At 66.3% G+C, this 461,373-nt stretch carries 425 protein-coding genes, 1 tRNA gene and 10 pseudogenes; 221 read left to right on the forward strand and 215 right to left on the reverse strand.

What is annotated here, in order from left to right; translation table 11 throughout:
* Positions 1–146: 146 nt before the first annotated feature.
* Positions 147–269 carry a hypothetical protein gene (locus OG874_RS12085; RefSeq protein ID WP_442943330.1) on the forward strand — a complete coding sequence of 41 codons (123 nt, stop codon included), beginning with the start codon at positions 147–149 and terminating at the stop codon, positions 267–269.
* A gap of 121 nt (positions 270–390) precedes the next feature.
* On the forward strand, positions 391–618 hold the full coding sequence (locus OG874_RS12090) for a hypothetical protein (RefSeq protein ID WP_330255216.1): 228 nt from the start codon (positions 391–393) through the stop codon (positions 616–618).
* Here the strand turns inward: OG874_RS12090 and OG874_RS12095 are convergent.
* From OG874_RS12095 to OG874_RS12105, 3 genes are all read right to left on the reverse strand, one after another.
* Positions 599–1,744 (reverse strand): thiolase family protein, encoded by a 1,146-nt coding sequence (locus tag OG874_RS12095; protein WP_330255217.1) that lies wholly within the window; start codon positions 1,742–1,744, stop codon positions 599–601. The genes OG874_RS12090 and OG874_RS12095 overlap by 20 nt on opposite strands.
* A gap of 61 nt (positions 1,745–1,805) precedes the next feature.
* A complete protein-coding gene (locus OG874_RS12100; protein WP_442943331.1) occupies positions 1,806–2,966 on the reverse strand; it encodes a CaiB/BaiF CoA transferase family protein in 1,161 nt (386 codons plus the stop codon).
* A 143-nt stretch (positions 2,967–3,109) separates the two neighbouring features.
* A complete protein-coding gene (locus OG874_RS12105) occupies positions 3,110–3,874 on the reverse strand; it encodes a crotonase/enoyl-CoA hydratase family protein (RefSeq protein ID WP_330255219.1) in 765 nt (254 codons plus the stop codon).
* A gap of 228 nt (positions 3,875–4,102) precedes the next feature.
* Here OG874_RS12105 and OG874_RS12110 point away from each other — a divergent pair, with 228 nt between their 5' ends.
* The 5 genes from OG874_RS12110 to OG874_RS12130 are packed head-to-tail and all read left to right on the forward strand — an operon-like array spanning position 4,103 to position 8,559.
* The gene (locus tag OG874_RS12110; RefSeq protein WP_330255220.1) at positions 4,103–5,251 is read left to right on the forward strand and encodes an acyl-CoA dehydrogenase family protein; all 1,149 of its coding nucleotides are present in this window, start codon (positions 4,103–4,105) and stop codon (positions 5,249–5,251) included.
* A gap of 10 nt (positions 5,252–5,261) precedes the next feature.
* Positions 5,262–6,029, forward strand: a complete 768-nt coding sequence (locus OG874_RS12115) for an SDR family NAD(P)-dependent oxidoreductase (RefSeq protein WP_330255221.1) — start codon at positions 5,262–5,264, stop codon at positions 6,027–6,029.
* Positions 6,029–7,255, forward strand: a complete 1,227-nt coding sequence (locus OG874_RS12120; protein ID WP_330255222.1) for an acyl-CoA dehydrogenase family protein — start codon at positions 6,029–6,031, stop codon at positions 7,253–7,255. The genes OG874_RS12115 and OG874_RS12120 overlap by 1 nt, the downstream gene beginning before the upstream one ends.
* A complete protein-coding gene (locus tag OG874_RS12125) occupies positions 7,252–8,232 on the forward strand; it encodes an NADPH:quinone oxidoreductase family protein (protein ID WP_330255223.1) in 981 nt (326 codons plus the stop codon). Before OG874_RS12120 ends, OG874_RS12125 begins: the two co-directional genes overlap by 4 nt.
* Positions 8,233–8,292: 60 nt before the next feature.
* Entirely contained in the window at positions 8,293–8,559 is a 267-nt protein-coding gene (locus OG874_RS12130) for a hypothetical protein (protein WP_330255224.1), read from the forward strand.
* Between the two features lie 375 nt (positions 8,560–8,934).
* Here OG874_RS12130 and OG874_RS12135 read toward each other — a convergent pair whose 3' ends face one another.
* The gene (locus tag OG874_RS12135; protein WP_330255225.1) at positions 8,935–9,798 is read right to left on the reverse strand and encodes a mycofactocin-coupled SDR family oxidoreductase; all 864 of its coding nucleotides are present in this window, start codon (positions 9,796–9,798) and stop codon (positions 8,935–8,937) included.
* Positions 9,799–10,103: 305 nt separating this feature from the next.
* On the opposite strand from OG874_RS12135, the gene OG874_RS12140 reads away from it, so the two are divergent.
* From OG874_RS12140 to OG874_RS12155, 4 genes are read left to right on the forward strand one after another with little or no spacing between them, the layout of a single operon-like run.
* Positions 10,104–11,249: an amidohydrolase family protein gene (locus tag OG874_RS12140; protein WP_330255226.1), complete on the forward strand. Its 1,146-nt coding sequence runs from the start codon at positions 10,104–10,106 to the stop codon at positions 11,247–11,249.
* On the forward strand, positions 11,246–11,473 hold the full coding sequence (locus OG874_RS12145) for a hypothetical protein (protein WP_330255227.1): 228 nt from the start codon (positions 11,246–11,248) through the stop codon (positions 11,471–11,473). The genes OG874_RS12140 and OG874_RS12145 overlap by 4 nt, the downstream gene beginning before the upstream one ends.
* Positions 11,470–12,309, forward strand: coding sequence for an NAD(P)-dependent oxidoreductase (locus tag OG874_RS12150; RefSeq protein ID WP_330255228.1), 840 nt, complete (start codon positions 11,470–11,472; stop codon positions 12,307–12,309). The genes OG874_RS12145 and OG874_RS12150 overlap by 4 nt, the downstream gene beginning before the upstream one ends.
* On the forward strand, positions 12,306–12,494 hold the full coding sequence (locus OG874_RS12155) for a ferredoxin (protein WP_330255229.1): 189 nt from the start codon (positions 12,306–12,308) through the stop codon (positions 12,492–12,494). The genes OG874_RS12150 and OG874_RS12155 overlap by 4 nt, the downstream gene beginning before the upstream one ends.
* A 28-nt stretch (positions 12,495–12,522) precedes the next feature.
* Here the strand turns inward: OG874_RS12155 and OG874_RS12160 are convergent, their stop codons facing one another.
* The gene (locus OG874_RS12160; RefSeq protein WP_330255230.1) at positions 12,523–12,996 is read right to left on the reverse strand and encodes a MarR family winged helix-turn-helix transcriptional regulator; all 474 of its coding nucleotides are present in this window, start codon (positions 12,994–12,996) and stop codon (positions 12,523–12,525) included.
* 157 nt (positions 12,997–13,153) lie between these two features.
* Between OG874_RS12160 and OG874_RS12165 the strand changes: the two genes are divergently transcribed.
* The gene (locus tag OG874_RS12165; protein ID WP_330255231.1) at positions 13,154–14,605 is read left to right on the forward strand and encodes an MFS transporter; all 1,452 of its coding nucleotides are present in this window, start codon (positions 13,154–13,156) and stop codon (positions 14,603–14,605) included.
* Positions 14,606–14,642: 37 nt separating this feature from the next.
* Positions 14,643–15,146, forward strand: a complete 504-nt coding sequence (locus OG874_RS12170) for an alcohol dehydrogenase catalytic domain-containing protein (RefSeq protein ID WP_442943332.1) — start codon at positions 14,643–14,645, stop codon at positions 15,144–15,146.
* Between the two features lie 111 nt (positions 15,147–15,257).
* Here OG874_RS12170 and OG874_RS12175 read toward each other — a convergent pair whose 3' ends face one another.
* Positions 15,258–15,764 (reverse strand): DoxX family protein, encoded by a 507-nt coding sequence (locus tag OG874_RS12175; protein ID WP_330255232.1) that lies wholly within the window; start codon positions 15,762–15,764, stop codon positions 15,258–15,260.
* A 336-nt stretch (positions 15,765–16,100) separates the two neighbouring features.
* Here OG874_RS12175 and OG874_RS12180 point away from each other — a divergent pair, with 336 nt between their 5' ends.
* On the forward strand, positions 16,101–16,406 hold the full coding sequence (locus tag OG874_RS12180) for a hypothetical protein (RefSeq protein WP_330255233.1): 306 nt from the start codon (positions 16,101–16,103) through the stop codon (positions 16,404–16,406).
* A 335-nt stretch (positions 16,407–16,741) separates the two neighbouring features.
* On the opposite strand, the gene OG874_RS12185 is transcribed toward OG874_RS12180, so the two are convergent.
* The 3 genes from OG874_RS12185 to OG874_RS12195 all read right to left on the reverse strand — a co-directional run bounded on the left by OG874_RS12185 (position 16,742) and on the right by OG874_RS12195 (position 18,550).
* Positions 16,742–17,083 (reverse strand): hypothetical protein, encoded by a 342-nt coding sequence (locus OG874_RS12185; protein ID WP_442943333.1) that lies wholly within the window; start codon positions 17,081–17,083, stop codon positions 16,742–16,744.
* A 30-nt stretch (positions 17,084–17,113) separates the two neighbouring features.
* Entirely contained in the window at positions 17,114–17,800 is a 687-nt protein-coding gene (locus OG874_RS12190; RefSeq protein WP_330255234.1) for a TetR/AcrR family transcriptional regulator, read from the reverse strand.
* Between the two features lie 297 nt (positions 17,801–18,097).
* Entirely contained in the window at positions 18,098–18,550 is a 453-nt protein-coding gene (locus tag OG874_RS12195) for an aldo/keto reductase (protein WP_330255235.1), read from the reverse strand.
* Positions 18,551–18,775: 225 nt separating this feature from the next.
* On the opposite strand from OG874_RS12195, the gene OG874_RS12200 reads away from it, so the two are divergent.
* The 3 genes from OG874_RS12200 to OG874_RS12210 all read left to right on the forward strand — a co-directional run bounded on the left by OG874_RS12200 (position 18,776) and on the right by OG874_RS12210 (position 21,320).
* Positions 18,776–19,543 carry an ABC transporter ATP-binding protein gene (locus OG874_RS12200; protein ID WP_330257270.1) on the forward strand — a complete coding sequence of 256 codons (768 nt, stop codon included), beginning with the start codon at positions 18,776–18,778 and terminating at the stop codon, positions 19,541–19,543.
* Positions 19,540–20,514 carry an aliphatic sulfonate ABC transporter substrate-binding protein gene (locus OG874_RS12205; RefSeq protein WP_330255236.1) on the forward strand — a complete coding sequence of 325 codons (975 nt, stop codon included), beginning with the start codon at positions 19,540–19,542 and terminating at the stop codon, positions 20,512–20,514. Before OG874_RS12200 ends, OG874_RS12205 begins: the two co-directional genes overlap by 4 nt.
* A gap of 137 nt (positions 20,515–20,651) precedes the next feature.
* The gene (locus OG874_RS12210; protein WP_330257271.1) at positions 20,652–21,320 is read left to right on the forward strand and encodes an ABC transporter permease; all 669 of its coding nucleotides are present in this window, start codon (positions 20,652–20,654) and stop codon (positions 21,318–21,320) included.
* Positions 21,321–21,329: 9 nt separating this feature from the next.
* On the opposite strand, the gene OG874_RS12215 is transcribed toward OG874_RS12210, so the two are convergent.
* A complete protein-coding gene (locus OG874_RS12215; RefSeq protein WP_330255237.1) occupies positions 21,330–22,049 on the reverse strand; it encodes an alpha/beta hydrolase in 720 nt (239 codons plus the stop codon).
* A gap of 85 nt (positions 22,050–22,134) precedes the next feature.
* Between OG874_RS12215 and OG874_RS12220 the strand changes: the two genes are divergently transcribed.
* On the forward strand, positions 22,135–22,788 hold the full coding sequence (locus OG874_RS12220) for a TetR family transcriptional regulator (protein WP_330255238.1): 654 nt from the start codon (positions 22,135–22,137) through the stop codon (positions 22,786–22,788).
* Positions 22,789–23,150: 362 nt separating this feature from the next.
* On the opposite strand, the gene OG874_RS12225 is transcribed toward OG874_RS12220, so the two are convergent.
* Together OG874_RS12225 and OG874_RS12230 are read right to left on the reverse strand one after the other, a co-directional pair.
* Positions 23,151–23,753 carry a TetR/AcrR family transcriptional regulator gene (locus OG874_RS12225; protein ID WP_330255239.1) on the reverse strand — a complete coding sequence of 201 codons (603 nt, stop codon included), beginning with the start codon at positions 23,751–23,753 and terminating at the stop codon, positions 23,151–23,153.
* An 18-nt stretch (positions 23,754–23,771) separates the two neighbouring features.
* Positions 23,772–24,365, reverse strand: coding sequence for a TetR/AcrR family transcriptional regulator (locus OG874_RS12230; protein ID WP_330255240.1), 594 nt, complete (start codon positions 24,363–24,365; stop codon positions 23,772–23,774).
* 192 nt (positions 24,366–24,557) lie between these two features.
* Here OG874_RS12230 and OG874_RS12235 point away from each other — a divergent pair, with 192 nt between their 5' ends.
* On the forward strand, positions 24,558–24,788 hold the full coding sequence (locus tag OG874_RS12235; protein ID WP_330255241.1) for a cytochrome C oxidase subunit IV family protein: 231 nt from the start codon (positions 24,558–24,560) through the stop codon (positions 24,786–24,788).
* Positions 24,789–24,835: 47 nt separating this feature from the next.
* On the opposite strand, the gene OG874_RS12240 is transcribed toward OG874_RS12235, so the two are convergent.
* The 10 genes from OG874_RS12240 to OG874_RS12285 form a co-directional block, all read right to left on the reverse strand.
* Positions 24,836–25,474, reverse strand: a complete 639-nt coding sequence (locus tag OG874_RS12240; RefSeq protein WP_330255242.1) for a hypothetical protein — start codon at positions 25,472–25,474, stop codon at positions 24,836–24,838.
* A 42-nt stretch (positions 25,475–25,516) separates the two neighbouring features.
* The gene (locus OG874_RS12245) at positions 25,517–26,803 is read right to left on the reverse strand and encodes an MlaD family protein (RefSeq protein ID WP_330255243.1); all 1,287 of its coding nucleotides are present in this window, start codon (positions 26,801–26,803) and stop codon (positions 25,517–25,519) included.
* Positions 26,800–27,909 carry an MlaD family protein gene (locus OG874_RS12250; RefSeq protein ID WP_330255244.1) on the reverse strand — a complete coding sequence of 370 codons (1,110 nt, stop codon included), beginning with the start codon at positions 27,907–27,909 and terminating at the stop codon, positions 26,800–26,802. The genes OG874_RS12245 and OG874_RS12250 overlap by 4 nt, the downstream gene beginning before the upstream one ends.
* Positions 27,910–27,922: 13 nt before the next feature.
* Positions 27,923–29,092 carry an MCE family protein gene (locus OG874_RS12255; protein WP_330255245.1) on the reverse strand — a complete coding sequence of 390 codons (1,170 nt, stop codon included), beginning with the start codon at positions 29,090–29,092 and terminating at the stop codon, positions 27,923–27,925.
* The gene (locus OG874_RS12260) at positions 29,089–30,135 is read right to left on the reverse strand and encodes an MlaD family protein (RefSeq protein ID WP_330255246.1); all 1,047 of its coding nucleotides are present in this window, start codon (positions 30,133–30,135) and stop codon (positions 29,089–29,091) included. Before OG874_RS12260 ends, OG874_RS12255 begins: the two co-directional genes overlap by 4 nt.
* A gap of 8 nt (positions 30,136–30,143) precedes the next feature.
* Complete coding sequence (locus OG874_RS12265; RefSeq protein ID WP_330255247.1) at positions 30,144–31,181, reverse strand: MlaD family protein; 1,038 nt, start codon at positions 31,179–31,181, stop codon at positions 30,144–30,146.
* Positions 31,178–32,467 carry an MlaD family protein gene (locus tag OG874_RS12270; protein ID WP_330255248.1) on the reverse strand — a complete coding sequence of 430 codons (1,290 nt, stop codon included), beginning with the start codon at positions 32,465–32,467 and terminating at the stop codon, positions 31,178–31,180. Before OG874_RS12270 ends, OG874_RS12265 begins: the two co-directional genes overlap by 4 nt.
* 3 nt (positions 32,468–32,470) lie before the next feature.
* Positions 32,471–33,325 carry an ABC transporter permease gene (locus OG874_RS12275; protein WP_330255249.1) on the reverse strand — a complete coding sequence of 285 codons (855 nt, stop codon included), beginning with the start codon at positions 33,323–33,325 and terminating at the stop codon, positions 32,471–32,473.
* Positions 33,325–34,191: an MlaE family ABC transporter permease gene (locus tag OG874_RS12280; RefSeq protein ID WP_330255250.1), complete on the reverse strand. Its 867-nt coding sequence runs from the start codon at positions 34,189–34,191 to the stop codon at positions 33,325–33,327. The genes OG874_RS12275 and OG874_RS12280 overlap by 1 nt, the downstream gene beginning before the upstream one ends.
* A gap of 105 nt (positions 34,192–34,296) precedes the next feature.
* Positions 34,297–35,427 carry an XdhC family protein gene (locus OG874_RS12285; RefSeq protein WP_330255251.1) on the reverse strand — a complete coding sequence of 377 codons (1,131 nt, stop codon included), beginning with the start codon at positions 35,425–35,427 and terminating at the stop codon, positions 34,297–34,299.
* Between the two features lie 399 nt (positions 35,428–35,826).
* Between OG874_RS12285 and OG874_RS12290 the strand changes: the two genes are divergently transcribed.
* From OG874_RS12290 to OG874_RS12330, 9 genes are all read left to right on the forward strand, one after another.
* On the forward strand, positions 35,827–38,172 hold the full coding sequence (locus OG874_RS12290; protein ID WP_330255252.1) for a xanthine dehydrogenase family protein molybdopterin-binding subunit: 2,346 nt from the start codon (positions 35,827–35,829) through the stop codon (positions 38,170–38,172).
* Entirely contained in the window at positions 38,169–39,044 is an 876-nt protein-coding gene (locus OG874_RS12295) for an FAD binding domain-containing protein (protein ID WP_330255253.1), read from the forward strand. Before OG874_RS12290 ends, OG874_RS12295 begins: the two co-directional genes overlap by 4 nt.
* Positions 39,037–39,519 carry a (2Fe-2S)-binding protein gene (locus OG874_RS12300; RefSeq protein ID WP_330255254.1) on the forward strand — a complete coding sequence of 161 codons (483 nt, stop codon included), beginning with the start codon at positions 39,037–39,039 and terminating at the stop codon, positions 39,517–39,519. Before OG874_RS12295 ends, OG874_RS12300 begins: the two co-directional genes overlap by 8 nt.
* On the forward strand, positions 39,516–40,208 hold the full coding sequence (locus tag OG874_RS12305) for an SRPBCC family protein (RefSeq protein ID WP_330255255.1): 693 nt from the start codon (positions 39,516–39,518) through the stop codon (positions 40,206–40,208). Before OG874_RS12300 ends, OG874_RS12305 begins: the two co-directional genes overlap by 4 nt.
* A gap of 8 nt (positions 40,209–40,216) precedes the next feature.
* Positions 40,217–41,053: a mycofactocin-coupled SDR family oxidoreductase gene (locus tag OG874_RS12310; RefSeq protein ID WP_330255256.1), complete on the forward strand. Its 837-nt coding sequence runs from the start codon at positions 40,217–40,219 to the stop codon at positions 41,051–41,053.
* Positions 41,054–41,197: 144 nt separating this feature from the next.
* On the forward strand, positions 41,198–41,881 hold the full coding sequence (locus OG874_RS12315; RefSeq protein WP_330255257.1) for a TetR family transcriptional regulator: 684 nt from the start codon (positions 41,198–41,200) through the stop codon (positions 41,879–41,881).
* A 238-nt stretch (positions 41,882–42,119) separates the two neighbouring features.
* Positions 42,120–42,455: a 2Fe-2S iron-sulfur cluster-binding protein gene (locus tag OG874_RS12320; RefSeq protein ID WP_330255258.1), complete on the forward strand. Its 336-nt coding sequence runs from the start codon at positions 42,120–42,122 to the stop codon at positions 42,453–42,455.
* Positions 42,456–42,527: 72 nt separating this feature from the next.
* Complete coding sequence (locus OG874_RS12325) at positions 42,528–43,805, forward strand: cytochrome P450 (RefSeq protein WP_330255259.1); 1,278 nt, start codon at positions 42,528–42,530, stop codon at positions 43,803–43,805.
* A gap of 118 nt (positions 43,806–43,923) precedes the next feature.
* Positions 43,924–44,862, forward strand: a complete 939-nt coding sequence (locus OG874_RS12330) for an undecaprenyl-diphosphate phosphatase (RefSeq protein WP_330255260.1) — start codon at positions 43,924–43,926, stop codon at positions 44,860–44,862.
* 51 nt (positions 44,863–44,913) lie between these two features.
* Here OG874_RS12330 and OG874_RS12335 read toward each other — a convergent pair whose 3' ends face one another.
* The 5 genes from OG874_RS12335 to OG874_RS12355 form a co-directional block, all read right to left on the reverse strand.
* Entirely contained in the window at positions 44,914–45,633 is a 720-nt protein-coding gene (locus OG874_RS12335; RefSeq protein ID WP_330255261.1) for a dienelactone hydrolase family protein, read from the reverse strand.
* 167 nt (positions 45,634–45,800) lie between these two features.
* Positions 45,801–47,078 (reverse strand): sensor domain-containing diguanylate cyclase, encoded by a 1,278-nt coding sequence (locus OG874_RS12340; RefSeq protein ID WP_330255262.1) that lies wholly within the window; start codon positions 47,076–47,078, stop codon positions 45,801–45,803.
* 125 nt (positions 47,079–47,203) lie between these two features.
* Positions 47,204–48,589, reverse strand: a complete 1,386-nt coding sequence (locus OG874_RS12345; RefSeq protein ID WP_330255263.1) for an amidohydrolase family protein — start codon at positions 48,587–48,589, stop codon at positions 47,204–47,206.
* Positions 48,583–49,893, reverse strand: coding sequence for a CoA transferase (locus tag OG874_RS12350; protein ID WP_330255264.1), 1,311 nt, complete (start codon positions 49,891–49,893; stop codon positions 48,583–48,585). The genes OG874_RS12345 and OG874_RS12350 overlap by 7 nt, the downstream gene beginning before the upstream one ends.
* Complete coding sequence (locus OG874_RS12355) at positions 49,894–50,937, reverse strand: enoyl-CoA hydratase/isomerase family protein (RefSeq protein WP_330255265.1); 1,044 nt, start codon at positions 50,935–50,937, stop codon at positions 49,894–49,896.
* 527 nt (positions 50,938–51,464) lie between these two features.
* On the opposite strand from OG874_RS12355, the gene OG874_RS12360 reads away from it, so the two are divergent.
* Entirely contained in the window at positions 51,465–52,397 is a 933-nt protein-coding gene (locus tag OG874_RS12360; protein WP_330255266.1) for a TIGR03560 family F420-dependent LLM class oxidoreductase, read from the forward strand.
* A 22-nt stretch (positions 52,398–52,419) separates the two neighbouring features.
* Here OG874_RS12360 and OG874_RS12365 read toward each other — a convergent pair whose 3' ends face one another.
* Positions 52,420–54,015: a GMC oxidoreductase gene (locus tag OG874_RS12365; RefSeq protein ID WP_330255267.1), complete on the reverse strand. Its 1,596-nt coding sequence runs from the start codon at positions 54,013–54,015 to the stop codon at positions 52,420–52,422.
* 164 nt (positions 54,016–54,179) lie between these two features.
* Between OG874_RS12365 and OG874_RS12370 the strand changes: the two genes are divergently transcribed.
* Complete coding sequence (locus tag OG874_RS12370) at positions 54,180–54,752, forward strand: TetR/AcrR family transcriptional regulator (RefSeq protein ID WP_330255268.1); 573 nt, start codon at positions 54,180–54,182, stop codon at positions 54,750–54,752.
* 28 nt (positions 54,753–54,780) lie between these two features.
* Here OG874_RS12370 and OG874_RS12375 read toward each other — a convergent pair whose 3' ends face one another.
* The 9 genes and pseudogenes from OG874_RS12375 to OG874_RS12415 form a co-directional block, all read right to left on the reverse strand.
* Positions 54,781–55,203, reverse strand: a complete 423-nt coding sequence (locus tag OG874_RS12375) for a hypothetical protein (protein WP_330255269.1) — start codon at positions 55,201–55,203, stop codon at positions 54,781–54,783.
* A gap of 112 nt (positions 55,204–55,315) precedes the next feature.
* Positions 55,316–55,612 (reverse strand): annotated as a pseudogene (locus OG874_RS12380) (zinc-binding dehydrogenase); the annotation flags it as partial.
* 18 nt (positions 55,613–55,630) lie between these two features.
* Positions 55,631–55,969 (reverse strand): Rieske (2Fe-2S) protein, encoded by a 339-nt coding sequence (locus OG874_RS12385; RefSeq protein WP_330255270.1) that lies wholly within the window; start codon positions 55,967–55,969, stop codon positions 55,631–55,633.
* Positions 55,966–58,476 (reverse strand): nitrite reductase large subunit NirB, encoded by a 2,511-nt coding sequence (gene nirB, locus OG874_RS12390; RefSeq protein WP_330255271.1) that lies wholly within the window; start codon positions 58,474–58,476, stop codon positions 55,966–55,968. Before nirB ends, OG874_RS12385 begins: the two co-directional genes overlap by 4 nt.
* A gap of 20 nt (positions 58,477–58,496) precedes the next feature.
* The gene (locus OG874_RS12395) at positions 58,497–58,850 is read right to left on the reverse strand and encodes a molybdopterin oxidoreductase (protein ID WP_330255272.1); all 354 of its coding nucleotides are present in this window, start codon (positions 58,848–58,850) and stop codon (positions 58,497–58,499) included.
* Positions 58,843–60,960: a molybdopterin oxidoreductase family protein gene (locus OG874_RS12400; RefSeq protein ID WP_330255273.1), complete on the reverse strand. Its 2,118-nt coding sequence runs from the start codon at positions 60,958–60,960 to the stop codon at positions 58,843–58,845. The genes OG874_RS12395 and OG874_RS12400 overlap by 8 nt, the downstream gene beginning before the upstream one ends.
* Before the next feature lie 144 nt (positions 60,961–61,104).
* Positions 61,105–61,500, reverse strand: a complete 396-nt coding sequence (locus OG874_RS12405; protein ID WP_442943334.1) for an ATP-binding cassette domain-containing protein — start codon at positions 61,498–61,500, stop codon at positions 61,105–61,107.
* Positions 61,501–61,670: 170 nt separating this feature from the next.
* Positions 61,671–63,392, reverse strand: coding sequence for a GMC family oxidoreductase (locus OG874_RS12410; RefSeq protein WP_330255275.1), 1,722 nt, complete (start codon positions 63,390–63,392; stop codon positions 61,671–61,673).
* 74 nt (positions 63,393–63,466) lie between these two features.
* Entirely contained in the window at positions 63,467–64,396 is a 930-nt protein-coding gene (locus tag OG874_RS12415) for an NAD-dependent epimerase/dehydratase family protein (RefSeq protein WP_330255276.1), read from the reverse strand.
* Positions 64,397–64,543: 147 nt separating this feature from the next.
* Between OG874_RS12415 and OG874_RS12420 the strand changes: the two genes are divergently transcribed.
* Positions 64,544–65,242 carry a TetR/AcrR family transcriptional regulator gene (locus OG874_RS12420; RefSeq protein WP_330255277.1) on the forward strand — a complete coding sequence of 233 codons (699 nt, stop codon included), beginning with the start codon at positions 64,544–64,546 and terminating at the stop codon, positions 65,240–65,242.
* An 8-nt stretch (positions 65,243–65,250) separates the two neighbouring features.
* On the opposite strand, the gene OG874_RS12425 is transcribed toward OG874_RS12420, so the two are convergent.
* A complete protein-coding gene (locus tag OG874_RS12425) occupies positions 65,251–66,393 on the reverse strand; it encodes an LLM class flavin-dependent oxidoreductase (RefSeq protein ID WP_330255278.1) in 1,143 nt (380 codons plus the stop codon).
* A 181-nt stretch (positions 66,394–66,574) separates the two neighbouring features.
* Here OG874_RS12425 and OG874_RS12430 point away from each other — a divergent pair, with 181 nt between their 5' ends.
* The 5 genes and pseudogenes from OG874_RS12430 to OG874_RS12450 all read left to right on the forward strand — a co-directional run bounded on the left by OG874_RS12430 (position 66,575) and on the right by OG874_RS12450 (position 72,187).
* Positions 66,575–67,786 (forward strand): acyl-CoA dehydrogenase family protein, encoded by a 1,212-nt coding sequence (locus tag OG874_RS12430; protein ID WP_330255279.1) that lies wholly within the window; start codon positions 66,575–66,577, stop codon positions 67,784–67,786.
* Positions 67,787–67,824: 38 nt separating this feature from the next.
* A pseudogene (locus OG874_RS12435) lies at positions 67,825–68,421 on the forward strand (LLM class flavin-dependent oxidoreductase); the annotation flags it as partial.
* Positions 68,422–68,449: 28 nt separating this feature from the next.
* The gene (locus tag OG874_RS12440) at positions 68,450–69,829 is read left to right on the forward strand and encodes a styrene monooxygenase/indole monooxygenase family protein (RefSeq protein ID WP_330255280.1); all 1,380 of its coding nucleotides are present in this window, start codon (positions 68,450–68,452) and stop codon (positions 69,827–69,829) included.
* A 16-nt stretch (positions 69,830–69,845) separates the two neighbouring features.
* Positions 69,846–70,961, forward strand: coding sequence for a dimethylsulfone monooxygenase SfnG (sfnG, locus tag OG874_RS12445; protein WP_330255281.1), 1,116 nt, complete (start codon positions 69,846–69,848; stop codon positions 70,959–70,961).
* Entirely contained in the window at positions 70,961–72,187 is a 1,227-nt protein-coding gene (locus OG874_RS12450) for an SfnB family sulfur acquisition oxidoreductase (RefSeq protein WP_330255282.1), read from the forward strand. Before sfnG ends, OG874_RS12450 begins: the two co-directional genes overlap by 1 nt.
* A 61-nt stretch (positions 72,188–72,248) precedes the next feature.
* Here the strand turns inward: OG874_RS12450 and OG874_RS12455 are convergent, their stop codons facing one another.
* Positions 72,249–72,590 carry a 4Fe-4S dicluster domain-containing protein gene (locus OG874_RS12455; protein ID WP_330255283.1) on the reverse strand — a complete coding sequence of 114 codons (342 nt, stop codon included), beginning with the start codon at positions 72,588–72,590 and terminating at the stop codon, positions 72,249–72,251.
* Positions 72,590–74,170, reverse strand: a complete 1,581-nt coding sequence (locus tag OG874_RS12460) for an FAD-binding protein (protein ID WP_330255284.1) — start codon at positions 74,168–74,170, stop codon at positions 72,590–72,592. Before OG874_RS12460 ends, OG874_RS12455 begins: the two co-directional genes overlap by 1 nt.
* 292 nt (positions 74,171–74,462) lie before the next feature.
* Here OG874_RS12460 and OG874_RS12465 point away from each other — a divergent pair, with 292 nt between their 5' ends.
* The 6 genes from OG874_RS12465 to OG874_RS12490 all read left to right on the forward strand — a co-directional run bounded on the left by OG874_RS12465 (position 74,463) and on the right by OG874_RS12490 (position 80,714).
* Positions 74,463–75,209 carry an IclR family transcriptional regulator gene (locus tag OG874_RS12465; RefSeq protein ID WP_330255285.1) on the forward strand — a complete coding sequence of 249 codons (747 nt, stop codon included), beginning with the start codon at positions 74,463–74,465 and terminating at the stop codon, positions 75,207–75,209.
* 303 nt (positions 75,210–75,512) lie between these two features.
* On the forward strand, positions 75,513–76,595 hold the full coding sequence (locus OG874_RS12470) for an ABC transporter substrate-binding protein (protein ID WP_330255286.1): 1,083 nt from the start codon (positions 75,513–75,515) through the stop codon (positions 76,593–76,595).
* Complete coding sequence (locus OG874_RS12475) at positions 76,592–77,425, forward strand: ABC transporter ATP-binding protein (protein ID WP_330255287.1); 834 nt, start codon at positions 76,592–76,594, stop codon at positions 77,423–77,425. The genes OG874_RS12470 and OG874_RS12475 overlap by 4 nt, the downstream gene beginning before the upstream one ends.
* Positions 77,418–78,302: an ABC transporter permease gene (locus tag OG874_RS12480; RefSeq protein ID WP_330255288.1), complete on the forward strand. Its 885-nt coding sequence runs from the start codon at positions 77,418–77,420 to the stop codon at positions 78,300–78,302. The genes OG874_RS12475 and OG874_RS12480 overlap by 8 nt, the downstream gene beginning before the upstream one ends.
* A gap of 26 nt (positions 78,303–78,328) precedes the next feature.
* Positions 78,329–79,675, forward strand: coding sequence for an LLM class flavin-dependent oxidoreductase (locus OG874_RS12485; protein ID WP_330255289.1), 1,347 nt, complete (start codon positions 78,329–78,331; stop codon positions 79,673–79,675).
* A gap of 106 nt (positions 79,676–79,781) precedes the next feature.
* Positions 79,782–80,714, forward strand: coding sequence for a TauD/TfdA dioxygenase family protein (locus tag OG874_RS12490; protein WP_330255290.1), 933 nt, complete (start codon positions 79,782–79,784; stop codon positions 80,712–80,714).
* A 44-nt stretch (positions 80,715–80,758) separates the two neighbouring features.
* Here OG874_RS12490 and OG874_RS12495 read toward each other — a convergent pair whose 3' ends face one another.
* The 5 genes from OG874_RS12495 to OG874_RS12515 all read right to left on the reverse strand — a co-directional run bounded on the left by OG874_RS12495 (position 80,759) and on the right by OG874_RS12515 (position 87,017).
* The gene (locus tag OG874_RS12495; RefSeq protein ID WP_330255291.1) at positions 80,759–81,469 is read right to left on the reverse strand and encodes a class I SAM-dependent methyltransferase; all 711 of its coding nucleotides are present in this window, start codon (positions 81,467–81,469) and stop codon (positions 80,759–80,761) included.
* A 78-nt stretch (positions 81,470–81,547) separates the two neighbouring features.
* Entirely contained in the window at positions 81,548–82,870 is a 1,323-nt protein-coding gene (locus OG874_RS12500) for a family 1 glycosylhydrolase (RefSeq protein WP_330255292.1), read from the reverse strand.
* Positions 82,871–83,333: 463 nt separating this feature from the next.
* Positions 83,334–84,140 (reverse strand): class I SAM-dependent methyltransferase, encoded by an 807-nt coding sequence (locus OG874_RS12505; RefSeq protein WP_330255293.1) that lies wholly within the window; start codon positions 84,138–84,140, stop codon positions 83,334–83,336.
* A 136-nt stretch (positions 84,141–84,276) separates the two neighbouring features.
* Entirely contained in the window at positions 84,277–86,532 is a 2,256-nt protein-coding gene (locus OG874_RS12510) for an MMPL family transporter (RefSeq protein ID WP_442943335.1), read from the reverse strand.
* A 221-nt stretch (positions 86,533–86,753) separates the two neighbouring features.
* The gene (locus OG874_RS12515) at positions 86,754–87,017 is read right to left on the reverse strand and encodes a hypothetical protein (protein WP_330255294.1); all 264 of its coding nucleotides are present in this window, start codon (positions 87,015–87,017) and stop codon (positions 86,754–86,756) included.
* Here OG874_RS12515 and OG874_RS12520 point away from each other — a divergent pair.
* Together OG874_RS12520 and OG874_RS12525 are read left to right on the forward strand one after the other, a co-directional pair.
* Positions 87,006–89,282 (forward strand): molybdopterin-dependent oxidoreductase, encoded by a 2,277-nt coding sequence (locus OG874_RS12520; RefSeq protein ID WP_330255295.1) that lies wholly within the window; start codon positions 87,006–87,008, stop codon positions 89,280–89,282. The two genes, OG874_RS12515 and OG874_RS12520, sit on opposite strands and share 12 nt — an antisense overlap.
* Positions 89,283–89,385: 103 nt before the next feature.
* Positions 89,386–89,862 carry a nitroreductase family deazaflavin-dependent oxidoreductase gene (locus tag OG874_RS12525; protein ID WP_330255296.1) on the forward strand — a complete coding sequence of 159 codons (477 nt, stop codon included), beginning with the start codon at positions 89,386–89,388 and terminating at the stop codon, positions 89,860–89,862.
* Between the two features lie 18 nt (positions 89,863–89,880).
* Here OG874_RS12525 and OG874_RS12530 read toward each other — a convergent pair whose 3' ends face one another.
* Both OG874_RS12530 and OG874_RS12535 read right to left on the reverse strand, forming a co-directional pair.
* Complete coding sequence (locus tag OG874_RS12530; RefSeq protein ID WP_330255297.1) at positions 89,881–90,198, reverse strand: hypothetical protein; 318 nt, start codon at positions 90,196–90,198, stop codon at positions 89,881–89,883.
* A gap of 5 nt (positions 90,199–90,203) precedes the next feature.
* Positions 90,204–90,842 carry an MspA family porin gene (locus OG874_RS12535; protein WP_330255298.1) on the reverse strand — a complete coding sequence of 213 codons (639 nt, stop codon included), beginning with the start codon at positions 90,840–90,842 and terminating at the stop codon, positions 90,204–90,206.
* A 121-nt stretch (positions 90,843–90,963) separates the two neighbouring features.
* Here OG874_RS12535 and OG874_RS12540 point away from each other — a divergent pair, with 121 nt between their 5' ends.
* Positions 90,964–92,364, forward strand: a complete 1,401-nt coding sequence (locus OG874_RS12540; protein WP_330255299.1) for an amidase — start codon at positions 90,964–90,966, stop codon at positions 92,362–92,364.
* A 15-nt stretch (positions 92,365–92,379) separates the two neighbouring features.
* Here the strand turns inward: OG874_RS12540 and OG874_RS12545 are convergent, their stop codons facing one another.
* Positions 92,380–92,931, reverse strand: coding sequence for a DUF402 domain-containing protein (locus tag OG874_RS12545; protein WP_330255300.1), 552 nt, complete (start codon positions 92,929–92,931; stop codon positions 92,380–92,382).
* A gap of 38 nt (positions 92,932–92,969) precedes the next feature.
* Positions 92,970–93,191, reverse strand: coding sequence for a DUF397 domain-containing protein (locus OG874_RS12550; protein WP_330255301.1), 222 nt, complete (start codon positions 93,189–93,191; stop codon positions 92,970–92,972).
* A 393-nt stretch (positions 93,192–93,584) separates the two neighbouring features.
* On the opposite strand from OG874_RS12550, the pseudogene OG874_RS12555 reads away from it, so the two are divergent.
* Positions 93,585–96,496: pseudogene (locus OG874_RS12555) on the forward strand (Tn3 family transposase).
* A gap of 27 nt (positions 96,497–96,523) precedes the next feature.
* Here the strand turns inward: OG874_RS12555 and OG874_RS12560 are convergent.
* Complete coding sequence (locus tag OG874_RS12560; protein WP_330255302.1) at positions 96,524–97,147, reverse strand: TetR/AcrR family transcriptional regulator C-terminal domain-containing protein; 624 nt, start codon at positions 97,145–97,147, stop codon at positions 96,524–96,526.
* A 349-nt stretch (positions 97,148–97,496) separates the two neighbouring features.
* Between OG874_RS12560 and OG874_RS12565 the strand changes: the two genes are divergently transcribed.
* Entirely contained in the window at positions 97,497–98,456 is a 960-nt protein-coding gene (locus tag OG874_RS12565) for a quinone oxidoreductase family protein (protein WP_330255303.1), read from the forward strand.
* A 295-nt stretch (positions 98,457–98,751) separates the two neighbouring features.
* Here the strand turns inward: OG874_RS12565 and OG874_RS12570 are convergent, their stop codons facing one another.
* The gene (locus OG874_RS12570) at positions 98,752–99,444 is read right to left on the reverse strand and encodes a lysophospholipid acyltransferase family protein (protein WP_330255304.1); all 693 of its coding nucleotides are present in this window, start codon (positions 99,442–99,444) and stop codon (positions 98,752–98,754) included.
* A gap of 408 nt (positions 99,445–99,852) precedes the next feature.
* Entirely contained in the window at positions 99,853–100,542 is a 690-nt protein-coding gene (locus OG874_RS12575; RefSeq protein ID WP_330255305.1) for an AAA family ATPase, read from the reverse strand.
* A gap of 27 nt (positions 100,543–100,569) precedes the next feature.
* Here OG874_RS12575 and OG874_RS12580 point away from each other — a divergent pair, with 27 nt between their 5' ends.
* On the forward strand, positions 100,570–101,223 hold the full coding sequence (locus OG874_RS12580; protein ID WP_330255306.1) for a hypothetical protein: 654 nt from the start codon (positions 100,570–100,572) through the stop codon (positions 101,221–101,223).
* Positions 101,224–101,255: 32 nt separating this feature from the next.
* Here OG874_RS12580 and OG874_RS12585 read toward each other — a convergent pair whose 3' ends face one another.
* Entirely contained in the window at positions 101,256–101,666 is a 411-nt protein-coding gene (locus tag OG874_RS12585; RefSeq protein ID WP_330255307.1) for a nuclear transport factor 2 family protein, read from the reverse strand.
* Between the two features lie 12 nt (positions 101,667–101,678).
* Between OG874_RS12585 and OG874_RS12590 the strand changes: the two genes are divergently transcribed.
* Positions 101,679–102,062, forward strand: coding sequence for a hypothetical protein (locus OG874_RS12590; RefSeq protein WP_330255308.1), 384 nt, complete (start codon positions 101,679–101,681; stop codon positions 102,060–102,062).
* A gap of 50 nt (positions 102,063–102,112) precedes the next feature.
* Here the strand turns inward: OG874_RS12590 and OG874_RS12595 are convergent, their stop codons facing one another.
* The 7 genes from OG874_RS12595 to OG874_RS12625 form a co-directional block, all read right to left on the reverse strand.
* Positions 102,113–103,591, reverse strand: a complete 1,479-nt coding sequence (locus OG874_RS12595; protein WP_330255309.1) for an alpha/beta fold hydrolase — start codon at positions 103,589–103,591, stop codon at positions 102,113–102,115.
* A gap of 642 nt (positions 103,592–104,233) precedes the next feature.
* Entirely contained in the window at positions 104,234–104,449 is a 216-nt protein-coding gene (locus tag OG874_RS44685) for a hypothetical protein (RefSeq protein WP_442943336.1), read from the reverse strand.
* Between the two features lie 43 nt (positions 104,450–104,492).
* Positions 104,493–105,713 (reverse strand): site-specific integrase, encoded by a 1,221-nt coding sequence (locus OG874_RS12605; protein WP_330255310.1) that lies wholly within the window; start codon positions 105,711–105,713, stop codon positions 104,493–104,495.
* 135 nt (positions 105,714–105,848) lie between these two features.
* A complete protein-coding gene (locus OG874_RS12610) occupies positions 105,849–106,691 on the reverse strand; it encodes a class I SAM-dependent methyltransferase (RefSeq protein ID WP_330257272.1) in 843 nt (280 codons plus the stop codon).
* 17 nt (positions 106,692–106,708) lie between these two features.
* Positions 106,709–107,053 carry a VOC family protein gene (locus OG874_RS12615; RefSeq protein ID WP_330255311.1) on the reverse strand — a complete coding sequence of 115 codons (345 nt, stop codon included), beginning with the start codon at positions 107,051–107,053 and terminating at the stop codon, positions 106,709–106,711.
* 1 nt (position 107,054) lies between these two features.
* Positions 107,055–107,225: a CopG family transcriptional regulator gene (locus OG874_RS12620; RefSeq protein WP_330255312.1), complete on the reverse strand. Its 171-nt coding sequence runs from the start codon at positions 107,223–107,225 to the stop codon at positions 107,055–107,057.
* 74 nt (positions 107,226–107,299) lie between these two features.
* Entirely contained in the window at positions 107,300–108,130 is an 831-nt protein-coding gene (locus tag OG874_RS12625) for a helix-turn-helix domain-containing protein (protein WP_330255313.1), read from the reverse strand.
* Positions 108,131–108,276: 146 nt separating this feature from the next.
* Here OG874_RS12625 and OG874_RS12630 point away from each other — a divergent pair, with 146 nt between their 5' ends.
* Entirely contained in the window at positions 108,277–109,023 is a 747-nt protein-coding gene (locus OG874_RS12630) for an NADPH-dependent F420 reductase (RefSeq protein ID WP_330255314.1), read from the forward strand.
* A gap of 3 nt (positions 109,024–109,026) precedes the next feature.
* Here the strand turns inward: OG874_RS12630 and OG874_RS12635 are convergent, their stop codons facing one another.
* From OG874_RS12635 to OG874_RS12650, 4 genes are all read right to left on the reverse strand, one after another.
* Positions 109,027–111,444, reverse strand: a complete 2,418-nt coding sequence (locus tag OG874_RS12635) for an excinuclease ABC subunit UvrA (protein ID WP_330255315.1) — start codon at positions 111,442–111,444, stop codon at positions 109,027–109,029.
* A 256-nt stretch (positions 111,445–111,700) separates the two neighbouring features.
* Positions 111,701–112,114 carry a VOC family protein gene (locus tag OG874_RS12640; protein WP_330255316.1) on the reverse strand — a complete coding sequence of 138 codons (414 nt, stop codon included), beginning with the start codon at positions 112,112–112,114 and terminating at the stop codon, positions 111,701–111,703.
* A 5-nt stretch (positions 112,115–112,119) separates the two neighbouring features.
* Positions 112,120–112,569 (reverse strand): helix-turn-helix transcriptional regulator, encoded by a 450-nt coding sequence (locus tag OG874_RS12645; RefSeq protein WP_330255317.1) that lies wholly within the window; start codon positions 112,567–112,569, stop codon positions 112,120–112,122.
* 253 nt (positions 112,570–112,822) lie between these two features.
* On the reverse strand, positions 112,823–114,337 hold the full coding sequence (locus OG874_RS12650; protein ID WP_330255318.1) for a carboxylesterase/lipase family protein: 1,515 nt from the start codon (positions 114,335–114,337) through the stop codon (positions 112,823–112,825).
* Between the two features lie 646 nt (positions 114,338–114,983).
* Between OG874_RS12650 and OG874_RS12655 the strand changes: the two genes are divergently transcribed.
* Positions 114,984–115,952: a hypothetical protein gene (locus OG874_RS12655; RefSeq protein WP_330255319.1), complete on the forward strand. Its 969-nt coding sequence runs from the start codon at positions 114,984–114,986 to the stop codon at positions 115,950–115,952.
* Between the two features lie 197 nt (positions 115,953–116,149).
* On the opposite strand, the gene rox is transcribed toward OG874_RS12655, so the two are convergent.
* Complete coding sequence (gene rox / locus OG874_RS12660; protein ID WP_330255320.1) at positions 116,150–117,577, reverse strand: rifampin monooxygenase; 1,428 nt, start codon at positions 117,575–117,577, stop codon at positions 116,150–116,152.
* A gap of 702 nt (positions 117,578–118,279) precedes the next feature.
* On the opposite strand from rox, the gene OG874_RS12665 reads away from it, so the two are divergent.
* The 7 genes from OG874_RS12665 (at position 118,280) to OG874_RS12695 (ending at position 125,238) form a co-directional block, all read left to right on the forward strand.
* Positions 118,280–118,936, forward strand: a complete 657-nt coding sequence (locus OG874_RS12665; protein WP_330255321.1) for a hypothetical protein — start codon at positions 118,280–118,282, stop codon at positions 118,934–118,936.
* Positions 118,937–118,963: 27 nt separating this feature from the next.
* The gene (locus OG874_RS12670; RefSeq protein ID WP_330255322.1) at positions 118,964–119,608 is read left to right on the forward strand and encodes a maltokinase N-terminal cap-like domain-containing protein; all 645 of its coding nucleotides are present in this window, start codon (positions 118,964–118,966) and stop codon (positions 119,606–119,608) included.
* 264 nt (positions 119,609–119,872) lie between these two features.
* Positions 119,873–120,469 carry an HdeD family acid-resistance protein gene (locus OG874_RS12675; protein WP_330255323.1) on the forward strand — a complete coding sequence of 199 codons (597 nt, stop codon included), beginning with the start codon at positions 119,873–119,875 and terminating at the stop codon, positions 120,467–120,469.
* A gap of 70 nt (positions 120,470–120,539) precedes the next feature.
* Positions 120,540–121,958: a S8 family serine peptidase gene (locus tag OG874_RS12680; RefSeq protein WP_330255324.1), complete on the forward strand. Its 1,419-nt coding sequence runs from the start codon at positions 120,540–120,542 to the stop codon at positions 121,956–121,958.
* A 173-nt stretch (positions 121,959–122,131) separates the two neighbouring features.
* Complete coding sequence (locus tag OG874_RS12685) at positions 122,132–122,362, forward strand: hypothetical protein (RefSeq protein WP_330255325.1); 231 nt, start codon at positions 122,132–122,134, stop codon at positions 122,360–122,362.
* 489 nt (positions 122,363–122,851) lie between these two features.
* On the forward strand, positions 122,852–124,243 hold the full coding sequence (locus tag OG874_RS12690; RefSeq protein ID WP_330255326.1) for a three-helix bundle dimerization domain-containing protein: 1,392 nt from the start codon (positions 122,852–122,854) through the stop codon (positions 124,241–124,243).
* Between the two features lie 227 nt (positions 124,244–124,470).
* Entirely contained in the window at positions 124,471–125,238 is a 768-nt protein-coding gene (locus OG874_RS12695) for a hypothetical protein (RefSeq protein WP_330255327.1), read from the forward strand.
* Positions 125,239–125,542: 304 nt separating this feature from the next.
* Here the strand turns inward: OG874_RS12695 and OG874_RS12700 are convergent, their stop codons facing one another.
* Together OG874_RS12700 and OG874_RS12705 are read right to left on the reverse strand one after the other, a co-directional pair.
* A complete protein-coding gene (locus OG874_RS12700) occupies positions 125,543–126,388 on the reverse strand; it encodes an alpha/beta fold hydrolase (protein WP_330255328.1) in 846 nt (281 codons plus the stop codon).
* Positions 126,385–126,978 carry a TetR/AcrR family transcriptional regulator gene (locus OG874_RS12705; RefSeq protein ID WP_330255329.1) on the reverse strand — a complete coding sequence of 198 codons (594 nt, stop codon included), beginning with the start codon at positions 126,976–126,978 and terminating at the stop codon, positions 126,385–126,387. Before OG874_RS12705 ends, OG874_RS12700 begins: the two co-directional genes overlap by 4 nt.
* Positions 126,979–127,156: 178 nt before the next feature.
* On the opposite strand from OG874_RS12705, the gene OG874_RS12710 reads away from it, so the two are divergent.
* From OG874_RS12710 to OG874_RS12720, 3 genes are all read left to right on the forward strand, one after another.
* Complete coding sequence (locus tag OG874_RS12710) at positions 127,157–127,987, forward strand: alpha/beta fold hydrolase (protein WP_330255330.1); 831 nt, start codon at positions 127,157–127,159, stop codon at positions 127,985–127,987.
* A 323-nt stretch (positions 127,988–128,310) separates the two neighbouring features.
* Complete coding sequence (locus OG874_RS12715) at positions 128,311–129,036, forward strand: SDR family NAD(P)-dependent oxidoreductase (RefSeq protein ID WP_330255331.1); 726 nt, start codon at positions 128,311–128,313, stop codon at positions 129,034–129,036.
* Positions 129,037–129,107: 71 nt separating this feature from the next.
* Positions 129,108–129,674 (forward strand): GNAT family N-acetyltransferase, encoded by a 567-nt coding sequence (locus tag OG874_RS12720; RefSeq protein ID WP_330255332.1) that lies wholly within the window; start codon positions 129,108–129,110, stop codon positions 129,672–129,674.
* Positions 129,675–129,746: 72 nt separating this feature from the next.
* On the opposite strand, the gene nuoN is transcribed toward OG874_RS12720, so the two are convergent.
* The 14 genes from nuoN to OG874_RS12795 form a co-directional block, all read right to left on the reverse strand.
* Positions 129,747–131,366 carry an NADH-quinone oxidoreductase subunit NuoN gene (nuoN, locus tag OG874_RS12725; protein ID WP_330255333.1) on the reverse strand — a complete coding sequence of 540 codons (1,620 nt, stop codon included), beginning with the start codon at positions 131,364–131,366 and terminating at the stop codon, positions 129,747–129,749.
* Positions 131,363–132,991, reverse strand: a complete 1,629-nt coding sequence (locus tag OG874_RS12730; protein WP_330255334.1) for an NADH-quinone oxidoreductase subunit M — start codon at positions 132,989–132,991, stop codon at positions 131,363–131,365. The genes nuoN and OG874_RS12730 overlap by 4 nt, the downstream gene beginning before the upstream one ends.
* A complete protein-coding gene (gene nuoL, locus OG874_RS12735; RefSeq protein ID WP_330255335.1) occupies positions 132,988–134,874 on the reverse strand; it encodes an NADH-quinone oxidoreductase subunit L in 1,887 nt (628 codons plus the stop codon). Before nuoL ends, OG874_RS12730 begins: the two co-directional genes overlap by 4 nt.
* Before the next feature lies 1 nt (position 134,875).
* Positions 134,876–135,175: an NADH-quinone oxidoreductase subunit NuoK gene (gene nuoK, locus OG874_RS12740; protein ID WP_330255336.1), complete on the reverse strand. Its 300-nt coding sequence runs from the start codon at positions 135,173–135,175 to the stop codon at positions 134,876–134,878.
* Positions 135,172–136,074, reverse strand: a complete 903-nt coding sequence (locus tag OG874_RS12745; RefSeq protein ID WP_330255337.1) for an NADH-quinone oxidoreductase subunit J — start codon at positions 136,072–136,074, stop codon at positions 135,172–135,174. The genes nuoK and OG874_RS12745 overlap by 4 nt, the downstream gene beginning before the upstream one ends.
* Complete coding sequence (gene nuoH, locus OG874_RS12755; protein WP_442943337.1) at positions 136,071–137,876, reverse strand: NADH-quinone oxidoreductase subunit NuoH; 1,806 nt, start codon at positions 137,874–137,876, stop codon at positions 136,071–136,073. Before nuoH ends, OG874_RS12745 begins: the two co-directional genes overlap by 4 nt.
* A gap of 69 nt (positions 137,877–137,945) precedes the next feature.
* The gene (locus OG874_RS12760) at positions 137,946–140,429 is read right to left on the reverse strand and encodes an NADH-quinone oxidoreductase subunit G (RefSeq protein WP_330255338.1); all 2,484 of its coding nucleotides are present in this window, start codon (positions 140,427–140,429) and stop codon (positions 137,946–137,948) included.
* Positions 140,426–141,739 (reverse strand): NADH-quinone oxidoreductase subunit NuoF, encoded by a 1,314-nt coding sequence (gene nuoF / locus OG874_RS12765; protein ID WP_330255339.1) that lies wholly within the window; start codon positions 141,737–141,739, stop codon positions 140,426–140,428. The genes OG874_RS12760 and nuoF overlap by 4 nt, the downstream gene beginning before the upstream one ends.
* A 2-nt stretch (positions 141,740–141,741) precedes the next feature.
* On the reverse strand, positions 141,742–142,449 hold the full coding sequence (nuoE, locus tag OG874_RS12770) for an NADH-quinone oxidoreductase subunit NuoE (RefSeq protein WP_330255340.1): 708 nt from the start codon (positions 142,447–142,449) through the stop codon (positions 141,742–141,744).
* Positions 142,446–143,852 carry an NADH-quinone oxidoreductase subunit D gene (locus OG874_RS12775; protein ID WP_330255341.1) on the reverse strand — a complete coding sequence of 469 codons (1,407 nt, stop codon included), beginning with the start codon at positions 143,850–143,852 and terminating at the stop codon, positions 142,446–142,448. The genes nuoE and OG874_RS12775 overlap by 4 nt, the downstream gene beginning before the upstream one ends.
* Entirely contained in the window at positions 143,852–144,619 is a 768-nt protein-coding gene (locus OG874_RS12780) for an NADH-quinone oxidoreductase subunit C (RefSeq protein WP_330255342.1), read from the reverse strand. Before OG874_RS12780 ends, OG874_RS12775 begins: the two co-directional genes overlap by 1 nt.
* Positions 144,616–145,170 (reverse strand): NuoB/complex I 20 kDa subunit family protein, encoded by a 555-nt coding sequence (locus OG874_RS12785; protein WP_330255343.1) that lies wholly within the window; start codon positions 145,168–145,170, stop codon positions 144,616–144,618. Before OG874_RS12785 ends, OG874_RS12780 begins: the two co-directional genes overlap by 4 nt.
* Before the next feature lie 89 nt (positions 145,171–145,259).
* Positions 145,260–145,640 (reverse strand): NADH-quinone oxidoreductase subunit A, encoded by a 381-nt coding sequence (locus OG874_RS12790; protein WP_330255344.1) that lies wholly within the window; start codon positions 145,638–145,640, stop codon positions 145,260–145,262.
* A gap of 409 nt (positions 145,641–146,049) precedes the next feature.
* Positions 146,050–146,460, reverse strand: coding sequence for an Rv3143 family two-component system response regulator (locus tag OG874_RS12795; RefSeq protein WP_442943338.1), 411 nt, complete (start codon positions 146,458–146,460; stop codon positions 146,050–146,052).
* Between the two features lie 152 nt (positions 146,461–146,612).
* On the opposite strand from OG874_RS12795, the gene OG874_RS12800 reads away from it, so the two are divergent.
* From OG874_RS12800 to OG874_RS44690, 3 genes are all read left to right on the forward strand, one after another.
* A complete protein-coding gene (locus OG874_RS12800) occupies positions 146,613–148,154 on the forward strand; it encodes a hypothetical protein (RefSeq protein ID WP_330255345.1) in 1,542 nt (513 codons plus the stop codon).
* A gap of 4 nt (positions 148,155–148,158) precedes the next feature.
* Positions 148,159–148,602: a hypothetical protein gene (locus tag OG874_RS12805; protein WP_330255346.1), complete on the forward strand. Its 444-nt coding sequence runs from the start codon at positions 148,159–148,161 to the stop codon at positions 148,600–148,602.
* A gap of 1,571 nt (positions 148,603–150,173) precedes the next feature.
* Positions 150,174–150,383: an FHA domain-containing protein gene (locus tag OG874_RS44690; RefSeq protein ID WP_442943395.1), complete on the forward strand. Its 210-nt coding sequence runs from the start codon at positions 150,174–150,176 to the stop codon at positions 150,381–150,383.
* A 128-nt stretch (positions 150,384–150,511) separates the two neighbouring features.
* Here OG874_RS44690 and OG874_RS12810 read toward each other — a convergent pair.
* Together OG874_RS12810 and OG874_RS12815 are read right to left on the reverse strand one after the other, a co-directional pair.
* Positions 150,512–151,370 (reverse strand): annotated as a pseudogene (locus tag OG874_RS12810) (class I SAM-dependent methyltransferase).
* Positions 151,371–151,641: 271 nt separating this feature from the next.
* Positions 151,642–152,508: a LysR family transcriptional regulator gene (locus tag OG874_RS12815; protein WP_330255347.1), complete on the reverse strand. Its 867-nt coding sequence runs from the start codon at positions 152,506–152,508 to the stop codon at positions 151,642–151,644.
* A gap of 255 nt (positions 152,509–152,763) precedes the next feature.
* Here OG874_RS12815 and OG874_RS12820 point away from each other — a divergent pair, with 255 nt between their 5' ends.
* The 5 genes from OG874_RS12820 to OG874_RS12840 are packed head-to-tail and all read left to right on the forward strand — an operon-like array spanning position 152,764 to position 157,649.
* Positions 152,764–154,206, forward strand: coding sequence for a form I ribulose bisphosphate carboxylase large subunit (locus tag OG874_RS12820; RefSeq protein WP_330255348.1), 1,443 nt, complete (start codon positions 152,764–152,766; stop codon positions 154,204–154,206).
* Positions 154,207–154,222: 16 nt separating this feature from the next.
* The gene (locus OG874_RS12825; RefSeq protein WP_330255349.1) at positions 154,223–154,645 is read left to right on the forward strand and encodes a ribulose bisphosphate carboxylase small subunit; all 423 of its coding nucleotides are present in this window, start codon (positions 154,223–154,225) and stop codon (positions 154,643–154,645) included.
* Positions 154,635–155,660: an AAA family ATPase gene (locus OG874_RS12830; RefSeq protein WP_330255350.1), complete on the forward strand. Its 1,026-nt coding sequence runs from the start codon at positions 154,635–154,637 to the stop codon at positions 155,658–155,660. Before OG874_RS12825 ends, OG874_RS12830 begins: the two co-directional genes overlap by 11 nt.
* Before the next feature lie 15 nt (positions 155,661–155,675).
* On the forward strand, positions 155,676–156,740 hold the full coding sequence (locus OG874_RS12835; RefSeq protein ID WP_330255351.1) for a class 1 fructose-bisphosphatase: 1,065 nt from the start codon (positions 155,676–155,678) through the stop codon (positions 156,738–156,740).
* A 30-nt stretch (positions 156,741–156,770) separates the two neighbouring features.
* Positions 156,771–157,649, forward strand: a complete 879-nt coding sequence (locus OG874_RS12840) for a phosphoribulokinase (RefSeq protein ID WP_330255352.1) — start codon at positions 156,771–156,773, stop codon at positions 157,647–157,649.
* Between the two features lie 117 nt (positions 157,650–157,766).
* Here the strand turns inward: OG874_RS12840 and OG874_RS12845 are convergent, their stop codons facing one another.
* Positions 157,767–158,588, reverse strand: a complete 822-nt coding sequence (locus OG874_RS12845; RefSeq protein WP_330255353.1) for an endonuclease/exonuclease/phosphatase family protein — start codon at positions 158,586–158,588, stop codon at positions 157,767–157,769.
* 492 nt (positions 158,589–159,080) lie between these two features.
* Positions 159,081–160,277, reverse strand: a complete 1,197-nt coding sequence (dinB, locus tag OG874_RS12850) for a DNA polymerase IV (protein WP_330257275.1) — start codon at positions 160,275–160,277, stop codon at positions 159,081–159,083.
* Positions 160,278–160,623: 346 nt separating this feature from the next.
* Between dinB and OG874_RS12855 the strand changes: the two genes are divergently transcribed.
* The 3 genes from OG874_RS12855 to OG874_RS12865 all read left to right on the forward strand — a co-directional run bounded on the left by OG874_RS12855 (position 160,624) and on the right by OG874_RS12865 (position 163,269).
* Positions 160,624–161,004 carry a BlaI/MecI/CopY family transcriptional regulator gene (locus tag OG874_RS12855; RefSeq protein ID WP_040690485.1) on the forward strand — a complete coding sequence of 127 codons (381 nt, stop codon included), beginning with the start codon at positions 160,624–160,626 and terminating at the stop codon, positions 161,002–161,004.
* A gap of 156 nt (positions 161,005–161,160) precedes the next feature.
* Entirely contained in the window at positions 161,161–162,123 is a 963-nt protein-coding gene (locus OG874_RS12860) for a M56 family metallopeptidase (RefSeq protein ID WP_330255354.1), read from the forward strand.
* Between the two features lie 15 nt (positions 162,124–162,138).
* Positions 162,139–163,269: a winged helix DNA-binding domain-containing protein gene (locus tag OG874_RS12865; RefSeq protein ID WP_330255355.1), complete on the forward strand. Its 1,131-nt coding sequence runs from the start codon at positions 162,139–162,141 to the stop codon at positions 163,267–163,269.
* A 1-nt stretch (position 163,270) separates the two neighbouring features.
* On the opposite strand, the gene OG874_RS12870 is transcribed toward OG874_RS12865, so the two are convergent.
* Together OG874_RS12870 and OG874_RS12875 are read right to left on the reverse strand one after the other, a co-directional pair.
* A complete protein-coding gene (locus OG874_RS12870) occupies positions 163,271–163,591 on the reverse strand; it encodes a hypothetical protein (RefSeq protein ID WP_330255356.1) in 321 nt (106 codons plus the stop codon).
* 137 nt (positions 163,592–163,728) lie between these two features.
* On the reverse strand, positions 163,729–164,532 hold the full coding sequence (locus OG874_RS12875; RefSeq protein ID WP_330255357.1) for an acyl-CoA thioesterase: 804 nt from the start codon (positions 164,530–164,532) through the stop codon (positions 163,729–163,731).
* 54 nt (positions 164,533–164,586) lie between these two features.
* Here OG874_RS12875 and OG874_RS12880 point away from each other — a divergent pair, with 54 nt between their 5' ends.
* From OG874_RS12880 to OG874_RS12895, 4 genes are all read left to right on the forward strand, one after another.
* Complete coding sequence (locus OG874_RS12880) at positions 164,587–165,075, forward strand: winged helix-turn-helix transcriptional regulator (protein ID WP_330255358.1); 489 nt, start codon at positions 164,587–164,589, stop codon at positions 165,073–165,075.
* A gap of 27 nt (positions 165,076–165,102) precedes the next feature.
* Positions 165,103–165,519, forward strand: coding sequence for an NUDIX hydrolase (locus OG874_RS12885; protein WP_330255359.1), 417 nt, complete (start codon positions 165,103–165,105; stop codon positions 165,517–165,519).
* Positions 165,520–165,566: 47 nt separating this feature from the next.
* Positions 165,567–166,064, forward strand: coding sequence for a hypothetical protein (locus OG874_RS12890; protein ID WP_330255360.1), 498 nt, complete (start codon positions 165,567–165,569; stop codon positions 166,062–166,064).
* A 99-nt stretch (positions 166,065–166,163) separates the two neighbouring features.
* A complete protein-coding gene (locus OG874_RS12895) occupies positions 166,164–167,096 on the forward strand; it encodes an alpha/beta hydrolase (RefSeq protein ID WP_330255361.1) in 933 nt (310 codons plus the stop codon).
* Between the two features lie 17 nt (positions 167,097–167,113).
* Here OG874_RS12895 and OG874_RS12900 read toward each other — a convergent pair whose 3' ends face one another.
* Positions 167,114–167,707 carry a TetR/AcrR family transcriptional regulator gene (locus tag OG874_RS12900; RefSeq protein WP_330255362.1) on the reverse strand — a complete coding sequence of 198 codons (594 nt, stop codon included), beginning with the start codon at positions 167,705–167,707 and terminating at the stop codon, positions 167,114–167,116.
* Positions 167,708–167,775: 68 nt separating this feature from the next.
* Between OG874_RS12900 and OG874_RS12905 the strand changes: the two genes are divergently transcribed.
* On the forward strand, positions 167,776–168,090 hold the full coding sequence (locus tag OG874_RS12905) for an SDR family NAD(P)-dependent oxidoreductase (protein ID WP_330255363.1): 315 nt from the start codon (positions 167,776–167,778) through the stop codon (positions 168,088–168,090).
* A 16-nt stretch (positions 168,091–168,106) separates the two neighbouring features.
* Here OG874_RS12905 and OG874_RS12910 read toward each other — a convergent pair whose 3' ends face one another.
* The 5 genes from OG874_RS12910 to OG874_RS12930 form a co-directional block, all read right to left on the reverse strand.
* Positions 168,107–168,715, reverse strand: coding sequence for a GTP-binding protein (locus tag OG874_RS12910; protein ID WP_330255364.1), 609 nt, complete (start codon positions 168,713–168,715; stop codon positions 168,107–168,109).
* On the reverse strand, positions 168,696–169,070 hold the full coding sequence (locus tag OG874_RS12915; protein WP_330255365.1) for a DUF742 domain-containing protein: 375 nt from the start codon (positions 169,068–169,070) through the stop codon (positions 168,696–168,698). The genes OG874_RS12910 and OG874_RS12915 overlap by 20 nt, the downstream gene beginning before the upstream one ends.
* A complete protein-coding gene (locus OG874_RS12920) occupies positions 169,067–169,462 on the reverse strand; it encodes a roadblock/LC7 domain-containing protein (protein ID WP_330255366.1) in 396 nt (131 codons plus the stop codon). The genes OG874_RS12915 and OG874_RS12920 overlap by 4 nt, the downstream gene beginning before the upstream one ends.
* Positions 169,440–171,911, reverse strand: coding sequence for a nitrate- and nitrite sensing domain-containing protein (locus OG874_RS12925; RefSeq protein WP_330255367.1), 2,472 nt, complete (start codon positions 171,909–171,911; stop codon positions 169,440–169,442). The genes OG874_RS12920 and OG874_RS12925 overlap by 23 nt, the downstream gene beginning before the upstream one ends.
* Before the next feature lie 299 nt (positions 171,912–172,210).
* Positions 172,211–172,579: a DoxX family protein gene (locus OG874_RS12930; RefSeq protein WP_330255368.1), complete on the reverse strand. Its 369-nt coding sequence runs from the start codon at positions 172,577–172,579 to the stop codon at positions 172,211–172,213.
* Positions 172,580–172,752: 173 nt separating this feature from the next.
* On the opposite strand from OG874_RS12930, the gene OG874_RS12935 reads away from it, so the two are divergent.
* Positions 172,753–174,306 (forward strand): succinic semialdehyde dehydrogenase, encoded by a 1,554-nt coding sequence (locus tag OG874_RS12935; protein ID WP_330255369.1) that lies wholly within the window; start codon positions 172,753–172,755, stop codon positions 174,304–174,306.
* Positions 174,307–174,463: 157 nt separating this feature from the next.
* Here OG874_RS12935 and OG874_RS12940 read toward each other — a convergent pair whose 3' ends face one another.
* The 3 genes from OG874_RS12940 to OG874_RS12950 all read right to left on the reverse strand — a co-directional run bounded on the left by OG874_RS12940 (position 174,464) and on the right by OG874_RS12950 (position 177,745).
* The gene (locus OG874_RS12940) at positions 174,464–174,868 is read right to left on the reverse strand and encodes a DUF779 domain-containing protein (RefSeq protein ID WP_330255370.1); all 405 of its coding nucleotides are present in this window, start codon (positions 174,866–174,868) and stop codon (positions 174,464–174,466) included.
* Positions 174,868–176,385: an acetaldehyde dehydrogenase ExaC gene (gene exaC, locus OG874_RS12945; protein ID WP_330255371.1), complete on the reverse strand. Its 1,518-nt coding sequence runs from the start codon at positions 176,383–176,385 to the stop codon at positions 174,868–174,870. The genes OG874_RS12940 and exaC overlap by 1 nt, the downstream gene beginning before the upstream one ends.
* 139 nt (positions 176,386–176,524) lie before the next feature.
* Positions 176,525–177,745, reverse strand: coding sequence for a transcriptional regulator (locus OG874_RS12950; RefSeq protein WP_330255372.1), 1,221 nt, complete (start codon positions 177,743–177,745; stop codon positions 176,525–176,527).
* A 146-nt stretch (positions 177,746–177,891) separates the two neighbouring features.
* Between OG874_RS12950 and OG874_RS12955 the strand changes: the two genes are divergently transcribed.
* A complete protein-coding gene (locus OG874_RS12955; RefSeq protein ID WP_330255373.1) occupies positions 177,892–178,317 on the forward strand; it encodes an MmcQ/YjbR family DNA-binding protein in 426 nt (141 codons plus the stop codon).
* 85 nt (positions 178,318–178,402) lie between these two features.
* On the opposite strand, the gene OG874_RS12960 is transcribed toward OG874_RS12955, so the two are convergent.
* The 3 genes from OG874_RS12960 to OG874_RS12970 all read right to left on the reverse strand — a co-directional run bounded on the left by OG874_RS12960 (position 178,403) and on the right by OG874_RS12970 (position 180,258).
* Complete coding sequence (locus tag OG874_RS12960; RefSeq protein WP_330255374.1) at positions 178,403–178,717, reverse strand: hypothetical protein; 315 nt, start codon at positions 178,715–178,717, stop codon at positions 178,403–178,405.
* 72 nt (positions 178,718–178,789) lie between these two features.
* Entirely contained in the window at positions 178,790–179,932 is a 1,143-nt protein-coding gene (locus OG874_RS12965) for an alkaline phosphatase family protein (RefSeq protein WP_330255375.1), read from the reverse strand.
* Between the two features lie 14 nt (positions 179,933–179,946).
* Complete coding sequence (locus OG874_RS12970; RefSeq protein ID WP_330255376.1) at positions 179,947–180,258, reverse strand: nuclear transport factor 2 family protein; 312 nt, start codon at positions 180,256–180,258, stop codon at positions 179,947–179,949.
* Between the two features lie 157 nt (positions 180,259–180,415).
* Between OG874_RS12970 and OG874_RS12975 the strand changes: the two genes are divergently transcribed.
* Positions 180,416–181,303, forward strand: coding sequence for an LLM class F420-dependent oxidoreductase (locus tag OG874_RS12975; protein WP_330255377.1), 888 nt, complete (start codon positions 180,416–180,418; stop codon positions 181,301–181,303).
* Positions 181,304–181,488: 185 nt separating this feature from the next.
* On the opposite strand, the gene OG874_RS12980 is transcribed toward OG874_RS12975, so the two are convergent.
* From OG874_RS12980 to OG874_RS12995, 4 genes and pseudogenes are all read right to left on the reverse strand, one after another.
* The gene (locus OG874_RS12980; protein WP_330255378.1) at positions 181,489–183,297 is read right to left on the reverse strand and encodes an alpha/beta fold hydrolase; all 1,809 of its coding nucleotides are present in this window, start codon (positions 183,295–183,297) and stop codon (positions 181,489–181,491) included.
* Positions 183,294–183,899: a TetR/AcrR family transcriptional regulator gene (locus tag OG874_RS12985; RefSeq protein ID WP_330255379.1), complete on the reverse strand. Its 606-nt coding sequence runs from the start codon at positions 183,897–183,899 to the stop codon at positions 183,294–183,296. Before OG874_RS12985 ends, OG874_RS12980 begins: the two co-directional genes overlap by 4 nt.
* Positions 183,900–183,971: 72 nt before the next feature.
* Positions 183,972–185,498 (reverse strand): annotated as a pseudogene (locus tag OG874_RS12990) (helicase); the annotation flags it as partial.
* 13 nt (positions 185,499–185,511) lie between these two features.
* Positions 185,512–186,741 (reverse strand): glycosyltransferase, encoded by a 1,230-nt coding sequence (locus OG874_RS12995; protein ID WP_330255380.1) that lies wholly within the window; start codon positions 186,739–186,741, stop codon positions 185,512–185,514.
* 175 nt (positions 186,742–186,916) lie between these two features.
* On the opposite strand from OG874_RS12995, the gene OG874_RS13000 reads away from it, so the two are divergent.
* Entirely contained in the window at positions 186,917–187,183 is a 267-nt protein-coding gene (locus OG874_RS13000; protein WP_330255381.1) for a hypothetical protein, read from the forward strand.
* 93 nt (positions 187,184–187,276) lie between these two features.
* Here OG874_RS13000 and OG874_RS13005 read toward each other — a convergent pair whose 3' ends face one another.
* Positions 187,277–188,125, reverse strand: coding sequence for a helix-turn-helix transcriptional regulator (locus OG874_RS13005; RefSeq protein ID WP_330255382.1), 849 nt, complete (start codon positions 188,123–188,125; stop codon positions 187,277–187,279).
* Between the two features lie 100 nt (positions 188,126–188,225).
* Here OG874_RS13005 and OG874_RS13010 point away from each other — a divergent pair, with 100 nt between their 5' ends.
* On the forward strand, positions 188,226–188,945 hold the full coding sequence (locus tag OG874_RS13010; RefSeq protein WP_330255383.1) for an SDR family oxidoreductase: 720 nt from the start codon (positions 188,226–188,228) through the stop codon (positions 188,943–188,945).
* 38 nt (positions 188,946–188,983) lie between these two features.
* On the opposite strand, the gene OG874_RS13015 is transcribed toward OG874_RS13010, so the two are convergent.
* Positions 188,984–189,202 carry a hypothetical protein gene (locus OG874_RS13015; RefSeq protein ID WP_330255384.1) on the reverse strand — a complete coding sequence of 73 codons (219 nt, stop codon included), beginning with the start codon at positions 189,200–189,202 and terminating at the stop codon, positions 188,984–188,986.
* Positions 189,203–189,473: 271 nt separating this feature from the next.
* On the opposite strand from OG874_RS13015, the gene OG874_RS13020 reads away from it, so the two are divergent.
* On the forward strand, positions 189,474–190,121 hold the full coding sequence (locus tag OG874_RS13020; RefSeq protein WP_330255385.1) for a TetR/AcrR family transcriptional regulator: 648 nt from the start codon (positions 189,474–189,476) through the stop codon (positions 190,119–190,121).
* Positions 190,122–190,144: 23 nt separating this feature from the next.
* On the opposite strand, the gene OG874_RS13025 is transcribed toward OG874_RS13020, so the two are convergent.
* Positions 190,145–190,765 (reverse strand): HAD family hydrolase, encoded by a 621-nt coding sequence (locus OG874_RS13025; RefSeq protein ID WP_330255386.1) that lies wholly within the window; start codon positions 190,763–190,765, stop codon positions 190,145–190,147.
* A 168-nt stretch (positions 190,766–190,933) separates the two neighbouring features.
* Here OG874_RS13025 and OG874_RS13030 point away from each other — a divergent pair, with 168 nt between their 5' ends.
* Complete coding sequence (locus OG874_RS13030) at positions 190,934–193,015, forward strand: serine/threonine-protein kinase (RefSeq protein WP_330255387.1); 2,082 nt, start codon at positions 190,934–190,936, stop codon at positions 193,013–193,015.
* Position 193,016: 1 nt separating this feature from the next.
* Here the strand turns inward: OG874_RS13030 and OG874_RS13035 are convergent, their stop codons facing one another.
* The 6 genes from OG874_RS13035 to OG874_RS13060 form a co-directional block, all read right to left on the reverse strand.
* Positions 193,017–194,144: a BTAD domain-containing putative transcriptional regulator gene (locus tag OG874_RS13035; protein WP_330255388.1), complete on the reverse strand. Its 1,128-nt coding sequence runs from the start codon at positions 194,142–194,144 to the stop codon at positions 193,017–193,019.
* A 266-nt stretch (positions 194,145–194,410) separates the two neighbouring features.
* Complete coding sequence (locus OG874_RS13040; RefSeq protein WP_330255389.1) at positions 194,411–195,442, reverse strand: crotonase/enoyl-CoA hydratase family protein; 1,032 nt, start codon at positions 195,440–195,442, stop codon at positions 194,411–194,413.
* 120 nt (positions 195,443–195,562) lie between these two features.
* A complete protein-coding gene (locus OG874_RS13045) occupies positions 195,563–195,976 on the reverse strand; it encodes a YybH family protein (RefSeq protein WP_330255390.1) in 414 nt (137 codons plus the stop codon).
* Positions 195,977–196,207: 231 nt separating this feature from the next.
* Entirely contained in the window at positions 196,208–196,339 is a 132-nt protein-coding gene (locus OG874_RS13050) for an amino acid permease C-terminal domain-containing protein (RefSeq protein WP_330255391.1), read from the reverse strand.
* A 395-nt stretch (positions 196,340–196,734) separates the two neighbouring features.
* On the reverse strand, positions 196,735–197,043 hold the full coding sequence (locus tag OG874_RS13055) for a DUF3467 domain-containing protein (protein WP_330255392.1): 309 nt from the start codon (positions 197,041–197,043) through the stop codon (positions 196,735–196,737).
* 92 nt (positions 197,044–197,135) lie between these two features.
* A complete protein-coding gene (locus OG874_RS13060; protein WP_330255393.1) occupies positions 197,136–197,648 on the reverse strand; it encodes a hypothetical protein in 513 nt (170 codons plus the stop codon).
* A 477-nt stretch (positions 197,649–198,125) separates the two neighbouring features.
* Between OG874_RS13060 and OG874_RS13065 the strand changes: the two genes are divergently transcribed.
* A complete protein-coding gene (locus OG874_RS13065; RefSeq protein WP_330255394.1) occupies positions 198,126–199,634 on the forward strand; it encodes a flavin-containing monooxygenase in 1,509 nt (502 codons plus the stop codon).
* Between the two features lie 258 nt (positions 199,635–199,892).
* Here the strand turns inward: OG874_RS13065 and OG874_RS13070 are convergent, their stop codons facing one another.
* Positions 199,893–200,504, reverse strand: coding sequence for a TetR/AcrR family transcriptional regulator (locus OG874_RS13070; protein ID WP_330255395.1), 612 nt, complete (start codon positions 200,502–200,504; stop codon positions 199,893–199,895).
* A 49-nt stretch (positions 200,505–200,553) separates the two neighbouring features.
* Here OG874_RS13070 and OG874_RS13075 point away from each other — a divergent pair, with 49 nt between their 5' ends.
* The gene (locus tag OG874_RS13075) at positions 200,554–203,829 is read left to right on the forward strand and encodes an acetyl-CoA carboxylase family protein (protein ID WP_330257276.1); all 3,276 of its coding nucleotides are present in this window, start codon (positions 200,554–200,556) and stop codon (positions 203,827–203,829) included.
* 4 nt (positions 203,830–203,833) lie between these two features.
* Here OG874_RS13075 and OG874_RS13080 read toward each other — a convergent pair whose 3' ends face one another.
* Together OG874_RS13080 and OG874_RS13085 are read right to left on the reverse strand one after the other, a co-directional pair.
* Positions 203,834–204,178, reverse strand: a complete 345-nt coding sequence (locus tag OG874_RS13080; protein ID WP_330255396.1) for an SRPBCC family protein — start codon at positions 204,176–204,178, stop codon at positions 203,834–203,836.
* Between the two features lie 19 nt (positions 204,179–204,197).
* On the reverse strand, positions 204,198–205,364 hold the full coding sequence (locus OG874_RS13085; RefSeq protein ID WP_330255397.1) for a serine hydrolase domain-containing protein: 1,167 nt from the start codon (positions 205,362–205,364) through the stop codon (positions 204,198–204,200).
* A 201-nt stretch (positions 205,365–205,565) separates the two neighbouring features.
* On the opposite strand from OG874_RS13085, the gene OG874_RS13090 reads away from it, so the two are divergent.
* From OG874_RS13090 to OG874_RS13105, 4 genes are read left to right on the forward strand one after another with little or no spacing between them, the layout of a single operon-like run.
* Positions 205,566–205,979 carry a YciI family protein gene (locus OG874_RS13090; protein WP_330255398.1) on the forward strand — a complete coding sequence of 138 codons (414 nt, stop codon included), beginning with the start codon at positions 205,566–205,568 and terminating at the stop codon, positions 205,977–205,979.
* A 9-nt stretch (positions 205,980–205,988) separates the two neighbouring features.
* Positions 205,989–207,239: an RNA polymerase sigma factor gene (locus OG874_RS13095; protein WP_330255399.1), complete on the forward strand. Its 1,251-nt coding sequence runs from the start codon at positions 205,989–205,991 to the stop codon at positions 207,237–207,239.
* A 4-nt stretch (positions 207,240–207,243) separates the two neighbouring features.
* Positions 207,244–207,633, forward strand: coding sequence for a hypothetical protein (locus tag OG874_RS13100; protein ID WP_330255400.1), 390 nt, complete (start codon positions 207,244–207,246; stop codon positions 207,631–207,633).
* A 55-nt stretch (positions 207,634–207,688) separates the two neighbouring features.
* On the forward strand, positions 207,689–208,336 hold the full coding sequence (locus OG874_RS13105) for a pentapeptide repeat-containing protein (protein WP_330255401.1): 648 nt from the start codon (positions 207,689–207,691) through the stop codon (positions 208,334–208,336).
* Here OG874_RS13105 and OG874_RS13110 read toward each other — a convergent pair whose 3' ends face one another.
* Positions 208,337–209,716 (reverse strand): bifunctional lysylphosphatidylglycerol flippase/synthetase MprF, encoded by a 1,380-nt coding sequence (locus tag OG874_RS13110; RefSeq protein ID WP_330255402.1) that lies wholly within the window; start codon positions 209,714–209,716, stop codon positions 208,337–208,339. It lies immediately after the preceding gene.
* A gap of 101 nt (positions 209,717–209,817) precedes the next feature.
* On the opposite strand from OG874_RS13110, the gene OG874_RS13115 reads away from it, so the two are divergent.
* From OG874_RS13115 to OG874_RS13155, 9 genes are all read left to right on the forward strand, one after another.
* Positions 209,818–210,042, forward strand: coding sequence for a hypothetical protein (locus tag OG874_RS13115; protein WP_330255403.1), 225 nt, complete (start codon positions 209,818–209,820; stop codon positions 210,040–210,042).
* Positions 210,043–210,186: 144 nt separating this feature from the next.
* A complete protein-coding gene (locus OG874_RS13120) occupies positions 210,187–211,047 on the forward strand; it encodes an SDR family oxidoreductase (RefSeq protein ID WP_330255404.1) in 861 nt (286 codons plus the stop codon).
* Between the two features lie 92 nt (positions 211,048–211,139).
* On the forward strand, positions 211,140–212,411 hold the full coding sequence (locus OG874_RS13125; protein ID WP_330255405.1) for a hypothetical protein: 1,272 nt from the start codon (positions 211,140–211,142) through the stop codon (positions 212,409–212,411).
* Complete coding sequence (locus OG874_RS13130; protein WP_330255406.1) at positions 212,408–213,415, forward strand: glutamate ABC transporter substrate-binding protein; 1,008 nt, start codon at positions 212,408–212,410, stop codon at positions 213,413–213,415. Before OG874_RS13125 ends, OG874_RS13130 begins: the two co-directional genes overlap by 4 nt.
* A gap of 11 nt (positions 213,416–213,426) precedes the next feature.
* A complete protein-coding gene (locus OG874_RS13135) occupies positions 213,427–214,602 on the forward strand; it encodes a hypothetical protein (RefSeq protein WP_330255407.1) in 1,176 nt (391 codons plus the stop codon).
* Complete coding sequence (locus OG874_RS13140; protein ID WP_330255408.1) at positions 214,602–216,938, forward strand: tetratricopeptide repeat protein; 2,337 nt, start codon at positions 214,602–214,604, stop codon at positions 216,936–216,938. The genes OG874_RS13135 and OG874_RS13140 overlap by 1 nt, the downstream gene beginning before the upstream one ends.
* Positions 216,935–218,068, forward strand: a complete 1,134-nt coding sequence (locus OG874_RS13145; RefSeq protein WP_330255409.1) for a PP2C family protein-serine/threonine phosphatase — start codon at positions 216,935–216,937, stop codon at positions 218,066–218,068. The genes OG874_RS13140 and OG874_RS13145 overlap by 4 nt, the downstream gene beginning before the upstream one ends.
* On the forward strand, positions 218,065–219,351 hold the full coding sequence (locus OG874_RS13150; RefSeq protein WP_330255410.1) for a vWA domain-containing protein: 1,287 nt from the start codon (positions 218,065–218,067) through the stop codon (positions 219,349–219,351). Before OG874_RS13145 ends, OG874_RS13150 begins: the two co-directional genes overlap by 4 nt.
* The gene (locus OG874_RS13155; protein WP_330255411.1) at positions 219,351–220,046 is read left to right on the forward strand and encodes an FHA domain-containing protein; all 696 of its coding nucleotides are present in this window, start codon (positions 219,351–219,353) and stop codon (positions 220,044–220,046) included. Before OG874_RS13150 ends, OG874_RS13155 begins: the two co-directional genes overlap by 1 nt.
* A gap of 64 nt (positions 220,047–220,110) precedes the next feature.
* Here OG874_RS13155 and OG874_RS13160 read toward each other — a convergent pair whose 3' ends face one another.
* On the reverse strand, positions 220,111–220,743 hold the full coding sequence (locus tag OG874_RS13160; RefSeq protein WP_330255412.1) for an HD domain-containing protein: 633 nt from the start codon (positions 220,741–220,743) through the stop codon (positions 220,111–220,113).
* 71 nt (positions 220,744–220,814) lie between these two features.
* On the opposite strand from OG874_RS13160, the gene OG874_RS13165 reads away from it, so the two are divergent.
* Positions 220,815–221,783, forward strand: coding sequence for a GlxA family transcriptional regulator (locus OG874_RS13165; protein ID WP_330255413.1), 969 nt, complete (start codon positions 220,815–220,817; stop codon positions 221,781–221,783).
* A gap of 3 nt (positions 221,784–221,786) precedes the next feature.
* On the opposite strand, the gene OG874_RS13170 is transcribed toward OG874_RS13165, so the two are convergent.
* Positions 221,787–222,545, reverse strand: coding sequence for an SDR family oxidoreductase (locus OG874_RS13170; protein WP_330255414.1), 759 nt, complete (start codon positions 222,543–222,545; stop codon positions 221,787–221,789).
* A gap of 105 nt (positions 222,546–222,650) precedes the next feature.
* Between OG874_RS13170 and OG874_RS13175 the strand changes: the two genes are divergently transcribed.
* The 3 genes and pseudogenes from OG874_RS13175 to OG874_RS44695 all read left to right on the forward strand — a co-directional run.
* Positions 222,651–222,926 carry a hypothetical protein gene (locus OG874_RS13175; RefSeq protein ID WP_330255415.1) on the forward strand — a complete coding sequence of 92 codons (276 nt, stop codon included), beginning with the start codon at positions 222,651–222,653 and terminating at the stop codon, positions 222,924–222,926.
* Complete coding sequence (locus OG874_RS13180) at positions 222,926–223,255, forward strand: hypothetical protein (protein ID WP_330255416.1); 330 nt, start codon at positions 222,926–222,928, stop codon at positions 223,253–223,255. The genes OG874_RS13175 and OG874_RS13180 overlap by 1 nt, the downstream gene beginning before the upstream one ends.
* A pseudogene (locus tag OG874_RS44695) lies at positions 223,150–223,374 on the forward strand (hypothetical protein); the annotation flags it as partial. The gene OG874_RS13180 and the pseudogene OG874_RS44695, both read left to right, overlap by 106 nt.
* Before the next feature lie 41 nt (positions 223,375–223,415).
* On the opposite strand, the gene OG874_RS13185 reads toward OG874_RS44695, so the two are convergent.
* The gene (locus OG874_RS13185) at positions 223,416–223,682 is read right to left on the reverse strand and encodes a hypothetical protein (protein ID WP_330255417.1); all 267 of its coding nucleotides are present in this window, start codon (positions 223,680–223,682) and stop codon (positions 223,416–223,418) included.
* Positions 223,683–223,895: 213 nt separating this feature from the next.
* Positions 223,896–224,615, reverse strand: coding sequence for a TioE family transcriptional regulator (locus OG874_RS13190; protein WP_330257277.1), 720 nt, complete (start codon positions 224,613–224,615; stop codon positions 223,896–223,898).
* 112 nt (positions 224,616–224,727) lie between these two features.
* On the opposite strand from OG874_RS13190, the gene OG874_RS13195 reads away from it, so the two are divergent.
* Positions 224,728–225,945, forward strand: a complete 1,218-nt coding sequence (locus tag OG874_RS13195; protein WP_330255418.1) for an erythromycin esterase family protein — start codon at positions 224,728–224,730, stop codon at positions 225,943–225,945.
* On the opposite strand, the gene OG874_RS13200 is transcribed toward OG874_RS13195, so the two are convergent.
* The 4 genes from OG874_RS13200 to OG874_RS13215 form a co-directional block, all read right to left on the reverse strand.
* Positions 225,933–226,100 carry a hypothetical protein gene (locus OG874_RS13200; RefSeq protein WP_330255419.1) on the reverse strand — a complete coding sequence of 56 codons (168 nt, stop codon included), beginning with the start codon at positions 226,098–226,100 and terminating at the stop codon, positions 225,933–225,935. The genes OG874_RS13195 and OG874_RS13200 overlap by 13 nt on opposite strands.
* A 124-nt stretch (positions 226,101–226,224) precedes the next feature.
* Complete coding sequence (locus OG874_RS13205) at positions 226,225–227,097, reverse strand: alpha/beta fold hydrolase (RefSeq protein WP_330255420.1); 873 nt, start codon at positions 227,095–227,097, stop codon at positions 226,225–226,227.
* A 194-nt stretch (positions 227,098–227,291) separates the two neighbouring features.
* Positions 227,292–227,759, reverse strand: coding sequence for a hypothetical protein (locus OG874_RS13210; protein WP_330255421.1), 468 nt, complete (start codon positions 227,757–227,759; stop codon positions 227,292–227,294).
* Between the two features lie 570 nt (positions 227,760–228,329).
* The gene (locus OG874_RS13215) at positions 228,330–229,586 is read right to left on the reverse strand and encodes an NAD(P)/FAD-dependent oxidoreductase (protein WP_330257278.1); all 1,257 of its coding nucleotides are present in this window, start codon (positions 229,584–229,586) and stop codon (positions 228,330–228,332) included.
* A gap of 102 nt (positions 229,587–229,688) precedes the next feature.
* Here OG874_RS13215 and OG874_RS13220 point away from each other — a divergent pair, with 102 nt between their 5' ends.
* The 10 genes from OG874_RS13220 (at position 229,689) to thpD (ending at position 238,206) form a co-directional block, all read left to right on the forward strand.
* The gene (locus OG874_RS13220; protein ID WP_442943396.1) at positions 229,689–230,867 is read left to right on the forward strand and encodes an IS701 family transposase; all 1,179 of its coding nucleotides are present in this window, start codon (positions 229,689–229,691) and stop codon (positions 230,865–230,867) included.
* Positions 230,868–231,545: 678 nt separating this feature from the next.
* Positions 231,546–232,169 carry a PAS and ANTAR domain-containing protein gene (locus tag OG874_RS13225; RefSeq protein WP_330257280.1) on the forward strand — a complete coding sequence of 208 codons (624 nt, stop codon included), beginning with the start codon at positions 231,546–231,548 and terminating at the stop codon, positions 232,167–232,169.
* Positions 232,170–232,273: 104 nt separating this feature from the next.
* Positions 232,274–232,708 carry an anti-sigma factor gene (locus tag OG874_RS13230; RefSeq protein ID WP_330255422.1) on the forward strand — a complete coding sequence of 145 codons (435 nt, stop codon included), beginning with the start codon at positions 232,274–232,276 and terminating at the stop codon, positions 232,706–232,708.
* Complete coding sequence (locus tag OG874_RS13235) at positions 232,698–233,483, forward strand: RNA polymerase sigma factor SigF (RefSeq protein ID WP_330255423.1); 786 nt, start codon at positions 232,698–232,700, stop codon at positions 233,481–233,483. Before OG874_RS13230 ends, OG874_RS13235 begins: the two co-directional genes overlap by 11 nt.
* Positions 233,484–233,609: 126 nt before the next feature.
* The gene (locus tag OG874_RS13240) at positions 233,610–234,008 is read left to right on the forward strand and encodes a hypothetical protein (RefSeq protein WP_330255424.1); all 399 of its coding nucleotides are present in this window, start codon (positions 233,610–233,612) and stop codon (positions 234,006–234,008) included.
* Between the two features lie 226 nt (positions 234,009–234,234).
* The gene (locus OG874_RS13245) at positions 234,235–234,945 is read left to right on the forward strand and encodes a response regulator transcription factor (RefSeq protein ID WP_330255425.1); all 711 of its coding nucleotides are present in this window, start codon (positions 234,235–234,237) and stop codon (positions 234,943–234,945) included.
* Positions 234,946–235,075: 130 nt separating this feature from the next.
* A complete protein-coding gene (gene ectA / locus OG874_RS13250) occupies positions 235,076–235,657 on the forward strand; it encodes a diaminobutyrate acetyltransferase (RefSeq protein WP_330255426.1) in 582 nt (193 codons plus the stop codon).
* Positions 235,654–236,922, forward strand: coding sequence for a diaminobutyrate--2-oxoglutarate transaminase (gene ectB / locus OG874_RS13255; protein ID WP_330255427.1), 1,269 nt, complete (start codon positions 235,654–235,656; stop codon positions 236,920–236,922). Before ectA ends, ectB begins: the two co-directional genes overlap by 4 nt.
* A gap of 1 nt (position 236,923) precedes the next feature.
* Positions 236,924–237,319, forward strand: coding sequence for an ectoine synthase (locus OG874_RS13260; protein WP_330255428.1), 396 nt, complete (start codon positions 236,924–236,926; stop codon positions 237,317–237,319).
* Positions 237,320–237,330: 11 nt separating this feature from the next.
* Entirely contained in the window at positions 237,331–238,206 is an 876-nt protein-coding gene (gene thpD / locus OG874_RS13265; protein WP_330255429.1) for an ectoine hydroxylase, read from the forward strand.
* Between the two features lie 51 nt (positions 238,207–238,257).
* On the opposite strand, the gene OG874_RS13270 is transcribed toward thpD, so the two are convergent.
* Together OG874_RS13270 and OG874_RS13275 are read right to left on the reverse strand one after the other, a co-directional pair.
* The gene (locus tag OG874_RS13270; RefSeq protein WP_330255430.1) at positions 238,258–239,538 is read right to left on the reverse strand and encodes a hypothetical protein; all 1,281 of its coding nucleotides are present in this window, start codon (positions 239,536–239,538) and stop codon (positions 238,258–238,260) included.
* Positions 239,535–239,756 (reverse strand): hypothetical protein, encoded by a 222-nt coding sequence (locus tag OG874_RS13275; protein WP_330255431.1) that lies wholly within the window; start codon positions 239,754–239,756, stop codon positions 239,535–239,537. The genes OG874_RS13270 and OG874_RS13275 overlap by 4 nt, the downstream gene beginning before the upstream one ends.
* Positions 239,757–239,979: 223 nt before the next feature.
* Between OG874_RS13275 and OG874_RS13280 the strand changes: the two genes are divergently transcribed.
* Positions 239,980–242,037: an AMP-binding protein gene (locus tag OG874_RS13280; RefSeq protein WP_442943397.1), complete on the forward strand. Its 2,058-nt coding sequence runs from the start codon at positions 239,980–239,982 to the stop codon at positions 242,035–242,037.
* A gap of 6 nt (positions 242,038–242,043) precedes the next feature.
* On the opposite strand, the pseudogene OG874_RS13285 reads toward OG874_RS13280, so the two are convergent.
* Together OG874_RS13285 and erm are read right to left on the reverse strand one after the other, a co-directional pair.
* A pseudogene (locus OG874_RS13285) lies at positions 242,044–242,888 on the reverse strand (hypothetical protein); the annotation flags it as partial.
* A gap of 149 nt (positions 242,889–243,037) precedes the next feature.
* On the reverse strand, positions 243,038–243,847 hold the full coding sequence (gene erm, locus OG874_RS13290; RefSeq protein ID WP_330255434.1) for a 23S ribosomal RNA methyltransferase Erm: 810 nt from the start codon (positions 243,845–243,847) through the stop codon (positions 243,038–243,040).
* 669 nt (positions 243,848–244,516) lie between these two features.
* Here erm and OG874_RS13295 point away from each other — a divergent pair.
* On the forward strand, positions 244,517–246,913 hold the full coding sequence (locus tag OG874_RS13295; protein ID WP_330255435.1) for an ATP-binding protein: 2,397 nt from the start codon (positions 244,517–244,519) through the stop codon (positions 246,911–246,913).
* 86 nt (positions 246,914–246,999) lie between these two features.
* On the opposite strand, the gene OG874_RS13300 is transcribed toward OG874_RS13295, so the two are convergent.
* Positions 247,000–248,619 (reverse strand): hypothetical protein, encoded by a 1,620-nt coding sequence (locus OG874_RS13300; RefSeq protein WP_330255436.1) that lies wholly within the window; start codon positions 248,617–248,619, stop codon positions 247,000–247,002.
* A 309-nt stretch (positions 248,620–248,928) separates the two neighbouring features.
* On the reverse strand, positions 248,929–249,966 hold the full coding sequence (locus OG874_RS13305) for a hypothetical protein (protein ID WP_330255437.1): 1,038 nt from the start codon (positions 249,964–249,966) through the stop codon (positions 248,929–248,931).
* A 71-nt stretch (positions 249,967–250,037) separates the two neighbouring features.
* Here OG874_RS13305 and OG874_RS13310 point away from each other — a divergent pair, with 71 nt between their 5' ends.
* The 3 genes from OG874_RS13310 (at position 250,038) to OG874_RS13320 (ending at position 252,105) form a co-directional block, all read left to right on the forward strand.
* Positions 250,038–250,466 (forward strand): MarR family winged helix-turn-helix transcriptional regulator, encoded by a 429-nt coding sequence (locus OG874_RS13310; protein WP_330255438.1) that lies wholly within the window; start codon positions 250,038–250,040, stop codon positions 250,464–250,466.
* Positions 250,467–250,543: 77 nt separating this feature from the next.
* Positions 250,544–251,623 (forward strand): NAD(P)H-dependent amine dehydrogenase family protein, encoded by a 1,080-nt coding sequence (locus OG874_RS13315; protein ID WP_330255439.1) that lies wholly within the window; start codon positions 250,544–250,546, stop codon positions 251,621–251,623.
* Complete coding sequence (locus OG874_RS13320; RefSeq protein ID WP_330255440.1) at positions 251,620–252,105, forward strand: carboxymuconolactone decarboxylase family protein; 486 nt, start codon at positions 251,620–251,622, stop codon at positions 252,103–252,105. The genes OG874_RS13315 and OG874_RS13320 overlap by 4 nt, the downstream gene beginning before the upstream one ends.
* 9 nt (positions 252,106–252,114) lie before the next feature.
* Here the strand turns inward: OG874_RS13320 and OG874_RS13325 are convergent, their stop codons facing one another.
* Positions 252,115–252,804 carry a hypothetical protein gene (locus tag OG874_RS13325; RefSeq protein WP_330255441.1) on the reverse strand — a complete coding sequence of 230 codons (690 nt, stop codon included), beginning with the start codon at positions 252,802–252,804 and terminating at the stop codon, positions 252,115–252,117.
* A 96-nt stretch (positions 252,805–252,900) separates the two neighbouring features.
* On the opposite strand from OG874_RS13325, the gene OG874_RS13330 reads away from it, so the two are divergent.
* Together OG874_RS13330 and OG874_RS13335 are read left to right on the forward strand one after the other, a co-directional pair.
* A complete protein-coding gene (locus OG874_RS13330) occupies positions 252,901–253,194 on the forward strand; it encodes an ArsR/SmtB family transcription factor (protein WP_330255442.1) in 294 nt (97 codons plus the stop codon).
* Complete coding sequence (locus OG874_RS13335) at positions 253,194–253,583, forward strand: VOC family protein (protein ID WP_330257281.1); 390 nt, start codon at positions 253,194–253,196, stop codon at positions 253,581–253,583. Before OG874_RS13330 ends, OG874_RS13335 begins: the two co-directional genes overlap by 1 nt.
* A 3-nt stretch (positions 253,584–253,586) precedes the next feature.
* On the opposite strand, the gene OG874_RS13340 is transcribed toward OG874_RS13335, so the two are convergent.
* Positions 253,587–254,516 (reverse strand): LLM class flavin-dependent oxidoreductase, encoded by a 930-nt coding sequence (locus tag OG874_RS13340; protein WP_330255443.1) that lies wholly within the window; start codon positions 254,514–254,516, stop codon positions 253,587–253,589.
* A gap of 57 nt (positions 254,517–254,573) precedes the next feature.
* Complete coding sequence (locus OG874_RS13345) at positions 254,574–255,083, reverse strand: GtrA family protein (protein ID WP_330255444.1); 510 nt, start codon at positions 255,081–255,083, stop codon at positions 254,574–254,576.
* 474 nt (positions 255,084–255,557) lie between these two features.
* Here OG874_RS13345 and OG874_RS13350 point away from each other — a divergent pair, with 474 nt between their 5' ends.
* The 4 genes from OG874_RS13350 (at position 255,558) to OG874_RS13365 (ending at position 258,704) form a co-directional block, all read left to right on the forward strand.
* Positions 255,558–255,761, forward strand: a complete 204-nt coding sequence (locus OG874_RS13350; RefSeq protein ID WP_330255445.1) for a hypothetical protein — start codon at positions 255,558–255,560, stop codon at positions 255,759–255,761.
* Between the two features lie 124 nt (positions 255,762–255,885).
* Entirely contained in the window at positions 255,886–256,413 is a 528-nt protein-coding gene (locus tag OG874_RS13355; protein ID WP_330255446.1) for a GNAT family N-acetyltransferase, read from the forward strand.
* A 103-nt stretch (positions 256,414–256,516) separates the two neighbouring features.
* Positions 256,517–257,320, forward strand: a complete 804-nt coding sequence (locus OG874_RS13360) for an aldose epimerase family protein (protein WP_330255447.1) — start codon at positions 256,517–256,519, stop codon at positions 257,318–257,320.
* Positions 257,321–257,432: 112 nt separating this feature from the next.
* Positions 257,433–258,704, forward strand: coding sequence for an IS256 family transposase (locus OG874_RS13365; protein WP_330255448.1), 1,272 nt, complete (start codon positions 257,433–257,435; stop codon positions 258,702–258,704).
* Positions 258,705–258,899: 195 nt separating this feature from the next.
* Here OG874_RS13365 and dapA read toward each other — a convergent pair whose 3' ends face one another.
* Positions 258,900–259,793 carry a 4-hydroxy-tetrahydrodipicolinate synthase gene (dapA, locus tag OG874_RS13370; RefSeq protein ID WP_330255449.1) on the reverse strand — a complete coding sequence of 298 codons (894 nt, stop codon included), beginning with the start codon at positions 259,791–259,793 and terminating at the stop codon, positions 258,900–258,902.
* Between the two features lie 72 nt (positions 259,794–259,865).
* Here dapA and OG874_RS13375 point away from each other — a divergent pair, with 72 nt between their 5' ends.
* Positions 259,866–260,765: a LysR family transcriptional regulator gene (locus OG874_RS13375; RefSeq protein ID WP_330255450.1), complete on the forward strand. Its 900-nt coding sequence runs from the start codon at positions 259,866–259,868 to the stop codon at positions 260,763–260,765.
* 55 nt (positions 260,766–260,820) lie between these two features.
* On the opposite strand, the gene OG874_RS13380 is transcribed toward OG874_RS13375, so the two are convergent.
* Positions 260,821–262,311, reverse strand: a complete 1,491-nt coding sequence (locus OG874_RS13380; protein WP_330255451.1) for a carboxylesterase/lipase family protein — start codon at positions 262,309–262,311, stop codon at positions 260,821–260,823.
* A 218-nt stretch (positions 262,312–262,529) separates the two neighbouring features.
* Between OG874_RS13380 and OG874_RS13385 the strand changes: the two genes are divergently transcribed.
* Positions 262,530–264,053: an FAD-dependent monooxygenase gene (locus OG874_RS13385; RefSeq protein ID WP_330255452.1), complete on the forward strand. Its 1,524-nt coding sequence runs from the start codon at positions 262,530–262,532 to the stop codon at positions 264,051–264,053.
* Between the two features lie 82 nt (positions 264,054–264,135).
* Here OG874_RS13385 and OG874_RS13390 read toward each other — a convergent pair whose 3' ends face one another.
* On the reverse strand, positions 264,136–264,546 hold the full coding sequence (locus OG874_RS13390) for a nitroreductase family deazaflavin-dependent oxidoreductase (protein ID WP_330255453.1): 411 nt from the start codon (positions 264,544–264,546) through the stop codon (positions 264,136–264,138).
* Positions 264,547–264,675: 129 nt separating this feature from the next.
* Between OG874_RS13390 and OG874_RS13395 the strand changes: the two are divergent.
* A pseudogene (locus OG874_RS13395) lies at positions 264,676–264,972 on the forward strand (methyltransferase domain-containing protein); the annotation flags it as partial.
* A 276-nt stretch (positions 264,973–265,248) separates the two neighbouring features.
* On the opposite strand, the gene OG874_RS13400 reads toward OG874_RS13395, so the two are convergent.
* Positions 265,249–265,686, reverse strand: coding sequence for a nuclear transport factor 2 family protein (locus tag OG874_RS13400; RefSeq protein ID WP_330255454.1), 438 nt, complete (start codon positions 265,684–265,686; stop codon positions 265,249–265,251).
* A gap of 35 nt (positions 265,687–265,721) precedes the next feature.
* On the opposite strand from OG874_RS13400, the gene OG874_RS13405 reads away from it, so the two are divergent.
* Positions 265,722–265,904, forward strand: coding sequence for a hypothetical protein (locus tag OG874_RS13405; RefSeq protein ID WP_330255455.1), 183 nt, complete (start codon positions 265,722–265,724; stop codon positions 265,902–265,904).
* Here OG874_RS13405 and murQ read toward each other — a convergent pair.
* The 6 genes from murQ to OG874_RS13435 all read right to left on the reverse strand — a co-directional run bounded on the left by murQ (position 265,901) and on the right by OG874_RS13435 (position 272,966).
* Positions 265,901–266,818 carry an N-acetylmuramic acid 6-phosphate etherase gene (gene murQ, locus OG874_RS13410; RefSeq protein WP_330255456.1) on the reverse strand — a complete coding sequence of 306 codons (918 nt, stop codon included), beginning with the start codon at positions 266,816–266,818 and terminating at the stop codon, positions 265,901–265,903. The two genes, OG874_RS13405 and murQ, sit on opposite strands and share 4 nt — an antisense overlap.
* 19 nt (positions 266,819–266,837) lie before the next feature.
* On the reverse strand, positions 266,838–267,701 hold the full coding sequence (locus OG874_RS13415) for a MurR/RpiR family transcriptional regulator (protein ID WP_330255457.1): 864 nt from the start codon (positions 267,699–267,701) through the stop codon (positions 266,838–266,840).
* Between the two features lie 3 nt (positions 267,702–267,704).
* On the reverse strand, positions 267,705–268,865 hold the full coding sequence (locus OG874_RS13420) for an anhydro-N-acetylmuramic acid kinase (protein WP_330255458.1): 1,161 nt from the start codon (positions 268,863–268,865) through the stop codon (positions 267,705–267,707).
* Entirely contained in the window at positions 268,865–270,394 is a 1,530-nt protein-coding gene (locus OG874_RS13425) for a sodium:solute symporter (protein WP_330255459.1), read from the reverse strand. Before OG874_RS13425 ends, OG874_RS13420 begins: the two co-directional genes overlap by 1 nt.
* A 73-nt stretch (positions 270,395–270,467) precedes the next feature.
* Positions 270,468–271,388: an N-acetylglucosamine kinase gene (locus OG874_RS13430; RefSeq protein ID WP_330255460.1), complete on the reverse strand. Its 921-nt coding sequence runs from the start codon at positions 271,386–271,388 to the stop codon at positions 270,468–270,470.
* A gap of 60 nt (positions 271,389–271,448) precedes the next feature.
* The gene (locus tag OG874_RS13435) at positions 271,449–272,966 is read right to left on the reverse strand and encodes an MFS transporter (RefSeq protein ID WP_330255461.1); all 1,518 of its coding nucleotides are present in this window, start codon (positions 272,964–272,966) and stop codon (positions 271,449–271,451) included.
* 94 nt (positions 272,967–273,060) lie between these two features.
* Between OG874_RS13435 and OG874_RS13440 the strand changes: the two genes are divergently transcribed.
* The 6 genes from OG874_RS13440 to OG874_RS13465 all read left to right on the forward strand — a co-directional run bounded on the left by OG874_RS13440 (position 273,061) and on the right by OG874_RS13465 (position 275,967).
* Positions 273,061–273,654: a TetR/AcrR family transcriptional regulator gene (locus OG874_RS13440; protein WP_330255462.1), complete on the forward strand. Its 594-nt coding sequence runs from the start codon at positions 273,061–273,063 to the stop codon at positions 273,652–273,654.
* Between the two features lie 49 nt (positions 273,655–273,703).
* On the forward strand, positions 273,704–274,033 hold the full coding sequence (locus tag OG874_RS13445; RefSeq protein WP_330255463.1) for an ArsR/SmtB family transcription factor: 330 nt from the start codon (positions 273,704–273,706) through the stop codon (positions 274,031–274,033).
* Positions 274,033–274,725 (forward strand): cation transporter, encoded by a 693-nt coding sequence (locus tag OG874_RS13450; protein WP_330255464.1) that lies wholly within the window; start codon positions 274,033–274,035, stop codon positions 274,723–274,725. Before OG874_RS13445 ends, OG874_RS13450 begins: the two co-directional genes overlap by 1 nt.
* Positions 274,726–274,801: 76 nt before the next feature.
* Positions 274,802–274,987 (forward strand): hypothetical protein, encoded by a 186-nt coding sequence (locus OG874_RS13455; RefSeq protein ID WP_330255465.1) that lies wholly within the window; start codon positions 274,802–274,804, stop codon positions 274,985–274,987.
* A gap of 143 nt (positions 274,988–275,130) precedes the next feature.
* Positions 275,131–275,544 carry a TIGR03668 family PPOX class F420-dependent oxidoreductase gene (locus tag OG874_RS13460; RefSeq protein WP_330255466.1) on the forward strand — a complete coding sequence of 138 codons (414 nt, stop codon included), beginning with the start codon at positions 275,131–275,133 and terminating at the stop codon, positions 275,542–275,544.
* Between the two features lie 156 nt (positions 275,545–275,700).
* A complete protein-coding gene (locus OG874_RS13465; protein WP_330255467.1) occupies positions 275,701–275,967 on the forward strand; it encodes a hypothetical protein in 267 nt (88 codons plus the stop codon).
* A 7-nt stretch (positions 275,968–275,974) separates the two neighbouring features.
* On the opposite strand, the gene OG874_RS13470 is transcribed toward OG874_RS13465, so the two are convergent.
* The 4 genes from OG874_RS13470 to OG874_RS13485 form a co-directional block, all read right to left on the reverse strand.
* The gene (locus OG874_RS13470; RefSeq protein ID WP_330255468.1) at positions 275,975–276,448 is read right to left on the reverse strand and encodes a hypothetical protein; all 474 of its coding nucleotides are present in this window, start codon (positions 276,446–276,448) and stop codon (positions 275,975–275,977) included.
* 304 nt (positions 276,449–276,752) lie between these two features.
* Positions 276,753–277,466 carry a 3'(2'),5'-bisphosphate nucleotidase CysQ gene (locus tag OG874_RS13475; protein ID WP_330255469.1) on the reverse strand — a complete coding sequence of 238 codons (714 nt, stop codon included), beginning with the start codon at positions 277,464–277,466 and terminating at the stop codon, positions 276,753–276,755.
* A 5-nt stretch (positions 277,467–277,471) separates the two neighbouring features.
* Positions 277,472–278,368, reverse strand: coding sequence for an adenylyl-sulfate kinase (gene cysC, locus OG874_RS13480; RefSeq protein WP_442943339.1), 897 nt, complete (start codon positions 278,366–278,368; stop codon positions 277,472–277,474).
* Complete coding sequence (locus OG874_RS13485; RefSeq protein ID WP_330255470.1) at positions 278,259–278,633, reverse strand: hypothetical protein; 375 nt, start codon at positions 278,631–278,633, stop codon at positions 278,259–278,261. The genes cysC and OG874_RS13485 overlap by 110 nt, the downstream gene beginning before the upstream one ends.
* Before the next feature lie 511 nt (positions 278,634–279,144).
* On the opposite strand from OG874_RS13485, the gene OG874_RS13490 reads away from it, so the two are divergent.
* Positions 279,145–280,584 (forward strand): short-chain fatty acid transporter, encoded by a 1,440-nt coding sequence (locus OG874_RS13490; protein WP_330255471.1) that lies wholly within the window; start codon positions 279,145–279,147, stop codon positions 280,582–280,584.
* A 2-nt stretch (positions 280,585–280,586) separates the two neighbouring features.
* On the opposite strand, the gene OG874_RS13495 is transcribed toward OG874_RS13490, so the two are convergent.
* A complete protein-coding gene (locus OG874_RS13495; RefSeq protein ID WP_330255472.1) occupies positions 280,587–280,823 on the reverse strand; it encodes a hypothetical protein in 237 nt (78 codons plus the stop codon).
* Positions 280,824–280,841: 18 nt separating this feature from the next.
* Between OG874_RS13495 and OG874_RS13500 the strand changes: the two genes are divergently transcribed.
* A complete protein-coding gene (locus tag OG874_RS13500; protein ID WP_330255473.1) occupies positions 280,842–281,498 on the forward strand; it encodes a hypothetical protein in 657 nt (218 codons plus the stop codon).
* 198 nt (positions 281,499–281,696) lie between these two features.
* Here OG874_RS13500 and OG874_RS13505 read toward each other — a convergent pair whose 3' ends face one another.
* Together OG874_RS13505 and OG874_RS13510 are read right to left on the reverse strand one after the other, a co-directional pair.
* Positions 281,697–282,308: a DUF2218 domain-containing protein gene (locus tag OG874_RS13505; protein WP_330255474.1), complete on the reverse strand. Its 612-nt coding sequence runs from the start codon at positions 282,306–282,308 to the stop codon at positions 281,697–281,699.
* The gene (locus tag OG874_RS13510) at positions 282,305–282,940 is read right to left on the reverse strand and encodes a class I SAM-dependent methyltransferase (RefSeq protein ID WP_330255475.1); all 636 of its coding nucleotides are present in this window, start codon (positions 282,938–282,940) and stop codon (positions 282,305–282,307) included. Before OG874_RS13510 ends, OG874_RS13505 begins: the two co-directional genes overlap by 4 nt.
* A gap of 85 nt (positions 282,941–283,025) precedes the next feature.
* On the opposite strand from OG874_RS13510, the gene OG874_RS13515 reads away from it, so the two are divergent.
* Positions 283,026–283,646, forward strand: a complete 621-nt coding sequence (locus OG874_RS13515) for a TetR/AcrR family transcriptional regulator (RefSeq protein ID WP_330255476.1) — start codon at positions 283,026–283,028, stop codon at positions 283,644–283,646.
* Here OG874_RS13515 and OG874_RS44700 read toward each other — a convergent pair.
* Complete coding sequence (locus OG874_RS44700) at positions 283,626–283,880, reverse strand: hypothetical protein (protein WP_442943340.1); 255 nt, start codon at positions 283,878–283,880, stop codon at positions 283,626–283,628. The genes OG874_RS13515 and OG874_RS44700 overlap by 21 nt on opposite strands.
* Before the next feature lie 293 nt (positions 283,881–284,173).
* Here OG874_RS44700 and OG874_RS13525 point away from each other — a divergent pair, with 293 nt between their 5' ends.
* The 11 genes from OG874_RS13525 to hrpB all read left to right on the forward strand — a co-directional run bounded on the left by OG874_RS13525 (position 284,174) and on the right by hrpB (position 294,751).
* Positions 284,174–285,391: an acetyl-CoA C-acetyltransferase gene (locus OG874_RS13525; RefSeq protein WP_330255477.1), complete on the forward strand. Its 1,218-nt coding sequence runs from the start codon at positions 284,174–284,176 to the stop codon at positions 285,389–285,391.
* 29 nt (positions 285,392–285,420) lie between these two features.
* A complete protein-coding gene (locus OG874_RS13530; protein WP_330255478.1) occupies positions 285,421–286,173 on the forward strand; it encodes an SDR family oxidoreductase in 753 nt (250 codons plus the stop codon).
* Positions 286,174–286,183: 10 nt separating this feature from the next.
* Positions 286,184–287,167, forward strand: coding sequence for an NADPH:quinone oxidoreductase family protein (locus OG874_RS13535; protein ID WP_330255479.1), 984 nt, complete (start codon positions 286,184–286,186; stop codon positions 287,165–287,167).
* Between the two features lie 42 nt (positions 287,168–287,209).
* Positions 287,210–287,971: a 3-oxoacyl-ACP reductase FabG gene (gene fabG / locus OG874_RS13540; protein WP_330255480.1), complete on the forward strand. Its 762-nt coding sequence runs from the start codon at positions 287,210–287,212 to the stop codon at positions 287,969–287,971.
* A gap of 8 nt (positions 287,972–287,979) precedes the next feature.
* The gene (locus OG874_RS13545; RefSeq protein WP_442943341.1) at positions 287,980–288,441 is read left to right on the forward strand and encodes a MaoC family dehydratase; all 462 of its coding nucleotides are present in this window, start codon (positions 287,980–287,982) and stop codon (positions 288,439–288,441) included.
* A 22-nt stretch (positions 288,442–288,463) separates the two neighbouring features.
* Positions 288,464–289,657: an acyl-CoA dehydrogenase family protein gene (locus OG874_RS13550; protein WP_330255482.1), complete on the forward strand. Its 1,194-nt coding sequence runs from the start codon at positions 288,464–288,466 to the stop codon at positions 289,655–289,657.
* The gene (locus tag OG874_RS13555) at positions 289,654–290,751 is read left to right on the forward strand and encodes an acyl-CoA dehydrogenase family protein (protein WP_330255483.1); all 1,098 of its coding nucleotides are present in this window, start codon (positions 289,654–289,656) and stop codon (positions 290,749–290,751) included. The genes OG874_RS13550 and OG874_RS13555 overlap by 4 nt, the downstream gene beginning before the upstream one ends.
* 52 nt (positions 290,752–290,803) lie before the next feature.
* The gene (locus tag OG874_RS13560) at positions 290,804–291,127 is read left to right on the forward strand and encodes a putative quinol monooxygenase (RefSeq protein WP_330255484.1); all 324 of its coding nucleotides are present in this window, start codon (positions 290,804–290,806) and stop codon (positions 291,125–291,127) included.
* A 104-nt stretch (positions 291,128–291,231) separates the two neighbouring features.
* Positions 291,232–291,858 carry a TetR/AcrR family transcriptional regulator gene (locus OG874_RS13565; RefSeq protein ID WP_330255485.1) on the forward strand — a complete coding sequence of 209 codons (627 nt, stop codon included), beginning with the start codon at positions 291,232–291,234 and terminating at the stop codon, positions 291,856–291,858.
* Between the two features lie 31 nt (positions 291,859–291,889).
* Positions 291,890–292,147: an alpha/beta fold hydrolase gene (locus OG874_RS13570; RefSeq protein ID WP_330255486.1), complete on the forward strand. Its 258-nt coding sequence runs from the start codon at positions 291,890–291,892 to the stop codon at positions 292,145–292,147.
* Between the two features lie 156 nt (positions 292,148–292,303).
* Positions 292,304–294,751, forward strand: coding sequence for an ATP-dependent helicase HrpB (hrpB, locus tag OG874_RS13575; protein WP_330255487.1), 2,448 nt, complete (start codon positions 292,304–292,306; stop codon positions 294,749–294,751).
* 65 nt (positions 294,752–294,816) lie between these two features.
* Here the strand turns inward: hrpB and OG874_RS13580 are convergent, their stop codons facing one another.
* Positions 294,817–295,818, reverse strand: a complete 1,002-nt coding sequence (locus tag OG874_RS13580; RefSeq protein ID WP_330255488.1) for an AraC family transcriptional regulator — start codon at positions 295,816–295,818, stop codon at positions 294,817–294,819.
* 268 nt (positions 295,819–296,086) lie between these two features.
* On the opposite strand from OG874_RS13580, the gene OG874_RS13585 reads away from it, so the two are divergent.
* The 4 genes from OG874_RS13585 (at position 296,087) to OG874_RS13600 (ending at position 299,141) form a co-directional block, all read left to right on the forward strand.
* On the forward strand, positions 296,087–296,644 hold the full coding sequence (locus tag OG874_RS13585) for a hypothetical protein (RefSeq protein WP_330255489.1): 558 nt from the start codon (positions 296,087–296,089) through the stop codon (positions 296,642–296,644).
* A gap of 37 nt (positions 296,645–296,681) precedes the next feature.
* Complete coding sequence (locus OG874_RS13590; protein WP_330255490.1) at positions 296,682–297,206, forward strand: hypothetical protein; 525 nt, start codon at positions 296,682–296,684, stop codon at positions 297,204–297,206.
* A gap of 238 nt (positions 297,207–297,444) precedes the next feature.
* On the forward strand, positions 297,445–297,654 hold the full coding sequence (locus OG874_RS13595) for a hypothetical protein (RefSeq protein ID WP_330255491.1): 210 nt from the start codon (positions 297,445–297,447) through the stop codon (positions 297,652–297,654).
* Positions 297,651–299,141, forward strand: a complete 1,491-nt coding sequence (locus tag OG874_RS13600) for a glyceraldehyde-3-phosphate dehydrogenase (protein WP_330255492.1) — start codon at positions 297,651–297,653, stop codon at positions 299,139–299,141. The genes OG874_RS13595 and OG874_RS13600 overlap by 4 nt, the downstream gene beginning before the upstream one ends.
* Before the next feature lie 39 nt (positions 299,142–299,180).
* Here the strand turns inward: OG874_RS13600 and OG874_RS13605 are convergent, their stop codons facing one another.
* The 3 genes from OG874_RS13605 to OG874_RS13615 all read right to left on the reverse strand — a co-directional run bounded on the left by OG874_RS13605 (position 299,181) and on the right by OG874_RS13615 (position 302,049).
* A complete protein-coding gene (locus OG874_RS13605) occupies positions 299,181–300,365 on the reverse strand; it encodes a L,D-transpeptidase (RefSeq protein ID WP_330255493.1) in 1,185 nt (394 codons plus the stop codon).
* A gap of 254 nt (positions 300,366–300,619) precedes the next feature.
* Positions 300,620–300,784, reverse strand: coding sequence for a hypothetical protein (locus OG874_RS13610; RefSeq protein ID WP_330255494.1), 165 nt, complete (start codon positions 300,782–300,784; stop codon positions 300,620–300,622).
* An 86-nt stretch (positions 300,785–300,870) separates the two neighbouring features.
* Positions 300,871–302,049, reverse strand: a complete 1,179-nt coding sequence (locus tag OG874_RS13615; RefSeq protein WP_330255495.1) for a helix-turn-helix transcriptional regulator — start codon at positions 302,047–302,049, stop codon at positions 300,871–300,873.
* Between the two features lie 383 nt (positions 302,050–302,432).
* Between OG874_RS13615 and OG874_RS13620 the strand changes: the two genes are divergently transcribed.
* Positions 302,433–304,181, forward strand: a complete 1,749-nt coding sequence (locus OG874_RS13620) for a glycoside hydrolase domain-containing protein (RefSeq protein ID WP_330255496.1) — start codon at positions 302,433–302,435, stop codon at positions 304,179–304,181.
* A gap of 137 nt (positions 304,182–304,318) precedes the next feature.
* On the opposite strand, the gene OG874_RS13625 is transcribed toward OG874_RS13620, so the two are convergent.
* The 3 genes from OG874_RS13625 to OG874_RS13635 form a co-directional block, all read right to left on the reverse strand.
* Positions 304,319–305,122 (reverse strand): hypothetical protein, encoded by an 804-nt coding sequence (locus OG874_RS13625; protein WP_330255497.1) that lies wholly within the window; start codon positions 305,120–305,122, stop codon positions 304,319–304,321.
* A 244-nt stretch (positions 305,123–305,366) separates the two neighbouring features.
* Entirely contained in the window at positions 305,367–305,690 is a 324-nt protein-coding gene (locus OG874_RS13630) for a hypothetical protein (RefSeq protein WP_330255498.1), read from the reverse strand.
* Positions 305,691–305,846: 156 nt separating this feature from the next.
* Entirely contained in the window at positions 305,847–306,257 is a 411-nt protein-coding gene (locus tag OG874_RS13635; RefSeq protein WP_330255499.1) for a LacI family DNA-binding transcriptional regulator, read from the reverse strand.
* On the opposite strand from OG874_RS13635, the gene OG874_RS13640 reads away from it, so the two are divergent.
* Positions 306,252–306,563: a hypothetical protein gene (locus tag OG874_RS13640; protein ID WP_330255500.1), complete on the forward strand. Its 312-nt coding sequence runs from the start codon at positions 306,252–306,254 to the stop codon at positions 306,561–306,563. The two genes, OG874_RS13635 and OG874_RS13640, sit on opposite strands and share 6 nt — an antisense overlap.
* Positions 306,564–306,746: 183 nt before the next feature.
* The gene (locus tag OG874_RS13645; RefSeq protein ID WP_330255501.1) at positions 306,747–307,055 is read left to right on the forward strand and encodes a hypothetical protein; all 309 of its coding nucleotides are present in this window, start codon (positions 306,747–306,749) and stop codon (positions 307,053–307,055) included.
* 73 nt (positions 307,056–307,128) lie between these two features.
* Here OG874_RS13645 and OG874_RS13650 read toward each other — a convergent pair whose 3' ends face one another.
* Positions 307,129–325,356, reverse strand: coding sequence for an amino acid adenylation domain-containing protein (locus OG874_RS13650; RefSeq protein ID WP_330255502.1), 18,228 nt, complete (start codon positions 325,354–325,356; stop codon positions 307,129–307,131).
* A 1,069-nt stretch (positions 325,357–326,425) separates the two neighbouring features.
* Here OG874_RS13650 and OG874_RS13655 point away from each other — a divergent pair.
* The 7 genes from OG874_RS13655 (at position 326,426) to OG874_RS13685 (ending at position 340,316) form a co-directional block, all read left to right on the forward strand.
* Positions 326,426–327,271 (forward strand): hypothetical protein, encoded by an 846-nt coding sequence (locus OG874_RS13655; protein WP_330255503.1) that lies wholly within the window; start codon positions 326,426–326,428, stop codon positions 327,269–327,271.
* A 482-nt stretch (positions 327,272–327,753) separates the two neighbouring features.
* Complete coding sequence (locus OG874_RS13660; RefSeq protein ID WP_330255504.1) at positions 327,754–328,362, forward strand: hypothetical protein; 609 nt, start codon at positions 327,754–327,756, stop codon at positions 328,360–328,362.
* A 44-nt stretch (positions 328,363–328,406) separates the two neighbouring features.
* The gene (locus tag OG874_RS13665) at positions 328,407–336,935 is read left to right on the forward strand and encodes an amino acid adenylation domain-containing protein (RefSeq protein WP_330255505.1); all 8,529 of its coding nucleotides are present in this window, start codon (positions 328,407–328,409) and stop codon (positions 336,933–336,935) included.
* Between the two features lie 172 nt (positions 336,936–337,107).
* Positions 337,108–337,938, forward strand: a complete 831-nt coding sequence (locus OG874_RS13670; RefSeq protein WP_330255506.1) for an oxidoreductase — start codon at positions 337,108–337,110, stop codon at positions 337,936–337,938.
* 52 nt (positions 337,939–337,990) lie between these two features.
* Positions 337,991–338,362: a nuclear transport factor 2 family protein gene (locus OG874_RS13675; RefSeq protein WP_330255507.1), complete on the forward strand. Its 372-nt coding sequence runs from the start codon at positions 337,991–337,993 to the stop codon at positions 338,360–338,362.
* A gap of 515 nt (positions 338,363–338,877) precedes the next feature.
* Complete coding sequence (locus OG874_RS13680; protein WP_330257282.1) at positions 338,878–340,026, forward strand: lipase family protein; 1,149 nt, start codon at positions 338,878–338,880, stop codon at positions 340,024–340,026.
* 83 nt (positions 340,027–340,109) lie between these two features.
* Positions 340,110–340,316 carry a hypothetical protein gene (locus tag OG874_RS13685; RefSeq protein WP_330255508.1) on the forward strand — a complete coding sequence of 69 codons (207 nt, stop codon included), beginning with the start codon at positions 340,110–340,112 and terminating at the stop codon, positions 340,314–340,316.
* Between the two features lie 114 nt (positions 340,317–340,430).
* On the opposite strand, the gene OG874_RS13690 is transcribed toward OG874_RS13685, so the two are convergent.
* Complete coding sequence (locus OG874_RS13690; RefSeq protein ID WP_330255509.1) at positions 340,431–340,970, reverse strand: MarR family winged helix-turn-helix transcriptional regulator; 540 nt, start codon at positions 340,968–340,970, stop codon at positions 340,431–340,433.
* 120 nt (positions 340,971–341,090) lie between these two features.
* Between OG874_RS13690 and OG874_RS13695 the strand changes: the two genes are divergently transcribed.
* The 6 genes and pseudogenes from OG874_RS13695 to fahA all read left to right on the forward strand — a co-directional run bounded on the left by OG874_RS13695 (position 341,091) and on the right by fahA (position 346,994).
* Complete coding sequence (locus tag OG874_RS13695; RefSeq protein WP_330255510.1) at positions 341,091–342,053, forward strand: MBL fold metallo-hydrolase; 963 nt, start codon at positions 341,091–341,093, stop codon at positions 342,051–342,053.
* A gap of 10 nt (positions 342,054–342,063) precedes the next feature.
* A pseudogene (locus OG874_RS13700) lies at positions 342,064–343,206 on the forward strand (FAD-dependent monooxygenase); the annotation flags it as partial.
* A 130-nt stretch (positions 343,207–343,336) separates the two neighbouring features.
* Positions 343,337–343,678 carry an aromatic-ring hydroxylase C-terminal domain-containing protein gene (locus tag OG874_RS13705; protein ID WP_330255511.1) on the forward strand — a complete coding sequence of 114 codons (342 nt, stop codon included), beginning with the start codon at positions 343,337–343,339 and terminating at the stop codon, positions 343,676–343,678.
* Between the two features lie 96 nt (positions 343,679–343,774).
* Positions 343,775–344,968, forward strand: a complete 1,194-nt coding sequence (locus OG874_RS13710; RefSeq protein ID WP_330255512.1) for a homogentisate 1,2-dioxygenase — start codon at positions 343,775–343,777, stop codon at positions 344,966–344,968.
* Complete coding sequence (locus OG874_RS13715; RefSeq protein ID WP_330255513.1) at positions 344,965–345,795, forward strand: hypothetical protein; 831 nt, start codon at positions 344,965–344,967, stop codon at positions 345,793–345,795. Before OG874_RS13710 ends, OG874_RS13715 begins: the two co-directional genes overlap by 4 nt.
* A complete protein-coding gene (fahA, locus tag OG874_RS13720; RefSeq protein ID WP_330255514.1) occupies positions 345,795–346,994 on the forward strand; it encodes a fumarylacetoacetase in 1,200 nt (399 codons plus the stop codon). Before OG874_RS13715 ends, fahA begins: the two co-directional genes overlap by 1 nt.
* Before the next feature lie 40 nt (positions 346,995–347,034).
* Here fahA and OG874_RS13725 read toward each other — a convergent pair whose 3' ends face one another.
* The 3 genes from OG874_RS13725 to OG874_RS13735 form a co-directional block, all read right to left on the reverse strand.
* Positions 347,035–347,160 (reverse strand): hypothetical protein, encoded by a 126-nt coding sequence (locus OG874_RS13725; protein ID WP_330255515.1) that lies wholly within the window; start codon positions 347,158–347,160, stop codon positions 347,035–347,037.
* Between the two features lie 998 nt (positions 347,161–348,158).
* Positions 348,159–349,442: an amidohydrolase family protein gene (locus tag OG874_RS13730; protein ID WP_330255516.1), complete on the reverse strand. Its 1,284-nt coding sequence runs from the start codon at positions 349,440–349,442 to the stop codon at positions 348,159–348,161.
* Between the two features lie 83 nt (positions 349,443–349,525).
* The gene (locus OG874_RS13735) at positions 349,526–350,197 is read right to left on the reverse strand and encodes a GntR family transcriptional regulator (RefSeq protein ID WP_330255517.1); all 672 of its coding nucleotides are present in this window, start codon (positions 350,195–350,197) and stop codon (positions 349,526–349,528) included.
* Between the two features lie 155 nt (positions 350,198–350,352).
* On the opposite strand from OG874_RS13735, the gene OG874_RS13740 reads away from it, so the two are divergent.
* From OG874_RS13740 to OG874_RS13770, 7 genes are all read left to right on the forward strand, one after another.
* A complete protein-coding gene (locus OG874_RS13740; protein WP_330255518.1) occupies positions 350,353–351,432 on the forward strand; it encodes an acetamidase/formamidase family protein in 1,080 nt (359 codons plus the stop codon).
* Between the two features lie 46 nt (positions 351,433–351,478).
* Complete coding sequence (locus OG874_RS13745) at positions 351,479–352,210, forward strand: amidase family protein (RefSeq protein WP_330255519.1); 732 nt, start codon at positions 351,479–351,481, stop codon at positions 352,208–352,210.
* A 73-nt stretch (positions 352,211–352,283) separates the two neighbouring features.
* On the forward strand, positions 352,284–353,027 hold the full coding sequence (locus OG874_RS13750; RefSeq protein ID WP_330255520.1) for a sulfite exporter TauE/SafE family protein: 744 nt from the start codon (positions 352,284–352,286) through the stop codon (positions 353,025–353,027).
* 31 nt (positions 353,028–353,058) lie between these two features.
* A complete protein-coding gene (locus OG874_RS13755; protein WP_330255521.1) occupies positions 353,059–354,261 on the forward strand; it encodes an amidohydrolase in 1,203 nt (400 codons plus the stop codon).
* 69 nt (positions 354,262–354,330) lie between these two features.
* Complete coding sequence (locus tag OG874_RS13760) at positions 354,331–355,158, forward strand: ABC transporter ATP-binding protein (protein ID WP_330255522.1); 828 nt, start codon at positions 354,331–354,333, stop codon at positions 355,156–355,158.
* Entirely contained in the window at positions 355,155–356,021 is an 867-nt protein-coding gene (locus OG874_RS13765; protein WP_330255523.1) for an ABC transporter permease, read from the forward strand. Before OG874_RS13760 ends, OG874_RS13765 begins: the two co-directional genes overlap by 4 nt.
* 51 nt (positions 356,022–356,072) lie before the next feature.
* Entirely contained in the window at positions 356,073–357,200 is a 1,128-nt protein-coding gene (locus OG874_RS13770) for an ABC transporter substrate-binding protein (RefSeq protein ID WP_330255524.1), read from the forward strand.
* A 104-nt stretch (positions 357,201–357,304) separates the two neighbouring features.
* Here OG874_RS13770 and OG874_RS13775 read toward each other — a convergent pair whose 3' ends face one another.
* From OG874_RS13775 to OG874_RS13805, 7 genes are read right to left on the reverse strand one after another with little or no spacing between them, the layout of a single operon-like run.
* Positions 357,305–358,732: an amidohydrolase family protein gene (locus OG874_RS13775; RefSeq protein ID WP_330255525.1), complete on the reverse strand. Its 1,428-nt coding sequence runs from the start codon at positions 358,730–358,732 to the stop codon at positions 357,305–357,307.
* A complete protein-coding gene (locus tag OG874_RS13780; RefSeq protein WP_330255526.1) occupies positions 358,729–359,499 on the reverse strand; it encodes a creatininase family protein in 771 nt (256 codons plus the stop codon). Before OG874_RS13780 ends, OG874_RS13775 begins: the two co-directional genes overlap by 4 nt.
* A complete protein-coding gene (locus OG874_RS13785) occupies positions 359,496–360,812 on the reverse strand; it encodes an FAD-binding oxidoreductase (RefSeq protein WP_330257283.1) in 1,317 nt (438 codons plus the stop codon). The genes OG874_RS13780 and OG874_RS13785 overlap by 4 nt, the downstream gene beginning before the upstream one ends.
* Before the next feature lie 8 nt (positions 360,813–360,820).
* Positions 360,821–361,999 carry an ABC transporter substrate-binding protein gene (locus OG874_RS13790; protein WP_330255527.1) on the reverse strand — a complete coding sequence of 393 codons (1,179 nt, stop codon included), beginning with the start codon at positions 361,997–361,999 and terminating at the stop codon, positions 360,821–360,823.
* Positions 362,000–362,034: 35 nt separating this feature from the next.
* Positions 362,035–362,880: an ABC transporter permease gene (locus OG874_RS13795; protein ID WP_330255528.1), complete on the reverse strand. Its 846-nt coding sequence runs from the start codon at positions 362,878–362,880 to the stop codon at positions 362,035–362,037.
* On the reverse strand, positions 362,877–363,635 hold the full coding sequence (locus OG874_RS13800) for an ABC transporter ATP-binding protein (protein ID WP_330255529.1): 759 nt from the start codon (positions 363,633–363,635) through the stop codon (positions 362,877–362,879). Before OG874_RS13800 ends, OG874_RS13795 begins: the two co-directional genes overlap by 4 nt.
* Before the next feature lie 17 nt (positions 363,636–363,652).
* Positions 363,653–364,912 (reverse strand): amidohydrolase family protein, encoded by a 1,260-nt coding sequence (locus OG874_RS13805; RefSeq protein WP_330255530.1) that lies wholly within the window; start codon positions 364,910–364,912, stop codon positions 363,653–363,655.
* Positions 364,913–365,157: 245 nt separating this feature from the next.
* Between OG874_RS13805 and OG874_RS13810 the strand changes: the two genes are divergently transcribed.
* Both OG874_RS13810 and OG874_RS13815 read left to right on the forward strand, forming a co-directional pair.
* Complete coding sequence (locus OG874_RS13810) at positions 365,158–365,790, forward strand: helix-turn-helix domain-containing protein (protein WP_330255531.1); 633 nt, start codon at positions 365,158–365,160, stop codon at positions 365,788–365,790.
* A 32-nt stretch (positions 365,791–365,822) separates the two neighbouring features.
* Entirely contained in the window at positions 365,823–366,773 is a 951-nt protein-coding gene (locus OG874_RS13815; RefSeq protein ID WP_330255532.1) for a PDR/VanB family oxidoreductase, read from the forward strand.
* A 171-nt stretch (positions 366,774–366,944) separates the two neighbouring features.
* On the opposite strand, the gene OG874_RS13820 is transcribed toward OG874_RS13815, so the two are convergent.
* Together OG874_RS13820 and OG874_RS13825 are read right to left on the reverse strand one after the other, a co-directional pair.
* Positions 366,945–367,697, reverse strand: coding sequence for a cysteine hydrolase family protein (locus tag OG874_RS13820; RefSeq protein ID WP_330255533.1), 753 nt, complete (start codon positions 367,695–367,697; stop codon positions 366,945–366,947).
* On the reverse strand, positions 367,697–369,301 hold the full coding sequence (locus OG874_RS13825; RefSeq protein WP_330255534.1) for an AtzH-like domain-containing protein: 1,605 nt from the start codon (positions 369,299–369,301) through the stop codon (positions 367,697–367,699). Before OG874_RS13825 ends, OG874_RS13820 begins: the two co-directional genes overlap by 1 nt.
* Before the next feature lie 196 nt (positions 369,302–369,497).
* On the opposite strand from OG874_RS13825, the gene OG874_RS13830 reads away from it, so the two are divergent.
* Positions 369,498–370,418, forward strand: coding sequence for an MBL fold metallo-hydrolase (locus OG874_RS13830; protein WP_330255535.1), 921 nt, complete (start codon positions 369,498–369,500; stop codon positions 370,416–370,418).
* A gap of 45 nt (positions 370,419–370,463) precedes the next feature.
* Positions 370,464–370,913 carry a cupin domain-containing protein gene (locus OG874_RS13835; protein ID WP_330255536.1) on the forward strand — a complete coding sequence of 150 codons (450 nt, stop codon included), beginning with the start codon at positions 370,464–370,466 and terminating at the stop codon, positions 370,911–370,913.
* A gap of 710 nt (positions 370,914–371,623) precedes the next feature.
* Here OG874_RS13835 and OG874_RS13840 read toward each other — a convergent pair.
* The 8 genes from OG874_RS13840 to OG874_RS13870 form a co-directional block, all read right to left on the reverse strand.
* A complete protein-coding gene (locus OG874_RS13840; protein WP_330255537.1) occupies positions 371,624–372,604 on the reverse strand; it encodes a spirocyclase AveC family protein in 981 nt (326 codons plus the stop codon).
* Positions 372,601–373,986, reverse strand: a complete 1,386-nt coding sequence (locus OG874_RS13845) for an FAD-dependent monooxygenase (RefSeq protein WP_330255538.1) — start codon at positions 373,984–373,986, stop codon at positions 372,601–372,603. The genes OG874_RS13840 and OG874_RS13845 overlap by 4 nt, the downstream gene beginning before the upstream one ends.
* On the reverse strand, positions 373,983–374,240 hold the full coding sequence (locus tag OG874_RS13850) for a hypothetical protein (protein WP_330255539.1): 258 nt from the start codon (positions 374,238–374,240) through the stop codon (positions 373,983–373,985). The genes OG874_RS13845 and OG874_RS13850 overlap by 4 nt, the downstream gene beginning before the upstream one ends.
* Entirely contained in the window at positions 374,237–374,791 is a 555-nt protein-coding gene (locus tag OG874_RS13855; protein ID WP_330255540.1) for an acyl-CoA thioesterase, read from the reverse strand. Before OG874_RS13855 ends, OG874_RS13850 begins: the two co-directional genes overlap by 4 nt.
* The gene (locus tag OG874_RS13860) at positions 374,788–379,674 is read right to left on the reverse strand and encodes an SDR family NAD(P)-dependent oxidoreductase (protein WP_330255541.1); all 4,887 of its coding nucleotides are present in this window, start codon (positions 379,672–379,674) and stop codon (positions 374,788–374,790) included. Before OG874_RS13860 ends, OG874_RS13855 begins: the two co-directional genes overlap by 4 nt.
* 3 nt (positions 379,675–379,677) lie before the next feature.
* Positions 379,678–381,015, reverse strand: a complete 1,338-nt coding sequence (locus OG874_RS13865) for an acyltransferase domain-containing protein (RefSeq protein WP_330255542.1) — start codon at positions 381,013–381,015, stop codon at positions 379,678–379,680.
* Positions 381,016–381,307: 292 nt separating this feature from the next.
* Complete coding sequence (locus tag OG874_RS44705) at positions 381,308–381,562, reverse strand: DUF5988 family protein (protein ID WP_442943342.1); 255 nt, start codon at positions 381,560–381,562, stop codon at positions 381,308–381,310.
* A 1,144-nt stretch (positions 381,563–382,706) separates the two neighbouring features.
* Entirely contained in the window at positions 382,707–383,567 is an 861-nt protein-coding gene (locus OG874_RS13870) for an alpha/beta fold hydrolase (RefSeq protein ID WP_330255543.1), read from the reverse strand.
* A gap of 809 nt (positions 383,568–384,376) precedes the next feature.
* On the opposite strand from OG874_RS13870, the gene OG874_RS13875 reads away from it, so the two are divergent.
* Positions 384,377–385,390, forward strand: coding sequence for a recombinase family protein (locus OG874_RS13875; protein WP_330255544.1), 1,014 nt, complete (start codon positions 384,377–384,379; stop codon positions 385,388–385,390).
* Positions 385,387–385,611, forward strand: a complete 225-nt coding sequence (locus OG874_RS13880; RefSeq protein ID WP_330255545.1) for a hypothetical protein — start codon at positions 385,387–385,389, stop codon at positions 385,609–385,611. Before OG874_RS13875 ends, OG874_RS13880 begins: the two co-directional genes overlap by 4 nt.
* On the opposite strand, the gene OG874_RS13885 is transcribed toward OG874_RS13880, so the two are convergent.
* Positions 385,576–385,660 (reverse strand) — tRNA-Leu (locus tag OG874_RS13885). The genes OG874_RS13880 and OG874_RS13885 overlap by 36 nt on opposite strands.
* 157 nt (positions 385,661–385,817) lie before the next feature.
* Between OG874_RS13885 and OG874_RS13890 the strand changes: the two genes are divergently transcribed.
* The 3 genes from OG874_RS13890 to OG874_RS13900 all read left to right on the forward strand — a co-directional run bounded on the left by OG874_RS13890 (position 385,818) and on the right by OG874_RS13900 (position 388,252).
* On the forward strand, positions 385,818–386,174 hold the full coding sequence (locus OG874_RS13890; RefSeq protein ID WP_330255546.1) for a winged helix-turn-helix transcriptional regulator: 357 nt from the start codon (positions 385,818–385,820) through the stop codon (positions 386,172–386,174).
* A 162-nt stretch (positions 386,175–386,336) separates the two neighbouring features.
* A complete protein-coding gene (locus OG874_RS13895; protein WP_330255547.1) occupies positions 386,337–387,698 on the forward strand; it encodes a M20/M25/M40 family metallo-hydrolase in 1,362 nt (453 codons plus the stop codon).
* 17 nt (positions 387,699–387,715) lie between these two features.
* The gene (locus OG874_RS13900; RefSeq protein ID WP_330255548.1) at positions 387,716–388,252 is read left to right on the forward strand and encodes a YbhB/YbcL family Raf kinase inhibitor-like protein; all 537 of its coding nucleotides are present in this window, start codon (positions 387,716–387,718) and stop codon (positions 388,250–388,252) included.
* A 53-nt stretch (positions 388,253–388,305) separates the two neighbouring features.
* Here the strand turns inward: OG874_RS13900 and OG874_RS13905 are convergent, their stop codons facing one another.
* The 4 genes from OG874_RS13905 to OG874_RS13920 all read right to left on the reverse strand — a co-directional run bounded on the left by OG874_RS13905 (position 388,306) and on the right by OG874_RS13920 (position 394,316).
* Positions 388,306–390,138 (reverse strand): AMP-dependent synthetase/ligase, encoded by a 1,833-nt coding sequence (locus OG874_RS13905; RefSeq protein ID WP_330255549.1) that lies wholly within the window; start codon positions 390,136–390,138, stop codon positions 388,306–388,308.
* A gap of 180 nt (positions 390,139–390,318) precedes the next feature.
* Positions 390,319–391,053, reverse strand: a complete 735-nt coding sequence (locus OG874_RS13910; RefSeq protein WP_330255550.1) for a GTP cyclohydrolase II — start codon at positions 391,051–391,053, stop codon at positions 390,319–390,321.
* Positions 391,054–391,558: 505 nt separating this feature from the next.
* Positions 391,559–392,578 carry a GTP cyclohydrolase II gene (locus OG874_RS13915; protein ID WP_330255551.1) on the reverse strand — a complete coding sequence of 340 codons (1,020 nt, stop codon included), beginning with the start codon at positions 392,576–392,578 and terminating at the stop codon, positions 391,559–391,561.
* A gap of 187 nt (positions 392,579–392,765) precedes the next feature.
* On the reverse strand, positions 392,766–394,316 hold the full coding sequence (locus OG874_RS13920; protein WP_330255552.1) for a PfkB family carbohydrate kinase: 1,551 nt from the start codon (positions 394,314–394,316) through the stop codon (positions 392,766–392,768).
* Positions 394,317–394,817: 501 nt separating this feature from the next.
* Between OG874_RS13920 and OG874_RS13925 the strand changes: the two genes are divergently transcribed.
* The 3 genes from OG874_RS13925 to OG874_RS13935 are packed head-to-tail and all read left to right on the forward strand — an operon-like array spanning position 394,818 to position 395,769.
* Complete coding sequence (locus tag OG874_RS13925; protein ID WP_330255553.1) at positions 394,818–395,075, forward strand: hypothetical protein; 258 nt, start codon at positions 394,818–394,820, stop codon at positions 395,073–395,075.
* Complete coding sequence (locus tag OG874_RS13930) at positions 395,072–395,356, forward strand: hypothetical protein (RefSeq protein ID WP_330255554.1); 285 nt, start codon at positions 395,072–395,074, stop codon at positions 395,354–395,356. Before OG874_RS13925 ends, OG874_RS13930 begins: the two co-directional genes overlap by 4 nt.
* Positions 395,353–395,769: a hypothetical protein gene (locus OG874_RS13935; protein ID WP_330255555.1), complete on the forward strand. Its 417-nt coding sequence runs from the start codon at positions 395,353–395,355 to the stop codon at positions 395,767–395,769. Before OG874_RS13930 ends, OG874_RS13935 begins: the two co-directional genes overlap by 4 nt.
* 32 nt (positions 395,770–395,801) lie before the next feature.
* Here OG874_RS13935 and OG874_RS13940 read toward each other — a convergent pair whose 3' ends face one another.
* The 4 genes from OG874_RS13940 to OG874_RS13955 all read right to left on the reverse strand — a co-directional run bounded on the left by OG874_RS13940 (position 395,802) and on the right by OG874_RS13955 (position 399,280).
* On the reverse strand, positions 395,802–396,800 hold the full coding sequence (locus OG874_RS13940) for a PfkB family carbohydrate kinase (RefSeq protein ID WP_330255556.1): 999 nt from the start codon (positions 396,798–396,800) through the stop codon (positions 395,802–395,804).
* 146 nt (positions 396,801–396,946) lie between these two features.
* On the reverse strand, positions 396,947–398,023 hold the full coding sequence (locus OG874_RS13945) for a quinone-dependent dihydroorotate dehydrogenase (protein ID WP_330255557.1): 1,077 nt from the start codon (positions 398,021–398,023) through the stop codon (positions 396,947–396,949).
* 4 nt (positions 398,024–398,027) lie between these two features.
* Positions 398,028–398,276, reverse strand: coding sequence for a DUF5703 family protein (locus OG874_RS13950; RefSeq protein ID WP_330255558.1), 249 nt, complete (start codon positions 398,274–398,276; stop codon positions 398,028–398,030).
* A complete protein-coding gene (locus OG874_RS13955; RefSeq protein ID WP_442943398.1) occupies positions 398,276–399,280 on the reverse strand; it encodes a YncE family protein in 1,005 nt (334 codons plus the stop codon). Before OG874_RS13955 ends, OG874_RS13950 begins: the two co-directional genes overlap by 1 nt.
* A 260-nt stretch (positions 399,281–399,540) precedes the next feature.
* Between OG874_RS13955 and OG874_RS13960 the strand changes: the two genes are divergently transcribed.
* Genes OG874_RS13960 through OG874_RS13975 form a run of 4 tightly spaced genes read left to right on the forward strand, consistent with a single transcriptional unit; the run spans position 399,541 to position 402,886 of the window.
* Positions 399,541–399,897, forward strand: a complete 357-nt coding sequence (locus tag OG874_RS13960; RefSeq protein WP_330255560.1) for a hypothetical protein — start codon at positions 399,541–399,543, stop codon at positions 399,895–399,897.
* Positions 399,898–399,903: 6 nt separating this feature from the next.
* The gene (locus OG874_RS13965; protein ID WP_330255561.1) at positions 399,904–400,431 is read left to right on the forward strand and encodes a hypothetical protein; all 528 of its coding nucleotides are present in this window, start codon (positions 399,904–399,906) and stop codon (positions 400,429–400,431) included.
* Positions 400,432–402,525 (forward strand): MMPL family transporter, encoded by a 2,094-nt coding sequence (locus OG874_RS13970; protein ID WP_330255562.1) that lies wholly within the window; start codon positions 400,432–400,434, stop codon positions 402,523–402,525.
* A 10-nt stretch (positions 402,526–402,535) separates the two neighbouring features.
* A complete protein-coding gene (locus OG874_RS13975; protein WP_330255563.1) occupies positions 402,536–402,886 on the forward strand; it encodes a YrdB family protein in 351 nt (116 codons plus the stop codon).
* Positions 402,887–403,016: 130 nt separating this feature from the next.
* On the opposite strand, the gene OG874_RS13980 is transcribed toward OG874_RS13975, so the two are convergent.
* A complete protein-coding gene (locus OG874_RS13980; RefSeq protein WP_330255564.1) occupies positions 403,017–403,427 on the reverse strand; it encodes a winged helix-turn-helix transcriptional regulator in 411 nt (136 codons plus the stop codon).
* Between the two features lie 88 nt (positions 403,428–403,515).
* Between OG874_RS13980 and OG874_RS13985 the strand changes: the two genes are divergently transcribed.
* Positions 403,516–404,004: a TIGR03618 family F420-dependent PPOX class oxidoreductase gene (locus OG874_RS13985; RefSeq protein WP_330255565.1), complete on the forward strand. Its 489-nt coding sequence runs from the start codon at positions 403,516–403,518 to the stop codon at positions 404,002–404,004.
* Between the two features lie 81 nt (positions 404,005–404,085).
* Here the strand turns inward: OG874_RS13985 and OG874_RS13990 are convergent, their stop codons facing one another.
* The 5 genes from OG874_RS13990 to OG874_RS14010 all read right to left on the reverse strand — a co-directional run bounded on the left by OG874_RS13990 (position 404,086) and on the right by OG874_RS14010 (position 408,455).
* Positions 404,086–404,943 (reverse strand): heme ABC transporter ATP-binding protein, encoded by an 858-nt coding sequence (locus OG874_RS13990; RefSeq protein ID WP_330255566.1) that lies wholly within the window; start codon positions 404,941–404,943, stop codon positions 404,086–404,088.
* Positions 404,940–405,188, reverse strand: coding sequence for a hypothetical protein (locus tag OG874_RS13995; protein ID WP_330255567.1), 249 nt, complete (start codon positions 405,186–405,188; stop codon positions 404,940–404,942). Before OG874_RS13995 ends, OG874_RS13990 begins: the two co-directional genes overlap by 4 nt.
* A 92-nt stretch (positions 405,189–405,280) precedes the next feature.
* The gene (locus OG874_RS14000; protein ID WP_330257284.1) at positions 405,281–406,354 is read right to left on the reverse strand and encodes a FecCD family ABC transporter permease; all 1,074 of its coding nucleotides are present in this window, start codon (positions 406,352–406,354) and stop codon (positions 405,281–405,283) included.
* A 65-nt stretch (positions 406,355–406,419) separates the two neighbouring features.
* Positions 406,420–407,460, reverse strand: coding sequence for a heme/hemin ABC transporter substrate-binding protein (locus OG874_RS14005; protein ID WP_330255568.1), 1,041 nt, complete (start codon positions 407,458–407,460; stop codon positions 406,420–406,422).
* A 20-nt stretch (positions 407,461–407,480) separates the two neighbouring features.
* Positions 407,481–408,455 carry an aldo/keto reductase gene (locus OG874_RS14010; protein WP_330255569.1) on the reverse strand — a complete coding sequence of 325 codons (975 nt, stop codon included), beginning with the start codon at positions 408,453–408,455 and terminating at the stop codon, positions 407,481–407,483.
* A gap of 308 nt (positions 408,456–408,763) precedes the next feature.
* Between OG874_RS14010 and OG874_RS14015 the strand changes: the two genes are divergently transcribed.
* The 4 genes from OG874_RS14015 (at position 408,764) to OG874_RS14030 (ending at position 411,946) form a co-directional block, all read left to right on the forward strand.
* Positions 408,764–409,693: an undecaprenyl-diphosphate phosphatase gene (locus OG874_RS14015; protein WP_330257285.1), complete on the forward strand. Its 930-nt coding sequence runs from the start codon at positions 408,764–408,766 to the stop codon at positions 409,691–409,693.
* 16 nt (positions 409,694–409,709) lie between these two features.
* Positions 409,710–410,468, forward strand: a complete 759-nt coding sequence (locus OG874_RS14020) for a histidine phosphatase family protein (RefSeq protein WP_330255570.1) — start codon at positions 409,710–409,712, stop codon at positions 410,466–410,468.
* Positions 410,469–410,551: 83 nt separating this feature from the next.
* Complete coding sequence (locus tag OG874_RS14025; RefSeq protein ID WP_330255571.1) at positions 410,552–411,136, forward strand: DUF3090 domain-containing protein; 585 nt, start codon at positions 410,552–410,554, stop codon at positions 411,134–411,136.
* A gap of 3 nt (positions 411,137–411,139) precedes the next feature.
* Positions 411,140–411,946, forward strand: coding sequence for an SCO1664 family protein (locus OG874_RS14030; RefSeq protein ID WP_330255572.1), 807 nt, complete (start codon positions 411,140–411,142; stop codon positions 411,944–411,946).
* Between the two features lie 106 nt (positions 411,947–412,052).
* Here OG874_RS14030 and OG874_RS14035 read toward each other — a convergent pair whose 3' ends face one another.
* Complete coding sequence (locus OG874_RS14035) at positions 412,053–412,925, reverse strand: LLM class flavin-dependent oxidoreductase (RefSeq protein WP_330255573.1); 873 nt, start codon at positions 412,923–412,925, stop codon at positions 412,053–412,055.
* A gap of 256 nt (positions 412,926–413,181) precedes the next feature.
* On the opposite strand from OG874_RS14035, the gene mshC reads away from it, so the two are divergent.
* Positions 413,182–414,420 (forward strand): cysteine--1-D-myo-inosityl 2-amino-2-deoxy-alpha-D-glucopyranoside ligase, encoded by a 1,239-nt coding sequence (gene mshC / locus OG874_RS14040; protein ID WP_330255574.1) that lies wholly within the window; start codon positions 413,182–413,184, stop codon positions 414,418–414,420.
* Positions 414,421–414,774: 354 nt separating this feature from the next.
* Positions 414,775–415,821: an MBL fold metallo-hydrolase gene (locus tag OG874_RS14045; protein ID WP_330255575.1), complete on the forward strand. Its 1,047-nt coding sequence runs from the start codon at positions 414,775–414,777 to the stop codon at positions 415,819–415,821.
* Positions 415,822–415,828: 7 nt separating this feature from the next.
* Here OG874_RS14045 and OG874_RS14050 read toward each other — a convergent pair whose 3' ends face one another.
* The gene (locus tag OG874_RS14050; RefSeq protein ID WP_330255576.1) at positions 415,829–416,491 is read right to left on the reverse strand and encodes a TetR/AcrR family transcriptional regulator; all 663 of its coding nucleotides are present in this window, start codon (positions 416,489–416,491) and stop codon (positions 415,829–415,831) included.
* Positions 416,492–416,602: 111 nt separating this feature from the next.
* Between OG874_RS14050 and OG874_RS14055 the strand changes: the two genes are divergently transcribed.
* On the forward strand, positions 416,603–418,039 hold the full coding sequence (locus OG874_RS14055) for a cytochrome P450 (protein ID WP_442943399.1): 1,437 nt from the start codon (positions 416,603–416,605) through the stop codon (positions 418,037–418,039).
* Positions 418,036–418,230: a ferredoxin gene (locus OG874_RS14060; protein WP_330255578.1), complete on the forward strand. Its 195-nt coding sequence runs from the start codon at positions 418,036–418,038 to the stop codon at positions 418,228–418,230. Before OG874_RS14055 ends, OG874_RS14060 begins: the two co-directional genes overlap by 4 nt.
* Positions 418,231–418,245: 15 nt before the next feature.
* Here the strand turns inward: OG874_RS14060 and fadD11 are convergent, their stop codons facing one another.
* The 3 genes from fadD11 to OG874_RS14075 all read right to left on the reverse strand — a co-directional run bounded on the left by fadD11 (position 418,246) and on the right by OG874_RS14075 (position 422,886).
* Positions 418,246–420,060: a fatty acid--CoA ligase FadD11 gene (fadD11, locus tag OG874_RS14065; RefSeq protein ID WP_330255579.1), complete on the reverse strand. Its 1,815-nt coding sequence runs from the start codon at positions 420,058–420,060 to the stop codon at positions 418,246–418,248.
* Positions 420,061–420,246: 186 nt separating this feature from the next.
* Positions 420,247–421,350 (reverse strand): class I SAM-dependent methyltransferase, encoded by a 1,104-nt coding sequence (locus OG874_RS14070; protein ID WP_330257286.1) that lies wholly within the window; start codon positions 421,348–421,350, stop codon positions 420,247–420,249.
* Between the two features lie 366 nt (positions 421,351–421,716).
* Positions 421,717–422,886: a lipase family protein gene (locus OG874_RS14075; RefSeq protein ID WP_330257287.1), complete on the reverse strand. Its 1,170-nt coding sequence runs from the start codon at positions 422,884–422,886 to the stop codon at positions 421,717–421,719.
* 145 nt (positions 422,887–423,031) lie between these two features.
* Between OG874_RS14075 and OG874_RS14080 the strand changes: the two genes are divergently transcribed.
* Entirely contained in the window at positions 423,032–423,724 is a 693-nt protein-coding gene (locus OG874_RS14080; RefSeq protein WP_330255580.1) for a dienelactone hydrolase family protein, read from the forward strand.
* A 5-nt stretch (positions 423,725–423,729) separates the two neighbouring features.
* Here the strand turns inward: OG874_RS14080 and OG874_RS14085 are convergent, their stop codons facing one another.
* Genes OG874_RS14085 through OG874_RS14095 form a run of 3 tightly spaced genes read right to left on the reverse strand, consistent with a single transcriptional unit; the run spans position 423,730 to position 425,860 of the window.
* On the reverse strand, positions 423,730–424,512 hold the full coding sequence (locus tag OG874_RS14085) for a crotonase/enoyl-CoA hydratase family protein (protein WP_330255581.1): 783 nt from the start codon (positions 424,510–424,512) through the stop codon (positions 423,730–423,732).
* A 32-nt stretch (positions 424,513–424,544) separates the two neighbouring features.
* Entirely contained in the window at positions 424,545–425,219 is a 675-nt protein-coding gene (locus OG874_RS14090) for an enoyl-CoA hydratase-related protein (protein ID WP_330255582.1), read from the reverse strand.
* The gene (locus OG874_RS14095; RefSeq protein ID WP_330255583.1) at positions 425,216–425,860 is read right to left on the reverse strand and encodes a TetR/AcrR family transcriptional regulator; all 645 of its coding nucleotides are present in this window, start codon (positions 425,858–425,860) and stop codon (positions 425,216–425,218) included. Before OG874_RS14095 ends, OG874_RS14090 begins: the two co-directional genes overlap by 4 nt.
* Positions 425,861–426,089: 229 nt before the next feature.
* On the opposite strand from OG874_RS14095, the gene OG874_RS14100 reads away from it, so the two are divergent.
* Complete coding sequence (locus tag OG874_RS14100) at positions 426,090–426,638, forward strand: TetR/AcrR family transcriptional regulator (RefSeq protein WP_330255584.1); 549 nt, start codon at positions 426,090–426,092, stop codon at positions 426,636–426,638.
* Between the two features lie 19 nt (positions 426,639–426,657).
* Here OG874_RS14100 and OG874_RS14105 read toward each other — a convergent pair whose 3' ends face one another.
* Positions 426,658–428,517, reverse strand: a complete 1,860-nt coding sequence (locus OG874_RS14105) for a Na+/H+ antiporter (protein WP_330255585.1) — start codon at positions 428,515–428,517, stop codon at positions 426,658–426,660.
* Positions 428,518–428,653: 136 nt separating this feature from the next.
* On the opposite strand from OG874_RS14105, the gene OG874_RS14110 reads away from it, so the two are divergent.
* The 4 genes from OG874_RS14110 to OG874_RS14125 all read left to right on the forward strand — a co-directional run bounded on the left by OG874_RS14110 (position 428,654) and on the right by OG874_RS14125 (position 433,247).
* Complete coding sequence (locus tag OG874_RS14110) at positions 428,654–429,544, forward strand: alpha/beta fold hydrolase (protein WP_330255586.1); 891 nt, start codon at positions 428,654–428,656, stop codon at positions 429,542–429,544.
* 243 nt (positions 429,545–429,787) lie between these two features.
* A complete protein-coding gene (locus OG874_RS14115; protein ID WP_330255587.1) occupies positions 429,788–430,414 on the forward strand; it encodes a TetR/AcrR family transcriptional regulator in 627 nt (208 codons plus the stop codon).
* A 245-nt stretch (positions 430,415–430,659) separates the two neighbouring features.
* On the forward strand, positions 430,660–431,022 hold the full coding sequence (locus OG874_RS14120) for a hypothetical protein (protein ID WP_330255588.1): 363 nt from the start codon (positions 430,660–430,662) through the stop codon (positions 431,020–431,022).
* Positions 431,019–433,247 (forward strand): molybdopterin-dependent oxidoreductase, encoded by a 2,229-nt coding sequence (locus OG874_RS14125; protein WP_330255589.1) that lies wholly within the window; start codon positions 431,019–431,021, stop codon positions 433,245–433,247. Before OG874_RS14120 ends, OG874_RS14125 begins: the two co-directional genes overlap by 4 nt.
* Positions 433,248–433,380: 133 nt before the next feature.
* On the opposite strand, the gene OG874_RS14130 is transcribed toward OG874_RS14125, so the two are convergent.
* A complete protein-coding gene (locus tag OG874_RS14130; RefSeq protein WP_330255590.1) occupies positions 433,381–433,548 on the reverse strand; it encodes a hypothetical protein in 168 nt (55 codons plus the stop codon).
* 137 nt (positions 433,549–433,685) lie between these two features.
* Here OG874_RS14130 and OG874_RS14135 point away from each other — a divergent pair, with 137 nt between their 5' ends.
* A complete protein-coding gene (locus OG874_RS14135; protein ID WP_330255591.1) occupies positions 433,686–434,060 on the forward strand; it encodes a hypothetical protein in 375 nt (124 codons plus the stop codon).
* A gap of 223 nt (positions 434,061–434,283) precedes the next feature.
* Here the strand turns inward: OG874_RS14135 and OG874_RS14140 are convergent, their stop codons facing one another.
* From OG874_RS14140 to yczE, 4 genes are all read right to left on the reverse strand, one after another.
* A complete protein-coding gene (locus OG874_RS14140; protein ID WP_330255592.1) occupies positions 434,284–436,512 on the reverse strand; it encodes a molybdopterin oxidoreductase family protein in 2,229 nt (742 codons plus the stop codon).
* 142 nt (positions 436,513–436,654) lie between these two features.
* The gene (locus OG874_RS14145; protein WP_330255593.1) at positions 436,655–438,349 is read right to left on the reverse strand and encodes a GMC family oxidoreductase; all 1,695 of its coding nucleotides are present in this window, start codon (positions 438,347–438,349) and stop codon (positions 436,655–436,657) included.
* Between the two features lie 3 nt (positions 438,350–438,352).
* Complete coding sequence (locus OG874_RS14150) at positions 438,353–439,828, reverse strand: flavin-containing monooxygenase (protein WP_330255594.1); 1,476 nt, start codon at positions 439,826–439,828, stop codon at positions 438,353–438,355.
* Positions 439,829–440,042: 214 nt separating this feature from the next.
* The gene (gene yczE / locus OG874_RS14155; protein WP_330255595.1) at positions 440,043–440,675 is read right to left on the reverse strand and encodes a membrane protein YczE; all 633 of its coding nucleotides are present in this window, start codon (positions 440,673–440,675) and stop codon (positions 440,043–440,045) included.
* Between the two features lie 868 nt (positions 440,676–441,543).
* Between yczE and OG874_RS14160 the strand changes: the two genes are divergently transcribed.
* Entirely contained in the window at positions 441,544–442,068 is a 525-nt protein-coding gene (locus tag OG874_RS14160) for a SulP family inorganic anion transporter (RefSeq protein ID WP_330255596.1), read from the forward strand.
* On the opposite strand, the gene OG874_RS14165 is transcribed toward OG874_RS14160, so the two are convergent.
* Together OG874_RS14165 and OG874_RS14170 are read right to left on the reverse strand one after the other, a co-directional pair.
* Entirely contained in the window at positions 442,031–442,261 is a 231-nt protein-coding gene (locus OG874_RS14165) for a formylglycine-generating enzyme family protein (protein WP_330255597.1), read from the reverse strand. The genes OG874_RS14160 and OG874_RS14165 overlap by 38 nt on opposite strands.
* 34 nt (positions 442,262–442,295) lie before the next feature.
* On the reverse strand, positions 442,296–444,650 hold the full coding sequence (locus OG874_RS14170) for an arylsulfatase (RefSeq protein WP_330255598.1): 2,355 nt from the start codon (positions 444,648–444,650) through the stop codon (positions 442,296–442,298).
* 893 nt (positions 444,651–445,543) lie between these two features.
* Here OG874_RS14170 and OG874_RS14175 point away from each other — a divergent pair.
* Positions 445,544–445,960, forward strand: coding sequence for a Fur family transcriptional regulator (locus tag OG874_RS14175; RefSeq protein WP_442943400.1), 417 nt, complete (start codon positions 445,544–445,546; stop codon positions 445,958–445,960).
* 40 nt (positions 445,961–446,000) lie between these two features.
* Positions 446,001–448,229, forward strand: coding sequence for a catalase/peroxidase HPI (gene katG / locus OG874_RS14180; RefSeq protein WP_330255600.1), 2,229 nt, complete (start codon positions 446,001–446,003; stop codon positions 448,227–448,229).
* Between the two features lie 55 nt (positions 448,230–448,284).
* Here katG and OG874_RS14185 read toward each other — a convergent pair whose 3' ends face one another.
* A complete protein-coding gene (locus OG874_RS14185) occupies positions 448,285–448,839 on the reverse strand; it encodes a cysteine hydrolase family protein (protein ID WP_330255601.1) in 555 nt (184 codons plus the stop codon).
* 186 nt (positions 448,840–449,025) lie between these two features.
* On the opposite strand from OG874_RS14185, the gene OG874_RS14190 reads away from it, so the two are divergent.
* From OG874_RS14190 to OG874_RS14210, 5 genes are all read left to right on the forward strand, one after another.
* Positions 449,026–451,284, forward strand: a complete 2,259-nt coding sequence (locus tag OG874_RS14190; protein WP_330255602.1) for a serine/threonine-protein kinase — start codon at positions 449,026–449,028, stop codon at positions 451,282–451,284.
* 87 nt (positions 451,285–451,371) lie between these two features.
* A complete protein-coding gene (locus tag OG874_RS14195) occupies positions 451,372–451,731 on the forward strand; it encodes a DUF4913 domain-containing protein (protein WP_330255603.1) in 360 nt (119 codons plus the stop codon).
* A 44-nt stretch (positions 451,732–451,775) separates the two neighbouring features.
* Positions 451,776–452,492: a metal-dependent hydrolase gene (locus OG874_RS14200; protein WP_330255604.1), complete on the forward strand. Its 717-nt coding sequence runs from the start codon at positions 451,776–451,778 to the stop codon at positions 452,490–452,492.
* Between the two features lie 708 nt (positions 452,493–453,200).
* Positions 453,201–454,187: an SMP-30/gluconolactonase/LRE family protein gene (locus OG874_RS14205; protein WP_330255605.1), complete on the forward strand. Its 987-nt coding sequence runs from the start codon at positions 453,201–453,203 to the stop codon at positions 454,185–454,187.
* Between the two features lie 138 nt (positions 454,188–454,325).
* Complete coding sequence (locus tag OG874_RS14210; RefSeq protein WP_330255606.1) at positions 454,326–455,576, forward strand: lipase family alpha/beta hydrolase; 1,251 nt, start codon at positions 454,326–454,328, stop codon at positions 455,574–455,576.
* A 353-nt stretch (positions 455,577–455,929) separates the two neighbouring features.
* Here OG874_RS14210 and OG874_RS14215 read toward each other — a convergent pair whose 3' ends face one another.
* Positions 455,930–457,024 carry a hypothetical protein gene (locus tag OG874_RS14215; protein ID WP_330255607.1) on the reverse strand — a complete coding sequence of 365 codons (1,095 nt, stop codon included), beginning with the start codon at positions 457,022–457,024 and terminating at the stop codon, positions 455,930–455,932.
* Between the two features lie 116 nt (positions 457,025–457,140).
* On the opposite strand from OG874_RS14215, the gene OG874_RS14220 reads away from it, so the two are divergent.
* Positions 457,141–457,938 (forward strand): HugZ family pyridoxamine 5'-phosphate oxidase, encoded by a 798-nt coding sequence (locus tag OG874_RS14220; protein WP_330255608.1) that lies wholly within the window; start codon positions 457,141–457,143, stop codon positions 457,936–457,938.
* Positions 457,939–457,992: 54 nt separating this feature from the next.
* Here OG874_RS14220 and gloA2 read toward each other — a convergent pair whose 3' ends face one another.
* Positions 457,993–458,379: an SMU1112c/YaeR family gloxylase I-like metalloprotein gene (gene gloA2 / locus OG874_RS14225; RefSeq protein WP_330255609.1), complete on the reverse strand. Its 387-nt coding sequence runs from the start codon at positions 458,377–458,379 to the stop codon at positions 457,993–457,995.
* A gap of 175 nt (positions 458,380–458,554) precedes the next feature.
* Complete coding sequence (locus OG874_RS14230) at positions 458,555–459,190, reverse strand: TetR family transcriptional regulator (RefSeq protein ID WP_330255610.1); 636 nt, start codon at positions 459,188–459,190, stop codon at positions 458,555–458,557.
* A gap of 60 nt (positions 459,191–459,250) precedes the next feature.
* Between OG874_RS14230 and OG874_RS14235 the strand changes: the two genes are divergently transcribed.
* From OG874_RS14235 to OG874_RS14250, 4 genes and pseudogenes are all read left to right on the forward strand, one after another.
* On the forward strand, positions 459,251–459,469 hold the full coding sequence (locus OG874_RS14235; RefSeq protein WP_330255611.1) for a hypothetical protein: 219 nt from the start codon (positions 459,251–459,253) through the stop codon (positions 459,467–459,469).
* 9 nt (positions 459,470–459,478) lie between these two features.
* Positions 459,479–459,985, forward strand: coding sequence for a VOC family protein (locus OG874_RS14240; protein ID WP_330255612.1), 507 nt, complete (start codon positions 459,479–459,481; stop codon positions 459,983–459,985).
* A 195-nt stretch (positions 459,986–460,180) separates the two neighbouring features.
* Positions 460,181–460,375: pseudogene (locus tag OG874_RS14245) on the forward strand (FAD-binding protein); the annotation flags it as partial.
* Between the two features lies 1 nt (position 460,376).
* Entirely contained in the window at positions 460,377–461,249 is an 873-nt protein-coding gene (locus tag OG874_RS14250; protein WP_330255613.1) for a TIGR03619 family F420-dependent LLM class oxidoreductase, read from the forward strand.
* Positions 461,250–461,373: the final 124 nt, after the last annotated feature.

Raw genomic sequence — 461,373 nt, forward strand, 5'->3', positions numbered from 1 at the left:
CGCGAGCGACTGTTCGAATCGCAGAACGAGTGCACCGTCTGTTGGACCAACAAGGACGGTTGGCCCGTCGGTATGCCGCACTCGTTCGTGTGGTCGGACGGTAAGTTCTGGGTCCACACCACCACCAATCGAAAGCGTGTGCGGGCGTGCGCGCCGTCGACGGCTGGCGGATCAGTTCCACCGGCTACGACCGCACCTACGAGATATCCGTCTCGTTCGCGGATCTACCGAGCTTCACCGTGAAACGCGGAGTGGCGCTCAATCTTTGAGGCGCACACCGCGGACAGGGCTCAGTTTCGGACGCCGCGGGCTGACAGCTCGGACCATGACCGAGCCTGGGCGCGGCAGTGCGACCAGTGAGCTGATCTAGGACACCGCCCTCCGGCGGAGTTGGCCGACGATGTAGAACACGCCCTCGACCTGTCGTCTATGAGCCTCGCCGTGCAGTTACGGCATGGCCTCGCGGACGAACCCGTAGCCGTGCAGGCGACCGGCCGAGAGCTGGCCGCCGTGCGGGTTGAGGGGGAGCGCGCCGTCCAGGGCGATCGTCGTGCCATCCGCGATGAAGTCGGTCGCCTCGCGGGGGTGTGGAAGAACGTCAGCTCAGCAGTTCGATGATGGTCGCGTTCGCGGTGCCACCGCCCTCGCACATGGTCTGCAGCCCGTACTGCAGGTTCTGCCGCCGCATCTGGGCGATCATCCGTGTCATGAGAATGGCGCCGGAACCGCCGAGCGGATGCCCGACCGCGATCGCACCGCCCAGCGGGTTGAGCCGCTTCGCATTCGCGCCGGTTTCGGCCAGCCAGGCCAGCGGGACCGGTGCGAACGCCTCGTTGACCTCGAACACCCCGATATCGTCGATGGTGAGCCCGGCCTTGCGCAGCGCCTTCTGCGTCGCCGGAATCGGACCGGTGAGCATCACGATCGGGTCCGCGCCGCTCACCGCTCCGGAGTGGTAGCGCGCGATCGGGGTGAGGCCGAGTTCGCGGGCTCGCTCCGGGGTCGTGATGAGCAGTGCGCCCGCACCGTCGGAGATCTGCGACGAGTTCCCGGCGTGGATCACGCCATCGGGTTTGAAGGACGGCTTCAGTCCGGCGAGCTTCTCGACGGAGGTGCCGCGCCGCAGTCCCTCGTCCACGCTGAAGCTCGTGCCGTTCACCTCGATCGGCACGATGTGGTCGTCGAAGACGCCTGCGTCGATCGCCGCCGCGGCCTTCGTATGGGAACCGGCGGCGAAGTCGTCGAGCTGCTCACGACTGAAACCCCACCGCTCGGCGATCAGCTCGGCGCCGATGCCCTGGTTGAACTCGAACCCGTTGTAGCGCGCCAGAACTCCGGGCCCGTAGGGCATGCCGGTGGTCCGATGCGAACCGAGGGGGACCCGGCTCATCGTCTCCACACCCCCGGCGACCACCAGGTCGTACTGCCCCGCCATGACGGCATGTGCGGCGGAGTCGACCGCCTGCTGGCTGGAACCGCAGGCCCGGTTGATCGTCACCCCCGGGACGTGCTCGGGCCATCCGGCCGCGAGCACCGCGAATCGGCCGATATTGCTCGACTGGTCACCGATCTGGGTCACACAGCCCCAGACCACGTCGTCGACGGTGCCGGGGTCGATACCGGTGCGCTTCGCGAGTGCGGTGAGCACGTGTGCGGACAGGTCGGCGGCGTGCACCTCCGACAGCGAGCCGTTGCGCTTACCGAGCGGCGTGCGCACGGCGTCGACAATGACGGCTTCTCTCATGGTTGGTTCCCTCTCGCTGAGTACTCCGGGGCGGCCCACGGGCGACCGTCCTGATGTTGTGTTATCGCGTCGACGATGTCCGCGCCGGCACGGCGGCGCCGCTGGCGAGTAGCTCGTCGATACCCTCGACGCCCCACTCCGTGAACACCGCGCGGGTGTCCGCGCCGACGGCCGCAGCGGTGGCGCCCGGCCGCGACGGCGTTGCCGAAAACCGTGGTGCCGCAGCCGGTTGCACGACTCCGTCCCGGGTGACCACACTCCCACGCGCGGCCACGTGCGCGTGTGCGGCCGCCTCGGTGAGCCCGAGCACCGGCGCGACGCAGGCGTCGGTCCCTTCGAACAGCGTCGCCCATTCGTCTCGGGTGTGTTGGGCGAACCGCTCGGCCAGCTCGCGCCGCAGCTGCGGCCAGGTCGAGCGGTCGTGCTGCTGTTCCGGGTCGACGTCGAGCCCGAGCAGGTCGATCAGTCGCCGATAGAACTTCGCCTCTAGGGCACCGACCGCCACGTGTTTGCCGTCCTTGGTCTCGTACACGGCATAGAACGGCCAACCGCCGTCGAGTTGGTTGACCCCGCGCTCATCGGTCCACGCGCCGCGCGCGAGTTTGGCGAAGGTGCTCGCGAGCAGGTGCGCGGTGCCGTCGACGATGGACGCGTCGACGATCTGCCCCTGCCCGGTTCGTGCGGCCGCATGCAGCGCCGCGAGCACACCGATCACGAGATAGCAACCGCCGCCGCCGAAATCGCCGACGAGATTGAGCGGAATCTGCGGCGGTCCGCCCGCGGTTCCCATCGCGTGCAGCGCACCGGTGAGCGCGATATAGGTGATGTCGTGTCCGGCCGCGGCGGCCAGTGGCCCATCCTGACCCCATCCGGTCATCCGGCCGTAGACCAGCCGGGGATTGCGCGCCAGGCATTCATGCGGTCCGATGCCGAGTCGCTCGGTCACACCCGGCCGAAATCCTTCGATCAGTACATCGGCGCGTGCGACCAGCTCGAGCAGGGCGGCGGGTGCGGACGGGTGCTTCAGGTCGAGTACCACCGACCGTTTGCCGCGGTTGGTCACATCCGTCGGCCCGCCCGCGCCGATCTCGTCCAGGCGGTCCGGTCGATCCACCCGCACGACCTCGGCGCCGAGGTCGGCTAGGCACATTCCGGCGAACGGACCCGGGCCGATGCCGCCGAGTTCGACCACCCGCACACCGGCAAGAGGTCCGGTAACCATCATTGGTCTCCTGATCGTCCGCAGGCGCTGCTCCCGCGACGATGCCGCTCATTCGAATTGAGGATATGCAATGTGAAAACCAACCTGCCAGTAACATTGATAGTGATAAATGATACTTTTTAGTGATGCTCGGCTCGGCGCGGTCAGCGCCCCTTCCATACGGGCGCCCGCTTCTCGGCGAAGGCGGTGGCGCCTTCGGTGGCGTCGGCCGAGGCGAATACCGGCGCGGTGATCTCGGCCTGGTTCTCCCAGCCCTGCTCGAGGGTCCAGTCCGCGCTGGAGCGGGCGATCTGCTTGGTCGCCGCGACGGCGAGCGGGCCGTTCTTCGCGATCGTCTCGGCGAGTTCCAGCGCGCCCGCCAATGCGCCGCCTTCGTCGGTGAGCCGATTGATCAGCCCGATTTCGGCGGCCCGCTCGGCGCTGATCGATTCACCGGTCAGCAACAATTCGAGCGCGATCGCGAACGGTACCCGCCGCGGCAGCGTCAGTGCCGCACCCGCGCGAGCGACCAGCGATCGCTTCACCTCCGGCACCCCGAAGCGGGCCGTGCGCGCCGCGACGACCAGGTCGCAGGCCAGCAGCAGCTCGAATCCGCCCGCCAGCGCCCAGCCTTCGGCCGCGCCGATCAACGGTTTGCGCGGCGGTGTCATCGCGATCCCGCACAGGCCGCGGCCCTCGATCGCCGGGCTCTCGCCACGCAGGAACGCCTTCAAATCCATTCCGGCGGAGAATGTCCCGCCCGCGCCGGTGAGCACGCCGACCCACAGCTCATCCGACGCATCGAGCTCGTCGACGGCGGCGGCCACACCGGCGGCCACCTCGGCATCGAGCGCGTTCTTCACCTCGGGGCGATTGATCGTGATGATCTGGATCGCGCCACGACGCTCGACGCGCACCACGTCCGACATGTCTTCTCCTTCGTATCGGCTCCGGCGCCGACTCGATAGCGGCTTTATAGGACACTTAATCAGGCCGTCGATACAATTGCCAGTGCTGATTTCACCACAGGTTCGCCTCCATCTAGGTTGAATGCGTATACTGAATCCGTCGTGAGCTGAATACGATGAAACGTGGTTCCGACTGTCGATGGCCGCCAGACGCCCGCGGTGACGTGCTCGCCGCGAGAAGGAGAACCGATGCGCCGGACGCTGTTCACACAGGATCACGAGGACTTTCGCCTCCTGGTCCGTGACTTCCTCGCGCGTGAGGTGGTTCCGGAGTACGAGCGCTGGCGCACGGCCGGTCTGGTGCCCCGCGAGCTGTTCACCGCGCTGGGCAAGCTCGGCATCATCGGCACGTCCATCCCGGAGGAATACGGCGGCGGCGGTCAGGATGACTACCGCTACAACGTGGTCATCCAGGAGGAGACCGCGCGGGCGGGCGTGACGCTGGGCGGCCTGCGCACGCACCTGGATGTGGTCGTCCCGTACTTCCTCGGGTTGGCCAACGAGGCGCAGCGGGCCCGCTGGTTTCCAGGACTGGCCGACGGCCGGCTCTATACCGCGATCGCGATGACCGAACCTGGGACCGGTTCGGATCTGGCCGGTATCAAGACGACGGCGGTCCGCGACGGCGACCACTTCGTGGTGAACGGTGCCAAGACCTTCATCACCGGCGGCTATCACGCCGATCTGGTGATCGTGGTGGCCCGCACGGCCGCGGAGCCGGACAACCGGCGCGCCGGTCTGTCGCTGATCGTGGTCGAGAAGGGGATGCCCGGGTTCAGCGTCGGCCGTAAACTCGACAAACTCGGGCTGACCGTCCAGGACACCGTCGAGCTGTCCTTCGCCGATGTCCGGGTGCCCGTCGCCAATGTGCTCGGCGAGGAGGGCGCGGCCTTCACCCACCTCGGGCGCAATCTGGCGCAGGAGCGGCTGGCCATCGCGGTCGGCGCGGTCGCCCAGTCCCGCGCCGCGATCGATATGACGATCGCCTATGTCCGCGATCGGAAGGTATTCGGCCAGCCGGTCGCGAACTTCCAGAACACCAAATTCGAACTCGCGGCGATGGCCGCCGAACTCGAGGCGGCCCAGGCGCTGCTCGATGCGGCGATCTCGGCCCGGGTCGCGGGCGAGCTGAGCGTCGCGGACGCGGCCAAGACCAAGCTGTTCAGCACCGAGATGCAGGGCCGGGTGGTCGACCGGTGCGTGCAGCTGCACGGCGGCTACGGCTACATCCTCGAATACCCGATCGCCCGGCTGTACGCCGACGCGCGCGTTTCGCGCATTTACGGTGGCACCAGCGAGGTCATGAAGACCATCATCAGTAAATCCCTTGGCTTGTAAGGAGTTACACATGCAGATCGACGGTTCCGCGGCGCTGGTCACCGGTGGCGCCTCCGGGCTCGGCCTGGCCACCGCGCGTCGGATCATCGACCGCGGCGGCCGCGTCGTGCTCGCCGACATCTCCGAGGAGCAGGGCGCCAAAGCCGTCGCCGACCTCGGTGACGCCGCTCGGTTTGTCCGTGCGGATATCACCGACGAAGCCGCGCTGGATGCCGCCCTCGATGCCGCCCAGCAGCAGGGTCCGCTGCGTTTCGTCGTGCACTGCGCCGGACGCGGCGGCGACCGCACTCGCATCCTGGACAAGGAGCGCAAGCCAGCAGACCTGGCGACCTTCGCCGAGGTCATCCGGGTCAATCTGGTCGGAACCTACAACGTATTGCGCTTGGCCGCGGCCCGCCTCGCGGACAACGAGATTGTCGACGGCGACCGCGGCGCCATCGTCCTGACCGCTTCCGTGGCCGCCTTCGATGGCCAGATCGGGCAGACCTCCTACACCGCGGCAAAGGCCGGGGTGCACGGTATGACCCTCGTCGCTGCCCGGGATCTGGCCAGCTGGCAGATCCGGGTCAACACCATCGCGCCGGGCATCATGGACACCCCCATGCTCGGCCGACTGCGTGCCGATATCCGGGAGGGGCTGGCCGCCACCGTCCCGCATCCCAAGCGGCTCGGCGACCCCGACGATTTCGGCCGCCTCGCGGTCGAGATGCTGGAGAACCCCTACCTCAACGGCCAGACCATCCGTCTCGACGGCTCCATCCGCATGGCCCCGCGCTGATGGTGACGACCTTGCGCGAGCGCCGCGACGATCCGGTCGAGACCGATGAGCAGTTCCGGGCGAGCCTGCGCGCCTTTCTGAGCGAGCACCATCCCGGCCGCGGACCCAAGGACCCGACGGAGCGACTGGCTTGGCAAAAGGCATGGCTCGCCACGCTTTTCGATGCCGGGTACGCCGGTCCGAGCTGGCCGCGCGAATTCGGCGGGATGGAGCTGAGCTTCGCCCGTCAGGTGATCTATCAGGAGGAGTACGCGAAGGCCAGGGTGCCGCGACCGCTGGGCACCGGACTCGGCATCGCCGCGCCGACGATCATCAAATACGGCACGGCCGAGCAGAAGCAGCGGTTTCTGCGTCCGATGCTGCGCGGCGACATGGTGTGGGCCCAAGGGTATTCCGAGCCGGGCGCGGGATCGGATCTCCCGGCGTTGCGCACCTCGGCGCGACGCGAGGGTGGCGATCCCGACTCCCCGAACGCCGAGTACATCGTCAACGGGCAGAAGGTGTGGAACAGCGCGGCCGATATCGCCGACATCATCTTCACCCTGGTCCGCACCGGTCCGCCCGGATCACGGCAGGACGGGATCAGTTATCTGCTGATCGACGTGCACGCCCCTGGCGTGACCGTGCGGCCGCTGCGCGATCTGACCGGGGACGCGCACTTCTGCGAGATCTTCTTCAACGATGTGCGGGTGCCGGTCGCCAACCGGATCGGCGCGGAGAACGGCGGCTGGCCGCTGGTGCGTACGAGCCTGGGCCACGAGCGCGCGGCCGGGGCGATGAATCAGGCCGCGCTGTACCGGCGCGTGCTCGACGAGCTGATCGAATTGGCGCACGAGCGCGGGGCGACCGCGGATCCGCTGGTGCGCGATCGGCTCGCGGATTTCGAAATGCGGGTGTGGATCATGCGCCTGACCGGTATGCGGACGATCGCCGACATCATGGCCAAGGGTGAGCCGGGGCCCGCGTCGTCGACATCGCGGTTGTTCATCGTGACCTTCGAACAGGACCTGCACGAGTTCGCCCTCGATCTGCTCGGCTGCTACGGCATCCTCGGTCGGCGCGATCCGCACGCCGTCCAGCGTGGCCGCTGGGTATGGGGATTCCTGCGCACTCGGGCCTCGACTATCGGGGCGGGCACCGCGGAAATTCAGCGCAACACGATTGCCGAGCAGGTACTCGGCCTGCCGCGTGACCCGGCGATGCCGGATGTGAGGAGGTCGCGGTGAAGGCCGCACGCTGTACGGAATATGGTCCGCCGAGCGGACTTTCGGTCGTCGAGCTCGACGACCCCGAACCCGGTCCCGGCGAAGTGCTGGTCCGCGTGCACGCCGCGGCGGTCAACTTCCCGGACGTGCTGATCGCGGCGAACCAATATCAGGTTTCGGCGCCGCTGCCGTTCACCCCGGGCAGTGAGTTCGCCGGTGTCATCGCCGCACTCGGCCCCGGGGTGACGGGCCCGCCGGTCGGCTCGGCCGTGGCCGGTGCGGTGCTCGCCGGTGCGTTCGCCGAGCAGGTCGTGGTGCCCGTCACCGCGCTGCGCGAGATTCCCGACGGTCTCGACATGATCCACGCCGCCGCGTTCCATGTCACCTACGCCACGGCATACCACGCACTGGTCACCATCGGACAGGGCAGCGCGGGGGAGTGGGTGGCGGTGCTCGGCGCCGCGGGTGGGGTCGGCACGGCCACAGTCGACGTCGCGACGCGATTGGGGATGCGGGTCATCGCGGCCGCCTCCAGCCCGGACCGCCTGGTCGTGGCGCAGAAGCTCGGTGCCGAAGGCGGGATCGACTATGTCCGTGAGGATTTGAAGACCCGGATCCGCGAGCTGACCGGCGGCGAGGGCGTCCACCTCATCATCGATCCGGTGGGCGGCGACTACTCGGAGGCCGCGCTGCGTGCGGTACGGCGGGGTGGCCGGTTCGTCACGGTGGGCTACGCGGACGGAAAGATTCCACGCATCCCGCTCAACCTCGTACTACTGAAGGAGGCGATCGTCCGAGGATTCGAGATACGGATGTTGCGTCAGTACGTGCCGGAGGTGGTGGCAGCCGGTGACCGCGCACTCGCCCAGTTGGTCCGGGAAGGGATGCGCCCGCTCGTCTCTGACGTCCATGCCCTGGACGACGTCGCGGCCGCGCTGACCGCCGTGGCCGAACGCCGCACCACCGGAAAGGTCGTTCTCGACATGCGGGCGGGGTGAGCTCGGTTGCCGTTGCACCCCCGAGTCGCCATTAGCGCCTTGTGTTTTCCATCGATATCGGTGGCGGCGTCGATCGGTGCGGTGGCGGGTTTGGGCGCGTTTCGCACGTCCATTCCCGCCCGCCGGGTACAAGCCGAGGGCGCTGACATCGTCGCCGAAGTGTGCCGACGGAGTGGGGTGCGGGTCGACGCACTCTCGGGTGCGCTCGGCAGTGCGTCCGCCGGCGATCCCCAGCAGATCTACGCTGCTATCGATGCGGCGAAAACCCTTGGCGCGCAGTGTCTGTACGGCTTGACCGGACGCGCACCCGATCTCGGCTGGCCCTAATACTGTCCTATCAGGCGTAAATCACCGTATCCGAATCGAATTCGCGTTCAACTAGCGAAATACTTCGTTCCGGTGGATCGGGTCGTCGGTCAGGCCGTCGCCCTGTCGCTGGACGGTGTGGCGGCCGAGGTCATCCACCTCGCCAACGCGGACTCGCCCACCGTGGGCCGGTGTTTCGCGGTGCTGTTCGCCGAATTGGGGCCGCCGCCGGTCTATGTCGCATCGAAGGACGAATTGTCCACGCTGGACACGATATTCGACGCTCGTCTCGCGTTCTACGGTTCGTATCTGTCGGGCACCAAGGAATTTCGCCAGGGCGTCGGCCGAACCCACGATCGCACTGTGCGCGTCACCGTCGACGACGATACGTTGCGGTCAGAATGTCGGCAGCTGGGGGCGCTTCTTGACGTAGCCGCCGGCGTCGACACGCATCTGCATGCCGGTGACGTAGCGGGATTCATCGGAGACGAGGAACAGCACGGTGTCGGCGACGTCCTCCGGTTCGACGTACGGGTTACCGAATCCGGTGGTCGCGGGGAAGGATTCCAGCGCATCCTCGCGGGTCGGGTTCTCGAGGTCGGGCCGGAACGAGCGGTACATGATGCCGCTGTTGAGCATGTCGGTGTTGACGTTCGTCGGGTGGACGGCATTGACCCGGATCCGCCGGGAGTTGAGGACTGTCGCGAGGTCATGGATGAAGGCGGCGACACTGCGCTTGGCGAAGGAGTAACCCAGACCGCCGGGTCCATTGGCCGGGTTGTCGACGCTGGCCGGGATCAGTGCGGCGATGGATCCGGTCGCGACGATCGAGCCGCCGTCGGGCAGGTACGGGAGTGCGGCCTCGACCGCGTGCACGACGCCGTTGAAATCGACGGTGATGGCGTCGATGAAGGCCTGGATGCCCTGCTGGGGTCCGAGCGGGGCGATGCCGGCCTGGGCGACCACGGCGTCGAGCCGGCCGAGTTCGGCGACGCCCTCGGCCACGGCGGCCTTCAGTGCCGCTGGATCGCGCACGTCGGCTTGCCGGGCGACGATGCGGCGGCCGAGCTTCTCGACCAGGCGCACGGTTTCGTCGAGGTCCTGCCGACTGGCCAGCGGATAGGCATTGGTGGCGATATCCGCGCAGATGTCGACGGCGATGATGTCGGCGCCCTCTTCGGCGAGGCGCAGCGCATGTGCGCGACCCTGTCCGCGCGCTGCCCCGGTAATGAAGACGACCTTGTCCTGCACTCGACCCATCGTGGGTCTCCTTCCGTCGACTCGTTGGTGGTCACCGCATCCGATAGATCCGAACCCAGTGAGCCAGCTGTATAAAAGGGTAGCCCTAATAATCGTAAAGTAGCGTTGATGCCAGGTATCTGAGCTGATTTCCCGCTGTGTGGGACGGAATCAGGTGTACACAATCTTGTGAGTGAGATAGTGTTTTGTGTGCCAGCGCACAGCTGGGTTCGCGACTGAAGCGCCCCGTGCGTTGCGGGTGCTGCAGCAGCGCGTTCCGGTGCCGTTCGACCGGGGCGCCGAGATCATGACGAGGGAGCGCGGCGATGCCATTACAGCCATGGATGAAGTTGCTGTCGACCGATGACCACCTGATCGAGCCCCCGCGGCTGTGGTTGGACCGGTTGCCGGCGAAGTACCGGGAGGCGGGTCCGCGCATCGTGGAGCAGCCACGCGAAGGCAGCCAACTTCCGGCGGAGGTGTGGAGCTACGAAGGCCGGATCTATCCCTACATCGGCCTGAACGCCGTGGCAGGTAAGAAGCCCGAGGAATTCGGCATGGAGCCGACGCGCTACGACGAGATGATTCCGGGTTGCTACGACCCGAAGGCCCGGTTGCGCGATATGGACCTCGACGGTGTGTGGGGCGCGTTGTGCTTCCCGTCGTTCCCGCGCTTCGCGGGCACGATCTTCCTGGAGGGGCAGGACCGCGAACTCGCCCTGCTGTGCGTACAGGCGTGGAACGACTTCGTCCTCGATGAATGGTGCGCGGCGGCGCCCGACCGGCTCATTCCGCTGATCATCCTGCCGCTGTGGGACGTGCCGGCCAGTGTCGCCGAGATCCACCGGACCGCGGCCAAGGGTGCGAAGGCGATCTCGTTCCCGGAGAACCCGGCGCCGCTCGGGCTGCCGTCGTACTACAGCGCCGACTGGGATCCGGTCTTCTCCGCTGCCGAAGAAACCGATATGCCGCTGTGCCTGCACTTCGGTACCTCGGGCAAGCCGCCGAAGACCTCGGACGATGCGCCGTTCGCGGTGACGATCTCGCTGTTCGGGTGCAACTCGATGTTCGCCACCGCCGATCTGCTGTTCTCGCCGGTGTTGCACAAGCACCCCAAGCTCAAGGTGGGTTTGTCCGAGGGCGGGATCGGCTGGATGCCGTATCTGCTGGAGCGGATGGACGGCACCTGGGAGCGGCACCGGTTCTACCAGAACGTCAACCAGGACGTGCGGCCCTCGGAGTTGTTCCACAAGCATTTCCACGGCTGCTTCATCGATGACCGGTTCGGCGTCGAGGTGCGTCACCACATCGGCGTCGACAAGATCACCTGGGAGTGTGACTACCCGCACTCCGACTCGTACTGGCCCAAGAGCGCTGCCTACGCGGCGGAGGTGCTGGCCGAGGTGCCCGACGACGAGGTCCACAAGATCGTGGAGCTCAACACCCGCCGACTCTACAACTTTCCCGCATGAGCAGCCGTCCGGAGTCCGAGCGGTCGGACTGGACCGACCTGGACCTGCTGACCCGCGAGGAGGCATACGGCCGGCTCCAGCAGGAGATCACCGAGACCGAGGCACGCCTGGCCGCATTCGGTGACGCCGACCAGGCCGCCCGCGAATTCCACGAGACGCGGCTGCGCGCTCTGCGCTCGGCGGCGGAGGATCTGATCGACGCGGGGGCGACGAAGAAGCCGTGAGTACTCTCGCAACGATCGGATTCGTCGGCGCCGGGCGGGTCGGCGAGCCAATGGTGGAACGTTTGCTGGCGGCCGGGCACCGGGTTCGCCTGTATACCCGGCGGGCCGAGGTCGGTGACCGGCTCTCGGCCGCCGGTGCGCAACTCGTCCCAGCGGTCCGCGATATCGCCGATGTCGATGTCGTCGTCAACTGCCTCTTCAGTGACGCCCAGGTGTTAGCGGTGCTGCCCGAGGTCGTCGGCGCGATGGGCGAGCGCACGGTACTCCTGTCGCACACCACGGGCACACCCGCGACGCTGAGCCGCCTGGACCAGTTCTCGCCCACAGGCAAGGCCGCGGTAGTGGACGGCGCATTCAGCGGAACCGCGGATGCGGCCCGCGCCGGACGCCTTGTCATCTATCTGGGCGGTGAGCCCGAGCAGGTGGCCACGGCGCGTCAAGTCGTCGGCGCCTATGCCGAGCACATCATCACTACGGGCGCGCGCGGTTCGGGGATGCTGGTGAAGCTGCTCAACAACCTGCTGTTCGCCACGATCGGGCAGGTGACATTGCGAGGTCTGGAGGCGGGCCGCGCCCTGGGGATCGACGATAGCGCGCTGCTCGAGGCCCTCTCGGTCAGCGGCGGCGGGAGCAACGCGGGTCGGCATATCGCCGCCCTCGGCGGGCCCGATCGCTATACCGCCACCGTCACGCCGTTTCTGCGCAAAGACCTCGCGGCGTGCCAGGAAATGGCGGCCGAAATGGGCCTGGACCTGTCGGCATTGCTGGCCGTCGCCCATGGCGGGCCGATGGATCTCGCCGATACCACCACCCTCGAGAATGGAGCTGTCCGATGAAGATCACCATTGACACGACGAAGTGTTCCGGACACGCACGGTGTGCGGCCGCGGCTCCGGAGATGTTCGAACTCGATGACAGCGGTTACGCCCTGCCCTACGCCGGTGAGGTTCCGGCGGGTCACGAGGATGATGCCCGTGAAGGTGTGCTGGCGTGTCCGGAGCGGGCCATCACCTTCGAGTGATACCCACGCCGGGAACAGTTTTCGCGGATCAGCGGATCATGATGGCCTCGGACTCGGGCCGGGGCCAGATCTGGCCCCGGCGGTGCTCGATTTCGTGATTGAGGCGGCGCAGATAGCCCGCGAAAGCGACGAGATCCTCGGGTGACCAATCGCGCACGACATCGTCGAGGCCGCTGACCCTGACCGCTCGATCGGTGTCGAATGCGTGTCTGCCCTTCGCGGTGATCCGGAATTTGCGGGCCAGGCCGCCGTCGGGGTCGAGAATGCGTTCGACGAACCCTGCGCGCCGCAGCGCGCTGGTCTGCCGGTTGAGTGTCGAGCAGTTCAGGCCGAAGGCGTCGCACAGCTGTCCGATGGACATCGGGCCTTCGATGCTGAGCCGGCTGAGCAGCAGGTACGCGCTGCGGTCCAGCAGGTCGGACTCGCGCGTGTAGTGCGCGTGCAGCGTGTGACGGCCCAACAGCATGGACTCGAATTCGATCTGGTCTGTTGGCTTGTCCATGTTGTCCTTCCGTCGCCCCGGCGGCGTCACAGCGCCGTTCGGTGCCGATCTCCAAGAGAAATGCATCACACACATTTTGTGCACCGTGCATTCTGTGTGCATACTGCAATCTAATTGCATTATGCATATCGGATCTTGTGAGGGCTAGGAGGTCGGTGTGGAGAAGTCGGATTCCGCGAAGGCGGGGCAGGTCGTGGGGGTGTTGGCGTTCGCGGGGATTATCGCGGCGGTCATGCAGACGGTGGTGATTCCGTTGATCGCGCAGTTTCCGCAGTTGTTGCATACGACGCCGTCGAATGCGTCGTGGGTGGTGACGGTGACGTTGCTGGTGGCGTCGGTGGCGACGCCGGTGGCGGGGCGGTTGGGTGATTTGTATGGCAAGCGGCGGGTGTTGTTGTTGTCGACGGTGCCGTTGATGGTGGGGTCGGTGGTGTGTGCGGTGTCGTCGTCGGTGTTGCCGATGATCGTCGGTCGTGGTTTGCAGGGTATGGGTGTGGGGATCGTGCCGATCGGGATCAGTTTGATGCGTGATGTGTTGCCGGCGCGGCGGTTGGGTTCGGCGGTGGCGTTGTTGAGTGCGTCGTTGGGGATCGGGGCGGCGTTGGGGTTGCCGGTGTCCTCGGCGGTGGCGGAGTATTCGAATTGGCGGGTGTTGTTCTGGGGGACCGCGGTGTTGTGTGGGTTGATCGCGGTGGCGATCTGGGTGGTGGTGCCGGATTCGCCGGTCAAGGCGTCGGGTGGTTTCGATGTTGTTGGTGCGTTCGGGTTGGGTGCGGGGTTGGTGTGTTTGCTGCTGGGGGTGTCCAAGGGTGCGGCGTGGGGTTGGGGTAGTGGCACGATTGTGGGGTTGTTCGCGGCGGCGGTGGTGTTGCTGCTGGTGTGGGGTTGGTGGGAGTTGCGGATTGTTGATCCGTTGGTGGATCTGCGGGTGACGGCGCGGCCTCCGGTGTTGCTGACGAATGTCGCGTCGATGGTTGTGGGTGTGGCGATGTATGCGGCGATGCTGACGGTGCCGCAGTTGCTGCAGGCGCCGAGGTCGACCGGATATGGCCTGGGGCAGTCGATGTTGCAGATGGGGTTGTGGATGGCTCCGGCGGGTTTGATGATGATGCTGCTCTCGCCGGTGGGTGCTCGGCTCTCGGCGGTGCGTGGTCCGAAGGTCACCCTGATCGCGGGTGCGTTGGTGATCGCGCTGGGTTACGGCGCGACGACGGTGTTGATGGGGACGACGTGGGGTCTGCTGATCGCGCTGTGTGTCGTCAACGGTGGTGTCGCGTTGGCCTATGGCGCGATGCCCACACTGATCATGGGTGCGGTGCCGCTGTCGGAGACGGCGTCGGCCAATAGTTTCAACACGTTGATGCGGTCGGTGGGGACCTCGATCTCGGCGGCGGTGATCGGTGTTGTGCTGGCGCAGATGAGCATGAGCGTGGGCGGGCACGCCATCCCGACCGAGAACGGGTTCCGTACGAGTCTGTTGATCGGCTGTGCTGTCGCGCTGGTCGCGGCGGTGATCGCGGCTACCATCCCGGTGCGGCGAGCCCTCTCCGCAGAGCAGTCGGTCGACGTGGCAGAGCCCGTGGCAGAGCCTGTGGCAGAGCGTGTCTGACGTTCCTCGGGAGAAGGCGAGGCTGAGGATGGCGACGATGAAATCGGTTCGGACCGGTGCCGTCGGCAAGGTCGAGGTGGTCGAAATCGAGCGGCCGGTGCCCGGGCCCGGGGATGCGCTGGTGCGGATCCGGGCGTGTGGGATCTGCGGCACCGACGTGACCTTCATCAATATGGGTGGCATACCCGCGATGGCGGCCAACCCGGTGGCACGCGCCGCCGCCGCGTCCCCGGATCAGCTGGTGGCGGTCGTGCTCGGGCACGAACCCGCCGGTGAAGTCGTCGCCGTCGGCGCCGACGTAACCGGACTGGCGGTCGGTGATCATGTGGTGGTCAACCCGCAGGACGCGCCGTCGGGGATCATCGGCTGCGGTGGCGAATGGGGCGCGATGACCGAATACCTGCTCATCGAGAACGCTCAACACGCCGACCGATTCGGCCAACTCATCAGCCACCGCATCCCCTTCACCGACATCGAACACGCCTTCGACCTCACCCTCACCCCAGGCGCAGCCGAAAAAGTAGTCGTCACCTTCGACTAGGGCATTCGTGCCACAACCTCGGTCCAGCGTGGCCGTGCCGTGTGGGGCGGCACGGCCACGCAGGCAGCATGGTGACGTGCTCCGCTGCTCGCGACAGCGCAACGAATATGCCTACGCCGCAGGCTCTTTGGGCTGTGGTCGCCAGTAGAGTGCGAGCAGTCCGGTGGTTGATACGGCGGCGACGCCGAGGGCGATTGCGGCGCCGGTCCAGCCGTGGATGGTGATGTCGGTGGCGTGGTCGAGGGAGAGTCGTCCGGGTCCGAGGGCGGCGAGGGCGAGTGTGGTGGCGGCGAGGACGAGGACGTATTCGTAGCCTTCTTTGAAGACGAAGAATCCGTTGGGGCGGTGGGCGAGTAGTCCGGCGACGAGCATGACGGAGATGACGGCTGCGCAGGCCAGTGGGGTGAGGAGTCCGAGGATCAGTAGTGTGCCTGCGCTGATTTCGGTGATGACGCTGAGCCAGGCGTGGAGTGTGCCGTTGCGTAGTCCGAGGCCGGTGAACCAGCGGGCGGTGCCGGGGATGCGGCCGCCGCCGAACCAGTGGTTGGTGCCGTGGGCGATCATGGTCGCGCCTATGACGAGTCGGATCAGTGCCAGGGCGAGATCGGCGACATCCATACTGTTCACCTCCACGGCCGCAACGGAGCGGCCTCATCGAAAGAGAAAAGTATACTCTTAAGCGGCGGGACGCAAGCTTGTGGCCCTGGTCGGCGTTCGGTGGCAGGCACGTATCCATGCGGGAGTGGCGCGCGATGATATGTTGCGTCCACCGTAGAAAGGCGAGGTCGTCATGACCGCACCGAGCGAGGGCCTTGGCGACGTGGTGTCGGTCCCATCGGTCTTCGGGGAACCGCGGACTTACACCGCCGGGGCCGCCGCTGCCGCCGCCGGGGTGCCGCTGCACCGCGACGATATTGGCGCGCGCTCGGCTATCCACCGGTCGATGCGAGCGCCGTGGAGTTCACCGCCTCCGATGTGGAGATGCTGCGGCTGATGACCGGCTATGTCGACGACGGCGCGCTGGACGAACCCGATTCACTGCGCCTGGCCCGCATGCTGAGTCAGTCGATTTCGCAGTTGGCCAGACTGCAGGTGGAGATTCTGGCCGATCAGTCGGCGCGGGCGGGCAGGCACGACGACGCCACGGAATTGGCGCGCCATGTGCCGCAGAGAGGTTATGCGCCTCGGCATCCCGTGCCTCTTCCGGTGAGTGGGAGACGGCCGACATCGACAGATGATCGGGATCACACTGTCCTATGACCGCGGCCCGGATCAGCAGCGATTCCGCACCGAATGCGCCGCTGATGTGCTATCACAATTACTGAACTGGGCTGACGCCCGCTGACACTGGAGGTCGCGATGCTGCGACACAAGCGAATCCCGCGCCACAATGCGATCCGTGCGTTGTGGCGACACCTGATTCGTGGGCTGCTCATTTACGGTGCGTGCGTGGGTGGTTCGCACTGGAGCTATGTCGAGTGGACGCGTAACAAGCCAGGTGAGCCGCTCACCGCGGACCACTGGGATTGGTCGACTCCGCACCGGTGGTACGACACCGCACATCGCCCGTGATCAGGTGACATAAGCCCTGCGACTCACGTGGCGACTCGCGGCTGTCCGGCCTGTTCGATGAGGTGTTGTACGAGGTTGAGTAGGACTTCTTTGGTGGAGGTGCGGTCGCGGGCGTCGCAGAGTAGGACGGGGATGTGGGGGTCGAGGTCGAGGGCGTGGCGGACTTCGTCGATGGTGTAGATGGGTGCGTTGTCGAAGCAGTTGACGGCGACGTTGAAGGGTAGTGCGCGGCGTTCGAAGAAGTCGACGGCGGCGAAGGAGCGGCATGCGCGTGGCTGTAGCCGCGCCGACCACGAGCAGACACAGGCTCGGATGAGCGCGATCGCCAGAATCCGCGTGCGAACCCCCAGCCGTGCTCTGAACACCGGCACAACGTAATTCGACCCGTAACTGTTTCAATCGCGTCTTCCCGGTGAGCGGGAAACCGCCCGCAGCGGCAGATGCGACAGACCGCCCCAGCAGAGGGAGACGGTGGTTTCGACGGCCTGTTCTTTCGGTAAGGGACGGTCGGCGTTCAGCCAGTAGCGCGCGGTGAACTGGCTGGCGCCGACAAGTCCGACCGCCAGGGCCCAGGCGCGCTCCGGGCCCAGGCCGGAGTCTCGGATGAGCAGATCGTGCACGGCGCCGACGCAGGCCGCGTTGGCCTGCCCTATCCGCCACTGCACGGACGGCTCGGTCGGCACATCCGACTCGAAGATGAGACGGAACCCGTCGGCATCATTGTCGATGAAGTCGAAATAGGCGTGCACCGCCGCCGACAGTCGCCCGTGATTGTCGGTCGTCAAATGCAAGGCGTCCTGGACAGTGGACACCAGTCTGTCCAGATGCTGTTGCAGCACAGCCAGATACAGCTCCAGTTTGCTCGGAAAGTACTGGTACAGACTCGGTTTGCTGAGACCTGATTGCCGCGAGATCTCATCCATACTGGTCCCGTGGTAGCCGCGTGCCGCGAAAATCTCGCTGGCGCTCACGATTACCTGGTGGCTTCGCGCCGCACGGACCAATCTGGCCGTATGCGCGCGGGCCATCATCCGGTCGGATGTGGGCCCGTGCTCGGACATGTGGTCAGCGAGATCGGTCATGTGCAGCTCCTATCGGTGTCCGCGAGTGGCACCGATTATGAGGATACTGTTAATGACCAGCCGCGCCGTCAGCAGGCGCGCGGCGGCTCGGGTCTCATCGACCGGCGGTGCTCGAAAGTTACTGCACTGAAAATATCTACACGACGCTCGGTTGGCGCAGGCCCGCCGGCCGATTCGACGCCCGCCCGACCCGGAGTCCATTCGGGCTGCTGATCGTTGTAGATTCTCGCACAAGCGGCCGATGGTTCCGCCCCAACGGACGCGCACCGGGATGGTGGGTCCGGTGGCGGTTCGGCTTCATGATTCTCGATGCGGGCGCCGCCGGGACTCCGGCCGCAGCGCCGGGTACTCGATGAAGTGGTCGATGCCTGGCATGTCGGTGCCGGGCGGGACGATCTTGTCGATGGCGTCGAGCACATCATTGTCGAGACGGACCTCCGCCGACGCGAGCGCGTCGTCCAGATGCCGCATGGTGCGTGGCCCGACCAGGGTCGAGGTGACGGCGGGATGGCTGCCGACGAAAGCGAGGGCCAATGCGGTCAGGGAGATACCGGCCTGGTCGGCGATGCCGCGCAGAGCCTCTACGGCATCGAAGCGGACTGGGGCGGCGAGTTCGTCCGCGTGGCTGAATCTGCCCTGCATGAACGGACTGTTCGGGTCGAAACGCGACCCCGCAGGCGCCTGTTCGCCCCGCCGGTACTTTCCGGTCAGCCAGCCGCCCGCGAGGGGGCTCCATGGAATCATCGCCATCCGGTGTCCACGCCTGACCCGTCCTTTGTGCTGAGCTAATCCGGCTTGCCGATATGGAGTTCAAGTTTGCCAGAAGTGAGAACGCTACTCTGCGCCAAGCCATCTCGAAACCGGGACCGGATTCGGTATACGGACATTTCGATCACCGGTTTTCTAATGCTGGCGGTGACCGTGGCGGGTTCCTAACGTGCAACGGTGACCTCGACCATCCTCAGTCCCGCGGCGATCTCGATACGCGGACTGAGCCTTGCGTTCGGTGCCACGGCGGTGTTGCGCGAGATCGACCTCGATATCGAACCGGGCGAGATCGTCGCGGTGGTCGGCGCTTCCGGTAGTGGTAAATCGACGTTGCTGCGAGTCATCGCCGGTTTGGAGCAACCGACCAGCGGCGAGGTGCGCGTCGACGGACTCGGCGTCGCCGGTATTGACCCACGGTGCGCCGTAGTTTTCCAGGAGCCGCGCCTGCTGCCGTGGCGGGACGTGTCCGGCAATGTGGCCTTGGGGTTGCCGGTGGGGATCACACGGGCGGAAGGTAAAGCGGCGGTGCGGCATTGGCTCGAGGTCGTCGGTCTGCGCGGTTTCGAGAAGCATCGGCCGCGCCAGATATCCGGCGGTATGGCGCAGCGCGCCGCATTGGCCCGTGCCCTCGTCCGCCGACCTGGCGTACTACTGCTGGACGAGCCGTTCGCCGCACTCGACGCACTGACTCGGCTGCGCATGCAGAACCTGCTGGAGCAGGTGCAACGCGATGTCGGAACGACGGTCGTGCTCGTCACCCACGACATCGATGAGGCACTGGTGCTCGCCGACCGCGTCGTCCTGCTCGAGTCTGCCGGGCTCGAACAGCAGGGTTCCACCGTCGGGACAGTGATCGATGTATCGGAGACCCGTCCTCGCGAACGATCCGACCAGCGACTGGTCGAACTTCGCGCCATCCTGCTCGACCGGCTCGGGGTGCCCAGCCGCAGCGCCATCAAGGAGCACATTCGATGAAATTCCGCACCGCGCTGACCGCCATGGTCGTCGTGCTGGCCGCCGCCGTATCAGGGTGCGTAGCGGGCGAGGGGTCCGGCGGGTCGGGCGCCCGCGAGATCCATTTGGACTACGCCTATTACAACCCGTTGAGCCTTGTCGTCCGCGATCAACGGCTGCTGGAGAACAAGGGAATTACGACGACCTGGGTGCAGTCGGCGGGCAGTAACAAGGCCAATGAGAACCTGCGCGCGAAAGCGATCGACCTCGGATCGACCGCCGGTTCCGCGGCCCTGCTCGCGCGCGCCAACGGCACTCCGATCAAGGCTGTCGGCATCTACAGCAAGCCCGAGTGGGTCGCGCTGGTGGTGCCGGGAAATTCCGCGATCAGCGATCCGACTCAGTTGCGGGGCAAGAAGATTGCCGCGACGAAGGGCACCGACGCCTACTTCTTCCTGCTGCAGGCACTCGCCGCCGCGGGGCTGTCCGGCAAGGACGTGGAGGTTGTCAATCTGCAGCATGCCGACGGGAAGACGGCGCTGGAACGCGGCGATGTGGATGCGTGGGCCGGTCTGGACCCGTACCTCGCGCAGGCGCGTCAAGAGGACGGGGCCCGCCTGCTGTACCGGAACCCGGATTTCTTGACCTACGGCGTGCTCAATGCCCGCGAAGACTTCATTGCCGACCATCCGGATCTGGTGCAGGCCGTCCTCGACGCTTACGCGCAGGCCAGGACCTGGGCTGGGCAGCATCCCGAGGAACTCGCCGCCCTGCTGGCCAGGGAGGCGAAGATTTCCACGGCCGTTGCCGCCGAAGAGCTCGAGCGGACCGTATTGACGGTTGATCCGGTACCTGGCGAAGCCCAGCGGGCCGTGCTCGATCGGGTCGTGCCCATTATCGCGGCCGACGGCAGCGTGCGTTCGGAGAGTGCCGCGCGGACCGCACTCGATTCCCTGATCGAACCGAAGTTCGCCGCGCAGGGCGCACGATGACCGCTGGTCCGCAGCAGGACATCACGAGCCGCGATCCGGCCCGCTCGATTCCGAATCCCGGGTGGAAGCGGGCGGCGCTCGGTCTGGCATTGCCGCTGGTGCTGCTCGGATTGTGGCAGTTCGTCACCTCGACCGGGATGTACTCCCCGAGTCAGCTCCCACCGCCCGCGGATGTCGCCGCCGCGGTCGGTGAGCTGACCGGGCGCGGGGAACTCTGGAGTCATCTGGCGATCAGCGTGCAGCGCGAGATCATCGGATACGTGGTCGGCGCCACCGTCGCACTCGGGCTCGGTGCATTGGTCGGCATCTCCGGCACGGTCCGCAATGTTTTGGCTCCGACGGTCGAGGCCTTTCGTACGGTGCCGTCGTTGGCGTGGGTGCCGCTACTGCTGCTGTGGCTCGGGATCGGCGAGCAACCGAAGATCGTGCTCGTCGCGATCGGTGCGTTCTTCCCGGTCTATACGACGACGGCTTCGGCGCTGTCCCACGTCGATCCGCATTTGATCGAGGTCGGCCGGGCCTACGGATTGCGTGGCCCGGCGCTGCTCGTCCGGATCATGTTTCCGGCGTCCGCGCCGGCCGTGCTGAACGGGTTACGCCTCGGCTTGGTCAACGGCTGGCTGTTTCTGGTTGCGGCCGAACTCATCGCGTCGTCGAAGGGGCTCGGGTTCCTGCTCATCGATAGTCAGAACACCGGGCGCACCGATGTGATGCTGCTGGCGATCGTGCTGCTGGCAATGCTCGGTAAGGCCAGTGACTTCTTCTTCGGTGTGGTGGAACGCAAGGTCGTTGCGCGACGAGCTTGAACCGGTAGTTCAACTGGTCGCGATCTCCAATAACGCGTCGGCCACCGCTTGCGGCTCGGTGATCATCAGATCGTGTCCGGTGTCGATGGCCCACAGGCGTCCGGCTGCCCGGGCGTCCTCGATCAGGGCCGGGTCACGCGTGGTCAGCGTCGAGGTGCAGACGATGTGGTACTGCGGCAGTGCCGACAGGGCGTCCTCGTTGCGCAGATCGAGCTTGTCCTCGAAGCACCGCCACGGGTGGCTGGTCAGCCGCGCCTGCATCCATGTCAGGTCCGTGGCATCGGTGACCCCGTAGAAAAGGCCCGCGTCCTCGGTCGGGAGCAGGACCAGTTCGACCCCATCGACGATCTCACCGAGCGGCCGGGTCGCCTCGATGATCGGACCCGCGACATCGACCAGGGACTGGCCGTTGACCGGATTGGCGGCGTCCAGATACACCAGGCGGCCGACCCGGTCGATGGCCAGGTCCGCGGCACCCGTGATGACCATGCCCCCGTAGCTGTGCCCGACCAGGATCACATCCCGCAGGTCCTCGTAATGCAGCAGCGACGCCACATCCTGAAGGTGGGTGTCCAAACCGATATCCGCGAGGCGGAGGTGCGCGCGCTCGGCCAGCCCCGACAGGGTCGGGGCGTACACCTCGTGGCCCGCCGCGCGCAGCAACCGGGTTACCGGCCGATAGCACCACCCGCCGTGCCCACCGCCGTGTACCAGAACAAACGTAGCCATCTCACTCCCGAAACTGCTGCTCTCAAACAGAGAGAGTTATGTATCGAGTAACCTGATTACTCAGTAATCAGATTACTCTAGGAGTGTGGGCGCAGGGCAGGAATCGGAGACTGCACAGCGAATCCTCGCCGTGGTGCTGGAATCGCTGGAGCGCGGCGGATACGACGGCTTGTATCTGCAGGAAGTGGCGCGCGACGCCCGGGTATCGCTCGCCACGGTGTACAAGCTGTTCGGCACCAGGGACGAACTGATCGTCGCCGCGATCGAACAGTGGATGGCAGGGGCCGGCTACGCCGACCTCGCCGCTCCGACACCAGCGGAGACGCTGTCGGAGGGGCTGATACGGCTGTTCCGCTGTGTATTCGAACCGTGGGAACGCAATCCGCGGATGCTCGAGGTTTACCATCGCGCCCGCTCCGGGCCGGGCGGGCAACGGCTCGAAGCCCAGGGCTTCGCCGCGCTTCTCCCCGCCGCGGGCGCTGTCCTGGCCGGTGCCGATCCCGGCTACGCCGACGATCTCGGCCGCATACTGACCAATCTCAGTTACGGGCTCATCGGCCGCTACGTCGACGGCGCACTCGACATCACCGAGATCCTGCCCACCCTCGAGCTGGCCGTCCACCGGCTGACCGCCAACAACGAATCCGATGCCACGGCGACCCATCTCCGCCGCATCGAGCTCGATGCCACCGCCCAGACAGATACTCCTCGGGCGGCGCCACCGGCCACTATCCGGTGAGCTCGTCGAGCTCGTCGACGCGGTTCACCTGCTGATCGGCTCGTTCGGAATCGTTGCCGCGTTGACTCTCTGGCGCAGCTGCTCGTTGCGATGTACTTCGCCAGTCATGACAGCCAGTGTGGCACCGAATGCAAGAAAGCAGGGGAGGAAAGTTTTATCCCTGGATCCTGTTCTCCTACGAAGAAATTCTCTCTTTTGCGAGTCGGTGTGAGTGTGGAAGTCGACGACGGAGGGGAGGGCACGTCAATTTGCGACACAACATTCGGTGCGGTGCTTGAAAGGAATTCCGCATGTGCAAAGTCGTTTTCGTGGCCGGCGCCGGCCGCGGCGTCGTGAGCACGCGGGGTCGACCGAGTGGCGACCTACGCCGATGGGCGATCATCCGGTGTTCCCTCGAAGCGCCGGATCTGCTTCTCGACGAAGTCGAACGTTTCCGCGTGGCCGCCGGTCACCCCGAGCGACTCTTCGAGCACCAGAAATCGCGACATGCTCGCCATCGCGACCGCGACGACGGGGCCCGGCCACATCTCGGTATCGATATCGTAGCGCCGCAACAACGTTCGCAGCGCCGCGATCTCGGCGTCGCGGAATCGGGTGGAGTATTCGGCGATCGCGGCGCGAATTGTCTTGCGATGGTTGGCCAACGCGGCGAATTCCATGGTGAGCGCCACTGCGGCCGCTTCGGTGTTGAACTCCCATAACGCCCGCAGTGGATTTGGCCCCGCCAGCGCCTCGGCCTGCCGTTGCAGTCCCGCCTCGGCGCGGCGCTGGAAGACCGCGAGCAGCAACTCGTCCATGGTGCGGAAGTAGTAGTGGACGAGCTGGTACTTGAGCCCGGCTTTGCGGGCCACGCTGCGCGAGGTCACGGCCGCGTATCCCTCGTCGAGCATCAGTTGCTCCGCGGCGTCCATCAGCACGATGCGGTTCTTGGCGTCGGGCGCGCCGATCCTTCGCGGTGATGCCATGTGGTCGCTGTCTTTCTGTCAGTCGGGCAGCTGGAACAGGCGTCGTGCCAGCGGCATGAGGTGCCGGCGCAACGCCTCGTCGTCGAGGTCGACGACGAACGGGTGCAGCGTGGCGCCGCCGATGGCCGCCCACGACATCGCCGCAGGTACCCGCGCGTCGGCATCGGCATCCGCGCCGGCCAGCACCGAGAAGAGGTGGTCCATGAGCCGTTGGAACGGTTCGTGGTCGGCCAGGAACCGGATCATCACCGGATCGGTCTGCAACGCGCCGACCCAGTGACGTCGCTCGACGGCGAGGTCGACCATCTGGGTGAGCAGTGCTTCTCGCGCCGCCGACGGGGATTCCCCGCCTGCGGCCTCGGCGGCGTCGGCCGCGGCGGCGAGCCGCGCGAGTTCGATGCGGGCGACGGCGAGAACGATATCGTCCTTCGACTTGAACTGGTGGTAGACGGCCGCTTTGGTGACGCCGATGGCATTCGCGATCATCTGCAACGACGTCCCGCTGACACCGTGCCGGGCGAACAATCCGACCGCGGCGGCAATCGTCCGGGTCTGCGCGGCTGAATATCCGGCCGGGACGGGGGTGGTCGGCACACCGGATGCGGAACTCACGACATGAGGGTAGCCGATCGGCTCTGTTCCTCTTATTAGCAGGCTAGCCGATCAGCTAGCCTGGCCCGGATAGCCGATCGGCTAGTACGCGGGGACCGTGCCGAGCGCGCGCTGCAGTTCACCTATGCCTGGCACATGGTGGATCTGCTCTGGATCGCCATTTTCGCGCTGGTCTATGTGATGAGGTGAGTGATGAACCGGACTGCCGCTCGGATCACCAACGTCGGAATCCTGTTGTGCGCGATCACGATACTGTCGTGGTGGCTCGGCACCGAGGGCACCGGCGCTGGTATCGAGCCCGCTACCGTGATCACGATCGCGGTCGTGGCGATGGGCTTGCTCGAGGCGCGCTTCATCATTCGGCATTTCATGGAGGTGCGCACCGGCCCGGCGTGGCTACGCACGGCACCGATATGTGGCTGATCTCGCTGTGGGGGAGCGTGTTGGCGATCTACCTCGTCTAGGGCCGTCTAGGGCAGATCCACCTTGCTGGCCAGCCAGCGGTCACCGACTCGATCCATGGTCATCAGGATCCGGTTGCGGTCGACGCGGGGCGTCGGGTTGGTGACATTGGTGATTTCCGCGTCGACGAACAGCATCACCACGACCTGGTTCTTCGAGGCGGACTGGACGCTCGCGGCGACGACCCGGCCCTTGCTGACCGATTTGGCTTGAATCAACAGGGGTTTGAGCTGATCGGCGGACTTGGTGTACATATCCTTGAAGCCGCCGGTCGCTCCGTTCATGGCGGCCGCATAGCCGGTATCGATATGGTCGGAGTCGATGCTGGTCAGGGTCACCGCGTATTGCTGGGCGGCCGCCAGCGCCTGCGCGCCGGCGGCGTCGATGTCGTTGTGGGTGTGTAGCTTCCAGCCGAATATCGCCGCGAAGACGGTCGAGACCACCACCATGAGCAGCAGGAGCGCATCGACTCGCTGGGGCAGCCATCGACGCCATCGAGGTGCTGTCGTTTTCGTATCGTCCGTAAGATCCTGCGCAGGAAGAGATTCCGGCTCGGCGTCGTCGACAGATGCGGCAGTATCGTCCGGCTCGGTGGTTATCTGGTCGGCGGTGTCGCGTTCGGCCGTCGCTGTCGTGGTTTCTCGCATGATGTGCTCTCCTGATCGTCACCGGTTCCGACAGCGAACTGCTCACTTGGTCGGAATCGGCAGCGGCGCGTTCGCACCGCCGTAGGGGGTCGGAATTGTGAACGGTCCGGCCGGTGTCGGGTCCGCTGTCGCGAGTGGATCCACGCCGGGGGGCGTGGTCGCGGTGTTGTCGCCGGGCGGGCGCGGTGCGTTCGCCGCGCCGCGCACCAGGACCGATGGGTCCGGATTCGGGCAGCGCGCATGCAGATACGGTTCCGGGAAGTCGGGTATGGTTCCCGGCCGTCGCGGCACGTTGTAGTCGCAGGCATAGCGCGGGTAGGGGCTGGCCAGCGCCCAGACGCCGCCGTCGCGGATGGCGGTGGAAACGGCGTCGAGGGTCGAGCCGGTCCGCTGCTGCGGGAAGAAGAATTCCTGTAGGGCCGGGATGTGCAGATAGGACATCTGCGATACCGTCGCCAGGTTGCCGAGCAGCTGAACCATGGTCTGTGAATTGTTGGCGATGATCTGGTCCGCTGTGGTCAGCAGGCCGGGGGTGTTGTCGACGAGAGTGCCGAATCCGCCGGTCATGGCCGCGACACCGCTCATGGTTTCGGATAGGTTGTGTCCGGTCGATCCGAGCACGGTGCCGGCCTCGCCGAGGGTGGTCAGCACCGTTTTGCTGTTGTGTAGCAGGCTTACCGTTTGGGGTAGTACGGAATCCAGCGTCGAGATCATGAACATGCCGCCGTCGAGGATCGCCGCCAACTTGTTCGGACCATCCGCACTCACGCCGAGTTCGCCCATAATGGCCTGGAGTTCGGCCGGATCGATCTGGGCCAGCGTGCCATTGAGGTCGCCCAGTACCTCGGCCATGGTGGTCGGTGTCGAGGTCCGCTCCGCGGTGATCAGCTCGCCGTCCGATAGGTACCTGCCGCTGTCGGTCGAGGGCAGGAAGTCCAGAAACTGTTCGCCCGCGGCCGAGAGGGCGGCGACTCGAACACCGCCTGTCGCAGGTATTTTCGTGCGTTGGTCGATCTCGGCGACCACGAGCACCTTGTCACCTGTCACGTCGACCGACTGCACCCGCCCGACGCGCACGCCGCGCAGCGTGACGTCCTGATCGGGCAGCAGCCCGCCGGACTGCGCCAGTTCGACACGTACCCGATATCGCGATTCGAGCGGGTTGATCTGCAGCGTGCCGAGCAGGAGATAGCCACCACCGGCGAGGAACGTCAGCACGAGACCGACGCCGGACAGTAGTAGTCGGAATCGCACCAGTCGTTTTGTCGCCCATACCAATGCCCGTGCGGGAGGTTCCAGCAGGCCGCCCCGATTGTTCGCCGCGTTCATCGGCCTGGTCCGTTCAGTCGCTGATTCAACCTGTTGAGGGTGTATGCCAGCGATCCGACGAAATTCGCCCAGTCCGATTGGTCCGGCACTCGGGCACCGGGATCGCCCGGAAAATTCGGGTCCGGTACCGCGCCGATGGCCAGTTGGACGATATCGGCGTAGACGTGCGAGGACTGCGCGTCGATGACTTTGAGGATCATCGGGAGGATCAGGTTGAGCGTGTCGAGATTCGCCTTCGGACTTTCCGCCGCATTGTTCAGGTCCTGGGCCAGCAGGTTGACGTTCGCTATCAGGCTCTGGTTGTTGCTGCCGTTGATGGATGGGAACTGGGCGAGCTGTCGTGCCATCTGATTGATACGACCAATGAGGTCGACCAGGTTCTGGGTGTTGTCGCCGATGACCTGCAGCGCGGGTCCGGCGGCCGCGCTGGCGTCGGCGATAGCCGATTGCTGAGCCGCCAAAGTGGAACTCAGGGTGCCCATCGTCGCGAGGACATCCCGGATCTGGTCGGACCGAGCCGCGAGTCCGGCCAGTAACTGCCTGGTCTGGGCGATCAGCTCGGCCAGGCGATCACCGCGCCCGCCCACCGCCGCGCCGAAGTTGTTCACCAGTTCGGTGACGTTCGCGATGGCGCCGCCGTTGACCAGCAGCGCCGCCCTGGTCAGCACCTCTTCGATGGTGGCCGCCGCGGCGGTGGACGGCAGCGGGATGCTCGCGCCGTCGCCGAGATTCGCGGCGCTCGGATCCGGGTGCGGCGGCGGCGTCAATGCTACGAAGACATCGCCGAGGGGAGTGGCCGATCGCAGTTCGGCGGTGGTGCCGGCCGGCAGCAGCGCACCCGATCTGATCCGCATCGTCACCACCGCGGTGTAGTCCTTCGCCACCATCGATTCGACCTCGCCGATATCGGCGCCGTTCAATTTCACCTTCGCCTTCATCGGCAGGTTGAGCGCGTTGGAGAAGGTCGCGGTCAGCGAATAGCTGTCGCCGTCGACGCCGGGCGCGGGCAGGGGGAGGCTGTCCAGGCGCACCGAGCACGCGGTGCACGAGAGGGTCAAGGCGAGCGCGCCGCCCGCGAGGCCACGTTTGAGTCCGAATATCGTCATATTTCGAGCACCTCTATTTGACGGGCGGTAGGCCCGCCATCGCTTCGAGCATTGCGGCGATTCCGAAATCCGGTCCCATATCCGCTTTCGTTCCGGTGGCGCAGCCCAGCTGCTTCAGACCGAGTAGGTTGCAGACTTCTTTCAGCATCTGACCATCCAGCAGCAACCTGTTCAGGTCGACGGTCGCGCGCAGAGCGCCGACGTCGGGGTCGATGGCGTTGTAGGCGTTATCGGTCACCAGCGGGAATACATCGAGGAATTCGGCAAGATTGTCGTTGTAGTCGGCCATGGATTTCGTCATCGTGTTCGAGCCGGATGCCAGGGTCGTGAGGTTCTGCTGGTTCCTTTGCAGGAGATCGGCCACCGCGACGATGATTTCGTTCAGTTTCGCGCCCGTATCGCCTTTGCCCAGATTCAATTCGGCGAGCAGGTCGCTGAGTTGTCCGATCCCGGAGCCGAATTGGCGCAGTGTCTGATCGTTGCGCGCGGCGATCGTGGTCAGGGTGTCGAGATTGGTGACCACCTTGGTGATCGCGTCCTTGGTCGCGGCGCCATCGTCCCCGCTGAGCTGCAGCGCTCGGGACAGTTCGGTCAGGGCGTCGCGCATGGCGTTCCCATTGCCGACGGTCATGGCCGAGCCGACCTGCATCAGGTCGGCGATGGGACCATTGCCCGCACCATCTCCGCCGAGAGATTTGGCCAGTTTGTCGGCCATGGACAACAAACTCTCGAACTCCACTGGCGTCTTGGTGCGATCGATCGGGAGTACGGCATGGTCGGGCAGCGTCGGCCCGTTCCGGTAGACCGGCGTCAATTCCACGTGCCGATCGGTGAGTACCGAATCCGATATCGTGACGGCCTGCACGTCGGCGGGAATCTTGGTCGGCTTGTCGATGGACATCGTGACCTCGACATAGGACCCGTGTGCCTGAATGCTGACAACCTTGCCGATCCGCATACCGAGCACTGACACCGCATTGCCGGTATACAGCCCGTTCGCATTCTCGAAATGTGCGGTGATCGTGCGGGATTGGTCGCCCGGTCCGCCGAGCGGGCCGCTCGCGCATCCGGCGAGTACTGCGGCGACGGAGATGACAACCAGCTTCACCGCGCGCAGTGCAGTACGCCCACCCGTCGCGCGATCGCCACCCCTCGAGGAATCGCTGCGCGATGCTGTATTCATTTGCAGTCCTCGTAGTACGGCTTCATATTCAGTTGTTCGGCGCGCGCGCTGAGGGCGCACATGAACGAGTCGATGAACGCGCCGTCGGTCGCGCTACCCACCATCTCCTGCCCGGTTCCGGTGGCATTGGCGAACAGCCGCCACGGCACCGGCAGGACCTGCAGAATGTTGCGCAACAGATCGTCGTGCCCGGCGAACATCTGGGTAAGCGTGGTCAGATTGGTGAGCAGCTGATCGATCTCGGGCCGGTCCTGCACCACGATCGGCTGGAGTTGATGTACCAGCGTCGTCGTGGCATCCAGCAGTCCCTTGATGGCCAGCTGCCGAGAGATGAGCTGCCCCAGCACATCACGGCCCTGGGTGACCATCGATGCCAGCTCGGCCTGCTGGTTCTGCAGCATCGTCGTCACCTGACTCGTGCTGGTGAGCAGTGAGCCGATCTGGGTGCGCCGCTGCGCGATAACGGTCGCGAGAGAATTGACGTTCTGCAGCACCTCGGGCATCAGGGCCGGAGCGCCCCGCAGTTGGTTCGACAGCGCCGTCATCGACTGCGCGATCCGGTCCGCATCGATCTGGCCGAAGGTAGTGGTGGCGGCCTGCAACGCGGTCTGCAGGTCATAGGGGACCTCCGTATGCGACAGCGCGATGGTGTGGCCGGGAATATCGCCCGTACCCGCGGGCCGCAGCTCGAGGTAGCGCGATCCCAGCAGTGTGGTCAGTTTGATGGCGGCCTTGGTCTCCGCGCCGAGCGTTACGTCGCGCTCGATTTTCATGGTTACCACGACATGGTCGCCGTCGAGGCTGGTGTCGGTGACGGTGCCGACCGGAATCCCCGCGATGGTCACCCCATCGCCCACGGCGATGCCGGCGGCTTGGGCGAAGTTGGCCCGATACGTGGTCTCGCCGAGGTGCAGCGATTTGATGAATACGGTCGCGCCGACGGCGATCACGAGGACCGTCACGGCGATGACGCCGATCAGCAGTTTGTTCGGGGTCTCCAGCCGCCCGCGCCCGCGCGCCCAGATCTGCTTCAGCCGCGACATGATTGCCCTCATCGACAGATCGCCGAATGTTCGGCGTGGCCACTCGGCGTCGCGAGCCCCAGAATCCGCGGGATCACCTGCTCGGCTCCTGGCACCAGGCTGACCGTGATATCGCAGATGTAGGCGTTGAGATAGGCGCCGCTGTCCACTATTCGGGACATGGCCTTCAACAGCAACGGCAGGTTGAAACCCAGGTAGGCGAACTTGTCCTTGTTGTCGAGCAGATGGGCGGCGAATCCCGGTTGGCGCGTGATGAATTCGGCCAGCGAGGGCTGCGCGCCCGGTACCACGTCGGCGGTCCGGCGCACGACGGTGGAGATCGAATCGATCTGTGCGAACAACGCGTCACGCTGTTGGGCCAGGCCGTTGAAGATCCGCTTGGTCTGCTCGATGACGGTCTGCAGGTTGCCGGTCTGTTTCGCCAAGTCGGTGAGCACGCCGCTCAGATTGTCGATGACCTGGCCGAGCACCCGGTCCGGTCCGGCGAAAGATTGTGCGAGCGTGGAAGTTTCGGTGATCAGTGTGGTCACCGCCCCGTCGTCGCCTTGAAATGCCCGGATCACCGCCGAGGTGATGTTGTCCACCTGCTCGGGCCGCAGCACGCTGAACAACGGCTCGAAACCGTTGAGCAGCTTGGAAAGATCGAATGAGGGCTCGGTGTGTTCCACGGGTATGCGCGCCCCCGGCGGGAGGACTCGCGGATCGCCGAAGTCACCGAGCGACAGGCCGAGATAGCGCTGTCCGATGAGGTTCTGATAGGTGACCGCGGCCATCGTGTTGCCGTACAACACTTGGTCGCGTTGGACCTGGAAGGTCACCTTCGCCGCGGCGCCGTCGAGATCGATCGCGTCGACTCGCCCGACCCGCACACCCGCCATCCGCACGTCGTCGCCGGAGCGCAGCCCGGAGACATCGGTGAATATGGCGGAGTAGCGGTGGGTACTGCCGGGCACGCTGCGTTGCAGGGTGATGTACACCGTCCAGGTCAGCACGATCGAGACGGTCAGAAATACGATCAGCCAGATCAGTGGTTTGCGGTAGCTCATCGGGGCCCTTCTGCCGGGGCGGGTGTCACGTTCACGTCGTTACCCCGGAGCAAGGGTCCGAGGAGGAGGTCGGCGGCGGCGTTGGGATGGCCACCGAGGATCGCGGCGAGTTGTTCGAGTTCCTGCGCGCTGCCGGCCCGGCCGACATTGCCGCCGATCAACGTGGGGGCTTCGCTTTTCACCGCATCGGGGCCGATGAGGGGCGCACCGCCGACGGGGGCAGTAGCGCAACTCGGGCCCGCAAGATCGCCGTAGCGCGGGCAGTCGGCGCGCGTGTACTGCCGGTGCGGTGTGAATTCGACGATGACCTTCGCGGTCAAGTTCTGCGTTTCCGGATCGAAGACTTGTGCGAATCGTGTGGAAACCGCGCGCAGGGATTCGGTCATCTGGACGAAGTTCTGTCCGCCGTCGGCCAGTACCCCGAGGGTGGGGCCCATTTTGCCGGTGACGTCGAGGAGTGTGTCGGTGTTGTTCGTCAATGCGGTGGCGAGCGTTCCGGTCGTGGTCAGTCCGCCGGTCAGCAGGGTGGCCAGTCGTGCCTGCCGCTGGGCGACCGCACGCATCGGCACCACCGCGTCGTGCACCGCGCCGAGCAGTTCCGGCGCCGAAGACCGCAATCCGGCCAGCGCGTCGGTGAGTGTGGCGAGGGTGGACGCGCTTCCATCGGGGGCCATTGCGGCGTTGAGCGCCTGCACAATTCGCTCGAGTTGTGCGCCCGCCCGCAGCGCGTCCGCACCGCGTCCGCTGACGGCGCGCTCGACGGTGGTCAGGATGCCGAGGGTGGGGTCGGTGCCGGAACGTCCTGCGGCGGCGACGATTCGGCTGAGTGCGGTCAAGGATGTCTGCAGTCGAACGGTGGCCAGGCTCTGGTCTTCGGGAATCCGCGCGCCCGAGGCCAGCGGGGCTGCGGGGCCGTTGTAGACCAGCTGAATCGACGGCACCGCGAAGACGTTGCTCGGGACGACCCGGGCGGTCACGGAATTCGGGATCCCGGATGCGTAGCGCGGCAACATATCGATGTGAACCTGGTTCGGTCCGCCATCGGTGGACGGGGTCACGCTATCGACCAGGCCGACCACGATGCCCTGGTACTTCACATCCGATTTCCGCGGCAGACCATCGCCCACATTGACCAGGGTGGCGGTGACCCGGACGGTTTTCTGAAAGATGCCCTCGGACTTGGCGATCAGCACGGCGACGGCGAATGCCGCGATGACCAGAAAGATGATCCCGCGCCGGAACAGCTGGGGCCCGGAGAGGCGGTCGGACTCGAATGCGATCGACATCTGCTATCCACTGATCCTCGCGCCGGAATTGAAGCCCCACAGTGCCAGCGTCAGCAAGAGATTCACCGAAATCATCACGGTGATACTCGCGCGCATGGCCCGCCCCGCCGCGACACCGACGCCTTGTGGGCCGCCCGCGGCGTAATAGCCGTAGTAGCACTGGATTGTCGTGGTGATGACCACGAAGACGACGGCCTTCACCAGGGAATACAGGATATCCGTGCCGTTGAGCACCAGGCGGAAATAGTGGTCGTAGGTGCCGAAGGATTGTCCGCCCGCGAAGCCGACGAACAGTTGCACGGTCAGATAGTTCACCGCCAGGCAGGCCAGGAACAGCGGGACCATTGCCACCACCGAGGTCAGTAGCCGTGTGGTCACCAGATACGGAATCGGCCGTATCGCAATGGAGTCCAGCGCATCGATCTCCTCGGCGATGCGCATGGATCCCAATTGTGCGGTGAATCGGCAGCCCGCTTGGGCGGCGAAGGCGATGGAGGCCATGATCGGCGCTAGTTCGCGGGTGGCCGCCGTGGAGGCGATCATGCCGGTGGCCGGCCCCATGCCGAGCAATTTCAGCGCGCTGTAGCCCTCGATACCGACGATCGCACCGGCCGCGATGCCCAAGACGAGAATGACCTGGGCGGTGCCGCCGCCCACTACGATCGAGCCGTTTCCCCACGTCACATTCGACAGGATTTTCAGCAGTTCTTTGCGGTAGTGCCGCAATACCACCGGAATACCGGCGAGGGCGCGCAGAAAGAAGGTGGCCATATGGCCCAGTCGCTGGATGGGTGTCGCTGTCGCGTTCGCGGCGTCGAGCAGTGGCCGGAATCCGGGCGGGTAATACCGTGACGCCATCAGAGCGTTGTCCTCGGGAACAGTAGGGTGTACAACTCGGTGAATCCGGCATTGACCAGCATGAGGATGACGATGGATGCGACGACCGCGGCATTGACGGAATTCGCGACACCGCCCGGGCCGCCCTTGGTGCTCAGGCCTTTCTCACAGGAAACGATGGCGACGATCACGCCGAAAACGGCGGCCTTCACCATCGCCAGATACATATCCCCGACCCGGGCGAAGGATGAGAACGTGGCGAGAAAGCTTCCTGGCGTGCCGTTTTGGACGTAGACATTGAACAGGTATCCGGCCAGGAAGCCGACGAAGCAGCTCAGACCGGTCAACGCCATGGCGACCACGACCGCGGCCGCCAATCGCGGCACCACCAGCATCCGCAGCGCTGATACGCCCATGACCTCCATCGCGTCGATTTCCTCCCGGATGGTCCGCGCGCCCAGATCCGCGCAGATGGCCGATCCCACCGCGGCGGCCAGCAGCAGCGCCGTGACCAAGGGGGCGGCCTGACGGATCACCGCCAAGCCACTGGCGGCACCGGCGAGCGAGGACGCCCCGACCTGACCGGCCAACAGCCCGAATTGGATCGACATGGTCGCGCTGATCGGCAGTGCGACGGCGACGGTCGGCACATAGGCGGTCTTGGCCATGAAGGTGGCTTGGCGGACGAATTCGCGGAACGGAAACCGGCCGGTGCAGATGTCGAGGATCAGGTACCGGATCGCCTGCATTGCCAGGATGCACTGTCCACCAACGGTCTCCAGGGAGGCGATGGGATGGCGGCGCAGGTAACCACTTGCCCAGCTGGTGATCTCACCGACCGCTGACTGCTCGGCGCTCTGCTCCTGCGTGACCGATCGGCGAACCATCACGGCCTCGGTGTGTCCCTCGCGCCACGAGCGATGTCGGTCATCGCATCCTCCTTGATGCCCAGCGGTGTGGATCCTCGGTAACCGAGTTACTCGGTAACGGGGTTACTCTAACGGCTGGCGGCAGGCCGGTGTAGCGAATTCGCCGAACTTTGTTTCAGGACCGGAGCTTCCGGCTTGTTCGGGTGCCCCGTGTATCGCACGGTCGGTCCGCGACAGTGGCTGGGTCGACCCGCCGTGGCGGATCGCCACGATTTCGGCGCCGATCGCCACCGCGGTCTCCTCGGGGGTGCGTCCGCCCAGGTCCAAGCCGATCGGTGAATGCAGCAGGGCCAGTTCGGTATCGGTCAGGCCGGACGCGCGCAACTGGGTGCGGCGCTCGGCGTCGGCGCGGCGAGATCCGAGTGCACCCACGTAGGCGAGGGGTAGACGCAGTGCCGTCCGCAGCGCGGGAATATCGAACTTCGGCTCATGGGTGAGTACGCAGACCACCGTGCGCGCATCGAGTTGGGTGCGTCGCAGGTACCGGTGCGGCCAGTCGAGGACCACCTCATTCGCGTCCGGCAGGCGAGCGGTGTCGGCGAAGACGGGCCGGGCGTCGCAGACGGTGACCCGATAGCCGAGCAGTCGTCCGACCCGGCACAGCGCGGCGGCGAAATCCGTTGCGCCGAAGATGATCATGCGCGGTGGCGGCGCGAACGACTGGACGAAGATCGTGGTCTCCCGGCCTTCGTCACCGACGGTGCGGACGCCGGTGGCGCCGAGTTCGAGCATCGCACGCGCTTGCCGCACCGCCGCCGCGCCGAACGGTGCGCCGACTGTGCGATCGGAATGGACCACCTGCATGACTCCGGTGGCGAGATCGCGCACGAGCGCCGCCGCGTCCCCTGGTCGCATCGCCGCTTCGACGGTCGCGAACTGCGTCGGCCGCACCGGATGTACGAAGACCGCCACCTGGCCGCCGCAGGTCAAACCGACCGCGAAGGCATCGGAATCGCTGTAGCCGAACGTTTCTCGGGCCGGTCTGCCGGACTTCAGCACCTGTTGGCACAGGTCGGACACCGCGCCCTCCACGCATCCGGCGGAGATGCTGCCGACCGTCGCGCCCGCGTCGTTCACGGCCATGGTCGCCCCGACGGGCCGCGGTGCGCTACCGGTCACCTCGATGACGGTGGCCAGGGCGTAGGAGTTGTTCGCCGCATGCCAGCGCAGCAGATGTGCACTCAGTTCGTGCATGATGGGCCTCCCGGTGCCACGGCGACGGTGCGTGTCGGGCAGGTGTGTCGCCTGGGTATCGCGGTCCGATCAGCGCCGCGAGTTGGGGCTGGGACCAGCAAGAATTGCGTTCGCAATCGAAACTATTGCCATTTCCGTTCCGAGCATAGCCGCTATTGACACGGCTCGAACGGCAATGCTAAACACTTGCTCAGCACCAGTGAGCGGGAGTCGGCGGCCCCAGACGGGACCCCGCGTAGCGCCGACACTCATCCGATCCCCGACACCACTCACGATGCATCCGACCATCAACGGCACGCACCGGGCGTGCCGCCGGTAATCCGAGGTGAACGGAGGGTCGGTCCGGCGACCGGAATCGACTCTCCGTGCCGCACGAGCAACCACATCAGGGGTGCACCGATGAGTGAAACCGCAACAGCTACAACGAGTTTCGTCGGCATGCGGATGCCGCGCGTGGAGGATGCGCGATTGGTGACCGGGGCAGGGGAGTTCGTCGACGATGTGAGCCGACCCGGCATGGTGCATGTCTGTTTCGTGCGCAGCCCACTACCGCGAGCCCGGATCCTCGGCATCGACATAGCCGAGGCGGCCGCACTGGACGGGGTGCGGGCCGTATTCACCGCCGCGGATCTGAATCCGGAGGTTCACGAGCTGTCCTTCCCGCTCGATATGCCCGGAATGCCGCATGTGCCCCGGCCGCCGCTCGCCGAGGGCGAGGTCCGATTCGTCGGCGATCCGGTGGCGCTGGTCGTGGCCGTCGACCGATACGTCGCCGAGGACGCCGCCGAACTGGTGGTCGTCGACTATGACCCGCTGCCGCCGGTCATCGACTACCGCACCGCCGCGGACTCCGATGAATTGGTGCACGCCGAGTGTCCCGGCAATCTGGCCGGAGCGATGAGTGGCCGTCCGGCCGCCGAGCTCGATCCGATCTTCGCTGCCGCACCACATGTGGTGCGGCAGCGGATCTTTCAGCAGGCCTACGCCCCGGTGCCGATGGAGACCCGCGGCCTGATCGCGGACTGGTCGGCGCCGACCGGGGAGATGACCATCTGGGCCGCCACCCAGTCCGCACACGGACTGCGCGGATTCTGCGCACGGCTACTCGGGATTCCGGAGCACCGGGTGCGCGTCGTCGCCCGCGATACCGGTGGGGGGTTCGGGCAGAAGGTGGTGGCGCAGCGCGAGGACATCTGCGTCATGCTCGCGGCGCGCAAACTCCGCACCGCGCTGAAATGGATCGAGGATCGGCAGGAACATCTGCTCTCGGCGGGGATGGCGCGGCACGAGTACGGCGATGCCCGGATGGCCTTCGACGCCGATGGGCACATCCTGGCCGCCGCGATCGATCACGTGCAGAATGTCGGCGCCTATCCGATACCCTCGCCGATCACGGCGGGAGTCGTTGTGGGGCTGTTGTTTCCGGGCCCGTACCGGGTACCCGCCGCGACATTCGATGCGAAGTTCGTCTATACCAACACCGTCGGCCGGGTGGCCTATCGCGGGCCGTGGCAGTTCGAATCGGTGGCCCGGGAGGTGCTACTCGACACCGCGGCCCGGCGCATGGGACTCGATCCGGTCGAGCTGCGGCGGCGGAATATGTTGCGGCGCGAGGATTTACCGCTGGCGAATCCAAATGGCATGCCCTACAGCGATGTCACACCGCGCGAAACCTTCGAGCAGGCGCTGGAGATGCTCGACTACGAATCCTTCCGCGAACAGCAGCGGCGGGCGCGCGCGCAAGGCCGCTATCTCGGGGTCGGTACCTGCACCTACTTGGAGCCGACCGCGGGCGGGACGCCGTTCCACAGCACCGAGGGCGCGACCATCCGGATCGAACCGTCCGGCAAGGTCAATGTGTACGTCGCGGGCGGATCATGTGGAAACAGCTTGGAGACCACCGTGATCCAGCTGGCCGCCGATGCCATCGGTGTCGACGCCGCCGACGTGCACAGCGTCCAGGGTGATACGGCGGTGACGCCGTTCGGCGCGGGCACCGGCGGCAGCCGATCCGGTCCGATGACCGCGGGCGCGATCGCCGAAACCGCCGCGACACTGCGGGAGCGGATCCTGGCGATCGCGGCACACCGGCTCGGCACTGCCGTCGAGGATGTGGAGTTCAGCGCCGGTCGGGCGACGGTGCGGGGTGTGCCCGATGTCGAGTTGTCGCTGGCCGAGATCGCCGATATCGCGTACTTCCAGGTCGACGCACTGCCGCCTGGTGTGCCACCGGGGCTGGAGGCCAGCGGACGCTACCGGGTCGGATCGATGATGATCTGGGCCAACGCCACCCACCTGTGCACCTGCGAAGTGGATATCCAGACCGGCGCGGTGCGGTTGTTGCGCTACATCGTCAGCGAGGACTGCGGACCGATGATCAACCCGAGTGTGGTGGAGGGCCAAATATATGGCGGCGCCGTTCAGGGCATCGGCGGCGCGCTGTACGAGCAGCTCGCCTATGACGAAAGCGGCAATCCGATCACTACCACGTTCATGGACTATCTGCTGCCGACGGCGACCGAGGTGCCGGTGATCGAAGTCGGTCACGTCGAGACGCCGAGCCCGGGGCCGGGCGGCTTCAAGGGTGTCGGCGAGGGCGGTGCCATCGGGTCGACCCCGGCGGTGCTCAACGCGGTCGCCGATGCGCTGGCGCCATTCGGAGTCGAGATCGGCGCGCTGCCGCTGGCGCCGGCCACCGTCGTGGCGATGGTCGAGGAAGCCAAACGGCGGGCGGCGGCGGCATGAAGCCCGCGCCGTTCGAATACCACGCACCCGCTACCGCGGCGCAGGCGGCCGCGTTGCTCGCCGAGCTCGGGGAGGAAGCCAAGGTCATTGCCGGTGGGCAGAGCCTGATGCCGATGCTGATCCTGCGGCTCGCGGTCTTCGAGCACTTGGTCGACCTGCGCCGGGCGGGCGAGCTGCGGGGCATCGAGCAGCGCGCGGATTCAGTGTGGATCGGTGCGGGGACAACGCATGCCGCGGTCGGGCGCTCCGATGAGATCCGCCGGTCGGTGCCGCTGCTGTCCAGGGCCACGCCACTGATCGGTCATTTCCAGATCCGCAATCGGGGCACCATCGGCGGTTCGCTCGCCCATGCCGACGCGGCGGCCGAATATCCGGCGGTCGCGTTGACGCTCGACGCACAGTTCGAGACGCTGTCACCGCGCGGGCGGCGTACCGTGCCCGCCACCGAGTTCTTCACCGGCATGTGGAGCACCGACCTGGCCGCCGATGAGCTGCTCACCGGCATCGAGTTCCCGATCCGGCGTGGTCGCTGCGGTTACGCGATCGAGGAATTCGCCAGGCGCAGTGGTGATTTCGCGGTGGCGGGGGCAGCGGTGGCGGTCGGTATCGATGCGGATTCGCGGATCGACCGGTGCGGCATCGGTCTGTTCGGGCTGGGGCCGACCGCGACGCGCGCCACCGCGACGGAGTCGGAGGTGATCGGCCACCGGGTCGACACCGTGGCGGCCCAGGACGTGGGACACAGTGCGACGGCGGGGCTGAATTCGGTTCCGGCCGATCTGCACGGTTGCGCTGATTACCGCCGACGGATCGGCGCGGCAATGGTGGCGCGCGCGTGGCGACGCGCGGTCGAGGAGGCGAGTAATGACTGACGTCGATATCGAGGTGCGGGTCAACGACGTGGTGTGGCGCAATCGTGTGCCGCCACGGCTGACCTTGGCCGACTATCTGCGGGGTGTGTGCGGGCTGACCGGCACCCATCTCGGCTGTGAACACGGTGTGTGCGGGGCCTGCACGGTGCTACTCGACGGTGCGGCGGTGCGGGCGTGCCTGATATTCGCGGTGCAGGCCGACGGTGCGCAGATCACCACCGTGGAGGGGATCGCGTCGCCGGATGGTGCGCTCTCACCGGTGCAGGCCGCGTTCCGTGATCACCACGGTCTCCAATGTGGTTTCTGCACACCGGGTTTCATCGTGTCGGTCACCGCGTTCCTGCAGGAGAATCCCGATCCGACCGACACCGAGATCCGGGAGGGGTTGTCCGGGAACCTGTGCCGCTGCACCGGATATCAGGGAATCGTGAAAGCCGTTCGAGCGGCGGCAGATTCGATGAAGGGATCCGAATGAAACTGGAGAATACGTTCAGTATTCCGGTGCCGGTCGAGGATGCCTGGCCGGTGCTGCTCGACCTGGAGCGGATTGCGCCCTGTGTCCCGGGCGCGACGCTCACCGGCGCGGACGGGGATGGCTATGGCGGCAAGATCAAGGTCAAGCTCGGACCGGTCGGGCTGAGCTACACCGGGAAAATCGCGATCGTGTCGCGGGACGAATCGGCGTGCGTCGCGGTGCTCGAGGGCGGCGGCCGCGAGGTGCGCGGCAACGGCACCGCGAAGGCGACCATCACCTGTCGTCTGGTCGAATCCGCGAGTGGGACCGAGGTGTTCGTCGACACCGAACTCAACATCACCGGCAAACCGGCCCAATTCGGTCGGGGCGCGCTGGCCGAAGTCGCCGGCACTCTCATCGGTCAGTTCGCCGCCAACCTGGCGGAGCTGATCACCGCGTCGGCGCCACCCGCGTCGACCACTGGTCGAACCGACAGCACCGTTCGGTCCCTGACACCCGACCCCGTCGGTCCGCCGCCCCGCCCGCCCGCCGAGCCGATCGACCTGCTCGCCGCCGCCGGCTTCGGCGGTTCGAAACGCTACGGCCCGGTGCTCGCGGCGGTGGCACTGGTGGCGATCGTCGTGCTCGTGCGCCGTGGTCGTTCACGCGCGTCGCAAGTCGGCGACGCGATCCATCACATCAGGAAGTGAGAAGTCAGATGGCTGGAAGAGTCGAAGGAAAGGTCGCCTTTATCACGGGTGCGGCCCGCGGCCAGGGGCGTAGCCACGCGATCCGGCTGGCCGCGGAGGGCGCGAATATCATCGCCATCGACGTGTGCAAACAACTCGACGGCGTGAATATCCCGATGTCGACGCCGGACGACTTGGCCGAAACGGTGGCTCAGGTCAAGGCGCTCGGGCGCGAGATCGTCGCCGTCGAAGGCGATGTCCGCGACCTGGCCGCCATGCAGGCCGTGGTCGACGACGGTGTTCGGCAGTTCGGCCGCTTGGACATCGTGGTGGCCAACGCGGGCCTGGCCAGCGACGGCGACCGGATGGACGAGATGTCGGAAAAGACCTGGCGCGACATGATCGACGTCAACCTGACCGGCGTCTGGATGACCACCAGAGTGTCGATTCCGCACATCGTCGCCACCGGCGAGGGCGGGTCGATCATCTTGACCAGCTCCGTCGGCGGGCTGCGTGGAGCCCCGAACATCGGTCACTACGTCACCGCCAAACACGGCATGCTCGGCATTATGCGAACGCTGGCAATGGAGCTGGGCGACAAGAGCATTCGCGTCAACACCATCTGCCCCACCCAGGTGGCGACACCGATGCTGCTCAACGAGGGCACCTACCGCATGTTCCGTCCAGATCTGGAGCACCCCACCGTGGACGACTTCGCGGCCGTCTCCCGGATGATGCACGTGCTGCCCACGCCATGGGTGGAGGCGGAGGACATCAGCAACGCCGTACTGTTCCTCGCCTCTGCGGAGAGCCGCTACATCACCGGCGTCGCGCTGCCGGTCGACGCCGGCTGCATGCTCAAGTGACCGAAATGCGTCTCGAATAGCCGGTGAGTTTGCCCCCCGACGGTGCCCGCACGATCTGTCCGTGCGGGCACCGTTCGTTTCCGCGGAAAGTGGCGCACCGGGCGAGTAACCCGGTTACTATAGTAACCGTGTTACTGTGCCTGAGTGAGGCGGACATTCGGAAGAGATGCTTCGAAGCAGATCATCGACGTCGTGCTCACGCTGTTGGAGACCGAGGGCTACGACGCGGTTCAACTGCGCGAAGTCGCCCGGCGGGCCCGCGTGTCGCTGGCGACGGTGTACAAGCTGTTCGCCACCCGGGACGAACTGATCCTGGCGGCGATCGAGCAGTGGATGGCGACCAACACCTACCCCGATCTGGCACGGCCCATCGAGGGCGAAACGCTGCACGACGGGCTGATCCGGGTGCTGCGTCACGTATTCGAGCCGTGGGAGCGCAGCCCCAGGATGCTCGAGGCCTTCTACCGGGCACGTTCGGGTCCGAGTGGGTCGCGGCTCGACGCGCAGGGACTCGACGCCGTACTTCCGGTCGCCACCGAGATATTCGGCGGCGCCGATCCGACGTACATCGCCGACGTCGGGATGGTCCTCACCAATATGACCTACGCCCTCATCGGGCGATTCGTCGACAAGACGCTCGAGATCACCGATATCCTGCCCACGCTCGAACGGGTCATGCTGCGGATGACCGCCAACAACGAACCGGCCGCCCGCGCCGCGCAGAATCGCGGTGCGGTCTCGCGCGATCTACTGGCCTTCCTCACCGCGCCGTACAACCGGGATCCGGCCGTCGACAGTATCGATTCCGATCGGTCGGCGGCCGAGTAGGGAATTCCCCTTTCGGCCGTCGACGGCCAAGCGGCGTGCACAGGGGGTGGTGCCGCTGACCGGATTCCCGATCATCGAAATGACATAAACGAATCATGACCGCAGTGCTCGGCCGGGCCGGGCGCCGGATATCCGATGCCTGTCGCGCGGAACGCAGCGGGCGCTGTTCAACCGCGTCCGAATTACGCGGTGAATATCGCTGTGCAGAATGGCCGCGCACGATCCGGAAGTTTGGAAAATGGAGAGCATTATCAGCTCGAGCGTAGATTCCGCCGAACCCGATATCGCGGACACCGCCACCGATGCGGAAGTAACGATTCTGCTCGACGGAAAGCGGGTGTCCGCCACCGCGCGTCCCGGTGAAACCGTCCTGGAGACCGCTCGGCGGGCCGGTCTCGTTCCGCCCTTCTCGTGCGAGGAAGGCAATTGCGGGACCTGCATGGCCAGACTGACCGGCGGACGCATCGAGATGGAGGTGAACGACGCCTTGACCGACGACGATGTGGCCGCCGGATACATCCTCACCTGTCAAGCCCTGCCCCGGACCGCCGCGATAACCGTCGAATACGAATAACCGGCAGCTGGAAATCACATCAACCGATCCGACTCACACCGGTCGCTCGAAGAATTCAGGAGTATCTCCCCGATGACGAATTTCGATACCGTCAACTATTTCACTGACCCGTCGCTTGTTCCCGACCCGCATCCGTATTTCGATCATCTGCGGGATAAATGCCCGGTGTCGCGCGAACCGCACTACGGCGTCTACGCCGTCACCGGATACGAGGAGACCGCCGAGGTACTGCGCAACAGTGACGCGTTCTCGTCGTGCATCTCGGTCGGTGGTCCATTTCCGCCGCTGCCCTTCGAGGCCGACAGTGACGATATCGGAGATCTGATCGAGCAGTACCGCACGCAGCTGCCCATGCACGAACATATGGTCACCATGGACCCGCCGCAGCACACCTACGCGCGGTCGGTGCTCAACCGCCTGCTCACTCCGGTACGGCTCAAGGAGAACGAGCAGTTCATGTGGCGGCTGGTCGACCGTCAGCTCGACGAGTTCCTCGCCAAGGGGCGCTGCGAGTTCGTGTCCGAGTACGCGAAGCCGTTCTCGCTCATGGTGATCGCCGACCTGCTCGGCGTTCCGGAGGAAGAGCACGAGGAGCTGCGCACCGTGCTCGGCGCCGACCGGCCGGGCACCAAGGTCGGTTCGCTCGACCACGAGCCGATGGCCACCAACCCGCTGGAATGGCTGGATGAGAAGTTCAGCGCCTATATCTCCGATCGTCGGTGCGAGCCCCGCGACGATGTGCTGACCGCACTGGCTTTGGCGAAGTATCCGGACGGTTCGACCCCGGAGGTGATCGATGTGGTGCGCTCGGCCACCTTCCTATTCGGGGCGGGGCAGGAGACCACCGCCAAGCTACTCGCCGCCTCGCTGCGCATCCTCGGCGACAATCCCGAACTGCAGCAGACCCTGCGGGCGGACCGCGGTCGCCTCCCGATGTTCATCGAGGAAGTGCTGCGCATGGATGCTCCGGTGAAAAGCGGCTTCCGGCTGGCGCGCAAGTCCACCACGATCGGCGATGTCGACATCCCCGCCGGGTCCACCGTGATGGTCTGCCCGGGTGCGGCCAATCGCGATCCGCAGCGGTTCGAGAACCCGCACGAATTCCGGCTCGATCGACAGAACTTCCGCGAGCACATGGCATTCGGGCGTGGCGTGCACTCCTGCCCGGGTGGGCCGCTGGCACGAGTGGAGGGCCGGGTCTCGCTCGAGCGGATCCTGGACCGCATGCTCGACATCACGATCGACACGGCCGCGCACGGTCCGGCCGATGATCGCCGGTACACCTACGAGCCGACCTACATCCTGCGCGGTCTCACCGAACTGCATATCGAATTCAGTCCCGGGACTTGAGATCTCGGGCCGCCACCGCGGTGGCGGTGGCGGCCCTTCTGTGAGTACGCTGTGAGTATCGGCGTCGGTGGGCGGGTCCCTCGCCGGGTTCTGTTGTGCGCGTGCGAGACTCGTCGCGATGCTCACCTATCTGCAAGCGACGGTCATTGGTGCGGTGCAAGGGATCACCGAACTGTTCCCGGTCTCGAGTCTCGGCCATTCCGTGCTGGTCGCCGCCTGGCTCGGGCGCGGCTGGGCAGAGCTGGTCGATCAAGGCGAATCCGACACGGACACACCGTATCTGGCGTTCGTGGTCGCGTTGCACGTGGCCACGGCGTTGGCGCTGATCGGCTACTACCGGCGCGATTGGTATGCCATCGTCACCGGTTTCGTCACCACGCTGCGGACCGGATGCCTGGAGACCGTGCCACAGCGGCTGGCGTGGCTGATCGTGATCGCCACCGTTCCGGTCAGCATCCTGGGTCCGTTGCTGCAACGTGTACTGCACGAACTGTTTTCGGCGCCGATCTACGCCAGCATCTTCCTGGCCCTCAACGGTGTCGTGTTGATCGTCGGTGAGGGATTACGTCGACGCAATGAGCCCACGCTCGCGGAATACGGGCGACGGTTCGCCCGGCAGCAGGCGCTGAGCGGTGTCCGCACCGCGGAGGCGGAGAGTCGCCGTCAATCCGACCGGCAGTTGGCCGCTCTCGGGTTCGGTGATGCCGTGCGCATCGGCTTCCTACAGGTCGGCGCCCTGCTGACCGGGTTCAGCCGGTCCGGTCTGACCATGGTCGGCGGACTGTGGCGTGGTCTCGAACACGAGAACGCCGCGAAGTTCGCCTTCCTGATCGCCACTCCGGCGATTCTGGGCGCGGGTGTGATGGATTTGCCCGAACTGGTCGGCCCGAGGACCGAGGGCATTCGCGGCCCAATCGTGGTCGGCGCCATCGTATCCGGCGTGTCGTCGTGGCTGGCGGTGCGGTTTCTGGAGCGCTACTTCCAGACCCGTACATTGCTGCCCTTCGCGGTGTATTGCCTGATCGCCGGGGTGTTCTCGATCATGCGATTCAGCTGACAACCTGTTCGGCCCGCCGGGAGCGGGCCGAACGCGGCAGGGTTCGGGCGGTCAGGACGTGAGCACGGTGTCCAGCAGGGCGAGGGTGCCGGACCAGGAGACGTGATCGGCGACGCGGTCGTAGGCGATGCCGGGTCGGCCCATCGATCCAGCGTCCGGATCGGTGAAACCGTGGCCGGCCGTGCTGAAGACGGTGAGGTCGCAGGGTGCGCCCGCCTTGCGCATTTCCTGTCGCACCGCATCGACGTGCTGGGGTGGTGCGTACGGATCCTGCGCCCCGGTGTACACCGCGACGTGCGCTCGCACTCGTCCCGGCTGGGCGGGCTCGCTGGTGGTCAGCAGGCCGTGAAAGCTGACGACCGCCTTCGCGTCGGCGCCGCTGCGGGCCAGTTCCAGTACGCACCGGCCGCCGAAGCAGAAGCCGATGGCGGCCACCCGGGCGGCATCGACTTCGGGAAGGGCCGCCAGCGTCCTATACCAGGCGACGGTGCGGGCCCGCATCAGGTCCGGCGAGTTCATGAGTGAGCTGAAGGGCTCGCCCGCCTGCTCGGGCTCGGCGAAAAACTGTCCGCCGCCGTACATGTCGCTGGCCAACGCGACGTAGCCGTGCTCGGCGAGCCGGGCGGCGCGGTCGCGCATCTGTTCGCTCAGGCCATGCGCGGTGTGCATGACCAGCACCGCGGGATGCGGGCCGGACCCCGCTGGCACTGCCAGCGCGCCGACCAGATCTGCTCCGTGGTGACGCACCGCCACCGGCCGAAATTCCGTCACGGTCCTACCCTTCCGGCCACCGCGCCGCGACGGCGACAGGTGGCCCGAATGCGATCCAACAGGGATGCGAATGATATTCGCTGGATAGGAGAATATGATTCTTTTGCGCCCAGCGCAGGTGCGGTGGCCGAACCGGATGAACCCGGATCAAGGAACGACGCCGGCGGCTATGGGTCGGTGCGGGGCTCGAACCGGCGCAGGATCCACCGATGCTCGCTGCTGGTCTTGGCGTGATAGAGCCCGCGGTCGGCGGCATCGAGCAGCGCCTCGGCCGGTGCGTCGGCCACCCTCGCCACGACGGCCCCGATGCTGGCCGACACGTACAATTGCCGCTCGCCGACGATAATCGGCTCAACCAGGGCAGACAGCAGGGTATCGGCTACCGCGGTAACTCGACGGTCGTCGGTGGGCGGCGACACCAGGACGACGAACTCATCGCCGCCGATGCGGGCGATCATGCAGTCGGTTCCCTGCAGGCTGTCGCGCAGGCGGGTAGCTGTCGCGACGAGGACCTGATCGCCCACGGCGTGGCCGTAGCGGTCGTTGATCTCTTTGAATCTGTCGAGGTCGGTGAAACACAATCCGAGGTGATCGTCGTCGTGCGCTGCGGCAGCGACGATCGCCTGGATCCGTTCCAGCAGGTGACGACGGTTGGGGAGGCTGGTGAGCTGGTCGTGGCGGGCCTGCCAGTGCAGCTCCTGCTGCAGCCGGTGCCGCTCCGTCACATCTTCGCCGACGCCGAGTAGATAGTCGGCGTCGCCCCCGGTTCCCTTCACGTAGGTGACCGAGAAGGCGGACCAAACGATGCTGCCATCGTCGCGCACAGCCCGACGCTCGAGTTTCACCGTGCCTTCGCGGGCTGGCACGAGCTTGTCGAAGATCAAGGTGCCGATTTCGTCGACGTCGTCCGGGTGCGCGAAGTGGTGGACCGATTTTCCGACCAGTGCCTCGACCGGGACGCCGAACATATCGGCCATGCGTTGGTTGGCGTCGACCAGCCTGCCCTCGATGTCGCTGATGGCGATCGCCACCGCCGCGTTGTCGAAAACGATCCGGAACCGTCGGTCCGCCGCCCGGCCAGCTGATTGCTCCGGGGTCGCCGTGGGGGAGAGCTGCATTTGGTGGCCCTGCCCGAGTGCGGTGAGCAATGCCGCGATGCGCTGGTCGGCGTCGTCGCGCGTGCACTGCTCGGCCAATGTGTAGAGGACTTGCGCGGATGCGATGGGTACACCCGGGTCGGGCAGACTCATCGTCGTCGCCAATGTCTGTCCGGCCCGCACACCCGGCGTGGTGTCGAACGGGTCCGCGTCGAGTCCGGTGGCGAGTTGGTCGACGAGTTCGCCGAGCAGGTGCAGCGCCGGTCGCGCGGACATCGGCACCTGGCAGATGCTGGTCAGTGCCTGCCACCATTGCGATGCCAGTGCCGAACGCTGGGGTTCCTCCATCGCAATTCCTTGCTCGCTCTTTCTTCCGGCGTCCCCCTGCCATCGGGTTTCAATGTGTATCCCACGATAAGACGTCTGGAGAGCTGGTCGTCGGTTTACCGGCAACTAGCTCGAGGCGAGGCGACTCAGCCGGCCAGGTACACCGGTCGGCCGTCGACAATGGTGGCCGCGACGAGTTCGGTGTCGAGTGCGTCGGTGAATTCTCCCGGCGGCGTCGCCAGTAGCGTCAGATCGGCAAGCTGTCCGGGTGCGATGGTGCGTGCTAGCTGTGGTCGTTCGGGCCGGCCGAAGAACAAGGCAAGTGCCGCACGCGTCGAAATCGCCTCGGTTGTCGGTGAATCCGAGTCGCGGCCGATGGCGGCGCGCACCACCGGCCACGGATTCGGGCCGCCGAACGGTGCATCGGTGCCTGCCGCGACACCGACGCCGGCGGCGATCAGCGAACCGAGCCGCCACAGATCCGGCCGGTCGGCATCGGGGACTTCCGCGGCGTACTGTGCGGCGCGTTCCACCAGGAAATGCGGTTGGGTGATCACCGGGATCGCGTGTTCGGTCAACCAGGCCATGGCTTCCGCCGGGACGATGGCGCCGTGTTCGATGCGGTCTCCGGCGCGCACGCCGGCGCTGTCCAATGCCGCCATGGTCAACACCAGCTGTACCCGGGTCACACAGTGCACGGCCGCGGACTTGCCGCCTTCGTGCAACTCCCGGAGCCTGGCGGTGAACTCATCGAGGCTGGGCAACGTGTGATCGTCAAGCAGTATCTTGGTAGGGCCCAACGAGAATCGTTCAGTTCCTGGATCGAGGACCGCCGGCGGCGCCATACAGTGCAGGCGTTGCGGGATCCGGCCGCTGGCAACCGAATCGGCGAACGCATCGATATCGTCCTGTCCCAATCCCGGTGTCGCATCGGTGAATCCGGTGATACCGAGCGCGGCGGCGCGGGCGGCGATCGCTGTCGGATCCGGTGCGGGAGCGCCGATGCGGCCGCCCAGCCAGGAGTCCATCCGCCACAGCCGTCCGGTGGCATATCCGGCGGGATCGCGTTCCACCCCGGGCAGCGCGCAGTCGTGCACGCCGAGCAGGTCGCAGGCCCGGGAATTGAGAATCCACAGTGCTCCCGAACGGTGCTGTATCCGGATCGGCCGATTCGGCAGTATGCGGTCGAGTCCGGCGCGATCCAGATCGCCCGCCACGCTTTCGTGGTAGCCGACGCCGCGAATCCAACCCTGCGGCGGCAGGTCCGCGTCCGCCTGCCGAAGCCGGGTGGCGAATTCAGTGGCGGTGTGGATCTGTGGTGGTCCGAGTCGCACCGAGCCTTCCTGGGCCGCGAGGGCGCGCAGGTGCACATGGTGGTCGTGCAGGCCGGGCAGCAGCCAGCCGCCGCGGGCATCGATATCGTCCTCGCCGGGTAGCGGACGCAGACCTCGCCCGCATTCGGTGATGTGCCGGTGTGTCCAGCGCACATCGGTGTCGCCGATGCCGAAAACCGTCGCGTCGCGGATCAGCACGCGACACCGTCCACCAGCGGGGCCGGCGGCAGCACCGGCTGCGTGCGGTGCAGGTGTTCGCAGGTCACGATCCACTGGTCGGCCGAGCGGCGCACCTGGTGTGGACCGTGGGTGAGCGGTGGTGCAGTGGCGAACGCGGCCGCGGTGTCGCGCATCGACAGATCGATGAGCAGGCCGCCGCCCGTCGGGATCGCCGCCGCGACGGACAGTGCCGCACAGATCCCCGATAGCGGGTCGGCGATGGCATCCACGCAGAACACCGGCGCACCGTCGTGTCGGCCGACCAGGCCACCGGCCACCGCGGCGTCATCGCCGAACGCGACCCGCATCGGATCAGTGCGCCCGTAGCCGGTGAGGCTGAGCCAGATCTGCCCGTCGCGGTGCGGGCGGATATCCGGTCCGAGGCCGAGTTGGGCAAGGGCGCGCGGCCGTGAGGCCTCGATGACGATATCGGCCGCGTCGATGAGCTCGCCCAATTCGGTTCTGCCCGTTTCGGATCGGAAGTCGATCGCACGGAATTCGTGTCCGGCGTGCAGCCAGTCGAAGAATCCGGGGTCGGCGCGGGCGCCGTCGGGGCGGTGCAGGCTCTCCACCTTGATGATCCGTGCGCCGGCCCGGCCGAGCAGGTGTGCGCACAGCGGTCCGGCCCACATCGATGACAGGTCGACCACCGTGCAGTCGCCGAGCGTGCGGCCGGGTGTCGGTGCGCCGATCCGGGTGGCCTGCCACGGCACCGCCGGGTGCGGGATCGGCGGCAGTGCGGCGGCGGGTACGCCGAGTAGCTGTGCGCGGTCGGCCAATTCGGTTGCGGACCAGCGCTGTGCGGCGGATTCCAAGGTGACCCACGGATCGTCGTCGCACTGCTCGCCGAGGATGGCCGGGACCGCCTCGATATCCGTTGCTCTGCTGAGGGTTACCGCGCACCAGCCGTCCGCGGTGCGCAGCAGTCTGCTGGCGCCCCCGGCGGACCGTTGACCGGCGCGCCGCAGTCCGGTGAGCGCGGCCCGCCCGGTCAGTGCGATCGCCGGGTCGAGATCGACGGCCGTGCCGGTTGTTTCCGCGAGCGCCCGCAGGACCTCCCGCAGCAAGCCGTACATCGTGGCGGGGGAGAGGTCGGGTGGTCCGTCCGGTGGTCCGGTCAGATCCATGCATCCCGATGCCGCCCAGTCCAGTACCGGACACTCTTCGCCGGTGCTGTCGGTGGCCGGATCGACCTGTGTCCCCACCGACCGCAACCAGCGGTTCACCAGCAGCGTCGGCTCCGAAGCTTCGAACCGCTCGTCCGCCTTGTGATCCGGAGCCATTCAGTCGCCGTCCCCGGTCAGTTCATCGACCAGCCCCCACTGCAGCGCGGTTTCGGCCGGGAGCCGCTCCCCGGTCAGCATCAACCACGCCGCACGCCACCGCCCGATGCGCCGCGGCACACTGACCGTGCCACCCGCGCCGGGGACCAGCCCCATGCGCACCTCCGGGAACAGGAAGAAGGTGCCCGGCGCCGCCAGTACGGTCGCGGCGAACGCGGCCATCTCCACACCCGCGCCGATGCAGGCGCCGTTGGCACGCACCACCAGCCGATCGGCGATCCGGTCCATGACGCTCCACGGTGCGCGGTCCAGCCGCACCAGGTACGCGGCGACCGGATCGAGCGCCCGGCCGAATTCGTCCAGATCGCCGCCGCTGCAGAAGGCCGGCCCGGTGCCGCTGAGCTCGACCGATTCGATGCTCGGATCGGCATCCGCGACCTGCACCGCCGCCAGCAGCTCTTCCCGCAGCCGGACGCTGAGCGCATTGCGCCGCTGCGGATGGTCCAGCACGATCGACAACTGATTGCCGGTGCGTCGCAGGCGCACGAGGTCGTGATCCGGTGCATCGACGGTGCGCGCGGGTCCGCGGTCGGCGAGCCAGGCCGCGAACTCCGAACCGCCGAGCAGCATCGAATATGTGGCCGCCTCCGCCGCCAGCGCCGGGGTGGTCGCCAGCCGGATGGTCTGCCGCAACAACTGACCGCAGGCCAGTGCCGCCTGCGGCGTGCGCGCGACCACGGCATCCAGGGTGTGCAGCGCGGCATCGATATCGGGCACGGTGATCACCTGATATGCCAGCTCCGACCCGGGCCGATCGGTGAGGGTCAGTGTCGTCGCGGCCAGTACCGGGCTCAGCCGCGGATCGACGGGTGCGCGCAGCACTCCGATCACCAGTGGCAGCGCGCGCTCGATGGCGGCGGCGAGTCGAGTCACTGTCTCCCGGGACGCGTCGTGGAGCGCGTCCAGGTCCAGCACGACCAGCGGCCTGCCGGGTTTCCCGTCCTCGGTGATCTCGAGACCGGTGTCACCGAGCAGACCATTCATCGTGTCCATCCCTTCGACGCGGGTTACTTCGGGGCGAATTGCTGACCCGCATCCAAGCGTAGACATCGGCCGTTCAGCACGGCGCGGCCCGTTCCTCGCCGAGAAGTTCGACCGAGCGCTGGTCGGCCCCGTCGTACCGCTCGGGATGGACCCGCCCGGTAGCGCAGCTGCGCTACCGGGCGGATCGCTTCCCCGTGTGCCGTGTGGACGCCGCCACGTCCCGCACGGCGCGTTCAGCATAGTCAAGCCGTCGGAATTCGGTTGACGCCACGCTGGAAAACATGTGCGCCAACTGGCTCCGTCACCGTTCGCAGGTCGAATTCTGGTCGCACACCACGAAAAATTGCATGCGAGGCTGCACTGCGGAGCGTGCGAGGGAGCGGCACATGCATGGTTGCACGGTGTGCAAGTCGGTGGCGCCGTGGCGATTCCGCGCTGGCGGGCGGCGTGCGCTGCGATAGCGCCTGCGCCGGAATGGCTTTCGACGGTACCGCTCGAGCGTCGTGGCGCGGCTATGATGCACGATCATGACAGCCGGGATGCAGTTCGGCGTCTACGTGCCCCAGATCGTGCCGGAGTACGAGACGATGCTTACTCTCGCGCGCACGGCCGAACGCACGGGTTTCAGCACATTCTGGCTGTTCGACCACCTGTACGCGCCCGGCTTGCCGGAGCATCCGGCGCTCGAGGCGTGGACGACCACCACCGCGCTGCTCGCCTCGACGACCACCCTGCGCGTCGGCAGCCTCGTGCTGTGCAACAGCTTCCGCCACCCCGCGCTGTTGGCGAGGATGGCGACGACCCTCGACATCATTTCGCACGGCAGACTCGAATTCGGGCTCGGCAGCGGCTCCATCGACGAGGAGCACCGCAGGGCCGGTCTGCCGTGGGAGCCGATTGCCCGGCGTTCGCAGCGTCTGGCCGAAGCGCTCGAGATCATCACGCGCATGTTCGCCGCGGAGCGGACCTCCTTCGACGGTCGCTATTACCAGGTGGCCGACTTCCCCAATGTGCCGGGCCCGGTCCAGCGACCGCGTCCACCCATCCACATCGGCGGCGCCGGACCGAAATTCACGTTGCCGCTCGTCGCCCGCTTCGCCGACGTGTGGAACGTGCCCACCTACGGTCTGCGGAACTGGCGGTCGCTCACCGAAGTGCTCGAAGCCGAGTGCGCGCGCATCGACCGCGACCCCGCCGAGATCCGCCGCTCGCACCAGGCGGTGCTGGCCATCGCCCCACGGGAAGCCGATCTACCCGACGTCGAGGCGCGGACCCGCCGCCGGTTCGGCGCTGCCGCGTTCGGCCTCGACGACGGCTACCTCGGCACGCCGACGATGCTCGTCGACCACATCGGTGAACGGGCCGAGCAGGGCATTTCGTCGATCGCCTTCATGGTCGGCGCGAAGCAGGCCGAGGCGACGATGGAACTGTTCGCCACCGAGGTGCTGCCGCACCTGTGATCATCGGTGGCGCGGCGGATGGTCAGATCACCGTGCCGATGTCCTGTGCGACCAACCGCTCGAGCGCTCGCTCGGCCACCGCGGCGATGGTCATCGACGGATTGCAGGCGGCGGCGTTTCCCGGCAGCAGCGCGCCGTCGAGCACATACAGACCGCGCTGGCCGTGCACGCGCCCGTCGAGATCGCACACCGTGCCCATGCTCGCACCGCCCAGCGGATGCCAGGTCGACGGGAACAGTGCGTTGGTGTCGACGAGAACGCCTGTCGTGCCGGCGATGCTGTGTGCGGTGGGCGCGATGTGGTTGTCCTGGATGTAGGCGTCGCCATCCTGCGGCCAGTGCAGGATCGCCTCGTCGCGCGCAGCGTCGTAGACGAATCCGCCGCGCCCGTCGCTGACGCCGTACCCGACCATCATGGTGCTCCTGGCATCCATGGACATCGGCGGTATGGACGCCTGGATGACGGTGCACGCCGCGTGTGGATCGTCCCAGTTCTTACTTCCGTAGACCACGGGACCGCCTTGCGATTCGCCGAAATTCGCTGCCGGATCGGTCCACACATAGATCCGGTCGGCGTTGGTGCCCCAGCCCTGACCGAGATCGTCCGGCAGATCGGGGATCCGGCCCGTCGCGGCGGCGCGGACGAGCAGTTTGGTGGTGTTGAGGCTGCCCGCCGCCATGACCAGGGCAGTGGTGGTGAGGATCTTGTTCTCCAGGACATTGCCTGCGGTGTCGAGCCGTTCGACGTAGACCAGCCAGCGGCCGTCCGCGGCGCGTTCGACCTCGGTGACCTGGTGCAGCGTCTCGACGCGCACCAGTCCCGTCGCCTCCGCCGCGGCGATGTAGGTGACATCGACCGAGTGCTTGCCGCCGTTGTTCACGCCCATGGCGCCGTCGCCATTGGTGTACGACGGCTTCATCTCACCGCGCAGTTCGGCCAGCGCGAAGTTCCAGTCGATGGGCATCGGGATCTTCGACAGCGGCAGCCCCGCATGCCGCACATGGTCGGCGAAGATCCGCGACGCCGCGTAGTTCGGGTTCGCGATCAGCTCGTCGGGCGCCACCGCGAGGCCGAGCATGCGCGCCACCCTCGGGTAGTGCACGCGATCCATGGTCGCCCAGTCGAGCTCCTGGGGGAGATGCGTGTTGAACACCGCTTCCGACGGCTGTAGGGACATCCCCTGGTAGATCAGCGAACCGCCGCCGAGGCCGGCGGCGCACAGGGCGGTCATATTGTCCCCCGCGACCGCTTCGACCAAGCCGGTGTAGGGCTCGAAAACCAGTGGGGTGCCGAACAATCGCGGATTGGATCGGTACCAGAGCACACGTTTGTCCAGCGCCGAGGCGCGTGGGAAGGTCTCCGCGTTCGGACCGGTCGGCCAGCGCAGCCCGCGCTCGAGCAGCAACACCGGGACACCTGCCTGGGCCAAGCGCAGGGCGGTCACACCGCCGCCGAAACCCGATCCGATCACGACGACACGATGTTCTTCCCGGGTCAGCGGGACGCTGTTGACTCGCGCGGCGATTCCGGTCGTCGAGCCGGTGGGCCGGGAGCCGATCAGCAGGGCACCGGCCGCGGCGGTCGCGGTGAATAGTGACCGGCGCGTGATTACTGACATTCCACACCTTTGCTGATGATCCGTGACGTAGCCATCGGCACGTCGCCTCCGATAGATTCCCCGCAAGGCGAGGAAGCGCACCGGACAGTACTGTCCGGTGTCGGGTAGTCTGGGCTAAGACAATGGTTGCGTCAAGCGGATGCGGCGGATGTAATGTTGCGCAGATGGCAGCACCGCGTCCCGCGAACCGTGGTCCGAAGGCGGCGCCGGGAAATCGAGCCGCATTGATTCGGGCCGCGCGGATGGTGTTCGCGGAGAATGGTTTCGACGTTCCGCTGAGTTCGATCGCGCGCGCCGCCGGGGTGGGGCAGGGTGTCCTCTATCGCCACTTCCCGACTCGGGAGAGCATTGCGCTGGCCGTCTTCGAGGAGAACATCGGCGAGGTCGAGGCGATCGCGGCCGATCCGGAAACCACCGTCGACCACGTGCTCGAGGTGATCGTCGCCCAACTCGCCGCCTCCGCGGCGTTCGTCGCGATGCTGGACCCCACCGGCACGGACGACCCCCGCATATTCGACGTCGCGTCGCGCCTGGTCGACCTGATATCCCGCAAGCTCGAAGATCCGGACCGGCGGGGTGCGATGCGCGCGGAGGTGACCTCTTCGGACGTGGTGATGGCGGTCGCGATGCTCGCCGCGATTCTCACGAAGACGGATCCGTCTTCGCGCGCGGACGTCGCCGGGCGCGCGTGGTCGCTACTCGAGCGAGGTCTGCACGGCGACCGGGACGCTCGGTAAGAGCCGGCGTGATCGAGCTACGTGCGAATCACCCCGGGATGACGTACTGGACCTGAACCGAGTCGGGGGAGTGCAGGAATTCCTTTGTGGTGACCGACAATTCGATATGGCCGGGCCCCGACGGGATGGTCGCCGAGTTGTACCACGACCCGACCAGCTTGATCGTGGTGTTACCGCGGGCACCGGTGTCGATGTTGTGCCAGGACACGTAGGCAGTGGTCGCGCAGGTGCCGATGCCTTGGAACGCGCTGGTGAGATGAATCCCCGAGGAGCTGTCCTGGTCGACGTTCCCGCGGATCGTCCCGTAGCACAGGCCGGCTTCGGTCGCCGAGGTGTTCAGAACCGGAATGCTGACCGAATCCGCCGAGGCGGTCCCCGCGAAAATGAACGCTGGCGCGCAGGCCACCGCGGCAGCCGCCGCGATCGCCGTCGACCGACTGAATGAGCGCATGATCATCCCCTCTGATCGGTATACCCGAACGGGCAGCGGCCGATTCGCGGCCACACCTGTTAACCGCCCCGACCGTACGCACCGTTACCCTCGCTGTGGGTGCGGCTCGCGATCAGGCCAGCGTCGAGATATCGATGACGAACCGGTAGCGCACGTCGGAGGCCAGGACTCGTTCGTAGGCTTCGTTGATCCGGTTCGCGGCGATGATTTCGATTTCGGCGCCGAGGTGGTGTGCGGCGCAGAAGTCGAGCATTTCCTGGGTTTCACGGATACCACCGATGAGTGATCCCGCGAAGGAGCGACGCTGCATGATCAGGGTGAAGACGTTGAGCGACAGCGGGTCCGCGGGTGCGCCGACGTTGACCATGGCGCCGTCGACGGCCAGCAGCGACAGGCTTTGCGCCAGGTTGTGTGCCGATCGCCCGGATCACTCTGGCGGAGATGCCGCCGTCCGTTCCGAGGGCCCATCGAGGCGGATCGTGCCGTCGTGATCGGCGCTGGCGTGGTAGGCGCAAACGGGTTGGCCGCCATCGAGTTCGGTGCCGGTGGTCAGGTCGTAGGTACGGCCGTGCAGGGGGCAGACGACGACGCGGTTGTCGATGAGTCCGTCGGCGAGCGGGCCGCCTTGGTGGGGGCAGGTGGCGGCCAGGGCGCGTAGGGTGCCGTTGCGTAGTCGGTAGATTGCGATCTGTGTGCCGTCGACGGTGTACGCGCGGCCCTCGCCGACTGGGATGTCGTCCAGGCGGCCGACGATGCGGCCGATCATCGGATCGGCACCTGCGGCAGCACGGCCAGTGGCAGGGCGCTACGGAATTGTCCTGGGGTTGCTGGTTTTTCGCGATCCTTCCAGGGGTCGCGGTAGGCGTCGACGGCCTTGTGCATTTCAGCGTCCAAGCGCGCGCCATCTCCGTCGCGGTCCTCGACGACGACGGCCCGGATAGTGTCGATGCCGACGCGGGGCACCCACGTGTAGGTGCGTTCGAGCCAGTTGGCGTTCTCGCGGTAGTACTGCAGGAATCGTCCGGTCAGTTGGACGACCAGTTCAGGACTGTCGACGGTGGCGAGCAGATCGCCTTTGCGAATATGGGCTCCAGCGGCACCACCGACATAGATCTCCCAGCACCCGCCGTCGACCGCGACCACGCCGAGGTCCTTGCACAGTGCTTCGGCGCAGTTGCGTGGGCAACCGGTGACGGCGAGTTTCATTTTGGCCGGTCCGGGGATCCCTTGGAAGCGTTGTTCGATCGCGATGCCCAGGGAGGTGGAGTCACCGACGCCGTATCGGCAGAAATCGGATCCGACACAGGTTTTGACGGTGCGGAAGCTCTTGCTGTAGGCGAAGCCCGATGGCATGTCCAGGTCCGCCCACACCGCGGGCAGATCCTCTTTCCGCACGCCGAGCAGGTCGATCCGTTGGCCGCCGGTCAGCTTGATCAGCGGGATGGCGTATTTGTCGGCGACGTCGGCGATCTTGCGCAGCTGGGCGGAATCGGTGACCCCGCCTTTCATCTGCGGCACCACCGAGAAGGTGCCGTCGCGTTGGATATTGGCGTGCACGCGATCGTTGACGAATCGTGCGTCGCGTTCGTCGACGAATTCGTGTGTCCACATCATCTGCAGCAGCGACGCGAGCCCCATTTTCGAGTTGGCGTCCTCGCGGCCGTCGGGTGCCAGGGCCGCGAATACCGATGACACCGAGTGCAGTTGGAGTTCCCGGATGAGCCGCATCAGTTCCGGCTTCTCGTAGGGGATACCGGGTACGTACCAGCTCGCCGAGGGGTCGTCCTCGACCACTCCGCCCGCCGCCCACTCCACGATCTGTGCCACCAGGGTTTTGCAGGATCCGCACCCCTTGCCCGCCCGAGTCGCGGTCATCACGCCGGGCACCGTTTTCTGCCCGCCGTTGACGCAGGCGACCAGTGCGGATTTGCTGACGCCGTTGCAGTTGCACACCTGGGTGTCCGCGGCCAACTCGGCGACGCCGACCTCGACATCAGGGGTGCCGATATCGAACATCAGCGAGATGCGTTCCTCCGGCAGCGGCAGTCCCCGGTCGAAGGCCTGCATCAGGAAGGCGACTTTGCGGACGTCGCCGACCAGGGTGGCTCCGACCAGTTTGCCGTCGCGCACCACGATCGTCTTGTAGATGCCGTGTTTGGGTTCGGCGAACTGGACGAACTCGTCGTCCGGGTGCTCGGGCGCTTTGAGTCCCATGGCGGCGACGTCGACACCAGCGACCTTCAGCTTGGTAGCCATCCGGGAACCGTGATAGGCCGCGCGACGATCGGTGCCGGTGAGATGGTCGGCCAAGACCTTCGCTTGGTCCCAGAGCGGGGCGACGAGTCCGTACACCTGGCCGCGATGCTGTGCGCATTCGCCGACGACATAGATATCGTCGTCATCGACCGAGCGCATGTGGTCGTCGACCACAATGGCTCGTTCCACGGTGAGACCCGCCCGTAGCGCGAGGCCGACATTGGGCCGGATGCCCGCGGAGACGACGAGCATGTCGCACTCGACGGTGGTGCCGTCGGCAAAGGCGACTCCGGCTACCGAACCGCCTTGGGTCAGTACTCTTTTCGTGCTCTGGCCGGTGTGCACGGTGATGCCGATATTCTCGACCGAACGGCGCACGATCGCACCGGCCGCTTCGTCGAGTTGCGCGTTCATCAGCGTCGCGGGAGAGTGCACGACATCGACGGTCAGGCCGCGGTTCTGCAGTCCGCGCGCGGCTTCCAAGCCGAGCAGGCCACCACCGATGACCACCGCCTTCGTCTTGTCCGCCGCGTAGTCGATCATCGCCGTGCAGTCGTCGAGGCTGCGGAATCCGAACACTCCGGAGGTGAGTGTCCGGTCGTCGGCCCACATGCCATCCATAGGCGGGAAGAACGAGCGGCTGCCGGTGGCCAGAATCAGCTGGTCGTAACGGATCGACGTGCCGTCGTCGGCCTGCACGAGGCGCGCGAAACGGTCGATGCGAACCACGCGAGCCCCGGCCCGCAGGTCGATCTCGTTGTCGGCGTACCAGTCCAGTGGATTGAGGAAGATCTCGCCGGTGTCCTCCGAACCGGCCAGCACGTTGGACAGTAGGATGCGGTTGTAGTTGCCATAGGGTTCGTCGCCGAACACGGTGATATCGAACAATTTCCGTCCGTTGCGGGACAGGATCTCCTCAATGGCGCGGACTCCGGCCATGCCGTTGCCGACGACCACCAGTCGTGGTTTGGCCGTCGTCGCCTCGCCGGCGTCGTGCGATGTCAGGATACTGGTCATGTCACAGTCCTTGCGTCCGTTCAGATCTCGACGAGACCGAGGTCGACGATCAGGGTGCCGCTCACCCCGGCGGGGGCCGCGACGAACAGTTCGAGCACGGTGTCGGCGAGTAGGTCCTCCACCACGCGCAGCGAGACATGGGTGGCGCCCTTGGCGGCAATCGGGAAGTACCGCATGGGATTACCGTCGCGGACCAGGATGACGGTGACCAGTTCGTCGCTGCTGTTGCCGCCGCGAAAGTACACTGGTTGGGCGATCGCGCCGGGCGGCACCACGTAATGCAGCGACGCGTCGAGGGGCAGCGGAGTGTCGAGGCCCTTGCCTTCGAAGGCGAAGGGGCCCTGTAGGAATCGGGGCGTGCTGGTATCAGGCATCTGCTGTTCCTCCATCGATGGGATCGGTGTCGGCGACACGGGACAGGGCAACCGCGCATACCTTGAATTCGGGCATCCGTGAATGCGGGTCGAGCGCGGGGTTGGTCAGTAGGTTGGCGTTGCCGTCGCCACCCCAGTGGAACGGCGCGAAGACGGTGTCGGGCCGGATACCGGCGACGATGCGGGCCGTCATCACCGCGGTGCCGCGTCGGGTGCGCAATCGCACCAGATCGCCGGTCGCCACGTGGATCCGGTGGGCCACCATTGTGTGCATCTCGACTACCGCGTTCGGTTCGGCCGCGCGCAGTGAGTGGATCTGCCGGGTCTGCGTCCCCGACTGGTACTGGCTGAGCAGTCGGCCGGTTGTCAGGTAGTACGGGTAGTCGAGGTCGGGCAGTTCGGCGGTGCCGATGTGTTCGACCGCGTGAAATCGGGCCCGTCGGTCGGGAGTGGGGAAGTCTTCGGTGAACAGTCGGGGGGTGCCCGGGTGCCGCGGCGACGGGCATGGCCAGAACACACCCTGTTCGGCGATGATGCGGTGGTAGCTGATGCCCGAGTAGTCGGCTTTACCACCTCTACTGGCGCGACCCAGTTCGGCGAACACCTCTTGCGGCACATCGGAAAATCCGGGACGTCCCAAACGTTCTGCGAGGCAACGCATGACCTGCAAGTCGGTCCGCACGCCCGTGGGCGGGTCCAGCGCGGCCTCGCGCAGGATCACTCGGCCCTCCACATTCGTCATGGTGCCGGTCTCCTCGGCCCACTGTGCGCTGGGCAACACGACGTCGGCCAGCGCGGCCGTCTCCGACAGGAAGAAGTCGGACACCGCCAGGAAGTCCAATGCACGAATTCGCTGGGTGATTCGTGCTGAATGTGGCGCGGACACAACAGGATTCGAGCCGAGAACCCACAGCGCGCGCACTCCGCCATCGGTGCCGAGGCGGTCGAGCATTTCATAGGCGGAACGGCCAGGCTGCGGCAACTCGGCGGGATCGACGCCCCACACCGCAGCGACATGGGCGCGCGCGACCGGATCGTCGAGGCGTCGGTATCCCGGCAACTGATCGGCCTTCTGCCCGTGTTCCCGGCCGCCCTGCCCATTGCCCTGCCCGGTCACCGTGCCGTAGCCGCAGTATGGGCGTCCCGGAAGTCCCAGCGCCAGTGCGAGATTGATGAACGCGAGCACCGTATCGGACCCTGAACGATGCTGCTCGGCACCACGCGCGGTGAGCACCATCGCCCGCTCGGCACCCGCGAGCAAACGCACCGCCTCGACCAGATCCCGCTCGGGGACGCCGGTGATCCGCTCGACCCGATCCGGCCAGTACAGTCGTGCGGCCCGGCGTACCGCCTCGAAGTCTGTTGTACGACTGGCGATGTAGCCGGTATCGACCAGCTTCTCGCGGATCGCGACGTGCAGCATGCCATTGGCGAGCGCGAGATCGGTGCCCGGCACCGGCTGCAGGTGCAGATATGCCCCGCGCGCGGTGGTGGTCGCGCGCGGATCGATCACGATGAGGCGCGCACCGCGCGACCGCCCGGCGTCGAGGAACTGCATCGCGGGCGGCATCGTGTCCGCCGGGTTGGCGCCGACCAGCAGCACCGCATCCGCGTGCGCCAGATCGGCCAGCGGAAACGGCAGGCCCCGATCGATGCCGAAGGCCCGGGTCGCGGCGTTCGCGGCCGAGGACATGCAGAAGCGCCCGTTGTAGTCGATCGCCGAGGTACCCAACGCTACCCGCGCGAATTTGCCCAGCTGATAAGCCTTTTCGTTCGTCAGGCCACCGCCGCCGAAGCAGCCGGCGCTATCGCGCCCGTATAGGCGCTGGGCTGTGGTGATCGCGTCGACGATGCGGTCCAACGCGTCGTCCCAGTCCGTCGGCCGCAACGGCTCTTCGCGTGAGTCACGTACCAGCGGCTGAGTCAGCCGCTGCGGATGTTCCAGCAATTCGGCCGCCGTCCACCCCTTCGCGCACAACCCGCCCATATTGGTCGGAAAGTCGGCCTGCGGACGCAATGCCACCGGTGTGGTCGCGGCATCGAGAACGATCCCGCACTGCAGTGAACAGTACGGACAGTGCGTCTTGGTCTCGAGGTTCGCGGGCGCCATGGCTGATGTCTCCGAGGTCGAGCACTGCTTCCCAGTCCAGCCAACCTAGATCCGCGACATTGCCGCCGCGTTGCCCCGACGATTCGGCCATGGGTCGCGGGAACCGGAACGCGCACGCGAGCGCCTCGGACTCGGGATCAAGGTTCAGCGATCGGCGGACAGAATGGCGGCCGGTGCGCCCTCCGCGACCGCTGTCCCGTCCCGCAGGAGCAGGCAGTGGTCGGCGCGCGCGGCCTCGTCGAGGTCATGGGTGGCTTGTACGACGGTGACGCCTTGGTCGCTGATCTCGGTGTGTATGCGCGAGATCGCTTGTTGGGAGTCGGAATCCAGTCCGGTGGCGGGTTCGTCGAGTAGGAGTAGGGGTGCTTGCTGGGCGAGTGCTTGGGCGATCAGGGTGCGTTGGCGTTGTCCGCCGGAGAGGGTGTCCAGGCGGCGGTTCGCGAGGTCGGCGATATCCAGTCGTGCCATGCAGGCGTGCACCGTGCCGCGGTCCTGCCGAGACAGCCACCGCCATGGGCCGCGGTGTGCCCAGCATCCCATCGCGACTGTCTGCCGCACGGTGATCGGCAGTGTGGCGGGGACGGCGGTGTGTCGCACAACGAATGCGGGCCGTGCCCGCCGCCCCGAACGAACTCAGCGGCGTCATCGGGCAATGATCCGGACTCGGGTCGACGAGTTGCGCACCGCTCTCGCGACTCGGACCGCGGTTGTCAGCTGGCCGACTGCTTGTCGCGGATCTCGATGATCGGCAGGACGAGGGCCGCGGGTGCGTCGGTGGGGACCACCGGGTTCCTCGGGGCGATCGGGGCGATGCGTTGATACGCGATGCCTTGTGCGGGGCGTCGGTCCTGTTCGCCCTTGTTCGGCCAGTAGGCGGCGCACCGTTCGGCTTGGGCGGTGATGGTCAGCGACGGGTTGACGCCGAGGTTCGCGGAGACGGCGGCCCCATCGACGACGCTCAGTGTCGGATAGCCGAAAACTCGGTGGTAGGCATCGATTACGCCGGAGTCGCGGTCCGCGCCGATGGGCGCGCCGCCGAGGAAGTGGGCGGTGAGGGGGATGTTGAAGATTTCGCCCCAGCTGCCGCCCGCGACTCCGCCGATTTCTTCGGCGACCTTGCGGGTTACCTCGTTGCCCGCGGGGATCCAGGTGGGGTTGGGTTCGCCGTGGCCCTGTCTGCTGGTCAGCTTGCGGCCGAAGAGGGTTCGCTTGGTATAGGTGGTGATGGAGTTGTCGAGGTGCTGCATCACCAGGGAGATGATGGTGCGCTCGCTCCAGTTCTTGACGCTGAGGAAACTGATGAGGGTCAACGGGTTTCGCACCACCGTACCGAGGAAGCGCAGCCAGCGCGGCATGCGGCCGCCGCCGTCGACCATCAGGGTTTGCATGAGCCCCATGACATTCGAGCCCTTGCCGTAGCGGACCGGCTCGATATGGGTGTCGTGGGTGGGGTGGATCGATGAGGTGATCGCGACGCCGCGGGTGAAATCCACCTCCGGGTTCACCTTGCGGGTCGCCGCGCCAACAATGGATTCGGAGTTGGTGCGGGTGAGTTCGCCCAGCCGATCCGACAATTCGGGCAGCACGCCCCGATCGCGCATGGCGTGCAACAGTTTCTGCGTGCCGAGGGTACCCGCGGCGAGTACGACCTGGCCCGCGGTGTAGGTCTGTGGGCGCTTGCGGAGCCACGCGCCGGTGCGTTCGGTCGCGACGTCCCAGGTGCCGTCCGGCAGCGGGTGCAGCGAAGCCACCGTTGTCATCGGAATCACCTGTGCACCGGCCTTTTCCGCGAGGTACAGGTAGTTCTTCACGAGGGTGTTCTTCGCGCCGTGGCGGCAGCCCGTCATGCACTCACCGCATTCGAGGCAGCCGGTGCGATCCGGACCGACACCGCCGAAGTACGGATCCGCCACGGTCTTGCCCGGCTCCCCGAAGAAGACGCCGACCGGGGTCTGCACGAAGGTGTCGCCGACGCCCATATCGTCGGCGACCTTCTTGAACACCTCGTCGGCCGGAGTCATATGCGGGTTCTGCACCACGCCGAGCATCTTCTTCGCGCGCTCGTAGTACGGGGTGAGTTCCGCACGCCAATCGGTGATATCGCGCCACTGCTGGTCCTGGAAGAACGGCTCCGGCGGCACGTAGAGCGTATTCGCGTAGTTGAGCGAACCGCCGCCGACACCGGCGCCGCCGAGGATGAGGACATTGCGCAGCGGATGAATGCGCTGGATACCGTAGCAGCCGAGTTTCGGCGCCCAGAGGAACTTGCGCAGATCCCAGCTGGTTTCGGGGAGTTCGTCATCGGCGTAGCGCCGACCGGCCTCGAGCACCCCGACCCGGTAACCCTTCTCGATCAGCCGCAGCGCGGTGACGCTGCCGCCGAATCCTGAACCGACGACGAGTACGTCGAAATCCGTCTCTCGCTGGTCCATGTGGTGCTCCTCGATCTGTGTCGCCAGTGACACCGGTAACACTACTACCGAGTAGCTAAGCCGCGTTCGAGGGTTCAGAGCTGGGACTTCCACCAGGCGACGGTCGCCGCGACGGCCTGGTCGATGGGTGTCGGGTGCAGGCCGAGGCGCTGCTCGCTCTGCGTGGAGTCCAATACGAACGGGCGGGTGACCTGATAACTCATCTCGGCGAGTTCGCGCATCATCGGGTTGGTGATGCCGAGCAGGCGCAGTAGCGCGGCCGGTGCGGCGAACACCTTCGGCGACGCGACCCCGGCGGTCGACGCGATGGTATCGATGAGTTGCTGCTGGGTGATCGGTGGCGCGGTCGGAGCGTGCAGGACCGAGTTCCACAGGGATTCGTCGGCGGCCGCGCGGATCATGGCGGCGGCCACGTCGGGGATATAGGTGTAGGAGTGCGGGAGATCGAGTTTGCCGAACGCCTGCACGCGCTTTCCGGTGAGGATCGGGACGAACAGCTGTTCGCCGGATACCGAGGCGCGCACATACGGTCCGAGGAAGTCCGCGGCAGCGACGCTCACCGTCGCGGTGGCGTGCGCTTCGCGGGCGCGCAGCAGCTCGGTCCGGACGCCGGGCTTACCGAAATCGGCGGTGCGGGGCAATGTTTCGGTGATCGGCCCATCGACTCGACCATAGGAGTAGATGTTCTCCACGAAGACCACGACGGTGCCTGCCTTGCCTGCCTCGTCCAGGACGGCCTGTTCGGCCGGGAGCAGTTCGGCCCGCCATGCCTTCGCCGTGTACTCGGAGGCGCCGAGACAGTGATAGACGGCCGTCGCTCCGTCGAACTGACCCGAAAGCTGTTCGGGCGCAGTAACATCGACCTGCCGTCGTTGGATCAATGCGTGCTCTGGTCCGCCGCCGGAGCGGGTGAGCACCCGCACGGGCTTGCCCGCTTCGGCCAACTGTTCGGCGACGGCCCTTCCGGCGGGGCCGGCTCCGGTGACGATATGCAATTCCGGCATGGTGCATCCTCTGGTTGTCGACTGAGCGAGTCTACTTTTGTGAGCGGTGCTCTCTGTTGTGAATAAGCATGCGGCCGCCGCGACACAAAGTCAAGAGCAGTGCTCGCATTAGTTGACATCGCTCTCCAATGCGCGCAAGGTGTCGATATGGCGACGACACCACGTGCCCGTGCCAGGGCCCAGACCATGCACGACATCGTCCGCATCGGACGCGAACATCTGGCCACCGACGGTGCCGCGGCGCTGTCGCTGCGCGCGGTCGCGCGCGATCTCGGAGTCGTCTCCTCGGCGGTCTACCGCTATGTACGCAGCCGCGATGAACTGCTGACCCTGCTCGTGGTCGACGGATACAACGCACTCGGCGACGCGGTGGACGCCGCACTGGCCGATGCCCCCGACGATCCGATAGAGCGCCTGCGCGTCGTCGGCCGCACGGTACGCGCCTGGGCCCTGGCCGAACCCGCCCGCTACGGACTGCTTTTCGGCACCCCGGTGCCCGGCTACGACGCCCCCGCGGAACAGACCACCGTTCCCGGCACCCGGGTGATCGCGACGATGCAGATCCTGTTCGCCCACGCCAATCGGGCGGGCCTGCTCACCGCGCCGGCGCGCGAACGGCCCATATCATCGGCGCTCGCCAACAGTTTCGCGGCGATCAGGGACGCCTTCGGCCTCGACGTCCCGGATTGGCTCATCGCCCGCGGCGTCACCATGTGGGTCGGCCTGTTCGGCGCGGTGACCTTCGACGTCTTCGACCAGTACGGCGCGGACACCTTCGCCGACCGCGCCGAACTCTTCGAACTCCAGCTCGACGGATTACTCGACCAACTTGGCTACCGCGGCTGAATCGCCCCTCAGTGCGTCGCGGTCGCGAACGGTGTTGCGACGGGCGCTGATGCGGTTCGATTCGGGTGGTGCCAGTGGCCGCGGCGTTCCAGGATCGGGAGTACGCCCTCGCCGAACCAGTAGGCCTCTTCGATGTGCGGGTAGCCGGAGAGGATGAAATGGGTTATGCCGAGGTCCGCGTATTCGATGAGTCGGTCGGCGACCTCTTCGTGCGAGCCGACCAGGGCAGTGCCCGCGCCACCGCGCACGAGTCCGACTCCGGCCCACAGGTTCGGCGCGATTTCGAGGCGGTCGGTGCGGCCGCCGTGTAGTTCCAGCATGCGCCGCTGCCCTTCGGATTCGCTGCGGGCCAGGCTGGTCTGGACGCGTTCGATGGCGGCCGGGTCGATCCCGGAGAGCAGTCGGTCGGCCTCGGCCCACGCCTGCTCGGAGGTGTCGCGGCTGATCACATGAATGCGCAGGCCATAGCTGAGGTTTCGGCCCTCGGCCGCGGCCAGCCCACGGATCCAATCGAGTTTCTCGCCGACCGCGAGTGGCGGTTCACCCCAGGTGAGGTAGGTGTCGGCGTAACGCGCCGCGACCGGCCCGGCGGGTTCGGAGGAGCCGCCGAAGAATACCGGCGGCACCGGATCGGGGTGGTTGTTGAGCAGTGCGTCGCGGATCTGAATGTGGTTGCCCGCGAAGCTGATCGGCTCGCGCGAGCGCCACAGCTCGCGCACCACGTGCAGGAATTCCGCGGTGCGCGCGTAGCGCTGTTCCTTGTCGAGGAAATCGCCATAGGCCTGCTGCTCATGCGGCTCGCCACCGGTCACCACATTCAGCAGCAGGCGGCCCCTGGAGTGGCGCTGGTAGGTCCCGGCCATCTGCGCGGCGAGGGTCGGGCTGACCAAGCCGGGGCGAAACGCCACCAGAAACTTCAGGGTTTCGGTGGTCTCGACCAGCATGGCGGTGGTCAGCCAGGCGTCCTCGCACCAAGCCCCGGTCGGGGTGAGCACCGCCTCGAAACCGTTGTCCTCGGCGGCCGCGCCGATCTGGTTCAGGTAGCGCAGCGATGCGGGCCGATCACCGGACATCGAGGTGCCGTGGCCACCGGCGATCAGGCCGCGCGAATCGCCGTAGGTGGGCAGAAACCAATGAAACGACAGTGTCATCGACAGCTGCTCCTCGCGGTTCGGATCGGGCCGGATTGTGCACAGACGGCCACGATGCTGCCAGCGCCGCCAGGCCGCGTCACCAATTGAAATCCCGGTGGTTATTACCTCTCGGCGCAGACTTTCGATCGCGTTGCGCACAACTGGTGAGCTGCGGTTCGGTCCGCGCGATCGTGGGGTGATGACATCCACAGAGGCGAAATCCACCACAGACTCCGACCTGGATGCGATCTTCGAACCGATTTTCGACCGCATTGCCCGGGGCGCGGTCGAGCGCGAGATCGATCGTCGGCTGCCCTTCGACGAAGTGGGCTGGCTGCGTGCGGCCAAGTTCGGTGCGTTGCGCGTGCCGGTCGAATTCGGCGGGTACGGCGCGACCGTGCGCCAGCTGTTCCGGCTGCTGATCGAGTTGGCCGCCGCCGAATCCAATCTGCCGCAGGCACTTCGGGTGCACTTCTCGTTCGTCGAGGACCAATTGCTCGCTGAGCGCGGTCCGGAGCGGGAGCGTTGGCTGCGCGCCGTCGCCGTGGGCACACTGGTCGGCAATGCGATCACCGAACCGGGTATCGGCGCGGTCGACCATTACCGAACTCGGGTTACCAGGGACGGCGACCGTTGGCTGCTGAACGGGACGAAGTACTACAGCACCGGATCGCTGTACGCGGACTACATTCTGGCGGCGGCGGATCGCGACGGTGAACGGGTGGGTGTGCTGGTCGACGCGAATGCCGAAGGGGTGCGTCAGCACGACGATTGGGATGGCTTCGGGCAGCGGCTGACCGCCAGCGGCACCACGGAATTCACCGATGTGGTGGTGGCCGACGAGCGGATTCTCGGTCCCGGCTACGGCGTTGCCGGGCCCACCTACGCGACGTCCTACCTGCAGCTCGTGCAACTCGCGGTACTCGCCGGAATAGCGCAGCGCGCCGAACGCGATGCCAGGGAATGGGTCGCGGCGCGTACCCGCGGCTACACCCACTCCGTCGCCGATCTGCCGCGCCAGGATCCGTTGGTCCAGCAGGTGATCGGGCGGTTGTCGGCGGCCGCTTTCGCCGCGCGGGCCAGTGTGCTCGCGGTTGCCGATGTCTTGGACGAGGCATTGGCCGGTGGCGCTCGCGAGGAGGATGTGATCGCAGCCGAACTCGCCGCCGCGCAAGCGCAGCTGGCCGTGATCGATCTGGTGCTGCCCGCGACCACGCTGCTGTTCGAAGTAGGTGGGGCCTCGGTGGTTTCGGAGCGCCTGCGTCTGGATCGCCACTGGCGCAACGCCCGCACCATCTCGGTGCACAACCCTGCCATCCAAAAGGCAAGGGCGATCGGCGATCACCTGTTGAACGGAGCGGACCTGCCGTTCGCTTGGAGCGCGGGCGAACGTAAGGGAGCGGCGGAATGACTCGCCGCATCCGTTTCAACGCCTTCGATATGAATTGCGCGCGCCGCCTCTCGACTCTCGATCACCTGACCAACGGGCGCATCGGCTGGAATGTCGTCACCGGCTACTTGCCTTCGGCCGCACGGAATTTCGGCGCGGACGATCAGCTGGACCACGACGAACGCTACAACCAGGCCGACGAATACCTCGAGGTGCTCTACAAGCTGAGCAACGCCATCCAATCCGCCGTCGCCGCCTTTCAGGAGTTCGACGACGACGGCCGGGAGTGGACGGTCCGCGATATCGGTCGCTGGGCCGGCATCGGCGGCATGGGTCCGGTATTCGTCGGCTCCGGCGCGACGGTCGCCGACCAACTCCAGGACTGGGTCGCCGAAACCGATCTCGACGGTTTCAACCTGGCCTACGCCATTACCCCGGGCAGCTTCGAAGACATTGTGCGCCATGTCGTTCCGGTGTTGTCCGAACGCGGCGCGTACGCCACCGAATACGTTCCGGGCACGCTACGGAACAAGTTACTCGACCAGGGTGATCGCCTGCCGCACGAGCATCGCGGCGCGCGGTATCGCCTGGACGGGCCCGCATCGACCGCACTACCCGACACCGTATCCCGGTCCGGGTCGGCGGTCGGCGCTTGACCAACGGAATCCAAGGAAAGGTCCGAACATGACATCGCAGAATTCCCGCTCCACTCGTTCGGCCGCCGTGATCGGGGCCGGGCAAACCGGCGTCAGCGCGGCGCTCGGATTACTCGACGCCGGATTCGACGTCACCCTCTACAGCGATCGTGACCAGCGGGCGCTGCGCGACGATGTGCCCGCCACCGGCACCGCGCTCGAATTCGGAGAGACACAGCAGGCTGAAGCCGCACTCGGCTTGGACTCCTACACCGCTCGCGCGCCACGCCACACCGGGCTCAGCGTCCGCATCGCGGGGCCCGAGCGCGAAGAACTGATCCAATTCGACGGGCATTTCGACGGATTCGTCGGGGTGGCGGTCGATACCCGGCTGAAGGCCGACGAACGGTTGACCGCGTTTCTCGAACTAGATGGGCGTTTCGTCGTCGAGCAGGTCACCCCCGACAAGCTCGACACCATCGCGGCGGCCGCCGACCTTACCCTGGTCGCCACCGGTCGCGGCGGATTGTCCGAGCTGTTCGCGATCGACGCGGCGCGCACACCCTATGACGCACCGCAACGGTCATTGCTCACCGTCACCGTGACCGGTCTCGACCACGATCCGAGCGTCTTCGCCCATCGCAGCCGGGCCGGCGGCGCGCACAGCGGCTTCTCCATCTTCGCCGAACAGGGCGAGGGCTGGTGGGGTCCGTATCTGCACAAGGACGCGGGCCCGAGTTGGGCATTCCTCGGCTGGGCGCGACCGGGCAGTGAGTGGGAAAGCCGTTTCGCCGCAGCCGATTCGGCGGAATCCGCGCATCGGATCGTGCAGGAGCTCTACCGCGACTTCATCGACTGGGATCTGCCGGAGGTGCTCGCCACCCAGGTGATCGCCGAGGATCCGCATTCCTGGCTCAAGGGTGCGGTCCGGCCGGTGGTCCGCTCCGGGGTGGGGCGCACCGCGGGCGGACATCTGGTGGCCTCCCTCGGCGACACCTCGGCCGCCTACGATCCGATCGCCGGACAGGGCGCACAGAGCGGCCTGATCCAGGCACAGCGGCTGGTAGCGGCGGCCGCCGTGCACGAAGGCCCATTCGACGAGGCTTGGCTCAGCGGGCAGTACGCCGCATTCCTCGCTGCCCGCGGTGACGCCGCGAACAAAGTCACCCGGTTGTTCCTCGGCGATCCGGAACTCGCCGATATCGGCAACCAACTCTTCGCCGCGGCCGCCGTCGACGCGCGGTTCGCGAGCGCGCTCGTCGGTCTGCTGCACCGCCCGCAGCCGTTCCTCGGCGTCGACTCGCCGGCCGCGGCGAGCGCGTTCATCACCGAGGTGACCGGCCAGGACGCGGCCGCACTGCTCGAACGCTTCACCCCGGCCGGACGATTCGGCCGATCCACCTTCTCGAACACCCTCAGCAACGCCTAGCAGAACTGGAGCCGCCATGACCACAGAGCAGATCGCCGACCAGATCCGGTTCGCCTACTGGGTGCCCAATGTCAGTGGGGGACTGGTCACCAGCGATATCGAACAGCGCACCGGCTGGGACTTCGAATACAACAAGAAGCTGGCCCAGACCGCGGAGAACAATGGCTTCGACTACGCCCTCTCGCAGGTCCGCTACACCGCCTCCTACGGTGCGGAGTATCAGCACGAGTCGACGTCGTTCAGTCTGGCCCTGCTCGGCGCGACCGAGCGACTGAAGGTGATCGCGGCGATCCATCCCGGACTCTGGCATCCGGCCGTGCTGGCCAAATTCGGCGCCACCGCCGACCACCTGTCCAACGGTCGCTTCGCCATCAATGTGGTATCCGGTTGGTTCGCGGGCGAATTCACCGCACTCGGTGAGCCGTGGCTCGAGCACGACGAACGCTACCGGCGCAGCGGCGAATTTCTCGAGGTGATCCGCAAGATCTGGACCGAAGACGCGGTGAACTACGGCGGCGACTTCTACCGCATCCGCGACTTCACCCTGAAGCCCAAACCGCTCAATACTCCGCAGCGCCCGAATCCCGAACTGTTCCAGGGCGGTAACTCCACGGCGGCCCGCCGTAACGGTGGCCGCTACGCCGACTGGTACTTCTCCAACGGCAAGGACTTCGACGGTGTCACCGAACAATTGGACGATCTGCGTGGCATCGCCCGTGCGCACCAGCGCGAAGTGAAGTTCGGGCTGAACGGCTTCATCATCGCCCGCGACACCGAGCAGGAGGCGCACGACACCCTGCGTGAGATCATCGAGAAGGCGAACAAGCCCGCGGTGGAAGGCTTCCGGGATGCCGTGCAGCAGGCCGGTGCGTCCACGAAGGATCGCAAGGGTATGTGGGCGGATTCTACGTTCGAAGACCTCGTGCAGTACAACGACGGGTTCCGCACCAAACTGATCGGCACGCCCGAACAGGTCGCCGAGCGCATCGTCGCCTACAAAGAGCTCGGAGTAGACCTGATTCTCGGTGGCTTCCTGCATTTCCAGGAGGAGATCGAGTACTTCGGCGCGAAGGTGCTGCCGCTGGTGCGGGAGCTGGAGGCCGCGCGCACGCCCGCGGCGGTGGTGGGCTGATGACCGCGGTTGCCGCGGATCGGATCGAATCCGCCGCGCAGGCGTATTCGGTTGCGGCACAACTGGCTACCGAGTTCGGCCAGGAGGCCGCGGCCCGGGATCGGGACCGGCGCTTGCCGGTCGCGGAGGTGGACCGGCTCGCCGCGAGCGGATTGCTCGCGATCAGTGTTCCGGCGGCGTTCGGCGGCGCCGATGTGCCGCCCAGCGCGGTGGCCGAGGTCGTGCGGCTGCTCGCGGTCGCCGATCCGAGTATCGCGCAGATTCCGCACAGCCACTTCGTCTATCTGAATCTGTTGCGGCTGGCGGGTACCGCCGATCAGCAGACGCGCTATTTCGGTCGGGTACTGGCGGGTGCCCGGATCGCGAACGCGCAGTCCGAACGGGGCGGCGCGACTGTCGCGGATATCGCCACCACCGTGCGGCCGGTCGGCTCTCGATTCCGCATCGATGGCGTCAAGTTCTACTGTACGGGTTCACTTTTCGCGGATCTGCTGGCCGTGCTCACCCGGCTGGATGATCCCGAGGAACGTAGCGGGCTGCCCGCAGGCGAGTACATCGCGTACCTCCCGGCGGACACTCCCGGCGTGCGAATCGTCGACGATTGGAATGGGATCGGGCAGCGCACCACCGGTAGCGGGACCGTCGCCTTCGACGAGGTCATCGTCGAACGGGAGCAATTGATCGCGCGGTCGGCGGCAGTGCACGCGCCTACCGGCTACGGTGCCTACGCCCAGCTGTTGCACGCGGCCATCGACGCCGGCATCGCGCGCGGAGCACTCACGGCAGCAACGGAGTTCGTTCGCACCTCGAGTCGTCCGTGGTTCGAGTCGGGCGTCGCGCGGGCGATCGATGACCCGCTGCTGATCCAGCGATTCGGCGAGCTGTCGGTCGCGGTAACGGCGGCCGAGGCCACACTGACGGCGGCCGGTGCGGCGGTCGACGCCGCTGTGGACAGCGATAGTGCGACCACACCAGCCGACCTCGCCGCCCGCGCGTCACTTGCGGTGGCCGCCGCAAAGGTACTCGCCGACCGTGCGGCGAACGAGGTCTCCGCCGCACTCTTCGAAGTAGGCGGAACTCGCAGCGCCGCCGCCGACCTCAACCTGCACCACTTCTGGCGCAACGCCCGCACCCACACCCTGCACGACCCGATCCGCTGGAAATACCAGCACATCGGACGAGCAGTGCTACACGACAACCCACCACCGCTGCACGGCGTGATCTGAACGGCGGCACGCGTGTGGTCATCGCCGGGGCGGTGACCACACGCGTGGCACTCGATGAGTTTCAGCGTTCGCTCAATCGGGGTGGGGGAGCACCGTGGGGGAGGCGGGGGCCGATGGCGACCAGACTGCCCGCTGTGCGGCCCTTGCCCCAGCCGAGCTTCTCGCGATAGCGGCCGATGTGATCGGTGGGGATGGTGTGGGTTTCGGGTAGTGGCGTCGATTCCGGATCGACATACAGTGCGTCGGTAGGGCAGTAGGCCTCGCACATGAAGCAGGTCTGGCAGTCGGATTGTCTTGCGATGACCGGTATTCCGGACTCAGTGCGATCGAACACATTGGTGGGGCAGGCATCGACGCACTTGTCGCAGCCGATGCATGCGTCGGCGAGCACGAGCTCGATCATTATGCCACCGCCTGCCGGGCGTCGGTCGAGGTCCAGACGGTGTCGAGGCCGCCGGACAGGATGTGATGGTGCTGAGCCGGGTCCAGCTCCGGGTGGTCGGCGCGCTTGCTCATGCCGCGGGTCTCGGTGCGCGCCAAGGCCGATTCGTACATCAGCCGCCCGACCGCGGTGATCGCCGCCGCCTGCCGGGCGCGGATGCGTTCGTCACCGGTGTGACCGCCGAGCTCACGAGTGGCGTGCTCCCAGACGGTATCGAGTTGATCGAGCGCGGGCTGGAGCCGGTCGCCATGACGGAGGTAGTTCTTCTGGAACGGGAGCAACTCCCGCTGTGCCGCCTCGACGACTTCGGTGGCGGACAGCGATGTGGAACCACTGGGCCGCAGCCCCGTTCGTCCCGCGCCCTGGAGCGCGGCATCGTCTCGGCGGGCCGCGTGCAGCGCGAACCGGGCCGCGCCCGCGCCCGCCCAACTGCCCGATGACATCGCCCACGCCGAATTGTGGCTGCCGCCACCGGTGAAGCCGCCGCAGATCCGTTCTCTGGTCGCCGCGTCACCCGCCGCGAACAGTCCGGGCACCGTGGTCGCGCAATCGTCGTCGACGATATCGATGCCACCGGTGCCCCGAACCGTGCCCTCGGCGAGCAGATCGACCTCGAAGCGATCGGTGAACGGATTGATCCCGCGCCGATCGAACTGCAGGAAGAAGTTGGGCTGGCCGTGCCGCATCTGTGCCTGCACTGTCTCGTCGGCGCGATCCAGCTGTGCGAAGACCTTCTCCGACAACAGCGTTCGGGCGATCACCGAGCGACCCTTCGTCGACCCCGCGCCCTCCAGGACCCGGCCGTCCTCGTGGAAGAACGTGGCGTAACCGTAGTAGGCGGTCTTGGTGATGGTCGAACCCTTGGGCACGATCGCGTAGGCATTGGAGAACTCCATGCCCGAGAAGCGCGCACCCACCTCGGCCGCCATCAACGCACCGTCGCCGGTGTCTACATTGGTGCCGAGGGCGCGGGACAGGAACGCGCACCCGCCACTGGCCAGCACCACCGCACCCGCCGCGATGCGGTAGTCGCGATCGAGTTGACGCTGGTAGCCGGCCGCACCGCGCACCGTGCCCGCATCGTCGACCAGCAGTTCGAGTGCCGGTGCGTGATCGAGGATGCGGACGCCGAGGCGTTTGATCCACGCGCGCATCCGCCGCATGTACTCCGGGCCCTGCACCCCGGTGCGCAGTTGCTCGCCGGTCGCCGGATCCCGCGGGAAGGGGTATTTGCCCTCCACCGCAAGGCGATTCATATTCGTGTACGTCTGATCGAGGACCCGATCCATCCAGTAGTGGTCGGCGAGATGGCCGCCGAGGGCCTCGCGGCTGGCCTTCGCGTTGGCGCGGGCGGTCGCCTCCGGGGCGACGTACCAGACGCCGGTGCCCGAAGGCGCTGTCGCGCCGCTGGTTCCGCAGTAGCCCTTGTCCACGAGTGTCACCTCCGCGCCCGCCTCGCGCGCGCGGATGGCGGCCCAGGCGGCGGCCGGACCGCCGCCGATCACCAGGACATCGGTGCTGGATTGCCAGAGATCACTCATGCGTGCTCCTGATGAGATGTCGAGATCGTGCCGAGAAAAGCAGCAATCGGCGACGGAATGCGAAGAATGCGGGGGCCGCGCAGTTGGCGACCGAACGCAGGGAATTCGAAATCTACGAGCGATGGCGGCCCCGCGAAACTATTCGGATCACCGCGATTCTGAGTGCGGGAGAAATTCCGGTCGCGAGCCCCGCGCGAGATAAGTGCATCGGGCGTAGAACCATTGCCGCGGTGGCTGTGTCGGGCAATAGTGCAGCCGAGAGCCGCACCAGGCCGAGACATCAGGAGGGCCGATGACCGCTGCCGATCAACCGCGTTCGGGCGCACAAGCCGTCGATCGCGCGATTCACGTGCTGAACTGCTTCGAGGGCGACGACCCCGAACTGTCGGTGAGTGAGTTGGCCCATCGTGCCGGACTGCCCGTGAGCACGACCTATCGATTGGCGCAGGCGCTGGTACGCGGCCGATTGCTGGAACAGGATCCGCTCACGGACCGCTATCGCATCGGGCACGGGCTGGCGTCGCTGGCCCGTCCGGCGCTGTCGCGGTTGGGTATCGACGCCGCCGCGCCACACCTCTACGCGTTGGCCGCGGGCATCCGGATCACCGTCAGTCTGAGCATCGCCGACGACCACGACGCCGTCACCGTTTTCCAGGCCCGTCCGCCGGTGTACTTCTGCCCCAACCAGTTGCCACGCGCCCGCCAGCCACTGCGCTCCAGCGCGGTCGGTCATGCGCTGCTGGCATATTCGCCCAGCGTGGCGGTGTCGCCGACGGATCTGGATCGGGTGCGGCGCAGCGGTTTCGCCGTCGAGGTGATCGACAGCGAGGATCCGGTCCGCTCGGTCGCGGTACCGATTCTCGGCCCGGACAAGCAGGTGTGGGGCGCCATCGGCGTACAGGCCCGCTCGGCGCGCCTCAACGATGAACTGGTGCGCGGCATCGTGCCCGCAATGCGCCAGATCGCGGGCCGGATCGGACCGCTGTGCCAGTCCACCGCCGCCATCACGGATGCGCCGCTGGAGTTGTACTCACGGTGATTTCCACAATGTGAAATCGCCATTGCCGCCCATCCCGGCCCGCCCCACCATTGACACAACGCAGCGGGTTATCGCTTCTGCACAATTCACAAAGGTCGTCGAAATGGTTGAATCCATCGCGCTGATCCGCCGTCGCACGGTGGATCTCATGCGCCTCCCGCACGGAGTCTGTCGCGCCTGAATTCGCGGCCGCCGTACTGGCCTCCGCATTCCCGTCCAGGTAATCCGTATCGCTTACCTGTTGCCGCGGTACGTCCAATTCCCGTGCGCGACAGTGCGTATTCAGTGAAAGAAACCCGAAACATGTTGTCCCAGAAAACGAGACCGCGGCTGCTCCGTGCCGTCGCCGCCGCGCTGACCATACCCACCGCACTCGTGGTGCTCGCCGGATGCGGCACATCGGATCCGGGCACCAGCGCCGACGGCAAGGATGTGCTCCGCTACCAGGGCTCGACGGGCCAGGTTTCGGCGTATGAACTGGCCGCCGACCTCGGCTACTTCTCGAAGATCGAACTGCACTGGGAGGGTGACACCACCAGCGGCCCGGCCAATATCCAGGCCGCCGCCACGCGCCAGATCGAATTCGGCAGCGCCTTCAATGGCGCGGTGGTCAAGCTGGTTGCGGGCGGTGCGGCGGTCACCTCGGTGCTCAGCTCCTATGGTGCGGACGAGCAGAGCTATACCGGCTATTTCGTCCGCGACGGCTCCGGCATCAACTCGCCGCGAGATCTGATCGGCAAGAAGGTCGGCATCAACACTCTCGGCGCGCACCATGAATTCGTCACCCGCGAATGGCTGCATCAGCAGGGACTGACCGATCAGGAGATCAAGCAGGTCGAGCTGATCGTGGTGCCGCCGGCCAATACCGAGGACGCGCTGCGCAAGGGCCAGATCGATGTGGCCGCCCTCGGCAGTGTGTTCCGCGAGAGCGCGGTCGGGCGCGGCGGTATCCACGCGCTGTACACCGACAAGGATCTGTTCGGTCAATTCGACTACGGCACTTATGTTTTCCGTAAGGACTACATTGCCCAGCACCCCGAGGCGGTCAAGGATTTCGTCCAGGGCACCGCACGTGCGACGCGCTGGCTGCAGGTGACACCGCGCGACGAGGTGGTGGCCCGCTTCGCCCAGATCATCAACAAGCGCGGCCGCAACGAGAACACCGAACTGCTGAAGTTCTGGCGGAGTTCGGGCATTCCGGTGCCGGGCGGCGTTGTCGCAGAGAAGGAACTGCAGATCTGGATCGATTGGCTGGTCCGCAACGGCGACGCGCCGTCGGGCAAGTTGTCGGCGAAGGATCTGTTCACCAACAAGGACAACCCCTACGCGAACGGCACTTACGGTCCGACCACCGGTCCGACCGGTGAGGCGGTGGCGGCGAAATGAGTCAGGTGAAACTCGCGCTGAACGGCGTGCGCAAACAGTTCCCGGTTCGTGGTTCGAACGAGAAGTTCACCGCGATCGAGGACATCTCGCTGGAACTGCGTGAGGGTGAGTTCCTGGTGCTGGTCGGGCCGAGTGGCTCGGGCAAGTCGACGCTGCTCGATCTGCTCGGTGGCCTGAGCAAGCCGACAGAGGGCCGAATCCTGTTGGACGGCCAGCCGATCAGCGGCCCCGGCCTGGACCGGGGGATTGTCTTCCAGCAGTACGCACTGCTGCCGTGGCGCACCGCCCTGGCCAATATCGAATTCGGTTTGGAGGCGAAGGGTGTGCGGCGCAGGCAGCGCCGGGCGATCGCGGCCGAATATCTGGACCTGGTGGGGCTGGTCGGATTCGGCGACCGCTATCCGCACGAACTATCCGGCGGCATGAAGCAACGCGTCGCCATCGCACGCAGCCTCGCCTTCGATCCGGAGGTGCTGCTGATGGACGAACCGTTCGCCGCACTCGACGCCCAGACCCGAGAGTCGTTGCAGGACGAGCTGTTACGCATCTGGAAGGCGACCGGCAAGACCATCCTGTTCATCACCCACGGCATCGACGAGGCCGTGTACCTCGGCCAGCGGGTGGCGGTCTTGACCTCACGGCCGGGCCGGGTCAAGGCCGTTTTCGATATCGACATCGATCGGGACTCCGGTGTGGACGTCCGATCCAGCGAGCCGTTCCGGGAGGCCAGGCACCGGATCTGGTCGCAATTGCAGAGCGAGGTCACCCGCGCGCAGGGGCTCGAACTGTCGTCCGCCACGAGTAACGAGAAGAGGCCGGTTCATGTCTAGCGCACTGCAAGTCATCGAGAAGGCGCCGCGCGCCATCGTGCCCGAGCCGGTCGTCGCCTCGGCGCGGGAAGTCGCCGTGCCGCCGCTGCTGTTGCGTGCACTGCGTACCGTCGCGCTGGTCGGCTGGCGCATCTTCAAGCCCGCCATCGCCTTCGCGCTATTGCTCGCGATATGGGAGATCGCCCCTCGGATCGGACTGGTAGACGAGGTCTTCCTGCCGCCGTTCTCGGTGGTCGCCCAGGCTTTCGTCAATCTGGTGCAGAGCGGTCAGATGTGGGAACACGTTTCGACCAGCCTGACCCGCTCGGCGAGTGGGTTCTCCCTCGCTCTGGTGGTGGCGATTCCGATCGGTATCGGCATCGCCTGGTACAAGCCGGTCGCCGACTTCCTCAATCCGATCCTCGAATTCTTCCGCAATACCGCGGCTTTGGCGTTGCTGCCGGTGTTCATCCTGATTCTGGGGATCGGGGAGACGTCGAAGGTGGCGGTCGTGCTCTACGCGAGCTTCTTCCCGATCCTGTTGAACACCATCACCGGTGTGCGCACGGTTGATCCGCTACTGATCAAATCGGCGGTGTCGCTGGGATTCTCGCCCCTGCGACTGTTCCAGAAGGTGATCCTGCCCGCCGCGGTGCCATCGATCTTCACCGGGGTGCGGATGGCGGCGGCCTCATCGATCCTGGTACTCATCGCGGCCGAAATGGTCGGTGCGCGTGCCGGGCTCGGGTATTTGATCACCGCGGCGCAGCAAAACTTCCAGATCCCCAATATGTACGCGGGCATTCTCGCCATTTCGATATTGGGGCTGACCTTCAACGGGTTGCTCGTCGCCCTGGAACGCCGGCTGTCGCGCTGGCGCACCACATCCGGTCTGTAACTACTCGTCCAAAGGATCGATCACCGATGTCTGTACCGCCCAAGCAGTTTCACCTGAACGCGTTCCTCATGGGTGTGGGTCACCACGAGGCGGCCTGGCGCCATCCCCGAACCGAAGAGCGTCGGGTGTTGGATGTGCGGCACTTCCAGGAGCTGGGTCGGATCGCCGAACGCGGCAAGCTGGATTCGGTATTCTTCGCCGACGGTCTGGCGGTCGGGCCGCGGATCAAGCGCAACACCCTCGCCGTATTCGAGCCGGTGACGCTGCTGTCCGCGATCGCGGCGGCAACCGAGCATGTCGGGCTGATCGCCACCGCCTCGACCACCTACAACGAGCCGTTCAACCTCGCCCGCAAATTCGCCTCGCTGGACCACATCAGCAGCGGTCGGGCCGGGTGGAACATCGTCACATCGGGAAATGAGGAGGAGGCGTTCAACTTCGGTTTCGACGCCATTCCCGAGCACGCGCGGCGTTATGAGCGGGCGCAGGAGTTCGTGGATGTCGCGATCCAGCTCTGGGACAGCTGGGAGTCGACCGCGATCGTGCTGGACCCCGAGGAGGGCATCTTCGCCGATCCCGACAAGGTGCACAGCATCGACTACGTGGGCGATCGGTTCCGGGTGCGCGGACCGCTGAATTCGCCGCGCAGCCCGCAGGGCCGTCCGCTGCTCGTGCAGGCCGGATCCTCGGAGAGCGGAAAGGATTTCGCGGCGCGGTACGCCGAGGCGGTGTTCACCGCGCAGCGGACGCTGGAAGAAGGGCAGGCGTTCTACCGAGATCTGAAGTCGCGGCTGCCGAAGTACGGTCGCTCGGCCGACGAACTGAAGGTGCTGCCCGGTTTGGTGCCGTTCATCGCCGACACGCGCGCCGAGGCGCTGGCGCTCGAACAGGAATTCACCGACCTGATCTCGCCGGACTACGCACTGCGGCAATTGTCGTCGCTGCTGGGCGTCGATCTGACCGAACACGCACTCGATGCACCCTTGCCGCCGCTGCCGACGGAGAGCGAAATCGAAGGCGGGAAGAGCAGATTCACATTGGTGAAGGAGCTGGCCGAGCGCGAGGAACTCACCGTGCGCCAGCTCATCGGCAAACTCGGCGGTGGGCGTGGGCACCGCACCTTCGCGGGCACGCCAGAAGATATTGCCGACGAACTGCAATCGTGGTTCGAGAACGGCGCCGCCGACGGCTTCAACATCATGCCGCCGTACCTGCCCGGTGGGCTCGCGGATTTCGTGGACCGGGTGGTGCCGATCCTGCAGGAGCGCGGACTCTTCCGGACGGACTACACCGCGACGACACTGCGCGGCCATTACGGGCTGGACCCGGTGGAAAGCCAATTCGCGCACGTGGAAACGCAGGTGAGCGCATGAAGCCGCTGACCAGGCGGCGTGCCGTCGACTTCATGCGCAGGACAACCAGCGGCTGTCGCCGACGCCCGCCGTCCACCCCCAACCCGTCGCCGAAGGAAGCACGACCATGACGACCGTCAACGAAATCCCCACCACCACACTGCTGATCACGCCCGTCGCCGGGCATATCGGCGCTGAGATCACCGGCATCGACCTGCGCACTGAACTCAGCGATCAGCAGGTAGCCGAGATCACCTCGGCACTGCACGAATACAAGGTGCTGTTCTTCCGCGACCAGCACATCGGCCACGCCGAGCACATCGCGTTCTCCCGGCGCTTCGGCGCGGTTACGCCCTCGCATCCCTACGACGACGATGCGCCGACCGAATTCCAGGAGATCCTGGCCGTCGACAGCCGCCTGTACGAAAAGCGTTTCGGTATCAAGAAGTACACCTACACCAACCACTGGCACACCGATGTCTCGGCACTGATCAACCCACCCGCCGCCTCCCTGCTGCGGGCCGAGATCGCGCCCGCGCGTGGTGGTGACACCAGCTGGACGAACCTGGCGGCGGCTTACAACGGGCTGCCCGAGTCGCTGAAGAAGTTCATCGAGGGATTGCGCGCCGTGCACCGCTTCGGCGGCAATCGGCCGGCGTGGAACGAGGAGAGCGACTACGCGAAGAAGGTCGCCAACGCACCGCTGGTCACCGAACATCCCGTCGTTCGCGTGCATCCCGTGACCGGCGAACGAGTGCTCTTCGTCAACCCGGGCTTCACCACCCACATCGTCGGCCTGAGCCCCGCTCAGAGCGAAGCCGTCCTGCAGCTCCTGTTCGACGAACTGTCCAACCCGGCCTACACCGTCCGATTCCGCTGGGAGAAGGGCAGTCTCGCGTTCTGGGACAACCGCGCAACCGCCCACCTGGCCCCCAGCGATCTCAACCACCTGGATGTCACTCGGGTCCTCTACCGCACCACCCTCGAGGGCGATATCCCCGTCGGCGTCGACGGCGAACCGTCGCGCTCGATCGCGGGCCAGCAGTTCACCGGCGCCTGACCGCAGCCGAGCGTCGGCCCCACCTGGGCCGGCGCTCGGCAGGATCAACGCCGGGGATCCGGTACGGCCCTGATGGCCAGGAATCCGGACGGCTCACGGGACAGGCGCTCATAGCGTTCCCGGTCGATGTCGGCCGCTTCGGGCTGCGGTCGCGGCTCGAGCAGCCGTTCGATGAGAAAGCCCGCCGCACGCAGCTCTTCGCACGTCCGCTCCAACGGCGCAAGCCAGTATCGCAGTTGCCAGCCATTGCTGAACACGTCCTCGATCACCCGCACATCGAAATAGTTACCGCCGTGCCGCAGCCAGTCCCCGGTGGGATGCAGCCGCGACAGCACGAGCGCCCCATCCGGCCGCAGCACCCGCCGCAACTCTCGCAACATCGTTACCCGGTCATCGACATACTCCAGCGCGAGTGCTAACAGCACCAGGTCCACCGAATCATCAGGTAACCAGTCGAGCGGATCGGCCAGGTCGTGCACGCGAAACTCGCCTGCCGGAACCCGTTGCCGAGCCAGCTCGACCATTCGAGGACTCTGGTCCAGCCCGCACACCCGGGCGCCGCGCGCCACCAGCTCCTCGGCATACAGGCCAGGACCGCATGCCGCGTCCAGCACACTGCGCCCGGCCACCTCCCCGAGCAACCTCAGACAGGTCGGCCGGTCGTAGTGCGCGTTGTACAAGCTGTTCCGCGCCTGTTCCAAGAATTCGTCGGCGAACTCGTCGTATTGCGGATCGGACCCCACCACATCAGTCACGTTTCCAGTCTGCCCGGTCCGGACGAGTTGGCCACGCGGACCGTTGCGCGGCACTACGCGAAAACGCAGGGGTGCAGGCTAATTGGGTACGATGACGGGATCGGTGCAGCTGGCCGCCACATCCACGAAGGAGCAGGGCTTCGGGGCGCGGGTGGGGCGGTAGTCGGGGGTTACGCCGCCGTTGTGGGTGATGGCGGTGTAGGCCGGGACGGCGTCGGTGGGAGTGCGGGTGAGGGTGGGGTCGGTCCGGACGTTTACGGTGTAGAGGCCGAAACGGGGTGTGTAGGAACCCCATTCGTAGTTGTCGGTGAGGCTCCAGTAGTTGTAGCCGATGAGGTTCATGCCGTCGGCTTTGGCGCGTTGCAGCCAGTAAACGGTGTCGCGGAGGTCGTCGGCGCGGGTGTAGTCGTCGGCGCGTGGGAGGCCGTTCTGGGTCGGCATGCCGTTCTCGACGATGTAGAGCGGTCGGCCGGGGAATTTGCGTGAATAGTGTTGCAGGGCATAGTAGATGCCCTCGGGTTCGAGTGGGTTCTTCCAGAGTTCGCTGAGACTCATTTGGGTGACGGTGTCGGGGGCAGCACCGTAGTAGTAGTCGATGCCGATGTAGTCGAGTTTCGCGCCGATTCGGTCGATGAGCGAGCCGTTGATCACGTCCTCGGCCGCCGGGATGTAGGCCACGTTACTGGTCACCAGCGCGCCGGGCTGCACTTGGTGGATGTGGTCGTAGATAGCGTTGTGCGCCTGAATGATCCGATCCTGCATCGCGGGGATGGCGGTCGGGGAGAGGCCGCCGTGGGTGGTCTCGTTGATGATGTAGGCGGCGGGTTCGTTGAACGTGACCCACAACGGATCGGACGCGGCGTAGCGGTCGACGACGGTGCGGGCATTGGCCAGCCAGTCTTCGACGATTCCTGGATTGGACCAGCCGCCGCGGTCGACCTCCCAGCCTGGGTAGACCCAGTGGTCGATGGTGAGCAGCGGGCGCATGCCGGCAGCGGTGATCGCGGCGATCACGTTGTCGTAGAAGCGAAGTCCGTCCTCATCCCATGCGCCGGGTCGCGGCTGCACCCGCGCCCACTCGATACCGATGCGATAGATCTTTACGCCGAGCTTTGCGGCGAGATCGATATCGGACCGGTAGCGGTGGTAGAAATCGACCGAGTCGAGGTAGGGGTCGTCGGTCTTGCCCGCGGCCACGTACCGGGACCAATTGCTGTCCGGCGCATAACCTTCGGACTGGTAGCCCGATGCGGCCACGCCCCAGAGGAAGTCGGCGCCCAGCGGCTGCACCTGAGCGGGCGGCGCCGGTTTCGCGAACGCGGGCGCGGTGCCAGCGGTGATGAGCGTCGCTGTGGTGGCCGCCATGGTGGCCAAGATATGGCGGCGACTGGGTGATCGCATCGAACTCCTGCTTCCTGAGGGTGACGGGCGCTCGTGGACCTCCGGCGCGCACACGTGCCGGGTCGGGTAGGGACCACGCGACGAGGGTAACTGGTCGGTCGACTTCGATAGGGGAGGTCCGCGCGGAATTGCTTGGGGGAGTGGGTGATCTTCCGGTTCCGTGCGGAGTAGGGGAGGGGAGCGGCGAGAGATCGGGACTCCTAGGGAGTGTCGAGTCGGGTGCACGCCTGAGGTGGTGCCGGAGCATGGCAAGACGGGGTTGCAATGAATTACATTAGGGTAGGTAGATATGCGCATCTACGCATGCAATGCTCACCTTCAAACTCGACGACAAGTCACCTTCCAAACGCAACACACGATCCCTCCAACAAGAGCAAGCCAAGAGGAGGAAGGCTCAGCAGACTTCTTGCGCTACAGACCGTCTGGATCGCGCGGCACAGCGCGAACCGCACCGAAGATCGGACTATCCCGCGTCGACCACGGCCGTCACGACGATGTACCCCTTGGGATCGCGCCACGTCCGCCCGGGATGGTGCGTGAACCAATCCTCGATGTCCTGGCGCAGATCCGCCGAGATGTCCTGCCGCCGTGGGTGATGGGTCGGGATTCCGTAGAACGCGAACAGCGCCTCGGCGAAGCGGATCAACGGATCCGGCGTATCGAAGACGAGGGCATTGTCGGATCGGTGGATTCGAATGTCGCCGAAGACATCCGACATCATCGCGGGCAGCGTGTCGGAATCGACCGTTCCCGCGAACGCGTCGCCCACGGTGACTCCATAGGTCGCCGCATGCGCGGCTACGAGTTCACCGGTGTACGGGCAGGCCCTCGGGTGATTCACCACGACCGTTACCGACCCGCCGGCCTTGGTCGCCCGCCGGAATTCGGCGAGCGCGCTCGGCGGATTGCCTACGTGGTACAGCATGTGGCGCGCGGTGATCACGTCGAAACTGTCGTCGTCGAACGGAATCCGGTCGGCACTGCCGAACACCCCGCGTACCCCGGGAATGGCGTTCGCCTCGGCGACCATGGCAGGTGCGATGTCGATACCGACGAGCGGCCCCTGATGCCCGCGCGCCGCCAGGTCAGCGAGGAATCGCGCGTCCCCGCACCCGATATCGGCAAGATGTTCGGTGCCGGTCAGCGATAGTGCCGCTAGTACGTCCGCGCCCGGGTCGTCTGGGCGCTCGGAGTATTTTTCGTGCGTGTCGATCCGCACCTGCAGCGGTGTGGGATCGGCGTATTCGGCATCGAGACGGTAGCTGCACATCGCGGTCGTCCTTCGGTCCTGTTGGCCGGTGGTTGACCAGGTCGCCAGGTCCGGCGATCGGGTCCGCGGGCTCTCCGGCGGTGAGCGTACCTCCCGAGGCGGCGCGTGGAGACCCTTTCGCGCAGCCACGGTGCTGCTATGAACCGTCCGTCCGTGGTGCGGTGGCGACGGGAAGCTTCAGGGTGCTCGGTGTGGCGTCGACCAGGTCGCGCATATCCTCGGTGCCCGGGCGTTCATCGTCAAGGATAGGTTCACCGAGTCCGATTTTCTCCTGGAGGCGTTTCATCCAGGCTGGTGCCCACCAGCAGTCGTCGCCGAGCAGCTTCATGACGGCCGGCACCAGCAGCATGCGCAGTACGGTCGCGTCGATGAAGAGTGCGGCGATCATGCCGTAGGCGATGTACTGCATCATCACCAGATCGGAGAAGGCGAATGCGCCGGTCACCACCAGTAGGATCAGCGCCGCGGCGGTGATGATGCGGCCGGTGTGCGCGGTACCGGTGCGGACCGCCTCGCTGGTGCTCGCGCCCTTGGCCCTGGCCTCGACCATGCGGGAGAGCAGGAAGACCTCGTAGTCGGTGGACAGGCCGTAGATGATCGCGATGATCAGCACGAGCACATTCGATTGGATCGGCTGGGGGGTGAAGTTCAACAACCCGGCGGCGTGACCGTCAACGAAGATCCAGGTCAAGATACCCAGAGTGGAGCCGAGGCCGAGCGCGCTCATCAACGCGGCCTTGATCGGTAGCACAAGCGAGCCGAATGTCAGGAACATGAGCAGTGTCGTCATCAGTAGGACCAGGGCGATCATTGCCGGAATCCGGTAGAGCAGTGCGTCGATGCTGTCCTTCTGCATTGCCGGAATCCCGCCGACGAGCATGGTGACGCCATCGGATAGTTCCATCGCGCGCAAGTATTCGATGGTGTCGCCCGCCTCGTTCGGGTTCACCAGTGTCGCCTTGGTGCGGTAGACATTGCCCTGCGTCAGGGATTTGGACGGCGTTTCGAATGTGCTCGCCAGGCCCGGCGCATGTCCCGCCGCCCGCCACGCGTCGCCGACCGCGCCGCTGTCCTCGGCGACGAAGACCAGCTCGATGGGATCGGATCTGCGCTGCGGGAAGTAGGTGTCGATCTGCTCCTGTGCGACGCGAGTCGGGTTGTCCGGCGGGAGATAGCGCTCGCTGAAGCCGCCGAAGATGAGATTCTTGACGGGGATGATGAGCAGGAACAACACGATGACCAGCGGGATCGCCACGGTCAGTGGGCGCTGCATCACCCAGGCGGTGGTCTTACCCCAGAAGCCGTTCGCGATCTGCGCGGTGGTCTTGGTTCGGCGGAACCGCTTGAACCCCAACATATCCACGCGCGATCCGAGGATGGCCAGGCTGGCGGGGAGGATGGTGATGGCGGTGAGGGCGGCGAGCAGGACTGTTGCGATGGCGCCGTAGGCCATCGATTTGAGGAAGCCCTGGGGGAACAGGAGCATACTGCCGAGGCTCACGATGATCATGGTCGCGGAGTACACGACGGTCCGGCCCGCGGTCATGACGGTGCGGCGCACGGCGGCGCGGGTGTCGTAGCCTTCGGCGAGTTCCTCGCGGAATCGGCTGACGATGAACAGGCCGTAGTCGATCGCCAGCCCCAGGCCGATCATCGAGAGCACCGATGAGACAAACGAATTCACCTCGGTGAAGCGCGTCAGGAACATGATGATGCCGGATGCGCCGATCACCGTGAGTCCACCGACGATCAGTGGCAGTGCGGCGGCGACGAGTCCGCCGAAGATGAAGAACAGCAGGACCGCGACGGCGGGGATGGCGAGGACTTCCATGCGGTGGACGTCGTCGGCCATTGTGTCGTTGAGTGTGCCTGCCACCGCTTGCAGGCCGCTGACCTGCACGTCGATACCCGGAATGGCGAAGGTGTCCTTGACCTTTCGGAAGTTGCGGACGGAGTCGGTGTCGTTGTCGCCGGCGATGGCGATCGCGGCCAGCGCGTGCTTCTTGTCGTCGGTCGCCGCTTTCGCGCCGCTGATCTTGGCGTTCGCTACTCGCCAATAGGATGCGTTGATGCCGGTGATCTCGTCGGGGTACTTGTGCGGCAAACTGTTCAGATTGTCGATGATCGGCTGGCTGAACTCCGGATCGTCGACGGTTTTCCCGTCCGGCGCGGTGTACAGCACGATGACGTCGAAGTCGTGATTGCGCCCGAAGGCGGCGTCCGCGAGCCGGGCCGCCTGCGCGGATTCCGACGTCGGATCGTCCATGCCACCGGAGCTGAGATGGCCTTCCAGGCCGAATCCGTAGCCGCCGAGCGCGAGTAGCGCGGCCGCCACGATCGCGATGACCGCGAAGCGCAGGCGGTACACGAGATCGCCCCAGCGCGTGAACATCAGCGGGCTCCTTGCCCGGGGCGCAATGCCGAAAATGGCTGTGCTGCTTGCTCAGCCGCGCTGATCGCCATGGGGCTGCATCCTTTCCGGGGGTGCACGCTCGATGTGCCTGTTATCAAAGGTACAGGCCAGTATGAAGCGCATGCGTTTCAGAAATGATGCCATGCGGTGCGTTGATGTGATCCGGATTGCATTGACCGTCAACGCAATCCGGATCACGACTACAGCGGCTGCCCGACCGGAGTGATCGTGAGATCGGTCGGGCCGAGGATTTTGCCGAGGGTCACGGCGAGCGTGTGGAGTTCGTCGGCTACACGAATGTTCGCGCCTACCGTGCGGGCATCCAGGATTGGACCGAGGCCGGCCTGTCGATCGCATCCGATTCCTGAGTCGCGCAGCGGCGTTCGAGTTGTGGCCGGGCCGTGCGCGACCACATCCTCGGAAATGTCGGTGGGGCGGGCTACCGTGGGGTAATGACCACGCATCTGACGCATTGGGGAGTGTTCGAGGCCGAGAGCGACGGGGAGCGGTTGACCTCGGTGCGGCCGTGGCGGGGGGATCCGGAGCCGATGGCGTTGATCGAGAATGTGGCCTCGGCACAGCATCATCCGACGCGGATCGATCGGCCCTATGTGCGGCAGGGGTGGTTGGAGCGGGGGCCTGGGGCGTCCGGGCGCGGTGATGAACCGTTCGTGCCGGTGTCGTGGGAGCAGGCGTTCGAGCTGCTGTCGGGTGAGTTGAGCCGGGTCTACAGCGAATACGGCGCGGAGTCGGTGTACGGCGGGTCGTATGGGTGGGCGAGTGCGGGGCGCTTTCATCACGCGCAGAGTCAGGTGCATCGGTTTCTGAACTGCCTGGGCGGTTACGTGCAGCACGTGAACAGCTACAGCCTCGGGACCTCGCAGGTGCTGTTGCCGCACGTGATCGGGTCGATGGGCTTGTTCGAGGGGCAGGCGACCGCGAAGAGTGTGCTGGTCGAGCATGCGGAGTTGGTGGTGGCGTTCGGCGGGGTGTCGCCGAAGAACTCGGCGGTGTCGCCGGGTGGGGTGTCGCGGCACAACACCAAGACGTGGATCGGTGCGGCGCGGGCGCGCGGCTGCCGATTCGTCTCGATCAGCCCGCTGCGCGACGACATTCCGGTCGAGGCGCAAGCCGAGTGGATCGCGCCGCGGCCGGGGAGCGATACCGCGCTGATGCTGGCGTTGGCACAGGTGCTGGACGCGGATGGGTTGGCGGACACCGCGTTTCTGGATCGCTACACGGTCGGCTACGAGCGGTTCGCCGGGTATGTGCGCGGCGAAACCGATGGCGTTGTGAAGGATCCCGGGTGGGCGGAGCCGATCACCGGCGTATCCGCCACGCGGATCCGATCGCTGGCACACGAGATGGCGGCGGCGCGCACATTGATCAATGTCAGCTGGTCGCTGCAGCGCGCCGAGCACGGTGAGCAGCCGTTGTGGCTCGGGGTGGTGTTGGCCGCGATGCTGGGCCAGATCGGGCTCCCCGGAGGCGGATTCGGACACAGTTACGGGTCGACGGCGCATGTGGGCGACCCGGCGCGCGGGCGTTCGGTGCCGAAATTTCCGCAGGGCAGCAACAAGGTGGCGACCTTCATTCCGGTCGCGCGGATCGCCGACATGCTGCTGAATCCGGGGCAGGTCTTCGATTACAACGGTGCGCGGCTGGTCTACCCGGATATCAAGTTGGTGTATTGGTGCGGCGGGAATCCCTTTCATCACCACCAGGATCTAGCCCGGCTGCACACGGCATTCACCCGGCCGGAAACGGTGGTCGTGCACGACGCGTTCTGGACCGCCACCGCGCGCCATGCCGATTTCGTGCTGCCGGCGACGATGAGCATCGAACGTGACGATTTCGGCGCCGGGCAGAACGATCGTGAGTTCTTCCCGATGAAGGCACTGACCCGCCCGCACGGTGAGTCTCGCGACGACTACGCGATTCTCGGCGAGTTGGCCGAACGAATCGGGGTGGGTAAGGAATTCACCGAGGGGCGGACCGCCGAGGAGTGGGTACGGCACCTCTATGAGCAATGGCGCGCGAACGATCCGAAGATCCCTGACTTCGACGACTTCTGGGACAGCGAGTCGCTCGCGTTACCGGTGCCCGATCCGGAGCAGGTATTGCTCGCCGACTTCCGTGCGGACCCGCAGCAGTACCCGCTGAGTACGCCCAGCGGCAAGATCGAGATCTTTTCCGCGACCATCGACGGTTTCGGCTACGCCGACTGCCCGGGTCATCCGGTCTGGCTGGAGCCGCAGGAGTGGCTCGGCGGCGACGTGGCGGCGCGATTCCCGCTGCAGCTGATCGCCAATCAGCCACGCACCAAACTGCACAGTCAACTCGATGTCGGCGCGCACAGTCGATCGGTGAAAATCGCTGGGCGGGAACCGGTTCGGTTGCATCCCGACGATGCCGCGGCTCGCGGGCTGCGCGATGGCGAGATCGTGCGGATCTTCAACGACCGGGGCAGTTGCCTGGCCGGACTGGTCGTCGACGACGCGGTCCGGCCGCAGGTCGCGCAGTTGTCCACCGGCGCCTGGTACGACCCGGATCCGGCCGATCCCACATTCTGCCGGCACGGCAATCCGAACGTGCTGACCATGGATCGGCCCACGTCCAGTCTGAGCCAGGGTTGCTCCGGGCAACTGGCCCTTGTAGAAATCGAGGCCTACCGTGGCCCGCTGCCCGAGTTGGCCGTGGACGGGCCACCGACCACGGTTGCCCAGTAGCCCAAGACCTTTCGTGACGCGGGGCAACCCGGTGCGTGAGGCTGGTCTCACCACGAGGTCCCGGCCGTTCTCGGCTGTGCGATTTCTGTCAGGATTTTGGACTATGGTGACGAATCCGCTGCCCGCGCTGGCTCGCCGTATCGCGCAGAAACGCTGGGTCATGCGCATGGCGCCGATCGTCGTGCCACTGGAACGGTTCGTCCGGTGGGTGACCCGCGGTCGATATGGTGTGCTCGACCTGGCGGGGTTGCCGTCGATCGAGATCACTGTCGCGGGGCGTAAGACGGGGATCCCGCGCACCACATCGCTGCTGTACGTCCCGCGTGGTGGGGACTTCCTGATCGTCGGATCCAATTGGGGCAGTACCGAACACCCCGTATGGTCGGCGAATCTCCGTGCCGCCAGCACCGCCACCGCCCGGTTGCGGGGTGAACGGTTCGAGGTCTCCGTTACCGAGGTCGCGGGTGTGGATCGCAAACGCGCCTGGGATCTGGCCGTCGAATTCTGGCCCGGCTACCGGATGGAGCACAAACTCTCCGGTGGCCGGGTTTTTCGCATCTTCGAACTGCGCCGGAGCTGAATTCACGGCGCGTGGGGATTACCGCTGAGCGGGCACGATCGGCGTGCCCTGATTCGCGCCCGGTGCGGGCGGTGTCAGGGCGGCGGCATTCGCATTGGGCTTGGCGGGCGGTGTCGGTTGTGCCGGTGTCAGTAGTGGCGCGATCGGCGATGGTGGTACGACGACGCGGCTGGGTGGCTTATCGGGCGTCGATTCGCCGCACGTAGGGTCCTCGTGTTGGTCGCAGGTTGTCGCGGGCACGATCGGCGCCGCGTGTGCGGAGCCGATGGTGAGGGGCAGCAGCGCGGCGGCCGCGATCAGCGTCGAAGCCAGCGCGTGGTGTGTATTCGTCGACATTACGATCACAACCAGATCGGATCGCCGTATACGGCGACCGAATTGTCGGCGGTATCGGTGGAAATGTTGACGATCGCATACGAACGCAGGCTCACCGGGCCCATACAGGCATCGACCTTGATCTGCACCTGTTCGGTGGTGATCGAGCCATGCGGTCCGGTTAGAGCTTTGGTTCCGAACGCAATGGTGGTGATCGTGCCCGGTTTGAGCGTGGTGGACACACTCGGCATGGCCATGGCGGCCAGCCCGGCGCTCACCCCGGGCATCGGCGCGATCGCGACATTGACATTCGGGCCGATTGTTCCGGTGAGTCCCACCGAGATGCCATTGGATACGTCTATCTGGCAGCCGATCTGGTACCCGAGGGTGAGTGTGCCGGAATTGACCGATTCGCCGCCTTCGCCGGTGATGTCGGCGGCCGCGCGCACGCTGACGAATCCCTCATGACTGAACGAGGTCGCGGCGAGATTGGGGACTCGATCGAGATTTTCGGCGGACTTTGTCACCGTCAGTTGCCAGCCGTCCTCGGTGGTTACGGTACGGGACTGATCCGGCAGCGGATCCGCCGAAGCCGATTGTGCTGGAACGATACTCAGCACACCCGCGGCCAGCAGGCATAGCGGGACGGCGATCGAGCTATTCATGTTGTGTGTCTCCTCAGTGATTAGGCTGTCGAACGATATCTGACGCCGTAAGACCGCCCCGTAGTCAGGACGCTTGTTCAAAACGGTCCATGGTCGGTATCAGGGCGCGCAGAATCCGACTATGCCGACACAGCGGTTCCATGCGTTCGCCGATGATTTGCTCGCCGACCACGACGGGGTGAGCATCGCGGATCTGGTGCGTCGCGGTGTGGTCAGCGCGGCCGAGGTCGCCGATGCGGCGCGGGCTCGGGCGGCGCGGGTTGATCCGATATTGCGCGCCATCGTCGCCGAGACGACGACCACGGCGATCTCGAGTGATACGGATGCGCCACTGTTCGGTGTGCCGACCTATGTGAAGGACAACACCGATGTGCGCGGGCTGCCGACCAATTACGGCACCGCGGCGTACGTCGCGCGGCCCAGCACCCAGGACGGGCCGTATACGAAACAGTTGCTGAGCAGCGGGATGACGGTGCTGGGCAAGAGTCGCCTGCCGGAGTTCGGATTGAACGCGAGCACCGAATTCGTCGCCGCCGAGCCGACACGCAATCCCTGGCATACCGACTATTCGTCGGGTGCGTCATCGGGCGGCGCGGCCGCGTTGGTGGCTGCGGGGGTGGTTCCGATCGCGCACGGCAACGATGGCGGCGGGTCGATCCGCATCCCGGCGGCGTGCTGCGGGTTGGTCGGTTTGAAGCCGAGCCGAGGGCGGCATATCGACGGTCCGCAGGCGCGGTCGATGCCGATCAATCTGGTGTCCGAGGGTGTGCTCACCCGATCCGTGCGCGATACCGCGACGTATTTCGCTGCGGCCGAACGGTATTGGCGCAATCCGAAGTTGCCGCCGGTCGGTTTGGTCGAGGGGCCGGCGCGGCGGCGGCTGCGGATCGGTGTGATCGCGGATTCCATCACCGGCACGCCGACCTGCGCGCAGACCCGTGCCGTGCTCGACGAGACCGTCACGCTGCTGGAGAAGCTGGGCCACGACGTGCGTCCCGTCGCGCCGCCGATCGAGCCGCGCTTCGTCGACGATTTCACCCTTTACTGGGGACTACTGGCGTTCACGGTTGCCGCAGGAGGGAAACTCGCCTTCGATCGGCGGTTCCGGCCGGGCGGTTTGGATGGGTTCACCCGCGGTCTCGGCGCGCGCTACCGCAAATCCATGGCGCGCACACCCGCCATCCTCTACCGACTATCGCAGGTGCGGCGCACCTACGCCGAGATGTTCCGCGACAACGAGCTGATCCTCTGCCCGGTCCTGGTGCACACCACCCCGGAACTGGGCTACCTGAACCCCACGGTCCCGTTCGACGAACTGTTCGCGCGCCTGATCTCCTGGGTCGCCTTCACCCCGCCGAACAACGTCGCAGGCACACCAGCGATCTCGCTCCCCATGGGCATCTCACGCGAAGGCCTCCCCATCGGCATGCAATTCTCCGCCGCCTACGGCGACGAACGCACCCTCCTGGAAATCGGCTTCGCCCTGGAAGCCGAACACCCTTGGCGCCGCATCCAAGATTGACCGAATCCGCTTGGGCTAGACGGGAATCGAGCGCCAATCCTCCCCGAAGGGGCCGTCGCGACGCTCGACCATCTCGAGGGCCTGTTCGCGGGCGGATTCGATCGCTTGCTGCCAATCATCCGGTACCAGTCCCAGCCGAATGGCGAGAGCGTACTCGTCTTCGTCCTTCCAGCGGTAGGTCAGGTCGGGTTCGACGACGAGGTCGATATGCAAGTCGCTGGTGTCGATGCCATCCACGGTTCTGGTGAACGGCAACTGGAAATTGACATACCAGCCGCGGAATTCGCGCCGCTCGTCCCATATCGGCGCGATGGAGAACCAGCGATCGGCATACATGACGGCCAGCCGTGTGGTGCGCTGCCACACCCACGCACCCATCTCCCAAGTCCGATGGGCGTATGCCTCGAGCAACTGGCCGCGCGCGGTCGGGTCGTTGTCACGCATCGACCGAATCCACAGCGCCGGACCCGATCCCGCCGTCCCCGGCGTCAACAACACCCGCAACTCGTCTCCGTGATCCGCGACCACTCGCTGCGGCCACTCGGTAAAGGCCCTCCCGTAGATCATGTCCCGGACCATGATCGTTCGACCTGCGGCAAAAGGCGTCACGAGTATGGGGCGAACTCGCCGTCGATTACGCCGGTGGTGAAGGCGCTCCACTCGCCGGGGGTGAAGACCAACGCTGGTCCGGTGGGGTTCTTCGAATCACGCACTCCGACCAGGTCGCCGTCGATGGAGGCGACTTCGACACGATCTCTGCTGGCCGAGCTTCGGGCACTCTTGCGCCACCGAGCGCGAGATAGATCGGCTTCGTAGTTGTCGGTCACGAGGCAAACTCCCTAGCTACCTGTCGAATCAGGTTCCTGCTCGCGATTTCATCCAGTGCAGCCCGCCGGATGGCTTGATACGCATCATGGTAGCTCCGGACGTCGTCTTCGCTTTCGAGAGAACAAGCTGCCGGTGAGATTTTCCAACGTCGTGCGGGCGGGCGCGGAGCTCGCCGACGACGTCGGCTACGGCAACCTCGCGATGGGGCCACTCGCCGAAAAGCTCGGCGTCCGAACGCCTTCGCTCTAGGGGTTCCGGTAGTAACGGCGCAGAAAACAACGAAGTTCATGTAGCTGCTGGTCAGGTGGTGTTGCACGGTTCGTGGTGCGAGGCAACGTGATTGGTGCTTGGCTGCTGGAACGGTTTGATCAGCAGCTTGGAGGGTGGGGTTCGTGGCGACGCGGGTGTTCGCGGATGAAGAGTTGCAGCGCCTGCGGGAGTTCCCGGAGATCAGCCGCGAGGAGCTGTTCCGGTTCTTCACACTGACCCCGGCCGATATCGCGTTCGTGGCGCCGCGCGGGCGGGGGCCAGCGGTGCGCCTCGGGCTAGCGGTGGCCTTGTGTACCTTGCCGTGGCTGGGGTTTGTGCCGGACAAGGTGACCACTGTGCCGGCGGTAGCGGTGGCCCGGTTGGCGGATCAGCTGAATGTTGATGCGGCGCAGTTTCGTTCGTACGGCAAGCGCGCGCAGACCCGCACCGAGCATCTGCGCCTAGTAGCGCAGTATCTGAGCTGGCGGGGTCCAGGAACGATGGAGCTCAAAGAGCTCGACGAATTCCTGCTGGCGCGGGCGATGGAGCACGATTCGCCGACGCTGTTGTTCCGGCTGGGGTGTGAGTATCTGATCTCGGCGCGGGTGATCCGGCCTGGTCCAGAGGTCGTGGTGCGCCGGGTCGCCCATGCTCGCGCCCAGGCCCAGCGCGAGACCTACGATCGGCTCGCGCACGAATTCACCCCGGCGCGATGCGCGGAGTTGGACGCGTTGCTGGTCACCGACCCGTCGTTGAAGGTGTCCCGGCTGCGGTGGCTGGCGACCGGGCCGGTGGAGGCCTCAGCGACTGCCGTCAAGACCGAGGTCGAGAAACTGGGGTTCCTACGCAACCTGGGTGCGGACACCGTGGACATGTCGGTGCTTCCGGCCGAGCGCCGCCGGTTCCTGGCCACGATGGGCCGCCGCCTCACCGGTCAAGCCCTGGAACGGCGCGATCCGCAACGCCGGTATCCGATCCTGCTCACGCTGCTGGCCCAATCGGGCACCGACGTGCTCGATGAGGTGGTTCAACTGTTCGATCAGGCGATCTCAGCGAAGTTCGGGCAGGCCGAGCGGCGAATGCAACAGCAGCTGGCCGAGCGCGGCAAGTCAGGCGAAGACCGGCAAGCCCTGCTCGATGATCTCCTGACAATCGTGACCGACCCGCAGATCCCGGACGAGGACATCGGCAGCTTGATCCGCGGCGATGTGATCGGGTGGGAGCGGTTACGGGCGGGGATCGCGCAGGCCACACCTCGGCTGCCGCGTGATCACGGGCATCTGGCGGCATTGGATTCCTCGTACAGCTATCTGCGTCAGTTCACCCCGGCGGTGTTGTCGGCGGTGCGGTTCGCCGGCGGCACAGCCTCGACGGAGCTGCTGGTGGCGGTGGCGATGCTGCGAGAGTTGAACGCGACGGGCCGCCGCAAAGTGTTCGACGATGCCCCGACCGGGTTCGTGCCGACCAAGTGGCGCGGCTATCTCGAGGAAGCCCGCAAGTCCGGCAATATCACCGGCTACCGGCACTTCTGGGAGTTGTGCGTGTTGATTGGGCTCCGGGATGGCCTGCGCAGCGGGGATGTGTTCGTGCCGGGGTCGCGCCGCTATGCCGATCCCGCCGCTTACCTGCTCACCCCCGAGCAGTGGGAGCCTCAGCGCGCCGAATTCTGCCGACTGGTCGGCAAACCATCTGACCCCGGCCGGGCCCTGGCTATTGCGGTAGATGAGCTGCACGAGGCGGTCGGGGAACTGGAGACGGTGCTGGCCCAGGGTGAGGGTCCGGTGCGCCTGGATGAGGGCGGTGATCTGGTGATCTCGCCGTTGACCGCGGAGGATGTGCCCGCCGAGGCGATCGCGCTGAAGGCGGAGCTGACCGAGATGCTGCCGTTCGCGCCGATCGTGTCGCTGCTGATCGAGCTGGACAAACGCACCGGTTACCTGGACTGTTTCACCCACGCCGGAGGCAAACAGTCCCGGACACCGGAGTTGAAGCGGAACCTGATCGCGGTGCTGCTGGCCGCCTCCACCAATCTCGGGCTGACCCGGATGGCCGAGGGCGCCTCCCGCTGACCTCGGCGTTAGGTAGCGGCACCCTGTCGTCTTCGGACGGGCAACGGTTCCCCACCCGGGGCAAATCGATCACCGCCCGCGCCCTGAGCCGCTACTTCGCTGAGGAAGGGCTGTCCACCTACACCCACGTGAGCGATCAGCACGCCACCTACGGCACGAAGATCATCGTCGCGACCAAACGCGAAGCGCACTACGTGCTCGATGAGATCCTCGGCAACGCAACAGATTTGCCGATTACTGAGCATGCGACCGATACGCACGGAGTCACCCTGGTGAACTTCGGGCTGTTCGACCTACTCGGGATGCAGCTCTCACCTCGCATCCGCGATCTGGGCCGGATCACCTTGTACCGGCCGGGCCCGCGCGCCGAGGCCGAGGCACGGTTCCCGCATGCGGGACCGTTGATGACCCGCAAGCTGAACCTGGACTTGATCGCCGAACACTACGACGACCTGCTGCGGCTTGCCGGATCACTGAAGTTCGGCCATGCCACCGCCTCGCTGCTGGTCGGCAAGCTGTCCACGTCGGGTCGGCAGAACGCGCTGGCTGCGGCGCTCAAGGAGTACGGGGCGATGCGGCGCACGATCTACGCTGCTCGGTATCTGTCCGATCCGGGGTATCGGCGCAAGATCGCCCGCCAGCTGAACAAGGGCGAATCCTTGCACGCGCTGCGCCGGGACCTGCTCTACGCCCACGAGGGCACGATCCGGGCCCGGCATTTGGAAGGGCAAACCGAACAGGCATGGTGCCTGACTCTCGCGACGAACGCCGTAATCGCTTGGACCACAGAGTATTACGGTCTCGCGATCGATCAGATGCGGCGGTCGGGGCGGCGGATCGATGACGATGTGCTCGCTCACATCAGTCCGGCGCACAGTGAGAACATCAACTTCTTCGGTGCGATAGAGGTCGACATCGACGCCGAACTGGCCCAGCTCGGGCCGACCGGCTATCGGCCGCTGCGCGTGCGCGACACCCTGTTCTGATCAGGCGCTCGGGGTTGCCAGTGCACGTTATTCGGCGGTGGCTGCTGCGCCCGCGATAACTACCTCGAGGCACTCGCGGAATAAGTCGTCGACTGTGCGGCCGGGCCGGAAGTATTCGGTGATGCCGGCTATCACGGTCGGATGCTGTTCGGTGAATGCCGCCATATCGAAGTCGCCCAGCGCGTCGGCGTCCGGGCGAGGGGCCTGCTCTTCGAGGACGTGGCCGACGGTGAAACGCTCCACCGTCAGCACGATCACCCGAGCCCGGTGCAGCGGAATACCGTGCGCCACCAGTGCGCTCATCGCCAGCTCGGAGATATCGGCCATCTTCAGCGAGAGCTGGGAAGCCGACAACACACGGGCACCGTCGGGGTGGGCCAGCAGCGCGCGCCGCAGCCGCGAAGCGAGCCCGGCCAGCCAATCCTGCCAGCGTTCCCCGGGCTCGGGCGGTGACAGTTCGCCGAATTCCTGGTCGAGGATCGCCTCGGCGAGTGCGGTGACCAGGGCTGCCTTGTTGGGCAGATGCCAATAGAGAGTCGGCTGCCGCACACCGAGCCGTCCGGCGAGCTTGCGCAGTGTCACACCCTCGAGGCCCTCGGCATCCAGCAATACGACCGCCTCGGTGACGATCTGCCTTCGGTCCAATGTCAATTCGTACCTCCCGCCGCGACTCTATCACTGATAGAGTTGTCCCTATCGGTGATAGAGAGGTGTCGGCGAGCCCTCGCCGACACCGCATGCACAGGAGGATGAAAATGACACACCGGCATTCGATGCGGGATTTACTGCACTGGGCGACCCACCGCGTTCCCGGGGTTCCCGCTCACGCGGAACGGACGCCCGGCCACCAGGGCACCACGCGCAACGGGCAGGCGTGGCGGAACCCCGCTGCCCAGCACCGGTCGCTCAACCATCGGTGGAATCACTCACCTGCCCGCCCGCCTCGGGTACTGGTGGGCTGGCAGACGCGGATCGCGGCGTTCTTCGGACAGGAGCTGCGATGAAGGCCGCGGTATTGCACGAGATCGGCAGTGTTCCCCGATACGAGGACTTTCCGGATCCGGTGGCCGGTGAGGGGGAAGTGATCATCGATGTGAAGGCCGTTGCGGTCGAGAACGTCGACAAGGCGATCGCGGCCGGAACGCATTACGCCAGTGGGCAATTCCTCACCGAACTCCCGGCGATCCCCGCCTTCGACGGCGTCGGCGCGCTGCCCGACGGCACCCTCGTCGGCTTCGGCAACCCGCGGCGGCCTTACGGTGCGCTCGCCGAGAAGACCGTGGTGGCCGCCGCCGCGTACGTCCCGATCCCCGAGGGAATCGATCCGGCCGTCGCGACCGTGCTAGCCACGGCCATCACCGGCATGTCCATCACGACGGCTGCCGGTTTCGTTCCCGGCGAGACGGTACTGATCCAAGGGGCTACCGGCGTCGCCGGGCGACTCGCGGTCCAGGTGGCCCGCCTGCTCGGAGCGGGGCGGATCGTCGCGACCGGCCGTGACGACAATCAGCTCCGCGACGTGCGGGCGCTCGGTGCCGACACGGTCATCAATACCGCTGTCGGCGACGACGCGCTGGCGGGGGCATTCACCGAAGCCAAGGGTGAGGGCTACGACGTGGTCTTGGACTATCTGTGGGGACGGCCGACCGAGATCTTGTTGCGCACCCTGGTTCCGGAATCGTTCGCATTCCCGAAACCGACGCGCTTGATCCAGGTTGGTGAGTCCGCCAGCCGCGCACTCACCCTCACCGCCGAGAGCCTGCGCACCTCCGGAGTCGAGATCTACGGTGCGGCCAAGGGGCTCAACGCAGAGACCATGGGCACGGTCTATGGGCAAATAGTGAAATGGACACGCTCCGGCGAACTCATCTTCGACCTGGCGACGGTTCGGCTGAGCGACATCGAGACCGCCTGGCAGCGAACCGATCTGCGCGGCAAACGACTCGTCGTATTGCCATGACCCGGGGCGAGCCGCCTGGACCGGCCCCAAACCACTGAACGGAAGTCTGTCTTACTCCGGATAACGGGCTGTTATCCGGGGTAACATCAGGAGCGGCCTGCGGCAACTCCGTTGCGGCGCTGCGCGAAGTACCCCCGTTATCCGGGGCAATCTCGAGAAGGCGGGAACGTATGGCGGCGACGGTCGACCGCGGATTGCGCGCCGGTCGCTAGGCGTACCGCACATCAGGTGTCACCCGCAGGCCACAGACATCCGCCGACCCGGGGCGGACAATACCGCCGGAATCGGCTGTTGGTCAGGGGGATTCGGCGCGTAGGTATTCGATGTGCGTGCGCAGGTGGTCGAGGAGTTTTTCGGGAGAGTCGAAATCGGCGGGGTCGATGGGGGTGCCGAAGCGGATGGTGACCGGGCGGGAGCGGTCGAAGGCCGGGCGGTCGCCGTGTCGGGTGCGTAGGGGCAAGACGTTGTCGGTGCCGGTGGTGGCGACCGGGATGATCGGGACGCCGGTTGCCAGTGCGAGTTTCGCGACGCCCGGTTTGTAGGGTTCGGATCGGCCCGGCGGGACGCATCGGCCCTCGGGATAGATGAGCATGACGCCGCCGTGCCGCAGAATCCATTCGGCGTGTTCGAGGGCCTGCTGACCGGATTGGGGGTCGCGGCGCACCACCGGCACATGCCCGAGTCGCCGCACCAGCCAGCCCACCACCGGCCACGTCCAGAGCTCCGCCATGGCCACCGCCATCGCGCGCCGCCGCAACGCACCCCAAAGGAACACCGCGTCGAGCATCGAAATGTGATTGCTGGCGACCAACACCGGGCCGCGGGCCGGAACCACATCTCGATTCACCACGGTCACGCGAACAAACCGCGACCAGGCGAGAAACCGCAACAACCGGCGCACCACTTTGGTCGTCAGCCACGCACGCTTGCCCAACCCGACCGGGCGACGCCGGCCGCGTAGACGTTCGGGCGATGGTTCGTCGGTCATATTTCGCTACCCCCGTGCTGTGCCGCTCATACAGCCTCTCTTTGCCAGCGTATGGCATTGCACCGACAACGTCCGCTCGGCCGGGTACCGCACTCATGTGCGCCTTACAGCGGCTGATCCGGGCGACCACGAGCCGACTTTCCAGCCTCGTGGTCGCTGCGAAGAGGCCGATCAGCTGGCCTGCTGCCGCGGCGGAGACGCCACAGCACCAGCTCATCCCAGAACCCGTCGTCGGGTAGCGCGGAGCAGCATCTGCTGCGGGAGTGCCTCCCCTCAGACGGTTGAGGCGACCTTGACTTCCCGGCCCAATCCTGCTGTTGCACCGGATGCGGACCAATTCCTGTCCTGTGCCAGTGAGGTTGGTCTGCGGACGGTTCTCTGACCAGCGGTGGGCTATTTTCGGGGCCGTCACGCCTGTGTGCTGCGAGTCGCGTCGGCGGCGATGAGTGTGGCGACCTGTCGTGGTTGGAGGTCGGTGGTGTCGATGACCCGAGCCTCTTGGCGGTGCCAGGAGCGGGCGGCGTCGTAGTCGTCGAGGTGGTCCATGCGCCATGGTGAGTTCGGTTTGCTGATGTCGGTTTCGATGCGGCGGACGAGTTCGTCACGTTCGGCGTGGAGAACGAAGTGATGCAGTGGGACGCTGGCGGTTTCAAGTCCGGCGCGGATCTCTTGCCAATATTGGTGGACAAGAACTGACTGAGGAACGACGAGGACCCCACCGACATAGTCGAGGATCTGTGTTGCTGCGGCCACGACCAGTCCTCGCCATGGCTGCCAGTCCTGGAAGTCCCTCACGATCTCCGAGGCGAGGACGTGGCGGAGCATGAGCCCGACCTCCTCGATGTCGAAGAGGCGCGATCCGGGCAGCAGCGCGGTCAATTCCTTTGCTGTTGTGGTCTTTCCGGCTCCGAAGGTTCCGTTCAACCAGATGATCATGGGGCCGAGCCTATTCGGTGGGCGCAGGTCGACGCGGGGCGTGTTGGGTGTAGTGCTGCGGCGATGGCTCACGTAATTGCCGACCATGTCGTAGCTGACGTCGGTGGCGTCGTGTTCGGCGACAAGCCGGTCGTAGGGGGTTTGAGAAATGCTGTGGTCCACGGGGATTCTGCGAAGCAGAATGTGGCCATGTCGACCGACCCGATGCTGGCCGAAGTTCGCGTGCTTTGGGAAGGCTTGGCCGCGGTGCCGGTTTCGTTCTCATCGGAAACCGGCGTGAGTGTGGTGATCTCGCCGCGGGCGATGATCTGTCCGCAGGGATGGGCAGGCGTTGTCGCGCTGCAAGGGCAAGCGATAGTGACCGCTCCCAGTTCCGCTGCGGCGGTGGCGATTCGCGCCGCGGTCGCAAAACTGTCTGTCGATGAGCTTGTCGATCCCGACGTACTCGGCACGGCGTTGCCACTGGCGGAAGTGCTCGGCCCGACGACGCTGGCATATGTGGACGAGGCCGACTTCCGGCCGGCATCGTCAGGGTCGCTGTCACTCCAGCGCCTGCCCGTTGAGCATCCCGATTTAGGCCGGCTCGAGACGCGGGCGGGCGATCAGGACACGGCGGAAAGTGGTCTGCAGGAGATTACATCCCCTGCATTTGCCATCCGGGACGGCGGAAAGGTGATCGCTGCCGCCGGATACCGGACCTGGCCGAACCGGACCGCGCATCTGTGCGTGCTGACCCTGTTGCCACGCGACGGCGACGCTGATGTGGATATCGGTCGGCAGCCGCAACCGGCACGCTTCGGCCGATCCACGCCGCGATCTTGGTCGAGCCTCGAGAGCTTGTAACTCCAAGCGCTACAAGCTCTCTCGGGGAGAGATCAATCCTTGCGCATCCAGGCGAGCATGATCCGTGTCTCGCGGAGTCGCCAGCCCGCTGGCGTCCGTACTGCGGTGGAGGCCAGTCGCAGGCCGCCTGTTTGGTGGGGTGGTTGGCCGTCGCGGTAGTAGTACACGAGCGAGTTCGCCGAGGCTGCGGCCTGGTCGCCGTTGACGTTCACCAGCAGGTCAGTGGTCGTGTGCTGAGTGAGTTCGCCCTCGACCTGAGCCTTTCGCATATAGTCGACGACCTTGTCGATGCCGCGGACTTGGATTCGCGGCGAGTGCACCTCCACATCGTCGGTGAAGACGGTGTCGGCTTCCTCCCACCGCCCCCCGTCGAGTAGGAGCGCGAAGCGGGTGAACAGGTCGGCGATCTCGATACGGTCGGCGATCAGAGTATCCGTGGACATATCGTCCCTTTCGTGGGCGTCACCAATATTGGTGTCACCAACCATACATCAATTAATTGGTGGCGCCAACGATGTATGGTGGCTGTCGTGCAGGAGGCGCACCCACGATCTGGTGGCACTGCCTACCCTGTGCAACAGGACCAACACGGGCGCATCAGCCGCGCCGTCCTCGACGACATGCAGATCACCACACGCGATGATGCCGAGATCATGGCGGTTACTGAGGTTCCCGGCGCGACGTCGCTATCGGGATCACATCGCGAGGCCGACCTCAGCAGCACACTCCGTACGACCCTGCGAATTCCCGGGCCCTGCACGCCGCGCCGACATGACCCCCGGGCGGCGGAGTTGTACCGCACCCTGTTCGCCGACGAAACCGTCACGGTCGCCGCTTGACCGATCCGCTGGCCCGGATGAGACCGATCATCCTGGGTCAGCGGTGTGGGCTAGGGCGTGGAATGATCCGCGTAGCAGGTGATGTCGGTATCCGGCATGGTTCCCACACTGAAGTATGTGTTGATCGCGTTGTTTACGCAGTTGCTCAGTTCGGGCCGGAATGTCATGTGGATACGGACATCCTGCAGCGTCACCATCCGCGACTCGGACATGTCCTGATGCAATCGGACGCCGTGGGCATAAGGAGTTCGGGGATCTCCCGTCGCCTGCAGGATGAGCGCGGGCACCGAATTCCGGACGACAGTCGCAGGCTCGACCGGGCGAGGCCAGAAGGCGCACGGCTGGATATTGTTCGCCAGCGCGCCGAAAACCGGCTGCGTGGCACGGGTCTCTTCGATATTGCGCCAATACCAGGTCGGATCAATCGGTGCCCCGACATCGCCGCAGGCGATCTGCGCAAGCACCGAGTTCTCGTTGTCGCGCAGCGCCTCCACGATGGCGCGAAGCCGGGGTGTTCGCGATGTAGTGGGCGGACCGCCCGCGGCATCGGCGATCTCCCGCACAGTGGCGGCCATCGCTTCGTTCAGCCGGAAGTTCATCAGCAATCCGTGCAGGACGAACGGAAGCCAGTGATCGTCAATGGCAAACCCATCGATGACAATGGGTTGGCGTGCGGCGATACGAACGAGCTCCTCGATCTTCGCCCGCACCTGCTGCGGAGTCGCACCGAGCCGGAACTCGTCATCCCGACCGGAAACCCAGCCGGCCCAGTCGTCCAGCGCGATCTCGTCTGCCGGACCCCAATCCTGAACCAAGCCCTCCCAGTACCGGTCCGGGTCGATCGTGCTATCGAGCACGACGCGGTCACTCCTCTCGGGGAACATCTGCGTGAACACGGCCCCGAGGTAGGTGCCATAGGACACGCCGAAGAAGTTGACCTTCTCCTCACCCAGGGCGCCTCGCACAATGTCCATGTCACGCGCGGTGTTGCGAGTGGTGAACTGCCTCAGCTTGTTCGGATCACGAATCAGGCAGGTCGCGGCCATCCCCGCGGACTGAACGGTGTCGTGCACGAATCCCAGCGGATCCAGACCCGCCGACCGAATCATCTCGCCTACCGGCCACCCGCACCGCGGACTCCGACCGGATTCGCCGACCCCGCGCGGATCCATGCCGATCAGGTCGTAACTCGCCAAGACCTCCGGCGAGAGCACATCACCGAGCAGATCCAGACTGTCCAGCCCCTCCCCACCGGGACCGCCCGGATTGGACAGCAGAATTCCCCGCCGCCGCACCGGATCACCGGCCTTCACCCGCGAAATCGCCACGGTCATCGTGCGATCGTCGGGATACCCGTAGTCGAGCGGCACCAGCACATCCGCGCACTCGCCACCGGCCTTGTCGACATTCTCGACGCCGCAAGGCTTCCACTCGAGCCGCTGGTGATAGAACCGGTCCAACCCGATCGGGTGCGCGTCGTCCACCGGGTCCGCCTGGCTGTACGCCGGCACAGCCGTCAGCAGGGACACCGCCGCTACAGAAATCGAACGCCAGACCAGGTTCACCGACAACAGACTTCGCCTCTCGACATGAGGGATCACGCAGGTTGGTGCGACGTGAACCGTAGCCGATACGGGGGTTCGGTTGTGGTAACCCACACCCACTCGGGGTGAGTCAAGCATTTCGGCGCGCATCGAGTCCGTCCAGCCCGTAGTGGAACTTCCGCTCGCGCATCTCCGCCGGGTCCCTGCCCCAATCGGCCTGCCGAACTCGCGGGAACTCCAGCGCCGCTTGCTCTGCGGCGGGCCGCAGATCGGCGATCAGCTCTTTTCTCGGTCTGTCCGCTGCGCGCCAGCCTCAGCCATGCCGCCTCGGTGATGCCCATGCCCACCACGTAGCTGATCACTGTGCCGATGCCGTCGCTCGCCTCCTCGCCGGGGAATCCGCCCGCCTGGAACAACCCCACCATGCGATCGTTGATCCGCATCACGTCCGGGCCCAGATAGGACAGTCCGACCTGGCCGAGCGTCGAGCTCGTCAGGCAACTCGGCCGGCCGCCGGGCCTGCTCGAACGCCTCGTCGATGCTGCGCGACGACATGCGTCCCGCGCGTTCGTGAATCCAAAGTGCTTGCAGCCGAGCAGGATTGAACAACGAGCGGACCTCATTCACTCAATGCTCGAGCACCTCGACAATCCAATCCATCTCCGGAACAGTCAACACCGTCCGCCGCTTGGGCGGACTACCCTTCGACGACTTGCCCCACCACACGAACCACGCTCCATACTGGCCGTACTGCGGCATCTTCGATGCGTGCCTGCGGTCGGCCAGATCCAGGCGCTGGGCTTCCCGGCGGCGCAGTCCGTAGGCGTAGACGGTCTTCAGCAAGGCCGCATCGTTGCATTAAATGCAATTCATCCTGGTACGAATTTCAGAGGCCGAGTTTGGTGACGGCGTTGTCTTCCAAGGGGTTTGCGGTGCGGATGTAGTTGTGTACGGTGCGGGGGTTGGACCAGCGGCCCTGTCGCATGATCTCGCGGTCGCTGGCGCCGCCGAGGGCGGCCTGGGTGGCGAAACCCGCGCGCAGGGAGTGGCCGGAGAACAGGTCGGGGTCCAGGCCCGCGCGGGCGGCATAGCGTTTGACGAGTTCGGCGATGGCGCGGCCGGACATGGCGTCTCGGCCGATGCCGCCGTGGCGGGTGATGGTCGGAAACAGTGGGAGCGTGTGGTTTTCGGCGAGGTCGGTGCCGCTGAAGCCGTGGCAACGGTGGATGTCCGGGGATGGTGCCGGTGCGTCGGCGAGCCAGTCGCGGGTTGCGGCGGCGCCGTGTGCGGTGTGGATTTCGAGCAGCTGGATCCAGTCGGCGAAGGCACAGACCGGGCAGGTCTGCGGGTGTCGACCGCGGGGGAGCGCGACGCGTTGTTCGGCGATGCCGGTGGGATCGGTTTTGGTGGTCGGGAGTTGCACCAGCAGCAGCGGTTCGCCGGTGCCGTGGTCGAGATCCACGCGAACGTCGGCGATCCGCAGTCCGGCGAGTTCGCTGCGGCGCAACGCACCCGCGAATCCGACGAGCAGCGCCAAGGTGTCGCGGCGGCGGGCGGGTTCGGTCGGCCAGTGCGGTTCGGGGAGACCGGCGAGGAGTTGTTCGAGGGTGTGCAGCAGGACGGGGCGTTTGCGCTTGGGTTGGGTGCGGCGGGTGCGGCGCATGCCGCGCAGTGTCAGCCGGACCACATCGGAGCGCGTGGGCGAGGGCAGCCCGTTGGCGGCGTGCACCGCGGCGATCGCGGCGGATTTGCGTTCGAGGGTGGCCGCGCTGAACGCCCACCGCTGCTCACCACCGTCACTGTGACGCAACGCATCCGCCGCCGCGGCCAGGTAGACCGCGACATCGAGCGAGTCCGCGGGCAATGCCTGGCGACCTTCGGCGGCGCACCAGGCCGCCCATGCGATCCAGTCGGTTCGATAGGCGCGCAACGTATTCGCCGATTGCGACGCCTCCAGATAGCGGCGCAGCGACCCGGCCTGCTTATCGTCGAAGCGTTCGCGCACCAGCCGCAACGCCGCCGCGTCCACCAGCACACTGCGCACGCCGCGGCGCAGTTCGGTCCGCACCGACTCCGGCACCGCGACCACCGCATCGTGCTCGCCCACTCGCCCGCCTCCCACAAATCCGCTTGCCACCGACCAGGTTTCGGTTACTCACCCTATGCGCCAAGCGCACTGACGAGCGCGCACCCGGGCCCGGCGCGGCGGCGGCCACCACTCTCCCGACCGGCCGCGTGAGGATTAGGTCTTCGCTATCAGCATCTGCTCCGAGGCGGCCTGCCGCAGGCCATCGGTTCGGTTCGCGAAGTAGCGGTCATTGAGATCGTCCGCGGAAATGTGGTCGGCGGCGCGGAAACCGGATTCGATGGCGAGTGCCAGCATTTCGTCCGGATCGAAGAAGCTGATGAACGGCGTCCCCGACGCACGCGCAGCCTGCTCGATCGAACGGCGGAGTTGCTGTTCATCGGGACCGACAGACTCGATCGGCAGCATGAACGTCGTGGCCAGCGTCGAGCCGGGGGCGAAAGCCGAAATCTCGCGCAGGGTGGCGATATTCGCTTCACGGGTGAGGTACACGGTCACACCCGTGGAGGCCACCACCGCCGGGCGGTCCGGATCGAATCCCGCGGCCGTCAAGCGATCCGGCAAGGAGTCCACCTCGAAGTCGACCGGCACCAGCCGCAACCAGTCCGGAACGCCGAGACCGAGTTCGATGAGGCGCTGTCGTTTCCATGCCTGCGGACCGGGCTGGTCGACCTCGAAAATGGTCATTCGACTGGCGAGTTCGGGTCTGCGCTGCGCGAAGGTGTCCAGGCCCGCGCCGAGCAGAACATACTGGTCGACGCCCTGTTCGAGCTGTTCGGCGAGCAGATCCTCGATGCAGCGTGCGCGCGCGACAACGCTGGCGCGGGACAGGCTCGTGCCCTGCGGATCCATATCCGGACGTTGCTGCCAGCCGTCCTCGGGCGCGGCGAGCCGCAGGCCGATCTCGTCCTCGATGACATGTGGCGGCGCGTCGATCCGCACGTGCATGGCTCGCCACAGTGCGACCCGGACCGCCGTGCTCTCCGGTGCGATCGTCAGCTCGTTCGGCACGGTGATCACTGCTTCCCGGGAGCTTGCAGGCTCCACAGTCGGCCGTCGGGATCTCGCACGGTCATCTCTTGGGTGCCGTAGTGGGTCTGCTCGAACGGGCTGACGACGTCGAAATCATCGTCGGGGGTGTAGGTCTGCGCGTCGTCGACCTTCAGCACGAACTGTGTCCGCGGCTCCTGGGTCTGCGGGACCTCGGCGACGAAAACATAGGGGCCGTCACCATTGCGGAACTGGCCCGACTGGTGATCGGTTTCGAACTCGATCTCGAATCCCAGCTTCTGCAGGAATCCGGCCGTCCTGCCCCAGTTATGGGTTTCCAGGAATACGGCCTCGAAGCCTCCGGTCGTCATATCAGTCCTTTCCAGATGGTTGATCCTGATGGGCGTCGTCGAGGTAGGCACGCAGCGCCGTGGCGACCACCGCCGACAGGGAAGACCCCGTCTCGATGGCGTGATATTTGACCTGCTTGATCAGCCCGACCGGCAGGTACACGTTGAACTGCTTCACATCCTCGTCGCCCACGAGACGACGCTAGCATGCTAGCAAGCTAGACGGAAGGTGCTAGCGCGGCAATCTGGCAAATTCCGGGAGATCGCTTACCGGCGGGCGAGTTTCCGCAGCGCCTGCTCCGATGTCGAGCCCGGCTCGGCGGCGAACAGGTCCAGCCCGCAGCACGACGGCGCGTCCGGCAGCGCGATGAGCTCGCCGTGCAGGGTGAACTCGCCGACGACCGGGTGGTGCAGCACGTAGGTCCGGTTCCGTACCTGCGCGACCGGATGCTCCGCCCACATCCGCGCGAAATCTATACTCAGATCCCGCAATTCGTCGATATGTGCCGCGAGCCCGGCATCTCCGCGATACCGCCCGAGCAGTACGCGCAGATGCGCCACGTGCTCGCGTGCCGCTCGCTCCCAACCGATGCCGTGCAGCTCACGCAGGTGGGGCTCGGTGAACAGCAGGTGTGAGTGCGTGCGGCGGTGCTCCGGCAGCGCCGGGAAGTCGCCGAACACCGCGACGGCGAGCTGGTTCCAGCCGATGATCTGGGTGTGCCGACCGATCACCAGCGCCGGTGTCAGCACGAACGAGTCCAATAGATAGTGCAGGCTTGCCGGCACTTCCGAGGAGTCCGTGGCCCCCGCGCACGGCGTCGGACGCCGTGCGATCCGGTGCAGGTAGGCCGATTCATCCGCGTCCAGGCGCAAAGCCGTGCCGATAGCGGCCAGGACTTCGTCGGAGACGCTATCGTTGTTGCCCTGTTCCAGTCGTGTGTAGTGGGCGATGCTGACCCCGGCCAACCGGGCCAACTCCTCACGTCGCAGACCCGCGACCCGGCGCATTCCGCCATAGTCGCGCAGCCCGACGTCCTGCGGGCGCAAGCGGGCACGACGTGATTTGAGGAACCCGCTCAGCTCGGTCCGGTCGTCCACTCGACAACCCTACGCCGAGCCGGGGTGGGTGATCACGCCATGAGTACGCAGCACACGGACCTGGTTGGGCGATCGCGCCGGTTCCATGCTGTCAGTCGAGCCGCCGCGGTGATCGCGGCGGTCACACGAACGAACGGAGAACAGCTGTGCCCCAAACGCTCGGACTCATCGGTAGCGGAATGATCGGTACTTCCGTTGCCCGGCTGGCCATTTCGGCGGGCCTCGACGTTGTCCTCAGTAACTCGCGGGGCCCGGAGACATTGACCGATCTCGTCGCTGAATTGGGCGGGCATGCTCGAGCGGCCACACCGGACGAAGCGGCACACGCCGCACACATAGTGGTGGCGGCCATCCCGCTGCATGCTCACGACCAGCTCCCCGCCGACGCTCTCATCGGAAAGACGGTGCTGGATACAGCGAACTACTACCCCGAACGGGACGGCCACCTCGCCGAACTGGACGCGGGCGCGTTGACCTCCAGTGCGCTGATCCAGCGCCACCTCGCGGGCGCCCGAGTGGTGAAGGCATTCAACAACATCACCCCGCACCAGCTGTTCGCCCTCGCCCGGCCCGCAGGCGCGCCGGACCGCAGCGCGCTTCCCATCGCGGGCGATGACGCCGAGGCCAAGGCAACGGCCACCTGGCTGCTGGACCTGCTCGGCTATGACGCGGTGGACACCGGCGCGCTCGCCACCAGCTGGCGCAGTGAACCGAATACGCCGGTGTACATCCAGCCCTATCTCGGCGAAACGCCCGCGATGAACGTCGAGGCCTTCCTGCGCTGGACGCTCCGGACACCCGGAATCGCCGTTCCCGCAACACAAGTCGGCAAGCTCGTCGCGACCGCGGTCCGTCAGCCGGCGGGGGCGGCCCGGCTCCCGAGCGAGGCCTGACGGTCAGGCACCGACGTAGGCCGCGAGGTGCTCGCCGGTGAGGGTGGAGCGGGCCGCGACGAGGTCGGCGGGGATGCCCTCGAACACGATCCGGCCGCCGTCGTGGCCGGCGCCGGGACCGAGGTCGATGATCCAGTCGGCGTGCGCCATGACCGCCTGGTGATGCTCGACGACGATAACCGATTTGCCCGAGTCCACGAGCCGATCGAGCAGGCCCAGCAGATTCTCGACATCGGCGAGGTGCAGGCCGGTGGTCGGCTCGTCGAGGATGTAGACGCCGCCCTTATCGGCCATGTGGGTGGCCAGCTTGAGCCGCTGCCGCTCGCCGCCGGACAGCGTGGTGAGCGGCTGGCCGATGGTGAGGTAGCCGAGCCCGACGTCGGCGAGCCGTTCCAGAATGGCGTGCGCGGCCGGTATGCGCGCCTCGCCGGATCCGAAGAATTCCTCGGCCTCGGTCACCGACATGCGGAGAACCTCGCTGATATCGCGGCCACCGAGGTGGTACTCGAGTACCGATGCGTCGAACCGCTTGCCGTCGCACACCTCGCACACCGTTTCCATGCCGGCCATGATCCCCAGGTCGGTGTAGATGACCCCGGCCCCGTTGCAGTTGGGGCAGGCGCCCTCCGAATTGGCGCTGAACAGGGCCGGTTTCACGCCGTTGGCCTTCGCGAACGCCTTGCGGATCGGCTCGAGCAGGCCGGTGTAGGTCGCCGGATTACTGCGTCGCGAGCCGCGGATGGGCGTCTGATCGACCGCCACCACGCCTTCGGAGGTGGGGATGGAGCCGTGGATCAGTGAACTCTTGCCGGAACCGGCGACACCGGTGAGGACGCAGAGCACCCCGAGTGGGATATCGACGTCGACGTCCTGGAGGTTGTGCTTCGTCGCGCCACGGATCTGCAACGCGCCGTTGGACTTTCGCACGGTCTCCTTGAGCGCGGCCCGGTCGTCGAAATGGTGTCCGGTGACGGTGCCGCTGGTCCGCAGCCCCTCGACGGTGCCCTCGAAGCAGATGGTGCCGCCGGCCGAACCGGCGCCGGGGCCGAGATCGACGACGTGGTCGGCGATCACGATCGTCTCCGGCTTGTGCTCCACGACGAGCACCGTGTTGCCCTTGTCCCGCAGCTGCAGCAGTAGGTTGTTCATCCGCTGGATGTCGTGCGGATGCAGCCCGATGGTGGGTTCGTCGAAGACATAGGTGACATCGGTGAGTGCGGACCCGAGATGGCGGATCATCTTGACCCGCTGTGACTCGCCGCCCGACAGCGTGCCCGACGGGCGTTCGAGCGAGAGGTATCCCAGTCCGATCTCCACGAACGATTCCAGGGTGTGCCGCAGTGCGTCGAGCAACGGCGCAACCGAGGGTTCGTCGAGGCCGCGCACCCATTCGGCGAGGTCGCTGATCTGCATCGCGCAGGCGTCGGCGATGTTGATTCCGCCGACCTTCGAGGAGCGTGCCAGCTCGGTGAGCCGGGTGCCATCGCAGTCGGGACAGGTGGTGAAGGTGACCGCCCGGTCCACGAACGCCCGGATGTGCGGCTGCAACGCATCGCGGTCCTTGGCCAGGAACGACTTCTGAATCTTGGGGATCAGCCCCTCGTAGGTGAGGTTGACGCCCTCGACCTTGACCTTGGTCGGCTCCTTGTAGAGGAAGTCGTTGAGTTCCTTCTTGGTGTACTTGCGGATCGGCTTGTTCGGATCGACGAAGCCCGACTCGGCATAGACCCGTACCGTCCAGAAGCTGTCCGACTTCCAGCCGGGGATGGTGAACGCGCCCTCGGCCAGCGACTTGGAGTCGTCGTAGAGCTGGGTGAGGTCGATATCGGAGACCGCGCCCCGGCCCTCGCAGCGCGGGCACATACCGCCGGTGATGCTGAAGCTGCGCCGCTCCTTCACGGTCTTCCCGGCGCGCTCGATACTGACCGCGCCCGCCCCGCTGATCGAGGCGACATTGAAGGAGAAGGCCTGCGGTGAGCCGATATGCGGCTTCCCGACTCGGCTGAACAGGATGCGCAGCATGGCGTTGGCGTCGGTAGCGGTGCCGACCGTCGAGCGGGGGTCGGCACCCATCCGCTGCTGGTCGACGATGATCGCGGTGGTGAGCCCGTCGAGTACGTCGACTTCCGGACGCGCCAGCGTCGGCATGAAGCCCTGCACGAAGGTGCTGTAGGTCTCGTTGATCAGCCGCTGCGACTCGGCGGCGATGGTGCTGAACACCAGTGAGCTCTTGCCTGAACCGGAAACGCCGGTGAACACCGTCAGGCGGCGCTTGGGGAGCTCTATGCTGACGTCTTTCAGATTGTTCACGCGCGCGCCGTGCACGCGGATCAGATCGTGGCTGTCGGCAGCGGGCAGCGCGGGGGATTTCGTGCCCTTGTTCGGGGTCTTCTTCGCGCTGTTCCTCGTGGCCGTGGTCATCGTGTCTCCATCTGTTACGCGGGGTGTCGCGGTGTTCGTCGACGTGGCCTGGCTCGATCTAATCAGCTTCGAGCTGGAGGTCTGGGTCTTATTCATCGGCCCGGTGCGGCACAGACCTCATTGCCGTGGATTGGGGATCGGCCGCGGCTCGAGGTCGCGACGACGCCGAGCGCAGGCGCTCGACAGTCGGTGGCGGTGAGAATCACCGCCACCGGTATCCGCAGGTTCCGCTGCCGATCGGCAGGTCAGGCGTCGATCAACGCACTTCCTGGATGCGGACCATATTGCCCGCGGGGTCGCGGAAGGCGCAGTCGCGAACGCCGTAGGGCTGGTCGGTCGGTTCCTGGACGACCTCGGCGGCGTCGTTGGCCTGCAGTCGCTCGAAGGTAGCGTCGACGTCCTTGGTGGCCAGGAGAATGCTGGCGTAGGTGCCCTTGGCCATCATTTCGACGATGGTGCGGCGCTCATCGTCGGTGATGCCAGGGTCGGCGGCCGGCGGGTGCAGGACGATGGATGTTCCGGGCTGGTCGACGGGGCCGACGGTGAGCCAGCGCATCCCGTTGAACCCGACGTCTTTGCGGAGCTCGAAGCCGAGGGCATCGCGGTAGAAGGCCAGGGCGGCCTCCGGGTCGTCCTGCGGAAGGAAGCTCGACTGAATGATGATGTCCATGGCGTTCACGCTAGTTGCGACTCGGCGGCCGGCGCTTCTCGATTCCTGATCGGTCGTGTCACCCGTTTCACGATGAGCGTCGGCAGATCCACCGTCGCGAGCGCCGCCTGGTCCCGGTAGGTGCTGGGCGGTATTCCGACCAGCTCGGTGAACCGTGTGCTGAAGGTGCCCAGCGACTGGCAGCCGACCGCGAAACAGATCTCGGTGACGCTGAGGTCGCCACGGCGCAGCAACGACATCGCGCGCTCGATGCGACGGGTCATCAGGTAGCTGTAGGGTGCCTCGCCGTACGCGAGCTTGAACTGGCGGCTGAGGTGCCCGGCCGACATGTGCGCGTCTCGGGCGAGCGCCTCCACATCCAGCGGCTGTGCGTACTCCCGGTCGATCCGGTCGCGGACGCGGCGCAGCCGCGCGAGGTCGCGCAGGTGTTGCTCTGTGTCGGGTCTGCTGGTCATCTGGACGATCGTCCCATGAAGGGCCGAAGTTGACCAGCGTCGTCGTGCATGGACAGGCTGAGTTCGATTGTGACCGATCGACTGTGCGCGCCGACATCGAGTCGGCCCCTCCTGTGTGCTCGGCCGCGCCACCAACGCCGCGGTGCTGGGCGTCGCACCGCTCTCCGCGGCAACCTGCCTCGGGTCTACTCGATGCTCCGAGTTCGACGAGGAGGCATACGAGCTCCTCATCTCGCCCCCTCATGACACCCCGCTACTCGCTATGAAGTAGGTCCAGCGTGTCGAACTGGTGGGCGGACCAGATGCGGCGCGAGGTCTCCTCGGGGTAGGGCTGGGTGGTTGGTTCGGCGTTGTAGACGCGGGTGGTTCGTGTGTGTGGATCGTAGGGTGCCCAGCCGGGTTTGCCGGCGGTCGCGAAGCTCACCCAGTCGGCGCGCATGTGGCGCGAGACGTGGGTGATCTCGTTCGCGGCGTTCGGGTGAGCGGAGCGGTGGGCGCGCACCTCGTCGGGGCTGAGGGTGCCGAAGATGAGCAGGAAGTCCAGGGCGTGGGAGGCGCCCTGTTCGGAGTTGAAGCTCCAGGCCAGTTCCCAGAGCCACACAGGTCCGCCGCCGGCGTGCGCGGCGTCGGCGAGGTGCAGGCTGGGCATCCGAAACAGCCAGTCGGAGTTGAGAACTTCGAATCGTTGCCCGGGTGTGGCGTCCGGGTAGGCGGTGCGATAGAGCCCGCTGCCGTCTGTGCTGGGTGTGAGGTGGTCGAAGGCTGCGGTCATGCGCGCATCGGTCGGCTCGCCGCCGGGCCGGGACGTGTAGAGCCGGTACTCGTCCCGGGTGTGGCCGATGAGCAGGTCGATGTCGCGCGCGGCGCCGTCTGCGAGCGCTTGCCACGGTGCGCGTGGCAGGACCTCGCCGTCGGCGACGGGAGAGAACGGTGTCGGCGTGAGCGCCATAGGTCCCCAGAAATCAACGAATTCCGGCATCTTCAGGATTACCGCGTCCGTCGCGTCGGTCAGTGCACGCGGTGGGAAACGGGCCAGGTCGCCGACGGTGGCCTGGACGCCGAGTTGCGCGGCGATCGTTGTGGAGATCGCGGTGGCGAGCCGTTCGGAGAAGTAGGTACCCGGCATGCTCTGACTGATCGCCCGTCGAAACAGCCCGGCCGCCATCGGCATGACAAGCAGGGCGGCAATGCACGCTCCGCCGGCGGACTCGCCGAAAACGGTGACATTGGCTGGATCGCCACCGAACCCGGCGATATTGTCCTGGACCCACCGCAGCGCGGCGATCTGGTCGAGGATGCCGCGGTTGTCCGGGGCTCCGGCGATGCGGGCGAAGCCGTCCACGCCGACGCGATAGTTCATGCTGACCACCACCACACCGGACCGGGCGAGCCCCGCACCGTCGCAATGCGGGTTGGCGGAGTTGTTCTCCAGGTACGTGCCGCCCTGGATCCACACCATCACCGGCAGCCCCGCGGCACCGAGGTCGGGTGACCAGACGTTGAGGGTCAAACAGTCTTCGGAACCGTCACCGACGCTGCCGGACACCGACGACATCACCGAACCCGTATGGGTCGCTTGGGGAACCGGCGGACCGAACTTCAGCGCGTCGCGAATGCCATCCCACCGCTGTACCGGAACGGGGGCCCCGAACCGTCGTGCGCCGGCGGGCGGCTCGGCGTAGCGGATGCCCCGGAAGACCACGACATCGTTCTCCCGCCTGCCACGTACCACTCCGGCAACCGTGCGGATTTCAGGTTCGATTTTCACCTGGGGCCTCACTTTCCTTCGGTAGGTCATCTGCTGCGGGGAAGCGAAGGCGGTGGCTCGGTGCAGGGCAACCCATGCCTCGAGCTTGGATCCCCTTGGCTCTCAACAGCATTCAGCGCCGGTACCACCTTGCCAGCTCGGACTGTCGGCACACCCGCTTTCCGGCAGATCAAATGAGAACTCGCCACTGCTACGACCGATCGCTCGAGAATCCGACAGATCGCGTGCGAACTGACAACCAACCGCCGGTGCCCAGTTTTTGACGGGTTACGTTGATGATTCGTTGCGTTTGCAGTGACCAAACGTAAACGAAATGCAGGAAAGAGATTCAGGGGATCTTGCGGATGCTGACCTCCGATAATGTTCACTTATCGGAGGTCAGAACCAAATGGTTTCCGAGTGAGACCACATGGGGCGACACGGATTTCGTTTCGTGTTAATACGTTGGATGCGACGGATGTGACGCTACGATTTCGTGGTGTCCAACGTGTGCAACTACCCAGGGTGTGTTCGGCCTATTACGCGCGGGGGTGGGCCTGGGCGACCGTCGGAATACTGTGATCATCCAGAGCACACGCGGTGGCGGGCGTGGCGGGAAAGGCAACGGCAGCAACAGGAGTCGGAGGTACCGGCGGCTTCTGTCACTGTGACGCAGCAGGGGCCAGCGGCGGTGGCGCGGTTGCGGGCCGATGAGTTGCTCGGTCAGTTCCGTGGCCTGGCTGATCAGTTGGGGAATACGTTGACCGCGGCGGTGGCCGAGCTCTCGACATTGGCCGATCCCTCGATCGCCGAGGCGCAGGTGCAGGCGGTGCAGGCGGATGCGGCGCGACGTATCGCCGAGGCGGAGGTGGCGTCGGTGGCCGCTGAACGGGCTCGGCGGGAGGCCGAGGAGGCCCGGACGGCGGCGGAGTCGGCCGCCGACGATGCGGCGAGTGCGGCCGAGCGGGCGGAATCCTTGGTGGCCGAGGCCGATACGGCGCGGACGGACGCGATGCGCGAGGTCGAACGGGTGACCAAGCAGGCCGCCGATGACGTATTCGCGGCCCGCAGCGCGGCCGAGGCCGAGATCCGGACGATCCGGCGCGAGACCGCCGAGGATGTGGAGCGGGCGCGCCAGCAGGCGACCGAAGATGTCGAATTGGCCCGGCGGAAGGCGGCCACCGAGATCGAGCAGGTCCGACGCGAATCGACCCAGCAGATCACCGCGGCCGGTGCCGAACGCGATCTGGCAGTGCAGCGCGCTGCCGACGCCGAACGCGCCATCGAACGCGCCGAACAGGCTGCGGCCGAACGCAATCAGGCCGTCGCCGAAGCGCGCGACGAATTGAGCCGCCTACGCGAGGAACTGGACCGGACACGCACCGAACTCACCGAGCTGCGCCGCACGGCAACCGCGGAAATCGCGGCGGTGCGGGCCGAATCGGTCGCGGCTCTCGAGCAGGCACGCCGAGAAGCAGCCGAACGACTCGCCACCCTCGACGACGCCCGCACCCAAACCTTGGCCCGCGCCGAACGCGCCGAACGCCAACTCGACCACCTGATCGCCGAATCCCGCCAGCCGCGCCCCACACTGGTCTCCGACGGCACCCCAGCCGGTAAGAACCGTGGTTCATGAAGCTGTCGTAACCCGGGCCGAACTTGGTGTAGTTGCCCGCGTGATGCGGGAGCTCGACCAGGCTGATCGACCGTCGGACGCTCGGTCGCCTGAACCTTCCTGCGGGCACGGCAGGCGATCATCTTGGTGGCATCGGCGGACTTGCCGAGGATCTGGCCGATCTCGTGGAACGGCACCGCGAACATATCGTGCAGCACTCAGCTCACGGCAGCTCCGAACCACCTGGGCAGCTGGCCGAGCAGATCCTGCTGATCTTCACCGACCCACGCCATGTAGCCGTCCGGCCGCAGCAGCACCGCGGGCACGTCCAGTTCCTCGCTGACGTCGACGACGTGGTCGACCCGATCTGCCCAGCCTGCCACCGAGAGCCGACCGGTCTGGTCGAGCAGCAGTCCGCGGCCGCCGCGCATCAGCTCGTAGAGGCGGCCCGGCTTCAGCCCGATGTCGCGCAGCCGTCGGCCGAGCAGTTCGTGCCCCTCGCCGAGGTCGTAGCGGATCCCGATCGCGGTGATCTTCTCGGTCAGGTACCGGTTCACCTCCTCGAAGTCCATCAGTTCCGACAGCAGCCGACGCACGGCCTGGGGACCCGGCTCGGTGGACATCAGCTCGGACTGCACGCGGGTGTTGTTCAGCACGTCGGCGGCCACCGGGTGCCGTTCGGTGTGGTAACTGTCCAGCAGCCCCTCCGGCGCCCAGCCGTTGACCTCGGCGGCCAGTTTCCAGCCCAGGTTGAACGCGTCCTGGACGCCGAGGTTGAGCCCCTGCCCGCCCATCGGCGGGTGGACGTGCGCCGCGTCGCCGGCCAGCAACACCCGGCCGACCCGGTAGCGCTCGGCCAGCCGGGTGGCGTCACCGAAGCGGGACAGCCAACGCGGTGAGTGCACGCCGAAGTCGGTGCCTGCGAACACCCGCAGCTGCTGCTTGAACTCCTCGAGGGTCGGCGGGACCGACCGGTCCTCGGCCACCCCTTCGGCGGGCACGACGACGCGGTACACCCCGTCCCCGGAGGGCCCGGCACCGAACCCCTTGTGGGTCTCGCGGACCTCAGCCACCACGGCGGCCAGCGCCTCCGGCGACGCGGCCACCTCCATCTCGCCCAGCAGCGACTCGACCCGGGTGGGCTCGCCGGGGAAGCCGACGCCGAGCAGCTTACGCACCGTGCTGCGGCCGCCGTCGCAACCGACGAGGTAGCGCGAGCGCAGCTGCGTGCCGTCGGCCAGCTCGACGGTCACCCCGTCCTCGTCTTGGCTCAACCCGACCAGTTCGCAGCCGCGCCGGATCTCGACGCCGAGTTCGATGGCGTGCTCGGTCAGCAGGCGCTCGGTGACGGGCTGCGGGATGCCGAGGACGTACGGATGTGCGGTGTCCAGCCGCTCGGGCCGCGGCTTTGTGATGCCGGCGAAGAAGCCGCCGAGCGGGTACTGCTGGCCGAGCGCGAGGAACCGCTCCAGCAGACCGCGCTGGTCCATCACCTCGACGCTGCGCACGTGCAGGCCGAGCGACCGGACATGCCTGGTCGGCTCGGCCTCCTTCTCCAGCACGAGCGGGTGCAGGCCGTGCAGCCGCAACTCGCCGGCCAGCATCATGCCGGTCGGTCCACCGCCGGCAACGATCACGTCAATCATGAAAACCTTTCATTCGACAAGGTTGCATTCAGGTCAGCTGCTCCGTGCAGGCCGGCGGCACGCGCACGCGCACGCGCACCCGCACTTCCGCGCCGAGTGCTCGCAAACCGCACCGCGAGTCCCACCGGCGGTTCGACGTCCCGCGAGACCCATACATCGACAAAGCTCACGTACTTCGCGAATCCCTGATTTCCGCAGGTTCTGGCTTCGGCTGGAGATTCTGCAGCACGACCCGGGTCTTGCCGCAAGACCCCGGGTGCGCTATACGTTGAAAGTGGCAAGGAGTGTGTAACCTCCTTGCCTTTGCCTTTTGTCGTCCGCTGTGGACGGACAAGCTCCTCCCGAAGCGGTGACGCGCCGCGTCCGGCGATGCCGTCGCCAGCCGAACACACCTGGGGCTCATCCCTCCTCGTCGGCGCTGGCCGGGTCGCGCAGGGGCCGCCGCCAGCCGGGGCGGCGGCGCGGAAGCTGTAGCAGCCCAGCACGTTAGGTCGCGTGCTCGAGCGGGGAGAGCCGGGCGACGTCCTCGTTCAGCACGTCGGGCTCGTGTGCTTCGCCGGGCAGCGCCCGTAGCTGCTCGACGGGCAGCGTCCAGATAGATCGCAAATGTGAGCGGTGCTCTTGTTTTTGCCACCGAACTATGAGACTGTCAATCTCAAGAGAGAGCGTTGCTCTCTCAAGATTGGATCAACAGGAGTTACTGTGCACGAATCACGCACTCGCATAGGCGCTTTGGGGCTTGCCCTCGCCGGTGTCCTTTTCCTCGTCTATGAAACCGTCGCCCCGCGCACCGCCCAGGACACGCTCGAGGGTGCGGCGTCCTGGGCTTCCAGCGGTTGGGCCGTGGGTCACGTCAGCGCCATCATCGGCCTCATCCTGATTCCGCTCGGCTGGGCCGGGCTGCGGAACTACTTGGTGGACACGCGAAACGAGCGGCTCGCCTATCTCGCCGCCACCCTCGGCTACATGGGCTCGGCGCTGTCCATCTCCTACTACGGCGCGGAGGTGTACGGACTCAGGGCAATCGGCGCGCGAGCCGTCGCCGACGGCGACGCGTCGCTGACGAAGATCGGGGAAGACTTCCGGATGGACGCGATCGCGGTCACCGTCTTCGCCCTGGGCCTGGCCCTGATCGCCGCTGCGGCGATCGTTGCCGCCGTTGCCATTTGGCGGTCGGGGACAATGCCCCGCTGGAGCGGAATTCCGCTGGCCACCGCGATGGTGCTGTACCTGCCGCACTTCTCGGTGCCGCACGCTGCGCGCATCGGCTGGGGTGCGCTGGTGACCGTCGGCGCGGTGTGGATCGGGGTCGAGCTCTGGCGGGCCGGATCACGCTCCGCCGAACTCCAGGCCGCCTAAGACCTCCGCCGAAGGATAAAGTGCCCCATGGCTGTCATCCACCACACGACCATGACTCCCGGCAAGCTCGAACTGCTCACCACCTGGTTGCCGATCCGTCCCTGGTATCGAGGCAACGGGCGCGCTCCGGAGTTGACCAAGGCGGGCGGGTTTCGGCTCGACGATCCGGCGGGCGCGGTCGGCATCGAGTTCATGCTGCTGAACGACAGTGCGGGGCCGACTACCTATCATGTGCCGCTGACCTACCGCGATGCGCCGCTCGACGGTGCCGACGACGCTCTCATCGGCACGTCGATGCATGGTGTACTCGGACAGCGGTGGATCTATGACGGGACCCGGGATCCGGTGTCGGTCGCTCAGGTTGTCGCGCTGTTGGGTGGACGGGTACGACCGCAGGCGCAGAGCGTGAGCGATACTCCGGACCCGTCGGTCGTCGTGTCGGTCGGCGAGTTCGCCGGTGTCGCAGCCGAGCTCGTCTCGGCTGTCGATGGGCAGTCGTATACCGATATCGCCGTGGGCAGCGGCACGACCGTGCGAATCGAACGAGTCGTGCGTCCGGCCCCTGCCTCGGTGGCCGGTGCACCGGTCGCGGCCCACGGTCACGTGAGCGCGCCCTGGCAGCTCACCGATGGTTCCACCGTCCGCGGCGTGCTCCTGGCGATCGGAGTCTGAGCGCACCCGAGCGGCGGCGGTAGCGCTGTACGCCCTGGCTCTACTCGGATTCGGGCCACTCATGTTGGTGGCAACCGTGATCGAGTTCGCCGACAGGGTGCGGCCCGCGCGTGGCCTGCGGTCGAGGTGGCCCGCGACACGCCAAGGGGCACCCGGCGCGCGCGGTCCTCGCCCTGACAGTGCGGACAGCGGAAGATAATCGGGATCCCGCGATTCGGAAGCAAATGTCCGGCTATCCGCATGCTCGGGCCATACCATGGTGCTATGCCCGAAAACGAGAGTGCGGGTCGTGGGGATTCGCTTGCCGGCGGGGCGCGGCAGGCGGTGTTGGTCGCAGGTATCGGCGCCGTGGTTCTCGGGGCGCTGATCGCCGTGTGGCCGGACAAGACCGATGCGACCGCGGAGCTGCTGTTCGGATTGTATCTGTGGCTGAGCGGTGCGCTGCAGCTGATCATCGCGCTGGGCGCGCGGTTGGCGGCGGCACTGCGGATATTCGTGTGCTTCGGCGGCGTCGCCTCGATCGCATTGGGCGTGCTGTCGTTGCGCAGCGCGAATTCGGTACTGCTGCTCGCGGTGTGGATCGGCTTGGGCTGGACCATTCGCGGGATCGTGCAGGCCACCGTCGCGGTCTGGGCCGACGAATTGCCCGAAAGTGGCTGGCAAGAGGTGTTCGGACTGTTGACGATGATGGTCGGGTTGGTCGTGATCGCGTTGCCGTTCGATTCGCTGGACGGGCTGGCCGTGGCGGCCGGTGGCTGCGCGATCGTCATCGGTGTGCTGGAGATCCTGACCGTCGCCCGCGGGCGCGGCGAGGTCGTGCCGGTCCCGGAGGGCGCGCGCATTCCGGCGGCGCCGAACTGAGTTGGCGCACACCCGAGTTCGGGCCGAGTAGCGCTGGCGCGAAGATCATGGGGCGGGTTAACTGTGGGGCATGGCACCCACTGCGCGTGGTTCGGAACTGATCGTCGTCACCCACGGTGCCCGGGCGGGTATCGATCCGACCGCGGTGCGCGAGAGCCGCGCGGCGGAATCGCGGGTGGTCGAGTTGCTGCCCGAAGGTGGTGTGCCGGTGCGCATCTTCGGGCCCGCCGATCGGCTGCCGCGGCGGATCGCGGGCACCGATCAGGAGTCGGTCGGCGCGGAGTTCCTGAACTACTTCGCGGTACGCGGCGTCGAAAACGAACTCGAGGCGCTCGCCGATCGACTGCGCGGCGACGACGCGGTCGAGGCGGCCTACATCAAACCGCCCGCCGAACCTCCGATCGCGCCGCCGGTCGTGCTGGCCGATATCGCCGCCCGGCGGCTCGAGGACGCACCGGCGGTCACGCCGAATTTCGAAGCGCGGCAGGGTTATCTGGACGACGCGCCGCAAGGCGTGAATGTGCGCTGGGCCTGGACCCAACCCGGCGGTCGCGGGGCGGGTGTGCGCATCGTGGATGTCGAGGGCGCGTGGCGGTTCACCCATGAGGATCTGCTCGCGAATCAGGGCGGGGTGATCGGGAATGCGCCGTCGGAGGATATCGGCTGGCGCAATCACGGCACGGCGGTGGCTGGTGAGATCAGCGGCGATGTGAATACCTTCGGTATCACCGGCATCGCCGCCGACGCCGCCATCCGGGCGGTCTCGGTCTTCGACGCGGGCTCGGCCGCCGCGATCCGCACCGCCGCCGACGCGCTCACCGCCGGCGACATCATCCTGCTGGAACTGCACCGGCCCGGACCGCGCTACAACTTCCAGAACCGCTCGGACCAGGCCGGATACATCGCGATCGAATGGTGGCCCGACGACTGGGCCGCGATCCGCTACGCGATCGGACGCGGTGTCATCGTGGTGGGCGCGGCCGGAAACGGCGCGGAGAACCTGGACGCCCCGCTGTACGACACCCGCCCCGCCGATTTCCCCGCTTCGTGGAGCAACCCGTTCCGTGATGGCGCGGTCGATTCCGGTGCGATTCTGGTCGGTGCGGGCGCGCCACCGCCCGGCTTCCACGGCCGCGATCACGGACCCGCGCGCTCGCGGCTCGCGTTCTCCAACTACGGATCCCGCATCGACGCCCAGGGCTGGGGCCTCGAGGTGACCAGCACCGGATACGGTGACCTGCAAGGCGGCGCGGACGAAGACTATTGGTACACCGACACTTTCAGCGGTACCTCGAGCGCATCCCCGATCGTCGTCGGCTCCGTCGCCAGCTATCAGGGCCTGGCCACGGCGGCCGCCGGTCGCAAGACACCGGCCGAAGTGCGGGCCCGATTGCGTGCCACCGGGTCACCCCAGGTGGACGCGCCCGGACGACCCGCCACCCAGCGGATCGGGAACCTGCCCGATATCAAGGCCATGATCGGACCGTAGAAAACCTGGCCGCGCCGGGTAGTTCCACTCATTTCGTCGCTGGACACGCGCTCGGATGCCGATCAATGCGCCCCGTTCTGCGCGGTACAGGCCTGGCCCGCATTGCCGCGGCAACGCGCCTGTCCGCCGCCGCACCCGCTTACTGTGCGCTGCTGTACTAAGTGAGTCGCGCGGTGTGTACTACCGCGAGGCGACCAAAGCCGACGCCGCCCGATCCGCCGAACCTGTGTATCTTCGCGACCGTCGCGCTACTCACCTGGCTGGTCGGCGCCACTTTCGCGGTGCTCGGCTTCGTCGGAGACTGGCGCGCGTGGCGAAAAGGGTTGCGGCGCACCAAATGCTGGCTCCGCGATACCCGCCTCGTCCTCCCGTACCTGCTCACCGCATACGCCGCCCTGCCCTGAGCCACACGGCGACCACCTCGAGGGTCGCGTGACCGGCTCCGAGCCTCCCGGGCATCTCCGGAACCCTCGCGAAGGGACGCATCGCGCCTCGAGTCCGACGGTATGTGCGAGCACGCTGACCGGCTGTCGGCGCCCGATAGCTCGGTCCCTCGCCGCGGCGGAAACAAGCGGACAACGCAGGGTGGCGAAAGGTGGATGGTGCGTTGAACTTTCGGCATGCGCGAGGGCCGGAGCAGAACAGGTTCGGGTGCGGCGGCGCCGTCGGCCGATTAGTTCGGCGGGCTGTCGTTCCGGGGGCTGACCTGGGCATTGGCCATGCGCTGGGTCGCGGCAGATGCGTTCCGGCACAGTCGAAGTCGTTTCCGCTCACCAGAGGTGGGGGGGATCGCCGGGTGTCGGGGTAGAAAAATCCTCGATAGGGTTCGGCGGCGCGGACAGCGGGGGATGCCGTCGCAACCGGAAACCCGATGTGACGTCGAGGAGATTGTGGTGGGTGTCGTTACTGTCCGCGAAGAGCAGGCGATCCAGCGGTTGACCGATCGTCTGGTCGACAGCTACCCGGCCGAACGGGTCGAGTCCGCGGTGGGCACGGCGCGGAAGCGATTCGAGGGCCATCCGGTTCGCGAATTCGTCCCGATTCTCATCGAGCGGATCGCCCGTCGCGAATTGGAGGCGGCCAACGCGGCCGCGGCGCAGGCCGAAGGTGTTGCGGTGCAACCGGGTTCGGTGACGCAGGAGTCGTCGAACCCGGTACGGGGGAACCTCGCCTCCGGTGGCCGCAAGCTGGTCGCCGACAAACGACCGATGGCGTTCGCGGCGGCCACGGTGCTCGTGGTCGTGGCGCTGGTGGTGGTGTTCGCGGTGCGCCGGCCTGCCGAACCCGCGGCGGTCACGGCAACCCCCGGGGTCACCACGGTGCACGGCGTTGTCGGCTCGGAGAAGTTGGCGTTCTTCGAAGATCCGCGCGTCGTGGATGTGTTGTCGCGCAAGGGAATCAAGGCGGAAGTAGAACCGGCGGGATCGTGGCAGATCGCGACCTCGATCGATCTCGGAAAGTACGACTTCGCGTTTCCGTCGAGCGCGCCCACCGCCGAACGGATCCAGCGAGCCCGCAATATCAGTACGAAGTACACGCCGTTCTCCTCGCCGCTGGCAATCGCGACGTTCCAGCCGATCGCGGACCTGCTGACCGCGGCCGGAGTCCTGCGCGCCGGGCCGGTCCCGACCTTCGATATGGCCCGGTACCTCGAACTCGTGCGCACCGACATGGAGTGGGACAAGCTGCCCGGCAACACCGTGTACCCGGTGCACAAGAACATCCTGGTCTCCACGACCGACCCGCGGACCTCGAACTCCGCGGCCATGTACCTGGCCATCGCCAGCCACGTCGCCAACGACAACACGATCGTGCAGGGCCCGGCCGCCGAGCAGGCCGTGCTGCCGACGGTGTCGCGGCTGTTCGTGCGGCAGGGATACACCGAGAATTCGACCGAGGGCCCTTTCCGTGAATATCTTTCGGCGGGTATGGGGCCGACACCGATGGTCTGGATCTACGAGGCGCAATTCGTCGAAGCAACCGTGCGCGGACAGATCCAGCCGGGCATGGTACTGACCTACCCGTCCCCGACCGTGCTTTCCCAGCACACCCTGGTGCCGCTCACCGCTTCCGGCGACCGCATCGGCCGCCTGCTGGCCACCGACCCGGACCTGCAGCGACTCGCCGCCGAACACGGCTTCCGCACCAGCGACCCCACCCAGTTCGCCAAGGTGACCGCCGACCGCCACGTCCCGGTGGCCACCGACCTGATCGACGTGATCGACAGCCCGACCATCGACACCCTCGAACACCTCCTCGACGGCGTCACCAAGTCCTACAACTAGCGTTGCGGGCCCGCTTTCGGCAGCGCAATGAGCGGCGACCTTGCTGTCCAGGTCATGACCGATTGCCTAGTCGGCGCGATAGGGGGATCGTGGACTACGAAGGGGACATATCGGATCCGGGAGGTCGAGTAGCGGGGGTCGGGGGATTCGAGTAGCCGGTCACTCGTGGCAGGGGGATGTACTCGGACCAGGCTGGGGGTCGGGGATGGAGGGAAAGGAGCCTCCTCATGAGTGGGATCTTCACCAAGACGATCGGATATGTGCGTCCATACCGGTCGGCGCCCACGGTGGGTACACACGGAATGGTGGTCTTCGGGACCGGCACCGACTGCTATTTCTCGCATCGACCGATGTTCTTCTCGCCGTATGACTTTCAAGTGCTACTCGATATCGAGCTGGACGAACGCGGCAAACGAGCGCTCGGCGCGGACCGGCGGGCCGGATTCGGCGGAATCCACGCCTTCGACCCGGCCGATCTCTCGCTCGCCGAACTGGATCCGTGCGCGCCGCGGCCGCGAACCACCTTCCGGGGCAATCTGATTCGCGGACATCTCGAGCGTGGCGGCATCGTAATCGCGCGGGATGTCGTCGCTACCGTCCGTACCGTGATGTCCTTCGCCCAGCTCGATCCGCACCCCTTGCGCGACGGTGAGCTGCTGACGCATCTGTGCTTCGGGCGATCGGGCAAAATGTATTTGGCGCACCGGATCGCGCGTCGGCCGAGCTTCGATCAGATCGTTGCGGCCCGGCTCATCCCCGGCACCGTGACCGACCTGCTCGGCGTCGCGCTGCCCCACGACGTCACCGAGCTGGAATTCGATCGGGCGCAGCCGATCATTCTGGGGCAGCGCGAGTTCACCGGCCAGCGGTTACGGGTCGGGGAGATCGCGCTCGCCGCCGTCCATACGACCGCCTCGGCTGGTGGGGAGCACGGTTTCCTGGTCGAGGTCGCCGTCGAGCGGCAGATCTATCTGGAGGTCGCCGACCTGGCGTGATGTCAATACGCCGCATGTAGCGGTCGGTATGGCGGCGGGCAAGCGCCAGCTGTTCACCTACCGGGAGACAACACGCCGCTGGCGCCTCGTGTATTCGTCGGCGGGCTGGCGGTGTCGGCGGTGGCGTTCGCCAATGCGATGGATTGGTCCGAATCACCGCTATCCATTCCAGCATGGCGGCGCCGGGCGGAATACCTTCCGGCGCTGACGGATTGAATCCGGGACGTGAGCGTGCACTTTCCTCCGAAATATGGCAATTTCTGCCGCATTCGGGCGAAAAGTGCACGCTCGGACCAGTTCGCGATCAGTGCTGAGCCGCCCCGGCGGCGGTCAGCGTTTCGAGCAGGGTGCGCGCGAAATCGGCCGGTGCGTCACGGAGTCCACCGTGACCGCCCGGGAATTCGAGGAGCGGGCGGTGCAACTCGGTCGCGAGGGTTTCAGCGGCGCGGTAGGGGAGTTGGCCGCGGCTTTCCCGGCCCGCGGCCACCGCGAGGCGATCCGCGACCGCGGCGAGCGCGGCCGTATCGGGGCGGTAGGAGGTGATCGGGCGCAGTTCGTGGGCGAACATCCGCACGCTATTGGCCATGAGACGGCCGACCATCTCGGCGGTACGGGCCGGGACCTCGGCCGGATCGGGCAACCGCTTCATGGTGACGCCGACGCCCCGCGTGAACCGCGCACCCGCGGCGGCCGGTCCTTCGGTGTGCAGTAGTTCGACGACCTCCTCGACCATGGCCAGATGCGTGGCGGCGTCGGGCAGGACGGCGAAGCACGGCGGTTCATGTGCGAGCACCAACCGCAGTCGTTCGCGATGGCGGGCCAGCAGGTCCAGTGCGATGACCGCGCCGCCGCTCAGACCGACGACGTAGGCGTCTTCGCCTGCGGGCGTGAGGTATTCGAGGAGCCGGTGGGCGTCGTCGCTGAATTCCTCGACCCGCGCGTCCACGGGTTCGGGGTTGTCGAGCACACTGCGCGAGGAACCACGCGGGTCGGCGGCGACGACGGTGAAGTGCTCGGCGAGCGCATCGGCGATCGGGTCGAAGACACCGGCGTCACCGCCGCTGCCGGGCAGCAGGAGCAGCACCGGGCCGGTGCCGCGGATCTCGACGTACAGGGTGGCGCCGGGTACGGCGAATGTTTCGGTTCTCACTGCGTTTTCGCTTTCTCCTCAGTCGAGGGCCAGTGGGTGAGGGTGATGTGCAGGGCGTCGATGATGCGGTCCCAGGATGCGGCGGTGGCGCGCGAATGCCCGAAGCCCCCGCTCGCCTCCAGGCTGGTGTATCCGTGAAAAGTGCTGCGCAACAGGCGAACCGCATCCGTCAGATCGGGTTCGTCGAGGCCGTAGGCGCGCAGCATGGCGTAGGTCAGGTCGACGGCGCGTTGCCAGCCGCTCCGCTCGGCGGCGACGCTGGGGTCGAACGGCATCTGGGTGGCGGCGTAGCGGCCCGGATGTTCGAGTGCGTAGCCGCGCCAGCTGTCGGCGAAGGCGGCGAGCGCGTCGCGTCCCGCGCGGCCGGCTACGGCCGCCGCGATCAGGCCGGTCTTCTCGTCGGAAGCCAGCATGGCCACCCGGTTGCGCAGGTCCCTGAGGTTCTTGATGTGTGAATAGAGGCTCGCGTCCTTGACGCCGAACTTCCTGGCCAGGGCGGAGACGGTGATGTTGTCGAAGCCGACCTCGTCGGCGAGCTCGGCTGCCGCCTGGGTGATGCGTTCGGCGGTCAGCCCGGCGCGTGGTGACATCGCATCTCCTCGGCTGAACTTGGACTATTAGGTTATATCCTAATAGCTCTAGGTTTAGCAACCTGTGCACCGCATAGTCGCCGACCCGCGCTCGAAAGAAGTTGGCGCAGGACCGATTAGTTCGCACCGCCGCGGCGGTCCACATTCACGGAGACATCTGACTACTCGAGGAGACCTGATGAGCCCGACTTCGACCGCCGCCGTGCACACCCTCGATGTGCCCGGCGCGCGGCTGCACTACGAGGTGCGCGGTACCGGCCCGCTGGTCGTGCTGGTAGGCGCCCCGATGGACGCGGCGGCCTTCGCGCCGCTGGCCGAACTGCTCGCCACCGACCGCACCGTGCTCACCACCGACCCGCGCGGCCACCAGGGCAGTGTGCTCGCCGACCCGGAGCAGGACTCGACCCCACAACTGCGCGCCGACGACCTCGCCGGGCTCATCGCCCACCTCGGCATCGGTCCGGCGGTCGTCTTCGGGTCCAGCGGCGGCGCGGTCAGTGCCTTGGCCCTGGCCCAATCCGAGCCCGATCTGGTCACCACCGTCATCGCTCACGAACCCCCGCTCAACGAACTGCTCGACGACCGCGACCACCTGCGCGCCAACACCGAGGAGATGATCGCCACCTATCGCACCGGCGATGTGGTCGGCGCGTGGCGCAAGTTCATGGCCAACGCCGACATCATGATGCCGGAACCGGTGCTGCAGCAGATCTTCGGCGGCGAACGCGACCCGCGCCAGACGGCCAGCGAGCGCTACTGGTTCAACCACGAGCTGCGTGGCACCACCACGTGGGAGCCGGATATCGCTGTGCTGCAGACGACTCCGACTCGCGTCGTCATCGGCATCGGCGTGGAATCGACAGGTCAGCTGTGCGACCGCGCGTCCCGGGCACTCGGCGAACGCATCGGCGTCACGCCGACGATATTCCCCGGTGACCACACCGGATTCGTCGACGACCCGGCCGCATTCGCCGTCCGGTTCCGCGAGGTTCTCGGCAGTACCTCGTAGCGCGATTCGAGCGGCCGCGGCTACGTTCGCGGTGCGACACTAGGCGGGGCTCGGCCATCCCCCGCGAGGCCCTGCGGTTGCGCCGAAAGAGGCTTCGCCGCAACTGGATCAGGCCGTGAACTGGCATCGGGATGCCGCATGGCTCAGGTAAGGCCGCGGATGAACTCGGCAAGGTATCGGCCGCCGTGATCGGGCTTCGGAAGGTGGGTCACAGACGATCGTTCTTATCCTTCGGCCCGCCCACTCATCTACTTGGCCAACGCCGGGGTGATCACTGGGGGATGGCAGGGTGGAGGGATGGTGATCTACGGATGAGTCGGGGCGTGTTGGTTACGGGAGCTTCGCGGGGGATCGGGCGGGCGGTCGCGGTGGCGTTCGCGGAGCAGGGGGATCGGGTGGCGGTGCATTATGCTTCCGGTCGCTCGGATGCCGAGGAGACGTTGCGGCGGCTGCCCGGTGACGGGCATGTGCTCGTCGATGGGGATATCGGTTCGCCGGAGGCGGCGGAGGCGATCGTGGCCGCGGCGATCGAGGGGCTCGGCACCGTACATGTGCTGGTCAACAATGCGGCGGTGAACCTGCCGCATCCGCTGGCAACGACCTCTTACGCCGAATGGCAGGAGGTGTGGCGAAAGACTGTGGACGTCAACCTTTTCGGCACCGCCAACATCTCCTACTGCGCGGCCCGGCACATGATCGACAAGGCGGTGCCCGGCCGCATCATCAACATCGGCTCGCGCGGCGCGTTCCGCGGCGAACCCGACTACCCGGCCTACGGCGCCAGCAAGGCGGGCGTGCACGCCCTCGGCCAATCGCTCGCGGTCTACTTGGCCCCCTACGGAATCGCGGTCGCCTCGGTGGCCCCGGGCTTCGTCGCCACCGAACGCGTCTCGCACCGCGTCACCGACGAAGTCCGCGCCCAAAGCCCCTTCGACCGCGTCGCGGCACCCGAGGAAATCGCCTCGGCCGTGTGCTATCTCGCGGCACCGGAAGCGACCTGGAGCTCGGGCGCGGTGCTGAATGTGAATGGCGCGTCATACCTGCACTGACCTTGCACTCAGCACCCATTTCCCGCGGATTCGGGGCAAGAATGGGTGCTGACGCCATAGCTGGGGATACCGTGACACCGCCGCTACCGCCCTGGCCCGGCACATCGCCGGCCTATGGCCCGGTGCTCCTGCGCGAGTACACCGCCGCGGACGCGCACCTCGCCATCGAGATGGGCGAAGACCCCTACATCCCGCAGATCGGCAGCCTGCCCGCCTTTCCGACCGCCACCCAAGCCGAAGAATGGGTGGACCGGCAACGCGGCCGGCACGCCGAAGGGCTCGGCTTCGCATTCGCGATCGCGGATGCCGAAACCGACAACGCCGTCGGCGGTGTCGGTCTATGGTTGCCCGACTTGCCGAAAGGTCGTGCGACAGTGGGCTATTCGGTCTCCCCACAGCACCGCGGTCGAGGCTTTGCCACCGCCGCCGTGCAAGCTGTGACCGCCTTCGCCTGGACAATCCCCACACTGCACCGCATCGAGCTCTACATCGAGCCATGGAACACCAGCTCGATCGGCGTCGCGGAATCCGGCGGCTACCTCCGCGAGGGCCTGCTGCACAGCTACGAGGAGATCGGCGGCGTCCGACGGGACATGCTGCTGTATGCCGCAATACGACCGGCAGGGCTATTCAGCTGACAAGCGCGATCCGCTGCGAATATGGACACCGCCGCACCCGAAGGGATGCGGCGGTGTCCATTCAGCGTACGGTCAGTGCACCAAAGTCGCAGCGCGATCGGCCAGATCGAGCACCGACTGAGGCAGGATGCCCAGCAGCACCGTGGCACCCGTGGTGAAGGCGACGACCGTCGTGGTCAGGAACGGGGTGACGACCACAGGCGCGTCCGCGGGTGGATCGGTGAAGAACATCAGGACGATGACCCGGATGTAGAAGAATGCCGCTATGGCACTGGAGATCACACCGATGATCACCAGATACGTCGCGCCACCTGCGGCCGCGGACTGGAAGACCGCGAACTTGGCGACGAAACCGCTGGTGAGCGGCAGACCCGCGAACGAAAGCAGGAACAGCGCGAAAACTGTTGCCAGCCACGGGGAATGGCGGCCGAGACCAGCCCACTGCGACATGGCGGTGGCTTCCTCGCCGGAGGCGTCGCGGACCAGGCTGATCACCGCGAACGCGCCGAGCGTGCCCAGACCATAGGCCAACAGGTAGAACAGGATTGCTCTGGTGCCGGCCTCGTTGGCCGCCACCAGACCGGTGAGGATGAACCCGGCATGCGCAACGGACGAGTACGCGAGCATCCGCTTCACATCGGTCTGCGTAATGGCCATGACCGCACCGATGACCATGGTCGCAATGGCGATGGCGGCCAGCACCGGGCGCCAGTCGTCGCGCAGTCCCGGCACGGCGACCTGCAGCACCCGCAGCAGGGCACCGACAGCCGCGATCTTCGTCGCCGCGGCCATGAACCCGGTGACCGCGGTCGGCGCGCCCTGATACACATCGGGCACCCAGGACTGGAACGGCACCGCGCCGATTTTGAACAACAACCCCACCGCCAACATCGCTACACCGAGCAACGCCAACGTGGTGTTCTGCGGATGCTGGGTTATCGAATCGGCGATACCACCGAGCTTGACCGTCCCCGCCTGCCCGTACAGCAGCGCGACGCCGTAGAGGAAGAACGCCGACGAAAACGCCCCGAGCAGAAAGTATTTCAGCGCCGCTTCCTGGGAGAGCAGCCGCTTGCGCCGCGCCATCCCGCACAGCAGATACAAGGGCAGCGACAGCACCTCGAGCGCGACGAACATGGTGAGCAGATCATTCGACGCCGGGAACAGCAGCAAACCGCCGATCGCCAGCATGGCCAGCGGGAAAACCTCGGTGGTCGCGACACCTGCACGCACGGCGGCCATTTCACCCGGACTATCCGGCACCGCGGAGGCCTGCGGGGTGAACGCGTCCACCCCGCTACCGACGGTTGCCGCGGCCAAACTCCAGGTACCCGGCCCGGAACGGCCCTGCGGCCGCGGCTCCGCGCCACGCTCGGCCATGAACATCAGCGCCAGAATCGATACGACCAGAATCGTGCCCTGCAGGAACAGGGTGACGCCGTCGATGGCGACCGCGCCGACCATCACGGTCGCCTCGGTCCCCGACAACCGCACCACCGCCACCAGCGCCGCTACCAATCCGGCCAACCCGAGCGGCACCTGGGTCGCATACCGGTAGGGGCGCGGCACGAACGCCTCGACCAGCACCCCGATCACCGCGACGGTGAAGACGATCAGCATGGGCGAGAGCTTGGCGTATTCGATGCTCGGCGCGGGCATACTCGCCGCGAGAAGCATTGCCGGACTGCTCATTTGTGGGCACCTCCGTGATCGGCCCCGGCCGGGCCGGCTTCGGGGATCGCGGGCGTCTTCGGCGCGGGATCGTGGACACCGATGGTGGTGAGCGTCTGGCCCACCGCGGGATTGATGAAGTCCAGCACCGGTTTCGGGTAGATGCCGAGGAACAGCAGTGCGGCGATCAACGGCACCACCACGGCCAGTTCTCGTGGCACCAGGTCGTAGAGGCGTTCGTTGCCCTCCTTGACCGGCCCGGTCATCATCCGCTGGTACATCCACAGCACATACAGCGCCGCCAGCACCAGTGCGCCGGTCGCGATGACCGCGGCGAATCCGTAGCGGGTGAATGTGCCCAACAGCACCAGGAATTCGCTGACGAACGGTGCGAGTCCGGGCAGTGACAATGTGGCCAGACCGGCGATGAAGAAGGTTCCCGCCAGCACCGGCGCGACCTTCTGCACGCCGCCGTAGGCCGCGATGGCCCGAGTTCCCCTGCGCGACACCAGGAATCCCGCGATCAGGAATAGCGCCGCGGTCGAGATGCCGTGGTTGACCATGTAGAGCGTGGCCCCGGTCTGCCCCTGACTGGTCATCGCGAAGATGCCGAGGATGATGAATCCGAAGTGCGAGATCGAGGTGTAGGCGATCAGCCGCATCACGTCGGTCTGCCCGATCGCGAGCAGCGCGCCGTAGATGATGCCGATCACCGCGAGCGTGATCACCAGGGGCGCAAGGGTGCTCGAGGCGTCCGGGAACAGCAGCAGGCAGTACCGCAGCATGCCGAAGGTGCCGACCTTGTCGACCACCGCCATCATCAGCACCGCACTGGACGGCGTCGCCGCGACGGCCGCATCCGGCAGCCAGGTGTGCAGCGGCCACAGCGGCGCCTTCACCGCGAAGGCGAACATGAACCCGAGGAACAGCGCGTTCAATACCGCCGGACCCGCGCCGAGTTGTCCGGCATTGGCCGCCGCGACCACCGCGCGGAAGTCGAAGGTGCCTGCCGAGCCGGATCCGAGACCCTCACGCGCGGTGAGTACATACAACCCGATCACCGCGGCCAGCATGATCAGACCGCCGAACAGGTTGTAGAGCAGGAACTTCACCGCCGCCCGCGAGCGCTGCTGACGATGCGCGAGGTCCGCACTGCGCGGGCCGAATCCGCCGATGAGGAAGTACATCGGGACGAGCATCGCCTCGAAGAACACGTAGAACAGCAGGATGTCCAGTGAGACGAACGAAATCAGCACCATCGCCTCGACCAGCAGGGTCAACGCGACGTAGGTGTGCGCGACTCGGCGTCCACTGCCGACCTCGCGTTCGTCGTTCCAGCCCGCCAGGATCAGTAGTGGCACCAGTGCCGCGGTGAGCAGCACCAATACCAATGCGATCCCGTCCAACCCGAGCGTGTAGCCCGCGCCGAAGGCCGGAATCCACTCATGGGATTCGACGAACTGGTACTGCGCCCCACCGGGTTCGAAGCGCACGGCCAGCACGATGCCGAGCACCAGCACCGCCAACGCGACACCGAAGGCCAGGCCGCGCGCGAGGGTGCGCTGTGCCGCGGGCAGCAGCAGCACGACCACCGCGCCGACGATCGGCAACACCCACAGGGTGGTCAACCAGGGAAAGTCACTCACCAGAGCCTCACTGCCAGCAGGGCTGCGGCCACCAGGGCCGCGCCGGTGAACATGGACAGGGCGTAGGAACGCACGAAACCGGACTGCACTCGGCGGATCCGCCCGGACAATCCGCCGATCAGTGCGGCGGTCCCGTTGACGATCCCGTCGATGCCGCGGTTGTCGAGGAAGACCAGCGCCCGGGTGAGATACGCGCCGGGGCGCATGAACACCTCCTCGTTGAAGGCGTCACCGTAGAGGTCCTTGCGGGCCGCGATGGTCAGCGCCGACACGGTTTCGGGTGCGGTCTCGGGAACTTCGCGCTGCGCGAATTGGTTGTAGGCGAAGCCGATGCCGACGGCGACAACCAGCAGGGCGAGTGCGGTGACGACGCCCGCGGGCACGACTTCCTCGCCGTGATGTGCCCCGACAACGGGTTCGAGCCAGTTCTGCAGGGATGAGCCGAGCACGAACAGCCCGCCAGCGGCGACCGAGCCGATCGCGAGCAGGATCATCGGTCCGGTCATCACCGCCGGTGACTCGTGTGGATGGGTGTCGGGCTTCCAGCGGCGTTCGCCGAAGAAGGTCATCATCATCACGCGCGTCATGTAGAACGCGGTCAGCCCCGCGCCGAGCAGCGTCACCGTGCCCAGCGCCAAACCGCCTGCGCCGCCTTGGTTGAACGCCGCCTCGATGATGCGGTCCTTGGAGAAGAACCCGGCGAATGGCGGCACCCCGATGATGGCCAGATAGCCGAGCCCGAAGGTGATGTAGGTGACCGGCAGCAGCTTGCGCAGTCCGCCGTAGCGGCGCATATCGGTCTCGTCGTCCATCGCGTGCATCACCGAGCCCGCGCCGAGGAACAGCCCGGCCTTGAAGAAGCCGTGGGTGAGCAGATGCATGATGGCGACCGCGTATCCGGCTGGGCCGAGCCCCGCCGCCAGCACCATGTACCCGATCTGGCTCATGGTCGAGGCGGCCAGCGCCTTCTTGATGTCGTCCTTCGCGCAACCGACGATCGCGCCGAACAGCAGCGTCACCGCACCGACCAGCACTACCCCGAGCCGCGCGTTGGGCGCGAGGTCGAAGATCGGGCCCGACCGCGCGATCAGATACACACCGGCGGTGACCATGGTCGCGGCGTGGATGAGCGCGGATACCGGAGTCGGACCCTCCATCGCATCCCCGAGCCAGGACTGCAGCGGCACCTGCGCGGACTTACCGCACGCGGCGAGCAGTAGCAGCAATCCGATCGCGGTGAGCGTGCCTTCGCTCGCCTGCGGCGCGGTCGCGAACACTTCGCCGAAGTTGATCGAGCCGAACGTCGCGAACATGGTGAACATGGCCAGCGCGAGCCCCATATCGCCGACCCGGTTGACCACGAACGCCTTCTTGGCCGCCGTCGCCGCGGTCGGCTTGTGGTACCAGAACCCGATCAGCAGGTAGGACGCGAGACCGACGCCCTCCCAGCCGAGGTAGAGCACCAGGTAGTTGTTCGCGAGCACCAGCAGCAGCATGGCCGCGAGGAACAGGTTGAGGTAGGCGAAGAACCGCCGCCGCCCCGGATCGTGGCTCATATAACCGACGGAGTAGATGTGGATCAGCGATCCGACGCCGGTGATCAGCAGCGCGAAACAGACTGACAGCTGGTCCAATTGGAGGCTGAAGTCGACTTGGAGGCCGTCGACGGGGACCCAGCTGAACAGGTCCTTGTGGATCGCGCGGGCGGCGTCGTCGCGGCCGCGCATATCGAAGAACGCCACGACGGCGAAGCCGAACGAGGCCAGCGCGGTGGCACAGCCGAGCAGATGACCCCATTTATCGCTGTAGCGCCCGACCAGCAGCAATATGACGGCCCCGGCCAACGGCAGCGCGGGCAGCACCCAGAGCGTTGCGGTATCCACGTCAGAACTTCAGCAGGTTGGCGTCGTCGACCGAGGTCGAACGGCGGGCGCGGAAGATGGTCATGATGATGGCAAGCCCCACAACGACTTCGGCGGCGGCCACCACCATCGTGAAGAATGCGAAGACCTGACCGTCCAGATTCGAATGCAGCCGGGCGAAGGTGACGAAGGTCAGGTTCACCGCGTTGAGCATCAGTTCGATGCACATGAACACCACGATGGCGTTGCGCCGCAGCAGCACACCGGCCGCGCCGATGGTGAACAGCAGGGCGGACAGGAACAGGTAGTTCTCAGGATTCACCGGGTGCCTTCCTCGTCAGCCTGCGTCGAATCGTCACTGTGTGGACCGGTTTCGGCCGTGGGGGTTTCGGGTTCGTACGGGGCCTCGACAGCGAATGTCGGGGTGGCGCCGACCGAGATGACGGCGGCCTCCTCGAGTGCCCTGGTGCGGCGGTGCCGCAGGATCGTGCTGACCGACAGTTCCTCGAACGAACCGTCCGGCAGCCGTGCCGGAATGTCGACCGCGTTGTGCCTGGCGTACACGCCTGGCGTCGGCAGCGGGGTGGCGCGATCCGACGGCCGGGTGGGGTCGTAGTCACCGCGGAACCGGCGGCGCGAGAGCTCCCGCTGATCCAGGCGCGGCCCGAAATTCTCCCGGTGCGCAAGGATCATCGCCCCGATGGTCGCGGTGATCAGCAGCGCGCCGGTGAGTTCGAAGGCCCACACATACCGGACGAAGATCAGCTCGGCGAGCTGGCCGATCACATCCTGATACGCGAATCCCTTGGCCGGGTAGGTGACTCCGGAGTTGCGGATGCCATTGGCGATGCCGCTGATCAGCAGCAGCCCGAAGCCGAGGCCGACCGCGCCCGCCGCGAGTCGCTGCCCGCGCAGCGTTTCCCCGAGCGATTCGGGGGAGTCGACGCCGACCAGCATGAGGACGAACAGGAACAGCATCATGACCGCGCCGGTGTAGACGACGATCTGCACGACACCGAGGAACAGCGCGTCCTGGGCCATATAGAAGGTGGCGAGCACGATCATGGTGGCGGCCAGGCACATCGCCGAATGCACGGCCTTGCCCGCGAAGACCATGCCGAGCGCACCGATGATGGCCAGCGGGCCCAGGATCCAGAATTGGATGGTCTCGCCGGTGGAGGTGTGGGTCAACGGCTCGGCGGCCAGGATCAGTTCGGTCACCGCACGCCTCCTTCCGCGCCCGCAGGCTCCCTGGTGGTGTCGGAATTCGGGATATCGCCGCCCGGGATGTTGCCGCGGTAGTAATCGCCTTCGGTCGCACCGGGATACATCGCATGCGGTGGCGCGGTCATACCGGGCTGCAGCGGCGCGAGCAGCTTGTCCTTCTCATAGATCAGATCGGCGCGGTTGTCGTCGGTCATCTCGTATTCGTTGGTCATGGTCAGCGCCCTGGTCGGGCACGCCTCGATGCACAACCCGCAGCCGATGCAGCGCAGATAGTTGATCTGGTAGACCTCCCCGTACCGTTCACCGGGCGAAAAGCGTTCGGTCTCGGTGTTGTCCGCGCCCTCGACGTAGATCGCGTCCGCGGGGCAGGCCCACGCGCACAGCTCGCAGCCGATGCACTTCTCCAGGCCGTCCGAGTGCCGGTTGAGCTGATGGCGGCCGTGATAGCGCGGCGCGGTCGGCACCTTCTGTTCCGGATAGGACTCGGTATTGGACTTCTTGAACATGGTGGTGAAGGTGACCGCGAAACCGGCCAGCGGTTCCAGGAAGCCGGCCTTGGGCTCGGGACGCCGGGTCGATGGATCCGGCAGCGGCGGTGTAGGAAACCCGAGGAACACTGCGCCACTGTCGGATCGGCTCGGTTCCTCGACGGTCGGCGGTGCGCCCTGCTTGCGCCCCGCCCGCAGGAACATCAGCACCATCAGCCCGGAGATGATCAGCCCGCCGATCACCAGGAACGGCGTCTGCACGTGGTAGCCCTCGTTCTGCAGCAGGCGGGCGGTGGCGACCAGCATCACCCACAGCAGCGAGGTCGGAATCAGCAACTTCCAGCCGAGACTCATGAACTGGTCATACCGCAGCCGCGGCAGGGTGCCGCGCAACCAGATGAAGACGAACAGGAACGTCCACATCTTGGCGGTGAACCACAGCACCGGCCACCAGCCGGAGTTCGCGCCGTCCCACAGGTTGATCGGGAACGGCGCGTGCCAGCCGCCGAGGAACAAGGTGGTGGCGAGCGCGGAAACCGTTGCCATGTTGATGTATTCGGCCATCATGAACATGGCGAATTTGAGGGAGGAGTATTCGGTGTGGAAGCCGCCGACCAGTTCGCCCTCGGCCTCGGGCAGATCGAAGGGCGCGCGGTTGGTCTCACCGACCATCGACACGCAGTAGATCAGGAACGACGGCAGCAGCAGGAAGACGTACCAGGTGCCTTCCTGTGCCTTGACGATGCCGGAGGTGGCCATGGTGCCGCCGAGCAGGAACACCGTCGCGAAGCACAGCGCCATCGCGATCTCATAGGAGATCACCTGCGCGGTCGAGCGCAATCCGCCCAGCAGTGGATACGTCGAGCCGGAGGACCAACCGGCGAGCACGATGCCGTACACGCCGATCGAGGTGATGGCGAGGATGTAGAGCACCGCGACCGGGAGATCTGTCAGCTGTAGTGCGGTCCGATGGCCGAAGACCGATACTTCCCCACCCATCGGGATGACCGCGAACGCCATGAACGCGGGCACCACCGAAATGACCGGCGCCAGAATGAAGATCGGCTTGTCGACGATCGCCGGGATGATGTCTTCCTTCAATGCCATCTTCACGCCGTCGGCGAGGGCCTGCAGCGTGCCCTTGGGGCCGACGCGGTTCGGGCCGACGCGCATCTGCATCCAGGCCACGATCTTGCGTTCCAGATACACCGCCATCAGCGGCGTGAGCAGCAGGAAGGCGAAGATCGCCAGGGATTTCCCGATGACAAGCCACAGCGGGTCGTGGCCGAAAAGAGTCAGATCACTCATGCCTGCGCCTCGCTTCGCTCGGCTCCGGCATGAGCGAAGCACGCTGCGCCGATGATTCGTTCGCTTCGCTCACTCATGGCGGTGTTCCTTCATCCTCTCGTCGGCGCGGTGCAGCTGCACCACGCCGCCCGGCTGGGTGGCGAGCTGTTCGTTGACCGAGCAGCCCGGCGAGTGCAACGGCAGCCACACCACCCGATCGGGCAGATCGGTGATCAGCAGCGGCAGCGTGACGGTGCCGCGATCGGTGGCGACGACGATCGGATCGTCGTCGACCGCACCGATTTCGGCGGCGGTGGTGGGGGACAGGCGCACCACCGGTGGTCGCGCGACACCCGCCAGGTTCGGCTCGCCGTCCTGCATGCGGCCCTGGTCCAGCAGCATTCGCCAACCGGACAGGATCGCGGTGCCGGGATTGGGCTTGGTGACCGGATGCGGACGGTGTGCGGGTGCGGCGACCGGCGGGCCGTCCCAGGCGCCGAGTTCGGCGAGTTCGGCCCGCGCGGATTCGGTGTCGGGCAGGCCGAGGGCAACCTTCATCTCGTCGGCGATGGCCTGCAGCACCCGCTGATCCGACAGCGGTGCGGGTTCGCGGCGCACCATCGAATCACCCAGTGCGGCCTCGAATTGCCGTGGCCGGCCCTCCCAGGTGCGGAAGGTGCCGGACTTCTGCATCGCCGTGGCCACCGGGAAGACCACATCGGCGCGATCGGTGACGGCGCTGTCGCGCTGCTCCAGGCTGACCACGAAGCGGGCAGCGTCGATGGCGTCGAGCGCGGCCTGCGGGTCCGGCAGATCGGCGATATCGATACCGCCGATGACCAACGCGCCCAAGGTGGGTGCGGCCTCCAGGATCGCGCTGGTGTCGCGACCGACCGTCACCGGCAGGTCCGGGACGTTCCAGATGGCGCGAACCTGTTGGCGTGCACGGGGATCCACGACGGGGCGACCGCCGGGCAGCAGACCGGGCAGTGCGCCCGCCTCGACCGCACCACGTTCGCCCGCCCGCCGCGGCACCCAGGCCAGCGCGGCACCCGTCTCGTCGGCGAGCTGGACCGCGGCGGACAGTGCGCCCGGAATCCCGGCCATCCGCTCACCGACCAGCACGACCGCACCGGGCTGCCGCAGCAGTTGCGCTGCCGTCGACAACTCGGCGGAATCGGTTCCGGCGGTGGTGATTTCGCCGGTCCGCAATGCGTCGAGCAGATGCGGTTCGGCACCGGGCACGGCCTGCAGCAGGGTGCCCGACATCCGGTCCAGGCCGCGCGAGGAATAGGCGGCCAGCGCGAAGATCGGCATCCCGCGCTTGCGTGCGACCTTGCGCAGCCGCAGGTAGATGATCGGCGATTCCTCTTCCGGCTCGAGTCCGACGAGCAGGACGACCGGTGCTTTCTCGACGGCGTCGTAGTCGACGGTGACGCCCTGTCCGGCGATGCGCGCGGCGAGGAAATCCGCTTCCTCGACCGAATGCACCCGGGCGCGGAAATCGATATCGTTGGTGCCGAGGGCAATTCGGGCGAACTTGGCGTAGGCGTAGGCGTCTTCCTCGGTGACGCGGCCGCCGACCAGTACACCCGCGCTGCCGAAGGCCGAGGCGAGTCCCTCCGCCGCGGCGGCCAGTGCCTCGGACCAGGAGGCGGGGGCGAGGTTGCCGTCCCAGCCACGCACCAACGGCGTGGTGAGCCGGTCGCGTTCGGTGGCGTAGGTGAAGGCCCAGCGCCCCTTGTCGCAGTTCCATTCCTCGTTGACCTGCGGGTCGTCACCGGCCAAGCGGCGCAACACTTTTCCGCGCCGGTGATCGGTGCGCTGCGCGCAGCCCGAGGCGCAATGCTCGCATACGCTCGGACTCGAGACCAGGTCGAACGGGCGGGCCCGGAACCGGTAGCTGGTACCGGTGAGCGCGCCGACCGGGCAGATCTGCACGGTGTTGCCGGAGAAGTAGGAGTCGAAAGGTTCGGCCTGCGCGATGCCGACCTGTTCGAGCGCACCGCGATCCATCAGCTCGATGAACGGATCCCCGGCAACCTGCTGGGCGAAGCGGGTGCAGCGGGCGCAGAGCACGCAGCGTTCCCGGTCCAGCAGCACCGCCGTGGACAGCGGAATCGGCTTGGGGTAGGTGCGTTTCACACCGTCGAACCGAGTCTCGGACCGACCGCTGGACATCGCCTGGTTCTGCAGCGGGCATTCACCGCCCTTATCGCAGACGGGGCAGTCGAGCGGGTGGTTGATGAGCAGTAGCTCCATCACCCCCTCCTGCGCCTTGTCCGCGGCGGGGGAGGTCAGCTGGGTGCGGATGACCATGCCGTCGGCGACGGCCATGGTGCAGGAGGCGACCGGTTTGCGCTGGCCCTCCACCTCGACCAGGCACTGACGGCACGCACCCACCGGATCGAGCAGCGGATGGTCGCAGAAGCGCGGGATCTGGATGCCGATCAGCTCGGCGGCTCGGATCAGCAAGGTGCCCGCAGGTACGCTGACGGTGGTGTCGTCGATGGTGACGGTGACCAGATCGGCGGGCACGACTCCGCTGGTGCTGGCGTTCACGGTGGCGGTCATTGAACTCCTTCGGCCCAAGCAGTGGATCGCGCGGGATCGAACGGACAGCCGTCGAGCTGCAAATGGTCGACATACTCATCGCGGAAGTACTTCAGCGAGGAGATGATCGGGCTGGCCGCGCCGTCTCCGAGTGCGCAGAACGATTTGCCGTTGATGGTGTCGCTGATGTCGAGGAGCTTCTCCAGATCCGATTCGGTGCCCCGGCCCGCTTCGATCCGCTTCAGCAGCTGCACGAGCCAGTAGGTGCCCTCACGGCACGGCGTGCACTTGCCGCAGGATTCGTGGGCATAGAACTCGGTCCAGCGCAGCACCGCGCGCACCACGCAGGTGGTGTCGTCGAAGATCTGTAATGCCTTGGTGCCCAACATGGATCCGGCCCCGGCGACGCCCTCGTAGTCCAGTGGCACATCGAGGTGTTCGTCGGTGAACAGCGGCGTCGACGAACCACCGGGTGTCCAGAACTTCACCTGGTGTCCGGCGCGCACGCCACCGGCGTATGTCAGCAACTCCCGCAAGGTGATTCCCAGGGGCGCTTCGTATTGGCCGGGTCGGGCGATGTGGCCCGACAGCGAGTAGAGCGTGAACCCGGGGGACTTCTCACTGCCCATGGAGCGGAACCACTGGACGCCGTTCAGGATGATCGGCGGCACGCTGGCAATGGATTCCACGTTGTTGACCACCGTCGGGCAGGCGTAGAGGCCCGCGACGGCCGGGAACGGCGGCCGCAGCCGGGGCTGGCCGCGCCGTCCCTCCAGCGAATCCAGCAGTGCGGTTTCCTCACCGCAGATGTACGCGCCGGCACCGGCGTGCACGATGAGCTCCAGGTCGTAGCCCGAACCCAGGATGTTCTTGCCGAGGAATCCGGCCTCGTACGCCTGGGCGACCGCGGCCTGCAGCCGACGCAGTACCGGCACCACTTCACCGCGCACGTAGATGAACGCGTGTGCCGCCCGGATCGCATACGCCGCGATGATCACGCCCTCGATGAGGGTGTGCGGGGTCGCCAGCATCAGCGGAATGTCCTTGCAGGTACCGGGTTCCGACTCGTCGGCATTGACCACGAGGTAGTGCGGTTTGGTGACGCCGTCGGGCCCGGTGCCCTGCGGGATGAAGCTCCACTTCATGCCGGTCGGGAAGCCCGCGCCGCCGCGGCCGCGCAGGCCGGCGTCCTTGATGGTCTGGATGACCTGGCCGGGTTGCATGCGCAGGGTCTTGCGCAGCGCCGCATAGCCGTCGTGGCTGCGGTAGTGCGCCAGGGTCCACGACTGCGGGTCGTCCCAGTACCGGGTGAGCACGGGAGTCAGTGTCATGTTCATTCCTCGCCCGGCTTCGGTTCCGGCGCTTGCATATTCTGTTCCTGGGCGACCCGCAGACCGGCCAGCGTGGCCTCCCCCGCCGCACCGTCGAGCACACCGGGGCGCTCGTCGGGGAAGCCCGCCAGAATGCGTGCGGTCTGCTTGAACGTGCACAGCGGCGCGCCGCGACTCGGCGTGACCTGCTGACCTGCACGCAGTGCATCCATCAGCGCCGCGGCGGATTCCGGGGTCTGGTTGTCGAAGAACTCCCAGTTGACCATCACCACGGGTGCGAAATCGCAGGCGGCATTGCATTCGATGTGCTCGAGGGTGATCGACCCATCCGGGGTGGTCTCGCCGTGCCCGACCCCCAAACGCCGTTGCAGCTCGGCGAAAATGGCGTCGCCGCCCATCACCGCGCACAGCGTGTTCGTGCAGACGCCGACGTGGTAGTCGCCGGTCGGTGTCTGCCGGTACATCGAATAGAACGTGGCCACCGCGGTGACCTCCGCGCCGGTCAAACCCAGCTGCTCGGCGCAGAACTCGACGCCGGTGCCGGTGACACAGCCCTCCTCGGCCTGCACCAGATGCAGCAGCGGCAGCAGCGCCGAGCGTGGTTCCGGATAGCGGGCGATGATCTCCTTGGCATCGACCTCCAGCCGCTCGCGCACATACGGCGCGAACGGCTGCGGACGCGTGGACAGCTTCAGCAGGATCTCGGTCATCGGTCCACACCACCCATCACCGGGTCGATGCTCGCGACGGAAGCGATGACGTCGGCGACCATGCCGCCCTCGCACATCGCCGCCACCGCTTGCAGATTCGTGAACGAGGGGTCGCGATAGTGCACGCGATACGGGCGGGTGCCGCCGTCACTGACCATGTGCACGCCGAGTTCACCGCGCGGCGATTCGACGGCCACATACACCTGTCCCGCCGGCACCCGGATGCCCTCGGTGACGAGTTTGAAGTGGTGGATGAGTCCCTCCATGGACGTGCCCATGATGCGGCCGATGTGCTTGGGGGAGTTGCCGAGTCCGTCCGGGCCGAGCTGCAGATCGGCCGGCCAGGCGATCTTCTTGTCGTCCACCATCACCGGGCCGGGACGCAGTTTGTCCAGGCACTGTTCGACGATCTTGAGCGATTCCTTCATCTCCTCCACCCGAATCCAGTAGCGGCCGTAGCAGTCGCAGCCGGTGGTGGTGGGGACCTCGAATTCGTAGTTCTCGTAACCGCAGTACGGCGCGGCCTTGCGCAGGTCGTGCGGCAGGCCGGTGGAGCGCAGCACCGGGCCGGTGATGCCGAGGGCCATACAGCCGGCGAGGTCCAGATAGCCGATGTCCTGGGTGCGTGCCTTCCAGATCGGGTTCTGGGTGAGCAGATGCTCCATATCGCGCAGCCGCTTGGGCAGCAGGGCGAGCAGCTCACGGACTTTGCTGACGCCGTCGTCGGGCAGGTCTTGGGCGAGGCCGCCGGGCCGGATGTACGCGTGGTTCATGCGCAGGCCGGTGATGGTCTCGAAGACATCCAGGATCAGTTCGCGTTCCCGGAAGCCGAACAGCATCGGGGTGAGCGCGCCGAGTTCCATGCCGCCCGTGGCCAGCGCCACCAGATGCGAGGAGATCCGGTTGAGCTCCATGAGCATGACGCGAACGATGGTGGCGCGCTCGGGAATCTGGTCCTCGATATCGAGCAGCCGCTCGACGCCGAGGCAGTACGCCGTCTCGTTGAAGAACGGGGACAGGTAGTCCATCCGGGTCACGAAGGTGGTGCCCTGCGCCCAGTTCCGGAATTCCAGGTTCTTCTCGATGCCGGTGTGCAGGTAGCCGATGCCGCAGCGGGCCTCGATGACCGTTTCGCCCTCGATCTCCAGGATGAGCCGCAGCACACCGTGCGTGGAGGGATGCTGCGGGCCCATGTTGACGACGATGCGCTCTTCGCCCGCCCCATCGAGGGTTTCGGTGACCGCGTCCCAGTCCTGGCCCGCGACCGTTACGACGGTCGGTTCCGGCCTCGGCTTACCAGCGGAGTCGGGCGCTCGGTTATCTGCGGGCTCGGGCGCTCGGTTATCTGCGGGCTCGGGCCCGGTGTCATAGTTGACGCCGGGCCGGGTGTCGATGTTGTTCATTACTTGTATGCCCTCCGCTCGTCGGGCGGCGGGATGCGCGCGCCCTTGTACTCGACCGGGATCCCGCCGAGCGGGTAGTCCTTGCGCTGGGGGTGGCCACGCCAGTCGTCGGGCATCGCGATGCGCGTCAGCGAGGGGTGGCCGTCGAAGAGGATGCCGAAGAAGTCGTAGGTTTCCCGCTCATGCCAGTCGGTGGTCGGATACACGCTGAACAGCGACGGGATATGCGGGTCGGCGTCCGGTGCGGAGACTTCGACGCGCAGGCGCCGGTTGTGTGTGATCGACATGAGGTGATATACCGCGTGCAATTCGCGGTCCGCGTCCTCGGGGTAGTGCACGCCATTCACGCCGAGGCAGAGCTCGAAACGCAGTGCGGCATGGTCGCGCAACGCCTTGGCGACGGTCACCAGGTGTTCGCGTCGCACGTGCAGGGTGAGGTCGCCGCGGAAGACGATCACCTTCTCGATGGCGCTCTCCCAGCGGGTGTCGACCGCACCTAGTGCCGCGTGCAATTCGGCGACGAGTTCGTCGAAGTAGCCGCCATAGGGGGCCGGAGTGCTGCCGGGTAGCGTCACCGGCCGGACCAGGCGGCCGTAGCCGGAGGTGTCGCCGGTGCCGCTGACTCCGAACATGCCGCGTCGTACGCCGATCACCTCGGGTGCCGAATCCTGTTCGGGCGGTGTGCCTTCGGGCCCGGCGGTGGCCGCCTCGTCGACGAACTCCGGCGGCGTCCTGGTTTCGGTGTTCTCGGGGGTGTCGAAGGTCATCGCAGCAGACCCTCCATCCGGATGGTCGGCGTGGAGGCCAGTGCTGCCGCTTCCGCCGCCCGCACGGCCTCGTCGCGGTTGACGCCGAGTGGCATCTCCTGAATCTTCGCGTGCAGTGTCAGAATCGCGTTCAACAGCATTTCCGGGCGCGGCGGGCAGCCGGGCAGGTAGATATCGACCGGAACCACGTGGTCGACGCCCTGCACGATGGCGTAGTTGTTGAACATGCCGCCCGAGGACGCGCAAACGCCCATGGCCAGCACCCATTTCGGTTCGGTCATCTGGTCGTAGACCTGACGCAGCACCGGGGCCATCTTCTGGCTGACGCGGCCGGCGACGATCATCAGATCGGCCTGGCGCGGCGAGGCGCGGAAGGCCTCCATACCGAAGCGGGCGATATCGAAACGTCCGGCGCCGGTGGCCATCATCTCGATGGCGCAGCAGGCCAGACCGAAGGTGGCGGGCCACAGCGAGCCCTTGCGCATATATCCGGCAAAGTCTTCTACCGTGCTCAGCAGAAAGCCACTGGGCAGTTTTTCCTCGAGACCCATGTTCGACTAACTCTCACTTCCACTGTGCGTGGCCCTCGGCATTCGGCGCGGCTGCCGTAATGCCTTGTGGGCCAAGGGCGTATGGGCGATCAGTCCCAGCTGAGACCGCCGCGGCGCCATTCGTAGGCGTAGGCCACGGAGACGTTGAAGATGAACAGCGCCATCGCGGCGAGACCGAAGAGACCGAGCGCGTCGAAGTGGACAGCCCACGGGTACAGGAACACGATCTCGATGTCGAAGATGATGAACAGCATCGCGGTGAGGTAGTACTTCACCGGAAAGCGTTGTCCGGTAACGTTTCCCGGCCCACCCGCGACGGCGTGCGGTGTCGGTTCGATGCCGCACTCATAGGCCTCTTGTTTGGCCCGGTTGTAGCGCTTCGGGCCGACGAGGGCCGAGAGGATGACGGAGAACACCGCGAACGCGGCGGCGACCGCGCCGAGTACAAGAGTGGGCAACTCGATATTCACGACTGCACTTCCCCTCCTGGCGAGCTGTAGCTGGCGGTTGGGCGTCATTCCCCGACGACACCGGGGGTGTATTGGTCGGCGTCGGATTCATGACAGCAGCTTCCGAGGCGGGCCGACTTCGTTGTCCGCCTCGGTCAGACTCGCCTCATGGCCTGCTCGACACCGCGCGGGTCTGTCATATCGAGGCCCGCGCTCGTGTGAGCTACGGCACAGCCTACAACTGACGCGCGGGGTCGACCGTTTATTCGATTGGGTGTTTGATCGAAAACAGGACTGCTATTTATGACTGAATCGGGGGTAATCCGACCCGTCGGATTGCTAAGTGATAGCGCTGTCACGTGACATTAGAGTGCCCGCGTCCCTCGGACGCGGGCAGCGCCCGGTAACTTCGGTTATTCGGGGGCGATGGTCAGGCTGCGGTGCGGTTGCGGAGCACCGCGACAACGGCCTCGGTGAGCCGGATCGGATCGATCGGATGCGCCACCGCGGCCTCGGCACGCGACCAGTTCGCCAGCCAGGCGTCGTCGGGTCGGCCGGTGAGCACCAGAACCGGTGGGCACTGGGCGATCTCGTCCTTGAGCTGTTTGGCGATGCCGAGCCCGCCCGCCGGGGCGGATTCACCGTCCAGGATGGCCAGGTCGATACCGCCCGCGTCCATCTGATCGATGACCACGGGTGCGGTCGCCACCTCGAGGTACTCGAAGGTGGGCAGTTCGGGGTGCGGATGTCTGCCCAGCGCCAGCATCACTTGACGCCGGGTATCGGCGTCGTTGCTGTAGACCAGAACCCGCAGTGGGGTGGAACGAATCGCATCGGCCACGCTGGGATGGTACGTCGGCGCGCGGGTACGCCGTGGCAGGTTGGCCCATATTGCCCGCGCGCGTCGCGCCTTGTCGGCGGCGGCGCGGAAGTGCGCCTGCGGGCAAGGTAATCGAAAGTCGTTGATGAGTTTCGGCCGGTAGCATCCCGAAAATGCGGGGAGATATCACCCAGGACCTCGTCGAAACCGACGTATGGACCGATGAGATGGTGCGCCGGGCCGGAATTCCGATCCTCGACGTTCCGTTCGTGACGATCGGCAGCGGGATCGGTTCCTTTGTCACCTACGACACCCTGCGGATCTACGGCGTGCCAGCGCAATCGATGGCGGTGCTGGGGCCGCAGGAGGTGCCGTGGGCGTCCTATGAGTATCTGACGCGGGTGTCGCAGATTCCGCGGGGTGAGCGGTTGCGCAGTGACTCGGCGTCGACGCCGGACAATATGTGGGGCTTTCCGTCGTATGCGGTGCGTGAGGCGCTGGCCGATAAGACGATCCGGCCGCTGTGGAATGTGTTCACCGAGCCGATCTTCGCCAATTACTACACACCCAAGGCCGGGCAGGCGTTCGTCGCGATGGAGCGTGAGTTCCATCGGATCGGGTATGCGGGCTCGTTGCACAAGGGGCATGTGCGCATGGTGCGCAAGCGTTCCGGCGGTGGGTATTTCGCCGTGCTCACCCCGCCCGCCGGTGCGGCGCCGACCAAGCGGATCGCGTTTCGCAGCACATATGTCCATCTGGGCGTGGGGTATCCGGGGCTGAAGCTGCTACCGGATCTGCAGGAGTACCGGGAGAAGTATCGGGATCCGACGCGGGTGGTGAACGCGTACGAGCCGCATGAGCACGTGTACCAGGCGTTGCAGCGCAGGCCTGGGACGGTGATGATCCGCGGTAGCGGGATCGTGGCCAGCCGGGTGCTGCAGCGGCTCATCGACGACCGCGACAAGTTGCGGCTGAACACGCGGATACTGCACTTGTTCCGCCACTATGTCGGTAAGGCGCAGGGCTCGAATGTCTTCAACCGCCGCCGGGCCGGAGACGGTTGGTCCTATCAGGGGTTCAACTATCCGAAGTCGGTATGGGGCGGGCAACTCAAGGCGAAAATGCGCATGCTGCAAGGAGAGCAGCGGGCGCGGGCTTACCAGGAGATGGGCGGTACCAGTACACCTGTGCGCGACAACTGGCAGGAGCAGCTGCGCCGCGGTCGCAGGCAGGGCTGGTATCAGGTGATGGCGGGTACGGCGCGCGATCTGCGGCCCGCGCCGGGGCCGGGCGGAGTGATCACGACCATCGTGCCCGATACCTCGGCGCCGCTGCCGTTTCCGCCGCCGACCCAGCCCTTCGATACCGCGGCCGATTACATCATCGACTGCACCGGATTGGAGGCCGACGTGCGTGAGCACCGATTGCTCGCGGACCTGCTCGATCATGCGGGGGCCGGTCGTAATCCGGTGGGGCGGATGGATGTGGACACCACGTTCGAGTTGATCGGCACGCGAAGTGGCAGCGGACGCATCTATGCATCCGGTAGCGCGACGCTGGGTGGTCCGTTCCCCGGGGTGGATACCTTCCTCGGGTTGCAGATCGCCGCGCAGGAGATCGCGGATGATCTTGCGGCGCTCGGTTTCTGCCAACGCATGGGACCGGTGCACTCGACTCGGCAATGGTGGCTCTGGGTTACGAACAAGAAGATCTGAATCGATGCTGCTTACTCTGAACGGCCGTATCCAAACCCGCGTATTCGTGCTCGGCGTGGTCGGATTTCTGGTTGCCCTGGTGCTCACGCCGGTGTTGCCGACCGGATCGCTGTCGGTGGGACAGACCTATCGGGTGACGTTGTCGGTGCTGCTCGCGACCGTTCTCGTGGGGGTGGGGTGGGAGTTGCTCTACCATTTTCTGCAGCAGTTCCGGTGGGAGAAGGACTGGCCGACGCTGTTCGGGTTCTGGACGATCCTCAATGAGGCGGCACTGATGTGGGTCCTCGTGCACTACACCACGATCATCTTGCCTCGCGCGCTGCACCCGTCGCTGGCGGCGTTTCTCATCCAGTTCATCCTCACCTGGCTCGTGTTCTGGCTCCTGGTGAACGGACCGATGCGGGTCGTGTTCCACCGCTGGCGCTTCCGCGGCGGTCGATTCCTATGAGCGTCGATGCACAACTCGAGGTATTGCCGGGCGGTACGCATTTGATCGCGAACTGCGATGGCGTCGTGCTGATCGTCGCGCACCGTGCGGATGTCGCGGCGACGGCGGAATCGCCTGCGGGTCAGGCCTTGACGGCGCTGCTCGGATTGGTGCGGCAGGCGGCCGCTACCGAGAAGCCGCGCAGTGGGCGCATGTTTGCACGGCTTGCCACCAGCTGGCTGATGAGCCTGGACAACGAGGACCAGGTGGAGTTCGGGGTGATCACGCCAGGCACGACGGGGGTGGCGTTGTTCCTGCACGGTGACGTGACAGCAGTGTTGGGGTGTTCGGATCGTTCGGAGGTGTTGCACGGCAGGGACGCCGGATTCACGGTGGACCGGGTGGTGATACCGGGGCCCGATATCGGGGTCGGCTTGTTCGTCGACGGAGAAGGGGTGAGCGAGAAGACGTTGCCCGGGCGCGGAGTCGCGCGGCTGGGCGCCGGGACAGTGCCCGGTTCGGGAGCGGTGCTGTGGTTCGAGACGACGCAGCGGGATGCCCGGCCGTCGGCATCGGATGACGTGGGAATCGGCGCAGGGGCGTTGTCGGAGAGCGGGTCGTCGGGGCGTGACGTCCGGATGTCGCCGGACGAAGCGGGGTCGCGCACTGGCTGGGCGATGTCGCGGGAGCCCGAGCATCGCGAGTTTCCGGAGCAGCCAGCCGAACTCGGTTGGCCATCGGAGCCGATCCGGCCGGGAGGCGGGAGGGGGCCGCGGCCGGAGCAAAGTTCGATCGAAACACCGGTCGCGGATGGATCGTTGGGGCCGAGTGCATCGGCCGGCACTGGGATGCCCGCGATGCGCGGGGCCCAAGCACCACCGGGAGGTGGGGCGGAGCCGACACCCGGGGACGCCGCGATCGGGACGCCGGGCGGGGCTGGACCTGCAGGGGCGAGCGCGGCGGCCGCGATGTACAAGCATCGCGGGCCCGCGATGGGCCGGGTCGTCGGGCCGGGGGGTGGTGCGGCGGGAGCGTCTGTTGCGAGCGAAGGGCCGGGGTCAGTGGGCGGGCGACCGGTTGAGCTGCGGAAGGGGGCTGGGGGATCCGAGGTCGGTGGGCGGCCGAGAGAATTCGGGCGTTCTGAGGGCGGCGCGTGGGCGGGGGGATCCGCGGGTTCCGAAGTTGGCGCGCGGGCGGCGGAGGGTGCTGGCTCGGGTGGGTGGCGGCGAGATCCGGAGCTGGATGTGGATACGTTCGTGCCGAGTGTGCCGATTCCGGTGCCGGTTCGGACCGTTGGTGTGGTGCCGGTGGTGGAGCCGGAGGGCGGTGGGGTCGTGGTCCAGGGCTTCCGGTGTTCTCGGCAGCATCTGAATGATCCGCGAGTGTCGTTTTGCGCGGTGTGCGGGATTCGGATGGATCAGATGACGTGTGTGTTGACCGAGGGGGTGCGGCCGCCGCTGGGGCTGCTGATGCTCGATGACGGGACGTCGTTCGTGCTCGATAATGACATTGTGCTCGGGCGCGAACCCGAGCACGCCGAGGCGGTGCGGCGGGGTGCGCGGCCGATCCGGCTGCCGGACCGGTCCGGGGGAATGTCGCGCGCGCACGTGGAGATTCGGCTCGTCGAGTGGGACGTCACCGTGGTCGACCAAGGCTCGGCCAATGGCACCTATATTCGGATGCCCGGTCATCAGGAGTGGATCCGCAGCCTGCCGAACCATCCCAGCACACTGGCCGCCGGTGCCCAGATCCTGCTCGGCGGACGCATCCTCACCTTCGACTCCCAGCACAGTCAGTTCTGAAGCGAATACGCCCGGTGCGAGTTCTCGGTGTCGTGCCGGTGTACCGACCACAAGCTCAGTCGATCGGCTGGCCGAAGGGGTCCAGGTTGTGTGCGGCGTCGCCTTGTCGGGCGGTGTTCGCGTGCGCCCTAGGCGCGCTGGAAGCGGACGATTCCGGACCATGGGCTGCGGCCCCGGTTTGCGGGGGTCGGGTTGGCGCAGGTAGGTGAAGGGGCGCAGCAACCAGGGCGCGCGACCCAACTTGCGGGCTTCGACGAGTAAGTGCTCGATCTCGAGCGGATGCCAGCCGAGGTCCTCGAAGTATCCGATGCCGTTGGCGGGTTCGAAGTGCAGCGGCGCGTTTTCGAACATCGAGCTCGTGCGCATGCGCTTCATCGCCACGGTGATGTCCATGACCCACCAGCTGATATCAGGCCGGGTGAGGGCAGCGGCGATGGTGCGGACCGCTTCCTCCTCGAGGTACATCAACAGGCCCTCGGTTAGCACCAATGCCTTTGTGGCAGGCCTGTTTTCGGGACCCATCGGGCCGAGCGCGGCGTCCAGGAACTGTCCGAGTGCAGTCGGATCGGCGAGGTCGACGCCGCGGCGGATCAGTGTGCAGCGCGGCTTTTCGTCGGCGAGGGCGGCGTCCTTCTCCGCGGTGAGCGCGGGTAGATCGGCCTCCACCCAGATGAAGTCGGCGGGCAGATCGAGGCGGTACGGGCGGGTGTCGAGTCCGGCCGCGAGATTGAGGACGCGGTCGCAGCCCTCGCGAATCGCGGTCGCGATCAATTCATCGATGATGACGGTTCGAGTGACCACCGGCCACCCGTTGCGCATCATCCGCGGCGCGGCCGCCACGATGGCATGGCCACGCTCCCCAGCCAGCCGATCGGCGAGCGGATCGCGGAACAGCCCGTCCGCGCGCGTCGTCTCGATCGCACGGTAGGCGGCCACCCAGCGAGCGGTATCGGACACATTCGAAACCAACGGTTCCCCACCAGCCATGCGGGCCAGTCTGGCACAACCGCAACCCGGCGTATGGCGGGGTCCCCGGCGCAGGCGTGGCGGCACCATCCGATAGAATCTGGGTTGGGGAAACGGGCTGCGGGGAACACGATATTCACCAGCTCGTAACAGCGAAACATGCTGCTGAGCCGGTATTCGGGCCACAATCGAAACTACGGCGATTCCGCCGACAACCTGTGCGATCAGTCGATCGCCAGTCGGGTGGAGTCCGGGTGTCGTGCCCCTCGGACTCCACCGCCCGACCGATCCGTCAGCCGGTGTGGAAGGCGTGGGGGCCTACTTCGGCGGGGTCGAGGATGTGGGCCAGGAAGAGGCGGGTGGTTGGGGTGGGGGTGCGGGTGGTGACGGCGTGCCACGGGCGGTCCATGGGGGTGCCGTCTACCGGGAGTACTTGGAGCAGACCGGATTCGAGATCCTGAGCCAGCGCGTCGCTGTGGATGAGGGTGACGCCGAGACCTTCGCGGGCGGCGGCCAGGACCGCGCCGTGACTGCCGAGAGTGAGGGTGGGCGGTGCGATTTCGAGGCGGTCGATGAGGCTGAGGGTGGCGTCGCGGGTGCCGGAACCACGGCCGCGTAGCAGCCAGGTGCTGCGCAGGGGGTCGGGGCAGCCGGGGGCGCCGACGACGACGAGTTGGCTGGGGCGGCGCGCGCGGATGACCAGGCCGGTGTCGCGCGGCGGGCGGCCCGCGATGACGAGATCTGTTTCGTGGTGGTGCAATTCGAGGAACAGCACGTCGCGCGGGTGCACGGACAGGCTGAGTTCGATATCCGGATAGCGGTTGCGAAACGATGCGAGCAGCCGCAGCAGCACGTATTCACCCGCGGTGGCGACGACGCCGATCCGCAGTTTGCCGGTCTCGGCGCGGCGGACCGCGGCGTTGGCCTCCTTCATGAGGCCGAGGATGGTGCGGCAGTATTCGGAGTAGATCCGTCCCGCCTCGGTGAGCGCGATACCGCGCCCGGATTTCGCGATGAGCTTTGCGCCGAGCTGCTTTTCGATGTGCGCGACGGCCGCGGATACGGCGGCCTCGGTGACATGCAATTGGGTGGCGGCGCGGCGGATGCTGCCCTGCCGGGCCACGGCCAGGAATGTTTCCATCCGAGCCGCACTCACCATACCCACAATTCGACGGTATCAAACTCTATGAATCCGTTGAGTATTCGGAGAAACAATCAAATTGTTTGTCGTCAACGAGCCCGTCATCCTTGAACTCAGCAGGCGTTCACTTCGCACACCAGGTGCCCCGCACAACACCTCGAGCGCGGGTCTACCGCACAACCCCCTGGGCGTGGACGTCTCGCGCACACCTCGAGCGCGGATCTCCCGCACAACACCAGACGCGGATGTCCCGCACAACCGAGCGGAGGAACAATGACCGAGGAAACCGAACCGAATCGCTGGGATCCCGGAGTTCATTCCTACGCTTCGATGGGGTACTACGCGCCGGATTACGTGCCCAAGGATACCGACGTGCTCGCCGTCTTCCGGGTCACCCCGCAGCAGGGTGTCGACCCGATCGAGGCGGCTGCCGCGGTGGCGGGCGAATCCTCCACGGCCACTTGGACTGTCGTATGGACCGACCGGCTCACCGCACACGATCGCTACCAAGCCAAGTGCTACCGCATCGATGAGGTCCCCGGCCGCCCCGGGGAGTACTTCGCCTATATCGCCTACGATCTCGACCTGTTCGAGGAGGGCTCGATCACCAACCTGACCTCCTCGATCATCGGCAACGTCTTCGGCTTCAAGCCGCTGCTGGCATTGCGCCTCGAGGATATGCGGATTCCGGTGGCCTACGTCAAAACCTTCCAGGGCCCGCCACACGGCACCGTCATGGAACGCGAGTACCTCAACAAATACGGCAGGCCGCTAGTCGGTGCGACGGTGAAGCCGAAACTCGGTCTGTCCGCACGGAATTACGGCCGGGTGATCTACGAGGCATGCAAGGGTGGCCTGGATTTCACCAAGGACGACGAGAACATCAACTCCCAGCCGTTCATGCGCTGGCGCGACCGGTATCTGTTCGCGATGGAGGGCGTCAACCGCGCCGTGGCCGAAACCGGTGAGATCAAGGGCCATTACCTCAATGTCACCGCGGCGACGATGGAGGATATGTACGAGCGCGCCGAGTTCGCCAGGGAACTGGGCAGCGTCGTGATCATGATGGACCTGACAGTGGGATTCACCGCCATGCAGTCGATGTCGCACTGGGCGCGGCGCAATGGGGTGCTGTTGCACCTGCACCGGGCCGGGCACTCCACCTATACCCGCCAGAAGACCCACGGCGTCAGCTTCCGGGTGCTGGCCAAGTGGTGCCGGCTGATCGGCGTCGATCATCTGCACGCGGGCACCGTGGTCGGCAAACTCGAGGGCGATCCGGCCACCACCCGGGGCTTCTACGACACGTTGCGGGAGAACCACATTCCCACCAACCCCGGCAACGGCATCTTCTTCGATCAGGATTGGGCGAGTCTGGGCGGGGTCATGCCGGTCGCTTCCGGCGGTATCCACGCGGGCCAGATGCACCAACTGCTCGACCTTTTCGGCGATGACGTGGTGTTGCAGTTCGGCGGCGGCACGATCGGACATCCGCTGGGCATCGCGGCCGGTGCGGAGGCGAATCGGGTAGCGCTGGAGGCGGTTGTCAAGGCCCGCAACGAAGGTCGCGATCTTGTGAAGGAAGGCCCTGAAGTGCTGCGCAAGGCCGCCGAGAGCTGCCGTCCACTCGATGTCGCACTCTCGACCTGGGGCGATGTCACCTTCGACTACACCTCCACCGATGCGCCGGATGCCGTGCCGACGGCCAGCCGCTGAACGACAGGACCTTCCCATGTATCTGCGTCACGGAACCTTCTCGTATCTGCCCGAACTCACCGATGCCGAGATCGCGGCCCAGGTGCGCTATGCGCTGCTCAACAACTGGCCGGTGTCCATCGAGTACACCGATGACCCGCACCCTCGCAACGCGTATTGGGAGATGTGGGGTTTGCCGCTGTTCGATCTCGACGAGCCCGACGGCGTGCTCGCCGAGATCGACGCCTGCCGCAATACCTTTCCGCGGCACTACATTCGGGTCCTGGCCTACGACGCCCGCTACGGCAGGCAGACGACAGCGCTGAGCTTTCTGGTGCAGCGTCCCGCCGACGAGCCCGGATTCCTGTTGACCCGTACCGAAGGCCCGGATCGCCGACAGCTCTACGGCCTGCGCTCCTATGCCACCGACGAACGTCCGGGTGCACGGTATGGCGGCTGAAAGGTCGAGCGCGGCAAGCGGTTTCCGATTGCACCGGCCGGGCGTGGAGGACGGCAGGCCGGTGCGAGCGGTGCCGGCGGGCGCTCCGCCGACGGGTGAGGTGCTGGCCGAGGACGCGGTGCTGGATCTGTCGGCCGATATCGCGGGCAACGACGTCGAGGACGTTTTGACCAGGCTCGACGCCGAACTCGTCGGTTTGGCGAATGTGAAGCGGCGGGTGCGCGAGATCGCGGCGCTGCTGCTCATCGATCGGGCGCGGCAGCGGTTCGGGCTCGATGCGTCCCGGCCGACCATGCATATGAGCTTCACCGGCGGGCCCGGCACCGGTAAGACCACCGTCGCACTGCGCATGGCCGAGATGCTGCACGCGCTCGGCTACATCCGGAAACCGAAGGTGCATACGGTTACTCGCGACGATCTGGTCGGCCAGTTCATCGGACACACCGCACCCAAGACGAAGGAAGCCCTCGCCAAGGCGGCCGGGGGAGTGCTGTTCATCGACGAGGCCTACTACCTGTTCCGCCCGGAGAACGAGCGCGATTACGGGCAGGAAGTCATCGAGATCCTGCTGCAGGAGATGGAGAGCGAGCGCACCAGCCTGGTGGTCATCTTCGCGGGCTACCCGGATCGGATGGAGAAGTTCTTCTCGGCCAATCCGGGATTGTCCTCGCGGGTCGCCCACCATCTGGAATTCAGTGACTACGCGCACGAGGAATTGGTGCGTATCGCCGAACTCATGGTGGCGCGGGACAACTTCCGTTTCGACGACACCGGATACGCCGCCTTCGGGGAATACCTCGCGCTGCGCATGACCAGACCGCGATTCTCCAATGCGCGCAGCGTGCGCAATGCGCTGGACCGGTGCCGGTTGCGGCAGGCCAAGCGGTTGGTCGAATTGCGCCGACCGCTCACCAAGACCGACCTGATCACGCTGACCGACCAGGATGTCTACGGGAGCAGTGTTTTCGGGACAGCAGAGCAGCCGGATGGGCCGACCGCGAGGGCGCCCGCGTGACGAGATCGAGAACTCATGCCAGAAGGACTCAAGACCCTCACCCGCTATACGATCGAGCAGGAGCACCGGCATCCCGGATCCTCCGGTGAATTCTCCGCTCTGGTGAATGTCGTCGCGACCGCGACGAAGATCATCGCCAACCAGGTGACCAGGGGCGCCATCGTCGGCTCGCTCGGCGCATCGGAGCCGGACAACCTGCCACCGACGGTGCACCGCAAGCTCGACGCCATCGCCAATGACATCATGGTGGCCGAGACCCAGTGGACGGGGCATCTGTCGGCGCTGTTATCGGAGCAGATGAGCGATATTCATCCGGTGCCGGATGTGCACCGGCGCGGGAAATATCTGCTGGCCTTCGATCCATTGGACGGATCGTCCAATATCGATGTGAATCTGCCTGTCGGAACGATTTTCAGTGTGCTGCGAGCACCCGATAACGGCCCGCCGAGCGCGGCGGACTTCCTGCAGCCGGGGGTGCGCCAGGTCTGCGCGGGATTCACGCTGTATGGGCCCGCGACCATGCTGGTGATCACCACCGGCAGCGGTGTCGACGGCTTCACGCTGGATCGGGAGATCGGCGCGTTCGTACTGACCCACCCGCGCATGCGAATCCCCGAGGACACTTCGGGTTTCGCGATCAACGCCGCCAATGAGCGGTTCTGGGAGCGGCCCGTGCGCAGGTATGTACACGAATGCCTCGACGGGGTGGACGGGCCGCGTGGGCGGGACTTCAATATGCGCTGGGTGGCGTCGCTGGTCGCGGACACCTTCCACATCCTGACCCGCGGCGGGGTCTATCTGTACCCGTACGACACCCGGCGGCCGGGACGGGTGTCGCTGCTGTACGGCGCGAATCCGATCGCCTACATCGTCGAACAGGCCGGCGGCTGGGCGACCACGGGCGGGGAGCGGGTGCTCGAGGTGCCGCCCGAGCAGGTACACCACCAGGTGCCGTTGATCTTCGGCTCGCGCAATGAGGTCGAGCGGATCGAGCGCTACCACAGCGAACCCGAGGAAGGGCCCAGTTTCGACAGCTCGCTGTTCGGATCGCGCTCGTTGTTTCGTCCGGCCGGTCGCTGAATTCTGTTGTCCGGCAATCGAGGAGGTGCCATGTCGGTCAAACATCCCGTCGTCGCCATCACCGGATCATCCGGTGCGGGAACGACCAGTGTCACGCGGACCTTCCAGGAGATATTCCGCCGCGAAGGCATCAATGCGGTAATCGTGGAGGGGGATTCGTTCCACCGCTACGACCGCAACGAGATGAAACTCGCGATGGCCGAGGCCGAACAGAACCACAATCGCACCTTCTCGCATTTCGGTGAGGAGGCGAATCTGCTGAAAGAGCTGGAGACGCTGTTTCACGATTACGGTGAAACCGGCGTCGGTTCGGTGCGCAGATACCTGCACGACGATCTCGAAGCGAAACCGTACGGGCAGCCCGCGGGCACTTTTACGCCGTGGGAGGATCTGTCGCCCGGCAGCGATCTGCTGTTCTACGAGGGGCTACACGGTGCCGCGGTCACCGATGCGGTGAATGTCGCGCAATACGCGGATCTGCTGGTCGGCGTGGTGCCGATCGTCAACCTCGAATGGACCCAGAAGGTCATCCGGGACAAGACCGAACGCGGGTACTCCAGTGAGGCCGTGATCGATACGATCCTGCGCCGCATGCCCGACTACGTGAAATACATCTGCCCCCAGTTCTCCCACACCTACGTCAACTTCCAACGCGTCCCGACCGTGGACACTTCGAACCCCTTCATCGCCCGCACCATCCCCACCGCCGACGAAAGTTTCGTCGTCATCCGCTTCGCCGACCCCAAGGTCATCGATTTCCCCTACCTCCTATCGATGCTGCACGACTCCTTCATGTCCCGCCCCAATTGCATCGTCGTCCCCGGCGGCAAAATGGAACTGGCCATGCAACTCATCTTCACGCCCTTGATCCTGCGACTGATGGACAAGCGCCCCAAGCGTTCTCGCTGATCGGGGTCATCGCGAGTTTGTCCCGGGTCGCGGCGGCACTCCGGGTTCGTCCTGGAAAGCCCTTTCCCCGTGACGATTCGGTTCACTGACCTTGACGGCTGAGCCATCGAAAGCGCCCTACTGCCTTCCGCGGTCCAGACGGATCTGCGCCACCAGGGCTCGGTGGTCCGCGCCGATCAGGTCCACTGTCTCCACCGCGACCGCACGGCCAGCGGCGACCAGGATGTGGTCGATACCGACCAGGGGCGGCCACCGCTTATCGGTCGGATAGGTGACCAGGTGTCCGGCGCCCGCCTGTTCGACAGCATCGTTGAAACGACCTGACAACATCGCGCGGTACTGCGCATGATCGTAGGTCGCGTTGAAGTCGCCACCGACGATCGCCGGCCGACTCGACGGCGACCGTTCGAGAATTTCGCGCAGACGGGACAATTCGTCGGCCCACACCTGCGTACCGAACACCGGTGGCACCGGATGGAACGCGTACACCGTGACCGGTCCGGCATCGGGGATGCTCGCTGTCGCCGAGAGCTGGTTCAGCACGAACCCGTCGTACTCGACGGTTTCCGACAGGGGGTAGCTGCTCCAGATTCCCGTCCCGCTCGCGGTCCTTCCAGGGGAGAGATACCGATGCGGCAATAACTCGTCGAGCCCCGCGCGGCCGAGATCCTCGACCGCCGCCGGCGTGAGTTCATTGACGGTGAGCAATACGACGTTCCGTGCGCGCACCTGGTCGACCAGCGCCCGAGGATCAGCTCCGTCGAACAGAAGATTGGCCTGCATCACTATTACTGCCCGTCCATCCTCATCGCCCGAGCGACCGACGTACAGCGGAGCTTGAGTCCACACCGCGGCGGCCACGACAACGACCGCCACCCCCGCACCGCTCCAGCGCCGCATGACGACAAACGCCACCGCCCCAACAAGCGCGGAGCTCATCAGGTACGGGGCACCCGAAGCTGCTAAGACCAACATTCGAGACCACGACCGACTGAAGTGCAACGCGACTCCAGCTGCTCCTGCGAGTGTTGCAGTCCACGCGAGCACCTCGACACCGACCCGGACCAGCTTCGAATTCACACCCAACAGACAAGCACACGAGCTTGGCAACGCTTGTCGATGACCAAGTTGAGATGAGGACGCAAGGGCCACCGAAGGTTTCGCCGTGCGGTCCGTCAAGAACAGCTGCCCAGACTTTGCGAGCTGCGGATCTACGATTCGCCCTCGCGGTTGCGCTGGCGTTCTTCTTCCTGGCGGCGGGCTTCGCGGCGTTGGGATTCGGCGCGTTCGCGTAGGCCGCGCAGGAAGGCTTCGTCGTCGTCCGGGTTTTGCGGAACGTAGCGGCCGGGGCGGTCATATCCGGAGTAGGTGGTGGTGGAGCGGGAGCCCGGTTCGCCGCTTGCGGATTCATGCCAGGGGCAATTGATCGGATCAGTCGGGGAGCAGCGGCACCGACAGGCCTTCGCCGCGGCCGATGAGAGCGGCGCGGGTGACGGCGGCCGAGCCGAAGCGGCGGCGCAGATCGTCGAGGGTGGCGTCGAGAGTGTTGGTGGCGCGGGGTTCCAGGGGGAGGGTGAGTTGGATGGCGTCGGCGTTGTCGAGGTTGGTCAGGGCCAGACCGATGAGGGTGAGGCCACGTTCCTGGATCATCGGCATCGCGGTGTCGAGCAGAGCACGAGCGGTATGCAGGATCGTCTCGGTGTGATCGGTCGCCTCGGACAGTGTGTGCGAGCGGGTAGCGCGGGTGAAATCGTCGAAACGCATGCGCAGCACCACCGTTCGGCACACGCGTTCGGCCGCGCGCAGGCGACGGCCGAGGCGGTCGGTGAGGCCGTGCAGGTAGGCCTCGATCTCGTCGGGCGGTCGGTACCGGCGGCCGAGTGCGCGCTGGGCGCCGATGGAGCGGCGGCGCACGCCGGTTTCGACGCGGCGCGGGTCGCGGGCCCAGGACAGTGCGTAGAGATGCCGGGCGGCACCGGGACCGAGGATCGCGCGCAGCGCAGACTCACCGAGGTCGGCCAACTGCCCGATCCGGGTGATGCCGTGTTCGTGCAGAATGCGCGAGGTGACCTCGCCGACGCCCCAGAGTCGTTCGACCGGCAGCGGATGCAGGAAGTCGAGTTCGAGTTCCGGTGGCACCAGGCGCAGTCCATCGGGTTTGGCGACCGCGCTGGCCACCTTGGCGAGGAATTTGGTGCGGGCGATACCGACCGAAATCGGCAGCCCGACCTGCTCCCGGACCGCCGTCCGCAGCCGCCGCCCGATATCGACGGGTTCACCCGCGATCCGCCGCAGCCCGCCGACATCCAGAAACGCCTCGTCGATCGAGATGCCCTCGACCACCGGCGTGGTGTTGTGGAACACCTCGAAGACGGCTTTACTCGCCTCGGCATATGCCGACATCCGCGGCGGCACGACGATGGCATGCGGGCACAACCGCAGCGCCGCACCACCATTCATCGGTGTCCGCACCCCGAACGCCTTCGCCTCATAACTGGCCGCGAGCACCACCCCGCCACCGACGATCACCGGGCGCCCACGCAACCGCGGATTGTCCCGCTGCTCGACCGAGGCATAGAACGAGTCGAGATCCGCATGCAAGATCGATGCCTCGGCCCGCGCCTCGATCCGCGGCCGCCCGGACCGCGCGCCACTAGATCGCTCTCGCCCGTAGCCGTCCGCCGCATCGCCGTATCCCTCAGGACTCGGGCGATCCTGCCGAGGGTCACGTCCTGCGGATCGTGGCGCCGCAACATCGCCATATCCGGCAGAACCCGCCGAATCCCGCCCAGCATCGCGACCACTGGATCGATGCGCGATCGGGGAGCGGGATTCGGACACGAACATATGTTCGCATAGACCACCGACAGTTCGGCACCGCCGCGCGAATCTACGGTATGACTACGTAGTAATAAGCCGAGCCAGCTACCCTGGGACGTCAGGGCAGTCCAGTAGTGATGAGGGAGACGGCGCCGTGCGAGGTTTCGGGGATTTGGAGGCGGTGATCATGGACCGGATCTGGGATCGGGACGCGGAGACCACAACGGTCCGCGAAATCTTCGACGAACTGGCGGCCGAACGCGGCATCGCCTACACCACGGTCATGTCCACCATGGACAACCTGCACCGCAAGGGCTGGCTGGCGCGCGAACGCGCGGGCAAGGCCTACCGGTACTGGCCCACTCTCACCCGCGAGGAGCACAGCGCCCGGCTCATGCTCGAGGCGCTCGGCTCCGGCGGCCGCTCGGATCTGGTGCTCAGTCACTTCGTCGACCGGATCAGCGAGGAGGAGTCGGCCGGACTGCGCGCCGCCCTGCGCAGGCTGACCTCCCGCAAGACCCCCGAGGCGCCGTGAGCGAGCGCCGCCGAGTGCACCGAGGACGCGGCGCGCGTTCGCGCACGGCGGAGGCCAGCGCCAGCGAGGCGCAGTCGTGAGCGAGCGTCCGCGAGTGCACCAACGTCGCAGCGCGCCTTCGTGTATCGCGGAGCTGAGTGCCAGCGGGGCGCAATCGTGAGCGTAGCGCTGTGCCTGATGCTCTACGGCAGCGTGGTGGCCACCTTCGGCCCACCCGTACTGCGCAGACTCACCCGGCGCGGTGCCGCCCCCCGACTAGGGGTGTTCGCCTGGCTGGTCGCGATCGGGGGCGCACTCGGCGCATGGGCGCTGGCAGCCGGGATGCTGATCATCGAATTCGCCACGTTCTGGCGCCACCCCGCCGATTCATTGCTCGCTTCCTATGCTGTGCTGTCGATGCCGATCCACCTGCACGGTGATGTGGCCACCGGCCTCGGCACGCTGACACTCGCGACATTGGTCGCGGTCGCCATCCTCGCCGCCATCGTCGTCATGGTGTTGAACGCGTGCCGGGCGATGCTGCGCCTGCGCCGCCACACTCATGCACACGGGCAGGCGGTGCGCATGGTCGGGCGCCGCGTGCCCGGCGTCGGCGCGGTGGTGCTGGATTCGCCGGAGCGCCAAGCCTATTGCGCGCCGGGACGCCCCGACACCATCGTCGTCACCTCCGCCGCCCTCGACGCCCTGACCCGCGATCAGCTCGCCGCCGTGCTGGCGCACGAGCACGCCCACCTCACCGGCAGGCATGCCGCGGTCATCGGGTTCCTGCGCGGTATCGCGGCGACTCTGCCCGGCATGCGCCTGGTGACCGATGGCGTCGGTGAGATCGGCCGCTTGCTGGAGATGTGTGCCGATGACACGGCCGCGCGCAGCCACGGCCCGGAACCGCTGCTCGGCGGCCTGCTCGCCATCGTCGGCGCGAGCGGTCCGGTGCCTGCGGGTGCGCTCGGCGCCGCGGGTACGGCCGTGCTGGCGCGCGCCGAGCGCCTCGTCGCGCCGGTCGGTGTGGTGCACCGCGCGACGAATCGCACCGCCTTGGTCGCCGTCATCGCGGCAACGGTGATCGGTCTGCTCGAGATAGCCGTCGGAGTACTGTTCTGCAGCACGATGCTGGGCTGAACCCAGGGGGGCCGAATGAAGGAGGGGCGATCGGTGCGCGTCAGCTGGGACCAGGTCTTCGCCTGGCGATTGCGCAGGCAATTCGTCACGCCATGCGGCGAGATCGACGTCACCGACATCGTCGAGCGGATGTGCGGCGTGCAGGCCCAGGTGACCGCGGCCGCGGATCTCGCGGTGGCGCTGCGTCGGCGCACCCCCGAACCCGGTGCGCTGCTACCGGAATTGGCTTCGGGCACGCTGATGAAGACCTGGGCCATGCGCGGCACGCTGCACGCGCTCGCGCCTGAGATGGCGGCGGCCGTGCTTTCCTTGATCGGCTCGGCCCGAACCTGGGAAAAGCCCGCCTGGCAACGCACTTTCGGGGCATCCCCGGCGCAGGTCGCGGCGCTTGCCGATGCGGTGCCGCAGGTGCTCGATGGCATCGTGCTGAGCCGTGACGAACTGGTCGACGCGCTGGTCGCCGATCCCGCCTTCCATCGACTCGGCGAGGAGCTGCGCTCCGGTTGGGGCGCGCTGCTCAAGCCGCTGGCCTGGCAGGGCGCACTGTGTCACGGTCCGGCGCAGGGCAATCGGGTCACCTTCACCAGTCCGGCCCACCTGATCCGCGGCTGGCGCGGCCTGCCCGATCCGGACGCAGCCGCACCCGTGGCCATCACCGGCTATCTCGGCGCATATGGCCCGGCCACCCCCGAGATCTTCGACGCTTGGCTCAGCCGCAACAGCCTGAAGAAAACGACGGTGCGCCGGTGGTTTTCGGAACTGGGGGACGCGCTGACGGAGGTCGATATCGCGGGCCGCCGCGCCTACATACTCACCGAACACGCCGACGAACTCGAGGCCGTCCAACCGCCCCGCACCTCGGTCCAACTGCTGGGCGCATTCGACCAATACGTTCTCGGCCCGGGCACCGGCGACTCCGAGCTGCTGCCGGCCGCACATCGCGCGCGAGTGAGTCGGGCGGCCGGGTGGATCTCGCCGATCCTGGTCGTCGACGGCCGCATCGCGGGCACCTGGGAGATCAGCGGCGACGATCTATCGGTCGCCACCTTCGACGGTTCGCTACCGCCGACCCGCGACCTGAAGGCCGCCGCCGAGCACGTCGCCGAGGCCATGGGCCACAACGGGTTTGCCGTGCACGTGGCGTAGGTCAGGTCGCGGCGCGCCTTATTCGGGCAGGTGCTGTGCTGGTCGAACCAGTCGGTGGTGCGGCGATCGGTGTGGGGTGGGTGTCGAGGACCGGTGGTGTCCAGTGCCACCGGCGGGCGGACTTGCGCGCCGCGACGCGGTCACCGGCCAGCTTGGTGAGCTTTGTTGCCAGCTCGTAGACGACAGGGTTGGTGGACAGGCTGATCGCGGGATCCTGCCGCGCGGTGCGTTGCACGTGCTGGCTGCGGGGCCGCCGCTGCTGGTCGTAGCGCATCAACGCGGCGGAAACGTCGATCCCGTCAGCCAGTTCGGCGGCGAGCACGGCCGCGTCTTCCGCCGAGCCGGTTGGACCTGAAGCGCCCCAGGTGGAATGGGTTATACGATGGCGAGCACGACCCGGGAATCGACGGCGGGCTGATCCTGCTGTGCGACAACGGAACTCACGACGCTGCCGCCGCTTCAGCCGAGGACTCGGCGAGTTTGGCGGGCCGAGACGAGCAGTGCGCCGCCGCGGTCCCAGATATCGATGTCGTCCACCGACCAGCCGCCGCCGGTGCTGGCGTTGGTCGCGCGGACGAGGACAGGCTGTTGGATCGGCTGGGCGAGGTCGGTGTGCAGGTGCATCGAGAACGCCACCGTCGGCACCGCGACCGGCACGGACAGGATGGGGAAGAAGGCGGGCGGCAGTGCGTCGGCGAGCACGGCCAGCGTCGCGGCATCGATCGGCAGTTCCGGAACCAGGGCGATCCACGCGCACATCCAGGCCTCGTCCGCGCCGGTGAGTGGCAGCGGTCCGGCAGCGGGTCGGATCTCGAAATGCGCTCCGACGGGCACGATTTCGGGCGGTAGCCGGAACGTCTGGCAGTCGTAGGGTGCCGGCACGTGCGGCGCGGTGGTCGGTGGAAGATCGGGTACCTGGGTCGGTGTGGTACGCCCGAAGGTGACCGCGGCGGACGCGACGGATTTGCCCTCCTGATCGGCCATGACCTCGATTACCGCGGTGCTGCGGCCCACCGTATGCGCGGTCGCCCGGAAGGTGAGCACCCCATCCGCCGGTCGGCCGAGGAATCGCAGATCCACCGCGCGCACCGGGAGGTCCGCGCCGCCCGCTCGCCGGGCGACCTCGACCAGCAGTCCGGCGATCACGCCGCCGTGCGGACCGCTCCAGCCGCGCCAGGATTTGTCGATCTGGGCTTGCCAGATGCGGTAGTCGGTTTCGGTCAGTGCGAATTCGTCGCCCAGCCGGGTAGTGAGTTGCATCATGCAACGAACCATAGGCTAGTGAGTTCTTTGAAGCAACCAACTATGCTGAGGCTCATGCGCAGGACCAGCTTCGACGAGATGAACTGCTCGGTCGCCCAGTGTCTGGAGGTGGTGGGCGAGTGGTGGACGCTGCTGATCGTGCGGGACGCACTCTTCGGCGTGACCCGCTTCGACGACTTCCGCGCACGCCTGGGCATCGCCCGCAATGTGCTCACCCAGCGCCTGGAACACCTTGTCGCGCACGACATCATGGTCAAGGTGCCCTACCAGGAGAATCCGGTCCGCTACGACTACCAGCTCACGCCGAAGGGCCGCTCGCTGTGGCAGGTGGTCAACGCGATGCGGCAGTGGGGCGACGAATGGGCCGCACCGGATGGCCCACCGGTGCAGGCGGTACACGAGAGCTGCGGGAAGGCGACGGTGCTCGAGCCGGTCTGCGCCGAATGCGGTGAGCGGGTGCTCGGGCGCGACCTGCGGCCCATCGACGGCCCCGGAGCGGGGAGTCACTCGATCCTGCCCGAGAACCTGCAGCGCGCGCACTGATCGGAGCCCGTCCATTAGGCTGCGGCGGTGGCGGATGGGCGAGTGGACAAGCTGATCGACACGGTCGCGTGGGTGCGCATCGAGGGCGGCCGCATTCTGTGCGCACGCCCGAAAGGCAAGGAGATCTTCTACATCCCCGGCGGCAAACGCGAGGGCGCGGAGTCCGATTCGCAGACGCTGCTGCGCGAGATCGAGGAGGAGCTGACCGTGGCGCTGCTCCCGGAAACCATCGCACATGTCGGCACCTACGAGGCCGCGCTGCACGGACCCGTCAACGATGTACTCGTCCGGATGAGTTGCTACACCGCCGACTATCGCGGCACCCTCGCGGCCAGCAGTGAGATCGAAGAGGTGGCCTGGTTCAGCTACGCCGACCGCGCGCTGGTGCCGCCGGTCGACCAACTGCTGTTCGACGATCTGCTCGACGCGGGCCGATTGGCCTAGGTGCTAGTTGACCCGCGCAGGGCGGTGCGCGGGATACGGTCGATGTCATGACCTCGGTTCGCTCGCTGTCGCGCTGGGCCGCATACGCATTGGTCGCGCCGGTGATCGGCCTCGGTCCCCTCGCGAGCCGATTGCGGACGCCGCGCCGGATGCTCGGCGTCTTCATCGCGCCGCGTGACGCGCTGGCGGTGCGCGGCGTCGCACACTCGGCGCTGGCCGCCGCGGTCGGACTGGTGACCTGGTTCCTGGCGTTTCTGGCGACCGTCGCGGCCGTGCGCGGGATCGGCTATCCGCTCATCGCCGCAGACGATCTCGAGCATTCGTGGGGCGGCCCGACTTTGGCCGGAGCCTGGGCGGTGCACGCGCTGCTCGGCGTCGGACTGTTGCCGGTGTGGGGACTGGTGCTGGCCGGATTCGGCGCGCTGCAGGTGCGGCTGACCCGCCGGCTGCTCGGCCGCGACGGGCCGTTCTGGCCGATCCCCCTATCGCTGTTGCTCACCGTCGGCGGTGTGTTGCTTTTCGTCTCGTGGCTCCATCAAGCCTGAGATCGCGACGCCCGAGTCGGCGGCGCTTCGGCGATTTCGAACCACGCCAGTACGCGGCGATCGTCGCGTAATCGGGCCGAAATGCCCGACGAGCGGCGGATGACCGCAGGGATGCCGGGCGCGACGATTGAGGTCATGGATCCCGAACTCGAACCATTCATCCCGTTGTTCCCCCCGGCCGATCTGAGTGACCCGGTCACCGCACGCAAGAGCCTCGCCGAGTTGGCCGCATCCGTGCCGGTACCGGATATCGCGGGCCTGGAAATCGAGGACCACACGGTGCCCGCCGATCCGGATGTGGCGGTGCGGATCTATCGCCCACACCAGGCCCGAGGTGTCATCGTCTGGTTGCGCGGCGGCGGATTCGTCATGGGCGACCTGGACACCGAGCATCCGTTGGCCACCCGGCTCGCGGACGGCTCCGGCGCGATGGTGATCTCGGTGGGCTATCGCCGGGCCCCCGAACAACCGTTCCCCGCCGCGCTGGACGACGCCTATGCCGTGCTGACCTGGACGGCCGAGCATGCGACCGAACTCGGCATCGACCCGGGACGGATCGCGGTCGGCGGGCACAGCTCTGGCGCTGCCCTCGCGGCCGCGGTGGCATTGCGGGCCCGTGCCGAGCAAGGGCCGCAGATCCGCTTCCAGTTGCTCAATCAGCCGGGCCTCGATGACCGGCAGGTGACATGGTCGGCGCGACACTTCACCGATACGCCCTTTATGACTCGCGACAAAGTCACCGCGATATGGCGGCACTATCTGGGCTCCGTGCCCGCCTCGCCGTATGCCGCCCCCGCCCGTGCCGCCGATCTGTCCGGCCTGCCACCGGCCTATATCGCCACAGCGGAGTTCGATCCGAACCGCGACGAAGCCATCGACTACACGCTGCGGCTGCTGCAGGCGGGTGTATCGGTCGAGTTGCACCAGTGGCCCGGCACTTTCCATGGGTCGCAGGCGATCTTGTCCGCCGCGGTGTCACAACGGCAGATCGCCGAGCTTCTCGCAGTCCTGCGCCGCGCCCTCGCCGAATGAGACGCTACCGCTCGTGGTCAGGTTCGGAAGATAGGGGCAAGCGCGTCGAATAGCCGGTCGGCGTATGCGGGGTCGACCGGTGCACCGCTGACGAGAAGGCGGTAGTAGAGAGCGCCGTAGATCAGGTCGATGATGAGGTCGGGATCGAGGTCATGGGGGAGTTGGCCGTGCTCGATCGCGGTGGCGATCAGGCCGCTCGCCTCGGCTCGGCGGCCGGCGATGAACCGTTCGCGTAAGGCGGCGGCGAGTTCGGTGTCGTGCTGGGCGGCGGCCACGAGGGCGACGAAGGGGCGCCGAGCGTCGGGTTCGCTCATCAACTGCGCCACGCGCCGCACCTGGGACCGCAGCCGTGTCAGGGCATCGCCATCGGCTGGAGCCTCGATCCTGTCCGCGGCGGCGTCGGTGAAGGCATCCATCAACACCGCCGCCTTCGTCGGCCACCACCGGTAGATGGTGTTCTTGCTGACCCCGGCGTGGGCGGCGATGTCGTCCACGCTCAAACCGGGAAGACCACGGTCGGTCAGCAGTTCTCGTGCCGCGGTGAGGACCGCTCGGCGCGATCGCTCGCTGCGCGGTCGTCCCGGCCCACGGACATCCTTCGACTCCACCATGACACCAGTCTAGACATTTTGATACGAAACGATCAGTATCATAAATACTAGCAGGTGAGTAGCTTATCGTGGATATTGATCGGGTGTGGCTGGTGACCGGCGCCGCGTCGGGATTCGGGTATGCGATCAGCCGAGCGGTGGCCGCCGCAGGCGGTCGGGTGGTCGCGACCGCCCGGAATCCAGCCCGAGCGCAGTCCCTGCGGGAGTTGGCGGCGGCTCATCCCGGTCGCGTCTTGGTCACACCGTTGGATGTCACCGACGATGAGCAGGCGACGCCGCCGCTGCGGCTGCCGTTGGGCCTCGACGCGGTCACCGCGATCCGCGCCGAACCGACCAGCCAACTTGCCGCGCTGGACGACAACGACACCACCGTCGGCACCTAGGGCGAAGGTCGTTGAATCAGCTCGGAACCCGTGGTCGCCCGGCTCGTTCTATGAGGTGTTGTACGAGGTTGAGTAGGACTTCTTTGGTGGAGGTGCGGTCGCGGGCGTCGCAGAGTAGGACGGGGATGTGGGGGTCGAGGTCGAGGGCGTGGCGGACTTCGTCGATGGTGTAGATGGGTGCGTTGTCGAAGCAGTTGACGGCGACGTTGAAGGGTAGTGCGCGGCGTTCGAAGAAGTCGACGGCGGCGAAGGAGCTGTCGAGTCGTCGGGTGTCGGCGAGGACTACTGCGCCGAGGGCGCCGCGGGCGAGTTCGTCCCAGAGGAACCAGAATCGGTCTTGTCCGGGGGTGCCGAACAGGTAGAGGACGAGTTCGTGGTCGATGGTGATGCGGCCGAAGTCCAGGGCGACGGTGGTGGTGGTTTTGTGTTCGACGCCGGAGAGGTCGTCGATGCCGGTGGAGACTTCGGTGATGAGTTCTTCGGTGCGTAGGGGTGTGATTTCGCTGATCGCGGAGACCATGGTGGTTTTGCCGACGCCGAAGCCGCCGGCGATGAGGATTTTGACCGAGGCCGCCAGATGTGGGGTCGCATCGGGACGAGTTGTTTCATAGTTTTCGGATGCCATCCAGTACCGCTCGCAATATGTTGAGATCGCCGGGGCCGGCGTCCGGCTGCGCCGGTGCCCGGAAGATCAGGTATCCCTCGCCGATCAGATCGCCGACGAGAATCTTGGTGACCGCCAAGGGAAGTCGCAGATGGGCCGCGACCTCGGCGACCGTCTGCGGGACACGGCACAGCCTGACGATGTCCACGTATTCGGGTTCTGTGCGCCGCAGGGTGGGCAGGGGGGTGGTGGTGACGACGATGGTGAGCATGTCCAGGTCGTGACCGGCTCCCATGACGCGTCCACGTGTCACCGCGTAGGGCCGGACCAGGGGACCGGCGTCCTCGTCGAACCATTGCCCACCGGGGTGTGTCATGGCAGTCGTGCTGGGGTGGACAGGTAGGTGCCCACACGCTGAACCGTGACGTTCATTTCGTAGGCGACCATGCCGAGGTTCGCGGTTTCGGCGGCTTGTAGTGCGAGGCAGGCGTTGTCGCCGGCGGAGGTGACGAACAGGACCGCGCGGTCGAGTTCGATGACGGCTTGGCGGACGCCGCCGCCGTCGAAACGAGTGCCCGCGCTGCGGGCCAGGCCGTAGAGGGTGGAGGACATGGCGGCGAAGTGTTCGGCGTCCTCACGGGTCATCGCGGTCGAACGCCCGAGTAGTAGACCATCGGTGGACAACACCACCGCATATCGCACACCAGCGAGCCGGTCGACGAGGTCGTCGAGCAGCCAGTTGAGATCACCGGGGCTGGAAGAAGTCACCGTTGCCTTCCTGTTCATCCGAGGGATTGTTCGTCGGCGCGCGGAACGCGCCGAGTTGCTCGGTAGGCACCACGCTATGCGGTTCACCGGGCAACACGCCAGCATCTCGATCGGGGGTCGCGCGGCGACCCTGCCTGGTCCCGATTTCGATGGCGGACATCAGATCCCGGGCTTGCTCGGCCGAACGCTCCCGCTCCGGCGACTGCTCGGTGGCGGGCTCGGTGACGGGGGTGGACTGTGCCAGTTGCGGTGCGATGCTGGCCTGCCGGTTGCGGCGTGGCAGTGCGGGCCTGCCGTCGGTTCCAGCGGTCTGCGGTGCGTCGGAGGTGGGCAGTGCGCTCGGGGTTCTCGGCGGCGGATCCAGCTCGGCCGGCGTCGCGAAGCGCGGTGGCGCGGTGAGCACCGCGGATTCGGTTTCGGTGTGACCGTAGGGGGTGGAGTCGACGAAGGGCACCGGGTGCCGCCGTCGGCGTGTCGATTCCAGAATCCCGGGATCGGTTGTGAGTGCCGGGGATTCGTCGGCGAGCAGTGCGGCGGGGATGAGCACAATGGCACGGATACCACCGTAATCGGACTCCGCGAGCCGGACCTTCACGCCGTGCTGAGCGGCCAGCTGCGCGACGACGAACAGGCCGAGCCGAGAGTCCGACGACAGCGCAGCCACCCCGAAACTCGGTGGGTTGCGCAGCATCTCGTTGACGCGATCGATCTCGGCCGACGTCATACCCATGCCCTGATCGCTGATCTCGGCGACCACGCCCTTACCGACCACATTGCCGGTCACCTCGACCCGGGACTGGGGCGGCGAGAACGAGGTCGCGTTGTCCACCAGCTCGGCGAGCAGGTGGGTGAGGTCGGCGACGACCGCGCCGAGCACATGCGTTTCGGGCAGGCGGGCGATGCGAACCCGTGCGTAGTCGAGGGTTTCACCGACCGCGCTGCGAACCAGGTCGATCAGCGGTACCGGGTTGCGCCACTGCCGACCGGGCTGGCCGCCGCCGAGGATGATCAGGTTCTCCGCGTTGCGGCGTTCGCGAGTGGCGAGGTGATCGAGCTTGAACAGGATGTCCAGCATTGCTGGATCCTCCTGGCGCTCCTCGGCGTGGTCGAGGATTTCGAGTTGGCGATGCACCACGATCTGGCTGCGATGGGCGATATTCAGGAATACCGCCTTGACGCCCTCGCGAGTCTTGGCCTCGTTGACCGCGCCGGCGACGGCCGCCTGGTGCGCGTGCTCGAATGCCTTGGCCACCTGGCCGATCTCGTCGTGACCGTAATCCAAGTTCGGCGATTCGTCGGCGGGGTCGATGATTTCGCCCTCGGCCAGGCGCCGCATCATCTCCGGGAGCCGCTCATCGGCCAGGGCGAGGGTTTCACCGCGCAGCCGCTTGAGCCTGCGGATGATCCGATTGGCCAGCAGCACGGCGATCAGGAACGCCAGCAGACTGACCACGGTGATCCCGCCGCCGGCCCACAGGGTGCGCTCGGTCGCGGCGGCCGACTTGTCCTCGGCCAGTTCCTGGACCCCTTTGCCCTGCGTGAGCCAGATATCGATCAACGTCCGGTTCATCTCGGCGGCGGCGCTGTGCCATTCCTGTGTGCTCAATGGCAGCGGTGCCGGAGCCGTCTTGGTCGCGCCGTTCGACGACGCGGTGCCGGATGTAGCGCTTGTGGCGGCCGTATTGCGTTGGGAGATAGCGTTTTCCATGGCTGTCAGCTGCTGCCACGCCGTACTCGCCTGGACGGCCTGCAGGGCCGCCTTCTCACGTGGGGGGAGCTCGACCGTCAGATTGCTGATTTCGGTGTGGTAGTAGCCGACCTGATGCTGGAGCTCCTCGATCGGAATGGGGGCCGGCCCATTCGCGGCGGCGAACATATTGGCGATGGCGACACTGCGTGATATCGCTTCCAGCGCCAGGAAAATCCGCTTGCCCTCGGCGAGACCGGTGCTGATTTCGGCATCCGGCGCGCTCTGTTCGGCGGTTTTGGTACCGATGGTGATGGTGTCGACGAGCTGGTTGTAGAATGCGTACGCGTCCGGGGCCGGTAACTGGCCAGCATCGGTGGCGGTGCGGACCTGTGTCAGGAAGTCGGCCAGCTTCCGGAAGTTCTCGGCGCCCGAACCGTCCCGGGCGACCAACTCGGTCGTGGCCGCCATGAGACCCTGGTAGGCGTTGTCGAGCCGGAGGCGGGCGGGGCCGAGGCCGGGTGCGGAAGATTCGTCACCGGCCAGCACCGCCAGCGTCAGATGACGTTCCCCCTGGATGGCCTCGAGCAGCTCCCTGGCCGGTGCCGTCGCATCCTGATTCTGCACGGCCCAGGACTTCGCATCATTGTTTTCCGCCACCAGATATCCGGCAGCGCTCACGCCGACCACGAGCAGCGTCAGGCTCGGGACGAGCGCGATCGCCAGAATCCGCGCCCGGACCCCGAGCCTCGCTCTGAACATCGGCATACCATAAACCCGTTGTGACCAATTCGATACCAACGTCCCGCTGACCGGAACCCGATTTGACAATCCGAGTGATGTCTACATGTGCGTGATAGGGAACCGACGCTCGTGCGTCAAAGCCCTTGGCGCACCCGGGTCGCCGGAGTTACGCTCCAGACTCGGCTACCCGACCGGTGCGGGGCAGAGCGCCGACATAGGCCTGGAGCGCGGCCCGAAACTCGGCCGCATATGGGAAAGGCAGTGCCTGAACGCGATTCGGTGGCGAACCGATAATCGGCTCGCCACCGGGGATGCCGTCACAGGCCCGCGAAGCGGCCGATGGCCACGAATACGGCGATAATCAGCACCGTCGTAGTGATGGCGATATTGCGGGGCTCGCGCAGACGGATGTGTGCGGCGATCGCGCCGATCATGACCACGGCGAAGCCGACCGCCGCCAGCGGCGTGAGCACCGGAGCGATGCCGGTCCACCAGGGCACGATGATGCCGATGACACCCAACAGTTCGCTGTAGGCGGTCAGGCGCACGACCGGCTGCGGGAAGACCGCCACACCGGTCTGGCCCATCGCGACCAACTTCTCTTTGGACTGCGTGGATTTTGCGATCCCGGACGTAGTGAACACGACAGCCAGCAGAACCTGTCCGATCCACAATGCGATATTCATGATTGCCTCCCTGAAGGTTCGGGTGCCCATGAGACAAACCGGGCTGGGAAAACGTGACAGTTCCGGCCGAATAGGCGTTGTCGTCCGCCAACCGCGGGGTAATGGCTGCTGTGCGGACACCGCGCGGCGTATGTTGTGTGTATCCCGGGGTTACTCACAAGTAGGAGGCACCGATGCCCGCGCCGAATGCCGAAGTCTTCACCCGTCTGAGTGCGCTCGCGGCGATCGATGATCCGACCTCCCGTTCGTCCAAGACGATCGCGGAAACCTTCACCGGCAGGCCACTCGGCAGTGTCCCGGTGGGTACTACCGACGATGTGGCCGCCGCCTTCGGCAAAGCCCGAACGGCGCAGGCCCGCTGGGCAGTGCGCCCGGCCAAGGACCGCGCGTCGGTGCTGGAACGGTATCGCGAACTGGTCATCGAGCACCGCGAATTCCTGATGGACGTGCTCCAGGCCGAGACCGGCAAGGCGCGCTGGGCCGCACAGGAAGAGATCATGGGCCTGATGTTCGCGGCCCGCTATTTCGCCAGGGTCGCACCCGGCCTGCTCGATGCGCACAGCGTGCCCGGCGCCTTCCCGGTGCTCAATCGCGCGAGCGTGCGACACCAGCCCAAGGGCGTCGTCGGTGTGGTCGCGCCGTGGAACTACCCGATGCTGCTGTCCATCGGCGATTCGATTCCGGCACTGCTCGCCGGCAATGCGGTGGTCGTCAAGCCGGACAGCCAGACGCCGTACTCCGCGCTGGCCAATGCCGAACTGCTGTATCAGGCCGGGCTGCCCCGCGACCTGCTCGCCGTCGTCCCCGGCCCGGGCACGGTGGTCGGTGCCGCGATCGTCGACAACTGCGACTACCTGATGTTCACCGGCTCCTCGGCGACCGGGCGCACCCTGGCCGAACAGTGCGGTCGCAGACTCATCGGCTTCTCCGCGGAACTGGGCGGCAAGAACCCGATGATCGTCACCCGTGGCGCGAAACTGGACAGGGCCGCCAAGGCCGCAGTGCGCGCATGCTTCTCCAATGCCGGTCAGCTGTGTATCTCGATCGAACGGCTCTATGTCGAGAAGGCGGTCGCCACGGAGTTCACCGAGAAGTTCGTCGCCGCCGTGCGGGCCGCGAAACTCGGTGCGGCCTACGACTATTCGGCCGATATCGGCAGCCTCATCTCCGAGGCGCAACTGGAGACCGTCACCAAGCATGTCGCCGACGCGACCTCCAAGGGCGCGCGGGTAGTCGTCGGCGGCAAGGCCCGCCCCGATCTGGGACCGCTGTTCTTCGAACCCACCGTGCTCGCCGAGGTGACCGATGAGATGGAGTGCGGCCGCGAGGAAACCTTCGGCCCGCTGGTCTCGATCTACCCGGTCGAGAATGTCGAGGAGGCGATCGGCTTGGCCAACGACACCGAGTACGGCTTGAACGCCAGCGTCTGGGCACAGAGCAAGCCCGCGGGCGAGCGCATCGCCGAGCGGCTGCACGCGGGCACCGTCTGCGTGGATGAGGGGTACGCCCCCGCCTGGGGCACCACCGCCGCGCCGATGGGCGGCATGGGCATCTCCGGTGTCGGGCGTCGACACGGCCCCGACGGCCTGCTGAAGTTCACCGAACCGCAGACGGTCGTCGTCACGCGGTTCATGAATCTCGATGCGCCAGGACTGGTTTCGCAGGACAAGTGGCAGCGCCTGCTGATGACGCTCGCGCGCGGCTTCCGGTTCCTGCCCGGCCGCTGACCAACCCCCCGACCCCGCCGTCCCGGTCTGCAGCGGGACGGCGGGGCGGTGTGGTGTCGGCCCGGGGCTGCGGACCCCCTGGGCCGATCACCTGTTCGTCGCCCGCGGACGCACCCGCGGGCGTGAATCAGGTCCCTGACGACTGCTCGCGCCGCAGTCAGCTCATTCGGTCGGCTCCCGTCCGCGGCGGCGGCCCGGCCGCCAACACCGCCGTCTCCTCATCGGTCAACAGCCGCGATCTGATGATGAAGCGCACGCCCTCGGGCGCCTCCAGCGAGAATCCGCTGCCGCGTCCGCTCACCACATCGACGGTGAGGTGGGTGTGTTTCCACAGCTCGTACTGATCGCCGCTGATCCAGAATTCGGTATGCCACGGCAGGCGGTCAAGCAGCACATCGGCGCTGCCGACGCGGAATTCGCGCACCCCGAAGCACATCGGTGAGCTGCCGTCGCAGCAGCCGCCGGACTGGTGGAACAGCACCGGGCCGTGTTGTTCGATCAACCGGCGCAACACTTCTCGTGCCCGTTCGGTGATGGTGACGCGGGCTACTCTGCTATGCATCAGAAGAATCCGAGTTTTGTCGGTGAATAACTGACCAGCAGATTCTTGGTCTGCTGGTAGTGATCGAGCATCATTTTGTGGTTTTCCCGGCCGATGCCGGACTTTTTGTACCCGCCGAATGCCGCGTGTGCGGGGTACGCGTGGAAACAATTGGTCCATACCCGACCTGCCTTGATCGCCCGGCCCATTCGGTAGGCGGTATTGATATCCCTGGTCCATACGCCCGCACCGAGTCCGTAGAGGGTGTCATTGGCGATCATGATCGCCTCTTCGACCGTGTCGAACCGGGTCACCGCCACCACCGGGCCGAAGATCTCCTCCTGGAAGATCCGCATGGTGTTGGTGCCCTCCACGATCGTCGGCTGGATGTAGTAGCCGCCCGGCAGTCCGTCCACCTCGCGCGCTTCCCCGCCGGTCAGCACGCGGGCGCCTTCCCGCCTGCCGATGTCGATGTAGGACAAGATCTTTTCGAATTGGTCGTTACTGGCTTGGGCGCCGATCATGGTGGTGTGGTCGAGCGGGTAGCCGCCCTTGATGGCCTTGGTCCGCTCGATGCAGCGGGCCAGGAATTCGTCGTAGATCGACGAGTGGATCAGGGCGCGCGATGGGCAGGTGCATACCTCGCCCTGGTTGAGCGCGAACATCACGAAGCCCTCGACGGCCTTGTCCAGGAATTCGTCGTCGGCGGTCAGCACATCGGGCAGGAAGATGTTGGGGCTCTTACCGCCCAACTCCAGACTGACCGGAATGATGTTCTCGCTCGCGTACTGCATGATGAGTCGGCCGGTGGTGGTCTCACCGGTGAAGGCGACCTTCGCCACCCGTGGGCTCGCGGCCAGTGGCTTACCGGCCTCCGTGCCGAAACCGTTGACCACGTTGAGAACTCCGGGCGGCAGCAGATCCGCGATGAGCTCGATCACCAACAGGATCGAGGCCGGGGTCTGCTCGGCGGGCTTGAGTACCACGCAGTTGCCCGCCGCCAACGCCGGTGCCAGCTTCCAGGCGGCCATCAGGATCGGGAAGTTCCACGGAATGATCTGGCCGACCACACCGAGCGGTTCGTGGAAGTGGTACGCGATCGTGTCGACGTCGATTTCGGCGATGCTGCCCTCCTGCGCGCGGATGACGCCCGCGAAGTAGCGGAAGTGGTCGACCGCCAATGGCAGGTCCGCGGCGGGGGTTTCGCGGACGGGCTTGCCGTTGTCCCAGGTTTCGGCGACGGCCAGCGGTTCGAGGCTGTGCTCGATCCGGTCGGCGATCTTGTTGAGGATGTTCGCGCGCTCGGTGACCGAGGTGGCGGCCCACCGGGGGGCGGCGTGGTGCGCGGCCTCCAGGGCCATATCGATATCGGCCGCGGTGGAGCGGGCCACCGAGCAGAAGGTCTCACCGTCGACGGGGGACGGGTTCTCGAAATACCTGCCCTCGATGGGGGCCGACCAGTCGCCGCCGATGAAGTTGTCGTAGCGACTTGCGTAGGTGACGATGCCGGTAGCGGACCCCGGCCTGGCGTAGATCATGTGCGGTCGCTCCTCGCGAATCTGCTCTGAGAGGGCCACTATCTCCCGAGAAGGTTGGTGCGAGGTTGGTGCCGCTGTTCCGGGGGCAACTCAGCCGCCCAGAAATGCAGGGAGTACTGCGATTCGGAAGCGCTGTGATTCAGGAGCGTTGCGCGGTACAGAGCCGGGCCACGACCACGGCGCGGCGCACATCGTCGGCCGGCAGCAGCCGCAGCGCGTGCTCGTGCACCTCGATATCGCCGGGGGAGCGCTCGCCGAACGCGACGGCGTGGTCGGCGCGATCGCTGGCCAGCACCGCGGTGCGCACCCCGACATCCAGGTGATTGCGCCACTGCAGCACACCCGGTGTATCCGAACCGGGCAGCAGCGGACCGCGATACAGCCAGACCGCCGAGGTGGTGTCCCCGGCCTGGATTGCGGCCAGTAGGTCGACCGCGTCGCAGGAGACCGGACCGGTGAGCATGTAGCGGCGGATACTGATCTCACCGCCGGTAGTACGGCGCAGATGCGAGACGTCGGCCTTGAGCGTACTAGAGGAGACCGGACGGTCGCCGTAGACGGCGGCCTGTAACTGATCGGGCGTGAACCCGTCGGGCTCGAGCGCGAGCAGCGCCAGGATCTCGAGGTGCCGCGGCGGCAACGGAACCGGCCTACCGTCGCGGACCAGCCTTGCGCCACCGAGACATTCGAGCCGGACGCCGGGTGCGGGCGTCGGTGCGGCGGCGCGCAGCATCGTCTCGACCGCGGTGACCAGGGCCCGCACCGAGGTCATCACCATCGGATGCGAGCGGTCCCAGGAACTGGACAGGTCGAGGACGCCGACCTGATGGCCGTCGGGTGCGTGGATCGGTGCGGAGTAGCAGACCCAGCCGTGCAGCGCGGCCACCAGATGTTCGGCGGAGAACACGGTGGTCGGGCGGTCGGTGTGCAGGGCGAGCGACAATCCGTTGGTGCCCATATGGCTTTCGTCCCAGCAGCCGCCGGGGGCGAAGTTCACCGCATCGGCCTGGCGGCGCAGGGTGCGGTCGCCGCACGACCACAGGATGGTGCCCGCGGCGTCGGTGACGGCCGCGAGGTATCCGGAGTCCTCGGTGATCCCGCGCAGGTCACCGGCCAGTTCGGTGATCGGTTGGCGCAGTGGGGATTCGGTCCAGCGGTCCCGGACATCGTCGAGGCCGGGTGCCTCGGTGCAGCTCGGGTCGACGGTCGTCAGCGAGCGCTGCCAGGATTGGGCGACCTCGTTGCGTAGTGAGGTGGTGCCCGCGGGGATGCGCACGGCGCGACTGGGAGCCGTCGCCCACCGGGCCCATTCCTTTTCCAGTACTGCCCGCTGTTGGGTGAGGGTGCTGAACTGTGCCACCTCGTAAACCCCATCGTTAGTGTGAGCTCACATTCGCTCTCTCATCATGGCGTACGCATGACGGTTAGGGGAGAGTTCGACACCAAACCGACCAGTCTCCATTGAGGTTTCGATCCTGTTGGGCGATCACGGTCTACGCTGCAGATATGGCGACCGTTTCGCGGCGGGCCCGGCTCGCCGACGTGCACGAATTGGCCACCGGTATGCCATTTGTCAGCCGGGTTGACGGCCCGGGCGGCAATGCCGTCTATCAGGTCGGCGGCAAATCGTTCGTATTCTTCCGCAACCCGCGACCGGACGCGTTCGATCCGGAGACCGGCGAACGCTATACCGATGTGATCGTGATCTGGGTGCCCTCCGAATCGGACAAACTGGCGCTGGTGCAGGATCCGGATTCGCCATTCTTCACCACACCGCATTTCAACGGTCATCTGTCGGTCCTGGTGCGCGGCAGCCGAATCGGCGAGCTCGGCAAACAGGAACTGGCCGAGGTGATCCAGGACGCCTGGCTGTCGCGGGCCTCACGCAAACGGGCCGCGGACTGGCTGGCCGCCAACACCGTCGTCGAATGATCAACGGGACCGCTTGCCCACCACCGGGATTCCGGCGGGGAGCTCGCGTGGCGCACTGTGCAGATATGCGGTGTCTCGTTTTCGGCTACTTGTTGATGAAAATGCCTGCCACGTCGGCCCGCTTGATCGGGGTGTCCTGATTGATCTGGGCGCCGCACAGCAGGTCGACCTGAACCATCGTCGCGTCGACCGCGGTGCCCGCGGGCTCGTGATCGTTCTGGGTCTGCTGCTTGATGAATTTGGTGATCGTCGTGCGCTTGGTGTCCTGATCCTGCTTGACGTAATCCTTGCAGGTGGTGTCGCCACCCTGGTTGAGCGCACGCTCGATATCGGTGCAGCCGGCCAGCAGTAACGCGACCGCCGCGACCCCGAGCCCGGTCCGTGTCAACGTGACGTGCATGTATTTCCTCCTGGCGGCTGGGCGGGCGGCAATGCCCGCGACGACGCAGTCCAGCCTAGGGCAGACCCGCGGTTACGGCCGGAACGTAGCCAGCGGCACATTGATCTCCGCCGAGGTGAGTGATCCGTGATGTCCGATGAGCATCGACTCCAATGGTTCGGCGCCAGTGCGGACGACGCCGCGCAGGCCGCGGGCCGCCACCACCAGATCGCCGATCCGCGAGGCGACGTGCGGCGCCACGGTCGGGCCGAACCAGCCGCGCTCGATCACCTCCGCCCGAGGCACGACATCGAAGTCGGCGCCGAGGTATTCGCGCCAGGTCGCCGCCACATCGGCGGTCGCGCCGTCGACGGTGTAGACGTGGCGGGCTCGTGGCTCACCGCCGAGCCGGTGCACACCGTCTTGCAGCGTGTCGGTCTTGTCGTAGTCGACGCGGTCGGCAAGCTCCACCATGCCGTGATCGGCGGTGACGATGAGTGCCGCGTCGGGCGGTAGGTGTTCGGCGATGGTCGCGGCCAGCCGGTCGACGTGCGCGAGTTCCAAAAGCCAAGCGTAAGAGGATGGCCCGCGAACGTGGCCGGTGGTGTCGAGGTTGCCGTGATAGGCGTAGACCAGCGAGCGCGGGCCCGTGCGCAAGGCGGTGGCGACGCCGTCGATGAAATCGCCGAAGGAGACATAGGGCCGGAACTCGCAGCCGCGCAGGACGGCTCGGGTGAGACCGGAGCCCGCCTGCAGATGCGGTGCGACTTGCGCGACGGCGATGCCGTCGGCCGCGGCGCGTTCGAATACCGTGGATGCGGGCTGGAATTGCTCCGGCACCAGGTCGCGGAGCAGATCGATCTTCGGTCCCGCGCCGTGCAGTCGCCACGTCAGCGGATTGACCAACCGGTCGTAACCGGGGACGTGCATGAGGTAGCCGACGATCCCGTGCTCGCCGGGCGGCACACCTACGCCGAGCGAACTCAGGCTGACCGTGGTGGTACTCGGGAATCCCGCCGTCAGCGCGCGCTGCGGCAGGCTCGACAGGAACGGCGCCACAGCAGAATTCGCGGCCAGCGCATCCGCGCCGAGGCCGTCGATCAGCAGCACGCAGATCCGGTCGGCGCCGTGCTCGAGGCCTAGCCGGTCGACCTCGCCGGGCACGCCGAGCCCGGCAAGGAGAGAGGGGAACAGGTCTGCCAGCGAGCCCGTGCCGTAGTGCGGCGTGATGAACACGACCTCGAGGGTACTCAGGCCTGGCCGGTCTCGAATCGGCTGATCTTGCCGTCGCGCACGGTGAACCGCCAGCTGGTGCGCATGGATCCCCAGCGGGAATTCGTGTAGTCGGCAACCAGTTCGGTGCCGCCGTCACCGATGGAGTCCACATTCATCCGGGCATTGCTGTCGAAGATCTCGGAGCCGGTCCACTGGGCGAGATTGCGTTCCACGCCGTCATCGGACATGGTCGCGTCCTCGGTGAGGATCGCATGGAAGCGGTCCTGGTCGTTGTCGTTGAGCGCGTTGACGAACTCTTGGACCGTGGGATCGAGCTGCTGTGTCATCCGAACATCCCTCTCGAAGAGTATGGGCGTATCTGGACAGCAAACCTTCGGCGTTCACTCTAGGTCAGCGGGTGCGAGCACTCGACGGCACGCGCCGGAAGCGAGCGGCCGTGCGGTTTCGAATGCGCCCGGTCGCCGCGGTTGGTAGACAGGAACGATGACGGCTGCGCGAGGCGAGTTCCGGTTCGGTGTCAATCTGCTGGCTCCCGCTTCGCGGGCCGAATGGGTCGAAAAGTGCCGCAGGGCTGAAGAACTCGGATATGACGTGGTCGGGGTGGCCGATCATCTGGGGTTGCCTGCCCCGTTTCCGGCCATGATCTTGGCGGCGGAGGCGACCGAGCGAGTTCGGTTGACCACGTTCGTGTTGAATGCACCGTTCTACAACCCGGTGCTCCTGGCTCGGGAGGTCGCGACCGCCGATCGGTTCACCGATGGGCGGGTGGAGCTCGGGCTCGGGGCCGGATATGTGCAGGCGGAGTTCGAGGCGGCGGGGATCGCGTTCGACAGCGGCCGGGAGCGCGTCGAGCAGCTGGCCTCGACAGTCGAGACATTGCGGCGGCTGTTCGCCGATCCCGAATATCAGCCGCGGCCGGCGCAGCCCGCGGGGCCGCCACTGGTTATCGCGGGGTGGGGTGATCGACTGCTGCGGGTGGCGGCCGAACATGCCGATATCATCGCGCTGACCGGGGCCGCAGCCGCGTACAACGGTGGGCCGCTGCAGTTGCTCGGTCCCGCCGCCGCCGATGAGCGGATCGCGTATCTGCGGGGTCTGCTCGGGTCGCGGCTCGCGGAAGTTGAGCTGAATATCCTGCTGCAGCGCGTGGTGCCGCCGAATGAACGGGCCGCGGCGCTGGACCAGTATGGGCCGCATCTGCCGGCGGATGTGGCCGAGCATCCGGAGGAGTTGCCCGCCTTGCTGATCGGCACACCCAAGGAAATGGCGCGACAGCTCGAAGAGCGGCGAGAACGGTTCGGGTTCAGCTACGTCACCGTGCTGGAGAACAGCTTGGAGGAGTTGGCCCCGGTGATCGAATTGCTGCGCTGAGGGTGCCCGGCCCGGGTACTTGTTGCTTGCCATTTCGTCGATCTCGACGGTGGCCCATTCGGACTGGGGCATCGACTTCGGCCCATAACGATGGCGGCGAGGCGCTGTTCACCGGGACCCCGCCGAGCTGCTTCCCCCGCCCCCGCTCACCGGCGAGTTCTTACGGAAGTACAAGGCCGCCTGGCTCATCCGCGCACCCGATCGCCCGCCGATTTGATCGCTACGACCAGTGCGTCAGGGTGCGTGAGCTGGGGGTGGTGCCCGGCACCTTCGATGTGGGTGATGCGCGCTCGCGCGCCGAGTGTGGCGATGACCTGGCTCCCCGACGGACTCAGGGCGTCTTCGGAGCCGACGATGATGTGCACCTGCCCGTCGTAGGCCAGGAGCAGGCGCACCAGTTCCGCACGCCAGCGCGTATCGGCCGCGCGGCTCAGCAGACGGCCGACTCGGCCAGCGGTCCCGGCGCGGCGCAGGTCGGCGACGCTGGTGGCGAGCGTGGACGCGTGTGCTCGGTCACCGGTCAGGCGTTCGGCGAGGGATTCGGCATTCGTGTGCCGCAGCACGAATCCGGTGAGCAGGCTCGCCCGCGCCAGCAAACCTGCCGGCGCCTGGAGGAAGAACGGCGCGACCAGTGTCAGTCGGTCCAGTCGGCCGGGATTCCTGCTCGCTGCCTCGACTGCGGCGGCGGCGCCGATCGAGTGCCCGATCAGGTGCCGAATGCCACCGTCGGTGAGGAGTTCGTCGAGCCAGCCGGGCCAGTCTTGCGGACCGCCGTCGCTCATCCCGAGTCCGGGCAGGTCGACGGCGGCTGTCGCGGACAGCGCTTCGGCCGTGGCCGCCCAGGTGTCGGCATTCACCGGGAGCCCGGGCAGCACCACCGAATCGGCGTCGGGGGGGCCTGACCGGAAAGTGCGCAGCCCGCCTTGTTCGACGAAGCGGCGCGCACTGCGCTGCTCCTTCGTCGCGCCGAATCGATACGCCGCGAGGTGATCGGCCCAGCGCAGGATCGACGGGATGGTCTCCGGAAGTTCTAAACCGTGCCGGGCGGCGAACTCGTCGGCCGAGCGCACCGGGTAGCGGTCGCTCGACAAGAAGGTGAGGGTCTCGGGATCCGATTTGGTGAGCGAACTGGGCAGGTGTTCGACGACGGCGACGGGGATGCGCAGTCGCGGGACCCGCACGCGATAGTGTTCGCCGACGATCGATAGCAAATTCGGCAGCGGGGGAGTCGCATCGTCGAGCACCCAGTACGACTGTCCGACCGTATCCGGGTCCGCGGGCAGCCTGATCATGAACTGGACGAGATAGTCGACGGGGACCACCGGGACGAACGTCCGCCCGTTTCCGGGCCGCGCCGCCAGACTGCCATCCCACAGCTCCTTGAAACTTGCCGCCATGCCGAGGAATTGGTCGGACTCACCCGAGGAACCGACCCCGCTCACCGAAGATGGGTTGACGATCGTCCATGGCACCCCGAGCCGCTGCGCCTCCGCCTGCACGACGGCGTCGGACTCCACCTTCGAAGCCTCATAGGCACCGAGGGCCTTATAGGTGCGCCGCACCCGCTCCGGGCTCCACGGCACGTCGGCAGCATCCTGCCCGCCCACCCGGTAGCCGGAAATGTGTACCAACCGGCGCAGCTCGGGCAGCCGCGCCGCGAATGTGACGATGTGGCGCGCACCATCCACGTTGGCCGTTCGAGCCTCGGATACGGTCATCCCGAACCGGTAGGCACCGGCACAGTTGTAGACGTCCGAAATACCTTGCACCAGTGGGTCCGTCGCCGCGATACCGAAATCGGCCGAATCGAAGTCGACCAGCAAGAGCGTCGGCAGCGTTTCGCAACCGTGGCGCGCGAGCCAGTCGGTCAGATACCGGAACGACTCCTCCGAACGGCATGCGGCCACCACCTCGGTCCCCTCCGCGGTCAGCGCCGAAATGAGATGGCGGCCAACGAAACCCGTCGCTCCGAACACCAGCGCGGTCGACCTCATGCGTTCGCTCCCTTCGATCCGATCATCCCGTCCAGCAACTCGCCCAGGACACGCGCGGCGCCCTGCATGGCCGTGGTGTCCTTGACCGCTCGGCTGAGGATCATCGCCCCTTCCACGGTGCTCACGACCGTCGTCGCGACCGCTCGCGCGTGGTCGGCGTCCAGGCCCGAGGCGGCGAGGTAATCCGCGACGGGCGAGATCCACGAGTCGTAGGCGTGCACACAGGCCGCCCGCAGCCGCTCGCTGTGCGCACCCATCTCCAGGGTGACCACGGAGACCGGGCACCCCAGTTCGTAGTCGCTGTCCGCGAGTAGCGCCGCCAGGACCTCGAGCACCCGGGCCACCACTCGGCCGGGGCTCTGTTCGGTGGACGTCGTCTCGGCGATCAGGTTCCGGAACTGATCGCTGGCCAGCGCGATGGCACGCTCGCCCAGTTCCTCCTTCCCCTGCGGGAAGTGGAAGTACATCGACCCCTTGGGTGCCGAAGCGCGCTCGAGGACCGCATTGATCCCGGTCCCGGCATAACCCCGCGTCTGGATCAGCTCCAACATCGCTTCCACCATCCGGGTGCTGGTGACCTCACCCTTCCGCACTGACATCATGCCCGAATAGTAGACCGGTCTCCATATTTTGTCGATGGCGAGCTAGCGGATGCAGTGACCGCATGTGAATCGCTACGCCGACCGTTGATTTCCAGCATGGGCGGGGGTTCCGGTTTCGGTGAGTCCGGCCAGAGCCTGTGGCAATGTGCCCTGGTGCAGGACGCCGAGGCGTTGGGTGGCGCGGGTGAGGGCGACGTAGAGCTCGGCCGCGCCGCGTGGGCCGTCGGCGAGGATCCGTTCCGGTTCCACGACCAGGACGGCGTCGAATTCCAGGCCCTTGGTCTCCGACGCCGTCACCGCGCCCGGTACACCCGGTGGCCCGATCACGACGCTTGTGCCTTCGCGACCGGCTTCGTCCCGCACGAATTCTTCGATGGCAGTGGACAATTCGTCCTCGGTGACCTGCCTGGACCACGGCTGGACGCCGCACGCGCGGACCGACTCCGGTGGCTGAACCCCAGGGGCGAACTCGGCGAGCAGCGCGGCGGCGACGGTCATGATCTCCGCCGGGGTGCGGTAGTTCACCGACAGTGACCGGTAGACCCAGCGGCCGGGTACGTACGGCTGCAGCATCGTGTCCCACGAGGTCGCTCCGGCCACCGACCGGCGTTGGGCGAGATCGCCGACAATTGTGAAGGATCGGCCCGGGCAGCGCCGCATCAGTACCCGCCAGTCCATTTCGGACAGTTCCTGGGCCTCGTCGACCACGACGTGCCGGTAGGTCCAGTCCCGGTCCGCGGCGGCACGTTCGGCGAGTTCACGGGTGTCGCGCTCGAGGAACCGGTCGGCCAGGTCCTCGGCGTAGAGCAGGTCTTGGGCGAACAGATGGTCCTCGTCGTCCATCATGTCCTCACGGCTGATCATGACGTCCAGCACACCGGCGGCGTACTCGGCCTCGGCTTTCCGTTCCCGCGCGGCGGCCTGATCGGCCGGCTTGTCGCGGCCCAGCAGGTCGACCAGTTCGTCGAGCAGCGGCACATCCGACACCGTCCAGGCCGCACCCTCGGCGCGCGACAGCGCCTGGTCGGCACCCGCCGCTCGCAGCCGCTCGGGCGACGAATACAGCTGTGCCAGTAGTGTTTCCGGCGTCAGTGTCGGCCAGAGTTCGTCGAGCGCGGCAGTGAACTCGCCGTGGTCAGCGAGCTCCTCGAGCAGGTCGGTCCGCAGCTGCTCCCATGCTTCACGGTCCGCGCGGGTCAGCCAGCCGCGGCCGATCCGGGCTATCGCGCGTTCGGTGAGCACGTACGTGAGGATCTCGCGGAACACCGTGCGGGCCTCGTTGTGCGGCAGCCCGCTCGCGCGGGCCTCCTCCATGGCCCACTGCGCGGTCTCGGCGTCGATCCGTACCGTGACGTCCGCCAGTTCGATCGGCAGCGGTTGCTCGGGCAGTCGCTGGCGATCGGCGACCGCCGCTGCGAGCACGTCCAGGATCTGCCGCGAGCCCTTGAGCCGCGCGGCTTGCGGGATGTCTTCGGCGGTGACGCGCAGGCCGGGCACGAGGTCGCCGGTGGTCGTGAACACCACGTTGGTCTCGCCCAGCGACGGCAGCACACGGCTGATGTGATTCAGGAACGCCGGGTTGGGCCCGACCACGAGCACGATCCCGCGTGGTTCATGCGGACACCGGCGCTCGGCTGATCGCGTCGAGCAGCAGCGTCGCGGCCACCATCGCCCCGTCGGCGCGGATCGTGCCGGCCACGGCGGTCGTTCGTGCGCCCGTCTCCGGTGTCAGAGCCGTCTCGAGCGCGGCCGACAGGGACTCGACGGTCGGAGTCGGACCGTCGTGCGCCGTACCGATGCCCAGTTCGGCCACCCGGCCTGCCCAATACGGCTGGTCCGCCGCCTGGGGTACCACCACCTGAGGCGCGCCGGCTCGGGTGGCTGTCGTCGTGGTGCCCGCGCCGCCGTGGTGCACGACAGCGGCTACCCGGCCGAACAGGGTCTGGTGGTTGACCTCGCCGACAACGAAGCAATCGTCCCGGTCGTCGATCAGGGCCAGGTCCGCCCAGCCGCGGGCGACGACTGCGCGGTGACCCTGCGCGCGGATCGCCTCGATGACTACCTGGGCGGCGTCCTTCGTGGCGAGCATGGGCATGCTGCCGAAACCTGCGTATACCGGTGGAGCGCCGGCGTCCAGGAACGCTTCCAGGTCGTCCGGGAGTGGGCGAATGTCGGGCACGATCCACGCGCCGGTCTGCACGACGTCGAGGTCCGCCGGCTCCCGCCACGGGTCCAGGATCGGGTCCGTCGCCAGCCACGGCTGATCACCGATGACGTAGTCGCGCACGTTCTCCACCGGCGGCAGGCCGATCGCCGCCCGGTTGGTGTTGAGTGCCGCACCGAACAGCGCGTTGATGTTCTGGGCGTCCAGATCCCACAGCTCCCGGTTGTCGGTCACCTCCGGCGGGAACGGCCGACCCGCATACGCCAACGGCGAGTGATATGGCGAAGGCAGCGTGAGCTGCTGGAAGGTCACGGACACGGAACGGATGCCCAGTTTCTCGGCCACCGACAGCGCGCCGGCTGCGGCGGGCAACATGCCGGTCGCCACCAGCGCGTCACATCCCTCGGCCGCCGCGGTGATTGCGTCGAACTGGCTGGCGATCACCGCGGCCGCGCGCTCGGGCAAGGAGGACGGCGGCGGCGCCGCAGTCGTCAGCGCGCGCGCCGACTGGCCGACCGGCACCATCGGCACGCCGACACCGGCCAGCCGCCGGGCGAAGTCCTCGTCCGGCGGCGCGCACACCCGTACCTCCGCGCCGAGTGCCCGCAACTGCACCGCGATGGCCACCAGCGGTTCGACGTCCCCGCGCGACCCATACGTCGACAACAACACACGCATTCCACGACTCCCATTTCCGCAGGTTCTGGCCTCGGCCGGCAATTGTGCGGCACGACCCGGGTCTTGCCGCAAGCCCCCCGGTGCGCTATACATTGAGAGTGGAAAGGAGTCAGCACTCCTTTCCTTTTTGTTCGCTGTGGACGGACAGCCTCCTCGAGAAGCAGCGGCCACTGACTTGGTCAGGACCTCGGCGATATCCGAACCGCCGATCGCGGTGACGCCGTCGCGCTCGTACGTCTTGTCGACATCCCTGCTGCGCTGCCCCGCCACCGAGTCGCGTTCGGCCTCCGCGGCCACCCGACGGCCAGGTCGTCTGCGCCTGCTCACTGAAACGGGACGAAGCCTGGCCGCGGCCATCGGCAACCTCGCCGCCGTGTCGCGAAATCACAAGGACGCCATCGCCGCCACCCGGCAACGCTGGGATGCCGATCGCGGCGGATGAATGCCTGTCGCGCGCAGTCGAATCGCGCTCGAATGGAATCGAAGGCGTCCCGGCCGAGACGATTTTGCCGAGATCGCGGCAGCTGGCCAGCGGCTATCGGCCGGGTGCGAGCTGCTGGGTGCCGGTGATGCGCAGTAGCTCCAATGCTGATGCGGCGGGGGTGTCGGGTGCCGCCGAGTAGACGACGACGGCTTGGTCGGTGTCCGGCACCAATAGAACATCGCAGTCCAACGCCAGCCGTCCGAGCTCCGGATGATCGACGGTCTTGGTCGCGCCGCGCCACTGAGCCGTACGGCCCTCGCGCCAGAGCTGTTCGAATCGCGCACTGCGTGAACGTAATTCGTGCACGAGGCGGGCGAGGTCCGGATCGTCGGGATAGTCGGCCTTGGCGCGGCGCAGTGAGCCGACCCAGGACGCGGCGGCGGCCTCGGCCTCAGCGGGGGTGAAGACCACCCGCGAGGGTTCGGTGCCGAGGAAGGCCTGCCAGATGATGTTGCGTCGGGCGGGCGGCCACGCGGAGAAGTCGCCGAGCAGTGCCGCGGCCATCGAATTCCACGCCAGCACATCGGCTTTCGCGGAAATCACCAGCGCGGGCAGATCCGCCATCCGGTCCAGCAGCCGCAGCATGCTCGGGCGCACCACCATGGGTATCCGGCCCTCCTGCGGCGGCGTCGAACCGGCCAATCGGAACAGCAGGTCGCGGTCGGCGTCCTCGAGTCGCAGGGCGCGGGCTAAAGCCCCGAGCACCGCGGCGGACGGATGCGGACCACGACCCTGTTCGAGCCGCACGACGTAGTCGACGCTGACGCCAGCGAGTTGGGCGACCTCCTCCCGGCGCAACCCCGGCACCTGCCGTCGCGAGCCGGCGGGCAGCCCGACATCGCGCGGCCCCACCCGAGCGCGGGCTTGCCGCAGCAGAGTGGCCAGTTCCGTGCGATCCATGCCTCGATGATGCCGTAGCGGGCAGGCCGTGGGGTGGTACTACCGATCCCAGGAGTTATCAGCCCTGTTGCAGGCCGGTCCGGCGGACAATTCTCGATGTATGAGCAACGAGACGACAGCCCTGGTGACCGGGGCGAACAAAGGTTTGGGCCGGGAGACGGTCCGGCGACTGGCCGAGCTGGGCTGGCACGTATTCCTGGGAGCGCGCGATGTCGACCGGGGTAAGGCGACGGCCTTCGAACTGGTCGAACAGGGACTCGATGTTGAATTCGTACAGCTGGACGTGACGTCCATAGAATCGATCGACTCGGCGGTCGCGACGATCGCACAGCGGATCCCGCACCTCGACGTCCTGGTCAACAATGCGGGCATCGGCGGTTCGCGCGTGCCGCCCGCCGAGACCGTGGCCGCGGATCTGCGAAATGTGTACGAGACCAACGTGTTCGCGCCGATCGAGGTGACCCACGCGTTCCTACCGCTGCTGCGCGCGGCCGCGAATCCGCGCGTCGTCATGGTGTCCAGCGGCATCGGCTCGCTGACCATCACCTCGGATCCGAGCCGACTCGAATCGCAGATCCACGGGCTGGGCTATCCGTCCTCGAAGACCGCGTTGAACATGATTACCTCGCAGTACTCGCGTGCAGTGCCGGAGATCAAGTTCAACGCCGCCGATCCCGGCTACACCGCGACGGACTTGAACGGCAACTCCGGACATCAGACGGTGACCGAGGGCACCGACGTGATCGTCCGGCTCGCGACAATCGACACCGACGGCCCGACCGGCGGCTTCTTCAACCGTCTCGGCGCTGTTCCTTGGTGAAACGCTGGTCCTAGTGGAAGTCGTGCTGAACGAGCGGGCTAGCGAGGGCCGTGTCCCCGCTCGTGGCAGACCCACTGATTGTTCTCCCCGCAGACGCACTCGTACGGCCCCTGGTCCTGGGATTCGCCGATCTGGCAGTCCTGCGTCGGCCCTGATGGGGGCGGCTGGGCGACGGCCACGGGACCAGCGGCCAGCACGAGACTGCCGAACACCGCGGCGAGGGTCAATCCGAGAAGGTGATTCGACCTGGCGCGCATGGTTGCTCCTTACATTGACGGTTGCGTCCACTGCGCTGATCCCAGTGCATCCGTCCGGGCTGTCGAACGCGCGGACAGACCCAATTGTCGCATACCGATCGGTCTCTATCCGGGCATCAGCAGTGCTCAGCCTCCTCGCCGCCGACATCCGAGGGCAGAAAACTAACGGTGCAAGTTTCTCGATTGCCAACTGTCGATCAACCAACGACGCAAATTTGCCGTCGTCGGTACCCACCGATGCGACACTGGAATGATCGACCAGGAGGTTTTCGTGGGAAGACCGCGTCGGCCCTTGCTCAGCCGCGACCGCATCGTGTCGGCGGCGCTGGATCTGGTGGATGCCGAAGGCCTCGAGGCGGTATCGATCCGCAGACTCGCCGCCGAACTGGGTGTGCAGGGGCCCTCGCTCTATAACCACGTCGCAACCAAGGATGATCTGCTGGACGCGATGGTCGACGCCGTACTCGGGCAGATCGATCTGTCCATGTTCACCAATATCGCCGATTGGCGTGTGGCACTGCGGGATTGGGCCAGATCGTATCGGGCGGCACTGGCGGCGCACCCGAACTTGGTACCCGCCTTGAATCAGGGCATCGGGCGGCGGCCGAATGCGCTGCGGCAGGCCGACGCGGTATTCGGTGGACTGGTGACGTCGGGTTGGCCGCGGTGCGAGGCGACCCAGGTGGGCGCGCTGATGCGGTTCTTCGTCACCGGCTCGACATTGGGCTCGTTCGCCGGCGGCTTCCCGGAGGACGCGGCCGTTTACCGCGGGAACTACCCGCACTTGGATGAGGCGCATCTGCTCTCGGGTCGGCAGCGAGATATCGACGATGCCGCCTTCGAGGCGGGATTGCGGGCGCTGCTGGATGGTCTGTCGTTGCGTTTCAACGCGTTGGAAGGCGCTGCGCGGGGACGCTAGAGCATCTGAGGCGGCAACCCGACCTACCGCGGCGGGTTCGTCCTCGCCCACGAGGCGAGCCAATCCGGGAACTCGGTGAGGTCACCTAAGACGTATTCCGCTCCCGCCGAACGCAATTCGTCGGCCGAGCAGGGCCCGGTGGTGACACCTAGCGCGAAGACCTCCGCGGCCCGCGCACCACGCATATCACCCTCGTGATCACCGACGAACAGGTCCGCACCATGCTCACGCAGTGCCGCCGACTTCCCTTCCGACCAGACATCGCCGACCACATCGTCGATTCGCCATCCGAGTTCACCGAGGTGCAGTCGCGCCAGCGGTGCGTGCTTACCGGTCACGATGAATGCCCGGCCGCCACCCGCACGGACCGCCGCCAGCGCGGCATCGGCACCCGGCATCGCCGGAATGTAGGGGACGATCGACGGATAGATCTCCCGGTAGCGGGTGACCAGCGCCGGAATCAGTGCTTCGGGCGCACCGGCATCGGCCAGTAGCATCCCCAATGGCGGACCGAGCCGGTCGGCGAACTCGGTCCCGCGCAATGGCAGCCCGAACTCCGCGCCCACCTGATCGATCGCCTTGCTCACACCCGGCCGCGAGTCGATCAGCGTCATATCGAGGTCGAAGCCAACGGTCCAGCTCATCCCTGGACCCTATGGGGCCACCGCGCGTGTTAACCAATCGGGGCGTGGCGAAGATCAATAGTCTGGGGGGACATTCCCGCTGTCGGCCGAAACGGCTCATGAAACCGGCCACCGAACTTACAGTTGACCGACGAGCGAACGGCTTCGGTCTGCATCGCGGAGGACGAGATGACGAGCCAGCGCCAACCACTCACAGTCGGCTCGATGTTCGGACACTACCGGTTGGATCGGCTGATCGGACGCGGCGGCATGGGCGAGGTCTACCAGGCCTACGACATGCGCAAAGGCCGCACTGTCGCGATCAAGGTGCTACTCGAGAAGCTCGCGCAGGACGAGGGCTATCGCGAACGGTTCCAGCGTGAGGCCGATGCGGCGGCGCGGCTGCGCGAACCGCATGTCATCCCGATTCACGACTACGGCGAGATCGATGGCCGCCTCTATATCGATATGCGGCTGGTCGATGGGGAAAGTCTGCCTTCGCTGTTGCGAACCAACGGACCGATGCCGCCGGAACAGGCGGTGGCTGTGGTCCGCCAGATCGCGTCGGCGCTGGATGCCGCGCATGCCGAAGGTTTGATCCATCGCGACGTCAAACCGGACAACATCCTGCTCACGCACGACGGCTTCGCGTATCTGGTCGATTTCGGCATCGCACATTCCAGTACCGATCATCGGCTGACGACGCATGGCGCGGTCATCGGTTCCTTCAGCTATATGGCACCGGAACGGTTCCGGGCCGAGCACACCACGCCAGCGGTCGATGTCTACTCCCTGGCCTGTGTGCTGTACGAATGCCTGACGGGCGCACGGCCCTATCCGGGCAGCACCGACGCCGCGATCATCAGCGCCCACCTGTTCGAGCCGGTACCGCGCCCCAGCATGATCCGGCCGAGCGTGACCCCGGCGCTCGACACCGTGATCGCTCGCGGCATGGCGAAGAATATCGGCGAGCGGTTCGGTGCCGCAGGTGAACTCGCGACCGCCGCGCAGGCGGCACTGACCAGCGCCGTTGCTGTCACCGAGGGCCGGACACGCGCCTCGGTGCCGACGCCGCCCACGACCGAGACGCACGATGCCGTCACCGACCGAACGTCGAGTACCGCGGCGGGAACTGGAAGTTCACCGGATGCCGAGAACACAGATGCCCTGACCGCAGATACTCGGGCACCCGCCGCCCCGGATACCGCGCCGCGGCGGCGACGCCGTACGCTCACCGCGCTCATCGTGTCCATCGCCGTCATTGTTGCCGCCGGTGCCGGCTTCGGCGGCTGGACCTGGCTCCGAGATCGCAAGGGCACCGCAGTCGCCGACGCCAGCGCGTTGCGCGGCGATGACATCGAACTGCTGAAAATCGTCGCCCAACCAGGGCGCAAGCGATCCACCTGCGAGCACGAGAATCCGGACGTGTCCACCACCACCGCGGTCATCTTCTGTCCGGAGAATCCCGCGGCCAGCGAACCCGCGGCTCGATACTTCCGCTTCCGCAACCTCGACGCCATGCGTGCCTACTACAACATCATGCTGCGCACCTTCCAGGCCAAGAACTGCCCCGGCGACCCTGCCGGATCGGATGGCCCCTCGATCCGGGACGGCAAGGAGATCGGCCGCAAGGCGTGCATGGCCAACCGCGCGGAGACACCGGCCGCGCCGAAACCGTCACTGCTGGTGACCGATGAGGCCCAGCTCGCGATGGTCTTCTACATCTGGTCGACGCCGAGTGACGAGCCGATACGGGACTACGTGGCGAAGTCCAGCGCGAACCAGTTGCTGTCGCAGGAAAATGCCCGGGACCCAGACTATTTCACGCCCGAGGACCGCATGATCTTCGATCGGCTCGCCAGTGACTTCAGCCCCGGAAACTGCCAGCACATGTCACCGCCGGGCGGCGCGGTGCACGCCGCGCTGGCGTGCAGCACATCGGTCGACTATCCGTCCGCGCTCTTCTTCGGATTTCCGGACCAGCAGTCGGCGAGCAACCTGTATCACGCCGATGTCGGGTTGCTCGGCGGACACGCGTGCGGTGGCGGTGGTGGAGCCGACGACGTCTGGCGCAAGGCAGGCGTCCCGGTCGGCCGGTATTTCTGCTTCCTGGACGACGATCCGGAGATCGGCGTCCGAACCTGTCTGATCGCCATGCACGAGGACGCGCAACTGCTCGCCCAGTTCTGCACACTACGGCCGGAGAATCCGTGGCCCGGACCGAAAACCGAGGCGCAACTGCTGACCTGGTTCGATAAGCACTTCGGCTAGTTCACAGCCCGTGCGGCAGCACACCGAAGGTGAATTCGGTATCGCCGATGCGCACCACCGCGCCATCGGTGAGCGCGACACTGTCGATGACCCGCACCCCGCCGACGAATACGCCGTTGGAGGACAACAGATCCTTGAGCACGCACGTCCGGCCGTTGCTGACGATCACCGCATGATGGCGGCTGACCCTGCCGTCGTCGAGGACGATGTCGTTATCGGGCAGCCGTCCGATGCGAGTGAACGGCCCGGTGACCGGAAAGGTCTGCCCGGTCGAATCCCGCAGGAACGCTCGAGAGCCGGGGGTGATCAGGTCGACGACGGTGGTGGCTCGCAGTGCGGACGCAACGGCATCGGTCGGCGGGATGAGCGGCTCCTGGCGCAGCATCCGCGCTTCGAGTTCCCGAATCGAGGCCACCGGATCGATGCCGAGTTCCTCGGCCAGCGTCGCGCGCAACCGGCGCACCGCTTCAAGTGCGTCGGACTGCCGTCCGCCGACATACAGCGCGGTGATCAGCTGCTCCCACAACGGTTCTCGTAACCGATACCGCTCGGCGAGTTCCGCCAGTTCGGAGATGACGGTGTCAGCGCGCCCCTGGGCGATCTCGGCTTGGGCGCGCGCCTCGATGACGCCGATCCGCTCGTCGTCGAGGGCAGTCGCGAAGGCATCGGCGAACCCGAGCCCCTGCAGATCCGCCAGCGCTGTGCCGCGCCACTCCGCGAGCGCGCTCGACAGCACTTCGCTCGCCACCGACAACCGCCCGGCGGCCAAGGCCCGCAGCCCGGATTCCTTGCGCGCACGGAACCGCTGCATATCGCAACAGTTCTCGGCGGCCGTGACCCGGTATCCTGTTCCGGCGCGCGCGAGAATGACGCGAGCGTCGAGTCCGGCCTCCCGCAACGGTTTTCGCAGATTCGACACGATGGTGTGCAGGCTGATCCGGATGTCGGGCGGCGGGCAATCCTCCCACACCACCTGCGCCAGCGCGTCGATCGACACCGGTCGGTTGGCATTGATCAACAGATATGCCAAGACCGCGCGCTGCTTGATGCCGCCCAGCGGTTGCGCCACACCACCGATCGTCAACTGGACCGGCCCCAGCACCCCGAAACGGGCCCGTACCTCAGACATCCCCGGACTCCTCCCGTCCTCGGAATGAATATAGGCCGCCCGCGCCCCACCGTTTCCGGCGTCAGTCGCGGCAGGGTGCCGCGTTCGGGGAGGACGCCGTCGAAGAAGTAGCCGAGCATATGGCGCATGGCGACGGCTTCGGGGCAGCGAAGACGCGCACGCTCGCGGTGGTGTGCTTTCCACCGGGGACCTGGGTCGGCGGGCTGCACACGCAGTCGTCTCCACGGGCGGTGGCGACGGAATCGCCGCTGAGGCGGTGAGTGGATCTACTCCGGCGCCTTGAACTGGGTGCGCTTGTAGTCTCCGAACGGTTCGTCGCGCTCGCGCACAGCCTCACGGAATCCGACAGTGGCCGAACGCAGTTGGAACGCATAGCCCTCGCGCGTATGCCGTGAGATCCCGTCGAATACCGTGCTGATCATCGCGGAGTTCGTGACACCCTGCGAATGCAGTGCCGAGTTGAGCGCCAGCTTGGCCATCATCAGCTGGTTCACCGGCATGCGCGCGATGCGCTCGACCAAGGCCTCGGTGCGCTCGTCGAGCTCGTCGGCGGGGCACGATTCGACCGCCAGGCCCCATTCCTCGGCTTGCTTTCCGCTGATGCAGTCGCCGGTGAACAGCAGCCGCTTGGCGCGCTGATCGCCGAGACGGTGCGCCCACATACCCGCCGCCGGGATGCCCCAGACCCGGGTGGGCGGGTAGCCGATCTTGGTGTCGTCGGCGCAGATGATCTGGTCGGAGTAGAGCGCGATATCGGTGCCGCCCGCGATGGCGAAGCCGTGCAGTTTGGCGACGGTCGGCTTGTTGGCGTGCAGCAGGCTCGCGAAACCGCGATTGAAGCGGCTCATCATGGCGTAGTCGATCATCGGATCCCAAGTGCCCCAGGGATTGTGGTTGACCGCCTGCACCACCGGATCCGTCACCGTGCCCGCGGTTTCGTGCGCACCGTCGGCCCCATGTGCGCCCTGTTCGGCGAACATGTCCAGGTCGTAGCCGCCGCAGAAACCCTTACCGCGCCCGGATACCAGGATCACGTGTACTCGCGGATCCAGGTCGGCGCGTTCGACCGCGTGCGCGAGATCGACCGGGGTGTCCGGAGTGATCGCGTTGCCCTTTTCCGGGCGGTCGAAGGTGATCCGCGCGATGCGTCCATCGCGTTCATAGGTGAGTGTGCGGTACTCGCGTTCGTCGCCGGGCTCGGGCCGCTGCCGCCACGGCGAATCCGGGACCTCCGTCCAGTTCTCGTACCAGGCAGCCGGCCGGGTACCCGAATGATTCTGGTAGTCGGGCTGATTCACGTGGAACTCCTGGTGCACTCGATGCCGCGTTCGGATGCGGGCAACGGTGCCACTACGCCTACGGCGGTCGGTGCATCGTTGCGCTCGATGCCACCGTAGCGAACCAGGGTTCTCGGAGTGTCAGACCGCCGGTGCGGGACTGTCGTCGGGGAAGGAGTGGTGTTCGTGCACCACGACCCAGCGCTCGTACTGCTTGCGCAGGCCGAAGGTAACCCGAAGCCGCTTGGCCGGATCGCGCGCGAACTCCTCCGCGGTGCCACACAGCAGCAGCGCGTATGCGAAGGCGACATCCTCGCCCGCGACCACCTCGAGTGACACGATGTCGAACGTCGCACCCGATGCCTGCCATTCGAAGAATCCGGGCCAAGTGTCCCGATAGGCGTCGATGCCGCGCACACCTTCGTTCGGCGGGGGCACGTCGAACATCACGATATCGTCGGCGTGATCGGTGAGCACACCGGCGAGATCGCCCGTATGTACCGCCGCCGCCCACCGTTCGATCAGGATTCGGATCTGCTTCTCGTCATCGGACATATCGGGTCGTCGTCCTTTCCGGCCCGGCCGCGAGGGTGTTGCGTAGCGACTGCTTGCAGGTCGCTCGAAAGGGTCAGCCGTGGCTCTTATCCAGAGAGCGTGCCGAATTCGCCCAGGAGAAGCAATGATTCGGAATGCATTCGTGCAAGATCCCAATGGCGAAATCAAAGCCGGTTACCGGCCGGCAGAAACCGTTGAGGAATCTATGGTCTGGTTCGCGATGGTCGAGTGTTAGCGGCTGCAGCCCAGGTAGACCCCGATGCCGACGATGACCCAGACCGCGAAGCGCACCCAGGTCAGCGCGTCCAAGGTGGTTGCCAGCAGTACGCACCCGATCAGCGCGAGAATCGGGACCAGCGACACCAGCGGAGTGCGGAAGGACGTTCCCGATCCGGTTCCAGTCGGCGCAGCACCAGCACGCCGACGCAGACCACGGCGACGGCCGACAGCGCCCCGAAGCGCCACAACCAACTGTGTGCCGCGCTCGCCATCCGTGACCGCGTGTGGGCGGCGGGGAACCACGGGTGCTGTCTTCGATGGCCGTTCAGAGAGGGTGCGCAGCCGCTGATCCGGCAGCGCTCATTCGAAGGCGGGTTGGCCTGCCGGTTGTGGTGTGGTGGCGGTGACGTGATAGCGGCGGCCGTTGATCTTGTCGGGTCGGTAGGAGATGGCGGGGTCGGTCACGACTGCCCGGTCGCGCGGGCTTGCGAGGAAAATGATGGGACTGGATAGGAGCATCGTGTTTTTTTCCTGTCCGGTTATTCTCCGAGGTGGACAATCGGGCCGAACTGGTGTTCATAGTTGCTCATGCTGTCGTTCAAGATCTGCATCAGCCGGAAGATCATCGCCGGCGGGAACTTCACCCTCGACACCACCTGAGCCGGTTGACGCACCACTGGCCGACCGGCGTCATCGACACCCTGATCGGTCGGCAGGTACACCAGAAGATCGAGAGTGAAGTCGGTGCGGTTGTACCAGCAGGTGAACCCGTTGGCGTAGACCCCGGCGCTCATCGCCTCCGGCACGATCACCTCGACGTCGGTCGGGGGAACAGTCGGTTCGCTCATCCGCGACCACCTTTCACCGGTCGACGAAAGGGGACACCACCCATGCGGTGGCCCCTTTCGTCGACACATCATTCATTGCGGGCAGATGGTGGCTAGCGTGACTGCATCTGGCGTGCCTGCTGGCGAAGCTGATGCAGCTGCAGTTCCCACTGCCCGGACCGCTCCTGGGAACGGGAGGCCTGATCCTCGGACTGCTGGGCCAACTGGCTGGCCTGCTCGGCCTGATCCTGCGCTGATTGCGCCCGCTGGTTGGACTGGTTGGCCTCGCCTTGGGCCTGCTGGGCTTGGCTCTGTGCCCGGTCGGCCTCGCCCTGTGCCTGCTGGGCCTGGTTCTGCGCCTGCTGGGCCTGTTGGCGGGCCTGCTGGGCCTGCTGATTGGCCTGGTTGGCCTCGTGCTGGGCGATCTGCGCCTGGTGTTGGACCTGACGGGTCTGGTTCTGCGCCTGCCGGGCAAGGTTTTGCGCCTGCTGGGCGTACTGACGAGCACTTTGGGCTTCCTGCCGCGCCTCATCGATCTGAAGCCGCAGCGTCATCTCCATGTCCCGAATGTTCTGGATATCCAGGACGTCACCGTGCTTGGCGTCAGTGCTTGTTTCCTGTGCCATGTGAGCTTCCCTCCAAAAGTTGGTTGAGTGGACAGACTCGATGGAACGGACCCATTCTGACCGAAGCACCAACACTCTGGAGCAACTTCGCCGCAATCATCCAGAAATGGAGGCGAAACACACCGTATTGATCCGGCCTACTACGTTCGTTGCTACTTTCCTTGGTTCCCGGCCGTTGGGGCAGCTGTACTTTCTCTCGGAAGAGTCGCGGGGAACTCTGCGCAGAGGTGTCGAGCGACCTACGGGCAATCGTCAGTGGGCGGTGCCGCTGGTGAGAATGCATGTCGTGCATGATTGCGCCACGCGCATGCCCGGGGGTCTGCCCTCGGTGGCAATTTCGAGGCAGGCGATGCCCCGTCAAGTGGTGGATCTCGCGCCGATGACGGGTGCACTAGACGTAACTTCAGATAACACGTAATCTCATGGGGACGCTCTGACAAGGGTGCCCGGGTGAGACCAGACGAAACGGATACCTCAATGACGCGGCATGTCGACGTACTGATCATCGGCGCGGGCCTATCCGGCATCGGGATGGCGTGCCATCTCACCCGCGAGCGGACCGGGCGCAGCTACGCGATCCTGGAACGCCGCAGCGCCATCGGCGGCACCTGGGATTTGTTCCGGTACCCGGGCATCCGCTCCGACTCCGACATGCTCACCTTCGGATTCGGCTTCCGTCCCTGGATCGGCACCAAGGTGCTCGCCGACGGGCCGCATATCCGCCAGTACATCGAGGACACCGCCGCGGAGTACGACGTCACCCGGCACATCCATTTCGGGCGCAAGATGACCAAGGCGAGTTGGTCCAGCACGGGGAGTCGGTGGACCGTCGAGGCGCTCGACGAGCAGACCGGCAAGACCGAGATCTTCACTAGCAACTTCCTCGTCGGCTGCACCGGCTACTACGACTATGACAACGGCTACCGCCCGGAGTTCCCCGGCGAGGCCGATTTCGGTGGTCGGATCGTGCACCCGCAGCACTGGCCCGAGGACCTGGACTATCGCGGCAAGCGCGTGGTCGTGATCGGCAGCGGCGCGACCGCGATCACCCTGGTTCCGGCGATGGCCGAGGACACCGCGCACATCACCATGCTGCAGCGCTCACCCACCTACATCACCGCATTGCCCGCGGACGACCCGGTCGCGGTCGGCATGAAGCTCGCGCGGGTGCCGGAGAAGATCGCCTACCGAACTGGCCGGGCGCGCAATATCGCCTTGCAGCGGGCCAGTTTCCAGCTCTCACGCACCAATCCCGAGCTGGCCAAGAAGCTGTTCCTCGGCGCGGTGCGAATGCAGGTCGGCAACCAGATCGACATGCGACACTTCACGCCGTCCTACAACCCGTGGGATCAGCGACTGTGCGTGGTGCCCAACGGTGATCTGTTCAAGGTGCTGCGCAGCGGCAAGGCCTCGATCGTCACCGACCGCATCGACACCTTCACCGAAACCGGTATTCGACTCGCCTCCGGCGAGGAACTGGCCGCCGACATCGTGATCAGCGCAACCGGACTCACCGTGCAGATCCTCGGCGGCGCGGCGCTCGAGGTGGACGGCGAGCCGGTGGTGACCCGCGAGCGTGTCGTCTACAAGGGCACCCTGCTCGACGGCATCCCCAACGCAATGCTGGTCCTCGGGTACAGCAATGCCTCCTGGACCCTGAAGGCCGACCTGGCCGCCGAATATTTCTGCCGAGTCCTCAACCACATGAAGGCGAACGGCTACACGACGGTGGTCGCGGTCGCCGAGGACGGGGACCGCTCCGACCAGTCGGTGATGGGCGGCGCCCTGACGTCCGGTTACATCCAGCGTGGCGACGGGGTCACACCGCGCCAGGGTACTCGCGGACCGTGGCGGGTCATCAACAACTACTTCCGTGACCGTGCGTTATTGCGCAAGGCCCCACTGGAGGACGGGGTGCTGACCTTCGACGGCGCGGTGAGCACCGCCCAGCCCGGCCGCAAGCTGACGGGTCAGCGCGCAAGCTGATTGCGCGCGCGGCTGTTGTTGCACCAGGTAGCGCCCTGAAAACCCTTGCGACCGTTGGCCTCGGCGTCGGTATGCTCCTGATGCCGGACGGAGTGTCGTCCGGTTGACCGGGGCGATGCCGCGTATGTCGGCGATATACACAGCGGGGAGCTGGATCAACCGTCCCGATGAGTACGTGACCGTCAGCCCAGTGCGGTGGATGTGGTCGGCGACCGCACGGCGGTGATGGTGCCGTCGGGAGTCGAACTGGGCTGCTGGTCAGGTGGGGGAGAGCAAAGTTTCGGCGACCGTGCGCATGTGCGCCAAGTAGGTGGTGCGGGCGCGAGGGGTGGCCTCGGCGCGGGTGAGGGTGCCGCGAGTGAGGGCGTAGCCGATGGTTTCGGCGACGATGCGCGGCGGCACGGTGGGGGAGATGCGGCCTGCGGCATGTAGGCGTTCGAGGTAGCGGGTGAAGCGGCGGATGGGGCGTTCCGCGATTTCGGTGGCCAGGGCGGCGACTCGCTCGTCTACCGCGCCGCGTTCGTCGATGAGGCGCAGCATGGGTCCGGCGGCGAGGACCGCGGCGGCGAACGCATCGATGGTGGCGGCCAGCATCTTTCGCGGGTCGTCGGTATCGATATCGGGTTCCTGGGCGGCGAGGAAGTTGTCGCGGACCTGGGCGGCGAGGGCCAGGAAGATTTCGTCCTTCGAGGCGAAGTAGACGTACATGGTCGCGCGGGAGACGCCTGCGGCAGCGGTGATATCGGCGACGGTGGTCTTGTCGTAACCGCGGTCGGCGAAGACGCGGGCGGCTGCGGTGAGCAGGGCCTGGTGGCGGTCGGTGTGCGATCTTTCCCGCGCCGCACGGACCGACCAGCCTGCCTGTGTCATGCGCCCATCGTCGTTGACATTGACGTCAATGTCAACGCAGACTGTGGGCATGCATGTGGTGGTGGCGAACAGGGGCGAAGTGGCGGTCCGGGTGATCCGGACGGCCCGCGAGCGGGACTACTCCACCCTCGCGCTGCATACCGATGACGAGGCAACCGCCCTGCCCGTTCGACTGGCCGATGAAGCGGTCCAACTGCCGGGCGTCGGTGCCGCCGCATACCTCGATATCGCCGCCGTGGTCGCCGCGGCCAAGAAAGCCGGTGCCGGTGCGTTGGTGCACCCCGGCTATGGATTCCTCAGTGAGAGTGCGGATTTCGCGGCGGCGTGTGCTGCGGCGGGTCTCGTTTTCGTCGGTCCGTCGCCGGAGGTGCTGCGCATCTTCGGCAACAAGCTGATGGCTCGTGATGCCGCGCTCCGGGCGGGTGTCGCGGTCCTGCCCGCGACATCGGTCGGCGCGGATTCGGCCGAGATCTCCGCATTCCTCGAAGATCACCCCACCGGTGTGATGGTGAAGGCCGCAGCCGGTGGCGGCGGGCGTGGCATGCGGGTGGTGCGTACCGCGGACGCGCTCGCCGAGGCACTCGACCGCTGCCGAGCCGAAGCCCGAGCCGGTTTCGGCGACGACACCGTATACGCCGAGGCGCTGGCCGCCGCTGCCCGGCACATCGAAGTCCAGGTGATCGCGGATGGCACGCATGCCATCGCCCTCGGCGACCGCGACTGCAGCGTCCAACGCCGCCACCAGAAACTGATCGAAATCGCCCCCGCCCCGAATCTCGCTGCCGTACTTCGGGAACGACTGCACCGCGATGCCGTACGAATCGCCGAATCGGTGTCCTGTCGCGGCGTGATCACCGTGGAATTCCTCGTCACCGGCGAGGACGCGTGGTTCCTCGAAGTCAACCCACGCCTCCAGGTCGAACACACGGTGACCGAAGTGGTGACAGGTGTGGATCTCGTGGCGGTCCAACTCGACTTGGCTCGCGGCGCTGAGCTGAATGAGCTCGCCCTCGGCGCAGAGTTCCGCAACCCTGGGGCGAGCGTCTTCGGTGGTGGGATGCGGGGTTTCGCGGTGCAGGCTCGGGTGAATGCCGAGATGGTGACGGCGGGTGGGGAGGTGCTGCCCAGTACGGGTGCGTTGACGGAGTTCGCCGCGCCGACCGGGGTGGGGGTTCGGGTCGATACCGCCGCGCACTCGGGGATGCGGCAGGGGGCGCGGTTCGATTCGTTGCTGGCGAAGGTGGTGGCGCATGGGCCGACGTATTCGGCTGCGCTGCGACGTTGTTCGGATGCCCTCGCGGAGACGGTGATCACCGGCGTCGATACCAATACGAGTCTGCTGCGTGCGGTGCTGGATCAGCTCGCCGATGGAGCCACCGTGTCCACCTCGTGGTTCGAGGAGCATATCGACGAACTCCGCACTCGGGCAGAGGATTTCGGGCCTGTCGTGGTTCATGCCGAGAACCCGGACGAGTCGGCGGTGCTGGATCACGCCGTCGATGCGGTGGCAGCGGATTCCGGGCGAACTGTGGCCGACACATCGGTGCAGGCCGTGCTACGCGATGGCGAGGAGGGGATGCGGTCGCCGATGGGTGCGACGGTGGTGAGCCTGGCGCGGGCGGGCAGCGTTGTTCCGGCGGGTGCGGAAGTCGTTGTGCTCGAAGCGATGAAGATGCAGCATGTGCTGCGCGCCGAGCTGCCGCTGCGGGTAATGCGGCATTGTGTGGAACCGGGCGCGGCGGTGGATCCGCATGCGTTGCTATTGACTTGGGTCGAGGCCGACCATGCTGGTCCGGCAGCCGATATCGAGGCGGTTGATCTGGATGCTGTGCGCGCTGATCTGGCCGAGGTGCGCGAGCGGCACCGAATCGGACTCGACGAGGGCAGACCGGCGGCCGTCGCGAAAAGGCATCGGCTGGGCCGCCGTACGGCGCGCGAGAACATCGCCGATCTTGTCGATGACGACAGTTTTCTGGAGTACGGCGCACTCGCTGTCGCAGCACAGCGACAGCGCCGCAGTCCCGAGGACCTGATCGCCAACACGCCCGCGGACGGGCTGATCGGCGGCGTCGCCACCATCAATGCCGACGAGTTCGGTGCGCAAGCCGCTCGGGCACTGGTGATGTCGTACGACTACACCGTGCTCGCGGGCACCCAGGGCATGCGCAACCACGCCAAGACCGATCGAATGCTGGAACTGGCACATGAGCAGCGGCTGCCGGTGGTGTTCTTCGCCGAGGGCGGCGGCGGGCGGCCGGGAGATACCGACTACCCGGGCATCTCCGGTCTCGATGTGACGACCTTTCGGGCGATGGGCGCGCTGTCCGGACGAGTTCCGTTGGTAGGCATCGTGTCCGGACGTTGCTTCGCGGGCAACGCCGCCCTGCTCGGCATATGCGATGTCGTCATCGCGACCCCCGACGCCAATATCGGCATGGGTGGACCCGCGATGATCGAGGGTGGTGGGCTCGGGGTGTACGCACCCGAAGACATCGGTCCCATCGACGTCCAACGTCGTAACGGTGTCGTGCATATCGTCGCTGCCGATGAGGCCGAGGCGGTCGCCGCGGCCCGCCGCTACCTGTCGTATTTTCAAGGGCCGCTCCAGAATTGGACCGCGCCCGACCCGCGCCGGACCCGGCATGTGGTGCCGGAGAACCGCCTGCGTGCCTTCGATATCCGTGCGGCCATCGAATCGGTCGCCGATATCGACTCGGTTCTCGAACTGCGCCGCGACTGGGGCGTCGGCGTCGTCACCGCACTCATCCGCGTCGAAGGCCGCCCCTACGGCGTCATCGCCAACGACTGCCACCATCTCGGCGGTGCGATCGACGCTCCCGCCGCCGATAAGCTCAGCGCCTTCCTGCGACTCTGCGATGCGCACCGCCTGCCGATCGTATCGCTGTGCGACACACCGGGTTTCATGGTCGGTCCGGAAGCGGAGAAGGACGCCACCGTCACCAAGTTCAGCAAACTGTTCATCGACTCCGCCGCCCTCACCGTCCCGTTCGGCACCGTCATCCTCCGCAAGGGCTACGGCCTCGGCGCACAAGCCATGGCCGCGGGCTCGTTCCGCGCCCCGCGTTTCGTCATCGCCTGGCCCACCGGCGAAATCGGCGGCATGGGCCTGGAGGGCGCGGTCCGCCTCGGCTTCGCCAAGGAACTCGCCGCCATCGAAGATCCGGACAAGCGCCAGGAAGCCTTCGACAACCTGGTCCGACTCGCCTACGCCAACGGCAAGGCCCTGACCGCCGCCACCGTCCTGGAACTGGACGACGTCATCGACCCCGCCGACACCCGACGCTGGATCCGCACCCTGCGCTGATCCGCTATTCGACCGCTTCCACGACGTGGACGGCGCGGGCCAGCGTGGCGGTGGCGTATCGCCGCCAGAGCGGCGCGGCGGCCAGCCGGATGAGCCAGCCGCGACCGGAGCGCGGATAGAACGAATAGGTCCAGCGGATGAGGGAATTCGGGCCGTCGGGCGTCATGGTCCATTCGCCGCGCACCTTGGCGATGAGCAAGCGCAGTGGTCCGGTGAAGTCGGTGATCTCGTAGGCGAAGCTGTGCGGGCGGGTGTATTCGATGAGGCGTTCGGTGGCCGTACTGCCGTCGGAGAGTTCGGGTTTGCGAGTGGCCCCCGGTGTGTTCCATGGACCGGATTGGTCGCGCACACCGCGAACCCGCGCAGGCCTACCCGAGTGACTTGCTCACGGCGTCCACGAGGTTGCGGGCGCGCAGGTCCGGTGCGCTCTCGATGATGTAGTTGGGGACGTAGGCGAAGGCGATGCCGGTATCCGGATCGGCGAAGGCGAGCGAGCCGCCGCGCCCGGGGTGACCGAAGGAGTTGGGGCCGCCGAAGGCGAAACTCTCGGTGGGGAGCATATATCCGGTGGCGTAGCGGTCGGGGATCATCATGACGCGGTCGATGCCGCCGGCTTGTTCGCGTGTTGCCGCGGCAAGGGTTTCAGGGGTCAGCAGGCGCGCGCCGTCGACCTCGCCGATCGTCGACGCGTACAGTCGGGCCAGGCCGCGGGCGGTGCCGATGCCATTGCTGGAGGGGATCTCGGCGGCTTGGACGGTGGGGTCGTTGAAGTCGATGTCGGCCGGGTCGGTGACCTGGAAGGCACGGTTCACCAGTGCCTGCGGATCGCGCATCGCGATCACCATCGGTCGCAGCTCCTCCGGGATCATCTCCTCGGGCACCGACGACACGTCCACCGTCGGCGCGAAGACCAATCGGCTGACCCGATGCCGCTCGGCCGCGGGCACACCGATGAAGAAGTCGATGCCGAACGGCCCGGCGATATCCTCGGCCAGAATCCGCCCGACCGTACGCCCCGTCGCCCGACGGATCACCTCACCCACGAGCCAGGCGAATGTCCGCCCGTGGTATCCGTGCGCGGTGCCGGGCGTCCAGTTCGGCGTCTGCGCGGCGAGTGCGTCCACCATCGGATCCCAGGCCAGCGCATCGGCCAGCGGCACCGGCGTATCGAGCGCCGCCAACCCCGCCTGATGACTCAACAGCCACCGCACCGGAATATCGCCCTTGTCCGCCGCCGCGAACTCCGGCCAGTACCGCGCGACCGGCGCATCCAACTCGAGCTCGCCACGCTGGGCCAGCAGATGCGCGACGGTCGAGGTGACCCCCTTGGTCGCCGAATACACCAACTGCAGCGTGTCACGCTCCCATTGCCGTTCCCCCTCCGGATCGGCCAGCCCGCCCCACAAATCGACCACCGGCTCCCCATCCCGGTACACCGTCACTGCCGCCCCGACATCCCCACCCGCAGCGAAATTTTCCGCGAACGCCTCCCGCACCGCCTCGAACCCAGACGCGACAAATCCATCGATCACCATGTCTCCCAGCATGTCACGCACCGCGCCCCGCCCGCCGCCACTGCATTGCCACCGCCCGTCCGGTTCGGCGCGGTCGCGCTCCGCAGGGTCCAACTGCCGCGGTCGGCGGTTTTTTCGGCGGCGATGTCCGAGAATGGTCAGCGGCTGCGACGTATCTGACGAGCGGTGCCACGCGGGCGCCGACACAGCGGAGGAGTTGTCATGAAATACATGATCCTGAGCTACGGCTCGCAGCAGGACTACGACGGCATGGTCGGCAAGGACACCGGCAAACCCGCATGGACCGCCGAGGATTACGCCGCGATGGGCGAATTCATGGGCAGTCTCAACAAGAAGTTGGAGGAGTCCGGCGAATTGGTGGAGACGCGCGGTCTGGCCGAACCGGTGCACACCCGGCGGATCACCACCAAGAACGGCGCCACATTCGTCACCGACGGCCCCTATGCCGAAACGCAGGAGGTGCTCGCCGGGTACTGGATCGTCGAATGCGAAAGCTTCGACCGCGCGACGGAGATCGCGTCCGAGCTCAGCAAGTGCCCGATTCCCGCGCACCTCGCTGAGAACGCCTACGCCGATATCCGCCCGATCCAAGACTGCGCACCCGAATTCGGCTGAGCCCCTTCGGTGTCGGATACCGAGGTCGAGGACCTGCTGCGGACATCGGCGCCGCAGGTCCTCGCCGCGCTGGTGCGCCGATACGGGCATTTCGACACCGCCGAGGACGCGGTGCAGGAGGGTCTACTCGCCGCCGCGACCCAATGGCCGGTCCAGGGCATTCCGGACAATCCGCGCGCCTGGCTGATCACCGTCGCCTCCCGTCGCCTGACCGATCTGCTGCGCAACGAGCAGGCGCGCCGCCGCCGCGAGGACACCGTGGCCCGTTGGGCGCTGCCCGAGGATTGGCTGACTCCGCCCGCCGACCGCGATCCGACCGACTCCGACGACACTCTCGTCCTGCTGTTCCTGTGCTGCCACCCGGCACTCTCGCCGCCCTCCCAGGTGGCGCTGACACTGCGCGCCGTCGGCGGCCTGACCACCGCCGAAATCGCCCGCGCCTTCCTGGTGCCCGAGGCGACCATGACCAAACGCATCGGCCGCGCCAAGCAGACGATCAAGGACAGCGGTATCGGTTTCGCCCCACCCGCCAGCGCCCAGCGCGATGCTCGCTTGGCCGCCGTGCTGCATGTGCTGTATCTGATCTTCACCGAGGGCTATGCCAGCACGTCGGGTCCGAATCTGCACCGCGTCGAACTCTCGGCCGAGGCGATCCGTCTGACGCGGCTGGTGCGCCGTCTGCTTCCCGGCGATGCCGAGGTCACTGGCCTACTGGCCCTGATGCTGCTGACCGATGCCCGCCGGCCCGCCCGGACCGGCCCCACCGGCGAGCTCATCCCGATGGAAGACCAGAACCGCGCGCTCTGGAACACCGATGCCATCACCGAGGGCATCGCGCTGATCACCGACGCGCTGCCCCGCGGCGTGCCCGGCCCGTATCAACTCCAAGCCGCCATCGCCGCTCTGCACGACGAGGCGTCGACCTACGAGGCCACCGACTGGCCGCAGATCATGCTGCTCTACGAACGCCTGCTGGCCCTCGTCGACAACCCGATCATCGCCCTCAACCACGCGGTGGCCGTCGCCATGGCCCGCGGCCCGCACGCCGGATTGAAGCTGGTCGACGAATTGGCCGCCGACGGCAAGCTGGCCGAGGATCACCGACTGCCCGCGGTGCGCGCGCATCTGCTGGAATCGCTGGGTGAGAAGACCTCGGCCCGCGAGGCGTACCTGCTCGCTGCCCAACAGACGATGAGTCTCCCGCAACAGCGCTATTTGAACGCCCGTGCCGCACGCCTGATGAGCGAGCGGGGAGAGTGAGGAGGTGACCATTCAGCTGATCGTGGTGGACGCGGCGAACGTCGTGGGCTCGAAACCCGATGGTTGGTGGCGCGATCGCGCTGGCGCGGCCCGGCGGTTGCTCCTGCGGCTGAACACCCTGGAGCAGCGCCTGGCGGAACCGGCCGAGGTGGTCGTCGTGCTCGAGGGTGCGGCGAAAGCGGCGGGTGCGACGGACGATTTCGAAGGTCTGCGCGTGGTGTCGGCGCAGGGTTCGGGCGACGATGCGATCGTCGACGTGGTGTCGGCGGCGGTCGAAGCGGACAGCGACCGGCCGATCACCGTCGTGACGGCCGATCGCGAACTCCGCTCCCGAATCGAAGCGCTCGGGGCCCGGTCGGTGGGACCCCGCTGGCTGGACACCGTCGGCGCCTAGCTGTCGGACGCGCCTGGTAGACAGAGAGAACTGTCGATGAACCGGGAGGTTGGCCGTGCCGAACGAGCTCGAGGATCTGTCCTATGCGCGTTACCTGACGCCGTTGGAAGGTGAACTCGAGCGCGAAGGCGACTACGACTGCGTGCACATCAGCAGCGATGACATCGATGACGTCGAAGCAGGCCACGCACGTTTCAACGAAACCGTTTTCACCTCGATGGCGATCACTCGCGGCAGCATGCGCTTCTCACGGTTCACCGATGTCTGGCAGCGCAACGTGCGCTGGGTCGGCACCGACCTCTCCGACACCTCCTGGCAGGACGCCGAGTTGATCGCCGGTGCGCTGGTCGGTGTCGATGCGGGCGGTGCGAACTTGCGTCGAGTGCGCTTCGAGGGCTGCAAGTTCGACTCCGTCAACTTCCGCAAGGCAAAACTGCGCGAGGTGCAATTCGTCGACTGCGTCCTGCGCCACACCGACTTCGGTGACGCCGATCTGACCAAGCTGAGCTTTCCCGGCACCACCGTGGAGGGTCTGCTGCTCAACCGCGCACGTCTCAAAGAGGTCGACCTGCGCGGCGCCGTTCATCTCAATATCGCCGAGGGCCTGGACGCATTGCGTGGCGCGACCATCACCCCGCTCCAATTGCTCGACCTGGCACCCGAATTCGCCAGAACGATCGGCATCACCGTCCGCGAGGGCTAGTTAGTACTGCTTGCGGTGCGGCACGAACTCCAGGGTGAGCAGCGCCGCGGCGGCCAACAGCACCTCACGCCACCGGATCAGCACGAACCGCTGATCCGACATCGCACGGAACTTGCGCAGGAAGCGGTACAGCGACTCCAGCCGGATCAGTGGATCACCCAGGTGCACTGCCACATAGATCAGCCGCCCGGTCCGCGACCGCTCCTTCTCCGCGAACAGCTCGGGGAAGGGCGCGAACGCCAGCGAGATCCGTTCGATGCCCTGCAGGCGGGCGTAGTCGACGAGATCGACGATCATCCGCTCGTCCAGCCCGTTCGGGGCATCCTTGCGCCGCCAAGGCACATCCAGACTCAGCTCGCGCCCCCGCCCGGAAACGCCGTAGCGCTGGAAGCCCGCGACGCGCCCGTCCTCATCCCTGGCGAGCGCCAGCAGCATGCCCGGATTCCGCCCGTCCAACAGATGATCGAGGATCATCGAGAAACCGCGGGTCTGCCGACCGTGATGCCACTCATCGACGATGTCGAGCAGTTCGGCCCGCAGTGGTTCGCTCAGATCCGCCTCGCTGATGAACTCGGTGCTCACCCCGAAATTGCGGGTCCGGCTGACCGCCTGGCGCAGGTTGCGGAAGGACCGCCCGACCATCGCGAATGTCCCCACATCGACGATCACATCGCGCCCGACCGGAATCGCGCGCAACCCGCGATGCTCGATCGCCCGATGCCGCCACATCCCCGCCAATTCCGGACTCGCACCGATCACCGCGACCCGCCACCCGTGATTCGCGGCGAATTCGGAGAAGTCGGAGAGCAGTCCGGGGAACTCGGCCCGATCGCCGATCGGGTCACCGGCGACCACGGCGATCCCGAAGCGGGCCCGGTAGCCGATCGCCGCGGTCGAGTTCACGTTGAAGTAATAGGATTTCGACGAATGCAGCGCGAACGCGGCGAGCGGATCGCGCTGGGTTCGGCCGACGAGTTCGGCGATGCGGTAGAGCTGTTCGGGCTGCGGCCGACTGGCCTGCGGGAGCATCAGGATGAATCCGGTCGCGGCCAGGAAAACGAACCCGAAGCCCGGATGCGAGGCGCGGTAGGCGGCATTGGCCGCCGCGAGCACGAAGACCGCCACCGTGAAATGCGGCAAGGTGATCGGGCGGCGCAGATGCAGTCCGCGGACCACGAAGAGTCCGGCGATGGAGACCGCGATGAACCAGCCGTGGTCCTCACCCGGGGCCGCGCGACCGGCCTCGTAGACCAGCGCCACGCTCATCAGCAACAGTGCGATGGAAATGACCGGCCGCACGGCCGGTGTGGTGGTGATCGAGGCGTCGCGATATCCCGCGAGCGTCAAGCTGCGGGCCGCTGTTTCCCGTCCCTCAGTCACGTCGGCACCCAGTTAGGTCGACCGGTGTGAGGGGTTTGAACAGGTTCCCCATGTGGTCCTCCCGATGATCCTGTACAACGCAACAGTATGCGGAACATGGGATGAGTGCTCATACATTCCTGGCGCACCAAGATCGCGGAGAGGCCCGCGAGGGCGGTGGGCGTCCGTTCGGCTACCGCGCCGGCGTGAAACCGGTGCCGTCGACCGCGATCGGACCTGGGGTGAGCGTGCCGTTCGTCGCTCCGCTCGAGTATCCCACCAGAGCGAATGCCGACAACGGCTTTCCGTCGACCGCGAGGCATGCCCTGCCGTCGACATGGGAATGAGCATCGACGATAGTTGACGGCTATCACCTGGCAAGCGGCTGTTCAGCGTGTTTCGGGATCCGGAGCACCGCGGACGATTTGTGTCTGGGACGGCGATCGACATCTATAGACAACGGTGTTCACAATTGTCTATCGTCTTGGTCCATGACGAAGTTCGACGGCAAGAGCTGTCTGATCACCGGCGCGGCAAGTGGACTGGGTCGCAGCACGGCGCTCGCGGTCGTCGCCAAGGGGGCCTCGGTCATCCTGACCGATATCGATGACGCTGGGCTGCAGCGTACCGCCGCCGAGGTCCTTGCCGCAGGCGGTGTCGTGCATCTGGCCGCGCCCGCCGATGTCAGCGATTACGACGCCGTGGTCGCCCTCGCCGCGAAGGCACACGCCGAAGTGGACAGCGTCGACATCGTGATGAATGTGGCAGGCATCGCCACCTGGGGCACCGTCGATCGACTCACCCACAAGCAGTGGCGGCGCACCATCGATATCGATCTGATGGGCCCCATCCACGTGATCGAGGAGTTCGTGCCGCCCATGATCGAGTCCGGTCGCGGCGGACATCTGGTGAATGTGGCCTCGGCGGCGGGTCTCTTCGGGCTGCCCTGGCATGCTCCGTATTCCGCGGGCAAATTCGGGTTGCGTGGGGTCTCGGAGGTACTGCGGTTCGATCTGCGCCGGCACGGGATCGGCGTCAGCCTGGTCTGTCCCGGCGCGATGGCGACGCCGATGGTGGACAGCGTCGATATCGCGGGCGTCGACCGCCAGGCCGAGGCGGTGCAGAAGGCTGTCGCTCTGTTCATGCGGCACGCCGTCACCCCCGAAAAGGCGGCGCAGTCGATCGTGCGGGGCGTCGAGCGCAACAAGTACATGGTCTTCACCTCGCCCGATATTCGAGTCGGCTACCTGGCGCAGCGCTACTTCCCGCCGTCCTACACCCTTGCGATGCGCGGGATGAACTGGGCGATGGGCCGCTATCTCGACAGGGAACCCGCCTCGACCAAGGTCTGACGAACAGCCCATAGCTCGATGGGCAGCAAATCCGAATCTCCTCCCGTACTATCGCGATCGGAACACCGGCCGGGTAGATGAAGGGGGACGGTGTGGGGATTCGCCTACCGGCGACCATGCGCAATGGGGGTGCGTGGTTACGGCGCCTCGCCGGGACGACTCCGGGTGCCATCGGCACGATTGCCCTCGTATCGGTGGTGTTGTGTGTGCTCGCGGGGTTGACCTCGGCTGATCAGTTGAGCGGCAAGATCACTCGGCGCGATGCGGTGCTGGAGCGCACCGAACCGTTGGCCTATGCCGCACAGACTTTGTACGTCGCGCTCTCGGCCGCCGACGCGTCGGCGGCCACCGCCCTCCTCTCCGGCGGCATCGAATCCCCGGAGGTGCGCAGGCAGTACCAGCAGGCGCTGGCCGACGCGGCCTCGGCGCTCGCGGACGCGACGACCGGTGCCGCCGATGAGCGGACCAGGACGATCGTCGCGCAGATCGTGGCCGACCTGCCCGCCTACACCGGGGTCGTGGAAACGGCGCGGGCGAACAACCGGCAGGGCTTCCCGGTCGGCTCGTCCTACCTGCACGAGGCGTCGCTGCTGATGCAGAATTCGTTGCTGCCCAACGCCGAAAAGCTCAACGAGGATCGGCTGGCGGCGGTGCGTCAGGACCAACACGATATCGGCGCGTTGCCGTGGGCGACCATCGTGTTGCTGTTGCTGGTGCTGATCAGTTGTGGCGTCGGAACTTTCGTCCTGCTGGGCCGGATGAATCGCCGGATGAATCTTGGGCTCGCGGCCGCCGCGGGCGCGACCGCGCTGACACTGCTGTGGATCGTCGCCGCGACAACTGTCGCCGCGACCGCGCTCGACACCGGAAAATCCGGGGCGACCAGCCGCTTCGAGACCCTCGCCAAAGCCAGGATCCTGGCCCAGCAGGCGCGCACAGATGAAACCCTCGAGCTGATCACCCGTGGCGATATCACTACCGCCGAAACCGATTTCCGCAAGCACACCACCGAACTGGCCGATCTCCTTGCGGCCGTGACCGGATCCGACTCCGCGGCTTCGCGGGGGCTGCTCGGCTGGACGGCCGGACATGCCAAACAACGCGAGGCCTATGAGGCGGCGAACTATCCCGCGGCCGTGGCGCAGGCCATCGGCAATGGTGCGGACAGTTCGGCGACGCGTTTTGCTCAACTGGATCAGACATTGCGCGACAACCTCGGTCAGCAACGCGGGCAGCTGCGCGACGGAGTCGACTCGGCGGGTGCGGCATTGCGCCTCAGTCCCGCGGGGACGCTGGTGCTGATGCTGTTCGCCGCGGCCGCGGTCGTCGCCGGGCTGTGGCTGCGGCTGAAGGAGTTCTTGTGAGGCGGCGAATTCCGCTGCGGCGGCAGGGTTTTTCGCGGGGGCGGCTGCTGGTGGCCGCGGTGCTGGTCGGCACGAGCGCGCTGGTGACCGCGTGCGGCTCCGGTACCGAGGTGCCCAAGACGACGAGTGTGGCCGCGGTCGACCCGAAGCCCGACCTGACCGAGATCACCACGCCGCCGCAGTCCGAAACCGGCGGCAATTGCGATCCCGAGGCCACGCTGCGCCCCGGCCCGCTACCGAGTTCCGGTGCGATGCCGCCGGGTTCGCCGATGGCGGCCATCGTCGCCAACGGCAAGCTCCGGGTCGGCGTCGATCAGAACACCTACCTGTTCGGCTTCCGCGACCCCACCACCGGACAGCTCGAAGGCTTCGACATCGATATCGCGCGTGAGATCGCCAGGGCGCTGTTCGGCGATCCCGACAAGATCGAGTTGCGTTCGGTCACCGCGGCCGATCGGATTCCGGCACTGCGGAACAAGCAGGTCGACTTGATCGTGCGCACCTTCTCGGCAACCTGCGAGCGACGTCGCGACGTCGACTTCTCCGGTGTCTATTACCGTGCGACACAACGCATTCTGGTATCGCGTAACTCGGGTATCCGGACCGGCGCCGATCTGGGTGGCAAGCGCGTATGCGTCACCCGCGGCACCACCTCGCCGGGACCGCTGTTCGCGCTGCCCAAGCGGCCGATCGTACTCGGGGCGTCCAACTGGACCGACTGCCTGGCCGCGCTGCAGCAGGGGCAGGTGGACGCCGTCAGCGGCGATGATCCGATCCTGGTCGGACTGGTCGCGCAGGATCGGAATATGGCGATCGTCGGCGAGGTGATCGGCACCGGCGCCTATGCGGTCGGCATCGCGCAGGGCAATCCGAATCTGGTCCGGTTCGTCAACGGCGTACTCGAGCGCATCCGCGCCGACGGCACCTGGCAGCAGATCTACAGCGCCAGACTCAGCGCGCTCGGACCGTCCCCGGGGCCACCGGACCTCCGGTACAAAGACTGAGAGCGGCGACCATGCAGCCGCTCACGCTCACCGAGATCGACGGTGAATTGGCCACCCGCGCAACCGAACTCGACGCCATCACCGCCACCCTGCTGGAACTGGACAAACATCCGGGCCACACGCTGATGCAGCGCTATCCGCCGACCGGGCTGACCGAACAGCGCTGGCTGCCGGTGCGCGCCGCGCTGGCGCTGATGTGGGAGGATTTCGGCCGCCTGAAAACCATCCTGGATTCGGCGCACAAGGTGCGCGGCATGCGCTCTCGGCTCGACGATGGCGAACGTGCCGAACTCACCCGACTGTTGCGCGGGCGGCCCTATGAGGCATCGCGCACGCCGATACCGATGGCGCAACGTTCACTCACCGGTCCCGCCGAACAGGTCCTGTTCGTCGGACTCGCCGATACCGTTGATCGCATGCGGGCCACCTTCCCGGAGATCGCCGAATTCCTCGACTCGGTCGATGCGGTGAACACCCGGGTGATCTCGGGACTGGCCCCGCTGCAGGAGACGCTGGACAAGGCGGGCACGGCCGGCGGCGAGACGGCCGCATTGCGCACGGTCGGTGCGAGCATCGCCGAATTGTTGCGGCGTTCGGCCACCGATCCACTCGCGCTCACGGTGTCGGAGATCGATGCGCGGATCGCGGAGTTGTCGGGGGAGCTGCGACGCGCGGCGACCATCCTCGCCGAACTCGATGCGGTGGTGGCGGATTGGGCCGGAGCCCTCACGCAGACGCGCGAGCGCTTGGCGGCACTGGTCCAGACCAGGGCGCGCGCGGCAGCCGCCAAGGCACAGGTCGAGGCGAAGATTCTGGCGGGACCGCTGCCGGTGCATCCCGACAACTCCGCCGCGCTCGGCGCGGAACTGGACGCGCTGTCGGCGAATCCCGGTGCGGCTGCTGCCCTGGTGCGATTGCGCGGGCAGATCGCCGACGCCACTGCGGGAGCGGCCGCCGCCGAGGCGTTGGCCCAGGGTCTGCTGGATCGGCGCGTCGAATTGCGCGGGCGGCTGAGCGCCTATCAGGCCAAGGCGGCCCGACTCGGGGTCAGCGAGGACCGAGAGGTCTTGGCGTCCAACCAAATCGCGGCAGGATTGCTCGCGCGCAGACCGTGCGATCTGGCGGCCGTCACCCGGGCGGTCGCCGACTTCCAGCAGATCATCGGGGAGAAATCGGGGCGGGGATGATGACCTGTAACGAGCTGGCATGCGGCGGCACGATCGAGGACGGCTACTGCGTGGTCTGCGGCACCGCACCCGCGGAGGCGACTACGGCGTCGGCGGAAACGCCAGTCGCGCAGCAGAATTCGCATGAGGGGCAGTCCTGCGCGGAGCCGGGATGCGGCGGAACCATTGTCGATGGCTACTGCGACGCCTGTGGCACCGCACCCGCCGAACTCGCGGCGACCTCGGGACTATCGGCCCGTTCTGCCAGTACTCGCAGTTCCGGACGTTCGGTGCGGACCGGGCGGTCCTCGTCGAAATCGAGTGCGCGCGGTCGGTTGGGCGCGGGCATGGTGGATGTGCCGCGGATACCACGCATCGACCCGGCCACCGCGGTCATGGCCGATCCTCAGGTCGCCGAGGGAAAACGGTTCTGTGGTAAATGCGAACGGCCGGTCGGGCGCGGCCGCGACGGTGTGCCCGGCCGGACCGAGGGCTTCTGTCCCAACTGCGGCACCCAATTCTCCTTCACACCGAAATTGAGCAAGGGGGATCTGGTCGGCGGGCAGTACGACGTGGTCGGCTGTCTGGCGCACGGTGGCCTCGGCTGGATCTATCTGGCCACCGACCGCAATGTCGGCGGCCGCTGGGTGGTGCTGAAAGGTCTGCTGAATTCCGGTGATCTGGACGCGATGGCCGCCGCCGTGGCCGAGAAGCGGTTCCTGGCGGAGGTCGAGCATCCGAGCATTGTCAAGATCTACAACTTCGTCGAACACCGTGGCGCCGACGGTGTCGCGGTCGGCTACATCGTCATGGAGTACGTGGGCGGCACGTCGCTCAAACAGATCCTGCGAGCCCGCCGCGACGCCGACGGCGGCTACCTGCCACCGCCCCAGGCCATCGCCTACATCCTGGAAATACTGCCCGCGCTCGGCTATCTGCATTCGCTCGGCCTGGCCTACTGTGATTTCAAGCCCGACAACGTGATGCAGACCGATGAGCAGCTCAAGCTCATCGATATGGGCGCGGTCATCGCCATGGACGATAAGGACAGCCCCATCTACGGCACCATCGGCTATCAGGCGCCGGAGATCTCCGAGGACGGTCCGACGGTCGCGACCGAGGTGTACACGGTGGGCCGCACGCTCGCGGTGTTGATGATGCAGGTGCCGCAGGAGGGCGGGCATTTCGGCGCGCTGCCGACAGCGGAAACCGAACCGCTGCTGGCGAAGTACGACTCGCTGCACCGCTTCATCGAGCGCGCCACCGACCCCGGTTCGGAGGTGCGGTTCTCCTCGATGGAGGAGATGGCCGATCAGCTGACGGGGGTGCTCCGCGAGGTTCTGTCCACCGATGACGGTGCGCCGCGTCCGGGGATGTCGGCGTACTTCGGGCCACCGCGTGGCGTGTTCGGTGTGCGGGAGGATCCGGCACCGGCGAGTATCGTCGCGGCACTGCCGGTTCCGCTGGTCGATCCGAACGACAGCGGTGCGGCCCTGCTGGCCACGACCGGTGGGACGACGCCGGCGGAGCTGGAGAAGTCCTTCGAGGCCGGGCTCCGGTCGGTGCTCACCACGCGCGGTGCGTCGGTGGAGATCCCGCTGCGGTTGGTGCGGGCCGCGCTCGAGGTGGGCGATCCGGCCGATGCGCTGCGCCGTCTCGACGAATTGGCCGCCACCCTGCCCGGGGACTGGCGGGTGGCCTGGTATCGCGGCCAAGCCGAGTTGCTCGCGGGTGACTTCGATTCCGCCTACGCCGAATTCGACGCCGTGTACGCCGCGCTGCCCGGTGAGTCCGCGCCGAAACTGGCGCAGGCCGCCGTCGCCGAATTGGCTGGTGCGGCACCGGATAGGCAGCAGGCCGCGCGCTACTACGACACGGTCTGGCGCACCGACCACACCTTCGTCAGCGCCGCATTCGGCCTGGCTCGGCTGCGCAACGCGGGCGGCGATCGCGACGGCGCGGTGGCCGTCCTCGATCAGGTGGATTCGGCCTCTGCGCAGTACACCGAAGCGCGACTCACGGCCGTGGAGACGATGCTGGACGGTCGCACTCCCGACGAACTGTCCGAACCGATCCTGCGCGATGCGGGCGGGCGCGTCGAGAGCTTGCGTATCGATTCGAAAAGCCGTGGCGCGCAGGTCAGGATGCGCGTCCTGGACGCCGCGCTGAACTGGCTGCGAGCGGGCAAGGCACCGACAGCGCATACGCCGCTGCTCGGCGCGACCTTCGATCAGGACGGAGTACGAACCGGTTTGGAGCGCTGCTATCGCGATCTCGCCCGCGAAACCGAGGATATGTGGGCCCGATTCGAACTGGTGGATCGGGCCAATGCGATCCGGCCGAGGACGACGCTGTGACGAATTCAGCGTCGCAGCGCGACTCGATGAGCGATGGTGGCCGGGCGACGGATGGGCCCGATACCGCTGTGCAGTTGCGCTGCCCGGCGTGCGCGGCTCAGGTCGGGACGGTCGACCGGTTCTGCGAGGCCTGCGGCCGGGAACTCGGCGCCCGCCGAGTCGCGCTGCCCCGGCCCGATCCGGACGCGACGCCGATCTGTGAGGGCTGCGGCGGTACCAGCTACGACGCCGACGGTTACTGCCGCGGCTGCGGGCAGTTGCGTCCGGAGCCGGATCGGTTCGAGGCGGATCTGGACGCGGTATACGTGGTAACCGATCGCGGTATCGCGCACGCGCGCAACGAGGACGCGGTCGCGGCCGCCGTGCTGGCGAGCGCGGACAAGCGCCCCATTGCCACGGTGATCGTGGTGAGCGACGGGGTGTCCACCTCGCAGGATCCGCAGGCGGCCTCGGGCGCGGCGGCGCGCGCGGGTGTCGAGGGCTGCCTCACCGCACTGGCCGAATCGCGCTCCGGCACAGCGGTTGTCATGGCGGGGCTGGCGGCCGCGGCACAGGCGGTCCGTGAGATCGCGGTCCATGAGGGCCACGCCCCGTCGTGCACCTATGTCTCGGCCATCGTGCGTGGCTACGGGGGCGATGGCGTGGAGATCACCGTCGCGAATGTCGGTGACAGCCGAGCATATTGGCTGCGCACCGACGGCATCGAGCCGATCCTCGACGGGAATCAACCGTCGCGGCGGCTGACTGTGGACGATTCGTGGGCACAGGCCCTCGTCGACGCCGGGGCGATGGATGAGCAAGCCGCGATGCGGGATCCGCGGGCGCATATGCTGCTGCGCTGGCTCGGTGCGGACAACGAGGCCGAACCGTGGTCGAAGAAATGTGTGCAGACCTTTCACACCACGGGGCCGGGATTTCTGCTGCTGTGCAGCGATGGACTCTGGAATTACGTATCGGATCCGGACGCGCTCGCGCGGATGGTCAACGGGGCGGCGCCGAGGGAGGCGGCGCGTGGCCTCGTCGAATTTGCATTGCGGTCCGGGGGGAGCGACAACATCACCGTCGCGGTGGCGCCGATCGGTGTCCCCGCCTCCGTCGGGCCACCGGTCGATGTAGGAGAAGCACAGTGAGTTCGATTGCAGACAACGGTATTTCGGTAGCGATCGACCAGAACGAGTATCTGGCCGAGGGCGCGGGGACGGTCGACGCGGTGGTGACCGTGGAGACCGGCGCGGATTTCGTAGCGGCCGGAGCGCCGCCGCAACGGCTCGAGGTCCTGATCATCGATTGCTCCGGATCGATGGCTACTGGCAAGAAGTTCGAGGGCGCGCGCCGGGCCACACTGGCCGCGCTGGACGTGCTGACCGACGGCACCGAGTTCGCGATCGTCGAGGGCACGTCGATGGCGAGGTTGGTCTATCCCAGCGATAAGCCCTCGGTGCCCGCGAACCGCGATACCCGCGCCGCCGCGCGCCGCGCGCTGGACAAGTTGCGGCCCAATGGCGGTACCGCGATGGGCACCTGGCTCGGGCTCACCCGGCAGCTGGCGAAGAAGCATCCCGGCGCGATGGTGCACGCCATTCTGCTCACCGACGGCAAGAACGAGCATGAGGAGCCCGCGGCGCTGGCTGCCGAGATAAAGCAGTCCGAGGGAGTGTTCACCTGCGACTGCCGTGGCGTCGGAACCGATTGGCGGGTGGACGAATTGCGCACCATCGCCTCGGCGCTGCACGGCACCGTCGACATCGTCGCGAATCCGGCGAACCTGGCCGCGGATTTCGCCGCCATGACGCAGACCTCACTGGCCAAGGCGATTCCCGAACTGACACTGCGGGTCTGGACGCCGGCCGGGGCGACCGTGCACTTCGTCAAGCAGGTCGCGCCGACGATCGAGGACCTGACTGCCCGCCGCACCGACGCCGGACCGCAGCTGGGGGAGTACCCGCTCGGGGCGTGGGGTGCCGAAGACCGCGACTACCACGTGCAGGTGCGGGTCGAGCCCGCCGCGCCGGGCCGAGAGAAGCTGGCCGCCCGGATCAGTGTGGTCGCGGGCGACGAGGTGGTCGGGCAGGGGCTGGTGCGGGCGGTGTGGACCACCGAGACCGAGTTGTCGGCCCGGATCAGCAGGCGCGTCGCGCATTACACCGGTCAGGCCGAACTCGCGCAGGTTGTGCAGGAGGGGTTGAGCGCACGTAAGAACGGCGATGTAGAGACCGCCACCGCGAAGCTGCGGCGCGCGGTGGAGTTGGCCGCGGAATCCGGGAACGAGGGCACCGCGAAACTGTTGCGCGGGGTGGTCGAGGTGGATGAGCGCAGCGGCACGGTGCGGTTGCGGGCCAAGGTCGAGGCGGCCGACGAGATGGCGCTGGACGCACGGTCGACCAAGACGGCGCGGGTGCGGAAGGAGGGGTGATGGCGATTGCCACCTGTCCGGACGGGCATCAGTCCGTCGCGACGGACTATTGCGATGTCTGCGGTTCGCCGATGGGGGCGGCGGTGCCGGAGACTGTCGCGGCCGCACTGTGTCCGTCCTGCGGGTCGCCGAGCAGCGGCCGCTTTTGCGAAGTCTGCGGGTTCGACTCGGCGCTGCCGACGCCGGTGGCCCGGACACCGGAGGCCGCGCCGACCGAGATCGTTGCGGTGAGTGGCGATTCGGCGGCGACCGAGGTTTCGTCGCCCGGCCCTGGCGTGCCCGGTGCCGTGGCGTGGGTCGCCACGATCACCGCCGATCGTGAATTCTACGACCGGGTGCAGGCCCGCAAGGGCCCCGACGCCGATCAGGTGGAATTCCCCGCCTTCTATCCCGAACGCCGAATCACCTTGCGCGGCACCGACATCCTGATCGGCAAGCACAGCGTCTCGCAGGGCCTGCAACCCGAGATCGATCTGGGTATCGCCCCCGCCGATGCCGGCGTCTCGCGCGCCCACGCGACCATCCGCATCGCCGACACCGGCATCACCATCACCGATCTCGGTTCCACCAACGGCACCAGCCTCAACGGCAGTGACGATCTGATCCCGGTCAAGGTCGCCGTTCCGCTACAGAGCGGGGACCGAATCCACCTGGGCGGCTGGACAACCATCGCCATCACGGCAGAACCGATCTGAAGTTACCGCTGTGCCGGTCGAGCGGTCGGCTCGGCCAGGATCGCATCTGGTCCCGGCAGCAGGGCTACTCTCCCCAGACCGAGGAAGCGGCGGCGAACTCCAGACTGGTCACGCCGTCGGCCCGGCGTTCGCGCAGCAGTTCGCCGCCGATCGAGTAGCGGGGGCCCGCAGCGGCTGACCGGGCAGCTCGCTGCACGATCGCGTCGACGAGCGAACGGGCCATGGCGAGGCGGGGATAGCAGGCGTGGATCCGCTTCTCCCACCCGGAGACGATCTCCGCGTTGCGCCCGAAGTCGATGCCTACGCCCGCGCGAGTGAGGTAGGCCAGCAGGCCGCGGCGCTCAGCTATGCCGGGAGAAGTGTGCAGGGCGATCGCCTCCCACACGCGGTCGATGTCCGCCCCGGCGACGCGGTGCTCCCGCAGCAGGTCCGCCGCCAGATCCGCGCCTTCGACCTCGAAGCGAGCTTCGCCCGTCGCGAGGTCGCCGGTGCCCAGATCGTGCAGGACGGTCGCGGCGAACAGTAGATCACGGTCGTAGGCGGCGTCCTGCAGGCATCCCTCGTGGGCGGCGAGGAGTTGAGCGAAGAAGAAGCTGCGCACGCTGTGGTTGACCACCGACGGGGTCTCGGAGGCACGGACGGTGGAGAGGATGGCCTCGGCCAATGGGCCGGTGGGCAAGTCGAGCGAGAAGTCCATGTGCGCAGGCTACGAGCCATATCGCCGTGCTCGACAGTGGCACGCGAGCCAGGTATCGCTACAATCGTGCCATGTCGAGCCGAGATCGGCACCGAGTCGCGGTGCTGGTACTTCCGGGAGTGCTCCCGCTCGACCTCGGCATACCGGCGCAGGCCTTCGGCACGGACCCGCACTACCAGGTCACCGTCTGTGCCGATCTGTCGGCCGGGCCGGTCCACAGCGGCGGGTTCACCGTGGCCACGCCTGCCGGGCTGGAGGCGCTGCGGGACACCGACACCGTCGTCGTCCCCGGCTACCAGGCCCCGGGCGCCCCGGTTCCCGCTGCGGCACTGCAGGCAATCCGCGCGGCGCACGCGCGTGGAACGCGGCTGGTGTCGATCTGTACGGGGGCGTTTGCGCTGGCGGCCGCCGGGCTGCTGGACGGGCGCCCCGCAACGACCCACTGGCAGCAGACCGATCTACTCCATCGCCTGTACCCGCGGATCGACGTCCGGCCGAACCGGCTCTACGTCGATGACGGCGACATCCTCACCTCGGCGGGAGTGACCGCGGGTATCGACTTGTGCCTGCACATCATTCGAAAGGATCACGGTGCCGCGGCCGCCAATGCCCGCGCTCGGGCACTCGTCGCCCCGCCCCAGCGCTCCGGCGGTCAGGCGCAGTTCATCGAGCGCTTCCGGCCGGCCGCCCGCGGTGATGGCCTCGCGCCGATCCGCACCTGGATGCTCGACAACCTGATCCGCCGTCAGACCGTCGACGAACTCGCCCACCGCGCGCACATGTCCCGCCGGACATTCATCCGGCGCTTCCAGCAGGAGACCGACACTTCGCCGATGGCCTGGCTGACAGCCGCCCGCATCGACTGGGCCCGCGAACTGCTGGAGACGACCACAACCCCCGTCGAACAGGTTGCCCGTCTCAGCGGCCTCGGTAGTCCCGCAGCCTTCCGGGCCGCCTTCCACCGCCACGTCGGCACTTCCCCCGCGAACTACCGAACCACCTTCCAAGCGGCTGGACAACCATCGGCAGAACCGGTCTGAGGTTTACGGCTGTGCCGGATAGAGCCGGTCCAGCCATTCGTCGAAGGTCGGCCCGGCCAGGATCGCATCCGGTCCGGGCAGCAGTGCACCGTCGGCCTGCGGTTCGTGGTTCGGATCGTCAGTGTCCACGATCTCCTCGACATGCGCCGGATTGCCCCGCCGCGCAGCCAGTTTCGCGGTAGCGGCGGCCAGGTTGAGCTCCTGCGGCCCGGCGATCTCGACCCGCTCGATCCCGGCTTCGTCGACGACGAGTTCGGCCAGCTTCTCGGCGACGGTCCGCGCGGCGACCAGTTGGGTCCGTGTTTTGGGCACATAAGCCGTATCCCCACGGGTCGTCCAGTCGAGCATCATCTCAGTGAACTCGTGGAACTGTGCGGCGCGCATAATCCGCACCGGCACCGGGCCATCCTGATAGGCCTGCTCTTGTGCCAGCTTCCCGGCATAGTGGCCCGCGGTGAACGCGTCGATGCCGATAATCGACACCAGCACAATCCTTTTCGCCGCCACCGCGGCCGCCGCACGCTGCACATTGTGCGCGATGGTCCGGAAGAAGTCCGTCACCGCGGCGGTTTCGGTGGTCGGGGCGTTCACCGCATCGACTACTGCCTCCACACCGGCCAGCGCCTCGGCCAGCCCTTCCCCGGTGTAGACGTCGACCCCGGCCGCCCGAGTGATCCCGATGACCTCGTGTCCTTGGTTCTTCAATACATCGACCACTTCGCGGCCGATCCGTCCACTGGCTCCAACTACCGCAATCCGCATCACTACCTCCTGAGTCTCGTTCATCGAGTAGACGAAGCGCCGAAGCGAAGTGTGACAGCCAGTCACCGACCTGTCGGTCGGTTACTATGCGCGTAGTATGTGAGTATGGGGTTCGAGTGGCCGGACTGGGCGTTTGCGCACTTGATCGGCATCGGACCCCGGGAGGTACGCCAAGTCCTCGAAGGCGCTCGGCGCTGGCCGCGGATCGCCGATGACGGGAACGTCACGGTGTTGTCGGTCTGGGGTCGCACTGGTGCCGGTCGGCCGTTGATCGTGGCGACGCGCCGGCAAGACCAGTGGACCTGGCTGATCATCGGCGCCCGCGCAATGCGCGACGACGAACTGAAGATATTCGAGGAGTGGGAACAGGAGAACCGGTGATGAGTGACAGGGATTTCCCGTCCACCCCGGACGAAGTGGCGGCGTTCATGGATCGGCTGACCTTCAGCGAAGCGCCGGTCCCGCCCGAGCAGGCACCGCCACCACTTGCCCCCGGTGACGACATCGTGGTGACCAGCTCGATCCGCATGCCGCTGGAGCTGCACACCCGCGTCAAGCAACTGGCGGACAGCCGTGGCATCGGTATGTCCACACTCATCCGGGAATGGATGGAGGCGGCCATCGCCGACCTCGACGGCGACCAGCTCATCTCCCGCGCCGACGCGGTGCGCGCCCTGTCTCGGCTGCACCCGATCCACCGCGCGAGCTAGCGGGACGGCAGCGGTTGGCCTGCGATCATGGCGGATATGGAAGCCGCCGTCTACCTGATCACGGGCATCCAAGCCGCCGGGAAGTCCACGGTCGCTCAGGCGCTGGCGGAGCGGTTGCCGCGCTCGGCGCATGTGCGTGGAGATACGTTCCGCCGCTTCATCATCGGCGGCCGAGCCGAGATGAGTCCGGAACCGTCGCGGCGGTGTATACCCGGGCGATGACCGGCGGGATGTTGCGCAGCGCCGGTGTGCGCTCGAAGACCGGCAGCAGCACCGCCAGCGGACCGCGCGGCGGCCCGAAGTTGCCCACCTCGACGTTCGTGATACGCGGGCTCCAGTCACGCAGTACCGCCGGGAGGTCGTCGCGCTTGATGCCCCACGGCATCGGCGGGGCAGTGTAGTTCCTGGTCTTGGCGAACCCTTTCATCGTCTCGCGGGAGAACCACGGTCCCGTTGTCGCAGCGCTGGAACTGGGTCTCCAGTCCTGCCCCGAGTTCCACGACCGTCCCAGCGGGATATTCGGCGAGCCAGCCACGCACGGCGTCGTCGAAGATTCGGGCGCGTTGGGCATCTGCCGTGGGGAGGCACGTGGCTAGTCACGTGGCGTCGGCGAAGTCTCCGTCGATGAGCGCGAAGAGCTTTACCTCTCCTCGGCTGCCCCCGGCTCCGTCTGATCGAGCAGAGTGAGGTACGTGTCGAGTTGGGCCGCGCCGGCGAGAAGGTTGCGGCTGCGCGTGGTCAGCCGGTCCTGCCAGGAGTCGAGGAAGGCGCTCAACGCGTCCGCCCCGCCCGCCTCGCGCAGCGATTCGATGAACTGCGCGACCTGGCGCAGCAAGTACCCGCCTCGGCGCAGCTGCCGCGCGATCTCGGCGTCGCGCACGCAGTCCGGTCCGTATTCGCGGTAACCGGTTGCCCGGTCGCGTTCGGGGCGCAGGATGCCCTCGGTCTCCCAGGTGCGCAGCGTCGCCGGGTGCACGCCGAGTCGACGCGCGAGTTCGCCCACGGTCAGCGGTCGACCGTTGACAGGGGTGGGTGTCGTGGTGGACAGGCTGCCAAGGGCTGTCGCGACCTCGGTGCGGGTGTCGCGTTCGGCGAGCAGCGTGACGTGCGTGGCGTCGATGAGCCGGTAGGCGGACTCGGTGTCGCCCCGGTTGGTCGCGCGCATGATCTCCATCGCCTGCTGGTGCCCGTGGCCGCCGCGCAGCGCGAGGAAGGTGCGCAGGGCCTGCGCGTGCAGGGGCGTGTAATCCCGGTAGCCGGTCTCGCTGCGCTCGGTCGGCGGGAGGATGCCCGCGTCCTCGTAGTTGCGGATCGCCTGTGCGGACAACTCGTGTTCTCGGGCGAGGTCGATGGGTCGCAGCTTGTACCTCCGTTTGAGGCTTCGATCTGTCAAATGCAAGGAGAAGTCGCAGAAGTTTCAATGGATTCTTCAACGATATTGTCGAGGGTAGTTCTTTCAGAAAGGGGTGTTCATGTTCACTGCCGCATCGCTGCATGGGATCGGCCGCCAACTCGACGACCCGGCAAGCCTGGGCCGTGCCCTCGACGAGCTGCTCGCCGCGCGGACCGAACCGCCGACCCTGCTCGCCCTCGGCGAACCGACACACGGGATCGAGGCGTTCCCGTTACTGCGCAACGAACTCCTCGGTCACCTCGTCGAACGGGGGTACCGGTCGATCGTGCTGGAGACCGATGTCTTTGCCGCGTCCGTTGTCGACGACTACGTGGCCGGGGGAACAGCGGAGATCGACGAGGTGCTAGCGACCGGGTTCAGCCACGGGTTCGGCGCCGTACCGGGCAACCGTGAACTCGTCGAATGGCTCCGCGCGCACAATGCCGGCCGCGCACCGCAGGATCGGGTTCACTTCCATGGCTTCGACGCGCCGTTGGAGATCTCCGGTGCGCCGAGCCCGCGACGCGCGCTGTCCTCGGCCAACGACTACCTGCCCGCGGCGCTGCGGCCAGAGTCGGTCCGCGACCTCGACGCGCTGCTCGGCGAGGACGCGGACTGGACGAACGAGGCGGCCATGTTCGATCCGGCAGCGTCCATCGGCGCCTCCGACCCTGTTCGCGCCCTGCGCATCGTCGCAGACGACCTCGCCAGCACGCTACGCCGCGCGGCACCCGGTCTGCGCCACGCCGACCCGACCGGCTACGCCCACGCCGTCGCGCACGCGCGCACCGCCCAGGGCCTGCTGCGCTATCACGCGGCCATGGCCAGCCCCGCGGCCGATCGCATCGCGACCTTGCTCAGCCTGCGCGCCGAGATGATGGCCGAGAACCTGCTCGCGATCGTCGCGCATGAGCAGCGACGCGGGCCAAGCCTGGTGTTCGCGCACAATGTGCACCTCCGGCATGCGCAGTCCCACATGCCGGTCGGTGAGGACGAGGTGAGCTGGTGCAGCGCTGGCGCGCTCGTCGGGCTCACCCTCGGCGAGCGCTACGCGTTCCTGGCAACCGACGCCAACCCCCACAGCGACCCAGGCACCCTCCAAGGCGTGTTGGCCGAGGCGACCACCCGCCGCGCCCTGTTCCCGACACCGGCCCTGCGCGCCGCGCTTCCCCCGTCGATCGGCACGGGCGAACCGATCGTGCCCGGCCATCTCCCGCTGAGTCCGGCAGAGTTGGACGGCGCCGACGCCGTCATCTTTGTCGCCGACACCGACGGAAAGCGGCATCAGTACTGGTAGCGGCACATTCTGACCATCCACTGCCCGCCGAATTGCACACGCATCCGTCTGCGGAGCGGTTCGGCGAACAACAGCCGTTCCGGCAGCGGCTCGGCTACCAGGAACTGCCCTACCGACCTGGTCGCCAACGGTCCTTGCTGCCATGCCAAACCCATTGGTTTCTCCCTTCGTCGATCGAGCTGGCCACTGTGTCCCATGCCGGCACGCTCCCTGGAGGCGAATTCGCGCGATGTGGGGCATTGGTGTTCTCCTGGTGAGCGCCCGGGGGGGCGGCGTAGGTCAGCTCGTGACGGTCACGCTGCTCATGAAGTCGCGGATCAGTTCGGCGACATCGTCGCCGGCGCTCTCCAGCAGAAAGTGCCCGCCACCGAGCAGGTGGATTTGCGCGTCCGGTACATCCTCGGCGAACGCGCGGGCGCCTTCCGGCCCGAAGATCTCGTCTCCTTTGCCCCACACCGCCAGCAGCGGCGGGTGGCACCGGCGCAGATACTCGTGCAGCGCCGGGTACATCGGTGGGTTGGTCGCGTAGTCGCGGAACAGGGCAAGCTGGACGGCGTCGTTGCCCGGCCGCGACAGCAGCGTGAAGTCGTGATGCCAGGTATCCGGGCTGACCAGACTCTCGTCGGCGACGCCGGTGAGGTACTGCCACCTCGTGGCCTCCAGGGTCAGCGCGGTGCGGATGTTGGCCTCGGTCTCGGGCGTCTGGGCGCGCTGGTAATCCCACACGGTGGTCCAGAAGCTGTCCACGAAGCCGGCATCGTAGCCGTTGCCGTTCTGCGTAATGATCGCGGTGATGGCCTGCGGGTCAGCCAACGCAAGGCGCCAGCCGATCGGGGCGCCGTAGTCCTGAACGTAGATCGCGTAGCGCGTCACACGCAGCTGTTCGAGCAGCCCGGCGGTCAGGTCGGCCAAGGCGTCGAAGGTGTAGTCGAACTCGTCTACAGACGGAGCGGCGGACAGTCCGAACCCGAGGTGATCCGGCGCGATCACACGATACCGGTCAGCCAGTGCGGGGATCAGGTTGCGGAACATGAACGAGCTGGTCGGGAAGCCGTGCAGCAGCACGATCGCCGGGGCGGCGGCGGGGCCGGCCTCCCGATAGAACAGCCGTTGGCCCTGCACGGTCGCGGAGCGGTGATGAACAGCGGTCATCTCTAACTCCTTTTACATATTATGGTGGTTAGAATCCACTGAAGCACCGTGTGACATAACCCGTCAAGTGGCCCATGACAAGTCGGACGACATCGACGAACGACGAACCGCGCCAAGACACCGTGCACGGCGAAGACTCGATCTGGCGGTCCGTGAAAGTGGCGTCTGGCAGTAGCGTCTCCTGGCGGGTTCGGTTACGAGCGTTCCCCCGTTCCCTCGCCGCTGTTGCGAGCTTCGACGGCCTTGACGGTCTTTTCGAGCGCGTGTCTCAAGACGGGCTTGCCGACCGTCCCGACCACCACGCCGAGCACCCGGCCCTTGAGGTTCTTCCCCTCGCGGACCACGACAACATCCACATCGGTCGTCCCGTCGGGCCGGCGAGTAAAGGTGTATGTGTGGCCCGAGTGGCCGCCCCACGTGTTGGAGTCGGTGGTCGTCATGACGACGCGATTGGGGTCCGACCAGTCGTAGTGCAGGCGTTCCCAGATGCCGCGCGAACCCTCCGTTACGTCGGCCTCGCCGGGGCCCCGGGCGTGTACCTCGAGGTATTCGTCGGTGCTGTTGCCGAACAGCTGTGCGCGGCCAGGCCCGAAGTCGGTCAGCGCCGCGACAAACTGCTCGGGCGTCGAGTTCGTCGTCTCCTTGAAGTGAATGGTGGACATGATTGCTCCTTTGCTTTGGCGGGGATGTCCTTCGAGCGTGAAGCGATTGCGCGGCACCGTCACCGCGGTGCCCTGCGATGGCGGGGTACCCGCGTACCCCCTTCTCGTGGGAGCGCGCTGTGTTCTTCGATAGTGATGGCACCTCCTGAGCCTGCGGTCGCTCGAGAACGGCGGCGGGGTTTCGGCTACCCAGAACACCAGTCGGGTTCGGTCCACGCGGTGGGTTCAGGCCCCTAGTGCTCCCGGTCGGCACTGACGGCGTAGTTCATCGAAAGACAGTCGGCAAAAGCATCTGGCCGACACCCTCTCCGGGGTGTTTGCTGCCCTATTTCTGCCCGGCCCACCTGTACCTGGTCTCGATCAATTATCTCCCCTGCGAGGATGGCGCCACACCTTTTCGCTATTCAGCTATTCGGATGCGGGCCACCACCTGCCAACCGGCACCCATACGGTGGCCGACCGCCCAGGAATCGCCTCTCGGCACTCGACTGCAGTTGTCGAGCGCGGGGCGGGACACGTGCTGCGCGGAAGGCACCCGTCACCACCGAGATCGTTGCCTCTTCTATCGGATTATGTATCCGTCAGCGCGATTGGTAGTCGATGGGCGGACTCGGGTCCGTGCTCGGGCGCGGCCTGCAGTTCGGACGCGGCGGCGGCCAGCAATGCGTCGCGGTCGCGGCTCAACGGAGGATAGATACGCCGGGTGTTGATGGCGCGTTTGGTGTTTTTAGCCTCCTCGCCGCACGAGACCACGTGGCGGTCCCAGCCCTCGGTATAGACCGCGCCTGCCGGTCCCAGATCGAGAACCGTTACATACCAAGGGATCCGCAACGGCTTCACGGGCTTGCCCAGAAGATCGCCGATGACGTTGTAGCCGGCCCATCGGCCCATCGGGCGGCTGTGCTGGCAGGACATCACCGACATGTGCTCGTCGTCCATTTTTGCGGCGGCGACGTCACCGGCGGCGAATACCCCGGACACACCGCAGACCCGCAGATAATCGTCGACGGGGAGTCGACCCAGCCGGTCACGGTCGACCCCGAAGTCTGCGGTCAGCGGGTTGGCCCGCATGCCGGCACACCAGACGACGGTGGCGGCGGTCACCACTTCACCCGAGGAGAGCCTCACGCCGCGCTCGTCGATGGCGAGGACCCCGACGCCCAACTTGGTCTCGATCCCGGTGTCGGCCAGCGCCGCCTCGATGACCGGTCGCGCCGATGCGCCCATATCCGAGCCGACCAACGGGTTGCGGTCGATCAGGATGACCCGCGGTACGACGGCACGCGCGGCAAAGGCGTCGGCGAGCATCGCGGGCAGCCCAGTCGCCTCTTCGATCCCCGTCAAACCTGCCCCGACGACGACTACTGTCGCGGCCGCCGGGTCAGCGGGGCCCTCGGCAAGCCGGCGCAGGTGGGCTTGCAGTCTGGTCGCTGCATCATGGGTGTCGATATCGAAACCGAACTCCCGCAGGCCAGGGATATCGGGCTTGACCACCTGGCTGCCCAACGCGAGCACCAGCCGGTCGTAGCCGTGAGCGCCCGCGGTGGATTCCACGACCCGCGCCAGAGCATCGATCGCCGTCACTTCACCGATGATGTGCTCGATTCCGACTGGATCGAGAAGAGCGCTGAGCGGGATGCGGGATGTGCTCAGATCGGTCTCATAGTCGCGCACGCGGATGTCGTGGTACGGCGTGGAACTGATCATCGTGACATCGACGGTTCCGGCCGCTGCACCGAGTTCGTCAAGCCGCCGGGCCGCCGCGAGCGCCGCCCACAGACCCGCAAACCCGGACCCTAGAACCACGACACGCGAAGGATCGGTCACTGCAGCGCGCTGCACATCGCCATTCTAACACGACAGTTGTATTTCGTTGTGCTGCAAGCGAGTTGGTTCTGGGGTAGTTTGGCGCGGGTGCTGGATGATGTTGTGGCCGAGGATGTTTCGGCTTGGCGAGTGGGTTTCGATGAGGTGTTCGCGCGGGTAGCGGGGGTGTTCTATCGGACTGAGCCGCGGCGGTGGGCGCGGGCGTATCTGACGGGGTTGTTGGCGCCGGTGGAGCGCAAGAACTCCTGGCAGTTGGCCGATGCCGCCGGCGTGGTGGAGCCGGACGGTTTGCAGCATTTCCTGAACAGGTCCAGGTGGAGTGCTGATGATCTGCGTGATCATGTGCGCTCGTATGTGGCCGAGTCATTGGCCTGCCCGGACGGTGTCCTGGTGCCGGATGAGACCGGGTTCGTCAAGAAGGGCACGAAGTCGGCCGGGGTTCAACGCCAGTATTCCGGCACCGCGGGCAGGGTGGAGAACAGTCAGTTGGGGGTGTTTTTGGCCTACTCCGGCCGCGCTGGGCGTGCGTTGATCGACCGGGAGCTGTATATACCCGAATCATGGATCAGCGACCGAGACCGCTGTAGCGAAGCGGGAATACCCGAAAAGCGTTGCAGTGAAGGTGTTTTGACCAAGCCGCGACTGGCCGAGGCCATGATCGAGCGGACACTGAGGGCCGGGGTGGTCGCGGGGTGGGTGGCCGCTGACTCCGCCTACGGCCGTGACGGGAAGTTCCGGGCATTCCTGGAGGCTCGTCGGATGTCCTATGTCCTCGAGGTGCCGGTCAAACAGACCGTCACCGATATCGACGGGCGTCGTCGGGTCGACACTCTCATCGGCCGTGCTCCCGCCGAGGCATGGCACCGGGTTTCGTGCGGACCTGGGGTTCGAGGCGAGCGCGTCTACGACTTCGCGTGGGCCACCCTGCCCGGCTTCGGTGACCTCCCGGCCGGGTTCGTGCGCACCCTACTCGCCCGCCGATCGGTCGAGGACTCCACCGATATTGCCTACTACCTGTGCTTTCACCCCGACACCGTGACTCGTGAGCAGATCGTCGCTGTCGCTGGAGCCCGGTGGGCGATCGAGGAATGCTTCCAAGCCGCCAAAGACCAATGCGGCCTCGACCACTACCAGGTACGCCGATGGGACCCCTGGTACCGCCACATCACCCTGGCCATGCTCGCCCACGCCTTCCTCGCAGTCACCGCCGCCACCGACCCAAAAGCCCACGCGGGCTGGGCCCGATCACAGTCGCCGAAATCCGCCGTCTCCTGGCGATAGTGCTCCACCCAGCCCGCACCCTCACCCACGCACTCGCCGCCTCCCGCTGGCGCCGACGCCACCAAACCCGCGTCCGACAAACCAGATACCATCGACAACGACTGTGACACAACGAAATACAACTGTCGTGCTAATACTCCAGCCGGACTTCATGATCGTTGATGCTGCTGGTCGCGGCGCTGGAAGTGGGGTGGCCACCGCGTGGTCATGTTGTGTTTGTGTGGGGCGCAACTGAATTGGTGGTGGCCGCGTTCGACCCTTCAGTGTCATGGTCTGCAGTCGTTGCCCCGCGCCGGGTGGCAGTAGAAGCCCGTCGGGGGCAGCAGCCATGCCGCCTCCTTTTGGGGTCGAACCGTTGAACATGGGGCATTGGGCGCATACCCGGCATCGGCCGGATCAATCGGGGGCGGAGTGTATGCCCGGAAAACGCGGGTATGCGCCACTTGTGAGCGTCGGTGTTCGCGGTGGCCCGGGTGATCGCACCGTGGCGCTGGCGCAGGGCGAGCGACGCGGACGGTTGAACCGAATCCGAAGACACGGCACACCAGCGATATGGCCTTAATCCCTGGTGTAGCCGATATCCGGGCATCGCGCACGGTCACGCCTCATACTTGCGCTGTGAGAGAGAGTGGGTCGGTTTCACCCGAGGACGCGCTGGCGTTGGGTCGGGTCATCGGCATGGGTAAGCCGCAGAGTGTCGGCACCTTCCAGTTCCGGTTCGCCGATCAGCGGTGGGAGTGGTCCGACGAGGTCGCGGCGCTGCACGGTTACGAGCCGGGGACAGTGTCGCCGACCACCGAGCTGCTGCTCTCGCACAAACATCCTGAGGATCGGGCGCAAGTGGCCAACGCGTTGGCCAAGTCCATCGAGAACGCGGACCCGTTCTCGAGTCGCCACCGCATCATCGACACCGCGGGCGATGTACATCACGTGATCGTGGTCGCCGATCGCCTTGTCGACGAGACCGATACGGTGATCGGCACCTGCGGCTACTACATCGACGTCACCGACGCGCTGGCCGAACGTCAGCAGGAGACCCTCGACGACGCGCTGCCCGAGCTCTATGCGGCGCGGGCAGTGATCGAGCAGGCGAAGGGCGCGCTGATGCTGGTCTACGGCATCAGCGCCGAACAGGCGTTCCGGGTGCTGAGCTGGCGCTCCCAGGAGACCAATGTCAAGCTGCGGACCTTGTCCGAGCGGTTGGTCGCCGATCTGAACTCACTGACCCATTCGGTGGGCGATCTGCGCACGAAATTCGACCATCTGCTGTTGACTGCGCATGAACGGATCGACGCCGACTGATCCGCTGCCCCGATGTTTCGATCGTGATCGGCCGGGTAAGTCGCGAGTGGTCCCCGACCCGAAGGCACGTTCCGGTCGGCTCGGAGGAATAGGTGGTGATGGGTATGGGGGAGTCGACTTCCCAGTCCGCTGTGGAGCGGACGACGACGATCGGGGTACGAGTACCCGCCGAGCTCGAGCAGCTGACAATGCTGCGCGCACTCGCCGAAACCGTAGCCCTGATCGCGGATTTCGCGATCGACGAGGTCGTCGACATCCGGCTCGCACTCGACGAGGTGGCGACCTCGCTGATCCTGGACGCCGTACCGGGTTCGACACTGGATTGTGAATTCACCTACAACGAGAACGAAATGTTCGTGCGCGTCGCCTCGGCGGCAGTGTCTGAAACAGTAGTGGGTCAAGCCGGATTCGGCTGGCATATCGTGCGCACACTGACGCAATCGATCGCGGCGGTACAGGAGCCGTTCGACAGTGCGGTCTCCGGATATCCGACCGTCGTCGACTTCGCTTGGGCGCGAGGTGGTGCCGATGGCGGCTGAGTCGAGATCACGCGGCGACAGCTACGACAATATCGAGCCGCTGTTCGAGAAGATCGCCGCCCTGGATTCGACCGACCCCCGTCGAGGACCGTTGCGGGAGGAGCTGATCGGCCGGTGCCTACCGCTGGCCGAGCACATCGCGCGCAAGTTCTCCGGACGCGGCGAGAATTTCGACGATCTGCTGCAGGTGGCCCGCTTGGGCCTGGTGCAGGCCGCGGACCGGTTCGACATCACGCACGGTTCCTCGTTCTTGTCCTTCGCGGTGCCGACCATCATGGGCGAGGTCCGCAGGCATTTCCGGGACAACACCTGGGCTGTGCGGGTGCCCCGGCGCACCAAGGAGATCCAGCTCAGCCTCGGCCCCACCATCGAGGCGTTGTCCCAGCAACTGGGCCGCATACCCAGGGCACGCGAGATCGCCGAGGAGCTGCGGGTGGACCTCGTCGAGGTCACCCAGGCGCTGATCGCGGGCAATGCCTACCAGTCCAGCTCACTCGACGCGGTGGCCGGCGATGATATCGAGAACGCGCCGCTGCCGCTGCTGGACAGCCTCGGCGTGGAGGAGTCGCACTACCGGTACGTCGAGGATTACCTGGCGGTCCAACCGCTGATCGAAGAGCTGCCCGAGCGCGAAAAACAGGTCCTGATCATGCGCTTCTTCGAGTCCAAGACCCAGTCGCAGATCGCCGAGCAACTCGGCGTCTCGCAGATGCACATCTCCCGCATACTGTCCAGAACGCTCGCGAAGTTGCGTGACCAAGCGCTGCGCGATTGACCGGTTCGGGGAATAGGTTGTCGCCCAATGTGTTTCGCTGTGATCGGATCCACTGTTTGCCCGACGCAACGCGCGGGTACGCGAAGGGCAACCGGATAACCGATGCCGACGCGCAAGGAGGTCGTCATGAACGATCAGCGACGACCGGGCACCCGAGATCCGTACATCGGACCGGGGGCTTCGAGGTCGCTGAAAGGTCCGCTGGAATCCACTTCCCGCGTCGAGGGGGCGCAACAGGCCGGCCGCATTCTGGTCACCCGCAATCATGACGTGATCCGGCGCTGGGCGGAGCAGCGCGGCGCACGTCCGGCCACCATGCCCGGCAGCGAATACAACGGTCGCCTCGGCGTGCTGCGGTTCGACTTCCCCGGCTATGGCGGCGCGGTACTGCGTGCGGTCGGCTGGGACGAATGGTTCGCCACCTTCGACGCACGTCGGCTGAGCTTCCGATATCAGGAGCGCAGTGCCAACGGCGGGCCGAGCAATTTCAACCGGCTCGAACAGTCTCAGCGCGATGATTGGTGAGCGCAGCAAACTGTGACCGCCGTCATATGCAATTTGCGCAAAACGGGTGTGCGCACCAGGGTGGAGTAGCCGGACGCCGACCGACGGACCGTGACCAGCCGTTTACCGAACAGTTGATCGGGGTATTCCGTCAGTTGGCAAAGGTGCTCCAAGGCGGACTGTCGCGTCGGTTATGGGTACGCGAGTCTCCGCGTCGCGCGTCCGCGTGTCTGCAAGGGATGAGGGCTTGACCGCAAACCTGATGATCGTTGACGACGATGAAGTGGTGCGGGGCGCACTGCGCTCGGCCATGGAAGACGAGGGTTACGACGTTGCCGAAGCCCACGAGGCCGAGGACGCGCTCACGTATCTGCGCAACAACGACGCCCCCGATGTGATGATCGTCGAGCTGATGCTCGGCGATATGGACGGGTTCGACTGCATCCGGGAGATCCGCCGCGACCACGACGTCCCGATCATCGTGGTCAGCTCGCGCGACGACACCCACGATGTGGTGGCCGCGCTGGAGGCGGGCGCCGACGATTACGTCACCAAGCCGTTCGAGATCAAGGAGATCTCCGCCCGCATGCGCGCGCTGCGCCGGCGCGCGCGCCTCACCATGGAGCGGGAGACACCTCGAGAGGCCGTGCTCGACGCGCACCCCGACACGCCACTGATCCTGGATCGTGACGGCGGCGCCGTGCGCCGCGGCGAGGACGAAATCCGGCTCACCATCACCGAATTCAAATTGCTCTGCGAACTCGCCGAATCACCCGGCCGGGTGCTCAGCCGCACGGTGTTGCTCGAAAGAGTTTGGGACGACGGCTTTTTCGGCGATGAGCGGATCGTCGACGTGCATATGCGTCGCCTGCGCACCAAAATCGAGCGTGATGCCTCGGATCCGCACATCGTGGTTACCGTGCGCGGCCTTGGGTATCGGCTCGATCTGCAGCGCTGAAACATCAAAAAGTGTGACCTAGCCTGCAGTTGTGATCTTTTCGTAACACAACCGCAAAGAGATCGACTGGTTCACCTCAAAGTAGCTTCGTAAGCCTGGATAAGTACTGCAGACCCGACCAGGGAGATGTATGTCACTGCACACCTTGTCCACCACGAATGCCGATCCATCGGTCACCGAATACCCTGCGGCCGTGCCGATTTCGGCACACGAGCGGCCGGTGCTGCGGCCGCCACGAGTAGGCGACGCGGCCCAGATCTGGCGTGTCGCCAAGAATTCGCGGGTTCTCGATACCAACTCCAGCTACGCCTATCTGCTGTGGTGTCGCGATTTCGCGAGTACCTCGGTGGTCGCCGAACTGGGCGGACGGGTCGTCGGATTCGTGATCGGCTACCTGCGCCCGCAGGCACCGGAGACGGTCTTCGTGTGGCAGGTCGCGGTCGAGCACGAGCAGCGGGGACGCGGTATCGGTGCCGCGCTGCTGGACACCCTGCTCGACACCGCCGCCGACGCCGGGGTTTCGGCGTTGGAGACGACTATCGCACCGGACAATCCGGCGTCGGTCGCGATGTTCGCCGCCGTCGCGCGCCGCCGTTCGGCGCATATGACCAAGCAACCCCTATTTGAACCCGATCACTTCCCGGACAGCCACGCTGCCGAAGACCTCTATCTGATCGCCCCCACCGCCCGAAAGCAGGAGGTTCGCCGTTGACTACCGTCGAGACGACCATTTTCGAGGAACTGGAATCCAATGTCCGCGGCTACTGCCGTGCCTGGCCGACGGTGTTCACCACCGCATCCGGCACCTGGCTGCGTGCCGAGGACGGGAAGGAGTACCTCGACTTCTTCGCCGGTGCTGGTGCGCTGAACTACGGCCACAACAATCCGGTGCTCAAGCAGCCGCTGCTGGAGTACATCGCCGGTGACGGCATCACGCACGGCCTCGATATGTCGACCGTCGCCAAGCGGCGGTTGCTGGAAACGCTGCGCGACACCGTCTTCGCGCCGCGCGGCCTGGAGTACAAGGTCCAGTTCCCCGGCCCGACCGGCGCCAATGCCGTCGAGGCCGCACTGAAACTGGCCCGCAAGGTCACCGGGCGCGAGACCATCATCAGCTTCACCAATGCCTTCCACGGCATGTCACTCGGCGCACTGTCGGTGACCGGCAACGCCGCCAAGCGCGCGGGTGCCGGTGTGCCGCTGGTGCATGCCGCGCATATGCCCTATGACGGCTACTTCGACAACACCACCGCCGACTTCCAATGGATGGAGCGGGTGCTCGACGACACCTCCTCGGGCTTCGACCGGCCTGCCGCCGTGATCGTGGAGACGGTGCAGGGTGAGGGCGGCGTCAATATCGCGCGCCCGGAGTGGTTGCGGCATCTGTCCGAATTGTGCACGGCGCGTGGCATTCTGCTGATCGTCGATGATGTGCAGATGGGCTGCGGCCGGACCGGGCCGTTCTTCTCCTTCGAGGTCGCGGGCATCACTCCCGATATCGTGACGCTGTCGAAGTCGATCGGTGGGTACGGGTTGCCGATGGCGCTGGTGTTGTTCAAGCCGGAGCTCGACCAGTGGGCGCCGGGTGAGCACAACGGCACCTTCCGCGGGAACAACCCGGCCTTCATCACCGCACAGGTCGCGCTGGAACACTTCTGGTCCGACGGCACGCTGCAGGCCTCGACCGAGGCGAAGGGCCAGCGGATCGGCGCGGCGCTGACGCAGTTGACCGAGTACTTCCCGGGTATTTCGACGCGGGGTCGCGGACTGGTGCACGGTGTGGTCTTCGACGATCCCTCGCAGGCCAGCAAGGTCTGCCAGGTCGCCTTCGAGCGCGGCCTGCTGGTGGAGACCTCCGGCTCACTGGACGAAGTAGTGAAATTGTTGCCGCCGTTGACGGTCAGCGATGAAGAGGTCGAGCACGGCCTGCGGTTGCTGACCGGCGCGGTCGGCACCGTCTGCGGACAGGAGAGCTGAGATGATCGTGCGCAATACCGCGGAGATCACCGACACCGAACGCGATGTCGCGGGCCAGGGCTGGCGCAGTAAGCGCATCATCCTCGGCGGCGACGGCGTCGGATTCTCCTTCCACGAGACCACCATCGAGGCTGGGACCGTGCACGAGTTCCACTACCGGTATCACGTGGAGGCGGTCTGGCTCATCGAGGGCGAAGGGACGCTGACGGATCTGAACACCGGCGTCACCTACGAACTGGCGCCCGGCTCGATGTACCTGCTCGATGACCACGAACGCCATCGCCTCGAGGTGCGCACCGATATGCGGATGATGTGTGTGTTCAACCCGCCGGTCACCGGGCAGGAGGTCCACGACAGCGACGGCGTCTATCCGCTCGTCGCGGCCCAGGTCAGCTGAAAGGAGGCGCAATGACGTTGGTGCAGACCAGCGATCGCTACCCGACCCGCCTGCACGTGGCGGGGCCACATCTGGACCGGACCGATCCGACGGTGTGGGGTTCGACCGACTCCGAGCAGCTATCGTCCTTCGACGCCAATGGCTTCGGGATCGTCGACCAACTGCTGACACCGGCCGAGGTCGCGGAGTTCAGCGCCGAAATCGACCGTCTCGCCGGTGATCCGGCACTGCTGGGCGACGACCGGGTGATCGTGGAGAAGTCCTCGAACCGGGTGCGCTCGGTCTTCGAGGTGCACCGGCTCAGCGCCGCGATCGCCGAGTTGGTGCGCGAATCCCGGGTCGCCGGGATGGCCAGGCAGGTGCTCGGATCCGAGGTCTACATCCACCAGAGCCGGGTCAACTACATGCCCGGCTTCCGTGGGACCGGCTTCTACTGGCATTCGGATTTCGAGACCTGGCACGCCGAGGACGGCATGCCGGCGCCGCGCGCGGTCAGCCTGTCGATCGCCCTGACCAACAACTACCCGATCAACGGCAGCCTGATGGTGATGCCCGGTTCGCACCGCACCTTCGTGCCGTGCACCGGCAGCACCCCAGCCGAGCATTACCGGGAGTCGTTGCAGGAGCAGGAGATCGGCGTACCGACCAACGCCGATATCTCGGCGCTGGCAAACCGGTACGGCATCACCCAGTTCACCGGCAATGCCGGTTCGGCCCTGCTGTTCGATTCGAACATCATGCACGGCTCGTCGAACAACATCACCCCGTTCCCGCGCTCGAATATCTTCCTGGTGTTCAACAGCGTCGAGAACGCCTTGGTGGAGCCCTTCGCCGCCCCGGCCCCGCGCCCGACGTATATCGCCAGCCGGGATTTCACTGCGGTTTAGCGCGGTCTGCCCGCGTGCATGGACTGCAAACATGCACGCGGGCACCAGGTCTCAGCCGTAGATGTCCAGCGTGACGGTGAGCGATGCGAGCTGGGTGAACAGGCCGAGGTCGCGGGCGTGGCGTTCGATATCGGTGCGCTCCTCGGCGGGCAGCTTGGCCCAGAGCTCGCCGAGACGGACCTGGGTGTCGGCGTCGGTCGCGGCGAGCACCCGCAGCAGGGGCGACCACAGACGGCCCTTGGTCGCGATCAGCGGGAGTGCGGCCAGCGTCGGTTCGGGCAATTCGATCAGCTGGGCGCTGGTTCGGCGTCGCACCTCGACGTCGGTGCGCTCGACCAGCGCGAGCAGGCCGCGCCAGAGCACGGGGTCGGTGACATACGCGACAGCGGCGACCAGTGCCGACATCGCCGCCCGGTCGGCGGTGATCGGATTCGCGGCCAGGGTGTCCAGAGCCGATGGGCTCAGTGCCGCGGTGAAGCGGAGCATGTCGTCGATCGCGCCGTCCGCGATGAGGGTGGTGGCGAGATCGGTGACGGCTTCGGGCGCACCGATCTCGAACAGCACGTCGCCGAGTGCTTCGATCACATCCTCGTCGCAGCGGGCGAAGGCCGATATCGCCGCGAGCCGCAGCTCGGTCGAACCGGCCAGGATCGTTTCCAGGATGCCCGGTATCCGGTCCAGCGGGCCGGTCAGCAGCTGGCGCACGATCGCGCTGATATTCGGGGCGGAGTAGGCGTAGGCCGCCGACATGATCAGCCCGGCGTCATCCGGGACGCCCGCCTCGATGGCGCGGATGAGCGGCGTGGTGGCATAGGCGAGCAGGGGTCCTATGGTGACGTAGTCCTTGCGGCGCATCAGTTCGTTGGCGATCCGCACGATCGGTTCGGGCGGCGCGACAACGGCGAGTTGGCCGACGGTGTGCGGGTCGATATGCGGCGCGCAATCGGCGGCATACTTCGGATTCAGCATCCCGACGGCTTCCGCGGCCTTTTTGGGATGAACGACGCCGACCGCACCCGCCGCACGTCCGCCCATCATCGGTGGCACGATCCGCTGCACCAGCGGTATCGAAATGCTCAGCGGGATGATCGGCACCAGCATGCTGAGCCGTTTGAAGGTCGCGGCGTGCTCGTCGAAGATGACGCGCGCCATGCGCTGTTGCAGGTCGTGCAATTGCGCGGCGCCGAGCCTGTTCAAATGTGTCAGGCGTTCTGCGGGAACATGCAGTGTGCGGGCAAGCAGAATCAACTGTGCCCTGGTCACGAGGTCGGGCCGACCCGGCTCCCGGCCACCACGTTCCATCGAGTCGCTTCGCGACGCTGAGTTCGTCATCCGAGCCGATTCCCGAACATGACTTTCTTGGCCGCCGTGCGCAACGGCCATGGCAGTGCACCGACCAACCTGTCGACCGCCGCGGTGAGCCCGGCCGTCTCGGCGGCGCGCGCGTCGCGGAACATACTCAGCAGGTCGGCGGCCTCCGTATCGGAGAGCTGATCGAGGGCCGCCACCGGGCCGCCCAATTCGTGTTCGAGGTCTGCTCTGGCGGTCATAGGTGCTCCCCGTTTCCCAAGCTTTGCGCAATGACGGTGCACGAAGGGTGCTAGATCACATTGTGCAGGCAGCCATGGCCTGCGGGAATCTGTTCGCGAGCAATGGATGTCCGGCAATCCTCCGGCAAGCGACGGGCACTTGACCTATGTGTTACTGCTGGGTACAAATGCGTAACAGCGCCGTCTCGGTCACCTTGATTCGGCCCACGAGAAATGCATGCAGTTGGTTACCGACGTCATCAATGTCGATGCGGAGTTCGAAGTCGCACGCAAACCCCTGTGGGATCTGCTCATGGACCCGCAGACATACGCCCGGATGTTCCCGGGAATCGGTGTATGCGAACGAGCCGAGACATCGGACATACACCCCGTTCTGCTGTTCCGCGGTGGCTCGGCGGCGATATCCATCACCGCTCCGCCCATCCGGCTGGTCGTCGGCAAAGAGACGGAGACCTTCGAACTGCAATGCCCCGGCCTGGGCAGCTTCGTCACTGTGCGGTTGCGCGGCGCCGCCGAAGCCGACCGGACCCGGGTCACGGTCACCTATTTCGGTGCCGGCCGGATCCATTCCGCCATCGCCGAATACGACAATGCCGACGTGGTCACCTGGACCCACGCCGCACTCGACCGTGTCGCCGACGCCATCAACGGCGCGCCGACATCGGTGCTCGTCAACGGTGAGGACTCCACGGTCGGCCATCAAGTGGGCACTCTCAAGCAGATGATGACGACCGGTGTGTTACGCACCTACCGGCCCGACCGTGCGTTCAAACAGATGGGCGGCCTGGCGAAATGGGGTTTCACGCTGGCTGGTGGCTACGCGGCCGCCGCCGGGCATTCACCGAAACGGCTCGCGCTCGCCGACGAGTACGCGGCCTACAGTTTCGCCGATATCCACGCACGCTCACACCGGCTGGCCTCGGCGTTGGCGATGTTCGGGATCGGTGCGCGCGACAAGGTTGGGCTGCTGTCGCGCAATCGGGTGGCGATGGTCGAATGCATGGTCGCCACGGGCAAACTCGGCGTCGACACGGTACTGCTGAATACCGGGCTCTCGGCGCGGCAGATCGAGGATGTCGCGGACCGGCACGGGCTCTCGGCGGTCTTCCTCGATGATGAATTCGAGCCGCTCATCCACTACATCGCCGCGGAGGTACCGCGCTTCTCGACCGGACGGATCAGCGCCGCGCAGCGCAATACGGTCGACGATCTCATCGCGCTCGACGCGCCGACGTTCACCAAGCCGGCGCAACCGGGCAAGCTGATCGTGCTCACCTCCGGAACCAGCGGAACGCCCAAGAGCGCGCAACGCCCGCAGCCCAAGGGTTTCCATACGGTCGCCGCGCTGCTGTCGCGGATCCCGATGCGGATGGACGAGACGATGCTCATCCCGTCCCCGCTGTTCCACACCTGGGGTCTGGCCGCACTGCAGATCAGCACCGCGATTCGGGCCGGCGTGGTGCTGCCGGAGCGCTTCGATGCCGAGGACTGCCTGCGCCTGATCGACCGGCACAAGGTCACCACACTGATCGTGGTGCCGCTGATGGTGCATCGAATCCTGGAGCTGCCCACCCATATTCGCGATCGCTACGACACCTCGAGCCTGCGGGTGGTGGCCAGTTGCGGTGCACCGCTGGCGGGCACCACGGTGCAGCGGTTCCTCGACACCTACGGCGACATCCTCTACAACGTCTACGGTTCCACCGAGGTGTCCTGGGCGACCATCGCCGATCCGGTGGATCTGCGGGCCGCGCCGACCACCGCGGGGCGGCCGCCGCTGGGCACCAAACTCGCTGTGCTGGACCAGGATCTGCGTCCAGTGCCGCGCGGGGTGACCGGGCGGATCTTCGTCAGCAACCATATGCTCTTCGACGGCTATACCGATGCCACGCCGCCGACCGAATCCGGGGGCATGCTCGACACCGGCGACCTCGGTTATCTCGATGTCGAGGGGCGGCTGTTCGTCGCGGGCCGCGATGACGAGATGATCATCTCCGGTGGTGAGAACGTCTTTCCGCGGCCGGTGGAGGAGGCGCTGTCGTATCTGCCGCAGGTCAGTGAGGTCGCGGTCGTCGGTGTGCCGGATCCGGAATACGGCCAGCGGCTGGCGGCGTTCGTGGTGACCAGGGAAGGGTTCGGCTTGGACCGGGATATGGTGTGCAACTACATTCGCCACCGCCTGAGCCGGTTCTCGGTGCCGCGCGATGTCACCTTCCTGGATGCGCTGCCGCGCAACGCGACCGGCAAGATCCTCAAACGCACGCTGATCCAACCCGGGTGACGCGGTTCAGCGGGCGACGATGCGGCCCAACGCGGCGAGATCCTGCTCGAGCATCCGGAACAACCAGTAGATGGCGACGAAGGCCAGCGCACTTCCGACACAGAGCACGCGCAGCGCCACGATGACGGCCGGAATACCCGCGGCGGGAATGAAGGTCGCGCCCGCGACGCCGAGCAGCGGGACGGCCGCGGCGATGGCCAGAAAATAGGTGCTGCGACGGTCGAGTTGCCGCAGCTGCCCGGCGTCCTCGGCGCCGAGTCCGCCATGCGGCAGGAATATCGGGTAGATGCAGCGCACCGCGTAGAAGCTGACCAGGAAATACGGGTAGGCCATCGCAATGGCGCCGCAGACGATCTGGGTGATGAAGAAGTGCACGTAGGCCTCGGCGCTGAGCTGGTTGCCGGAAACCTGCACCGAGACCGGGACGACGACACCGGCCACGACCCATAGAGCGAAGCAGGTCAGCACATTTCGGCGACCGAGTTGCAGGGTGTCGGTGCGCGCCCGAGCCAGCGTCGGCGCGTCATAGGACTTGCCCTTGTGTAGTCCGCGCGAGATCGACCAGAGGTTGGCGAGCAGCACGTTCGTGACGATGAATCCGATGAGGAAGCAGATGCCGTGCGGTCGCCGCCGGTCACCGTCTCGTCGTCGAAAGGTTTACTGCCGGTGAGCAATTCCCACAGCATGACGGCGAGCGCGTAGAGATCGCTGCGGGTGTCGAGGTCGGCGGCGGTGGTCGACTTGTCCGGGTGTAGGGCCGCGAGCTGCTCCGGCGACATGTAGGCCAGTGAGCCGCCGAAGTAGGCGACGGGGCTGTCGCCGGAGACATTGCCACTGAAGCTGATATTGAATCGACCTCGGCGACCCCGTTGCCGCGCGAACCACCCGGCGATCGGTCCGGAGCGGCCGTCGCCCCCGGTACCGGCGGAGCGGGGTGCGCCATCTGCGCATCGTATCCCCGCCGATACCTCGGTGGCGGCTCAGTTGGGCAAGTGATTTGCTAGCTCAATGCCCGGTAGAGGGTGAGCCAGCGGTCGGGGGAGACCAGGCCGACCGGTTCGTCGAGGGCGATCGTGGCGGTGGCGCACGCTTTGCGTACTTGGTGAATTGGAAAGGCGCGGCGAAGTGAGGCCGCGAGGGATCCGCCGACGCCGGTGAAGCCGAGTTCGACGAGACGGTGGTAGTCGCGCAGAGCGTTGGGGTCGAGTAAGGGCTGTCGTCGTCTGTTCAGACGCAAGACGGCGGCGTCGACCCGGGGCATCGGATGGAAATGGCGTCGGTCTACCAGGGTGCCCAATGTCATTGTCATGGCGGGCCATTGGGTTACGGTGAGCTTGGTCCAGCGGCCGTAGTCGCCGGTGTGTTTGCGGGCGAATTCCCGCTGGGTCAGCAGGGTCGCGGCGGTGAGCTGGGGCGCCGCGAGACACCAGCGGACGATATCGGTGGTTGCGGCGAAGGGGATATTCGCGATGACGACGAACGGCCGGCACGGTGGGGTGATGTCGCGAATATCCGCGTGGTGTATGCGAATTCGGTGCTCGTCGGAGTATCGCCTGCGGAGTCGCGCGACGTAGTGGCCGTCCTTTTCATAGGCCAGAATCTGTCGCGCGGTTGCCAGCAGATGCCGGGTCAGCATGCCATCGCCGGGGCCGATCTCCACAACGAGGTCCTCGGCGCGAATACCGGCTGAACGCACCAGCATGCCGGCAACGCCGGTATCGGTGAGAAAGTTCTGCGACAGTTGTTTTCGGGTGCTGCCGGTGCGAATGCGGGTATCGCGGGCGCGCGGCAGCGAACGATTGCGGGACATGGGTGTCCTCCGAACGGAGTGGTCGAATCAGGAATGTGTGATTCGCCCGGACCCATGCCGGAACATGCCCCAAGCTGGGGCGCAACCCATCAGGGCGCAGCGCGGTCGCTCAGCGACCGGACGCGAGAACCTCGATCAGATCGATCGGGTGATGGGAACGGAGTGCACCGGCAGAATCCAGGCCTCCGCGCGCAGCCGCACGTAGTACGCGCCGACCACGCACGCTCCGTTCGAGCCAGGACTGCCTCCCATACCGGCCAACCTAAGGCACCCGCTCACAATCCGCGAACGATTTATCAAGTCTTACCGACCACGATGACCGAGTGGCGTAGTTCGCACTCGCGTGGCTGCACGAAAATCAGGGCGAATTCGACAAGGGAGTCCGGATATCGTGTCGCAGGCCGGGCGGGGTTGTTGCTGTGAGATGTGGACGTAGGCGTAAAGGGCACATTAGGCTGGGGAAACGCGAAATGATCGCGTGTTTGCTCGTGCCGACCGCGCTGTGTGGTGCGGGCCGACGCCGTTCGCCTATCTGAGGTGATCGACAGGCGCCGTTGCTGGGTGCCGTGTGGTGATCGGTGATGTGCTGCGGTGGTTTTCTGGTCGATGCGGGACAACGCCTGCGTGCCGCCAGCCGGGGGAGCGGGACGGAAAGGTGGTGGTGCGGTTGTGAGCGACGTCGATTTCCGTCGGTTGTTCGAATCGGCGCCGGGGCTGATTCTGGTTCTCGATCCGCGTCTGCGCGTCGTGGCGGTGACCGACGCGTACGAGCGGGCGACCATGACCGAACGCGCGCAGATTCTCGGGCGGGACGTCTTCGAGATCTTTCCGGACAACCCCGAGGACGCCCAGGCCGAGGGAGTACGGAACCTGCGGGTGTCGCTGGAGCGGGTGCTGCGCGATCGGGTCACCGATGCGATGCCGGTGCAGCGCTACGACATCCGCCGTCCGGACGGCACGTTCGAGGAGAGGTTCTGGAGCCCGTTCAACTCCCCGGTCATCGACTCGTCCGGCGAACTGCAATACATCATCCACCGCGTCGAGGACGTCACCGAGTTCATGCGACTGGAGGCCTCCGACGCGGCTCAGCAGCGGGAGGCCGCCGCCCTGCGCGCCACGACCCGGCAGATGGAACAGGAGGTCTTCGCCCGCGCGCACGACGTGGCAGAGGCCAGCCGCCAGCTCAAGGAGGCCAACGCCGAACTGGCCGATCTGTACGCGCGCAGCAAGGAGCTCGACGAACTCAAAAGCCAGTTCTTCGCCAACGTCAGCCATGAGTTGCGCACTCCGCTGATGTTGATCCTTGCGCCCGCGCAGAAACTGCTGGACGCGAGTGCCGACGACGACTCGAGCCGCGCGGACCTCGAGCTGATCATCCGCAATGCGCAGATGTTGGTCAGGCAAGTCAACAATTTGCTCGACGCGTCCAAACTCGAGGCTGGTGCAGTCCAGCCCGATTACGTTCGCGTCGACGTTGCCGAGCTGGCGCGGCTCAGCTCGTCCTACTTCGAATCCGTGGCTGTCGATCGCGGGGTCGGATTCACCGTCGATGCCCGGCAGTCGATCACTGCCATCCTCGATCCCGAGCACCTGCAGCGGATACTGGTGAATTTGCTGTCCAACGCGTTCAAATTCACCGAGTCGGGCGGGACGGTGCGCTGTTCGGTGTCAGCGGGTCGAGATGATCGAGTGATCATCGAGGTCGCCGACAGCGGGCCCGGCATACCGGTGCAGCAGCGGTCGGTCGCATTCGACCGGTTCCGGCAAATCGATGGCGGGCCCACCCGCAGGGTCGGCGGCACCGGCCTTGGTTTGAGTATCGTCCGCGATCTTGTCCGACTGCACCGCGGTGAGGTCACCATCACCGACGCGCCGGAGGGCGGGGCGATGGTGGTCGTGGATCTGCCTCGGACAGCGCCCGCAGGCACTCCGGTCCGGGCGGCGGCGCCGGACGCTGAGCAGGAGCGGCAGTCCCTCGATCCGGTCGCGGCGATCGCGGAACTGACCACCACGGCTGATTCGCCGACGGGTCGGCCCTCGGTCGCTGCGCCGTCCAGGCCGGTGGTAGTGGTCGTCGAAGACAACGCCGACCTCAACGCCGTTATCCAGCAGGCATTGTCGGGACGCTACCGGACGCTGGCGGCCTCCGACGGCCGGTCCGGGCTGGAGCTGGCGCGGTCGTGCCGTCCGGACCTGATCATCTGCGACATCATGATGCCGCTGTTGAGCGGAGATCAGCTGCTCGCCGAGGTGCGGGCCGACCAGGTGCTGGCGAACACGCCGGTGCTGATACTCAGCGCCCGCGCCGATGACGAGTCACGGCTGGCGCTGCTGCAGGCCGGCGCCAACGACTACCTGCCGAAACCGTTCACGCTCAGCGAACTTCACGCGCGCGTGGACAACCTGGTGAACCTCCGGCTCGCCGAAGCCCGCCTGCGGACTGTGCGGATCGCCGGCGAGCGCGAACGGATAGCGATCGAATTGCATCGCACCGTGATTCATCGGCTGTTCGCGCTCAGCCTGCAGCTGAGCGGGATACGGTCGCTGGTCCGGCGACCGGTTATCGCCGATCGGCTCGACGATGCGGTCACCGAACTCGACACCGTGATCGACCAGATTCGGTACACCATCAACGAACTCGAGCCCGTCTCCGAGGACGGCGGGTTGCGGACACAGCTGCTGGACCTGATCTGCGAGACCGCCGAGACGCTGGCAGCGCACTCCGAGGTTTCCTTCACCGGGCCGCTGGACACGATCGACGGAACCCTCACCGTCGGCGTCTACGACGCGGTACGACACCTGATGTCGGTGATCGTCCGCCACGGCGCAATGACCGAAGAGATCGCCCTGCAGGCCACGCTGGATGCCGATCTTGTCGTGACGGTGAACGAAAAGGCCGATGCCGCAACAGACCCAGCAGCAGACCGTGGTGACCCGGAACTGCTGCCCGAGCGTCTCGCCAACCATGCTGCGGCGCTCGCCATCACGACACCGGCCCCCGGTGAAACCACGTGGACGTGGACGATACCCAGACCCTGCACAGATTTCGCGCACCAGGACCGATGAGAGCCCACTTGCGACCGTTCGGGGCAAAACGGCACGCCGACAGACACATTCACGTTTGCCGATCGCGCGGTGGGTGCGGGTGCGGCTCAGCTGGAATTGACCGATTGATCGGGTTCCGGCGAAGTCTCCTCCGCCGCGCACGCGCGCCACACCTCGGCCTCGGCATGATTGCCCTGACGCTGCAGAAGTTCGGCGAGCCCGACCATGGCACGAGATTCCCGCCGGTCGGCGGCGGCCCGCCACCAGTGTTCGGCATCGCCGACCTCGCCGCAGCGAAACCGGACCACACCGAGGTCGTAGGCCGCCCCCGCATGCCCGGCATCGGCCGCCTGCGCCCAGAGCCCGCAGGCCTGCTCCTCCTCACCACGTCTGAACATGGCGACGCCGAGATCGTAAAGCGCACCACGGTATCCGAGGTCCGCGTCCTCGGCCGACTGCGGTTCGATCTGCTGTCGGTCGAGCTGTGGCGGCGCGACCGAGGCGCGCACACTCGCTGATCCGGGCACCCACGCCGCCAGGAACCGATCCTGCGCGGAGTCGGCAGACGGCGTTCGGTGGGGTTCGGAGGGCTGCGTTCGTTCAGGATCCGCGGCTGCGAACGACTGATGGTCCAACTGTTGCGCTGGTAGTGCAGTGTGCCCGGGGTCCGCGGCTGGTGTTCGCCGCGGTTCTGGGACCGGAGACCGCGCGGGATGTGCAGAGTGCTCCGACTGTGGATAGGGCGTCCACGTGGGTTCCACGGCCGGACGTTGTTGTTGCTCTGACCGGGTGCGCTCGGGCTCGGCGGTTGCCGTGTGCGGTGGCTCCGGGAGCCGGGTCCACCCGGCGGGGGGCTGCTGTTGATCCAGTTGCTGCGGCTCCGACCTCCGAGGCTGCTCGGCTGTCGTCTGGTGCGGCGCTGAGAACTGAGCGAGTGCCGGGTTGGCGGTTGTTTGCTGCGGTGGCGGGAGCCTGGTCCATTGGGGGTCCAAGGCGGCGGGCTGCTGTGGCTCTGGGAACCGAACCGGCTCAGGGGTGGTGGATCGGATTCGGAGCGATTCGAGGGGTTGTGTCGCCTGCATGTCCGCGGACTGGGCCTGTTGACGCTCAGGCGATGGCGTCGACGGAAAGTTCGCGGGGGCCTGCACCGGATCAGGCGGTTGGATCGGCTGGGGCGGGGGTGCCGGTGGCGCGAAGGCTGGTGGCGCGGATACGGCGGGCACATTGGCGGTGTCGACTTCGACCACGAGGTTGGCGAAGTTCGGTGGGCCCTCGCCGACGCTGCACCAGAGCACGAGTCGGCCGGTCGGGGGTTGTTCGATGATGATGCCGTAGTTGCCGGTCCAGGATTTCTGCGCGCCGTAGCCATCCACCCACACCGGAGTAAGGGAGAACAGTGCGCCCGGGTCGGTGGGAATCACCTCGAAGGTGACGCCCGCGGCGAGCGCGTCGCTCCACACATCGACACCGGCGAGCAGTCTGCCGTCGATACCGATATGTCCATCGATCACCGACAGTCCGATGCCGTGCCCGCGCAGGCCCGCGGGCGGCGCCGCGGACAGCAGCGTCATGGTGACCAGGATCGGTGCGGGCCCGACCTGTTCGGTGTACATCGGATAGATGAGGCTGCCGTTCCAATTGATCGGGTCGGCGGATTGATAGCGGGCGGCCAGCGGTAGGTTGTCGGGCGAATTCTGGGCATACCAGTGCGAGTACGGCTGATTCATATCGCGCCCCGACTTTCCACCGATGCTTCCTCGCCCCTGTCTACGCGGTCCGGCCGGATATACCGTACTCGTCTCGGATTTGGTCGGCGCACCGATGCGGTGCGGCCCACACCAACTGCGCAGTATGTCCGGAGTTGTTTCGGGCGCAGGTATTTACATGTAACTCACGGTTACATGTAAATCAGGTCTTGCGGAATTGTGTGCCAGAGCGGCGATCTGTTTATCGTACTCGGTGCCGGGCCGCGCTGTGACGCGACCCCGAAATTCGGGGTCGCGTCCAACGTAATCCGCGAGACGAGTTCCCAAGCGTCAGACGCCGACCGCTTCTTCCATCTCCGCTGCGGCCTCGCCCGGTTGCCGCGACCGCACCGGGGCGGCCGGGGCAGGGGAGTTGCGCCGTTCGTGTCCGGCGGCCACCACCAGCAACACCGCACCGAGGGCCAGCCACCCGAACAGACTCGCGATCCGGCCGGCGAAACCCGCTCCGCCGTCGAAGTACAGCAGGCTGCGCGCACCCTCCACGAAACCGGCGCCGTTCCAGAACGCGTGCAGTGAACCGAAGAAGCCGCTCTGCAACTCGGGGCGGTAGATGCCGCCCGAGGTGGTGAAGTTGAGCATCACGAATAGCGCCATCAGCGCGAGGGTGGTCCAGCGCTTCAGGAAGGTGTGCAGGCCGATGCCGACGGTGATGATGCCCGCCGAGTACAGCCAGCCCATGGCCCAGATCGCCACGTAATCGTGGTCGATGATGTGGAAAACGGGTGCGGCGACGGCGATCCCGATGATACTGACGACGAGCGAGGTGACCAGACCGATCAGCGCGCGCACCCGCATCGACAGCCCGGCACCGGCCGCACCGATCGCGGCGACGCTGCCGTAGGAGCCGATGCTCAGCGCGACCAGTAGGAAGAACAGACCCTGCCCGGTCGGATCGCCGCTGGCGGTCGGGGCGATATTGGTGACCGTCATCGGCACACCCTGCTGTCCGGCGACCTGCCGGAACACCAGCTCGACGGCCATTGCCGTGGTATCGGAATTCGCCTTGGCCACCAGCAGTTCCGGATGTTGCGTGTCGGGAACATAAGCGCCGGAGAGTGTGCGGTCGCGCAACTGCGCGGTGGCCTCATCGCGCGAGGGCAGCGTGACCACCTCGAGTGCGTCGCCCGCCTTGTCCTTCATGGTCTGCGCCAGCACCATGTCCTGCGCGCTCGTGCCGACCACGGCCACCTTCAGGTGGTTGGGCTCGGGCTGATGGAACGCGCCCAGGTAGGCGAGCGCCATGCCGAGGCACATCAGCAGTGGGGTCAGCAGATGTCCGGCGACGTGCCGGAGCTGGTGCGAGCGCATGAGATCAACTCCTGATAGTTGGTAAATACAACTATTGCAGTTGTAACATACAACTGATGTATAGTGCAACTATGACTCCGGAACCGCGCACGTCGGCAATCCGCACCATCCAGCGCGAGCTGACTGCGTTCGCCCGGCGCGCCCGCGGCCGCGCGTCGGAGCTGCATCCGGAGTTATCGCTGGTCGCGTTCAGCATCCTGGATCTGGTCATCGAGCGTGACGGCTGCCAGGCCACCGATGTCGCGGATCATTTCGTCCTCGACAAATCCACGGTCAGCCGACAGGTGGGCGCGTTGGAGCGGCTGGGGTATCTGACCCGCGAGGTCGATCCGGATAACCGGCGCAACCACATCCTGCGGCCGACGGCGGATGGGCGACGGGTCGCGGGGGAGGCCGAGCGGCGGCGCCACCGCGAGTTCGCCGAGCGTCTGACGGGGTGGGACGATGCCGATATCCGGCGATTCGCCGAGTATCTGGTTCGCTATAACACCGCCAAGTGACACCGCGAATCCCATAGTCCCACTGTGTAATTGCGCTAATCCAGGTCACCAAACCAAGCGCTTGCTACGCTCACTCGATGATCCCCACGATCGTCTGGGGCACCGGCAATGTCGGCCGCGCGGCCATTCGCGCTGTCGTGGCCAACCCGGCGCTAGAGCTCACGGGCGTGCTCGTCCACAATCCCGATAAGGTCGGCCGCGACGCGGGCCCGCTGGCGGCGCTCGACTACGACCTCGGTGTCACCGCCACCGCCGATATCGAGGCCGCGCTCGCCGCTGGGCCGCGGGCGGTGGTGTACGCGGCCTCCGGCGATATCCGCCCGGACGACGCGCTCGCCGACATAGTCAGGGCGATCGAGGCGGGGGCGGTGGTCGTCACTCCCGCGCTCTACGCGCTCTACGATCCGCGCAGCGCTCCACCCGAGGTGCGCGATCCGGTGCTGGCCGCCATCGCGACGGGTGGCGGATCGCTGTTCGTCTCCGGTGTCGATCCCGGTTGGGGCAATGATGTGCTGCCGCTGCTGATGAGCGGACTCGGCAGCACGGTCGACGCGATCCGCTGTCAGGAGATCTTCGACTACACCACCTATGACCAACCCGATTCGGTCCGGTACCTGGTCGGTATGGGTCAGCCGATGGACTACCTGCCGCCGATGGTGGCGCCGGGTATACCAACCATGGTGTGGGGTGGCCAGATTCGGTTGCTGGCGCGGGCGCTGGGTGTCGAACTCGACGAGATCCGGGAAACCCTGGACCGGCGTGCGCTCGACGCCACGGTCGGCACCGCGCGGATGGGTGATTTCGAAGCGGGCACACAGGGTGCGGTGCGATTCGAGGTGCAGGGGATCGTCGAGGGTGAGCCTCGGATCGTCATCGAACACGTCACTCGGATCCATGCTTCCTGCGCCCCGGACTGGCCGATGCCGCCCGACGGCGAGGGCGCGCACCGCGTGATCATCGAGGGCCACCCGCGCATCGAGATCACCATCGAGGCCTCCGACGAAGACGGAAACCGTTCTGCCGGTGGCAATGCCACCGCGGTCGGGCGACTGGTCAATGCCATCGACTGGCTCGTCGACGCCGAACCCGCACTCTATGACGCGCTCGATGTCCCACTGCGCCCCGCAGTCGGCAAGCTCGGAAGGAAACAGCCATGATCATCGATATTCCCGAGGGCAAGGACCCGATCGGCTACGTGTGGGGCGAAATGGTGCCCGGTATCGGCCTGGCCGCCTCGAACTTCTCGTTATCGGTGTACTCGCATTCGACCCTCGGGCTGCGCGAATTCGAGGCGGCGCGACTGAAGATCGCTCAGATCAATGGCTGCATCTTCTGCCTGGACTGGCGCACCGAGCGCGACGGGCAGAAGGTGGAGCCGGAATTCGCGGACGCGGTGACCAATTGGCGCACTACCGAACTGTTCGACGAGCGAACTCGGCTGGCCGCGGAATACGCCGAGCGCTACGCCACCGACCACCACAATCTGGACGAAGAGTTCTGGGATCGCATGCGGGCGCAGTACAGCCAGACCGAGATCGTCGAGCTGAGTATGAGCATCGGGTCCTGGCTGGCGTTCGGCCGGCTCAATCACGTGCTCGGTCTGGATGCGGTGTGCGTATTGCCCGGACATTCGTCGTAGGCGAATAGCTCAGTCGCCCAAGGGCTCCCACTGGACCCGGTCGAGTCGGCTCCACTCGTCGCCGGCCCAGTCCCAGAGGAGCTGGGCGACCGTCGCGCCGTCGGTCATCGTGGTGCCCAGTCGTTGGCCGCGGAGCGGGTGGTGCAGTTCGAGGGTGTAGTCGCTGGGGGAGTTGCGGTGGGTCCGAATGAAACTGTCGGCGGCATTCCGTTTTTCCAGGATCAGGAATGGAGTGGCGACCAACAGATGAAGTTGCCGGACCCAGTCGAAAACATCGCGTTGGGTCAGCGAGGAATATCTGCGTTCACCGCCCATGTCGACCGAAACATAGCGACGAATTTCCGGGCTGGTCAAGGTATTCGTTCGCGCATCGTAGAGTTCGTACGGGAAACCAGTGATGAGCGCTTCGATGAACTCGCGAATGCGCGGCGCCGCGTAATCCATCGCGGATCCTCGGGTTCGGCGCCGGTCCACGCTGTCGGCGGCGGTTACCCGCACGGAATCTCCGGCGGCCTCGATCCGCAGCCTGGCGTGTGGTGCGGAGGCCGGAATTCGGCTGTTCCATCCGTGTAGTCCGGCAATGACCGTGCGGTACAGATCGTCATCCGCGGGCTGTCCGCGCCGCGATCGAAAGTAGGCAAGTACGTCCCCCGGCGATGCTGCCGCTCCCGCGGGCAACACCACGAACTCATAGCTCATTCACCCAATCTAGCTCGGGCTCTGCCATATTCGCCGCACGGCAATTCTAAGCGGCCGGACTTGATAGGCAAGTAGATACTTGCCTATAGTGAGTAGGTGAGCACCGGGGCGGCGGGCGGCGATGTCTTCAAAGCGTTGGCCGACCCAACGCGGCGCGCGATCCTCGACGAACTGGCCGATCGCGACGGTCAGACGTTGTTCGAGCTGTGCACCCGGCTCACCATGGGCCACCAGCTCACCTCGAGCAGGCAGGCGGTCTCGCAGCATCTGGACGTGCTGGCGGCCGCCGGTCTGGTGACCACGCGCCGGGACGGCCGGTACAAGTTCCACCATCTGAATCGAGAACCACTGCGGCGGCTCACCGACCGCTGGCTTCAGGAGGAATCATGATCCGCATCAACATCACGAGTGTGCTCGTCGACGACCAGGCCAAGGCGTTGCGCTTCTATACCGAGATCCTCGGCTTTGTGCGAAAGAACGATGTTCCGCTCGGTGAACATCGCTGGCTGACGGTCACGTCGTCGCAGGAACCGGACGGTGTCGAACTGTTGCTCGAGCCCGATGAGCATCCGGCGGCCGGGCCGTTCAAAAAGGCGCTGGTCGAGGATGGGATTCCGTTTACGTCGTTCGCTGTGGACGATCTGTACGCCGAGCACGAGCGCCTGCGGGGGCTCGGCGTGCGGTTCACCCAGGAGCCACTCGACCATGGGCCGGTGGTGACCGCGGTGCTGGACGACACGTGCGGCAACCTGATTCAGCTCGCCCAGCAGAAGGCCTGAGGTTCACGCCGCCTGGTGCGTGGGGAGCAGGGCGGCGGCGAGCAGGTCCAGTTGGCGGTCGGCGTCGAGTGAGCCGATGCGCAGCACCAGGTGTGCCGCACCGGCGTCGAGGTAGCGGCCGAGCCACTGGGCGCATTCTTCGGCCGACCCGCCGAAATAGGCTTGGATCATGGACATTTCGGCCAAGGAACGGCGGTAGTACTGGCGGACGTAGCCGTCTAGTTCGGCGCGTGCGGCGGCCGGGTTCGGGTTGATGTTGATGGTGGCATAGAGGCCGGGGGTGATAGGGCGAGTGGTCTTTTCTCGGATGCTGGTCCAGGCGCGGGCGTAGGCATCGGGATCCGGCAGGAAGGGCAGCCAGCCGTCGTAGTGTCGGGCCACCCGGTCCAGGACGCGCGGCGTGTCGCTGCTTGCCAGCCAGAGTGGGGGACCGGCCGGGCTCGCGGCGGGCAGCGTGCGGGACAGGTCGTCGAGTTTCCAGTAGCGGCCGTCGAAATCGGTTGCACCGGACCAGCTCTGCCGCCAGATGGCGACCGTCTCGTCGAGTCGGCCGACACGTTCGTCGAACTGCGCACCGAGAGTGGTGAATTCGTCGCGGCTCTCGGGCACCGGGAATCCCGCGCCGAGGCCGAGGATCAACCGGCCATCGCTGAGTTGGTCGACCGTGGCGGCGGTGTGCGCGCCGAGCAGTGGGTGACGCAAGGTCGCGGTGTACGCGGCGGTGCCGAGCTGTACCCGCGAGGTGGTCGCGGCGACCGCAGCCAACAGCGGCAGCGGATCGACCCTGGTTCGCGCCAGCGGGGAATCACCGATCCACACCGAGTCGAACCCGGCAGCCTCGGCGGCGCGCGCGAACCTGACCAATCCGGCGGCATCGTGGGCGCCGGTCATCCAGGTTTCACGGCTGGGTAGCAGGACGCCGATCTGTGTCATACCGGCGATCTTCGGTCCGTGCGAGGTTCGGGGTCAATTACCTCGAAGGTAAGGACGCTAACGCGGTTCGAGCTCGGATTCGACGAGATCGTCGGGGAAGGCATACCGGCGGAACGCCCAATACCGGAACGCCATCGCGAGCAGCACGCCGAGGATCTGGCCGGTAATGAAATTCGAGACGGCCTGGGTGACCGGACTGACATCCGGCACCCGGATATCGAGCACATACAGCGCAACCGCCTGTGGTAACAGGGTGACACCGATACCGAGCGCGCTGATGGCGAAGAACAGTGCGGCCTCGTGATGCCGTTCCCGGCCACCCCTGGTACGGAACGACCACTCCCGGTTGAGCACATACGACACGATGGTGGCGATCAGCACGCCGAGCACCCGCGCGGTGAGCGGCTTTTCGCCGAGCACGGTCAGTTTCAGCGCGTACACGATGCCGGTATCGATGAACCAGGTGATCCCGCCGACCACCGCGAACTTCAGCAGCTCACGGCGCTCGATCAGATACGAGCGATACGGCTCCGGAATGCGGTCCAGGACCGGCTGGACGAACGACACGCCCCGCACCTTATCCAGCAAATGCGCCACCTCACGTTTCCAACGGACAGTCCAACTGCCCTAACCCAAGCATGCCTGCGATCATCGCGCCACGTAAGGCGCCGTTACCTGCGCTCCACCCGCACCCACTGCGACGCCTGTCCGACCGCATCCACCGACTCATCCCCGCGCGAAATGGCCTCAGCGGCCCCTGCCGACAGCGGCACCTCCGGCAAAAACCGTCGCATCCCTCCGTAGGTTCGACCGCCACTACCTTGAGCCCCTCGCTCGACCCGAACGAACTCGCCTATCAAGCATCCAGCTTTCGAACATACTCAGTTGTCCCACGGCATCGGCCTCCGACGCTGCTCGACCGAATGACCGAATTGCGCTGAGCTACTACAGAATCCACGCGTCAGCGGTGATTACAGTTCGGAACGAGCGCGAAGGCGGATTTGATACCGTGACGGCTCATCTCAAAATGTGGAGGATCTCATGAGCCGTGCCATGCTGAAGGTCATTGCCGTCGGAGCGATCTCTCTGGCAATTGGTGTACAGCCCGCGATCGCGGCAGCCGTCCCGGACGTGATGCCGCTGGAACCGGCACTCACCGCCCGAACCGAGACGACAGCCCCTTTCGACCCCATCTGCCCTCTGTGCTTCCTGCGCGAACTGATCGAGAGCGGATCCTCCCGGTAATACCGCCCCGGGTTGGTGATGGCACGGCCCGGTCGCTGACTGGCAAAGGCGCTGAAGGCGACTGCGAAAACTGGCACCAGAATATTCCGTCGACAGGAATCCGCCTGCAGCCTTACCGTCGCCCATGTCCCAACGCCGAGTCACCGACAGCGTGCTCCTACGTACTCTCCGCGCTTCGGATGAGCGTGTCGTCCGCGCGGCACATGCGGCGATGGCGGATCACGGCTTCGACTTCGCACTCGGGCTCGATCCTGGAATGACTTGGCCGCAATACTTGTCGACCCGCGCAAACCGCCGCAGCGGTACCGACTTGCCACTGGGCATCGTCCCGGAGACTTATCTGGTCGCCACCCTCGGCGAACAGATCATCGGCAGAGCCGCGATCCGGCACAACCTCAACCCTGAGTTGGCGCGCCGTGGCGGCCACATCGGGTACGCGGTCCTGCGTCAATACCGCAGTCGCGGATATGGCACCGCGATCCTGCGCAACAGCATTCCCCTCGCCCACGAGCTCGGCATCAACCGAATCCTCGTCACCTGCGACGACACCAACGCCGCCTCCGCGCACATCATCGAGTCCTGCGGCGGCGCGCTCGATTCGATCGAGGCCTGGAACGACGGCAGGTTGATTCGTCGGTACTGGATCGGGTGAATTCGAACGCAATCGCGTGGGTGTTCGATGGTGTCGGTCATCGTTACCGGTCGCACCGTGGCACTGTGTCGTAGTGGACCAGTTCACCGCCGGAGGAGCGTTCATGGCTGATCAAGGCAATTCCACTGTTTCGCTGACTGCGGGGAAGGCGGAGCTGACCGTTGATCCGCAGAACGGCGGGCGGCTGACCAGCCTGCGGATCAGTGATCTGGAGCTGTTGCGGCAAGGGCCTCGCTATGGCGCGTTTCCGATGGTGCCGTGGTGTGGGCGGATGGAGCTTGGCCAGTTCCGCAATGGTGGCGCAGTCCACCAAATGCCCATCAACGCGGAACCACACGCCATCCATGGCACCGGCCGCGACGCGGCTTGGCGTGTAGTCAGCGTCGACGAATCGTCCGCCACATTGACCGTCGACCTTGCAGAACCGTGGCCCTATCCCGGCCGAGTCACCCAATTGATCGAACTCACCGAGGACTCGCTCACCCTCACCATGCGCGTCGAAACTACCGGACAGCCGTTCCCCGCGCAGGTCGGCTGGCACCCCTGGTTCCGCCGAAACCTCGACTCCGGCAACGAAATCCAGCTCGACTTCACCCCCGCCTGGCAAGAAGAACGCGGCGACAACTACCTCCCCACCGGCCGTCACATCACCCCGGAACCCGGCCCGTGGGACGACTGCTTCGGCATGCCCGACGGCACCACCGTCACCCTGACCTGGCCCCACGCGCTGGAACTGAAGATCACCAGTCCCGCCCAATGGGTGGTCGTCTTCGACGAAAAACCCGAAGCCGCCTGCGTGGAACCCCAATCCGGCCCACCCAACGGCCTCAACACCCACCCCCGCCCGGTAACCGCCGGCGACCCGCTGGAGCTCTCCACCACATGGAGTTGGCGTCTGCTCGACTAGTCCTTCCTGGAACCGACGCGTGAATGCCACCCCACCGGGACTGTCTGAGATCTTGTGGGCGGGACGGTGATCGGAGAGGCTGAGGCGGCCTGTCTCAGCGGAAGGGATCATCGTGTCGGAGGAGTCGACGCCGGCGGCCGGGGAGCGGTCGGCAGCGGACGGTCTGGATGTCCGGATCGCACAGGAATTGATCGATAAGGCGCGGAAAGAAGGGGTGTCGCTGGCCGGGCCAGGTGGTTTGCTGTCCCAGATCACGAAAACCGTTCTGGAGACGGCTTTGAATGCTGAAATGGACGAGCACCTCGGATATTCCAAGGGTGCGCAGCCGGTCCGTGGGGACGGGAATCACCGTAACGGGCGGTCGCAGAAGACGGTGCATACCGATGTCGGGTCGGTGCGGATCGATGTGCCGCGGGATCGTAATTCGGAATTCGAACCGAAGATGGTTCCGAAGCATTCCCGGCGGGTGGAGGGTTTCGACGAGTCGATCATCTCGTTGTATGCGAAAGGATTGACGACCGGAGAGATTCAGAAGCATCTGGCGGAGATCTATGATGTGGAGGTCTCGCGGGAGTTGATTTCGAAGATCACCGATAAGGTGGTCGATGAAATGAATGAATGGCAGTCACGGCCGTTGGAACGCGTGTATCCGGTGGTGCTGATCGATGCTATTTTCGTCAAGATCCGGGATGGTCGAGTGGTGAATCGGCCGGTCTACGTGGCGGTCGGTGTCACCTTGGCCGGTGAGCGGGACGTGCTGGGCCTGTGGGTCGGCACCGGCGGCGAGGGGGCTAAGCATTGGGCCGGTGTCCTCGGCGAACTGCGTAATCGCGGGGTCGCCGACGTCATGATCGTCTGCTGTGACGGGCTCAAGGGACTGCCCGAGACGATCAATGACACCTGGCCGTTGGCTGATGTCCAGCAGTGCGTGGTCCACCTCGTGCGGGCGAGCCTCAAATACAGCTCACGAAAATATTGGAGCCAGATCACCACAGAACTGCGCGCCATTTACACCGCACCCACGGTTGAGGCTGCCGAATCCCTTTTCGCTGAGTTCGCCGCTGAATGGGAGCCAAAATATCCGGCCATGATCGCTGTCTGGCGCAACAGCTGGGAGCAATTCACGCCGTTCCTCAGGTTCCCGGCACCGATTCGGAAACTCGTGTACACCACGAACGCGATCGAAAGCCTGAACGCCAGGTTCCGGCAAGCGACCCGACGGCGTGGACATTTCCCCAACGAGCAGGCCGCGCTCAAAGTACTCTATCTGGTCGTCAGGAACCCACTGAAAAACAGGCAAAATATCACTGGAAAGATCAGCGGATGGAAGGATATACTCAACACGCTCGCCCTGTTCTACGGTGAGCGAATAACCGGAAACTAGCAGGACAATTCACCGTTCTGCCCACAAAAATTCCGACACTCCCACCCCACCAGCCGTTTGTGGATGAGATGCGGATCGATGTCAGCCGGAGCGTGGCGGCGATTGTCGATCGGATTTATGAGGATGTTATCGGGGGTGGGTGAATCCAGCGGTGGTGCATAGCAATTGGAGACCAGGGGTGCACTGGGGTGCGGATCAGGCAGGGGTGGGGGTTTGGAGGTGGGTGAGGGTTTCGAGGGCGGCGGTGGTTGCCGAGGCGGAGGCGGAGAGGAGGGGGAGGCGGACGGTGGGGGTGGGGATGCGGCCTTGGGCGGCGAGGGCGGATTTGATGACTGCCGGGTTGGGTTCGGCGAAGAGAGCGGCGGCGAGGGGGGCCAGGCGGTGGGCGAGTTGGCGGGCTTCGGGGAGGGGGCCGTTGCGCCACAGGGTGATCAGGGTGGCGAAGGCGGAGGTTGCCAGGTGCGCGGAGGCGAGGATGGCGCCGGATGCGCCGAGGGCCAGGAGCGGGGCGGCGTGCAGGTCGTCGCCCGCTAGGACCGAGACCCCGGGTGGGAGGGTGCTCATCAGGGTGATGGTAGTGTCGTCGATGCCGCCGACGGCGTGTTTGAAGCCGATGATGTTGGGGGTGCGGGCGAGTTCGTGGAGGGTATCGGGGCTGAGTGTGCGTCCGGTGCGGTGCGGAACGTTGTAGACGATGAGGGGGATCGGGCTGGTGGCGGCCAACTGGCGGAAGTGGGCCAGGACGCCTGCTTCGGAGGGGCGGGTGTAGTACGGGACGACGGTGAGCGCGGCGGTGACGGTGGCACCGAGGGCGGCGAGAGCTTCGATCGAGGCGGCGGTGGAGTTCGTGCCGGCAGCGGCGATCAAGGGGGCGTTGCGTTCTCGGCAGACGGTGGCGCAGATGTCGAGGACGCGGCGGCGTTCTTCGGGGGTGAGGGTGGCGGTTTCGGCGGTGGTGCCCAGGGCGACGATGCCCGTGGCGCCGTCGTCGAGGACCTCGTGGGCCAGGCTCGCCAGCGCGTCGGCGGCCAGCTCGCCGCTGGCGGTGAAGGGCGTGATCAGGGGGACGAAGAGGCCGGTGAGCGTCATGATTCTCAGGATGTCGCGCGGCGATACTTCAGGTCCAGTTCACGTTTCTTCGGGTGAGCATAAGCTGAGCTGATGCTCGATGTTCGGAAGCTGCGGCTGTTGCGCGAACTGGCCCACCGTAAGACGATCGCGGCGGTCGCGCAGGCACTGTCCTATACGCCCTCGGCGGTCTCGCAACAGTTGGCCGCGCTGGAGCGGGAAGCCGGTGTGCCGCTGCTCGAGCGGACCGGGCGACGCGTCACGCTGACGCCCGCGGCACTCACGCTGGTCGATCACGCGGAGACGATTCTCGCGTCGCTCGAGCAGGCCACAGCCGACCTCGCCGCCTCTCGCGCCACACTCACCGGAACACTGCGCATCGGTGCCTTCCCGACGGCGGTCGCCACGGTGCTGTCCCCGGCCTTGGTCGCCCTCAGCCATGCCCACCCGCGACTGGAACTGCTGGTGACGGAGCTGGATCCGGCCACCGTCCCGGATGCGCTACGGACCGACAGCCTGGATGTCGCACTGGTCCAGGAATACGACTACGTGCCCGCGGAGCCCGATCCGGCCCTGGACACCGAACCACTCCTGGAGGAGACGATCTACCTGGCGGCCCTGACCGCCACCCCATTGCCCGAGCATCGCGATGGCTCCTGGATAGTCGGCACGCCCGGCACGCTCTGTCACACCATGACGATCCGAGCGTGTCAGGCCGCGGGATTCACACCGCGGATCCGCCACCACGTCGACGACTTCAGCACCGTCCTGGCTCTAGTGGCCGCCGGACAGGGCGTCGCGTTGGTTCCGGAACTCGGCGCACTCACCCCACCGCCGAACGTCGTGTTGACAGCACTGCCGACCCGACGCAAGACCCACCTCGCTTATCGGCGCGGCACCGGTGGTCATCCCGCCGTCGTCGCGGCCCGCGCAGCCCTTCGCTCCTCCGCCACAACCCTTTCCGCCACGCTCGCCCACCACCCGACTGGTTAAGACCAGGCTGATCGACAACCGGTGATCGGCGCAATCCCCAGGCACACGCACGCGCTTACGACACCGACTTCCGCAGCGCCGCCAATTCGTCCGCCCGCGGATTGCTCACGGGCGCCGATTTCGGACTATCGAAGATCTGCACCAACTGCGTATCCGACTCGTAGCGCGGCCACCCAGGATCACCGTGCTCGGCGAAAGCGACCCACGCCGAATGGATTTCGTCGGCCAGCGACTGCGGCGGGTTTGGCCCGGTCAGCGCGTGCGCACCGGCGAGCGCGTCGAAGACGAACGGCACCTCGAGTACGTGACAAGCACCGAGACCATCGATCCCCGACGGCCACGCGAACTCATACGCGTAGGTCGGTGCGCCCGCGGCGGCATTCGATCGTGCGAGGTGCAGAGTGTCGGACCGGAACGCTCGGTCGGTGATGATCGCGGCGAAGACGTCCGCGGGCGTCGCGGCCGGACGATTCGCACCGTAGATATCCGCGAGCGCGGGGTCGATGCCATAGCGAGTGAGGACGAAAGGCAATGTGTCCGCGGTGATCCCGGCAGCGATTCCGGTCGGAACCGTGAAGAACCGGAATTCCTCGGCAGTGCAGCCCACGATGAAGGGCACGGCCCGGTCGGGTTGCGCGGCAAGCACATCGACCGGCCTGTCCTCGAGCACCTCGCCATCGATCACCGGCAGCAGACTCATGATGCCCAACCCGTTGGCGATGATCGAGGCACCCCAGCGCGCGGGATCCGGATCGCTCATCAATTCGAGCGCGAGCGCGTCTTGCGCGATACGCAGCTGATCGGGCCCGAGGCGTCCGAAATCGTCCGCCGTATCGCTGATCCCGAGCCGACCAGCCAACTCACCGGCGAGTTTGCGGGCATCCTCGACCCGCACCGCCGCGGATCCGTTGCCGCTCTGCACAATCGCCTGCTGGAACAGCCCCTTGGACAGCGGCGAAGCCATCAGCGTCGCCACGCTCATCCCGCCCGCGGATTCACCGAATATCGTGACCCGGTTCGGATCCCCGCCGAAGGCTTCGATGTTCTCCCGCACCCACCGCAGCGCGAACAGTTGATCGTGCACTCCGCGATTGAGCGGCGCGTCCGCCACCGCCGCGAATCCGGAGATCCCGAGCCGATAGTTGATCGAAACCAGCACGACCCCATCGCGCGCGAACCCCGCGCCGTCGTAGATGGCCCTGGCGTTGGAACCACGAGTGTACGCACCGCCGTGAATCCACACCATGACCGGCAGCCCCGAGCCGCCGGGATCCGGCGTCCACACGTTGACGTTCAGATATTCATCGCCCGGTATCCCGTCACTGCCGATCAGCGCGTGGATCGGCGGGGCATAGGGCGACTGGACACAGGTCGCGCCATGGGTGAGCGCATCGCGCACACCCGGCCAGTCCGGCACTCGCGTCGGCAGCCGGAACCGCGCTGGTCCGACCGGCGCGGCCGCGTAGGGCACTCCGAGAAATGCGCTCACTCCGGCGGTCGTCCGGCCGCGAATCTTGCCGCCGGTGACGGAAACAATCGGTTCCATGAGACTCCTTCGTCCGACTCGATTGTCTACGCCCCGCCGCCGAAAGACCATGAAATCGAGCACGTCGCAGACCTAAGGCGCCTGTACCTCCAGCGGACCGCGCGGCGCTGTCGCGGACCGACCGCGAGATCGGCGCGGCCACCATCGGTTGGTTGGACGCAAGGCGCACGCAAGTCGACGCAAGACTGCCGCAATTGCCGGGCGGCAGAGTCGGGTTCATGAACGAGACATTCGATGTGGTCGTCGCCGGTGCCGGACCGGTCGGGCTCATACTGGCGTGCGAGCTGCGCCTCGGCGGCGCACAGGTGCTGGTCGTCGAACGGCTGACCGAACCCGATATGACCCTCAAGGCCGGTGCGATCAATGTGCCGACGGCGCAGGCCCTCTATCGCCGCGGGCTGCTGCCCGACCTGGTCGAACAGCAGAATGCGGTGGTCGAGCGCATCCGGGCCGCCGGCATGTTCCCGCCCGCACAGACGGGCAACCAGCGCTTGCCGATCGCCGGTCATTTCGCCGGCATCATGCTCAGCATGCCCGAGATCGACCGGGACGACCCGGTTTTCGCCGATCTCGGCCCGGCCGCCGAGGCGGTGCTGGTGCCCCAGCAGGGGATCGAAGCGATCCTGACCAGGCGTGCGGTCGAACTCGGGGTGCCGATTCGGCGCGGCGTCGAGCTGACCGACTTCGACGACGACGGCACCGGCGTCACCGTCCACTTCGGCGACAGCACGGTGCGCGCGGCCTGGCTGGTCGGCTGCGACGGCGGCCGCAGCACGGTCCGCAAACTGACCGGATTCGACTTCCCCGGTCTGGACCCGGAGATCACCGGACATCAGGCGATCGTCGAGATGACCGGCGCCGAGGCGCTGCAGCCGGGCTGGAATTGCACCGACACCGGAATCTATGTCAACGGCCCGACACCGGGACGGGTCCTGACCGTGGAGCTCGACGGCCCGCCCGCCGACCGCACCGCCCCGGTGACCGCGGCCGAGTTGCAGGCCAGCCTGCGCGCGGTATCGGGTGTGCCGGTGGAGATCACCGCCGTCCACTCCGCGACCCGGTTCACCGACAACACCCGCCAGGTCACCGAATACCGCAAGGGCCGGGTCCTGCTGGCCGGCGATGCGGCCCATGTGCATTCGCCGTTCGGCGGGCAGGGCCTCAACCTCGGCGTCGGCGACGCGGTCAACCTCGGCTGGAAACTGGCCGCCGTGGTGCGCGGCGTCGCGCGCGAATCCCTGCTCGACACCTACACCCTGGAACGGCATCCGGTGGGCGCGTGGGTGCTCGAGTGGACCCGCGCACAGATCGCGCTGATGCGACTCGACCAGCGCAGCAAGGCAATACGGGCCGTGGTCACCGATCTGCTCGCCACGCGGGAGGGCAGCACCGAGATCTTCAAGAAGATCTCCGGCGTCCTGCACCGCTACGACCTCGGCGCCGGACACGACCTCATCGGTGCGGCCACACCGGATATCGAGCTCTCCGACGGCAGTCGGCTCGGCGAGCACTTCGCCGATGGTCGGGCCGTCCTGTTGGATCTGGCCGATTCCACGGAACTCCGGGCGATCGTGGCCCCCTGGTCCGATCTCGTTCGCGTGGTGACAGCGAAACCGGTTGCGCCACGGGAGCTTTCCGCGCTGCTGGTCCGGCCGGACGGTTATGTGGCCTGGGCTGCGGATTTCGGCGCGCGTGACGGACTGAGCGACGCGCTGCGCCGCTGGTTCGGCGAGAAGTCCTGAGCAAACCGATATCCGGTTCAGCGCAGTGCTATCGGCCGGCCCGAACGCGGGGTCGGGCCGGCCGCATTCCCTCGCGCAGCCGCTACGCCGCCTGGCGATATAGCGCGAGTACCGGAATCAACCGGGATGTCTTCGCCTGGTACTCGCCGAAGCCAGGCATGATCTCGACCATCCGCGCGTACAGTTCGTCGCGCTCGGTGCCGATCACCACCTCGGCCTTCGCCGGGTAGCTCTCGGTGCCGATCTCCACGGTGAGCTCCGGATTCGCGCGCAGGTTGTGGTACCAGGCCGGATGCTTGTCGGCCCCACCATTGGAGGCGATGAGCACGATGCGCTCGCCGTCCGGGAGATACACCAGCGGGCTGGTGACCTGGCGGCCGGACTTGGCGCCGGTCGTCGTGATCAGCACCATCGGCGCGTCCTCGAACATGCCGCCGACCTTGCCTTCGTTGGCGCGGAACTCATTGATCACCTGCGCGTTGAAATCGTTCATTGCACTCCCATCCGTGTTTTCCGCACCAACCACCGCGCCGCGCTCGAAATTCCTGACCTCTTGCCCGAACCGGGACATCAGGAATACCGTACGTACGTACGGTTTGGTTGAATCGACTTGGAGCTGCCGATGTGGGATCCCAAGAAGTACCTGGCCTTCGATGACCATCGCTCGCGCCCGTTCTTCGATCTGCTGGGCCGCATCGCCGCCGAAAGTCCGCGCCGTGTCGTGGATCTCGGATGTGGACCAGGACATCTCACCGCATCGCTGGCCGAGCGGTGGCCCGGAGCGATTATCGAGGCTTCGGACTCCTCGCCCGAAATGGTCGCCGCGGCAAGGAGTCTCGGCATCGATGCCACGCTCGGCACGGTCGAGGATTGGCGTCCCGCGCCGGACGCCGATGTCGTCATCACCGTGGCTGCCGTTCCGCCGAATCTTCGCCGTAGCGCGGAAGACGGGCTGAGAGGGCAACGCCTTAACGCCTGGTTATACTTTCCGGCTATATCTCGGTGGTGTTCTCAGGCGGCAATCCCTACTTCGGAGAGGTTTTGCGATGGTTCTGCCCTGTGAATGTGGTCCCAGTTGCCAGTGCGGCTGTCAGGCGGGCGGATCGTGCTCGTGTGGCGGGGACAAATGCCAGCACGAGTGACCAGTTGAACGTTGCGCTGTCGAGGCTCCCGGATCTGGGAGCCTCGATGCGTTTCAGGCAGTGCCCGGCGCGACGAACATGAAGCTCTTCTCCTCCACGCGCCGCTGGATCCGCCATTTCCCCTCGATGCGCACGAAGGTGTCGAGATACCAGAGTCCGCACAGCATCAGGCTCTGCTTACCTTCGCCGGTGGCAACCAGCATCGGGTTGTGGCACATCGTGCGCCCGGTGGCGATATCGCCCTCGACCGTGATCGAGGAGTTGCTGATCAGATGTTGGAACGCCAGGAAATTCGGCATGACAGTGGCGAGGAACTTCTTGGTGGATTCGAGATCCCCGACCGCACCACCCATGGCCGAGTAGTCGATATGCGCGTCCGCGGTGAAGATCTCGTCGAGCAGATCCCACTGCTGGGTGTCCACCGCGTGCGAGTAGCGGACCATCAGGTCCGTTATCTCCAGGCGGTCCGAAATCTCCTGCAGCGACAGCATGGTGCCTCCGAATTGCCGACACATCGTTTCTGCGGGTGCGCAGAACTGAGCGTAATGGGAGCAGGATTCGACCGTGCAAGCAAGAGCAGGGTCCGCAGCGGGAGGCCCCACGCCGCGATGGCGCGGTGTACGGCGAGGAATGCCGGGCCGCCGATGCGGATGCGGTGGTCGAGGCGGTGGCGCTCGGCAAACTGATTCCGCGGACGCCCGAGTATTAGCTGAGGGCGTCACGCACCAATCCGTCTGCGTCACGCAGTAGTTCGCGGGCCCCGGGGGCGTCGACTCCGGCCAGTCGCATGACGATGGCGGTCTTCACGTGGCCGTCGGCGGCCTCCAGCAGTGCCGCGGCCGTCGCCGAATCGGCTCCGGTCGTCTCGGCGATGATGCGGCGAGCCCGGTCGACGAGTTTGGCGTTGGTGGGCCGCACATCCACCATCAGGTTGCCGTACACCTTGCCCGCCTGCACCATCGCGGCGGTGGAGAGCATATTGCACACCATCTTCTGTGCCGTACCCGCCTTCAATCGGGTCGAGCCGGTCAAAACCTCGGGGCCGGTATCGATTTCTATGCCCACGTCGGCGTGCGCACTCGCTTCGGCAGCACGATTGCACGAGATCGCGACCGTCGCGGCACCGATCGATCGGCTGTGCCGCAATGCGCCGATGGCGTAGGGGGTGCGTCCACTGGCGGCCAGTGCGATGACCACATCGTCGGCGGTGAGCCCGACAGCGGATAGATCTGCGGCGGCACGGGCGGGATCGTCCTCCGCGCCCTCGACCGCCCGCATGAACGCGTCCGGTCCGCCCGCGATGATCCCGAGCACCTCGCCGGGATCGGTGCCGAAGGTCGGCGGACATTCCACCGCGTCGAGCACACCGAGTCGGCCGCTGGTGCCCGCGCCGATATAGATCAACCGTCCGCCGCGTCGCCGCGCCTCGACGATCAGCGCGACCGCTCGCGCGATGTCCGGAATCGCTTGCCCCACAGCCGAAGCCACGCCCGCATCCTCGGCGTTCATGGTGCGCAGTAGCTCCTCGATCGGCATCGAGTCGAGTGCGGTGGTGCGCGGATTCGCCGCCTCCGTTGTCAGCGAACCAATGTCGTTCACCGTGCTACCGCTGCCGCGCGGCATGACGAAACCCGAGGGTGTTTCATTCGACCTCCTTGGTTCGACGATCGGCCACCGCCTCGTACGTACGGCGCAGGGCTTTTGCCGCCGACGGCGTGCGTTGCAGGACACCGACATACAAGGCGTCGACGATCAAGAGCTGGCTCATGCGACTCGCCATTGCGGCAGAACGGAATCCGTCTTCGCGTCCGGCCACGAGGACGGTGCTTGCGGCGAAGTTCGCGAGTCGGGACTGCGTTCCGGCCGTCACGGCGACCGTCGTCACGCTCGCGTCGGCGGCCCGGCGCACGGCTTCGACGATGGCGGCGGTCTCCCCGGAATGCGAGAACGCGACGACCGCATCGCCCGGCTGCAGCAGACTCGCCTGTACCAGCGCGTCATCCTCGGATGTGCATGCGCCACACCACATCCCGATCCGGGTGAGCTTCTGCGCCATATCCATCGCGACGAGTCCGGACGCGCCGATCCCGACGAGGAGCACGCGCCGTGCGCACACCAGTGCGTCGACGACGGCCTCCATGGTCGCCGGGTCGGCGAGTTCCGCGGTCGCGACCATCCCCTCGGTTTCGAAGGCGGTGAGTTTGTGCAGCACCTTCGACAGTTCGTCGTCGGCATCGATATCGGTGGCGAAGACCGGCACCCCCTCATCGCCGCCGACCGCGGCCAATGCCAGTCGCAGCTGCGGATAGCCCTCGTAGCCGAGCGTTTTGGCCAGCCGCACCACTGCGGAGGTGCTGGTCGTCGACCGTTCCGCGAGCTGACTCACCGTCAGTTGCGCGGCGGCGGCCGGGTCGTGCCGGATCACCTGCGCGACCCGCAGCGCGGTCGGCGTGAGCCGCGGCAGTGCTGCCAGCAGGCGCGTGCGGACGTCGTCACCTTCGGGCATGGTTCACCCGGCCAGCGTGAGTCGTCGGGGCAGGGTGGCGGGGGCGGCGGGCAGGGTGAGCCCGACTGCTCCGGGGGTGATCGACCCGAGCACCGTCGCTCGGGTCGCTCCGGTACACGCGGAGTGGCTGCCCGCGAGGCCGTGCGCGGTGAGGAAGCCGAGCACGGCGAATGCGGTGGCCTCCTTGGCCGCCGCGGGCAGACCGAGTTCGTCGGAGGTGCGCAGTGTCGCAGACCGCAGTTGCTCGCCCAGCATCGTCATCAGCGTGGGGTTGCGGGTTCCGCCGCCCGAGGTGATGACCTCGGTGGGGTGCAGCGGCGCGAGTGCGTCGGCGATGGTGCGTGCGGTCAGCGCGGTCACAGTGGCGACAATATCGTCGGCGGATATCGCACGGCCGCGCAACACGCGCTCCAGGTAGGCGCGGTTGAACAGCTCCTTCCCCGTGGTCTTCGGTGCCGCCGCGCGGTAATAGGGCTCCGCGAGAAGGACTTCCAGCAACTCCGTGTCGATCGTCCCACGGGCGCCGCGCAGTCCCGACCGATCGAAATGCTCAACACCATTGATGCACATATCGGCAGCGGCGTCGATGAGCGCGTTCCCCGGGCCGGTATCGAAGGCGACCGGCTGCGCACCGGTGACGGTGACATTGGCGATCCCGCCGATATTCAGCGCGGCCGCCCGCCCGGGGCGCCCGGCCAGCCACAATACGTCGAAGAGGCCGACGAGCGGGGCCCCTTGGCCGCCCGCCGCGATATCGCGCGAGCGGAAATCGCTGACGACCGGCACTCCGGTGCGCTCGGCGATCCATGCGGGCTGACCGAGTTGCAGCGTGCCGTGGGTCGTACCGTCACGCACCCAGTGGTACACCGTTTGTCCATGCGAGGCGATGAGATCGGCACTGCCACTGAAGAACTCGTGCACCGCCGCGTCGGCCGCCGCGGCGAAGGCCTGACCGATGGCGGTATCCAGACGGCACACGGTGCCCATGTCGACCGACCCCGGCGGCAGGGCAGCCACGAGTTCGGTACGCAGCCCTTCGGGATACGCTCGGCTGAGCTGTCCGACGATTCGCACGTGAATTGTGCTGTCCCGCAGTATGATCTCCGCACCGATGGCGTCGATCGCGTCGTGCGACGTCCCGGACATCAACCCGATGACGCGCACTACACCACCGCCTCGATCGGTTCCGGCTCCTCCGGTGCGGCCGCCGGATGAAACAGGCTCGCGATCCCGCCGACGACGAGGGTGACGATCACCCCGATCGGCACGAGCCACTGTGCGGCGATACCCTTTTCGACCGTCTTGCCCGCGACCGTGACGTCGATCTTGATGACCCGCACCACGAACGTCATCACGATCACCGTGGCGATGAACGCCACGATCGCGTCGAACTGGTTGGCGCGCGCGACAAGTCGCCCGAGCAGGAACGCCCCGAGTAGCGCGCCGTAGGTGTACCCGGCGATGGTGAGCGCCGTCAGGTACACATTGCCCGTCGTCGCACTGAAGCCCATCGCGAACAGCGCCATCAGCGCAGCCCACACGAGTGTCATCACGCGCGCGAGTCGCAGCAGGGTGGCGTCGGCCAGGGTCCGGCGCGAGAAGCTGCGGATGATGTCGGCGACCGTCGAATTCGCCATCGAGTTCAAGGCAGAGGACAGCGAACCCATTGCCGCACCCAGGATTCCGGCGACGAGCAAACCGGAGATCACCACCGGCAGCCCGTGCAGAATGAAGTTGGGGTACAGGCTGTCCGCGCTCGTCAGCCCGAGTTCCTTGGCCGTCTTACCGCCGTTATAGGACCACAGCAGCACCCCCACCAGAGAGAACGCCGCGAACTGGATGGCGACGAAGACGCCAGAACCGATCATCGCCTGCTGACTGTCACGCAACGACCGCGTCGCCAGAATGCGCTGCACGATCAGTTGATCGGAGCCGTGGGATGCCATCGCGAAGATCGCGCCGCCGATGATCGCGGTCGGAAGCGCGAAGGAATTGGTAAGGACATGCGCGACGCCGAAATCGGTATCGAAGATACGGAACTTGCCCGCGTGCAACGCATCCGACCATCCGGAGGCCCCGACGTGACCGGTGAGCACACAGATCGCGATGAGCGCACCGGCGAGGTAGAGACCCATCTGCAGTGCGTCGGTCCAGATCACGGCCTTGATGCCGCCGAGGTAGGTGTAGATGACGGTCAGCAGGGTCAGCGCCAGGATGATCGCGTCGTAGCCGAAGTCGAGCCCGAACTCGCTGAGCAGCAATTTGATCGGAATCGCGGAGGCGAACAATCGCACGCCCTCGGCGAGCAGCCGGGTGAAGACGAAGGTCACCGACGCGACGCCCTGCAGGTAGCGGCCGAAGCGCAGTTCGAGGTACTGGTAGGCGCTGACGAACCCGCCGCGCTTGTACAGCGGGATCAATACGATTGCCACGATCGTGCGTCCGATGATGTATCCGATGGCGAGCTCGACATTGCCGAATGCCTGATCGGTGTACGCGCCGCCCGGCACCGAAATGACGGTGAGCACACTGGTTTCGGTCGCTACCACCGAGAAACACACCGTCCACCACGGCATTCGGCCCTCGCCGACGAAATAGTCGCTGCTGGACTTCTGCTTTCCGGATAGGCGAAGACCGATCCATGCGACGGCGACGAGATAGACGACGATGACGGCGAGATCGAGTGCGTTCAACGCAGCTCCCCGGTGACGCGACGGACGGAATGCAAGTAAGTGTCAGATGTCACATCACTTCTGTCAATGATTGTCAGACGATTCGGGTGACCAGCACCTCGAGCGCGGTGGTCGGGTCGAGGGCGAGTAGGGCCGCGCCGTCGATGGGATCACCGAGCGGGTCGCGGCGATTGATCACATGCCCGATCTGTTGGTCGAGCGGCGCCAACAGCGGTGCACCGAGTTCGGTGAGTCCGCCGGTGATCGCGTAGGGTACCGGCGGGCTCATTCCGGACCGCTCGATGGCGGCATGGACGGTGCGGGCCAGCGCTCGTCCGGCAGCGGCCATGATCGCCGCCGCGATGGCGTCCACTGCGGCGGCCACGACAGGAGCGAAGCTGGCCGCGACCAGGGCCGGATTATCCTGTTCGCCAAGGTATTTCGGCAGCGCATCCAAACCGATCCCGTAATGTTCGCCGACCTTGTCGGCCAGGATGGTGTGTGGACCACGACCGTCGTGGCAGCGCAGCGCGGCGCGCAGGCCTTCGAGGCCGATCCAACCACCGCTGCCCTCGTCGCCGAGTTGCGGTCCCCAGCCGTCGACTCTGGTGAACCGCCCGGCATCGTCGACCGCCGTCGCAACGGCTCCAGTACCGATCGTCAGCACCACGCCCGGCGATCCACCGAGCGCCCCGGCATGCGCGGTCACGGCATCGGAGGTCACGGCGACCGCGGCCGCCCCCGGAAGTTCGGCCAGCCGCCGGGCCAGGAATGCGGCGGCTTCCGGGGCCGATGCGGCACCGGCCGCCCCGACCGACAGCGTGAAAGGTGCTCGCGCCGGGGTCATCTGGTCGATGACCGCGCGGATCGCGCGTTCCGCCTCGGCGACACCCACGGCATGCGCCAGCCCCGGCGCACCAGGGGCTTGCGCATAACCGGTCTGGCTGCCGTCGACACGCAGCGAGCCACGACAACCGGTCTTGCCGAGATCGATCGCGAGCACATGGCTGGTCATGGAACCATCCTTGCCGATGACCAGCGACCGGACCGCCGAAAGCACGGGCCCCGCTCGAAGTCACCCGCGCTTGCGGCCGGGTGCCCAGCAGGCGATCGGCACCGCGCCGACCAGGACCACACAGCCCAGCACGAACGCCGCCTGCGAAATGCCGTGGACGAAGGCGGCCTCGGCGAACTCACGGAGTGGTTGTGCGACGGGACCCGAGCGATCGGCCAGCTCCAGTGCGGCGGCGAAGGATTCGGAGACGGGGCCGCGAGCCGGTTCGGGCAGCCGGGGGAGCGCGGGCTCGATGCGGGCGCGGTAGCCGGCGGCGAGCACACTGCCCGCCACCGCGATCCCGATCGCGGCGCCCAGTTCGCGGGCGGCGTCATTGACCGCGGCCGCGACCCCCTGCTTCGCCATGGGCGTATCGGTCATGATCAGAGCGGTCGGTGGTGCCATACCGAGCCCGATTCCGACGCTCATGATCAACAGTGGCCAGAGGACATCCAGATAGGTTGCTCCACCGTCCAATCGGCTGGCGGCGAACAGACCGCCGGCGAGAATGACCATGCCTGCGGACATCACCACCCGCGGCCCGATCCGATCGGCCAGCCAGGGCGCCACCACCGAAATCGCCGCGAGCGGAACGATCATCGGCCCCATCGCAGTGGCCGCCTGCAGTGCGCTGTAGCCCAGCACCAACTGTAGATACTGCACGAGCAGCAGGAACACGCCGAATATCGCGAGGAACTCAATGGTGATGGACGCGGCGCCGGAACCGAATCCGCGCAGCGCGAGCAGCCGGATATCGAGCAGTGGATGCTCCGACCGCAATTCGACCAGTACAAACGTCACCAGGGCCACCGCGCCGCCCGCGAACAATCCGAGCACGCCGACATCCAGCCAGCCTCGCAGCGGCGCCTCGATGGTGCCGACCACAGCCAGTCCGAGACCGACTGCGACACACGCGGATCCGATCGGATCCAGCGGCGGCCGGTCCGCTTCCCGCGACTCCGGCAGGGTGAACGCGATCACCAGCAGGACCGCTCCGGCCCCCGCCAATGCGGCGAAAATCGAGTGCCACGACCACCATTGCAGCAACGCCCCGGACCCGATGATGCCGAGCACACCGCCACCGCCGGCGATGCCCGCCCAGATGCCGACCGCGCGACCGGTGTCCGATGGCGGGAAACCTGCGGTCATGATCGACAGTGTCGACGGCATGATCAGGGCCGCGCCGACACCCGCGCTCGCGCGCGCCGCGATCAGCACAATCGGGTCCGCCACCAGCAGCGGCAGCACCGAGGCGACACTGAACACCAGTAAGCCGACGATCAACGCCCGGCGCCGCCCGTACCGATCCCCGAGCGCGCCCGCGGGCAGTACCAGACACGCCAGCGCCAGGGTGTAACCGTCGACGATCCAGGTCAATTGCGCCTGACCGGCACCGATATCGACCGCGATACTCGGCAGGGCCGTGTACAGCGCCGCCATAGACGCGATCACCAGCGCGACTGCCAGGCAGGACACCGTGAGCATCCACCACAGGGATCGGGGCAGTCGCGGTGATTCCAGGACCTCAGCCGTGTCCATCGCGCACTCCTCTCACGGCAAAACGATACTATCGGTATCGCTACGCTACTATCAGTAGCATATGGCCATCGTGTTGCGATAGACTCCGCTCGCCATGCCCGACCAGGAACTCGAAGATCCGCGAAAGATACGGTCCCGCAACCGATTGCTGGATGCGGCGGCCGAATTACTACTGTCTGGCGGCATCGATGCGGTCACCATCGATGCGGTGACACGCGCCTCGAAGGTCGCCCGCACGACTCTCTATCGCCACTTCGACAGCAGCACCCAACTACTCGCCGCGACTTTCGACCGGCTACTGCCACCGCCCGCGGCCGCACCCACTAACGGACCGCTGCGCACCCGGCTCATCGAATTGCTGCACCACCAGGCCACCCTCATCGACGAGGTGCCGATGCAGCTCACCACGCTGGCCTGGCTGACGCTGAGCGCCGAGGCCACGAATCAGGACTCCGCGGTGGCCGCCCTGCGTCAGCGTTTCATCGAACAGCATCGCGCCCCATTCGACGAGATCCTCGGAAACCCCGATGCCGCGGCACAACTCGGCGACTATGACCCCGACCTCGCACTGCTGCAACTCGTCGGCCCGATCCTCACCGCCAAGCTCGCCGGCCTCAAACGCATCGAACACGCCGACTGCGCCCGCATCGTCGACGACTTTCTGACGGCCCGGCAGGCCTCGCAATAGGCGCTGTACAGACTGTCATGAATACAGAAATATCTGTATCGTTAGAACCATGGCCATACTGGTGCACAGCGACGCGCTGTCCCGCTTCGGATACGCCCTGTCGGATTCGACGCGCTCGCAGATCCTGCTCGCCCTGCGCGGTGCGCCGAGTTACCCGTCCGAGCTCGCCGACCGGATCGGCGTCTCCCGCCAGATCCTGTCCAACCACCTGGCCTGCCTGCGTGGTTGCGGGCTGGTCGTCGCCGTGCCCGAGGGCCGCCGCAGCCGCTACGAGCTCGCCGATCCGCGGATCGGGCATGCCCTCGACGATCTGATCGGCCTGGTTCTCGCGGTCGATCCGGCCTGCTGCCCGGAGTCCGCGGCCGAGGCGTGCTGCTGATGACCGCGCTGCCGATCGTCACGAGCACGCCGACTCCCGAACGGCGACAGGCTCTTTCGCGACGGATCCGGTTCCTCGTTGCCGCGACGATCGGCTACAACGTGATCGAGGCGGTGATCGCGCTGACCGAGGGAGCGCGGGTCTCCTCAACGGCGCTGATCGGCTTCGGCCTCGACTCGGTCATCGAGGTGTCCTCCGCGGCGGCGGTCGCCTGGCAGTTCTCGGCTCGTGACCCCGAGGCGCGGGAAAAGCTCGCCCTGCGGATCATCGCGTTCTCGTTCTTCGCGTTAGCGCTGTATGTCGCCGTCGATGCGGTGCGTGCGCTGCTCGGGCTGGGTGCAGCCGCACATTCACCGATCGGAATCGGTTTGGCCGCGGCGAGTTTGGTGATCATGCCTGCGCTGTCCTACGCGCAACGCCGGGCAGGTCGCGAACTCGGCTCCCGGAGCGCGGTCGCCGACTCCAAGCAAACGCTACTGTGCACCTATCTGTCCGCGGTCCTGTTGGTGGGCCTGTTGCTCAACAGCTTCTTCGGATGGTCCTGGGCCGATCCGATCGCCGCACTGGTGATCGCGGCGATCGCCGTCAAGGAAGGCCGCAACGCCTGGCGCGGCGACACATGCTGCGCGACACCACTTGCCGCGGCGGCGCCATCCGAAGCCGTTGCACACAAGTGTGATTGCTGCGACTGATGGTGGATCCCCCCAGCCACTGTCAGTCCAGGTCCAGGACCGGACACCGAGTGGATCAGATGGCAAGACGGGCAGTATGTTCCGGCTTTTGGTCAGCACCGCGGTGGTGCCGGTCATCGTGGTGGCCCGTACCGGCCCGTTCCACCCACGCCAGCCGCCGCAACTCGCGATGGTCTGGCTCTCGACGCGCCCGTCATCGAACCGCGCGGTAATGGTCACCGCCGTGGCCGGATGGTCACGTATCGGAGATCTGCCGAAGTAGTGAGGAGTTCACGGACCTCCGACGCAACGACCATGCGCTTGCGTCGGGCCATCGTGCACGCCTCCTCGACCGAGCAGAATAGGATTGCGGGGGACCGGCGTCGTACCGAATCAGTTGTGCGACCAGTCACAATCGGAGGTGCGATGCGGCTGAATCCGCAGACAGCCCGGGACCGGTTCATGGCCGAACGGGTAGCCCGGCTCGCCACCGTTTACCCGGATCTGCGCCCACACCTGGTACCGATCGTATTCGCGGTCGCCGACGACACCATCTACACCGCGGTCGACGCGAAGCCGAAGACCACGACCGCCCTGCGCCGCTTAGCGAATATCGCCGCGAACCCCGCCGTCACCGTCCTCGCCGACCGCTACCACGACGACTGGACCCAACTGTGGTGGACCAGAGCGGACGGCGTCGCCCGCCTCGCAGGCAACTCCGAGGCGGAACGAGCCCTGCATCTATTGACCGCCCGCTACCCGGTATACCGGACCCAGCTCCCGCCAGGTCCCGTGATCGCCATCGACGTCACCTCCTGGTCGGGATGGACCGCGAGCTGACTACCGACCTCGACATCGGCGCGGTATGGAAGCCGACGAGCACATGGTTTTTGTTCGCGATTGACGGGTAGCATGTAGTTGCTGACAGATTGCCAGAAGTTCTCCGAAGTGTGCGGTCGGCTGCACGGTCGGGTCGAGCGATGAAGGAGAGCCGACATGTCCTTTGCTCCGATTCTTGCCCAGGTCGTGAATCTCCCACCGGAAACTCCACCGCTGTCGGAGCGGTTTATCGCTTTGCTCGGGTTCTTCACCTGGATACACCTGCTGGCCACCCTCGCCGGTGTGGTCTGTGTCTGCGCTCAGGTCGCCTGGCAACGCGGCCGCCGCACCCCTGTCGGCTACCTGACGGTGCTGCTACGCGCCGCACTCGCCGCCGCTGTGGTGGTGGCCGCCGGGGTGTTGCTGGAGTCCACCATCCAGTAGCCGATCGTCAGCAGGCCATGCCGGTGCGGTGGGATCTGCGGCAGGTTTCGGTGGCGCGCACCGCGGCGGCGAGCGCGACTACCGGTGGCACCCAACGGGATTCGCCAGGCGAAATCCCCCAGCAGGCCGAGCCGGTCGACAGCCTGGTCGGCGGCAGCGGGATGCTAGCGCCGTCGACGTGGACGATCGCTCCGGCACCGCGCAGCGCTTCGATCGCCATCGCGGCCCTGGCAGCGCCGACAACCAAGTGGATCTCGCGGCGCTCGGCACCCGGAATCTCGATGACCGGACCGGACAGGTTGTTCGCCCGCAGGAACCTGCGCACCCCGGCGGCCAGCGCGCCAGTGAGCTCGACGGCCTGTATCCGCTGGTCAGTGATCAGACAAACGCCATTGGCCGTTTCGGTGACCGTCCACCCGGGGTAGTCCTGCCCGGCATCCGGTGTCGGCACCGTGACGGAGCTCGGAAACGTCGCGCGCACAGTCTTCTCCATTCCCGGGTAGCTCTAGATCTCGCAACTACCCTCACATCGGCACCTGTGCATCAAATCCGTTGCCGCTGAGAGTTTCCCTACAGAATCCTTGCAGTGACGACCGCACCAGAGATTCTGCGCGGTTCCCCCATCCATGGCATCGCCCCGTGGTCGCTACTCGGGTCCTACTTTGGTCGGATCCGTTCCCCCGCAAACCCATCCGTGGCACCCGGTCCGCGCACCACGAAACGAGAAAGGCTCACGCTCTGGGTGAGCATGAGCCTTCCATCGAGTAGATGCCTCGCTCAGGTGTTCACCGATCGCGCAATACCGCGAGCACGGTGTCGGCCAGCTCCGGGCGGCAGATGAGCAGGTCGGGTAGGTACGGGTCGGGCTGGTTGTAGCGTAGCGGCGACCCGTCCAGCCGGGACACATGCAGGCCCGCTGCCGCCGCGACCGCGACCGGCGCGCACGAATCCCACTCGTACTGGCCACCCGAGTGGGCATAGACCTCGACATCACCGCGGACCACCGCCATTGCCTTGGCCCCGGCCGAGCCCATCGGCACGGTCTTAGCGCCCAGCTTGTCCACCAGCAGATCGACACATGTCGGCGGCCGGGTGCGCGATACCGCCAACCGGATCGGCCCTGTGCTCACGGGCGCGGGCCGTGGCGGCTCGCCGGTGTGCAACACCAGGTCGGCGGCGGGCAAGGCGACTGCGCCGACCGTGGCGACACCGCCGACCGCGAGGGCCACGTGCACCGCCCAGTCCTCGCGCGGGGGTTCACCGTATTCGCGGGTGCCGTCGAGCGGATCGATGATCCAGACCCGGTCGCGCTCGAGCCGGATCGGGTTGTCGGCGCTCTCCTCCGAGAGCACCGCATCCTCGGGCCGCAGCTCGGCCAGCCGGCGCAGCAACAGCGCGTTCGACTGCTGGTCACCGGCCGCACCGCCCTGATCCCGGATCCGCAGCAACAGTGCTCCCGCCTCGGCCGCCAAGCACGCGGCCACCTCGTGATCGTTCATGACGGTCATTGTGGCGGTCCCGAATCGAGCACACGCGCTCGGCGCAGATACTCGACCACCTGCTCGGCCGACACCGCGCCACCGGTATCCAGGCGCAGCTCCGGCGACTCGGGCACCTCGTAGGGCGAGTCGATGCCGGTGAAGTTGACCAGCTCGCCTCGTCTGGCCTTGCGGTACAGGCCCTTTCGGTCGCGTGCCTCGGCCACCGCCAGCGGCACGTCCACGTGGACCTCGATGAACTCGCCCGGGGCGAGCAGTTCCCGAGCCTGGCGCCGTTCGGCGCGGAACGGGGAAATGAACGAGGCCAGCACGATGAGACCGGCGTCAGCCATCAACTTCGCGACTTCGGCGATGCGACGGATGTTTTCCACCCGGTCGACAGCTGTGAAGCCGAGGTCCTTGTTCAGGCCGTGGCGAATGTTGTCGCCATCGAGCAGGTAGGTGTGGAAACCCCGTTCGTGCAGACGCTTTTCGACCAGGTTCGCGACGGTGGACTTGCCTGCACCGGATAGGCCGGTGAACCACACCACCGCCGGTTGTTGGGCTTTCTGCCGGGCGCGGGCCGGCTTGTCGACCTCGACCGCCTGCCAGTGCACGTTATCTGCCCGACGCAGCGCGAAGTCGAGCATCCCGGCGGCCACCGTGGCATTGCTCAATCGATCGATGAGGATGAACCTGCCCATATCCCGGTTGTCGGCATAGGAGTCGAACGCGATCCGCCGGTCGAGATTCAGGTCGCACACGCCGATCTCGTTCAGGGCGAGGGTGCGAGCCGCGGAGTGTTCGAGCGGCTCAGATGATTTGTGCGGTGGGGAGGATGGTGATTTCGGTGAGGTTGACGTGCTTGGGGACGGTAGCGACGAAAGCGACGGTTTCGGCGACGTCTTCCGACCGCAAGACATCGATCTGGGCGATGAGCTCGCCCGCATCGGTCGCGCCACCCGCGCCGATCGAAGCCGCACCGGCCGCTGTCCCATCCGAGCCGATCAACATCCAGCCGACACCGGACCAGATCTGGCCGATCGCACCCGCAGCGCCACCCCGCACCCCGCCCAGAACCGCCTCCGCACCCACAACCGAAACCACGGACCCGCCGGAACCGACCGACTCCACCACCGCCGAGTCGCCCACCCCAACCCCGACCACCGTCGGTGCGCCGGATGGCAACTGGCTCTTTCCCGGTGAGACCCCGCCACCACCGTTGGACGCTGATCCCGAGGTCGTCCGCGCCTGGTGGGATAACCACTGGATGTTGAAGGAACGCTGGCTCCGCGGCGACTAGCCCGCAGGGATGTCGAGACCAACGCCACGGCGAGCAGTCGGACTCGTCAACTCGACACGAGGGCGGCCCGACTCCGTGTCGCCCCGCCGACGACTTCGAACCGGCTGCAGGCAGTTCGAAGCTGCATCGGATGAAACATTCTGTTGTCGTGCGTGATTCATCGCCCAGCCGGAAATGGGTGGACCGGACGTACACGCCGATACCTTGCGGCCTGGGCTGGGCGGGAATTTCGGGCGTCGAGTGCCAGACCACCGACAGTTTCTGCACTTTTGCAGACGATACCTGCGCATTTCCCTATTGCCTGCACACAAGTGGACACCAATACTGACCAACCGAGCCTGTGTGCGGTGCGTCACATGCGTGCGGGCAGCGTGCGGAAAGAAGAGGAACAACTGGATGACGTCCACGATTGAAGAAGCCAGCTCCGAAAAGGGCCTTGCGCGGGTTGCGCAATCGCTCGCCAGGTGGACGGAAAAGTGGTTCCCGGATGCCTACGTCGTCGCACTCGCAGGCGTATTCATTGTGGCCGCCGCTGCGCTGGCCAACGGTTCGTCGCCGCGAACGGTCGCAAACGCGTTCGGCGATGGCTTCTGGGACCTGACCGCTTTCACTCTTCAGATGGCCATGGTGGTTCTCACCGGATATGTCGTCGCCACGTCCCCACCTGTTGCCCGGCTGATCGACCGGCTGGCCACCGTGCCGCAAACCGCCAGCAGCGCAGTGAGTTTCGTTGCGTTCCTGTCCATGTCGGTATCGTTCCTGAACTGGGGACTCAGTTTGGTTTTCGGTGGTCTGCTGGCCCGGGCGATCGCCCGTCGGACCGATCTACGCGTGGACTATCGCGCCCTCGGCGCGGCGGCGTTCATGGGGTTGGGCGCCGTGTGGGCGCTGGGAATATCCTCCTCGGCCGCGCAGCTACAGGCCACCGCCACCTCATTGCCGCCGGCACTGCTGAGGATCACCGGTGTCCTCGACTTCGGACACACGATCTTCACGTGGCAGTCCCTGCTCATGTGCGCGATCATCATGGCGCTCACCGTGGTGATCGCGCACTTCTCGGCGCCGAAGGACGCAGCAATAAAGACCGCCCAGGAGCTGGACGTCGATATGGATGACCAGCCCGCGGAAGTGGCACCGCGCTCCCGGCCGGGGGAATGGCTCGAATACAGCCGTATCCTGCCGATCCTGGCCGGCCTGATGACGGCGGGCTGGTTGATCTCGCAGCTCTTCGCCAAATCAGTACTCACCGTTGTCAGCAGCCTGAATGGTTATCTGCTCGTCTTCCTCATATTGGGCTTGGTGCTCCATGGCACCCCGCGCAAGTTCTTGCAAGCCGTCTCCCTCGCCGTACCCGCCACGGCCGGCATTCTCGTTCAGTTCCCCCTGTACGCCGCCATGGCCGCGATCCTCACCAAAGCAAAGGGCAGGGGCGGTCTCACCGTCTCTGAGCACCTCGCGGAGTTCTTCACGAGCATCGGCGGCGGTGGCAGCTTCGCCATAGTCATCGCCATCTACACGGTGGTGCTAGGCGTCTTCGTCCCGTCCGGCGGCGGAAAATGGCTGGTCGAAGCCCCCTACGTCATGCAGGCGTCGACAGATGTCCACATGAACCTCGGCTGGACGGTCCAGATATACAACGTGGCCGAGGCACTGCCCAACCTCATCAATCCGTTCTTCATGCTGCCCCTGCTGGCAGTACTCAAACTGCGGGCGCGCGACCTCGTCGGTTTCACGTTCCTGCAGTTCATGTTCCACCTGCCGGTGGTACTGCTTCTCGTGTGGTTGCTCGGAATGACGTTCGAATACGTCCCCCCGATCTTGCCCGCCACCCCATGACCTCAGCGCCGAAACAGACGTCGGATGCGCCCGCGGATACCAGAGGCGTCCCGCGGTGCCGGAGCGGCGGTTTCGATGGCCGCCTGGGCCGAGGTCGCCTGGGCCAATCGCATGTGCAGTTGTTCGCGGACTTGGTCCGGGGTGTAGGCCCGCCGGCGGCGCTCAGCGCGCACGATCACCACACCGGTGGCGACCACACCGGCCGCACCCGCCAATCCCACTGCCTTCCACCACCTCATACCGCATAGGCTACGGCCATGACGGGTACGGGCATCAGTCTCGACCGAGCGCTCGCGCTCACCAGAACTGGCGACATCTGGCTGTTCCGTGGACATTCGGCCGTCGACCGGGCGATCCGGATGACGACGAACAGTCCGGTGAACCATGTCGGGATGTCCGTCGTGATCGACGATCTGCCCGCGCTGATCTGGCATGCGGAGCTTGGCCGATCGCTGCCCGATATGTGGTCGGGAGTCGCGCACCGCGGCGTCCAGTTACACAATCTGCGCGATGCCGTGCTGGTGTGGACGCACCGCTACGGTCAGCAGGCTTGGTTGCGCCAGTTGAACCGTCCGGCCACCCGAGAGATGGAGGACAGCCTGCTGCGCACCATCGCCCGCCTCGACGGAACCCCGTTCCCATCCACCGCCGGTCTCGCCGGACGCTGGCTACGCGGCCGGGCGCGCCTCCCACGCCACAAGTCGCGCCGGATAGCGACACAAGAATTCGAGAACGCGTACTGCGCGGAAGTCGTGGCCGCGACATACCAGGACATGGGACTGCTGCCGCAGCACCGCAGCCCCAACTGGTATGACCCCGGACGGTTCTGGAGCGGAGACCGACTACAGCTGGGTGGCGGTTACGAGCTGGGTGGCGAAATAGCCGTAGAGACGCCGGCCGGGACCAACTCCTGACCACCCAGTTCCGCGACGTCACATGCCGAATCCGCTGCAGCGCTGGTCGGGATGTCGAGAACGGCGATTCGCGGCCGGCGACGCCTTGCGTCGCGTCCCGTGTCGAAAACGCCTATGGCGCATAGTGATTACCAGTGGCCCATGGTCGCGGTTCAGCAACCGGCGTCGGGGGAGTGGAGGGTCGAGATCGATCGGCTGCTACCCGGACGGCTGCGAACGTTTTCGCCGAAACACGAAGCCGCCGATAACAACAGCCGCCTTCACCAGAACAACCACAAGAACGAGACCGATGGCGCTGCGCGTCCAATTCTCGTTCGTCAGCGCGGCTGCGCCGAGCCCGAGATGTATGGCAAGGGCCACCGCGGCAACGATCGCAGGCAACGCGACAGCCAAGAATCGACGGCGATGAGTTCGAGGGGTTCCAGCCGCAATGCCGGGCACCGGGGTGGTGTCGGTCGTTTGGATTCGCTGCCAGTCGACGCTGGTGCCCTCGCGCCGGGCGTACCGATCGAGGTTTCTGCCGATGATGCCTTGAATCCTGGCCAGTTTGTCCTCATCGGCGCCGTCCACGCGTGCGGTCAACGCCTCTGTTTCGGCGCGGACGACGCATCGACCCCATGCGCCGAAGGTGATGACCCCTTCGCTGTCGGAGGATTCGATGGTGACCCGCACCTCGTCGGTGACGGGTCGGTGTCGGCCGATCCGGTGTCCTGCGCCGCCGCCCATCGCGGCGGCATGTTTGAGGAGTTGGGCGAGATACTTGCTCGCGCTTGCGGTTTCGATCCGCGCCTCGGCCGACAGTATGGTCATCGGTTGCCTGGTTCCTGTGCTGCCTGCCTGGTGACCGACACCAGCCAGGCCCGGATGCCTGCGGGATCGATCTCGATCTCGATGGTGGCCGGTTCGATGGAATCGACCCGCCACCCCTGCTCGAAGGCCGCGATGATCTCGGCATGGGTGAGCCGATGCGGCCCGCCCTCGCCGGGCTGGCGGTCGCTGAAGCCGAGCATGAAATAGCGTCCGCCCGGGCGGATCACCGACCACAGGCCGCTCACGTAGGCGGCGCGGTCGTCGCCGTCGAAGAGATGGAACAGCCCGCAGTCGAGCACCGTGTCGAAGGACTCGTTCCACTCGGCGAGCGCAAGCGCGTCCTGATGCAGGAACCGCGCCGTCAGGCCGCGCTCGTCTGCTTTGCGTCTGGCGGTATCGAGCGCGTTGGTTGCCAGGTCCACGCCGGTGGCGTCGAGGCCGCGTCCGGCGGCGAGTAGTGCGTGCTCGCCCGTTCCGCAACCGATGTCGAGCACCCGGCCGCCGATCGCACCTGCGTCGGCGAGTGCCACGAAGGCGGATTGTGGTCGGTCGATGTCCCAGGGTGGGCGCTGCGCGTACAGCTCCTCCGGGGCGGTGATATCCGGGTGGAAGTCGCTGTGTGAATGGGTCATCTGGTTCTCCGGTCTCTTGCTTTCAGATCCACCGAACCGATTTTGCGATACATTGTGTCTCTAGTCAATAGAAGATGTTCACAGTATGGCCGTCGCGTATGATCAGTGGGTGCCGAAGCTGTGGAACGAGACGATCGAGACCCATCGCAGGGAGGTGCGCGCCGCGATCATGGACACGACCGCCGCGTTGGTGTTCGAGCACGGACTTCGGGCGGTGACGATGTCGCAGATCGCCGATGAGACCGGTATCGGGCGAGCGACGCTCTACAAATACTTCCCGGACGTGGATACGATCCTGCGCGCCTGGCATGCCCGCCAGATCACCGGCCACCTACGCCAACTCGCCGAAATACGCGACAGCGCAGACACTCCCGCCAAGCGCCTGCCCGCTGTGCTCGCCACCTACGCCCACATCGCCCAGCAGACCCGAAGCCACGACACCGAACTCGTGAAGTTCCTGCATCCCGACGAGCAGATCGCCGAGGCACAGCAGCAGCTACACGGCATGATCCGACAGCTGATCGCCGACGGCGCCCGCGATGGCGAACTCCGCGACGACGTCGCCCCCGACGAACTGGCCAACTACTGCCTACACGCCCTCACCGCCGCAGCCACCCTGACCACCGAGGAGGCGATCGACCGCCTCACTGCCGTCACCCTCGCCGGCCTGCAACCTCCAGGGGCTTCATCCCCCAGTCGGCGGTAGTCCGCCGGGCCGCAAATGGCGGTCGCACCGCACGGCGCCCGAGCCCGTATCTGATGACGGTCGTCGGGGCTTCGGGACGGTGAGGCCGAGCAGGTACGCCATCGTGTCGTCGTCGAGTCGCGCACGGGCGATGAACTCGAGGACCTGCGCGGAGAGGTTGCGGTCGCGGCCTTGCTCCAGGCGCAGGTAGTAGTCGGCCCCGATGCGGGCATGCCGGCCTGAATCTGAGTACACCTGAGTTGTTCATCGTTGGGGACGGTCCCGACCACCGGATTTGAGCGCGGGACCGACCGCCTGGCGGGCCCGTCCCAGCCGGCACTGTGGGTTCTTCATGAATTCGGAACAGAGTTGCAAACGAGCAGGTAGGGACATGTATTCCGAGCTGTCCGCCGACGAGGTCGCGCCCCGGCGATGTGTCCTGTGTCATAGTCCGAATCAGCTGTGACGTATTGACCATCGACGATCCGTCCAGCATGGTGACGGGAGGTTAACAAGCGCTCAGTAACTTGCGTGAAAGGTTCATAGTCATGCCCGAAGCCGTCATCGTCTCTGTCGCCCGGTCACCGATCGGTCGCGCTGGTAAGGGGGCGTTGCGAGACCTGCGGCCCGACGACTTGGCGGCGCAGATCGTGCAGGCCGCGCTGGCGAAGGTGCCGGCCCTCGGCGCGAACGACATCGACGATCTGATGCTCGGTTGTGGCCAGCCCGCCGGTGAGTCGGGCTTCAATCTCGGGCGAGTGGTTGCGATCCTGGCGGGCCTGGATCTGGTGCCCGGCACAACGGTCAACCGGTACTGCTCGTCGAGTTTGCAGACAACCCGGATGGCGCTGCATGCGATCCGCGCCGGAGAGGGCGACGTCTTCATCTCCGCCGGTGTGGAAACCGTGAGCCGCTACGTCAAGGGCAATGCCGACGGCCTGCCCGACACCGAGAACCCGGTGTTCGCCGACGCGGTGGGTCGGACCGCGAAATTCGCTGCAGGAGGCGATATCTGGACCGACCCGCGGACGGAGGGTCTGCTGCCCGATATCTATATCGCGATGGGACAGACCGCCGAGAACGTGGCGCAGCTGTGCGGTGTGACCCGTGCCGAACAGGACGCTTTCGGTGTGCGCAGCCAGAACCTCGCCGAGGTCGCCCTCGCCAACGGGTTCTGGGAGCGTGACATCACACCGATCACCCTGCCCGACGGCAGCGTTGTCTCGAAGGACGATGGCCCGCGGTCCGGAGTCACCCTGGACAGGGTCGCCGAACTGAAGCCGGTATTCCGGCCCGACGGGACGGTGACGGCCGCCAACTGCTGCCCGCTCAACGACGGTGCCGCCGCGGTCGTGATCATGTCCGACACCAAGGCCGCCGAGCTGGGCCTGACGCCGCTGGCTCGGATCGTTGCGACCGGAGTCAGCGCGCTGTCCCCCGAAATCATGGGTCTGGGGCCGGTGCAGGCGTCCAAGCAGGCGCTGGCTCGTGCCGGGATGACCATCGACGATATCGACCTGGTCGAAATCAACGAAGCATTCGCCGCCCAGGTCATTCCCTCGGCGCGGGAGTTGGGTGTCGACTTCGACAAGCTCAACATCAACGGCGGCGCGATCGCGGTCGGTCACCCGTTCGGCATGACCGGCGCCCGCATCACCAGCACGCTGATCAACTCCCTGCGGTTCCACGACAAGCAGATCGGTTTGGAAACCATGTGCGTCGGTGGGGGTCAGGGGATGGCAATGGTGCTCGAGCGCCTGTCGTAGCCGCACACCTTCTTCAAAAGGACCTATTTGTGAACAGATTCGAAGGCAAGACCGCGATAGTCACCGGCGCCAGTCGAGGCATCGGGCTCGGCATCGCGCAGCGCTTGGTCGACGAGGGGGCGAGGGTCGTGATCACCGCCCGCAAACAGGACGCCCTCGACGAAGCGGTGAAAGTACTGGGCGGCCCCGACCGGGCGCTGGCCGTCGCGGGTCGCGCCGATGACGTCGACCACCAGGCCGAGACCGTCGCGCGCGCGATCGACACGTTCGGTAGCGCCGATCTCCTCGTCAACAACACCGGCATCAACCCGGCTTTCGGGCCGATGGTCGATCTGCCGTTGGATGTGGCCCGCAAGATCGTCGAGGTCAACTGTCTGGCCGCACTGTCGTGGGTGCAGCAGACATATCGGGCCTGGATGAAGGACTACGGGGGCGCAATCGTGAACGTATCGTCGGTCGCCGGTCTCAAGCCCGCACCGGGCATCGGCTTCTACGGCTCCAGCAAAGCGATGCTCACCCACATCACCCAGGAACTCGCGGTCGAGCTCGGCCCGAACCTGCGGGTCAACGCCGTCGCCCCGGCGGTGGTGAAGACGAAGTTCGCCACCGCTCTCTACGAGGGCAGGGAGGACGACGTTGCCGCGGCCTACCCGCTGAAGCGGCTCGGTGTGCCCGAGGACATCGGCAGTGTGGTGGCGTTTCTGCTCTCCGACGACGCGAGCTGGCTGACGGGGCAGTTGCTGGTCGTGGACGGTGGCATCACTCTGACAGGTGGGGTCTGACATGGCGCGGATGACGGCATGGCGAGTCCACGAGCTGGGCGAGCCGGGCGCGGTGCTCCGGCTCGAGGACGTGGACCGTCCGGAGCCCGGCCCGAACCAGGTTGTCGTGCGGGTCGCCGGCGCCTCGGCGAACTTTCCCGATGTACTGATGTGCCGCGGCCTCTATCAGGTCCGGCCGCCGTTGCCGTTCACCCCCGGCGTCGAATTGTGTGGCGAAGTGGTGGCGGTCGGTGCCGACGTGACCGGGATTACCGTCGGTGACCGGGTGCTCGGCGGCGCGGTGTTGCCGCATGGTGGTTTCGCGGAATTCGCCGTGCTGGATGCCGCCCAGACCTTCCCGGCGCCGCCGTCGTTGGATGACGCCGAGGCGGCCTCGCTGTTCATCGGCTACCAGACCGGCTGGTTCGGGTTGCATCGGCGCGCTGGATTGAAAGCGGGGGAGACCCTCCTGGTGCATGCCGCGGCAGGCGGTGTGGGCAGCGCCGCGATCCAGCTCGGCAAGGCCGCCGGTGCCCGGGTGATCGGCGTCGTCGGCGGTGCCGAAAAGGCAGCCTACGCCGAGGATTTGGGTGCCGACGTAGTCATCGATCGTCAACAGCGGGACTTCGTCGAAGTCGTCAAGGACGTAACCGGCGGTCGTGGTGCCGACGTGATCTACGACCCGGTCGGCGGCGAGGTCTACCAGCGGTCCACGAAATGCATTGCCTTCGAAGGCCGCATCGTCGTCGTCGGGTTCGCCGGCGGCGAGATCCAATCGGCCGCACTGAATCACGCGCTGGTCAAGAACTATTCGATCGTCGGTCTGCACTGGGGTTTGTACAACACCCAGGATCCGGGCGCCGTCGCCGAATGCCACCGCGCGCTCACCGCACTTGCCGCCGACGGTGCGATCCGTCCCCTGGTCAGTGAACGGCTGAGACTGCACGACGTTGCCGACGCCGTGCAGCGGCTCGCGGACGGCAAGACCGTCGGCCGCGTGGTCTACACGCCCTGAGACCAGCAGTTTTCACCGCAATTACATCTTCGAGGAGTATTCATGACCAATCCGACACAGCGGACCGCGGTTGTCACCGGCGCCGCTCGTGGAATCGGCGCCGCCGTCGCCCGGCGGCTGGCCGGTGACGGTATGGCAGTAGCCGTGCTCGACCTGGACGAGACCGCCTGCAAGACGGTCGTCGACGAGATCGAATCGGCCGGTGGCCGCGCGCTCGCGGTCGGTGCAGATGTTTCCGACGAGGCCGCGGTCATCCAGGCGGTCGATCGCGTGGCCGCCGAACTCGGCGCACCGACGGTGTTGGTCAACAACGCCGGGATCCTCCGCGACAATCTGCTGTTCAAGATGAGCGTCGACGACTGGGATGCCGTCCTGAACGTGCACCTGCGCGGGTCGTTCCTGCTGGCCCGGGCGGCGCAGGCGCACATGATCGAGCAGAAGTGGGGTCGCATCGTGAACCTGTCCAGCACGTCGGCACTCGGCAACCGTGGCCAGGCCAACTACGCGGCCGCCAAGGCCGGGCTGCAGGGATTCACCAAGACGCTCGCACTCGAGCTCGGCAAGTTCGGCGTCACCGCGAACGCGGTCGCCCCGGGTTTCATCGAGACGGAGATGACCGCAGCCACGGCCGCCCGGATGAAGATTCCCTTCGAGGAGCTGCAGAAGGCCATGGTCGCCCAGATTCCGGTCGCCCGTACCGGCACTCCCGCCGATATCGCGCACACCGTGTCGTTCCTGGTGAGCGAGGGTGCCGGATTCGTGTCCGGCCAGGTGATCTACGTGGCCGGCGGCCCGCGGAACTGAACGGAGGGATGAGAGCTGTGAAGGTATTTCAGGGCCTGTCCGAGCTGGAGGCCGCGGTCGGGACCCATCTCGGATACAGCGACTGGCACACGGTGACCCAGGAGCAGATCGATCGCTTCGCCGAAGCTACCGGGGATCACCAGTGGATCCATGTGGATCCCGCGAAAGCCGCCGCCGGACCGTTCGGCACCACCGTCGCACACGGGTTCCTCACCCTGTCATTGGTGCCGATGCTGGCCGGGCAGGTGTATGCGGTGCAGGGCTTGTCGATGGGCGTCAACTACGGCACCAACAAGGTGCGATTCCCCACTCCGGTCCCGGCCGGGTCCCGGGTCCGAGCCGGTGTAGAGCTGGTCTCGCTCATGCCGGGCACGATCGGGTCGCAGGCGGTGAGCCGGGTGACCGTGGAGCTCGAGGGCTCGGACAAGCCCGGGTGTGTGGCCGAGACGGTCGCGGTGCTGGTGCCGTGATGGCCGATCAGGAGGATGACAGATGACCAATCCCGACGCGGTTCGTGATGATCTGCGCCGCCGAGTGGAAGCCGTACTCGCGGAGCATGATCCGGCCACCACCGATGCCGTGACCTTTCACCGAGCCAGGTTCGACGCGGGTCTGGCCTGGGTCCACTTTCCGATCGGGCTCGGTGGCCGGGCCGTCGACCGGGAACTGCAACCGTTCGTCGACGCCCTGTTCGAGCAGGCCGGGTCTCCGGATAACAATGCGGCGATCAACGGTATCGGCCTGGGTATGGCCGCGCCGACGATCCTCGCCCACGGCACCACGGAACAGCGGCAGCGCTTCCTGCGTCCGCTGTGGAGCGGGGAGGAGATCTGGTGCCAGCTGTTCAGTGAACCGGGCGCAGGCTCGGACCTGGCCGCGATCGCCACTCGGGCAGTGCGCGACGGCGACGAGTGGGTCGTCAACGGGCAGAAGGTGTGGACCTCGGTCGCGCACAAGGCGCAGCTGGCAATCCTGGTGGCGCGCACCGATCCCAGCCGGCCCAAGCACGCGGGGCTGACCTACTTCATCTGCGATATGACCGCCCCCGGAGTCGAGGTCCGGCCGCTGCGGCAGATCACCGGCGAAGCGGAATTCAACGAAGTCTTCCTCACCGACGTGCGGATCCCCGATGCGCACCGCCTGGGCAAGGAAGGGGAAGGCTGGCGAGTCGCCACCACCACTCTGAACAACGAGCGCGTCTCGATCGGGGGACGTGCACTACCCCGCGAGAGCGGAGTACTCGGTGTCGCCGCCGGCCTCTGGCGAGAATTCCCGGAAAAGCGCACCCCCGAACTGCAGCACCGATTGTTGCGATTGTGGGTGGATGCCGAGGTCTCCCGGCTGGCGGCAACCCGGCTGCGTCAGCAGGTGGCCGGCGGCCAGCCCGGGCCCGAAACGTCCGCTGTCAAGCTGTCGTTCGCCCGCGTCAACCAGCAGGCTGCCGGATTGGAGGTCGAACTGCACGGTGAGTACGGCCTGCGATACGACGATTGGACAATGGTGCGCCCGGACCGCGTCGATTTCGCCGGTCGGGGCGCCGGCTACCGCTTCCTGCGAGCCAAAGGCAATTCGATCGAGGGCGGAACCTCGGAAATCCTGCGCAACATCATCGCCGAACGAGTCCTCGGCCTGCCAGGCGAACCCCGCGCGGACAAGGACATCGCCTGGAAGGATCTGAGCCGATGAGCGACATCCTGCTGCTCGACACCGATGTCGAGACCTCCTTGCGGAGCGCGGTGCGTGACCTGCTCACCACCCGATGTGATCCGTCCGCGGTTGTGCGGGCCTACGAAGGCGATCGGACACTGACCCGGATGCTGTGGAAATCGATCGCTGACGACCTCGGGCTCGCTGGTCTGCTCATCCCCGAGGACCGCGGCGGGGCCGGCGGTACGGCCCGTGACGCCGCTGTCGTACTCGAGGAGTTCGGGCGATTCGTCGCACCGGTACCGTTTCTGACCAGCAGCGTGATCGCCGCGACCGTCCTGCTCGCGGGCGACTCCGCGCTGGTCGGTCAACTCGGCGACGGTGAATGCAGCGCAGCGCTGCTGACGCCGTTCTCCACTGCGTCGGTGACACAGATCCCGACGCTGACGGCTGATGCGCAGGGCCGGGTATCCGGCCGCGTCACCAGCGTCGCCGGTGCGCTCGACGCCGATGTACTGCTGGCCGCCGTTCAGACGGCGAACGGTACGGAGGTGCACGCGTTGGCGGCCGCCGCGGTGACAATCGAGCCGGTGGTCTCCCTGGACATGACCCGTCCGCTGGCCGATATCATTGTCGACTCCGTGCCCGGCCGGGTCGTCGTTGCCGCCGAATCCGGTTGGGCGGCACTGCAATCCGGCTTGACGATCGGCGCCGCACTCCTGGCGTCCGAGCAAGCGGGGGTGGCGGCCTGGTGCCTGGAGACAACCGTCGAGTATCTGAAGCTGCGACGCCAGTTCGGCCGGGTGGTCGGCGGATTCCAGTCGCTCAAGCACCGCCTCTCCGACCTCTATGTCGAGGTCGAGTCGACCTCGGCCGCCGCGCGATATGCGGCGGGAACATTCGCGGCGGGCGACCCCGACAGCGTGATCGCCACCGCCGTCGCCGCGTCCTATTGCAGCGATATCGCGGTGCGGGCCGCCGAGGAGGCCATCCAACTGCACGGCGGGATCGGCATGACATGGGAGCACCCGGCGCACCTGTACCTCAAACGCGCCAAGGCCGACCAGATCGCGCTGGGAAGCCCCGGCCACCATCGGAGATTGCTGGCAGACCTCGTCGGGCTGCCATTGTAAAAAGGCTGAATCTGCCTAATTCCGAGAACAACCGAATGCAGAGGAGTAACCAGTGCCCAATCCGTATGTGGTGGTAGCGACCATGATTGCCAAGCCGGGACAGGAGGAACTCGTCGAGCAGACCCTGACGGCCGCGGCTGCGGCAGTGCACGCCGAACCGGGCTGCCTTCTGTATGCGTTGCACCGGAAGGCGGGGACAACGGCCCATTTCGTCATGATCGAGAAATGGGCGTCGAAAGAGGCCCTGCATGCGCACGGTCAAAGCGCCGCACTGCGCCACATCGGGGAAGCGCTGGGCAACGCACTCACCGGCCCGGCCGAGATCCTGGTCTTCGACCCGCTTCCTGCCGGCGACCCGGAACTCGGCGCACTCTGACCGGGTCTGTGCGGCGAATATGTTTCGGTGAAACCTTGAACATGCTGTTCACCGGTGCCAACACCGCCAAACTCGTGCTCGCCGTGTAGAGCCATACTGTCCAGGTGACCGATACAGAGGACCGCTCGCGCGCGGACCAGACCCGAGCGCGGCTGCTCGACGCGGCGGTGGTCGCCTTCGCTGAACGGGGCTTCCACGGCTCGACGACCCGCGACATCACATCGATCGCCGGAGTGAGCACGGGGGCGATCTACGTGTACCACCGTTCCAAAGAAGAGTTGCTCTACCAGATCTCGCGCACCGGTCACCTGGACACCCTGGAGCGTGTCCGCACTGCCATCGCTTCGGCACAAGACCCCGCCGACCAACTGATCGCGTTGATGCGGGAGTTCACGATCCATCACGCACGCGCCCACACCGTGGCCCGGATCGTCAACTATGAGCTCGCCGCTCTGAGCCCGGAACATCAACAGGAGATCAAGGAAACCCGGCGCGCGATCGAAGCAGAGGTCCGGAGCTTGATCGAGCGAGGTGTCGCCACCGGGGTGTTCGAGAACTCGAATTCCCAGATGGCCGCGACCGCCCTGCTTTCGCTGGGCATAGACATCGCGCGTTGGTATCACGACGGTGGTTCCTGGTCACCGGAGGATATCGGCGACTATTACGCGGAGCTTGCGCTCCGGATCGTGGGCGGTCGGAGATCGAGGCCGCCCGAGCCCGCTCGATCGTGAATATCACAAGGGTGAAACCACTGAAACCGGCGTGCGGAGGACCACAGTCCAGGTCGACGGCGAAACGGCCAGTTACCTGACCGCAGGGCAGGACGGCCCGGCCGTGTTGCTGCTGCACGGAACATATTGGTGCCGGGTGTGGCTTCCGGTGCTGGGCCGCCTCGCGGCGAGGGGGCTGCGGCCCCTTGCGGTCGACCTCCTCGGACTGGGGTGCTCGGGCGGTGAGCTCACCCTGGAAACGGCCACGGTCCCGGCCCTTGCGGATTGGGTGGCGCGATTTAGTAAGTAGTCCCGGCGGAAAGTCTCGTCGCCGACTCCACCGGCTTTCTGCGTGCCGTTGATCCGATTGGCACAAAATACGGAGCGCACTATCGCAGTCCGTGACGGTATCCGTGCGGTGGGTAGGGCGTTGTTGATTGGAGCCGAGGCCGCAGACTGGTTGGTAATGAAACTGCCTGAGCTTCCTGATCTACCGGTCCGTGGCGTGCTCGATCGTATTGTCGAGACGTTGGCCGAGCGCGAGACTGCTGTGCTGGTCGCGCCGCCGGGGACTGGGAAGACGACCTTGGTGCCGTTGGCGTTGGCGGCGGGAACTGCGGAGCGGGTGCTGGTGGCTGAGCCTCGACGGTTGGCGGCTCGAGCCGCAGCTGGGCGGATGGCTGCTTTGCTGGGGGAGTCGGTGGGGGAGACCGTCGGGTACTCGGTCCGAGGGGATCGGCGAGTAGGGCGCGACACTCGGGTCGAGGTCGTCACGTCGGGGTTGCTGGTGCGACGGTTGCAGAGCGATCCCGAATTGGCGGGGGTTGATGTGGTTTTGCTCGACGAGTGTCATGAGCGGCATCTCGACGCGGATCTGTTGTTGGCGTTGCTGCTCGATGCTCGGGCTGGGTTGAGGCCGGATCTGCGGGTGCTTGCTACGTCGGCGACTGTTGCGGCTGAACGGCTTTCGGCGCTGTTGGGTGGGGATCGTGCGGCGCCGGTGGTGCAGGTCCAGGTGCGGACCTATCCGGTGGACGTGACGTATGTTCCGTCGTTGCCGCGGGAGCGGGTCGAAGCGCAGGTGGCGCGAGCCACCCGGGCCGCGCTCGCCGGAACCGAGGGGGACGTGCTGGTCTTCCTGCCCGGAGCAGCCGAAATCCGCCGGACGACAGCGCTGCTGGCCGACGTGGACGGCGTGGATCTCGTTCCGTTGCACGGCAGACTTTCCGCTGTGGGGCAGGACACGGCGTTGCGGCCCGGGCCGCGGCGGCGAGTGGTGTTGTCCACGGCGGTGGCGGAGTCCAGTTTGACGGTGCCCGGGGTGCGGACGGTGGTGGATTCGGGACTGGCTCGGGTGCCACGCATCGATCGGGGGCGGGGGCTGTCCGGACTTGCGACAGTTCGAGTTTCGGCGGCGGTGGCCGAGCAGCGGGCCGGGCGGGCCGGGCGTGAGGCTCCGGGGCGGGTGTGGCGATGCTGGCCGGAATACGAGCACGGCACGCTGCCTGCCTATCCGGAGCCGGAGATTCGGACGGCGGATCTGACGCGGTTGGCGTTGGAACTGGCGTGTTGGGGCACGGCTGATGGTCATGGCCTCGCCTGGTGGGATGCTCCGCCGCCCGGTGGGTTGGCTGCCGGCCGGGATGTATTGCGCGCGTTGGGGGCCGTGAACGGAGACGGTGATGTGACCGACCGTGGGCGGCGCATCGCCCGGATCGGGCTGCATCCTCGGTTGGCGCGGGCGTTGCTCGATGGGGCGGCCGAGGTCGGTGCGCGGGCGGCTGCGGAAGTGGTCACCGTCCTCGACGACGACACCCTTGCGTCCGGAGTCGATCTGACGGCCGGTCTGCGTGTGCTGCGGCGCGAGCGGCCGGCGCGTTGGCGGCGGGAGGTAGAGCGGCTGGCACGATTGGTCGAGGCGTCGGACGGGGTCGACGATCCGGCTTTCGTTGTCGCACTGGCTCATCCGGAGCGGCTGGCGCGACGGCGCGGCCCGGGTTCGGCGAGCTATCTCATGGTCGGCGGCACCGCGGTGACGCTGCCGCCCGGCTCCGGAATAGGTGATGCGGAGTGGCTGGCGGTCGGCGTTGCGACGCGCGATCCGGGTCGTTCCGACGGGTGGATACGATTGGCTGCGGTCGCCGATGAACAGCTGGCCCGCCGTGCCGCATCGAACCTGCTGACGACCGTCGACGAGGTCGATTGGATCGACGGCGATGTGGTCGCCCGGCGGGTCGAACGACTGGGGGCGATCGTGTTGTCGGAGAAGCTGATTCGTGACCCCGATCGCCAATTGCTCGGCGCCGCGGTGCGTCGCGGACTGAGTTCGACCGGTCTCGGCCTGCTGCGCTGGAATTCCGATGCGATCGCCTTACGTCAGCGCCTCGACTTCCTACACCGCACCCTCGGCGCCCCCTGGCCGCCGGTCGATGACGAGTCGCTGCTCGCCGCCGCCGATACCTGGCTCGGCCCCGAACTCGCCGCCGCCCGCCGCCGCACCGACCTCGAACGCATCGACGCCGGACAGGCACTGCGTCGTCTGCTGCCCTGGCCGGACGCCGCCCGTATGGACGAACTGGCGCCGGAACGCTTAGAGGTCCCCTCCGGCAGCCGCCCCCGCCTCGACTACTCGACCGACCCGCCGGTGCTCGCGGTCAAAGTGCAGGAAGTCTTCGGTTGGACAGACGCACCACGCCTGGCTCATGGCCGCGTCCCGATCGTGGTGCACCTGCTCTCGCCCGCCCAACGCCCGGTCGCAGTCACCGCGGATCTGGCATCCTTCTGGCGCACCGGCTGGCCCCAAGTCCGCGCTGACCTCCGCGGCCGCTACCCCAAACACGCCTGGCCGGAAGACCCCACCACCGTGCCTGCCCACCGCGGCACTGCCCGCAACGCCGGAAGACCCCCACGCTGACCCCCGTTTCTCCAGCTGTCCACCAGTCACCAGCGACAGCCTTTCAGATTGGGACTTGTCAGTCGCTAGCTACTTGCTGCGGAAATAGTCCCTGGGGTGCGGCCGACTCGGACGTGGCCCGCCAGTTCCTCGCGGAATTGGCTGGGCGTGGTGTCGAAGCGTCGGCGGAAGATCTTGCTGAAGCTGCTGGCCGAACCGAAGCCCAGGTCCGATGCGATATCGCTGATACTTCGATGCTGGTAAGCGGGGCTGCGCAGGCGGTCGCGCGCCAATTGCAGGCGTTCTTCCCGAATGACTTCGCTGGGCGTGGTGCCGACAGTGCTGAACGCCAGTTGAATTTGACGCAGTGACCAGCCGAGCGCACCGGCGACGCGCGCACCGGTGAGATCCGGATCTCCGGCATGGTTGTGGATATATCGGCGGGCGGTCGCTTCCACATCCACGAGCTGGGTGGGGGAGTTCGCCGGTTCGCCGAGGATCTGCATGCAGAGCAGATCAACCAGCCGTTCGGAGACGGTGTCGAATTGGCGGTCGGTGAGTGCGGCGCATTCGGTATACAGACCGCTGACCAGCCCGTCGGTCACCCGCCCGAGCCCGGTCGTGAGATCCAGCGGGTGGCTGGGCGGCGCGACGCGGTTGAGGCGATGCTGTATCTCCTGCCGCGGAATGGTGATGATCAGTCCTTGCGTGCCGTCGGACATGGACATGGTGTAGGGCCGGTCGACGGCCACCAGGCACATGGTTCCCGGGGTGAGGATCCCGTGCCCGGCGTCGGAGCGGAAGGTCAGGTGCCCGGCGAAAGGAAGAATCAGCCGGTAGTCGTCATCGGGGTCGTCTCGGATGTTCTTCGGGCTGCGAAGGTAGGTGACGGCGTTCGATTTCCACCCGACGAGCTGGTAGGCGTCGGTGCTGCGCACTCGAGTGTGCCCCTGGAAGTCGGTACGGCTCGGAAACTTGTAGCTCAGCCGACATTGGTACGTGCTGATCAAATCGGCCCAGTAGTCGGCCCGCTCATGTGGATCCACCACACTTGTCGTGGCGGAGGCGGCGATAGCCGCTTGACTCATGAATACCGCCTCCCGACTCGACGATCATCGGTGGCCCAGGCGCCGACCCAATTCGAGACGAAGCTTACGACAGAATTGCGCGGGTCACCGCCGGAGCAGCATTGCCGGTTGTCGAGTTCTGCGCACTCGGACAATGCTCATGCGTTCCGGGACAAGCGGGGAGGGGCGGGCGGCGGCTACGGTCCGGATAGTTGATGCCCGGATCGGCCGGCGCGGCTATCGGTGCCGACCCGATTCAGCTGGTTGCGGACGATAATCAGGAGTTCATATGCGCAGAATCGTGGTCGGCGACGACGGAACCGGACAGGGGCGGGTCCTGGCAGACGACAGTGTCGACCCGCTGACATTGGCGCTGTTGCCCGGCGCCGAGATCTATCGGATATGGGAACTCGACGAGCTACCCGATCTGCCGGTCGACCGGATGCCTTCGCAGACCGATACGCGCTACTTCCCCGGTCCGGGCGGGCTGCGTTTCGGATTCATCTCCGTACCTCCGGGGCTGACCTACGAGCCCGACGCCGACCTCTCCGAGGAAGCAATGGCGGCCGTCACCGCAGAAGCGGAGACGAAACTACCAGGGATGATGGCGGCCTTCGACCCCGCCGCGCCCGGCATGCACAGCACCGCGAGCATCGATTTCATCGTCGTGCTCGGCGGCCAGGGCCGCATGCGCCTCGGCGACGGTGTCGATGTATCGCTGCGATCGGGCGATTGCTTGATCCAGAACGGCACACCACACGCATGGTTCAACGACGGTGCGGTGCCGTTCGTTTTCTGTTACACCCTCTGCGGCGTCGCCGACCGGAATGCGACGACGAAACCATGACTCACCTCCAGCAGCGTCCATGGTGGAGGTCCCCTGGATGAGGGGCGTCGGAAGTCGTTGGCACAGCTTCGAATACACGCTGGTGGCGGCCGGTCCGTGCGCCGTCGCTGTCGACCCCTGGGCGGTAGGGGTGGCACAGACGTTCTTCGATTGCCTGGTAGTGCGAGTCATCGTCGAACCGGGCGATTATCCCTTGACCGACGAGGCCGTTCGCGCGATCCGGTACCTGTGCCTCGTCAGCGAGGCGGCCTACATCGTCATCGCCGGAACTCCGCACTGCGCGACGCCGGGTAGTCGGTTCACGCCGGCCTCGAATCCATTCGATGTCCTCACCCACGTTGCCGACACACTCGACGTGCTTTCGGATCTCGCCGAACAACTGGAGAAATACGGGGAACGCGTCCACTTGATGCCGTTCGGATGGAGTGTCGCCTGGCGCGCCGAAAAATCCGCGCGGCGATGGGATTTGCCGTCCATCACCGTATCCGCCTCCGGGAACGTTCACGTGGCGCCGGATTCAGTCGGAATCGGTCATCGGGCTCGAGCGTGCCCTGTTCGTTGACGACCAGGTTGTAAACGCACTGCGCCCGCCGCCTATTCGGCGAGCGCGGGCAACATGGCTACCGGGACAACGCGGAGCCTCGGCCTCACGCGTCGCGAACGCGGGGCGTGTTCGTCGTCTTGCGACACGCCAGGTTTCGATTCCGTATGTTTCTATCGGTCGTAATCCCCGGGACAGCTTGGAGTCATGGATGCGAACATTCGCATATCGAGACGTCGGCGATCGGAGGTCGGTTCGCATGACTGTGACCGATGACTACTCGAGCAACAACACTCGCTACGCACAGCAGTTCACCGGGCCGCTTCCGCTGCGGCTCGTCGCTCGGCATTGCCGCATCGGCGTCACCACCTGGCGATCTCACGAGTGGGTATCCGGCCTCGGTGATATCGCGGCCCTCATTAGCATCGATGCCGCGAACAAATCGAGGAAATCCGAGGACCTGTGTTGACTACCGAACAACTTGACCGCTGGAACGCTCAGGAAGCCGCCGCGGAGGCGATGATTCCCATCATTGGCACGTTGTATCGGGGGAAGGGCGTGACGATCCTGCTGCACAGCCGGTCGCTGGTGAACAAGTCGGTGATCAGCATCCTGCGGACACACCGCTTCGCGAGGCAGATCGAGGGCGAAGAGTTGTCGGTGGACGAGACCCTTCCCTTCCTGCAAGTGCTCAGCGAGCTGGATCTGGGGCCCTGCAAGATCGATATCGGTCAGTTGGTCATGACCTATCGCGCTGACGATCGCGGACTGTCGATCCGCGAGTTCACCGCAGCGGTCCTGGCCGAGGTGACCAACGGCAACAAGGCTCGGTCACCGGGTCCCAAGGATGTTGTCCTCTATGGCTTCGGCCGCATCGGTCGTCTGGCCACTCGCCTGCTCATCGAGAAGGCCGGATCCGGCAACGGGCTGAACCTGCGTGCCGTGGTGGTGCGCAAGGGCGGCGACGACGATCTGGCCAAGCGTGCGTCTTTGCTTCGCAGAGATTCGGTGCACGGCCACTTCAACGGCACGATCAAGGTCGATACCGGCAATGACACGATCACCGCGAATGGGAACGTGATCAAGTTCATCTACAGCGATGATCCGACGACGATCGACTACACCGAGTACGGGATCGAGGACGCGATCCTGATCGACAACACCGGTAGGTGGCGTGATCGTGACGGGCTGTCGCAGCATCTGCGCCCTGGCATCGCGAAGGTCGTTCTCACCGCACCCGGTAAGGGCGACGTCCCGAATATCGTGCACGGCGTCAACCACCGCGACCTGGACCTGTCGCAGCAGATCTTCTCGTGCGCCTCGTGCACGACCAACGCGATCGTTCCGCCACTCAAGGCCATGGATGACGAATACGGCATCATCCGCGGTCATGTGGAGACGGTGCACTCGTTCACCAACGACCAGAACCTACTGGACAACTATCACAAGGCGGACCGTCGCGGTCGGTCCGCGCCGTTCAATCTCGTGCTCACCGAAACCGGTGCCGCGTCGGCCGTCGCGAAGGCGATGCCGGATTTCAAGGCCAAGATCACCGGCAACTCGATTCGTGTTCCCACCCCCGACGTATCGGTCGCGATTCTGAACCTGCAGCTCGAGCGGGAGACGACGAAGAGCGATGTGCTCGCGTATCTGCGTCAGGTATCGCTGTCCGGGCCGTTGAGCCGAAGCCTCGATTACACCGCCGCCACGGACGTGGTTTCCAGCGATTTCATCGGATCGCGCGCAGCGTCGATCATCGATGCCAATGCCACGATCGTCGACGGTGACACCGCGATTCTGTATGTCTGGTACGACAACGAATTCGGCTACTCGTGCCAGGTGGTGCGGACGGTGCAATACATCTCGGGCATCGAGTATCCGACCTACCCGCAGGCCGGCGCGGCGCTGGACCACGCTCCCGACCCCCGCGTGCTGACTGCGACCGACGCGCGGTAACTCGCGCGGCCGATGGATTCGGTGACCTGCCCTTTCGTGTCATGTGTGGGTGCCGCCGCGAAGCCAGTCGGACCAGGGGATGCTCCAATCGCCGTTCTGCCAGATGTCGAGGGGGTCGCCGCCGGTGTTGCGGACCTCGACGACGTCGCCGGGGATGACGAAGTCGTAGAACCATGCGGCATCGTTGGGGGAGATGTTCAAGCAGCCGTGTGAGACGTTGGTGTTGCCTTGGGCCCACATGGTTGCGGCCAGTTCGTGCACGAAGATTCCGTCGTGGCTGATGCGGACCGCGTGGTTGATGCTCGTGCGGTAGCCGCCGGAGTTGGTCGGCAGGCCGTAGCTGGCGGAGTCCATGATCACCGGGTCGTTTCGGTCCAGCACGGTGTAGATGCCGGGGCGGGTCCAGAACGACAGGTATCTGCTACCGACGACCGCGGTGCCGCCCTTGCCCATCGATGTGGGCATGGTGCGCACCAGGTTCCCGTTGTCGAAGACCTCGATCTGTTTGGTGTCATCGTCGGCGATCGCGACGTGCGCGGGGCCGATGATCACCGACACCCGTTGGTTGCGCAGGCCGTAGCGGCCCTCGCCGAACGCGAGCCCGAAGAGTTCGGCCTCGATCGTGATCCTGGTTCCCGGCGCGTGATAGTGCTCGGGTCGCCAGTGTGCGTTCTGATCGTCGAGCCAGTACCAGGCACCGGTGGTGGCGGGCTGGGTGGTGACCTTCAGGTGGCGTTCCGCGGCCGCCCGGTCGACGGGTTCGTCGAAATGGGCGACGAGCACGAAACCCACTCCGTAGGTGTCGTTTTCGGCCAGCTCGACGAGATTGGCGGAGCGCAGGGAGACGTCTATGAGCTGATCGGGGTGCACCGTGGTGCAGGTCGTCGTCGCGGTGATGTCGCCGGTTTCGCCGTGTGCCACGGCTTTCGCGGTGTAGGTGTGTCCGTAGCCGAGCGGTTCGGCGCTGGTCCAGGTTCGATGATCAGGTGCCGGTGCGCCCGGCAGTGATCTGCCCGTTTCGTCGATCCATTCGACCGACCGCAGTGTCCCGTCGGTGACCGTGACCGTGCCGGGGCTGCGCGCATCGACGCCGTGGGTGCCGGGTGGGGGATCGAATCGGAGTGTGGCGGGTTTGGGGGGCGCGGGTTCTCGCTCACATCCGGCCAGGGCGAGGCCACCCGCACCGGCGAAGCCGATCAGTAGCCGACGACGTCCCAATGCCACCGCGTATCTCCCTTCACTGGGTGCAGCAGGGCCGAACTCTGTCCGCCAGCATGTGGTAGCTACGCGCTTGCTGGGACACCAACGAGCGGAATCTCCACCGATCCGTCGCACAACCGACACCGTTCCGCGATCGATTCGGGTTCTCGGGCAAAACGGGCATGGGTGGTCTGCAAGACCCGGACGGTCACATGCTTCGCTGGCGCGAACTGTCAGCCGAGAACCGGCTCAGGGCCGTACGACGGTGACAAGGTTGATCAATGCTCGGCGGCCGGCGTATGGCCGAGGTCGCGGATGTAGTCGTTGAGGTAGACACGCTCGCCGGTCCAGCCGCGGTCGGTGAACCACTCGGTGGCCTCACCGCGGGGGTCGTTGTAGATCAACCGCACCCAGTCCGAGCCCGCGTCACCGTGCTCGGCCATCGCGGTGGCACCGCAGCGGGCGCGCCTGTCCTTACTGGCCCATGGTGATCACGCTTGCGTGGCTGCGAGCAGCCAGGCAAGGACGGTCACTCGGGTTGTCGGAGAGGACCGGGGGTGGTGCCGGGCGTACCGTGATTCGCAGTTCTCCCGAACTCGCCGGTTCCGGACAACACAGTTGTCAGCATCCGAACCAGTTCGGCCTGTCGATGCGTTCCGGTCTTCTCGAAGGCGCGTTGTAGGTGTGTGCGCACGGTGTTCACTGAGACCGCGAGTTCCTCTGCGATCGACCGCAGCCCTTCGCCGCGTAGTGCCGCCATCGCGACGCGCGCTTCGGCTCCGGTCAGCCCGTACAGTTGCCGCAGCGCCGTTGGCCCTTCCAGTATTTCCTGATCCGGGTCGACGATGACGACGAGCGCCGCCGACGTGCGCTCGTCGCGGCACCCGGCCTTCGCATCCAGCCGCAACACCAGCAATGCGTATGAGCTGCCGCCGCTATGCCGGGGAATGAGCGCGCGCCTTCCGACGTACGGCCCGTACTCGCGCAGTGCCGAATCGATGATTGCCCGTAGCCCGACCGCAGATCGGTTATCCGATGATTCGAGGTGGCCGCAGCGTCCCATACCCAGGCCGTCTCGCGATTCCAGGATCGACAAGGCCGCTGGGTTCGCGTAGCTGATCACCCCGCAACTCGACACGATCACCAGCCCGTGCCGATGCACGTCGAGCACGGCGATGACTCGGTCGCGCTCGGTCCGGACGTCTGTCAAACAGGACTGGACGTTCAGTGCATGCCGCAGATGTGGGAGCAGGAGGCGCATTGTCGATGTCGCCTGTGATCGGTCGAAGTCGTGGCCCGGATCGGGATACACCCCGATCCACGATGTCTCGGCGCCACTGGTGAGAAGCGCGAGCATCCCATTGCCGAGCCGGTGTGGAGCCATCCAGTCGCGGAAGAATGGATGCCGGCGCAGGTAGTCCGGCCCCAGCAGCTCTTCGCATGTCGTGATGACACCGGCGGGTTCGTGTTCGAGCGCCCTCGCGATCGGATCGATACGCCAGAATCGGGCGTTGTAGCTGTGGCGCAGATCGTCCGCCCCGAGTGAACAGGCGGTCATCTGCCGGCTACTCGAGCCGGACACAACCAAACCGCCGTGGTCCGCGCCCAGCGCCGTGACGATATCGTGCACCGCCTGCGACCAGTCACGGGGATGCAGCGCCGCGCGGTTGATTCGCGCAACGATCGCGGAAAACCTCTCGATTGTCATCGCCATATGAAATGACCTGCGGCACAAGAGAAACGGCAATCATCCAGAGTCGAACAGAGGGTGTTCGGGAGGCGCGTCACACGAGTAGTTCAATACCTGATTCTACTCACCTGAATTCATCGACAGGGCATGCGTTCTCATCCGTTCAGATGAGGAACCGCGTCACGAGCCCTGCTCTACTCGGTAGGGCAACCGCATCGTTACAGCCGGGCAGCGCATCCCGGATCAACCCCGACTCCATATCGAACGGCGGCGTCGCCCCGCATCTGCACTTCGAGTGGCATCGGCACTCCTGGGCACCGCCCGGATCGGACCGCCTCGACCCGTTGCCGCGGCTGGCCGAAGCCGTGGACCCGCCGTCCTCGACCAATGGAGGTTCCCTCATGTCGACGGCAGTTGATTTCGCCGCACGTTTGATCGATCCCGCGGCCATCAAGGCAGCCGGTCATAGTGCTGTCCTGGTCTACGTATCACCGAGCAGACCCGGAGCCGGTCTCGGCGCCAAGCCGGTGACCAAGGAATACGCCGATCGCCTCAAAGCCGTTGGCCTCGAGATTGTTTCGATATGGCAGTACGGCAAGCCCGGTAATGCCCAGGCACCCTCGGACTGGACCACAGGCTACGACGGCGGGCATCGGATGGGCCGTCAGGCCAGGGAAATCCATTCCGCTGCCGGCGGGTCCGACCGGTGCCCGATCTTCTTCGCGGTGGACGAGGACATCGGGCTGAACGAATGGAACGACCGGGCGGTCGACTTCTTCCGGGGTGTCAACGACTCGATCGGGCGGGAGTGGACCGGCATCTACGGCTCGTCGAAGGTGTGCGCCTGGGCCATCGAAGACGGCGTGATCGGCCGGACTTTCGAGGGCCGGTCCTGGGCCTGGCAGACCCGCGCATGGTCCGGCAACCGGCTCGATACCCCGGAAGCCGTCCTCTATCAGCGCGTCATCGATACCCCCTCCAATCCGGGCCCGCTCATCGACGGCAGCTCGGTCGACGTCAACGACATCTTGGCTGCCGACTTCGGGCAGTGGTCCATCGATCGCGCTGCGACGCAAGGAGAACCCATCGTGAACGCTCCCGAATACACCGAACTCGACAGGTTCGGAAACTCCCACTCGGACCGCTGGGGCGCTCGAATCACCAACTTCGTGCTGCACACCCAGGAAGGCAACGGCACAGCCGAATCGCTGGCGGCATATCTCAACAACACGGCCAACGGCGTCTCGTATCACTACACGCTCGCGGATGGGATCGTCTGCGATGTCGTCGATACCGATTACGCGTCGTGGTCGGTCCTGGATGCGAACAGCCATACGATCAATCTCTGCTTCGCGGGCAGCCGGGCGTCCTGGTCGAGGGACGAATGGTTGGCCATCGAAGAAGATCTTCGGATTGCAGCTTGGTTGGCCGTTCAGGACGCGAAGAAGTATGGCTTCGCCACCGATGTCATCGCCCCGCCGTATACGCGCAGGGACGGTATCACCGACCATAAGTACGTGACCGAGTGCCTCGGGATCGGTACTCATATCGACGTTGGCTGGAACTTCCCCTGGGGTGTCTTCGAGAGCCACGTCCGAGAGTTCACCGGTGGCGCGCTGGTAGCCGGAGAAATCGGTGCGAAGGCGGCCGAATCGCCCTGGCTGGGCCCGCGGCTGGGCCCCGAAGGCGAAATGAAGACAGCCGACGGTGTGGGCCGCTTTGTTCAGTTCGAGAACGGATACATCTATTGGCATCCGACCACCGGTGCGCATCCGATCCCGGAATCGTTGTTCGAGAAATACGCGGAAATAGGTTGGGAAGCCGGGCCTTTGGGCTATCCGATCACCGATCACACCGTGTTGCGCGACCCGAAGGACGAAGAATGGGGCGAGGTGCAGGGCTTCCAGAACGGGGCTCTCTACCGGCGTAACGGTCGGCCGGCGTACTGGGTGCATGGCGAAATCCGTGAGCGATGGAACCGGAGCGGATTCGAGAACGGGCCACTCGGCTGGCCGACATCCGACGAAATCCCCTTCGACACCGGGACCTACCAGGAGTTCGAAAACGGCCGGATCTACTGGACACCGAAACCGACGCTCGCCCTCCGGACGACCGGCGGACGCGACGAGCCGCTGCTCGATACTCCCTGAGCGCGGCTCGGGTGGCCCTCGCGTCCGTCGGGGCCTGTCCTCGTCGTGTCGGACCGGAGTCCGGCAGATCCTGTTGCAGGCATTATTGCGGCCGGGAGTTGTTGGGTGCCAACGGCACTCGCCCGTTGACTCGGCGCCTACAGGTCGGACGGGGGTTGCAGACTGATGCGGTCGGCGAGGGCGTCGACGGAGTCTGCGTCGGCGTATGCCTCGGTGGTCAGTTCGAGGAGGGCGGCCCACCGGTTGATTCGGGGTGTCCAGCGTTGGATGAAGGCGTGGGCGTGTTCGATCTCGCCCAAGGTGCCGTGTTGCTGTGCGCGAACTGCGGCTTCGGTGGCGGCTTGCGCGGTGTTCTGGGCGAGCGCTAGTTGTTCTCGGCAATGGTCGGGGTCTGGGACCTCTTCGCGGACGGTGTCGGCCTCGACTCGCAGGTTGAGGATGAGCCCGGCCAGACGAGGGTCGGCCGGCCCCGACCGAGGGGCGGAGGTTCCTGCGGCGATGGCTTTGTCACGACGTTCGCGTCTGCGCCTCTCGTGCTTCTCGGCCAACACCAACTGCTTGCGGTAGGCGTCGGTGTCCTCGACGGTGACTACGGGATACGTCAACGTTGCTGTGGTCGAAAGTCTTTCGACGCCGTTGCCGTCCCGGACGACCAGGGTTAGCTGTTCCAGGGGTGGGGCAGGGTCTGGCTGGCCGTCGAGGCGGGCGTCGAGTACGTCGTTTCTGTATTCGATCAGGGTGTCTTTCCCGACACGGTCGAGTACTGCGGTACCGACCTCGATGTGGTCACCACACGTGCGGCCGGTGCACGGGTCGGGAGCACCGAACTCTCCGATGCCGGTATCGACAAGGGATTCCCCGTGCGGACCGCGGCCCACGATCGCCCAGCTGTAGGTGCTGGACTGCCCTGCTGCGGCCCGCGCCGCATGGCTGTCAGACATGGCCCGACCGTACTTCATAACTCTGATGAGAATCCGGCTGTTCGTCGACGGGTCGGGTCGACGATGACGGCCGTAGTCCTCGACGTCACGATGACCACAACGGTGGACGAGGTTGAACTCCGGGGTGGGTCGCACGCCCATCCCAGAGTTTTGTCGTGCGTTTGTCGTCGATGCGCCTGCTCGATCAGGCGGCCTCGATTCCTCGCCGGCGTTTGGGCCGATCACGTCGATCAACCGGTATCGGTCATACCTCGGCCGCGTGTCGGCCTGTCACGAAGATCGGTGCGCTGCGCCCGTCGCCACCCCAGCCGGCGGTGAGGGTGTTGGCTGATTCGGGTGGGAGGGCGCCGCTGCCGTGTGGTTCAGCAACTTGTACGTCGCGGCGATGCCGTGCTGTCCGAGGTAGGTCAGGGGCGGGGAGGATGAGGGTGTCGGCGCGCGGGTCGGCGCGCACCGTGATGAGGAACTCCTCGAGGGAGCCGTAACGATTCAGAACACTGTCCAGCAGCCGCGCTGCGGCGTTGCTCGGTCCCATGCCGTACATATGCCCACCCGACGTCTGGTTCAACCCTGCCAACTTCCGGCGTCATGCATGGTCAGCATTATCACTGGAAGCAGCCACATTTGTCATCCGTTTACGGCGGATTGGTCAAGCAGGGACCATCGTCTGCGGTCAGATCCGCTAGTTGCCGGAGAATGTCTGAAAATTAGCGAGTAGAACTGTTCACAGCGGCCGCCCTGTGGTGGCCCGGGCCACCAAGGTGGGCTGCACCATCACCGACGACACCGGCAGCCGGTGCACCATGGCGAGCATCGTCTCGGCCGCGCGCATACCCATCTCCCGGATCGGGCAGCCGACGGTCGACAGCGGCACCGTCAACTCGCGGCTGATCGGAATGTCGTTGTAGCCCAAGACCGATACCTCACGGCCCGGGGTGAGCCCGCGCTCGCGCAGCACGCCGAGCACGCCCATCGCGCAGTCGTCGTTCATCGCGAAGATCGCGGTGGGGGCGTCGGGACGGTCCAGTAGCCACTGCGCGCCGCGGCGGCCCGCCGCGACATCGAAGCCTTCTTCGTAAATTCGTTCCGATGGCAGCACCACCCCGCCGGCGGCCAGCGCGGCCCGGAGTTGCATTACGCCGCTCGCGGGATCAACGGCCCCATCGGCGATCTGCTGTTCCCGATCCACCACGGCATCCTCTACTACCCGGGCATCGAGGTGCTGCCGCCGTTCGTGCTGTACGGCACCGACCGGATGACCGGCGAAGACTACCCCGACGTCGCCAAAGCCTGGGAGCAGCGCTTGCTCACCCTGGAGTCGACCGAGCCGATCGAGTTTCGGCGGCAGAACTTCGGCGACTACGAGATCCCCTCGCTGCACCTGAAGCAGGGACTGGAGCCCGCGGGCCGCACGGGTTTCGGGCTGCACGTGCGCGGATAATCTGATGCGTGGCTGACAGCCGGGTGATCGCGGTGTCGAACAACACCGAATGCCCGGCCTGAGCTGCTTTGACTCCGAGCCACTGCCAGGTGGGTCTTGCCGATGCCGACGGTCCCAGCAGGATCACGTTCCCGGCTTTGGGGACGAACGCGGTAGTTGCCATGTGCGCCAACACGTCGCGGCGTGACCACCGAGACCGTAGTTCTGCTCCTCGCGTGTATGGCCCTGCGTCTTCGATCCCGTGCGGCCGGCGAGGATCACGCGGCGACGGACTGGGCGATCCTCGAATCGGCGATCTTCGCCACGCCGGTTGTCTGTCTCGCCTTGTTCGGCATCTACGCATTGTTCTGGCCAGCGGCGATGGCGTTCTACTGTGCGGTGCTCGCCGCGCCGGTGGTCGCCCTGTCCATGGGCTACTTCCCGATCGCTTTGTTGCGGCGCAGCCACGCGGACAAGGCCGTTGGCGCCGTCCAACCGGTCGGCGCAATGTAGTTGCACTGCTGTGGATTTCGCGCCAACGAATGGCTTCGACCTATTGCCGAGGCACGGTAGTCGGCACGACGGATCACTCGAGTCGTTCGTTGAGAATCCGGGCGATCTGGGCGACCGCCGCAGGCTCGGTCATTGCCAGGTGCGTCGAATTGATGCAAAAGTTCGAAATCTGGCCGCGGACAAAGGGCACCCATCCCCGGTGACCGGCGGCCTCGGATCGCCTTTCGATTGTCGCGGTGAAGTACAGCAGGTCGCTGTCCAAGACCGGGGGCTGCCAGTCACCGACGGCCCGGATCGATAGGTTGTAGGTGTCGGTCAGGCGTTCGATCATTGCGGCGTCGATATCGACACTGTCTCCCAGGCGCCCTCCGATCAGCTCGGCGGCTTGTTCCGCTGTCGCGTCAGGACTCACGAAATCGATTCCCATGACCGGGCCGAGGTTGCTTATCAGCTCCCCTGGTGTGACCGAGCGGGTACTCGAAGCGTCGATACCGTCGGCTTCGGAGTCCAGCATCGCCAAGAGAGCGACCTGCTCACCGGCGGCGCGCATCTCGACGGCGACGGCATGCGCGATCAGCCCACCCAGCGACCAGCCGAGAAGGTGATAGGGGCCGTGTGGCTGGACCGTTCGGATCTCGTCGTAGTAGCGCTTGGCGATTTCTTCGATCGATATCGGACCGGGGTCTTCGCCGCCGATCTGCGGCGCCTGAATGCCGTATATCGGTTGACCGGCGGATATGTACTGGTCGAGTGTGTAATAGCACCATGCCAGTCCCGAAGCGGGATGGATACAGAACAGCGGTGGTCGCCGGCTGCCGGTCCGGATCGGTAGAAGTATGTCGAATCCGAGGGCGGTCCGGTCGGTGACGTCGTGACCGAAGCGCATGCCGAATTCGATCCGCTTCGCGAGGTCGGCGGGACTCGGGTCCGACAACATCCAGCGAACCGGAACCTCGTAGTCGAGTACTCTCTTCAACTCGCTCACCACCTGCACCGAACGCAGTGAGTTACCGCCCAAGGCATAGAAGTCGTCGTCGGCTCCCACTCGCTCCACGCCGAGCACCTGTTCAAAGGCTCGGGCGACCTCCCCTTCGAGCCATGACGAGGGCTCCCTGAACTCTCCTACCGCGATCACGGGATCCGGCAGCCCCGTGCGGTCCAGCTTGCCCGACGCGGTGAGTGGCACAGTATCGAGTACCACCATCGTGGTGGGCATCATATATCCGGGCAGTTCGGTAGCCGCGTGTGCCAGAACCTCGCCGGTGTCGATCGTGGAACCGGCGGCGGGGACGAGGTAGCCGACGAGGCGCTCCACCGCACCGGCGGAGCGCACCACAGCGATCGCCCGGGCGATGCCGGGGTGCTCGGCGAGTACTGCCTCGATTTCACCGAGTTCGATGCGCAGGCCGCGCAGCTTCACCTGGAAATCGGTGCGGCCCAGGTATTCCAATTCGCCGGTCCGGCGCCAGCGCACCAAGTCGCCGGTGCGGTACAGGCGCCGTCCGTCACCGTACGGGTCGGGCACGAACCGTTCCGCGGTGAGGCCCGGACGTGACTGATAGCCGCGCGCGAGCTGGGTGCCCGCCAAGTACAGCTCCCCGGCGACACCGGGCGGTACCGGATGTAACCGGTTGTCGAGTACGTATGCCCGCGCGTTCCATACCGGTGTGCCCATCGGCATGGTCCCGCTGTCGGCTTCGGTCACCCGATGCGCGGTCGCACACACGGTGAACTCGGTTGGCCCGTACAGATTGTGCAACTCGACCCCGGGCACTATTCGCCGCACCGCGGCCACCACCTCGGGGCCGAATGCCTCACCGCCCACCAGGAGCGTCCGCACCGATTCCAGCGACTCCGCAGGCGCCGCGTCCGCAAATACCGCCAGCATCGACGGCACGAGCGCGGTGATCGTGACCCGCTGGGTGGCAATGGTTTCGGCGAGATAGGCCGGGTCGGTATGCCCGTCGGCTCGCGCGATCACCAGCCGCGCCCCCACCGCCAGTGTCGCAAACAGCTCCCACACCGACATGTCGAACGTGGCCGGGGACTTCTGCAGCACGACGTCATTCGGCGTCAGTGCGTAGGTCCCGCTGACCCACCGCACCTGGTTGACCACCGAACAATGCGATACCGCAACACCTTTCGGTCGCCCGGTCGACCCCGAAGTGAAGAGCACGTATGCGACGTTGTACGGTCGCAGCGGTGCGAGCCGATCGGCGTCGCTGACCGGCGCGTCATCGAATCCGGACAGCTCCAGCCCATCGAGGGATGACAGCTCCAGCACCGGTGCGGCGGTCGTCAGCATGTACTCGATGCGTTCGGCCGGATAATCGGGATCGACCGGTATGTACCCACCGCCGGCGGCGTGCACCGCGTACATGGCGGTGACCTGGTCCAGTGAACGCCGCATCCGCAGCGCCACCAACGACTCCGGACCCACTCCGCGGGAGATCAACCACCGCGCCAACCGGAATACGCGCGACGCGAACTCCGCATAGGTCAGCGACTGTTCACCGAATATCATCGCGGGCCGGTTCGCGTGCACTTGTGCCGAGGAGACGAACATCGACGCGAGTGTCTCGTTCGGAACGAGTGCGTGATCGGTCGAATTCCACTGCACCAGAACGGCTTCCCGTTCGCCGGTGTCGAGCAGGTCCACGTCGCCGACCGGTTGCGCGGGGTCTGCCACCACCGCGTCGAGCAACCGCAGCAGGCGATCGACGATGGTGGTCACAGTCGCCGGGTCGAACAGGTCGGTCGCGTAGATCACCCCACCGGTGATGCCGGCCGGGGCGCCGGCGGTGTCGTAGGTATCCGATACCGTGACCTGCAGGTCGAACAGCGAAGTACCGGTATCGGCTTCCATGGCAGACACCGACAGCCCCGGCAACTCGAAGTCGGTCCTGGCGAGATTCTGGAACGCCAGCATCACTTGGAACAAGGGGTGGTGCGCTTGGGAGCGTACCGGGTTCAGCTCCTGCACCAGCCGTTCGAAGGGCACGTCCGCGTGCCCGAACGCGGCCAGATCGGTGCCCCGAACCTGCTCGAGCAACTGTGTGAACGACATTCCGGAAGTCAGACGGGTCCGCAATACGAGGGTGTTGACGAACATGCCGACCAGATCGTCGAGTTCGGGCTCGCCACGGCCCGCGTAGGGAGTGCCGATCGCGATGTCGTCGGTACCGGTCAGGCGAGCCAGCGTGGCAGCCAATGCCGCGTGGAAGACCATGAACAGCGTCGTATTGTGCGATCGCGCGATCCGCAGCAGTCCCGCGTGGAGATCGGCGTCGACAGTCATCGGTATGCTCGCACCCGCATAGGACTGTGTCGGCGGACGCGGTCGGTCGGTCGGAAGTTCCAGCAACGCAGGCAGATCCGCCAGCTGCGTCGTCCAGTAGTCGATCTGCGCACGCAGCAACGATTCGGGGTCGTGTTCGGTCCCCAGCACCGTTCGCTGCCAGATCGAGTAGTCCGCGTACTGCACCGGGAGCGGTGGCCAGGCCGGCGTCTCGTCCTGCAGCCGTGCCGCGTAGGCGATCATCATGTCCCGCGCGAGTGGGCCGAGCGACGACCCGTCGCCGCAGATGTGGTGCATCACAACGGCCAGAACCCACTCGTCCGGCTCGAGCTCGAACAGGCGTGCCCGGAACGGCACCTCGACCGTCACATCGAACGCTGTCGATACGAGAGCCGACACCGACTCGGCCAGTTCGGGTTCCGCGAGCGGGGTCACGGCCATCGGCGGAATTGCCTGCGCGACGGGCAGAACGACCTGCGCCGGATCACCTGCCACTTGCGGGTACACGGTCCGCAGCACCTCGTGCCGGGTCACCACATCGCCGATCGCCGCGTGCAGCGCGTCGATATGCAGCTGTCCGGACAGACGTATCGCGATCGGGATGTTGTAGGCGGGCGAGTCGGGCTCGAACCGGTTCAGGAACCACATCCGCTGCTGCGCGTACGACAACGGGATATGGCGCGGGCGCGGCTGTGCGGTCAACGCCACGCGGCCGGTGTCGGCGTGGGATTCGGCGCGCGCGGCCAATCTTTCGACCGTCGGCGCCTCGAAGATCATCGCTACCGGGACGTTCGTGTCGAGCGCGGCGCCGATCCGGGCGGCCGCCCGGATGGCTACCAGGCTGTTGCCACCCAGTTCGAAGAAGTCGTCGTCGGCGCCCACGGTGCCGTTGACGCCGAGCACCTCGGCGAACACACCCGCCACGATCTCCTCTACCGGTGCAGCCGGGGCCCGGAATCGCTTGGTCTGGGCGACGGGTGCGGGCAGCGCCTTACGGTCGAGTTTTCCGCTCGGCGACAGAGGGATTTCGTCGAGGACCATCACGGCGGCGGGCACCATATACGACGGCAGCACCTCGGTCAGTGCCGCACGCAACTCCTCGGCCGACACGGTCGCCTCCGCAACCGGCGCCACGTAAGACACCAGCATCACAGGACCTGCACCCGCACGACGCGGCACTGTCACCGCGAACGCCACCTCCGCGCGCGCCCCCAACACCGCATCGATCTCCCCGAGTTCGACCCGGAAACCGCGGACCTTCACCTGAAAATCGTTACGTCCCATGAACTCCAAGGCGCCGACGGTATTCCACCGCACCACATCGCCGGTGCGGTACACGCGGGATCCCGGTTCCCCGAACGGGTGTGCCACAAACCGCGCCGCGGACATGCCCGCCCTGTTCACGTACCCGCGCGCCAGCGCCGGGCCGGCCAGATACAACTCTCCGCTCACCCCTACCGGTACCGGCTGCAACCGGGTATCCAACACCAGAGCCTGAATTCCGGGCAGCGGAGCGCCGATCGTCGGCGGGTCGCCCGGTCGCAGCCGCTCGGTCGCAGTGGCGATTATCGTTGTCTCCGTCGGTCCGTACAACACTCGGAACTGCCTGGTCCCGCTGATATCGGTGCCCGCCCAACGGTTCACCAGGTCCGCCGGGACCTCGTCACCGCCGGACATCACGACCCGTAAGTCGTCCAGCCCTGCCGGATCCACCGAAGCCAATGCGGCAGGGGTGACGAATGCGTGCGTGATCCGCTGCACGCGGAGGAGCTCAGCCAGCTCGTTTCCGCCGCGCATCCCCGCCTGCGCCACCACCAGTGCGGACGCACGACTGACTGCCAGCAGGATCTCCAGCAGTGAGGCGTCGAATGAGGTCGACGCGAAATGTAGTACCCGGGACGTGGGCCCGAGGTCGTGGTCGGCGCGCTGCGCCGAGACGTATCCGATGACGCCGGAATGTGTGACGGCGACGCCCTTCGGCACTCCGGTGGATCCCGAGGTGAAGACTACCCAGGCCACATTCGAGGTCCGCAGCGGCCGCAGCCGCTCCCCATCACCGATCGTTCCTCCGGCCAGCGCATCGATCCGCGCTACCACGGTGGTGTCGTCGAGCACGATCCAGTCCACAGAATCGGGCAACGCGGCGCGCGCGGACGATACCGTCACCCCCAGTACCGCACCCGAATCCGACACCATCTGTTCGATCCGGCCTGCGGGATAGCTGGGATCCACCGGCACGTACGCCGCTCCCGATTTCGCCACCGCCCACCATGCGACTACGGACTCCACCGACCGCGGTGCCGCCATGACAACCGCACACCCCGGTCCGGCCCCGAGGCGGATCAGGTGTCGCGCCAGCCGATTCGACCGTTCGTCGAGCTCCGTATACGACAACTCGGTATTCTCCGACACCACGGCCACACCGTCGCCGTTGTCCCGGACGGCCGCGGTGAGCACCTCCGGCAACAGCACCGGTGACGCCGCGGCTTGCGAGCCCACCCGCGAAAGCAGCTCCACCCGCTCGTCCGCGTACAGCCAATCGATATCCCCGGTCGCCACCGCCGGATCCTCGGTGATCGCTTCCAGAACCCGCACCAATCGGCGGACGAACCCCGTTACCGTCACCTCGTCGAAAAGATCACGCGCATACATCATCATTCCCGAGATACCGTGTGTCACACCGGCTTTCCCATACGAATCGGATATCACCAGTTGCAGGTCGAACTGGCTTGTCCCGGTATCCAGATCCGCCCGTGACACCGCGACATCGGGCAGCACGACCTCAACCGTCGGCATGTTCTGGAACGCGAGCGCGACCTGGAACAAGGGATGCTGCGCCGCTGATCGCTCCGGATGCAGTTCCTCCACGACACGCTCGAACGGTACATCCGCATGCTCGAACGCCTGCAGGTCCACCTCTCGAGTCCGCTTCAGTAGGTCCGCGAACGACTCGCTCCCATCAACTGGAGTTCGCAGTGCCAGTGTGTTCACGAACATCCCCACCAGATCATCCAGACCTGGTTCGCCGCGACCCGCGACCGGGGTTCCTATCACCACGTCATCGCTGCCGCTCAACCGCGCGAGTACCACTGCCAATGCGGCATGCACCACCATGAACAGCGACGCCCCCCGCGATCGGGCCAAGTCCAATAGCCGCCCGTGCAATTTCGGACCGATCTCGACCGGCACCCGTCCACCCGCCTGCGATGCCACCGCCGGACGGGCGTGGTCCGTCGGCAGATCCAGCCGATCCGGCGCGTCGGCCAACGTCGACCGCCAGAACGCCAACTGCGCGGACATCAAGGAGGCCGCATCATCTGCCGCCCCGAGAACCTGCCGCTGCCACAATGCGAAATCCGCGTACTGCACTGCCAAGGGTTGCCATACCGGCGCATGTCCGGCCACCCGCGCCGCGTACGCCACCATCACATCACGGGCCAGCGGCCCCATGGACTGTCCATCACCGGCGATGTGATGGACAACCAACACCAACGTGAACTGCTCGATGCCACCGTCGGCCTCCGGTTCGACCTTGAACAATCCCACGCGCATCGGCACCTGCGCGGTCACATCGAACCCGGCCCGCACGAATTCGCCGACCACATCGCGGACCGAACTCGCCTGCACCCGCACCGGATCCACCGTGACCCCCGGCTCATCCAGAATCACCTGCCGTGGCTCGCCGTCGGTCTCCGGGTATATCGTCCGTAACACCTCGTGGCGTCCGATGACGTCCCTGATCGCTGCCCCGAGAGCCGCGAAGTCCAATCGCCCGGACAACCGCAGCATCACCGGGATGTTGTATACGGCCGACTCCGGCTCGAACCGGTTCAGGAACCACATCCGTTGCTGGGCCAGTGAGAGGGGCACCGGATCGGGCCGCACCGCCGCTGTCAACGGCACTCGGCCCCCACCGCTGAGCGATCCCGCGAGCTCCGCGAAGCCCCCTACGGTGGGCGTCTCGAACAACGACCGCACCGGTATCCGTACATCCAAGGCGGCCCCCACCCGCGCCACCACCAGCGACGCACTCAGCGAATCACCACCCAGTGCGAAGAAGTCGTCATCGACCCCGACCCGGTCCACGTGGAGCACCTGCTCGAACGCCGTCGCGACGACTGCTTCCACCCACGACGACGGGGCCCTGAAAACCCGAGCAGCGAAAACGGGCTCCGGCAAGCGCTCGCGATCCAGTTTCCCGTTCGAGGTCAGCGGAACGTCGCCGAGCACCATCACCACGGCCGGCACCATGTACGCGGGCAGTACCTCGGTCAACGCCGCACGCAACTCCTCACCCGATACAGTCTTCCCCGCCGACGGCATCACATAGGACGCCAACGTCACCGGCCGCCGATCGTCGCCACGCGGCACGGTGACCGCGAATGCCACATCCGAACGCGCACCGAGCGCTGCGTCGATCTCACTCAACTCGACCCGAGCGCCGCGCACTTTCACCTGAAAATCGTTGCGCCCCAAGAACTCCAAATGCTCGTCCGGGTTCCGCCGCACCATATCACCGGTGCGGTACATCCGGCGGCCCGGTTCCCCGAATGGACATGCGACGAACCGTGCCGCACTCAACCCCGCGTTGCCGATATACCCGTCGGCCAGACCTGGGCCGAACAGATGGAGTTCGCCCGCGACGCCCAGCGGCACCGGCCGCAACCAGGTATCGAGGACCGCGGCTGCGACGGCGCCAACCGGCCTACCGATCGTGATCGGAGCGCCGGGCCTGAGCGCGTCGGTTCCGGTAGCCCAGATAGTGCTTTCGGTCGGCCCGTAGAGGTTGACCATGGTGCGATCCGGCGCCCACTGGTCGACCAGTTCCGGGCCGACCGGTTCTCCGGCCGTTGCCAGCACGCGCAGCTCGGCGAGGCCGTCCCGGGGGACTGTCGCCAGTGCCGATGGCGTCAGCACCGCGTGCGAGATATGTTCGCGCCGCATCAGATCCGCGAGCTCGCGGCCGCCGTACACATCTGGTGGTGATACGACCAGCCGTCCGCCCGAGCCGTGCGCCATCAACAGCTCGAATACCGAGGCGTCGAAGCTCGGCGAGGCGACCTGCAGTACGGTCGATGTGCGGTCGACGTCGAGTACCCGGCGCTGCGCCGAGACGACATCGGCCAGGCCACGATGACTGACCAGCACCCCCTTGGGTGTTCCCGTCGATCCGGACGTGTAGATCACATATGCTGTCCGATCTATCCGAATCGGACCCCCACGTTCGGAATCGGTGATCGGCGCGGCAGAAACCGAGTCCATACCGCGGAGAGTCTGTTCGTCATCGATGATCAGCCAGTCGATGTCATCGGGCAGATTCGTGGAGCCGGTGACAGTCAGCCCTAGCGAGGCGTTCGAGTCCGACACCAGGAACTCGACACGCTCGGGCGGGAGGATCGGATCGATCGGCACGAAGGCGGCGCCTGCTTTCGCGACAGCCCATATCGCGACAATCCCTTCCAGGGAGCGCGGGAGCGCGCAGGCGAGAACGGCCTGCGGCCGACCAGTGCGCCGAAGCACGATTCGAGCGAGCCGATTGGACCTCTCATCGAGCTGGCGGTAAGTCAGGGTGGCACCGCCATATGCCGCCGCGATCGCGTCGGGTCGGCGGGCAGCGGATGCCGTGAGTATCTCGTGCAACGCTCCCGGGCTGAACTGGTCATCTCTGGTAGGAGGCCACAAAGGACCAGGTTCGTCGTTCAGTGCGATCGCGCTCGGCCGACCGGCCGGATTCTCGGCGATCCAATAGACCAACTCGACAAACCGGTCGAGGATTTCACGCGCCCGAGCTGGGGCGAATTCGGGCTCGAGGAATCGGAGGGTGATCTGCAGTCCCTGCGCGCCGCCGGGCTCAGCCTCCTGAGGCGCGACGACGAGGCTCAGCGGATATGGGGTGGCGTCGATACCGGTGATGTCTTCGACGTGCAGGCCCGCCGAATCGACCAGTTGCTGCAACGCTGGCCGGTCGAGGGGGAACGACTGGAAACCGAGTGCGGTGTCGAAGAGTTCGGATACTCCGGCACTGCGGTGAATGTCGGGTAGACCGACGTAGTGGTGGTCCAGCATGCTGGCGTGCTGCGCCTGAATTCGGATCAGCAACTCCCGCACCGATACCGCGGGTTCGAGCCGGACGCGGACGGGAATCGTATTCAGGAACATGCCGAGCGTTTGGTCCACCATCGGCAACTGCGGTGGCCGGCCGGACACCGCGGAGCCGAAGATCACCTCGGTCTCACCCGTCAGTATGCGCAGATTCAGTGCCCAAGCCGCAGCCAGGACGGTGTTGATGGTGACAGCTGCGTCCGCTGCCGCCGCACGCAGCTGTCCGAACCGATTCGCTGACAGCTCGACGCTGACCTCGGCGGCCGACGCGGAGTCTGCTGGGCCGGCTCCGCGGGCCACCCGGGTGGGTGAATCCACATCCGAATAGGCCTGCGCCCACGCGGCTTTGGATGCGGCGAGATCCTGTTGGCGCAGCCAGATCAGGTAGTCGCGGTAGGAGGGCGCAGGTCCGACGGCTTCGATACGTGACGGTGATCCGTAGTATTCGAGCAGGTCTCGCATCAGCAACGGCATCGACCAACCGTCGAGGATTACATGGTGATTCGTGACGAGCAGCCGGAAAATGTTCGAATCGACATGGATCAGCGTGAATCGAATCAGCGGAGGAGCCGACAGGTCGAATCCTGCCGCCGCGTCCGCTGCCGCGAAAGCGCCTATGTCGGCGGGGAGTTCCGAATCGCCGATGTCGGCTAGATCAACCTCCCGGAACTGAACCTCGGCGTGGTTCAGCACGATCTGGCACGGTCCCGCGGCCGTTTCCGCAAATGCGGCACGCAGGATATCGTGCCGGTCCACTACCGCCTGAGCGGCACGCCGCAGGCGTTCGGCGTCGATCTCTCCGGAGAATCCGATCATCGTCTGAACGGTGTAATTGTCCGAGGTGTCCGGGTCGAACATCGAGTGGAAGTGGATCCCGGATTGCATCGGCGACAGTGGCCACACGTCGGACAAGGCGTGATACTGCTTCTCGAGTCGCTCGATGTCCGATTGTGTGAGCGCGACCAGCGGGAAGTCCGACGGCCGATATGCGCGGCCCTCGGCCCGGACCCCCGCCTGGAGGCCGGATTGTTCCTCGATCGGCACGGGTGCCCGATCGCCGCGCGCTATTGCCGCGAGGGCGGCGACCGTCTTGCCTTCGAACACATTTCGGGGAGTGATGTCGAGCCCGGCGGATCTCGCCAATGCCACCAGCCGCATCGAGAGGATGCTGTCGCCGCCGAGGGTGAAGAAGTTGCTCTCCGCCGAGACATTGTCCAGATGCAGCACATCGGCGAAGAGTTGCGCCATGACCTGCTCCGCAGGCGTGGACGGCGGCCTGCCACCCACACTCTCCGATTCGAAGGCGCGCTCCCGCAGTGCATTCCGGTCGATCTTGCCCGTGCGGGTGAGCGGCATCGAGTCGAGTTCGATGATCGCGGTGGGATTCATGTAGTAGATCAGCGTGCTCGCGAGATCATCGTGCAGTGCCGGCACATCCAGAGCCACACCCGGGGCGGAAACCACATATGACACCAGAACCGGTTCGCCGGCGGGCCCTTCTTGCGCGACGGTGGCGACGCTCGCCACAGCGGCATGCCGTGCCAGGTGGGCATCGATGTCCCCCAGCTCGATCCGCAGGCCGTGAATCTTGACCTGTTGATCGTTGCGTCCCAGGTAGTCCAACTCCAACCCTGTGCGACCCCGCACCCACCGTATGGAATCGCCGGTGCGGTAGATCCGCTGCCCGTGTCCGGACACTGGATCCGCGACGAAGCGGGACGCGGTCGCGCCCGGTCGATCGAAGTAACCTCGGGCAAGTCCGGGCCCTCCGATATAGAGTTCGCCGGCCACCCCGACCGGCACCGGCCGCAGCCACATATCGAGAACCGCCACCGACACACCACGGATCGGGCTCCCCATCGATACCGGTTCGCCGGGCCGCAAGACATCTGAGCCTGTTGCCCAGATCGTGCATTCAGTCGGTCCGTAATGATTCATCAGCCGACGCCCGTGCCCCCACCGGTTCATGGTGTCCGATCCGGTCGCTTCGCCCACGACTGCGACCGATTCGAGGGAGCGAAGCCCGGACGGATCCATCGTGTTGAGTACGGAGGGGGTGATGATCGCATGCGAAACCTTCTCCGTCCGCAGCAAATCCGCGAGATCGCTTCCGGCGTACACCTGTGGCGGTGCTACCACGAGGCAGGCGCCGCTACTGTGTGCCAGCAGCAACTCCGACAAGCACGCGTCGAACCCCGGCGAGGCGACCTGCAACACCACCGAATCGGCATCCGCACCGAAGGCTTCGGCTTGCGCGGCGACGAGGTCGGCCAAACCTCGATGACTGAGCTGAACCGCTTTCGGTTTGCCGGTCGATCCGGACGTATAGATCACATACGCCGTATGGTCTGGCAGCAGCCTGCCTGCCACAGCGGGGGTGCTGGCCGAGCGAGACAGATCTTCCTCGGCGTCGGGGACCAACCAGTCGACTGTGTCCGGAAGGCGCGGTGCGCCGGCGCTGGTCGTCACGCCCAGCCCGCAGCGGCAGTCGGACAGCAACTCCGCGAGCCGCTCGGAGGGATTATCCGGATCCAGCGGGACGAAGGCGGCGCCTGTCCTTGCTACCGCCCAGATCGCCACGACCAGTTCGACAGAACGAGGAATGGCCAATGCGACGAACGACTCGGGGCGAGCGCCGCGGCCGATCAGCAGCTCGGCGAGCTCGTCCGCGCGACGGGCGAGCTCACGATAGGTCAATGCGGTGTCACCGCAGCGGACAGCCGCCGCGTCCGGATACCGGCACGCGGTTTTCCACAGGATCTCGCGGAGCGTGAGCTCCTCGACCGGTGACTCGCTTCGGGCCGAAAGTAGTTCGGTGCGTTCGGAATCCCAGCACGACGAGATCGCGGCGGTCTTCTTTGCGGGATCGGTCACGATCTGCGTGAGGATCGATTCGAATCGTTCGAGCAGCGTGCGGGCATCCTCCGAACCGAGCCGGTCGGTGGAGAATCTCAACGTCACCGTGAATGCGTCCGGCTCGCTGGTATCGGATCGCCCGTCGCGAATCGGCCGCGGTGGGGTCACTTGCAGACTCAGCGGGTATGGCGTGGCGTCGTGTGCTCGGAGATCGACGAGCCGCAAACCGGCGTCACCGAGAGTGCGTGCCAGCCCATCCCGATCCAGCGGGTAGGACTCGAGCACTGTCACTGTATCGAACATATCGGCGAGCCCGGTCGCCCGTTGCAACTCCGCCAGGCCGATGTGCCGGTGATCCAGCATTGCGACTTGCTCGGCTTGCACCCGAACGAGTAGATCGGCGACAGTCTCGTTGGGGTCGAGCCGGATTCGTACGGGCACAGTGTTGATGAACAGGCCGACCATCTGCTCCACACCCGGGATCTGCGGTGGTCGGTCCGACACCGTGTTGCCGAACACCACGTCCGACCGGCCGGTCGGGACCGTGAGCAGCAATGCCCACGCCACCTGCATGGACGTATTGGCGGTGACGCCATGGGAGCGGGAGAGACCGATAACCGCAGCGGTGGTCGCGACGTCGAGGTTCAGGCCGACTTCGCCGTTGTGCGCGGTGACAGTTCGATCCGGCTCGCCCATGACCCGCGTCGGACTCTCGATTCCGGCGAGCGTCTGACGCCACGCGGTTATTGCGGCGTCACGATCTCGAGTGTGCAGCCACTGTAGGTAGTCCCGGTAGGACCGAGGGGGCGCGAGCGCGGCCGTATCGCCCTCGGATATGTACAGCGAGAGCAACTCGCCGATCAGCAAGGGCATCGACCAGCCGTCCAGCACGATGTGGTGGTTGGTGACCAGCAGCTGGAACTCATCGGCGCCGATACGGACGAGGTGGAAACGCACCAGCGGCGGACGAGCCGGATCGAACGGCTCCGAGGCTGCCGCGGCGAGTCGCTGGAGTTCGCGCTCGCGAGCACCGGCATCGCGGATATCGGTGATATCCGATTGACGCCAATCGACCTGGGTGTCGCTCAGCACGATCTGGTGTGGCCCGTCGGTGCTCTCGACAAAAGCGGTCCGGAGGCTGTCGTGCCGGCCGATCAGCGCCTGCGCAGCCTGCCGCATCCGTTCGGCATGAACCTTGCCGGCAAGCGTCAGCGCGGCCTGGACGATATAGCCGTCGACGCCGTCATCGTCGTAGATGGCGTGGAACAGCAGTCCGGACTGCAACGCAGTGAGTGGCCACACATCGGTCATCGACGGGTATTCCCGCAACCAGCGGTCGATTTCGTGCTGCGATGCCACCACGAGCGGGAAGTCCGAGGCAGTGAATCCGCCAGCGGTTTCGGATCGGACGTGTCGGGCAAGCGCCCGCAACGCCTGCGCCCACAGCCCGGCGAGCTCGTCGACATCTGCGGTGCCCAGCACCTGAGCGGCGAAATCCCATGTCGCGTCCAGTTCGATCCCGTCGGAGCGCTGTTCGGCGATCACATTGAGATCGAGCACGGCCGGCAGTGCCATCCGCGGGTCGCTCGTCGCGGTCAGTGCGGTGAATTCCGTCGTCGGGGTCCATGCCCCCGAGTGTTCGCGGGCACTCACCCTCCCCAAATAGTTGACGCTGATCTGAGGTTCTCGCGAACTCCCGAGCTCGGCGCGACCCACGGGATCGAGCCGGCGCAGCATTCCGTAGCCGATACCGTTGTCCGGCACCGCTCGTCGCTGCTCCTTCACCTGCTTGATCGCGAGTCCCGCGGCTGCGCCACCGGCGAACGCCTCATCGAGATCAACGCCTCGCAGTTGGATGAAGACCGGGAACCGTGTAGTGAACCAGCCCACGGTGGCGTCGAGTTCGGCTCCCGGCACAGCGTGTTCCTCGCGGCCATGCCCCTCCAGCGAGATCACCTGTCCGTCGGCCACCATGCCGCGCCTTCGCCGCCACAGTCCCAGTGCCAGTACCAGCGCCGCCAGCAACGGGTCATTGGCACTTCCGTGAAAGCGAGCCGGAATGGTCGTGAGAATCGCCTCTGCAACATCTGCCGGGATACGCGTCCGGATCCGGTCCCCGGTCGCCGTGACGTCACGATCGGGATCCAAATGCCGCGACCCGAGTAGCTGATCTTCCTGCTCGAGAACGTTTTTCCACAGGTCGAGTTCCGTCGAACGCCTGCCCGCCGCCTGCTCGACCAGACCGTGAACCCAGCGCCGGACCGAGGTCGTGCCCGAGCCGAAGTGCGGGTCATGGCCATCGCAGACGTACTGCCAGGCCTGCGCGAGGTCGCTGAGGATGATCCGCCACGACACAGCGTCGACAGCGAGGTGATGAACGACAAGCCACATCAGATCAGGGCCCGCGCCCGCGTCATCTTCCATCCAGACGAATTGAACGAGAACACCGTTGCTCGGGTCCAATCGATCGGCGGCTGCTTGCAGATGCCAGTCGACTTCTGCGGCATCGCGCCGTTCGAGCCGAACCCGGACGAGGGCCGCGTCGGCATCGACCGCTGCCGGATCGGGTACATCGAGGTACTGATCAACCGACTCGGCGCCGCACAACACCGCGCGCAACATATCGTGGCGGTCCAGCAGCGATTGCAGTGCGCGCACGAGCCGCACTCGATCGACCCGCTGCGGAAGTTCAACGAGAGCGGCTTGCGCAAACCGATCGAAGTGTCCTCGCTCGAGCATCGCGTGCGTGATCGGCGACAGCGGCATCGACCCCACGCCGCGGCCGGGCAACTCGACAAGCTGGGGCTTGTCGCCGGCCTGCGTCGCTGTGGCGGCCAAACCCGCGACGGTCTTGCGCTCGAACACATCCTGCGTGGAAAAAGCCAAGCCAGCGGCCTTGGCCCGCGCCACCAGCTGAATCGACAGAATGCTGTCGCCGCCGAGAGCGAAGAAGCTGTCGTCCGCTCCGACCTGCCGCACTCCGAGCACCTCGACGAACAGCCCTGCTACCAGGCTTTCCCGGGGTGTGGCCGGCGGACGACCGACCGGTGCGGTCCCGAAAGCAGGGGCAGGCAGAGCGCTGCGATCGAGCTTGCCGAACGAATTCACCGGCAGGCTGTCCAGCAGCACGACCACCGCCGGGACCATATGGGGCGGCAGGGACTCGCCGGCGAAGCGCTCGAGTTCGAGCGGATCGATCCGACGACCGCGAACGGGGACGACGTAGGACGCGAGAACGGTCGCGCCGGCGTTGTTGCGCACCGGCATCGTGACGGAAAGATCTACATCATCGTGTCCGGTGAGCGCGGCGTCTATCTCGCCGGGCTCGATCCGGTACCCGCGAATCTTGATCTGAAAGTCGCTGCGCCCCAACAACTCCAGCCGCATACTGGAATCTCCGCTCGCCCAGCGCGCGATATCGCCGGTCCGATAGATCCGCGCACCCGGACCGCCGTAGGGATCGGCGACGAACCGGGCTGCGGTCTCCCCGAATAGATGACTGTAGCCTCGCGCCAAACCCGGTCCGGCCAGATACAACTCACCCGGGGTCCCCTTGGGCACCGGTTGCAGTGCGGAATCGAGAACCATGGCCGATACACCACGTATGGGGCCGCCGACGGTGCGACCACCCTCGGGACTCATCGCGACGCCCGCGGCGGTCACAGTGGTTTCGGTGGGCCCGTATTCGTTGTACACGGACCCTGTACGCATCCACCGCTCGATCACGTGCGGTGGACACACGTCACCACCGACCACGACCACGCGCAACTCGGTCAGCTGGTCCGGGTCGACGGTCGCCAGCATCGCGGGCGTCAGCGTCAGGTGGGTCACACCCTCGTCAGCGAGTAGTCGGGTGAGCGGCTCACCGCCGATCACATCGGGAGGGGTGATCACCAGCGTGGATCCATTTGCGAAGCAGGTCAGGAACTGTTCCATGGAGGCGTCGAAACTCGGCGACAGTGCGTAGGACACGCGGGCGGTCGTGTCGACACCGTAGGCTTCGCTGCGGTCGGCGATGAGGTTCGCAAGTCCGGTATGTGTGACCTGGACGCCTTTCGGCCGTCCGGTGGATCCCGACGTGTAAGTCACATACGCGAGGTTGGACGCTCGCAGCGGCCGGATCCGCTCATCGTCGGCAATCGGCCCGTCGGCTGCGGCATCGCATTCCCGCAGGGCCGCGGCATCATCGAGAACCACTCGGCGCACTTGCCTCGGAAACCGCCCACCATAGGCGCTGATGGTGATTCCCACTCGCGCGCCACTGTCAGCGATCACGTGCTCGATACGCTTGGGCGGGTACTCCGGGTCCACTTGCACAATCGCGGCCCCGCATTTCGCTACCGCCCACGCCGCGATGATCGACTCGACCGAGCGTCTGAGCACGATCGCTACCGCCGTGTCCGGACCGCACGCCAGAGCTATCAGCTGGCGGGCCAATTGGGAGGATCTGGTGTCCAGCTCGCCATATGTCAAGGTCCGGCCGGCCGAGGCGATCGCGCTCGCACTACGGTAGCGATGTGCGCTGTCTGCCAGGATGTCGGGTAGCAGCTGTGTTCCGGCGCTGCTCGGTCCCCGCACGGGCACCAGCGCGGATCGTTCCTGTGCCTCGAGTAGCGGCAGACTGCTGACCGGGCGTGCCGTTCCCCCGGCGAGGAACTCGTGCACGAACATGAGGAACCGCTTGTGGTGACCAGCGAGTTCTTCGGGGCTGTAGACATTCGGATTCCCCTGGAAGTCGATATGAGTACTGCTCTTACCCGCTCCCGGGTAGATATTGACAAACAGGTCGGCGGTAGGCCCTGACGTCAAGACGTTCAGGCGTCCTGTCGTATCACCGAGCACGACTTCGTTCTCGATCATCATGAGGTTCACGGCAGGTCCGAAGGACGCGGCCTCATCGCGCGCGATCCCCATATCGCGGAATATGTCCTCCTGGCGGTAGCGCTGTCGCCGAAGGGCACTCGTCAACTCACTTTGAGTGGCAGCGATCAGCTCACCAACGCTGCGGAAGGCGACCCGCACTCGCAGCGGAACCACATTCGCTACCATCCCCCCCGAACGTCGCAGCACGGCGGAGTGCCGACCCGAAACCGGCAGGCTCAGAAGCACTTCATCGCTTCGGGTCATCCGGGCGAGATAGGCCGCGAACGCCGCGACGATGATCGGAGCTACGCTGGTGCCGCGCTCGCGCACGACGTTGTCCAGCAGACGCGCGGTCTCGTCCGGCAAGGGCGCGCTGACAAGCGCCGGATGAATGGTGGGCTTGCTCACTCGACCGGCCAGACTGACGACGGGCGGCGCGCCGGCCAGGTGCTCGGTCCAGTATTTGCGGTCGTTGTCGAAACGCGCCGAACCTCGGTACGCCAGATCCTGATCGATGATGTCTGCGAGGCTGTTCGCCGTCGATGGCGGGGCCTGTTCGAAATTGACCCAAGCGTTGTACAACTCGGTTATCCGGTGCAGCATTGTCACCGCGGCGTATCCATCCAGCGCGATATGGTGGGCCCGCAGATACCACAGGAAGTGATCCGATCCGACCTGGAACACAACACTTTTCATTAGGAAGTCGTTCAGCAAGTCCAGCGGGGCGGAATAGTCCTCAGCCATCAGCCGGTGGGCAGTCGCAACAGGGTCGGCATACCGGCGCAAGTCCATGACCGATACCGGAGAGCCGTCCGCTTCATCGATGAACTGGCATGGTTCGCCGTCGATTTCGATCAGGCGCACATGTCCGGATCCGAACTCGCGACTGGCGGTATTGCACGCCTTGACGAGCAATTCGGGTTTCAATTCACCAACGATCTCGACATACTGGGCCACAGATATCGGTGACGTGCCGGCGAGATGCTGGGCGAACCATATACCCCGCTGCGCCGCAGACAGCCGAAGAACGTCGAAGGGTGGCGAACCTGCGAACTCCTTACCGTTGTGGGGAGTGCCGGAACCACTACCGGAAACCTGATGCCCGGGAAACGTGGATGAACCGATCTGCGATGAAATCGACCACTTCGAATCGCTGCCAGAGTCACGCTGGGGTTGGGGCACCTGACCTCCAGGGAATGCGTCGATTTCAGAAGCCGACCAATGTCACTAGGCCGCTCCTGCGCGGGGTCGGCACATCGCTCAGCGATGTGTACCAGATTCCAGCCGAATGGCGCCGAATGCCGTTCAGGCGAGCAATGTGTATCGCCATGAAGACAGCACGACTCACGGCGCGCATGACACTCACAGCGGAGCAACCAGGCCTGATGGGGATGGAGGCCCTGTGAGCGACTGCCCGCAATCTCCGGTCACGAGGGGACCGTCGCAAAGTATCGATTCGAGTGTCTAAGACGAATTCGGCGTTTTCGGACTCGGTGTTCGGCCGACGTTGCGCGGACGAGGAGTCCGAAACAACCAAATCGGTTCGGCCCGGAGTCGGGTTCGGCGAGCAGGAAGCGATTATCGTTTGGGTTCATCGGTTGCACCACACAGCCGTGTGAGACGTTTACGTCCTCGTCGTACGAGTTCGTTTATTAGCCGCAATGTCGACAATTAAGAGAGTTACTTCTTGCCGACTTGCCGCCGCGGCAACCCCGATCAGCAGTCGTCGAAACGCATTCGCGATGTCGACGACCAGTTTGAGAGAGTAAGCATAACGAGGAGGAACGCGGTCCGCAACGGTCTTCGAGCGTCTACATACTGCAGAGGTGGCGACATCGCGACACCTGATCCGATACTTTACCCTCGACACAGAGCGTAGGTATGATTCGGCCCGGTCATAATCGAAACCGCCGACGGGCGAACCGTTCCTTGGTAAAATAAGCACCCGCGCCAACGAGGATTGTAACGCGCCGCGACAAGGTCGGCACACGACCAGAAATAGGCCGCCCAGGATAGGCCAAAAGGACCGTACCTCGCGTCGCGGAGCGGACCAGAATTCTCGGTCGGCATGTCCTATACGGCTACCCCGAGACATCGACAGTCAACCCTGCAACCCGCCAGCCCCGCGCGATACCGAATCGACAACGCAGATTTGCCGAATTCGCGTTCGCCCACAAGCGTCGCTGCCCATCCACGCGTCGGTCAGCTCCGAATCAGATCGGTAGGCCTCTACCCAGGAATGAGGTAGCCCATGGGCGCACACGGCAAGCCCGCCGCTTCGCACCGCTCCTCCGCCCTGCGCCCCGCCATCGTCCTGCTGGGTGGTGCCGTGTGCGCGGCGGTGGCCGGGACCACACCCGCCCTCGCCGACGGCCAGCCGATTAACGCGCCGGTCGGACAGCTCCCCGTCACCCTCGCCCTCTCGGAGGCGGCGGGTCCCGGCGCGGGCCCACTCGGCGTTATCCCTTTCGGCGTTCCACCAATCGATGCCGGACAGCCGAACTCGCCAGGCGACGAGCCCGCGCGGATCGTCAGCACGGCGCTGGGCCTGACGCCCGCGGTCCCCGCCCACGCACCGTCGGCCGGCGGCGAGTCGAGCGATCCGGTGCCCGCCACAACGCCGGTCGCCGATCCCGAGCCGGGCGCGCCGACGCAGGCGAACCGGATCCGCATCGGCAGCGTCGAATTCGTCCGCCCGAGCATCGTGGCGCCGGAGCAGGCGGCACAGATCAACGCGGGCGCGGCGGAAGTCGAGGACGCGCTGTCCGACGTGCTCAACAGCTCCGGCGTGGAGCAGGCGCGCTCCGACAAGGTCGCCGCACGCATGATCGGTGACGCGGCGATCGGCGCGGTCGTCGGCGGCGTGGTGATCGCTCCCGTCGCCGCGACAGTGGGCGCAATCGTCGGCGGTGTGGTCGGGTTCGTCCTCGGCATCCCGTTCCTGCCCACGGGCCTGGTCGTGGGGCCGGTCGTCGGCGCGATCATGGTCGGCGCGTTCGTCGTTGCCCCGGCCATCGTCGCGGGCGCGGTGATCGGCGCGGGCGTGGGTGCGGTGGAAGGCTGGAATGCACCGCTCGATCCGCCATCGGTGGGCTGAGCGTGAGCGGCAGGGTGCGCGTCGACGGTACCCACGCGGCCGTGTAGCGAGTTTCCCCGGTCGTGCGCCTGCACAAAAGAGGGCGCTGGGTTTCCCCAGCTCTCGTTAGCGCAAATAGTGAGCTAACCGACGTCAATCACTACATCCAGGAAGACACATCCGACACGATCAGTCGACGCTTCGAGTGATCACCGGCGTGTTGACGATCGGGAGTGCGTCCGGCGCGTCGCGGAAACGCACGGACAACCGTGCCGCACGAGGAACTGCCCGCCCCGAGTTTGTCGAGGGCACCGAATCACATCGCCCAGGACCGCGCGTGTCGTACCGCGTTCGCCGCGGGCCCGCCACGCCCGGTGAGTGCGCCTTTGCGTACCCGTGGAGTGCGCCGACCAGCGCCTTGGAGTTATCGTTGAAGTTCCCACTGGAGGCCGAGATCGAGAGGCACATAAGGCGCCCCTCGACCAAGGCCTCGGGTACACGACATGCACACACTGACCGAATCGCTCGCCGACAGCCTCCGCACGCTGCCGCTTACGCAGCCTGTCGCGGCGGTTGATCCCAACGCGGTACTGGTGTCCATCGCGGCGGATCGCGAACTCACCTACGGCAAACTGGATCGCTGGTCGGGTTGCCTGGTGCGACCGCCGCTTCGGATCGGTGCCGACCGGCCGGACCGGGTCACGCTCGCAATCACTGCGCAAACCGAGTCGGCCGTCGCCCAGCAGACTATCGTCAAGATCAGCGGTATGCCGGTCCCTGCCGATCCCGACCGGTCGCTCACCCGGAGTACCCCGCCCGGGCTGACGATGAGGACGCGGCGGCCGGAGTTTCCCGTGATGGTCGAGTGGCTGGTGCTGGACGGCCGTTCGCCGTTGCGGCCTTACTGCGCGGGCTCGGACGCACCGGTGACCCGACCGATCTTCCGTCGGCGCGAGCGTCGGCCTGATCCTTGCTCCGCTCGGTCCGGTTGCGCGACCCGGGTCCCGAAATGCTCGGTTCGCACCATGTCGGCGATTCGACTTCAGCGCGCGTCATGCCAGCTCAAAACGAAACTCGGCACTACCACAACCGCAGTAGCTAACTGGCGTTAACTGACCCGGGTGGCTACGGGCACGGTCAGGATGAAGGTCTCGTTATGCACCAGTCTTCGGCTTCACCAACCGATACCGGTATCGGCCTGCTCGAGGGGGCGTTCCCCCTGTCGGCAGCGCAGCGCGGAATCTGGTTTGCCCAGCACATCGCAGGCGACATCCCGATCTCCATCGCCCAGTACGTCGACCTGGCCGGACCGATCGACCTCGACCAGTTGGCACCGGCAGCGCGCCAGGCCGGGCGCGAGTTCGGTACCGGCTACCTGCGCCTGATGGAAATCGACGGCTATCCATTCCAGTGTGTCGACACCACTCTGGACGACAGTGCACGCATCGTCGACTTCCGGCGTGAGCGCGAACCGGTAGGCGCCGCGCACGCCTGGATGCGCGAGGAATACTCGGCACCCCTTGATCTGATGAGCGATCGGCTCGCCTGTGTCGTCATGCTGCGGATCGCCGACGACCGCTGGTTCCTTTATTGGCGGATTCATCACATCGCGCTGGACGGCATGGGCGTGTCGGCCATGGCGCGACGCACCGGCGATCTCTACAGCGCGGCGATCGAGGGGAGGCCGCCTCCCGCCGCGCAAGCCGAGGATCTCAGGAAGATCGTTGACGTCGACCTGGCATACCGTAGTTCCGACCGCTTCGCGGCCGACCGGGAGTACTGGCTCCGACACCTCGACGGGATGCCCGACCCGGTGAGCCTCGCCGGCCGCACCGCCGACGTCGACGCGCACCCGAGCCGCGTCGAGGGTGCGCTGGCGCAGGACGCGGCGGAGTTGCTGGAGACAGTCGCGAAGGCGGCCTCGTCCGGTGTGGCGCCCACGGTGGTCGCCGCGTTCAGCGCCTACCTCGCCACGACGACCGGTGCACCAGAGGTGGTATTGAGCCTGCCGGTTTCTGCGCGGACGACGGCGACCATGCGGCGCTCCGGTGGCATGGTCGCCAACGTCGTCCCGCTGCGCCTTACCCTGGATCCGACCACGACAGTCGGCGAGTTGATCAGGGCCGCACAGGGCGAGCTCACCGGTGCGCTGCGGCGGCAGCGCTACCGTCAGGAGGACATCTTCCGCGACCTCGGCTGGCCGATGGACGAGGTCGCGACGTTCGGTCCGTCGGTGAACCTGATGATGATGGACACCAGGGTCGAACTCGGCGCTGTCACGGGACGAGCGCATGTGCTGACCTCTGGGCTGATCGAGGACCTGTTCGTCAATCTGTATCCCGGTGTGGGCAATCAGAGCACCCACATCGATTTCCAGGGCAACGCAAACCTGTACAGCGACACCGAATTGGTCGCGCACCACAGCAGGTTCCTGCGGTTCCTGCACCGGTTCCTCGCTGCCGGACCGGACGCGGCGCTGTCCACAGTGCCTGTCGTATCCGACGCCGAGCTGGCCGAGCTGGCGCCGGCACGGGGACCGGCGAGCGTCCCGCCGCGTACCCTGCCCGAAATCCTCACCGCCGGTGCGGAACTCGATCCTGATGCGATCGCTGTTCGCAACGGGGCGACCTGTCTGACCTACCGCCGGGCCGACGAATACACCAATCGGCTCGCGCGCGTTCTGATCGCCTCCGGTGCCGGGCCGGAACGCAGTGTGGCGATAACGATTGCGCGCTCGATCGATTCCGTGCTCGCGATGGTCGCGGTAGCGAAGACGGGCGCCGCCTTCGTGCCGATCGACCCGACCTATCCCGCCGACCGGATCGAGCACATGGTCGACGACAGCGGGGTCGTCGTCGGCCTGACCGTGGCCGCCACGCGAAAGCTGTTGCCGGACCGGGTGAACTGGCTGGTCCTCGACGAGGAGGTGACCGGGCGGAGCGTCGCCGAGCAGAAAGCGGCACAGGTCGACGACACTGCGCGGCCTTGCGCGGTGCACCTGGATCAGGTCGCGTACATCATCTACACCTCCGGGTCGACCGGATTGCCCAAAGGCGTGCTGGTCACGCATCGGGGTTTGGCAAATCTGGTCGCGAGTTCCGGCCGCGGCTTCGGTATCGATGCCGATTCCGTAATGGCACACGCCGTTTCGCCGAGTTTCGACATCTCGGTCGAGGAGATCCTGGTCACCCTCGCCGCCGGTGCGACGCTTGCGGTTATCCCGCCGTGTGCGTACGCGGGCGAGGAAATGGCGGAAGTCCTACGCGCGCAACACGTCTCCCATCTGGATGCCACGCCGGCAGTAGTGGGATCTCTCGACCCGGCGATGCTGCCCGACCTGCGCACCATCATTGTCGGTGGCGACGCATGCCCAGCCGAGCTGGTGGCCAAGTGGTCCGGCCGTGTTCTTCTCAACGGATACGGGCCCACCGAAACCACTGTCACGGCGACGTTGAGCGACGCGTTGACACCAGGTGCGCCGGTCACGATCGGTGGCCTGGTTCGCGGTGTGTCCGCGGTTGTGCTCGATACATGGTTGCGCCCCGTGGCTCCGGGCACTATCGGTGAGCTCTACCTCGCCGGTGCCGGCCTGGCGCGCGGCTACCATCAGCGCAACGGCTTCACCGCAGGCCGATTCGTCGCGAACCCGTACGCGTACGGCGAGCGGATGTACCGCACCGGGGACCTGGCATGCTGGACCGAGAGCTCCGGCACGTTGGAGCTGGACTACCACGGCCGCAGCGACTTCCAGGTGAAGGTGCGCGGCTTTCGCATCGAGCTCGGCGAGATCGACGCCGCCCTGCAACGGCACCCGGACATCGACTTCGCGATCACCCTCGGCACCGAGACAGGTTCCGGCACCACCGCACTGGCGTCCTACGTGGTGCCCAAGCCGGCTGCGGAGGTGCATCCCGAAGCACTGAAAGCGGCTGCCGGTGAATCGCTTCCGGCATACATGGTGCCCGCCGCGATCGTGGTGCTGGACAGCATCCCGCTGACACCGCTGGGCAAGGTGGATCGAAAGGCGCTGCCCGAACCCGATTTCGGTACCCACGTGCTCATGAGCCGACCGCCCTCGACTCCGCGCGAGGAGGCGCTGGCCGCGTTGTTCACCGAGGTTCTCGGGCTGGACTCGGTGGGCGTCGACGAGAGCTTCTTCGCACTCGGTGGCGACAGCATCTTGTCCATCCAACTGGTCTCCAGGGCGAAGACCGCTGGGATCGGCTTCAGCGCACGGGATGTGTTCGAGCGCAAGACGGTTGCCGCGCTGGCGGCAGTGGCAACCGAGGTGCGTGCCCAGGTGGTACACGAACTGCCCGGCGGGGGCATCGGTACCGTCGAGCTCACGCCGATCGTGTACGCGATGCTGGACCAGGGAGACACCTGGCGCCGGTTCGGCCAGGCCGTCTTGATCGGTCTTCCGGCCGACGTCGACCGCGCCCGGCTGGTCGCGGCCGTGCAAGCACTCCTCGACCACCACGACCTGCTGCGCTGCTCGTTGCGTAACCCCGACCACGGCTGGGAATGGACTGTCGCCCAACCTGGTTCGGTCGAGGCAGACACCCTGGTGGACGTCGTGACAACCTGTCGTGACGTGGACCAGACCTACGAACACGAATTGGAGCGTGCCGCAGACCTGCTCGACCCCGAGGCAGGAATCGTCGCGCGCTTCGTGCTGATCGAACGAGCGGACGCCGCTCCGCTGTGCTGGCTCGTGCTGCACCACCTCGTGACCGACACCGTCTCGTGGCGCAACCTGCTGCTGGATCTGGCGACCGCGGCAATGGGCGGCACCCTCGCTCCCGTCGGCACCTCGTTCCGGCGTTGGGCGCACGGACAACTCGAGCACGCGGCCGGACGCGATACTGAACTGCCGGTCTGGCAACACATCCTGGCCACGCCCGATCCGCCGATCGGCACGGGCACCCTGGATCCGGCCGTCGACGTCGCCGCCACCGTGGCGACCCGGCAGACCACCATCGCGTCGGACGTCGCAGCCACGGTACTCACCATGGTGCCGGACCGATTCCATTGCAGCGCCGACGATGTGCTGGTGACAGGGCTCGCGATGGCGGTGAGCCGCTGGCGCGACCGAAATACATCGCTGTTCACGCTGGAGGGCCACGGGCGTGCGGAGGCCGTCTTGCCCGGCGCCGATCTCGCCCGGACGGTGGGCTGGTTCACCAGTGTGTGTCCGGTGGCCGTCGATCTGACGGGCATCGACCTCGGCGACGCATTTGCAGGGGGCCCAGCGGCGGGCGCCGCGATCAAGACCACAAAGGAACAGCTGCGGGTGGTGCCGGACAAGGGCATCGGGTTCGGCATGCTGCGCTACCTGAACGCCGGCACCGCGGCGGCGCTCGCCGGCGCGCCGGCACCGCAGCTCAGCTTCAACTATCTGGGCCGGGCGCCGACCGGCGGCGAAACCGGTGCCTGGCTGCCGCGACGCTTCGCGGCAACGCAGGACGACCGAGCACCGTTGGCCGCGGTCCTCGACATCAACGCCATGCTGACCGATACCGGTTTGGAAGTGACCTGGGCCTACGCTACTCGGCTGCTCGATGCGGCCGACGTCGCAGAACTCGCCGATCTCTGGGCGGACGCGCTGCGGGCTCTGGCCGACCACGCCGGGACCGCGGGCGCGGGCGGACACACGCCGTGCGACTTCGACCTCGTCCCGGTGACCCAGCGGCAGATCGATACGTGGGAGCGCACTTATCCGAATCTCGCTGACATATGGCCGCTCTCACCATTGCAGTGCGGCCTGTTCTTCCACGCGATGTACGACCCCGACACCGCCGACGGATACACGGTGCAGTCTTTGCTCACCCTTGCGGGCACCGTCGACGCCGCGCGGCTACGCACCGCCGCGGAGGCAGTGGTGGCGCGGCACGACAACCTGCGGGTCGCCTTCGTGGAAACCGACGACGGGCCCCGCCAACTCGTCCTGACCGATACCGACATCCCCTGGCAGGAGGTCGACCTCACCGGAATCGCCGATGCCGAGGAACGGCAGCGGCAACTCGACCAGGTGATCGCCCTGGACGCGAGTACCCGATTCGAGCCGGCCCGTCCGCCGCTGATGCGCTTCACGCTCGTGCGTACCGCCCCCGACCGGTACCGGTTCGTGCTGACCAACCATCACCTCGTGCTCGACGGCTGGTCGACCCCCCTGCTGGTGCGCGAATTGCTGACCCTGTATGTCACCTCTGGCGACGCCTCCGCCCTCCCGCCCGCGCACTCCTACCGCGAGTTTCTTTCCTGGCTGCGCGAGCAGGACCATGCGGCGTCGACCGCCGCATGGGCACGATCCCTGGCCGGCATCGACACCCCAACGCGGGCGATCCCGACATTGGCCGGGATCGGATCGGTCGAGACCGGGATGGTGTCCGCCGACCTGACCTGGGACACGGCCAACCGGTTGGAAACGGTCGCGCGCGATACGGGCATCACGGCCAACACGATGGTGCAGGCGGGCTGGGCGATGCTGCTGGCCATGCTCACCGGCCGAACCGATGTGGTGTTCGGCGCAACCGTGTCCGGCAGGCCCCCGGAACTGGCCGGCGTCGAAGAAATGGTCGGGCTGTTCATCAATACGGTGCCGGTGCGCGTGCGCTTGGATCCCACGGAGAAGGTGGTCGACATGCTGGCCCGCCTGCAGAGCGAGCAGGCGCGGCTGATGGATCACCAGTATGTCGGGCTCGCCGCCATCCACAAGGCCGTGGGTCTCGCCGAATTGTTCGACACTCTCACCGTCTTCGAGTCGTACCCGATCGACCGGGAAGCTTTGTCGCAGGCGCTGGACATCGCGGGTATGCGGGTGCTCGACATCGCCGGTACCGACGCGACGCCGTACCCGTTGAACCTCATGGTTATTCCACTCCGCGGCAGCGATGGGCACCACATGCTGCGGATCACCCTGAAGTTCCTGACCGACCAGCTCGCGCCGGAGTCGGCGCGCCCGCTGCTGGATCGCTTCGTCCGGCTGCTGACGCAGCTCGCCGACAACCCACACGCCCTGGTGTCCCAGCTACAGTACTGCGGCGACGCGGAACACGCGGCCCTGCTGCCGGTTCGCGGACCGAAGTCCGCGCCGCCGCAAACTCTGCCCGAAATCCTGTGTGCCGGAGCGCGAATCGACCCCGACGCGATCGCGGTGAGCGCGGGCGAACGGATGATGTCCTACGGCGAACTCGACGCCTGGTCCAACCGCCTCGCCCGGATGCTGCTGCGCCGGGGCGTCGGGCGCGAGGTGGTCGTCGTGCTGGCACTCAACCGCTCACTGGAATCGGTGGTCGCGGTGTGGGCGGTGGCCAAGGCCGGGGCGGCGTTCGCCCCGCTGGACCCGAACTACCCGGCGGAGCGCATCGAGCACATGCTCAGCGACTCCAAGGCTCCGATCGGCGTGACGGTCACCGCGACCCGCGAGATGCTGCCGGACACCCTCGACTGGCTGCTGCTCGATGACTTCGATACGACCCGTCAGGTCATGACGGTGTCCGATGCGCCGATCACCGACGGGGAGCGCGGCGGCCCCATCCATATCGACCAGATGGCCTACCTGATCTACACCTCGGGCTCCACCGGCAAGCCGAAGGCTGTACTGCTCAGCCATCGCGGCGTGGCGAATCTGGTGGCGGCCCAGAAGGAGTCACTAGAGCTGGATCCGACGGCCAGCGTGTTGCATGTGGCCTCACCGAGCTTCGACGCGTCGGTGTTCGAGCTGCTGACCGCGCACGGCGCGGGCGGCAGACTGGTGGTGTCGCCGCCGGATGTCTACGGCGGCGGCGACCTGGATCGGCTGCTGCGCACCGAAAGGGTCACCCACGCGGCGGTCACGCCGTCGGCGCTGGCCACGATGGAGCCCACCGGCCTCGACCACCTGCGGGTGCTCGCCGTCGGGGGCGAGGCCGCGAGACCGGAACTGATCGAGCAGTGGTCGACTGGGCGGCGAATGGTGAACCTGTACGGTCCGACGGAGTTCAGCACTTGGGCGACCGTTCTCGGCGAACTCGTCGCGGGCGAGCCGATCACCATCGGTGGGCCGATCCGCGGTGCCGCGAGTATGGTGCTCGACACCTGGCTGCGCCCGGTGCCGGTCGGCGTCGCCGGTGAGCTGTACCTGGCCGGTCCCGCACTCGCATGCGGCTACTTCAACCAATTCGAGTTGACCGCGGGACGATTCGTCGCCGACCCTTACGGCGAGCCGGGCGAGCGGATGTACCGCACCGGCGACATGGTGCGCTGGGTCAGCGGGCACGAGGGCGCATACGAGCTGGAGTATCTGGGCCGCAGCGACTTCCAGGTCAAGATCCGCGGCCTGCGGATCGAACTCGGCGAGATAGATGCACTGCTGTCGCGCGACGAACAGGTCGACTATGCGGTTACGGTCGGCCGCACCGGACCGGCGGGGGAGACCGCGCTGGTGTCGTACGTGCTGCCCACCGAGAACGTCGAGTTCGACGTCGCACACTTGCGCGCCGTCGCGGCCGACACCCTGCCTGCGTATATGGTCCCATCCGCCTTCGTCGTGCTGGACGCGATCCCGCTCAACGCGGTCGGCAAGCTCGACCGGGCAGCGTTGCCGACACCGGAATTCGCGGCCGAGCAGACCGAGCACCGAGCACCCTCGACACCGACCGAGGAAACCCTCGCCGCCATCTACGCGGAGCTGCTCGGTCTCGACAAGGTCGGTGCCGACGATTCCTTCTTCAACCTCGGCGGCGACAGCATCATCGCCATCCAACTCGTGTCCAGGGCAAAGCAGCAGGGCCTCAACTGCACCCTGCTGCAGGTGTTCGAGCACCGCACCGTGGCCGCACTGGCCGCGGCCGCCGACACCGCGCGCGCGATGGTGGTGGTGCTCGACGAGCCGTCGGCTGTCGACGCCGTACCCCGCGGACTCGGGCTCGACGTGGTGTTGCCGATCCGGCTCGGCGGCACCGAACCTGCGCTGTTCTGCATCCACCCGTCGTCCGGAGTGTCGTGGACATACCTGGGATTCGCCGACGCGCTGGCGCCCGGCCGCCCGATCTACGGCCTGCAAGCGCCGGACCTCACCGGCCCCGAAGCACCGGCACGCTCGATCGAGGAGTTCGCCGATCGGTACATACGCGAGATTTGCGCCGTGCAGCCCACCGGGCCATACCACCTGCTCGGGTGGTCGTTCGGCGGACTCATCGCGCACGCGATCGCGGCGAAGCTGAAAGACGCGGGCGAAACCGTAGGCGTCCTCGCACTGCTCGACACCGATACCACAGACACCGGCGGTGACAGCATCGAGCAGCTCACCGCTGGCGCTTTCGTCAATACCTTTGGCCCGATCTTCGGTATCAACGATGTGCCTGCCATGGCGTCCGCACAGGAGACCGCCGATCTGATCCGTGCACGGCTGGGCGGTGTTTCGCTGATCGACGCAGGCACCATCGAGCGGATGGCCCGGTCGTACAACGCAGGGACGCAGTCCAGAACGGGATACCAGCGTCCCGTATTCGACGGCGACATGGTGTATTTCAGCGCGACCGTCGACACTTCCGATATCTTCGGTCCGGTCGGCTGGCAGCCCTATGTAACCGGCGACATCATCAACCACGACGTTGAAGTCACCCATGACGAACTGACCGCACCACGTGTGCTGCCGATCATCGCGCGCGTACTCGACGAACATTTGGATGGTCGAGGATGAGTTCCGAAAACCATCTTTCCCGTCCATCGCGGCAGTGCGATCCGCGGCTGCCGTAGCGGAGGAGGTGAAGCGGTGGATCCGGGAGTTCGAGCAGGACGTCGCGCTCCTCGCACACGCGCGTTAGCTGCTGTGGGAGGAGCCGACCCAGTGAGCCTCTGTATTCCGCGCTCGATTGTTTGACGCGAGACGTCGACTCGCCGAACGCCTGCAGGCGCTGTCTGGATCCGATGTGGTGGTCCTCGGCCTACCGCGTGGCGGTGTTCCGGTCGCCTACCAGGTCGCGGCTGCGCTGCGCGCCTCCCTCGATGTCGCGGTGGTACGCAAACTGACCGTCCGGGATCGGCCGTGGCTGGTGTTCGGTGCCGCGGGTGAGGACGAGGAGTGCGTCATCGACGACGACATGGTCGCTCGCACATCAGTTTCCGAGCCTGGAAGGCTCGTGGTGACTCGCGAGCAGCGAGAACAGTTGCGCCGCAGCGTCGCTCGCTCCCGCCGCTGCGGTTTTGCGGCATTGGACGACGCCATCTGGCGCACCGAGCTCGACCTCAATCTGCTCGCCGCTGTACGCCTCGACCGGATGATCGTGCCGTCGATGCTCGCCGCCGGCCGTGGAGCGATCGTGCATGTCGCCTCCATTCAGGCACGTATGCCGCTGTGGAATGGCACCCTCGCCTACGCCGCCGCGAAGGCCGCCCTGCGCACCTACAGCGCCGGTCTTGCCAATCAGCTGGCGCCGCACGGCATCCGTGTCAACACCGTGTCACCCGGTGGCATCCGCACGGCCGGTGCCGACGATCTCATCGAACGGCTTGCGGCTCAGTTCGACGGTGACCGTCAGGCGGCACGTCAGTCGCTCATGGACGCGCTCGGCGGAGTCCCTCTCGGCCGGTTCGCTGAACCGCACGAAGTCGCCGAAGTGGTCGGTTTTCTTGTCTCCGACGCTGCCGCCAGCGTTGCTGGAGCCGACTATCTCGTCGACGGCGGCACCATTCCCACCATTTGACCACCTCATCCGGCGAGCTGATCCCTTGCCGATTCTCGGAAGGACATTCGTGATGACGAATCGCATGCTGGCCGATTCCCCGGACGCTGTGCGCGCCTACATGAACCTCACCACCGATGGCGATCGCACCGCCGCGATCGTCGGGTTTGCCGATACCGCGCACGTTACCGACGACGGGCGCGAATACCACGGCGCATCTGCAATCAGGACATGGCTCGACAAAGCATCGGGCAACTACACATACACGACCACACCCTTGGCCGCACGAACGGACGCCACAACCGACCACACCGTTGTGACCTGCCGACTGGAAGGAACATTTCCTGGCGGCCTCGTCGACCTCGACTACCACTTCGATCTCGATGGCGCGCAACGGATCTCGCGTCTGGAGATCGTCGTTCACGAACCCCGATCCGGCACCTGAAGTTTGCGACGACGAGCACATCACTGTTTCTGCTTCTGCGCGCACTTCCTCGCAACCATCGCTCACCCCATTCACCGGTGTTGCGACGACCATTGGAATCCGAGCCGACGAGGGCGAGCTGTATCTGTGCGCGGTCAAGGACGCCCCCCAGCGACAACACTCCCAACAGTCGGTATGCAGTCTCGATGGGGTAGCCGATGTATCAGGCTGTCGAGTTCTGAGTCGTCTCGGCACGGCGTATCTGCCGTGTTGCCCTGAAAAGCTCGACAATAGTGCCACCGGCTTGGGGCCACCTCGGATGCGCAGTGTCTTTTTTCGACATGCTCGGCTCTCTCTTCGGCGTGTCGCTGGAGGTTTGCCATAGATGGCGCTTGGATTCAGCCTGGCTGGTCGACGAATGCCGCGAACAACCCGTGGAGGTCAAAGTCGTGACTCGTCCGTTTCTTCCTTTCCTCGGCAGCAGGCGCAGCGGTTGGGCCCCCGTCCTCGGCGCATTCGGCGGTGCGGCACTCGCGCTGCTGCTGGCGACGACGGCAACCGCGCAACCGCTGTATCCGCAACCCGATCCGGACCCGTTCTACGCCGCCCCGGCGGATCTGGGAGCGCACCGATCCGGTGACGTGCTCGACGTGCGGGGAATGCCGCCGCTGCCGCTCTTCCCCGGCGCCGCCGTCACACTGGTCAAATTCCGGTCCACCGACTCGCACGGTGCGCCGATCGCGGCGACCACCACGATCCTTACCCCCGCCGGCCATCAGCCCGACGGGCCGTTACTGTCATATCAGCATTTCATCAATGCGCTCGGCACCGGCTGCGCGGTATCGCACACGCTGTACAACAGCGATCTGAATCTGACGGCGACGGCGCCGCTTTTGAACGCGGTGCTGGCGCAGGGTTGGAGTGTCGCGCTGCCGGATCATCTCGGACCGCAGATGGCCCTCGGCGCCGCGCGTTTGGGTGGCCACATCGTATTGGACGGCATCCGGGCGGTGAAGCGGCTGCCCGAGCTCGCCGTGCAGCACAGCCCAGCGGTGATGGCCGGCTACTCCGGTGGCGGCCTGGCCACCGCGTGGGCGGCAACTCTGCAGCCGTCGTACGCACCTGAGCTGCAGCTCGCGGGCGCGGCCATCGGCGGCATCCCGGCGAACCTGGTGGCAATGGCGCTGGCGCTGGGCCTCGACCCGCACCCGGCCTTCGGGCTGGCCATGGCAACGGCAATGGGCCTGGAGCGAGAGTACCCGGACCGGGTGCCGATCAGCTCGTACCTCAACCTGCGTGGCTTCGCGGTCCGTGACGCCATCGCTAACAGCTGCACCAACGGTATCCTCGCCATAGGCGCCAACAGCAGCGCTCGTGACTACCTCACCAGCACCTCGATTTTCGACAGTCCCGCGGCCCGGTCGGTGGTGGAGGAGAACAGTCTGGAACTCTACGCCGGGGTGCCGGATATACCGATGTTCGAATGGCATTCGCCGAGCGACCCGCTGATTCCGGTCGACGCCATCAACAACACCGACCGCCGCTGGTGCGAGGCCGGGGTGCAATTGCAGACGATGCAGGTGTCCGCGCCCGAGCATTTGTCCGCGGCGGCAGAGGGTGCCCCCGCGGTACTGTGGTGGCTCGACGGCCGGGTTCGCGGAGAGCCTGCGCCCATCACCTGCTGATATCTGACGGGGATTGTCACTGGTATCGGCTTGGTGCGAGCGCGGCGTTGGTGGCGTGGTCGGCAGTCGGCCAGCGCAGCCGGATGGCTTCGATAGCCACGCAGAACGCGGTGGTTGCGCCCTTCGAAGAACATCGGGCAAAGCTCCTGCTGGCCGTGGAGGTGCTGCTACAGCGGTCCAAAGCCGCCGGGGCGGTGCGGCCCGAGGTAGAACTGGCCGACATGGGAGAATTCGCGCTGGGCATAGGTTTCGTACGCGGTGCGCTGCGCCATCTGGTCGAGGAAGATTGAACCGCGTAGTCAAATCTCTCGTAGCGTGGATTTCAAGCGAGGTTTTCGGTTGTTGGATTCTCGCGCAGCGGAATCCGCAGCGGGCGTGGGCGGAGTGGGCGACGGGAGCTCAACTCAGCTGCGGCGTTTCTCGGCCACTTCGGTCATGCCGTGCATCAGTTTTTCCAGCAGGCCGATGAAGATTGTCTGCTCTGGTTTGCTCAGGGCGTTGGCCCAGGCGCGTTCGCGTTGGTTGTGCTCACGGAATGCATCGGTAATGGCGTTGCGGCCGCCATCGGTCAGGGTGATTTGAACTGCGCGGCGGTCGTGCTCGGCCTTCTCGCGAGTGACCAGGCCGTCGCGTTCCAGGGTGTTGACGAGCGCTGACACTGCCGCGCGGCTGTTGCCGGAGAGCTCGGCGATTCGCTTGCCTTCCAAAGGGCCGGCCAGCCACAGGACGAACAGGATCCGGAAGCCGGGCCAGCTCCAGCCCCGGGGCCGGTGCACCGAGGATTCCAGGTCGTAGACCAGGGCGCTGGTCACCCGGTGCAGGGTCAGGACCAGCCGCATGGCCGTCGAATCCACCTGGGGGAGTTCACGATTCGCCTTGTCCACGGCGTAGTCGACAAAGCTCAGATAGTCGAGGATGCCCTCGGACTGCGGCGTCGTGGTCATGTGCACAGGGTAGTGACACCCGGCCCGTCGTGCGCGCACCGGCGGGGATCTTCCGTTGCTGTGTGGCGCGGGCTACACTCGTTCGAAATTGATCAAGGCTTTTACTAAATGGAGGTGCTCGTGAGCACGAAGGCATTCGCCTCGTCGGCGGATCTCGGCGAGAAGGTGCAGACCCTCGAGGTGCTGGCCGACGGCGTTTACGCGCTGACGGCGGAGGGCGATCCCAATATCGGCGCGATAGAGGGCGAGGATTTCGTCGTCTGCTTCGAAGCACTCGCGACACCGGTAGCGGCGCGGCAGTGGCTGGCGAAACTGCGTGAGCACACCGACAAGCCGGTCAAATACCTGATCCTGTCGCACTACCACGCGGTGCGGACCCTCGGCGCCAGCGCCTACGACGCGGAAGTTGTCATCGCGCATGACAACACCCGCAAGCTGATCGCCGAACGCGGACAACAGGACTGGGAGTCCGAATACGGGCGTATGCCACGGCTTTTCAAAGAACCCGAGACCATCCCCGGACTGGCCTGGCCGACCCAGACGTTCTCCGACTCGGTGACCATCCAACTGGGCGGCGACCGCGGCGAGCTGCAGTTGAAGTTCCTCGGGCGCGGACACACCGAAGGCGACGTCGTCGCCTGGCTGCCTCAGCACAAGATCCTGTTCGCCGGTGACCTGGTAGAGGCCGAGGCCGCGCTGTACACCGGGGACGCGTTCCACCGGGAGTGGGCGACCGGGACTCTCGACGCCGTCAAGGCGCTCGGCGCCGAGCAGCTCATCGGCGGTCGCGGCGCGACCGCGACAGGGCGCGAAGCCTGCGAGGCGGCGATCGAGCAGACTCGTCACTTCCTGCAGGTCATGCTGGGTGAGGTCGGCGCGGTCCACCAGCGTGGGGGAACTCTGAAGGAGGCGTTCGAGGCCACGCACGCGGCGCTGTCCGAGCGTTACGGCCACTGGCCGATCTTCGAGCACTGCCTGCCGTTCGACGTCTCGCGTGTGTGGGACGAGCTGTCCGGCATCGAGCGGCCGGTCATCTGGACCGCCAAGCGTGACCGTCACGTCTGGAACCAGCTGCAGGACTGAGGAATTCGACATGACAACCGACAAGACGGTGGCCGTCATCGGCAACGGTCCGGTGGGCCAGACGACCGCCCTGCTGCTGGCTCGCCGGGGCATCCGGGTGATCGTCCTCGACACCCGGCCGCAACGCGACATGATCGGCTCCAAGGCGATTTGCCAGCAGCGCGATGTGCTCGACGTATGGGAAACCGTCGGAGCCGGAAGGCAGATCGCCGAGGAGGGCGTCACCTGGACCACGGCGCGCACCTTTTACCGCGATCGCGAACTGTTCTCGTATGACGTGCCGGATTCGGGCCGCTCGGCATTGCCGGCCTTCGTCAATATCTCGCAGACCCGAACCGAGCAGATCCTCGACGAACGCATCGCCGCGTCCGAATTGGTCGACACCCGTTGGGGGCACACCGTCACCGGCATCGAGCAGGACGACGCCGGCGTCCGCCTGCGCTGCGCCACGCCGGACGGGGAGATCACCGTGGCGGCGGCGTACGCCGTGACCTGCGCCGGTGCACGCGGCGACAGCGTACGGGCCGAGCTCGGCGTCGGCTTCGGCGGCGAATCGTTCGAGGACCGGTTCTTGATCTGCGATATCAAGGTAGATCGGCCCGGCTGGGCACGGGAACGCCGCTTCTACTTCGATCCGGAATGGAATCCTGGGCGGCAGGTGCTCATCCACCCCTGCCCTGACTCGACGTTCCGCATCGACTGGCAGGTGCCCGGCGATTACGACCTCGAGGCGGAGCAGGCCAGCGGAGCGCTGGACGGCCGGATCCGCCGCATCATCGGCGACGCCCCGTACGAGATCGTGTGGAACTCGGTGTACCGCTTCCACTCCCGCGTCGTCGACCGCATGCGAGTGGGTCGGGTACTGCTGGCCGGCGACTGCGCGCATCTGGTGTCGCCGTTCGGTGCGCGCGGATTGAACTCCGGCGTCGCCGACGCCGAGAATGCGGCCTGGAAGCTGGCGTTCGTGCTCAACGGCTGGGCACCGAAGCAGTTGCTGGAGAGCTATCACGACGAAAGGCACACTGCCGCACTGGAGAATATCGAGGTCACCACCGACACGATGAACTTCCTGGTGCCACGCAACGAGGAGCAGCGCCGGATCCGGCGCGACACCTTGGAGCGCGCTGCCGCGGATCCGGCCGCCAGCGCGGCGGTCGATTCCGGACGGCTGTCCGAGCCCTTCTGGTACGTCAGCTCGCCCGTTGACGACGCCGGATGTCGGTCGGCCCTTCCATGGCCGGCCACCACGCGGCACCGTGCCGCTGCCCGCACCCGGCGTCATCGTGCCCGATGCGCCCGTCTCGCTGCCGGACGGCGGGCGTGGACGACTGCGAGAACTCGCCCGCGACGGATTCCTGCTCCTGGCCGCGCCGGGCGCGGACGTGCAGAGCCTGGCCCGGTGCGCGGCCGCCGCCACACCCGCACCGATCCGCGGGCTGGAGATCATGGCCGTCGACTCCGACGGAGCACTCGCCGCCGCACTGAAGTCCGAGCCCGGTGAAGTCTGGCTGGTGCGGCCCGACGCCTACATCGCGGCGGCATTGGTCGAACCGAGTGCCGACGAGCTGGCCACCGCGATCCGGCGTGCCGTCGGTGCGACGGCAGAGGTCACCGTGGCAGCCTGAAAGGGCGTTGCCTCCATCGACGGTCGTCGTTTCTCGCGGGTGGCCGATCGGGACGAAAACTAGTCAATGCATTGACTACAATCGAGGAGCTACGACATGGCGCACTACCGCCGGGTGGGGCAGATCCCACCCAAGCGACACACACAGTTACGCAGTGACAGCGGCGCACTGTTCTACGAGGAACTGATGGGGGAGGAGGGCTTTTCCAGCGACTCCTCCTTGCTGTACCACCGGCACATTCCCTCGGCGATCCTGGAAGCGACCCCTTGGGAGCCGGGCGAGTTGTCGCTGACCCCGAACCGTCCGCTCATCCCGCGCCACCTGCGGCTGCCCGACCTGTTCCCGGGCGAAGAGTGGAAGTCGCTCGACGTGGTCATGGGTCGCCGGCTGGTACTCGGCAACGAGGACGTCCGCATCTCCTACGTCTGCGCCGGTGAGCCATCGCCGCTGTATCGCAACGCGATCGGCGACGAGTGCGTCTACGTCGAATCGGGTGCGGGCACGGTGGAGACGGTCTTCGGCACACTGCTCGTGCGGACCAGCGACTATGTCGTCCTGCCGCGGGCGACCACCCACCGCTGGCTGCCGGATCCCGGAGAACCGTTGCGGGCCTACGTGATCGAGGCCAACAGTCACATCGCGCCGCCCAAGCGCTACCTGTCGCGCTTCGGTCAGTTGCTCGAACACTCCCCGTACTGTGAGCGCGATCTGCACGGTCCCGCCGAGCCGTTGCTGTCCGAGCAGACCGACGTCGAAGTACTGGTCAAACACCGGGCGCCGGGCGGGGTCACCGGTACCCGGTACCTGGTACCCCATCACCCGTTCGACGTCGTCGGCTGGGATGGCTGCCTTTACCCGTACACCTTCAATATCTCCGACTTCGAGCCGATCACCGGCCGCGTGCATCAGCCGCCGCCGGTGCACCAGGTGTTCGAGGGGAACAACTTCGTCGTCTGCAATTTCGTGCCGCGCAAGGTGGACTACCACCCACTGGCGGTGCCGGTGCCGTATTACCACTCCAACGTCGACTCCGACGAAGTGATGTTCTATTGCGGCGGCGACTACGAGGCCCGCAGGGGGACCGGAATCGCACAGGGATCGGTGTCACTGCATCCCGGCGGCCACGCGCACGGTCCGCAGCCCGGCGCGGTCGAGCGCAGCCTCGGCAAGGAGTTCTTCGACGAGCTCGCCGTCATGGTCGACACCTTCCGGCCGCTGCAGCTCGGCGAGGCCGGCCTGGCTTCTGACGACGGCGTCTACGCCCGCAGTTGGTCGGGGGTGACTCCATGACCAGTCTGCTCGACGGGCTGGTCGACGATGCCGGGCTGTTTCCGCCGACCGCACTGAGCATGCCTGACGCTGTCGCCCGTCATCGCGCCGACCGCCGTGCGGCCAGCTCGATACTGACTCATCGATTCCTGTGCCGTGCGAGCCGCATCGCCGAACTTCGCACCCAGCTCCAGCCGGGTGATCGCATCTGCGTCAGCCTCATCGCCGACAACCGACAGGCCGGATTGACGGAGACGCTCGCGCAGATCGAAAAGGATTCGGCGCTGGACCTCGCGGTGGTCGAATTCTCGCCCGTTGGAATGGATGTCGCGGTCGCGGACGTGATCGCCGCTCTGCCCCAGGGCATCCCGGCCTTCGTCGAGCCCGCGGCCTACGCCGACATCGCCGATCTGGTGCCGGAGCTCGCACGTCTCGGGGCCGGGCTGAAGCTGCGCTGTGGCGGGCTCCGGCCGGAACTGTTCCCGTCGGCGGCGGAACTAGCGGACGCACTCGCCACTGCGGCCCGAGCCGGTATCCCGGTCAAGGCCACCGCGGGCCTGCATCACGCGGTGCGCTACACCGACACGCATACCGGGTTCACCCATCACGGATTCCTGAATCTGGTGCTCGCGTCAGCGGCCGCCGCCGGTGGCGCCGCCGTGGCTGCGATCGAGTCCACCCTGCTGACGGACGACGCACTACGACTGGTGCGAGTGGCTACCGTCCTTGACGGGGACGCGATCGCGTCGGCACGCGCTCTGCTGACCAGCTACGGCTCATGCAGCACGACCATCCCGGTAGCCGAGGCCCACGCCTTCGGACTGATCGACACGGAAGGGATTCGATAGTGACCAACTCCTGGGCGCCGGTACCTGAGGGTTCCGGCTTCGGAATCAACAACTTGCCCTACGGGGTTTTCTCGCCTCCAGGCGGACGCGCCCGCGTCGGCGTCCGCATCGGAGATCATGTGCTCGATCTGCGAGCCGCACTGGGCGACCAGGTATTCGAAAGGGCGTCGCTCAACGACTTCATGGCCCAGGGGCGGGAGCACTGGACGGCGACCCGCCGCCGGATCATCGACCTGCTCACCGACCCGACACAACGAGCTCGCGCGGACGAGGTGTTGCATCCGGTGGACCAGGTCACTTTGCACCTGCCGATCGAGGTCGCCGATTACGTCGACTTCTATGCCAGCGAGCAGCATGCTACCAACCTGGGCAAGATGTTCCGCCCGGATTCCGCTGCGCTGCTTCCGAACTGGAAGCATCTGCCCGTCGGCTACCACGGCCGGGCGGGCACGATCGTCGCCTCCGGCACACCGGTGACTCGTCCCCGGGGCCAGCGCAAGGCGCCGTCGGATCCGGAGCCGGAGTTCGGACCGTCGGTCCGGCTCGACATCGAAGTCGAGGTCGGCTATGTGGTCGGCACCCCGACCGAACTCGGAGAGTCGGTGTCCACCAAGGAATTCGCCGATCATGTCTTCGGCGTGTGCCTGGTCAACGACTGGTCGGCCCGGGACATCCAAGCCTGGGAATACGTGCCGCTCGGGCCCTTCCTGGGGAAGTCGTTCGCCACCTCGATCTCACCATGGATTGTCCCGCTGGACGCCCTGGCCGCCGCGCGTGTGCCGACGCCGCGGCAGGATCCGGCGCCGCTGCCATATCTGGAGGAGGCCGAGCCGTGGGGCCTGGATCTACGGCTCGAGTTCGCGCTGAACGGGCACACCGTGTCCCGGCCGCCGTACGCGGAGATGTACTGGTCTCCGGCGCAGATGCTTTCGCACATGACGGTCAACGGCGCGAGCCTGCGCACCGGGGATCTGTTCGCATCCGGCACCGTGTCCGGACCGGGTGCGGACGAGCGCGGCTCGCTGATCGAGCTCACCTGGAATGGCGCCGAGCCCCTGAGCCTGCCCGACGGTGGTACCCGTACCTTCCTGGAAGACGGCGACCTCGTGACGCTGAGCGGATCCGCGCCCGGCCCGCCCGGTTCGCTGATCAGCCTCGGCGAGGTAACGGCTCGTATTCAGCCGTCGGTGAATTCTTAGCGGGTGCTTTCGCCGCGCGTGTTCGGCGGCGGGTACAAGGTCAGTCCCCGGTACCCTGCACCGCTCCGAGCCCGCGAATGGCCTGGTCGACGAGTCGCTCGGCGAGAGCGTCGTCGAGGGGTCCCAGGTTGAACAGCAGATGCATATACATCGGCGAGTAGATCATCTCGGCCGCATAGGTGAGGCGTTTGATCTACCTCGAGCTCGGGATCGAGTTACCTGCGAACACGGCCACCCTGCCGCGAATCCCCGACCCTCACTGCACTATTCGCCCGGTCATGTCCTACGTCGCATACACGGAAGCGCCACAAGGTTCTGTTCTGGTGCCGGTTCGATATCCCGCGTCGGTCTGGTCTCATCACAATGATGCGCACGGGAAGCAAACCCATACCGTCGCAGCGGATACCGAACCTGATCCCCAGATCATCGAAAGCGCTGACGCCGTCACCCCATTCCACCGAACCTGCGCTGGCGTGGGCCAGGGAGATGATGGCCACGTATCCGGGTGCGCGACTCGCGGCATCTACGACGTCGACGGGATACGTCGCTGTCGATGCGGACGGCAGAGTCTTCCGGGCAGCCGCTCAAGATCGCACTCCGATCGATGTCGCGATAGTTGCCTCTGCGATATACAGCTGTCTTGTCACCGTCGGTTTGCCCGCGATCCCGTTGACGGTCCGCGCCGGGACGACCGCGGTCGAGCTCATGTCAACGATTCCGCCGGTATGCGCCGTAGACGTTGGGTGAACTCCTCGGCTCGGCTGGTACCCAGCTGCCGAAAGACTTCGACCAACCGGCGAGCGAGGCACCGACCACGTCGGGATCAGCCCCGGTCCAAGAGCGGCCAGGCCCGCTCGATCGAGAAGTGGGTTTCGCCGGCGCCCGGTGGGCCGGCCAACCGCTCGTTTGTCGACCCTGTGTCTGAATATGCGCCGTCGGCGCCAGCTGACTGCATCGCGAACCACGTCGGTACTGCCAGATGTGGTCAAGAGTTTTGTCGAGACTTCTGCCACTGAGGCGCATCTCCGTACCCATGTGTTCGGCGAAAGCCCGCGGGGCGGCGGTGCCTTGGGGGTAGTGGTGCAGCCGAACGAAATCCGGCGCTAACGCCGTGATGCCCCGGGCGTCGATCCCCGGGAGCATCACGTTAATCGGACACGTCGGTCAGCTGGCCAGTGGTTGCCGTACCGGTGGATCAGCGGCGGGTAGCAGTTCGTGGGTTCGGGTGGTACGCGCGACTATCCGGCCCGATTTGATGACGTAGCAGCGGTCCGGGCGGTCGAGTAGGGCGTCGGCGACGCGATGGGTGGACAGGACGACGAGGTCCGCGGCGGCGCCGGGGCGGATGCCGTAGCGATCGGCGATCCCGATGACGGCGGCGGCCTGGGTGGTGGCCATGGTCAGGATCCGGGTCAGCTCGGCGGGAGTGGAAAGGTGGCTGGTCTGGGCCAGGAACAGGCCGATGTCGAGGAGGTCGGCGTTGCCGTAGGGGGTGAACGCATTGCGAATGTTGTTGGAGGAGTACGCGGTGGTGATGCCCGCGTCCCAGAGCTCACGGATCGGTGCGATGCCACGGCGGATATTTGTGGTATCAGCGCGGCCGCCGAGATGTATGTCGGTGGCGGGCAGCGGGACGACCGCGATGCCTGCTGCGGCCAGACGGTTCAGGGTTTCGCGTCGCTGCCTCGGTGGCTGTCCAGCCAGGGAAGTCATGTGGCCCAACGCAACTCGGCCTCGCATGCCGGTGCGCTCGGTGACCTCGGCGATGTAGTCGGCGAGCGCGAAGCGGGGATCGGTCGCGTCGTCGGCGAAATCGGCGTGGATATCGATCGGGACGTCGAATTCGGCGGCCAGTTCGAAGATGAGATCGATATGGCGACGGCAGTCGGCGACGGTCGCTTCGTTGTAGGCGCAGCCGCCGATGACATCTGCACCGCGACGCAGGCTTTCGCGCAGCAGGTCGATGGTGCCGGGGGCACGCAGGATGCCTTCTTGCGGAAAGGCGACGATCTGCAGGTCGATTCTGCCGCGATACTCGTCGCGCAGGTCGAGTAGTGCCTCGACGCCGAGCAGCCCGATGATCGGGTCGACGTCGGGGTGGGCGCGAATCGTGGTGGTGCCGTTGGTGATCGCCAGGTCGAGAATGCGCCGCGCTCGGTCGCGGATCGACGCGCGGGTGAAGGTGCGCTTGAGCTCGCCGGTGACCGCGATCGCCCCGGCCAGGGTGCCATCGAGGTTCGGTCGTTCGCGATCGAGCAGTGCCTTGTCCAGGTGCAGGTGTGATTCGATCAGTCCCGGGATGACGACGCGTCCGGCGCAGTCGATTTCGTGGTCGGCACGCCCGGGCGGTAGGTGGTCGAGCTGCGTGATGATGCCCTGGTCGATGACGATGTCGACCAGGGCCGCGTCGTCGGCGATGCGGGCGTCGCGCAGCAGCAGATCCGCCATGGACAACCTCCGGGAGAAGAACGGGACAAGGATTGTATACGACCCTCGTGTTTCGTTCAGCCGCGAGAAATGCGACGTCTGGGTTACGGATCCTGTTGCGCCGCTGGATCGGCGGCGCGGTCGCGGCGCCGGTATGCCGAGGTGGCGTGGGCGATATGTGCGGCGACCACCTGGGTGGCGCGCTCCGGATCGCTCGCGTCGAGTGCGGCGCAGATCTCCTCGTGCTCGTGCCAGGAATCTTCGGCGCGCCTGGGCAATTCGACCGCGTATACCCAGGCGATCTTCCAGCTGAGCTGGGTGATCAGCTGGCTCAGCAGGGTGCTGCCCGAGGCCTCGGCGAGTACCTCGTGGAAGCGGCTGTTGAGTCGGGTGAGCTCGTCGAGCCGTCCGTCGAGCACGGCGTCCTGGCCGAGTGCGGTGAGTTCCTTGAGCCTGCCGAGTTGCTCCGGGGTGCGGCGTACGGCGGCGCGGCCCGCGCACAGCGGTTCGAGCAGGGCGCGGATTTCGAGCAGGTCGGCGGCGTCGGCCTCGGTCAGTTCGGCGACGAAGGTCCCGGCGTAGGGGCGCGACCAGGCGAAACCCTCGGCCTCCAGGGTGCGTAGCGCCTCGCGCACCGGAACTCGGGATACTCCGTAGTTCTCGGCGAGGGTGTCCTCGGTGAGGCGTTGGCCGGGCGCGAAGAGGCCGCGGATGATGTCGTCGCGGATGGCTCGGCACACTTGTTGCGGAGTCATTCGCCGGGTGGTGCTGCTCACATGGCTCCCACAGCGCGCTGGGTGGTTGTTCCGAGCGACCTGCAAGCAGTCGCTAGCCGATCTTTTCCAGCGACCTGCGGCAGTCGCTAGCGGTGGCGGACGACCGATAGCAGTGGTTGTATACGATCCACTGCTCAACCGTCGGATCGGATGCCATGAATTTACTACAGTCGCGTGCCGGTGCCTGCTCCACAGACGTATACCTTCCCGCGGATCCCGACCAGATCTCCTGGGGACTGCTGCCGAATTCCCTCGCCCAGCCGGTCATCACGGTGGATTCCGGTACGGCTGTGTGTTTGGACACCATCAGCCACGAAGGCATACTCGAGGACCAGGGCCGGGATCCTGCGGCCTTCTTCGCGGCGAGTGGGATCACGGAGATCCTGGCTGACACCGCCGAGGTGGCGCGCTCGGTCGTACACGACCCGAGCGTGCACGGGCCGCATGTGGTGACCGGCCCGATCGCGGTACGCGGTGCGCGCCCCGGTGATGTGCTCGAGGTCGAGGTGCTCGAACTGCTGCGGCGCGTGCCCTACGGCGTCATCAGCAATCGGCATGGCAAAGGTGCGCTGCCGGGCGAATTTCCGCAGCGGGGGGACCATGATCCGGATGGGCCGGTGCCGCCGGTGTGCACGATCGCCACCGTCGATGCGGCCGAGCGCGGGGTGATTGATATCGGTGACGGTCGTGCGCTGCGCTTTCCGCTCGACCCCTTCCTCGGCATCATGGGCGTGGCCGCGGCCACCGTACAGCCTGTGCATTCGGTGCCGCCCGGCCCGCACGGCGGGAATATCGATGTGCGGATGCTGGGAGTCGGTGCGCGGCTTTACCTTCCGGTTCAGGTGCCGGGCGCGATGTTCTACGCGGGTGACCCGCATTTCGCCATGGGCGACGGTGAAGTCGCGCTCACCGCCTTCGAGGCCCCGCTGCGCGCCACCGTGCGACTGACACTGCACGCCGATCCCGGGGCGCGGAAAATGGCTGCCGCCCTGGCTCTTCCGTATGCGGAGACCGCGACCGACCACCTGCTGCTCGGCCTGGACACCGATCTGGACGAGGCGGTGAAACAGGCCACCCGCAATGCCATCACGTTCCTCGGTGCGCGCTATCGGATACCCCCGGCCGTCGCGCTCGCGTACCTCAGTGCCGCAGCGGATTTCCGCATCTCGCAGGTCGTGGATGTGGTGAAGGGCGTGCACTGCTGTATCAGCAAGAGCCATTTGGAGGGCCTGTGAGCGAGTGCATCCGGTTCGCCGCGTCCGAGCGCGCCGCGGTGGCGTCGTGAACGGATTCGTGCCCTGGTTGCCGGTGGACTCGGCACCGGCCGGACAACGTCTGGCGGTCAAAGATGTCATCGATGTGGCAGGGATGCCGACAGGTGCGGGCCACCCGACATGGCTGACCACACATGAGCTGCCCGCCCATGATGCGGTCGCGGTCGCGCGGTTGCGCAGCGCGTTCACGGTGATCGGCAAGACGCACACCGACGAACTCGCCTACAGCCTGGCCGGCACGAACCACCACTACGGCACACCGGAGAATCCCGTGGCGCCCGGGCGGGTGCCGGGTGGATCCTCCAGCGGCAGCGCCGAGTCCGTGGCCGCGGCCCGTGCGACCCTGCGCGCAGCCACTGATCGGATCCTGCACGAATTGGGAGACGACGGGCTGCTCGCAATGCCGAGCGCACCCGCTGCCGCACCGCCGATTCCAGGCTCGGGCGAATCACCGGACGAGCAGCCGAACATTGGGTCCAGGACTGCATCACCGGCCGAGACGTTGTCGGTCGGATCGTCGATACCGGCCACTGGATCCGTGGCGACCACACTGCCGGACGGGCTCGGCCCAGCCGATCGGGCCGCCGTCGCGCGGCTCACCTGTCTCGCGCCGGTCTGCGGTGCTCCCGCCTTGAGTGTGCCGGTCGCCGCGATCGACGGGCTACCGCTGGGACTGTCCCTGCTGGCGGCTCCAGGTCGGGACGAATCTCTGCTGGCCACTGCCGAATTGCTGGGCTGATCGCCGGAGTCTCGCGCCGCGCCGCTCATTTCGGCCGCGGCCGTCTTCGCGGACCCTTGGAAGGACTTCATGGATGGATCTCCCACATCTGGCCCTACTGCTCATCGCGGGTTTCGGCGCGGGGGTATGCAACGCCATTGCCGGGGGCGGCAGTCTGCTCTCATTTCCCGCACTGCTCGCCACGGGACTGCCGCCGGTCGCCGCCACGGTGACCAATTCGGTATCGGTCTGGCCCGGCTATTTCGGTGGTGCGGCGGCGCTGCGGCGGCGACTCGACGACTATCGCGCGCTCGTCCCGCGTCTGGTCGCGACCGGTGCGGCCGGTGCGGTGGGCGGCGTGATCGCCCTGCTCGCCGCGCCGCCGCAGATCTTCGCCGCGCTGGTGCCCTATCTGATTCTGTCGGCGACGGCCCTGTTCGCGGCCCAGCCGTTGGTATCGCGGAAGTTGACCGCGCGCCAAGGGGATTCCAAGAAAACCCTGTTCCTGGGCGTATTCCTGGGCGGTGCGTATGGCGCGTATTTCAACGGCGGTATGGGCATCGTCGTACTCACCGCACTCGCCCTCGGTATCGACGCCACCATCACCAGCCTGAACGGTCTGAAAAGCCTGCTGACCCTGACCGTTTCGACGACCGCCGTATTCGCCGTCGCATTGTTCGGCCCCGTGCACTGGCTCTCGGTCGCGGTCCTCGCACCGGCCTGCCTCGTCGGCGGCATCGCGGGCGCGAAGCTCGCCGACCGGCTGCACCCCAACGCTTTCCGCGCCGTGGTCATCATCTTCGGCGCGGGTGCGGGGGCAACGATGCTGCTCACCTGACTGCTCACCCCGAATACCGAGAGGACCTCAAATGAACAACCTGCTGCTGCGAGGCGGACGCCCCTGGATTCCCGGGCTGCCGATCGACACTGCGGATATCCTCATCGTGGACGGACGGATCGCGAAGATCGCGCCCGATCTGGAAGCGCCGGACGGCGAGACCATTGATCTGGCCGGCGCACTGGTACTTCCGGGCCTGGTCGATGCGCACTGCCATCTGGACAAGACGCTGTTCGGCGGCCCATGGGTGCCCAACACCGGCGGCCGGACCCTGCCCGGGCGCATCGCGAATGGTGCGGGCCGACGGGCCGAACTCGGCCTGCCCAGCGCGGACTACGCCGCAAACCTGTTGGACGCCATGATCAGCGGCGGCACCACGCAAGTGCGCAGCCACATCGATATCGATCCGGAGGTCGGTTTGGGCGGCGTGGAAGCGGTGCGGGAAGCCGCAGCGCGGCACGCGGATCGGGTGGATGTCGAGTTGGTCGCGTTCCCCCAAGGCGGGCTGCTGACCCGGCCGGGGACCGCCGAACTGATGGCGTCGGCGCTCGCGGACGGTGTCGAGGTCGTCGGTGGTCTCGATCCGGCGGGCTACGACCGGGATCCGGTGGGGCAGCTCGATGTGATCTTCGGCCTCGCGGAACGCCACGGTGCGAAGATAGACATCCACCTGCACGACGGCGGCGCCCTCGGCGCTTGGGAATTCGACCTCATCATCGAGCGCACCCGCGCGACCGGCCTGGCCGGGCGGGTCACGATCAGCCACGCGTATGCGATGGGGTCCCTCGCACCCGATGAGCAGCGGCGAGTCGCCGAAAACCTCGCCGAGGCAGGTGTTTCCATGGTGACGTGCGCGGTCGGCGAGGCGCCCGTCGTGCCGGTGCGGGTCATGCACGACGCGGGCGCCACCCTGGCGCTGGGCAATGACGGCGTGCGGGATCTGTGGACCCCGTACGGCGACGGCGACATGCTGCGTCGGATCAACAGCGTCGCGTATCGGGACCGGCTGGTCGCCGATCCCGAGATCGAGTTGGCCTTGCTCGCCGGAACCTACGGTGGCGCAAGGGTTCTCGGGCTCGATGACTACGGGCTCATCGCCGGAGCACCGGCCGATCTGCTCGTCGTCGACGCACCGACACCGGCGGCCGCGGTGGTCGCGCTGCCGCTTCGCAAACTGGTGCTCAAACGTGGCCGGATCGTCGTCCGCGACGGTGTGGTCGTTACCGAGAAATAGATTGTATACGAAACAGGCGCGTAATCGCGCCGACCGCGTTCGGCAATCACCCGCCGATAGAACTGGTTCATGAGCACAACGGCTTCTCCAGCGTCGACGAGTCAGGGCGCATCCGCGTATACGACCGCTGCCGACCGCAGTCCTGCGGATACCGCACCGGCCCTTGCGTTTCGCGACGTATCCCTGACCTTCGAGAACGGCACCCAGGCGCTCGCCGACATCGACATCGCTATTCGCGGTGGTGAATTCGTGTCACTGGTCGGCCCGTCCGGCTGCGGTAAGTCCACGCTGCTGCGGCTGGCCGCCGGTTTCGAGCGGGCCACCGCGGGCACTGTCGACGTCGCGACGGCCCAGCTCGGCTATGTATTCCAGGAGTCGACGCTGCTGCCGTGGCGCAGTGTGCTGCGCAATGTCGAACTGCCCGCCGAACTCGCGGGCGTGGACAAGGCGACCCGGCGGGCGGCCGCCCGCGACGCCATCGAGCGGGTCGGTCTCGCCGGGTTCGAGAAGCACAAGCCCGCACAGCTTTCCGGCGGCATGCGGATGCGCGCCTCCATCGCGCGCGCCCTCACCGTGCGGCCGGAACTGTTCCTGTTCGACGAACCCTTCGGCGCACTGGACGAGATCACCCGCCAGCGGCTCAACGAGGAGGTCGGGACGCTGTTCCGCCGTGATGGTTTCGCCGGGGTGTTCGTCACCCATTCGGTGGCCGAGGCGGTCTTCATGTCCACCCGGGTCATCGTGCTGACCGGGCAGCCGGGCCGAGTGTGCGCCGATATTCCGGTACCACTGGGCTTTCCACGCGCACCGGAGCTGCGGTATACGGCCGAGTTCGCCAATATCGCCGCTGATGTGTCCGCCGCGCTGCGCGGCTCCGGACAGGCGGTTGCCGCATGACCGCCGCCACCGCAGATCCGGTCGCGGCGGCGACCGCGAGCGAGATCGAACCGGCCACTGGGAAACGGCACTGGCGCATGCCGATCGCACCGATTCGCATCATCGCCCCGATCGTCGTATTCGTCCTGGTCATCGCGCTGTGGTCGATCGTGAGTCACTTTCTGCTGGCCGAAGAGTCGCGGTTCCTGCTGCCCGCACCCGAGGCCGTCGTCTCGCACGGTCTGCTGGATTCGGTGGCGCGCACTGAGATTCTGACCGCGCTGTGGTCGACGGTGCAGGTAGCGCTGGTCGGGCTCGGCATCGCCATCGTGCTCGGCGTGGGGTTCGCGGTGCTCATGAGTCAGGCGCGGTGGGCCGAGTATTCGTTGTATCCGTATGCGGTGATCCTGCAGACCATTCCGATCCTCGCGGTGGTGCCGCTGTTCGGTTTCTGGTTCGGCTACGAATTCGGTAGTCGGGTGATCGTATGCGTGATGGTGGCGTTGTTCCCGATCATCACCAACACGCTGTTCGGCCTCAAATCGGTGGCCGCGGCCGAACACGATCTGTTCACCCTGCACGGCGCCAATCGCTGGCAGCGCCTGCGGAAACTGCAACTTCCCGCGGCGCTTCCGGCCATGATCTCCGGGTTCAAGATCTCCGGAGGGATGGCGGTGATCGGCTCGATCGTCGCCGACTTCTTCTTTCGCCAGGGCCAGCCCGGCATCGGCCGCATGATCGACGTCTACCGCCAGCGCCTGGCCACCGAGGAGTTGCTCACGGCGCTGCTGCTGTCCTCGCTGGTGGGTCTGATCCTCTTCTGGTGCTTCGACTTCCTCGCCGGGCGCGTCGACCGCGCACATGGTGTCCGTCGCGGCAAGTAACGCCGACTCGCTTCGCTCTGCTCCGAACCCGCTCGACCCCAAGGAAATCCCGTGAAGAAACGCCTCCTCGCCGCTGCCGCACTGTCCGGCACCGCACTGCTCACCGCCTGTAGCGGTGCCACCTCGACGCCCGCGCCGACCGGCAAGGGCGAACTCGCGGGCGTCTGCCCCTCGACCGTCGTGATCCAAACGGACTGGTACGCAACACCGGAACGCGCCGCCGCCTTCCAACTGGTCGGACCCGATGGCACCGTCGACGTCAAGAAGGGTGCCTACTCCGGCCCACTCGGCGATACCGGTGTCAACGTCGAAGTGCGCCTGGGCGGTCCGTTCCTCGGTGGGCAGCCGGTTCCGGCGCAGATGTATCAGGACCCCAGCATCACCCTCGGCATGATCCCGACCGACGAGGCACTGCAGGCGCGCGGAAAGTTCAATGTCACTGGCGTTTTCGCCGCTCTCGATATCAATCCGCAGATCGTGATGTGGGATCCCGCGAGCTATCACGTCGAGTCCTGGAACGACGTGGCCGCGACCGGGGCGCCCGTCGTGTACAGCGAGGGCAAGATCTACATGGACTACCTGATCGCCAAGGGCTACGTGCGGCCCGAACAGGCCGATGCCTCCTTCGACGGGACGCCGAGCCGGTTCGTCGCCGAGCGCGGCAAGGTGATGCAGCAGGGTTATGTCTCCAATGAGCCCTACCGCTGGGAACACGATGTCAAGGGCTGGCTCAAGCCGACGAACTACCTGCTCGTGCACAAGGCGGGCTACGAGATCTACCCGCACCAATGGTCGGTCCGCAGTGACAAACTCGCCGAACTGAGTCCGTGCCTGACCAAGCTGGTCCCGAAACTGCAACAGGCCGAGGTCGATTACGTCACCAACCCGGAGCCGACGAATCAGGCACTGCTGCGCATCGCGCAGACCATTCCGGACGGTCCGCCGATCACCGCCGCGGGCAATGCGAACTCGGTCAAGGTTCAGCTCGCGGAGAAGATCGTCGGAAACGGAACCGATGACACCCTCGGCAATTTCGACACCGCCCGGGTCGCCCGCGTCATCACGGCCGTGACCGATACGCTGCGTGGTCGTGGTCAGCAGGTTCCCGACGGCGTCACCGCCGCCGACCTGGTTACCAACCAATTCATCGACCCCGCAATCGGTTTGCGGGCCCAGTAGTCCGCTCAGGTCGCCTCGGGTACGGGGAGCCCGAGGCGGGCGACGATCCAGGGGAACGACGAGGTGAACGCGGCCGAGGCGAATTGCCGATCCTTGCCGGGTGGTCAGGCCGGCCCTGCTGCCGTGGGCTGCGACCAATGCCGGTAGTGGTGGGTCTGTGACCGAAGGGCTGGGTGAAAGCCATTGACCGCCGCTACTCGGACCATTCGTTGGTGCAGTTCGCGAGTGGCCTGATCGGCGAGCGGATGGGTCGAGCGGCTACCGGCCCATGCGCAGTGCCCGCCGACGTACACCGCACGCAAGTTGCGTGTCGAGCAGGCCAAGACGTAGGTGGCGACCGGATCCCAGACTGGTCCAGTGTCGGGGTCGAACGGGTCGACGATGATGAAGTCCGCGTATTTTCCGACCTCCAGCGAGCCGATTCGGTCTGCTGCGCCGATGGCCGATGCCGCGCCGAGCGTGTGTAGTCGGAGCATCTGTGCCGGTGTCAGGATGGCTGCGTCGCTGTGCAGCGCGCGTTGGGTGTACAGGCCGGTGCGCATGTTTTCGAAGGGGTCGGACACGTCGGTGCACGATTGATCGTCCAGCCCGATCCCCACACGCATGCCGGTGGCCAAGATCCTTGGTATATCGGCGATACCGGATCCGAGGCGGCCGTTGGACATCGGCTGCCACACCATGGCGCATCCGGTCTCGGCCGCGCGGTCGATCATTCGGTCGGTGGGATGGACGAAGTGGCCGAACGCGAAATCCGGGCCGAGGACTCCGGCTTCGTCGTACCAGTCGAACTTGGCTTGCTGGATGTCGAGTTGTTCCGCGGTTTCGACGAAATGGGCTTGGTTGGTGACGCCGTGACGGTCCATCATGGCGCGTTCACGCTCGGCGGTGGCAGGTGAGGTCGACCACTGTACGGATCCGTAGACCGAGCCCCCCAGGTAAAGATTCGGCGGCACAGTCGTTTTCGCGTAATCCATCACCGCACCGAAGACCCCGAGCGCTTCGTCTTCGGGCAGTTGCTCGTCGTCGAGCCGGACGCTGGCGACGAATCGGATGCCCGCGTCGCTGGTGGCGTCGATCTGGCGGGTGAGAAACTCGAGCGGCCGAACAGCGGCCGCTTTCATACTCGAGGAGGCGTAGTCGAACAGCGCCAGCACCCGGCTCTGGGTGAAGTTGTAGGCCGAGGTGATGCCATTGGCGAGAAAGTCGAACGACCCGGCTAGGGTGAGCCAGTACAGGTCCTCGGCGCCTGCGGCGAGCAGCATCTCGGTGTTGCGGGTGACCCACGGGTAGAGCGTGCTGTTCGCGGCGACACCGCGCATGCCACCGGTGTAGATATGGCTGTGCGCGGAGACGAAGCCGGGCGCGACCATGGCGCCCGCCACGTCGCGGACCTCACCACCCTCGGCAGGCGGATCTCCTTCTCCGACACCGGATATCCGGCCGTCGGCATCGACGGTCATCCAGCCGCGCAACCACTCGCGATCTCCCCCGACGGGCAGCAGCGTCGCATTCTTGATTGTCAGTACGGTCATCCGACGCGTCCGGGATCGAAGGTGCTGACCTCAGGGATGGCCTGCACCAGGGAATCGACTGTGCCCTCGAATAGTTCGGCGCCGAACGCGGCATCCGCACCGGTCGGATCGCCGATCACGCCGGACTCGGCGAAATCGTCGGCGAGCCAACCGAATCGGACCGGTTTACCGAATCCGACGTGCTTATGGCCCGCGATCGATTGCGGTACGGCGGCTTTCGCCTTGGTCATATCGACGAGATCGGGGCGCAGGTGCAGCATCATCGACGTCTCGGCCCATCCGGCGTGGATGCCGAAACCCTCCTCGGTCGGCCCCGGCCGGGCAGGCGATGCGTAGAGGAAGGTCTGCAGGTCGAATCGGCGGCGTAATTCACGTAGCGCCACCTCGAGCAGGGCCGAGTTGCCGCCGTGGCAATTGACGAACAACACCCGCCGCGCCGGAGTCGCGGCGATGCTGCGACCCAGGTCGACCACGACGCGCATCATCGTCTCCGCCTGCAACCACATCGCGCCGGGAAGATTGGCATGCTCGTCGGACTTGGTGTAGCCCAATGCGGGCAGCAACCATACATCGTTGCCCTCCGCGGCGGCGCGATCGACCGCAGCGCCGGAAACGGCCTCGGCCATCACCAGATCGGTGCGCAGCGGCAGATGTGGGCCGTGTGGTTCGATCGCTCCGGTGGGCAGCACGAGCACGGAGTCGCGGCTCAGCGCCTCGGGGACTTCGGCCGTGGTCAGATCGGCGAAGTGCCGGGTGGATGTCGTCACCGCTGCCACCTTCCTGGATTGAGCAGACCCTTCGGATCGGTGCTGCGCGCCAGCGCCCGGACCCGATCGGCGTCGAGATCGACATAGGAATGGTGCGGCGAATGGACACCGACGCCGAGCGCCTCCAGCGCGGGCACCCCCGCGAATACCTGTTCGGGATCGCGGTAGACGCCGTTGATCATCCCGAACATGGTCTGATACCCGACTTCCAAGTGCAGCATCCCGCCGTCATAGACGTCCTCCACCTCCCGCAGCCGGGTGACGAGCGCGTCGCCTTGGCATTCCATGTGAAAGTAGGTGTCCGGCACGGCTTTCTGCAGCCACCAGGTCGGGTGGTTGTAAGAGAGGGTGCTCAACCGCATCGTCTGCGCCAGCCCCTCGCGCACCGCCTCGATCCGGCCGCCACCGTCCTCCAGCACCGCAACCGTCTCCTCGAGCGCCGCGGCGTCGACGATGCCGCGGACACTGGCCCTGCCGCGCACCAACGCGGGGTCCGACGGCAGTGCGTCGACGATCGTCGCACCATCGGCGGACAACAGCCGCGGATTCGGTTCGATGGACGCGGCGCGCATGGCGGCCGGGAAGGCCTCGTGATGGGACCCGAAGCTGGCGTACACGCACTTCCAGTCTTGTAGTGGTTCCAGCCGGACCGTGGCCGAAACGATGATCCCTGCCACCCCGTAGGTATGCACCATCGGTTGTGCCGCAGCACCTTCCAGGTGGAGCAGTTCGGCATCCTCGTGGCCGTAGACGACATCGACGGATTCCACGAAACCCATGTGGTTGCGACCGTGCACGATGGTGCCCGTGCCGGCGGATCCACCGGCCAGAAATCCGCCGAGGGTGGATTGCGCGGTTGACGGGTACATCCAGAGCTGCCGTCCGGCATCCCACGCGGCCTGCTCCAGGTTGATCATCCTGGCGCCCGCCTCCGCGGTGATGGTGGTGTCGGTGAGTTCCCGGATACCGGCTAGCGAGGTCATGTCCATGACAAGGCCGCCGAAGCGGGGCACCACCTGGCCGTAATTGCCGGTGCCCTTGCCGCGCGCGGTGATCGGTACGCCGCGACGCACCGCAGCCCGCACAATCGCCGGGACCTGTTGGGCCGTCTTCGGATAACACACCGCGTCCGGCCGCCCGAGGGGTTGCTGGGCCGACAGGATCGGGCTCATCCCCGACCCGTCACGGGACGCGCGGTCCAGGGCGCGGTCGAGGGTGCTCACGCCGCGCGGGCCGAGCAGCGCGAGCAGGTCATCGACCAGGCCGTCGAGTTGCTCGGGGCCGAAGTCGGGACGATCACCGGCCTTGATCATGGCGGCGGTCACGACGCGAATCCGATCTTGGGATCGATGAATCGGTCCGTCGCGATCTGTTCGGTCGTCAGTCCTTGGGGGACCGAGACTTTCTGCTCGGTGTAGATCGGCCGGGTGATGTCGATGACCCGCTGGACTCGCGCGGTGTCGAAATCGCCGACCGTGGCATTGCCGCCGTTGCCGACCACACCGGCCTCGCGCATCCGCTTCGTCGCATAGGCTGCGTTGCCCGCGTCGTATACCCAGCCTGTGTCGTACTTGTCGACTGCCTGCACGATCAGATCGTTGGCCGTGGCTGGATCGGCGAAATAGTCGAGCTGGGCTTGCTGCATCACCGGAACGAGGCGTTGCAGGCACGCCGAATCGGCCTCCAGCTGCCCCGACCGGACCGCGAGCGCGGACTTGTACACGGGGAATCCGGCGTCGTGCAGCAACTGGTAGGCCACCGGCTTGTGCCATTGGGCGATCTTCTGCTCGTAGAGGTAAGGCTCGGCGCTGATGAACCCCTGTTGCGCCTTGGCGCCGCCGGCAGCGACGAAGTTGGCCGGTGTGCCGTCGTAGCTGCCGTCCACCTGACTCTTGTCGAGAATGCCCGCACCGGTCAGGTAGTCCATGTAGGCCGCGCCCTGGAAATACAACACGGTCGCCTTGGCGGCCTTCAGGTCGCTGATGGAGTGCACATTCGGATAGGTCGCCGGATCCCACATGATCATCTGCGGGTTGATCTCCAGCGGAGCGAAGACGCCGGTGGTCGGGTTGGTGGCCGCGGACTGGACGGACTGGTCGGTGTCGACGAAGCCGAGCATGATCGAGTCATCCTGATACATCTGCGATGTCACGGTCTGGAATCCGATCGCTGGACCGCCGGCGCGGATCTCCAGGTCCACCCCGGTGTACTCGCCGTGGGCGAATAGCGGACCGGTGACCTTCTTGCCCGCGGCGTCGATCGCCGGGTTCGGACCCAATAGTTGATAGAGGCCGCCATGTTCGGCTTCCGGGTTCCAATCGCTCTGCACCACGATCTTCGTCGGGCAGACCTGCTTCAGGTCGATCGATCCGATCGGGCCGCTGTAACCGGAAGTCGCTGTTGTGCTGTCGGTTTGGGCACAGCCGGTCAGAGCGGCGAGGCCGACGACGGTCGCGCAGACGGTCGCGCGGACCGAACGTGGCAAGCGGGGTGTTCTCATGTTTTCTCCCAAGGGGGCGCGGCGGCGGGGGGATATCAGTTGCGGGCGGAGTCGTACCAAGCGCCGACGAGGCGGCGAGACAGCCAGCTGAAGAACGCGAAAACCACGACACCGAGGCCGGAGGCCAGCAGGATCGAGGCGAACAATTCGGGCGATTGCAGCCGCGACCGGTAGTTGTCGATCAGGATGCCGATGCCGGGGTCGCCCTGCTTGAAGAAGAAGTCGCCGACGATCGCGCCGACCACCGCGAGCCCGGCCGAGATCCGGATACCGGCGAAGATGGCGGGCATCGCGGCCGGGAACTCGAGCTTGCGTAGCACCGTGATCCGGCCGGTGGCACGCAACGCGAATAGTTCCCGCAGGCCCTTGTCCACCGATTTCAGGCCGAACAGCGTGTTCGACACCACCGGGAACAGGGCGATCAGCACGCAGACGAACACCCGCGCGGTGAATCCGAAACCGAACCAGAAACCGATCAGCGGAACCAATGCCAGGATCGGAATACACTGCAGCACAACCGCATACGGAAACAGAGCAATCTCCGCCCAACCAGCCTGCGCCATCAGCACCGCCCAGACGATCCCGAGGAGCACGGCGATCACCAGACCGGTGAACGCCACGGTCGCGGTCCGCCGCAACGCCTCCCACATATCCGGCGCCGCCGGACCGAGCAGTCCCTCGGTCACCACTTCGTGCGGCGGCGGCATCAGAAACCGGCGCGACGGCGCGAGCACCGTGTAGGTCACCAGGTACCAGGCGCCGATCACCATGGCCAGGATCGCGAGCGGAGCAAGGACCGTACGCAGTTTGAACGTGCGCGCCGCAGCGGTGGCCACAACTGATTCGGATACCGTTGCGGCAGTAGGTATTTTGATGATCATGTGTGACTTCCTCGCAGCGCCTGCGAGACTCGGCTCGCGAGTGCGGTGAACTCGGGGGTGAAGCGGATATCCGGTCGGCGCGGGAAGTCGAACGGAATGTCGATCTCCTCGACGATGCGGCCCGGCCTGCCCGACATCACCGCGACGCGGGTCGAGAGGTACACGGCCTCGGTCACCGAATGCGTGATGAACAGGCCCGCGAAGCGGCGGTCGTCGAACAGTTCGGTGATCTCGTCGCCGAGCCGCTGCCGCGTGATCTCATCCAGTGCGCCGAAAGGTTCGTCGAACAAGAACAACTCGGGATCGACGGTGAGCGAACGAGCCAGCGACACCCGCATCCGCATACCGCCGGAGAGCATGCGCGGCAGGTGATCGGCGAACCCCGCGAGACCGACCAACTCGATGGCATCGTCGGCACGGCGATAGCGCTCGGCCTTGGCCATGTGATCGAGTTCGGCCAGTAGTGCAACATTGTCGCGCACCGAGCGCCATGGCAGCAGGGTGGCGTCCTGGAACACATAGCCGATCCGATTCGCGCCGACCTGGGTGTAACCCCCGGTTGCGCACTCCAGGCCGGAGGCGATTCGAAGCAGTGTCGACTTCCCGCATCCAGAGGGCCCGACGACGCTGACGAATTCACCGGCCCGGACTGTCAGATCGACGCCCGAGAGCGCGACCGTGCCATTGGGATAGGTGAGTTCGGTCGACTCGAATCCGAGCACCTGACTGCCGGGGCGGGGCGGGGCGGTGCTCATGGTTGGCATGCTGGACATCAGACCTCCAGTACTGCGAAATCGGCTGTGCGATGGTCGGTTCGGCTGATTGATACGATCGCGCCGTCGCGAATGACGATCCGGTCGGCCGGTGCGTTCGCGACGACGTCGAGCAGACTGCTGCCGCGCACGGCGAGAAACTCCGCGCGGGCACCGGGTTTCGCGCCCGCCTCCGGTAGGCCGAGCACCGCACGCGCACCGTCGGTGACCAGGTGCACGGCCACCTCCGGCGCCAGATGACCGGCCGTGATCAGCAGCGCGGCGGTTTCGAGTGCGTCGCTACGGCCGATCGGGTTGAACGGATCGCGGACATTGTCGGCCCCGGCCGCGACGGGGATGCCCGCGTCGAGCAGCGCTGCGAGCGCGGTCAATCCGCGCGGCATGGCAACCGGGTCATCCCAGCCTTGCAGATACAGATTGGTGATGGGCAGGCTGACGATCCCCACGCCGCTGCGCGCCACCGTGGCCAGCAGCGCGTCCAGCTCGTCCGCGGCCATGGTGCCCAGTCGGCAGCAGTGCCCCGCGGTGCGTGTCCTGGCGGCGGGCCACCCGGCGACCCGCTCGGCGAAGTGAGCGAGTGTGTGGTGGTCGCCGCGCAAGAACTCGTCGACGTGCAGGTCGGCGCCGACCCCGCGGGCCTCGGCACTGTCGAGTAGCCGGGTGAGTTCGGCGATCGGGTCCGGTGCGATATGCGGTGCGCCACCGACCAGGTCGGCTCCGGCGTCGAGGGCGGCGTGCAGCAGCGCGGGATCGGCCGCTGGGGGTGTCAACGCCACGATCTCGATGTCGACGAGCCCGGACAATCGCCTGCGCACGCTATCCACCGCGCGGATGCCGCGCAACGGGTCCGAGCCATCGAGGATGTCGACGTGCGATCGAATGGCGGTCGTGCCGTTGCGCAACAGGGCCGATGCCGCCGCGGTCGCCCGACTGCGGAAGGACTCCTCGGTCAGCTCGGTGCTGCCCTGGTGCCACGTGTCGATCGCCGCCCCAAGATTGCCGAAGGCCGGCGTGAGCACATCCCAGGTCAGCGCCTTGTCCAGGTGTGCGTGCGGCTCGGCGGGCGCGGTCAACAGCACGAAACCGCTCAGATCTATTGACGCTTCGGAGGTTTCGCCGATCCGGTCCGGTGCACTCGGGCGAACCGCGGTCACCAGCGAACGCCCGCCGTCGCGTCCGATGTCGAGATCGACCACCGAGCCGTCGGGCAAGGTTGCCCCGCACAGGCGCGAAACACGCTGCGGTAGCGGATGATCCATAAAGGTCCTTCGAGAGAGAAACAGGTCGTGGTGGCCCGCTCGTGGCTGGTCGGCGAGACGCTATGAATAGAGCTAATGTTGATGTGATCAACATTTAGCACTATTCAGCCGCCTTGTTTCGGATAGATGAACGAGCCAGCTACGGTCTTGTTAATTCGCCGACGTGACAACGGGTGGTCTAGCGTGCGGGTGCGCGTCCACGACGCACCTCGACGATCGGGTGGTGGGATATGAAGGTGGAGAACGTGACCAAAAAGGCGCCCGACGATGCGCAAACCATGCTCGGGGCCGAGATCCGCCGCCGCAGGCGTGATCGCGGACTCACCCTGGTCCGACTGGCCGAGCAGGCGCAGATCTCGCACCCGTTCCTCAGTCAGCTCGAACGCGGCTTGGCGAGGCCGAGCATGCTGACGCTGGCTCGCATCGCCGAAGCACTGGGAACCACCCAGGTCGAACTGATGCTGGCGGCGGACACCCGCGGCGGCGAGGACGCCGAAGGGACCGCCGAGGGCCAGGTGATTCGCTCCCATGAGGGCGTCCAGCTGCCGCGGGGTATCGCCAGATCGGGGCAGGAGGAGGGCTCGACCCGGCTGCTGGTGCACGGGCGCGCATCGTTCTACCCGCAAGAGTTCGTCGACGTACACGCCGAATTCGGCCCTTACTTCGAGCACGACGAGGACGAGTGGGTGTACGTCGTCGAGGGGGCGATAGTGGTCGACCTCGGTGACCATGGCCACGCGCGACTCGCCGACGGTGACAGCCTCTACTACACTGGCGGCACACCACACCGGTGGCGTGTGGTGGACGGCCCGCATGCCAGGCTGATTGTCGTGAAAGCGGCTGGGCGCGAGGCGGATTCCCGTGGCTGGGATCAATAACTAGGCGGGGCCCGTATTTCCTGGAGGCCCTGATGAATGATTCCGACTCCATCGCCGTCGTCGTACGCGACCGCCGCCGAGTGGCCGAGAATATCGACGAGTTCACCCTCGGCCACCCGCACGGTGACCGACTACCGCCGTGGCAGGCGGGGGCACACATCGACCTACTGCTCGGCGACGGGATCGTCCGGCAGTACTCGTTGGTTTCCGATCCCGGCGACACCATTCTCTATCGGATCGCGGTACTGCGCGAGGCGCATGGGCGCGGTGGTTCGGTCCGGGCCCACCAACTCCTGTCGATCGGCGCAATGGCCTCGATCCGGCCACCGCGCAACCACTTTCCGCTCGTGCGTGCGCTCGGCTACGTGCTGATCGCCGGAGGTATCGGGATCACGCCGATGCTCGCGCTCGCCGCCGCCGCGCAGCGCAGCGGACGGCCGTGGCGGCTGATATACACCGGCCGTGACGAGTCGGCCATGGCTTACCTGCGTGAGCTACGCGAACACTACGGCGATGCGGTCCTCCTGCATCACTCGGCGCGTGCGGGACGCCTGGATGTGGCGGCACTCCTCGCCGATTCGACGCCGGGAACCGCGGTTCTGGCCTGCGGTCCAGCAGGTTTGATCGAGGCCGCGGAAGACGCTTGCGCGGGACTCGAGGCGGTCGATGTGTTCGCCGAGCGGTTCGTCGCGCGAGATATCGCGGAGTCTGCCGCGGTCCCGTTCGAGGTGTCCCTCGCGATGTCGGGGCTGACGCTCACGGTTCCGGCGAACCGATCAATACTCGAGGCGGCCGAGGAACGCGGTGTGGTCGCGCTCTCGTCATGCCGGGAAGGGACCTGCGGTACCTGCGAGACGGGCGTGGTGAGCGGGGAGGTCGACCACCGCGACTCTGTGCTGTCGCCGGAGGAGCGCGCCGAGGGCGAGTCCATGATGATCTGCGTATCACGCTGCGCTGGAGCACGATTGGTGCTCGAACTGTGAAGCGCTGAATGTGCGGCATCGAATTCGGCGGCCCCGGCGGCACGATCGGAACGGCGGTACCGGGCCGCCAGGGCTGCCCTCATCTGAACGCAGGGGCTGCGCTTATCCAGACGCTGGGGCCGCGTTCACCCAAATGCCTGGGCGGCGTTCACCGGGGCGCTGGCGCCGCGTTCACCTGGACGCCGAGGCGAGTCCGCGGACGAGGTCCGCGGCGGTCGCGGTGAACCCGAAACATTGTCGGACGTTGTACGTCGTTGCCTCCATACAGTATTCGGGCGAGGTGGTGGCCACCGCATCGGTGAGTAGCACCACGTCGTAGCCGATGTTCGCGGCGTCCATCAATGTCGACAACACGCATTGATCGGCGTTCACACCAGCGAACAGCAGGGTGTCGACCCGCAGGTTGCGGAGCACGGAATCCAGAACCGTATCGACGAATCCACTCATTCGGTACTTGTCGACGCGAATGTCTGCTGGCGCGATCTCGAGATCGTCGACTACGTCCGCGCCCCAACTCCCCGCTTCGAGCACCGCGGTGCTCGAAGCGGTTGCCGCACTGCCGATTCCGACGCCAGTGCCGGCAGGATCGTAAACATGCAGCACACCGGGCGGCAGGTTGGCCTGGTCGGGCCGGTTGCCCCAATTCACCCACACGACCGGGATGTCGGCTCCGCGCACGGCCGGCAGCGCCGTTCGCAGGGTATCGACGGCCGCACGTGCGGGCGAGACATCCACTCCGATGCGCGCAAGCCACCCGTCGACATGACAGAAGTCGTTCTGCAGGTCGATGACGATCAACGCGGTGCGCGCGAGATCGAGGCTCACCCGTTGCGGCCGAGCATCGAGCTCCAGCGAGTGTGGCGGATGGATGGGGCGACGCAGATCCGCATGGTCGCCGGACAGCGACCAGGAGTTTCGGGACATCAGGCGTGGTCCTGTCGGTCGAAAGGTGGAATGGCGAAGGTGAGCAGGGTGGAGTCCTGTCCTGGTCCGGCCAGCAGGCACAACCCGACCGGCAGGTTTCCCGCCCGGAGATGGGGTATCGACAACGCGGGCAGTCCTGCCAGCGATGCGAGGCAGGTCAGTCGCAATGTCTGCTGCCGCACCGCTTCCACGTCCGCCGACGAGGCGTCTCGGTGTGGAGCCGCCGACGAGGTGGCGGGCAGCGCGAGGACGACCCCGGGGGGAAGTATCCGCCGCAGCCGGGTGCTCATGTCGTCGAGCAGGCTGCGTGCCTCGGTCTCGGTTGCGGCGTCGATCTCGCGGCCGACGTGGAATCGAGCGGCGACGTCGGGCGCCAACGCGGTCGGCTGAGCGGACACGAAGGTGCCGTGCGAGCGCCACGCCTCGGCGGCCTGAACCGTGCGGAATGCCACGAGTACAGTGTCGAGCCCGGCGCCGTCGGGGTAGTCGAGCGCGATCGTCTCCGGCGGTGGCAATACGTTTCCAGCGGCCGCATCGCGCAGCGTCAGTGCCTGCACCGCAGCCCAAAAAGATTCGCGTGCGGCAGGATCCAGCAGATCGACCAGTTCCGGTGCCACCACCATCCTGGTGACCGGATGTACTTCTTGATTCGGCAGCAGCGCCCCGCCCGCCTGGGCGAGCAACGTCGCATCGCGGGTGAGCAGGCCCACGGCATCGAAGCTCGGTGCCAAACCCACCAAACCCGTCCGCGCGACCACCCCGTGGGTCGTGCGTAGACCGTAGAGCCCGCAATATGATGCCGGGACGCGAATCGAGCCCGCGGTGTCGGTGCCGAGGCCGATATCGGCGAATCCGGCGGCGACCGCGGCTGCCGGACCGCTGCTCGACCCGCCGCTGACTCGGTGCGCCGCAACCGGATTCGGTGTCGCGCCGTAGTGAATATTGGAGCCCGCAAGTGAGAATGCCAGCTCGTCGGTGGTCGCGATACCCGTGATATCGGCCCCTGCCGCCAGCAATGCGGATACCGCCGCGGCGTGGCGAGACTCCACCGGCGCTGCCGCCAGCCAGGTCGGGTTCCCCGCTCCGATCGCGTGGCCGGCCACCGCGAACAGATCTTTGACGGCCACCCGCGCATCGCGGAGCGGTCCTCGGCCGCCGCGTACGAGCGGAGTCTCGCCCGGCGCGACACGCCAAATTGATGAGTCGGGGCTAACCGTGCTGCCGTCGGTTTGCGCGGGACCGCCGGACACATGCGCCACGGTGACGGCCCATCGACCGCCGCTGTCACGCTGCCAGACTTGGGTTTGGACACCCTGTGAACCGTCCGTTCGGCGGGTCTCCGCGACGATCGCCGAGGCATCGGGGCCGAGTCTGCGCACATATACCCGCACCAGGGAGCGGGTCGGTGCTCCGGCTCGCCCGGCCCGGAACTCGGCGATCGCGTCGTGGCCGACCAGCGCGGTTGCCGGATCGCTGCGGATCGGCCGAGGACCGTCGGCGAATGCGGCGTCCAGTTCGGCGAGATCGTTGGCCATCAAGGCCCTTTCATACCGCGCGAATGCCGAACGTAGATCGGCGTCGAGGTCATCGAAGGGAGAGATCACCGGTCAGACGGTAGCCATGAATGTTGATGTGATGAACATTGTCCGCGTAACACTGTCGTGAACCTTTTTCGCCGCGCCCGGTTGATGGACGGCGACCTTCGCTCCGTTCGATGGTCGGTCCGCAACTTTTACCTCCCGGAAACGCGGCGCCTCTACATTCGCAAATGTAACTGTCATCAACATTTGAGGAGCAGCGGTGGCCTCACGAGCTCCCACCTTCTGTGCCGAAGCGGAGTCCTGGTTCCACGTTCGAGACATCGGGGAGGGCATCCACCTGATCAACGAACCCGGGCATGTCGCCAGCTACCTCGTCATCGGCGGACACACCGCGCTGCTGTTCGATTCCGGGCTCGGCATCGCCCCGATATCCCAAGTGGTGCAGGCATTGACGGCGCTGCCGGTGTTGGTGGTGTCGTCGCATCACCACATCGATCACCGCGGCGGCAATGCCGACCTCGCCGCGCAGGTCGACGTTATCGACTTCGCCGCGCACCCCACGGCTACGGACCCGAATTCCGGGTGCCTGCACACCGCCGCCGATCCAGCGTTCCTTCGGACGTATGCCGCGGCCATGTCGCGGGTGGTCGCGGAGTTCGACCTGTTCGCCCAGCTGGATGCCCAGTATTTCTTCACCCTGGCGCGGGTCGGTCGGTTACGCCCGCTGCCGGACCTGACACAGTGGGCGATACCGCCGATCCCGATCAGCCGGGCGCTGGCCGACGGCGAAATCATCGACCTGGGTGGACGACAGTTCGAGGTACTGCACACGCCCGGCCATTCGCCGGACACCCTGTGCTTGTTCGACCACGCCACCGGCACGCTGCTCTCGGGTGACACGGTGCTCGCCGCCGCCCACTGGTTGCACGGCGCCGGAGCCGATCCAGTCCGGTTCGCCGAATCGACGCACCGCCTGTCGAAGCTCCCGATCACCCGAATTCTGGCCGCCCACAACCTTATCTGTGAACTACCGGCCAGCGCGGCCACCGAGGTCGCCCACGCCGCGGCGGCGATGCTGGAGGGCACAACGATCGCCGTGCCGGGCCGCGACATGCTCGGCCAGCCGGTAACCCGCCACGACTGTGGCCCGGTCACCCTGCTCACACCACCCGTCGGCTGAACCGCGTTCCGCGGCGATAGCGACATCTACCCGAAAGGATTCGATATGGCTGGGGCACCTCCCGTCGTACGACACCTCGCCGACCTGTCGGCAGCTCTCATCTCACCCGCGGACACGGTACGGCTGTGCACACTCGCTGGACCCGAACACGGCTCCAGCGCAAGCGTATTCCTCGAAATCTGGGAGCCGGGCGGTGCGCAACCACTGAACTCCCATGAGGATTCGGCCGAAATCTTCATCGTGCTGGCCGGCACCGCCCGCGCACACAGCGACACGCACGCCGTAGACCTCGGCGCGGGCGACGTGCTGATCCTGCAACCGGGATCCGAACACCGCATTCTGAACACCTCCGGCACCGAGCGGCTGTACACGATCACCGTGATGGCGGATGACGGAGGATTCGCTGATCTCGTCGACCGCGGCACGCCCACGGGGCTGTCCGACGCGGATATCCGCACTCTGGCAACAGGCTTCGGGTCCGCGCCGGGTCATTGAATTGCCGCCGGTCCGAAACACTCAGCACTGCAACGCAAATCTCGCTGCCGATAGCTGATGCCGTGTACGGTCAGCTCGAAACCGACTGTGTTGCTTGGCTCGCCGCCGCCGGCGAGACTGTAGTCGGCGCATGACCATGCGGCGCACGGCGAAAGGCAGGCTCGTCACGATCGGGGTGGAAGACTTCGCCACCCGCAGGGCGCCTCCTACGGGCACACCAAGATCGCCGGGAAACAGATTCTCCGCAAAGGGCTTTCACCCCTAGCGGCCACGATCAGCACAGACCTCGCCGCTCCGGTCGTGGCGGGTGGGTAGGCTCGGTCGAGCGGCGAGGTGCCAGTAGTTCCTGGTCCTTTTCCGCTCGACCTGTCCCCGAACCGGACGTGCCCATTATCCACGCTATGCCGAATTCGGCATAGCGGTGAGACACGTACGCCGAGTTCGGCGAGCGGCCCGCAGAAACGGACCGGTGGCGACACCGGCACCGCGGTGCGGGCCGACTCAACCAGCTCTATATCGGTCCAGATCGGTGTGGATCTGCCAAGGACCACAACGACATCCGCGACTTGTTATCCGCTACTGGAAATGCTTCCAACCGAGACGGCATACAGGTTCTGCGAGCTGAATAGGTAGTGGATGGAGATTTTCAAGTACGAACACAACGGCGGGCATCGGCATTCGGCGCTGGGCTATCTCACGTCGGGTTGCTTTTAGTTTCGGAAGTATTCCGGTAGGTCACTGACGGGGACCCCGTTGATAGACATGAGGTGGGCGACGCCCATCCAGACCGCAATCGTCAAGTTGCACCAGCCGATAGCACAGAGAATTTGGAGAAATCCGCCGAGGCGCGTTCGAGTATCGGGGAGTCCGCGGCTGATGAAGGGGGTTCCGCCCGATCGCCAGGTCATTCGCATGTGGATCAATGGGGCGGTCGCGAGCCCGCCTAGCACTATAGTGTCAGGTGCAGCGATCTGGTACCAATGGCCACCCCAAAGAGAAAGGGATTGCGCCAGGGTGGAGTAGTTGTTCATCGAGTAGGTGCCGGCCTGAATGAAAGTGATCTCCACCAGGAACTGAAGAAAGATGCCGAAGACCAAAGCCACGGCAAATCGTCGGGTGCGCCCCCAATGCTCTCGCTTGCGCAGGACCAGTTTGGTCAACATATACCCGATAAGGACTGGAATCATCATTGCTGGGTAGCCGAGTCCATTCGGTGAGAACACCGGTGTGAAAGGGTCAGGAGCAGTGATATCGGTAAGGCCCGGCATGTAGTTGAACCAGGTCGCGACGTGGATCGAGTAAGAGTTCCACTGAACGGGTCCTCCGCACAGCACGTCCAGCCACATCGTTGAGGTATAGCCGATCAGGGCGGCCGCATCGAAATCCGGGCGGCCCTGGCGACGCCATTCGTGGATGACGAAGATGATGCACACGATCGTGCTGGCTATGGTGAAAGCCTCGAGTAGTCGAAGTGCGAAGGCATTTATATTCGGTAGCGACGGTGGTCGTGAAAAGGACGGCCGCCATCGGCCGTCCATCGCCCAGCGTGTATAGACCCATGTCTGCAAGGCCACCGCAAGCACCCCCAACGTCAGCCAGAAATATCCGGGTGACAGAAGGGTGCGGAGACGGTTGGTGGATCTGCCAGGTGCCGCGATATTGTTCGTCCGATTTATAATTTCTTGGCTCATAGCGTGGGACTCCCATCCCTGTTCGAGGCAGTCGCGCGCTGGGCAGAGGGGCGGTCAGGCTGTGCGGGTTTGCGTGGTCCGTGGATGAGCGCGACAGCTGCGGACGGCGAGATGAGGCTGCGCCCGGACACCGAAAGGCTCACCAATTCATAGAAGAGACAGGCGACTGCGGGATCTGTGGCGGCCACCGCCCGTAGCCGATCTGCGGCGCGTTGGAGCAGCCTGGTTGTCAGTGACGGTTTGGGCCCTGTCGCCCCGGGATAGCGGATGTCCTCGGTTGTGCACATCCACCAGGGAAGGAGGCCGGTCCGGCAGATTTGCTTCTGCACTGCGGCGTAGTCGAGTTCGTGCGGCGGGCGTCGTTGCAGCGCCGTGCGTAGCGTCAGCGCAGCCATGGCGGCCACCGACATTCCTTGGCCGTAAACCGGATTGAAAGCAGTGGCCGCGTCACCTAATACGAGAAGGCCCCTGGGCCAGTGCCCAACGCGCTCGTAGTGATAGCGGCGGTTGGAGGTGTTCTGGTAGCCCCAAATACGGCCTGTGCGTTCGGCATCGACCAGCAGGTCGGCGATCAGCGGGTCGCGCAAGCGAAGGGCAAATTCCTTTAGGCCCACATCGTCGCGCGGTGGGTGGGCGCCGCGAGTACCCGACAGCGTGAACATCCATTGGTTCGCTTCGATCTGCAGGACGAATCCGCCCCTACCCGGCAGACCGCTGCGCGAATCGGGTTGCAAGTTGATGCATGTGGACAAGTCGCCGGTCATACGGGCCGGGAAACTCGAATAGGCCAACCCTGGATCGACAACGGTCGACTCCACCTCGGGCAAACCGAGGTCCGGTAGCCATTGTCGCGGTGTGCGGGTGGTGCGTCCTGTGGCATCGATGACCAGGGAGGCCGCTAGGTCTTGCACATGGCGACTGTTTCGGTGCCGGACCCGCACACCGGTAACCAGGCCCGAAGTGCCGAGCAAACCGACCGCTAGTGTCTGTTCGATGATGCGGATCCGGCGATGACGTTGCAGACAACTGCGGAACACGAACTCTGTCAACGGCCGGGAGGCAGCGACGATGAAGCGGGGAGTGCGGCATGGGCACATCCATCCGAGAGGCCCGTACAGGAGGGCCTCGCCCAGCGCAACCCTATTCGCGCCGTGTGACCACAGTGCATCGAGTGTCCCCGGCACCAGAGCCTCCATTGCCTCGGCGCCGCTGGACAACAACCCGTGCAGATGGCGTCCCTGGGGAACTCCGTCCCGCGGCGCCGGGGTATCTGGGAGCTGATCGCGTTCGATGATCGTCACCTCGTCAACTTGGTCGGCAAGAGCCGCGGCACTCGCCAAGCCCGCGATTCCGCACCCCAACACGATCGCTTGCGTTGTCATCGCACCGGAACCTGCGCCGCGCCGGAGGACGCCAATTCGAGGGTGGGCTCGACCACACGGGTATGCGATGGGATGCGGCGTGGAGCCTCGTTGAATTCGTCGATGTCGTGGCGGTCGAGGTAGCCGGCGAGAACACGGAGGATGATGTTCTCGGTGAAGCGAGGGTTGAAGTCGTGGCCTGTCGGAGTAGACGGGGTGACCAGGAGGGTGCTCACCATGCTGGTTTGTCCTGCCGGTTGGTCTGTGGTGGTCATCGTTGACTCCCCGCGTGTTGCAGTCCGGTGTCTTCGATTTGGGCGCGGCTGATGTCGGCGCCGAATGTCGCCGCGCAATCCGCGAGTTCTCGGGGCCATGGGCAGGGTTCGTAGTGGCCGTCGGCGTTGCGGCGGGCGCTAGCCCACATTTGTTCGCCGCGGGCGACGAGGTGGCCGCCGTCCTGGCCGGGAGTGTTGATCTTGTGGTAATGGAATTCGGCTTTCATCAAGTGCATTCGGGCCCAGAGCACGGTGAGCCGGATGGCGACGAGGTCGCCGAAGTACAGTTCGCCGAGGTATTCGCAGGAGCAGGATTGGGTGAGCATCGCGTAGTCACCGGAGATGTCGCTGCTGAAGATCGGAGCGCCGAGTTGTCCGCAGCGTTCCCGGCATTGGCCTTGCCAGTCGATGAGACGGGCGTAGTAGACGGGCCCCACTGCACTGGTATCGCCGGCGGTGATGGTGTGTTCGATGGTGAACCACGGGCGTTGTGGTTGCGGTGTCCGGAGAGCGATCTCAGGCACGAGGACGCGCCCGGTGGTCGTAGTCATATGTGCCACTCCTCGTAGGGGATGTCAGACGGAACGATGTCGACGGTGTGGATGGCAAGGCCGGTTACGGCCAGCACGGTGCGGTCGTCGTCGGTGGCCGCGACTGCCCGGCGCTGAGCGACGTCGTAGGACAGGAGTAGGCCAGCCGGATATCGTTCGGTGAGAACGACATCGGAGTCGGCGGTGTGGAGGTCGATGCGGTCGGCGGCAAGCGGGACGGCCATGATCTGGCTGCCATCGGGCTGTGGGGGGTAGCCGAAAAGCCGCAGTGTGGAATCGAGCAGCAGTGCTGGAAACGGCAGCCGCGCGAAAACGCTGTTGGGGTGGGGATGTGGCAGGCACCGGGCCTGGGCGCCGGCTGCGTCTGCGGTCGGCTGGTGGATCGTGCACCAGACCCCGGAAAGCTGGGTGGACACATCGGGCCTGACCGCTGGATCGTCGGGCAATGAAGGCATTTCGCGCGCCGCTGGCGCCGGTTGTGGCGGGGGGAGCGTGCCAAGGTGGACATCGACGCGGCAGTGCCGGTAGTCGTACACCAGGATTCGCCCATCTGGCGCCACTACGTCGGACCGCACCTCGACCCGGATCGTGCCAGGTACAACGGTCTCGGCGGTAACGCGGCATCCTGCCGTCCGCCGATCGGTGAAGAGCGGAGCGTCGATGCAAAAGTCACGGAAGCCGGTCACGTGTGGTCCGGGATGTAGGCGTAGCGCCGCTTCGGCGGCCATAGCGAGCATCATCACCGCGGGGACGACCGGTCGGCGGTCGATGAGATGCTCGGCCAGGTAGCTATCGCGTACCGAATGGGGGCGCCACGTCCAGGTTCCCATGCCGTCGCGTGCCGCGTCCGGGGCTCCGAGCAGCGGATCGACCAGATCGGGTTGGCGAGCCCGGGAATTCGGGATGCCGTAGAACGGGACCGGATCGAGCGGGCGGGGCAAGGCGAGTTCGGACAACAGCAGGTCGGCGCCCTGACCGTTGCTGATTCCGGCGAGCCCGTATTCGCGGCTGAGCTGCGCGGCGATATCACGGACCATGCCGGTGTCGGTCCACAGTCCCCAGGCTGGGGTGAACTCGGTGCAGTCTCCGTATTGGGCAGCGGCGCACAAGTATTCGTTGGCCGCGACGTAGTCGGTGTCGCCAGCAGATCCCAGCAGGGCGTTGGCCGATCCGAAGTTGCACCACAGTGCTGGCGGCGGGTCGGTGAATGCTTCCTTCAGAAAGTGATAGCCCGCCACCTTGATGTCACGGATCTCCCGGAAGTCGGTGAGGGACTTGTCGATAGCGGCGGCGGACCGGATGCGTCCGGCACCGTGGATGAGCAGATCTACTCGGCGGTGCCGTGCGTAAACAGCTTCGGCCGCGTGCATGACCTGCTCACGTTCACGCAGATCGCACACCAGGTAGTGGACGTTGTCGGTGCCGCACAGCAGCTCGAGCGTGCGTAGCGTGCGGCGAATCTCGCGGGCGCGCAGCAGCGCGTCGAATCGCTTGTTGAGGGCGATGATCGTCGCGGTGGGGTCGAGTTCCCTTTCATGTGAGAGAAATTCGGCCCGTTTCGCAGTGAGCTCGCCATCCGGCGCGTTCACCAGATCGGTGGGTACATCGTCGGCGGGTGTCGTTCCGAGCAGCCACAGCACCGGGCGAACCCGCTCGGCCAGTGCAGTTACGGCAACGGCGGTGGCACCGCGGGCGCCGCCAGTGGCGACGATGACCGGGCTGCTGGTCCACGGCAACGGTCCCGTGCGGCGCTGGCCGGGTAGCGGCGCTGGGCACAGCTGTTCGACGTAGCGCAACCCCTGGCGGTAGTGTACGACCGTCGTCTCGCGTGCGGCGGCTGCCTCATCGCCCAACTGGTCGAGCCCAGCCCCCAACGTGGCATCGGTGACCACAGCGTAGACGGTGCCGGATATTTCGTGCGCGAGACTACGCAGCAGTCCTGTGATCAGCGTCAGATGCGGGTGAATCATTGCCCGGCGCAACGGATCCAGCAGTAGCGCGGTCACTGAGCCGTCGAGCACCTGTCGCTTTCCCAGCGCTGCCGCCGCGGCCAGCGCGCACTCCTGCAGGCTGAGCAACTCCGGCGACGGTGCCAGTGGCCATCTCGATTGCTGGCCGCGAGCCGACGCCACGATCAGCACGTGCCCGATGCCGCTGTGCATCGTTGCCACCGTAGTCTCGATAGCTTCTCGCGGACCGGCACCGTTGGTAACGCTGATATAGTCGGTGGCCGAAGCCGCCGGATCAGTGCACAACACGCGTGAATTCGTAGCGCACGCAAGGGGTTCCAGCTGCTGCGCGAGGTCGGTGCGATGAGTCAGAATCAGAGTCGTCGGCGTGAGAGCGGGGCGACACACGGCACCGAGACGGGTATCCGCGCGGCGTAGGACAACTACGGAGCGATACGGTAAGGGCACACGCGGTTCAGGCTGCGGCTGCTGCTGTAGGCATTCCTGCGGGCGTGGGCAGGGTTCGGGCGGCCCGGCGCGGTGGTCTTGGATCGGAGTTCGTGGCTTGTGGGAATCTGTCCCCGCGCCGTGCACTGTGGACGTCGAATGTTCCAGCGGTGCCGCGGTATTGGCGGCGTGCGGCAGTGTCTCGATTTCCACTCGTGGTCCGGGATCCAGATTGCGCAGCACGACTGGACCGGTGTGCCCGGTGTCAAGGGCGCGGAGCACGGCGATGGCACCGTCGGCGCCGAGGTAGCAGCGCCCGGTAGCGCCGGGTACGCCGGTGTGCCGACCGGAGCGGGCGGCGTCGGTGCGGATGACGGCGCGCTGCGGACACCCGTTGCGGGCGGCGACCGACTTGCGGGTGAGGGCCAGCAGTACGGCTCCCTCGGCGAGCTCCTCGGCCGGAACTCCGGTCAACGCTGCCATCAGCGCGGTGCTGTGTCCGTTGAGCGCGATCACCAACGCGAAGTCCAATTCTCCTGATACCAGGTACCGCTCAGCAGCGTGCAGTGCGCCCTGGGTCGACGACCGGCCGCAGTCGAGGTTCATCGCGAGGCCCTTGCACCGATATCGGTTGACGATCATCGAGGCGATGATGTTGGTGAGCTGGCCGGTCATGCTCCACTCATTGGCCGCAGGCAGCCGCTGTGCCAGCGCCGCCAGTTCGTCCTCGAGCCGTCGTCTGTCCGCGGCAGTGATGCCCGAAGCGTCGGCGAGGGCCGCGCGCAGCTCGTCGGCACCCACTCGGACGGTGTAATCGGCCATACAGCGAGTAGGACCGGTATGAGCGGTGAAAACCCCCGTGCGCTCACGCATTCCGTCCCACGGCTCGCCCCATTCACTCACGAACATGTCGACGGCGGTCAGTGCCATCAGTTGGGTCCGGTCGATGCTGCGTGCGCTGACCGGCGGCATCCGCAGCTGGGGCCAAGGCGGGAGTGGATACTCAGCGCCGAACGACCGCGCCGGCGCGCCCGCGCCGGCGCATAGCCATTCGGCGATCGTCGTACCTGTCACGGCACCGGGTAGGTGAACCGAGGTGCCCACCAGCACCATAGGATCTTCCTGGGTGCCAACGGGATTCGGTAAAGCCGACTGCGGTAGGTCGGGTCCGGCGTCCGGCGCCTGCACCATCAGATGCGCGTTTGTGCCGCCGAAGCCATAGGCGCAGATTCCAGCCAGTCGGTTCCGGTCCCCGGAGGCCAGCCACGACACCGGCTCCACGGGCACCGTGACGCGGTCGGCGGGCACGCCAGCGGGCAGCGCGGTGAAGTAGCGTTCGGCCGGGATCTCGCCGTGCCGCATCGCGAGCAACGCGTGGATCACGTTGATCGCGCCGGCCGCCCACGCGCCGTGCCCGATCAGTGGCTTGTTGGAGGTACACAGCACACCGGCCGTTCCGGCGGCACCGATGAGCGTTTCCAATTCCACATCGTCGCCCACCCTGGTTCCGGTGCCGTGCGCCACAATCCAGTCCACCGCATCGGCTTTGGTGCCATTCACGGCGCGGGCACGATCGAGAGCCAGGCGCTGGCCGACCGGTGAGGACGCCACTACGCTGCCCTCACCGTCGGCGGACCCGCCGAATCCGCCCAGTAGACCCAGGATTTCGTCGCCGTCGGCGAGCGCGCGGTCGAGCAGCTTCAGCGCGACGATCGCAGCCGCGTCGGAGAACAACACCCCAGCGGCGTCGGCGTCGAACGCCCGAATCTCGCCATTGGCCGACAGCCCGTGCAGTTTCGCGAATAACACCAGGTCGCGTCGCGATCCGGTGTTGGCACCACCGCAGAACACGACGTCGCGTTCACCGGCGAGCAGGGCCTTGACTCCGAAGTCGATAGCGTACAACGACGATGAGCAGGCGGTGTCGATCACGAGCAGATCGCTGTCGCCCGGCAGCAGATCCTCGCACGCCATGCGCAGCATTCGGTCCGGAAAGGCGTCCGCGGGTTGCTCGGGCGCATGTGGGTAGCGTGCGCGCAGCTGCTCGTATACCTGAGAACGGTGCGAGCCTGCTGCGGTGGCGAGCAGGATCGCTTCCTCGAGAGCGCGCCCGCCCGGCTGTGCGCCGACATAGGCGCCGCAGCGGTATTGCGAGGGCACAGCGGCGGTATCCATCGCCTGTAACAGGCTGTGCCGCAGCAGTAGCATCGTGCGGTCGGCCCCGGCCCAGTACCCCATCGCGCGCTCTTCGGCGAGCCGGCGATGCGGGAAGAACGAATGCAGGTATCCCGTCGTGCGCACATAAGTTTTGTCCGGCACCGACCGATCGGCGGCGTACCAGTTGGTCACGTCGATATCGCCGGATTCGTGCAGTGTGTTCACCTGCTCGCGTAGCACTCGCCAGAAGTCCTGTGGGCCATTGACTCCCGGAGCGGCCAAGCCCATACCGACCACGACCACAGTGTTCGGTGACGATGTTGACGACATAGGTCACACCGCCTGCTGTGTGGCGAGCGTTTCCATGAGCCCCGCCAGCTTCGGCAACGTGCTGTAATCGCGCATGCGCAGCTGGGCCGGGGGCGTCGGCAACTGGTACTCGTCGAGCAGGCGCACCACAAGTTCGGTCTTCTTCACCGAGGCGATGCCCAGGTCGGCCTCCAAATGGGCGTCGTCGGTAAAGACATCCTCGGGATATCCGAGGGCTTCGGCGAAGGTCCGGCGCAGTCGGGCCAGCAGCACGTCCCGGTCCGGCAGCGCGTGCGACGCGAAACCATCTGTGGCCGGTCCTCCCGACACGGCGCCCGAGTCGGCGGCCGGTTCAGGATCGGTCGCTGACGGTACCGCAGCGCTCGACAGAACATCCGGCCCGGACACACCGGCCAGGACGTCCAGAATCTGATGCGCGTTCCGGGCATTCGCGGGCGGGCTCCGCAGAGTGACGTCGGGGGGCAGGCTCTCGCCGGTCCGGTCGGTCAGCACCGACCGGACTCCGACCTCGATGAATTCGCGCAGCTCGAAGTCGTCGTAGAGGGCGCGGATCGCCCCCAGATAGTCCACCGCCTCGGTCAGGTGTCGATCGACGATGCGTCGCGCGTCGGCGGCGTCGGCGACGAAACGACCGAGAATCGGGGAGTAGACCCGCGTGGTGGGATCGCCGATCCGATATGTGGCGGCCGCCGCTGCGACTTGCTGTGCTGCAGGCCGCAGCAACGGATTGTGATGCGGATACCGCACCAGTAGCCGGGTCGCCTGCACACCTGCGGCCTGTGTTACCGCCTCTAGCCGAGGCAGATCCGCCTCGGAACCCGAAATCACCGCCTGCCCAGGCGAATTAGATAGCGAAACCAGCAGCGACCACCCGCCCGCCGCACCGCACAGCTGCTGCGCGCGCTTCGCACTGGTGTGCACAGCGACCAAGCCGCCACGTTCGCCGATATCCGCGAGCGCGACCTCCCGTTCGCACAACACCCGGGCCGCATCCGATACCGACAGCGCTCCACCGGCAGCTAGAGCGGTGATCTCACCGGTGCTGTGTCCGAGCAGCACATCACCCGCGACACCCCTGGTGCACAAGGCCCGGTACAGCACATACGACGACGCGAACGACGCCAGATGCAGCAGTGTCGGTGTTTCGGCCAGACTTTCGATATCCGGTCCGGCGGGATCGGTCAGGGGCTGCGATACCGGACCGAGTCCATATGCGGCGGCCACTCGATCGATCTCGGACACGACCGCACCCAGTGGCGGCGCAGCCTCGACCATACCCGCGAGAATCCCCGGTATGTAGCTGCCCAGGCCCGGGAACTGGATAAGAACGCGATCATTCATGGTTGTACTCCCCGTCTCATTCAAGAACTGCAAGCAAGGTCGTCGGCAGATCCGCCGAAATCAGCTACTTCAATGCAGCCATCACGCTGAATGGAATTTGCGTCATTCAGCCATGATCGAGTCGAATGCGTCGCAGTGCGGTTTTCGCCGACGGGTGAAATAAACGACCGGGGCGGGAGTAATAAATATGGACTGAAGAGGGACCCGGCCGTGCGCAATCGCGCCATCCTGTGGGAGGGCAGCATCACCTCGGTCGAAACTTACGCCAGCCGCATCCGACAAGCCCTCACTGCTACTCCGCGATACATGTCGTATACGACCAGTGGAAAACCGGTACCACATGGCCATCGACGACCTCGACTTCGCCGGTTGCTTCGAAATGCAGATGGCGACTGTGGTGGTCTATTGTGATCCTCTCGGACAGCGAGGACTCGTTCGAAACGGACACGATACGCGGGAGCCCGGGAGGCCCGTCCGTCAGCACAACAATAGGGAAAGTGCCTTCCGGAGCTACTGCTTCGTGGACACGGTTCTGATCAACATTCATGACGATCACCTGCAGTTTCCGTCATTCGATACATACGTACTACACGAATCAACAACTAGTTCCATTGACTCCGCGTGCAGCGGGTTGACCAATATGAAATGCGACAAGTGCTACGCCGCTCGCGTCGATGGAATCAGCGTGAGTTTGCCATCCAGACAATACCGCATTAATCATGAGGGCTGACAGTCGATCAGAACGATTTGAGTCTGCTCCAGCATGGCTGTCCGCGCATGAGTCTATTGAAATCGATTCTGCAACATTGGAATCCTCTTTGATCGATTGTTGAGATACGAGAACCTCAAGGCGGCGATGCCCCTTCGATCCAACCTGTCACAGCGTCGCATGCAGAACACACGCCGGGGGTTCGAAACTGCGTCACGCGCGTACGTTGAGTCGACCAACGTACATGTTCAGATCCCAAGTGTTACACAAGGTGCATCGGTGCGGAAACAACAAATAAGAAATCTGACAAGAGCCCGACGTGGCATTCCTCGAAAGCCTTATATAATCGCAATCGAGCAACGATCCAGCACATTAGCGGAAGTGGCGGATTCTTGTCGTAACATCGCACAATAGTCGGTCGGAAGAACGGCCGTGAACTCGGCAGAGATCCCAGCAAATCCGCAGCGTTCCGCGAATTCACGTCAAGGGATCTGACGCGGGCACGCCGGGGCGGCTGGTTGTGCACCTCACGCAGTTCGGTATGCCGAGCATCCGATCGGTGTCGGCGTGGGCGATTGACTACGTGCCGTTTGGCCTGTGCGCCGGCGATGAGCCGCGGTTGGTGTCAGGCCGTGACCGATCCTCGCCAATCGCCTGCGACACTCAGGTACCGCCGGTCCGTACCGCCAAATGGCTTTCGGCGTCCGACGGAACGGGCTCAAGGTTCGGAATCTTGGTGGCCCCCATTCCTACTCACGTTCCCCATTCTTACTCACGTTGGAGCCCGGTCCGACGTCGGCGACGTCCGGCACACCTTTTTGCAGGTGGCGTGAGCGCCTGTCGAAGCCGCGGTGGTGTCGAGATGGCCGGGCACTACCGCACCGCACACCACCGGATAACCCGGTATTTCCGCGATCCAGGGCCCCGCAGTAGCGCGCCACGGTGGCGCAAATGCTGGCTCAATGTATCCGGCGGGTTCGGCTCAGCTGGCGTGCGGTCCGGCAACCTCCGCCACCAGCGACACCACATCGTCGAGGTGGTCCGGGGTGGTCAGGTGACCCATGCCGGGCAAGACCCGAAGGTCGAGGTTCGTGGTCCGGCGCAGTGCCGGTGCCAGTCGCCGGGGTGGCAGGAACCGGTCGTATTCTCCGACCCCGACTACACAGGGGCGCTCGGCGCGGCGGGCCAATAGCGCGGCGGGCAGCGGCGGCGGGGCCAGGGTGGTGCGGCAACAGCTGGCCATGAGAGTCATCCATTCCACCTCGGTCTCGGGTGGGTCCTCGCCGGGGGCGACGAACAACCTGAGCATCCGGCGGGTGTGTTCGGCGGTGGGACGCAGCAGCCAAACGGCCGAAGCCAGCGCCAGTTTCGGGTCCACCGTCAGCCGGATGAAACCGGCGGGTGAGACCAGCGCCCGCCCTGCGATCCGGGGCGAGTCGGCGGCCAGGGCCACCGCGGCACCCAGCGAATTGCCCACCAGCACAACACCGTCCACCTCCATGGCGGCCAGGACCTCGTCCAGCACTCGGCCATACCAGGCCAGCCGGGCCCGGTGCGGCCGATGGGGGTCGCTGAGTCCGGGCTGACCGGGCAGATCCAGCACCGTGGTCTCCCAGCGGGCCGACAGTGCCCGCAGCCACGGCAGAGCCACCGCCGCGTTGGAGCCGGTCCCGGGCACCATGACGACCCGCGGCCCTCCGGTTCCAGCCGAGGTGAGTTCGATACGGCCGACACTGGTTTCCACAGTCGAGTTGGCGAGTGGGAAGTCCGCTCGCGCCAAGGCTTCCGAACACCATTGCCGCACCGTGTGCTGCCCACGCGGGTTCTTGTATGCGGTCGGCATTGCGCCAGTGTGCCCGGCAGCGCGTGTGCGTTCAATTCGGCGATGAGGTCCTCGACCCGGGATTTGATGTCATCGCGGATCGGGCGGACTGGTCCGACGCCTTTCACTGATCCCGAACCGGATCGGACTGCTTATAGAGCGCGGTCCGTACGGCAAGGCTCGACAGCAATTCCACTGTGCGTACCCCGTAGTCCGTCAACCGCAGCAGTCCCGCGATTGCCAGTGGTTGGTCCCAGCTTCCTTCGCGCTGGGCCCGTACGAGACCCCGCGCTGCCGGTGCTCGCAGCGTGCGGCTCAGTCCGCGTCTGCGAACATGGAGTGTCGCGTTCGGTGCGGGGACGGTGAGTCAGGGCATCGAGAATTTCCACCGCGTGGCGATGGCTCACCAATTCCCGCAGTGCATCGAGATCGTCCGGCTGGCTCACGCCGTCTGCCGCCTCCTATCCGGCACACATATCGGCCAAGAACCTATTCGTGTGGTCAGCGTTGCAGCGATCGTTTTGACGCTATTTCGCGATGCTCGCCGAGAATCTTTATGGGATCTATACGGGCTGCGGAAACGGTGATGACCTGCAACGGGGTTGTCGACTTGGCTGCCCCGTCGGGGCCGAGGTAGCCGAAAATTCGACGCCGCCGAACCCCCGCCCCGGACTTACGGCCCATCGCATACGGGACAACGGACTGCAGTTATGGGTGCCCGAGGTCGGCGGTGCCGTCGATCCAGACTCCGAGGCCCACGACTTGGTGATGTCGGTGTTCGGAGGTATGAGCAAAGGCGAACCCGGATCAAGATCCGGGTTCGTGCGGCGATGGCCGCCCAAGCCAGTGTCGAGGGCCGCTTCCTCGGTGGGCGGCCTCCCTATGGGTACCGGTTGGCCGATGCCGGGCCGCATCCGAATCCGGCGAAGGCCGCTGACGGGAAGCGTTTGCATCGATTGGAAACCGATCCGGTCACCGCACCGGTCGTGCAACGGATCTTCGCCGAATATCTCGGCGGCCGAGGGATTTTCGCGATCGCGGAGGCACTGACCCGCGACGATATCGCGTCGCCGTCGGCCTACGATCCCGGACGAAACCGGCACCGTTCCGGGGTGGCGTGGTCCAAGGGTGCGATTCGGGTGATCCTGTCCAACCCCCGCTACACCGGGCGGCAGGTGTGGAACAGACAACGCAAAGACGAAATCCTCATCGATGTCGGTGATGTCGCTTTGGGGCATGAGACCCGGATGCGGTGGAACGACCGTGACCAGTGGGTTTTCTCCGATCACATGGTGCACGACCCGATCATCGACACCGATACATTCGAACGTGCCCAGCAGGTCCTGGCCGCGAAGGGGGCGGGCCGGGGGACGCGGGAACGGCACCGAACCCATCACACCTATATGTTTCGTGGTCGGTTGCGGTGTGGGCTGTGTGAGCGGCGGATGCAGGGCCAGCCAAGCCGGGCAATGCTGCTCTATCGATGCCGGTATCCCAACGAGTACGGCCTGGCGAACAAAGTCGTCCATCCCCGCAATGTGTATCTGGCCGAACGGGATCTACTCGGCCCGCTCGACGATTGGCTGGGCACATGCTTTGCCCCGCACCGGGTTGCCGAGACCATCGATACCCTCTACCAGGCCCAACCCGACCATGACCTCGACCCGTCGGCGGCGGCCGTCTCACAGGGATCGAGGATTGTGACCGGATCCTGGCGCGACACCGGGCGGCCTTGGAGGCCGGTGCCGACCCGCATCTGGTGGCGCAGTGGATGGCCGAGGTCCAGGCCCGCCGTGCCGAAGCCCTGTCCCGTTCACGTCCGACCGCGAGGCAACGGCGAATGACCAGCGAGGAGATCCGTTGTCTCATCAAGGAACTGGGAGATATCCGGCACGTGTTGTCCGGGGCGGATCCGGTGGACAAAGCCGACGTCTACCGGCACCTCAACCTGCAGATGACCTACCACCCCGCAAAACGACTCGTGCGGGTCGAGACATCTCTCGACCCGCACGGTTGGGGTTATGGATCGTGTCCGGAGGGGGACTTGAACCCCCACGCCCGATAAAGGGCACTAGCACCTCAAGCTAGCGCGTCTGCCATTCCGCCACCCGGACCGGTGATGCTCAGCAAGGTTATCGGATGTGGCCTCGTTGACCAAATCGCGGGTTTAGCTGGCGATTCTCGTAGTCGCCCGGCTGGTCGGGGGCTCATGTACCTACTATTCGGTCGGGTACTTCCGGCACGTTTGTGAACAGGTAGCGAGGTCAGGCGATGGGCGTGAAGAGATCCGGACCATACTTCTGCGGTATCGACGCGGCGATGGACGTGGTCGGCGGCAAATGGAAGTCGCTGATCCTCTGGGAACTGGAGAACCATGGCGTGCGCCGCTTCGGTGAACTGCGCCGCGGCTTGCCCGGTGTATCGGAGAAGATGCTTATCCAACAGCTGCGTGAGCTGGAGGAGGACGGGATCGTGGATCGCGAGATCTACCGCGAGGTGCCCCCGAAGGTCGAGTACCGGTTGACCGAATCGGGCCGGGCACTCAATGCCGCGCTGGCACCGCTGGGTGCGTGGGGCAGCGACCGAATCGAACGCATCGGCGCGGGCAGAGTGCACCTGTCGGCCTGACGGCCGCCGATCCTACTCGGACTGCCGGACTTCGCAGTCGTTGTGATCACCGTGATGCTGAAGCGATCGTCACGCGAATCCGCACCGTAGGCGACGCGAAACCGCAATATCGGCGGGAGGTGTGCCGCCGGGTGAGCGGCCGCAGGTGGTAGGAAAGGGTACGTGTCTGCAACTGGCGAAGTATCCGGTCCGAACACCAGGTCTCGTGCGGTGTCCGAGGTGGTCGAGTTGGTCAGCGCGCTGATCCGCTTCGACACCTCCAACACCGGCGATTTGGCCACCACCAAGGGGGAGCGCGAGTGTGCGCAGTGGGTGGCCGATCAGCTGCATCAGGCGGGGTATACGACCGAGTACGTGGAGTCGGGGGCGCCGGGGCGCGGAAATGTGTTCGCGCGGTTGACGGGCGCCGATTCCAGTCGCGGTGCGCTGCTGATCCACGGTCATCTCGATGTCGTGCCCGCCGAGGCCGCCGACTGGAGTGTGCACCCGTTCTCCGGTGCGGTGCGCGACGGCTACGTGTGGGGGCGCGGCGCGATCGATATGAAGGATATGGTCGCCATGATGCTGGCCATCGCGCGGCAGTTCAAGATCGAAGGGACGGTGCCGCCGCGCGATATCGTATTCGCCTTCCTCGCCGATGAGGAGAACGGCGGCAAGTGGGGTTCGCAGTGGCTGGTGCAGAACCGGCCGGATCTGTTCGAGGGCATTACCGAAGCGGTGGGGGAGGTCGGCGGCTTCTCGTTGACGGTGCCGCGCCCGGACGGCACCGAACGCAGGCTGTATCTGGTGGAGACCGCTGAGAAGGGGCTGGGCTGGATGCGCTTGCGCGCCAAGGCCCGTGCCGGTCACGGCTCATTCCTGCACGAGGACAACGCGGTCACGATTCTGGCGGCGGCGGTGGCGCGCCTGGGCAAACACACCTTCCCCCTGGTGCTTTCGGATTCGGTGGCCGAATTCCTGGCCGCGGTCGCCGAGGAGACCGGGTTGGCCTTCGATCCGTCCAGTCCCGATATCGAGGGTCAGCTCGCGAAGCTGGGCACCATATCCCGCATCATCGGCGCCACGCTGCGCGATACCGCGAACCCGACCATGCTGCAGGCGGGCTACAAGGCGAATGTGATCCCGCAGACCGCTGAGGCGGTCGTCGACTGTCGCGTCGTGCCGGGGCGGCAGGCCGCGTTCGAGCGCGAGGTGGACGAGCTGATCGGCCCGGACGTCGAACGCGAGTGGATCACCAAACTCGATTCCTACGAAACGACCTTCGACGGTCATCTCGTCGACGCGATGAACGACGCCATCCTCGCCCACGACCCGCAGGGCCGCACCGTGCCCTACATGCTCTCCGGTGGCACGGACGCGAAGGCGTTCGCCCGCTTGGGCATTCGCTGCTTCGGTTTCGCGCCGCTGCAGCTGCCACCGGAATTGGATTTCACCGCGCTGTTCCATGGTGTCGATGAGCGTGTTCCGGTGGACGCACTCGAATTCGGCACCCGTGTGCTGGAACACTTCCTGTTGAACAGCTGACGATCGAAAGGACCATCGTGCCCGACTACTCCTACAACCCCTACGACGCGCTCCCACAGGTACCCAGCTTCACGGTGACGTCCGAGGATGTCGCCGATGGCCAGACGTTCGACAACGATCAGGTCAGCGGGGTGTTCGGCGCCGGCGGCAAGGACATCTCGCCACAGCTGTCGTGGTCCGGATTCCCTGCGGAGACAAAGAGCTTCGCGGTCACCGTCTACGATCCGGACGCGCCGACCGCCTCCGGATTCTGGCATTGGGCGGTGGCCGATATCCCGGCGAGCACCACCTCGCTGCCGCGCGGCGCAGGCAGCGAGGGTGGGTCACTGCCCAGTGGTGCGGTCACGCTGCGCAACGACGGCGCGTTCGCCGGTTACGTCGGCGCGGCACCGCCTGCCGGGCACGGGGCGCACCGCTACTTCATCGTCGTCCACGCGCTCGACGTGGAGCAGCTCGGGATCGACGAGAACGGCACACCCGCCTACCTCGGCTTCAACTTGTTCGCCCACACCCTCGCCCGCGCCAGCATTGTCGCCAAGTACGAGGTCGTATAGCGAGAACGACTGTGGCCCTGGATATTTCGCCCAGGGCCACAGTTGTGTCGAAGCTACGAAACGTTCACCACCGACTCGGGCAGCGGCGAGATGTAGAGCGTGCCGATCTCCTCGGCGTACTTCGCCGCGATCGGGTTGCGCTTGAGCTTCATCGTCGGGGTCAGCTCATCCCCGCCCGGCTCCCACGGCTTGCCGACCACGGTGAACCGTTTGATCTGCTCGACCCGCGACAGCTTGCGGTTGCCCGCGACGACCGCGGCCAGCACCTCGTCGAGGATCTCCTTGCGGGTGGCCAGCGCGGCCAGATCGTCGGCGGGGGCGTCGATTTCCTTGGCCCGGATGGCGGCGGTGTCGGGATCGAGCACAATCAGCGCGGAGATGAACGGCTTGGCCTCACCGATCGCGACCACCTGACCGATCAGCGAGGACGCCGCCTTGACCGCGTTCTCGATATTGGTCGGGGAGATGTTCTTGCCCGACTCGTTGATGATCAGTTCCTTCTTGCGGTCCACGATGCGCACGTAGCCGTCGGCATCGATGGTGGCGACGTCGCCGGTGGCCAGCCAGCCGTCGGCGTCGAGCGCCTCTTTGGTCTTCTCGGGCTGCTTGCGGTAGCCCGGGGTGACGATCGGGCCGCGCACCAGCAACTCGCCGTCCTCACCCAGCCGCAACTCGATGCCCTCGACCGCCCGGCCTACCGAACCGGGTCGCGGCTTGGCCAATTCGGTGTAGGTGGCCACCCCGGTGGTCTCCGACATGCCCCACACCTCGCTGACGGTGAAGCCGAGGCCGAGGAAATATTCGAGGGTCTCGGGCGGAATCGCGGCGGCGCCGGACGCGGCGACCTTCAGGTTGTCCAAGCCGAGCGCATGACGCAGCTTCGAGAGCACGAGCGTATCGGCGATCTTGTACTGCGCGGACAGGATCGGACCGCGGCCCTTGCCCGCCAGATCGGCGCGCGCGGCGGTGACGCCGGTGTTGATGGCCCAGTTCGCGAGCGCCTTCTTCACCGGACTCGGCTCGGTGGCCAGCTTGCCGTCGATGCCCGCCTTGATCTTCTGCCATACCCGGGGCACGCCGAAGAAGGTGGTCGGCCGGGCGTCGGGCAGTGCGGCGGCGATCTCGCGCGGATCCGGCACGCAGGTGATGAGGACGCCGGTGAGCAGGCTGATGGCGTGGCCGGAGATGCGGTCGGCGACGTGCGCGGCGGGCAGGTAGGAGATCGCGCGATCGTCGAAGCCGACGCGCAGCGGGCCTTCGACCAGCGCGATGATCTGGGCGACCACATTGCGGTGGGTGATCTCCACGCCCTTGGACGGGCCGGTGGTGCCCGAGGTGTAGATCAGCGTCGCCAGATCGTCGGGCGTGACCGCCTGCCAGGCCGCGTCGAAATCGAAGTCGGCGGCCGGATTCGCCTCGAGGTCGGCGAGACTGACGGTATCCGCGGCCGGACCGTCGACCAGCACTATGTGCTCGAACTCGACCTCCGCGCCCTTGATGACATCGAGGAAGGCGCGTTCGGTGATCACCACCTTGTTCTCGGCATTGGTGAACAGATGGGTGATCTGCTCGGGGGAGCTGGTGTTGTAGATGGAGAACGGGGTGGCGCCCAGATGCAGCGCGGCCGTATCGACCAGATTGAACTCCGGCCGGTTGGTGAGCATGATGCCGACCGTGTCACCGTGTCCGATGCCGAGTCCGGCCAGCCCCGCGGCCAGTGTCTTCACCCGTTCGCCGTACTCGCGCCAGCTGATCTCCGTGGTCCCGCCGACCGTCCGCAACGCGACCTGTTCCGGCCGCAACTTCACGGTCTCCTGGAACGCCTCGGGCACCGTATGAACCGTCTTGCCGGACTCGTGTGCGAAACCTATTTCTGTTGTCGTCATCTTCCCGTTCCCGATATCTCTTGCGTGAACCGCGCCCGGCGCGCAACCGTGCGGTCGCACGGCCCGAGACCCGCCGCTCCTGATAAATTGCAGGCGACTCTATCTCATCGTGTCACGCGATGAAGTAGCGCCGTGTGGCGCAGCTCACTCATCGTAGTCAGACCGGGGTAATCGTGTCCGTTACTTGGACGCGCGTCCTTCGGGGCGTGGGGCACGACGACGGGTCGGCAGGATCCAACCGAACCTCGACCAGATGCGCTGGATGCGACCGTCGCGCGCGCGCACGTGTGGGGTGTCCAACTCCCAGCAAACGTCATATTTGGGGAGCAGATGGTCGCGCTGGCGACGTTTTGCGTCGAGATAGGCGGCAGCCCGTTTGCTCAGCGGTCGGGTGTGCAACGGCACGCGGGTGACTTTCAGGCCGGTCGAGCGCAGTTCGCTGACTTTGGCCGGATTGTTCGTGAGCAGCCGAACGCTCGTCAGCCCGAGGGCCTGCAGGCTTTTCGCCGCATGCAGGTAGGTGCGAGCGTCCGCGGGAAACCCGAGACTCTCGTAACTGCTGAACGTATCGATACCGCGGAGTTCACTCTCGTGATAGCCCAGCGCCTTGCTGATCAGACCGAGGCCACGTCCCTCCTGCTCCAGGTAGACGAGCACGCCACTGCGCTCGGCCCAGATCAGATCCAGCGCCTTGTCGAGTTCGGGTCGGCAGTCGCAGTCCTGCGAGTCGAGCGCTTCGCCGTACAGACACCTCGAGTGGACCCGAACCAGACAGCCATCGGCGATCGCACCGAAGACGAGCACATGTCCGCACTCCCCGCCGCCGACCACCTCCATGACACGAACCTGCAGTTCCTGCCCCTTGCGGGTGAGCCGATGAACGGTGTCATCGAGGGTGGTCGCGTTGTTCGCCATTGTGACCTCCGATTTTTGCAACCCGGACACCTGGCCTGATGCTCCTGCTCGACCACGGCGCCGCAGGCGCGACTGGTGCCATGCCAGCTGGGTTGCACGAGGTCGATCGAGCCGACATCGGCGCGCTGCGGCCACCGATGCCCCAACCGTCCGGTGCCCGAGATAGCTTGGCCACAGACGGAATCGCTAGCCGACCGCAGCGGTGATTCGATATCGGTCATTCCGAGTAGGTGCAGCAGAAGATCATCGGCCGGCTGAGCTGAATAGTAGTGCGCCGCACGCAAATCAGACTGTGTGGCCTGAATCACAGCTGCGAAGGATTTGCGAATGTGCCGGTATGCCTAGCCGAATGGGCTGTCGTGGCAATACGGAAACCCCAGCGCCGCGAGGTTGCCAAGCGTGGCGTCTGCCATGTTGCGGTGGGATTGCCCAGGAGTCGAGAAATGCAGTGGCACCGGATGATCGGCGCCGGTGCGAGAGCAAACGGGTACCACCGCCGCACCGCCTACCCGTCCCGCCGATCCACCCCCGCGTGGGCCAAGGCTCGATCCTCGGGTTGCGGTGCGCTCGCCTCGACACGCACCCGTCGGCGCGGTTGCTCGACAGTGGCCAGCACGGTCGTGGTGGTCCGTGGTCGGTCGGGCCGCCAGCGGCGGCTCGCGGGTTCGACCGACGCATCGGACCGACGCCGCATCGCGCGGTTTTCGCGCAGTTGTCGCACATGTCGCGCGGCGGATCGATCGTATTGGCATGCGCAGAGCCAGAATACGAGCAATCCGCTCGCTATCGAGAACGCTGCGGCGCTCACCTGGCCGAGGGCGAGCAGAGGCAGGGCCGTTGCCGGGATTCCGAGCAGTCCGATCCGGTTCGGGCCATCGCGTTTCCGCTCGGGCGCCGGGTGGTCGGTCGCGAGCCACACCGGGTGATCTGCCGGGAGATCATGTCCACGACGCTGCCGTTTGGCCCGCAGGTACTCGCGCGCGCGCTCGCTGCGGGGCATGGTGTGCAGGGGCCACACGGACACATCGAGCCCGACTCGCTCGAGGGCGTCCACTTTATCGGGGTTGTTGGTGAGCAGTCGCACCCGCGACAGGCCGACGGCCACCAGAAATTCGGCTGCTCGTGTGTAGGATCGCGAATCCGGCCGGAGCTGCAACCGCCGATAGCTTTCGAAGGTGTCGATATTGTTGCGTTCGCTGGTCCGGAGCCCGCGCGCCTTGTTGATCAATCCGGCACCGCGCCCCTCCTGCTCCAAGTAGATCAGAACTCCCGCCCCCGCCTGCTGGATCATGTCCATCGCCAGATCCAGTTCGGGTCCGCAGTCGCAATCGTCGGATCGCAATGCGTCGCCGTAGAGACACCGGGAATGGATCCGGACCAGACAACCGTCGGCGATATCACCGAAGAGCAGTGCGTGCCCGCCATCGTCGTCGTCCGCGATTCGCAGCACCCGAACCTCTAGTTCGCGCCCCTTGCGCGTCAACCGGTGCCCGGTCTCGTCGAGGTTCGACGGCGCAGTGGTCATGCTCCTCCGATGCATAGCCAGACGATCGAAATCCTTGCGGATGGTGCGACACGGCAACGCGTGAGAGCAAGAACTGAGCTGAGCACCGTCGCGTCGGTTCTCCCGACGCGATGGAACGAGACATTATAGCACTCGAGCCAACATGGCGACTCCGGCAACGAGATTCGCGCGACACCGGGACGATCGCTCAAGGACTGCCCGTCGCGGTCCCATTGGGCGGCAACTGCATGATGCGGTCGACCTCGCTCGCGCGCGGCATCGCGGCGGCGACGTCGCGAAACGACTGTGTCGTGCTCGCCGCGGCTGTCGCCCATTCGAAATCGTCCTGATCGGCTTGGCGGTGGTTGGTCACCACGCGATATGCCAGCGCCGCCGCGAAGGCGGCTCTGGCACCCGCCGAGTCCTCGAGCATGGCCGCCGGTGGTCGAGGAATGTCGAGATTCACGGTCGCCGAGCGGACGCGGCATTCGAAACCCTCTACCGCGCAGACATTGTGCACGCCGAGCGCGCGCAGCCGCGGCGCGATAACCCCATCGAAATCCGGTTCGACAGCCCGGTCGTCGGGGCCGGAGCTGCGGTAGATGTCGGGCACCAACTCACCCAACTCGCGCCGGGTGCCGATCAGGTAGTCGGTGATGCGCAAGTATTCATAGATGTATTGCGGCGTGTTGACCTTCGGAGTGGGCTGGACCAGTAGTTTCGGCCGGTCGGGCGCGGCGCGGATCATCGCCATCACCCGCTCGATCACCATGGGTGGCGGCTCGAAGGTCAGCAGCACCGCGTCCGAGACGGTAATCGCTGTCTGTACCTCCGGCCGACGCAGATCCTCCTGATTGAGCTTGACCTCGTCGTCTTCCTCGCGACCGATGGTGCATGCCATCCCGCTGGCGGTAATGATGACGGCGGCGACCGGAGTCGTGGTGTAGGGAACCACCTTCACCAGTTCAGTGCCGACATTCTCCCGACGCAGGAATTGGATGATGCGCCGTCCCGCGGCATCGTCGCCGACCGCGGTGATGAAGCGAACCTCGAGGCCGAGGCGGGCCGCGGCGATCGCACGATTGAGTCCCTTGCCGCCCAGGCTCTCCTCGAATCGCCCACGTGCGGAGACGCCGGGCCCCGGCATGTGGTCCACCCGGTAGGTGTGATCGATGACGGCATCGCCGATGACCGTGATCACACCGGGACGCTGCTGCGAATTCGGTAGTAGTACAAGAGGTTTCGATGTCGGCATGCCACCGTGGATAACGCCGGAAGGCAGGGCGGAGCCCGCAGCCAGATTCTCCGCCAAGGCGGTGAACGCGCGACGCTCGGGGGCCGCGCGCAGCGATCGCACGGTCGGCGCGGGCGGGATGCGGTCGGTCCACAGCGCCTCGTGCAGTGAATGCCAGTGCTCGGTCAGATACTCGCGCCGTTCACCGAGGTCGGATGCGTAGAAGCGGTCGAGATCCATACCCGTGGGCGGCTTTTCGCGCAGCAGGCCCAACGACAGCGCGGCGTCGACGATGAGCCGATCGGTCGGATCCAGCTGCCGTGCCATATCGCGCACCACGGGCAGCACCGCCTCCTCCGGCGATACCCTGGAACGGTGGGCGTATTGCTGCACGATGAGCAGGTCCAGTAGGGGGGAGACGTCGATCTCGGTGGTCCGCAATCGATCCGAGCTCAGACCCGAGCGCTTGCACAGCCGCATGAGAATGCCCCGGATGGCGACCGTGCGCTCGTCTTGCCGCACCATGGCGAAATCATCCTCCGCGTGGTTGTTGCCGATTCGTTGTGCCGATGTCGCGATTGCCCGGGTCGGCGGGTTTAGCGCCAGCGAGAACCGGCAATTACCAACCTACATCGGCAATTGACCTCAATGAAGGGCAAATGCCACACTAGGTTTGGCGATTGGATCGCCCCACCAGATGACTCGGGAGGGCCCTGGTGATGAGAGTGATTCTCCTGATACGGCAAGTCCGGCGGCGTAAACAGCGTCGGCCCGCAGCGCCCGACACCGAATTGGAGCCGAACGGCGTCACGGTCTAGGCAAGCGTCCACGCGTTCGCCTGGATGGTCCGCACCGAAAACAGCCACATTTCGTCGCCCGCTCCGCAGCACCGAGAGCAGCAAGACCACGGCCGACCGAGCACACCGGTTCGGCTCGGTTCAGTGCACCCAAAACCCGGTCAGCGGTCGTTCGACGACACTCCTGCGCCCCGTGGAGACTGCCGTGATCTACGCAAGCAGCCGGTCGATGACCAGCAACCTCACCCCCGACGAGTGGGCGTGGCAGGTGGCGGGCCGTGACGAACCGGCATGGCAACTGAGCTGGCTGCCCACTCAGCTCACCCGCGAACAGGCTTGGGCCGGAATGGAATTGCAGGAAATCCTGAGCCATCCGGACTCGGCATCGGACCACGACGCACAGACGCGGGCCGATCAACTCGGAATCACCGTGCGGCAGGCCCTGCAGCTGTTGCACCAACGGATGCTCGACAGGAGGCATTCGTGACCATTCACGTAAACCGCTGGTCGATGACCAGCGACAGCACGGCCGAATCCGCCGATCGGTTGGCGGGCACGTGGGCCAAGTCGTGGCGGCTGAGCTGGCTGCCCGACCGGCTGCTCACCCACGAACAGGCATTGGCGGGGATGGATCTCGCAGAGATCTTCAGCACCCAGGATTTCCGGCACGACCCGACGGTCCGAGCACGGGCCTTGATCTGCGCCGGGCAACTCGGAATACCCCTCGAGCTCATCGGGCTCGAACTGCTACACCGGAGGCACCCATGACCGTCAAGGCCACCGAATGGACCATGATCAGCGACATATCTCCCGAATCGGCCTACCGCGCGGGCGGACCCGGTGCCGCGGTGTGGCGGCTGAGCTGGCTACCCGACCGGCGATTGACCAGAGCGCAGGCCATAGCGGGGATGGAACTCGACGAGATCCTCAGCGACCCGGACATCGTGCACGACCGTCGTGCGCACGCCGAGGCCGGTGACCGAGCCGATACGTTGGGCATCATCTGGGAGCATGCCGTGATTCTGCTGTCCAAGCGGATCATGGCCCGGCTCGGGGAACAACACGACGGGCCCGGGCAGGGCAGCGATACCGCACCCGGCGGTGCGATCTCGTCCGGGCCGAGCTGCCGGTCGCATCGAATGTCGGTGCACACCAACAGGCCGCCGCACGTCTACGGATAGCGGTAGTGCACGCGATGCCGCGCAGCGCGGTGTCACCAGTCCTCCGAGACCATCCGGGCGATGTCGTCGACATCGGTGACGCGCGGCATGGCACCGGGAACATCGCCGAACGATTGGGTCGCGACCATCGCCGCGCACGCCCATGTGTAGTCCTCCGCCCGCGCGGCGCGCCGTGAGGGCAGCAGGCGCGACACCAGTGCGGCCGCGAAGGCCGCGTGCGCGCCCGGCGAACCCGCGAGAACAACAGGGAACGGCGGGGTTTCGACGTTCACCAGATCCGACCACACTCGACAGCGAAAATTCTCGACCGCGCACACCGCTCGCACGCCGCGTGCCCGCAGGTGCTGGGCGATGTCCGCGGTCGGGTTCGCACTGTCGGGCAGCATGCCGTGCAGATCCACTGTCGAGCCCGTGAGGTAGTCGACGGCGTCGAGGTACGGGTAGAGGTACTGCGGCCGGACGAGCGTGGGCGAGGGATGCACGATCATCAGCGGGCGGTCGCGCTGGTGGCGCACGGTGGTCAACACCTGTTCGATCACCGCGACGGGTGGCTCGAAGGTGAGCAGTAACGCATCCGAGGAAGTGATCGCGGCGTGCACGATCGGTCGACGCACGTCGTGGGCGGTGAGCCGGATACGGTCGTTCTGACACCCGATGATGGCGGGTACGCCGGTACTGGTGATCACCACTGCGGTCGCCTCGGTCTGTGCACCTGGAATCACCTTCACCAGGTCCACATCGATGTTCTCGGCCCGCAGATAGTCCAGGATCATCCGGCCGCCGTCGTCATCGCCGACCGCCGAGATCAGTCTGACGGTGAGTCCGAGCCGGGCGGCCGCGACGGCTCGATTGAGTCCTTTTCCGCCCGCGTGTGCCTCGAAATTTCCCGGCACCGCTTCACCGGGTGCGGGAATGTGATCCACGCGGTAGATGTGGTCGACCACAGCGGCCCCGATGACGGTGACCACGCCTGCGTCGGGTCGCCGATCCGAGCCAGCGGCGGCGTCGTCCGGCGACAACGAGTCGGCCATCCGCCGTCCCCCTCCGCGTACCGCAGCGATTTGTCCTGCCGCACACCAGAATAGGCCGTCGGGACCGGCGAAGCATCCGCTCGACCGCTTTCGCATCGCGAAATGGCATGGCGCGCAACGACGCATCGCGTGCCACGCGGGTGGAATCAGGTGTGCGCGACGTGCTCGGCCCCGACCGCCTCGGCGATCGAGTGATATCCGCCCGCGCGCAAGCGCTGCGCCAGGCCGCGGTGGATCTCGCGCATCCAGAACGGGCCGCCGTAGATGAAGCCCGTGTAGCCCTGCAGCAGGGTGGCGCCGGCGAGGATCCGCTCCCAGGCCTGGTCGGCGGTTTCGATGCCGCCGACGGAGATCAGTACGAGGCGGTCGCCGACGCGGCGGTAGAGGCGGCGCAGGACCTCCAGGGAGCGGTCGGCGACCGGCGGGCCGGACAGGCCGCCCGCGCCCATGGCGGAAACCTCGGCGGGGTCGGTGCGCAGGCCGTCGCGGCGGATGGTGGTGTTGGTGGCGACGATGCCCGCGAGGCCGAGTTCGACGGCGAGATCGGCAACCGCGTCGACGTCGTCGTCGGACAGGTCGGGGGCGATCTTGACCAGCACCGGGACCTCGACGCTGTCGAGTACGGCCTGCAGGACCGGGCGCAGGGATTCGACGGCCTGCAGATCGCGCAGGCCGGGGGTGTTGGGAGAGCTGACGTTGACGACGACGAAGTCGGCAAGGGGGCCGAGCAGTGCGGCACTGACGGCGTAATCGGCTGCGGCGCCGACGGGTTCGACGATCTTCGTCTTGCCGATATTCGCACCGATCGGCACCCCGCCACGGCGCGCGCGCAGGTGTTCGGCCGCGGCGGCGGCGCCGTGATTGTTGAAGCCCATCCGGTTGATCAGCCCGTGGTCGGCGGGCAACCGGAACAGCCGTGGTGCGGGATTGCCGGGCTGCGACTGTGCGGTGACGGTCCCGATCTCGGCGAAACCGAATCCGAGCGGGGCCCAGGCATCGACACCGTCGGCATTCTTGTCGAATCCGGCGGCCAGGCCGAGCGGCGCGGGAAAGTCGATGCCGAAGGCGTGGTTGCGCAGGATGGGGTCGTCGGTGGTGAGGACCTTCGTCATTACCCAGCGCGACGGTGCGAACCGGGCCGCCAGCCGCATGGCCGTGAAGGCCAGGTGATGGATGCGCTCCGGCGGCAGCAGGAACATCAGGCGCAGCAGCAGTGAATACATGGCCTCACATTCCCGGTTCGGGCTGCGGTAGTAGTGCGGTTTTTCGCCTGCGCAGCAGCACCCGCCGACTACCGTCGGTATAGGCCCGCACACGGGACAGTTCCCAACCGCCGAATTCGGCTTGGATGGCCAGTCGCATCGTCGCCGTCACCCGCGTCACCTCGGGTGGCAGCCGCAGCGGCACGTATTCGTAGTCGTCACTGGTGGTTTCCCAGCTCGCCGGTAGCGCTGCGCGCGGGTGTTGTGGCGCCATCACTGCCCTTTCTTCCGCTGGTCCGCGCGGATCCGTTGCAGACCGTCCCCGGTCGCGGAACCGACGAACAGGTCACCGGTGTGCTCGTCGATGGTCACCGAGTTCGGCTGCCGCACCGTCGGGTAACGGCCTACTTCTTTCGGTATACCCGTCGACAGGTCGAATCCGACGACTTCGTTGCTCTGCGTACACGTCACCCACACGGTGTCCGACCCCGGATCGTAGGCAAGCGCGTAAGGCGACGATCCTACCGGGAATCGCTGACGCAGTACGAGCGGTCCGGCCGTGTAGACCAGCAGTTCGTCACCGGCGGTGTCGGTGACGGTGATGCGGCCGAACGGGTCGGTGATCAGGTTGGTGGCGCCATCGCCCGCGCGCAGGGCCAGGCCGAGGCGCTCTTTGCCGAGGTCGAGCTGGGTGAGGGAGGTCTGGCGGCGGTCCAGCACGGAGACGTGGTCGCCGGTCAGGGCCAGGGCATCGGCCGAGGCGAGGCCGGATACGGTGTCGGTGACCTTGCCGTCGGGGGCGAGGACGCGGACCTTGCCGTCCGCGGTGCCGACGACGAGGGTATCGTCCTCGCGGCGCAGGACCGACCGTGCGTCGCCGTCTACGGGTACGTCGGTGACGGTTCCGGTTGCGATGTCGACGCGCATGATCCGCCCGGACCCGGGAACCAGCACTTCGCCTGGTTTGCCCTGCGCCAGACCCGCTCCGTGGGCGGGCAACAGCAGGGTGCTCATGCCCAGGTCCGGAACGCCCGACGGGTCGACGCGGGTGAGTGTCGTCGGGTCGATGACGAAAAGGATCGTGCTCGTTTCGCTGCTCGACTCCAGCGCGACCAGCTGCCCGGTACCCGTCTCGGCCAACAGCCCGCCGATCGGGTTCGCGAGCCCGGAGACATCTCCCGCAGGACGCGTACTCTCGACAGGCGCGATCGCCGCGGTGGCCGCCGGTCTGGTCTCCAGTTTGTCGCTATCGGAGCCGGCGGAACATCCGGTCATCATCGTCAGCACCGCCACGCTCGCGAGCAATGCGGGAGCCCGGCGGTGGAGCGTGACCACGGAGGGCCCCGCGAACCTCGCCCATCCAAGACAGCCACGAGGGCGCATCCACCGAACTCCTTACTATGACGAATCATCGGCTACCGCACCATCTGACCATGATGGCGCACGGTATGAGCCGACCGGGGGTGGTGGCTGACGGAGAATGTCGGTGATCGGGGTTACGGTTGAGTTGAAACAATGTCCAACTCAGGGAGATCCGGTTGAAAGCCGACCATCCGTCGGGATTTGCCATCGATGACATAACCGTTGGTCCGTTTGCTCATGGTTTCGGCACCACGGCCGATGGCAGGCCCTACGCCTTTCGCACGGTGCGATCCACCGTGGTGCTGGAGATCTACCGCGCCGACCTGGACAGTGACGTGCCCGGACCAGAGGATGTCGTCGCGATCGCGCAGGCACGGGCCACCGATATCGATCTCGACGACGAACGCAGCGTGGTGGCGCTGGTGCGGGACATGATCCCGGACGCGGAGCCGGTCGAGTCGGCCGTGGACCGTGACGTGACAACCGTGCGCGCCCTGCTGGGACGGATCAGTTCCGTCATTGATGGTATGTAGATGGTGATGCCAACCACACGATTCGCCCGTACCGCGCTGACCGCGGCCGCCCTCGTCGCCATGGCCTCGGCCTGCAGCACGGGCCCGGACGAGGCCGCGGTCGATGCCGCGCGCTCCTCGGCCAACGCGTCGCTGTCCTCCTCGGTCGCGGCCTCCTCGAGCGCCGCGCACCGGCCACTGCCGTCCGCCGCCGAACTCGACACCCAGATCAAACGCGCCCTGGATCCGGCGCTGCCCGACTCCGAACGCACCGACCTCATCGAGGACGGCCAGGCCTTCCGCGACGCCATCCCGGACATGTACCGGGCGCTGCAGGACAACCCGCGCGCCATCTACGGCGTCACCGACCCGGTCTTCGACAACCGCGACGGCACCCTGACCGCGACCATGCGGCTGGACAAGGACGGCACCGGCACCGCCGTGCGCACCACGGTCGTCCATTTCGTGCTGCTCGACGGCAAATGGAAGATCTCACGCACCGATCTGTGCGGCATCCTGCGCTCGGCCGACTACCGCACCGCGGCCTGCGGCTAGATGATCGAATCCGGTTCGCTGCGGTGGGGACAGTTCATCCACCGCCACCGCTACCTCGTGCTGGGCATAGCGATTGTGGGGGTGCTGCTTTCGGGCTGGTACGGGCGCGATCTCGCGGACAAGCTCACCCAGGAAGGCTGGTTCGACGAGAGCAGTGAATCGGTCACCGCGTCCAAGATCGCCGACGCCACCTTCGGCCGCGACACCGACAGCGACATCATCCTGCTCTACACCGCGCCCGCCGGGACAACGGTCGACGACCCGAGCCTGCGCGCCGCGGTGACCAGCATGTTGAAGCAGCTGCTCGCCGAGCACCCCGACCGGATCCTCAAGATCGACAGCTATTGGGACAGCCCCTTCGCCGCCCAGGCCACCGACGCCTCGCACACCCACGCCTTCGCCAGCGTCGGGCTGCGCGGGGAGGGCACCACGACGGTGGAGAACTACGCCGCGATCAAGGCGGAGCTCGGCGCGGGACGCGCGGGCGGCGGGCCGGGCGGCACCACGGTGCAGCTGGCCGGATTGCAGCCCATCGTCGAGGGCATCAATCAGGGCATGCAGGACGATATCCGCCGCGCCGAGATCATCGCGCTGCCGATCGTGGCGATCCTGCTGTATTTCGTCTTCGGCGGGGTGATCGGGGCGCTGCTGCCGGTGCTGATCGGCGGTATGACGGTGCTGGGCACCCAGGGCACCATCCGGGTGCTCACCGATCACATCGATGTGAACGTATTCGCCAGTGCGGTAGTCACTTTGGTGAGTCTGGGGCTGGCGATCGACTACGGCTTGTTCACGGTGACCCGGTTCCGCGAGGAACTCGCGGCCGGGCACAGTGTGGAGGAGGCGACCGCGCGCACCGTCGCCACCGCCGGACGCACCGTGCTGTTCTCGGCGGGCATCATCGCGATCAGCCTGGCCGCGCTGTTCATCTTCCCGAACGGAGTGCTGCGGTCGGTGCCCTACGGCGGCATCAGCTCGGTGCTGCTGGCGGCGTTGCTGTCGGTGACCGCACTGCCCGCGGTGCTGAGTATCGTCGGGCGGCGGATCGACCTGTGGGGCTGGCAGCGCTTCTCGCGCACCAAGACCGAGGCGCAGATCGACGCCGGATTCTTCTCCCGGCTGGCGACGCGGGCGATGCGGCGGCCGTGGGCGGTGGTGGTACCGATCGTGCTCGGGCTACTCGCGTTGATCATCCCGATCCACAATATCGAGTTCGGCGGGATCAGCGAACGCTATCTGTCGCAGGAGAATCCGGCGCGCGTCGCGCAGGAGCGATTCGACGAGTTGTTCCCGAGCTTCCGTACCGAGCCGATCAAACTCGTTGTGGTGGGCGCGAATCCGCAACAGCTCAGTGATATTCGCTACGAGGCGAGCCAGATTCCCGGGTTGACGGGACGTTTCGAACCGGGTGCACCGACCAAGGACGGGATCAATGTGCTCAACGCCGGTCTCGCCGACAAGCGGGACGCGGATACCGTGATCGATGCGCTGCGAGCCATTCCGGAACCCTCGGGGGTGAACATCATGGTGGCCGGGGTGCCCGCGCTCGAGCGCGACAGCATCAACGGATTGCTCGTGCGCCTGCCGCTGCTGGTGGCGCTGCTGGCGGCGGCGGCATTGGGGATGCTGTATCTGGCGTTTCGTTCGATCGTGCTGGCGCTCAAGGCCGTGCTGATGAGCGCGTTGAGTCTGGCCTCCACGCTCGGGGTGCTCACCTGGGTCTTCGTCGAGGGGCACGGTGCGGGGATCTTCCACTTCACACCCGGGCCGCTGATGTTCGCGGTGTTGGCGCTGATCGTGACGGTGGTGTTCGGGCTGTCCACCGACTACGAGGTGTTCCTGCTCTCGCGCATGGCCGAGGCGCGCGCGGACGGTGCGTCGGCGCCGGAGGCCATCCGGTACGGCATCGCCCATACCGGTGGGGTGATCACCTCCGCGGCAGCGATTCTCATCGTGGTGACCGGTGCGTTCGGCTTCTCCGACCTGGTGCTGATGAAATACATCGCCTACGGCATGATCGCGGCGCTGGTCCTGGACGCGTCGGTGGTTCGCATGCTGTTGACGCCCGCGGTGTTGAAGCTGGTCTGGCGTTGAGGAGTCATCGATGGCTGTGATCAAGGGCGCGAATCTGGCCCTGATGTTCCTGTTGGAGCTGGGCGTGCTTGCCGGAGCGGCTGTTTGGGGCTTCACCCTGGACGCACACCCCATCGTGTGTGTCGTCGCCGGAATCGGCGCACCCGCGGTGTTCATCGCGGTGTGGGCGCTGTTCGCCGCGGGCGGCGGCAAGAACGCGCGCTTCCCGCTGACCGGTGCGTGGCGTTTGTTGTTGGAGATCGTGTGGTTCGGCGGCGCCGCGGTGCTGATCGGGTTCGCGTGGACGCCGGGCGCGGGGATCGTGTTCTTCGCCGTATGGGCGGTCAACGGCGCGCTCCGGTTGCTGTGGGAACAGGCCTAGCGGTGGATGCGGCGCGCCAGATCGACCGCACCACGATCCCGGGCTCGGGGCGATCATTGCGGCCGGCCAGGCCGTATTGGACTCGGCACCAGCAGAATTCAGTGCGCTGGCCGGACCATCCGGGTGCCGGTCATTGCTCGTCGAAGGTTTTGCGCGCCGAAGCGATCTCGTGTCGGTGCCGGTCGGCCCAGCCGGTCAACGCCAGCAACGTCCGATAGAGCTCTCGGGCCATGGGGGTGGCCTCGTATTCGGTTCTGGGTGGCACCGTCGGGTAGACCGTCCGGATCAGCAGGCCGTCGCGTTCGAGATTGCGCAGCGTCAAGGTCAGCATTCGCCGACTGATTCCGGTGACTTCACGCTCGAGCTCAGTGAATCGCATCGGCCGCTGCGTGGTCAGCAGCAAGATCCCGATAGCCCATTTGCCGCTGATCCGATTGAGCACTTCCAGCACTGAACACGCCTGGTCGACAGAAGAGTCCACCCGGTCGTCACCGCCGGCTGGTTCGACCTGCGACGGAACATCGGTGTGCCTCTGGGACATGAAAGTGCCTCCTTCCACTCACCGCGATCGTCACAGATCATGCACTCAGTAACAAATAATGCACCATGACAGTGGAAGGGTTCGGCCCATGACCGACATCCAGGAATCGTCGTACGAACCAGGCCGCGGAGCGGCACCGACACGGCTGTCCACCGAGAGGGTGGAACAATTCCTCGGTGTCCATCGCATGGGGGCGCTGGCCACCATCAAGCGCGATGGTCATCCGCATCTATCGACAGTTGCCTACAAGTGGAATCCGGTCACACGCGTGGTCTCGATCGGTTCCACCGCCGATCGCGTGAAAGTGCGCCAGCTCGCCCGGAATCCGCATACCGCGCTCTACGTGAGCAGCCTCGACCAGCTCACCTTCGCAGTTGCCGAGGGCGCCGCCGAAATCTCACCGGTCAGCACCGTCCCCGGCGACCCCGTCGGCCGCGAAATGCTGGCGATGTTCCCTGAATTCGACAATCCCGATGACGAAGCGACCTTCCTGAAGAACATGGTCGAGGACAACCGGCTCGTGATCAGACTTCAGGTATCCAAGCTCTACGGAGACACTCTCGTCGCCGAACACTGATCGATCGTGGCCTGGCCTGCCGGTCGTGCAGCGTGTGCACCTTGCGAGCCGTTGGGGTATGCGACTCGACCCACGATGTGGTCAGCGGCGGACCGGGAGGACCAGTTGGGCGCCGGTGATCGGATGGTCGAGGACCTCTACCGGATGTTGGTAGACGCGGGTGAGTAGTGCGGTGGTGAGGACTTTGCGGGGTGGGCCGTCGGCGGCGATGCGGCCGGATTCTAGGATGGCGACGCGGTCGGCGTAGGCGGCGGCGATGCCGAGGTCGTGCAGGACGACCACGACGGCCGCGCCCGCGGCGGCCCGGGCGGTGGCCAGGGTCAGCACCGCTTCCTGGTGGCCCAGGTCCAGGGCGGCGGTGGGTTCGTCCAGGAGCAGGGTGCCGGTGTCCTGGGCGAGCACGCGGGCCAGCGCGACCCGCGCGCGTTCGCCACCCGAGAGCGTCGGAAACGACCGCGCGGCAAGGTGTTCCACATCAGCGGCCGCCATGGCGGCGGCGATCCGCTCCTCATCGAGTTCACGCCGCTCGGTGCGCACCCACGGCGCGCGCCCCATCGCGACCACCTCGCGTGCGGTGAACGGAAACCCGACGGTATGGCTCTGCGGCAGCACCGCACGACGACGTGCCATATCCACCGGCGACCAATGCGCGAGCGCGCGCCCATCCAACTCGATCGCGCCCGCACTCGGCTCGAGTTCACCCGCGAGCGCCGCCAACAGCGTCGACTTCCCCGCACCATTCGGACCGACCAACGCCACGATCTCACCGGCGACCACATCGAAGTCGACGCCTTCGAGCACCCGCCGCGCCCCCGAAGCCCCCCGCCGATCAACGCTCACCCCCACTGCCCGCAGCGTCACCGCCCCCGGCTCCGGCGCCGCCGGCACCTCATGCGTCCGCGCGAACACCGAACTCAACCCCGCCACCACCCCGCTCATCCCCGCACCCCGCGCGGCTGCGGTATCGGCAATGTGTGCACGCACACCCGGCCTTCACCGTGCGTCCCGGAGCCCGCTGCCCGGGCGATCGCCTGCTGCACTTCGGCGCGCGTTCCCGGATCACGCTGTCGCGCGGCACCATCGGCTTCGATGCTTCGCGCGGCACCCGTCATCACCTCGGCGCTGCGGTGCAGGTCGATCGTCGATGCGTACACCGACCCGGACCGCACATGCGCAGCGCTCACATCCCCGAACGCGACACCGGCAGCGCCCCGGCACACGCGGCGAAGAGTCCGCGGCGGGCCGAAAGCCCGTCTGGGCGAAGCTGGTTCGCAGCTCATGCCCAGCCTCCGGCACGGGCGCGGGTGCGGCGCAGGAGCCAGAAGAAGAAGGGGCCGCCGATGAGGGAGGTGAGCATGCCGAGGGGCAGGTCGGCGTTGTGCACGAGAGAGCGGGCGCCGACGTCGGCGGCGAGCAGGACGACCGCGCCGACGATGGCGCTCAATGGGATCAGGGTGCGGTGGGCGGGGCCGACGAGCATGCGGACCAGATGCGGCACGATCAGGCCGACGAACAGGACGATGCCGGTGAAGGCGACGCCCGCGGTGGCGAGCACCGCGACCACGACGATGACATTGCGCCGCAAACGTTCCACGTCGACGCCCAGGTGGCGGGCGGCGGATTCACCGAGGGCGAGCAGGTCCAGGCGTGGTGCGATCAGGACCGCGGCGAGGATGCCCAGCGCGCTCAGCGGAGCGACGACGCGCACCGCGTCCCAGGTGGCTCCGTTGAGACTGCCCAACTGCCAGAACACGATCTGGTCCCGGGCAGCTGGGGAGGCGACGAACAGCAGCAACGCGATCAGTCCGCCCGCGAAGGCGTTGATCGCGACACCGGTGAGCACGAGCGTGACCACCTCGGTGCGCCCGTTCGAGCGCGACAACATATACACCAGCAACGTCGTCAGCAGCCCCGCCACGAACGCGGCCGCCGCCACCGACCATGCCGCCACGAACGCGCCACCCACCACGATCACCGTGCCCGCACCGACCGCCGCCCCCGCCGACACCCCGATCACACCCGGCTCGGCGAGCGGATTCGCGAACACCCCCTGCAACAATGCACCCGCTGTCGCCAACGCCGCCCCGACCAGCATCGCCAGCACCACCCGCGGAAACCGCACCTCCCACAGCGTCACCTCACCCGCCGGATGCGCGGGCATCGGCCCCCACGCCAACCCGATCCGGTGCAGCACACTGCCCGCCACCTCGGCGGGCGTCGTCGGCACCTGCCCGATCGCCGCCGAAGCCAACGCCAACAACACCAACGCGGCCACCGCGACCGCGAATACGATCGTGATCCGCGACCGCCCCCGCGATTTCGGCGCGACCGGATGCGGGCTGTGCGGCATCGCCGAATCGGTCGCGGTCGCAGCATTCGCCAGCACGGGCCGATCGCGATGTCGTGGCGCGTGACTCATGCGGGCTTGGCGCCGTACACGGCCTCGCTCAGGGCGGCGATGACGCGGCCGGTGTTCGGGCCGAAGCTGAGTACCACCGCGTCGGACATATCGACCACCCGCTTGTTGCGGCCGCCGGGGGTTTGCGCGATGCCGGGCACCTTTTCCAGTCCGTCGACGCCGCCGACGGACTTCAGACCATCGGACATGACCAGCAGCACATCCGGCGCGGCCGCGATCATGCCCTCGCTGGTGATCGCGACGAACGGTTCTTTCAGCCCGGCCACGGTGCCCGCGTCCCGCGCGCCGAGCGCTTCGATGAGCGCGTCCGCGCCGGAACCAGGGCCGGCGAGCATGGTGATCGCGGTGCTGCGCAGGTAGAGAAATGCGATGGTGAGCGGCTTGTCCTGGGTGGGCACCGCCGCGCTTGCCGCGGCGATTTCGTCGCGGGTGCGCTGGGCCAGAGCCTGGCCGCGGTCGGGAATACCGAGTGCCGCGGCCACGGCCTCGATCTGCGGCACCACCCCGTCCATCGTGCGCTGCGGGTCGAAGTAGACGACCGTGACCCCGGCCGCACGCAACTGCTCACGCACCTGTGGCGCGGCGCTGGTGCTGTCGGTGAGAAAGACCGAAGGACGCAGCGCCAGAACGGATTCCACGTTCAGCGAGCCGCTGCCGCCGGTGACGTTCGGCACGGCAGCGACGGCGGGGAACGCGGCAGCGGTGCTGCGGCCGACGAGCTTGTCGCCCATGCCGAGTGCCCACACCGTCTGCGCGAGAGTCCCGTAGCGGTCGGCGGCGATGATCCGGCCGGCGTCGGTCACGGTGACGTCCGCACCGTCGAACGAACGCACGGTCACCGGCAGGGTGGGTGTGGGTTCGGGGCCGATCGGTACCGGATCCAGGTTCTCCAGTTTCGCGGTCGCCGGTCCACGTCCGCCGGTCGCGGTGTCGTCGCTGTCGGTGCCGCAGGCTGCCGAACCGAGCAGCAGGGTCAACGCCAGCGCGGCCAGGAGGGAACGTGCCCCGCCGGATCGGACACGGTCGAGAAACCTCATGCAGGTAAGGCTAGCCACCGTCATTCCGTGCGTGCACTCACGTCGTCGAGCGCGGCCGCGATGGCGCGCGGGAGTTCGAGGGTTTCCGCGGCAAGCACCCCGGTGAGCTGCCCGATATCGCGGGCGCCAACGATCATGCTCGCGATGCCGGGCCGGTCCCGGATCCAGGCCAGCGCGACCGCCAGTGGCGAGGTGGCCAGCCCGTCGGCGGCGGTGACCAGGGCATCGACCACCCGGGTCGCGCGATCGTCGAGCCGGTGCCGGATCTCGGCGGCCGTCGCCTCGTCCGCCCCGCGTGAATCGGCGGGCACCCCGTCACGATATTTGCCGGTCAAGATGCCCCCGGCCAGCGGTGCGGTCGCGATCAGCCCGACACCGTGATGATGGGTGGCGGGCAGGAAATCGGTTTCGGTATCGCGAGCCAGCAGCGAATACGGCGTCTGCGCGACGGTGATCGGCGCGACCGCGGCGAGGCTGGCGACCTGCCAGGCATTGAAACCGCGCACCCCGGCGTAGCGGACCCGCCCGGAACGCACCACGAATTCGAGGGTGGCGGCGACCTCGTCGAGCGGGGTCGCCGGATCCCAGGCGGCGACATGCCAGATGTCGAGGTAGTCGGTGCCCAGTTCGAGCAGGGTCCGATCGAGCTGGCGCAGCAGCGCACGGCGCGAGGTATCCACCGCCGGGCGCGCCAGCGGTGGAGTGGGCACGCCCGGTCCCGCGGGCGCGGGCGTGCCCCGCGGCGCGACACCCGCGCAGCCGCTGAGCACCAGATCGTCGCGCGAGACCAGATCGCCGAGCAGTTCGGCCAGAATCCGTTGTGCCACACCGCCCGCGTAGGCGGGGGAGGTGTCGACCAGCGTGCCGCCCGCCTCGGCGAACGCCACCAGCTGCACCGCCGCCTCGTCGTTATCGGTGTGGGTCCCCCAGGTGTGGGTCGCCAGTCCTATCCTGGACACCCGTAGGCCGCTGCGGCCGACCGTCCGCTGTTCCATCACCGTGTCCGCGCATTCGTCACGGCGCCAAGCCTAGAGTGTGTATACCCAAACTCGATGCCCACCAGCTCAGTGGGTCGCGGATCGGCGGCGGCGAGTTCGAGCGCGAAAACCGCGCTCACCCGGCGCGAATGCGCGTGCGGTGGCCAGCAGCGCAACAGCCGGGCACGCCGCCGTGGTCTCGACACTGTACTGTCGCTGCGTGATTGCGGCGGTGGTCACGGTGACGCGACCGGCCGCCGGACCAATTGCCCAGTAGGAATACGTATTTCGGGCGGAAGTGGAGGCGGTTCGTGGTCGGCGAGTCGATGACCTGGGTGCAGGCCTTGATACTCGGTCTGGTGCAGGGGCTGACGGAGTTTCTGCCGATCTCCTCCTCGGCGCATCTGCGCATCGTGTCGGCGGTGTTCTTCGGCGACGACGCGGGCGCCTCGTTCACCGCGGTGACCCAGTTGGGCACCGAGGCGGCGGTGCTGGTGTTCTTCGCCAAGGACATCTGGCGGATCGTGCTGGCCTGGTTCGCGGGCGTGGGTGAGCGGCTGACCAAACGCGGTGCGCCCGACCTGCCGCTGCACGACCAGCCCACCATGAAGCTGCCGGTCATCACGGCCGAGCATGCGCGTGTGCTCGACGAGCGGGCCCAGCGCGAACTCGATTACCGCATCGGCTGGTATGTGATCATCGCGACCATCCCGATCGGTGTGCTCGGATTCCTGTTCAAGGACCAGATCCGCACCGGAGCCCGCAATCTGTGGCTGGTGTCGTTCATGTTGATCGCGTTCGCGCTGGTCATCGCCGCCGGTGAGTACTACGGGCGCAAGATCCGCCCGCTCGAGCAGTTGACCACCCGGGACGGGCTGATCATGGGCTTCGCCCAATGCCTGGCACTGATCCCGGGTGTGTCGCGTTCCGGGGCGACCGCGACGGCGGGTCTGTTCCTGGGGTTGGAGCGCGAAGCGGCCGTGCGGTTCTCGTTCCTGCTCGCCATTCCCGCGGTGACCGCCTCAGGTCTGTTCAGTCTGCCCGACGCATTCGAACCGGCAGGTGAGGGGCTCAATGCCAGCGGGCCGCAACTGCTGGTCGCGACGATCCTCGCGTTCGGTGTCGGCTATGCCTCGGTGGCGTGGCTGTTGAAGTTCGTCGGCAAGCATTCGCTGGACTGGTTCGTCGGCTACCGCATCGTGCTCGGTCTGACCGTCATGGGCCTGCTCGCGGGCGGGGTGGTGTCGGCGACATGATCGTTAGGCTGGTGCCATGACGGTGATCCTGCTGCGGCACGGTGTTTCGACCTCCAATACCGCCCGCACCCTGGCCGGGCGCAGCGCAGGCGTCGATCTCACCGAGCACGGCAACGCCCAGGCCCGCGCCGTCGCCGATCGACTCGCGACACTGCCGATCGAGCACATCGTGCACTCGCCGCTGTTGCGCTGTCAGCGAACGGTGGGTCCGCTGGCGGAAAAGCTCGGCCTGGAACCGGAATACGACGACCGGCTGATCGAGGTCGACTACGGCGACTGGACCGGCAAGGCGATCGCCGACCTGCTCACCGAACCGCTGTGGAAAGTGGTGCAGCGGCACGCCTCCGGCGCGGTCTTCCCCAGCGGGGAAGGGCTGGCGCAGGTACAGGCCCGCGCCGTCGCCGCGGTCCGCGAGCACGATCGCCGATTCGCCGAGCAGGCCGGTCACGACGTGCTGTGGGTGGCATGCACACACGGTGACGTGATCAAATCCATACTCGCCGACGCGCTCGGCATCCACCTCGACGGTTTCCAGCGCATCGTGGTGGAGCCCGCCTCGATCAGTATCGTGCGCTACACCCCGACCGCGCCGTATGTGGTGCGGCTCAATGACACCGGCACCGACCTGTCGGGGTTGGCCGCAACCAGACCACAACGGACCGCGTCGGATTCCTCGACGCCCACGCCGCCCGAACCGGTCGACACCTCGGGTCCGGTTCCCGGTGGTGAGCTTGGTGGTACCCCGAGTGCGGATAATGGGAATGCGGAGCTGTGAGATTCCTTGTAAACGGGTAGGTGGCGTGTTGCGGATTCCAGCACTGTGGGTAGTCGATCAGGGTCACGTATCAGGAGGTGCAGATGTCTCGCGCAATCCATGTATTTCGCACCCCCGATCGTTTTGTCGCCGGGACGGTCGGTGAGCCGGGCGATCGCGCGTTCTACCTGCAGGCCGTGCAGGAACCACGGGTGGTCAGCGTAGCGCTGGAGAAGCAACAGGTGAAGGTGCTCGCCGACCGCATGGGTCTGCTGCTGGACGAGGTCGCACGCCGCTTCGGCGCCGAGGTGCCGCCCCAAGCCGAGGACATCGCCGACAGCGACCCGCTGGTGACGCCGATCGACGCCGAATTCCGGGTGGGCACCATGGGCCTGGGCTGGGACGCCGACGCGGGCGCGGTGGTGGTGGAGTTGCTGGCGATCACCGAGACCGAGGTCGACGAGTCGGTGGTGCTCGACGATACCGAGGAGGGCCCGGACGCGGTACGGGTGTTCCTGACCCCGATTCAGGCGCGGGAGTTCGCGTTGCGCTCCACCCGGGTGATCGCGGCGGGTCGTCCGCCGTGTCCGCTGTGCGGGGAGCCGCTGTCGCCGCGCGGGCATATGTGTGTGCGAACCAACGGATACAAGCGCGGGGATATCTTCGGCGCGGCCGAGCTAGAGGAGTAGCCGGTGGCCGAGCCTCGGTGGCACACCGCAGAATTGACGGTGATCGGGCGGGTGACGACCGCGAGCAATGTCACCCTGGTCTGCGATGCGGACGGCACCACCGGGCCCGATGGCGCGCCGGTGCGGGTGGTCTACAAGCCGGTGCGCGGTGAGCGGCCGCTGTGGGATTTCCCGGACGGCACGCTCGCCGGTCGCGAGGTGGCGTCGTATCGGGTGTCGCACGCGCTCGGCTGGGGTGTCATTCCGGAGACGATCCTGCGTGAGGGCCCATATGGGCCGGGCATGGTGCAGCGCTGGGTGCAGGCGGTCGACAACCACACCGACCAGGGCAACCGGCTCGATCTGGTGGATCTGGTGCCATTGGGCGCGGTGCCGGACGGGTTCTGTGAGGTGTTGCGCGCCCAGGACGAGGCGGGCAACGAGGTGTCGCTGATCCACGCCGACGATCCTCGGCTGCAGCGGATGGCGGTGCTGGATGTGCTGCTCAACAATGCCGACCGCAAGGGCGGGCACGCATTGGAGGGCACCGATGGTCAGGTCTACGGTGTCGATCACGGCATCTGCCTGCACAGTGAACACAAGCTACGCACGGTGCTGTGGGGCTGGGCGGGCAAGCCGATCAGTGACGGACTGATGGCCGATGTCGCCGCGTTCGCCGAGGAACTGCCCGGCGTGGTCGCCGACGAGCTGGCATCGCATCTGACCGACGCGGAGATCGAGGCGCTCGCCGACCGCACGCGGGAATTGCTGGACGATCCGGTGATGCCGATGCCGCGCACCTCGCGCCCGATCCCGTGGCCCGCGTTCTGATCGACCCGCGATCGGCGGGTGATGCCGTCTTGCATCGAGTGCCGACATACACGCCACGGTTTCCGCGCATCCCGCGCCAGTACGGCAGACCGACGCTGGCGAACTGTCAGTTCAGCAGTGGGCGGACTTCTGCGCCGATGAAGCGGACGAATTCGATGAGGTCCGGGTCGTCGTCGGTGGGTTCGAGAACGACGGTGTCCGCGCCCGCGGCGGCGAAGTGGCGGACCGCGTCGGCGATGGCCTCGGCATCGCCGGCCACGCCCGCTTCGGGCGGGTGGTCGCCAGCGTTGCGTTGCTGGGCGGCGGCCAGGCGGTCGGCGGCGTCCGGGCCGGTGGCGGCGAGCAGGTAGACGATGACCCGATGCGGTTCGGTGCGTTCGGCTTTCGCCCGGCCTTCGTCGATGAGCGTGCGGGCGGCGCGGACACCGTCGGGGGTGGTGCGGGAGGTGAGGATGGTAGCGTCGGCGAGTTCGCCGGACAGGCGCAGTGTCTGCGGGCCGGTCGCGGCGGCCGCCAGCAGCGGCGGTGCGGTCGGCGGCCAGTCCAGGGCGACATCGTCGAGCCGCACGTACCGACCCGTGGTGTTGACCTTCTCACCGTTGAGCAGGCCGCGCAGCGCGCCGAGGTATTCGCGTAACAGCGTCATCGGCGATTCGACGCGGGCACCGACCTGTCCCATCCAGTCCTGCACACCGTGCCCGAATCCGGGGATCACCCGTCCCGGATGCAGCCGCAGCAGCGCGGCCACCTCCATGGCGGTCAGCGCCACGTTGCGCAGCGGCACCGGCATCACCCCGATGCCGACCCGGATCCGCTCGGTCCGCGCCAATACCGTTGCGGCGGTGGCGATTCCACCGCCCCAGAAGCAGTCCTCCCAGAGCCACAGTTCGTCGAGCCCGCTGTCTTCGGCCACGGCCGCCACGGCCGCCACATGTTCGGGGGAGATTTGGGGCAACGACACCGCACCGAGAACAGTCACTCGACCAACCTAGCGCGGATCCATCATGCGACCGCCGGGGATTTGCTCGCCGTTCGGCTACGGCGCGGCCGCGAACAAACTGGACGCCCGCGAGTGACCTGTGCCACTGAGCGCAATTCGCTCTGCCAGCGTGGAACGATTGACATCCGACTTTTGCGGCATCGGGCCAGGTCAGATCCGGGGTCGACACCAGCAAACCTACCGCTGCGGGCAGGGTGCGGCGCAATGGCCGCCGCCACACCTTTACCCTCGAATCATGCAGTCCTGGTCCGATACCGCCCTTCCCACCATTCCCGGAGCAGGGCCACCGTTGCGGTTGTACGACACCGCCGACCGGCAGGTTCGCCCGGTGACCCCGGGTCCTACGGCCACCATGTACGTCTGCGGGATCACCCCTTATGACGCCACCCATCTCGGGCACGCCGCCACCTACCTGACCTTCGACCTGGTCAACCGGCTCTGGCGCGATGCAGGCCACGAGGTGCACTACGTACAGAACGTCACCGACGTCGACGACCCGCTGTTCGAGCGCGCCGCCCGCGACGGTGTGGATTGGCGTGATCTGGGCACCCGCGAGATCAACCTGTTCCGCGAGGACATGTCGGCACTGCGCATCGTGCCGCCGCGCGACTACATCGGCGCCATCGAATCCGTCGACGAGGTCGTCGAATTCGTGCAGAAGCTGCTGGCCTCGGGCGCGGCGTACACCGTCGACGACCCCGAGTTCCCCGATATCTACTTCCGGGCCGACGCCAACGAACAGTTCGGCTACGAATCCGGCTACGACCGCGAAACCATGGACCGCCTGTTCGCCGAGCGCGGCGGCGACCCGGATCGCCCCGGCAAGCACGACACCATCGACGCACTGCTGTGGCGCGCCGCCCGCCCCGGCGAGCCGTCCTGGCCAGCTCCGTTCGGCGCCGGCCGCCCCGGCTGGCATATCGAGTGTTCGGCGATCGCGCTCAATCGCGTCGGCCCCGAATTCGACATCCAAGGCGGCGGCAGCGACCTGATCTACCCGCACCACGAGTATTCCGCCGCGCACGCCGAGGCCCTGATCGCGGGCCGCCGTTTCGCCCGCCACTACGTCCACGCCGGTCTGATCGGCCTGGACGGCGAGAAAATGTCCAAGTCCAAGGGCAACCTGGTGCTGGTCTCGAAGCTGCGCCGCGCGGGCGTCGACCCCGCCGCCATCCGTTTGGGTCTGCTGGCCGGTCACTACCGCCAGGACCGCATGTGGACCGACGCCGTCCTCACCGAGGCCCAGGGCCGCCTCGACCTGTGGCGCCGCGCCATCGCGCTGTCTTCCGGCCCCGCCGCCGAGGACACCGTCGCCCGCCTGCGCCAACACCTGGCCGACGACCTCGATACCCCGAAAGCCCTTGCCGCCGTCGACAACTGGGCCCGACAGGCCCTCGACTACGGTGGCCAGGACGCCGCGGCCCCGGCCCTCGTCTCGACCGCCGTCGACGCACTGCTCGGGGTGCAGCTGTAGCCCTCGGCCTTTGCCCGAGGTATCAGTGCGGTCGGGCCGACCAGAGCGCGGTGGGGAGCATTGTCCCGGCCATCACCTCGCTGGCCGTGGATGCCTGGCCGGCCGATCACGGTAGGAAGATCCTCGCGGCGCGCTCAACTCTCGCGTCCGCTGACGCTCACAACGAGCATGCTCGAAGAGAAGGCCAGCGGTTGCCTGCAGGTGACGCGTGGTCTGTTCCGCCAGTCATGCCGGGTGACGGCGATGCCGTCGGATCGGGAATAGGTTGTTCGTGAACTCGATCCGTGATGTTGTACACGGGTGTGCGGCATTCATCCTCGTGATCTGATCGGTAAGCGCTCACTGTTCGGGGGTGTGATCGAGTCCGGGGCTTGGCTGGCGGCCGGGCGGTTGAATGCCTCGGCCGCGCAAGACGATCCGCGCACTGTCGCGGCGCGGACGCGGTTCTTCGGGGCCGGTATCGTGGATCCGGATACCGGGGCGGTACGCGCGGATCGGGTGGTGCTGTCGTGGGTGGGGTGCACGACGTATGCGTTGGCTATGGCCGGTGCGGTGTTTCTGTTGGATGCGTGGGTACCACGGTTGACCAGCACCGGATATGTACCCGCGACGCCGCAGGATCTGGTGGATCTGGCGCCGGCGGCGATCTTCATCGGACATGGGCATTTCGATCACGCCGGTGACGCGGGCCGGATCGCCGAGGCCTCGGGTGCCCTCGTCTACGGCACCGCCGATCACGGTGTGAATATCCGTGCGCAGGTGACCGATCCGACGTTTCGGACGGTCGCGCTCGGGGACGCGAGTTCCGCGCCAGGCGAGCGGCACGAGTTCAGCGTCGGGCCGGTACAGATCACCGCGGTCCGGCATGTGCATTCCGCCCCCACCGCACCGGAGCGCCCCGGCGGGTCCGCGCCGTTCTTCCCGAGGCCGGATTGGCGTGCGCTGGTGCGGCATCCACCGTCGCCGGCCGGAGTGCTGCAGAGCGCGCCGCGCCTGCGTGACCCGGAGGGCGGTACCCTGCTCTACCAATTCCGCGTGCCCGGATTCTCGTTGGTGTGGCACGATTCCGCGGGTCCGCTCACCGAGAAGGCCCCGCAGGTCTTCGATGTGTTCGCCGACCTGCCGCCGACCGATCTGCAGATCGGCGCGGTGCAGGGCTTCAACCAGATCACCAATGGCCTGCGCGACCCCCGCCGCTATATCGAGGCCATCCGCCCGAAGCTGTTCGTCCCCAGCCACCACGACAACTGGCTGCCCGGTCTCACGGCTTCGGCCGCCACCTATGACGCACCGCTGCGCGCCGAACTGGCTCGCCTGAGCGTCGACCAGCGCCCCGAATTCCGCCCGCTGCACGATCCGCTCGACTATCTGAGCCCGCACCGATTGACCTTCCCGCTGTAATCCCCACTCAGCGAGCTGATCCGGGCGCGAGGCGGGTTGCCATGGTCGTGAGATTGTCAGCGAAGGTGAGGACGAATTCGACGCACAGGTCGATGAGTTCCTCGCGGCTGATGTCCATGCCGCCGTCGAGCCAGGCCAGCACCAGTTCGGCGGCGCCGCCGGTGATCATCAGCGAGACCGCACGCACCAGGGTGTCGCTGCCCGGCGGCGGATCCAGCAGTGCGCGTTCCTGATCGGCGACCACGTCGGCGATGGTGCGCATGGCGGCGGCGCGGCGGCGCATCAGGGTTTCGCTGCCGTGGGCCTCGGCGAAGGCGACGCGGGCGCGGCGCGGATCGTCGATCAACGAGGTCAGGATCGCGGTGACCGCCGCGCGCGTCTTGGCGGCGATACCGTCGGGTGCGGCGGCGAGGGCGTCGAGGGAACTGCGGACGGCGATATCGATGATCTCGTCGTGCACGGCCGCGGCCAGGGCGTCGAGGTCGGGAAAGCTCTCGTAGAAGAAGCGCGGGCCGACCTTGGCCCGTTCGCAGACCCCGCGCACCGTGGTGCTCGCCCAGCCCCGGGTGCCGATGATGTCGAGCGCCGCGTCCAGCAGGCGGCGGCGGCGCTGCTCGCGCCGCTGCTCGGCGGAGGTGCCGCGGTAGATCCCGGTCGCTGCCCGTGTCACAGGGCCAGTATGCCGCAGCACAATCAGGAAACAACCGTTTACGGAAACCATTGATTCCGGTATGGTAACGATCACACGATGTCGCAAGGGTGCGAGAGGACGATGATCATGATGTCCACCATTGGCCGACGGGCCAAGTCCGCCGCAGCCGCGCTGGCCGAGCGATATCCCTCGCCGATTCGTATTCTCGCCCGTCCGCCCGCGAACAGCGAATTGCGGCCGGTACTAGGTGATTACGGGCTACCGGTGATCGGGCGCGCACTCGAGGCCATGACCGACAACCTCGACTTCGCCCGGCGGCGGGTCGAGAAGTACGGTCCGGTGCAGTGGACCGGTCTACTCGGCCGCCGCGTGGTCACCGTGGTGAGTCCGGAGGGGATCGAGGAGGTACTCACCGACCGGGACAAGGTGTACTCCGCCCAGCACGGCTACGACTTCTTCATCGGCCCGTTCTTCCGCGGCGGCATCCTGCTGCGGGATTTCGACGAGCATAGGTATCACCGGCGTATTCTGCAGCACGCGTTCACCCGGCCCCGCCTGGTCGGCTACCTCGACATCACCACTCCGGCGATCGAGCGCGGCATGCGTGACTGGGTGCCGGGCAATGATTTTCAACTGTTCCCGGCTATCAAGCATCTGCTGCTCGGGATGGCGTCGGAAGTCTTCATGGGTGCGCGTCTGGGCCCCGAGGCTGCTCGGCTCGAGCGCGCGTTCGTCGACGCAGTGCTCGGCGGACAGGCACTGGTACGCACGAATCTGCCCGGCGGACTGTGGGCGAAGGGGTTGCGCGGGCGCAAGGTGCTCGAGGACTACTGCCGCAGGGAACTGCCGGCCAAACGCGCGGGTACCGGCGATGATCTGTTCAGCGTGCTGTGCCACACCGCCAGCGATGAGGGTCATACCTTCACCGATCAGGACATCGTCGACCATCTGATCTTCGTGCTGATGGCCGCGCACGACACCAGCACCATCGCCCTGGCGATGCTGGGTTATCAGCTGGGTCGGCACCCCGAATGGCAGGACCGGCTGCGCGCCGAATCGCAAGCGCTCGGCAAGGATTCGCTCGACTACGACGACCTCGACCGGCTGCCCGCCCTGGATCTGGTGTTCAAGGAGATCCTGCGGATGTACTCCCCGGTCGGGCAGCAGATTCGAGAGACGGTGCGCGACACCGCGATCCAGGGGTACTTCGTGCCCGCGGGCACCACGGTCGTCGTCAGCTCGCATGCGGCGATGCGCATCGACCGCTGGTGGCACGATCCCGATGTGTTCGACCCGGAGCGTTTCACCGCCGAACGCCAGGAGGACAAATCCCACCGCTACGTCTGGGCGCCATTCGGCGGCGGCGCACACAAATGCATCGGCCTGTACTTCGGCGGCATGACCGTCAAGGCGATCATGCATCGAATGCTGTTGCGCTACCAGTGGACCGTGCCCGCCGAATACGTCCCGCCCATGGGCTGGGCGACCGGCCCGATCCCGCTGGACGGACTCCCGATCAACCTGCGCCCCCTGGCCACCCGCGTCGAGACCCGGCGCAGCGCATGAGAATCAGCGCCGACCGCGACCGCTGCGAAGGCCACGGCATGTGTGAGGCGTTGCTGCCGAACGTCTTTCGAGTCGACGAGACCGGCACGGTGCGCGTGCTGGTCGACGAGGTGGCCGAAACCGACCTCGCCGATGTCCGACTCGCGGTCGATAGCTGCCCGGTCGAAGCCTTGGGCCTCGCGCCGGACTAGGACTGTGATGTGGGGTCAGACCTGCGAGGGGACTTGGGTGGCTGGTTCGTGGACGGTGGCGGATAGGTCTGGGGCGTAGAGCTTTTCGATTTCGGTGGCGTATTTGCTCGCGATGGGCTTGCGGCGCAGCTTCATGGTCAGGGTGACCTCGTCACCGCCGGGTTCCCAGAAGACGGGCAGGATGGTGAACCGTTTGATCTGTTCTACACGAGACAGTTTCGCGTTGCCCGCCGCGACGCCCTGGGCGATCTCGGCGATGACACCCGCGTCGATGGCCAGCGCCGCGGCCGAGGCGTCGGCCACACCGCGTTGGGCCGCATAGGGTGTCGCGGATTCGGCGTCGAGCACGATCAGGGCGGTGTTGTAGGGGCGGGCGTCGCCGACGGTCACGATCGATCCGATCAGCGGGGTGGCGGCTTTGATGGTGTTCTCGATATTGGCCGGGGACATGTTCTTTCCGGCCGCGTTGATGATGAGTTCCTTCTTGCGGTCGACCACCCGCAGGTACCCGTCCGCGTCGCGGGTGAGGATATCGCCGGTGTGCAGCCAGCCGTCGGCGTCGACGGCCTCGGCGGTCTTGCCCGGTTCCTTGCGATAGCACTTCATCACCAGCGGTCCGCGGACCAGGAATTCACCGTCCTCGGCGATCTTGGCCTCCATGCCGGGCAGCATCCGCCCGACGGTGCCCAGGCGCGCCTGGGCGGGCGGGCTGGCGCTGGCCACACAGGTCAGTTCCGACATGCCCCAGATCTCCGAGATCGGGATGCCGAGACCGCAGAAGAAGCCGAGGGTTTCCGGCGGGATCGGCGCGGCCCCCGACATCGCCCATTTCACCTGGTCCAGACCGAGTTTGGTGCGCAGCTTCGACAGCACCAGCTGGTCGGCGCGGTCCCATTCGGCGGCCAGCTCGGCCTCGACGGTGCGCCCGGCCAGCAAAACCGCGGCCTTACGCGTGGCCACACCGAGCGCCCATTGCAATGCGGCCCTGGTGGATTCGTCGGGTTCGGTAGCGACCGAGAATTCGACCGCCGCCTTGAACTTCTCCCACACCCGCGGCACCGCACCCCAGATCGTCGGCCGCGCGTCCACCAGGGCCGCGGGTAGTTGGGTGCGGTCCGGCACGACGGTGATCTGGGTGCCGTAGTACTCCTGCAGATACAGCGCGGTGAACCGGTCGGCCATATGCGCGGTCGGCAGATAGGAGGTCTGCCGGTCGCCGAATTCGACGGGCAGCACCGCGTTGAACGCGTGCGCCTCGGCGGTCAGGTTGGCGTGGGTGATCTCCACGCCCTTCGGATTACCGGTGGTGCCGGAGGTGTAGACCAGCGTCGCGATATCGTCGGGCCGCACCGCCCGCCAGGTCGCGGTGAAGTCGAAATCGTTGCGGCCCTTGGCCTTCAGCTCGGCGAGGCTGATAGTTCCGGCATGTTCGGCGTCCATGCACACGATGGTCTCGATGGGCGCGCCGCACGAGCGGACCCGCTCGACGTACTGTTCCTCGCAGATCACCACCCGGTTGCCCGCATTGGCGAACACGTGGTTCAGCTGCTCCGGTGCGAGGGTGTTGTACACCGAGAACGAGGTCGCGCCGGTGTGCTGCGCACCCACCTCGATGGGATAGAACTCGACCCGATTGCCCATCATGAGCGCAACGGTGTCACCGCGTCCGATCCCGAGCGCGTGCAAACCCGCGGCGATGTGGCGGACTTGTTCGGCGTACTCCCGCCAGGTCAAAGCATGGCCACCACCGATGGAGCGCACCGCGATCGCGTCGGGATCGATCGCCGCCACGCGCTGGAAGGCGGCACAGGAGGTATTCGGTTCGGTCATCGCACATCACAATCACTACGGCCGGATTTTCTCCCGACGGTAGGTCGCGAGATGGTTCGCGGGTGCCGTTTTCCGCCGATTTCGCGGCATGGCCCGTGTGCGCGGCACTCATCCCGTTGGCCTCAGCGCCCATTCCCGTCGCGATATCGCGGGATCCCGCTGCGGGAATGGGCGTTGGTCCACGCGCTAGGGGGCCAGTCGCCAGAGCGAGGTGACTTCTGCGGCTCGGGCAGTGTGCAGCGGGTCGGTGCTGTCTTGCGGTCGGGAATGGCGCGGCCTGGTGTCGAGCCGATCCAGAATGCGCAGCCCGGCCGCCTCGATATCGGCAAGCAGTCGCTCGCGGGTGCGCAGCCCGAGACGTTCGGCGAGATCCGAGAGGACCAGCCAGCCCTCGCCGCCGGGTTCGAGATGGTCGGGCAGGCCGGTCAGGAAGGCGCGCAGCATGGTGCTGTCGGGATCGTAGACGCCCTGTTCGACGGCCGAGGTCGGGCGGACCGGCAACCAGGGTGGATTGCAGACGATCAGCTGTGCGCGTCCGTCGGGGAACAGGCCGGGACCCTGGATGTCGACGCGGCCGGTGAGGTCGAGCCGGTCGATGTTGTCGCGGGCGCATTCGAGGGCGCGCGGGTTGATGTCGGTGGCGAGGATGTGGTCGACGCCGCGGTGGGCCAGCACGGCGGCGAGCACGCCGGTGCCGGTACCGAGATCGAACGCGGTGCGGTGCTCGACCGGTAGCGGCGCGTGCGCGACCAGATCGACGTATTCGCCGCGCACCGGAGAGAACACGCCGTAGTGCGGGTGGATCCGCGCGCCCAGAGCCGGTACCACAACACCGTTTTCGCGCCACTGGTGTGCTCCGATCGCGCCGAGCAACTCGGTGAACGCGACCACCATCGGCTCGTGCCCCGACCCGTATACCTCGGCGCAGGCCCGGCGCACATCAGGCGCGCGCCGCAGCGCCAGCGCGTGATCACGGTCCAGTTCCACGATCAGCCTGCCGAGTACGCGGGCTCGATGGCCGCGCGCCCGGCGATACAGGTGGAAGGATTCGGCCGGATCCGCGCCGGCCGGCACGGGTTTGCGATCGATGCGCCGGCTCAACGCCCGCAGCAGTTGGCGCGCGTTGTGGTAGTCACCGCGCCACAGCAGCGCGGTGCCTTCGCAGGCCAGGCGGTAGGCGGTGTCGGCGGTCATGCGGTCATCGGCGACGGCGACCCGGGTGGGTATCGGGGCCGCGCTCTCGGAATGCCACTGTGCGCAGTGGTCGGTATCTGCTTCTGTCCAGTGCATGGTGGACACGGAGTACTCCTCGTGATCGGACGTGCGTTGGCACGGAGAGCACTTCGACGAGGAGCGGGCGACCGATCCGAGGCAGCCGGATGGGCCCGAAGAGGACGGGCTAGCGGTCCCGCGTCGAAGCGCGAGAGGAGTCGCCGAGGACCATACCGAGCGTCATGAGCAGCCCTTTCACCGAATTGACCTGTCAAGATTCGCACACCCGGACTCGACGACCGGCCCCGGGGTACGGACCCGTCGGCGACCGTGTCATCGACATGCGGCAGCCCGCGAGCCTGCTGCCATCACGAGTTGGCCGTGAAAGCCCTCGTGGTTTACGCGAGCGATGCGGCACGGCCGGATTACGTTCGGCCGCTGCGGTCAGGCGATGCCCATCCATTGGTCGATCCGGTCGATCGCTCCCGGTGTGAACGCGCAGGTGATGTGGTCGCATGGCAGCAGCGACAGCGATACCTCGGCACCGGCGCTCTGCCACTGCTGTTGCAGTGCCTGCGCGCCGGCGGCCGGGACCCATACGTCGAAGACCCCGTGCCACAGGTAGATCGGCATCGTCGGGGTCAGTCCGCCGGCCTTGGTTTCCCGGTAGATCCGCTGGGTGACCTCGGCCTGGTACGGGTCGACCTTGGTCAGCGAGCGCAGCGGCACCGGCGCGACACCGAGGACGGCGGCATCGGAGCAGAGGTTCTTGCCCTCGCGCGCGGTCCGCACCCCGGTCTCGTTGAGCAGGTCCAGCGCGCCGGGCGTGACTCGGGCCACTCCCAGCGCCGCCATCAGATACAGCACCGAGGCGGGTGGTCTTCCGTCCATCGTCTTGCGCAGCAGGCTCAGGTCGGCGGGGGTGCCGCCCGCGGCGGCGCCGAGCATCCGCAGCTCGGGGGCGTAGGTCGGCTGCAGCTGCGCCGCCCACACGGTGGCGATCGCGCCGCCGCTGTAGCCGATCATCGCCAGCGGACTGCCGGCCAGCCCCGCTGCCGGAAACTGCAATGCGGCGCGGATGCCGTCGAGCACCTCGCGGGCTTGGGTCGGCCCGTGCGCGTAGGCCATCTTCGGCCCCTGGTAGTCGGTGATCACGACCGCGTAACCCTGCCCCAGCAATTGACGGGTGATATCGGGCGCCTCGATCGACAGGCTATGGGTCAGTTGGTAGGACGGATTGCATTGCAGCCCAATGCTGTCGATGGCGTAGTTGTTGCCGACGACCCGCCCGTTCCACGTCTTCGGTTTCATGATCGTGGTGATCGCGGCGATCGACTTGCCATCGGCCGCGGTGGATTTGAACCACACCTGCCAGGCGTCGAAGTCCGAGGTCACGGCCAGCGGCGGGAGGATACGCACCGATCGCGAGGACAGGATGGCGCCGTTGGCCAGGCCGTCGGTGCTGAAGTGTTGATCGAGGTATGCGTCGCCGGTCGGGTCGGGGTCGAAACCGGTGTAGTCGGCGTCGGCGGTCGCGACCAGGGTGGAGGCCGCGATAACAGTGAGCGCGAGGGCGATCGCGACGGATATCGAACGCCACGGCGACCGAGACATGGGCACGGCGCAGACGTTAAACCAACCGATGCCCGGGGACCGGGATTTCACGATCGACACCGAGATTCGCCTCCCGCGTCGAATACGCCACGCGACAGCCACCAACGGCTGTACACGTCTGAGACAGTGGCTTAGATTGCTGGGCATGAACACCATCGAGCTCGACGCGCCGGATGGCACCCTCGAGGCGATTCTGGCCCGACCTACCGGCGACGGGCCGTGGCCGGGTGTCGTGGTGATCCACGACGGCGTCGGCTTCGGCGCCGATATTCGCGGCAATGTCGAAATGCTGGCCGACTACGGCTATCTCACCATCGCCCCGAACCTGTTCGCCAACGGCCGGGTGCGCTGTATCCGCGCGGTGATGCGCTCGCTGATCCTGACCGGCCAAAGCCCCGCAGTTCGGGAGATCCTCGCCGCCCGCGACCGGCTCCTCGCCGATCCCGACTGCACCGGCAAGACCGCGGTTATCGGTTTCTGCATGGGCGGCGGCTTCGCATTGCTCACCGCGCCCATGGGTTTCGACGCGGCCGCGCCGTTCTATCCGGGCCTCTACGGCGACTACCGCGCGCAACTCGAGGGCGCGTGCCCGGTCGTCGCCAGCTACGCCCAACTCGACCCCTCGCTCATCGGTGCGGGTCGCAAACTCGATCGCGCGCTGACCGAACTCGGCGTCGAACACGACATCAAGACCTACCCGCGCACCATGCACGGCTTCGCCAACGTCTTCCCCATCGATCCGGTCCTGCGTATCACCGGCTTGGGCTATGACGAGGCAGCGACCCGCGACGCCTGGCACCGCATCTTCGCCTTCTTCGACGAGCACCTGACCGACTGACGCCGTCATTCCCCGCACCACCGCGGGGCACGCTTCTCGGCGAACGCGCGCGGTCCTTCCAGCGCATCCTTGCCGGCGAAGATCGGCGCGGCTTCCCGCATGCTCATCTCCCAGATCGGGGTGTCCCAATCGGAGCCGAACTCGTTGACGCGGTGCATGATTCGCTTGGAGGCACGGACCGATAGCGGCGCGTTCGCCGCGATGGTCTCGGCGAGTTGCACCGCGCTCGACAGCACCTGCTCGGCCGGAACCACGCGGTTGACCAGACCCCACTGCGCGGCCGCCGCGGCATCGATCGAGGTTCCGGTGAGCACCATCTCGTGCGCGATCTTGGGTGGGATCTGGCGCGGTAGCCGCAGCACACCGCCCGCGGCGGCGAACAGGCCGCGCTTGACCTCGGGCAGTCCGAGTTCGGCGTCGGCGCTCATCACCGCCAGATCACAGGCCAGCACGATTTCGGTGCCACCGCCGAGAGCGAACCCGTTGACCGCGGCGATGAGCGGTTTATCCACGAAATGCTGGACCAGCCCGGCGAATCCGTATTCCGGATGAGCCGGGTCGTGAATCCCGTTGCCGCGGGCCAGTTCCTTGAGGTCGGCGCCCGCACAGAACGCGCGCCCCGCCCCGGTGATCACCCCGACTCGCAGCTCCCGATCGGCCGCCAGCTGCTCGAGTGCCGCGCCGACGGCGATCGAGAGCGCGGAGTTCACCGCGTTCATCGCCTCGGGCCGGTTCAGGGTGATGATGGCGATGTGGCCCTGCCGGTGCAGGGTGGCGGCCTCGGTCACGTCGGTCTCCTCGTTCGGCTGTGGCTGCGAACCTACCGGGGCGCAGCGGGTGACGAGGCGGAGTTCAGCTTCGCGACGGCCGCGCCGAACATGGTGTTCTTGATCGCGCCGAGCGTGCCGGGATCCTTACTGCCCAGCGGTGCGAGCAATGCCAGCGCGGTGGCGGTGACCGCGTCCTGTTCGGCGGTGGCGTCGACGATATCGAGGGCTTGTGCGTCCACGCCGCCGAAGCGGCGACCGGTGGTCATCGAGGCGACGGCCGCCTTCGGCGTCAGCTTGGCCTGGATCAGCGCGGCCATGCCCGGGGTGAACGGGATGCGGATGTCGACCTCGGGCAAGCAGAAATAGCCGCGGTCGCCGCGCATCACGCGGTAGTCGTGGGCCAGGGCGAGCATGGCGCCCGCGCCGAACGCGTGGCCCGGCAGCGCGGCGGCGGTGGGGATGGGCAGGGTGAGCACGCGGGCGAACAGCGCCTGCACCTGGCCGGTGTACCACTGAGTGCGCTCACCGTTGGCGACCAGCCAGTCCAGGTCCAGGCCGTTGGAGTAGAACTTGCCGCTCGCGGTGGTCACCAGGCCCTGGGCGCCCTCGGCGAGCGCGGTGTCGAGGTGGGTGTTGACCGCGTCGAGAAAGTCCGGGGTGAAACGGTTTTCGTCGGCGCCGAGGTCGAGGACGGCGATCTTCTCGTGGTAGCTGAGGGTGGTCATGGCGTTCCCTTCGGTGGTGTGGACGGTCGGTCGGGTGGGCCGATGGCGAGTACGGCGCGCACGGCGGCGCGCAAGTGTTGGCGGGCAATGGGTTTCGCGAGCCGGTCGCGGCGCAGCAGGATGGCGGTGGGCAGGTCGACGACGCAGGTGGTGATCACATCGACGGCGGCGCGGTCACCGCGGCCCCACAGGGCGCGCGCCAGTCGGACCATCAGCCGCACCAGCGTGTCGTCGGTGCCCGCGAGTTCGGCGGCAACCTCGGCGGGCAGTTCGTCGCCGAGCAGTTCGCCTCGGGAGACGGTCAGCAGCAGTTTTCCCGAATCGGGATACTGCTCGGCGAATGCCACCGGTGTCTCGGCCACGGCGATGACGGCGGCGATGACGTCGCTCGCGCTGGCGTCGGCGCCCAGATGCGCCTCGACCAGTTCGGTCTGCATGGCCAGGTACCGGCGCGCGGCGCGTAACCAGCTGCGTCCGAGCAGTTCGGCCCGCGACCCGAAGGTGTGGTAGATCGCGCCGTTCGACACACCTGTGGCGGCGGCGACGGCGCGGATGGTCACCGCGGCCGGTCCCGAACGCACGGCCAGCGACTCGGCGGCGTCGAGCACGGCGTCGGGATCGTGGGTACGTGGGCGGGGCACCTCACGACTATAACAGAGCGCTTGCTCTGTAATGAGAACGCGGGCATCCGGGCCGCCCCATCGACCCCTGTTCGACTCTGCCGCTGCATGTTTCGCCCGGTCACGGGTAACTTCGGCGGGTTCGCGACGCCAATTCCTGAACTTCGCCACGTTGCAGCGAGACGGCAATACGATGAGGTACTGTCTGGTCCTCCCGCCCTGCCCGCACGAACAGAAACGGCGCCTGCGAATGTCACGAGTGGTCACCAAGGAGCAGTACTTCGACACCGCTCTGGAGGTGCTCGCCGAACTCGGCTTCAAAGGCCTCAACATCGGCGTGCTGTGCCGGCGCCTCGGGGTCACCAGCGGTTCGTTCTACCACCACTTCGGCAGCTGGCAGGGCTTCGTGGACACGCTGCTCGAGCACTGGGAGAACCGACAGGTCATCATCCTGCGCACACTGAACTTCAACCAGGGCAATCCCGACGACGACATCCGCGCCATGTCCGACCTCGCCTCCGGCCTGCACCACGCCGCCGAAGCCGCGATCCGCGCCTGGGCCGCCAACGACGAATCGGTGAATCTGGCGATCAAGCGGGTCGACGAATCACGCAGGCGCACCGTACACAAGGCGATCAAAGGTGTCATCGACGACGAGGAGACCACTGCGGTGGTCACCGCGCTGGGCATGTCGATGCTCATCGGCTACCAGCAGATCGCCGCGGGCGGTGAGGACATCTCATTGGACAAGCTGCTCGCTCAGTACGCGCGGCTGATCTATTCGCACGCGCGGCACTGATCGGTCCGACCAGCGGCACCTAACCCAGTAGCTCGTCCACATAGCACCAGCGCCACGCCTCACCCGGCTCGACACTGCGCATCACCGGATGACCGGAACTGCCGAAATGTTTGGTCGCGTGGTTGCCCACCGACGAGTCGCAACACGCAATATGCCCGCACGACAGGCACATTCGCAGATGCACCCAGGTCAATCCCTCGGCGACGCATTCCCGGCACTCATCGGGTTCGGTCGGCTCGAGCACCAGCGGCGCTTGCTGCAGATGCGCGCAGGAGTCGGTGGCCGCGGGCGCGGCGAGGGGTTCGACGCGCTCCTCCTCGGTCTCGTCGTATCGGTCGATCATCGACTCCTCGAGATCGAGCCGCGACAGCACATACTGCAGGATCTCGTAATCCACGCCGCCCGAATCCCGTACGTGCAGTACGGTTTCCCGCTCCGCGCGCAGCATCTCGAGCCGCAGCCGCCGGTATTCCGCGGTCGGTGTCGCCAACTCCGCCTCCGAGCGGCCCAGGCGTTCCCAGGCGGCGTTGGTCTTCCAGGTGACGCGATCGCGCAATGTCTCCACGACCCCCGGCGGCGTCTCGGGGGTGATGTGCTTGTCCAGCTCGGCCAATCCCGCCGCGGTCGCCTGCTGTAGCAGATTCGCCTTCTGCAGCGCGTTCTCCGCGCGACTCGGCCCGCGCACATGCAGTCGTCGCACCACCCAGGGCAGCGAAGTCCCTTGCAGCAGTAGCGTTCCCGCGACCACGATGAGCGCGAGCAGTTTGAGCACCGGCAGCTGCGGAGTATCGGCGGGCAGCAGCAGCACCGCGGCCAGGGTGACCACCCCGCGCATACCCGCCCAGGACACCACCAGCGAATGACTCAGCGGCACATCGGTATTCGACAACCCCAGCTTGCGTGAGAGCACCGACACCGGGAACACCCACAGTGGTCGCGACACCATCGCCGCCAGCATCACCGCCAGCGCCGCGACGATCAGGGTGGTGTGGTCGAGCCCGCTGTCCCACGCGCCCTCGATGATCGCGCGCATCTGCAGCCCAATGATCAGGAAGACGACGCTCTCCAGAATGAACTGGATGGTGCGCCAATTGGTGCGCTCGGCGATCCGGGAGGCCGCGCTCTGCCACACCGGGGCACCGTGCCCGAGGACCATCCCACAGGTCACCACCGCGATCACCCCGGACGCCTTGATCCCTTCGGCGGGCAGATAGGCGACGAACGGCGCCAGAAACGACAGCGTGGTGTCCAGCACCGGATCGGCGATGCGCCGCCGCAGCATCGCCAGCAGATAGGCGACCGCGATGCCCACCGCCGCGCCGCCGCCCGCGGCGAGCAGGAAGTCACCACCGGCCTTCCAGACCGATACCGTCCCAGCGGCCGCGGCGATCGCGGTGCGCACCGTCACCAGGGCAGTCGCGTCGTTGAACATCGACTCGTCCTCGAGGATGGTGACGATCCGGCGCGGCATGCCGATGCGCCGCGCGATCCCGGTCGCGGCCACCGCATCCGTCGGCGCGACCACCGCGCCCAGTGCGACCGCCACCGCGAACGGCACCGGCAGCAGCCACCACACCACCGCCGCGACCGCGAACGTGCTGAACAGCACCAGACCCACCGACAGCAGGGCGATGGTGCGCGCATTGGCCCGGAAGTCGACCAGGGAGGTGCGGATCGCCGAGGTGTAGAGCAGCGGCGGCAGGAACCCGAGCAGAATGATCTCCGGATCGGGGTGGATCTCGGGCACGTGCGGCAAATATGACGCGACCACCCCCGCCAGCGTCAACACCAGCGGTTCGGATATCCCGAACCGTCGCGCGAGCGCCGCCAGCGTCGCCGCCGACGCGACTAGAACAACGAGGCCGATCGCGACATGCACTATGGCATTCTCGCAGAGCAAACACCCGGCTCGAAAAGACCATGCGGTACGTGACATGAACACTGCGGCGGGTTCCCCGGAATGGCTGTGGCGGTCGCGTCCACGCGCGATAGTTGTCGGCACGAAGGAGGTAGACATGGAAGAGTTTGCGTCCTGGCGGGCGAGCGGTCGTCGGTACACCCACCGCGGCCACCAGATCTTCTGGCAGGACGGCGGTGGCAGCGGCGACGGAAACCTGCTCTGTATCCACGGATTCCCCACCGCGTCCTGGGACTGGCACGCCATATGGCCGGGTCTGCGCGAGCGATTCGCGCGGGTGATCGCCCCGGACATGATCGGATTCGGCTGGTCGGCCAAACCACGCAACTACGATTACCGGATCGCCGATCAGGCCGATATCCACGAGAACCTGCTGCGCGAACAAGGGATCGCACAGGTGCACATCCTGGCCCACGACTACGGCGACACCGTCGCCCAGGAGTTGCTGGCCCGCGACGCGCAACGCCGCGCCGACCGCGACGACTCGCTGGTGATCGAATCGGTCTGCCTGCTCAACGGCGGGCTGTTCCCCGAGACCCATCGCCCGCGCCCGGCGCAGCGGCTGCTGGCCAGTCCGCTCGGACCGCTGATCGGGGTGTTCGGTACCGAGCGGGTCTTCCGGCGCAGCCTCGCCGGAGTCTTCGGCCCCGATACCCGCCCCAGCTCCGCCGAGCTGGACCAGTTCTGGATCCTATGGTGCAGTAAGCACGGGAAAAGCAACGGGCACAAGCTGATTCGCTATATGAGCGAACGCAGGGCGCACCGGGAACGCTGGGTCGGCGCACTGCGCGACACGCCGGTCCCGGTCCGCTTGATCGACGGCCTGCTCGATCCGGCGTCGGGCGCCCACATGGTCCGCCGCTACCGGGAGCTGATTCCGGACCCCGATGTGGTCGAACTCGCGAAGATCGGGCATTACCCCCAGCTCGAAGCACCCGAAGCCACCCTCGCCGCGGTCCTCGATTTCCATACGAGCCGCGTCGAGTAGGAGTGCTCGCTGCCACGCGGGCGGAGTGAGGCCGTAGTACCACCGACATGGAGCGGCGGCACCCGCCCGCACGCGGTGATGCACCCGGCATCTCGGCGGCGAGCGTGACTTCGCCTGCGCGAGCACCGATCGAGACCAGCCGACCGCGGTCATCTCGCACGGTAGCCTCGCCTGCGCCGAGGCAGTTTGCCAAACGCCATGCTGTACGCGGCCCAGTTATGGGGAGTCCCATAGTATGGCTGTATGGCAGCGACACGCCGATCGAATAGCGACGGTCCGGCGCGGCCGCGTCTTCGCGATGCGCGGCGGCGCATGATCGAGGGCGCGATCGAATCCCTGCGCGTCCACGGCGCGAGCGCGACCAGCGTGGACCGGGTGCTGGCCGATACCGGCGCGCCGCGCGGTTCGGTCTATCACCATTTTCCCGGCGGTCGCACCCAGTTGATCACCGACGCGCTCGCCACGGCCGGTGGCTCGATGTCGGAGTTCATCGAGGCGATCACCCGGGACAACGATCCGCTGGTTGCCCTGGATATGTTCGTCGCCCTCTGGCGGCAAACCCTGATCGATAGCGACTATCGCGCGGGCTGCCCGATCATTGCCGTCGCCGTCGAAACCAATGACGACGCACCGGAATTCGCGGCGGCCGCCGCCGCGATATTCGCCCGCTGGAACGCCGCCCTCACCGATCTGCTCACCCGCCACGGCCTGGACCCCGCCCGCGCGCGCCGCATGGCCACCCTCACCGTCGCCGCCGTCGAGGGCGCGATCGCCCTGTGCCGCGTCGAACGCGATGTGGCCCCGCTGGAAGACACCATCGGCGAACTCCAGTCCCACCTCGCCGCCGCGATCGGCGCCTCCACCGACTAGCCGCCGCGAACTTTCGGCTCGAAATCGGTCTGACCGTGTACTTTCTCGCCGAATTCGGCAATTGCCGCCACATTCGCGGGAAAAGTGGGCTCAGACCGATTTCGGTAGGGCATCCATCAGCGCGGCTCGGCCGAATGGGGCCGCACCTTGACATCCGGATTATGGTGGAGACCATAATCCGTGCCGGGTGCGGGGGAGCTCGTTTCATCGCACCCGCCGCCGATGCGCCAACCGAGGAGACGCCGATGCCGCGAGCAACCGAGCTCGACCTGGAGACGATCGACCTGGCCCAGAGCGGGCGAGTGCTCACCGCGACGATCGTCGCGCCGCCGCTGAACTTCGTCACGCCGGCCGTCGTGCGGGATCTGGATCTGCTCACCATGGCCGCCGATACCGACGACACCGTCGGGGCGATCGTGCTCACCGGCGGTCTGCCCGGCCGGTTCCTCCAGGAACTCGCCGCGTTCCTGTCCACCGGTAGCAGCAAGGCTGCCACCCGCACCCAGGACGCCTTCTTCGACGATCTCGCCCGTCTCGGTGACACCCCGTTCCTCGCCGAGCCGAAGGCGTGGCTCGACGGCACCCGAGTCGATCAGGTCAGTCGATGAGTACCGCCACCAGCGAATGGCACAAGACCGCGTGCATTCTGTGTGAGAACAACTGCGGTCTGCTGATCCAGCTCGACGGTCGCAGTTTCGCCAAGATCCGCGGCGATAAGGAACATGTCGCGTCGGCGGGCTACACCTGCAACAAGGCGCTACGCCTGGACCACTATCAGAACGGCGGCACCCGCCTCACCGCGCCGTTGCGCCGCGAATCCGACGGCAGTTTCACCGAAATCGACTGGGATACCGCGATTTCCGAGATCGCGGCGCGACTCGGCGCGGTCCGCAAAACGCACGGCGGCGACAAGATCTTCTTCTACGGCGGCGGGGGACAGGGCAACCACCTCGGCGGCGCGTACAGCGGGGCGCTGCGCCGCGCGCTCGGCAGCCGCTACCGCTCCACCGCGCTCGCGCAGGAGAAGACCGGCGAGGGCTGGGTCGACGCACATCTGACCGGCGGCCACACCACCGGCGATTTCGAACACGCCGAGGTGTCGGTGTTCCTGGGCAAGAATCCCTGGCAGTCCCACGGGGTGCCGCGGGCCCGCACCGTACTGCAGCAGATCGCCAAGGATCCGGCCCGCACCATGATCGTGGTGGACCCGGTGCGCACCGAAACCGCCGACCTGGCCGATATCCACCTGCAGGTCCGTCCCGGCACCGACGCGTGGTGTCTGGCCGCGCTGCTGGCGATCCTGGTCGATGACGATCTGCTCGATCACGCCTTCCTCGACGAGCATGTCGACCAGGTCGACACCGTCACCACCGTGCTGCGCACTGTCGATATCGCCGCCTATGCCGAAATCTGCGGTGTCCCGGCCGAACTCCTGCGCACCGCCGCCCACCGCATCGGCACCGCGAGCAGCGTCGCCACCTACGAGGATCTGGGCGTGCAGCAGAGCCCGAACAGCACCTTGATCTCCTACCTGAACAAACTGCTCTGGCTGCTCACCGGGAATTTCGCCAAACCCGGTGCCATGCAACCGCATTCGTGGATGGCACCGTTGGCGGGTTATAGCCGCGACATCAAACGCAGTCCGGTCACCGCGGCACCGATCCTCGGCGGTATGGTGCCGTGCAACTCGATCGCCGAAGAGATCCTGACCGACCATCCGGACCGGTTCCGCGCGATGATCATCGAATCCGCCAATCCCGCGCATTCGCTGGCCGATTCGACGACCTTCCGCGCGGCATTGGACGCGTTGGAGTTGGTCGTGGTCATCGATGTCGCGCTCACCGAAACCGCCCGGCATGCCGACTATGTACTGCCCGCGGCCAGCCAGTTCGAGAAGTGGGAGGCGACCTTCTTCAATCTGGAGTTCCCACACAACACTTTTCATCTACGCGCCCCCGTCCTGGATCCGCTGCCCGGCACCCTGCCCGAACCAGAGATCTATGCCCGCCTGATCCGCGAACTCGGTACTGTCGGCCGCGGCAAGCTCGCGGTGTTGCGTACCGCCGCGAAACTCGGCCGCCGCCCCTACACCTGGGCGTTCGCCGCAATGCTGGCGCTGGACAAGAAGACCGGCGGCGCGGCCCCGTATCTGCTCTACGAAACCCTCGGCCCGACGCTGCCCGATGGCGCGCGTTCGGCCGCCGTGCTGTGGGCGCTCGCGCAACGCGTCGCCAAGGTCCACCCCGCCGCGATGCGCCGCGCGGGTCACCGCGACGCGGACGCCCTGTTCGACGCCATCCTCGCGGGCGGCTCCGGAGTCACCTTCACCGTCGACGACTATCCGGACGCCTGGAGCTACCTCCCGCAGGCCCGAATCCCGTTGGCAATCCCGGAATTACTGCACGCGCTACGCGACCTCCCCGACACCCCGGCGGCGCACACCAGTCCTGAGTTCCCGTTCGTCCTGGCCGCCGGGGAACGCCGCTCCTTCACCGCCAACACGATCTTCCGCGACAACACCTGGCGCCGCCGCGACCCGGACGGGGCGCTGCGGCTCAACCCCGACGACGCGGTATCGCTCGGCCTCACCACCGGCGACCACGCCCGCATCACTACTCGCCGCGGTACCGCCGTCGCCGCCGTGGAAATCAACGACCGCATGCAACCCGGACACGCCTCCCTGCCCAACGGTCTGGGCCTCGACCTGCCCGATGGCACCAGAACCGGTGTAGCCGCCAACGAACTCACCGACGCCACCTGGCGTGACGCCATCGCGGGCACGCCGTGGCACAAACACGTTCCCGCCCGCATCGAACCGTTGCGTGAGGCGTAACACCGCCGCGGCGGCTCACGCGGTGCCATCGGGGCGCAGACACACACCGGTCCAGCGCGCGCGGGCAGCGGATGCCGCGGTCGGCGAGTTCCGGGATGTGGGTGATGATGGCGTTGTCGAGGCGGTCCACGATCTACCCCTGCATCCGGGCCTGCATCGTCTTCGTCGAGGACTTTCCGGCGACTACCGCACCGGGTGCCGCCGCACGCCACAACGCTTGTCGCGTCTTCACCAGTGACGCATATTGCGCGGCTACCAGCTGCCGGGCCGACTTCTCGTCCGTGGTGTATGCCTTGGCCACAGTGCGGCGGCCGTTGGGGTGTGCTGTATGCGGCGGATCGCTGGTCGCTGGGCCGGGATCTCCCGATCGGACCGGTGAAATTCGCGGTGCTCCAGTGCTTTTCGAGCAAGGACGGCAGGAGCGCGTAGAGTCTGCGCATGGCGTTCCAGCTCGAGCTGCAACCTGCCCCGCCCCTGCACCTGACGCCGGAATGCGTGGTGCACACCGGAACCGTGCGACTATTCGTGACCGGCATGCTCAGCCAGACTGCCGGAGCCCCCGCCGAACAGTTCGGCTTCTTCCTCCCCAACACCCGTCCCATCGAAGCGGGTGCACCCGAACCCCGGCTCTGGGCGGAAATGCACCTGATGACCGCCGCATCCGGCGACTTTCCGTTCGGCGTCGTCCACGCGCAAGTCGCATACGTTCCCGACCCACGCGACGTCCTGCACCGCTGGCTGCACCTCACCGCCGCCGCCCACCCCGCCCACGAAGTACGCCTCGGCTACCGGGTCACCGTCCAGTCGCGATAGCACCGCACATGGGCGCTCAAGCCGAATGGCTGCTCTTGGCAACGACGTACAGCATGCACCCAGATCCGGCTCGCTCCGACGCTGGGATCGTCGACTCCAGTGTGCAGCGGCGCCGATGACCTCGGCCGGCAGCACTTCCCACGCGACGCGGGGCAGGCCGTCGCGTTCGACCGGGTCTAGGCGGCGTGGAAACTGCCGATCGCGTCCTGCCCGTTGCTGGGGGCTACCGGGTCGGTGCGGGCTGATGATCGAGATCCGCCGACGTGGACGGAACCGCCGAGGGCGCCGGAGTCACCGTGACCCAGGTGTTGTTGACCGCGGCATTGCCGGAGAGGGTGTCGGTGAGTGCTGGGTCGTGCAGCAGATTCACATTCGCGCCGGGCAGGGCGGCGGCTACCTGCCAGCCGACACCGGGTTCACGGTGGCCCCAGCCGTGCGGGATGGCGATGGTGCCGGGGCGGATGTCGTCGCTGACCTCGAGGGTCACCACGATCGAGCCGGTGCGGGAGGTGACCGCGACCGGTGTGCCGTCGATGAGGGCGCGTGCGGTGGCGTCGCTGGGATGCATGAGGGCGGTACAGCGGTCGCGGCCTTTCACCATCGACGGGACGTTGTGCAGCCAGGAGTTGTTGCTACGCAGGTGGCGGCGGCCGATGAGTTTGAGGTCGTAGCCCTCGGCGGGTGTGGTCACCGCCTTGCCGCGGCGTGCGTCGTCGAGCAATTCCCGTGCGGCCGTGACGAAATCGTCGGGCGCGAGGTGTACCTTGCGGTCCTTCGTCCCGATCAGCGCACGCAAGCGCGGTTGCAGCGGACCGAGATCGACACCCCCGGCCGCGGCACGCACCTTCGCGACGGTCAATCCTTTGCGCCCGCGCCGCAGCACACCGTAGGGACCGGTGGCCACGCCGAGCGTCGCCAACCGCATCGGACTGAATTGCGCAAGCACGGCATTGAGCGCGCGAGTGGTGAACCGGCGCGCGGGCACCGGCACCAGCTCGGTGATGATCCGCGCCATGATCTGCCAGTCCTCGAGTCCGTCGGCCGGTGGTTCGAAGACCCGCGCGTCGTAGCGCAGATTGTTCCGCACACTGAACAGCGGGAAAAGAATGTTCACATCCTCGCGCTCCAGCGGGGAGATCGGCGGCAGGATGATATCCGCGTGCCGTGTCGTCTCGGTGACGTACATGTCCACGGCCACATAGAAATCCAACGACTCCAGCGCCGCGTCGAGTGTGCCGCGCTGTGGTGTCGACAGCACCGGATTCCCGGCGTAGGTGATCATCGCGCGAATCTGACCTGGCCCCGGGGTCAGAATTTCATCGGCCAGCACCGCGACCGGCAACTCCGAACGGAACGACTTGTGGACCCCGGACCGATCCGTCCACGCCCCGTGCCCCATCGGCAGGTACTTGATGAACCGCGCCGCATCGATCGGCGGTGTCGCGAACATCTGCCCGCCCGCCCGATCCAGATTGCCGGTCACCGCGTTGATGGTGTTGACCAGCCAATGCGTCAGCGTGCCCGTCACCTGCTGACATACCCCGATCCGGGCATACAACAACGCGGAATCCGCCGCCGCGTGCTCGCGCGCCAGCCGCCGAATCGTCTCCGCGTCGACACCGGCCAACGGCGCGACCACTTCCGGAGTGACCTCGGCGACCAGTGCCCGCAACTCGTCCCAGCCCGTGCACTGCGTCCGGATCTTGGGCTCGTCACACAGGTTTTCGCTGATCAGCACCTGCAACATGGCCAGTAGCAGATACACATCACCGCCGGGCGCGATGGCCACATGCTCGTCGGCCAGCCGCGCCGTCTCGGTGCGCCGCGGATCGATCACGACCACCTTGCCGCGCTTGCGTACCTCCCGAATGCGCTGCTTCGCATTGGGCATCGTGGTCACCGACCCGTTCGACACCGCCGGATTGGCGCCCATGATCACCAGTCGATCGGTCCGATCGATATCGGCAACCGGCATCAACACATTCGACCCGAACATCCGCCATGCCACGAACTCCTGCGGAAGCTGATCGATCGACGACGCCGAGAAGAAGTTGCGCGTCAACAACACCGCACGCAACAGCCCGCCGTAGATCACCGAAGAGCTGTGCGCCGCCGGATTACCCAGGTACATCCCGATCGCGCTGGGCCCGTGCTCGCCGCGCACCTGCCGCAGCCGCTTCCCGATCTCGCCGAACGCCTCGTCCCACCCGATCGGCTCGAACCGGTCACCGACGCGCCGCACCGGCGTGCGCAACCGATCCGGATCATGGTGCAGCCCACCCATCGCCGTCGCCTTCGGGCAGATATATCCCTGCGACAGCACATCATCCGGATTGCCCTCGATCCGCGTGACCTGATCCCCGTCGACGGTCACCAGAATCCCGCAGTGCGCCTCACACAATGTGCATTGCCGAGCGATGGTGGTAGCACGCCCACCCGACGCTGTGCTCATGGGTGTTCCTCCACAACATTGAGAGAGTTACCGTCTCAGCGTAGCGGGATCATGTCGGCGGGTACACGTTTCGCAACGGGCGCCCAACCTCTGCGAGGGAGTCACTGGGTATGCGCAACGGGCCACGACTGCCGAGACCGCGTCACACCGGTGTGATCGGCAACCGTAGCGCGGCGGGCGCGGCGGCCGGAACAATCGGGTTCTTCGGCGCGACAGCATCGATGCGCCGATACGGCGCGCCCAGCGGCGGCCGCTGGTCTTGTTCACCCTTGTTCGGCCACAACGACATCGCGCGCTCGGCCTGGGCGGTAATGGTCAACGACGGGTTCACGCCGAGATTCGCCGAGATCGCCGAACCGTCCACGATGTGCAGGCCCTCGTAGCCATAGAGCCGCTGATACGGATCGACGACGCCGGTGTCGGGGGAGTCGCCGATCGCGCAGCCACCGATGAAATGCCCGGTGATCGGGATGTTCACCATCTCGGTCCAGGACCCCTGCGGAATACCGTTGATCTTCTCGGCGACCCGCCGGGCGACCTCGTTGCCCTCCGGAATCCACGCCGGCGGCGCTTGCCCCGCACCGGGTTTGGTGGACATCCGCCGGCCGAACACCCCGCGCTTGTTGTAGGTGATGATCGAGTTGTCCAGATTCTGCATGACCAGCAGCCCGATCATCCGCTCGGACCAGTGCGCCGGATTGTGCATCCGCACCAGATCCCGCCGATGCCGCACCAACTCACGCGCACCGAGCATCCAGCGCCGCTTACCCTCCTGTCCATCGACGAGCACCGTCGTCAGCAGACCCATGAAATTACTGTTCTTGCCGTAGCGCACCGGCTCGACATGGGTGTGTGCGTTCGGGTGGATCGACGAGGTGATCGCGACCCCCTTCGTGAAATCCGAATCCTGGTCCCGCGATCGGGCTGCCAGCACCGCCTCCGAATTCGTCCGCGCCAGATGCCCCAGCCGCGGCGAAATCTTCGGCAGCACACCACGATCCCGCAGATTGTGCAGCAACTGTTGAGTGCCGAGAGCCGCAGCCGAGAACACCACCTGCTCGGCGGTGAACCTCTGGCGTGCCTTGCGCAGCCAACGCCCGGTGCGCACGGTATCGACCGCATATCCGCCGCCGGTCAGTGGCCGCACCGTCACGGCGGTGGTCAGCGGATGCACCGTGGCTCCCGCTTTTTCCGCCAGATACAAGTAATTCTTCACCAGTGTGTTCTTCGCCCCGTGCCGACACCCGGTCATACATTCGCCACAGTGGGTGCACGACCGTCGCCGCGGTCCGACACCACCGAAGAACGGATCCGCGACCTCGGCGCCGGGCCGAGTCTCCTTGTCCGCGAACAACACTCCGACCGGCGTGCGACGGTAGGTGTCGCCGATACCCATATCATCGGCGACCTCGCGCAACACCCGATCCGATGGCGTCGTCGCAGGATTCGTCGTGACACCCAGCATCCGCATCGCCTGGTCGTAGTGCGGCGCGAGCTCGGACTTCCAATCGGTGATGTGCGCCCACTGCTTATCGCCATAGAAGGTATCCGGCGCCTCGTACAACGTATTCGCGTACACCAGCGAACCACCGCCGACACCGGAACCGCTCATGACGAAGGTGTCGTTCAGCAACGTCATCCGCTGAATACCGAAGCAACCCAACTTCGGCGCCCACAGATACTCCTTCAGATGCCAGGAGTTCTCGGCGAACTCGTCATCGGCGAAACGGCGGCCGGTCTCCAGCACACCGACCCGGTAACCCTTCTCGGTCAACCGCAGCGCGGTGACACTGCCGCCGAAGCCCGAACCGATCACCAGCACGTCATAGTGCGTCATGCATTACCTTCCGGTGCGAACCAGGTCGTAGTCACGGGCATCGAAATGTGTGCGCTTGTCGTACTCACTCATCCGCCCCGGCCAGTTCGTCGACACTCGACCGCTGGCCTCCCGATACCAGCTGGTGCACTTCGTCCACACCGTATGTTCGAGCCGCCCCTGGATTTCCTCGTCGAAGCGCGCCTCCACCTCCGGCTTCACCGCGAGATAACCGTCGCTGCCACACAGATGCTCGATGGCCTGACGCAGATAGCGGGCCTGGCGCTCGTGCATGTAGATGATCGAACCCGCACCGAGATTGGTATTCGGCCCGTACATGATGAACATGTTGGGGAAGTACGGCACGGTCAAGCCCTGGTACGCGCGCGCACCGTCGGACCACACCTCGCGCAGCTCCTTACCGCCGATTCCACGAATCGCCATCGGCGCCAAGAACTCCGTGGCCTTGAAGCCGGTGCAGTAGACGATCACATCGACCTCGTACAGCGCGCCGTCCTCGGTACGCACCCCGGTCGGCGTGATCTCGGCGATGCGCGAGGTCTCCACCTGCACATTCGGTTGCGAGACCGCCGGATAGTAGTTGCTGGCCATCAGGCCGCGCTTACACCCCGCCGCGTAGTCCGGCGTCATCTTCGCCAGCAACTCGGGATCGGAGATCTGCGCCGCACGATGCCGGTTCGCCCACCCGGAGAGGATGTCGGCAATGCGCCCATTGCCCTCCAACCCGGAGGTCACCAACTCGTAGAACGAATACCAGCCGAACCGCTCCGCGCGCTGGATCAGCGGGAACTTCGTCGCGAGGGACAGTTTGTCCAGCGCGTTGAGTTTCGGTGGGGCGTAATAGCTCTCGATCTTCGGGATGATCCACGGCGCTGACCGCTGAAAGACCGTCAACTGCCCGACCTTCGGCTGAATCGCCGGAATGATCTGGATGGCGCTCGCGCCGGTACCGATGATCGCGACGCGCTTGCCGGTCAGCTCGACATCGTGATCCCACCGCGCTGAATGGAAGCCAGCCCCGGTGAACGAATCCATGCCCGCGATGCTGGGCCACACCGGACGCGACAGCTGACCGACGGCGGGTACGAACACCTCCGCTTCGAGGACCTCATCGGTGGTCGTGCGCACCTGCCACACCCCACGGTCGGCATCGAAATCCGCCGCGGCGACCTCCACACCGAACCGCATGTGCTTGTCCAGGTCGTGGCGCCGCGCGATATCACGCATGTATCCGAGGATGTCGGGTTGCTCGGCGAATCGCTTGGGCCAGTGCGCGTTCGGGGCGAAGGAGAACGAATACAGATCCGACGGCGCGTCACAGGCGGCGCCCGGATAGGTGTTGTCCCGCCAGACGCCGCCGAGCCCGTCGGCCTTGTCGATGATCGTGAACTCGTCGTAACCGCGACGCTTCAGCTCGAGCGCGGCCGCGAGACCGCCGAAGCCGGCGCCGACGATGAGCACAGACGGAGTGCGAGTCATGTCGACAACTGTAGGAACGGCGACCCGGTTGCCGAGAGAGCGCCGCGGCCACAAAATCAACATTTTCGGCCATCCGAGCGCGGACCGACCCCGCCACAAACTGTCACTGTGACGATTTACGGCGAGGTAGCCGGAGGGTGAGGGGAGTGGGTTTCGCGGTATCCGCTTGCCATTCAAGGCAATTCGAGTGCGTCACCAAGGCGCCGCCGCGAACTCACGGCGCCACGGGGACCGCGTCGGGTTCAATCTTTCGATCTGCCTGAAATCCCGGAAGATACCGATTCGCAAATGGAATCAGCAACTGGATCAATGGCCCGATCCCGAACGCGTACACCACCGTTCCGACACCGACACTGCCACCCAACAGCCATCCGGTCGTCAACACCGACACCTCGATCCCGGTCCGCACCAACCGCACCGACCACCCGGTCCGCCGAACCAGTCCAGTCATCAGTCCATCCCGCGGCCCCGGCCCCATACCCGCACCGATGTACAGCACCGTGGCCACCGCATTCAACACCACTGCGGCTCCCATGGCGCCGATACGGATCGGCAGCGAATCCCATGCCGGCAACATCCACAACCCGACATCGACCGACACCCCGATCACCACGACATTGCTCACCGTCCCCAGACCGGGCCACTGCCGCAACGGAATCCACGCCAACAGCACCGCGACGCCGGTCACCGCCGTCACCGCACCGAAACTGATCGGCACCTGCCCAGCCACTCCTTGATGAAACACATCCCATGGATCCAACCCGAGCCCCGCCCGAATCATCACCGCCATCGAAAACCCGTACAACCACAACCCGACATAGAGCGCCACCAACCGCCGAACCAACATCAACCCAGCATGGCGACAACTGGCCCCTCGAAACAGAGCCAATCCCCAACCACTGGCCCCATAACAGGCCCAGACCTGAGAACCGATCCAGACCTAACCGATTGAGGGTATTTCGGCGCCTTCGGTTCGGGCTGGGCACTGCGACGATATCGGATATCACCGATTCGGGTTACTATTAACCCCGAGGTACTTTATTTCGAACTATTCCACCGCGCCGCTTCCCGAAGTGACTATATGCACTTGTCTCGGTCGCGACACCAGCGGAAAATCTGTACCGACAGTCGCCGCATTTTACGGAGGGAGTCATCACTTATCGGCCGTCACACCCAATAAGCAAGGAATATTACAATGGCTACCAAGTTTGCCGCGGCGCTCGCCGCAATCCTCATCTCCCTGTCAGTCTGTACATTTGCCGCTCCATCGGCGTCTGCCGCTGCGCCATCGCCGTCGCCCGCTGCGGCACCTGCGCCCACTCCTGCGGGTTCGGTGGCAATCTGCCTCAGCGTCCCGCTCGGGTTCATAGTCCTCAGCTTCTGCATCTGAGATCGCCGCGCCCGGGGGAGTCCCTCGCGCCACCAGCGGTGCTCATCGCGCGCGAGAGCCATCGCGGACGCGGATGATCGGGAAAGAGAACAGGCGTCTCGGGCTCGCCGGGCCGTTGAATGAATTCGGCCTCGTTCGCCACCCAGCGTCTGGGCTGCCTCCTCTCGGTCAACCATGTGTCATGGACAAAGAATTCTCCAGCCATTATCCGCGTTTCATAGGGGAATTCGATCGTTGCCGGTCATGCAATTAGTTTCGAAATCAATTATTCGCAAACGATGCGAGCGGGTTCATGATTTCAAGGGTGTGCAGAGGTCGGCGCGCGTTGACGGAATTACTGCCGCCCGCAGGTCAGCCGCACGACTACTCCGCACATTCGCTGCGGGAAGATCTGGTGGCCGCGGCGACCCTTGTACCGCAGGGGCTGGCATATGGCGCCGTTGCCGGACTGCAACCGGTTACGGGCCTGTACACCGCGGTCGGTGCGGCGGCTCTGTTCAGTCTCGTGACCTCCACCCGGCACATCGCCGTTGGCCCCTCCGCCACATTGGCGGTCCTGACGTTCAAGGCGGTGCGTGGTCCGGCCGGGGGCGATCCGGGCCGTGCCGCGATGCTGGCAGCGCTGTTGTCGATCATGGCGGGAGCGCTCTACCTCGTCGCGGCGCTGGTGCGGTTACAGGGCCTCGCGGACTTCTTCAGTTCGCCCCTGGGGCAGGGCACCACCAGCGCCGCCAATCGTCCAACGGCACCGGTTGCCTGGTGGGCCGGAACACCAGCCCACCAGGTACCAGGTTCTCCGGCTCCGCGCCCGGTTAATCCTCGGCCGCGAGCAGACGTTCGGCGAGCGTGACGTATCCGATCTGCTTCACGAAGCGCCGGAACGCCGCGTTGGTCACCGGGTGCGGGTCGATCCAGAACGAAACGACCCGCACCCGATGCACCGGCCGTTCTTCCGGGAAGAACGCCTCCGATCCGATCGCGAAATCGCCGCCGGATATCCGGACCATGCCACGCCGCACATCGGCGCGGATCGCGGTAGCCATGGACGGTCGCCTCAATCGCGCATGGACGGTCGCCTCAATCGCGCGAAAATGCCGCGGCCGCCGCCATTTCCAGGTCCTCGTACGGTTTCCCGGTCACATCCGCGACGACCTGGCGCATCGTTCCCCCGGTAAAGGGAAACGGCGACCGGTAGCGCGCGGAAACGGACTGACCGCTGTCCCGGCCCACACAGACTCCTTCCCCCACACCGGAGAAGGTGACGGGCTGGGTCCGCATGTTGTCGAGTGAGCCCACCGCGTTTTCGTCGATGTACAAGATGGCCTCGCCGGTAGGCGTGAAATTGTCGGCACGGGTGCCGTGCCGTTCGTACCGAACCCCGAGAATATGATCGCCGAGCGGTACCGGGCGGTCGGAGACGATGGTCTGTTCTTCGTCACCGAGGAAGTTGTAGATGTAGTACAGGCGCCCGTCCTGGAGGAACAGGGTGTGCCCACCAAGACGTCCGCCATGGGCGAAAAGCACTCCCTGCGCATCCGGGCTGGTGATCGTCGTCTCGGCGAGTAGCGCGAACGAACGCCCATGAATCTCCAGCGCCGCGCCCGGTCCCACCTCCGTGCTGCCCGGGTAGTAGACGTAGTTGTCCCGATCGGTGGCGTATGTCGGGCGGTAGCGGGTCAAGGCGGAGACGATGTCGAGGTCGTTGAGCGGCATTCCGTTGTACTTCGCGGCCTCCGAGAACCACAGCGCCTTCATCTCCTCCAGCTTCTCGGGATGAGTATCGGCCAGGTCGTGCATCTGGCTGCGGTCCTGCTCGATATGGAACAGTTCCCAGCGATCTTTGTCGAAATGTCCCCAGCCGGACGGGCAGGCCGCGTGAACGGTGTCGGCGAACCACCCGCGATGCCAGATGCCGCGCGTGCCCAGCATCGAATAGAACTGCGTGTCCTTGCCGGTGTCCGCGTTCGCGTCATCGAGCAGCGCCCGGAAACTGACGCCTTCCAAGGGACGCTGCTCCACATTCTTCACCCTGTCCGGGGGAGTGATGCCGAGCAGTTCGTAGACAGTGGGGGTGATATCGCAGACACTGAGGTATTGGTTGCGCACCTCCCCGCGCGCCGCCATCCCGGCGGGCCACGACATGACGCACGGGTCGGCGATGCCGCCTTCGTGCGAGGCATACCGCTTGTACAGCTTGTACGGGGTGTTGAACGCCATCGCCCAGCCAATGCTGTAATGGTTGTAGGTGGTCGGCGAACCCAGCTCGTCGAGCTTCGCCAAACTCTCCTCGATCGTGTCGATGTAGCCGTTGAAGAACTTCATCTCGTTCACCGAACCATTCGGACCGCCCTCGCCGCTGGCACCGTTGTCCGAGAAGGTGACGATAATGGTGTTGTCCAGTTGGCCGCTTTCCTCGAGGTAGTCCAGCAGTCGGCCGATCTGCGCGTCGGTGTAGGACAGGTATCCGGCGAACACCTCTGCCTGCCGTCGGAACAGCCGCTTCTCGTCCTCCGACAGCGAATCCCACGCGCGCACCGTGTCCTGCGCCGGCCACGGTTTGCCGTCCGCACTGGTGGCATTGGAATACGGGTTCATGGGCGACAATTCGGTGTTCTCCGGCACCAGACCCATGCGCTTCTGGTTCTCCAGCACGATCTCGCGATACTTCTCATAGCCCATGTCGAACCGGCCGCGATACTTGTCGGCCCATTCCTGGGCCACGTGGTGCGGAGCATGCCCGCACCCCGGGCACAGGTACATGAACCAGGGCTTGTTGGGGGCGATCATCTTCGCGTCGCGAATGAACTCGATCGACTTGTCGGCCAGATCCTTCGACAGGTGATATCCATCTTCCGGTGCGGACGGCTGCGAGACCGGATGGTTGTCGTACACCAGATTCGGATACCACTGGTCGGCCTCTCCGCCCAGGAAACCGTAGAACCGTTCGAACCCACGCCCCAGCGGCCAATGTCGCTTCGAGGCAGCCAGATTCTCCTCCTCCAGCGGCGTCATATGCCATTTGCCGACGGCGTAGGTGTTCCAGCCTCGCTCGGCGAGCACCTCCGAGCACAACGCGGTTTCAGCCGGTATACGCCCGCACATCCCCGGAAATCCATCGGTGAATTCCTCGATGGTCGCCATACCGACCGAGGTCGCATTCCGGCCGGTCAGCAAGGAGGCGCGGCTCGGTGAACACAGTGCGGTGGTGTGAAACTGCGTGAACCGGACACCACGATCGGCGATGCGTTTCATATTCGGCATATCGACCAGACCGCCGTAACAGTCCCAGGTAGCGATCCCGATGTCGTCCCACACCAGATACAGCACATTCGGCGCGCCCTGCGGCGCCGTCGGCTCCGCGTAAGGCCCCCAGTTGGGTACCGAATCACGGATATCGAGCGCGATATGTCCCTCGAATTTCTTGGCCACCATCCACCTCCAGCTGCGAGAGCTGTTCGTTCACCGTTGTCATCCTGTCGTCCGGGATTCCGGACCTCATGCCGTGCGCGCGCCGACACTCGCGGCCGTTACGACCGCAATGGACACTCCCGCCGCCGGCGATACCGCGGTTCGGGGTTCGGGTTCGGTGTTCGAGCCGACGTGCGATGGCCACATCACTCGTGGAGTGATGTCCAGAAAAACGCTGATCAGCACCGTCTGTATCCATAAAGAGTACCGACCGGAAGGGATTCCCTTATGGAGTTGGATGAAAAGCTTGGTATATCGGACACCCTCAAAACGTCACAGTGACGTTTTGAGGGTGTCCGATATACGGAGGGGGAGTCGAGGTCAACGGCCTTGAAACAGACCTCGAGCCGATCCAACGTTTATCCGCCAAGATTCGAGTTTCACCGGAATATTTCCATCGGACAAATCGTGGGCCAAGGGGATGACCACGCAAACGGAACGCACATTTCCGCGCACAGTACACGGGTAGCAGGCCAGCACTCAGCGAGCCGAAGCCCGAAACCTGGTACATACCAACGTCATACAGGTAGAGCCACCCACTCCCAGCACCTCCGTTGTAACGCCGATAATCAACATTATGTCAACTAAAGCTTCGTAGCCGCCTCAGTGCCCGCGGGCGCGACCGCCCACCCAGCGACCCCACCGCGCCCTCACTGCATCACTCGCTCGACACTCCCCTGATCACCGCGACGCATACAGCCGCCCGCAGCCCTGACCTCCCGCGAGCCGTGCTGTCACCGAAGACCCGGCATGGTCAGGTCGCCGCATGTTCAGAAAAAAGTTGGCCAAACCACTCGCGCCCGATACTTGAATGGTTCATACTTTAGAACGTGTCCACGAACTCGGAATTCGAGCGCATGCTGCGCGGGGCTTCGCTACGTGTGACAGCACCACGAGTCGCGGTGCTGACCGCGGTGCACAACCATCCCCACTCCGATACGGACTCGATCCTCGGTCACGTGCGCGAATCGCTCGGCGCGGTATCCCATCAGGCCGTATACGACGTACTACGCGCACTGACCGGCGCGGGCCTGCTCCGACGCATCCAGCCCATGGGTTCGGTCGCACGCTACGAAACCCGCGTCGGAGACAACCACCACCACGTCGTCTGCCGGTCATGCGGCGTCATCGCCGACGTCGACTGCGCCGTCGGCGAAGCACCCTGCCTCACCGCCTCGGACACCAACGGTTTCGCCCTGGACGAGGCCGAGGTCATTTACTGGGGTCTGTGCGCCGACTGCTCGGCACTACAGACGTCGCTACCACACCCGTAATCACAGCCCGATTCACTCACTCCCCCGAAAGGAATTTGCCGTGTCTGAGGTACACCCGCCCATTGGAGAGGCCAATACGGAACCCGCCGCCGGTGGTTGCCCCGTAACATCCGGTCGACTCAAGTACCCGACCGAGGGCGGCAGCAACCGCGACTGGTGGCCCAACCAGCTCAACCTGAAGATCCTGCAGAAGAATCCGGCCGTGGCCAACCCGTTCAGCGAGGACTACAACTACGCCGCGGAATTCAAGACCCTCGACCTCGCTGCCGTAAAGCAGGACATCGAAGAGGTCATGACCACCTCGCAGGACTGGTGGCCCGCCGACTACGGCCACTACGGCCCGTTGTTCATCCGGATGGCCTGGCACGCCGCAGGCACCTACCGCATCAACGATGGCCGCGGCGGAGCCGGCGCCGGTATGCAGCGGTTCGCGCCGCTCAACAGCTGGCCCGACAACGCGAGCCTCGACAAGGCCCGTCGCCTGCTGTGGCCGGTCAAGCAGAAGTACGGCAAGAAGCTGTCCTGGGCCGACCTGATCGTCTACGCGGGCAACGTCGCGTTGGAGTCGATGGGCTTCCCCACCTTCGGCTTCGGCGGCGGTCGCGTCGACCAGTGGGAGCCCGAAGAGGACGTCTACTGGGGTCCCGAGCAGACCTGGCTCGGCGACGAGCGCTACACCGGTAGCCGCGACCTGGAGAACCCGCTCGCCGCGGTCCAGATGGGTCTGATCTACGTGAACCCGGAGGGCCCCAACGGCAATCCGGATCCGCAGCTCGCCGCCGTCGACATCCGCGAGACGTTCCGCCGCATGGCCATGAACGACGAGGAGACCGCCGCGCTCATCGTCGGCGGCCACACCTTCGGCAAGACCCACGGCGCCGGCGACGCCGACCTCGTCGGCCCCGAGCCCGAGGCCGCCCCGCTCGAAGAGCAGGGCCTTGGCTGGAAGAGCGCCTTCGGCACCGGCGTCGGCAAGGACGCGATCACCAGTGGCCTCGAGGGCACCTGGACGCCCACCCCCACCACGTGGGACAACAGCTTCCTCGAGACCCTGTACGGCTACGAGTGGGAGAAGACCAAGAGCCCCGCTGGCGCCTGGCAGTACATCCCCAAGGACGGCGCCGGGGCCGGCACCGTGGCCGATGCCCACGACTCGTCGAAGAGCCACCCGCCGGTCATGCTGACCACGGACCTCTCGCTGCGCGTCGACCCGATCTACGAGCAGATCACCCGTCGCTGGCTCGAGCACCCCGAGGAGCTCACCGAGGCATTCGGCAAGGCGTGGTACAAGCTGACCCACCGCGATATGGGCCCCAAGGTCCGCTACCTCGGACCGGAGGTGCCCCAGGAGACCCTGCTGTGGCAGGACCCGGTCCCCGCCGTGACCAACGACCTCATCGGTGCGGCCGATATCGCCGCACTGAAGAGCCAGATCCTGTCCTCGGGTCTGACTGTCGCACAGCTGGTTTCGACCGCGTGGGCGGCGGCGTCGTCGTTCCGCGGCAGCGACAAGCGTGGTGGCGCCAACGGTGGACGTCTTCGCCTGCAACCGCAAAGTGGTTGGGAGGTCAACGAGCCCGACGAGCTCGCCCAAGTGGTGCGCACGCTCGAAGGGATCCAGGAGTCCTTCAACTCCGCCCAGACCGGCAACACGAAGGTGTCGTTCGCCGATCTCGTTGTACTCGGCGGTGCCGCGGCGGTCGAACAGGCCGCCAAGAATGCCGGATACGACATCGCGGTACCGTTCACGCCGGGCCGCACCGACGCCACGCAGGAGCAGACCGATGTGGAGTCCTTCTCCGCACTCGAGCCGACCGCCGACGGGTTCCGCAACTACCTCGGCAAGGGCAGCCGCCTCCCCGCCGAGTACCTGCTGATCGACAAGGCGAACCTGCTGACCCTCAGCGCTCCGGAGCTGACGGTCCTCGTCGGTGGCCTGCGTGTGCTCGGCGCGAACTACAAGCAGTCGCCGCTGGGCGTCCTCACCGACAACCCCGGGTCGTTGACCAACGACTACTTCGTGAACCTGCTCGATATGGGCACGCAGTGGGAGCCGTCGGGCGACGAAGGCACCTACGAGGGCAAGGACCGCAGCACCGGTGCGGTCAAGTGGACCGGCAGCCGCGTCGATCTGGTCTTCGGATCGAACTCGCAGCTGCGCGCGCTCGCCGAGGTCTACGCGACCGATGACGCGAAGCAGAAGTTCGTCGAGGACTTCGCCGCCGCGTGGACCAAGGTATCGAACCTGGACCGGTTCGACCTGGCCTGATCACCTCATGCGACGCCCCGCGAACCGACCCGGTTCGCGGGGCGTCGTGCGTTCCTCAGTCCAGGAACGACACATCCTTGGTCGCCGCCACGGCCGCCGTGCGTCCGGGCGCGGTCTGATACCGCCAATAAAGATTCGTATGCGCGATGACCTGCTCCGGCGGCGGTGCGCCCCACTCGCTCTTATCGAACGTCGTATGACCGTCACTGACGAGGGTCACGTCGTACCCACGCGCGAAAGCGCCATGGATCGTGGACCGGACACAGGCATCGGTCTCGGCACCGGTCACCACCAGACGTCCGACACCGGCCTTCGCCAGCACCTCCGACAGCCCGGTGTCCTCGAAGGAATCGCCGAACCGCTTGTGCACCAACGGTTCCGACTCCCCGCGCACCAACTCCGGCACGTACTCCCACACCGCACTACCCGGCACCAGTTCCTCATCCGAATGCTGCACCCAGATGACCGGAACCGCCTCCTCCCGGGCCTTCTCGACGAGCGTGCCGATATTGGCGACAACCGCGTCACGATCGTGCGCTTCGGCCACGACACCGTTCTGGACGTCGATCACCAGCAACGCGGTATTGCGCCGATCCGACAGCGTGGTCATCCAGATCTCCTCATCCGGTCGAACGAACTAGGACCAACGTAGGCCCAACCACCGACAATCGCGGCCCCACAGCCGAATGTCGCAGAGGGTACATCGAATTCGGCTGGCGAAGATCACCGGCGGACGTCGATAATCGAATATTCTCGGGTCTGTCCGGGACACCAACTCCGATCGAGTGAGCCGACGATGAATACGCAGCTCGGCGCTGTACCACCGGAAAACGGTGGGGATCGTGTAACGGCGACCCGGGCTGTGCTGGCACAGGCGGTGGCCGCGTTCACGGGCGCCTGGGATGCCGCGAGCGAACCACCGGAGCTGGCCGCGCACCTGCCGGCCGAGGGAGCGTTGCGGCGATCGGCGCTGATCGAATTGATCAAGGTGGATCTGCAGCACCGGTCGATACGCAAACAGGCAAGCAAACGCCTCGACGACTACCGGGCGGAATTTCCCGAACTCGACAGTGCCCCACTGCCGCCCGATCTCATCTACGAGGAGATCAGCGCGCGACGCCAACTCGACCAAGACCTGGATCTCACCGAGTACGAGCAGCGATACTCCCTGCAGATGGCGCGGATCGCCGAACGGCTCGATGCCGACCATTTCCGGACCACACTACTGACCGATCCGGCCGCCACCGCCACCCTCGACACCATCAATCCCGGTGCGACAGTTGACGATTTCGATATGTTGATACTGCTCGGCCAGGGCGCGTTCGGGCGGGTCTTCCTGGCCCGGCAGCGCTCGATGCAGCGGCTCGTCGCGGTCAAGATCTCCCACGATCGCGGCAGTGAAGGCCAGACGCTGGCCCAACTCGACCACGAGCACATCGTGCGAGTCTTCGATCAACGCCATATCACCGACCAGCATCTGAAACTGATGTACATGCAGTACGTGCCCGGCGGCACCCTGCTCGGCGTGCTCCGGTTACTACGCCGAACCGGCGTCGAGGGCAAAACCGGCCGACTACTGCTCGACGCCGTCGACGAGGCCGCCGCCAGCGGCGGGGTACTCGAACCGCAACCGTCCGGCACCCGTGCCGAACTCGCGCGCCTCACGTGGCCGGAAACCGTTGCGTGGCTCGGCAGTCGGCTCGCCTCGGCATTGGACTACGCCAACCGCGCCGGCGTCCTGCACCGCGATATCAAACCCGCCAACGTACTGCTCACCGTCGACGGCCAACCCAAGCTCGCCGACTTCAACATCAGCTTCAGCCGCCACATCCCGGGTGCCAGCCCCGCCGCCTACTTCGGCGGCTCGCTGGCGTACATGTCCCCCGAACAGCTAGAGGCCTGCCACCCGACGATGACCACCACCGCCGCGGACCTCGACACCCGCAGTGACCTCTACGCACTCGCGGTCGTGCTGTGGGAACTGCTCACCGGACGACTCCCCTTCGACGACGAACGCAGCGCCGGTGAATCGGATACCTCCGTCGAGCGCATGATCGAACTGCGCCGCCAACCCATCCCTGCCAGCTTCGCCGAAGAGATACCGCAGGACTGCCCATCCGTACTACAGCACACCCTGCTCACCTGCCTATCCCCCGATCCCGCCGACCGCTTCGCGACCGGCGCCGAACTGGCCAACCAGCTCGACCTGACGCTCGACCGCACCGCCCGCGACCTCGTCGATCCACCGTCGCGCAGCATCCGCGCCAAGCTCAAGATGCGTCCGATGCCGGTAGTGACGCTGTCCAGCGCGCTCGGGCAGCTCCTCGGCGGCCTGTATCTCTGGGCGCACAACACTCGGCTCCTCGATGATGTGCTCACCTCGGACGCGAGCACCCGACTCCAACATCTCGCGACCCTCATCGGCGCGATCGGCTACCCGATCGGCATTCTCGCGCTGCTGTATTGGTGCCGCCTGGTGTTCCTGGTCCCCGACGGACTGCGGCGCGGCAAACAATTCGACGACCAGACATTGGCGCATGCGCGCGCCGACACCCTCGCCTGTGGCGACCGCATCGCCGTGGTCGCCTTCACCGGCTGGGCGTTATCCCTGGTCATCTTCCTGGCCCAGCTGCACTACACCGCGGACCTGTCCGCGGGATTCACGATCAATCTGATCGCGTCCCATCTCGTCGCGGCCGCAGTCGCCGTCGTGTACTCCTACTTCCCCGTCACGTTCTTCGTCCTGCGCTGGTACTACCCGGGTCTGCTCGGCTCCGCGCCCGGCACCCCCGATGAGGCGGTCCGGTTGCGGCAGCTGGCTCGACGCAGTCGGATCTATCTCGGCATCGCCGCATCGGTGCCGCTGATCGGGGTCGTGGGCGGGCTGGTCTATCTCGATGCCGCCGAGCAGCAGACGGTGATCACGCCCATCGTTATCCTGTGCGTCGTCAGCCTTTTCGCGTTCGTCGGCGCGCTGCGCGTCTTCTACGCACTGGAATCCGACCTGCACGCCCTGGACCGCATCGTGAATCCGCGCTCCCGGCGCTCCCGATAGCCGCATGCAAAGACTTCACCAAGGACCTCAGTAGATTTCGTGACTACTCTCGAAGCTGTTTGGAATGCCACGGTCTCGGGGGGCGCCATGAAAGAGCAGAGGACACAGGTCTATGGATCGGTAGTGGAGTTCGTCGAGAACTACCTATCCCTGGTCTACCGGCGCAAAGTGGCCGACGACGGCCTGGCCTGGTGCCCCGAATGGTGGCGGCACGCCGAGGCCGTCGTCCGCCTGGACGCGCTCTGGCGATCCTGGGAGCTCTACCGGCGCAACGGCGATCTGGGACTTTCACTCTGGTTCCTCGACCACGCCGACAGCCATATGAGCGTGCTCTTCGATCCGAAGGGACCGTTCGCCAGATGTTCCATGCACAACGGGCACACCGACCACGTCTGGCCACTCGCGGTGCAATCCCCTCCACCCGATACGTTTTCACCATCGGGTTAGTGGCGTTTGTTTGAAATAGCTTGTGGTCAACTAACCTTCATGCGGTGCTAGGACATTCACATGCGACCAGTGGCGCTTTCGCCTGGTCGGTAGCGGCGGCGACGCTGCCCATTTCGGCGTTGGTCTATCCGGTATTACCAAGTGGTGACGCGCATCTCGGCGCGGTCGAGGTATTACTCGGGACATTTCTGACTGCCGGAGCCGCGCTCTTACCCGACGCGGACCACCCGAACGGCACGATCGCGCATGTGCTCGGTCCGATCTCCTATCACCTGTGCCGATTGATCTCCTGGATATCCGGCGGGCATCGGCACGCCACACATTCGTTCGCCTTCGTCATCGCCGTCGCGTTCGGGACTTGGGCGGGCGAGCATTGGCTCGGACGATATTTCACGCTCGGACTGGTCTTCTTCTTGCTCGCACTGGCGGTCAAGGCACTGCACCTGTGCCCCTCCGGGGACGGGATCGCGGCGTGGGGCACGGTCGTCATCCTCGCGGTCGCGGGCACGTTCGCGATGGATCACTGGATCACCGATAAACCGGCATGGCTGCCGTTCGCTGTCGGACTCGGCGCGCTGGCACACCTCTTCGGTGATTGCCTCACCGATAAAGGCTGCCGACTGTTCTGGCCGTTCTCGCTGCGTACCAGCGTGCCGGTGATCGAGCGCACCGGGAACAAGGTCGAAACCTGGGTGCTTTCGCCCCTGTTCACCTTGGCGACGCTCGCGCTGCTGTGGCACGTGTTCACCGTCAATCCATGACGTGCGGGGAGCAGGGCGACCTGCTCCCCCGAACCAGTGGAGAACGGGACGGCGATCGCACCGGCCCGGGTGTCCGGAGCCAGCCCACCGAGCAAGATCGCGTGTAGTGCGGCATCCAACAATGCCGCCTCACGGTGCACCTCGAGGTGTCTTTGCGGGTTTTTGAAGTGGTCGCAAGTTTGGCATGTGAACGAGACGGACAATTCATGCATAAATTCGTATATCCCGATAATCCAATGGATCAATTCAGCCTCCAGAATGATCCTCCCTACCAGGGCCGAAAATCTCCGAGATACCGATAGCTACGCCGATCGACTCCGCGTACCAGGACCACTCCCCACCCGCGGCAAGCTCACTGACGTGGAGACTCCCCTCCCCCTGGAAATCACACCGAACCTCCACGCCCGACTGCACCTGGCGCACAAACGAACTCGTGCGCATCGACGGATCGGCCGCACGCATGGACGCCGCCCTCAGCACCGACGTCTGCCGCGTGATCCATGACCGGCCGGGCACCTTCCTGATCAGACATCCTCCCCGTCCTATGCGGCGGCCGGCGGAGCCGGGCGGCTTTGCAGCCTTGCAATATCGGCGCATTCATGCGTAGATGCGCATATCTACGTATGGACATGTTCATTTTCGCTGCGCGGATCAGGCAGGTTGCCCCTCGGCGCAGAGCTACGCTGAGCCATGGTCGTTGGATCGACAATGCAGCCGCAGCGCTGGACACCGCCCGCTGCCCCACCTCGCGCGCACGAGACACACAGCGCCCCACGTCTCCCCCCGGTTACCCGGCTGGAACTCCCCGGCAAGGGCCCGGAAGATATCGTGCTCACCGAAGACGGCCGGGTAGTCGTCGGCGTCGACGACGGTTCGATCTACAGCATCGACCCCGCCGACGGCGCGGTCCGGCGGCTGGCGAACACCGGCGGCCGACCGCTGGGCCTGCATGCCGATGCCTACGGCTCGATTCTGATCTGCGACTTCGCCCACGGTCTGTTGCGCCTGGACAGCGCGGGCACAATCGATGTGCTGGTCGACGAGGTCGACGGTGAACCGCTTCCCTTCGCCAGCAATGTGGTTCGCGCCGACGACGGCACCATCTACTTCTCCGCCTCCTCCCGCCGCTATCCCCTCGACCAGTACATGGGCGACCTTATGGAACATTCCGGCACCGGTCGGCTGTTCCGCCTCGATCCGTCGGGCAAGCTCGAAACCCTCATCGACGGACTGCAATTCGCCAATGGCGTGGTCCTCTCCCCCGACGGCTCCTGCGTCCTCGTCGCCGAAACCGGCGGCTACCGCGTAACCCGCTATTGGCTCACCGGCCCCAAGGCGGGCACTCACGACCGCCTGATCGAGAACCTCCCCGGCTTTCCGGACAATATGGCACTCGGCAGCGACGGCCTGGTGTGGATCACCCTGCCGGCACCGCGAAACCCGTTGCTGGACCGCCTACTCCCCCTCCCCGGCATCCTGCGCCGCATCGTCTGGGCGTTGCCGGAGTGGGTACAGCCGAAGCCACCGCGCACCGTCTGGGTGCTCGCTGTCGACTTCGACGGAAAGATCGTGCACGACCTCCAGACCGAGGGCACCGACTTCTCGATGGTCACTGGCGTCGTCGAACGCAACGGCACTCTCTACCTCGGCAGCCTCACCGAATCCGCGGTCGCCGTCAGCCACATTCCGTCTTAGGACCAGCCTCGCCCGCCGAGGCGATGCGCACCTTCGACCCGCACGCCATCTATTGACCTTCCTCGCGAACCGGACACGGTGCCCGAGAACAGCTTCCGCCGACACGCGGGTGTCAGTGAACAGTTGTACACTGAGTTCATGAATGAGCCCGTGCGGCAACGACAGGCGGAGATTCAGGCGCTCGCGCGATTGGCGGGCGATGAGCTCGGGGGTGCGATCGATGGGATCGCCGCGATTCATCGCGCCGTCTCGGACCGGGTGTTCGCGGCGGTGCGGTTGGGCGTCGGGCCGGCGGCGCAGCCGGTCAAGGTGGTGCACGACACGATTGCCGATGGGGTGTATCGACTGGTCGGCGGTACCGCGGTCGCGGCAGGGGCCTTGGCCGAGCGGGCCGTGGATCTGCCAGGGATACCGGTACCGTCGCGCACGGTGTACGGGTCCGGATTCCTCGCGGCGCTGCAGGGGTTGATCGGTGACAGTCTCGAAGACGAGTGGCCGATTCTGGCCGGGCCGATGACGTTTCGGGTGAACGGCGAACCGGTCGCGCCGGGTTGGGTCGGCGATGCGGTGTCGAACCCGCGCTCGCGGATCGTGGTCTTCCTGCATGGCCTGGTGGAGACCGAGCACGCGTGGCGGCTCGGCGGCACGCCCAGCTATGCCGAACGGCTCGAAGACGATCTCGACTGCACGACGCTGATGGTCCGGTACAACAGTGGGCTGCATATTTCGGAGAACGCGCGCCTGTTGAACGGGATGCTGCAGCGTCTGGTCGAGAACTGGCCGATCGAGGTCGAGCAGATCGCACTCGTCGGTCACTCGATGGGCGGGCTGATCGCGCGCGGCGCCTGCTATGACGCCGATCGGGCCGACCTGCCGTGGGTGCGCCGGGTTCGGCATATCGTCTGCCTCGGGTCACCGCATTTGGGCGCGCCGCTGGAGCAGCTCGTCCACTATGCGTCCGCCGCCCTCATGCGGATGCCGGAAACTCGCCCGTTCGGACGTTTGTTGCGCCGTCGCAGCGCGGGCATCCGCGATCTGCGGCATGGGTCGCTCGTCGACGAGGATTGGTCCGACATGGACGCGGATACCTTGCGCCGCAGAGCCATTCGTGAGGTTCCGCTGCTCGACTGCGCCGACCACTACTTCGTCACCGCGACCGTCACCCGCAGCCCCCGCCACCCGCTGGGCCGCATCATCGGCGACGGCCTTGTCCTGCCCGCCAGCGGCTCCGGCCGAAACCGCGCTCGCCGCATCGGTTTCGACGATGCCAACGGCCTGCACATCCCCGGAGCCAACCACCTCACCCTCCTCAACCACGGCGCCGTCCACGAAGCGCTGGCCCACTGGTTGGCCGACGATACACAGCAGGAGTCCGTCCGCTGCGGTTGACAACCCCGCCGAGCGATTTCGGCGACGCCATCTGTCGGCCATGGAGCCAACCGCACCAACGACGGAGGCGTTCTGACCGCCGGACATGTCGACGGTCCAGGCAAACCGGGCAACGCGTCCGCAGGCGCTTCAGCCACGCCGGGCGGCGGGGCGAGTGTGGTACCCGATCGCCTTCGTCGATGCGGAGTTCGACACCGTCCGGTCGCGCCCACGGCTGATGCAGCTAGGTGGGCATAGATTTCGCCTCGGCGCGGTCTGCGACTACCTCGCAGACCCAGTGAATGCCTCACATGGTCTGCGAGGCGCTCACCAGGTCTGCGCTGTAATGACGCGTCCGCGGTATACGGGTCCGGTCAGAAGAGTTGGTCGGGGTGGGTGTCGGCTTCGCCTCGGACGTCGGCGGCGAATCGGGCTTCGATCTCCGTGTCGGTGCCGTCGGTGTGGACCGCGTAGAGCAGCAGGCAGCCGCGGATGCCGTCGAGGAGGTCTTCCAAGAGGTCGAGGGCGGGGCGGGTGGGGTCGAGGCGGCTGATGCGGAATTCATCAAGGAGGGCGGCGCGGGTGGCACTGTCGAGGTCGAATTTGCGGGCCTGCTCTTCGATTTCGGCGACCCTGGCCACCACGGCCCACGGTGCGGGCACATGTCCTTCGGAGACGGCCATGGCCTCGGCGATGAGATCCACAACGACCTCGATCGGGGTCTCGCCGCCGGCGAGACGCTCCAGTACCAGGGTCGGGGTTTCGACCTGCAGGGCCTCGATGTCGTCGGCCTCGACGACCACGTCGGCGGCTGACACACCCGCGAGTTCGCCCGCGACCTCGGCGGCGGCGTAGAGCCAGTGCGCGGCCGCGACGGAGGCCGATGCGGGATCGAGTTCGGTGAACAGTTCGACGGTGCCGAGTGGGTCGGCGCGCAGCAGTTCGTCGGCGGCCTGCACCTGGGCCGGTGAGACATCGGGGCGGGACAGTTCGACCGCTTGGCGCGCGCGGCCGGACAGGTCGCCGAGTTCGGCGGATTCGATGGCGGCCTGTTCGGTGCGGACCTCGTTGGCGATGGTGTCGCGCAGTATGACGTCGTCGATGGCGTGCAGGGTGCGGCCGACGCGGTGGGCGGATTCGACCACGCCGCTGTAGGAGACGATCAGGCCGTGGTCGGTCGGCAGGTTGGGGGTGCGGATTCCGACCTCGACCTCCTTGAAGTTGCGGCGCTCTTCCGCGCGTCGCCATGCTTCGCTGTTGGGGACGTCGGGATCGCCTGCCGCACTTGCCGGGTGGGTATAGGTGCGCCACTGGAAACGGGACAGGGTGGTCAGATTCGACGCCAAACTCGTTGCCTGGTCGTGGTCTATCGGTGGCAGCTCGGCCACCGTCGCCGCCAGATCGCCGCGTCCGGTCGCCCAGATGGCGACCAGTGCGTTGCGGTCGGCGTCGAATGCGTATCGGGTCACGCACGCCAGTCTTGTCGATCGGCGGCCGTTGCGCGCGCCGATCGATCGCTTCGATATCCGGTCTTCGGCGTTTCGTCATGGCACGCAGGGCAATGAGTACCTGCGAGGATGGACGTATGACTCTCGATCACGGTGATCCGGGCGACGCCCCTTCGATTCCACAGCCGACCGCGCCGGTGGTGAACCCCGCGCGACCCTCCGCTGCCGAGGAGGCCAGAACCGTTGCGGCGGCGACGAATATCGCGACATTGGCGAGTTTGAGCGAGGACGGCGGCCCGTGGGCGTCGTTCGTCACCTATGGGCTGCTGGACGGGCAGCCGGTGCTGTGCGTATCGCGGATGGCCGAGCACGGGCGCAATCTCGCGGCGGATCCGCGGGCCAGCCTATCGGTGGTGTCGCCGGAGATGCCTGCCGATCCGTTGGCCGGATCGCGGATCACGCTGGCCGGTGTGGTGGAGCGTCCGGTCGGGGATGAGGCGCTTGCCGCGCGCGAGGCGCATCTGGCGGCGGTACCCGCGGCGAAGTACTACGTGGATTACAGCGATTTCGCGCTGTGGGTGTTGCGGGTGCGGCGGATTCGTTGGGTCGGCGGGTACGGGCGGATGGATTCGGCCAGCGCCGAGCAGTATCTGGCGGCCGCGGCGGATCCGGTCATTCCGGTGGCGGGGCGGGCGATCACCCATCTCAACGACGATCACGCGGATGCGCTGTTGTCGATGGCGCAGGTGTTGGGCGGGTATCCGGACGCCACCGAGGCGAGTTGTGAGCGAGCGGACCGTTACGGGCTGGACCTGCGGGTCGTGACGCCGAGCGGGGTGGCGCGGACGCGGGTCGGGTACGCGACGCCGATCGATTCCGCGAGCGAATTACGCGCGGCGACCGTCGAATTGACGCGCCGTTCTCGCGAGGGCTGATACGCCGACGTGCCGCATATGTTCACAGACCAGGAGACGGTGAGTCGACGCGGTTCAGACTTGGTACAGCTCCAACGGCAGATCGTCCGGGTCGAAGAAGAACGCCATGGGCTTTCCGGTCACTTCATCGACGCGAAGTTCTTCGGTGCGCACGCCCTTGGCCGATAGTTCGGCCAGGGTCGCCGCGACGTCGCGCACGGCGAAGGCGAGGTGACGTAATCCGGTAGCCTCGGGCCAACTGCTGCGGGCGGGTGGTTCGGGGAAGGAGAACAGTTCGATGCGGCTCCCGCCAGGAAGGGCCAGATCGAGCTTGTACGAGCGTCGCTCGGCGCGGTATTGCTCGGCGATCACCGCGAGACCGAGTGTTTCGGTGTAGAACCGCTTGGCCCGCGGATAGTCGGAGGCGATGATCGCAACGTGATGAATCCCTAAGCACTCCACGCAGCGACGTTAGCCCACGCAGCGGCCCATGCATCCGTCCACCACGTGGGTGTGGGGCGGTGACGAACGCCGATCTGGTGGAATACGTCGACGCATATCGAGATCCCGCAGCGAATGACCATCATGCGACCTCGAACACGCTCCTCGGACGATCGAACTCGGACAGCCGAAGTCCTCACGCGCCACCGGGGGTCGCCTCGCGCACCGGCACGGTGAGCATGGCGACGATCATGTCGATGATCTCGGCGGCGTCACCGTCCGGGTCGGCGGTGCGTGCGCCCGCCTCCAGCGCGCGTTCGTAGTCGGCGATGAGGGCGAACATCACCGTCGCCATGGTTTCCAGGCGTTGGCGGCGTCGTCGGGGCGGGAGTTGCGGGAGGGCCGCGTCGAGGCGGACGGCGATGATGCGGACGGCGGCGCGGTCGGCGCCCGCTAGGCGGCGGGCGTCGGCGATCACGGGATGGGCGCGGACCACCTCGAGGAAGCGGCCGTAGTGGGTGACCCGTTGCGCGCCCATGAGTTCGAGGATCGGTGCGGCGAGCATCGCGACGAGCGTGCGGATCTCATGCGCGGCGCCCTCGGTCTCGTAGTGCGCGAGCAGCCCCATCCGGCGCTCTTCCAGCCAGTTCATGCGGCGTTCGACGATGGCCTCGATCAGGCCGCCGCGGGAGTCGAAGTAGTAGTGCACCGCGGAGTTGTTGCGCTGGCCCGCGGCCGCCGCGATCTCGCGCAGCGGGACGTCGACGCCGCGTTCGGCGATGAGTCGTTCGCCCGCGTCGAGCAGTGCGGCGCGCGGATCCTCGATGGTCATGCCAGAACTGTACTAAACCCGGGTATTGACTATATTAAGCATCAGTGATTAATTGGGGTCGTGGGAAGTGAGCGCGTGGCGGTCGTGACCGGGGCGGCCTCGGGCATCGGCGTCGCGTACGGCACCCGGCACGCGTACCCGGTAATGCGCGCGCAGGGCTTCGGGCACATCCTGAACACCGAGGACGTGGTGCTATCGGCGCATTCGGTGGCCTACGCGATGACCCGGCACGCCGTGATCGGGTCGAGCACATCGGCGCGTGTCGCGAAGCGACGTTGAGGTGATCCGATGACCATCGCGCTCGGGCCGATCTTCCAGTTGTGCTGGGTGGTGCGCGATATCGCGGCGGCACAGCGGGAGTTCACCGAGCGTTATGGTGTCGCGCAGTGGTTCACCATCCCGGACGTGCATTTCGGTCCGGACTCGTGCGAATTGCACGGCGTGCCCGCCGATTACACGATCACCGTGGCGTTGGGGTATGCGGGCGGGCAGCAGTTGGAACTGATCGAGCCGAAGTCCGGAATCAGTCTGTACTCCGAACATCTGGACACGGCGGGGTCGGGATTGCATCACATCGCCTGGGTGCCCGAGGACTTCGACGCCGCGCTGGCCGAGGCGAAGGCGAACGGGGTCGAGGTGCTCGCGCGGGGCGCGTTCGAGGGTGTCGGGATGGAGTTCGCCTATCTCGACGGGGGCGCGCTCGGATCGGCGGTCGAGCTCATGCGGCTGTCCTCGGATATGCGGGCGATGTTCGATTACCTGATTCCGAAGGGGTATTCGAATCCATGGGCGTAGGAACCGAAATCCCCCGGCTCGTTACCGACCCGATCGAGTGGAACTCGACAGTGGATGTGATCGTGGTCGGCTTCGGGATCGCCGGGGCCTGTGCCGCGATCAGTTGGGCGTTCCGTCCGATGACGGGCTCGACATTCGGCTCGGGCAGTCGGCGGGCGGCGATATCTCGCATATGGGCGGAGCCTTCATGACCGGACCTCCGTCGAGGGTGCGGTGTTGCGGGCCGACGGGTCGGCGATCGCGGGCCTCTACGCGGCGGGCGCCTGCGCGTCGAATATCGCCCAGGACGGCGTCGGCTACGCCAGCGGCACCTGTCTGGGCGAGGGCTCATTCTTCGGACGCCGTGCCGGGACCCATGCCGCGCGGAACAACAAACCAGTGAAGGACTGATATGCGATTCACCTATGCCGAGACCATGGTCGACCCGACCTACTACGTGCCGCTGGCACGGGCGGCCGAGGCGGCCGGTTACACGACCATGGTCGTCGCCGACAGCGTCGCCTACCCGCAGGACTCCGACGCCAAGTACCCCTACACCCCCGACGGCAACCGGGAGTTCCTGGAGAACAAGCCGTTCGTCGAGGCATTCGTGGTGACCGCGGCGATGGCTGCGGTGACGACCACGCTGCGCTTCACCCCGTTCGTGCTGAAGCTGCCGATCCGCCCGCCGGTGCTCGTCGCGAAACAGGCCGCGTCGATCGCCGCGATGAGCGGTGACCGGCTCGGGCTCGGCGTCGGAATCAGCCCGTGGCCCGATGATTTCGCGATGATGGGGGTGCCGTTCGAGCATCGGGGCGCGCGGATGGACGAGTGTATCGACATCGTGCGTGGGCTGACCGTCGGCGGGTACTTCGAATTCCACGGCAAGTTCTACGACATCGCGCCCATCAAGATCAATCCGGTGCCCAGCGCGCCGATTCCGATCCTCATCGGCGGGCACAGTGAGCCCGCGTTGCGGCGGGCGGCGCAGCGCGGTGACGGGTGGATGCACGCGGGCGGTGACCCCGCGGAGTTGGATCGGCTGCTGGACCGGTTGAACGTGCTGCGCGCCGAATACGGGACACGCGAGGACTTCGAGGTGCACGTCATCTCATTGGACGGGTTCACGGTGGACGGGGTGAAGCGGTTGGAGGACAAGGGCGTCACCGATGTGATCGTCGGGTTCCGGTACCCGTACACCATCGAGGCCGATACCGAACCGCTCGATACCAAGATCGCGCATTTGTCGCGGTTCGCCGAGAAGGTCATCGCGAAGACGAGCTGAGAAGGGGAAATTCACCCGCGACGAGCAGCAGATCGTCATGGCCTCGCTCGGCGTGTAGCGCAGATCCAGTGCGCGGCCTCATAGGTTCCAGCGGGTGCGAGGCGCACTGGGTGTGCGGCAGCGC

Origin of the sequence: Nocardia sp. NBC_00565, from assembly GCF_036345915.1 — a bacterium.
Classification (GTDB): Bacteria; Actinomycetota; Actinomycetes; order Mycobacteriales; family Mycobacteriaceae; genus Nocardia.

Coding starts and splice junctions, on each gene's coding strand:
- OG874_RS12095 (WP_330255217.1), bottom strand. CDS start 1,744: ATGAGAGAAGCCGTCATTGTCGACGCCGTGCGCACGCCGCTCGGTAAG.
- OG874_RS12100 (WP_442943331.1), bottom strand. CDS start 2,966: ATGGTTACCGGACCTCTTGCCGGTGTGCGGGTGGTCGAACTCGGCGGC.
- OG874_RS12105 (WP_330255219.1), bottom strand. CDS start 3,874: ATGTCGGACGTGGTGCGCGTCGAGCGTCGTGGCGCGATCCAGATCATC.
- OG874_RS12110 (WP_330255220.1), top strand. CDS start 4,103: ATGCGCCGGACGCTGTTCACACAGGATCACGAGGACTTTCGCCTCCTG.
- OG874_RS12115 (WP_330255221.1), top strand. CDS start 5,262: ATGCAGATCGACGGTTCCGCGGCGCTGGTCACCGGTGGCGCCTCCGGG.
- OG874_RS12120 (WP_330255222.1), top strand. CDS start 6,029: ATGGTGACGACCTTGCGCGAGCGCCGCGACGATCCGGTCGAGACCGAT.
- OG874_RS12135 (WP_330255225.1), bottom strand. CDS start 9,798: ATGGGTCGAGTGCAGGACAAGGTCGTCTTCATTACCGGGGCAGCGCGC.
- OG874_RS12140 (WP_330255226.1), top strand. CDS start 10,104: ATGCCATTACAGCCATGGATGAAGTTGCTGTCGACCGATGACCACCTG.
- OG874_RS12145 (WP_330255227.1), top strand. CDS start 11,246: ATGAGCAGCCGTCCGGAGTCCGAGCGGTCGGACTGGACCGACCTGGAC.
- OG874_RS12155 (WP_330255229.1), top strand. CDS start 12,306: ATGAAGATCACCATTGACACGACGAAGTGTTCCGGACACGCACGGTGT.
- OG874_RS12160 (WP_330255230.1), bottom strand. CDS start 12,996: ATGGACAAGCCAACAGACCAGATCGAATTCGAGTCCATGCTGTTGGGC.
- OG874_RS12170 (WP_442943332.1), top strand. CDS start 14,643: ATGAAATCGGTTCGGACCGGTGCCGTCGGCAAGGTCGAGGTGGTCGAA.
- OG874_RS12175 (WP_330255232.1), bottom strand. CDS start 15,764: ATGGATGTCGCCGATCTCGCCCTGGCACTGATCCGACTCGTCATAGGC.
- OG874_RS12190 (WP_330255234.1), bottom strand. CDS start 17,800: ATGACCGATCTCGCTGACCACATGTCCGAGCACGGGCCCACATCCGAC.
- OG874_RS12195 (WP_330255235.1), bottom strand. CDS start 18,550: ATGGCGATGATTCCATGGAGCCCCCTCGCGGGCGGCTGGCTGACCGGA.
- OG874_RS12205 (WP_330255236.1), top strand. CDS start 19,540: ATGAAATTCCGCACCGCGCTGACCGCCATGGTCGTCGTGCTGGCCGCC.
- OG874_RS12210 (WP_330257271.1), top strand. CDS start 20,652: ATGTACTCCCCGAGTCAGCTCCCACCGCCCGCGGATGTCGCCGCCGCG.
- OG874_RS12215 (WP_330255237.1), bottom strand. CDS start 22,049: ATGGCTACGTTTGTTCTGGTACACGGCGGTGGGCACGGCGGGTGGTGC.
- OG874_RS12225 (WP_330255239.1), bottom strand. CDS start 23,753: ATGGCATCACCGCGAAGGATCGGCGCGCCCGACGCCAAGAACCGCATC.
- OG874_RS12235 (WP_330255241.1), top strand. CDS start 24,558: ATGAACCGGACTGCCGCTCGGATCACCAACGTCGGAATCCTGTTGTGC.
- OG874_RS12240 (WP_330255242.1), bottom strand. CDS start 25,474: ATGCGAGAAACCACGACAGCGACGGCCGAACGCGACACCGCCGACCAG.
- OG874_RS12245 (WP_330255243.1), bottom strand. CDS start 26,803: ATGAACGCGGCGAACAATCGGGGCGGCCTGCTGGAACCTCCCGCACGG.
- OG874_RS12250 (WP_330255244.1), bottom strand. CDS start 27,909: ATGACGATATTCGGACTCAAACGTGGCCTCGCGGGCGGCGCGCTCGCC.
- OG874_RS12255 (WP_330255245.1), bottom strand. CDS start 29,092: ATGAATACAGCATCGCGCAGCGATTCCTCGAGGGGTGGCGATCGCGCG.
- OG874_RS12260 (WP_330255246.1), bottom strand. CDS start 30,135: ATGTCGCGGCTGAAGCAGATCTGGGCGCGCGGGCGCGGGCGGCTGGAG.
- OG874_RS12265 (WP_330255247.1), bottom strand. CDS start 31,181: ATGAGCTACCGCAAACCACTGATCTGGCTGATCGTATTTCTGACCGTC.
- OG874_RS12270 (WP_330255248.1), bottom strand. CDS start 32,467: ATGTCGATCGCATTCGAGTCCGACCGCCTCTCCGGGCCCCAGCTGTTC.
- OG874_RS12275 (WP_330255249.1), bottom strand. CDS start 33,325: ATGGCGTCACGGTATTACCCGCCCGGATTCCGGCCACTGCTCGACGCC.
- OG874_RS12280 (WP_330255250.1), bottom strand. CDS start 34,191: ATGGTTCGCCGATCGGTCACGCAGGAGCAGAGCGCCGAGCAGTCAGCG.
- OG874_RS12285 (WP_330255251.1), bottom strand. CDS start 35,427: ATGCACGAACTGAGTGCACATCTGCTGCGCTGGCATGCGGCGAACAAC.
- OG874_RS12290 (WP_330255252.1), top strand. CDS start 35,827: ATGAGTGAAACCGCAACAGCTACAACGAGTTTCGTCGGCATGCGGATG.
- OG874_RS12295 (WP_330255253.1), top strand. CDS start 38,169: ATGAAGCCCGCGCCGTTCGAATACCACGCACCCGCTACCGCGGCGCAG.
- OG874_RS12300 (WP_330255254.1), top strand. CDS start 39,037: ATGACTGACGTCGATATCGAGGTGCGGGTCAACGACGTGGTGTGGCGC.
- OG874_RS12305 (WP_330255255.1), top strand. CDS start 39,516: ATGAAACTGGAGAATACGTTCAGTATTCCGGTGCCGGTCGAGGATGCC.
- OG874_RS12310 (WP_330255256.1), top strand. CDS start 40,217: ATGGCTGGAAGAGTCGAAGGAAAGGTCGCCTTTATCACGGGTGCGGCC.
- OG874_RS12320 (WP_330255258.1), top strand. CDS start 42,120: ATGGAGAGCATTATCAGCTCGAGCGTAGATTCCGCCGAACCCGATATC.
- OG874_RS12325 (WP_330255259.1), top strand. CDS start 42,528: ATGACGAATTTCGATACCGTCAACTATTTCACTGACCCGTCGCTTGTT.
- OG874_RS12330 (WP_330255260.1), top strand. CDS start 43,924: ATGCTCACCTATCTGCAAGCGACGGTCATTGGTGCGGTGCAAGGGATC.
- OG874_RS12340 (WP_330255262.1), bottom strand. CDS start 47,078: ATGGAGGAACCCCAGCGTTCGGCACTGGCATCGCAATGGTGGCAGGCA.
- OG874_RS12350 (WP_330255264.1), bottom strand. CDS start 49,893: ATGGCTCCGGATCACAAGGCGGACGAGCGGTTCGAAGCTTCGGAGCCG.
- OG874_RS12355 (WP_330255265.1), bottom strand. CDS start 50,937: ATGAATGGTCTGCTCGGTGACACCGGTCTCGAGATCACCGAGGACGGG.
- OG874_RS12360 (WP_330255266.1), top strand. CDS start 51,465: ATGACAGCCGGGATGCAGTTCGGCGTCTACGTGCCCCAGATCGTGCCG.
- OG874_RS12365 (WP_330255267.1), bottom strand. CDS start 54,015: ATGTCAGTAATCACGCGCCGGTCACTATTCACCGCGACCGCCGCGGCC.
- OG874_RS12370 (WP_330255268.1), top strand. CDS start 54,180: ATGGCAGCACCGCGTCCCGCGAACCGTGGTCCGAAGGCGGCGCCGGGA.
- OG874_RS12375 (WP_330255269.1), bottom strand. CDS start 55,203: ATGCGCTCATTCAGTCGGTCGACGGCGATCGCGGCGGCTGCCGCGGTG.
- OG874_RS12385 (WP_330255270.1), bottom strand. CDS start 55,969: ATGATCGGCCGCATCGTCGGCCGCCTGGACGACATCCCAGTCGGCGAG.
- nirB (WP_330255271.1), bottom strand. CDS start 58,476: ATGACCAGTATCCTGACATCGCACGACGCCGGCGAGGCGACGACGGCC.
- OG874_RS12395 (WP_330255272.1), bottom strand. CDS start 58,850: ATGCCTGATACCAGCACGCCCCGATTCCTACAGGGCCCCTTCGCCTTC.
- OG874_RS12400 (WP_330255273.1), bottom strand. CDS start 60,960: ATGGCGCCCGCGAACCTCGAGACCAAGACGCACTGTCCGTACTGTTCA.
- OG874_RS12405 (WP_442943334.1), bottom strand. CDS start 61,500: ATGGGATGCTGGGCACACCGCGGCCCATGGCGGTGGCTGTCTCGGCAG.
- OG874_RS12410 (WP_330255275.1), bottom strand. CDS start 63,392: ATGGACCAGCGAGAGACGGATTTCGACGTACTCGTCGTCGGTTCAGGA.
- OG874_RS12415 (WP_330255276.1), bottom strand. CDS start 64,396: ATGCCGGAATTGCATATCGTCACCGGAGCCGGCCCCGCCGGAAGGGCC.
- OG874_RS12420 (WP_330255277.1), top strand. CDS start 64,544: ATGGCGACGACACCACGTGCCCGTGCCAGGGCCCAGACCATGCACGAC.
- OG874_RS12425 (WP_330255278.1), bottom strand. CDS start 66,393: ATGACACTGTCGTTTCATTGGTTTCTGCCCACCTACGGCGATTCGCGC.
- OG874_RS12430 (WP_330255279.1), top strand. CDS start 66,575: ATGACATCCACAGAGGCGAAATCCACCACAGACTCCGACCTGGATGCG.
- OG874_RS12440 (WP_330255280.1), top strand. CDS start 68,450: ATGACATCGCAGAATTCCCGCTCCACTCGTTCGGCCGCCGTGATCGGG.
- sfnG (WP_330255281.1), top strand. CDS start 69,846: ATGACCACAGAGCAGATCGCCGACCAGATCCGGTTCGCCTACTGGGTG.
- OG874_RS12450 (WP_330255282.1), top strand. CDS start 70,961: ATGACCGCGGTTGCCGCGGATCGGATCGAATCCGCCGCGCAGGCGTAT.
- OG874_RS12455 (WP_330255283.1), bottom strand. CDS start 72,590: ATGATCGAGCTCGTGCTCGCCGACGCATGCATCGGCTGCGACAAGTGC.
- OG874_RS12460 (WP_330255284.1), bottom strand. CDS start 74,170: ATGAGTGATCTCTGGCAATCCAGCACCGATGTCCTGGTGATCGGCGGC.
- OG874_RS12465 (WP_330255285.1), top strand. CDS start 74,463: ATGACCGCTGCCGATCAACCGCGTTCGGGCGCACAAGCCGTCGATCGC.
- OG874_RS12470 (WP_330255286.1), top strand. CDS start 75,513: ATGTTGTCCCAGAAAACGAGACCGCGGCTGCTCCGTGCCGTCGCCGCC.
- OG874_RS12475 (WP_330255287.1), top strand. CDS start 76,592: ATGAGTCAGGTGAAACTCGCGCTGAACGGCGTGCGCAAACAGTTCCCG.
- OG874_RS12480 (WP_330255288.1), top strand. CDS start 77,418: ATGTCTAGCGCACTGCAAGTCATCGAGAAGGCGCCGCGCGCCATCGTG.
- OG874_RS12485 (WP_330255289.1), top strand. CDS start 78,329: ATGTCTGTACCGCCCAAGCAGTTTCACCTGAACGCGTTCCTCATGGGT.
- OG874_RS12490 (WP_330255290.1), top strand. CDS start 79,782: ATGACGACCGTCAACGAAATCCCCACCACCACACTGCTGATCACGCCC.
- OG874_RS12500 (WP_330255292.1), bottom strand. CDS start 82,870: ATGCGATCACCCAGTCGCCGCCATATCTTGGCCACCATGGCGGCCACC.
- OG874_RS12505 (WP_330255293.1), bottom strand. CDS start 84,140: ATGTGCAGCTACCGTCTCGATGCCGAATACGCCGATCCCACACCGCTG.
- OG874_RS12510 (WP_442943335.1), bottom strand. CDS start 86,532: ATGTTCACGCGCTGGGGCGATCTCGTGTACCGCCTGCGCTTCGCGGTC.
- OG874_RS12520 (WP_330255295.1), top strand. CDS start 87,006: ATGACCACGCATCTGACGCATTGGGGAGTGTTCGAGGCCGAGAGCGAC.
- OG874_RS12515 (WP_330255294.1), bottom strand. CDS start 87,017: ATGCGTGGTCATTACCCCACGGTAGCCCGCCCCACCGACATTTCCGAG.
- OG874_RS12525 (WP_330255296.1), top strand. CDS start 89,386: ATGGTGACGAATCCGCTGCCCGCGCTGGCTCGCCGTATCGCGCAGAAA.
- OG874_RS12530 (WP_330255297.1), bottom strand. CDS start 90,198: ATGTCGACGAATACACACCACGCGCTGGCTTCGACGCTGATCGCGGCC.
- OG874_RS12535 (WP_330255298.1), bottom strand. CDS start 90,842: ATGAATAGCTCGATCGCCGTCCCGCTATGCCTGCTGGCCGCGGGTGTG.
- OG874_RS12540 (WP_330255299.1), top strand. CDS start 90,964: ATGCCGACACAGCGGTTCCATGCGTTCGCCGATGATTTGCTCGCCGAC.
- OG874_RS12545 (WP_330255300.1), bottom strand. CDS start 92,931: ATGATCTACGGGAGGGCCTTTACCGAGTGGCCGCAGCGAGTGGTCGCG.
- OG874_RS12565 (WP_330255303.1), top strand. CDS start 97,497: ATGAAGGCCGCGGTATTGCACGAGATCGGCAGTGTTCCCCGATACGAG.
- OG874_RS12570 (WP_330255304.1), bottom strand. CDS start 99,444: ATGACCGACGAACCATCGCCCGAACGTCTACGCGGCCGGCGTCGCCCG.
- OG874_RS12580 (WP_330255306.1), top strand. CDS start 100,570: ATGTCGACCGACCCGATGCTGGCCGAAGTTCGCGTGCTTTGGGAAGGC.
- OG874_RS12585 (WP_330255307.1), bottom strand. CDS start 101,666: ATGTCCACGGATACTCTGATCGCCGACCGTATCGAGATCGCCGACCTG.
- OG874_RS12615 (WP_330255311.1), bottom strand. CDS start 107,053: ATGACGACCGGAGGCTTCGAGGCCGTATTCCTGGAAACCCATAACTGG.
- OG874_RS12635 (WP_330255315.1), bottom strand. CDS start 111,444: ATGACCACGGCCACGAGGAACAGCGCGAAGAAGACCCCGAACAAGGGC.
- OG874_RS12640 (WP_330255316.1), bottom strand. CDS start 112,114: ATGGACATCATCATTCAGTCGAGCTTCCTTCCGCAGGACGACCCGGAG.
- OG874_RS12645 (WP_330255317.1), bottom strand. CDS start 112,569: ATGACCAGCAGACCCGACACAGAGCAACACCTGCGCGACCTCGCGCGG.
- rox (WP_330255320.1), bottom strand. CDS start 117,577: ATGATTGACGTGATCGTTGCCGGCGGTGGACCGACCGGCATGATGCTG.
- OG874_RS12670 (WP_330255322.1), top strand. CDS start 118,964: ATGGCTGTCATCCACCACACGACCATGACTCCCGGCAAGCTCGAACTG.
- OG874_RS12675 (WP_330255323.1), top strand. CDS start 119,873: ATGCCCGAAAACGAGAGTGCGGGTCGTGGGGATTCGCTTGCCGGCGGG.
- OG874_RS12680 (WP_330255324.1), top strand. CDS start 120,540: ATGGCACCCACTGCGCGTGGTTCGGAACTGATCGTCGTCACCCACGGT.
- OG874_RS12695 (WP_330255327.1), top strand. CDS start 124,471: ATGAGTGGGATCTTCACCAAGACGATCGGATATGTGCGTCCATACCGG.
- OG874_RS12705 (WP_330255329.1), bottom strand. CDS start 126,978: ATGTCACCACGCGCCGGGCTGACCGCCGAACGCATCACCCAGGCGGCA.
- OG874_RS12710 (WP_330255330.1), top strand. CDS start 127,157: ATGAGCCCGACTTCGACCGCCGCCGTGCACACCCTCGATGTGCCCGGC.
- nuoN (WP_330255333.1), bottom strand. CDS start 131,366: ATGAGCAGTCCGGCAATGCTTCTCGCGGCGAGTATGCCCGCGCCGAGC.
- nuoH (WP_442943337.1), bottom strand. CDS start 137,876: ATGAGTGATCTGACTCTTTTCGGCCACGACCCGCTGTGGCTTGTCATC.
- OG874_RS12760 (WP_330255338.1), bottom strand. CDS start 140,429: ATGACCGCCACCGTGAACGCCAGCACCAGCGGAGTCGTGCCCGCCGAT.
- nuoF (WP_330255339.1), bottom strand. CDS start 141,739: ATGACACTGACTCCCGTGCTCACCCGGTACTGGGACGACCCGCAGTCG.
- nuoE (WP_330255340.1), bottom strand. CDS start 142,449: ATGACCGAGATCCTGCTGAAGCTGTCCACGCGTCCGCAGCCGTTCGCG.
- OG874_RS12775 (WP_330255341.1), bottom strand. CDS start 143,852: ATGAACAACATCGACACCCGGCCCGGCGTCAACTATGACACCGGGCCC.
- OG874_RS12780 (WP_330255342.1), bottom strand. CDS start 144,619: ATGACCTTCGACACCCCCGAGAACACCGAAACCAGGACGCCGCCGGAG.
- OG874_RS12785 (WP_330255343.1), bottom strand. CDS start 145,170: ATGGGTCTCGAGGAAAAACTGCCCAGTGGCTTTCTGCTGAGCACGGTA.
- OG874_RS12800 (WP_330255345.1), top strand. CDS start 146,613: ATGCGGGGAGATATCACCCAGGACCTCGTCGAAACCGACGTATGGACC.
- OG874_RS12805 (WP_330255346.1), top strand. CDS start 148,159: ATGCTGCTTACTCTGAACGGCCGTATCCAAACCCGCGTATTCGTGCTC.
- OG874_RS44690 (WP_442943395.1), top strand. CDS start 150,174: ATGTCGCGCGCGCACGTGGAGATTCGGCTCGTCGAGTGGGACGTCACC.
- OG874_RS12815 (WP_330255347.1), bottom strand. CDS start 152,508: ATGGTGAGTGCGGCTCGGATGGAAACATTCCTGGCCGTGGCCCGGCAG.
- OG874_RS12820 (WP_330255348.1), top strand. CDS start 152,764: ATGACCGAGGAAACCGAACCGAATCGCTGGGATCCCGGAGTTCATTCC.
- OG874_RS12825 (WP_330255349.1), top strand. CDS start 154,223: ATGTATCTGCGTCACGGAACCTTCTCGTATCTGCCCGAACTCACCGAT.
- OG874_RS12830 (WP_330255350.1), top strand. CDS start 154,635: ATGGCGGCTGAAAGGTCGAGCGCGGCAAGCGGTTTCCGATTGCACCGG.
- OG874_RS12835 (WP_330255351.1), top strand. CDS start 155,676: ATGCCAGAAGGACTCAAGACCCTCACCCGCTATACGATCGAGCAGGAG.
- OG874_RS12840 (WP_330255352.1), top strand. CDS start 156,771: ATGTCGGTCAAACATCCCGTCGTCGCCATCACCGGATCATCCGGTGCG.
- OG874_RS12845 (WP_330255353.1), bottom strand. CDS start 158,588: ATGAGCTCCGCGCTTGTTGGGGCGGTGGCGTTTGTCGTCATGCGGCGC.
- OG874_RS12865 (WP_330255355.1), top strand. CDS start 162,139: ATGAAGGAGGGGCGATCGGTGCGCGTCAGCTGGGACCAGGTCTTCGCC.
- OG874_RS12875 (WP_330255357.1), bottom strand. CDS start 164,532: ATGATGCAACTCACTACCCGGCTGGGCGACGAATTCGCACTGACCGAA.
- OG874_RS12880 (WP_330255358.1), top strand. CDS start 164,587: ATGCGCAGGACCAGCTTCGACGAGATGAACTGCTCGGTCGCCCAGTGT.
- OG874_RS12890 (WP_330255360.1), top strand. CDS start 165,567: ATGACCTCGGTTCGCTCGCTGTCGCGCTGGGCCGCATACGCATTGGTC.
- OG874_RS12895 (WP_330255361.1), top strand. CDS start 166,164: ATGACCGCAGGGATGCCGGGCGCGACGATTGAGGTCATGGATCCCGAA.
- OG874_RS12900 (WP_330255362.1), bottom strand. CDS start 167,707: ATGGTGGAGTCGAAGGATGTCCGTGGGCCGGGACGACCGCGCAGCGAG.
- OG874_RS12910 (WP_330255364.1), bottom strand. CDS start 168,715: ATGGCATCCGAAAACTATGAAACAACTCGTCCCGATGCGACCCCACAT.
- OG874_RS12915 (WP_330255365.1), bottom strand. CDS start 169,070: ATGACACACCCCGGTGGGCAATGGTTCGACGAGGACGCCGGTCCCCTG.
- OG874_RS12925 (WP_330255367.1), bottom strand. CDS start 171,911: ATGTTCAGAGCGAGGCTCGGGGTCCGGGCGCGGATTCTGGCGATCGCG.
- OG874_RS12930 (WP_330255368.1), bottom strand. CDS start 172,579: ATGAATATCGCATTGTGGATCGGACAGGTTCTGCTGGCTGTCGTGTTC.
- OG874_RS12935 (WP_330255369.1), top strand. CDS start 172,753: ATGCCCGCGCCGAATGCCGAAGTCTTCACCCGTCTGAGTGCGCTCGCG.
- OG874_RS12940 (WP_330255370.1), bottom strand. CDS start 174,868: ATGCATAGCAGAGTAGCCCGCGTCACCATCACCGAACGGGCACGAGAA.
- exaC (WP_330255371.1), bottom strand. CDS start 176,385: ATGATCTACGCCAGGCCGGGGTCCGCTACCGGCATCGTCACCTACGCA.
- OG874_RS12955 (WP_330255373.1), top strand. CDS start 177,892: ATGGCGACCGTTTCGCGGCGGGCCCGGCTCGCCGACGTGCACGAATTG.
- OG874_RS12960 (WP_330255374.1), bottom strand. CDS start 178,717: ATGCACGTCACGTTGACACGGACCGGGCTCGGGGTCGCGGCGGTCGCG.
- OG874_RS12970 (WP_330255376.1), bottom strand. CDS start 180,258: ATGACACAGCAGCTCGATCCCACGGTCCAAGAGTTCGTCAACGCGCTC.
- OG874_RS12975 (WP_330255377.1), top strand. CDS start 180,416: ATGACGGCTGCGCGAGGCGAGTTCCGGTTCGGTGTCAATCTGCTGGCT.
- OG874_RS12980 (WP_330255378.1), bottom strand. CDS start 183,297: ATGAGGTCGACCGCGCTGGTGTTCGGAGCGACGGGTTTCGTTGGCCGC.
- OG874_RS12985 (WP_330255379.1), bottom strand. CDS start 183,899: ATGATGTCAGTGCGGAAGGGTGAGGTCACCAGCACCCGGATGGTGGAA.
- OG874_RS12995 (WP_330255380.1), bottom strand. CDS start 186,741: ATGCGTGTGTTGTTGTCGACGTATGGGTCGCGCGGGGACGTCGAACCG.
- OG874_RS13005 (WP_330255382.1), bottom strand. CDS start 188,125: ATGGATCGCACGGAACTGGCCACTCTGCTGCGGCAAGCCCGCGCTCGG.
- OG874_RS13010 (WP_330255383.1), top strand. CDS start 188,226: ATGAGCAACGAGACGACAGCCCTGGTGACCGGGGCGAACAAAGGTTTG.
- OG874_RS13015 (WP_330255384.1), bottom strand. CDS start 189,202: ATGCGCGCCAGGTCGAATCACCTTCTCGGATTGACCCTCGCCGCGGTG.
- OG874_RS13025 (WP_330255386.1), bottom strand. CDS start 190,765: ATGAGCTGGACCGTTGGCTTCGACCTCGATATGACGCTGATCGACTCG.
- OG874_RS13030 (WP_330255387.1), top strand. CDS start 190,934: ATGACGAGCCAGCGCCAACCACTCACAGTCGGCTCGATGTTCGGACAC.
- OG874_RS13035 (WP_330255388.1), bottom strand. CDS start 194,144: ATGTCTGAGGTACGGGCCCGTTTCGGGGTGCTGGGGCCGGTCCAGTTG.
- OG874_RS13045 (WP_330255390.1), bottom strand. CDS start 195,976: ATGTCCGATGACGAGAAGCAGATCCGAATCCTGATCGAACGGTGGGCG.
- OG874_RS13055 (WP_330255392.1), bottom strand. CDS start 197,043: ATGAGCGAACCGACTGTTCCCCCGACCGACGTCGAGGTGATCGTGCCG.
- OG874_RS13060 (WP_330255393.1), bottom strand. CDS start 197,648: ATGGCACAGGAAACAAGCACTGACGCCAAGCACGGTGACGTCCTGGAT.
- OG874_RS13065 (WP_330255394.1), top strand. CDS start 198,126: ATGACGCGGCATGTCGACGTACTGATCATCGGCGCGGGCCTATCCGGC.
- OG874_RS13070 (WP_330255395.1), bottom strand. CDS start 200,504: ATGACACAGGCAGGCTGGTCGGTCCGTGCGGCGCGGGAAAGATCGCAC.
- OG874_RS13075 (WP_330257276.1), top strand. CDS start 200,554: ATGCATGTGGTGGTGGCGAACAGGGGCGAAGTGGCGGTCCGGGTGATC.
- OG874_RS13085 (WP_330255397.1), bottom strand. CDS start 205,364: ATGGTGATCGATGGATTTGTCGCGTCTGGGTTCGAGGCGGTGCGGGAG.
- OG874_RS13090 (WP_330255398.1), top strand. CDS start 205,566: ATGAAATACATGATCCTGAGCTACGGCTCGCAGCAGGACTACGACGGC.
- OG874_RS13115 (WP_330255403.1), top strand. CDS start 209,818: ATGAGTGCTCATACATTCCTGGCGCACCAAGATCGCGGAGAGGCCCGC.
- OG874_RS13120 (WP_330255404.1), top strand. CDS start 210,187: ATGACGAAGTTCGACGGCAAGAGCTGTCTGATCACCGGCGCGGCAAGT.
- OG874_RS13135 (WP_330255407.1), top strand. CDS start 213,427: ATGCAGCCGCTCACGCTCACCGAGATCGACGGTGAATTGGCCACCCGC.
- OG874_RS13140 (WP_330255408.1), top strand. CDS start 214,602: ATGACCTGTAACGAGCTGGCATGCGGCGGCACGATCGAGGACGGCTAC.
- OG874_RS13155 (WP_330255411.1), top strand. CDS start 219,351: ATGGCGATTGCCACCTGTCCGGACGGGCATCAGTCCGTCGCGACGGAC.
- OG874_RS13160 (WP_330255412.1), bottom strand. CDS start 220,743: ATGGACTTCTCGCTCGACTTGCCCACCGGCCCATTGGCCGAGGCCATC.
- OG874_RS13165 (WP_330255413.1), top strand. CDS start 220,815: ATGTCGAGCCGAGATCGGCACCGAGTCGCGGTGCTGGTACTTCCGGGA.
- OG874_RS13170 (WP_330255414.1), bottom strand. CDS start 222,545: ATGCGGATTGCGGTAGTTGGAGCCAGTGGACGGATCGGCCGCGAAGTG.
- OG874_RS13175 (WP_330255415.1), top strand. CDS start 222,651: ATGGGGTTCGAGTGGCCGGACTGGGCGTTTGCGCACTTGATCGGCATC.
- OG874_RS13180 (WP_330255416.1), top strand. CDS start 222,926: ATGAGTGACAGGGATTTCCCGTCCACCCCGGACGAAGTGGCGGCGTTC.
- OG874_RS13185 (WP_330255417.1), bottom strand. CDS start 223,682: ATGAAAGGGTTCGCCAAGACCAGGAACTACACTGCCCCGCCGATGCCG.
- OG874_RS13195 (WP_330255418.1), top strand. CDS start 224,728: ATGTTCACTGCCGCATCGCTGCATGGGATCGGCCGCCAACTCGACGAC.
- OG874_RS13200 (WP_330255419.1), bottom strand. CDS start 226,100: ATGGGTTTGGCATGGCAGCAAGGACCGTTGGCGACCAGGTCGGTAGGG.
- OG874_RS13205 (WP_330255420.1), bottom strand. CDS start 227,097: ATGACCGCTGTTCATCACCGCTCCGCGACCGTGCAGGGCCAACGGCTG.
- OG874_RS13210 (WP_330255421.1), bottom strand. CDS start 227,759: ATGTCCACCATTCACTTCAAGGAGACGACGAACTCGACGCCCGAGCAG.
- OG874_RS13225 (WP_330257280.1), top strand. CDS start 231,546: ATGGGTAAGCCGCAGAGTGTCGGCACCTTCCAGTTCCGGTTCGCCGAT.
- OG874_RS13230 (WP_330255422.1), top strand. CDS start 232,274: ATGGGGGAGTCGACTTCCCAGTCCGCTGTGGAGCGGACGACGACGATC.
- OG874_RS13235 (WP_330255423.1), top strand. CDS start 232,698: ATGGCGGCTGAGTCGAGATCACGCGGCGACAGCTACGACAATATCGAG.
- OG874_RS13240 (WP_330255424.1), top strand. CDS start 233,610: ATGAACGATCAGCGACGACCGGGCACCCGAGATCCGTACATCGGACCG.
- ectA (WP_330255426.1), top strand. CDS start 235,076: ATGTCACTGCACACCTTGTCCACCACGAATGCCGATCCATCGGTCACC.
- OG874_RS13260 (WP_330255428.1), top strand. CDS start 236,924: ATGATCGTGCGCAATACCGCGGAGATCACCGACACCGAACGCGATGTC.
- thpD (WP_330255429.1), top strand. CDS start 237,331: ATGACGTTGGTGCAGACCAGCGATCGCTACCCGACCCGCCTGCACGTG.
- OG874_RS13270 (WP_330255430.1), bottom strand. CDS start 239,538: ATGACGAACTCAGCGTCGCGAAGCGACTCGATGGAACGTGGTGGCCGG.
- OG874_RS13275 (WP_330255431.1), bottom strand. CDS start 239,756: ATGACCGCCAGAGCAGACCTCGAACACGAATTGGGCGGCCCGGTGGCG.
- erm (WP_330255434.1), bottom strand. CDS start 243,847: ATGTCCCGCAATCGTTCGCTGCCGCGCGCCCGCGATACCCGCATTCGC.
- OG874_RS13300 (WP_330255436.1), bottom strand. CDS start 248,619: ATGAATCAGCCGTACTCGCACTGGTATGCCCAGAATTCGCCCGACAAC.
- OG874_RS13305 (WP_330255437.1), bottom strand. CDS start 249,966: ATGCGCTCGCACCAGCTCCGGCACGTCGCCGGACATCTGCTGACCCCA.
- OG874_RS13310 (WP_330255438.1), top strand. CDS start 250,038: ATGACTCCGGAACCGCGCACGTCGGCAATCCGCACCATCCAGCGCGAG.
- OG874_RS13315 (WP_330255439.1), top strand. CDS start 250,544: ATGATCCCCACGATCGTCTGGGGCACCGGCAATGTCGGCCGCGCGGCC.
- OG874_RS13320 (WP_330255440.1), top strand. CDS start 251,620: ATGATCATCGATATTCCCGAGGGCAAGGACCCGATCGGCTACGTGTGG.
- OG874_RS13325 (WP_330255441.1), bottom strand. CDS start 252,804: ATGAGCTATGAGTTCGTGGTGTTGCCCGCGGGAGCGGCAGCATCGCCG.
- OG874_RS13340 (WP_330255443.1), bottom strand. CDS start 254,516: ATGACACAGATCGGCGTCCTGCTACCCAGCCGTGAAACCTGGATGACC.
- OG874_RS13350 (WP_330255445.1), top strand. CDS start 255,558: ATGAGCCGTGCCATGCTGAAGGTCATTGCCGTCGGAGCGATCTCTCTG.
- OG874_RS13355 (WP_330255446.1), top strand. CDS start 255,886: ATGTCCCAACGCCGAGTCACCGACAGCGTGCTCCTACGTACTCTCCGC.
- OG874_RS13360 (WP_330255447.1), top strand. CDS start 256,517: ATGGCTGATCAAGGCAATTCCACTGTTTCGCTGACTGCGGGGAAGGCG.
- dapA (WP_330255449.1), bottom strand. CDS start 259,793: ATGACGCTCACCGGCCTCTTCGTCCCCCTGATCACGCCCTTCACCGCC.
- OG874_RS13375 (WP_330255450.1), top strand. CDS start 259,866: ATGCTCGATGTTCGGAAGCTGCGGCTGTTGCGCGAACTGGCCCACCGT.
- OG874_RS13380 (WP_330255451.1), bottom strand. CDS start 262,311: ATGGAACCGATTGTTTCCGTCACCGGCGGCAAGATTCGCGGCCGGACG.
- OG874_RS13385 (WP_330255452.1), top strand. CDS start 262,530: ATGAACGAGACATTCGATGTGGTCGTCGCCGGTGCCGGACCGGTCGGG.
- OG874_RS13390 (WP_330255453.1), bottom strand. CDS start 264,546: ATGAACGATTTCAACGCGCAGGTGATCAATGAGTTCCGCGCCAACGAA.
- OG874_RS13400 (WP_330255454.1), bottom strand. CDS start 265,686: ATGCTGTCGCTGCAGGAGATTTCGGACCGCCTGGAGATAACGGACCTG.
- murQ (WP_330255456.1), bottom strand. CDS start 266,818: ATGCCGCGCGGCAGCGGTAGCACGGTGAACGACATTGGTTCGCTGACA.
- OG874_RS13415 (WP_330255457.1), bottom strand. CDS start 267,701: ATGCCCGAAGGTGACGACGTCCGCACGCGCCTGCTGGCAGCACTGCCG.
- OG874_RS13430 (WP_330255460.1), bottom strand. CDS start 271,388: ATGACCAGCCATGTGCTCGCGATCGATCTCGGCAAGACCGGTTGTCGT.
- OG874_RS13435 (WP_330255461.1), bottom strand. CDS start 272,966: ATGGACACGGCTGAGGTCCTGGAATCACCGCGACTGCCCCGATCCCTG.
- OG874_RS13440 (WP_330255462.1), top strand. CDS start 273,061: ATGCCCGACCAGGAACTCGAAGATCCGCGAAAGATACGGTCCCGCAAC.
- OG874_RS13445 (WP_330255463.1), top strand. CDS start 273,704: ATGGCCATACTGGTGCACAGCGACGCGCTGTCCCGCTTCGGATACGCC.
- OG874_RS13450 (WP_330255464.1), top strand. CDS start 274,033: ATGACCGCGCTGCCGATCGTCACGAGCACGCCGACTCCCGAACGGCGA.
- OG874_RS13455 (WP_330255465.1), top strand. CDS start 274,802: ATGTTCCGGCTTTTGGTCAGCACCGCGGTGGTGCCGGTCATCGTGGTG.
- OG874_RS13460 (WP_330255466.1), top strand. CDS start 275,131: ATGCGGCTGAATCCGCAGACAGCCCGGGACCGGTTCATGGCCGAACGG.
- OG874_RS13465 (WP_330255467.1), top strand. CDS start 275,701: ATGTCCTTTGCTCCGATTCTTGCCCAGGTCGTGAATCTCCCACCGGAA.
- OG874_RS13475 (WP_330255469.1), bottom strand. CDS start 277,466: ATGAACGATCACGAGGTGGCCGCGTGCTTGGCGGCCGAGGCGGGAGCA.
- cysC (WP_442943339.1), bottom strand. CDS start 278,368: ATGTCTTGCGGTCGGAAGACGTCGCCGAAACCGTCGCTTTCGTCGCTA.
- OG874_RS13490 (WP_330255471.1), top strand. CDS start 279,145: ATGACGTCCACGATTGAAGAAGCCAGCTCCGAAAAGGGCCTTGCGCGG.
- OG874_RS13495 (WP_330255472.1), bottom strand. CDS start 280,823: ATGAGGTGGTGGAAGGCAGTGGGATTGGCGGGTGCGGCCGGTGTGGTC.
- OG874_RS13500 (WP_330255473.1), top strand. CDS start 280,842: ATGACGGGTACGGGCATCAGTCTCGACCGAGCGCTCGCGCTCACCAGA.
- OG874_RS13505 (WP_330255474.1), bottom strand. CDS start 282,308: ATGACCATACTGTCGGCCGAGGCGCGGATCGAAACCGCAAGCGCGAGC.
- OG874_RS13510 (WP_330255475.1), bottom strand. CDS start 282,940: ATGACCCATTCACACAGCGACTTCCACCCGGATATCACCGCCCCGGAG.
- OG874_RS13515 (WP_330255476.1), top strand. CDS start 283,026: ATGGCCGTCGCGTATGATCAGTGGGTGCCGAAGCTGTGGAACGAGACG.
- OG874_RS13525 (WP_330255477.1), top strand. CDS start 284,174: ATGCCCGAAGCCGTCATCGTCTCTGTCGCCCGGTCACCGATCGGTCGC.
- OG874_RS13535 (WP_330255479.1), top strand. CDS start 286,184: ATGACGGCATGGCGAGTCCACGAGCTGGGCGAGCCGGGCGCGGTGCTC.
- fabG (WP_330255480.1), top strand. CDS start 287,210: ATGACCAATCCGACACAGCGGACCGCGGTTGTCACCGGCGCCGCTCGT.
- OG874_RS13545 (WP_442943341.1), top strand. CDS start 287,980: ATGAGAGCTGTGAAGGTATTTCAGGGCCTGTCCGAGCTGGAGGCCGCG.
- OG874_RS13550 (WP_330255482.1), top strand. CDS start 288,464: ATGACCAATCCCGACGCGGTTCGTGATGATCTGCGCCGCCGAGTGGAA.
- OG874_RS13555 (WP_330255483.1), top strand. CDS start 289,654: ATGAGCGACATCCTGCTGCTCGACACCGATGTCGAGACCTCCTTGCGG.
- hrpB (WP_330255487.1), top strand. CDS start 292,304: ATGAAACTGCCTGAGCTTCCTGATCTACCGGTCCGTGGCGTGCTCGAT.
- OG874_RS13580 (WP_330255488.1), bottom strand. CDS start 295,818: ATGAGTCAAGCGGCTATCGCCGCCTCCGCCACGACAAGTGTGGTGGAT.
- OG874_RS13585 (WP_330255489.1), top strand. CDS start 296,087: ATGCGCAGAATCGTGGTCGGCGACGACGGAACCGGACAGGGGCGGGTC.
- OG874_RS13590 (WP_330255490.1), top strand. CDS start 296,682: ATGAGGGGCGTCGGAAGTCGTTGGCACAGCTTCGAATACACGCTGGTG.
- OG874_RS13595 (WP_330255491.1), top strand. CDS start 297,445: ATGACTGTGACCGATGACTACTCGAGCAACAACACTCGCTACGCACAG.
- OG874_RS13610 (WP_330255494.1), bottom strand. CDS start 300,784: ATGGCCGAGCACGGTGACGCGGGCTCGGACTGGGTGCGGTTGATCTAC.
- OG874_RS13615 (WP_330255495.1), bottom strand. CDS start 302,049: ATGACAATCGAGAGGTTTTCCGCGATCGTTGCGCGAATCAACCGCGCG.
- OG874_RS13620 (WP_330255496.1), top strand. CDS start 302,433: ATGTCGACGGCAGTTGATTTCGCCGCACGTTTGATCGATCCCGCGGCC.
- OG874_RS13625 (WP_330255497.1), bottom strand. CDS start 305,122: ATGTCTGACAGCCATGCGGCGCGGGCCGCAGCAGGGCAGTCCAGCACC.
- OG874_RS13635 (WP_330255499.1), bottom strand. CDS start 306,257: ATGCAACTCCGGGCCGCGCTGGCCGCCGGCGGGGTGGTGCTGCCATCG.
- OG874_RS13655 (WP_330255503.1), top strand. CDS start 326,426: ATGGGCGCACACGGCAAGCCCGCCGCTTCGCACCGCTCCTCCGCCCTG.
- OG874_RS13660 (WP_330255504.1), top strand. CDS start 327,754: ATGCACACACTGACCGAATCGCTCGCCGACAGCCTCCGCACGCTGCCG.
- OG874_RS13665 (WP_330255505.1), top strand. CDS start 328,407: ATGCACCAGTCTTCGGCTTCACCAACCGATACCGGTATCGGCCTGCTC.
- OG874_RS13675 (WP_330255507.1), top strand. CDS start 337,991: ATGACGAATCGCATGCTGGCCGATTCCCCGGACGCTGTGCGCGCCTAC.
- OG874_RS13685 (WP_330255508.1), top strand. CDS start 340,110: ATGGCTTCGATAGCCACGCAGAACGCGGTGGTTGCGCCCTTCGAAGAA.
- OG874_RS13690 (WP_330255509.1), bottom strand. CDS start 340,970: ATGACCACGACGCCGCAGTCCGAGGGCATCCTCGACTATCTGAGCTTT.
- OG874_RS13710 (WP_330255512.1), top strand. CDS start 343,775: ATGGCGCACTACCGCCGGGTGGGGCAGATCCCACCCAAGCGACACACA.
- OG874_RS13715 (WP_330255513.1), top strand. CDS start 344,965: ATGACCAGTCTGCTCGACGGGCTGGTCGACGATGCCGGGCTGTTTCCG.
- OG874_RS13725 (WP_330255515.1), bottom strand. CDS start 347,160: ATGATCTACTCGCCGATGTATATGCATCTGCTGTTCAACCTGGGACCC.
- OG874_RS13730 (WP_330255516.1), bottom strand. CDS start 349,442: ATGGCGGATCTGCTGCTGCGCGACGCCCGCATCGCCGACGACGCGGCC.
- OG874_RS13740 (WP_330255518.1), top strand. CDS start 350,353: ATGAATTTACTACAGTCGCGTGCCGGTGCCTGCTCCACAGACGTATAC.
- OG874_RS13750 (WP_330255520.1), top strand. CDS start 352,284: ATGGATCTCCCACATCTGGCCCTACTGCTCATCGCGGGTTTCGGCGCG.
- OG874_RS13755 (WP_330255521.1), top strand. CDS start 353,059: ATGAACAACCTGCTGCTGCGAGGCGGACGCCCCTGGATTCCCGGGCTG.
- OG874_RS13760 (WP_330255522.1), top strand. CDS start 354,331: ATGAGCACAACGGCTTCTCCAGCGTCGACGAGTCAGGGCGCATCCGCG.
- OG874_RS13765 (WP_330255523.1), top strand. CDS start 355,155: ATGACCGCCGCCACCGCAGATCCGGTCGCGGCGGCGACCGCGAGCGAG.
- OG874_RS13775 (WP_330255525.1), bottom strand. CDS start 358,732: ATGACCGTACTGACAATCAAGAATGCGACGCTGCTGCCCGTCGGGGGA.
- OG874_RS13785 (WP_330257283.1), bottom strand. CDS start 360,812: ATGATCAAGGCCGGTGATCGTCCCGACTTCGGCCCCGAGCAACTCGAC.
- OG874_RS13790 (WP_330255527.1), bottom strand. CDS start 361,999: ATGAGAACACCCCGCTTGCCACGTTCGGTCCGCGCGACCGTCTGCGCG.
- OG874_RS13795 (WP_330255528.1), bottom strand. CDS start 362,880: ATGATCATCAAAATACCTACTGCCGCAACGGTATCCGAATCAGTTGTG.
- OG874_RS13800 (WP_330255529.1), bottom strand. CDS start 363,635: ATGAGCACCGCCCCGCCCCGCCCCGGCAGTCAGGTGCTCGGATTCGAG.
- OG874_RS13805 (WP_330255530.1), bottom strand. CDS start 364,912: ATGGATCATCCGCTACCGCAGCGTGTTTCGCGCCTGTGCGGGGCAACC.
- OG874_RS13815 (WP_330255532.1), top strand. CDS start 365,823: ATGAATGATTCCGACTCCATCGCCGTCGTCGTACGCGACCGCCGCCGA.
- OG874_RS13820 (WP_330255533.1), bottom strand. CDS start 367,697: ATGTCCCGAAACTCCTGGTCGCTGTCCGGCGACCATGCGGATCTGCGT.
- OG874_RS13835 (WP_330255536.1), top strand. CDS start 370,464: ATGGCTGGGGCACCTCCCGTCGTACGACACCTCGCCGACCTGTCGGCA.
- OG874_RS13840 (WP_330255537.1), bottom strand. CDS start 372,604: ATGAGCCAAGAAATTATAAATCGGACGAACAATATCGCGGCACCTGGC.
- OG874_RS13845 (WP_330255538.1), bottom strand. CDS start 373,986: ATGACAACGCAAGCGATCGTGTTGGGGTGCGGAATCGCGGGCTTGGCG.
- OG874_RS13850 (WP_330255539.1), bottom strand. CDS start 374,240: ATGACCACCACAGACCAACCGGCAGGACAAACCAGCATGGTGAGCACC.
- OG874_RS13855 (WP_330255540.1), bottom strand. CDS start 374,791: ATGACTACGACCACCGGGCGCGTCCTCGTGCCTGAGATCGCTCTCCGG.
- OG874_RS13860 (WP_330255541.1), bottom strand. CDS start 379,674: ATGTCGTCAACATCGTCACCGAACACTGTGGTCGTGGTCGGTATGGGC.
- OG874_RS13865 (WP_330255542.1), bottom strand. CDS start 381,015: ATGAATGATCGCGTTCTTATCCAGTTCCCGGGCCTGGGCAGCTACATA.
- OG874_RS44705 (WP_442943342.1), bottom strand. CDS start 381,562: ATGAATGTTGATCAGAACCGTGTCCACGAAGCAGTAGCTCCGGAAGGC.
- OG874_RS13870 (WP_330255543.1), bottom strand. CDS start 383,567: ATGCCGACCGCATACAAGAACCCGCGTGGGCAGCACACGGTGCGGCAA.
- OG874_RS13875 (WP_330255544.1), top strand. CDS start 384,377: ATGGCCGCCCAAGCCAGTGTCGAGGGCCGCTTCCTCGGTGGGCGGCCT.
- OG874_RS13880 (WP_330255545.1), top strand. CDS start 385,387: ATGACCAGCGAGGAGATCCGTTGTCTCATCAAGGAACTGGGAGATATC.
- OG874_RS13890 (WP_330255546.1), top strand. CDS start 385,818: ATGGGCGTGAAGAGATCCGGACCATACTTCTGCGGTATCGACGCGGCG.
- OG874_RS13905 (WP_330255549.1), bottom strand. CDS start 390,138: ATGACGACAACAGAAATAGGTTTCGCACACGAGTCCGGCAAGACGGTT.
- OG874_RS13910 (WP_330255550.1), bottom strand. CDS start 391,053: ATGGCGAACAACGCGACCACCCTCGATGACACCGTTCATCGGCTCACC.
- OG874_RS13915 (WP_330255551.1), bottom strand. CDS start 392,578: ATGACCACTGCGCCGTCGAACCTCGACGAGACCGGGCACCGGTTGACG.
- OG874_RS13920 (WP_330255552.1), bottom strand. CDS start 394,316: ATGGTGCGGCAAGACGAGCGCACGGTCGCCATCCGGGGCATTCTCATG.
- OG874_RS13925 (WP_330255553.1), top strand. CDS start 394,818: ATGACCAGCAACCTCACCCCCGACGAGTGGGCGTGGCAGGTGGCGGGC.
- OG874_RS13935 (WP_330255555.1), top strand. CDS start 395,353: ATGACCGTCAAGGCCACCGAATGGACCATGATCAGCGACATATCTCCC.
- OG874_RS13940 (WP_330255556.1), bottom strand. CDS start 396,800: ATGGCCGACTCGTTGTCGCCGGACGACGCCGCCGCTGGCTCGGATCGG.
- OG874_RS13945 (WP_330255557.1), bottom strand. CDS start 398,023: ATGTATTCACTGCTGCTGCGCCTGATGTTCCTGCTGCCGCCGGAGCGC.
- OG874_RS13950 (WP_330255558.1), bottom strand. CDS start 398,276: ATGGCGCCACAACACCCGCGCGCAGCGCTACCGGCGAGCTGGGAAACC.
- OG874_RS13955 (WP_442943398.1), bottom strand. CDS start 399,280: ATGATGACCGGATGTTCCGCCGGCTCCGATAGCGACAAACTGGAGACC.
- OG874_RS13965 (WP_330255561.1), top strand. CDS start 399,904: ATGCCAACCACACGATTCGCCCGTACCGCGCTGACCGCGGCCGCCCTC.
- OG874_RS13970 (WP_330255562.1), top strand. CDS start 400,432: ATGATCGAATCCGGTTCGCTGCGGTGGGGACAGTTCATCCACCGCCAC.
- OG874_RS13975 (WP_330255563.1), top strand. CDS start 402,536: ATGGCTGTGATCAAGGGCGCGAATCTGGCCCTGATGTTCCTGTTGGAG.
- OG874_RS13980 (WP_330255564.1), bottom strand. CDS start 403,427: ATGTCCCAGAGGCACACCGATGTTCCGTCGCAGGTCGAACCAGCCGGC.
- OG874_RS13985 (WP_330255565.1), top strand. CDS start 403,516: ATGACCGACATCCAGGAATCGTCGTACGAACCAGGCCGCGGAGCGGCA.
- OG874_RS13990 (WP_330255566.1), bottom strand. CDS start 404,943: ATGAGCGGGGTGGTGGCGGGGTTGAGTTCGGTGTTCGCGCGGACGCAT.
- OG874_RS14000 (WP_330257284.1), bottom strand. CDS start 406,354: ATGCCGCACAGCCCGCATCCGGTCGCGCCGAAATCGCGGGGGCGGTCG.
- OG874_RS14005 (WP_330255568.1), bottom strand. CDS start 407,460: ATGAGGTTTCTCGACCGTGTCCGATCCGGCGGGGCACGTTCCCTCCTG.
- OG874_RS14010 (WP_330255569.1), bottom strand. CDS start 408,455: ATGGAACAGCGGACGGTCGGCCGCAGCGGCCTACGGGTGTCCAGGATA.
- OG874_RS14015 (WP_330257285.1), top strand. CDS start 408,764: ATGACCTGGGTGCAGGCCTTGATACTCGGTCTGGTGCAGGGGCTGACG.
- OG874_RS14020 (WP_330255570.1), top strand. CDS start 409,710: ATGACGGTGATCCTGCTGCGGCACGGTGTTTCGACCTCCAATACCGCC.
- OG874_RS14025 (WP_330255571.1), top strand. CDS start 410,552: ATGTCTCGCGCAATCCATGTATTTCGCACCCCCGATCGTTTTGTCGCC.
- mshC (WP_330255574.1), top strand. CDS start 413,182: ATGCAGTCCTGGTCCGATACCGCCCTTCCCACCATTCCCGGAGCAGGG.
- OG874_RS14055 (WP_442943399.1), top strand. CDS start 416,603: ATGTCCACCATTGGCCGACGGGCCAAGTCCGCCGCAGCCGCGCTGGCC.
- OG874_RS14060 (WP_330255578.1), top strand. CDS start 418,036: ATGAGAATCAGCGCCGACCGCGACCGCTGCGAAGGCCACGGCATGTGT.
- fadD11 (WP_330255579.1), bottom strand. CDS start 420,060: ATGACCGAACCGAATACCTCCTGTGCCGCCTTCCAGCGCGTGGCGGCG.
- OG874_RS14070 (WP_330257286.1), bottom strand. CDS start 421,350: ATGCACTGGACAGAAGCAGATACCGACCACTGCGCACAGTGGCATTCC.
- OG874_RS14075 (WP_330257287.1), bottom strand. CDS start 422,886: ATGTCTCGGTCGCCGTGGCGTTCGATATCCGTCGCGATCGCCCTCGCG.
- OG874_RS14080 (WP_330255580.1), top strand. CDS start 423,032: ATGAACACCATCGAGCTCGACGCGCCGGATGGCACCCTCGAGGCGATT.
- OG874_RS14090 (WP_330255582.1), bottom strand. CDS start 425,219: ATGACCACCCTCAGCTACCACGAGAAGATCGCCGTCCTCGACCTCGGC.
- OG874_RS14100 (WP_330255584.1), top strand. CDS start 426,090: ATGTCACGAGTGGTCACCAAGGAGCAGTACTTCGACACCGCTCTGGAG.
- OG874_RS14110 (WP_330255586.1), top strand. CDS start 428,654: ATGGAAGAGTTTGCGTCCTGGCGGGCGAGCGGTCGTCGGTACACCCAC.
- OG874_RS14115 (WP_330255587.1), top strand. CDS start 429,788: ATGGCAGCGACACGCCGATCGAATAGCGACGGTCCGGCGCGGCCGCGT.
- OG874_RS14120 (WP_330255588.1), top strand. CDS start 430,660: ATGCCGCGAGCAACCGAGCTCGACCTGGAGACGATCGACCTGGCCCAG.
- OG874_RS14125 (WP_330255589.1), top strand. CDS start 431,019: ATGAGTACCGCCACCAGCGAATGGCACAAGACCGCGTGCATTCTGTGT.
- OG874_RS14135 (WP_330255591.1), top strand. CDS start 433,686: ATGGCGTTCCAGCTCGAGCTGCAACCTGCCCCGCCCCTGCACCTGACG.
- OG874_RS14140 (WP_330255592.1), bottom strand. CDS start 436,512: ATGAGCACAGCGTCGGGTGGGCGTGCTACCACCATCGCTCGGCAATGC.
- OG874_RS14145 (WP_330255593.1), bottom strand. CDS start 438,349: ATGACGCACTATGACGTGCTGGTGATCGGTTCGGGCTTCGGCGGCAGT.
- OG874_RS14150 (WP_330255594.1), bottom strand. CDS start 439,828: ATGACTCGCACTCCGTCTGTGCTCATCGTCGGCGCCGGCTTCGGCGGT.
- yczE (WP_330255595.1), bottom strand. CDS start 440,675: ATGTTGGTTCGGCGGTTGGTGGCGCTCTATGTCGGGTTGTGGTTGTAC.
- OG874_RS14165 (WP_330255597.1), bottom strand. CDS start 442,261: ATGGCTACCGCGATCCGCGCCGATGTGCGGCGTGGCATGGTCCGGATA.
- OG874_RS14170 (WP_330255598.1), bottom strand. CDS start 444,650: ATGGTGGCCAAGAAATTCGAGGGACATATCGCGCTCGATATCCGTGAT.
- OG874_RS14175 (WP_442943400.1), top strand. CDS start 445,544: ATGCTGCGCGGGGCTTCGCTACGTGTGACAGCACCACGAGTCGCGGTG.
- OG874_RS14185 (WP_330255601.1), bottom strand. CDS start 448,839: ATGACCACGCTGTCGGATCGGCGCAATACCGCGTTGCTGGTGATCGAC.
- OG874_RS14190 (WP_330255602.1), top strand. CDS start 449,026: ATGAATACGCAGCTCGGCGCTGTACCACCGGAAAACGGTGGGGATCGT.
- OG874_RS14195 (WP_330255603.1), top strand. CDS start 451,372: ATGAAAGAGCAGAGGACACAGGTCTATGGATCGGTAGTGGAGTTCGTC.
- OG874_RS14205 (WP_330255605.1), top strand. CDS start 453,201: ATGCAGCCGCAGCGCTGGACACCGCCCGCTGCCCCACCTCGCGCGCAC.
- OG874_RS14210 (WP_330255606.1), top strand. CDS start 454,326: ATGAATGAGCCCGTGCGGCAACGACAGGCGGAGATTCAGGCGCTCGCG.
- OG874_RS14220 (WP_330255608.1), top strand. CDS start 457,141: ATGACTCTCGATCACGGTGATCCGGGCGACGCCCCTTCGATTCCACAG.
- OG874_RS14230 (WP_330255610.1), bottom strand. CDS start 459,190: ATGACCATCGAGGATCCGCGCGCCGCACTGCTCGACGCGGGCGAACGA.
- OG874_RS14240 (WP_330255612.1), top strand. CDS start 459,479: ATGACCATCGCGCTCGGGCCGATCTTCCAGTTGTGCTGGGTGGTGCGC.
- OG874_RS14250 (WP_330255613.1), top strand. CDS start 460,377: ATGCGATTCACCTATGCCGAGACCATGGTCGACCCGACCTACTACGTG.